Annotated in this window: 423 protein-coding genes, 11 pseudogenes and 5 riboswitches (2 of these 439 cut by a window edge); of the genes and pseudogenes, 338 read left to right on the plus strand and 96 right to left on the minus strand. The window is 32.9% G+C overall.

The features are described from left to right. The 3 genes in view from AB1282_RS09435 to AB1282_RS09445 are tightly spaced (at most 44 nt apart) and all read left to right on the plus strand, a layout consistent with a single transcriptional unit that may run on beyond the window. On the plus strand, nt 1–254 hold the 3' end of the coding sequence (locus tag AB1282_RS09435; RefSeq protein WP_056467738.1) for a sensor histidine kinase. 1105 nt of this gene lie to the left of the window's left edge; only the last 254 of its 1359 coding nucleotides appear in the window; its start codon lies off the left edge, out of view; the stop codon is at nt 252–254. A gap of 44 nt (nt 255–298) precedes the next feature. Next, a complete protein-coding gene (locus tag AB1282_RS09440) occupies nt 299–1612 on the plus strand; it encodes a VTT domain-containing protein (RefSeq protein WP_429898964.1) in 1314 nt (437 codons plus the stop codon). Nucleotides 1613–1653: 41 nt separating this feature from the next. Beyond that, a complete protein-coding gene (locus AB1282_RS09445) occupies nt 1654–2820 on the plus strand; it encodes an MFS transporter (protein ID WP_429898965.1) in 1167 nt (388 codons plus the stop codon). Between the two features lie 150 nt (nt 2821–2970). Here AB1282_RS09445 and bioA read toward each other — a convergent pair whose 3' ends face one another. Continuing rightward, nucleotides 2971–4329, minus strand: coding sequence for an adenosylmethionine--8-amino-7-oxononanoate transaminase (bioA, locus tag AB1282_RS09450; RefSeq protein WP_429898966.1), 1359 nt, complete (start codon nt 4327–4329; stop codon nt 2971–2973). Nucleotides 4330–4468: 139 nt separating this feature from the next. Between bioA and AB1282_RS09455 the strand changes: the two genes are divergently transcribed. The 3 genes from AB1282_RS09455 to bioB are packed head-to-tail and all read left to right on the plus strand — an operon-like array spanning nt 4469 to nt 6742. Then, nucleotides 4469–5041: a biotin transporter BioY gene (locus AB1282_RS09455; RefSeq protein ID WP_429898967.1), complete on the plus strand. Its 573-nt coding sequence runs from the start codon at nt 4469–4471 to the stop codon at nt 5039–5041. Between the two features lies 1 nt (nt 5042). Next, nucleotides 5043–5723: a dethiobiotin synthase gene (bioD, locus tag AB1282_RS09460; RefSeq protein WP_429898968.1), complete on the plus strand. Its 681-nt coding sequence runs from the start codon at nt 5043–5045 to the stop codon at nt 5721–5723. A 23-nt stretch (nt 5724–5746) separates the two neighbouring features. Continuing rightward, nucleotides 5747–6742, plus strand: coding sequence for a biotin synthase BioB (gene bioB / locus AB1282_RS09465; protein ID WP_056467719.1), 996 nt, complete (start codon nt 5747–5749; stop codon nt 6740–6742). 62 nt (nt 6743–6804) lie between these two features. On the opposite strand, the gene pgmB is transcribed toward bioB, so the two are convergent. Together pgmB and AB1282_RS09475 are read right to left on the minus strand one after the other, a co-directional pair. Next, entirely contained in the window at nt 6805–7491 is a 687-nt protein-coding gene (gene pgmB / locus AB1282_RS09470; RefSeq protein WP_429898969.1) for a beta-phosphoglucomutase, read from the minus strand. Nucleotides 7492–7513: 22 nt separating this feature from the next. Continuing rightward, nucleotides 7514–8533, minus strand: a complete 1020-nt coding sequence (locus AB1282_RS09475; RefSeq protein WP_056467712.1) for a LacI family DNA-binding transcriptional regulator — start codon at nt 8531–8533, stop codon at nt 7514–7516. Between the two features lie 490 nt (nt 8534–9023). On the opposite strand from AB1282_RS09475, the gene AB1282_RS09480 reads away from it, so the two are divergent. The 9 genes from AB1282_RS09480 (at nt 9024) to AB1282_RS09520 (ending at nt 20234) form a co-directional block, all read left to right on the plus strand. Beyond that, a complete protein-coding gene (locus AB1282_RS09480; protein ID WP_056467710.1) occupies nt 9024–10706 on the plus strand; it encodes a sugar phosphorylase in 1683 nt (560 codons plus the stop codon). A gap of 11 nt (nt 10707–10717) precedes the next feature. Then, nucleotides 10718–12004 (plus strand): ABC transporter substrate-binding protein, encoded by a 1287-nt coding sequence (locus tag AB1282_RS09485; RefSeq protein WP_056467707.1) that lies wholly within the window; start codon nt 10718–10720, stop codon nt 12002–12004. A 147-nt stretch (nt 12005–12151) separates the two neighbouring features. Next, nucleotides 12152–13036, plus strand: coding sequence for a carbohydrate ABC transporter permease (locus tag AB1282_RS09490; protein WP_056467704.1), 885 nt, complete (start codon nt 12152–12154; stop codon nt 13034–13036). Continuing rightward, nucleotides 13020–13874: a carbohydrate ABC transporter permease gene (locus AB1282_RS09495; RefSeq protein ID WP_056467701.1), complete on the plus strand. Its 855-nt coding sequence runs from the start codon at nt 13020–13022 to the stop codon at nt 13872–13874. Before AB1282_RS09490 ends, AB1282_RS09495 begins: the two co-directional genes overlap by 17 nt. 35 nt (nt 13875–13909) lie before the next feature. Further along, on the plus strand, nt 13910–14968 hold the full coding sequence (locus AB1282_RS09500) for a zinc-dependent alcohol dehydrogenase (protein ID WP_429898970.1): 1059 nt from the start codon (nt 13910–13912) through the stop codon (nt 14966–14968). Nucleotides 14969–15034: 66 nt separating this feature from the next. Continuing rightward, the gene (locus AB1282_RS09505; RefSeq protein WP_429898971.1) at nt 15035–15847 is read left to right on the plus strand and encodes a sugar phosphate isomerase/epimerase family protein; all 813 of its coding nucleotides are present in this window, start codon (nt 15035–15037) and stop codon (nt 15845–15847) included. Further along, the gene (locus AB1282_RS09510; RefSeq protein WP_429901110.1) at nt 15847–16881 is read left to right on the plus strand and encodes a Gfo/Idh/MocA family protein; all 1035 of its coding nucleotides are present in this window, start codon (nt 15847–15849) and stop codon (nt 16879–16881) included. Before AB1282_RS09505 ends, AB1282_RS09510 begins: the two co-directional genes overlap by 1 nt. Then, complete coding sequence (locus AB1282_RS09515) at nt 16878–19100, plus strand: glycoside hydrolase family 65 protein (RefSeq protein WP_429898972.1); 2223 nt, start codon at nt 16878–16880, stop codon at nt 19098–19100. The genes AB1282_RS09510 and AB1282_RS09515 overlap by 4 nt, the downstream gene beginning before the upstream one ends. Before the next feature lie 12 nt (nt 19101–19112). Next, a complete protein-coding gene (locus tag AB1282_RS09520; protein ID WP_429898973.1) occupies nt 19113–20234 on the plus strand; it encodes a glycerate kinase in 1122 nt (373 codons plus the stop codon). A gap of 689 nt (nt 20235–20923) precedes the next feature. Here the strand turns inward: AB1282_RS09520 and AB1282_RS09525 are convergent. Continuing rightward, on the minus strand, nt 20924–22579 hold the full coding sequence (locus AB1282_RS09525; RefSeq protein ID WP_429898974.1) for a PucR family transcriptional regulator: 1656 nt from the start codon (nt 22577–22579) through the stop codon (nt 20924–20926). A gap of 289 nt (nt 22580–22868) precedes the next feature. Here AB1282_RS09525 and AB1282_RS09530 point away from each other — a divergent pair, with 289 nt between their 5' ends. The 21 genes from AB1282_RS09530 (at nt 22869) to AB1282_RS09630 (ending at nt 43504) form a co-directional block, all read left to right on the plus strand. After that, nucleotides 22869–23987: an alanine dehydrogenase gene (locus tag AB1282_RS09530; RefSeq protein ID WP_429898975.1), complete on the plus strand. Its 1119-nt coding sequence runs from the start codon at nt 22869–22871 to the stop codon at nt 23985–23987. Nucleotides 23988–24324: 337 nt separating this feature from the next. Then, the gene (locus tag AB1282_RS09535; protein WP_429898976.1) at nt 24325–25665 is read left to right on the plus strand and encodes an APC family permease; all 1341 of its coding nucleotides are present in this window, start codon (nt 24325–24327) and stop codon (nt 25663–25665) included. A gap of 547 nt (nt 25666–26212) precedes the next feature. Then, entirely contained in the window at nt 26213–27550 is a 1338-nt protein-coding gene (locus tag AB1282_RS09540; RefSeq protein WP_429898977.1) for a D-serine ammonia-lyase, read from the plus strand. Nucleotides 27551–27863: 313 nt separating this feature from the next. Further along, nucleotides 27864–29339 carry an aminotransferase class V-fold PLP-dependent enzyme gene (locus tag AB1282_RS09545; protein ID WP_056467681.1) on the plus strand — a complete coding sequence of 492 codons (1476 nt, stop codon included), beginning with the start codon at nt 27864–27866 and terminating at the stop codon, nt 29337–29339. A gap of 211 nt (nt 29340–29550) precedes the next feature. Further along, the gene (locus tag AB1282_RS09550) at nt 29551–29811 is read left to right on the plus strand and encodes a metal-sensitive transcriptional regulator (RefSeq protein WP_056467679.1); all 261 of its coding nucleotides are present in this window, start codon (nt 29551–29553) and stop codon (nt 29809–29811) included. Nucleotides 29812–29937: 126 nt separating this feature from the next. Continuing rightward, nucleotides 29938–30414 carry a DsrE/DsrF/DrsH-like family protein gene (locus AB1282_RS09555; protein WP_056467677.1) on the plus strand — a complete coding sequence of 159 codons (477 nt, stop codon included), beginning with the start codon at nt 29938–29940 and terminating at the stop codon, nt 30412–30414. Nucleotides 30415–30435: 21 nt separating this feature from the next. Then, entirely contained in the window at nt 30436–30732 is a 297-nt protein-coding gene (locus tag AB1282_RS09560; protein WP_335409165.1) for a rhodanese-like domain-containing protein, read from the plus strand. 56 nt (nt 30733–30788) lie between these two features. Further along, entirely contained in the window at nt 30789–31361 is a 573-nt protein-coding gene (locus AB1282_RS09565; protein ID WP_429898978.1) for a sulfurtransferase TusA family protein, read from the plus strand. A gap of 43 nt (nt 31362–31404) precedes the next feature. Further along, nucleotides 31405–32532 (plus strand): MBL fold metallo-hydrolase, encoded by a 1128-nt coding sequence (locus AB1282_RS09570; RefSeq protein WP_429898979.1) that lies wholly within the window; start codon nt 31405–31407, stop codon nt 32530–32532. Nucleotides 32533–32553: 21 nt separating this feature from the next. After that, complete coding sequence (locus AB1282_RS09575) at nt 32554–32781, plus strand: sulfurtransferase TusA family protein (RefSeq protein ID WP_429898980.1); 228 nt, start codon at nt 32554–32556, stop codon at nt 32779–32781. A 62-nt stretch (nt 32782–32843) separates the two neighbouring features. After that, a complete protein-coding gene (locus tag AB1282_RS09580; RefSeq protein WP_056467663.1) occupies nt 32844–33635 on the plus strand; it encodes a sulfite exporter TauE/SafE family protein in 792 nt (263 codons plus the stop codon). Nucleotides 33636–33995: 360 nt separating this feature from the next. Next, nucleotides 33996–35231, plus strand: coding sequence for a helix-turn-helix domain-containing protein (locus AB1282_RS09585; protein WP_429898981.1), 1236 nt, complete (start codon nt 33996–33998; stop codon nt 35229–35231). A gap of 226 nt (nt 35232–35457) precedes the next feature. Then, a complete protein-coding gene (locus AB1282_RS09590) occupies nt 35458–35808 on the plus strand; it encodes an ASCH domain-containing protein (protein WP_390311605.1) in 351 nt (116 codons plus the stop codon). A gap of 5 nt (nt 35809–35813) precedes the next feature. Continuing rightward, on the plus strand, nt 35814–36248 hold the full coding sequence (locus AB1282_RS09595) for a hypothetical protein (protein ID WP_082459371.1): 435 nt from the start codon (nt 35814–35816) through the stop codon (nt 36246–36248). A gap of 303 nt (nt 36249–36551) precedes the next feature. After that, a riboswitch (SAM riboswitch) is annotated at nt 36552–36669 on the plus strand. Between the two features lie 175 nt (nt 36670–36844). Further along, the gene (locus AB1282_RS09600; protein WP_335410301.1) at nt 36845–37861 is read left to right on the plus strand and encodes a methionine ABC transporter ATP-binding protein; all 1017 of its coding nucleotides are present in this window, start codon (nt 36845–36847) and stop codon (nt 37859–37861) included. Continuing rightward, on the plus strand, nt 37851–38519 hold the full coding sequence (locus AB1282_RS09605) for a methionine ABC transporter permease (RefSeq protein WP_429898982.1): 669 nt from the start codon (nt 37851–37853) through the stop codon (nt 38517–38519). The genes AB1282_RS09600 and AB1282_RS09605 overlap by 11 nt, the downstream gene beginning before the upstream one ends. Next, a complete protein-coding gene (locus tag AB1282_RS09610; protein ID WP_429898983.1) occupies nt 38516–39364 on the plus strand; it encodes a MetQ/NlpA family ABC transporter substrate-binding protein in 849 nt (282 codons plus the stop codon). The genes AB1282_RS09605 and AB1282_RS09610 overlap by 4 nt, the downstream gene beginning before the upstream one ends. Nucleotides 39365–39410: 46 nt before the next feature. Next, a complete protein-coding gene (locus AB1282_RS09615) occupies nt 39411–40601 on the plus strand; it encodes a M20 family metallopeptidase (protein WP_056467645.1) in 1191 nt (396 codons plus the stop codon). A gap of 274 nt (nt 40602–40875) precedes the next feature. Then, nucleotides 40876–41265, plus strand: coding sequence for a YidH family protein (locus tag AB1282_RS09620; protein WP_056467643.1), 390 nt, complete (start codon nt 40876–40878; stop codon nt 41263–41265). A gap of 83 nt (nt 41266–41348) precedes the next feature. After that, the gene (locus AB1282_RS09625; protein WP_429898984.1) at nt 41349–42218 is read left to right on the plus strand and encodes an alpha/beta fold hydrolase; all 870 of its coding nucleotides are present in this window, start codon (nt 41349–41351) and stop codon (nt 42216–42218) included. A gap of 461 nt (nt 42219–42679) precedes the next feature. Next, nucleotides 42680–43504, plus strand: a complete 825-nt coding sequence (locus tag AB1282_RS09630; protein WP_429898985.1) for a MerR family transcriptional regulator — start codon at nt 42680–42682, stop codon at nt 43502–43504. A 153-nt stretch (nt 43505–43657) separates the two neighbouring features. Here AB1282_RS09630 and AB1282_RS09635 read toward each other — a convergent pair whose 3' ends face one another. Next, nucleotides 43658–45010, minus strand: coding sequence for an Nramp family divalent metal transporter (locus AB1282_RS09635; protein ID WP_056467637.1), 1353 nt, complete (start codon nt 45008–45010; stop codon nt 43658–43660). Nucleotides 45011–45354: 344 nt separating this feature from the next. On the opposite strand from AB1282_RS09635, the gene AB1282_RS09640 reads away from it, so the two are divergent. The 7 genes from AB1282_RS09640 to AB1282_RS09670 all read left to right on the plus strand — a co-directional run bounded on the left by AB1282_RS09640 (nt 45355) and on the right by AB1282_RS09670 (nt 53442). Next, nucleotides 45355–45915, plus strand: coding sequence for an AAA family ATPase (locus AB1282_RS09640; RefSeq protein WP_056467635.1), 561 nt, complete (start codon nt 45355–45357; stop codon nt 45913–45915). Nucleotides 45916–46156: 241 nt separating this feature from the next. Continuing rightward, a complete protein-coding gene (locus AB1282_RS09645; RefSeq protein ID WP_429898986.1) occupies nt 46157–48220 on the plus strand; it encodes a BglG family transcription antiterminator in 2064 nt (687 codons plus the stop codon). A 45-nt stretch (nt 48221–48265) separates the two neighbouring features. Next, nucleotides 48266–48547 carry a PTS sugar transporter subunit IIB gene (locus tag AB1282_RS09650; protein WP_056467630.1) on the plus strand — a complete coding sequence of 94 codons (282 nt, stop codon included), beginning with the start codon at nt 48266–48268 and terminating at the stop codon, nt 48545–48547. Between the two features lie 48 nt (nt 48548–48595). Then, nucleotides 48596–49972, plus strand: a complete 1377-nt coding sequence (locus AB1282_RS09655; protein ID WP_156339617.1) for a PTS ascorbate transporter subunit IIC — start codon at nt 48596–48598, stop codon at nt 49970–49972. Nucleotides 49973–50067: 95 nt separating this feature from the next. After that, the gene (locus AB1282_RS09660) at nt 50068–50919 is read left to right on the plus strand and encodes a transketolase (protein ID WP_429898987.1); all 852 of its coding nucleotides are present in this window, start codon (nt 50068–50070) and stop codon (nt 50917–50919) included. Continuing rightward, nucleotides 50916–51875, plus strand: a complete 960-nt coding sequence (locus tag AB1282_RS09665) for a transketolase family protein (protein ID WP_056467623.1) — start codon at nt 50916–50918, stop codon at nt 51873–51875. Before AB1282_RS09660 ends, AB1282_RS09665 begins: the two co-directional genes overlap by 4 nt. 215 nt (nt 51876–52090) lie before the next feature. Next, a protein-coding gene (locus AB1282_RS09670) for an IS3 family transposase (protein WP_429898279.1) occupies nt 52091–53442 on the plus strand; the annotation gives its coding sequence in 2 pieces (ribosomal slippage) (nt 52091–52538 and nt 52538–53442; 1353 coding nt in all). A gap of 63 nt (nt 53443–53505) precedes the next feature. Here the strand turns inward: AB1282_RS09670 and AB1282_RS09675 are convergent. The 3 genes from AB1282_RS09675 to AB1282_RS09685 form a co-directional block, all read right to left on the minus strand. Further along, the gene (locus AB1282_RS09675) at nt 53506–54120 is read right to left on the minus strand and encodes a TasA family protein (RefSeq protein ID WP_056467620.1); all 615 of its coding nucleotides are present in this window, start codon (nt 54118–54120) and stop codon (nt 53506–53508) included. A 72-nt stretch (nt 54121–54192) separates the two neighbouring features. Beyond that, a complete protein-coding gene (gene sipW / locus AB1282_RS09680; protein WP_056467618.1) occupies nt 54193–54741 on the minus strand; it encodes a signal peptidase I SipW in 549 nt (182 codons plus the stop codon). A gap of 48 nt (nt 54742–54789) precedes the next feature. Next, complete coding sequence (locus AB1282_RS09685) at nt 54790–55641, minus strand: DUF4047 domain-containing protein (RefSeq protein ID WP_056467615.1); 852 nt, start codon at nt 55639–55641, stop codon at nt 54790–54792. A gap of 263 nt (nt 55642–55904) precedes the next feature. On the opposite strand from AB1282_RS09685, the gene AB1282_RS09690 reads away from it, so the two are divergent. From AB1282_RS09690 to AB1282_RS09715, 6 genes are all read left to right on the plus strand, one after another. Then, nucleotides 55905–57599: a M4 family metallopeptidase gene (locus AB1282_RS09690; protein WP_082459378.1), complete on the plus strand. Its 1695-nt coding sequence runs from the start codon at nt 55905–55907 to the stop codon at nt 57597–57599. Between the two features lie 203 nt (nt 57600–57802). Continuing rightward, nucleotides 57803–59062, plus strand: coding sequence for a helix-turn-helix domain-containing protein (locus tag AB1282_RS09695; RefSeq protein WP_429898988.1), 1260 nt, complete (start codon nt 57803–57805; stop codon nt 59060–59062). A 554-nt stretch (nt 59063–59616) separates the two neighbouring features. Then, on the plus strand, nt 59617–60294 hold the full coding sequence (locus AB1282_RS09700) for a response regulator transcription factor (RefSeq protein ID WP_056467608.1): 678 nt from the start codon (nt 59617–59619) through the stop codon (nt 60292–60294). Then, nucleotides 60291–61679: a sensor histidine kinase gene (locus AB1282_RS09705; RefSeq protein WP_429898989.1), complete on the plus strand. Its 1389-nt coding sequence runs from the start codon at nt 60291–60293 to the stop codon at nt 61677–61679. The genes AB1282_RS09700 and AB1282_RS09705 overlap by 4 nt, the downstream gene beginning before the upstream one ends. A gap of 123 nt (nt 61680–61802) precedes the next feature. Further along, on the plus strand, nt 61803–62888 hold the full coding sequence (locus AB1282_RS09710) for an ABC transporter permease (RefSeq protein WP_390311590.1): 1086 nt from the start codon (nt 61803–61805) through the stop codon (nt 62886–62888). After that, nucleotides 62888–63571 (plus strand): ABC transporter ATP-binding protein, encoded by a 684-nt coding sequence (locus AB1282_RS09715; protein WP_390311589.1) that lies wholly within the window; start codon nt 62888–62890, stop codon nt 63569–63571. The genes AB1282_RS09710 and AB1282_RS09715 overlap by 1 nt, the downstream gene beginning before the upstream one ends. Nucleotides 63572–63738: 167 nt before the next feature. Here AB1282_RS09715 and poxB read toward each other — a convergent pair whose 3' ends face one another. Next, a complete protein-coding gene (poxB, locus tag AB1282_RS09720; RefSeq protein ID WP_429898990.1) occupies nt 63739–65475 on the minus strand; it encodes a ubiquinone-dependent pyruvate dehydrogenase in 1737 nt (578 codons plus the stop codon). Nucleotides 65476–65722: 247 nt separating this feature from the next. On the opposite strand from poxB, the gene AB1282_RS09725 reads away from it, so the two are divergent. The 4 genes from AB1282_RS09725 (at nt 65723) to AB1282_RS09740 (ending at nt 69117) form a co-directional block, all read left to right on the plus strand. Next, on the plus strand, nt 65723–66100 hold the full coding sequence (locus AB1282_RS09725) for a MerR family transcriptional regulator (RefSeq protein WP_056467594.1): 378 nt from the start codon (nt 65723–65725) through the stop codon (nt 66098–66100). 22 nt (nt 66101–66122) lie between these two features. Further along, nucleotides 66123–67787 carry an acyl-CoA dehydrogenase family protein gene (locus tag AB1282_RS09730; RefSeq protein WP_429898991.1) on the plus strand — a complete coding sequence of 555 codons (1665 nt, stop codon included), beginning with the start codon at nt 66123–66125 and terminating at the stop codon, nt 67785–67787. A gap of 192 nt (nt 67788–67979) precedes the next feature. Then, on the plus strand, nt 67980–68450 hold the full coding sequence (locus AB1282_RS09735) for a hypothetical protein (protein ID WP_056467589.1): 471 nt from the start codon (nt 67980–67982) through the stop codon (nt 68448–68450). Nucleotides 68451–68676: 226 nt separating this feature from the next. Continuing rightward, complete coding sequence (locus tag AB1282_RS09740) at nt 68677–69117, plus strand: YybH family protein (RefSeq protein WP_429898992.1); 441 nt, start codon at nt 68677–68679, stop codon at nt 69115–69117. 299 nt (nt 69118–69416) lie between these two features. On the opposite strand, the gene AB1282_RS09745 is transcribed toward AB1282_RS09740, so the two are convergent. Next, nucleotides 69417–69968, minus strand: coding sequence for a hypothetical protein (locus AB1282_RS09745; protein ID WP_429898993.1), 552 nt, complete (start codon nt 69966–69968; stop codon nt 69417–69419). Between the two features lie 116 nt (nt 69969–70084). Here AB1282_RS09745 and AB1282_RS09750 point away from each other — a divergent pair, with 116 nt between their 5' ends. The 4 genes from AB1282_RS09750 to AB1282_RS09765 all read left to right on the plus strand — a co-directional run bounded on the left by AB1282_RS09750 (nt 70085) and on the right by AB1282_RS09765 (nt 73883). Continuing rightward, on the plus strand, nt 70085–70384 hold the full coding sequence (locus tag AB1282_RS09750) for a metal-sensing transcriptional repressor (RefSeq protein WP_056467579.1): 300 nt from the start codon (nt 70085–70087) through the stop codon (nt 70382–70384). Nucleotides 70385–70399: 15 nt separating this feature from the next. After that, a complete protein-coding gene (locus AB1282_RS09755) occupies nt 70400–72793 on the plus strand; it encodes a heavy metal translocating P-type ATPase (protein WP_429898994.1) in 2394 nt (797 codons plus the stop codon). 12 nt (nt 72794–72805) lie between these two features. Further along, nucleotides 72806–73006, plus strand: coding sequence for a cation transporter (locus AB1282_RS09760; RefSeq protein WP_056467574.1), 201 nt, complete (start codon nt 72806–72808; stop codon nt 73004–73006). A 67-nt stretch (nt 73007–73073) separates the two neighbouring features. Further along, nucleotides 73074–73883 carry a hypothetical protein gene (locus AB1282_RS09765; protein ID WP_429898995.1) on the plus strand — a complete coding sequence of 270 codons (810 nt, stop codon included), beginning with the start codon at nt 73074–73076 and terminating at the stop codon, nt 73881–73883. A gap of 188 nt (nt 73884–74071) precedes the next feature. On the opposite strand, the gene AB1282_RS09770 is transcribed toward AB1282_RS09765, so the two are convergent. From AB1282_RS09770 to AB1282_RS09790, 5 genes are read right to left on the minus strand one after another with little or no spacing between them, the layout of a single operon-like run. Next, a complete protein-coding gene (locus tag AB1282_RS09770) occupies nt 74072–75079 on the minus strand; it encodes a ThiF family adenylyltransferase (RefSeq protein WP_429898996.1) in 1008 nt (335 codons plus the stop codon). Beyond that, the gene (locus AB1282_RS09775; RefSeq protein WP_056467565.1) at nt 75076–75843 is read right to left on the minus strand and encodes a thiazole synthase; all 768 of its coding nucleotides are present in this window, start codon (nt 75841–75843) and stop codon (nt 75076–75078) included. Before AB1282_RS09775 ends, AB1282_RS09770 begins: the two co-directional genes overlap by 4 nt. 2 nt (nt 75844–75845) lie before the next feature. Further along, nucleotides 75846–76049, minus strand: coding sequence for a sulfur carrier protein ThiS (thiS, locus tag AB1282_RS09780; protein WP_056467563.1), 204 nt, complete (start codon nt 76047–76049; stop codon nt 75846–75848). A 26-nt stretch (nt 76050–76075) separates the two neighbouring features. Continuing rightward, on the minus strand, nt 76076–77167 hold the full coding sequence (gene thiO, locus AB1282_RS09785; RefSeq protein ID WP_429898997.1) for a glycine oxidase ThiO: 1092 nt from the start codon (nt 77165–77167) through the stop codon (nt 76076–76078). Beyond that, entirely contained in the window at nt 77151–77765 is a 615-nt protein-coding gene (locus AB1282_RS09790) for a thiamine phosphate synthase (RefSeq protein ID WP_429898998.1), read from the minus strand. The genes thiO and AB1282_RS09790 overlap by 17 nt, the downstream gene beginning before the upstream one ends. A gap of 89 nt (nt 77766–77854) precedes the next feature. Further along, a riboswitch (TPP riboswitch) is annotated at nt 77855–77964 on the minus strand. 236 nt (nt 77965–78200) lie between these two features. Continuing rightward, a riboswitch (TPP riboswitch) is annotated at nt 78201–78315 on the plus strand. Between the two features lie 136 nt (nt 78316–78451). On the opposite strand from AB1282_RS09790, the gene thiC reads away from it, so the two are divergent. After that, nucleotides 78452–80230, plus strand: a complete 1779-nt coding sequence (gene thiC, locus AB1282_RS09795; RefSeq protein WP_056467554.1) for a phosphomethylpyrimidine synthase ThiC — start codon at nt 78452–78454, stop codon at nt 80228–80230. Between the two features lie 242 nt (nt 80231–80472). Here the strand turns inward: thiC and AB1282_RS09800 are convergent, their stop codons facing one another. From AB1282_RS09800 to AB1282_RS09820, 5 genes are all read right to left on the minus strand, one after another. Further along, nucleotides 80473–80652, minus strand: a complete 180-nt coding sequence (locus AB1282_RS09800; RefSeq protein WP_429898999.1) for a small acid-soluble spore protein H — start codon at nt 80650–80652, stop codon at nt 80473–80475. Nucleotides 80653–80795: 143 nt separating this feature from the next. Continuing rightward, entirely contained in the window at nt 80796–80933 is a 138-nt protein-coding gene (locus AB1282_RS09805; protein ID WP_156339615.1) for a YjcZ family sporulation protein, read from the minus strand. A 174-nt stretch (nt 80934–81107) separates the two neighbouring features. Continuing rightward, nucleotides 81108–81368, minus strand: a complete 261-nt coding sequence (locus tag AB1282_RS09810; RefSeq protein ID WP_056467548.1) for a hypothetical protein — start codon at nt 81366–81368, stop codon at nt 81108–81110. 777 nt (nt 81369–82145) lie between these two features. After that, complete coding sequence (locus AB1282_RS09815; protein WP_429899000.1) at nt 82146–83552, minus strand: amino acid permease; 1407 nt, start codon at nt 83550–83552, stop codon at nt 82146–82148. Nucleotides 83553–83976: 424 nt separating this feature from the next. Then, the gene (locus AB1282_RS09820; RefSeq protein ID WP_056471502.1) at nt 83977–84156 is read right to left on the minus strand and encodes an H-type small acid-soluble spore protein; all 180 of its coding nucleotides are present in this window, start codon (nt 84154–84156) and stop codon (nt 83977–83979) included. Nucleotides 84157–84514: 358 nt separating this feature from the next. Between AB1282_RS09820 and AB1282_RS09825 the strand changes: the two genes are divergently transcribed. Continuing rightward, the gene (locus AB1282_RS09825) at nt 84515–85474 is read left to right on the plus strand and encodes a LacI family DNA-binding transcriptional regulator (RefSeq protein WP_056471500.1); all 960 of its coding nucleotides are present in this window, start codon (nt 84515–84517) and stop codon (nt 85472–85474) included. A gap of 339 nt (nt 85475–85813) precedes the next feature. Here the strand turns inward: AB1282_RS09825 and AB1282_RS09830 are convergent, their stop codons facing one another. Beyond that, entirely contained in the window at nt 85814–86713 is a 900-nt protein-coding gene (locus AB1282_RS09830; RefSeq protein WP_056471497.1) for a LysR family transcriptional regulator, read from the minus strand. Nucleotides 86714–86844: 131 nt separating this feature from the next. On the opposite strand from AB1282_RS09830, the gene AB1282_RS09835 reads away from it, so the two are divergent. The 8 genes from AB1282_RS09835 to AB1282_RS09870 all read left to right on the plus strand — a co-directional run bounded on the left by AB1282_RS09835 (nt 86845) and on the right by AB1282_RS09870 (nt 99010). Next, complete coding sequence (locus AB1282_RS09835) at nt 86845–88110, plus strand: APC family permease (RefSeq protein WP_429899001.1); 1266 nt, start codon at nt 86845–86847, stop codon at nt 88108–88110. Between the two features lie 675 nt (nt 88111–88785). Next, a riboswitch (FMN riboswitch) is annotated at nt 88786–88933 on the plus strand. Nucleotides 88934–89259: 326 nt separating this feature from the next. Continuing rightward, a complete protein-coding gene (ribE, locus tag AB1282_RS09840) occupies nt 89260–89907 on the plus strand; it encodes a riboflavin synthase (protein WP_429899002.1) in 648 nt (215 codons plus the stop codon). Between the two features lie 12 nt (nt 89908–89919). Then, nucleotides 89920–91113, plus strand: a complete 1194-nt coding sequence (locus AB1282_RS09845) for a bifunctional 3,4-dihydroxy-2-butanone-4-phosphate synthase/GTP cyclohydrolase II (protein ID WP_056471489.1) — start codon at nt 89920–89922, stop codon at nt 91111–91113. A gap of 17 nt (nt 91114–91130) precedes the next feature. Beyond that, nucleotides 91131–91592 (plus strand): 6,7-dimethyl-8-ribityllumazine synthase, encoded by a 462-nt coding sequence (ribH, locus tag AB1282_RS09850; protein WP_056471487.1) that lies wholly within the window; start codon nt 91131–91133, stop codon nt 91590–91592. A gap of 332 nt (nt 91593–91924) precedes the next feature. Further along, a complete protein-coding gene (locus AB1282_RS09855; RefSeq protein ID WP_429901112.1) occupies nt 91925–92857 on the plus strand; it encodes an MBL fold metallo-hydrolase in 933 nt (310 codons plus the stop codon). A gap of 75 nt (nt 92858–92932) precedes the next feature. Next, nucleotides 92933–93415, plus strand: coding sequence for a YbaK/EbsC family protein (locus AB1282_RS09860; protein WP_429899003.1), 483 nt, complete (start codon nt 92933–92935; stop codon nt 93413–93415). A gap of 160 nt (nt 93416–93575) precedes the next feature. Next, complete coding sequence (locus AB1282_RS09865) at nt 93576–94397, plus strand: hypothetical protein (RefSeq protein WP_429901114.1); 822 nt, start codon at nt 93576–93578, stop codon at nt 94395–94397. Between the two features lie 446 nt (nt 94398–94843). Continuing rightward, a complete protein-coding gene (locus AB1282_RS09870) occupies nt 94844–99010 on the plus strand; it encodes a S8 family serine peptidase (protein ID WP_429899004.1) in 4167 nt (1388 codons plus the stop codon). A 41-nt stretch (nt 99011–99051) separates the two neighbouring features. Here AB1282_RS09870 and AB1282_RS09875 read toward each other — a convergent pair whose 3' ends face one another. Next, the gene (locus tag AB1282_RS09875) at nt 99052–100242 is read right to left on the minus strand and encodes a YhgE/Pip domain-containing protein (protein ID WP_429899005.1); all 1191 of its coding nucleotides are present in this window, start codon (nt 100240–100242) and stop codon (nt 99052–99054) included. A 182-nt stretch (nt 100243–100424) separates the two neighbouring features. On the opposite strand from AB1282_RS09875, the gene AB1282_RS09880 reads away from it, so the two are divergent. Beyond that, nucleotides 100425–101033: a TetR/AcrR family transcriptional regulator gene (locus AB1282_RS09880; RefSeq protein ID WP_429899006.1), complete on the plus strand. Its 609-nt coding sequence runs from the start codon at nt 100425–100427 to the stop codon at nt 101031–101033. An 83-nt stretch (nt 101034–101116) separates the two neighbouring features. Here AB1282_RS09880 and AB1282_RS09885 read toward each other — a convergent pair whose 3' ends face one another. Beyond that, nucleotides 101117–101965, minus strand: coding sequence for a MurR/RpiR family transcriptional regulator (locus tag AB1282_RS09885; RefSeq protein ID WP_056471469.1), 849 nt, complete (start codon nt 101963–101965; stop codon nt 101117–101119). 532 nt (nt 101966–102497) lie between these two features. On the opposite strand from AB1282_RS09885, the gene AB1282_RS09890 reads away from it, so the two are divergent. From AB1282_RS09890 to AB1282_RS09950, 13 genes are all read left to right on the plus strand, one after another. Continuing rightward, entirely contained in the window at nt 102498–103757 is a 1260-nt protein-coding gene (locus AB1282_RS09890; RefSeq protein ID WP_056471467.1) for a helix-turn-helix domain-containing protein, read from the plus strand. Nucleotides 103758–104111: 354 nt separating this feature from the next. Continuing rightward, nucleotides 104112–108260: a S8 family serine peptidase gene (locus tag AB1282_RS09895; RefSeq protein WP_429899007.1), complete on the plus strand. Its 4149-nt coding sequence runs from the start codon at nt 104112–104114 to the stop codon at nt 108258–108260. A gap of 901 nt (nt 108261–109161) precedes the next feature. Beyond that, nucleotides 109162–113334: a S8 family serine peptidase gene (locus tag AB1282_RS09900; RefSeq protein WP_429899008.1), complete on the plus strand. Its 4173-nt coding sequence runs from the start codon at nt 109162–109164 to the stop codon at nt 113332–113334. 177 nt (nt 113335–113511) lie between these two features. Next, complete coding sequence (locus AB1282_RS09905; RefSeq protein ID WP_429899009.1) at nt 113512–114582, plus strand: GerAB/ArcD/ProY family transporter; 1071 nt, start codon at nt 113512–113514, stop codon at nt 114580–114582. Further along, nucleotides 114579–116057 carry a spore germination protein gene (locus AB1282_RS09910; protein WP_429899010.1) on the plus strand — a complete coding sequence of 493 codons (1479 nt, stop codon included), beginning with the start codon at nt 114579–114581 and terminating at the stop codon, nt 116055–116057. Before AB1282_RS09905 ends, AB1282_RS09910 begins: the two co-directional genes overlap by 4 nt. Continuing rightward, nucleotides 116054–117169 (plus strand): Ger(x)C family spore germination protein, encoded by a 1116-nt coding sequence (locus tag AB1282_RS09915; RefSeq protein WP_056471452.1) that lies wholly within the window; start codon nt 116054–116056, stop codon nt 117167–117169. Before AB1282_RS09910 ends, AB1282_RS09915 begins: the two co-directional genes overlap by 4 nt. A 125-nt stretch (nt 117170–117294) precedes the next feature. Beyond that, the gene (locus tag AB1282_RS09920) at nt 117295–118014 is read left to right on the plus strand and encodes a hypothetical protein (protein WP_429899011.1); all 720 of its coding nucleotides are present in this window, start codon (nt 117295–117297) and stop codon (nt 118012–118014) included. A 44-nt stretch (nt 118015–118058) separates the two neighbouring features. Next, nucleotides 118059–118625 carry a bifunctional adenosylcobinamide kinase/adenosylcobinamide-phosphate guanylyltransferase gene (gene cobU, locus AB1282_RS09925; RefSeq protein ID WP_216600076.1) on the plus strand — a complete coding sequence of 189 codons (567 nt, stop codon included), beginning with the start codon at nt 118059–118061 and terminating at the stop codon, nt 118623–118625. Nucleotides 118626–118635: 10 nt separating this feature from the next. After that, nucleotides 118636–119376: an adenosylcobinamide-GDP ribazoletransferase gene (gene cobS / locus AB1282_RS09930; protein WP_056471443.1), complete on the plus strand. Its 741-nt coding sequence runs from the start codon at nt 118636–118638 to the stop codon at nt 119374–119376. Next, a complete protein-coding gene (locus AB1282_RS09935; RefSeq protein WP_056471441.1) occupies nt 119373–119990 on the plus strand; it encodes a histidine phosphatase family protein in 618 nt (205 codons plus the stop codon). Before cobS ends, AB1282_RS09935 begins: the two co-directional genes overlap by 4 nt. Then, nucleotides 119987–120484, plus strand: coding sequence for an ECF transporter S component (locus AB1282_RS09940; RefSeq protein ID WP_056471438.1), 498 nt, complete (start codon nt 119987–119989; stop codon nt 120482–120484). The genes AB1282_RS09935 and AB1282_RS09940 overlap by 4 nt, the downstream gene beginning before the upstream one ends. Further along, nucleotides 120465–121235, plus strand: a complete 771-nt coding sequence (locus AB1282_RS09945; protein ID WP_429899012.1) for a hypothetical protein — start codon at nt 120465–120467, stop codon at nt 121233–121235. The genes AB1282_RS09940 and AB1282_RS09945 overlap by 20 nt, the downstream gene beginning before the upstream one ends. 31 nt (nt 121236–121266) lie before the next feature. Further along, nucleotides 121267–122355: a DNA alkylation repair protein gene (locus AB1282_RS09950; RefSeq protein ID WP_056471432.1), complete on the plus strand. Its 1089-nt coding sequence runs from the start codon at nt 121267–121269 to the stop codon at nt 122353–122355. Nucleotides 122356–122426: 71 nt separating this feature from the next. Here the strand turns inward: AB1282_RS09950 and AB1282_RS09955 are convergent, their stop codons facing one another. Beyond that, nucleotides 122427–123299 carry a hypothetical protein gene (locus AB1282_RS09955; protein WP_429899013.1) on the minus strand — a complete coding sequence of 291 codons (873 nt, stop codon included), beginning with the start codon at nt 123297–123299 and terminating at the stop codon, nt 122427–122429. 352 nt (nt 123300–123651) lie between these two features. Here AB1282_RS09955 and AB1282_RS09960 point away from each other — a divergent pair, with 352 nt between their 5' ends. Further along, nucleotides 123652–124785 carry a zinc-dependent alcohol dehydrogenase gene (locus AB1282_RS09960; protein ID WP_429899014.1) on the plus strand — a complete coding sequence of 378 codons (1134 nt, stop codon included), beginning with the start codon at nt 123652–123654 and terminating at the stop codon, nt 124783–124785. Between the two features lie 40 nt (nt 124786–124825). Here AB1282_RS09960 and AB1282_RS09965 read toward each other — a convergent pair whose 3' ends face one another. Continuing rightward, nucleotides 124826–126076: an MFS transporter gene (locus tag AB1282_RS09965; RefSeq protein WP_429899015.1), complete on the minus strand. Its 1251-nt coding sequence runs from the start codon at nt 126074–126076 to the stop codon at nt 124826–124828. Between the two features lie 531 nt (nt 126077–126607). Here AB1282_RS09965 and AB1282_RS09970 point away from each other — a divergent pair. The 18 genes from AB1282_RS09970 (at nt 126608) to AB1282_RS10055 (ending at nt 143991) form a co-directional block, all read left to right on the plus strand. Beyond that, entirely contained in the window at nt 126608–126982 is a 375-nt protein-coding gene (locus AB1282_RS09970) for a hypothetical protein (RefSeq protein ID WP_056471423.1), read from the plus strand. A 343-nt stretch (nt 126983–127325) separates the two neighbouring features. Further along, nucleotides 127326–128264 carry a LysR family transcriptional regulator gene (locus tag AB1282_RS09975; protein ID WP_286131705.1) on the plus strand — a complete coding sequence of 313 codons (939 nt, stop codon included), beginning with the start codon at nt 127326–127328 and terminating at the stop codon, nt 128262–128264. A gap of 250 nt (nt 128265–128514) precedes the next feature. Continuing rightward, the gene (gene ssuE / locus AB1282_RS09980) at nt 128515–129060 is read left to right on the plus strand and encodes an NADPH-dependent FMN reductase (RefSeq protein ID WP_429899016.1); all 546 of its coding nucleotides are present in this window, start codon (nt 128515–128517) and stop codon (nt 129058–129060) included. Nucleotides 129061–129089: 29 nt separating this feature from the next. Then, the gene (locus AB1282_RS09985; protein ID WP_056471417.1) at nt 129090–129905 is read left to right on the plus strand and encodes a transporter substrate-binding domain-containing protein; all 816 of its coding nucleotides are present in this window, start codon (nt 129090–129092) and stop codon (nt 129903–129905) included. Nucleotides 129906–129930: 25 nt separating this feature from the next. Next, nucleotides 129931–130713, plus strand: a complete 783-nt coding sequence (locus tag AB1282_RS09990; RefSeq protein ID WP_056471415.1) for an amino acid ABC transporter permease — start codon at nt 129931–129933, stop codon at nt 130711–130713. Next, nucleotides 130710–131420: an amino acid ABC transporter permease gene (locus tag AB1282_RS09995; protein WP_390312083.1), complete on the plus strand. Its 711-nt coding sequence runs from the start codon at nt 130710–130712 to the stop codon at nt 131418–131420. The genes AB1282_RS09990 and AB1282_RS09995 overlap by 4 nt, the downstream gene beginning before the upstream one ends. Further along, a complete protein-coding gene (locus AB1282_RS10000; RefSeq protein ID WP_056471409.1) occupies nt 131417–132169 on the plus strand; it encodes an amino acid ABC transporter ATP-binding protein in 753 nt (250 codons plus the stop codon). The genes AB1282_RS09995 and AB1282_RS10000 overlap by 4 nt, the downstream gene beginning before the upstream one ends. Before the next feature lie 18 nt (nt 132170–132187). Then, complete coding sequence (locus tag AB1282_RS10005; RefSeq protein WP_429899017.1) at nt 132188–133198, plus strand: LLM class flavin-dependent oxidoreductase; 1011 nt, start codon at nt 132188–132190, stop codon at nt 133196–133198. A gap of 25 nt (nt 133199–133223) precedes the next feature. Next, nucleotides 133224–134390 carry an amidohydrolase gene (locus AB1282_RS10010; protein ID WP_429899018.1) on the plus strand — a complete coding sequence of 389 codons (1167 nt, stop codon included), beginning with the start codon at nt 133224–133226 and terminating at the stop codon, nt 134388–134390. A gap of 10 nt (nt 134391–134400) precedes the next feature. Next, a complete protein-coding gene (locus AB1282_RS10015; RefSeq protein ID WP_429899019.1) occupies nt 134401–134874 on the plus strand; it encodes a DinB family protein in 474 nt (157 codons plus the stop codon). A gap of 15 nt (nt 134875–134889) precedes the next feature. After that, the gene (locus tag AB1282_RS10020) at nt 134890–135423 is read left to right on the plus strand and encodes a GNAT family N-acetyltransferase (protein WP_390312086.1); all 534 of its coding nucleotides are present in this window, start codon (nt 134890–134892) and stop codon (nt 135421–135423) included. Between the two features lie 14 nt (nt 135424–135437). Continuing rightward, nucleotides 135438–136766, plus strand: a complete 1329-nt coding sequence (locus AB1282_RS10025) for an LLM class flavin-dependent oxidoreductase (protein ID WP_056471394.1) — start codon at nt 135438–135440, stop codon at nt 136764–136766. A gap of 167 nt (nt 136767–136933) precedes the next feature. After that, nucleotides 136934–137215, plus strand: coding sequence for a hypothetical protein (locus AB1282_RS10030; RefSeq protein WP_056471391.1), 282 nt, complete (start codon nt 136934–136936; stop codon nt 137213–137215). Between the two features lie 141 nt (nt 137216–137356). Continuing rightward, nucleotides 137357–138028, plus strand: coding sequence for an ABC transporter ATP-binding protein (locus tag AB1282_RS10035; RefSeq protein WP_429901116.1), 672 nt, complete (start codon nt 137357–137359; stop codon nt 138026–138028). Between the two features lie 297 nt (nt 138029–138325). Beyond that, nucleotides 138326–138997 carry a response regulator transcription factor gene (locus AB1282_RS10040; RefSeq protein ID WP_390312088.1) on the plus strand — a complete coding sequence of 224 codons (672 nt, stop codon included), beginning with the start codon at nt 138326–138328 and terminating at the stop codon, nt 138995–138997. An 8-nt stretch (nt 138998–139005) separates the two neighbouring features. Further along, the gene (locus AB1282_RS10045) at nt 139006–140241 is read left to right on the plus strand and encodes a sensor histidine kinase (protein ID WP_390312089.1); all 1236 of its coding nucleotides are present in this window, start codon (nt 139006–139008) and stop codon (nt 140239–140241) included. A gap of 473 nt (nt 140242–140714) precedes the next feature. After that, nucleotides 140715–142205 (plus strand): glycerol kinase GlpK, encoded by a 1491-nt coding sequence (gene glpK / locus AB1282_RS10050; RefSeq protein ID WP_429899020.1) that lies wholly within the window; start codon nt 140715–140717, stop codon nt 142203–142205. 139 nt (nt 142206–142344) lie between these two features. Next, nucleotides 142345–143991, plus strand: coding sequence for a glycerol-3-phosphate dehydrogenase/oxidase (locus tag AB1282_RS10055; RefSeq protein ID WP_429899021.1), 1647 nt, complete (start codon nt 142345–142347; stop codon nt 143989–143991). A gap of 90 nt (nt 143992–144081) precedes the next feature. Here AB1282_RS10055 and AB1282_RS10060 read toward each other — a convergent pair whose 3' ends face one another. Beyond that, the gene (locus AB1282_RS10060; RefSeq protein ID WP_056471378.1) at nt 144082–144666 is read right to left on the minus strand and encodes a DNA-3-methyladenine glycosylase; all 585 of its coding nucleotides are present in this window, start codon (nt 144664–144666) and stop codon (nt 144082–144084) included. Nucleotides 144667–144886: 220 nt separating this feature from the next. Here AB1282_RS10060 and AB1282_RS10065 point away from each other — a divergent pair, with 220 nt between their 5' ends. The 8 genes from AB1282_RS10065 (at nt 144887) to AB1282_RS10100 (ending at nt 155881) form a co-directional block, all read left to right on the plus strand. After that, the gene (locus AB1282_RS10065; protein WP_429899022.1) at nt 144887–147274 is read left to right on the plus strand and encodes an immune inhibitor A domain-containing protein; all 2388 of its coding nucleotides are present in this window, start codon (nt 144887–144889) and stop codon (nt 147272–147274) included. Between the two features lie 123 nt (nt 147275–147397). Then, a protein-coding gene (locus AB1282_RS10070; protein WP_429898917.1) for an IS3 family transposase occupies nt 147398–148560 on the plus strand; the annotation gives its coding sequence in 2 pieces (ribosomal slippage) (nt 147398–147656 and nt 147656–148560; 1164 coding nt in all). 1086 nt (nt 148561–149646) lie between these two features. Then, a complete protein-coding gene (locus tag AB1282_RS10075; RefSeq protein ID WP_390312094.1) occupies nt 149647–150666 on the plus strand; it encodes a Bug family tripartite tricarboxylate transporter substrate binding protein in 1020 nt (339 codons plus the stop codon). A gap of 64 nt (nt 150667–150730) precedes the next feature. Then, nucleotides 150731–151183, plus strand: coding sequence for a tripartite tricarboxylate transporter TctB family protein (locus AB1282_RS10080; protein ID WP_056471373.1), 453 nt, complete (start codon nt 150731–150733; stop codon nt 151181–151183). A 46-nt stretch (nt 151184–151229) separates the two neighbouring features. Beyond that, on the plus strand, nt 151230–152735 hold the full coding sequence (locus AB1282_RS10085; protein WP_390312129.1) for a tripartite tricarboxylate transporter permease: 1506 nt from the start codon (nt 151230–151232) through the stop codon (nt 152733–152735). A gap of 69 nt (nt 152736–152804) precedes the next feature. Next, nucleotides 152805–154439: an ATP-binding protein gene (locus tag AB1282_RS10090; RefSeq protein ID WP_429899023.1), complete on the plus strand. Its 1635-nt coding sequence runs from the start codon at nt 152805–152807 to the stop codon at nt 154437–154439. Further along, entirely contained in the window at nt 154405–155106 is a 702-nt protein-coding gene (locus AB1282_RS10095) for a response regulator (RefSeq protein ID WP_429899024.1), read from the plus strand. The genes AB1282_RS10090 and AB1282_RS10095 overlap by 35 nt, the downstream gene beginning before the upstream one ends. Before the next feature lie 235 nt (nt 155107–155341). Then, nucleotides 155342–155881, plus strand: coding sequence for a GNAT family N-acetyltransferase (locus AB1282_RS10100; protein ID WP_056471363.1), 540 nt, complete (start codon nt 155342–155344; stop codon nt 155879–155881). A 106-nt stretch (nt 155882–155987) separates the two neighbouring features. Here AB1282_RS10100 and AB1282_RS10105 read toward each other — a convergent pair whose 3' ends face one another. After that, a complete protein-coding gene (locus AB1282_RS10105) occupies nt 155988–156947 on the minus strand; it encodes an ABC transporter substrate-binding protein (RefSeq protein ID WP_056471361.1) in 960 nt (319 codons plus the stop codon). A 165-nt stretch (nt 156948–157112) separates the two neighbouring features. Here AB1282_RS10105 and AB1282_RS10110 point away from each other — a divergent pair, with 165 nt between their 5' ends. The 5 genes from AB1282_RS10110 (at nt 157113) to AB1282_RS10130 (ending at nt 161726) form a co-directional block, all read left to right on the plus strand. After that, nucleotides 157113–158114, plus strand: coding sequence for a FecCD family ABC transporter permease (locus tag AB1282_RS10110; RefSeq protein ID WP_056471359.1), 1002 nt, complete (start codon nt 157113–157115; stop codon nt 158112–158114). Continuing rightward, entirely contained in the window at nt 158111–159163 is a 1053-nt protein-coding gene (locus tag AB1282_RS10115; RefSeq protein ID WP_429899025.1) for a FecCD family ABC transporter permease, read from the plus strand. The genes AB1282_RS10110 and AB1282_RS10115 overlap by 4 nt, the downstream gene beginning before the upstream one ends. A gap of 4 nt (nt 159164–159167) precedes the next feature. After that, on the plus strand, nt 159168–159968 hold the full coding sequence (locus AB1282_RS10120) for an ABC transporter ATP-binding protein (protein ID WP_056471353.1): 801 nt from the start codon (nt 159168–159170) through the stop codon (nt 159966–159968). Between the two features lie 243 nt (nt 159969–160211). Beyond that, nucleotides 160212–160934 (plus strand): phosphate ABC transporter ATP-binding protein, encoded by a 723-nt coding sequence (locus AB1282_RS10125; protein ID WP_429899026.1) that lies wholly within the window; start codon nt 160212–160214, stop codon nt 160932–160934. A gap of 12 nt (nt 160935–160946) precedes the next feature. Further along, nucleotides 160947–161726 (plus strand): ABC transporter permease, encoded by a 780-nt coding sequence (locus AB1282_RS10130; protein ID WP_429899027.1) that lies wholly within the window; start codon nt 160947–160949, stop codon nt 161724–161726. 56 nt (nt 161727–161782) lie between these two features. On the opposite strand, the gene AB1282_RS10135 is transcribed toward AB1282_RS10130, so the two are convergent. From AB1282_RS10135 to mprF, 3 genes are all read right to left on the minus strand, one after another. Continuing rightward, nucleotides 161783–162202 (minus strand): organic hydroperoxide resistance protein, encoded by a 420-nt coding sequence (locus AB1282_RS10135; protein WP_056471346.1) that lies wholly within the window; start codon nt 162200–162202, stop codon nt 161783–161785. A 26-nt stretch (nt 162203–162228) separates the two neighbouring features. Then, entirely contained in the window at nt 162229–162681 is a 453-nt protein-coding gene (locus AB1282_RS10140; protein ID WP_056471341.1) for a MarR family winged helix-turn-helix transcriptional regulator, read from the minus strand. Between the two features lie 205 nt (nt 162682–162886). After that, a complete protein-coding gene (gene mprF / locus AB1282_RS10145) occupies nt 162887–165409 on the minus strand; it encodes a bifunctional lysylphosphatidylglycerol flippase/synthetase MprF (protein ID WP_429899028.1) in 2523 nt (840 codons plus the stop codon). A 449-nt stretch (nt 165410–165858) separates the two neighbouring features. Here mprF and AB1282_RS10150 point away from each other — a divergent pair, with 449 nt between their 5' ends. From AB1282_RS10150 to AB1282_RS10205, 12 genes are all read left to right on the plus strand, one after another. Then, on the plus strand, nt 165859–166866 hold the full coding sequence (locus tag AB1282_RS10150) for a serine hydrolase domain-containing protein (protein WP_056471337.1): 1008 nt from the start codon (nt 165859–165861) through the stop codon (nt 166864–166866). A 135-nt stretch (nt 166867–167001) separates the two neighbouring features. Beyond that, nucleotides 167002–167211 carry a hypothetical protein gene (locus AB1282_RS10155; RefSeq protein WP_056471334.1) on the plus strand — a complete coding sequence of 70 codons (210 nt, stop codon included), beginning with the start codon at nt 167002–167004 and terminating at the stop codon, nt 167209–167211. Between the two features lie 238 nt (nt 167212–167449). Continuing rightward, nucleotides 167450–167851, plus strand: coding sequence for a hypothetical protein (locus AB1282_RS10160; RefSeq protein WP_056471331.1), 402 nt, complete (start codon nt 167450–167452; stop codon nt 167849–167851). Between the two features lie 134 nt (nt 167852–167985). Then, the gene (locus AB1282_RS10165; RefSeq protein WP_056471328.1) at nt 167986–168255 is read left to right on the plus strand and encodes a hypothetical protein; all 270 of its coding nucleotides are present in this window, start codon (nt 167986–167988) and stop codon (nt 168253–168255) included. Nucleotides 168256–168989: 734 nt separating this feature from the next. Beyond that, on the plus strand, nt 168990–169514 hold the full coding sequence (locus AB1282_RS10170) for a DinB family protein (RefSeq protein ID WP_429899029.1): 525 nt from the start codon (nt 168990–168992) through the stop codon (nt 169512–169514). Nucleotides 169515–169669: 155 nt separating this feature from the next. Then, complete coding sequence (locus AB1282_RS10175) at nt 169670–170248, plus strand: TMEM175 family protein (protein WP_056471325.1); 579 nt, start codon at nt 169670–169672, stop codon at nt 170246–170248. 40 nt (nt 170249–170288) lie between these two features. Continuing rightward, nucleotides 170289–170636 (plus strand): VOC family protein, encoded by a 348-nt coding sequence (locus tag AB1282_RS10180; RefSeq protein WP_056471508.1) that lies wholly within the window; start codon nt 170289–170291, stop codon nt 170634–170636. Between the two features lie 628 nt (nt 170637–171264). Beyond that, nucleotides 171265–171404, plus strand: a riboswitch (cyclic di-AMP (ydaO/yuaA leader). 41 nt (nt 171405–171445) lie between these two features. Continuing rightward, nucleotides 171446–171679, plus strand: a complete 234-nt coding sequence (locus AB1282_RS10185) for a hypothetical protein (RefSeq protein WP_056471320.1) — start codon at nt 171446–171448, stop codon at nt 171677–171679. Nucleotides 171680–171861: 182 nt separating this feature from the next. Continuing rightward, on the plus strand, nt 171862–172545 hold the full coding sequence (locus tag AB1282_RS10190) for a response regulator transcription factor (protein ID WP_056471318.1): 684 nt from the start codon (nt 171862–171864) through the stop codon (nt 172543–172545). Then, entirely contained in the window at nt 172542–173867 is a 1326-nt protein-coding gene (locus AB1282_RS10195; RefSeq protein ID WP_429899030.1) for an ATP-binding protein, read from the plus strand. Before AB1282_RS10190 ends, AB1282_RS10195 begins: the two co-directional genes overlap by 4 nt. Before the next feature lie 111 nt (nt 173868–173978). Next, complete coding sequence (locus AB1282_RS10200) at nt 173979–177080, plus strand: efflux RND transporter permease subunit (RefSeq protein WP_429899031.1); 3102 nt, start codon at nt 173979–173981, stop codon at nt 177078–177080. 249 nt (nt 177081–177329) lie between these two features. Next, nucleotides 177330–179489, plus strand: a complete 2160-nt coding sequence (locus AB1282_RS10205) for a PAS domain S-box protein (protein WP_429899032.1) — start codon at nt 177330–177332, stop codon at nt 179487–179489. A gap of 94 nt (nt 179490–179583) precedes the next feature. On the opposite strand, the gene AB1282_RS10210 is transcribed toward AB1282_RS10205, so the two are convergent. Continuing rightward, the gene (locus AB1282_RS10210; RefSeq protein ID WP_056471305.1) at nt 179584–179874 is read right to left on the minus strand and encodes a HesB/YadR/YfhF family protein; all 291 of its coding nucleotides are present in this window, start codon (nt 179872–179874) and stop codon (nt 179584–179586) included. Between the two features lie 187 nt (nt 179875–180061). Continuing rightward, nucleotides 180062–180760, minus strand: a complete 699-nt coding sequence (locus tag AB1282_RS10215; protein ID WP_429899033.1) for an FTR1 family protein — start codon at nt 180758–180760, stop codon at nt 180062–180064. 155 nt (nt 180761–180915) lie between these two features. Here AB1282_RS10215 and AB1282_RS10220 point away from each other — a divergent pair, with 155 nt between their 5' ends. The 6 genes from AB1282_RS10220 to AB1282_RS10245 all read left to right on the plus strand — a co-directional run bounded on the left by AB1282_RS10220 (nt 180916) and on the right by AB1282_RS10245 (nt 186869). Continuing rightward, nucleotides 180916–181251, plus strand: a complete 336-nt coding sequence (locus AB1282_RS10220) for an MGMT family protein (RefSeq protein ID WP_429899034.1) — start codon at nt 180916–180918, stop codon at nt 181249–181251. Nucleotides 181252–181504: 253 nt separating this feature from the next. Then, entirely contained in the window at nt 181505–182122 is a 618-nt protein-coding gene (locus tag AB1282_RS10225) for a DUF4004 family protein (RefSeq protein ID WP_056471298.1), read from the plus strand. 20 nt (nt 182123–182142) lie between these two features. After that, nucleotides 182143–182955, plus strand: a complete 813-nt coding sequence (locus tag AB1282_RS10230; RefSeq protein ID WP_056471295.1) for a polymer-forming cytoskeletal protein — start codon at nt 182143–182145, stop codon at nt 182953–182955. Between the two features lie 222 nt (nt 182956–183177). Beyond that, nucleotides 183178–184890, plus strand: a complete 1713-nt coding sequence (locus AB1282_RS10235; protein ID WP_429901118.1) for a glycoside hydrolase family 13 protein — start codon at nt 183178–183180, stop codon at nt 184888–184890. A 540-nt stretch (nt 184891–185430) separates the two neighbouring features. After that, entirely contained in the window at nt 185431–185889 is a 459-nt protein-coding gene (locus AB1282_RS10240) for a C40 family peptidase (RefSeq protein ID WP_056471290.1), read from the plus strand. A gap of 203 nt (nt 185890–186092) precedes the next feature. After that, nucleotides 186093–186869 carry a prepilin peptidase gene (locus AB1282_RS10245; RefSeq protein WP_429899035.1) on the plus strand — a complete coding sequence of 259 codons (777 nt, stop codon included), beginning with the start codon at nt 186093–186095 and terminating at the stop codon, nt 186867–186869. 62 nt (nt 186870–186931) lie between these two features. Here the strand turns inward: AB1282_RS10245 and AB1282_RS10250 are convergent, their stop codons facing one another. After that, on the minus strand, nt 186932–187486 hold the full coding sequence (locus tag AB1282_RS10250) for a thioredoxin family protein (RefSeq protein ID WP_056471286.1): 555 nt from the start codon (nt 187484–187486) through the stop codon (nt 186932–186934). Between the two features lie 128 nt (nt 187487–187614). Between AB1282_RS10250 and AB1282_RS10255 the strand changes: the two genes are divergently transcribed. Together AB1282_RS10255 and AB1282_RS10260 are read left to right on the plus strand one after the other, a co-directional pair. Further along, on the plus strand, nt 187615–190011 hold the full coding sequence (locus AB1282_RS10255) for a penicillin acylase family protein (RefSeq protein WP_056471284.1): 2397 nt from the start codon (nt 187615–187617) through the stop codon (nt 190009–190011). 356 nt (nt 190012–190367) lie between these two features. Then, nucleotides 190368–191240, plus strand: coding sequence for a patatin-like phospholipase family protein (locus tag AB1282_RS10260; RefSeq protein WP_056471281.1), 873 nt, complete (start codon nt 190368–190370; stop codon nt 191238–191240). Nucleotides 191241–191889: 649 nt separating this feature from the next. On the opposite strand, the gene AB1282_RS10265 is transcribed toward AB1282_RS10260, so the two are convergent. After that, complete coding sequence (locus AB1282_RS10265) at nt 191890–193191, minus strand: NCS2 family permease (RefSeq protein ID WP_390312121.1); 1302 nt, start codon at nt 193189–193191, stop codon at nt 191890–191892. A 188-nt stretch (nt 193192–193379) separates the two neighbouring features. Between AB1282_RS10265 and AB1282_RS10270 the strand changes: the two genes are divergently transcribed. Next, nucleotides 193380–194246: an SDR family oxidoreductase gene (locus tag AB1282_RS10270; protein WP_056471276.1), complete on the plus strand. Its 867-nt coding sequence runs from the start codon at nt 193380–193382 to the stop codon at nt 194244–194246. Nucleotides 194247–194294: 48 nt separating this feature from the next. Here the strand turns inward: AB1282_RS10270 and AB1282_RS10275 are convergent, their stop codons facing one another. Further along, complete coding sequence (locus AB1282_RS10275; RefSeq protein WP_056471273.1) at nt 194295–194507, minus strand: DUF1540 domain-containing protein; 213 nt, start codon at nt 194505–194507, stop codon at nt 194295–194297. A 173-nt stretch (nt 194508–194680) separates the two neighbouring features. On the opposite strand from AB1282_RS10275, the gene AB1282_RS10280 reads away from it, so the two are divergent. Beyond that, nucleotides 194681–196405 (plus strand): phospho-sugar mutase, encoded by a 1725-nt coding sequence (locus AB1282_RS10280; protein WP_429899036.1) that lies wholly within the window; start codon nt 194681–194683, stop codon nt 196403–196405. A 41-nt stretch (nt 196406–196446) separates the two neighbouring features. Here the strand turns inward: AB1282_RS10280 and AB1282_RS10285 are convergent, their stop codons facing one another. Further along, nucleotides 196447–196704 carry a YhdB family protein gene (locus AB1282_RS10285; RefSeq protein WP_335473349.1) on the minus strand — a complete coding sequence of 86 codons (258 nt, stop codon included), beginning with the start codon at nt 196702–196704 and terminating at the stop codon, nt 196447–196449. 592 nt (nt 196705–197296) lie between these two features. Here AB1282_RS10285 and AB1282_RS10290 point away from each other — a divergent pair. The 8 genes and pseudogenes from AB1282_RS10290 to AB1282_RS10325 all read left to right on the plus strand — a co-directional run bounded on the left by AB1282_RS10290 (nt 197297) and on the right by AB1282_RS10325 (nt 206932). Beyond that, nucleotides 197297–198718, plus strand: a complete 1422-nt coding sequence (locus AB1282_RS10290; RefSeq protein WP_056471264.1) for a SpoVR family protein — start codon at nt 197297–197299, stop codon at nt 198716–198718. 683 nt (nt 198719–199401) lie between these two features. Further along, nucleotides 199402–201339, plus strand: a complete 1938-nt coding sequence (locus AB1282_RS10295; RefSeq protein ID WP_082459479.1) for a BglG family transcription antiterminator — start codon at nt 199402–199404, stop codon at nt 201337–201339. A 317-nt stretch (nt 201340–201656) separates the two neighbouring features. After that, a complete protein-coding gene (locus AB1282_RS10300) occupies nt 201657–201965 on the plus strand; it encodes a PTS sugar transporter subunit IIB (RefSeq protein WP_056471261.1) in 309 nt (102 codons plus the stop codon). Between the two features lie 21 nt (nt 201966–201986). Beyond that, a complete protein-coding gene (gene celB, locus AB1282_RS10305; RefSeq protein ID WP_056471258.1) occupies nt 201987–203327 on the plus strand; it encodes a PTS cellobiose transporter subunit IIC in 1341 nt (446 codons plus the stop codon). A 197-nt stretch (nt 203328–203524) separates the two neighbouring features. Continuing rightward, nucleotides 203525–203845: a PTS lactose/cellobiose transporter subunit IIA gene (locus AB1282_RS10310; protein ID WP_056471255.1), complete on the plus strand. Its 321-nt coding sequence runs from the start codon at nt 203525–203527 to the stop codon at nt 203843–203845. Nucleotides 203846–204041: 196 nt separating this feature from the next. Then, nucleotides 204042–205535, plus strand: coding sequence for a family 1 glycosylhydrolase (locus AB1282_RS10315; RefSeq protein WP_056471253.1), 1494 nt, complete (start codon nt 204042–204044; stop codon nt 205533–205535). Nucleotides 205536–205777: 242 nt separating this feature from the next. Further along, a pseudogene (locus AB1282_RS10320) lies at nt 205778–206411 on the plus strand (SpoVR family protein); the annotation flags it as partial. 236 nt (nt 206412–206647) lie between these two features. Continuing rightward, entirely contained in the window at nt 206648–206932 is a 285-nt protein-coding gene (locus tag AB1282_RS10325; RefSeq protein ID WP_429899037.1) for a hypothetical protein, read from the plus strand. A 113-nt stretch (nt 206933–207045) separates the two neighbouring features. Here the strand turns inward: AB1282_RS10325 and AB1282_RS10330 are convergent, their stop codons facing one another. Together AB1282_RS10330 and AB1282_RS10335 are read right to left on the minus strand one after the other, a co-directional pair. After that, nucleotides 207046–207675, minus strand: coding sequence for a CatA-like O-acetyltransferase (locus AB1282_RS10330; protein WP_429899038.1), 630 nt, complete (start codon nt 207673–207675; stop codon nt 207046–207048). A 230-nt stretch (nt 207676–207905) separates the two neighbouring features. Beyond that, the gene (locus tag AB1282_RS10335) at nt 207906–208280 is read right to left on the minus strand and encodes a hypothetical protein (RefSeq protein ID WP_429899039.1); all 375 of its coding nucleotides are present in this window, start codon (nt 208278–208280) and stop codon (nt 207906–207908) included. 315 nt (nt 208281–208595) lie between these two features. Here AB1282_RS10335 and AB1282_RS10340 point away from each other — a divergent pair, with 315 nt between their 5' ends. Both AB1282_RS10340 and AB1282_RS10345 read left to right on the plus strand, forming a co-directional pair. Beyond that, nucleotides 208596–208763 carry a hypothetical protein gene (locus tag AB1282_RS10340; protein WP_156339727.1) on the plus strand — a complete coding sequence of 56 codons (168 nt, stop codon included), beginning with the start codon at nt 208596–208598 and terminating at the stop codon, nt 208761–208763. A 113-nt stretch (nt 208764–208876) separates the two neighbouring features. Continuing rightward, on the plus strand, nt 208877–209353 hold the full coding sequence (locus AB1282_RS10345; protein ID WP_056474781.1) for a hypothetical protein: 477 nt from the start codon (nt 208877–208879) through the stop codon (nt 209351–209353). Between the two features lie 139 nt (nt 209354–209492). On the opposite strand, the gene AB1282_RS10350 is transcribed toward AB1282_RS10345, so the two are convergent. Then, on the minus strand, nt 209493–209924 hold the full coding sequence (locus AB1282_RS10350; protein WP_429899040.1) for a hypothetical protein: 432 nt from the start codon (nt 209922–209924) through the stop codon (nt 209493–209495). 600 nt (nt 209925–210524) lie between these two features. Here AB1282_RS10350 and AB1282_RS10355 point away from each other — a divergent pair. From AB1282_RS10355 to AB1282_RS10370, 4 genes are all read left to right on the plus strand, one after another. Next, complete coding sequence (locus tag AB1282_RS10355) at nt 210525–211052, plus strand: hypothetical protein (protein WP_429899041.1); 528 nt, start codon at nt 210525–210527, stop codon at nt 211050–211052. A gap of 177 nt (nt 211053–211229) precedes the next feature. After that, nucleotides 211230–211700, plus strand: a complete 471-nt coding sequence (locus tag AB1282_RS10360; protein ID WP_429899042.1) for a COG4315 family predicted lipoprotein — start codon at nt 211230–211232, stop codon at nt 211698–211700. Nucleotides 211701–211817: 117 nt separating this feature from the next. Then, entirely contained in the window at nt 211818–212378 is a 561-nt protein-coding gene (locus AB1282_RS10365) for an RNA polymerase sigma factor (RefSeq protein WP_056474792.1), read from the plus strand. Between the two features lie 3 nt (nt 212379–212381). After that, nucleotides 212382–213107, plus strand: coding sequence for an anti-sigma factor (locus tag AB1282_RS10370; RefSeq protein WP_056474795.1), 726 nt, complete (start codon nt 212382–212384; stop codon nt 213105–213107). Here AB1282_RS10370 and AB1282_RS10375 read toward each other — a convergent pair. Further along, nucleotides 213104–213451 (minus strand): IS110 family transposase, encoded by a 348-nt coding sequence (locus AB1282_RS10375; RefSeq protein WP_429899043.1) that lies wholly within the window; start codon nt 213449–213451, stop codon nt 213104–213106. The two genes, AB1282_RS10370 and AB1282_RS10375, sit on opposite strands and share 4 nt — an antisense overlap. Nucleotides 213452–213649: 198 nt before the next feature. Here AB1282_RS10375 and AB1282_RS10380 point away from each other — a divergent pair. After that, nucleotides 213650–214270, plus strand: a pseudogene (locus AB1282_RS10380) (SpoVR family protein); the annotation flags it as partial. A 216-nt stretch (nt 214271–214486) separates the two neighbouring features. Here the strand turns inward: AB1282_RS10380 and AB1282_RS10385 are convergent. Next, nucleotides 214487–215278, minus strand: coding sequence for a TrmB family transcriptional regulator (locus AB1282_RS10385; RefSeq protein ID WP_056474797.1), 792 nt, complete (start codon nt 215276–215278; stop codon nt 214487–214489). Between the two features lie 381 nt (nt 215279–215659). Between AB1282_RS10385 and AB1282_RS10390 the strand changes: the two genes are divergently transcribed. From AB1282_RS10390 to AB1282_RS10405, 4 genes and pseudogenes are all read left to right on the plus strand, one after another. Beyond that, nucleotides 215660–216496, plus strand: a complete 837-nt coding sequence (locus AB1282_RS10390; RefSeq protein ID WP_056474800.1) for an alpha/beta hydrolase family protein — start codon at nt 215660–215662, stop codon at nt 216494–216496. Nucleotides 216497–216536: 40 nt separating this feature from the next. Next, nucleotides 216537–217862, plus strand: coding sequence for an MFS transporter (locus AB1282_RS10395; protein ID WP_429899044.1), 1326 nt, complete (start codon nt 216537–216539; stop codon nt 217860–217862). Between the two features lie 66 nt (nt 217863–217928). After that, on the plus strand, nt 217929–218894 hold the full coding sequence (locus tag AB1282_RS10400; protein ID WP_429899045.1) for an MBL fold metallo-hydrolase: 966 nt from the start codon (nt 217929–217931) through the stop codon (nt 218892–218894). Nucleotides 218895–218958: 64 nt separating this feature from the next. Next, a pseudogene (locus AB1282_RS10405) lies at nt 218959–219591 on the plus strand (SpoVR family protein); the annotation flags it as partial. 347 nt (nt 219592–219938) lie between these two features. Here AB1282_RS10405 and AB1282_RS10410 read toward each other — a convergent pair. Then, nucleotides 219939–220139, minus strand: a complete 201-nt coding sequence (locus tag AB1282_RS10410; protein ID WP_056474809.1) for a cold-shock protein — start codon at nt 220137–220139, stop codon at nt 219939–219941. 309 nt (nt 220140–220448) lie between these two features. Further along, nucleotides 220449–220661 carry a hypothetical protein gene (locus AB1282_RS10415; protein WP_056474812.1) on the minus strand — a complete coding sequence of 71 codons (213 nt, stop codon included), beginning with the start codon at nt 220659–220661 and terminating at the stop codon, nt 220449–220451. Between the two features lie 163 nt (nt 220662–220824). Here AB1282_RS10415 and AB1282_RS10420 point away from each other — a divergent pair, with 163 nt between their 5' ends. The 14 genes and pseudogenes from AB1282_RS10420 (at nt 220825) to ltrA (ending at nt 235368) form a co-directional block, all read left to right on the plus strand. Further along, a complete protein-coding gene (locus tag AB1282_RS10420) occupies nt 220825–222234 on the plus strand; it encodes a SpoVR family protein (protein WP_429899046.1) in 1410 nt (469 codons plus the stop codon). Between the two features lie 252 nt (nt 222235–222486). Continuing rightward, nucleotides 222487–223482 carry an ABC transporter ATP-binding protein gene (locus AB1282_RS10425; RefSeq protein ID WP_429899047.1) on the plus strand — a complete coding sequence of 332 codons (996 nt, stop codon included), beginning with the start codon at nt 222487–222489 and terminating at the stop codon, nt 223480–223482. Then, on the plus strand, nt 223469–224464 hold the full coding sequence (locus AB1282_RS10430) for an ABC transporter ATP-binding protein (RefSeq protein WP_429899048.1): 996 nt from the start codon (nt 223469–223471) through the stop codon (nt 224462–224464). The genes AB1282_RS10425 and AB1282_RS10430 overlap by 14 nt, the downstream gene beginning before the upstream one ends. A 35-nt stretch (nt 224465–224499) precedes the next feature. Next, on the plus strand, nt 224500–226083 hold the full coding sequence (locus tag AB1282_RS10435; RefSeq protein ID WP_429899049.1) for an ABC transporter substrate-binding protein: 1584 nt from the start codon (nt 224500–224502) through the stop codon (nt 226081–226083). Nucleotides 226084–226199: 116 nt separating this feature from the next. After that, nucleotides 226200–226496, plus strand: a pseudogene (locus AB1282_RS10440) (ABC transporter permease); the annotation flags it as partial. Nucleotides 226497–226520: 24 nt separating this feature from the next. Next, entirely contained in the window at nt 226521–227213 is a 693-nt protein-coding gene (locus AB1282_RS10445; RefSeq protein ID WP_429901120.1) for an ABC transporter permease, read from the plus strand. Beyond that, the gene (locus tag AB1282_RS10450; RefSeq protein WP_217993281.1) at nt 227213–228046 is read left to right on the plus strand and encodes an ABC transporter permease; all 834 of its coding nucleotides are present in this window, start codon (nt 227213–227215) and stop codon (nt 228044–228046) included. Before AB1282_RS10445 ends, AB1282_RS10450 begins: the two co-directional genes overlap by 1 nt. Nucleotides 228047–228056: 10 nt before the next feature. After that, entirely contained in the window at nt 228057–228398 is a 342-nt protein-coding gene (locus AB1282_RS10455; RefSeq protein WP_056473554.1) for a cupin domain-containing protein, read from the plus strand. A 100-nt stretch (nt 228399–228498) separates the two neighbouring features. Further along, nucleotides 228499–229131: pseudogene (locus tag AB1282_RS10460) on the plus strand (SpoVR family protein); the annotation flags it as partial. 350 nt (nt 229132–229481) lie between these two features. After that, nucleotides 229482–230057, plus strand: coding sequence for a hypothetical protein (locus AB1282_RS10465; protein ID WP_429899050.1), 576 nt, complete (start codon nt 229482–229484; stop codon nt 230055–230057). Nucleotides 230058–230313: 256 nt separating this feature from the next. Beyond that, the gene (locus tag AB1282_RS10470; RefSeq protein ID WP_429899051.1) at nt 230314–230853 is read left to right on the plus strand and encodes a hypothetical protein; all 540 of its coding nucleotides are present in this window, start codon (nt 230314–230316) and stop codon (nt 230851–230853) included. Nucleotides 230854–231145: 292 nt separating this feature from the next. After that, the gene (locus tag AB1282_RS10475; protein ID WP_429901122.1) at nt 231146–232576 is read left to right on the plus strand and encodes a flavin monoamine oxidase family protein; all 1431 of its coding nucleotides are present in this window, start codon (nt 231146–231148) and stop codon (nt 232574–232576) included. Nucleotides 232577–232808: 232 nt separating this feature from the next. Next, nucleotides 232809–233384: a hypothetical protein gene (locus AB1282_RS10480; protein WP_056473553.1), complete on the plus strand. Its 576-nt coding sequence runs from the start codon at nt 232809–232811 to the stop codon at nt 233382–233384. A 655-nt stretch (nt 233385–234039) separates the two neighbouring features. Then, the gene (gene ltrA, locus AB1282_RS10485) at nt 234040–235368 is read left to right on the plus strand and encodes a group II intron reverse transcriptase/maturase (RefSeq protein ID WP_429899052.1); all 1329 of its coding nucleotides are present in this window, start codon (nt 234040–234042) and stop codon (nt 235366–235368) included. Between the two features lie 361 nt (nt 235369–235729). Here the strand turns inward: ltrA and AB1282_RS10490 are convergent, their stop codons facing one another. Beyond that, nucleotides 235730–237139, minus strand: a complete 1410-nt coding sequence (locus tag AB1282_RS10490) for an amino acid permease (RefSeq protein WP_056473551.1) — start codon at nt 237137–237139, stop codon at nt 235730–235732. Beyond that, nucleotides 237140–238228: an aromatic ring-hydroxylating oxygenase subunit alpha gene (locus AB1282_RS10495; RefSeq protein WP_056473549.1), complete on the minus strand. Its 1089-nt coding sequence runs from the start codon at nt 238226–238228 to the stop codon at nt 237140–237142. It lies immediately after the preceding gene. Between the two features lie 471 nt (nt 238229–238699). Between AB1282_RS10495 and AB1282_RS10500 the strand changes: the two genes are divergently transcribed. The 7 genes and pseudogenes from AB1282_RS10500 (at nt 238700) to AB1282_RS10530 (ending at nt 245119) form a co-directional block, all read left to right on the plus strand. Beyond that, a complete protein-coding gene (locus AB1282_RS10500) occupies nt 238700–239383 on the plus strand; it encodes a GntR family transcriptional regulator (protein ID WP_056473548.1) in 684 nt (227 codons plus the stop codon). 822 nt (nt 239384–240205) lie between these two features. Further along, nucleotides 240206–240838: pseudogene (locus AB1282_RS10505) on the plus strand (SpoVR family protein); the annotation flags it as partial. A gap of 324 nt (nt 240839–241162) precedes the next feature. After that, on the plus strand, nt 241163–241738 hold the full coding sequence (locus tag AB1282_RS10510; protein ID WP_429899053.1) for a suppressor of fused domain protein: 576 nt from the start codon (nt 241163–241165) through the stop codon (nt 241736–241738). 167 nt (nt 241739–241905) lie between these two features. Then, nucleotides 241906–242061 (plus strand): hypothetical protein, encoded by a 156-nt coding sequence (locus tag AB1282_RS10515; protein WP_156339672.1) that lies wholly within the window; start codon nt 241906–241908, stop codon nt 242059–242061. Nucleotides 242062–242448: 387 nt separating this feature from the next. Then, complete coding sequence (locus AB1282_RS10520) at nt 242449–243555, plus strand: GerAB/ArcD/ProY family transporter (protein ID WP_429899054.1); 1107 nt, start codon at nt 242449–242451, stop codon at nt 243553–243555. Nucleotides 243556–244043: 488 nt separating this feature from the next. Further along, nucleotides 244044–244328: a hypothetical protein gene (locus tag AB1282_RS10525; protein ID WP_429899055.1), complete on the plus strand. Its 285-nt coding sequence runs from the start codon at nt 244044–244046 to the stop codon at nt 244326–244328. Nucleotides 244329–244528: 200 nt separating this feature from the next. Next, nucleotides 244529–245119 (plus strand): hypothetical protein, encoded by a 591-nt coding sequence (locus AB1282_RS10530; protein WP_429899056.1) that lies wholly within the window; start codon nt 244529–244531, stop codon nt 245117–245119. Nucleotides 245120–245302: 183 nt separating this feature from the next. On the opposite strand, the gene AB1282_RS10535 is transcribed toward AB1282_RS10530, so the two are convergent. Then, the gene (locus AB1282_RS10535; RefSeq protein ID WP_056471533.1) at nt 245303–245731 is read right to left on the minus strand and encodes a hypothetical protein; all 429 of its coding nucleotides are present in this window, start codon (nt 245729–245731) and stop codon (nt 245303–245305) included. A gap of 725 nt (nt 245732–246456) precedes the next feature. Between AB1282_RS10535 and AB1282_RS10540 the strand changes: the two genes are divergently transcribed. The 9 genes and pseudogenes from AB1282_RS10540 (at nt 246457) to AB1282_RS10580 (ending at nt 255010) form a co-directional block, all read left to right on the plus strand. Further along, nucleotides 246457–246630, plus strand: coding sequence for a hypothetical protein (locus tag AB1282_RS10540; protein ID WP_156339675.1), 174 nt, complete (start codon nt 246457–246459; stop codon nt 246628–246630). 286 nt (nt 246631–246916) lie between these two features. Then, entirely contained in the window at nt 246917–247819 is a 903-nt protein-coding gene (locus tag AB1282_RS10545) for a DMT family transporter (protein WP_056471539.1), read from the plus strand. 404 nt (nt 247820–248223) lie between these two features. Next, entirely contained in the window at nt 248224–248721 is a 498-nt protein-coding gene (locus tag AB1282_RS10550; protein WP_056471542.1) for a DinB family protein, read from the plus strand. Between the two features lie 168 nt (nt 248722–248889). Beyond that, nucleotides 248890–249024, plus strand: coding sequence for a hypothetical protein (locus AB1282_RS10555; protein WP_216600078.1), 135 nt, complete (start codon nt 248890–248892; stop codon nt 249022–249024). Nucleotides 249025–249092: 68 nt separating this feature from the next. Further along, a pseudogene (locus AB1282_RS10560) lies at nt 249093–249725 on the plus strand (SpoVR family protein); the annotation flags it as partial. A gap of 288 nt (nt 249726–250013) precedes the next feature. Further along, nucleotides 250014–250622: a GntR family transcriptional regulator gene (locus AB1282_RS10565; RefSeq protein ID WP_056471545.1), complete on the plus strand. Its 609-nt coding sequence runs from the start codon at nt 250014–250016 to the stop codon at nt 250620–250622. Between the two features lie 52 nt (nt 250623–250674). Next, a complete protein-coding gene (brnQ, locus tag AB1282_RS10570; protein WP_056471548.1) occupies nt 250675–251985 on the plus strand; it encodes a branched-chain amino acid transport system II carrier protein in 1311 nt (436 codons plus the stop codon). Between the two features lie 28 nt (nt 251986–252013). After that, entirely contained in the window at nt 252014–252769 is a 756-nt protein-coding gene (locus AB1282_RS10575) for a gamma-glutamyl-gamma-aminobutyrate hydrolase family protein (RefSeq protein ID WP_429899057.1), read from the plus strand. Nucleotides 252770–253414: 645 nt separating this feature from the next. After that, the gene (locus tag AB1282_RS10580) at nt 253415–255010 is read left to right on the plus strand and encodes an FMN-binding glutamate synthase family protein (RefSeq protein WP_056471554.1); all 1596 of its coding nucleotides are present in this window, start codon (nt 253415–253417) and stop codon (nt 255008–255010) included. Between the two features lie 209 nt (nt 255011–255219). Here AB1282_RS10580 and AB1282_RS10585 read toward each other — a convergent pair whose 3' ends face one another. The 3 genes from AB1282_RS10585 to AB1282_RS10595 all read right to left on the minus strand — a co-directional run bounded on the left by AB1282_RS10585 (nt 255220) and on the right by AB1282_RS10595 (nt 257175). Continuing rightward, nucleotides 255220–255690 (minus strand): GNAT family N-acetyltransferase, encoded by a 471-nt coding sequence (locus tag AB1282_RS10585; protein ID WP_056471557.1) that lies wholly within the window; start codon nt 255688–255690, stop codon nt 255220–255222. An 83-nt stretch (nt 255691–255773) separates the two neighbouring features. Beyond that, nucleotides 255774–256250 carry a hypothetical protein gene (locus AB1282_RS10590; RefSeq protein WP_056471560.1) on the minus strand — a complete coding sequence of 159 codons (477 nt, stop codon included), beginning with the start codon at nt 256248–256250 and terminating at the stop codon, nt 255774–255776. A 265-nt stretch (nt 256251–256515) separates the two neighbouring features. Further along, nucleotides 256516–257175: a VanZ family protein gene (locus AB1282_RS10595; RefSeq protein ID WP_056471563.1), complete on the minus strand. Its 660-nt coding sequence runs from the start codon at nt 257173–257175 to the stop codon at nt 256516–256518. Nucleotides 257176–257684: 509 nt separating this feature from the next. On the opposite strand from AB1282_RS10595, the gene AB1282_RS10600 reads away from it, so the two are divergent. The 10 genes from AB1282_RS10600 to AB1282_RS10645 all read left to right on the plus strand — a co-directional run bounded on the left by AB1282_RS10600 (nt 257685) and on the right by AB1282_RS10645 (nt 268877). Beyond that, entirely contained in the window at nt 257685–258938 is a 1254-nt protein-coding gene (locus AB1282_RS10600; RefSeq protein ID WP_056471565.1) for an efflux RND transporter periplasmic adaptor subunit, read from the plus strand. Next, nucleotides 258938–259657 carry an ABC transporter ATP-binding protein gene (locus tag AB1282_RS10605; RefSeq protein ID WP_056471568.1) on the plus strand — a complete coding sequence of 240 codons (720 nt, stop codon included), beginning with the start codon at nt 258938–258940 and terminating at the stop codon, nt 259655–259657. Before AB1282_RS10600 ends, AB1282_RS10605 begins: the two co-directional genes overlap by 1 nt. Continuing rightward, the gene (locus AB1282_RS10610) at nt 259623–260786 is read left to right on the plus strand and encodes an ABC transporter permease (protein WP_353611586.1); all 1164 of its coding nucleotides are present in this window, start codon (nt 259623–259625) and stop codon (nt 260784–260786) included. Before AB1282_RS10605 ends, AB1282_RS10610 begins: the two co-directional genes overlap by 35 nt. A 279-nt stretch (nt 260787–261065) precedes the next feature. Then, nucleotides 261066–262367: an amidohydrolase gene (locus AB1282_RS10615; RefSeq protein WP_056471577.1), complete on the plus strand. Its 1302-nt coding sequence runs from the start codon at nt 261066–261068 to the stop codon at nt 262365–262367. 28 nt (nt 262368–262395) lie between these two features. Continuing rightward, a complete protein-coding gene (locus AB1282_RS10620) occupies nt 262396–263229 on the plus strand; it encodes a DMT family transporter (protein WP_056471585.1) in 834 nt (277 codons plus the stop codon). 11 nt (nt 263230–263240) lie between these two features. Beyond that, nucleotides 263241–264542, plus strand: coding sequence for a hypothetical protein (locus tag AB1282_RS10625; RefSeq protein ID WP_056471589.1), 1302 nt, complete (start codon nt 263241–263243; stop codon nt 264540–264542). Nucleotides 264543–264677: 135 nt separating this feature from the next. Further along, nucleotides 264678–265907: a Zn-dependent hydrolase gene (locus AB1282_RS10630; protein WP_056471592.1), complete on the plus strand. Its 1230-nt coding sequence runs from the start codon at nt 264678–264680 to the stop codon at nt 265905–265907. Between the two features lie 14 nt (nt 265908–265921). Further along, nucleotides 265922–267097 (plus strand): M20 family metallopeptidase, encoded by a 1176-nt coding sequence (locus tag AB1282_RS10635; RefSeq protein WP_429899058.1) that lies wholly within the window; start codon nt 265922–265924, stop codon nt 267095–267097. A gap of 111 nt (nt 267098–267208) precedes the next feature. Next, nucleotides 267209–267403, plus strand: a complete 195-nt coding sequence (locus AB1282_RS10640; RefSeq protein WP_056471596.1) for a DUF3311 domain-containing protein — start codon at nt 267209–267211, stop codon at nt 267401–267403. A 1-nt stretch (nt 267404) separates the two neighbouring features. After that, nucleotides 267405–268877: a sodium:solute symporter family protein gene (locus AB1282_RS10645; RefSeq protein WP_056471597.1), complete on the plus strand. Its 1473-nt coding sequence runs from the start codon at nt 267405–267407 to the stop codon at nt 268875–268877. Between the two features lie 82 nt (nt 268878–268959). Here the strand turns inward: AB1282_RS10645 and AB1282_RS10650 are convergent, their stop codons facing one another. Next, complete coding sequence (locus AB1282_RS10650; RefSeq protein ID WP_056471601.1) at nt 268960–269535, minus strand: VanZ family protein; 576 nt, start codon at nt 269533–269535, stop codon at nt 268960–268962. Nucleotides 269536–270343: 808 nt separating this feature from the next. On the opposite strand from AB1282_RS10650, the gene AB1282_RS10655 reads away from it, so the two are divergent. Continuing rightward, complete coding sequence (locus AB1282_RS10655) at nt 270344–270649, plus strand: LysR family transcriptional regulator (protein WP_056471602.1); 306 nt, start codon at nt 270344–270346, stop codon at nt 270647–270649. Nucleotides 270650–270770: 121 nt separating this feature from the next. Here the strand turns inward: AB1282_RS10655 and AB1282_RS10660 are convergent, their stop codons facing one another. Then, the gene (locus AB1282_RS10660; protein WP_390312454.1) at nt 270771–271706 is read right to left on the minus strand and encodes a substrate-binding domain-containing protein; all 936 of its coding nucleotides are present in this window, start codon (nt 271704–271706) and stop codon (nt 270771–270773) included. Between the two features lie 157 nt (nt 271707–271863). On the opposite strand from AB1282_RS10660, the gene modA reads away from it, so the two are divergent. Next, on the plus strand, nt 271864–272673 hold the full coding sequence (modA, locus tag AB1282_RS10665; protein ID WP_429899059.1) for a molybdate ABC transporter substrate-binding protein: 810 nt from the start codon (nt 271864–271866) through the stop codon (nt 272671–272673). Between the two features lie 285 nt (nt 272674–272958). On the opposite strand, the gene AB1282_RS10670 is transcribed toward modA, so the two are convergent. After that, nucleotides 272959–273423 (minus strand): hypothetical protein, encoded by a 465-nt coding sequence (locus tag AB1282_RS10670; RefSeq protein ID WP_056471610.1) that lies wholly within the window; start codon nt 273421–273423, stop codon nt 272959–272961. 686 nt (nt 273424–274109) lie between these two features. Here AB1282_RS10670 and AB1282_RS10675 point away from each other — a divergent pair. Next, nucleotides 274110–276089: an acetoacetate--CoA ligase gene (locus AB1282_RS10675; RefSeq protein ID WP_429899060.1), complete on the plus strand. Its 1980-nt coding sequence runs from the start codon at nt 274110–274112 to the stop codon at nt 276087–276089. Between the two features lie 208 nt (nt 276090–276297). On the opposite strand, the gene AB1282_RS10680 is transcribed toward AB1282_RS10675, so the two are convergent. Beyond that, the gene (locus AB1282_RS10680) at nt 276298–276510 is read right to left on the minus strand and encodes a hypothetical protein (protein ID WP_056471612.1); all 213 of its coding nucleotides are present in this window, start codon (nt 276508–276510) and stop codon (nt 276298–276300) included. Between the two features lie 216 nt (nt 276511–276726). Between AB1282_RS10680 and AB1282_RS10685 the strand changes: the two genes are divergently transcribed. Next, nucleotides 276727–277008 (plus strand): DUF3892 domain-containing protein, encoded by a 282-nt coding sequence (locus tag AB1282_RS10685; RefSeq protein WP_056471613.1) that lies wholly within the window; start codon nt 276727–276729, stop codon nt 277006–277008. 118 nt (nt 277009–277126) lie between these two features. Beyond that, a complete protein-coding gene (locus AB1282_RS10690) occupies nt 277127–278140 on the plus strand; it encodes an alpha/beta hydrolase (RefSeq protein ID WP_056471616.1) in 1014 nt (337 codons plus the stop codon). A gap of 40 nt (nt 278141–278180) precedes the next feature. Here the strand turns inward: AB1282_RS10690 and AB1282_RS10695 are convergent, their stop codons facing one another. After that, a complete protein-coding gene (locus tag AB1282_RS10695) occupies nt 278181–279638 on the minus strand; it encodes a BglG family transcription antiterminator (RefSeq protein ID WP_056471619.1) in 1458 nt (485 codons plus the stop codon). A gap of 259 nt (nt 279639–279897) precedes the next feature. On the opposite strand from AB1282_RS10695, the gene AB1282_RS10700 reads away from it, so the two are divergent. Both AB1282_RS10700 and AB1282_RS10705 read left to right on the plus strand, forming a co-directional pair. Then, on the plus strand, nt 279898–280611 hold the full coding sequence (locus AB1282_RS10700) for a WxL domain-containing protein (protein ID WP_056471622.1): 714 nt from the start codon (nt 279898–279900) through the stop codon (nt 280609–280611). Nucleotides 280612–280739: 128 nt separating this feature from the next. Then, on the plus strand, nt 280740–281780 hold the full coding sequence (locus AB1282_RS10705) for a DUF916 and DUF3324 domain-containing protein (RefSeq protein WP_429899061.1): 1041 nt from the start codon (nt 280740–280742) through the stop codon (nt 281778–281780). A 115-nt stretch (nt 281781–281895) separates the two neighbouring features. On the opposite strand, the gene AB1282_RS10710 is transcribed toward AB1282_RS10705, so the two are convergent. Continuing rightward, nucleotides 281896–282798 carry a LysR family transcriptional regulator gene (locus AB1282_RS10710; protein ID WP_429899062.1) on the minus strand — a complete coding sequence of 301 codons (903 nt, stop codon included), beginning with the start codon at nt 282796–282798 and terminating at the stop codon, nt 281896–281898. Between the two features lie 324 nt (nt 282799–283122). On the opposite strand from AB1282_RS10710, the gene AB1282_RS10715 reads away from it, so the two are divergent. From AB1282_RS10715 to AB1282_RS10740, 6 genes are all read left to right on the plus strand, one after another. Further along, entirely contained in the window at nt 283123–284379 is a 1257-nt protein-coding gene (locus AB1282_RS10715; RefSeq protein ID WP_056471625.1) for a helix-turn-helix domain-containing protein, read from the plus strand. 331 nt (nt 284380–284710) lie between these two features. Continuing rightward, nucleotides 284711–288877: a S8 family serine peptidase gene (locus AB1282_RS10720; protein ID WP_429899063.1), complete on the plus strand. Its 4167-nt coding sequence runs from the start codon at nt 284711–284713 to the stop codon at nt 288875–288877. 384 nt (nt 288878–289261) lie between these two features. Further along, nucleotides 289262–293401, plus strand: a complete 4140-nt coding sequence (locus AB1282_RS10725) for a S8 family serine peptidase (protein ID WP_429899064.1) — start codon at nt 289262–289264, stop codon at nt 293399–293401. Between the two features lie 157 nt (nt 293402–293558). Then, complete coding sequence (locus AB1282_RS10730; RefSeq protein ID WP_429901124.1) at nt 293559–293795, plus strand: dockerin type I domain-containing protein; 237 nt, start codon at nt 293559–293561, stop codon at nt 293793–293795. A gap of 275 nt (nt 293796–294070) precedes the next feature. Next, complete coding sequence (locus AB1282_RS10735) at nt 294071–294640, plus strand: helix-turn-helix domain-containing protein (protein WP_429899065.1); 570 nt, start codon at nt 294071–294073, stop codon at nt 294638–294640. A gap of 166 nt (nt 294641–294806) precedes the next feature. Further along, complete coding sequence (locus tag AB1282_RS10740) at nt 294807–296057, plus strand: CynX/NimT family MFS transporter (RefSeq protein WP_429899066.1); 1251 nt, start codon at nt 294807–294809, stop codon at nt 296055–296057. Between the two features lie 175 nt (nt 296058–296232). Here the strand turns inward: AB1282_RS10740 and AB1282_RS10745 are convergent, their stop codons facing one another. Then, nucleotides 296233–296547 carry a winged helix-turn-helix transcriptional regulator gene (locus tag AB1282_RS10745; RefSeq protein ID WP_056471635.1) on the minus strand — a complete coding sequence of 105 codons (315 nt, stop codon included), beginning with the start codon at nt 296545–296547 and terminating at the stop codon, nt 296233–296235. Nucleotides 296548–296724: 177 nt separating this feature from the next. On the opposite strand from AB1282_RS10745, the gene AB1282_RS10750 reads away from it, so the two are divergent. The 4 genes from AB1282_RS10750 to AB1282_RS10765 all read left to right on the plus strand — a co-directional run bounded on the left by AB1282_RS10750 (nt 296725) and on the right by AB1282_RS10765 (nt 300344). Then, nucleotides 296725–297819 (plus strand): FAD-dependent monooxygenase, encoded by a 1095-nt coding sequence (locus tag AB1282_RS10750; RefSeq protein WP_056471640.1) that lies wholly within the window; start codon nt 296725–296727, stop codon nt 297817–297819. Between the two features lie 88 nt (nt 297820–297907). Beyond that, nucleotides 297908–298669, plus strand: coding sequence for a GTP cyclohydrolase II (locus AB1282_RS10755; RefSeq protein ID WP_429899067.1), 762 nt, complete (start codon nt 297908–297910; stop codon nt 298667–298669). Further along, nucleotides 298662–299759, plus strand: a complete 1098-nt coding sequence (gene ribD / locus AB1282_RS10760) for a bifunctional diaminohydroxyphosphoribosylaminopyrimidine deaminase/5-amino-6-(5-phosphoribosylamino)uracil reductase RibD (protein WP_429899068.1) — start codon at nt 298662–298664, stop codon at nt 299757–299759. The genes AB1282_RS10755 and ribD overlap by 8 nt, the downstream gene beginning before the upstream one ends. 15 nt (nt 299760–299774) lie before the next feature. After that, nucleotides 299775–300344, plus strand: coding sequence for a 5' nucleotidase, NT5C type (locus AB1282_RS10765; RefSeq protein ID WP_056471648.1), 570 nt, complete (start codon nt 299775–299777; stop codon nt 300342–300344). Nucleotides 300345–300635: 291 nt separating this feature from the next. On the opposite strand, the gene AB1282_RS10770 is transcribed toward AB1282_RS10765, so the two are convergent. Continuing rightward, nucleotides 300636–301928 (minus strand): SH3 domain-containing protein, encoded by a 1293-nt coding sequence (locus tag AB1282_RS10770; RefSeq protein ID WP_429899069.1) that lies wholly within the window; start codon nt 301926–301928, stop codon nt 300636–300638. A 436-nt stretch (nt 301929–302364) separates the two neighbouring features. Between AB1282_RS10770 and AB1282_RS10775 the strand changes: the two genes are divergently transcribed. The 7 genes from AB1282_RS10775 (at nt 302365) to AB1282_RS10805 (ending at nt 308400) form a co-directional block, all read left to right on the plus strand. Beyond that, a complete protein-coding gene (locus AB1282_RS10775; RefSeq protein WP_429899070.1) occupies nt 302365–302658 on the plus strand; it encodes a hypothetical protein in 294 nt (97 codons plus the stop codon). 182 nt (nt 302659–302840) lie between these two features. Then, on the plus strand, nt 302841–303143 hold the full coding sequence (locus AB1282_RS10780) for a hypothetical protein (RefSeq protein ID WP_056471657.1): 303 nt from the start codon (nt 302841–302843) through the stop codon (nt 303141–303143). Between the two features lie 202 nt (nt 303144–303345). Beyond that, nucleotides 303346–303846 (plus strand): GNAT family N-acetyltransferase, encoded by a 501-nt coding sequence (locus AB1282_RS10785; RefSeq protein WP_429899071.1) that lies wholly within the window; start codon nt 303346–303348, stop codon nt 303844–303846. Nucleotides 303847–303868: 22 nt separating this feature from the next. Further along, on the plus strand, nt 303869–304414 hold the full coding sequence (locus AB1282_RS10790) for a 2'-5' RNA ligase family protein (RefSeq protein ID WP_429899072.1): 546 nt from the start codon (nt 303869–303871) through the stop codon (nt 304412–304414). A gap of 339 nt (nt 304415–304753) precedes the next feature. Continuing rightward, nucleotides 304754–305839: an aromatic ring-hydroxylating oxygenase subunit alpha gene (locus tag AB1282_RS10795; protein ID WP_429899073.1), complete on the plus strand. Its 1086-nt coding sequence runs from the start codon at nt 304754–304756 to the stop codon at nt 305837–305839. Then, nucleotides 305839–307281, plus strand: a complete 1443-nt coding sequence (locus AB1282_RS10800; RefSeq protein ID WP_056471671.1) for an aldehyde dehydrogenase family protein — start codon at nt 305839–305841, stop codon at nt 307279–307281. The genes AB1282_RS10795 and AB1282_RS10800 overlap by 1 nt, the downstream gene beginning before the upstream one ends. Nucleotides 307282–307305: 24 nt before the next feature. Further along, nucleotides 307306–308400 carry a tartrate dehydrogenase gene (locus AB1282_RS10805; protein ID WP_056471674.1) on the plus strand — a complete coding sequence of 365 codons (1095 nt, stop codon included), beginning with the start codon at nt 307306–307308 and terminating at the stop codon, nt 308398–308400. A gap of 79 nt (nt 308401–308479) precedes the next feature. Here the strand turns inward: AB1282_RS10805 and AB1282_RS10810 are convergent, their stop codons facing one another. Next, a complete protein-coding gene (locus tag AB1282_RS10810) occupies nt 308480–309838 on the minus strand; it encodes a sigma-54 interaction domain-containing protein (protein ID WP_390312470.1) in 1359 nt (452 codons plus the stop codon). 138 nt (nt 309839–309976) lie between these two features. Between AB1282_RS10810 and AB1282_RS10815 the strand changes: the two genes are divergently transcribed. The 3 genes from AB1282_RS10815 to AB1282_RS10825 are packed head-to-tail and all read left to right on the plus strand — an operon-like array spanning nt 309977 to nt 312239. Then, complete coding sequence (locus AB1282_RS10815; RefSeq protein WP_056471680.1) at nt 309977–310165, plus strand: DUF3311 domain-containing protein; 189 nt, start codon at nt 309977–309979, stop codon at nt 310163–310165. Beyond that, nucleotides 310162–311637, plus strand: a complete 1476-nt coding sequence (locus AB1282_RS10820) for a sodium:solute symporter family protein (protein WP_056471683.1) — start codon at nt 310162–310164, stop codon at nt 311635–311637. The genes AB1282_RS10815 and AB1282_RS10820 overlap by 4 nt, the downstream gene beginning before the upstream one ends. 5 nt (nt 311638–311642) lie before the next feature. Next, the gene (locus tag AB1282_RS10825) at nt 311643–312239 is read left to right on the plus strand and encodes a GDSL-type esterase/lipase family protein (RefSeq protein WP_056471685.1); all 597 of its coding nucleotides are present in this window, start codon (nt 311643–311645) and stop codon (nt 312237–312239) included. 188 nt (nt 312240–312427) lie between these two features. On the opposite strand, the gene AB1282_RS10830 is transcribed toward AB1282_RS10825, so the two are convergent. Further along, the gene (locus AB1282_RS10830) at nt 312428–312670 is read right to left on the minus strand and encodes a DUF2584 family protein (RefSeq protein ID WP_056471688.1); all 243 of its coding nucleotides are present in this window, start codon (nt 312668–312670) and stop codon (nt 312428–312430) included. 138 nt (nt 312671–312808) lie between these two features. Here AB1282_RS10830 and AB1282_RS10835 point away from each other — a divergent pair, with 138 nt between their 5' ends. From AB1282_RS10835 to AB1282_RS10855, 5 genes are all read left to right on the plus strand, one after another. Further along, nucleotides 312809–313714, plus strand: coding sequence for a phosphotransferase enzyme family protein (locus AB1282_RS10835; protein WP_056471690.1), 906 nt, complete (start codon nt 312809–312811; stop codon nt 313712–313714). Between the two features lie 165 nt (nt 313715–313879). Further along, a complete protein-coding gene (locus tag AB1282_RS10840; protein ID WP_056471692.1) occupies nt 313880–314074 on the plus strand; it encodes a hypothetical protein in 195 nt (64 codons plus the stop codon). Between the two features lie 442 nt (nt 314075–314516). Next, nucleotides 314517–314912: a hypothetical protein gene (locus AB1282_RS10845; protein ID WP_056471695.1), complete on the plus strand. Its 396-nt coding sequence runs from the start codon at nt 314517–314519 to the stop codon at nt 314910–314912. A 42-nt stretch (nt 314913–314954) separates the two neighbouring features. After that, a complete protein-coding gene (locus AB1282_RS10850; RefSeq protein ID WP_429899074.1) occupies nt 314955–315422 on the plus strand; it encodes a flavodoxin in 468 nt (155 codons plus the stop codon). Then, nucleotides 315419–316312 (plus strand): WD40/YVTN/BNR-like repeat-containing protein, encoded by an 894-nt coding sequence (locus tag AB1282_RS10855; RefSeq protein ID WP_056471702.1) that lies wholly within the window; start codon nt 315419–315421, stop codon nt 316310–316312. The genes AB1282_RS10850 and AB1282_RS10855 overlap by 4 nt, the downstream gene beginning before the upstream one ends. A 221-nt stretch (nt 316313–316533) precedes the next feature. On the opposite strand, the gene AB1282_RS10860 is transcribed toward AB1282_RS10855, so the two are convergent. After that, nucleotides 316534–317295 (minus strand): DeoR/GlpR family DNA-binding transcription regulator, encoded by a 762-nt coding sequence (locus AB1282_RS10860; RefSeq protein ID WP_056471706.1) that lies wholly within the window; start codon nt 317293–317295, stop codon nt 316534–316536. Nucleotides 317296–317514: 219 nt separating this feature from the next. Here AB1282_RS10860 and AB1282_RS10865 point away from each other — a divergent pair, with 219 nt between their 5' ends. From AB1282_RS10865 to pbfA, 6 genes are read left to right on the plus strand one after another with little or no spacing between them, the layout of a single operon-like run. Continuing rightward, the gene (locus AB1282_RS10865; protein ID WP_056471709.1) at nt 317515–318267 is read left to right on the plus strand and encodes an ABC transporter ATP-binding protein; all 753 of its coding nucleotides are present in this window, start codon (nt 317515–317517) and stop codon (nt 318265–318267) included. Next, nucleotides 318260–319885 carry an ABC transporter permease subunit gene (locus AB1282_RS10870; RefSeq protein ID WP_429899075.1) on the plus strand — a complete coding sequence of 542 codons (1626 nt, stop codon included), beginning with the start codon at nt 318260–318262 and terminating at the stop codon, nt 319883–319885. The genes AB1282_RS10865 and AB1282_RS10870 overlap by 8 nt, the downstream gene beginning before the upstream one ends. Before the next feature lie 40 nt (nt 319886–319925). Then, on the plus strand, nt 319926–320918 hold the full coding sequence (locus AB1282_RS10875; RefSeq protein WP_429899076.1) for an ABC transporter substrate-binding protein: 993 nt from the start codon (nt 319926–319928) through the stop codon (nt 320916–320918). A gap of 21 nt (nt 320919–320939) precedes the next feature. After that, nucleotides 320940–322034: a 2-aminoethylphosphonate--pyruvate transaminase gene (locus AB1282_RS10880; protein WP_056471718.1), complete on the plus strand. Its 1095-nt coding sequence runs from the start codon at nt 320940–320942 to the stop codon at nt 322032–322034. Beyond that, nucleotides 322031–322843, plus strand: a complete 813-nt coding sequence (phnX, locus tag AB1282_RS10885) for a phosphonoacetaldehyde hydrolase (protein ID WP_429899077.1) — start codon at nt 322031–322033, stop codon at nt 322841–322843. Before AB1282_RS10880 ends, phnX begins: the two co-directional genes overlap by 4 nt. Continuing rightward, the gene (gene pbfA / locus AB1282_RS10890) at nt 322837–324189 is read left to right on the plus strand and encodes a (R)-1-hydroxy-2-aminoethylphosphonate ammonia-lyase (protein ID WP_429899078.1); all 1353 of its coding nucleotides are present in this window, start codon (nt 322837–322839) and stop codon (nt 324187–324189) included. The genes phnX and pbfA overlap by 7 nt, the downstream gene beginning before the upstream one ends. Nucleotides 324190–324564: 375 nt before the next feature. Here pbfA and AB1282_RS10895 read toward each other — a convergent pair whose 3' ends face one another. Beyond that, nucleotides 324565–324999, minus strand: coding sequence for an SRPBCC domain-containing protein (locus tag AB1282_RS10895; RefSeq protein WP_429899079.1), 435 nt, complete (start codon nt 324997–324999; stop codon nt 324565–324567). Between the two features lie 207 nt (nt 325000–325206). Beyond that, nucleotides 325207–326778, minus strand: coding sequence for a catalase (locus AB1282_RS10900; protein WP_429899080.1), 1572 nt, complete (start codon nt 326776–326778; stop codon nt 325207–325209). A gap of 187 nt (nt 326779–326965) precedes the next feature. Here AB1282_RS10900 and AB1282_RS10905 point away from each other — a divergent pair, with 187 nt between their 5' ends. After that, nucleotides 326966–327493 (plus strand): SH3 domain-containing protein, encoded by a 528-nt coding sequence (locus AB1282_RS10905; RefSeq protein WP_056471730.1) that lies wholly within the window; start codon nt 326966–326968, stop codon nt 327491–327493. A 148-nt stretch (nt 327494–327641) separates the two neighbouring features. On the opposite strand, the gene AB1282_RS10910 is transcribed toward AB1282_RS10905, so the two are convergent. Further along, nucleotides 327642–328163 carry a cupin domain-containing protein gene (locus tag AB1282_RS10910; protein ID WP_056472096.1) on the minus strand — a complete coding sequence of 174 codons (522 nt, stop codon included), beginning with the start codon at nt 328161–328163 and terminating at the stop codon, nt 327642–327644. A 216-nt stretch (nt 328164–328379) separates the two neighbouring features. On the opposite strand from AB1282_RS10910, the gene AB1282_RS10915 reads away from it, so the two are divergent. The 6 genes from AB1282_RS10915 (at nt 328380) to AB1282_RS10940 (ending at nt 334645) form a co-directional block, all read left to right on the plus strand. Continuing rightward, nucleotides 328380–328832: a hypothetical protein gene (locus tag AB1282_RS10915; RefSeq protein ID WP_056471733.1), complete on the plus strand. Its 453-nt coding sequence runs from the start codon at nt 328380–328382 to the stop codon at nt 328830–328832. A 179-nt stretch (nt 328833–329011) separates the two neighbouring features. Next, on the plus strand, nt 329012–329731 hold the full coding sequence (locus AB1282_RS10920) for a YebC/PmpR family DNA-binding transcriptional regulator (RefSeq protein ID WP_056471735.1): 720 nt from the start codon (nt 329012–329014) through the stop codon (nt 329729–329731). A 344-nt stretch (nt 329732–330075) separates the two neighbouring features. Next, a complete protein-coding gene (locus AB1282_RS10925; RefSeq protein WP_429899081.1) occupies nt 330076–330621 on the plus strand; it encodes a hypothetical protein in 546 nt (181 codons plus the stop codon). A 525-nt stretch (nt 330622–331146) separates the two neighbouring features. Further along, nucleotides 331147–332535 carry a peptide MFS transporter gene (locus AB1282_RS10930; RefSeq protein WP_429899082.1) on the plus strand — a complete coding sequence of 463 codons (1389 nt, stop codon included), beginning with the start codon at nt 331147–331149 and terminating at the stop codon, nt 332533–332535. A gap of 1296 nt (nt 332536–333831) precedes the next feature. Beyond that, nucleotides 333832–334119, plus strand: coding sequence for a hypothetical protein (locus AB1282_RS10935; RefSeq protein ID WP_390312918.1), 288 nt, complete (start codon nt 333832–333834; stop codon nt 334117–334119). Nucleotides 334120–334183: 64 nt separating this feature from the next. Continuing rightward, nucleotides 334184–334645 carry a hypothetical protein gene (locus AB1282_RS10940; RefSeq protein ID WP_056471748.1) on the plus strand — a complete coding sequence of 154 codons (462 nt, stop codon included), beginning with the start codon at nt 334184–334186 and terminating at the stop codon, nt 334643–334645. Nucleotides 334646–334879: 234 nt separating this feature from the next. On the opposite strand, the gene AB1282_RS10945 is transcribed toward AB1282_RS10940, so the two are convergent. Continuing rightward, entirely contained in the window at nt 334880–335377 is a 498-nt protein-coding gene (locus tag AB1282_RS10945; protein ID WP_429899083.1) for a hypothetical protein, read from the minus strand. A 427-nt stretch (nt 335378–335804) separates the two neighbouring features. Between AB1282_RS10945 and AB1282_RS10950 the strand changes: the two genes are divergently transcribed. The 4 genes from AB1282_RS10950 (at nt 335805) to AB1282_RS10965 (ending at nt 338478) form a co-directional block, all read left to right on the plus strand. Beyond that, on the plus strand, nt 335805–337055 hold the full coding sequence (locus tag AB1282_RS10950) for a helix-turn-helix domain-containing protein (RefSeq protein WP_429899084.1): 1251 nt from the start codon (nt 335805–335807) through the stop codon (nt 337053–337055). A 4-nt stretch (nt 337056–337059) separates the two neighbouring features. Further along, nucleotides 337060–337320 (plus strand): hypothetical protein, encoded by a 261-nt coding sequence (locus tag AB1282_RS10955; protein WP_429899085.1) that lies wholly within the window; start codon nt 337060–337062, stop codon nt 337318–337320. A 61-nt stretch (nt 337321–337381) separates the two neighbouring features. Beyond that, nucleotides 337382–337951: a nucleotidyltransferase domain-containing protein gene (locus tag AB1282_RS10960; protein WP_429899086.1), complete on the plus strand. Its 570-nt coding sequence runs from the start codon at nt 337382–337384 to the stop codon at nt 337949–337951. A 23-nt stretch (nt 337952–337974) separates the two neighbouring features. Then, nucleotides 337975–338478 (plus strand): GNAT family N-acetyltransferase, encoded by a 504-nt coding sequence (locus AB1282_RS10965; protein WP_429899087.1) that lies wholly within the window; start codon nt 337975–337977, stop codon nt 338476–338478. 169 nt (nt 338479–338647) lie between these two features. On the opposite strand, the gene AB1282_RS10970 is transcribed toward AB1282_RS10965, so the two are convergent. Then, on the minus strand, nt 338648–340090 hold the full coding sequence (locus tag AB1282_RS10970) for a flavin monoamine oxidase family protein (protein WP_429899088.1): 1443 nt from the start codon (nt 340088–340090) through the stop codon (nt 338648–338650). 290 nt (nt 340091–340380) lie between these two features. Here AB1282_RS10970 and AB1282_RS10975 point away from each other — a divergent pair, with 290 nt between their 5' ends. Both AB1282_RS10975 and AB1282_RS10980 read left to right on the plus strand, forming a co-directional pair. Further along, the gene (locus tag AB1282_RS10975) at nt 340381–341100 is read left to right on the plus strand and encodes a toast rack family protein (protein WP_056471767.1); all 720 of its coding nucleotides are present in this window, start codon (nt 340381–340383) and stop codon (nt 341098–341100) included. 67 nt (nt 341101–341167) lie between these two features. Next, nucleotides 341168–342013: a class I SAM-dependent methyltransferase gene (locus AB1282_RS10980; RefSeq protein ID WP_429899089.1), complete on the plus strand. Its 846-nt coding sequence runs from the start codon at nt 341168–341170 to the stop codon at nt 342011–342013. A 45-nt stretch (nt 342014–342058) separates the two neighbouring features. Here the strand turns inward: AB1282_RS10980 and AB1282_RS10985 are convergent, their stop codons facing one another. Beyond that, the gene (locus AB1282_RS10985) at nt 342059–342391 is read right to left on the minus strand and encodes a hypothetical protein (RefSeq protein WP_429899090.1); all 333 of its coding nucleotides are present in this window, start codon (nt 342389–342391) and stop codon (nt 342059–342061) included. A gap of 252 nt (nt 342392–342643) precedes the next feature. Between AB1282_RS10985 and AB1282_RS10990 the strand changes: the two genes are divergently transcribed. The 6 genes from AB1282_RS10990 to AB1282_RS11015 all read left to right on the plus strand — a co-directional run bounded on the left by AB1282_RS10990 (nt 342644) and on the right by AB1282_RS11015 (nt 349046). Further along, complete coding sequence (locus AB1282_RS10990; RefSeq protein WP_429899091.1) at nt 342644–343333, plus strand: response regulator transcription factor; 690 nt, start codon at nt 342644–342646, stop codon at nt 343331–343333. Further along, the gene (locus AB1282_RS10995; RefSeq protein WP_429899092.1) at nt 343330–344787 is read left to right on the plus strand and encodes an ATP-binding protein; all 1458 of its coding nucleotides are present in this window, start codon (nt 343330–343332) and stop codon (nt 344785–344787) included. Before AB1282_RS10990 ends, AB1282_RS10995 begins: the two co-directional genes overlap by 4 nt. A gap of 87 nt (nt 344788–344874) precedes the next feature. Further along, on the plus strand, nt 344875–345912 hold the full coding sequence (locus tag AB1282_RS11000) for a TolB family protein (protein WP_390312909.1): 1038 nt from the start codon (nt 344875–344877) through the stop codon (nt 345910–345912). A gap of 319 nt (nt 345913–346231) precedes the next feature. After that, nucleotides 346232–347437, plus strand: coding sequence for a CapA family protein (locus AB1282_RS11005; RefSeq protein WP_390312908.1), 1206 nt, complete (start codon nt 346232–346234; stop codon nt 347435–347437). A 716-nt stretch (nt 347438–348153) separates the two neighbouring features. Beyond that, complete coding sequence (locus AB1282_RS11010; RefSeq protein ID WP_056471787.1) at nt 348154–348444, plus strand: hypothetical protein; 291 nt, start codon at nt 348154–348156, stop codon at nt 348442–348444. A 128-nt stretch (nt 348445–348572) separates the two neighbouring features. Continuing rightward, nucleotides 348573–349046 (plus strand): GNAT family N-acetyltransferase, encoded by a 474-nt coding sequence (locus AB1282_RS11015; RefSeq protein ID WP_056471790.1) that lies wholly within the window; start codon nt 348573–348575, stop codon nt 349044–349046. A gap of 37 nt (nt 349047–349083) precedes the next feature. Here AB1282_RS11015 and AB1282_RS11020 read toward each other — a convergent pair whose 3' ends face one another. Next, nucleotides 349084–351183, minus strand: a complete 2100-nt coding sequence (locus AB1282_RS11020) for a TerD family protein (protein WP_429899093.1) — start codon at nt 351181–351183, stop codon at nt 349084–349086. 413 nt (nt 351184–351596) lie between these two features. Here AB1282_RS11020 and AB1282_RS11025 point away from each other — a divergent pair, with 413 nt between their 5' ends. The 5 genes from AB1282_RS11025 (at nt 351597) to AB1282_RS11045 (ending at nt 354374) form a co-directional block, all read left to right on the plus strand. Next, complete coding sequence (locus AB1282_RS11025; protein WP_056471795.1) at nt 351597–352022, plus strand: SRPBCC family protein; 426 nt, start codon at nt 351597–351599, stop codon at nt 352020–352022. Continuing rightward, nucleotides 352022–352393, plus strand: coding sequence for an ArsR/SmtB family transcription factor (locus AB1282_RS11030; RefSeq protein WP_056471797.1), 372 nt, complete (start codon nt 352022–352024; stop codon nt 352391–352393). Before AB1282_RS11025 ends, AB1282_RS11030 begins: the two co-directional genes overlap by 1 nt. Nucleotides 352394–352518: 125 nt before the next feature. Further along, the gene (locus AB1282_RS11035; protein WP_056471798.1) at nt 352519–353682 is read left to right on the plus strand and encodes an MFS transporter; all 1164 of its coding nucleotides are present in this window, start codon (nt 352519–352521) and stop codon (nt 353680–353682) included. Between the two features lie 117 nt (nt 353683–353799). Further along, nucleotides 353800–353937 (plus strand): hypothetical protein, encoded by a 138-nt coding sequence (locus AB1282_RS11040; RefSeq protein ID WP_429899094.1) that lies wholly within the window; start codon nt 353800–353802, stop codon nt 353935–353937. A gap of 110 nt (nt 353938–354047) precedes the next feature. Then, nucleotides 354048–354374, plus strand: coding sequence for an antibiotic biosynthesis monooxygenase family protein (locus AB1282_RS11045; RefSeq protein ID WP_429899095.1), 327 nt, complete (start codon nt 354048–354050; stop codon nt 354372–354374). Between the two features lie 128 nt (nt 354375–354502). On the opposite strand, the gene AB1282_RS11050 is transcribed toward AB1282_RS11045, so the two are convergent. Then, a complete protein-coding gene (locus AB1282_RS11050; RefSeq protein ID WP_069033300.1) occupies nt 354503–354658 on the minus strand; it encodes a DUF1540 domain-containing protein in 156 nt (51 codons plus the stop codon). A gap of 442 nt (nt 354659–355100) precedes the next feature. Here AB1282_RS11050 and AB1282_RS11055 point away from each other — a divergent pair, with 442 nt between their 5' ends. Then, nucleotides 355101–356477: a hypothetical protein gene (locus AB1282_RS11055; RefSeq protein ID WP_429899096.1), complete on the plus strand. Its 1377-nt coding sequence runs from the start codon at nt 355101–355103 to the stop codon at nt 356475–356477. 89 nt (nt 356478–356566) lie between these two features. Here the strand turns inward: AB1282_RS11055 and AB1282_RS11060 are convergent, their stop codons facing one another. Next, complete coding sequence (locus tag AB1282_RS11060) at nt 356567–356902, minus strand: hypothetical protein (RefSeq protein WP_056471805.1); 336 nt, start codon at nt 356900–356902, stop codon at nt 356567–356569. 281 nt (nt 356903–357183) lie between these two features. Between AB1282_RS11060 and AB1282_RS11065 the strand changes: the two genes are divergently transcribed. The 7 genes from AB1282_RS11065 to AB1282_RS11095 all read left to right on the plus strand — a co-directional run bounded on the left by AB1282_RS11065 (nt 357184) and on the right by AB1282_RS11095 (nt 363846). Beyond that, entirely contained in the window at nt 357184–357516 is a 333-nt protein-coding gene (locus AB1282_RS11065) for a 2Fe-2S iron-sulfur cluster-binding protein (RefSeq protein WP_056471809.1), read from the plus strand. Nucleotides 357517–357628: 112 nt separating this feature from the next. Continuing rightward, nucleotides 357629–358399: a creatininase family protein gene (locus AB1282_RS11070; RefSeq protein WP_056471813.1), complete on the plus strand. Its 771-nt coding sequence runs from the start codon at nt 357629–357631 to the stop codon at nt 358397–358399. Nucleotides 358400–358426: 27 nt separating this feature from the next. Continuing rightward, nucleotides 358427–359881: a hypothetical protein gene (locus AB1282_RS11075; protein WP_056471816.1), complete on the plus strand. Its 1455-nt coding sequence runs from the start codon at nt 358427–358429 to the stop codon at nt 359879–359881. Between the two features lie 218 nt (nt 359882–360099). Next, entirely contained in the window at nt 360100–360828 is a 729-nt protein-coding gene (locus tag AB1282_RS11080; protein ID WP_056471818.1) for a TenA family transcriptional regulator, read from the plus strand. A gap of 58 nt (nt 360829–360886) precedes the next feature. Continuing rightward, nucleotides 360887–362359: an aldehyde dehydrogenase family protein gene (locus AB1282_RS11085; RefSeq protein ID WP_429899097.1), complete on the plus strand. Its 1473-nt coding sequence runs from the start codon at nt 360887–360889 to the stop codon at nt 362357–362359. 13 nt (nt 362360–362372) lie between these two features. Next, nucleotides 362373–362852 (plus strand): GlcG/HbpS family heme-binding protein, encoded by a 480-nt coding sequence (locus AB1282_RS11090; RefSeq protein WP_056471825.1) that lies wholly within the window; start codon nt 362373–362375, stop codon nt 362850–362852. Between the two features lie 325 nt (nt 362853–363177). Then, entirely contained in the window at nt 363178–363846 is a 669-nt protein-coding gene (locus tag AB1282_RS11095; protein ID WP_056471828.1) for a GntR family transcriptional regulator, read from the plus strand. A 145-nt stretch (nt 363847–363991) separates the two neighbouring features. On the opposite strand, the gene AB1282_RS11100 is transcribed toward AB1282_RS11095, so the two are convergent. Then, a complete protein-coding gene (locus AB1282_RS11100; protein ID WP_429899098.1) occupies nt 363992–364792 on the minus strand; it encodes an aspartate dehydrogenase in 801 nt (266 codons plus the stop codon). Between the two features lie 190 nt (nt 364793–364982). On the opposite strand from AB1282_RS11100, the gene AB1282_RS11105 reads away from it, so the two are divergent. The 3 genes from AB1282_RS11105 to AB1282_RS11115 all read left to right on the plus strand — a co-directional run bounded on the left by AB1282_RS11105 (nt 364983) and on the right by AB1282_RS11115 (nt 366684). Then, nucleotides 364983–365327: a 2Fe-2S iron-sulfur cluster-binding protein gene (locus tag AB1282_RS11105; RefSeq protein ID WP_056471833.1), complete on the plus strand. Its 345-nt coding sequence runs from the start codon at nt 364983–364985 to the stop codon at nt 365325–365327. A 263-nt stretch (nt 365328–365590) separates the two neighbouring features. Further along, complete coding sequence (locus AB1282_RS11110) at nt 365591–366160, plus strand: chromate transporter (RefSeq protein ID WP_056471840.1); 570 nt, start codon at nt 365591–365593, stop codon at nt 366158–366160. Then, a complete protein-coding gene (locus tag AB1282_RS11115) occupies nt 366160–366684 on the plus strand; it encodes a chromate transporter (RefSeq protein ID WP_056471842.1) in 525 nt (174 codons plus the stop codon). The genes AB1282_RS11110 and AB1282_RS11115 overlap by 1 nt, the downstream gene beginning before the upstream one ends. A 196-nt stretch (nt 366685–366880) precedes the next feature. Here AB1282_RS11115 and AB1282_RS11120 read toward each other — a convergent pair whose 3' ends face one another. Next, complete coding sequence (locus tag AB1282_RS11120) at nt 366881–367123, minus strand: YkuS family protein (RefSeq protein ID WP_056471845.1); 243 nt, start codon at nt 367121–367123, stop codon at nt 366881–366883. A gap of 103 nt (nt 367124–367226) precedes the next feature. Here AB1282_RS11120 and AB1282_RS11125 point away from each other — a divergent pair, with 103 nt between their 5' ends. The 8 genes and pseudogenes from AB1282_RS11125 to AB1282_RS11160 all read left to right on the plus strand — a co-directional run bounded on the left by AB1282_RS11125 (nt 367227) and on the right by AB1282_RS11160 (nt 373615). After that, entirely contained in the window at nt 367227–367361 is a 135-nt protein-coding gene (locus tag AB1282_RS11125; RefSeq protein ID WP_082459488.1) for a YuzL family protein, read from the plus strand. 258 nt (nt 367362–367619) lie between these two features. Then, the gene (locus tag AB1282_RS11130) at nt 367620–368555 is read left to right on the plus strand and encodes a DUF1835 domain-containing protein (protein WP_429899099.1); all 936 of its coding nucleotides are present in this window, start codon (nt 367620–367622) and stop codon (nt 368553–368555) included. A gap of 15 nt (nt 368556–368570) precedes the next feature. Then, entirely contained in the window at nt 368571–369038 is a 468-nt protein-coding gene (locus tag AB1282_RS11135) for an NUDIX hydrolase (RefSeq protein WP_056471853.1), read from the plus strand. 21 nt (nt 369039–369059) lie between these two features. After that, nucleotides 369060–370034, plus strand: a complete 975-nt coding sequence (locus tag AB1282_RS11140) for a DMT family transporter (RefSeq protein WP_056471856.1) — start codon at nt 369060–369062, stop codon at nt 370032–370034. Nucleotides 370035–370120: 86 nt separating this feature from the next. After that, the gene (locus AB1282_RS11145) at nt 370121–371053 is read left to right on the plus strand and encodes a DNA-3-methyladenine glycosylase family protein (protein WP_056471859.1); all 933 of its coding nucleotides are present in this window, start codon (nt 370121–370123) and stop codon (nt 371051–371053) included. 380 nt (nt 371054–371433) lie between these two features. Further along, on the plus strand, nt 371434–372567 hold the full coding sequence (gene tnpB, locus AB1282_RS11150) for an IS200/IS605 family element RNA-guided endonuclease TnpB (protein WP_429899100.1): 1134 nt from the start codon (nt 371434–371436) through the stop codon (nt 372565–372567). A gap of 286 nt (nt 372568–372853) precedes the next feature. Further along, a pseudogene (locus AB1282_RS11155) lies at nt 372854–372973 on the plus strand (excalibur calcium-binding domain-containing protein); the annotation flags it as partial. A 228-nt stretch (nt 372974–373201) separates the two neighbouring features. Continuing rightward, complete coding sequence (locus AB1282_RS11160; RefSeq protein ID WP_056471864.1) at nt 373202–373615, plus strand: hypothetical protein; 414 nt, start codon at nt 373202–373204, stop codon at nt 373613–373615. Nucleotides 373616–373771: 156 nt separating this feature from the next. Here the strand turns inward: AB1282_RS11160 and AB1282_RS11165 are convergent, their stop codons facing one another. The 6 genes from AB1282_RS11165 to AB1282_RS11190 form a co-directional block, all read right to left on the minus strand. Next, nucleotides 373772–375280: a flavin monoamine oxidase family protein gene (locus tag AB1282_RS11165; protein ID WP_056471865.1), complete on the minus strand. Its 1509-nt coding sequence runs from the start codon at nt 375278–375280 to the stop codon at nt 373772–373774. Nucleotides 375281–375437: 157 nt separating this feature from the next. Next, the gene (locus AB1282_RS11170) at nt 375438–375578 is read right to left on the minus strand and encodes a lmo0937 family membrane protein (protein ID WP_216600079.1); all 141 of its coding nucleotides are present in this window, start codon (nt 375576–375578) and stop codon (nt 375438–375440) included. Between the two features lie 129 nt (nt 375579–375707). Further along, nucleotides 375708–376529, minus strand: a complete 822-nt coding sequence (gene nadE / locus AB1282_RS11175; RefSeq protein WP_056471870.1) for an ammonia-dependent NAD(+) synthetase — start codon at nt 376527–376529, stop codon at nt 375708–375710. Continuing rightward, nucleotides 376526–377155: a nicotinate (nicotinamide) nucleotide adenylyltransferase gene (gene nadD, locus AB1282_RS11180; RefSeq protein ID WP_056471873.1), complete on the minus strand. Its 630-nt coding sequence runs from the start codon at nt 377153–377155 to the stop codon at nt 376526–376528. The genes nadE and nadD overlap by 4 nt, the downstream gene beginning before the upstream one ends. Beyond that, a complete protein-coding gene (locus AB1282_RS11185) occupies nt 377148–378617 on the minus strand; it encodes a nicotinate phosphoribosyltransferase (protein ID WP_056471875.1) in 1470 nt (489 codons plus the stop codon). Before AB1282_RS11185 ends, nadD begins: the two co-directional genes overlap by 8 nt. Beyond that, a complete protein-coding gene (locus AB1282_RS11190) occupies nt 378614–379165 on the minus strand; it encodes a cysteine hydrolase family protein (RefSeq protein ID WP_429899101.1) in 552 nt (183 codons plus the stop codon). Before AB1282_RS11190 ends, AB1282_RS11185 begins: the two co-directional genes overlap by 4 nt. 268 nt (nt 379166–379433) lie before the next feature. On the opposite strand from AB1282_RS11190, the gene AB1282_RS11195 reads away from it, so the two are divergent. The 3 genes and pseudogenes from AB1282_RS11195 to AB1282_RS11205 form a co-directional block, all read left to right on the plus strand. Beyond that, a complete protein-coding gene (locus tag AB1282_RS11195) occupies nt 379434–379883 on the plus strand; it encodes a GNAT family N-acetyltransferase (protein ID WP_429899102.1) in 450 nt (149 codons plus the stop codon). A gap of 89 nt (nt 379884–379972) precedes the next feature. Then, nucleotides 379973–380188, plus strand: a pseudogene (locus AB1282_RS11200) (RtcB family protein); the annotation flags it as partial. Nucleotides 380189–380457: 269 nt separating this feature from the next. Continuing rightward, nucleotides 380458–381432: pseudogene (locus tag AB1282_RS11205) on the plus strand (RtcB family protein); the annotation flags it as partial. A gap of 586 nt (nt 381433–382018) precedes the next feature. Here the strand turns inward: AB1282_RS11205 and AB1282_RS11210 are convergent. Further along, the gene (locus tag AB1282_RS11210) at nt 382019–382507 is read right to left on the minus strand and encodes a GNAT family N-acetyltransferase (protein ID WP_056471888.1); all 489 of its coding nucleotides are present in this window, start codon (nt 382505–382507) and stop codon (nt 382019–382021) included. Between the two features lie 146 nt (nt 382508–382653). On the opposite strand from AB1282_RS11210, the gene AB1282_RS11215 reads away from it, so the two are divergent. Then, nucleotides 382654–382959: a VOC family protein gene (locus AB1282_RS11215; protein ID WP_429899103.1), complete on the plus strand. Its 306-nt coding sequence runs from the start codon at nt 382654–382656 to the stop codon at nt 382957–382959. 395 nt (nt 382960–383354) lie between these two features. Further along, entirely contained in the window at nt 383355–384119 is a 765-nt protein-coding gene (locus AB1282_RS11220) for a 2-phosphosulfolactate phosphatase (protein WP_429899104.1), read from the plus strand. Between the two features lie 14 nt (nt 384120–384133). On the opposite strand, the gene AB1282_RS11225 is transcribed toward AB1282_RS11220, so the two are convergent. Next, nucleotides 384134–385396 carry a TolB domain-containing protein gene (locus AB1282_RS11225; protein WP_429899105.1) on the minus strand — a complete coding sequence of 421 codons (1263 nt, stop codon included), beginning with the start codon at nt 385394–385396 and terminating at the stop codon, nt 384134–384136. Nucleotides 385397–385553: 157 nt separating this feature from the next. Between AB1282_RS11225 and AB1282_RS11230 the strand changes: the two genes are divergently transcribed. Next, nucleotides 385554–385970, plus strand: a complete 417-nt coding sequence (locus AB1282_RS11230; protein ID WP_056471900.1) for an NUDIX hydrolase — start codon at nt 385554–385556, stop codon at nt 385968–385970. Between the two features lie 47 nt (nt 385971–386017). Here AB1282_RS11230 and hpt read toward each other — a convergent pair whose 3' ends face one another. After that, complete coding sequence (gene hpt, locus AB1282_RS11235; RefSeq protein ID WP_056471903.1) at nt 386018–386545, minus strand: hypoxanthine phosphoribosyltransferase; 528 nt, start codon at nt 386543–386545, stop codon at nt 386018–386020. 173 nt (nt 386546–386718) lie between these two features. On the opposite strand from hpt, the gene AB1282_RS11240 reads away from it, so the two are divergent. Then, nucleotides 386719–388263, plus strand: coding sequence for an FAD-dependent oxidoreductase (locus AB1282_RS11240; RefSeq protein ID WP_429899106.1), 1545 nt, complete (start codon nt 386719–386721; stop codon nt 388261–388263). A gap of 133 nt (nt 388264–388396) precedes the next feature. Here AB1282_RS11240 and AB1282_RS11245 read toward each other — a convergent pair whose 3' ends face one another. Then, the gene (locus AB1282_RS11245; RefSeq protein ID WP_429899107.1) at nt 388397–389275 is read right to left on the minus strand and encodes a LysR family transcriptional regulator; all 879 of its coding nucleotides are present in this window, start codon (nt 389273–389275) and stop codon (nt 388397–388399) included. A gap of 142 nt (nt 389276–389417) precedes the next feature. On the opposite strand from AB1282_RS11245, the gene AB1282_RS11250 reads away from it, so the two are divergent. Beyond that, nucleotides 389418–390167: an SDR family NAD(P)-dependent oxidoreductase gene (locus tag AB1282_RS11250; protein WP_056471909.1), complete on the plus strand. Its 750-nt coding sequence runs from the start codon at nt 389418–389420 to the stop codon at nt 390165–390167. A 48-nt stretch (nt 390168–390215) separates the two neighbouring features. On the opposite strand, the gene AB1282_RS11255 is transcribed toward AB1282_RS11250, so the two are convergent. After that, a complete protein-coding gene (locus tag AB1282_RS11255; protein WP_429899108.1) occupies nt 390216–390749 on the minus strand; it encodes a GNAT family N-acetyltransferase in 534 nt (177 codons plus the stop codon). 147 nt (nt 390750–390896) lie between these two features. On the opposite strand from AB1282_RS11255, the gene AB1282_RS11260 reads away from it, so the two are divergent. The 9 genes from AB1282_RS11260 (at nt 390897) to AB1282_RS11300 (ending at nt 398490) form a co-directional block, all read left to right on the plus strand. After that, on the plus strand, nt 390897–391571 hold the full coding sequence (locus AB1282_RS11260) for a VOC family protein (RefSeq protein ID WP_429899109.1): 675 nt from the start codon (nt 390897–390899) through the stop codon (nt 391569–391571). A 38-nt stretch (nt 391572–391609) separates the two neighbouring features. Then, nucleotides 391610–392059: a VOC family protein gene (locus AB1282_RS11265; RefSeq protein WP_056471919.1), complete on the plus strand. Its 450-nt coding sequence runs from the start codon at nt 391610–391612 to the stop codon at nt 392057–392059. Between the two features lie 262 nt (nt 392060–392321). Then, on the plus strand, nt 392322–392666 hold the full coding sequence (locus AB1282_RS11270) for an SHOCT domain-containing protein (RefSeq protein ID WP_429899110.1): 345 nt from the start codon (nt 392322–392324) through the stop codon (nt 392664–392666). Nucleotides 392667–392708: 42 nt separating this feature from the next. Further along, the gene (locus AB1282_RS11275; RefSeq protein WP_390312886.1) at nt 392709–393620 is read left to right on the plus strand and encodes an AEC family transporter; all 912 of its coding nucleotides are present in this window, start codon (nt 392709–392711) and stop codon (nt 393618–393620) included. A 137-nt stretch (nt 393621–393757) separates the two neighbouring features. Then, nucleotides 393758–394321, plus strand: coding sequence for a Gmad2 immunoglobulin-like domain-containing protein (locus tag AB1282_RS11280; protein WP_429899111.1), 564 nt, complete (start codon nt 393758–393760; stop codon nt 394319–394321). Nucleotides 394322–394729: 408 nt separating this feature from the next. Further along, on the plus strand, nt 394730–395398 hold the full coding sequence (locus tag AB1282_RS11285; RefSeq protein ID WP_056471929.1) for a response regulator transcription factor: 669 nt from the start codon (nt 394730–394732) through the stop codon (nt 395396–395398). A gap of 14 nt (nt 395399–395412) precedes the next feature. Continuing rightward, nucleotides 395413–396801: an ATP-binding protein gene (locus AB1282_RS11290; RefSeq protein WP_429899112.1), complete on the plus strand. Its 1389-nt coding sequence runs from the start codon at nt 395413–395415 to the stop codon at nt 396799–396801. Nucleotides 396802–397003: 202 nt separating this feature from the next. Then, on the plus strand, nt 397004–397465 hold the full coding sequence (locus AB1282_RS11295; RefSeq protein WP_429899113.1) for a hypothetical protein: 462 nt from the start codon (nt 397004–397006) through the stop codon (nt 397463–397465). Between the two features lie 383 nt (nt 397466–397848). Then, entirely contained in the window at nt 397849–398490 is a 642-nt protein-coding gene (locus AB1282_RS11300) for a hypothetical protein (RefSeq protein ID WP_429899114.1), read from the plus strand. A gap of 150 nt (nt 398491–398640) precedes the next feature. On the opposite strand, the gene AB1282_RS11305 is transcribed toward AB1282_RS11300, so the two are convergent. Continuing rightward, nucleotides 398641–399465 (minus strand): aldo/keto reductase, encoded by an 825-nt coding sequence (locus AB1282_RS11305; protein WP_429899115.1) that lies wholly within the window; start codon nt 399463–399465, stop codon nt 398641–398643. A gap of 283 nt (nt 399466–399748) precedes the next feature. Between AB1282_RS11305 and AB1282_RS11310 the strand changes: the two genes are divergently transcribed. Beyond that, entirely contained in the window at nt 399749–400312 is a 564-nt protein-coding gene (locus tag AB1282_RS11310) for a beta-class carbonic anhydrase (protein WP_335412759.1), read from the plus strand. Nucleotides 400313–400597: 285 nt separating this feature from the next. After that, nucleotides 400598–402058: an IS1182 family transposase gene (locus AB1282_RS11315; RefSeq protein WP_429899116.1), complete on the plus strand. Its 1461-nt coding sequence runs from the start codon at nt 400598–400600 to the stop codon at nt 402056–402058. Between the two features lie 909 nt (nt 402059–402967). Here AB1282_RS11315 and AB1282_RS11320 read toward each other — a convergent pair. Next, nucleotides 402968–403753: a carbonic anhydrase gene (locus AB1282_RS11320; RefSeq protein ID WP_429899117.1), complete on the minus strand. Its 786-nt coding sequence runs from the start codon at nt 403751–403753 to the stop codon at nt 402968–402970. 88 nt (nt 403754–403841) lie between these two features. Here AB1282_RS11320 and AB1282_RS11325 point away from each other — a divergent pair, with 88 nt between their 5' ends. From AB1282_RS11325 to AB1282_RS11340, 4 genes are all read left to right on the plus strand, one after another. Continuing rightward, nucleotides 403842–404549, plus strand: coding sequence for a DNA alkylation repair protein (locus AB1282_RS11325; protein WP_429901126.1), 708 nt, complete (start codon nt 403842–403844; stop codon nt 404547–404549). Between the two features lie 58 nt (nt 404550–404607). Then, on the plus strand, nt 404608–405120 hold the full coding sequence (locus AB1282_RS11330; RefSeq protein WP_429899118.1) for a GNAT family N-acetyltransferase: 513 nt from the start codon (nt 404608–404610) through the stop codon (nt 405118–405120). Nucleotides 405121–405152: 32 nt separating this feature from the next. Next, on the plus strand, nt 405153–405533 hold the full coding sequence (locus AB1282_RS11335; protein ID WP_056471953.1) for a hypothetical protein: 381 nt from the start codon (nt 405153–405155) through the stop codon (nt 405531–405533). A 76-nt stretch (nt 405534–405609) separates the two neighbouring features. Continuing rightward, entirely contained in the window at nt 405610–406125 is a 516-nt protein-coding gene (locus tag AB1282_RS11340; RefSeq protein WP_056471955.1) for a PCYCGC motif-containing (lipo)protein, read from the plus strand. Between the two features lie 84 nt (nt 406126–406209). Here AB1282_RS11340 and AB1282_RS11345 read toward each other — a convergent pair whose 3' ends face one another. Further along, complete coding sequence (locus AB1282_RS11345) at nt 406210–406374, minus strand: hypothetical protein (protein WP_156339677.1); 165 nt, start codon at nt 406372–406374, stop codon at nt 406210–406212. 162 nt (nt 406375–406536) lie between these two features. On the opposite strand from AB1282_RS11345, the gene AB1282_RS11350 reads away from it, so the two are divergent. Together AB1282_RS11350 and AB1282_RS11355 are read left to right on the plus strand one after the other, a co-directional pair. Continuing rightward, entirely contained in the window at nt 406537–406920 is a 384-nt protein-coding gene (locus AB1282_RS11350; protein WP_056471958.1) for an ArsR/SmtB family transcription factor, read from the plus strand. Nucleotides 406921–406951: 31 nt separating this feature from the next. Beyond that, on the plus strand, nt 406952–409078 hold the full coding sequence (locus tag AB1282_RS11355; RefSeq protein ID WP_429899119.1) for a heavy metal translocating P-type ATPase: 2127 nt from the start codon (nt 406952–406954) through the stop codon (nt 409076–409078). 26 nt (nt 409079–409104) lie between these two features. On the opposite strand, the gene AB1282_RS11360 is transcribed toward AB1282_RS11355, so the two are convergent. Next, nucleotides 409105–409716 (minus strand): DedA family protein, encoded by a 612-nt coding sequence (locus AB1282_RS11360; RefSeq protein WP_390313357.1) that lies wholly within the window; start codon nt 409714–409716, stop codon nt 409105–409107. A gap of 353 nt (nt 409717–410069) precedes the next feature. On the opposite strand from AB1282_RS11360, the gene AB1282_RS11365 reads away from it, so the two are divergent. From AB1282_RS11365 to AB1282_RS11405, 9 genes are all read left to right on the plus strand, one after another. Then, nucleotides 410070–410615: a GNAT family N-acetyltransferase gene (locus tag AB1282_RS11365; protein WP_429899120.1), complete on the plus strand. Its 546-nt coding sequence runs from the start codon at nt 410070–410072 to the stop codon at nt 410613–410615. Nucleotides 410616–410686: 71 nt separating this feature from the next. Then, on the plus strand, nt 410687–411355 hold the full coding sequence (locus AB1282_RS11370; protein WP_429899121.1) for an HAD family hydrolase: 669 nt from the start codon (nt 410687–410689) through the stop codon (nt 411353–411355). 19 nt (nt 411356–411374) lie between these two features. After that, complete coding sequence (locus tag AB1282_RS11375; protein WP_429899122.1) at nt 411375–412637, plus strand: MFS transporter; 1263 nt, start codon at nt 411375–411377, stop codon at nt 412635–412637. Between the two features lie 45 nt (nt 412638–412682). Next, nucleotides 412683–413636: an aminoglycoside phosphotransferase family protein gene (locus AB1282_RS11380; RefSeq protein ID WP_429899123.1), complete on the plus strand. Its 954-nt coding sequence runs from the start codon at nt 412683–412685 to the stop codon at nt 413634–413636. A 96-nt stretch (nt 413637–413732) separates the two neighbouring features. Continuing rightward, nucleotides 413733–414173 (plus strand): hypothetical protein, encoded by a 441-nt coding sequence (locus tag AB1282_RS11385; RefSeq protein WP_429899124.1) that lies wholly within the window; start codon nt 413733–413735, stop codon nt 414171–414173. A gap of 158 nt (nt 414174–414331) precedes the next feature. Further along, complete coding sequence (locus AB1282_RS11390) at nt 414332–414547, plus strand: hypothetical protein (protein WP_429899125.1); 216 nt, start codon at nt 414332–414334, stop codon at nt 414545–414547. A gap of 103 nt (nt 414548–414650) precedes the next feature. Then, a complete protein-coding gene (locus tag AB1282_RS11395; protein ID WP_429899126.1) occupies nt 414651–414905 on the plus strand; it encodes a hypothetical protein in 255 nt (84 codons plus the stop codon). A 144-nt stretch (nt 414906–415049) separates the two neighbouring features. Next, a complete protein-coding gene (locus tag AB1282_RS11400) occupies nt 415050–415529 on the plus strand; it encodes an ankyrin repeat domain-containing protein (protein ID WP_429899127.1) in 480 nt (159 codons plus the stop codon). 564 nt (nt 415530–416093) lie between these two features. Then, on the plus strand, nt 416094–416702 hold the full coding sequence (locus AB1282_RS11405; RefSeq protein ID WP_056471986.1) for a hypothetical protein: 609 nt from the start codon (nt 416094–416096) through the stop codon (nt 416700–416702). 238 nt (nt 416703–416940) lie between these two features. Here AB1282_RS11405 and AB1282_RS11410 read toward each other — a convergent pair whose 3' ends face one another. Beyond that, nucleotides 416941–417225, minus strand: coding sequence for a YciI family protein (locus AB1282_RS11410; RefSeq protein ID WP_056471987.1), 285 nt, complete (start codon nt 417223–417225; stop codon nt 416941–416943). Between the two features lie 71 nt (nt 417226–417296). Here AB1282_RS11410 and AB1282_RS11415 point away from each other — a divergent pair, with 71 nt between their 5' ends. The 6 genes from AB1282_RS11415 (at nt 417297) to AB1282_RS11440 (ending at nt 423674) form a co-directional block, all read left to right on the plus strand. Continuing rightward, nucleotides 417297–418070, plus strand: coding sequence for a nucleotidyltransferase domain-containing protein (locus AB1282_RS11415; RefSeq protein ID WP_429899128.1), 774 nt, complete (start codon nt 417297–417299; stop codon nt 418068–418070). 62 nt (nt 418071–418132) lie between these two features. Then, nucleotides 418133–418576 carry a Dps family protein gene (locus AB1282_RS11420; RefSeq protein WP_056471992.1) on the plus strand — a complete coding sequence of 148 codons (444 nt, stop codon included), beginning with the start codon at nt 418133–418135 and terminating at the stop codon, nt 418574–418576. 253 nt (nt 418577–418829) lie between these two features. Next, nucleotides 418830–419867, plus strand: a complete 1038-nt coding sequence (gene argF / locus AB1282_RS11425) for an ornithine carbamoyltransferase (RefSeq protein WP_082459491.1) — start codon at nt 418830–418832, stop codon at nt 419865–419867. A gap of 48 nt (nt 419868–419915) precedes the next feature. Beyond that, nucleotides 419916–421130 carry an argininosuccinate synthase gene (locus tag AB1282_RS11430; RefSeq protein WP_056471996.1) on the plus strand — a complete coding sequence of 405 codons (1215 nt, stop codon included), beginning with the start codon at nt 419916–419918 and terminating at the stop codon, nt 421128–421130. A gap of 27 nt (nt 421131–421157) precedes the next feature. Further along, the gene (argH, locus tag AB1282_RS11435; RefSeq protein WP_056471997.1) at nt 421158–422549 is read left to right on the plus strand and encodes an argininosuccinate lyase; all 1392 of its coding nucleotides are present in this window, start codon (nt 421158–421160) and stop codon (nt 422547–422549) included. A gap of 117 nt (nt 422550–422666) precedes the next feature. Next, a complete protein-coding gene (locus AB1282_RS11440; protein ID WP_429899129.1) occupies nt 422667–423674 on the plus strand; it encodes a PTS sugar transporter subunit IIC in 1008 nt (335 codons plus the stop codon). A gap of 348 nt (nt 423675–424022) precedes the next feature. On the opposite strand, the pseudogene AB1282_RS11445 reads toward AB1282_RS11440, so the two are convergent. Continuing rightward, nucleotides 424023–424567 (minus strand): annotated as a pseudogene (locus AB1282_RS11445) (LysE family translocator). Nucleotides 424568–424757: 190 nt separating this feature from the next. Between AB1282_RS11445 and maa the strand changes: the two are divergent. From maa to AB1282_RS11495, 10 genes are all read left to right on the plus strand, one after another. After that, the gene (maa, locus tag AB1282_RS11450; protein WP_429899130.1) at nt 424758–425312 is read left to right on the plus strand and encodes a maltose O-acetyltransferase; all 555 of its coding nucleotides are present in this window, start codon (nt 424758–424760) and stop codon (nt 425310–425312) included. Between the two features lie 78 nt (nt 425313–425390). Beyond that, complete coding sequence (locus AB1282_RS11455; RefSeq protein WP_056472002.1) at nt 425391–426152, plus strand: metallophosphoesterase; 762 nt, start codon at nt 425391–425393, stop codon at nt 426150–426152. A gap of 615 nt (nt 426153–426767) precedes the next feature. After that, on the plus strand, nt 426768–431951 hold the full coding sequence (locus AB1282_RS11460) for a S8 family serine peptidase (RefSeq protein ID WP_429899131.1): 5184 nt from the start codon (nt 426768–426770) through the stop codon (nt 431949–431951). A gap of 172 nt (nt 431952–432123) precedes the next feature. Next, nucleotides 432124–432999, plus strand: coding sequence for an NAD-dependent epimerase/dehydratase family protein (locus AB1282_RS11465; protein ID WP_056472007.1), 876 nt, complete (start codon nt 432124–432126; stop codon nt 432997–432999). A gap of 370 nt (nt 433000–433369) precedes the next feature. Further along, nucleotides 433370–434800, plus strand: a complete 1431-nt coding sequence (locus tag AB1282_RS11470; protein ID WP_056472009.1) for a GntP family permease — start codon at nt 433370–433372, stop codon at nt 434798–434800. A gap of 42 nt (nt 434801–434842) precedes the next feature. After that, a complete protein-coding gene (locus tag AB1282_RS11475; RefSeq protein ID WP_056472012.1) occupies nt 434843–435544 on the plus strand; it encodes a CoA transferase subunit A in 702 nt (233 codons plus the stop codon). Between the two features lie 12 nt (nt 435545–435556). After that, nucleotides 435557–436213 carry a 3-oxoacid CoA-transferase subunit B gene (locus AB1282_RS11480; RefSeq protein WP_056472015.1) on the plus strand — a complete coding sequence of 219 codons (657 nt, stop codon included), beginning with the start codon at nt 435557–435559 and terminating at the stop codon, nt 436211–436213. Nucleotides 436214–436243: 30 nt separating this feature from the next. Further along, complete coding sequence (locus tag AB1282_RS11485) at nt 436244–437020, plus strand: 3-hydroxybutyrate dehydrogenase (RefSeq protein WP_056472106.1); 777 nt, start codon at nt 436244–436246, stop codon at nt 437018–437020. 84 nt (nt 437021–437104) lie between these two features. Next, on the plus strand, nt 437105–438523 hold the full coding sequence (locus tag AB1282_RS11490) for a sigma-54 interaction domain-containing protein (RefSeq protein ID WP_056472018.1): 1419 nt from the start codon (nt 437105–437107) through the stop codon (nt 438521–438523). 52 nt (nt 438524–438575) lie between these two features. Further along, entirely contained in the window at nt 438576–439766 is a 1191-nt protein-coding gene (locus tag AB1282_RS11495) for an acetyl-CoA C-acetyltransferase (protein ID WP_429899132.1), read from the plus strand. Between the two features lie 123 nt (nt 439767–439889). On the opposite strand, the gene AB1282_RS11500 is transcribed toward AB1282_RS11495, so the two are convergent. Together AB1282_RS11500 and serC are read right to left on the minus strand one after the other, a co-directional pair. Next, nucleotides 439890–441050: a phosphoglycerate dehydrogenase gene (locus AB1282_RS11500; RefSeq protein ID WP_056472023.1), complete on the minus strand. Its 1161-nt coding sequence runs from the start codon at nt 441048–441050 to the stop codon at nt 439890–439892. Further along, nucleotides 441047–442141, minus strand: coding sequence for a 3-phosphoserine/phosphohydroxythreonine transaminase (gene serC / locus AB1282_RS11505; protein ID WP_429899133.1), 1095 nt, complete (start codon nt 442139–442141; stop codon nt 441047–441049). The genes AB1282_RS11500 and serC overlap by 4 nt, the downstream gene beginning before the upstream one ends. A gap of 383 nt (nt 442142–442524) precedes the next feature. Here serC and AB1282_RS11510 point away from each other — a divergent pair, with 383 nt between their 5' ends. From AB1282_RS11510 to AB1282_RS11550, 9 genes are all read left to right on the plus strand, one after another. Beyond that, nucleotides 442525–443115, plus strand: coding sequence for an HD-GYP domain-containing protein (locus AB1282_RS11510; protein WP_429899134.1), 591 nt, complete (start codon nt 442525–442527; stop codon nt 443113–443115). A 616-nt stretch (nt 443116–443731) separates the two neighbouring features. Then, the gene (locus tag AB1282_RS11515; RefSeq protein WP_286162579.1) at nt 443732–444148 is read left to right on the plus strand and encodes a MerR family transcriptional regulator; all 417 of its coding nucleotides are present in this window, start codon (nt 443732–443734) and stop codon (nt 444146–444148) included. 163 nt (nt 444149–444311) lie between these two features. Continuing rightward, nucleotides 444312–445628 carry a hemolysin family protein gene (locus AB1282_RS11520; protein ID WP_429899135.1) on the plus strand — a complete coding sequence of 439 codons (1317 nt, stop codon included), beginning with the start codon at nt 444312–444314 and terminating at the stop codon, nt 445626–445628. Nucleotides 445629–446030: 402 nt separating this feature from the next. Beyond that, on the plus strand, nt 446031–446912 hold the full coding sequence (locus AB1282_RS11525) for a hemolysin family protein (RefSeq protein WP_429899136.1): 882 nt from the start codon (nt 446031–446033) through the stop codon (nt 446910–446912). Nucleotides 446913–447333: 421 nt separating this feature from the next. Then, a complete protein-coding gene (locus AB1282_RS11530) occupies nt 447334–448131 on the plus strand; it encodes an amino acid ABC transporter substrate-binding protein (RefSeq protein ID WP_056472108.1) in 798 nt (265 codons plus the stop codon). Next, nucleotides 448118–448804: an amino acid ABC transporter permease gene (locus AB1282_RS11535; protein WP_056472038.1), complete on the plus strand. Its 687-nt coding sequence runs from the start codon at nt 448118–448120 to the stop codon at nt 448802–448804. Before AB1282_RS11530 ends, AB1282_RS11535 begins: the two co-directional genes overlap by 14 nt. Nucleotides 448805–448818: 14 nt before the next feature. After that, nucleotides 448819–449553: an amino acid ABC transporter ATP-binding protein gene (locus tag AB1282_RS11540; RefSeq protein ID WP_056472041.1), complete on the plus strand. Its 735-nt coding sequence runs from the start codon at nt 448819–448821 to the stop codon at nt 449551–449553. Nucleotides 449554–449744: 191 nt separating this feature from the next. After that, nucleotides 449745–449939, plus strand: a complete 195-nt coding sequence (locus AB1282_RS11545) for an alpha/beta-type small acid-soluble spore protein (protein ID WP_056472044.1) — start codon at nt 449745–449747, stop codon at nt 449937–449939. 77 nt (nt 449940–450016) lie between these two features. Next, nucleotides 450017–450268: a hypothetical protein gene (locus tag AB1282_RS11550; protein WP_056472046.1), complete on the plus strand. Its 252-nt coding sequence runs from the start codon at nt 450017–450019 to the stop codon at nt 450266–450268. 36 nt (nt 450269–450304) lie between these two features. Here AB1282_RS11550 and AB1282_RS11555 read toward each other — a convergent pair whose 3' ends face one another. From AB1282_RS11555 to AB1282_RS11580, 6 genes are all read right to left on the minus strand, one after another. After that, a complete protein-coding gene (locus AB1282_RS11555) occupies nt 450305–451402 on the minus strand; it encodes an ABC transporter ATP-binding protein (protein ID WP_097973780.1) in 1098 nt (365 codons plus the stop codon). A gap of 133 nt (nt 451403–451535) precedes the next feature. Then, on the minus strand, nt 451536–452456 hold the full coding sequence (locus AB1282_RS11560; RefSeq protein ID WP_056472052.1) for a PucR family transcriptional regulator: 921 nt from the start codon (nt 452454–452456) through the stop codon (nt 451536–451538). A gap of 233 nt (nt 452457–452689) precedes the next feature. Further along, nucleotides 452690–453865, minus strand: a complete 1176-nt coding sequence (locus AB1282_RS11565) for a YheC/YheD family protein (protein ID WP_429899137.1) — start codon at nt 453863–453865, stop codon at nt 452690–452692. Continuing rightward, the gene (locus AB1282_RS11570; RefSeq protein ID WP_056472056.1) at nt 453862–455217 is read right to left on the minus strand and encodes a YheC/YheD family protein; all 1356 of its coding nucleotides are present in this window, start codon (nt 455215–455217) and stop codon (nt 453862–453864) included. The genes AB1282_RS11565 and AB1282_RS11570 overlap by 4 nt, the downstream gene beginning before the upstream one ends. Beyond that, nucleotides 455217–456302 carry a YheC/YheD family protein gene (locus tag AB1282_RS11575; protein ID WP_429899138.1) on the minus strand — a complete coding sequence of 362 codons (1086 nt, stop codon included), beginning with the start codon at nt 456300–456302 and terminating at the stop codon, nt 455217–455219. Before AB1282_RS11575 ends, AB1282_RS11570 begins: the two co-directional genes overlap by 1 nt. Nucleotides 456303–456320: 18 nt before the next feature. Next, nucleotides 456321–457415, minus strand: coding sequence for a YheC/YheD family protein (locus tag AB1282_RS11580; RefSeq protein WP_429899139.1), 1095 nt, complete (start codon nt 457413–457415; stop codon nt 456321–456323). Between the two features lie 174 nt (nt 457416–457589). Here AB1282_RS11580 and AB1282_RS11585 point away from each other — a divergent pair, with 174 nt between their 5' ends. The 4 genes from AB1282_RS11585 to AB1282_RS11600 form a co-directional block, all read left to right on the plus strand. Beyond that, a complete protein-coding gene (locus tag AB1282_RS11585) occupies nt 457590–457946 on the plus strand; it encodes a YlbF family regulator (protein WP_056472063.1) in 357 nt (118 codons plus the stop codon). Nucleotides 457947–458339: 393 nt separating this feature from the next. Further along, nucleotides 458340–459209: a Cof-type HAD-IIB family hydrolase gene (locus AB1282_RS11590; protein ID WP_056472064.1), complete on the plus strand. Its 870-nt coding sequence runs from the start codon at nt 458340–458342 to the stop codon at nt 459207–459209. A 123-nt stretch (nt 459210–459332) separates the two neighbouring features. Then, entirely contained in the window at nt 459333–460820 is a 1488-nt protein-coding gene (locus AB1282_RS11595) for a coproporphyrinogen III oxidase (protein WP_056472066.1), read from the plus strand. A 72-nt stretch (nt 460821–460892) separates the two neighbouring features. Next, a protein-coding gene (locus tag AB1282_RS11600; RefSeq protein ID WP_056472068.1) for an enoyl-CoA hydratase crosses the window boundary here: on the plus strand, nt 460893–461373 show its 5' portion. The gene runs 308 nt beyond the window's last position; the window shows 481 of its 789 coding nt (coding positions 1–481); its start codon is at nt 460893–460895; the stop codon falls past the right edge of the window.

Below are 461373 nucleotides of genomic sequence, written 5' to 3' on the forward strand. Positions count from 1 at the left end.
GTAGTAGTGAAGCAGCTATTCTTAAAATAAAAGACTACGGTATTGGTATTCGAGAGGAAGAATTAGAAAATATTTTCGAACGATTTTATCGAGTTGATAAAGCACGTAGCCGTGAAATTAGTGGTGGCACAGGACTCGGTCTTTCAATAGCTAAGAATATAATTAGCTTGCATAATGGAAAAGTTAATATTAACAGTGTTGAAAATGTAGGAACGGAAGTAGAGGTATTATTTCCATTAAATGAGATTAAGTGAAAATAATCAGTACGTTATAGAGTATTGAAGATTGAGGTCTTAATATGAACGAAATCATCCATTTATTAAATGAATATGGCTATATCATCTTATTTCTATCATTAATGTTGGAATTGATTATAGTACCTATTCCGAATGAAGCATTGATGAGTTATGTAGGAGTTTTATGTTTTCATGGAAAAATGAATATTGTATTGTCCATTATTTCTGCCTGGCTTGGAGGAATTGTTGGGATAAGCATTTCCTATTGGCTAGGATATAAACTTGGTACACCGTTTTTTCGCAAATTTGGACACTATATCCATATGGGACCTAAAAAGATCGAAAAGATGTCAAAATGGTATGGAAAATATGGGAAGGTATTATTACTAGTATCTTTCTTTATTCCAGGGATTAGACATTTCGCAAGCATCATATCTGGAATCATTAAATTGCCGTATCGATCCTTTGCTTTTTTTTCCTATATAGGTGTATTTCTTTGGATTGGAACCTTTATATGGTTAGGGCAGATTATGGGACCTAAATGGGATATTTATCAAGTAGAAATTAAAAAGTGGTTAGTATTAGGTAGCATTTTATTAGGTATTATCGTACTTACATTATTTGTTGTTAAAGCAAATAAGGAAATAATTAAAGAGTCATTACTATTAATTTTCGAGTCAAGTTTCAAGAGATTTAAAAGTTTCATGAAATTAAAGTTGATTATCCTAACATGTTTAATTTTTTTCGTTTCGTTCTTTATCTTAATGATCGGATTAATTCAGGACAAAATTAGTAATGAATTTAATAAATTCAATTCCGTATTCAAGACCATTGTTTTTAATTTATTTAATCAAAATTGGCATGGGAGTATGAACTTTATTTATTCATTATCGACATGGAAGGTTATGTTGGCAGTCTCGCTTGCTACGATCCTTGTCATTTTAATAAACAACAAAAATAAATGGCTAGAATTGCTCTTTTTTATCGCTAGTTTAGCTGGGATTCTTATCCTATCCGAAGGGATTCCTTGGATATTCAACTTTATGCTCGGTAGCAATGTAAGTAAAAACTTTCCAAATGAAAAGTCTATGTTGATTTTGACAGTATTAGGTTATTTCATTATTATGTTAATTCGACATAACAAAGCTTATTTACTTAATATCGTAATGTTCTTCTGCTTTATTTTTGTTGTTTTACTATTTTCTATAAGTAGCGTCTATTTGCACCACTTATTGCCTAGTGACATTGCTGCTGGATTTGTATTCAGCTCAGTTTGGTTAAGTGGAATCATATTCTCACTGGAGTTGTTTCGATTTGTCTCGCTCTTGAAAGAGAATATACGTGAGGAAAAAATGTTAAAAAAGCAAGTCGAGTGACTGTAATCTTCCTTTATTAAGATGTAAAGAGGTAATGGATTATGAGAGGTAAGAATGTATGGATATTAAGTCTGGTCAGCTTTTTTACAGACATGGGTACTTACATGGTAACACCGTTAATCCCTATTATTCTTTCAGCCTCAGGTCCTTTCATAATCGGTCTTATTGATGGCTTATCCGAAAGTCTGGCTAGTGTATTAAAGTTATATTCTGGTAAGCGTTCAGATCGACTGAAGAACAGAAAAAACTTGGCGATTGTAGGATATGGGCTATCAGGTATAGGAAGGCTTGTTCTAATTTTTTCAAGTTCATGGATCGGAGTTTTCATTTGGAAGCTAGTTGATCGAACAGGAAAGGGAATTCGTACAGCTCCAAGAGACGCTTTAATATCAGAATCTGGTGGGAAAAATAAACAAGGTAGAGTTTTCGGTATTCATCAAATGATGGATATGTTGGGAGCTGCTTTAGGAATAGGAACAGCCATTGTTATTTTGCAAGTAGTAGGAAATAAAAACATAAAGGATGTGTTTTTATATTCATTGGCTCCGATAACAATTGGATGGATTATTTTATTTAGTGTAAAGGAAAGAATAAATAAACCAATTGAGCAACCAAATAAGTCAGCAAGAAAGTTAGATTTTAAATGGGAGCTTTTAGATTCCAATCTAAAGAAACTATTATTAATTGTGCTATTATTTACAATTGTAAATTCATCCAATTCTTTTTTGTTATTAAGAGTGGCAAATCTCGGATTCTCGAATCAAAGTGTATTATTGATGTATTTACTATTTCATTTAACAGCTTCTTCCTTTTCTTATATTTCTGGAGCTTTTTCAGATAAATATGGACGTAGAGGAATACTAACAGCTGGGTATGCTTTATATGGAATCGTTTATATCGGATTTGCAGAAGTTCAATCAGCCACTGGTTTAATCATTCTATTTATTCTATACGGACTTTATTCAGCATTAACAAAAGGGGTTGAAAAAGCACTTGTCGTAGAATTAGCAAGCCCTCATGCGTTGGGGACGGCACTCGGTTTCTATGCGATGGTTTCCGGAATTGGATTTTTTCCAGCTTCTTTGCTAACAGGATGGTTATGGCAACAATTTGGAGCCACTACTTCATTTTATATTAATGGTGTGATTGCATTAATTACTGCCTTATTGTTAATGAGAGTGTTGAAGAGAATTAAAGAAGTTACTTAAAAAACTAAATGGACTATTAGTATAAAAAACAGAAAAACTAATATGAAAAGTTTTTCTGTTTTTTTATGCAAGATTAATGATGATCGAGCCATTCTAACTCAACCTTTAAAGGATTTAAAAATTTATCAATAGGTTAAATACTTATACAGTCTATCTTTCTGTAATATCAGAAATAGCACGATAAAGTATATCTAACATCTCATCAAGCTCCGATTCCTTTGACGCTAATGGAGGCATAAATACAATAACATTTCCAAGTGGACGGGTGAGTAGTCCAAGCTCTTTTGCTCTTTTGGTTACTTTCACACCAATTCGTTCGTTCCAATGGAAAGCTTCTTTAGTATCTTTTGATTTTACTAGTTCAATTCCAATCATCAAGCCACTTTGACGTATATCTCCAACATGTTTTAACTCATTAAATTGCGTCAGTTTCTCTTGGACATAAGATGAGATTTTTTCGACATGTTGTAATAATTCCGTTTTATTAAATAGATCTAGATTCGCTAATGCAACAGCGCATCCGAGGGGATTACCTGTATAACTATGACCATGAAAGAAAGTTTTTTGTTCTTCGTATGTACCTAAAAATGCTTCATAAATTCTGTTTGTCGTTAAAGTTGCTGCTACTGGTAAATAGCCACCAGTTAACCCTTTTCCGCAAGTTAAAATATCTGGCGTAACTCCCTCTAGCTCACAAGCAAACATTTTACCGGTTCGACCAAATCCTGTTGCAACTTCATCAGCTATTAACAATACATCATACTTTATGCATAGTTCCTGTATTGCTTTTAAATATCCTTTTGGCATGACAATAATACCACTTGCTCCTTGAACAATTGGTTCAATAATTAATGCCGCAATTGAATTAGCCTTTTCGATGAATAAATTTTCAACCTCGATTAAATAGGAATTTATTATTTCCTCTTCAGATCCTACATATTTTGAACGATATAGATGTGGATAGGAAACTTTTAAACTTGGAAACATTAACTCGTTATATGCTTGATGATACAAGTCAATTGCCCCTACGGACACTGCTCCGACTGTATCTCCGTGATAAGCTTCCTTCATCGTAACAAATGTATTTTTACCGGATCTCCCTATGTTTCGCCAATATTGATAGGCCATTTTAATCGCGATTTCTACAGAAGTAGCTCCCGAGTCTGAATAAAAAACTTTCTCTAAGCCGATAGGAGAAATTTCAACTAGTCTCTCTGCTAAAAGTATCGCAGGTATATTGGCCATTCCAAGAAGTGTTGAATGAGCAACCTTCTCTAATTGTTCATGAATGGCTTCATTTAATTCTTGAATATTATGACCATGAACATTTAACCAAATAGAGGATACACCATCGTAATATTCATTGCCTAACACATCATATAGTTTTCGATCCTTACCATGTGAAATAATTAGCGGGTCTTCGTTTATATAGTCCTTCATTTGGGTAAATGGGTGCCAAAGATACTGTTTATTTTTTTTAGATAAATCTTGATAGAGTTCATGATTCATATATGTTCCCCCCTGTTTTATATGTTAACCTAAATTTATAATTCGGTTGACATATATTTCAATTGCATGTTAATTTAATTTTGTTGGTTTGTCAAATTTTGCTAATTTGTCAAACTCATAAACTAATAGGGGGGATACAATGCAAAATAGGACACTATCATTAACAGTAATATCATTATTTGCCTCGCTAACATCGATTGGGGCTTTTATAAAGATTCCTTTACCAGTGATTCCTTTTACGCTTCAAATACTATTCGTATTTTTAGCGGGCTGTCTTTTAGGAAGTAAAAAAGGGATGATGAGTCAACTACTGTATGTTGGAATTGGATTAATCGGAATACCAGTATTTGCTTCAGGTGGCGGACCTGAATATGTTTTAAAACCAACATTTGGATATTTAATAGGTTTCATCGTTGCCGCGTTTGTAATTGGATCAATCGTTGAAAAAACGAAGGAACCAAAAATTAAGAATTTCATTTTTGCTAATGTAATAGGGTTAATTATTGTTTATATTTTAGGCATTACATATGTATACATTTCATTAAACACTTGGTTAGATAGTACCGTTTCATTAAAAGAAGTTCTAATGATGGGACTCGTATATAGTATTGGACAAGATTTGTTACTAGCTGTTTTTGGAGGAGTATTGGCGGTACGCCTACATTCTCATTTTGCAAAAGCTAGAGAAAATGAAAAAAAGGTGGCTGCTTAAAATGGGAAAAGGATATTTTGTTACTGGAATCGATACAAATATTGGAAAAACCTATGTTACTGCCCAAATGGTGGATTGCTTGCAGAACAAAGGAATCGACGCAATTCCTTATAAACCAATTCAAAGTGGAGTAGTCGATATTAACAATAGAGTCATAGGCGAAGATGTAGCCTTTTATAAAGAGAATCTAGAACTAATAGAAGATTATCAATACTACAATACATACACATTTGAAACACCTGTTTCACCACATTTAGCAAGTAAACTAGAAAATGTTTTTATTGATGAGCAAGTTATTTTAGAAAAATATAAGCAATTAGAAAACAAACACGATGTTGTTTTTGTTGAAGGAGCGGGTGGAGTTGCGGTTCCGTTAAAAGAAAATTTTGGAACGATTGATTTAATAAAACTATTAAACTTACCAGTAATCCTTGTTACATCATTAAAGTTAGGAACAATTAATCATACTGTATTAACAACTGAATATTTAAAATCACACAAAATTAATATTTTAGGCTTATTTATTAATAACGTACCATCTCCTATGAATGAAATGGAAAAAGATAATTTAGTGATGCTAGAAAAACTAACTGGCCATGACATTCTAGGTGTTATTCCGAAACAATCGGTCTTTTTTACGGAAGATCATATTGTTGAAATTCAACAATTATTGACGAAATGATAAATGAAAGGGAGAGATTCAAAGTGAATTGGACAAATTTAGCATATGAAGTTATTTCAGGTAAGGAAATTTCAGACGAAGAAGCATTAAGTATATTATCATGTGAAGATGATGACTTACTTTCACTTTTACAAGGTGCATTCATCATTAGGAAACATTATTATGGAAAAAAAGTTAAACTTAATATGATTATTAATGCTAAAAGTGGTTATTGTCCTGAGGATTGCGGCTATTGTTCCCAGTCTTCAATTTCTAGTGCACCTATTGAGAAATATCCTTTTCTTTCCAAAGAAGAAATTCTTGATGGGGCAAAGCGCGCCTTTGAATTAAAAGCAGGTACATATTGCATTGTTGCAAGTGGACGAGGACCAACGAACCGAGATGTAAATGTTGTTACTGATGCAGTTAAAGAAATTAAAGAATTATATGGTTTAAAAGTATGTGCTTGTTTAGGGCTTATTAAGGATCAACAAGCGAACGAACTTAAAGAAGCAGGTGTTGATCGATATAATCATAATTTAAATACTTCAGCTGAGCATCATAATTACATAACGACAACCCATACATATCAGGATCGAATTGATACAGTTGAAAAAGTTAAAAAGTCAGGTATATCTCCGTGCTCCGGAGCTATTATAGGGATGAAAGAAACGAAACAAGATGTAATTTCAATCGCGAGGTCATTACGACAATTGGATGCAGATTCCATTCCAATAAACTTTTTACATGCTATTGATGGAACGAAACTAGAAGGCGTGAACGAATTAAATCCACGTTATTGTTTAAAAGTGTTAGCACTTTTCCGGTTCATTAATCCAACAAAAGAAATTCGTATTTCTGGAGGACGTGAAGTAAATCTTCGTAGTTTACAACCTCTTGGACTTTATGCTGCAAATAGTATTTTTATAGGTGATTATTTGACTACGGAGGGTCAGGAGACGAATAGTGACCATGCAATGCTAGAAGATTTAGGGTTTGAGATTGAGTTGGTTGGGAAACAAGAAGAGATATTTTCATAATAAAAAAAACGAAAATCTTTAAAATGAGATTTTCGTTTTTTTTTGGTTATCTAGGTAAAAAATTATTCTTGTATAATTTGTGATGCTAAATACTTATCAATAATTCTATTAAGCTCTAACTCTTCTGTTGATGATAAAACAAAATTTGCATGACTTAAAATAGTTGAATCTCCAATTGCAACAGAGAACATATTTGCAGCATTAATCGCATCGACTCCTGCAGCTGCATCCTCTACACCGATACAGTTTACAGGGTTAGCCGAAACTGCTTTAGCAGCTTTTAGAAATACTTCTGGATCTGGTTTTGAATTAGCGACCGTTGCAGCGTCAACTATATGATCAAAATACGAGGTAATTCCTAAAGCATTAGCAACCATTAATGCATTCTTTGAAGCTGAAGCCATTGCAATTTTAATGCCTGCTTTTTTGATTTGAATTAAGAAAGATTCGATTCCTGGTAATAGATCTTTTTCAGAAATATTACGGATTAGTTCAACATAATGAGCATTCTTTTTCGTTGCTAACTCATTTTTTTCAGCTCCGGAGAACTCTTTTTGTCTGTTTCCTAATTTCAGAATTCTTTCTAAGGAATCAGTTCGGCTTACTCCTTTTAGCGATTCATTAAACTCTCGGTCAAAAGGAATTCCTAAGTCTTCACCTAGTTTTTTCCATGCTAAATAATGAAATTCAGCAGTATCAGTAATTACACCATCTAAGTCAAAAATTATCGCTTCAATTTGTTTATTCAAAATGGTACCCCCATTACTTCAATCAATTTATTTTGGCAACTGATTTTCGTTCGACTAACTTTGTTGGAACAATAATATGCTCTGATTTTTCAGGTTCATTTTTTATTCGTTTAAACAGTAAGTCTGTAGCTATTTCACCAAGCTTCATAATCGGAATTTCAATCCCTGTTAAAGGTGGTGAGAATAAAGGTGAAAAAATCCCATTATTATATCCAATAATTGATATATCTTTCGGAATAGATATTCCTAACTTGGCAGTGGTATTATAAAGTCCAATAACTTTTAGATCGTCTATTGCAAAAATTGCTGTAGGTAGATCTTTAGATTTCAAAAGTGATTCTGAAACTTCATATGCACTTTCCATTGTATAACCACTATCAATAATTCGATCAGGTCGAAGAGGAATTCCGTTATCGATTAGACATTTTTTATATCCTTCCAATCTGTCAATCGATACATGGTAATCGAGAGAAGAATGAAGACATGCAATGTCTGTGTGTCCTTGATCGATTAAGTGTTGGACTAATTGATAGCTATCATTAAAATTATCAGTATCTACTGAATAAATATGTTGATAATGTCCTTCTACTCTTCCAATAACTACTACTGGAATTTCATATTTATCTAATTCTTTGAAAAAGTCTTCATTTGCAGGTGAACTCAGCATTAGAATTCCCTTAATCATTTTCCCACGAATTTTCTCGATACATTTATTTAACTCATCTTTGCTATTTTTAGATGTCTGAATAATGACATCGAAATTTTCTACTTCTGATCTCGTTGATATAGAGTGAATAATTTCAGAGAAAAACGTGTTTCCGGCAGTTGTTTTCGTAGAACGAGACATTACCAATATTGCATCAAAACCTGATGATGTAAGTGCTCGAGCTAATTTATTTGGTTGATAATTTAATTCTTCAATTGCCTTCATTACTCGATTACGACTTTCTTCTGAAATATTATCTTTATTATTTAGTACTCGAGATACAGTGGACTTTGAAACGTTAGCTACACGAGCAATATCATAAATAGTAGGGCCCATTTGTATACTCCATTCTTGTTTAAAGTGATTTTAGTAAAAACGTTTACATTTTATCGTTATAAATTATTTTTAAAAAGTAAAGAACCTGTAATGTTCGAATAAAATTATATCAAAATATTTTTTTGTAACGAATAGCTAGGAGCGGCTTCCAAAAAAATATCGTTCATAATATACATTGATAGTAACGATTTATTTTAAAATTTGTCAAGACTGTGAACAGCGAATAGTAAAATTAAACTTGTTTTATGTTGTAAACATTACTAGGGCAATTATAGGGAGAATAGAAAAAAGTAGCAATACTAATTTAAATATAAAACGCTTTAAATTATTCTATTAAAGTAAATTGATTGTTAATAAAAAAGTGAATTTTTATAAATATTTTAAATTGACAGTAAGCGCTTTCTATAATATATTGAATTTGGGAGCGGTACCAGTCATGTACCAATTTTTTTTACATCTCTGTGGGAGCGATACCACAAGGAGGAATCATATGAGTAAAATAAAAGAAAGATTAGCTTTTATTTATGAAAATGAAGACATAGATCAGATTAATAGCTTAATAGAGAAACGAATTAAAGAAGCTAAATTGAAAATTACGAAAAAAAGAAAACAAAATTGGGATGAGTCAGATGTTGTTTTAATTACTTATGGTGATCAGTTCCAAGAAGAGGGAAAAGCAACATTAGAAACGTTTAAAAAAATGTTTGATGAACATTTGGCAAATAAATTTGAACTTGTTCATATTTTACCTTTTTATCCTTATACATCCGATGATGGTTTTTCAGTAGTTGACTATAAAAAAGTAAATCCAGATTTAGGAGAATGGTCACATATTGAGAATTTATCAAAATCAGCGAGAATCATGTTTGATTATGTATGTAATCACATTTCTAGTAAGAGTGAATGGTTCCAAGGCTATTTAAATGGTGATTCAAAATATAAAGATTACTTCGTCGAAATGGATCCATCAATTGATTTAAGCTCAGTAACTAGACCTAGAGCACTTCCATTGCTATCAAAGTTTAAATTAGCGAATGGTGAGGAAAAATACATTTGGACAACTTTTAGTGATGATCAAATTGATTTGAACTTTAGTAATCCACAAGTTTTATTAGATATGGTTGATGTTTTACTGTTTTACCTGGAACAAGGAGCAGAATATGTAAGACTTGATGCTGTAGGATATATGTGGAAAGAAGTTGGAACTTCTTGTATCCATCTTGAAAAAACACATGAAATCGTTAAATTATTCCGTGATTTATTAGATGAAGCTGCAAAAGGTACAGTCATGATTACTGAAACAAATGTACCTCATTTAGATAATATTTCTTATTTCGGTAACGGACATGATGAGGCACATATGGTTTACCAATTTCCACTGCCTCCATTAGTTTTATACTCACTTCATAAAGGGAATGGAAGTGCATTAACAAATTGGGCAAAAAATCTTGAAGGATCTGGAGAAGAAACAACCTTCTTCAACTTCTTGGCATCTCATGATGGAATTGGTTTAAATCCGATTCGTGGAATTATCCCTGAAGAAGAAATACTTTCATTAGTAGAAGATTTAAAAGTAGAAGGTGCACTAGTAAATTATAAGAAAAATTCAGATGGTACTGAAAGTCCATATGAAATTAATGTAACGTACTTAGATGCTTTAAATAAACAATCATCAAGTGATGATCTAAGAGTAAAGAAATTCTTATTGGCACATTCAATTTTATTAACATTCCAAGGAGTACCGGCAATTTATATTCAAAGTATGCTTGGTTCAAGAAATGATTATGCAGCTGTAGAAAGAACAGGTATGAATCGTTCGATTAATCGTCAAAAATATTCATTTGTTGAAATTGAAAAAGAATTAAATGAAGTTGGATCATTAAGAAATAAGATTTTTACAGAACTTACAAATATTATTCAAGTACGTAAAGAAGAAAAACTATTTAATCCAAATGCAAAAATGGAAGTACTTGATCTAAATGAAAATGTATTCGCTATTAAACGAGTAGGTGAAAAAGATAGCATTGTCATTCTTCATAATCTATCAAATGAAAAAGCTTTATGCAGTTTCAATGGAAAGTATTTAAATATTTTAACTGAAGAAGTTGAAGAATTTAATGAATCTATTTCTTTAGATCCATATCAATACATTTGGTTAAAACCAGTAAATTAGGAGGAAGAACAATGAAGAAATTTCTAAGTATGTTCTTGGTTTTAATGTTAGCTGTTGGATTAACAGCTTGTGGTGGTAAGAAAGAGAATGGTAAAGTAACGATCGAATTTATGCATTCTTCTGTTGAACAAGAAAGATTAGCAGTTATTACAGACTTAATTTCAAAATTTGAAAAAGCAAATCCAAATATTAAAGTAAAGCAAGTTCCAGTTGAGGAAGATGCTTACAATACAAAGGTTGTAACATTAGCAAGCTCTGGTAAACTTCCAGCAGTAATTGAAGTTGGACAAGACTATGCAAAAGTTATGGACAAGGACGAATTAATTGATAAAGATGCAGTTAAATCTGTCATCTCTAAAGTTGGGGAAGATAAGTATTATGAAGGTGCGTTAAAGCTTTTAAAAACTGAGGACGGCAAAAATTATACAGGTGTTCCTATTAGTGGTTGGGTACAAGGAATTTGGTATAACAAGCAAATGCTTGCGGACAAGGGATTCACAGAACCTAAAAACTGGGATGATGTTTTAAAGATTGCAAAGTCATTTACGAATAGTGGAAGTAAAAAATACGGTATTGCACTTCCAACTGTTGAAGGTGGTTTTTCTGAGCAAGCCTTCTCACAATTCGCTTTATCAAACAATGCAAATATGTTCGATAGCAAAGGTAATTTAACATTAGATACACCGGAAATGAAAGAAGCTATAAATTACTACAAAGAATTATCAAAATACACAATGCCAGGTTCTAATGATGTTACAGAAGTAAAAGATGCTTTCATGAATGGATCTGCTCCAATGGCTGTCTATTCTACTTACATTCTTCCTTCAGTATATGAAGAAGGAAAAACAAACAATATTGGATTTGTAATTCCAACTGAAAAAACAAAAGCAGTTTATGGAACAGTTTCTGCTTACACGATTTCTTCTGGTTTAGATGATGACCAAAAAGCTGCAGCAGAAAAATTAGTAGAGTTTATGGCAAAACCTGAAAATAATACGAAGTTAGTATTAATGTCTCCAGGTGGATCTCAACCAGTAAATAAAGATGTAACAGAAAGCAAAGAATATAAAGAAAATAAAGTTGTAAATTCATTTGGTGAACTTTCAACTGAAATCGCAAGCGCGTTTGATAACATTCAAGTATTTGGTCTTGTTGATAACAAGAACTTCTTAAAAATGGGTGATGTTACAAGCTCAGGAGCAGTTGCTAAATTAATTAATGAAGTGACTGTTGGTGGAAAAAGCGTAGATTCTGCTATTAAAGAAGCGGGAGAAAAATTAAAAGGTGTAATTAAATAAACTTTTAATTCAATTTAAATTTCTTAATTACTGAAAGTTGTTTAAGAAGAACGAACGCTTGAAAAGCAAGCTAAGTTGCTTTTTAAACAACTTTTCTTTATCACCAATCTATTAAATGAGAGAGTAGATTGTATTTTAGGAGGTAGTATGAAACCGATTGTCCGAAAAAAATCTGATATAAAGCTAGCAATGGTACTGCTTTTACCAAGTATTTTCCTACTATTATTACTTGTTGCTTATCCGATGTTATCTAATATTAAAATAAGTTTCTTTGATCAGCCAATTAACCCTAGATTACCAGCTAAGTTTGTTGGTTTGTCTCATTACACGGATGTTATAAAAGATATTGAGTTTTATAAATCTTTAGGAATTACCATTCTATATACAGTTTTAACTGTAGTTGGTAGTACTGTAGTTGGTCTAGGTGTTGCGTTATTCTTTAATCGACCATTTAAGTTTCGTAAAACTGCCAGGTCTTTAATTATCTTATCTTATGTAACGCCATCTATTTCATTAGTTTTTGCTTGGAAATATATGTTTAATAACTCATATGGGATTATTAATTACTTAGGTACGGATGTTTTCCATCTTTTTAAAAGTGCACCATTATGGTTTGACAATCCAGTTAGTAGTTTTATAGTTGTAGTCGTTTTTGCAATTTGGAAGTATTTCCCTTATGCGTTTATTTCGTTTTTAGCAATCTTGCAAACGATTGATAAAACATTATACGAAGCTGCTGATATTGATGGGGCTTCACTTTGGCAAAAGTTTAAAGTTGTAACTTTACCAGCGATTATGCCGGTATTACTAACGGTTGTAACTTTACGATTTATTTGGATGTTCTACATGTTTACAGATGTTTACTTATTAACAAACAAAGTAAATATTTTAGGTATTTATTTATATGAAACAGCGTTTGCTTTCAATAATTTAGGAAAAGCATCGTCAATTTCAGTAATCTTATTCATTATCTTATTCATTGTTATTATCGTATCAAGAAAGAGGGTGAACTTAAATGGCAGCAGTAAGTAGCAAAAGAAATAAAATTATTAAGAAAACTGGTTTCTACGTTGTGCTGATTCTAATACTAGGGATCATGTTATTTCCATTCTTTATTATGCTAATGACGTCATTAAAAAGTTCAAAAGAAGCAATTGCAACAAATCCGACAATATTGCCACATGAATGGACTTTCCAGCATTATATTGACATTTTTAACCCAACAATTTTCCCATATTTAAACTACTTCAAAAATAGTTTAATCGTTTCAATAATAGCAGCTTCATTATCAGTAGTACTTGGAATATTAGGAGCGTACGCATTATCGAAACTGAAATTTAAAGGAAGAGTCACGATTAATGCTAGTTTTTACACTGTATATATGTTTTCAGGGATTTTACTAGTAGTTCCTTTATTCAAAATAATATCTGGCTTTGGCTTATATGATACAAAAATTGCATTGATTATTACGATGATTGTGCAAACTCTTCCAACAGCGATTTTTATGTTAAGGAGTTATTTCGATACAATACCTGAAGATTTAGAAGAAGCGGCTATGATTGATGGTCTTAGTCGCTTAAAAATAATCTTCTATATTATTATTCCTTTGTCAATATCAGGGATCGTATCTGTTTTCGTATATGCATTTATGATTGCATGGAATGATTATTTATTTGCATCAATTTTCTTATCAAGTTCAGAAAACTTTACGTTACCAATCGGTTTAAATACTTTATTTAGTACACCAGATTATGTGTGGGGTCGTATGATGGCAGCATCTTTAGTTACTGCTTTACCGGTAGTTATTATGTATGCATTATCCGAGCACTTTATAAAAGGAAACTTAACTGAAGGTGGAGTTAAAGGTTAATTCGAAACAATTTTTTACTGAAAGGATGAAATAATATGAAAAAATTAGTAGCAGTTGAACCGAGAGTTGCAGCATTAGTCGAGTACGAAGATCGCCCAGTACAACCTAATGAAGTAAAAATTAAAGTAGAGTTCGCATCACCAAAGCATGGTACGGAAGTGGTTGATTTTAGAGGACTTAGCCCATTTATTGATGAGGAGTTCAATGAAGAGTGGAAAATGTTTATGCCACGTGAAGAAGGCTCTGCACGCGGAATCGTATTTGGAGAATTTCAATTAGGAAATATGGTTGTGGGTAGCATTTGTGAAATTGGTGATGAAGTGACTGAGTATAAATTAGGTGATCAAGTTTGTACTTATGGTCCAATTATGGAAACTGTAATTGTTAATGCTGTAGATAACTATAAATTACGAAAAATGCCAGAAGGTTCTACATGGAAGAATGCCGTTTATTATGACCCAGCACAATTTGCGATGAGCGGTGTTAGAGACGCAAATGTTAGAGCAGGTGATTATGTAGTAGTTGTCGGTTTAGGTGCGATTGGACAAATTGCAATTCAATTAGCAAAGAAAGCTGGCGCTGGTATTGTAATTGGTGTAGATCCATTGCAACATAGATGCGATATCGCGTTAAAAAATGGAGCGGATTATTGCTTCGATCCAATTAACTGCGATTTAGGATATGAAATTAAAAAAATTACTAATAAATTAGGTGCAGATTCAATCATTGAAACAAGTGGTGTATCAAGTTCACTGCAAGCAGCACTAAGAGGAATTGCATACGGTGGAACAATTTCTTATATCGCATTTGCTAAACCTTTCCCAGAAGGATTTAACCTTGGTCGTGAAGCACATTTTAACAATGCTAAAATTGTATTTTCAAGAGGTAGTAGTGAACCAAACCCGGATTATCCACGTTGGTCACGTAAACGAATCGAAAATACTTGTTGGGAATTATTAATGAATGGTTACTTAAATTGTGAAGATTTAATTGAACCAGTTGTTTCATTTGAAGAAGTAGCTGAATCATATATGGAGTTTGTTGATCAAAAGCCCGAGCTAAGCATTAAGATGGGTGTTCAATTTAAAAAATAATAAGAATATCAATCATTAAAATCATGGGAGTGTATTACACTCCCTTCTGTTTAGGAGTGGATTTCGTTGAAAATTGGAACACAAAATCAAGCATTTTTTCCAGAAAATATTAAAGAAAAATTTAAATACTTAAAAGAAATTGGTTTTGAAGGTTTTGAAATCGATGGCAAGTATTTAGTTGATAATTTAGAAGAAGTTAAACAAGCAATCGCTGAGACTGGCTTACCGGTAACGACAGCTTGTGGTGGTTATTATGGTTGGATTGGTGATTTTATTGAAGAGCGTCGTTTAAAAGGTTTAGCAGATATTGAAGAAATTCTAAAAGCTTTAAAAGAAGTTGGAGGAAAAGGTATCGTTGTACCTGCAGCTTGGGGAATGTTTACATTCCGATTACCACCTATGTCTTCTCCAAGAAGTCTAGAAGGAGATCGCAAAGCAGTTACTGAATCACTAGTTTTTCTAGATAAAGTGGCTGGTGAAACTGGAACGACTATTTACTTAGAACCTTTAAATCGCTATCAAGATCATATGATTAATACTTTAGCTGATGCACGTAAATATATTGAAGATAATCAGTTTAAAAACGTCAAAATCATTGCAGATTTTTATCATATGAATATTGAAGAAGATGGTATTTCTGAGGCACTTCACGCTAATCGTGATTTAGTTAAACATATTCACATCGCAGATAACCACCGTTTCCAACCAGGAAGTGGATCTCTTGATTTTAAAAAGTATTTTGACCAACTTAAAGAAGATGAGTACGAAGGCTTTTTAACATTTGAATGTCGTGTAAGAGGAAATAACTTAGAAGATGAATATATTAAAGCATTTCATCATATAAAAGAAGCTTTAAACTTAAAAGGTGAAGCACTGTGATTAAAAAGAAAGTAGCTATTATAGGCGGGGGCCAAATGGCTGAAAAAGTTCACGTTGCTTACTATAAAACTAGAGAAGATTTAGAAATAGTTGCCGTAGTCGGTATAAATGAGAAAGCATTAAAGAGCTTTGCAGAGCGTAATGAGATTCCTAACTATTACACGGATGCTGCTGAAATGTATGCGAATGAAAAACCGGAAATTGTAAGTGTTTGCACTCCGAATAAATTTCATTTTGATAATGTAATGCAGGCGTTAGAAAATAATTGTCATGTTTTTTGTGAAAAACCTCCTGCAATTTTGGCAGAGGATGCAAGAAAAATGTATGAAACAGCTTTAGAAAAAGGGCTTATCCTTGCTTATGACTTTCATCATAGATTTGCTGATGACGTAACGATTATAAAAGAAAAAATAGATCAAGGTTTATTAGGTCAAATTTATTTTGTAAAAGTAAAAGCTTTAAGACGAAATGGAATTCCTGGATGGGGTAGCTTTACTAATAAAGAAATTCAAGGTGGGGGACCTCTAATCGATTTAGGAATTCATATGCTTGATGCTGCACTTTTCGTTATGAATTATCCAAAAGTAAAGAAAGTTACAGCAAAAATGTTTCAAAAGATTGGTACTAAGAAAGATGAAGGTGCATTTGGTAAATGGGACCCATCAAAATTTGAAGTAGAAGATGCTTTATTTTCTTATATAGAGTTAGAGAATGGATGTTTAATTCAGCTTGAAACATCTTTTGCATTAAATATAAAAGAAAAATCAGAAATGAATGTAGAACTATGTGGAGAAGAAGCTGGTGCAACAATGTTCCCAGCTGAAATCTATACAGATGAAAAAGGAGAGCTTGTAACTATATTAAAGAGAGAAGAGGCTGACCCTGACCGTCATATGAAAAGTATGGCAGCCTTTGTTAATCGTTGTCTAGGACAGAATGTTATGATAGCAGATGGAAAACAAGGTTATGCTATCCAACAACTTGTTGAAGCGATCTATCAATCAGCTGAAAAAGGTGAGAGTATATCTTTATGAAAGAAGTAAATGTAATTAACGAAAATAAATTTGATTTACAATCTATTAATAAGTACGCAACGATTATGGCTTTAGGAAATGGCTATTTAGGTTTACGAGCAAGTCATGAGGAATATTATTCAGAACAAACTCGAGGAATGTACGTAGCAGGGGTTTATAATAAATTCACAACAAATGATGTTACAGAAATCGTAAATTTACCAGATCTAATTGGTATGAAAATTGAAATAAATGGTGAGATTTTTTCTGTCCTTACAGGTGAAATCCTATCTTATAAGCGTATTTTAAATATGCAAAAAGGTGAACTAACAAGAGAAGTCGTATGGAAAAACAAAGATGGTAACCGTTTTTGTTTAAAATTTCAACGGTTTGTTTCAAAAGATAATTTACATTTACTTGCATCAAAAATTACTGTGATTAGTTTGGATTGCGATGCATCAATTAAAATAACAACTGGTATTGATGCACAAACGTCCAATTTTGGAAAGCAACACCTTTTAGAAGAAAATATTCGTGTAATCGATAAAAAAATAATGCATGCTGTATATAGAACGACTGAAAGTAATCATACAATCGCTTTAGCAACTTCGTGTAATGTACCTAGAACTAGTGATGTTTCTTTTGTGGCAAAGAATCGTCAACTTATGGCAATCATTAAACAAGATTTAACCGTTGATCAGCCGTTCGAATTAGAAAAAATAAGTGCAGTCTATACTTCAATTGATAAGTTAGAACAAGAACCTGCACAAGCTAGTATTCAGGCTGTTCAAGACAATAGTTCAGTTGGATACGATCGTCTACTAGAAAGTTCAGCTATTAAGTGGAATCATTTTTGGGAACAAAAGCGTGTTAGCATTTCTTCAAAGGAAGAGATTGATCAAATCGCAATAGACTTTTCACTTTACCATATTGAAATAATGACACCATCACATGATGAAAGATTTAGTGTTGGAGCAAAAGGTTTAACAGGTGAAGGATACAAAGGACATGTATTTTGGGATACGGAAATTTTTATTGCACCTTTTCACTTATTCACTGAACCAGAAGTAGCAAGAAAATTATTAACATATCGATATCTTCATATAAAAGAAGCAAAAGATAAGGCTACTAAAAATGGTTATGCTGGAGCTCTTTTCCCATGGGAAAGTGCATACTCTGGAATGGAGGAAACTCCTGAATATGCAGCTATTAATATATTAACTGGTACTCGTCAAAAGGTTGCTTCGTCTATAGCTGAGCATCATATTGTAGCTGATATTGCATTTGCAGTATGTCAATACTATGAAAATACACATGATGAAGTATTTATGGCAAATGAAGGTTTAGAATTGTTAAAGGAAACTGCACGTTTTTGGATTAGTCGTACGACTGCTGAAAATGAACTACTTTCAATTAATGATGTAATTGGACCAGATGAATATACAGAACATATTAACAACAATGCTTATACGAACTATATGGCTTATTATAATGTTCAACAAGCATTATGCTATATGGAAAAATATAATAAAATCGAAGAAGACCTAGTAAAGAGCGGAAATGACTTTTTAAATCGACTTTACTTACCACAACCAAACGAAGACAAGATTATTCCACAGGATGATACATTTTTAACAAAACCTGAGATTGATTTATCGATTTATAAACAGACACAAGGTAGTCAGGCAATACTCTTTGATTATTCACGACAAGAAATAAATGAGATGCAGATTTTAAAACAGGCCGATGTAGTTATGTTACTATATCTATTCCCAAATTTATTTGAAGAAGATGTAATCAAAAAGAATTTGCATTATTATGAGGAGCATACAATTCATGATTCATCACTTAGTAAAGCGATTCATGCAATTGTTGCTGCAAGATATGGCGAAAAAGAAAATGCTTATCGACTTTTTCAAGAAGCTTGCTTAATCGATTTAGGACCTAATCCGAAGTCATCCGATGAAGGAATTCATGCAGCATCTCTAGGTGCTAATTGGTTAGCAACAATCTTTGGTTTTGCAAACATTACGGTGGAAGCTAATAAGTTAAAGATTAATCCAAACTTACCTAAAAATTGGGACAAACTTTCTTTCCCGCTCCATTGGCAAGGTATAAATCTTGAGATTTCAATTACGCACGAATCTGTAACGGTGACTAAACAAACTGATACAGAAGTTGCGATTGAAATTAACGGAGAATTATTTAACTTAACAGATCAAATTATCGCTTCACTTTAAGGAGGAGGACAAATGAAAGTAGTTATATTACCGGATTCCTTTAAAGAAAGCTTGGATGCAACGAATGTAGCTAATGCCATTCATAAAGGCTTTCATACCGTATTCCCGAATGCAGAGTATCATTTATTACCATTGGCTGACGGAGGGGAGGGCACTGTTCAAGCTTTAATCGCTTCAAATGGTGGAGAAGTAGAGACCATTAATGTAACAGGCCCACTTAATGAAACTGTTCAAGCTAAAATTGCATTTTCTAAGGATAATAAAACGGCATTTATCGAAATGGCTGAAGCTTGTGGTTTGCATCTTGTACCACTTGAAAAACGTGATCCATTACAAACTACTTCTTTTGGTGTTGGCGAATTAATTCTTTATGCTATTGAGCGTGGAGCTTCTGAGCTTATTGTTGGTGTTGGAGGTAGCTCAACAAATGATGGTGGGATTGGGATGGCTCAAGCGTTAGGCTACCAATTCTTCGATCAAAATGGTGGGGAAATTGAATGTAATGGTGAGGCATTGCTAAAAGTAGCTTCAATGTCTGATGAAAACAAGCCACCACTACTAGATAATGTGAAAATCACGATTGCGGCAGATGTTGTTAATCCATTGATTGGTAGAAATGGAGCAACCTATATATTTGGACCACAGAAAGGACTTTCTGAGGAACAATTAGCTACAATGGATGAAGCAATGGGAAATTTCTATCAGATTGCCGAGGATTATCTAAATAAATCTGTCTCAGAGTTCCCCGGTAGTGGAGCTGGTGGGGGCATGGGTGCAGGCCTAATGCTATTCGCAAATGCTTCAATCAAAAAAGGGATCGAACTGGTTCTTGAACAATTAAATGTTAAAGAAATATGTAAGGATGCTGACATCATAATTGTAGGAGAAGGCAGAATGGATGGACAAACAATTTTTGGTAAGGCACCTGTTGGGGCGGCTGCTTGTGCCCCATCTAATGCGAAAGTAATTGCCATTTGTGGAAGTATAGGTGATGGAATAGAGGAAATGTATAAACACGGAATCGATGCCATTTTTCCTACAATTCCTGCAATCTTACCGATTGAAGATGTTATGAAGAACGCATTTGAAAATATTGAAAGAACTGCGAGAAATATAGCTATTTTGCTAAAATAATTGAAAATAAAAAAGCAGAAAAACTTTGGAAGAGTTTTCTGCTTTTATTTTTTATTTTGGCTCTGTTAAAGTAAATTGTTGATTTTTGATCCATGATGACTCATGAGTAAATAGCGTATAACAAATGTGGTTCATTTAAATAGCAAAGGCATTATTTTCTTATCGAAAACTAGTTATTATTTATGAATTTACTAATGTAATAGCCTATCAATAATGTGAAAATAATTGCAGTATTCAAATAACCCGGTAAAAATTTTAACATCCATAGACTTAATATAAAAGTAGCCACTGTTAAGTGTTCGATGTACTTTGTATGACTTGATTTTTTTATTAGTCACAATAATTATATAAGCAATTGGTGGAACTATAAAACAAATAGTAGTAATAATCTTATCTCGCAAATACCAAGGTATTGATTCATAATATTAAGTCTCTAAAAATTCTTTTTTGTTATACCTTATCAGTATAAACATGCTATTTATACACTATCATCTTAAAAGAAAATTTACTTAATTATTATTAAATTACATTATTTTTACAATTTCTTGTTAACATTGATGCCTTTTGTGCAACAAAAAAAGATCGACTAAAATGTCGATCTTTTTATTGAGCTAAAGCACCCTTTAATGAAATAACTAGAATTAAAAAGGAAACGTTTCACCCCCTAGCATTTGGGCCATTTAATACATTTACTTTGTAAGTACACCTCTTTGTAATAGTTGATAGGCTTTCAATGCTATTTCAGTGTTTAATCTGTTCTCTGGCAGATCAAAATCAAAACCAATAATTTGTTTTATTTTTTCAAGTCGATAATAAATAGTTTGTCTTACTGTATCTAAATATTGAGCTGTAAGCTGCTTAGAACGTTCAAATTCAAAGTATTTTGTTAAAGTTAGAATCAATTCCGTACCGTATTTCTTATCGTAATCAATTAAAGGTGAGAGGTAGTCCTCAATAAAGTTGGCGGTCTCTTGATCCTGCTGAATCAAGAGAAGAAGACGAAATATACCAAGATCCTCATAAAAAACACTTGATGAAAGTGTTCGATAATTTAATGCTGCCTGTGCTTCTCGATAGCCATTATGAGCATCTGTAAGTAACTGATATTGTCGTCCAACGCCTATACTGATTTGAGCAGACTCCCCCACTTTAACATTTAGCAATGTATCGATCACTTTTAGGAATCGAGCCTTAGAGGATTCAGCTTTATCCAGATCAATAGCTAATACGATTATCTGATTTCTTATTGATGTGATATAGGATGTAAAAGACCTTTTTACGAACTCAGATCGAATTTTTAAAGAATAATGATAAATCACATTGTCAGGATCTTCATCCAATAAACTTAATGAAGATGGGTGAACAATATCTTGGATATCAATGATTACGATTCGATAACGTAGAGAATATGAGTGTTTAAATTTTGAAGAAATAAATCCCTTAGCTTGTTCCTCATTATTTAAACGTTTGTAAAGCAGATCATCCAACCATACAGATTCTAATCGTAATCGTTTTTCATCTAAATAATGTTTTCGCAATAAGTCTTGTGAAATTGCGAGAGAGGCACGATCTAGGATTAGAAAATCAAATTCATCAGATTCTCGATCTAGAACCATAACAAGGTACCCCCAAGTTTGGTCCATTGCTCCTATGGGTTGGATAAGAATAGTATGGTTTAACGCCTTCCATTCGACGGGTGCATTATTTGGAATTCGTTCGTGCCAGCATTCTTTATTTTTGTTAATATATTGAATTATGGATTCCTGGAATTCATTTTCTAATCGTGGAATCGAAAAAGGTTTTCCTTCTATAGGAAGATAGATAATGTATGTTTCTGTCTTCTCTTGCAATAGCTTTAAAATTTTAGAAACACCGTTCGTAGTAAGGGAAAACGATTGGAACTTTTTTGAAAGCGAATCCAATGTAATCAACTTCGAATGATGAGCATTAACGATAAACGAATGTAGATCTTGCGTAATTTCAACAAAATTTACAAGTTCTCTAAATATAATGATCGGAAAGTTATACTTATTTGCCATCTCGATCATTTCTTCTGGGATGATTTCGAAGTAGTGTCCAAGTTCTATACATAAACATGATGCGTTGTGTTCAATAAGATTTAACAAAAATGAGGAGTTAGAGGAGTCTTTCCATTCAAACCCAAAGCCAGTGGAAAGGATCAGTTCTCCCCCTTGAAAAATGGTGTCATCAAAATAGGGAATTTCAAGCACATGTGTCCATTTGACTTGACGATTCAACCCATTTGATCCTGCAACTACCTCAGCTTTGGAAAAGAGTGGACGCTTAAGAATATCTTGTATTGTAAGAGTCAAATTAGCTTGCATATGTACCTCCCTCTCATAATTGATTGCTACAAATATAACAATTCTATCATAAACATAATAGAAAGTATAAATCTATCAATACAGTTAAATAATCCTCCATTACCGTTTCTCCCCTTTTTTAATTTTGTATTCACAACCGTTTAGATGTACTTCATAAAAGGTCAAAACAAAACCGTTGTAAAAAAATTAGCATGTAAATTTTAACGCCACGTCTAATGAAAGGGCTGTCATTTTTTTGTAAAATTTAGACAGTTCCAAAAATATTATTAACTAGGAAGGGGAGTTTACCATGATAGTGGGAGTTCCTAAAGAATTAAAAATAGCAGAGACTAGGGTTGGATTAACCCCAAAATGGGTAAAAAAATTAACAGCCTCCGGTCATAAAGTGTTAATACAAAGCATGGCGGGTAAAGGTAGTGGTTTTCCAGATGAGGAATATATTTTCGCTGGTGCCGAAGTAGTAGATACGATTGACGAAGTATATGGGAAGGCAGAATTTGTTGTGAAAGTGAAAGAACTTCAACCGTACGAATACGGTCTTCTTAGAGAAAATCAAATGGTAATGGCTTGGTTTCATTTGGCGGAAGATGTGGATCATGAAATGCTACAGGCATTACTAGATAAAAAAACAATTTCGTTATCAATGGAATTAATTGTTTTACCTGATGGAACTAGACCTACCATTAAACCAATGAGTGAAATTGCAGGTACATTAGCAATGCTTGAAGCAGTAAAGTATGCTCAGTACGGTTATGGAGGAACAGGAATACTTCTACGAAAAATGGCCGGCTTGCCCTCAAGCAAAGTAGTCATACTTGGTGGAGGGAATGCTGGATTCAATGCTGCACAAGTTGCCGTGGGCCTCGGATTAAATGTGACAATCGTAGAAGCATCGATGAATCGAATTGATTATTTAACCAAACAGTTACCACAGGCGGATGTTGTAATGTGGGATAAAGATTTACTGTCTGAATTACTTATTCATACCGATGTTTTAATTAATACAATTTACCCGATGCCAGGAGCTAAATCTCTAGTAACACGAGAAATGGTAGGTAAGATGAAACATAAATCTATGATTATTGATATCACAGGAGTAGGGTTAATTGAAACCTCACATTATACGACTTTAGAAGATCCGATTTATTACGAGCAAGGAGTCTTACATTACTGTGTCCCAAATATGCCTGCTCTCTGTCCGCAAACTTCAACCAATTTAATGTTGATGACGACTGGCCATTATATTTTGAATATTGCCAATCAGGGATTGAAGGATGTTGTAGAAAAAGATGAAATCGTTAGAAACTGTATCAGCACCTGGAATGGTGAAGTCGTTCATCATGAAGTTGGAATCAATAATAATATGCCATATACAGAAATAAAAAAAATGTTACTATGTGCTAAATAAGAAAAACCTCATATTTGCATTTTCATCAATTTTCAGTAGAAATTAGATATTGAGTAAGTTATAACGAAAGAAAGTATCAGAATTCCATAAAGATGCCAAAGTTTAGATTTTTCAGGAGTTATAATAAATGTGAGATGTTCCACGAATGAACTTTTCATTCTATAGGATGGAATTCACCATGGAAAAATGGGGAAACACGTTTTATAGTTTGATACATAATTTAGATTGATAACTGGCATCTTATTGGATTTATTTTTTCTTTAAGTGTAAATATTTATGGAGCATGTGGGAAAAAGTTAAATAGGGTTAAATCAGATAATAGGGGAAGGTATTTTATATGTCAGACATACGAAAAATGGATAGAACATTGACACTCATTCCGGTTGTTTTGTTTGGTTTTTCATTTATGGGGTTAACTACAGCTTTCACTACATATGGTATTGCGGCTGAGGTCTCCCATGGTATAGTTCCAGGAGCCATGATCGTTGCTTTATTGGTAATGATGTTTACTGCTTATAGTTACGGGAAGATGTCAATTGCGTTTCCCTCCTCTGGGTCTGCTTATGTTTATGCGCAAAAATCGATTAGCCCTCATGTTGGATTTATTGTTGGATGGGCAATCTTAATGGATTATTTATTTTTGCCAATGGTAAATTACCTGGCTTTTGGTATCTTTTTCTCAGCTGCATTTCCGGCAATTCCAAATTACGTATGGATACTTGGCATGTTATTGATTGTCACTTTTATTAATATTAAAGGTTTGAATTTTGCAACAAGTGTAAATGCCCTTTTAACGATTTTTGCTTTTCTTTTTATCCTTATTTTTATAGGGTTCTCTATTAAGGAAGTTTTTAGCGGAGAAGGTACAACCTCTCTTATTTCAATTAAGCCATTCTTTAATTCGAAAGAAACTCTTTCTTTTATAATAGCAGGAGCATCACTTTTAAGCTTCTGTTTCCTTGGATTTGAATCCATTACAGCGTTTGCAGAAGAGACAGTGAATCCTAAAAAAACAATTCCTCGAGCTGTTATTCTTGTTACTATTGTTAGTGGATTAATCTTTACATGTGTTGCATATTTCTCATACCTAGTCTGGCCCGATTATAACACATTCCAAAATGCTGATTCGGCTGCTCACGAAATTATTACGCTTGTCGGTGGAAAGACGTTGTACTCTGTATATCTTGCACTTTATGCATTAGCTGTTTTGGGGAGCGCTATGTCATCTCAGGCCAGTTGTGCACGAGTCCTTTATACGATGGGGCGGGATGAGCAGTTACCCAGAAGGTTCTTCGGCACCCTGCACCCAAAATATAAAACACCTGTAAATAATGTTCTAATCATTAGTCTTTTCTCTTTACTTGCCTTATTTTTAAGTTTAGATCTTGTAGCATCATTCATTAATTTCGGGGCATTTCTTGCATATGCTAGTGTTAATATTGCAGTAATTGTCCATTATTTTATTAGAAATAGAGAGCGTTCGTTAAAAGGAATTATTTTATATTTAATTGTTCCTGCTATTGGGGCCGTTCTTGATATAGTACTACTTTTTCATCTTGATATACACTCAAAAATACTTGGATTAGGTTGGGTAATACTAGGTTTCATTTATTTACTTGCATTGACGAAAGGATTTAAACAACAACCACCGGAATTGAAATTAGAAGAAAGCGTTTAAAAAAATTAGAAGGTTGGGCAATTTGCCCAACCTTCTTTGTGTGTACATGGATCCCAAATCATTATTTATCATGCAAATAACATCTAAAGTGACAGCATTTTAAAAATTCGTCTGGGGTATACCCAAAATGAACAAATTTTCTCAAGAAAAATAAATGTTTCCTTGAGGCGACTAGGGAATATAAGTAAAATTCAATTTGAAATTATGCAAATGGCTCGTATATTGAGGTAGCGTCTGGAAACCGGGTTAACAATGGTAAGGAATTGCAATATTAAAAAACTTAATATCTCATTATTACATTTAGAACCCAAGTAATTTATTGTTCGAGTTTACTAATGCGAAAATGTATTACATAGTAATAGTATAGTTTGAATCAAATTCTAAACCAATGTCTTCCCTTAGAAAGTACAACAGATTAACAATCGAAGCTATTCTAGAAGCTTTCATAGAAAAGAAGCTAACTTCCTAATCATTAAACAAAGTTACTGACCTAGTCATAATATCTGTTAAACTTTAAATAAACTGATTAAAGCAAGGAGGAAAATAGATGGAAAGAATTGATATTCAGGAATATATAGAAAATGATCCAATCTTAAAAAAACTGATTGAATTAGAGGAATATCTTTGGTTGAATCCAAATTTTGAGATGTTTCAAAAAGCAATAAAAAAGTCACCACTTACTCAAGAGGATGTAAACGATGCAGATGAACGATTAAAAAGGTTTGCTCCATATATTTCAAAAGTTTTTCCAGAAACAAAAGATACAAATGGCATTATTGAGTCTCCTTTAGTAAAAATTCCTTCTATGAAACAATCGTTAGAGAAAAACTTTCAACAAACTATATTAGGAGAATTATTTTTAAAATGTGATAGCCATTTACCAATATCAGGGTCAATAAAAGCAAGAGGTGGCATTTATGAAATATTAAAGCATGCCGAAAGCCTAGCTTTAGAGCATCAATTATTAACGATTGATGATGATTACTCAAAAATAGATAGTGATATTTTTAGAGAGTTTTTCTCAAACTTCTCAATTGCAGTAGGGTCTACAGGTAATTTAGGTATGAGTATTGGAATAATAAGTGCAAAGTTAGGTTTTAAAGTAACGGTACATATGTCAGCGGATGCAAAGCGATGGAAAAAAGATTTACTTAGAAGTAAAAACGTAAATGTCATTGAGTACGAGGCTGATTATAGTAAAGCAGTAGAAGAAGGTCGAATACAAGCAGAAGCAGATCCTAATTGTTATTTTGTAGACGATGAAAATTCAAATGATTTATTTTTAGGATATGCAGTAGCAGCTTCACGTTTAAAAAAGCAATTTGAAGAATTAGACATTACAATTGATGAAAATCATCCACTATTTGTTTATTTACCTTGCGGAGTTGGAGGAGGTCCTGGTGGTGTTGCATTTGGTTTGAAACTATTATTCAAAGATAATGTTCATTGCTTCTTTGCCGAGCCAACTCATTCTCCATGTATGTTGATTGGATTAATGACTGGACTTCATGATCAAGTTTCTGTACAAGATTTCGGTATTGATAATAAAACAGATGCAGATGGCCTAGCTGTAGGGAGACCATCTGGCTTTGTGGGAAAAATCATTGAGCCTTTTTTAAGTGGTAGCTATACAATTAGTGATGAAAAACTATATACAATGTTAAAAGAGTTAGCTGATACTGAGGATCTTTATTTAGAACCGTCAGCGCTAGCTGGTATGATCGGTCCAATTAAATTATTTAATGAGGGCCATAATTATTTACTAAAAAATAATTTGTTGAAAAAAATGAAGAATAGTACCCATGTTATTTGGGGGACAGGTGGTAGTATGGTCCCGGAAAAAATGATGAAAGAGTACTATCAAAAAGGGTCTCTTTTTAAATAAAATAGATAGTGTAAAATTTTACTAATATTTTAAAAGTGAAAAAATTCTTTTAATGCAGAATAATTTGACATATATTTGTATATGTAAATAAGTTTTCTATTTAGATTTTGACGCAAGATATTTTCTTTTTAATTGGTTCTGTTTAAAAATTAATTAATTACTTTAATAAAGCCATTCCGTCATGAGCGGACTGGCTTCAGTGCATTTTATATAATACCCTATTGGGTATTGGAATACTCGGTTTTATCATAATTACTAAACAGAGCCTTCCGATTAAAAAGCACAAAACATTTTCTTATTAGGAGCGATAAAATTGAATTTAGAAAAGTATTTTTCACAATTTAGAAAAGAGATTATTGGAAATGAAAAAACATTCTTATCGCCATTTGGTGAAAAGAAAATTATTTATTTAGATTGGGCTGCGAGCGGTAGGTTATATGGACCTGTTGAAGAAAAATTAGTTTCAACTTTTGGGCCATATGTTGCAAATACGCATACGGAATCAAATATAACTGGAAGCACGATGACGAATTGTTATCATGAAGCATTACAGATCATAAAGGAACATGTGAATGCAAGCGCTTCCGACACAATCATAACAGATGGATCAGGAATGACTGGCGTTATGAATAAGTTTCAACGTATTTTAGGGCTGAAAATACATGAAAATTTCCATTTCCGCTTAAGTATACCTGAGGAAGAAAGACCAGTTGTTTTTATAACAAGCATGGAGCATCATAGCAATCATACTTCGTGGTTAGAAACGATTTGTGATGTGGAAGTTGTACCTAATTGTGCGAACAACGTAGTTGATTTAGATTCTTTAAGAGAACGACTTGAGTTTTATAAAAATAAACGAAGAGTAATCGGATCATTCAGTGCTTGTTCTAATGTATCTGGATTAATTACACCTTATCATAAACTAGCTAGACTAATGCATGAATATAATGGCGTTTGTTTTGTGGATTTCTCTGCTTCTGCACCATATGTTGACATTGACATGCATCCTAATGATCCAATGGAAAAGCTGGATGCAATTCTGTTTTCTCCACACAAGTTTTTAGGAGGACCTGGTAGCAGTGGTGTTTTAATATTTGACTCTTCACTGTATCAAAATAAAATTCCAGATCATCCAGGCGGAGGAACTGTTGAATGGACAAATCCATGGGGTGAGAAAAAATACATTAACAATATTCGTGAAAGAGAAGATGGAGGTACTCCAGGGTTTCTGCAAACAATTAGAACAGCTCTTGCAATTAAGGTAAAAAATGCAATGGGTACAGCGAATATATTAAGTCGTGAAGAAGAATTGGCACATATCGTTTTAGAGGAGCTTAGAACAAGTGAAAATGTAATGTTACTTGAAGATTCAAGCAATCCAAGTTTAGGTTTTTATTCCTTTTATTTAAAAGATATTCATCATAATTTAGTCGTTAGATTATTAAATGATCGTTACGGAATTCAAGTGCGAGGTGGCTGTTCATGTGCAGGTACTTATGGACATATGCTACTAAATATAACAAAGGAAATGTCTAAAGCAATTACAGATGAAATTGATAATGGAAATATTAGTGTTAAGCCTGGTTGGATTCGTATGAGTGTTCATCCAACGACGACGAATGAGGAAGTAGTCGTATTCACTAATGCTTTAAAAGATATAATTCAAAATATTGGCGAATGGTCTAAAGATTATATTTATTTAAAAGAGAAAAATGACTTTATCCATAAAGACGAAGCAGTTATGGAAGTCGGTACTTATTTTGAGATTGAAATGACTGTAAAATCTTAAAATTTCAAAGTAACCCGAAAAAAAGATCACATTATTGTGATCTTTTTTGTTCATATCTACTTTTCACTCACTAAAAGAAGATTAATTTATATAAAATTAATTGATTGACATTATACCCTAAGGGGTATATATTCTAAGTAAGAATATTGCACATATATTCTAAAATAAATGCTTAGGCTTTATTTAGTTTTCTTTAGTTAGGGGTGATTTAATGAAATATGATGATCCAGTAAAAAATAGAATAAAGCGAATTGAGGGACAGATTCGTGGAATTTTAAAAATGATGGAAGAAGACAAAGACTGTAAAGATGTTATTACACAGTTATCAGCAGTTAAATCAGCTTTGGATCGTACGATTGGAGTAGTAGTAAGTTCAAACTTAGTTGATTGTGTCCGAAATGCGAATGAAAACGGGCAGGATGCCGAAGATTTAGTGAAAGAAGCAGTAAATTTACTTGTAAAAAGTAGATAAAATATAAATTGACACCATTTTTTATTTTTAATATCATATACCCATAGGGGTAATAGTATATATAAATATATTTTTTTGTTTTGTTGCATACCCTAGTGGGTATAAAGAACGATAAGGAGAAAGAATATGACAACTAAGAAAACTAATATTATTTTATTTAGTGGAGATTATGACAAAGCAATGGCTGCCTACATTATTGCAAACGGTGCAGCAGCTTTTGATCATGAAGTAACTATTTTTCATACATTTTGGGGATTAAATGCTTTGCGTAAAGGTGAGCATGTAGCAACAAAAAAAGGTTTTATTGAAAAGATGTTTGGAAAGATGATGCCTAGAGGCGCTGATAAAATGGGTCTTTCTAAAATGAATTTTGCTGGTTTTGGACCAAAAATGATTAAGGATATTATTAAAAAGCATAATGCACTACCTTTACCGCAATTAATTGAAATGGCTCAAGAGCAAGATATAAATTTAGTAGCATGTACAATGACAATGGATCTGTTAGGTCTACAAACCGAAGAGCTATTAGAAAATATTCAGTATGCTGGGGTTGCAGCTTATATTGGTGAAGCAGAAGAAGGTCAGGTTAATTTATTCATTTAAATTTGAAAGGATTTGAATAACATGAAAGAAATTACTGCGATTGAGCTTGAAAATGAATTGAAAACTGGAACAGATGTAACTATTATCGATGTTCGTGAGGTAGATGAAGTTGCAGCAGGGAAAATCCAAGAAGCTATTCATATTCCACTTGGATTAATTGAATTTCGATTACACGAATTAGATAAATCAAAAGAATATATTATGGTTTGTCGTTCAGGTGCAAGAAGTGGTCGTGCAACGGAATTTCTACAATCTCATGGGTTTAACGCTAAAAACATGATAGGCGGAATGCTTTCTTGGGAAGGAAACGTAGAATAACTTTTTTTTGATTAAATAGATACCCCAAGCGGTATTTTAAGTATGGAGGATGTCAGATGGAACTGATTAAATCAAATGTGAAATTGGATGCAAAAGGATTAGCTTGTCCAATGCCGATTGTGAAAACTAGAAAAGCAATGAAGGAATTAGAAAATGGGCAAGTAATTGAGGTTCAAGCGACGGATAAAGGATCTAAAGCAGACATTAAAGCTTGGGCGGAAAGCACGGGAAATCAATACCTAGGAACAATCGAAAATGGAGAAGTATTGCTTCATTATTTAAGAAAATCTTCAGATGAAAATACAATTGAAAAAAAGTTTGAAAATGTAGTTACGAACGATGATTTAAACGAGAAGCTACAAAATGAAAATATAATCGTTTTAGATGTAAGAGAAGAAGCGGAATATGTGTTTAATCATATACCAAAGGCGGTATCAATCCCTTTAGGTGAATTAGAGAACCGATTGTCAGAGCTAGATAAAGATAACGAAATTTATATCATTTGCAGAACAGGTAACCGTAGTGATTTTGCTGCTCAATTATTAGTTTCGAGTGGTTTTACAAACGTGTTTAATGTAGTACCTGGAATGACTGAGTGGTCTGGGGAAACAGTGAGCATAAAAGGTTAATCTAATTTTTTTGAAAAAAATTATACTATAGGGGGTATTGAGGATGGCAGTCAAATCAATGTCTGCAAAAGAGATTACAAAAAAAATATTTGATAAAGAAGAACTATTCATTTTAGATGTCCGAAATACTGACGATTATAATGATTGGAAAATAGAAGGTTCAAATTTTGAACATTTAAATATACCTTATTTTGATTTACTTGATGGAGTTGAAGATATATTAGATAAGATTCCTACAAGTACAGATGTTTTAGTTGTGTGTGCTAAAGAAGGCTCTTCCATCATGATTGCAGAGATGCTTTCAGACGAGGGACTAGACGTAGCTTACCTTCAAGGCGGTATGAAAGAGTGGAGTGAACATCTAGAACCAGTAAAAATTGCAGATTTGATAAACGGTGGAGAACTGTATCAATTTGTCAGAATTGGTAAGGGATGTTTATCCTATATGGTTATCTCAAGTAATGAGGCTGCTATAATTGATTCCACTCGAATGACGGATATCTACATTGATTTTGCAAATACGAAGAGCGCAAAAATCACAAATGTATTTGATACTCATCTTCATGCAGACCATATTTCTGGTGGAAGAAAAATTGCTGAGATTACAGGAGCAACTTACTGGTTGCCTCCAAAGGATGCTACAGAGGTTACTTTTGAATATAGTCCATTAGAAGATGGGAATAAGGTAGTGATTGGTGAAACAGCAATCAGTATTGAGGCTTTTTATTCACCAGGTCATACAATCGGATCGACTTCATTTGTTATTGATGAAAAGTTCTTACTTTCAGGTGATATTTTATTTATCGATTCAATTGGGAGACCAGATCTTGCTGGTATGGCAGAGGATTGGGTAAGGGACTTACGTGAAACCCTATATAAAAAATACAGAAATTTATCGCTTGAATTAACCGTGCTTCCATCACACTTTATGGTGATTAGTGAACTGAACGAAGATGGTAGTGTTTATAAAAAACTCGGATATTTGTTTGATCAGAATCATGGGTTGAACATTGAGAGTGAAAGTGAATTTAGAAAGTTAGTAACTGAGAACTTACCACCACAACCAAACTCATATCAAGAAATCCGTGAAGTAAATATGGGTAAAATTAGCTTAAATGAAGAAAAACAGAGAGAAATGGAAATCGGTCCAAATCGCTGTGCAGTACGATAATGAAACTTGGAGGAAAATAATATGGAATCTACAAAATTATTAGATGCAAAGGGCTTAGCATGTCCAATTCCAATTGTAAAAACAAGAAAAGCAATTGCAGAGATTGAAGCAGGCGAAGTACTAGAAATTCATGTTACTGATAAAGGTGCTAAAAATGACCTTGCAGCTTGGGCTAAATCAGGTGGACACGAATTATTAAATTATAAAGAAGAAGACAATGTTTTAAAATTTTGGATTAAAAAGGGATAAGTTAATAGATTAAGTTGAAAAGGAGAGTAACCTCTCCTTTTATGTTATAGGGGGACTTAAAAATGGAGTGGACCTTAATTTTAGTACTTTTCTTAGTTGGTTTTTTTGGGTCCTTTATTTCAGGAATGGTAGGAATTGGTGGAGCAATTATAAATTATCCAATGCTCTTATTTATTCCTCCATTATTAGGATTTGCTGCTTTTACTCCTCATCAAGTTTCAGGTATAAGTGCTGTCCAAGTAGTATTTGCAACTTTAGGTGGAGTATTAAGCTATCGTAAAAGCGGTTTTTTAAACAAAAAAGTAATATTAAGTATGGGAATAAGTGTCCTAATAGGAAGTTTTCTTGGTGGATTCGGTTCAAATTTACTTTCAGAACATGGGATTAATCTTGTTTACGGAATTTTAGCAATGATTGCGGTCGTATTAATGTTTATTCCTCGAAAAAACGTCGAGATGTCAGCAGATGGTCAAATTTCAATTAATGTATGGCTTGCGGCTGGCCTAGCATTTGTTGTGGGCACTAGTGCAGGGATTGTTGGTGCAGGAGGAGCATTTCTGTTAGTACCAATCATGTTAACAATCTTAAAAATACCAACTCGTGTGACAATCGCTTCTTCACTTGCAATCACATTTATTTCTTCAATTGGCGTAACGATCGGGAAAATCTCTACTGGTCAAGTTGAAGTGTTGCCTACTATTATTGTTGTAATTGCAAGCTTAATCGCCTCACCATTAGGTGCAAAAATAGGCAAAAAAACAAAAACGCAGGTTTTACGAGGGATTCTGGCAGTTTTAATTGGTTTTACTGCTTTGAAAATTTGGTTTACGATTATTAAATCATGGATTAGTTGAATAAAGGTTAACTGTAAAAAACAGAAAAACTATTTTTGAGAGTTTTTCTGTTTTTTTATTGGCATGTATCACATTCCTTGCTTCTAACTTTTCGAATTACAGATTAGGAGAAATTAATAGGTTAGTGAGGAAGATCATAATCACCAATGCTTTTTTCATTGTTGTAACTGGAAAGATGATGGAAAAAGGACAAGTAAAAAATTAAATAATTTTCTTTAAGAATTAAAAGTAAGATTATGGTAAAATAATTTGAAGATTTGATAAATTCTATAAGGAATAAAGCTCTTTTAGTATAGCTACTATATTTTTCTAGGAATTACATAATTATATTTTCATTAAGTTTTAAAGAGGGAGAAATTCATGCAAGAAGGGGAAATCATAAAATTTTATCGCAAAAGGGCAGGCCTAACTCAGGAGGAGCTTGGAAAAGACATTTGTACATCCACTCATGTTAGTAGAATTGAAAGAGGTGAAACTCAATATTCTAAAGAAATAATTGAGTTATTTTCCGAGCGCTTAAAAATTGACATACAAAATGAACTTAACTACTTTAATAACATAGAAAAGAAGTTAAATAGTTGGCATACATCAATCATTAAGCAAAACATGATCGAGGTGGAGAAAACAAAAAAAGATATTGAAAAAAATTATATCATTAATTTTTCTAAATATGCTCCGCTCTTCCAATTACTTCAAGCAAGATATTATCTCCTGCAGAATGAATTTGAAAAGACAAAAACCATTTTAAAGGATATTCAAAAAAAACATCCTGATCTTCCCCCTTTTGAAAAGAACTTGAAATGGCTTGTATGGGGCATTTTATATGGAAAAACGGATAACTACGAAAAGTCTATTCAAGTATTAAAAAATATCAATAAGAGTGAGTTTGGGAATCTAGAATACTATATCTACCTGTCACTAGGCTACTACCAGGTTAATCCTAAATCAATCATGACATATGTTTACGCAGAAAAAGCATTGAAGTACTTCAAGAAAACGTATAACTACTTAAGAGCAATTGATGCGGAGGCAATCTTACTTCTAATAAAAGGAAACGAAAAGAGCTTTGATTTTCAGGAAGTATTGGAATCATATCATAACCTTATTGAAGCCTCTGAAAGAGTGAATGCACTTGATCGAAAAATCTTACTGCAAAATAACTTAGCAGATTTATACTTAAAGAGAAAAGATTTTGAAAACGCGCAAATATTATTTAAGGTGACACTTGATATGGTAGATCGGTCTTCTTATAAATACGTTAAATACTTGTATAACTATTTGGAAAGTAGTTTTTTTGGGAATTTACTACTGAAAAATGATTTGCTTAGAAAAGCTAATGAAGGAAAAGCTATTGCAGAAAAATTGGACTCCAGTTTATTCAAAATATTATTCCGACTTTTAATCTATCTTATAGAGGATAAACTCGATCAGTATTATAGTTTTATGGAGAAGACAGCCTTAATCTATTTCCAGTCAGTGAGTAATATGGTTGTTTTTAAAACATATGTCGAAAAATTATATAACAACTACATAGAAACTAAGAATTATGCGAAAGCAATCAATCTATCTAAGTTTATTTTAGAAGAGAATATTTAGGGAAGATAAAAGCACATATTTGATTAGACTGAACCCAATAAAGTAGATCGAGGCAACGTTGGTTTTAAAGGGTGTTATTTTATGCTATGCTTGTGTAACTTATTGCTGTTTCAAATATCTTTCATAAAAATTTGCTAATTTTGTACTAATTTAATTAAAATGGAACTAGTCGTTTTTTTTTTTTAGTCTTTGCGATAAATTTAAATTGAAATGGAGAATGAATTAGATGACAAATCAGAATGAAACGAACGCTTTACCGCCAAAAACATGTACAATTGAACGCCTTGTTACGCTTCAAGAGGATGTTGAAAAAGTATTGGCAGGACAAAAAACTGCTACTCGCCGAAACGGAAGATATGCAGATGTTGGGGAAGTGATGACCCTTCAAAATAATCAGTATGTTGTTGAAAAAGTTTATTCTCAAGCCCTTGGTGAATTGACAGATGAGGATGCTAAGCAAGAAGGCTATGCGACAGTAGAAGAGTATAAACAATCGATCCTTTCAATCCACCCTGGGATGCCTTGGTTGCCAAAAATGAGGGTATGGGTTCATGAGTTCCGTCTCATCCAAGAATAATTTTAATGCTGTATAGATTTCTTCTTTATATACATATTGCTAGTGTAATCCTATCGATTGGCCCTTTTTTTGTTTTGATTCCGATACTCAAAAAGCTGCATACCTCAAAGTCTGCGATACAACAGATTTATTTGGATGTATTCCGGTTTGCTGTCAGATTGGCAAAGCATGCTGGGCATGTATTGGTTGGATCAGGGGTTTTGTTGGTACTAGTGGGTCATTGGTCGTGGAAGACATCTTGGATTGTGATGACGATTCTTCTTTTGGTGAGTTCATTATTTTTCCTAGCTAGAGCCTTTTCACCGACCATTCGGAAATTCAGTGAACCAACCCATGACCAGAGAATGCTAATTCAGAAGCTTCGTCGATCAATCTGGATTTACATCGTTCTTTTGATGGTTATGCTATGGTTTATGGTAGTAAAGCCTGCATTATGGTAGGAATGATTCAAAAAAGCAGACAGGTTCTCTTATCAAAGAAGACTTGTCTGTTTTTTTGCCTTCTTTTAAATGAAATACTAATAAAAACTCAAAAAAATAAGTATATAGACCTATTTCAAACGGAATATGAAATAGTTTTTTGATTTGAATATAAAGGACCTAAGACCTGATTCAAACAATACTCGTAAAAAAAATGCTATTTTCAAACACAATTTTTTCTAAAAAATTTAAAAATAATTCTTGACGTATTATAAAAAGAGAGATAACATGAACTCAATAATTTAAAAACTTAATAAATTCTATTACTTATCCAGAGAGGTGGAGGGACTGGCCCTACGATACCTCGGCAACGGGTTTGTTGTTTCGAAACAAATACCGTGCTAATTCCTGCAAATCGTTTAAGCGATTTGAAAGATAAGAAGTAAAGTGGCTTATATATTATAACCCCTCTTCTTATCTGTCTTATTGGATAAGAAGGGGGGTTTTTTGATGAGTTGCCATAGGAGAAAAAGGAGAAAATATAATTATAAAACCTAGTTTTCAAATGTGTTTACTTAGTTATAATGTTTGGAATAACTTGCATTGGAGGAAGAAATTTGATTGAGATTAAAAATGTCTCCAAGGTTTATCCTGGAAGGCCACCAATTAAAGCTTTAAATAATATTAATATGAAAATTGAGAAAGGTGAGATCTATGGAATCATTGGCTTTTCCGGAGCGGGAAAAAGTACATTGATTCGTTGTTTAAATAGACTTGAAGAGCCAACAGAAGGATCAGTTCTGATAGATGGATTGAACTTAATGACATTAAATGATGAAGAGTTACGTAAAACACGTAGAAAAATTGGTGTCGTATTCCAACACTTCAATCTACTTTCAGCCAAAACGGTATTTGATAATATCGCAATGCCGCTATACCTTGAAGGAAAGAAGAAACGGGATGTTCAGGAAAAGGTAATGGAATTAATTGAATTTGTTGGACTGACAGGGAAGCAAGATGTATTTCCGGGGCACTTATCGGGGGGACAAAAGCAAAGAGTTGGAATTGCAAGGGCACTTGTAACAGACCCAGATCTGTTGCTATGTGATGAAGCTACATCTGCATTAGACCCTGAAACAACAAAGAATGTATTAGAGCTTTTAAGGAAGGTAAATAAATCCTATAATCTTACAATTTTTCTTATTACCCATGAAATGAGTGTAATTCGTGATTTATGTGATAAAGTGGCCGTCATTGATGATGGTGAAATTGTCGAGGAAGGTAATGTTTACGACGTTTTTACGAATCCACAAAAAAGTATTACAAAGAATTTTGTTAACACTGTATTACAAAATGAGGTGCCGTCTAAGTTATCGAAAACATTATCAAAAGGGAAATATTATCAATTAGTCTTCCTAGGTGATAAGGCTGCCAATCCATTATTATCAGAGGTTCTTAAAAAATTCGATATTCATTTAAACATTCTTTATGGATCGATTACAGAGCTACAAGAAAGACCTTATGGGAATTTGCTTGTGGCACTAGAAGGAACAAAAGAGGAAAGCGCAAAAGCTATTAAATTTATTTCGGAAAAGGGGATAGATGTAAGGGAGGTTGAGTTAAATGGAGCTTAATTGGGAATTCTTTTGGCCACAGTTTTTACAGGCAACTCAAGATACATTTCTAACTGTACTAGGGTCATTTATTTTTGGCACAATCATAGGATTGCCTTTAGGTATTATCCTAGTTGTAACAAGGCCAGGTCATATAATGGAAAACAAACCTTTATTTACGTTGTTAAATACCATTATAAATATTGTTCGATCTGTACCATTTATTATTTTACTAGTTGCCATTATACCGTTTACTAGATTATTGACGGGAACGTCCATTGGCGTAGTTGCAGCAATTGTTCCGCTTTCAATCTTTGTAGGGCCATATTTGGCAAGATTGATTGAGAATTCCATGCTAGAAGTGGATAAGGGAGTGCTGGAAACTGCCTATTCAATGGGAGCAACAAAGTTTCAAATCATCGTGAAGTTTATTTTGCCTGAAGCAATTCCATCGTTGATTCTATCATTTACAACAGCAACGATTGGATTGATTGGATCGACTGCGGCAGCTGGTGCTGTTGGTGCTGGGGGATTAGGTGACTTAGCTATTACATATGGTTATCAGCGTTTTGAAACATTGGTTATTGTCATTACAGTTGTTTTACTAGTACTTATTGTTCAACTCATACAAAGTTTAGGAAATACGTGGTCAAGATACGTAAGGAGGAAAAGAGGATGAAAAAGTTTTTTACTATTTTTGCAGCATTATTATTAACGGTTTCGGTATTATCAGCATGTGGTTCTAATGCATCATCAGGTAATGGAAAAGAGAGAACAGTTAAGATTGGTATTAACGGTGATGATTATGAACTTTGGAATATTGTACAAAAACAAGTGAAAAATGAAGGGATTAAATTGAAAATTATATCATTTTCAGATTATGTTCAGCCTAACACAGCACTTAATGACGGTAGCCTTGATTTAAATTCTTTTCAAACGATTACTTATATGAACCAATTTAAAGGCGATCATAATTTAGATATTTCAGCGATTGGCTCGACAGTGATTGCGCCAATGGGGATTTACTCACATAAATTTAAAGAGCTAAGTGATATTCCAGATGGAGCAACGATTACTATACCAAATGATGTTACGAACGCTGGCCGTGCACTTAAACTATTACAATCTTCAAAGTTAATTAGTTTAGTAGATAATTTTGACCCTAAAGGAAGTATTGAACAAATTAAAGAAAATCCTAAGCATTTAAAAATCAAACCGATTGCTGCAGGGCAAACAGCTAGATCATTGGATGATGTGGCAGCAGCGATCATCAATAATGGATTCGCGGTTCAAGCGGGCTTAGACCCTGCAAAGGACCCACTTTATAAAGAAGATCCTAATGATAAAGCAGCTATGCCGTATATCAATGTTATTGCATCTCGTACGAAGAATAAAAATGACAAGGACTTTGCAAAGATTGTAAAGGCTTATCAATCAAAAGAAGTTCATGATTACATTATTAAACGTGACAAAGGTGCTACGGTTCCAGTAGTCATTACGATTGATAAAATTAAAAATCTATAAAGCTAGTTCATGCTTATTTAAAAGAATGGAAGGGAGAAAAGTTTAAATGACAGTCAAAATTGAAACACAAAGAGAGCAAATTGTGAAAAGTATTGAGGAATCGAAGGAAGTTTATCTTGAAATTAGCCACAAGATTCATGAGAAGCCTGAAATTGGCAATCAAGAATTTTTTGCATCAGAAACACATTCTAAAATTTTAGTAGAAGCTGGTTTCGATGTCACACGTAATATTGCAGGGCATGAAACAGGCTTTGTAGCAAGAAAAACGTCATCTAAGCAAGGCCCAACTATCGCTTTTTTAGCAGAATATGATGCACTACCTGGTCTTGGTCATGCATGCGGACATAATATTATTGGAACAACGAGTGTAGCAGCAGGAATCGCTCTTGCTGAAGTCATTTCTGAGATCGGAGGAGAGGTTGTCATATTTGGAACACCAGCAGAAGAGGGTGGACCAAACGGAAGTGCAAAAGGGAGTTTTGTAAAAAATGGATTACTAGAAGGCGTTGATGCAGCTCTTATGCTCCACCCAAGTGGTAAAACTGGTTTGTCGACTCCATCTTTGGCAGTAGATCCTTTAGACTTCCATTTTTATGGAAGAGCAGCACATGCTGCTGGGTCTCCAGAACATGGAATTAATGCTTTAGATGCAGTAATCCAGTTATTCAATGGAATTAACGCCCTTCGTCAGCAGCTTACTAGTGATGTTCGCATACACGGAATTATCACTCATGGAGGCGATGCACCAAATATTATTCCAGAGTATGCTTCAGCAAGATTTTTCATCCGTGCTAGTACTTGGAAAAGAACGGAGGAAGTATCCACTAAGATTCGTAATATTGCCGAAGGAGCAGCAATTGCAACTGGCAGTACTGTGAAAATTGAAAGATTTCAAAATGAAGTCCATGATTTTATTATCAATCAATCTCTTGATGAGATTGTAGGTGAAGAACTAAGCCTATTGGGTGAAGTAGTGAATAGCAAAAGCGGCGGGCTTGGATCTACTGATGCCGGAAACGTAAGTCACGTTGTTCCGACTTCTCACGCATATATTAAAATTGGACCTGATGATTTAATTGCTCATACGAATGAATTCCGTGAAGCTGCGAGGTCGCCACTTGGTGATCATGCTCTAGTTACGGGAGCAAAAGCATTGGCTCTAACGGGCTATCGTTTAATTACCGATAAAAACCTTTTGGAAAAGGTTCAAAATGAATTTCAGCAAACAGAAAAATAGTTAGCTTGAACGGTCAGAAAGATGGACGGAAATTACCATCTTTTTGACCGTTTTATTTTTGATAGCCCAGTCTTATGACGTTATTTCTTCTATTTATATAGAAGTCTTCTGTTAACTCCTTAGTAAATAATATAGATTTACATTACCCCATTTCAATTTTATCTAAACGTAACCTCAATTTTACTAAATCTTAAATTTTAAAGATTAAACTAAAACTTAGATATGTTTTCTACAAGTTTATCACTCTATAAATCTTTGATAGGGGTAATTTAATATGGTTTCTTTAAATAAAGTAAAGGATTTCTCAGATGAAAGTGTTAAATATGCACAACAGCATCTAGCAAACGAAAGGACATATTTAGCATGGCTGCGTACTGCGATCTCAATTACTGGTGTAGGATTTTTAACAACTTCACTACACTTTACAATTAAAATTAGTGATAACCAATTCATTAATACATTAGCAATTTTTCTTGGCATATATGCATGTATTGTTGGTTTTATTACGGGTGTATTAGCTACTATTCTGTACAGTAAAAAGCGGAAAGAAATTCAAAATGGAAAATTTTTACCTACTCATAATTCAATTATTCTTGTATCAATTCTATTTTCTTTTTTAATATTCATGATTGTGTTGTATTTGTCATTATTATTATATAAATAGACCCGAATCGTTTCATTTTTTATCGGTAGTTTTTATAGGGATATTTTTATAAAAATCGAATATTACATAAAGTGGACACTAAAATGAATGGAGTGATTGATATTTTTTATCCTGAATCTCGGTTTGAATCGATTAATGGAATGGAACTTCATTTTACAGAATGGGGAGAAAGAAAAAATCCAACAGTTGTTTGTTGGCATGGTTTAACTAGAAATGGCAGGGATTTTGATATTTTAGCTCGTCATTTAGCTAAGGACTATCATGTAATTTGCCCAGATACGATTGGACGAGGATTAAGTCAGTGGAGTACTTCTCCTGAGCAAGATTACTGTTTTGAAAACTATGTAAATATAGCCATTGGTTTATTAGATCGTTTAGAAATTGAACAAGTTCGTTGGGTAGGAACTTCGATGGGTGGAGCAATTGGAATGCGACTTTCTGGTACGCCGGAACATCTAAATCGTATTTCCCATTTAGTATTAAATGATATTGGGGCAGGTGCTTCAGAAAACCAACCACAAGATATTGAAGGAATTAAGAGAATTATTAGCTATGTTGGTTCACCACCGCAATTTAAAACATTTGCTGAATTGAAAAATTACTATAAATTAATTTATCATTCTTTTGGTGTTTCAAGTGAAGAAGAATGGAATGACTTTACGCAAAATTCTTGCCGTAGAAGAGATGAGGGTGGAATAGGCCCAGATTATGATCCTAAAATTGCATTACAATTTCAGCATACTGAGGATTTAACTTTATGGAATTACTGGGAGGCTATTCAGTCCAAGATTTTACTCATTCGGGGAGAAGTTTCGGACGTCTTGCCACTTGATGTAGCATCAAAAATGAAGGAAACGCAAAAGTTCCAAATGGAAACAATACCTAAAGTTGGTCATGCACCTGCTTTAAATACTAATGATCAAATCTCAATTATTGATAAATTTTTAAAATAAGTTTAGGTTTTATGCGATAGCTCTGAAATTGTAGGTTGTTCCATATGCCGGGTTAACAGACTAAGGAGCGGCCTTTTTAATTGTATGAACTATGTGGGGGGATCATGGCTACACTTTTTATTTGTAGTTGATATGATCGCCCCTTTTTTATAAATAATAAGTAGATTTTATCCAATATACTAAGAATTAGGGTATACTTGCAGGTTTTCCACTTTGGAATAGCCAATATTGTACGATTTTCATGTCATAATACCTTAACTGGTATGGGTAATTTTTAGTCTTAATTGCGGTTATTAGGAATTTAATTGCAGATTTGCTAATTTTAATTGCGGTTTTCGAAATTTAATTGCAGTTCATCCTTTTTTGCAGCCTGGAGAATTCCACACGCCCTTCTTTAATTAATACGATTGACTATGACGCTACGTAACCGTATAAACTGTGAAAAGAAAGGAGGAGAGATCGTGGATAGTAAGTATTATTATATAACCGAATTTGCCAGAAAAACTTCTATTTCTGTTAGAACACTACGATACTACGACAAAATTGGTTTATTAATACCAACAAATACCGACGAATCGGGTTTTAAGTTATACACAGATTATGATTTAGTTCATCTTCAATCAATACTTACCTTCAAATTTTTAGGTTTTACTTTAAAAGATATTCAATCGATTTTAACGGAAAGTAGTTTAGATTTATCAAAGAAGTTAAAAGAACAAAAAGCAATGTTGAAAGCTAAAAAAGATCAAATTGATCAGATTGTTAATGTGATTGAGCAGGTAGAAACATCGATAAAATCTGATTCAATTGATTATGAAAGTGTTACAGAGTTGATTCAAATAGCACATTTTAATTTGAAGCCTGATTGGGTAAATAAATATTTATCAACTGAAGACCGAAAAGTGATGAGGAACATCGCCAAGCAGTCATATACTAAAGCTACTTTACAAAAATTAGCGAAGCGAGGATGGACTGAAGGAAACCATGTTCGTCATTTAAATGATTATCAATATTTTAGAAACAAATTAACAGAGCTAGTTCATGAAGGATATACAATTGAAAGTGTTGAAGCGCAAGAACTTGTTAAGTTTTTGATGGAAATGAATAGTCGTTATAGTCAAAATGATCCAGAAATTAAAGAGGGCATGAAAAAATCTTGGGAAAGATTTAAATCGTTACCCGAAGATCAAAAGCCAAAAACATATACAATTCCAGAATTTGAATTAGATTTTATTAGACAAGCTAGTATATATTATCATCAAAATCTAGATGGTCATAAATCATAAAAAACAGAAAAATCATTTGGGTTTTTTCTGTTTTTTACGTTTAAAGATTAAAGTGCATCAAATACCCAGATAGATTCTCTATAAGCAAAGCTTCTTTAAAAGTGAAAGTAAAAAAAGATTGAACAATTGTTCAATCTTTTTTGTTTCAATTTATTATTTAAAGAATGTTGCCCAAAGTAAATACACATTTAATACTGCAATAACTGAAGCAATCGACCAAGCCACTGATTTAAGCCAAGTTTTATTAGCAAATTTACCCATTTTCTTAGCGTCACTAGTGAACATGACTAGTGGTATAACCGCGAAAGATAACTGTAAAGATAAGATTACCTGACTTAGTATTAATAAATCCGCAGTTCCTTTTGCCCCGTAAAAATAAGTGACGATAAGAGCTGGTGTAACGGCAATTAAACGAGTTATTAATCTTCTTATCCAAGGTTTTAGTTTAATATTTAAAAAGCCTTCCATTACAATTTGCCCAGCTAGAGTACCTGTTAAAGTAGAATTTTGACCTGAAGCCAATAATGCCAATCCGAAAAATGTACTTGCTAAAGTCGTTCCTAGTAATGGAGTAAGAAGCTGGAATGCATCTTCAATTGATGCAACATTTGTATGACCCGATTTGTAGAAAGTTGAAGCAGCTAATATTAAGATCGCTGCGTTTACAAACAATGCAATCATTAATGCAACTGTCGAATCGATTGTAGCAAATTTAATTGCTTCTTTTTTACCAGCATCAGATACATCAAACTTTCTAGTTTGAACGATTGAAGAGTGAAGATATAAATTATGAGGCATAACAGTTGCCCCTAAAATTCCTAAAGAAATATAAAGCATTTTTGGATCTGTAATAACTTGAGAACTTGGAATAAATCCACCAAATACAGCTTTTACATCAGGTTGAGACATAATCAATTCAAAAACAAAACTACCAGTAATTAATATGATTAATGAAATAACAAAAGCCTCGATATACCTAAATCCTTTATTTTGTAAAAGTAAAACAATGAATATATCTAAAGTTGTCAAACAAATTCCATAAAACAACGGAATACCAAATAATAGATTTAAAGCGATGGCGGACCCTATTAATTCAGCTAAGTCACATGCAGCAATTGCGGCTTCACAAAGCACCCAAAGCATAAATGATACAGGTTTACTGAAGTGGTCTCGACATGCCTGAGCTAAATCTCTACCGGTAACGATACCTAATTTAGCAGCTAATGATTGTAGAATGATGGCCATAAGATTAGAAATTAAAATAACAGATAATAAATTGTAATTAAATGCAGATCCACCTGCTATTGAAGTTGCCCAGTTTCCAGGGTCCATATATCCAACTGCAACTAAATATCCTGGGCCAGCAAATGCTAGAAACTTACGAAAATTACTAGCTTTCTTTGGAACAGATAATGAACGATGAACCTCTTGCAAACTAGGTTGTGTATGTTCCTGTCTCCATCCGGCTTCTTTATATATGACTTTTTCTTGTGATTCTTGTGACATGTTTCCCACCACCTGTTTTATTGTACACATCAAATAGTTTTTCCCTAGGGAAAGTTTTTTAAATTATATGCTGATTTTAACACATTAGTTCCCAAATGTAATAAAAAATTTTTGATAACTTCGTAAATTTTTAGTAAACAGATAATATACGTAGAATATTTTCCTTTTCTTTGTTTCTGCTTTTTTACTATTTCTTATGCAATTCATTCAGATTGTTCTGTTTTTTTAAGTATGCTGAAGTTTATTATCAAGTTAATTATTTTCAAGTGTGATATACTAATCAAAAAATTCAGTTATATTCGTTGGCGATTATAAAAAAATTAATATATTTGGGAGAGAAATCCATGAAGTTTGTATTAGTATTCGGTCCTCAGGCTGTGGGGAAAATGACTGTAGGACATGAATTAGAAAAAATAACAGATTTGAAATTGTTTCATAATCACATGACAATCGACTTAGTTAGTAAGTTCTTTGATTATGGAACAAAGGAAGGGAGTAGATTAGTTAATTTATTTCGAAATGAAATATTCGAAGAGGTATCAAAAAGTAACTTATATGGAATTATTTTTACATATGTGTGGGCTCTGGATCAAAAGTCTGATTGGGATTATGTCGAGAAAGTTTGTACTATATTTGAGTCAAAAGGGGCAACAACCTATTTTGTTGAACTAGAAGCAGAACTAGATGAGAGACTTGTACGAAATAAAACTCCTCACAGATTAGAGCATAAACCAACAAAAAGAGATATTGAATGGTCTGAAGACAATTTAATAAAGACAATGGATAAATACAGATTAAATTCAATAGAAGGGGAAATTCAGAAAGAAAATTATCTAAAGATAACTAACACAAATATGAGTGCAGAAGAAGTAGCTAAATTAATTAAAGAAAGATTTAGTTTGTAAGTAGAAAGTAAATAGATTTACTGCTAACTTTTATTTTAATAATCTTTTCCCATTATTGAAGGCAAAGTAATCAAATTACTTTTGTTTCGATAATGGGTTTTTTCTATCGTATAACAAATAGATTTATGGGTATAAATTTACTTCAGCACAACTTTGTAACCTTTATCTTACATCTATTGTTCCCAATCTCTAAACAGAATGTAAGCGGTTTATAATATGATAAAAACAGGAGGTAAAGCCAATGAACATTGAGAAACGCCCCGCAATACTATTGGACCACTTACTTAATTTAAATCATACGACAATGAATCAGGTAATGAATTCTACGCAGTTAACAAGAAGGCAGGTTTCATATGATTTGGACAAAATTAATTACTGGTTAAAAGTAAAAGGATTGCCTCCCATTGAGTACAAAGGTATTCATTACATTAAAATGCCAGAAGATGTTACTCAGTTTTTTAAAGAACAAAAAAACAAAGAATTAAAGAAAGATTTTATTTTTACAGAAGATGAGCGTCAAATAGTAATCTACTTGTATTTAATTATCCGTAAGGAATCACTTTCAACAGCTCATTTAACTCAACTATTGGGAGTTAGTAAAAATACAACAATCTCCGATGTGAAAAAGTTAAATGAAATAATCGGTACTCAGTTAGTAAAAATTGAATACTCAAGACAAAATGGTTATCACTTAGAAGGCACAGAATTTGATAAGAGAGTTTTACTTATGCAATTCCTATCTCGGCTTTTACAAATACCATATGGTGAAAAAATTATAAATTATATTTTAAAGGATCGAGATAGACTTTATGAATTCGTTGATATGCATAATGTGCTAATACAAATTGAAAAAGATTTCAATCTTCAATTTGTAGAGGAACGTTTAAAGCAATTTGTTTACTTTCTTATTTATTATTTTTATCGTCAGACAGAAAAAAAGTTTGTTTTATTTCATCCTGATGAAATCCAAATTCTAAAGCAAGATTCAATGTGGTTAGTAGCAGAGAAGATTAGTCAACTTCTTCAAATTGATGGAAATGATCCAGAAATTTGTTATCTTACAATTCAATTATTAGGTTTATCTTTAGGGAGAAACCAAGTTCAAGATGATGATCGTGGCTTACTTTTTAAGCTAAGTGAACAATTAGTGTTCGACTTTGAATCAAAGGCTTGTATTGCTTTTGAGAAAAAGAATGAAGTAGTTAGTACATTGTATCAACATTTAAAACCAGCTTATTTTCGCATGAAATATAGAATTCCTATTTTTAATCCTCTACTTTCTCAAATTATGAATGAGCATAAAGAACTTTTTACAATTGTAAAAGAATTGCTTTCTCCAATCGGTACTCTTTTAAGTATCACGATACCCGAGGAGGAAATTGGCTATATTACGATTCACTTTGGTGCACTTTTAGAGAAACCCAAAAAGGTTCTTCCGCAAAAGAAACGTGCAATCGTTGTTTGTCCAAGTGGAATTAGTTCCTCATTAATGGTCAAGCACCAACTTGAGGCACTTTTTTCTGAAATTATCGTAGAGAAAATATTATCATTACAGGAATTTAAAGAAGGAAATTTCAATGAATATGATCTAATGTTTTCCACAGTTGATTTAGATACAAAGATACCATGTTTTAGAGTTAAACCAATTATGACACCTAGTGAAAAAAATAGCATTGTCAATGAAGTTTACCAGTATTTATTTGGGATTCAATATTATGATCTTTCAATGAATGAACTAATTCAAACGATTGAAAAGTATGCGAATGTTTACGACGAAGTGGGGTTGAAAGCTGCTTTAAGTCAAATTACTTTTCATAAAAAAGTAGATATATCTAGGAGGAGACAACCTGTGTTACAAGATCTATTAAAAGAGGAAACAATTCAAATGATTAATCATCTTTCAAATTGGGAAGATGCCATAAAAGTTGTGGCCGATCCATTGTTAAAGAATGGAGCAATTAATAGGTCATATGTAGATGCGATGCTAGAAAATATAAAAACGATGGGGCCGTATGTAGTAATAGGTCCTGAGGTTGCCATTCCACATGCTCGACCAGAAATGGGAGTAAACAAAGTAGGAATGAGTTTTTTAAAACTGAACAAGCCAGTATTCTTTTTAAATGATGAAAAGTATCCTGTTCGACTATTGTTTTGTATTGCAGCAATAGACAATAAAACACATCTGAAAGCTCTTTCGCAGCTGACAAAGTTACTTAGTGAAAAAGAGAATATTGAACTTCTGAAGGAAGCAGAATCTTCAAATGTATTAGTGGAATTATTTGAACACTATTCAGCAGTTAATTGATCTTCAAGTTTAATAGATTAGTTGAAAAAAATGGAGGGGTTCGTTATGAAAATTTTAGCAGTATGTGGCTCAGGATTAGGAAGTAGCTTTATGTTAGAGATGAATATTGTTCAAATATTAAATGAGTTAGGAGTAAGTGGGATTGAAGTAGAACATTCAGATCTTAGTTCTGCTACGCCTGACTCAGCAGATGTTTTTATCGCGGCAAAGGACATAGCAGAAGGTATGGGGCATTTAGGTGAGGTTGTTGTGATTGATAGCATTATCGATATGGATGGTCTTCGTACGAAGTTAACACAAGTTCTTCAATCAAAAGGCTTATTTTAAATTTAAGGATTAATTTACATCAAATATTATTTATAGGAGGTTTTGTTCGTGGAAGCAAGGTTTCTGAAATTAATTATGGATGTATTAAGTCAACCGGCAGTTTTAGTAGCACTAATTTCACTTGTTGGACTTATTATTCAGAAAAAGCCTACAAGCGAGATTATTAAAGGGACAACTAAAACTTTTTTAGGATTTATCGTAATTTCTGCCGGGGCTGGAATTGTCGTGGGCTCACTAGACCCTTTTGGTAAGATGTTTCAAGAAGCGTTTCATGTTTCAGGTGTAGTTCCAAATAATGAAGCAATCGTAGCAATGGCACTATCAAAATATGGTTCATTCACTGCCTATATTATGTTCTTTGGTATGGTTGCAAACATTATTATTGCTCGATTTACTAGACTAAAATATATATTTTTAACAGGTCACCATACATTATATATGGCTTGTATGCTAGCTGTTATTTTAGTAGTTTCAGGATTAAAAGGTGTCCCACTTGTAATCGTTGGTTCACTAGCACTTGGTTTAATTATGGCTGTTTTCCCAGCTTTAAGCCAACCGTTTATGAGAAAAATTACAGGTAACGATAATGTAGGATTTGGACATTTTTCAAGTTTAGGTTATGTTCTTTCCGGTTTAGTTGGAAAGGTAGTCGGCAAAGGATCACGATCGACAGAAGAGATAAAATTTCCAAAAGGATTAGGATTTTTACGTGATAGTTCCGTTACGATTGCGTTAACAATGACAATTATATACCTTGTTATAGCACTTTTTGCTGGTCCTACTTATATAGAGAAGGAACTAAGTGGGGGAACTCATTATCTTGTTTATTCATTAATTCAATCAGTTACTTTTGCTGCGGGTGTCTTTATTATTTTATCTGGTGTGCGACTTGTTTTGGCTGAAATTGTACCAGCATTTAAAGGGATATCAAATAAATTAGTTCCTAATTCAAAACCTGCACTTGATTGTCCTATTGTTTTCCCATATGCACCAAATGCAGTTTTAATTGGTTTCTTTTGTAGCTTTCTCGGAGGAATTGTAGGAATGGTTTTCCTTGGTCTAACAGGATCTATTATCATTTTACCAGGGGTTGTTCCCCACTTCTTTACTGGAGCTACAGCTGGAGTATTCGGTAATTCTACTGGGGGGATACGAGGAGCAACGATTGGATCATTCGCAAATGGTTTGTTAATTACGTTCTTGCCTGTCTTTTTATTACCAGTTCTAGGTGACTTAGGATTTGCAAGTACGACATTCTCTGATGCAGACTTTGCTACATCAGGTATCATTTTAGGGCATATTGCTAAGTCATTTGGAGCAACCGGTGTAACGGTAACAGTAGTAGGTTTAGTTGCAATAGCTGTGTTGTTTGGATTATTCAAAAAAGATCGTAACAACAGTAAATCTGCAAACATCGAGGCTTAATTAATATGTCACAATACGAATCTACTAAGATCTAAAATGAGCTAAATTATGAAAATGATGTATGTTGTATTTTATTGATTAAAGGAGGATTTCGATTGAAATTCAATCTTCAAAAAATAGAAGCATTTCGTGACGAAATTCGCTATCTAACTTTAAAAGAACTATATAATCTTGGTTTTGGACATTATGGTGGAAGCTTATCAATTATTGAGACTTTAGCAGTTTTATATGGTGAAGTGATGAAGGTCGATCCCAAAAACCCTTCATGGCAGGAAAGAGATTACTTTATACTATCAAAGGGTCATGGTGGACCTGGACTATACGCAACATTGGCTTTAAAGGGATACTTTCCTGAAGAGGTTTTATACACTTTAAATCAAAATGGGACTACACTCCCTTCCCATCCCGATCGAAATTTAACGCCTGGTATTGATATGACAACAGGATCTTTAGGACAGGGTATATCAGCAGCAGTTGGAGTGGCTTTGTCTCATAAACTTTCTGAAATGGATAATTATACTTATTGCATAGTAGGTGATGGAGAGCTTAATGAAGGGCAGTGTTGGGAGGCACTTCAATTTGCTGCGCACCATAAATTAAACAACTTATTTGTTTTTGTTGATGACAATAAAAAACAGCTTGATGGGTTAACTAAGGATATTATTGATCCATTTGATTTTGTAGAAAAATTTAAGGCTTTTGGTTTTTACACATTAAAAGCCGATGGAAAATCAATTGAACAAATTTATGCCTCGATTATGAAGGGGAAATTACAGAGCGACAAACCAATTGCAATTATTTTAGATACGGTTAAAGGTCAAGGTGTTAAATATTTAGAAGAGAAAGCTGATAACCATCATATACGGCCCAACCAAGCGGATGAAGAAGCTATTTTAGGAGCAATTACTGAACTAGGAAATAAACTAGGAAGGGTCGTGAATTCATGATTCAAACACCATTTAAGAGTTATGAATTAGATCGTATAGAAATGAGACAAATGTATGCCAATACACTACTTGAAATGGCGCAGAAAAATCCAAATGTAATTGCCCTAGAAGCTGATTTAATGAGTGCAATTACTACAAGTAAAATTATTGGTGAAATACCAAAACAATTAATAAATTGTGGGATTATGGAAGCGAATATGATGGGAGTAGCTTCTGGTCTATCACTCACTGGAAAAATTCCTTATGTTCATACATTTGCGCAATTTGCTACTCGTCGAGCGTTTGATCAATTGTTCGTTTCAGGTGCATATGCAAGATTGAATATAAAAATATTAGGTTCTGATTCGGGGGTTACTGCAGAGCATAATGGTGGGACACATATGGCATTTGAAGACTTAGGACTTGCTCGTTTAATTCCAAATGCAAATGTATATGAAGCAAGTGACGCCAATCAACTTGGGTACTTACTCCGCAAAGTTGAGAAGGAATACGGGATTCATTATATCCGAACAATTCGTAAAAAAGCTGTCAAACTTTATGATGAAAATGAAACATTTGAATCCGGTAAAGGTAAGGTCCTTCGAAATGGTGATGATGTAACAATCATTGCAAGTGGCATTATGGTCGCTGAATCGTTGAAGGCTGCTGACATACTTCAGGGAAAAGGAATTGAAACAAGTGTAATCGATATGTTTTCAATAAAGCCAATAGATAAAGACTTAATCGTAAAATATGCTAACAAAACAAGGGCAATTGTCACGGCTGAAAATCATAATGTTATAGGCGGTTTAGGTAGTGCGGTAGCAGAAGTATTAAGTGAGCATTGTCCAACTAAAATGAGACGAATCGGGATTAAAGAACAATTTGGGCAAGTTGGCAAGGAAGACTATTTAAAGGAATTTTATAAGTTAACGGCAAATGACATTGTTAAGAGTGTAGAGGAATTAAAAAACTAGAAAAAGTTATCAATTTTAGGAAGTTGTTTTTACAGCTTCTTTTTTTTACATATTAAGAATTTATAAATTGAGAGCGGAGAAGAAAGATTAATTGTTAAAGAAAATTTAAATGTTATGAATGACTTACTTGGTTTAATAGAAAGATAGAAAAACCACCTAATTTTGAAGTGCACCCCAAATGTTAGACACGACTAACATTTGGAGGTGCATTTTTTATGACTAAATTTACTACTGAACATAAATTAGCGGTAGTTATGCGTTATTTAGAAGGTAAGGAAAGTTTTCGTTCTATTGGTAAGTTATTTGGAACGTCCCATGCTGAAGTGAGAAACTGGGTAGCTCAATATAAGGAAAATGGGATTAATGGCTTGCTTAAAAAGTCATATACAAGTTATTCGGTACAGTTTAAACTAAACGTATTAAAGTATATGAATGACCACGGGACGTCACCGAATGAAGCAGCTGCAATTTTCAATATTCCTTCCCCTAGAACGATTCGAAAATGGAGGACTCAATTTGAAACACAAGGACAAGACGCCCTAGAATCAAAGAAAAAGGGGCGATCTTCCATGAAAAAAGAAACAAAGAAAACAACTCCACTTAAAGGATCAGTAGAAGAGCTTCAAGCTGAAATAGAACGTTTGCGCATGGAAAATGCGTATCTAAAAAAGTTGAATGCCTTAGTTCAAAACAAGGAAAAATCACGAAACAAGACAAAGTAAAAGTTGTCTGTGAATTAAGGCATGAGTTTTCGTTAAAAGAACTTCTACTGCTCGCCAGTATTCCGCGTAGTACGTACTATTATTGGATGAAAAATCTAGAACGTCCTGATCCAGACACTGAGATAAAAGTAATGATAAAAGAAATTTATGAGGAACATGAAGGTCGTTATGGCTATCGTAAAATTCGAGACGAGCTTACGAATCGTGGTTATAAAATAAATCATAAAAAAGTTCAACGACTCATGAAAGTACTAGGGATAAAATCACTTGTAAAGGTAAAGAAATATCGCTCTTACAAAGGTGAAGTGGGTAAGGTTGCGCCTAATATTTTAGATAGAAATTTCCAAGCAGATAAACCAAATGAGAAATGGGTTACAGATATTACTGAATTTAAATTATTTGGAGAAAAGCTATATTTTTCACCTATGTTGGACTTATATAACGGTGAAATAATTGCTTATACAATTGGTTCACGTCCAACTTATTCACTTGTATCAACTATGTTAGAACAGTCTCTTGAACGTTTAACAGATTCCGATATACTACTAATTCATTCAGACCAAGGCTGGCACTATCAAATGGAAAAATATCGTACTACCTTAATTAAACGTGGTATCACGCAGAGTATGTCACGAAAAGGAAACTGTTACGATAACGCAGTAATAGAAAGTTTCTTTAGTATCATGAAATCTGAACTACTTTATCTAAAAGAATTTAACAGTGTTGAACACTTTAAACAAGAACTAGCTAAATATATAGATTACTACAATAACAAACGAATTAAGGCAAAATTAAAAGGCATGAGCCCAGTAAAATACCGAGTTCATGCCCAACAAGCTGCCTAATTGAAGTAACCAGTCTAACTTTATGGGGTCACTACATTTAAATAGGTGGCTTTTTGTTTTTTATTAGTTGCTGTTAGGATCAGTGTCGTCGTAGTATTTACCATCACCAGTTTGAGCATTAAATGTCCAATCAACTTTTAGCTTGTCCCCTTGGAATTGGTTTTGGTCTTTTCCATTATCAACAAACTCGAATAATACAAAAATCTTTTCTTTTTGTCCTGCTGCAATGCCGTCTGGATCTTTTGTACTACCTACAAATTGGTTAATTGCCGTTAAATCAGGAGTTTGATTTTGTAAGTCATATAATGTAGTTTCAACGATTTCATTTGTAGCACTGCTTGTGTTGTACATAATCGTTACTTTAATATGCTTAGCAAGGTCTTCTGTGTTATTATTTTTTGCGTCCTCAACTTGATATTTAGTGTTTAATAAAACTTTGTTAATATCTAGAGTTCCATTGTTTTCTAACGTAAATTCACGATATACTTCATCACCAGGTTTTAAATTGCTTATGTTAACAACAGCATTAGGGTTCATCCCTAAGTCTAATGTACCTGCTGCAAATGTATTATCAGTTTTAACTGTATCGCTGAAATATGCAAAAGTACCTCCACTAATTAATGACAAACCGACTGCTCCACTCATTACAACTTGACCAATTCTCTTAGTAAAACTCATTTCATTTCCCCCTTAAGGTTTATTTATTAAACTCTTAAGCTTTTATTTTGTACTTAAGAGATCTAACCAACTTCATCCTGCAGTTTTTTGTTCAAACTCTTTTCTTAATTGGAATAAATTGCGTAGCGCTGAAAGAGTTAAAAGGATACCTGGAACAATTAACAATAGTGCTGATCCAGCTTTTGAGCTTACAAAATTTAATGCATAGCCAACATATGGAACCGTGAAATTAGAATATTTTCCTACAATATTCTGAGGATACACAGTCCATAAGTCTTGGGCGTTATTGTTATCACCCTTTGTTTTATATGAAGTTTCACCATTTTTATGATGGACGGCAGCTATTCTGTGGGTGATCAGCTTATTGTCCATTTGAAAGGTAACAATGTCGCCTTTTTGATATGATGATGGATTTGCACCTAGCTTAACAGCAATTATTGAACCAGTATGAAATGTAGGTTCCATTGATCCAGATAAAACAGCTTTTAATTGATAGCCTAAAATGGTAGAATCTCCACCTGTAAACCTTGATGAAATCACAATAAAAGCTAAGAAACACAAGATGATAATAGAAATACTTTTAAAAATAGTACCTACAATTGATAAAATTTTCTTCAACATGAGAGATCACCTATTCGTTTGAAATTTATTTACTGAATTATTAGAAATTTAATCTGACTTTGTATCCGTATTGGTATGATCAGAATCCTGGTTCGGAATTGAATCGGTATCGGAATGATTAGAATCCCGGCTCAGAGATGAATCTGTATCGGAATGATTAGAATCCCGGCTCAGAGATGAATCTGTATCGGAATGATTAGAATCCCGGCTCGGAGATGAATCTGTATTGGAATGATTAGAATCCTGGCTCTGGATCGATTCGGAATTAGAATCTTTAGAATCCTGACTCAGTATTGAATCTGTATCTGAACTATCAGAACTTTGGCTCTGACTTGCACCTGTACTATTTTTAGGTTCATTAATATCGTTATTAATCTTTTCATTACTTTCATTGAGCTGGGTTTGAATTGTAGATTTAATTGACGCTATCTTTTGTAGATTAATTGACTCATTTAATTGGTGGATTAGTTGGTTAACAACCTGATAGCCTTTTCTCTCGTATTCATATTTACTTTGTTCAGTTTCTGGAAGTTCATGAATTTGATTGTGATAAGAGTTCAACTGCTCTTGAATACTTTGTAAACTCTTAATCTCATTATTTATTTCATGTTCCTCATTGAGAACAGTAGTAAGTAAATTTGATAATTCAGTGTCTGTACCAGTAATAGATATCTTCATGATCGAATCATATAATTGATTAGCTCTTGTTGAATGATTTTTTGCGGCTAGTTCTAGTTGTTGGATTGTTTTAGGAAACACAATGGCTGCTGAAACGACTTGTTCTGAAGATGCTTGACTAGAAAAGGTTGCCTCCGTTTGACCAACTGTTTGCATTGCCAAGTAAAATTGAATAGAACATAAACTTACGATGATGGAGACTTTTTTCCTTGCTTGTTTCAAATTTTCACTCCTTTGCAAAAGCCCTGTTGAAATTCATTATTGCTCAGTTGTCAGAAAATTGAAACCGGGTTATTTTTGAGTCGATTTGTGGTAGTTTTTTGTCAGAATTAGTCATTTTTAGGATGAAAAGCTGTAAAACCACTATAAAAAGAACCCGGGTTTGACGTATTGATTTAATTTCGAATATTCTCAATAATGAAAATTGCAGTCACAACAAAATTAAATAAGGGGTGAAAGTTTTGAAAATGAAAAAAGAGAAAAGAATGAGAAAAAAAGCAATACCAGCAGTAATGGCATTAACTGTGGCTTTTAGTGGGGGATTAACAACTTTACCTTCATTTGTAAATGTAAAAGCTAGTGCAGCTACAGTAAATCAAGCTTTAAGTAAGGAAGAGGTAGTAAAAGCGTACCTGAATTCAAAGGTAAAAAGTCTTGCAAGATCAGCTTCTCCATGGGAACAATTTAAGATTGTTAGTGAAGAAGCTAACAGTGTGACTGATACTTACCATGTAAGAACAATTGAACAATATAAAGGAATTCCAATTTATGGTTCAGGACAAACTGTAGCATTAGACACAAATAACAATGTATATGCATCATTTGGTGATGTAAATCAAACATTATCTCGCGCAATTATTCCGACTGAAGCTACAATTTCTGAGGACGATGCTGTAGCAACTGCGAAAGAAAGTATTGATTCACAAATCGGAGTTGTTAAAAATTATGATGGAATTGATACACAATTAACGATCTATCCATATGAAGGGAAGTATCACTTAGCGTATTTAGTTAAGGCTTCAACTTCTGTTCCAGCACCAGGATATTTCCATTATTTTGTAGACGCTACAAGTGGTGAAATCATTAATAGCTTTAATGCAATTGATAATATTGATGTGTCAAAGCTTACAGTTACTACTGGAAAGGGCTTGGACGTATTTGGTAAAATGCAAACTTTCCCAGTTGGAAAAGACGCATCAACTGGTTCTAGCTATTTATATGGTGGATCAGTTACTGGTTCTACAACAAAACCTACTATCGTACCACTAGCAACATTTGATGCTCATCGCATGCCTGAAAATTCATTTATCATTTTATCAGCACTTTTAGGATTTACTGGCTTTGAAGTAACAACAAATAGCCCAACTAACTTCTTCTATGATCCTGCTGCGGTATCAGCTCATGTTAATGCTGATAAAGTAAACAAATATTATCAAAATGTATTCAAACGTAACAGTTTAGATGATAAAGGTATGGCTTTAATTAGTACAGTTCACGTGGGAGCAAAATGGAATAATGCAGCATGGAATGGAAAACAAATGTTATACGGAGATGGCGATGGTGTTGTTTTAGGCGCACTTTCTGGTGGATTAGATGTAATCGGACATGAAATGACACATGGTGTGATTGAAAAGTCTGGACTTGATTTAACATATCAAGGAGAGTCTGGAGCACTTAATGAGTCATTAGCAGACATCTTTGGAACATTCGTTCAAATCTATACAACAAAAGTAAACGAGTGGGAAATGGGTGAAGATGTTTACACTCCAACTAAACCAGGTGACGGTGGTCTACGTTCATTAAGCGACCCAGGTTCAGTACGTGTAAGCACGAAATATATGCCTTCAGGTTACTATCCAGATACTTATCAAGATCGATATTTAGGTACTGAAGATAATGGTGGAGTGCATATTAATAGTGGTATCAACAACAAAGCTGCATATTTAATTACTCAAGGTGGTACAAATAATGGCTATACGATCACTGGAGTTGGTGTAAATAATGGACAAAAAATTTACTATCAAGCTTTAAAATATCTAACAGCTGATTCTAACTTTAAAGAAATGAGAGCAGCAGTAATTCAGGCATCACGTGATTTCTTCCCTGATAAAAATGGAGTACCTTCTGCTCAAACGAAGGCTGTTATGGATGCATATACTTCTGTAGGTGTTTACGAATAATAAAATTAAACCATGAACTAGTTTGCCTGTTCATGGTTTTCTTATTTCCTGTTAAATTTTTCCTATGTTTTTTAAAATGAATACTAAGTAATAATTATTAATTTTACATTAAATTATCCTCATAAATTGTGTGAATAGCATGATGGAAACTAAGTTGAACTATTGTATATTTAGTATAAGTTTTAGGATAGGAGGAGCAATCAATGATCGAAGGGGAAGTTATAAAATTTTATCGTACTAAAGCTGGACTAACTCAAGAAGAACTAGGAAAAGGAATCTGTTCTTCCAAGCACGTAGGAAAAATAGAAAGAGGGAATACATCCTACTCATCTGAGATTATTACCTTGTTTTCTGAACGATTACAAATTGATATTCGAAAAGAAATTGCTAACTTTGAAAATCTTGAAAATAAACTACTAAACTGGCAGACAGCAATTATTAAATTAAGAATGAAGGAAATTGATTCATATAAAAAAGATTTAGAAGAAAGCCCTTTTATTAATTCTCCAAAATATGATGCTTGGTATCAATTGCTACTAGCAAGATATTATCTCTTAATGAATGACTATAAAAACACTTATACAATTGTTCTAAATATACAAAGAAACTATAAAGATCTACCTCCTTTTGAAAGAAATCTCCTTTTGCATGTAATTGGAATTTATTATTTAAATAATTACAATAATTCAAGTACAGAGAATCATCATAAAGCTATACAAACTTTAAAGAAGATTGATATAAACGAGTACGGAAATCCAGAATACTACTATCATTTAGCAGTAGCATATGGCTGGGTTGATTCCAGGGTAATGGCTTATGTATATGCAGAAAAATCGCTTAAATATTTTAAAGATACAAGTAATTATTTACGTGCCATAAATGCTGAATCAATTATGCTTTTACAATCAAGCAACGATGGGCACTTAGACTTTAAAAAATTGAAACAATCATACAAAAATCTGATTCATGATAGTGAAACGCTCAATGCACCAGATAAAACAGGGATGTTGTTAAATAACTTTGCTTTGGAATATTTTAAAAGAAAAGATTATGAAAAAGCGCAAAAGTATTATAAAGCAGCATTACAATTGGAAAAAAAGCCAACGGTAATTTATCTTCAACGACTGAATAATTATCTTAAAAGCTCATTTGAAGGTAAATTAATGCGCAAATCTGCCTTATTAAATAGTGCCCAAAAAGGCCTAACAATCGCAAAAAATTTAAAGAATCAACATTATCAAATCCTTTTTACATTACTAATCTATTCGATAGAAAATAAAACGAAAGAATATATACAGTACATAGAAAAAACTGCTTTTCCATATTTTAAGTCACGCAATCATACTATATTCATGAAACGATATGGTAAGGAGTTGTATGATTATTATGTGGAAGAAAAAGAGTTTGAGAAGGCAGTCGAAATGTCTAACTTCTTAATAGGTGTTATTAAAATACATAACTAAAGGACTGTTGTTGGACAGTTCTTTTATTATTTATGTTTTCAAATTAAAGAAGTAGTGTAAAAGTAAAAAAGTTCCATAAAGGAACTTTTTTTTGGGTTTTTATTATGTTGAAATAATAATATTAAAAATAGGGACAAATCTTACTATTTCTAACACAATTCTATTATGTTTGACTCTTTTCGAAATGGTTGTTGTTTATAAACCGATCATTTTTAAAGCACAGAGTAAATAAAGAAGCTGATCAGAAACAAGGTGTGGGGTTTCTGTAGGAGTATCAGAAAAAGTGAAAATTTGAGATGCCTCCTAAAGTAAATTCAACTAGACATCTCTAAAACGGCAACAAGATTTACGAAAACAGCCATTATAACTATATATTAATTTTATGTTTAAAATTAAAGAAATGTATGGGGGACAAACTATATTACAAAACTTTTTTTATTCACGTTATAAAAAATCCGCATTTTGCCAATGAAAAATAGAAAAAGGATATTAAAATTAAAATATGATATGATTTTTTAAATAATTGTACTAATTATAAAGAATGGGGATAAATTATGATTCGAATTTTAATTGTGGATGATGATTCTCATATAAGAGAGTTACTGAAAATGTATTTACAAACTGAAGGCTATACGACATTTGAAGCGGCTAATGGAGATGAAGCTTCTAGATTGCTTGAAAATCAACAAATTAATTTAGCGATTGTAGATATAATGATGCCAGGTAAAGATGGTTACCAACTTTGTGAGGAAATAAGAGAGTATTATGATTTTCCGGTAATATTGTTAACTGCAAAAAGCGAGCTTTCTGATAAAGAAAAAGGGTTTGCAGTAGGCACAGATGATTATTTGACCAAGCCCTTTGAACCAAAAGAAATACTATTCCGGATTAAGGCATTGCTAAGAAGATACAATATGATTAGTGCTCAAAAAATAAAACTGAACGAAACGGTTATCGATCGAAAAAGCTATGAAGTTTACTGTAATGGAAAATTACTTATGCTTCCAATGAAGGAATTTGAATTATTATCTCAATTGGCAAGTTATCCGGATCGAATATTTACTCGTGATGAGTTGATCCAATTAATTTGGGGTGCTGATTTTGAGGGTGATGATCGAACAATAAATGTTCATATTAAACGTTTACGTGAAAGGTTTTCTAATTTAACGGATGACTTTAGTATAAAAACTGTTCGAGGTGTTGGTTATAAATTGGAGGTCACCAGAAAGTGAAAACTTTATACATAAGAATTGTTCTTACAATCCTCGGTGTTATGATTTTTAGCAGTTTATTGGCTTTCTTTTTTTCAAATGTGTATTACCACTATAATCTAAAGCCCTATAATGATAAAAAATTAACTAAAATGGCTTTAGATGTTGGTACTTTTTATGAAAAAAATAATGATATCGAATTAAGTAATTACTTAAAAAGTATTAGTAAATTGGGTTATCAAATTTTATTAGTAGATCCTCAAGGAAAACAATCCTTTTATGGAGGGTCTTTTAGAGAAAAGAAATTAGATCGTAAAGTGATTGATTCTGTTTTAAATGGGAATGTATATCATGGTATTGCCGAATTTCCAACATCATTATTTGTGACTGGTTTTTTTGATAATACATTGAGTAATACAGTTGGTGTTCCTATAAAATCGAGTACTAATCATTTGGCTCTTTTTATGCGACCAAATGTACAGCTTCAATTTGGTGAATTGCGTATACTCTTTTCCATACTCCTTTTACTGACAATCGTATTAAGTATTATATTCGTTTTAGTTAGTACAAGATATATTGTTAAACCGATTATTAAATTAACTGAAGCAACTAAAAAGATTGCAGAAGGAAAATATAATGTTCAATTGCAAATTAAACGCCAAGACGAAATAGGAAAACTTGCTAATCACTTTTCGCATATGTCACAAAAATTAGGACAAATTGAGGCGATGCGTCAGGAGTTTGTTTCAAATGTATCTCATGAAATCCAATCACCACTTGCATCGATACAAGGTTTTTCGCAGTCACTTCAAACTGAAAAATTAACCGAAGAGCAAAAGAATCATTATTTATCGATCATAGAGGAAGAAAGTAAAAGAATGTCCTTGTTAAGTAAACAATTATTAACTTTAGCCTCATTAGATAAGGAAGAAAGTATATTGCAAAAAACAACATTTGATGTTGCCGAACAAATTAAACAAGTGGTTTTTACAACTGAATGGAGTTGGAGAAACAAAGACTTGGCCATTGATTTGGAATTACCTCAAACTCTTGTGTATGCTGATAAGAATCTACTGCATCAAGTTTGGACAAATCTAATGACGAATAGCATAAAATTTAATCATGAAGGTGGATCCATCTCAATAAAACTGAGTAGTAATGAAGAGTATGTTCAAATTGAATTTCAAGATACTGGAATTGGAATTTCCGAAAATGATTTACAACAAATATTTAATCGATTTTTTATTGCTGATAAAGCAAGGAATCGAAAGGAATCCAGTAGTGGCTTAGGTTTAGCGATTGTTAAACAAATTATTGAATTACATAATGGCCACATAGAAGTAAGTAGTAAAGTAGGCGAAGGAACCAAATTTCATCTAACTATACCTAATATTAAAGAGTTCTGATTTATATTTGTAATCGACTGTTCACCTGTTGTTCATCTAACATTCCTATACTTTAAATTACAAAGAGTGATTCTACTTTTTACACTCTTTAAAATTTAGTATGTTAAAGGAGATGAATGACAGGTGTTTCTTGCATTAAGGGAGTTTAAACACGCAAAGTTACGTTTTTTATTAATTAGTCTAATCATGATCCTTATATCATTCCTAGTATTATTCGTTTCAGGATTAGCGAAAGGATTATCTTTTGATAATGCTTCTTCTATTGATAGTATGGCCTCAAACTATTTTGTTTTACAAAAAGAATCAGGTAAACAAATTAATCATTCAATGTTAACAGAAAGTCAAATAAATGAAGTTCAGAAGTTTGTTGATGAGAAAAATTCTACTACTTTAGGAGTTCAAATGACTACGTTTCTAAAGGATGGAACATCTAAAAAAATTGATGCTACCTTATTTGGAATTGATGTGAATGGTTTAGCGGCACCAAAAGTAATAGAAGGTGACATGATTAATAATTCAACAAAGAATGAAGTTGTAGGAGATATTTCTTTAAAAGAAAAAGGAATCAAGCTTGGTGACAAGATTTCTGATCAAATCTCGGGAAAAGATTTTAAAATTGTTGGATTTACTGAGAACCAATCATATAGTCACGCACCGGTGATTCATATGAATTACAAAGAGTGGTCTATGGTGAATAACAAGAATTCATTTAATGCAATTGCGTTAAAAACGAACGCAAGTACTGCAAAAAAGGTAAATGAAAAAGTCTCAGGAGTAGAAGTAATTAATAAAAGCCAAGCATTAAAAGGCATACCTGGTTATAAAGAAGAACAGGGCTCTTTACTAATGATGATTGTATTTCTATTCTTTATCGGAGCATTTGTGTTAGCAGTCTTTTTCTATATCATTACGATTCAAAAAATAAATCAATTTGGCGTGCTAAAAGCAATTGGTTCAAAAACTAGTTATTTGGCTAAGAATATTATTTTTCAAGTTTTAACACTTACACTTTTAAGTCTAATTATAAGTATTTCAATCACATTTGGATTATCTAAAGTATTACCAGCAAGCTTACCTTTTGTATTTGATGCTCAGTTAATCATTGGAAGTTCATTATTATTCTTAATTGTAGCAATTGTTGGCTCATTAATTTCTTTATTAAAAGTAGTAAAAATTGATGCGATTGAAGCGATTGGGAGGGCCTTTTAATGAGTAATAAATTAGTGCTAGATAATATTAGCAAAATATATAATGACGGAGATTCTTTAGCAACAACTGTATTAGATCAAGTTTCCATTCAAGTAAAGGCTGGTGAACTAGTAGCAGTTGTAGGTCCATCAGGCTCTGGTAAAAGTACCTTCCTTTCAATAGCGGGAGCATTACTATCTCCGACTAGTGGGAAAATTTTAATTGATGATACTGATATTAGTAATCTCCCAGCAAATAAACTAAATGAATTTAGATTATCTAAAATCGGATTTATTTTTCAAATGTCTAATTTAATCCCTTATTTAACAGTTAAAGATCAGCTTCTATTAATTGCCGAATTAGCTGGAATAAAAAACAAAATTGCAGAGAAGAAAGCGAATGAACTCCTCGAACAATTAGGATTATCAAAGAGGATGAGAAACTATCCAGAAAAATTATCAGGTGGAGAGAGACAACGAGTAGCCATTGCAAGAGCACTAATGAATGATCCAGAAGTAATCTTTGCGGATGAACCTACAGCTAGTCTTGATTCTGAAAGAGGAAGATCAGTTGTTGAAATGCTATCTAAAGAAGTGAAACAAAGACAAAAAGCTGCGATAATGGTCACTCATGATAAAAGGATGCTAGATTTATGTGACCGTGTTGTTTATATTGAAAATGGAAAACTTACTGAACAAATTTAAGGAAGAGCCCGTTTTAATAAACGGGCTTTTTGATATTGCTTATGAGTAAGTTATTTTGAATCATCAAGATATTTAAGTAACTCATGAACCTGTTGTGGGTATGGAATATTGACTACTAATTTTCTAAATAAACAAAAGAACCCGTTCAATTTGAACGGGTTCTTTTGTTATAGATGAAATCGATCTAAAAGATTAGTTTTAGCAAGATCAATTACATCATTAGCATGACCATTTAATACTGCTTTCAATGTCCATAGTGTAAATCCGTGTGCTTGTTCAATACTCACTTTAGGAGGCATTGCTAATTCTTGTCGGTTAACTAAAACATCTATTAATGCCGGTCCATTGTGCTCAAACGCACGTTGCACTGCAGATTCTAAATCAGCGGGATCTTCTACACGAATTCCTTCGATCCCCATCGATTGAGCTAATGAAGCAAAGTTAGGGTTTTCTAAAGTTGTTCCAGTTTCTAGGTAACCAGCAGCTTTCATTTCTAATTCCACAAAACTTAGTGCGCTATTGTTAAATACAACCATTTTTATAGGTAATTGATGCTGATGGATCGTTAATAAATCACCCAATAACATTGATAATCCACCATCTCCGCATAATGCGACTACTTGACGTCCAGGTTGAGAAACTTGAGCACCAATTGCTTGAGGCATGGCATTAGCCATCGTTCCGTGATTAAATGATCCAAGTAATCTTCTTTTTCCATTCATTTGTAAATATCTTGCAGACCATAATGTTGGCGTTCCGACATCGCATGTAAAGATCGTATCTTCATTTGCAAGATCACTTACAACTTTAGTTAAATACTGAGGGTGGATTGGTGTGCGTCCAGGTTTTCCGACAGCAAATTTATCTAGATCTTCACGTACATCTTTGTATGCTGAAACATATTTTTCAAGATGGCTTGAATCTTTCACATCTGTTAAGAGCGGTAATAACTGACTTATTGTCTCTTTTACATCTCCACATAGTCCATAAGTAAGTGCAGCGCGTCGTCCTAAATGCTCAGCTCGAACATCTACTTGTAAAATAACTGAATCATCTGGATAAAATTGTCGGTATGGAAAATCTGTGCCGAGCATCAATAGTACATCACAGTCCATTATGGCATGATACCCGGATGAATAGCCGATTAAACCAGTTAAACCTGCATTATATGGATTATCGTATTCTAAGAATTCTTTACCTCTAAGCGCAATAACCATTGGAGATTTTAACTTTTCACAAAGAAGCATTAAATGAGAATGTGCACCTTCACAGCCTGCTCCGCAAAGTAAAGTAACCTTCTTACCATCATTTAGGAACCCAGCGAGTTTTTCCAATTCAGGTTTAGATGGACTAATCAGTGGATTCGTAACATGAATAACTTGTTCTGGTACAGTTTGTCGATCTTCTAGCGCAGCTATGTCTCCAGGTAATACAAGTACAGATACACCCTTTCTAGCAATTGCGTGCTGCATAGCAATCGTTGCTAGACGAGGCATTTGCTCTGCTCTATATACTGTTTCACAGAAGTGACTGCAATCTTTAAATAATTGCTCAGGTCGAGTTTGTTGAAAATATTCACTTCCAATTTCGATGCTTGGAATTTGAGCCGCAATTGCAAGTACAGGAATACGACTTCGATGACAATCGTATAATCCATTGATAAGATGAAGGTTTCCTGGTCCACTGCTTCCCGCACAAACTGCGATACTTCCACTCATAAGTGAATCGGAACCTGCCGCAAAAGCTGCAACTTCCTCATGGCGAACGCCGATCCATTCAATTCTTTTAGAGCTCTTAATTGAATCTAAAACAGCATTTAAAGAATCGCCAACAATACCATAAATTCTAGTAACCCCTGCTTGAATCAATGAATCGATCAGTAAATCTGCAATTGTTTTCCTCATTGTAATCTCCTTCTAGTTCACCATTATGGAACTAATTCTATTTGTTAAGCCTTAAGCTACAGATAAAGTTATGTTTTGCAGAACTTTAAAACGTTATACCAAAAAAAGGCAGGAAAAGTAGGAGGCATTAAGAATAAATACTTTAAAAAGTCACTGATCCTTGAATTTTTTGTCGAAGGAATCCATCTTGAAACTTACGGTTACGTAAGATTTATAATAAATCTATAGCTAGAAGGAGGAGGGCATTTTGAAGTTTTATTCGATTCGAGAGATGACGAATGAATTTAATACGACTCATAGAACCCTTAGATATTATGAGGAAATCGGATTATTAATGCCTACCTATACTGAAAGTGGTAGAAGAAGGTACTCTCAAAAGGATTGTACACGTCTTTATTTAATTCAAAGGGGCAAAAATTTAGGCTTTAATTTACAAGAAATAAAAGAAATGATTGATTTATTTACGATTGATCGAACAGGTGAAAAACAATTACAAAAAACAATTGAATATGGAAATCAGAAGATAATAGAGCTAGATAAAAAAATAAACGATCTAATCCAATTAAAAAAAGAAATTATTCAAATGAAGGGTAGACTTGAGCGGAATTTATTAGAGATTCAGTAAAAATATTTGGAGGGAGAAGTACATGAATTTTTATAAAGAAGATCTTAATTTACAAATAATTTTAAGAAAATATTTTAAAGAAGATTTTTTTGCATGGGCTAATGGAGAATTAGAAGAATTTGGTGAGCTTTGCGCGAAAGAGTTTGATCAGCGTGCAATACACACAGACCGAGAAGGTCAACCACGTTTAATCAAATATGATGCATATGGAAATGATATTTCACATGTTTGGGTAAATGAAGGTTATAAACAAACTGTAGAAGATACTTATAATAGAGGGATTGTTAGCTATATTCATAAGCCAATACCAGAGCTTAGTATTAAGGGGAATTACATTTATTCCTATGCCCAAGGTTATTTATTATCACAGACTGAAGCTGGTTTTTATTGTCCGGTAACATTATCAATGGCTGTTACGTTTTTAGTTGAAAGATATGCAGATGAAGCAATAAAAGAAAAATATCTCCCTCATTTACTATCGACTGGAGAAATAGAATTATATGAAGGAGCAACTTTTTTAACTGAAAGACAAGGTGGTTCAGATGTTGGAGCTAATGTAGTTAAAGCAGTTAAAGAAGGAGATTATTATCGCATTTATGGAGAAAAATATTTTGCTAGTAATGCAGGTCAATGTGGGATTACAACGATTTTAGCAAGAATTGAGGGAGCTCCTTCTGGGAGTAAGGGGTTAAGTTTATTTTTAGTGCCTAGGAAGAATGATGATGGTACAAATAATGGATTCACGATTCGTCGCTTAAAAGATAAGCTAGGTGTAAGAGCGGTTCCGTCAGGAGAAGTTGAATTTAATGGAGCGAAAGCATTTCTAATCGGAGATCCTTCCAGAGGAATTAACTACATGATGGAAGCATTGAATTTATCTAGAATATGTAATGCTGTAGCTTCTGTTGGAATTATGAGAAGAGCCTATGTGGAAGCGAAAAAATATGCTGAAAATAGACCGGCATTTGGACAAATATTAACGAATTTTCCAATGATACAAGAGACATTAGCAAAACTTGCGACCATTCAGGAAGTACAAACAAGTGCAGTATTTAATTTAGTGGCCTTATATGATCGAGTGGTTGGTAATGAAAATGGAACAACCGAAGAACAAATATTAGTAAGGATTTTGATTGCTATATTAAAAATGCGTACTGCAGAAGAAGCAATTCATTTCTCCCACGAAGCGATTGAAATGCATGGTGGAAATGGTTATATAGAAGATTTTGTTACACCTCGACTTTTAAGAGATGCTCAAGTACTTACAGTTTGGGAAGGAACAGCTAATATTTTAGGTTTAGAGATTTTGAGACTGTTTAAAAAAATGAATGGTTATCAAGTCTTTAAATCATATATTGAAGAAAAATTAGTGGAAACACCTCAAACATTAGTAGATGAAAGTGAAATCGTAAAGAAAAAGCTGGAGGAATTAAATGAAATTGTTCATTATACATTTACTTTAGATGCTAATACTCAATCATATAATGCAAAGAAAATCGCAAATAAAATGGCAGATTTAGTTGAAGCAGTTACTGCTCTTGAAGATGCGAAAGATCATATTCGAAAAGAGTATATCGCAAAAGTATTGATCCATGAACGATATTTTAAAGATGAAATTAATAAAGAACAAATTCATTTAAAGTATTTTGCTGAAATTGTTGGCTATAAAGTTTCGATAAATAAATGATTATAAAGATACCTCGTTAGATTAAAAGCACACATATATCAGTAGTAAAGATAGTAAGGAGGTTTTTTCCTACTATCTTTTTTTCTATTAATATTCCAAAAAATAAAGGATATTTTTATCGTAAATTTAACAAAATTTACCAATTTTATGATACTATTAATAGTTGATGTAAAAAACGGGAGTGTTTAATTCATGCAGTTTTTAATATTTACTTGCAGTTTAGTGTTTATTTATTTTAATTACTTAGTTATAAAAGATGATTTATTCAAAGTAAATTCAAAAAAGGTTACATTAAATAATCGTTTTATTAGACTTATTAATATAGTCAAATTTGCTCCAGTTATTGCCTTTATTATTTTATTAGTTTTAGTTTTATTTTTTTTCCATACTAAATCAGGGATCAGGCTATCACACGCTTGGTTTATTTCACAGTTTTGGGCATATGCTACCCTTTTTTATTTTTTCTATAAAATGATTAAGAACAAACTTAGTCTTATTTTTGCCGCACTATCAATAATTATTGCCATTTATAATACCCCATTATTTCATTATGAACATTTATTTGTAGGTCGCAGTGTTATTCTTTCTGACTTTTTTGCAATATTGATGTTTATTTCTATGTGGTTTACGATATCTAAAATTACTATGAGGCTACAGCACTAAGTAGGTACTGGTGCGATTATTGTGTCATTTTTTAATTAATTAAAATAGAACAGTACTAATCAAACTAACGCAACCTCTTAGTTTAATAACACTGGTGGCCGATGACGATGAGTGGTTTCTACTTTACTATTTGTCATTTTACTGGAAGAAGGGAAAACTGTTTGAATAGAGAATGTATCTATAGTTCATACTTACATTTCTGAAATTGGTAAAGGGGATGCACTTAATGTCAGATGGTTTTTTCGAAGTTCAAGACGTTCTTGAAAATTACAAAACAGCAGTTTACGAAAAGGATGTTGAAAGATTTCTATCCTTGTATGGTCCTGAAGTTCATATATTTGATTGCTGGGGGAACTGGGAGAGCAAAGGTATTTCTTCATGGAAGGAAAATGCTGTAGAGTGGTTTAACGGATTGAGTGAGGATGGTGTTTTACTTAAAGTTGAATTTAATGATCTAGTAGTTGAAGAGAATTCAAATCTGGCATTTGTACAGTGTGCGGTTACTTTTGCTGCTCACCAAGAAGAATCTGGTGAGAAACTTCGTCAAATGACTAATCGGTTCACATTCGGTTTAAAAAAAGTAAATGAAACTTGGATCATAGTTCATGAACATTCATCATTACCTATAAATATGGAAACTGGTAAGGGAATTTTCAACTTGAAGTAAACAATAAACTATTTGATTGGTGATAAAGTTAAGCTAATTTTAAGGTTTAAATGATATCTTTTAACTGATAATTTTTCTTTCTTTTTTAGGGGACTTCTTTTTTGGAAGTCCCTTTTTTTTATTAGTATTGCTCTTTCATTTATGTTCTGCTGTATACCCTCCATAGGTAAAATAAATCTGATTCTCTTCTTCAAGTACCAATTTTTCCTTTGCTATGTTAAAGCAACTTAAAAAAAGCCTGTATTGACAATTACGTAGTAATTATGATACGGGCTTTTAATTTAGATGTTTAATCGTTGTTATTTTTTTAACACATTAATTTTATAGCTCTGGGAAACCGTAGTAGTTCCAAAATGAGTAAAAGAATAAAACACAGTTAAGATGAGCAATAGGCTAGAAATAATAATTACTGGAAAGAATGATGATAGTAGTTTTGGGAATCGCTGACTTAAAAACATAGTAGAACAAAATAGGGCTGAACAAGTTAATAATAATAAACAAATTAATAATAAAGCATGTGCTTCTGTTATTGAAATCATAACGACGATCATGCTCCCCATCATACCGGCCATCATTCCAGTAAAGATCCCCTCAATTAGCGCAAGGAAATGTAATCGAAAACCGATAAGTAATCCAATGAGTGCAGATACGCCCATCGAAATGAGTAAGGAATGGAAAAATTGTTGGTGATATGAAAGTGTAATGAGCACACCTATTGTTAAACCAGTAGTCATACTGATCATCATCATATACATCATTTGATGCATCTGGTCATTTTTTGTTGGTTTAAGGTGGATTGAAATAATTGTTATAAAGAGCATTATGCAAATACATACCCAACTGGTGAACATATATGATACCCCCTAACTATTCGCTTTTTATCATCATATGGACAACTTAAAATAAATAGAATAAAAAATTGACACCTATACCCCCTATGAGTATATAATAATGGTGAGGTGATAAAATGGAAAATTGCCATGATGATCAAATGGTTCCAAGAAGTGAAGACGAAATTAACGATTTAATGAAACGTCTTCGTAGAATAGAGGGGCAAGTAAGAGGTATTCAAAAAATGGTCGAAGAGGACCGATATTGTATAGATATTTTGACGCAAATTATGGCAGTTGAAGCTGCTATGAAAAAGGTAAGTTTCTCATTAATTGAAAGACATGCGAATCATTGTATGGTTAAGGCAGTTAAAGAAAACAATGGCGCAGAATCGGTAAACGAATTAATGGAGGTTATTAAGCGTTACGTAAAGTAAAGGGGGTTGATTAGAATGAATGATGCAAAGCAGTTAACCCTTGGTATAGAGGGTATGACCTGCGCCGCATGTGCAACCCGAATCGAAAAAACCTTAAATCGAATGGATGGCTTACAAGCGAATGTGAATCTTGCATTAGAAAAAGCTACTATTATATATAATAAAGGGCAATATCAAACTTCTGATTTAATAGAAAAAATCCATACGATTGGTTATGAGGTTGCAGTTGAAAAAGTTACCTTAAATATTGAGGGAATGACATGTGCTGCTTGTTCAGCTCGAATCGAAAAAGTAATAGGGAAAATGGATGGAATCGTTCAAATCAATGTCAATCTGGCTATGAATATAGCAACGATTTCTTATTTACCTGAAGTACGATCACTTCAATCGATAATAGATAAAATTAGTCATATTGGTTATGCAGCAGCTATAAAAGAAGAAAATGCAGTTAAAGAAAAAGACACAACAAGAAACAAACGGATTCAATTAATCGTTTCAATCTTACTTTCAATTCCACTATTGTATACGATGGTATCTCATCTGCCATTTAGTACAAATATATGGATGCCACATTTATTAATGAATCCATGGTTTCAACTTTTGTTTGCAACTCCGGTTCAGTTTATTATAGGTTGGCATTTTTACGTTGGAGCATTTAAAGCAATTCGAAATTATAGTGCGAATATGGATGTTCTTGTTGTCCTTGGAACATCGGCTGCTTACTTTTATAGCTTAGTCGAGTCAATTAAGACAATAAATAATAGTATGTATATGCCGCATCTTTATTTTGAGACAAGTGCAGTATTAATAACATTAGTTTTACTTGGAAAATATTTTGAACATATTGCTAAAGGAAAAACAACTGAAGCAATTTCTAAACTAATGGAATTACAAGCTAAGGAAGCAATCATTTTAGAAAATGGAAATGAAATTTATGTACCATTGGAAGCTGTAAAAGTTGGAGATCTACTACTTGTTAAACCAGGTGAGAAAATTCCAGTGGATGGTGTTATTGTTTCGGGAGTATCTACAGTTGATGAATCAATGATTACTGGTGAGTCTTTACCAGTTGATAAAAAGGCTGATGATAAAGTTGTTGGAGCAACTGTTAATGGCAATGGTATTTTAACGATTCTAGCTGAGAAGGTTGGTAAGGATACTGCATTAGCAAATATTGTGAAAATAGTTGAAGAGGCACAAGGTTCAAAAGCTCCAATTCAAAGATTAGCAGATCGAATTTCGAATATATTTGTTCCAATTGTAATTGGCATAGCCATTTTAACATTTATCATTTGGTTTTTTGTAATCGATCCTCAAAATTTGCCTAAGTCAATTGAAGTAGCAATAGCTGTTTTAGTCATCGCATGTCCTTGTGCTTTAGGGCTTGCTACACCAACTTCGATTATGGTTGGAAGTGGAAAAGGTGCCGAAAACGGAATTTTATACAAAGGCGGAGAATTTTTAGAAACTACCCAAAAAATTAATACAATCATTCTTGATAAAACAGGAACTGTTACAAAAGGAAAGCCTGAAGTAACAGATATCATTAATTTAAATCATCGAGAGGATTTATTGAAGCTCGTTGCAAGTGTAGAGAAAATGTCAGAGCATCCTCTAGCACAAGCAATTGTTCAATACGCTCTTAAGCAGGAACTGAAACTAACTGATATTACAGAGTTTATTGCCATACCTGGACATGGGGTAGAAGCCATGATTGAAAATAAAAAGGTATATATCGGTACTCGAAAGTTAATGAATGAAAAGAATATCGATTTTTCTTCAGTTGATGAACAATTAATTGTATTTGAATCTGCAGGAAAGACAGGGATGTTAGTAGCAATTGACGATAAGCTTGAAGGGATTATTGCTGTAGCCGATACAATTAAAGAATCTTCAAGAAATGCGATAAAAGCATTAAAGGATTTAAAAATAGAAGTTTTTATGGTTACTGGTGATAATAAACACACTGCACAGGCGATTGCAGATCAAGTTGGGATTGAAAATGTATTTGCTGAAGTTCTTCCAGAGAAAAAAGCAGATATAGTGGCAGAATTACAAAAACAAGGGAAAATTGTTGCGATGGTTGGAGATGGGATTAATGATGCTCCAGCTCTTGCAAAAGCTGATATTGGAATGGCAATCGGTACTGGTGCTGATGTAGCGATAGAAACAGCGGATGTTACGCTAGTAGGTGGCGACTTATCACATATTCCGAAAGCGATTAGCTTAAGTAAGAAAACAATGAATAATATTCGCCAAAATTTATTTTGGGCGTTATTTTATAACAGTTTAGGTATACCGATTGCAGCTTTAGGGTTATTGCAGCCTTGGATTGCAGGTGCAGCAATGGCATTTAGCTCCGTATCGGTAGTCATAAATGCATTACGATTAAAACGTATAAAAATTTAGGAGGATTTAGTAATGGAAACAATTTTAAAAGTAGAAGGTATGACATGTGGGCACTGCAAAGCTGCAGTTATGAAAGCGGTAGAAGGAGTGTCTGGTACAAATAATATTATCGTAAGTTTAGAAAATAAAGAAGTAACATTCAATACTTCAAACGCAGAAACAATTGATAAAGTGAAAGAGGCTATTGAAGATCAAGGGTATGACATTATCTAAATAAAAAAGCGAACTTATTGGTTCGCTTTTTATTTGACGAAAAATAACTATACAGGGGAGAAATTGGATGAAATACTTTTTATTATTACTAAGTTTCATTACTGTGATCGGTTTAAGTGGCTGTGGAAATATGACTCATACAGCTTCTACTCATGAAAGTATGAATCATGAAAAAACAAAAGAAGAAAAAGATTCAACCAAAGTACAATTTACGTTTAACGGTAATCCTGAAAGTGGTAAAAAAGTAAACTTAAACATTCAAGTCAATGATTTGATGGGGAAAACAGTAAATAAATTTGAGCTCGAGCACGAAAAATTAATGCATTTAATTGTTGTAAGTAAGGATTTATCATTTTTTGATCATGTGCATCCAGTATATAAAGGGAAAGGATTATTTACAGTCACACCGGATTTTCCAAATGGTGGTGAATATAAATTATTTGCAGATTTTATACCTGAGGGCTCTGATAAAAACGTAAAAACAAAATTAGTACAAGTGGCAGGTGAGCAAGCCAAACCGGTTTCGCTAATACCAGATAAAATATTAACAAAAGTAATTGATGGAAAAGAGGTTACTTTAAAATTTGATAAATTGATGACAAATAATGAAGTTAAAATGACATTTACGATTAAAGATGCTAAAACCAAAAAAGGTATTACTGATTTACAGCCTTATTTGGGTGCTATTGGTCACGTTGTTGCGATTAGTGGGGATACAAATACTTACTTACATGTCCATCCAATGAATGAAAAATCAAGTGGACCTGACGCAGAGTTTATGACTAGTTTTCCTAAAAAAGGATTATATAAAATATGGGGACAGTTTAAACAAAATGGAGATGTGTTTATTGTGCCATTTATAGTTGAGGTGCCATAATTTCCTTCCATGATAGTTGCTGTATTAATGTTGGAAGAACAGTTATTGAATTTCCAATCGATGAAGAATCTAGCTTAACATTTGCGGGTTCAGTGGGGAATGAGTCTAATTGATTTATAGAGATTGTTTATAATTGACCCTTTCAAAGACTATTAAATTATTAGTCTTTGAAAGGGTATTTTTCTATTTCAACCTAAAACTTTACGATAGAGTTCTTTAGCAATAGATGCTTCCTTTGTACCGTGAATAATTGCTCGACCGTCTTTAAATAAAACAATGCGATGATCTTCATAAGTACATGACAATAAATAAGGATTTACAATCAAATCACTAACTAACCCTTGTAATCTTTCAGAAAGGTTAGTTAGTGTTGGAATCTTAGGAGATGATACTCTTAATTGGACTGCATCTCTTCCACATAAAACATATGACTTCATATGGTCATCATCTTTTAAAAATGGATAACTTCTTATAGAGCCACATGTTGGACAATTTTTATTTTTTAATTTTTCGATGTTTATATCAGACTTTTCATACTTCCAAACATCAATCGATTGTAAGATTGGTGAAAGTTCATAGTTAGTAAGATATTGCAGAGCATAGGTTACTTGGTATGCAGCAATCATTTGCACAATTGGACTGATTACTCCTACCGTATCGCAAGTCATATTTAAAGTTGGTATATGATTTAATAAACAGTTAAGGCAAGGAGTTTTTCCTGGAATAATTGGAAACGAGAGACCATAGCTTCCAACACATGCACCAAAAATAAAAGGAATCCCATGCTTAATTGCTGCATCATTCACAACCATTCTAGTTTCAAAGTTATCTGTTGCATCTAGTATAATTGTATGACCTTTAATCAACTCTTCAATATTAAGACTAGTAATATCTTTTATTAAACTAGTAATCGATACTTCACTATTAATTTGTTGAAGTCGATATTTAGCTGCAATTACTTTAGGTAGTTTATTTCTAGCATCCTCTTCTGTGTAAAGAGACTGCCTTTGTAAATTACTCCATTCAACGTAATCACGGTCAACAATTGTTATATTTCCAATGCCTGCTCTTACAAGCATTTCTGCTATTGATGAGCCTAATGCACCAACACCAATAATAATGGCACTGGCTTTTTGTAAGTTTGATTGACGATCTTTTCCTAAAAATAATTCTTGCTTTGCATAGCGGTTTGTCAAGAATTCACCAACCCTGTGATTGGGCTACTAGCTTCACCATAATTTTTTTCTTCAATTCTTCCTGCCTCATAACCAAGTCTTCCAGCTTCAATAGCAAGCTTCATCGCAACTGCCATTTTTACAGGATCTTTTGCATTAGAAACCGCAGTATTTAAAAGGACTCCATCAGCACCTAGCTCCATTGCAAAAGCTGCATCTTTTGGCGACCCGATACCGGCATCTACTATAACAGGTACATTCGATTGCTCAATGATAAATTTAAGATTAAGTGGATTAATAATTCCTTTTCCGGAACCGATAGGAGATGCACCTGGCATAATCGCATGTACACCAAGTTCTTCTAGTCTTCTTGCTAGCACAACATCATCGGAAGTATAAGGTAATACAACAAATCCTTCGTTTAATAGCATTTCTGATGCTTTCAATGTTTCGATTGGATCAGGTAATAATGATTTATCACACCCAATTACTTCTACCTTGATCATATCGCATAAGCCAGATGCTTTTGCCAATCTTGCAATTCTAACAGCCTCTTCGGCAGTTTTTGCACCAGCAGTATTAGGCAATAATTTATACTTTGTTAAATCTAGTTGTTCTAGAAAATTTGGTTGAGATTCCTCAAAAATATTCATTCTTCTAACAGCAAAAGTTAGGATCTCGGCTTTCGATACTTCAACAGCTTCTTTCTGGACTTCAAATGAAGGGTATTTTCCTGTTCCTAATAATAATCTTGAATGAAATGTATGATTTCCTACTTTTAACATGATTAGCCACCACCTACAAAATGTATTAATTCTACAGAATCTCCGTTAGAGAGATGAGTTAATGAATACTGTTCTTTATAAATAATTTCTTTATTAACCTCGACAATAACAATTCGGTTTTCTAATTGATATTCATTAAGCAAATCCTGAATTGTACAGGTTTTGCTGGAAATGTTGATGTTCTTTCCGTTTAATCTTATTTCCAAGTGTTTACACCTCCAAAACATAAAAATTAACGATTGATTTTAAATGCTTCGATCCAGTTACGATCGACTTTTCGTTTAAGGATTAAATCTCGAATTAATTTTCCAGTTGCTGGTGCAAGCAAAATACCATTTCGAAAATGGCCGGTCGCAAATAAGATTTGATCTTCATCGGGATGAATTCCAATAAAGGGATTATAGTCGAGAGTTCGCGGTCGTAATCCTGCCCAAAATGAATCAATTTTCATGTCTTCAATTTCGGGAAGCATTTTTTTAGCGCTTTGTATTAATGACTCAATCCCCCTTAAGCTAGGGTTCTCATTCCATTCGTTATCGATCATCGTAGCTCCGATGACAAGGCGACCGTCATTCCTTGGAACAATATAATTTTGTTCATGGAAAAGAGTATGTTTTAATGCAACCTTTTCACTTCTGACCGCGATGCATTCACCTTTAACGGGAATAATTTCATGATGTAATCCAAGCTGCCCAAACAATGAATTACTCCAAACACCACTTGCAACTACAAGAGTTTTTGCTTCAAAATTGCCATTTGTAGTTTTAATTAAATAATGTGAATCATTTTTTTGAATCTGAAATACATGAGTATATTCAAATATAGATGCACCTAAAATTTGAGCACTCTTGCAAAACGCGTTACAGACAGAAACAGGTAATACATTCACGTCGTCTTCAATATAAGCTGCTCCAATGATGTTTGGATGGATGCCAGGTATCTGTTTTTTTAACTCCTCCTGGTTATACCAAAGTGCCGAAGTTTGAGTGAGTAGCGGAGTTAATTGTTTTTTTTCTAAATCTGTATAAGCTAGTTTGAAAATGCCACCTTTTTTAAGTTCAATATCAATTCCACATAATTCTTTTAATTCTTCTTGAAGGTGAAAATAAGTTAATTGACTATTTCTAGCAAAAGTAAAAAACGACTCGGAGTGATCCCACTCGGAATGGGCACCAAGCATTCCAGCAGCTGCCTTAGTTGTTTTCTGTCCAACTTGCTGTCCTTCTAGAACTGCGACATGAATGTTTTCTTTCGCTAGATAATAAGCAATGGAACAACCTATTATTCCACCACCAATTACTACAACTTCAAATTTCTTGTTCATAAGCGAATTTACACCTTTCAAAATATTGCAGCGCAGCTTCTAGAGGATTTCGGGCAGAAAATATGCCAGACATGACAGCTATACCATCAATTTCGTTCTCTTTTAGAACCTGGATATGTTCAGGTAATATTCCGCCGACTGCATAGATTGGTATAGTTAACGTTTTTTTCATTTCTGGAATTAGTTCAATCCCATTAGGTGTTAATCCATTTTTACACTCTGTTTCAAAACAATGACCGTACAGAATATAGTCAGCTTTATCATTTTCTGCCTGTATTGCTTCAGTAAGTGTGTGAACTGATTTTCCTACTCGTAAATTAGGAAAATATTCTTTTACATCAACAAGTGGAAGACCATGTCCCGGTAAGTGAATATTTGATAGGTTAGAGAAAATAGTTATATCTAAACGATCATTTAAAACAATTTTTTTCATATCTACTTTGTTTATTTTTAGTAGATTTAAGAGTGATAGTAGCTCGATTGCCGTTTTCGACTTTTCACGAATATGCACATAGTCGACTGCATCGATTATTTGAATTATTTTTGTAGCAAGTACTTCGACTGAGTGCTGATCATCTGTAATTGCAATAAGTTCCATGGCCCAGCCTCTTTCATTTGCAAAATTTTTTCAAACAAAAAAACCACTTTCCTAAAAAAAAGAAAGTGGTTACATTGCACGCGAAAAAAGTATAAAATGCGCCACTTTCCTACGCAGGTACTAGCCTGTTCAGGTTTTGAGGGTTTAAAAGTAACTACCTTATTCTCAGCCCTTATCAAGGGATCCCCTAGTGATGAATATGTATGAAAATTAATCTTAGCATAGCATATAAAAAATAATATTCAATACTAAATTTATTTTTACTAGTCCCATTTTATTACCAGAAATTGGGCTTGAAGTATAGTGGAATCAAGTGTTTTTAGTAGTATAAAAAAACCAAAATTTTTTTTTGTTTGGAGTTTCTGTAAAAATTTAGGGAAATAAAAACATTTACATTTTAAATTTATGGGTTTATATTTAGTTTGAACAATTTAATAGATTGACTAGGGGTGTCCAATTAATTGGGCTGAGAGAGAAACGTGATTAAGTTTCTTAACCCTCAGGACCTGATCTGGTTCATACCAGCGTGGGGAAGTTAGAAATTTTCATTAATGATTACATAATTATTAATGTAGTTTTGCTAACACTTAGCCGGGTCTTAAACATAAGATTCCGGCTTTTTTTCATGCTTTAAATGGATTGGATTTCGTCCTTTTTAAACTAATTAAAAAGGGGAATGAAATCAAATGAACAATTCTGTAAATGAAATGAATTTTTCCATCATGTCTAGTTTTTCAGGGAGTAAGAAGGTATATGTTGAAGGATCTAGACCTGACATTAAGGTGCCAATGCGTGAGATTCAATTAAGCCCAACAACTGGCACTTTTGGAGAAGAAGAAAATGCTCCAGTTAGAGTATACGACACTAGCGGACCTTACACAGATTCAGCTAGCTCAGTTGATATTCGAAATGGACTTAAGGCGATTAGACAAAACTGGGTAATTGAACGAAATGATGTTGAAGAGTATGAAGGGCGCGAAATAAAGCCTGAAGATAATGGATATAGAAAAGAGTCAGATCAACATAATGTTGAAGTATTTAAAGGGTTAAAAAGAAAACCGTTACGAGCAAAGGAGAATGGAAATATTACTCAAATGCATTATGCTCGAAAAGGAATTATTACACCTGAAATGGAATTTATTGCGATTCGAGAAAATGTTTCGGCTGAATTTGTTCGTGATGAAGTTGCTAAGGGAAGAGCTGTCATTCCATCGAATATTAATCACCCTGAAAGTGAGCCAATGATCATCGGTCGTAATTTTCATGTGAAAATTAATGCCAATATAGGTAATTCAGCGGTTACGTCTTCAATCGAAGAAGAAGTAGAAAAAATGACATGGGCTACTCGCTGGGGTGCGGATACGATGATGGATCTTTCTACTGGTAAGAATATTCATACAACACGTGAATGGATTATCCGAAACTCTCCAGTACCAGTAGGGACAGTTCCGATTTATCAAGCGCTTGAAAAAGTTAATGGAATCGCTGAAGATTTAAGCTGGGAAGTGTTTAGAGATACACTAATCGAGCAAGCGGAACAAGGTGTAGACTATTTTACAATTCACGCGGGTGTATTATTACGCTATATTCCATTAACGGCAAAACGAGTGACAGGAATTGTATCTCGTGGAGGGTCTATTTTGGCTCAATGGTGTTTAGCTCATCATAAAGAGAATTTTTTGTATACTCATTTTGAAGAAATTTGTGAAATTATGAAGCGTTATGACGTAACATTCTCTTTAGGAGATGGACTGAGACCAGGCTCAATTGCCGATGCAAATGACGAAGCACAATTTTCTGAGTTAGAAACACTTGGTGAGTTAACGAAAATTGCATGGAAGCACGATGTTCAAGTTATGATTGAAGGACCGGGACATGTACCAATGCACTTAATTAAAGAGAATATGGATAAACAATTAGAAATTTGTCAGGAAGCGCCATTTTATACTTTAGGACCGCTAACGACTGATATTGCACCTGGATACGATCATATTACATCAGCAATCGGTGCAGCAATGATTGGTTGGTTTGGTACTGCAATGCTTTGTTATGTAACTCCGAAAGAGCATTTAGGTCTTCCAAATAAAGAAGACGTAAGAGTAGGAGTTATTACATACAAAATAGCGGCGCATGCAGCTGACTTAGCAAAAGGACACCCTGGTGCACAAAAAAGAGATGATGCACTTTCAAAAGCTAGATTTGAATTTAGATGGCGTGATCAATTTAATCTTTCTCTTGATCCTGAAAGAGCAATTGAATATCATGATGAAACATTACCTGCCGAAGGAGCTAAAACAGCGCATTTTTGTTCAATGTGTGGTCCAAAATTCTGTAGTATGAGAATTTCACAAGATATTCGAGATATAGTAAAACAAGAAGAACTTCAGAATGGTTCAATCATTGAAGAAGGAATGAAAGAAAAAGCACTTGAATTTAGAAAACAAGGCGGGGAAATCTATCAATAAGGGTGTGAGCCTTATATGAATAGGGTAGAAGAAATCATAAACGAGATAAAACAATTGGAAGAATATATGCAACACTTAAAAATAGAACTGAAAACGATTCAAAAAAATTGTGACCACGATTTTTTGAAGAAAGATACGATACAAGAATGTCTTAAATGCAGTTTAATTGAGAGCTTATGTTGGTAATACGTAATAACAAAAACAAACCTCAGGCTAAGAGGTTTGTTTTTGTTATTCTAGAATTAATGTTCTGACAAACTATTGATTGAAACTTCTTCCTCTCGATCTGGTTGACCTAGCGGATAGATTCTAGCAGTTTCATTTGTTTCATCAACATGTTGAATGTAAATTGGCACCCCATTATATGTCACATTAGCCATTTCAGCTGAAGAAGCAATTTCTTGAGCTCGTTGTTTATTCATAAATATCCTCCTCTACATTAATAATTGAAACCTAACATATTATTAACAGAGGTATACTTGAGTATTCATAATCAAGTACAAGCTTTTTTTAAAATAAAAAAACTCCTGTTAAAACTTAACAGGAGTTTTATAGTTTTTAATGATTACCAGTGATGTCCATGTCCATATCCATATCCGTCATATCCAGACCAGCAAGCTGCTCCAACAATGATTAATAGGATAAATAGAACAACGATTAAAGCAAAACCGTTAAGATGGTGTCCGTGATGTCCAGTACTCATACATGTGACCTCCTTCATACGATATTTAAGGGAAAACTCCCTTAGGGTCATGCGGCTAATTGAAAAATTTCAATTAGGAGAGGTGGATAATGTATCGTATGTTTTTTTGCCAACTATGAAACTAGTCTATAATGTAATTAGGCTTTTACCTAGAAGTAAGTTTTAATAAATGAATTATTTTTCCTTAGGAAGTGAAATTGCTGTTTCAACTACATAACCATTTTGAAACTTCACAGCAATTGTACCTAAATAAGTGTCAGTAGGCTGAAGTGTTTCGGTACAAGTAAAATAACGAATATGTACAACTTCCTTCGTATCTTTACTAATCTTTTGACAAGCAAGTAAATTACTTAGTCGTTTTAATGCAATCTCTCTTTTCACTCCAATTAGATCTTTTTTTATAAATGATTCATAATAATTTTTTAATGGGAACATTTTAACAGCTCCTGTTCATTCGAAAATAAAATTTCTTAAGTCGTATCATATCATAAAGTAAATCTGTTTTTGTAAAGTTTGTAGCTGTGGATATTTATCATTATTCTAGTTTGTTGAGGGAAATATGTAACTAACAAAAAAATCCCACTATAGATTATTATAGTGGGATTTTTTTCACACTGTTGAAAAACAACCTTGTCAAATAATAACTAAATTTTCGTAAAAGGAGTAGAGTGATGTTGATTTCCACTACAGGATGCTCGCTTTCCATGGGGCGAGACCTGAGCCTCCTCGGCAAGCCTGCGGGGTCTCAGCCTTCCCGCTTATCCCATAGGAGTCGAGCAACCTTCCGTTCCAATCAACTTATTCATCAAAAAAAGTCTGCAATAAATCCTAATCAAATAGCCTTTACTAAGAGTATCCTAACTGTTGTTTATTAATCAGTTTGTAAGTCAATTAATATCGAACATTAATTAATAAACTAATGAATTGAATTTGTTTTTCGAAAAAATTAGCTCATAATATTTTTAACTTCTGAAAAAAAACTTACTAGTGTTATTGGAAACATAAAATTGTTAATAAATATAAAAAAATGAATTTTAAGCTAACTGTGAAAAATCTAGTTAAAAGACTAGGACAAGATTGTAAGAACAAGAGGGCTAAAGAAAAAATCTCTCCTTTAAAGCTTACAATTTTATAAAAATCCCTCAAAAAATAAAAAAACTGTCTCAAAATGTCGATATTTAACGACCTTTTGAGACAGCCTCATTTAATTACTTATGCAGTTTGATTTGAATCTTTATCAATCTTATTTTTACCGTTTAGTTTAGAATTTTTATATCCGTATGTTATATAAATTACTAAACCGATTACTAACCAAACTACGAAACCTTTCCAAGTAAATGTTGAAAGTTGTAGCATTAAATATACACAGAATACAACAGCTAATACTGGTACTACTGGTACCCAAGGAGTTTTGAATCCACGCTTTAAGTCTGGGCGAGTTTTTCTTAATACTAGTACACCAAGAGAAACAGCAGAGAAAGCGAATAGAGTACCGATATTTGTTAATTCAGCTAATTTGTTTAATGGAATTAAGCCAGCGAATAAAGCAACTAGCCCGCCAGTTACCCAAGTACTTGTTACAGGAACTGCAGTTTTCTTGTTAACTTTTGATAATTTACCTGGTAATAAACCGTCTTTACTGATTGCATAGAATAGACGAGTTTGTCCAAACATCATTACGATTAATACAGTTGTAATACCGATGATTGCGCCTAGAGAAATGAAACCAGCAGCCCAATCTTGGTGAATAAATGCTAGTGCAAAAGCAACTGGGTCTTTAACACCTAATTGATCAAACGGAACGATACCAGTAAGAATTAATGAAACGACAATATATAAGATTGTACAAATTGTTAAAGCAGTGATAATACCGATTGGTAAGTTACGTTGAGGATTTTTAACTTCCTCAGCTGCAGTTGATACTGCATCAAATCCAAAGTAAGCAAATACTACTACTGCAGCACCAGCTGTTACCCCATGGAATCCCATTGGCATAAATGGAGTCCAGTTATGTGGTTGAACGTACCAAATACCAACTACGATGAAAAGTGCTACTACTGCTAATTTTACAATTACCATGATTGTGTTAAGTTTTGCTGATTCTTTAACACCTCTAGTAAGAATGAACGTTACAATTAAAACAATGATTACTGCCGGTAAATCAATAAAAGTATGTTTAGATGGATCAAATGCACTAGTTAAAGCTGTTGGAAGGTTTAGTCCAAAACCATGTAATAAACTTTGGAAATATCCAGACCATCCACTTGCTACTGCTGAAGATGCAAGTCCATACTCTAGTACCATGTCCCAACCTAATATCCAAGCTATGACTTCACCAAAAGCAACATAACTATAAGTGTAAGCACTACCAGCCTCTGGAATCATAGATGCAAATTCAGAGTAACAAAGTGCGGCGAATGTACAAGCTAAACCTGCGATAATAAATGAAAGAATAAGTGCTGGACCGGCGTAATCAGCTGCCGCTACACCAGTTAATACGAATATACCTGTACCGATGATGGCACCGATACCTAACATTGTAAGATCAAACGCTCCTAGAACTTGTTTAAGTGAACTAGGCGAACTGCTTGTAACTGATTTTTTTCGAAATAAATTCATATGAGCCTCCTCTAATCCTATATTTAGTAGTTTTTTAATTTCCTATTTAGAAAGTTAATTATTTTCTAATTTTACCTTAAAAAATAGAAAATTCTGACAATTAGCTCCGAAGTAATTTAAAGATTGTCTCGCTTAAGTGATTTTTATGATAACACACTTATAGAAATATTCAAACAATTTTTCGACTTTTTTTTCATTTTTTTTAAAATTATGTAGTAAATTCGACATATTACCAAATACCTAGTCGTTCAGTTAAATTGAACTAGATAGAAGATATGTCATAAGTAACGATAAATCTCTAACATCTTCATATTTCTTATGGTTGCAATTGTAATCAGACTAAATAATTATATTTTTATGTTTTTTTAATAAAAATGAAATAAACCTCTTTAATAGAGGTTTATTTTTGGGTCTTTTTTATCATTTAATGTTCTTTTAAGTGACTTAGTGATACTTCTTTATCATTTTGTGGTTGATCAAGAGGATAAATTCTTGCTGTCCCCTCATTTTTATTAACATGCTGAATATAAACCGGTACTCCATCGCAAGTTACATTAATCATACCAGGTGCAGCTACGATTTCTAATGCTCTTTCAGTATCCATCATAATACCTCCTTTAATAACTAACCTACTTTATTATTTACATAGCCTAGTTATAGTATTCATAAAAAGTGAGACATCTTTTAGGATTATGTAAATCTAAGGGGGGAATTGATGAAGAAAAAAAACTACTAAATTGATTAAACTAGCTTATTGTTCAATTTTGTCCTCATTTCTTAACTCGTTTCTTATCTTGTTGTATGATAGCAATTGAAGCTAAAAATAAAATTGAACTACACATAAATAGTAAACATAGTAAGCCAAAAAGTATTTGCATATTTGTACCTCCTTTTTATTATGAGTACAGAGTAAAGTATGGAACTAGTTTCAGAGCAAGAAAAAGTTTAGAAAAGGTGAGAAAATGTCTAATATTAAAGATATTGCAAGGATTGCCGGCGTTTCGGTTACAACAGTCTCACGAGTTTTAAATGATGAGCCGTATGTTAGTGAGGAAAAAAGAAATGCAGTTTTAAATGCAATTGAGTTAACGAATTATCAACGAAATCAAAATGCAGTAAATTTAAGCAAAGGAAAAACGAATCTAATTGGAGTGGTTATTCCGTTCTCACAACATCCATACTTTGGATTGCTAATTGATGGAATTGCTAACGAAGCGATAAAAAATAATTATAAGCTAGTACTATTTCAATCAAATTATGAGAAGAAGAGGGAAATTGAGGCTTTAAAAATGCTGCAGCATAAACAAATCGATTCACTCATTATTTGTTCTAGAATTTGTTCGATTGAAATGATCGAGAATTATAAGCAATATGGGCAAATAGTATTATTTGAAGATACGAGAAATACAGGGGTTTCCTCAACATTTATCGATCAATACAATTGTTTCATGATTGCATTAGAATATTTATATCAAAAAGGACATCGGAAAATTGGTTATAGTATTGGTCGTAGAACAGGTAAGAATAGTAAACAAAGAGAGGCTGCCTATAGTGATTTTCACAGTAAATATAATGAATCACTAAATAACGATTTTGTATTCGATAATTGTTACTATTTTGAAGACGGTGAAAGAATTGTCCAATCTTTGTTAAATTTAAAAGAGAGGCCAACAGCTTTGTTAGTAACAAGTGATCAAGTGGCAGCGGGGGTGCAGACTTGCTGTAATGATCGTGGAATAGCTATTCCTCATGATCTAGCGATAATTGGGTTCGATAATCAACCAATTGCAAAAGTAATGAAGTTAACAACAGTCGAAATTCCATTACGAGAAATAGGGAAGAAACTTTTTATACAAGCGATTAATTCTGCAATTAATCAAGAGGAGATAGCGATCAAATTAATTGAGCGGCAGACGGTATAATAAAACAGCTAGTCAGGGGCTAGCTGTTTTTCATTTCGTTGAATTGGGAAGTACAAATAAAAAAGGTCGAACTGCAAAAAAAAAAGCAAATCTACAAATAAATATGTCAGAACTGCAATTATAATCTGGATAACTGCAAATAAAGTCATGAAACATGAATGAATCAAAAAAATAGAAAAATAACAATAAAATTGGCCGAGAAACGACCAAAACTAAACAAAACTCAGTAAATCCTTCCAAAAAGAAGTTCCAAATGAATGATCAAGAAATGTTACCAACAAAGTTCACAACTTTATCAATAAAGTTCAATTAAACAAAAAAATAAAAGCTAGTAAGAAACTAGCTTTTAATAGACTGATTCCATAAAGGAGACTGTTCTCTAACAACTTCCATAAATTTTCTAGCAGCACGTGATTGCCATCTATTTTTATGCCAAGACATGATCGTAGAGACACTTCCTAAATTTGTATCCCAATTTATGACTTTAAGTTTTTGTTGCTGCATTTCATTTTGAACTGCTACGAGTGGGAGTATGGATATTCCGAGTCCACACATAACACATTGTTTAATTGCCTCTACACTCCAAAATTCCATTCCAGACTCAGTTGCGATACCTTTACTTCTTAGGAATGCTTCAAAATAGTCACGATAACTGCCTTGTTCTGTAAGAATGATATTTTCATTCGCATTTAGTGTAAAGGATGAAAGTGTTCTAGTATCAGAAGTTGGAGGTAGCAAAATGACAAGTGGTTCTTCAATTAGTGTTTCCGTATACAAATCTGAATCAGTTAATGGAGCTTGTAGAAAGAAGCCAATATCCAGATCTCCTCGACGTAATTCATCTTGTAATTCCCAACATGAACCAGATTTCATCATAATATTTACTTTCGGATTTTGTGATCGAAAAGCTTGGATAATTTGTGGAAGACGGTAGATCGTTAAAGATTCAGGAGCTCCAATCTTTAACGTGGATACTTCCTCATTTTCCATTTGAAATACATCTTTAGCTTTTGAATAAAGTTGAATCATTTCGATTGCGTGAACTAAAAAGTTCTCACCGACCTCCGTCAGATGAACCTTTTTACCTAAACGGTCAAATAAAGGTACTCCTAACTCTTGCTCAAGTGCTTGTATATGTGCAGTTACCGTAGATTGTGCATATCCGAGATGGACCGCAGCTTTAGAGAACCCGCCCAGATCGACAATTGATTTTAACGTAATTAAATGACGGATTTCCATAATAGCCTCCTTAGTATCGGATTTTCCGATGGTTTATATCGTAACTATTCATTTTACCGATGAGAGATCTGTTCATATAATTAAAGTATACGAGATTACAATTTGTTTCAATAACTATTGGAGGGATATTAATGAGGAATCGAAAAATTGGTTTTCTTTTGCTCAGTGGGTTAATGATTGGACCTATATTAGGATCAGGAATTATCATTTTACCACCTGCAGTGTATGAAACTGCTGGTAATTATGCTATTTTTGCTTGGGTTATAATGCTCGGTTTAAGTTTAATATTTGCACTTATGTTTGGTAAGCTAAGTCTGTTGATTCCAGGAGATTCCGGAGTACCATTGGCAGTTGAGCGTGCATTTGGTACACAAATAAAAAATCTTTCAGCTATTTTCTTTTTACTTGCAGTTTGTTTTGGTCCAATTGCAGTTACAGGTACGGCAGGGCATTACTTACAACTACTGACGAATCAAAGTTTTTTCAATGAAAAGTGGCTAGCTTTAGGAATACTATGTTTTGTTTATATCATTTTAACTAGAAGCATTGCCGATGTTGGAAAATTTGCCTTTTTTATGTCTAGCTTCATTGTAGTGACGCTTATAGTTGGGAGTATTCATACGTTAATTACAGTTGATGGGAGCTTTACTTTATCGAATCCAATTACTGTTTCAGATTTTGGAGAAAGTTTACTATTATTATTTTGGGCTTTAATCGGATGGGAAGTCATCGGTAGCTATTCTTTAGAAGTAAAAAATCCAGAACGAACAATTCCTAGAGCAGTAGTCTTAAGTTTTTCGATTATAGCAATAGTAAGTCTAACAGTTGCATTTGCTTTCCAGTGGATTCATTCTAAAAATGGAAATATGATGGATCAATCATTAGCACCACTACTTCAGAGTTTATTTGGAAGTTGGTCAACACCAATTATTTCGTCAATTACAATTGCTCTTTGTATTAGTACGGTTCTCTTAGTAATAGGAGCAGTATCAAGACTTATCGCCGATCAAGCCAAAACAGGTTTATTACCTTCATGGCTTTCTTTTAAAAATAAAAATAATGTGGCAACTCGTTCATTATTTAGCTTGTTTGGCATTCACATAATTGTATTTATTCTTTATTTTAGCGACTTCCTAAGTATTCAAACACTGGTAGCAATTGCAAATGCATTCTTCTTATGCAACGCTTTACTAGGAGTATTGGCATGTTTGCGATTATTTGATTCCGTGTTTTTCAAAATCGGTTCCTTTATTCTAGCAATTTGCTTTTTAGGAATACTTTTATTTTCTTCACCGGTCATTCTACTATTGATCATATTAGTTTCAGTGTACTTTATTTGGCTACAAAAAAGAGATTCAAAGCAACATGAAAAAGTTCTACAAGTTGGAAATGAATAATGAGTTAGAAAGGAAACTTCTATTAAAAGAAGTTTCTATTTTTATGAAAGTGGAATTTTATAATAATTCTTCTTATTGTATATTTATTATTGTTTTTAAAGGGTGTTTATTGAAATTACAAGCCATTTTTTTTCAGTTTGGTATCTATATTTCTGTTTAACTAATGCCTTTTTAAATACGAATGAAAGCCTTTTGTTATTTTAGAATTATATATTGTTTTAACGTTACCAGGGCTTTAAAAATTGAAATTATTAAGTATTATAGGGACATTGTTAAAAGGGGGATACTCTTTGTGTTAATAAACAATATAATGATAAAATGAAAAAACGAATTCAGTTGTGTGTTTAATTAAGCTAAATTCATGTGATTTTGGAATTCGTAAGTCTTACTTTCTATACTAATAATAGTATTCAATTTTTTTCTGTAATGATTTTAATGTTAATATTTATACATTTTTGTATTAGTTGCAAGAAAATATTTAAAACATGATGATTAATTTTATAAGAATAAAAAATAATATTTTTTTTAACTAAATAGAGTGAGAAATTTTCCATATTTTATAAGGTTTTTTTACTTTAATTTTGTTTTTTTATAGATCGTTTTAAAAGAAAATAGAATCATAAATTCTTTACAACGAAATAATTGCTAGTTATAATGAAACCAAATTTGATAATTAGTGTCCTTCGGGGTCGGGTGAAATTCCCAACCGGCGGTGTTGTATATTTTTATACTAAGCCCGTGAGCTCCATATAGATTTTTTATATGTTGCTGATCTAGTTAGAATCTAGAGCCGACAGTATAGTCTGGATGGGAGAAGGATGGAGTGCATATACGGTATAGTTGTTTTCAAAAATACTATCCGTATAGGCTTAGTTCGTTGTGCATATTTTGTATGTACAACAATAGACGCGCTATAGTACTGTCTTTTAATAGACTCAAATTGTACTTGCGTTTATTTAAGTACACTTCCTTTCTTAAACATCTATTGCCCCTTAGGAGTTTTCTAAGGGGCTTTTCACTTTTTCAAATTAATTTGAATTAGAGGGTGTGATAAGTTGGATCAACTATTTATGAAATTAGAGATGGGTCTTACAAAGTCATTTATCGGGCTTGAGTGTAATGTGCTTTTTCGAAATGAGGTGAATAAACTTGTTTACTGGAATCGTTGAAGAAATAGGAACAGTAAAAAATATCGTAAAAAAAGGTAAAACTTTAGTGCTATCAATTGGTGCATCAGAAATTTTAGAGGATGTTCATTTAGGAGATAGCATTTCTGTAAATGGGGTTTGTTTAACCGTTACGAATTTTACTAAAAATGAATTTTCTGTTGATGTCATGCCTGAAACATTTCAAGCTTCAAATCTAAGTACTTTGGTTTCTAGCCAAAAAGTAAATTTGGAGCGGGCAATGGCAGCGAATGGCCGGTTTGGTGGCCATATTGTATCGGGTCATATTGATGGTACAGGTAAAATTGTATCCGTCAAATCAATAGAAAATGCAGTAATCTATATAATTAATATTCCAAGTCAGTTTGCTAAATATTGCCTTCAAAAAGGCAGTATAACGATTGATGGTACAAGTTTAACAATATTTGAAGTTGAAACTGATATTGTAACAATCTCTTTAATTCCTCATACCCGTTCACATACGATCTTAGGCAGTAAAAAAGTTGGAGATGTCGTTAATATTGAGTTTGATTTATTAGGTAAGTATGTTGAAAAAATGCTTGGTATGAATGAGACGAAAAAGAGTACTGCAATAACAACTTCATTTTTATCTCAAAATGGCTATATATAAAGGAGTAAGCTCATGTTCTCTAAAATAGAAGAAGCAATTGAAGACTTAAAAAATGGAAAAATTATTATTGTTTGTGATGATGAAGATCGAGAGAATGAAGGAGATTTTGTTGTTATCGGAGAATTTGCAACTCCTGAAAATATCAATTTTATGGCCACTCATGGTCGCGGATTAATTTGTGCACCTGTTTCTGAAGAGATAGCCAAGAAACTAGATTTATATGAAATGGTAACAAAAAATACAGATTCTCATGGTACTGCCTTTACTGTAAGTATTGATCATATTGACTCTACTACTGGTATCTCGGCATTTGAACGTTCACATACTGTTTTACAAATGTTAAATGATGAATCAACTGGAGCAGATTTTAGAAGACCTGGGCATATGTTTCCTTTAGTCGCTAAAAACGGAGGAGTTATTGAGAGACCAGGTCATACAGAAGCGGCAGTGGATTTAGCTCGAATGGCTGGATCGAAAGAAGTTGGTGTCATTTGTGAGATTATGAATGACGATGGAACGATGGCAAGAGTACCGGATCTAATTCAAATCGCAAATAAATTTAATTTAAAAATGATTACAATTAAAGATTTAATTCATTATAGACAAGAAACTGAACAACTTGTAAAAAGAGAAGTTGAAATTAAATTACCAACAGATTTTGGTGATTTTAAGATGATTGGTTATACAAACAAGATCGATGGCAAAGAGCATATTGCGATTGTAAAAGGTAAAGTTGACGATGGTGAACCAGTACTTGTACGTATTCATTCGGAATGTTTAACAGGTGATGTATTTGGCTCATGTCGTTGTGATTGTGGACCTCAGTTGCAATCAACATTATCGATGATTGAAGAAGTAGGCAAAGGCGTAATTGTTTATATGCGACAAGAAGGCAGAGGGATTGGCTTACTTAATAAGTTAAGAGCATATAAGTTACAGGAAGAAGGCTTTGATACTGTTGAAGCAAACCTAAATTTAGGATTTGATTCAGATTTAAGAGATTATGCGATAAGTGCTCAAATTATTAAAGATTTAGGGATTGTGAGTATAGATTTAGTAACGAATAATCCAGTTAAAATAGAAGCGCTAAAATCTCACGGAATCCAGATAAATAATCGAGTGCCAATTCAAACCGAAATGAAAACAGAAAACGAAAAATATTTAATTACTAAAATCGAAAAAATGGGACATTTATTACACTATTAAAAATGGGAGAGATTAAGATGAAATTTGAAGGAAATTTAGTAGGATCTGGACTTAAAGTTGCTGTAATCGTAGGACGTTTTAATGAATTTATTACATCAAAACTACTAGGTGGTGCAGAAGATGCACTATATCGTCATGGTGTAGAAGAATCAGACGTTGATGTTATTTGGGTACCAGGTGCATTTGAAATTCCATTAGTCGCAAAAAAACTTGCAGATTCAAAAAAATACGATGCAATCATTACGCTAGGAACAGTTATTCGTGGGGCAACTACTCATTACGATTACGTATGTAATGAAGTAGCAAAAGGTGTTGCTGCTATTACGCTACAAACTGGTATCCCTGTCATTTTTGGTGTATTAACGACAGAAAATATTGAACAAGCGATTGAAAGAGCGGGCACTAAAGCTGGTAATAAAGGCTGGGATTCTGGTATTTCAGCAATTGAAATGGCTAATTTATTAAGAACTATAAACTAAGTATATATATAATAGAAGAAACTGATTAAAGAGAGGTGAATTTCACCTCTCTTTTTTTTATCAAGAGAAAGTAATTTTTTATATAAAAAAGCAATCTGAATATTTGTTTAATCATCTAAATTTGTGGTAGTGTAAAATTTAGTAAAGGTTTATTTGGAGGCAGAAATTAAATGTTATTTTTACTAATTTTAGTCATATTAGTTATCGTTATTTTAACGTTTTTAAATACATATCCTCATTTTGGGAAGAAATATTCAAAGGATCAAGTGGAGTCATTTTATGCTTTAGAGCATTATAAAAATGGTAAGTTTATAAACCAAGTCCCTACTAGTATGAGTATGGATTTTAAAACAAACATTTCTATGATTAGAGACTTTGTTAAGAAAAATCCGAATCGTGTTCCTAGAGATGGGATTCCAATGGAGAAAATTGATGTTTCCAGGTTTCATTCAGAAAGTAAAGATTCGAAAATTACTTGGTTTGGACATTCAGCTTTATTAATTGAAATAGAAGGCAAAAACATTTTAGTTGATCCAATGTTTGGGAACGCACCAACCCCGTTTCCGCAATTTGGTGGTAAAAGATATAGCGGAGGTTTGCCAATTGAGATCAGTGAATTACCAAAAATAGATGCTGTCATACTATCGCATGATCATTATGACCATTTAGATTACGGTACAATAAAAAAAATCAAACAGAAAGTAGATCGATTTATTGTTCCGCTTGGTGTAGGAAGTCACTTAGTGAGTTGGGGGGTACCGAAAGAGAGTATTTCTGAGCATAACTGGTGGGATGAATTTAAATTTGATCAATTAACATTAGCTTGTACGCCAGCAAGACATTTTTCGGGAAGAAGTTTAACTGATCGTAACAGTACTTTGTGGTGCTCGTGGGTCATCATTGGTGGGAAAACGAAAATTTATTTTAGTGGAGATAGCGGATATGCACCTCATTTTAAGGAAATAGGGGAAAAATATGGACCGTTTAATCTAGCGTTAATGGAATGTGGTCAATATGATAAACGATGGTCTGCAATTCATATGCTGCCAGAAGAAACTGTTAAAGCTTTTATTGATGTAAAAGGTGAAGTTCTTGTACCAATTCACTTTGGTGCCTTTACATTAGCATTTCATGACTGGAATGACCCAATTGAACGTGCCGTGAAGGCTGCTAAAGAAAATGAAGTAAAGTATTCTACACCTAAAATTGGTGAAACAATTAATATAAGTACAGGTGAATATCCTAATTCAATTTGGTGGAAGTAGTTTATTTATTTGAAAAAAAGCAGGATTGTACCTTTTAGTATGGAATAATTTAAAAATCAATTTTTTAGGGAAGTGATGTTTGTGGAAGCATTAAAAGAAAGTGCACAAATCGTACAAGATTTAATTTTTGAGTTAGGTTATTCAAATAAAGTGATTGAATTACCAAATAGTGCAAGAACTGCTAAGGAAGCAGCGGAAGCATTAAATTGTGAAGTGGCTCAAATTGCAAAGTCGATTATATTTAAATTAGAAAGCTCAAATAGCGCTGTACTAGTAGTAGCAAGTGGAATAAACCGTGTAAATGAGAAACAAATCGAGAAAATACTAAATGATAAACTAGGAAAAGCAGATGCTGACTTTGTACGTGAACAAACTGGGTACGTAATTGGAGGAGTTTCACCAATTGGGCATAAAAACCAAGTAATTACATTTATTGATGAGGATCTATTACAGTATAGTGAAGTATGGGCAGCTGCTGGCCATCCAAAAGCTATTTTTCAATTAACACCAAATGAATTAGTTGAAATGACAAAAGGTAAAGTCGTAAAAATTAAATAATAGAATGCTCTAACTTTAATTATTAAGGCACATTCAAGTGTAATAAATCAGTTTTTGATTTACTATACTTAAATGTGTCTATTTTTATTGGAAGTTTTTACCTTTTAATAAAGTTCCATTTGTCAGATTAATTTCAAAGGAAAGTGAGATGTATGAGCAAATGTTCAACTTTATTTGTACGACATGTGGCGTTCAATATAACAAGTCGATCGATCCTCCTGAGTACTGCACAATTTGTTGTGAAGAAAGACAATATGTTAGTCCAATTGGGCAAAGTTGGACAACATTACAATCAATGAAAGACCAAAACTATCAAAACATTATTCGTTTTGAAGAAGAAAATTTGTATAGTATCGTTACTAGTCCGAAGTTTGGAATTGGTCAAACTGCTTATCTTATTAAGAATGAAGGGTTTAATTTGTTATGGGATTGTATTTCTTATGTAGATGAGAAGACGATTGAAGAAATTAAGCGGTTAGGTGGAGTCAATGCGATTGCTCTATCACATCCACACTATTACTCTAGTCAAATTGAATGGGCTGAAAAATTTGATGTACCTGTATACATACATGAAGATGATCAAGAGTGGATTACGAGAAAAAGTGATAAGATTATTTTTTGGTCCGGCGAAATGTTAGAGCTTAACAAAGGAATTGAAATTCATCGATTAGGTGGGCACTTTAAAGGTGGGGCAGTATTAGAATGGAAAGCTGGAAATGAGCAAAAGGGAATACTGTTAACGGGGGATATTATTCAAGTAGTTGCAGATCCAAATTGGGTAAGTTTTATGTATAGTTATCCTAATTTAATACCACTACCTGCAAAAAAAGTAAAAGAAATATCGTCAGCTGTAGAGAAGTTAATATTTGATAGAATTTATAATGCATTTCATGGGATTGTAAAAGAGAATGCAAAACAAGTAGTTTATAAATCTGCTAAAAGATATATTGAAGCACTGGATGGAAAGTTGTTTGATACTTAATTGACAATTGATATATGAAAAAAGAATCAACGTAGCTTGGTTCTTTTTTTGTTTTAGAGACCTTACTTGGGAATATTCTATCTTTTTAACTTTGTATCTAACACATATAGAAATCTAAATAACGATTAATATTTTAATTAAAAAGTTTTAATAGGTTAATTAAATGATAAAATGAATCCCTAAAATTGTTAAAAATCATGTTAATTTTATTGAGAAAAATGTAGAGTTTTGTCGCATTTTTTAATTAATGGAATAAATACTGATAAATCAAGGCCTGCAATAACCCATTTGATTAAAAACAGAATATTCACGATAATTTAATTAAGATAAATGAACGAAAATTGTTCATTTTAAATGATTAATTACAATGGATTTTGTCAGAATAAGATATTTTTTGTAATTATTTGGATTAGCTAAATTGTTGAAAACGAACTGGAGGAAGAAAGATGGGGGAAAAGAGAGAGAAGGGGAAAGTTCTTAAAGGTTTTACAGTAGTAGCTTTAACATCTAGTTTTATTTTAGGTTCTCTTGGACAAGCATCAAATGTATCAAATGCAGAAAGTCCAAGTAAAGCAGAAGACATTCTTGCTAACCTAACTGCACAGCAAAGAGCGGCTCTTAAAGAGCTTTCAACGAATGAAGAATCAGGGCTTCAAATTTCTTCTGATATTAATTTGGACTCTTCGGAGCAAACAAGTGTCATTGTTGAATTTGTAAATCAACCTGTTAAAGTAGCACAAATTGAAGCGAGTGTAGAAGGTAAAAGCTTAACAAAATCAGATGCTGAAGCGCTAATCAATCAAGACCATGATACTTTTACTCAGGATGTTGGCCAAGTTTTAACAAGTGGTAAAAGTAAAAAGGTAGATTATAAAATTAATCGTTCTTATAAACATGCATTTAATGGTGTTTCCATGACACTACCAGCAAATCAAATTATGAATCTATTAAAATCAAAAGCTGTTAGTAAGATTTGGAGTGACCAAACGTTTTCAATTGATCCACCAAAAGAAAATGATCAACTAAAAGCAGACGAAGCAAATGTTGGAAACTATACACCTTATGATGCTTTAGATCGTTTACATAATGAAGGATTTACAGGTAAAGGAATTAAAGTCGGAATCTTAGATACGGGGATGGATTATAACCATCCAGATTTAAAGGATGCTTATAAAGGTGGATATGATTTCGTTGATAACGATAATGATCCAATGGAAACGACTTACGCTGATTGGAAAAAATCTGGTAAGCCTGAAGTTAGTAATTCAGAAGCTTATTACACTGAACATGGTACACATGTTGCAGGTATCATTGGTGGTCGTGGCAAAGCAAATAGTGATTATAAAACGGTAGGAGCAGCACCAGAATCAGATTTATACGCTTACCGTGTGCTTGGTCCATATGGAAGTGGCACAACTGATGCCATATTGGCAGGAATCGACCGTGCTGTTCAAGATGGTATGGACGTTATTAATATGTCACTTGGAGCGACTTTAAATGATCCAATATATGCAACTTCAATTGCAGTTAACAATGCAGTTTTAAGTGGTGTGACAACAGTAGTTGCAGCAGGGAATACTGGTGATCAAATGTATACCCTTGGTTCACCTGGAGCTGCAGCATTAGCATTAACTGTGGGCGCTTCTTCAATTGCTTTAGACGTATACGAGTACGCTGGAGTAAATAATGGTAAAAACTATTCAGTAAGACAATTAGCACAGAACTATTCTGATGATATGACATCATTAAAAGGAAAAACATATCAGTTAGTTGATGTTGGTTTAGGAAATCCTGCAGATTTTACTGGTAAAGATGTAAAAGGAAAAATCGCATTTATTAAACGTGGAACGATTGCATTAATAGATAAAATTAAAAATGCAAAAGCAAAAGGTGCTATTGGTGTATTAATGTATAACGATGAAGCAAATAAAGCTGAAGGTGCAATCCAATCATATCTTGGTGAGTCAATGGATGCAGTTCCAGCATTCTCTGTTTCAAATGAAGATGGTTTAGTTATTTCAGCGACAATTAAAGCTGGTAAAACAGATTTCACATTTGGAGATTTTAGTAAAGTACAAACTGCATCAGATGAATTAGCGACATTTAGTTCAAGAGGCCCATCTCGTAGGAATTATGATATTAAACCAGAAGTGACTGCTCCAGGTGTTTCGATTCTTTCAACTGTACCATTTTATGAAAATAATAAAACAGCTGATGGATCAAAACCTGAAGATTATAAATATGCTTACTCACGTCTTTCTGGAACTTCAATGGCAACACCTTATGTAGCGGGGGTATCAGCATTATTACTTCAATCAAATAAAGATTTACAAGCAGAGGATATTAAATCAATCTTAATGAACACTGCTGATCCTTTATCAAAAGCGTATAGCGTTTTTGAAGTAGGTAGTGGGCGAGTAGATGCATATGAAGCAATTCACTCTAATATAGAATTAGAAGTTGTGGATCAAACATCTAAGATTATTGATGGAAGAGAAAAATCAATTAAAGAATTAACAGGAGGCATTAGCTTCGGTTCTTACGGTTCAGATGATCAAGATATTGCAGATTCTCGAAATATTACTTTAAAGAATCGTAGTGAAAAAGCGAAAACATTTAATGTGGATGTAAAATTCCAAGCTGGATTAAGAGGGTCTAAAGATGCGGCCGTGAACAATGTAACGTTAACTGGCCCTACGTCTGTAAAATTAAATGGAATTAGTCAAAGAAATATAAAATTTAACTTAAACATTCCAAAAACTGCAGAAAAAGGAACATACGAAGGGTATATTACATTTACAAATACATCAGATTCAACAGAAACATATCAAATACCATTTGGTGGACGTTTTGTTGATGAAGGAATTGATAACTTTATAATCAATAATCCAATGTTTGGCAATAATATAGACTGGCCTGAAAATGCATATCCTTATATAAGTTTTAGTTATTCATTAAAATCATATATGAAAACATTAGATGTTGTGTTACAGGATGCAGAAACTGGTGAGGATTTAGGTTTAGTAGGTTCATATTTACCAATCACATTGAACGAAAATCAAAATTATACGAATTCAAGAGGATTTAATTCGCTCTACTTTCCATTTACTGGAGATGCGAAAAATCCGATAAGTAGCGAAGCGATTAATGCAAAATCAGGAAAATATCGATTAAAAATAATTGGAACAAATGAAAAAGGTAAAGTATTTACGAAAACAGCTGATTTCTTTTTTGACTCTGGCACACCAAATATGACAACTACCTTTGACAATTTAGATCAAAAAGTAATTGAATATAAAGATAGTCAATTTGATTCGAATGGCCAATTTTTATATGACTTTAACATTAATTTAAACGATCCTGAAACGGATGAAGCAAATCGCTTAGGTATACCGGTTGATCAAACAAGCAATGCGGTTGTATCGTTTTACGATAGTCCATTCCCAGCAAAGCCAAAGTATACAGATAAAGATGGAAACTATACAGATCAGATTAAAGTTAAAAAACGTTCTACACCATTGCAGGTTGCATTTTATGGATTTGATGCAGCACGAAACTTTACTGGAAATGCATCAAATGATTTAAGAATCATATTTGTCGATGAACATTTTCCATACTATTACTTAAAATCAAGTAAACAAACTGTCACAACAGGTGATACTGTTAATTACAGTGTTCGTTCAAATAATGTGAAAAACTTAAAAACAACAAAAATCAATTTAAAAGTTGATCCAAATCTTGCAACAATTCAAAATGTCGTTGTAAGTGATGAAGTAAAACAATATGGAGATGCGCAAGTTTCAGTGTCATCAGTACCTACTACAACTGGTACACTTCTTTATATATTTACCTTTACTTACAATGGAACGAAAGCTTTACCAGAAGATTTAAAATTATTTAATTTCGACATAAAAACAGCTGAGAAATGGACTAAAGGTATGCCATTTGATTGGTATACAATGACGTCATCAACGATTGATCAATCAAATGTAGAAACAAGTAACGTCTATACTTATATGGAAACTTATAAAATTAAGGAAGCTCAATCAAGGGTAGATGGAGCCATATTATCTGAAGGATCAATTGATCCGTCTACAGGTCAAACGAATTATGCAATTGATCAAAGTAAAATTGCTGCAAAAGTAACAGTTACTTCTTATGATGGAAATACGACTGTAGAAGCACCAATTTCTAACAAAAATGGTCAATACATTGCTGAAGGCATAAAAGCTGATAATAAACCTTATACTGTCAAAGTCGATATCCCTGGTCATTTTACAATGTATCGAAAAATGAATTTATCAGATAACGTACGTGGTGAATTAGTAGGAAAGAGAATTAATTGGAATTTAACAAGGGCAGCAGCTGGTGATGTGAATAAAGATAACGTTATTGACATTTTAGATGCAATAGCTGTCGAAACATATTGGGGTACAGATAATAATACAGCGGACTTTAATTTTGATAAAGTAGTAGATGGGAAGGATATGGCCTTTATCATGAAAAATTTTGGATTACAAAATTCGACAGTTGATAATGCGCCAAAACCAAAAACTACTAATAAAGGAAAGACTTTAGAAGACATCTTAAAAGATTTAGGATTAGATCAATAATAAGAAAGGGGAAACCGATTAGTCCGGTTTCCTTTTTTATGTTATTTCATAGTTACTGCTTGGTTTACTACTTCTTTTTTCGGCTTAAAGGCAGATAAAGATAAGGCAAGTAGAGAAATTATACCAATCCATAAAATAATACTCATTGGATGACTCATTGATAATCCTTTATCAAAATAGAAGATTTCTCTTAATCCATCGGCACCAAATCGCATTGGAACCCAAGAGTAAATCCAGTCTTTTGAAAAAGCTGGTAAAAGCTCTTTTGGCATTCCAATTAAAGAACCTGAGAAGAAAAAGATTAGGGCAAAGATCCCAACTCCACCAAAACCAACCCATGACATAACAGCAGAAATAAGGATATGGAAACAGAAATAAGCAATTGTTAAATATAACGCAACATCTAAGAAGTTAGGAAGAGTGAATCCAATCCATTTTGCCATTAATGTTATGCCAAAACCGATTATGAATGATAGGATAACTCCTAGAATTAATTGTTCAAAAATAACTTTTAATTTACTTATTGAATTTGATGTTTGTGTTTTCTTTTTCGCTAAAAAGACGATAACTGCTCCTATTAAGCTAGACATCCAAAGTGGTGTAATTAGGGTGACAGGAGCATTTCCATTTGCTGTATGTGTCCCAATTGCATTTACATTTTCAATATTTGCCACAATCGGATTTGATAAAACTTCAGCTTGTTTTACTGAAATTGAGCTCACGTTTTTCTTTAATTCGTTAAAAATTTGAGTATGAGTAGTTAGGTTAAGATTTTCTACAATATGAGTTAGCATTTGACTAGCCATCGTTGAGCCAGTTGTATTTTTACCTTGGTTTACTAAAATTTTAATCGCTATTGGTGAAGGATTTGCTGTTTTTAGTGAAGCTTGATTTTTACTTAAATCACTTGGAAGAATAAGAGCACCGTAATATTTTTGATCATCTAGACCTTTACGTACTTTTTCCTCACTTGATACTTGTATCCACTTAATCGCTGGTTTTTCACCATTATTCGTTTTAGATAGTTTGTTTATTTTTGATACCATCATATCACCTATATTAACATTCCCTTTTGAAGGAACTTGGATTCCTTGATCTCCGTTTACAATCGCAATTGGAAGATTTTTAGGTGTAGGGTTAACGGATGATGCCAATGTTAGACTGAAAATAATCGCAACAACTAAAACTAGTAGAGGAGCTAAAATAGCTTGTTTTTGTTTAAATAAGTTCATTTCAATAACCTCCTAATTCCTTTATATAAAATTACTGAACAACGTGTTGACTATTGTTATGTGAAGATATTACAATGAGTTTTAATAAATCACAATAAGCAAATCATACAAATGTGTTCATTGCTAAACACATTTATGAAATTTGTTTAGTAAGAACTTATATTTCAAAAGGATGATCTAAAATGAGTCAATCATTGAGAGAAATAAAAGTTGCAAAAACGAAGAAATTAATAAAAGAGACGTTGTTAGATTTAATAGAGGAAAAAGGATTCGAAGCTATTTCAGTTAGAGATATTACATTAAAAGCAGGTTTAAATCGCGGTACATTTTATCTACATTACAGAGATAAATATGATTTAATGGAAAAAAGTCAAAATGAAATCTTAGAAGGATTACAGGATCGACTAATATTTATAAGACCAAAAGAAATGAATGAGTTTTATTCAAATGATATGGTCTATCCACCTATTCTAAATGTATATCATTATTTAAAAGAAAATCAACGATTTATAAAAATTTTGATCAGTACAAAAGGGGACCCAGCTTTTCCGAAGAAAATGAAGGAACATATTAAAGAAACGATTTATGAAAAACTAGTGGATTTATTAGAAGAAGTGTACATGATTGATATTCCACATGAATACACAACTGCATTCATTTCATCGGCCTTCTTTGGACTGTTGGAGCAATGGCTAGAAAAAGAAGAACCAATTACCCCTGAAGAAATGGCAATCATGCATATGAAGCTTTTGAAATTTATGAAGACATTTGTTAGTCAAATCGCTAAATAATGTAGGTTAGAATAGGTCCTTCTCGATGCCAGAAAAAAGATGTCTCAAGATTTTTATTTGAGACATCTTTTTTCCTAATAGTATTAAGATCTTGTTTCTGATATTGCAGTTCTTACCTTTTCGAATGATGTTTTAGCTTTATGAGAGTTTAAGATCATTAAGTTTACGTATAATGCATCAATAATACTTAATTGTGCAATTCTAGATGCCAGTGCTTCTGGTCGATATTCTGTTTCCTCGGAAGAGGTGTAAAGCGAGACATCAACATTTTGACTTAAAGTAGATTTTGGGAAACCTGTAATTCCAATCGTTTTGGTACCGTTTTCATTTAATACTTGCAAAATACGAAGGATGTCTTTATTTGAGCCCGAATGCGAGATGACGATTGCTACATCTTCCTTGGTTAGTTGAGAAGCTGACATCAATTGAAAGTGTGAGTCAGTGTATGAATTTGCTTTTATTCCTGTGCGAATAAATTTGTGAAAGGCATCCATCGCAATAACAGATGAGCCACCTACACCATATAATTCAACTTTATTAGCTTTTAATATAAGATTTACTGCTTTTTTAAACGATGCACTATCTAAGATTTGGGCAGTATTTTCAAGTGTTCGAATATTAGATTGAAATATTTTATTCGCAATCGTTATCTCATCGTCTTTTTCATTAATTTCTTCATGGATTTGCTGGATTGGTGTCATAATTTCAGATGCTAATGCAATTTTGAGCGCTTGGTAACCTTTAAATCCAATCCGTTTACAAAATCTAAAAACAGTTGCATCAGCAACGTTTAAGTCTTCAGCTACTTCTGTAATTGTACTGTGAATTATATGCTTTGGGTTTTGTAATATATAATCAGCAATCTTTTTTTCTTTATCACTTAATCGCGCATAGTAAGAACGAATTTTACCTAAGCTGTTCGTTTGTTCCATATTGTTTACACCTTTCGAGTAAATTGAGTTTTAGTTATATATAAATTTTTAATATAGTATTAAATTGAAAAAATGTATTTTAAAGATTTAGAAAAGAAATATAATTTGCTTAATTATTATTATATAGGAAAAAAGTGTTTTTTTTAATAATAATATGAAAACCCTTTCATGTGAAAATTATTTCGTATATATTCATTTTTGTCAAAAAAATTTTTTTCACACATGTTTAGTATAGCAAATTTTCAAAATAAGTGGGTTAAGAGGAATTTTTTTCTTTGGTTTAATGACGAAAGTTGAAAATTAACATAGTTTCTGGGTAGGTCTTTAGAAATAAATAAAAAAAATAAATTAGTCTTTAAGATAGGATTTCATTTTCGAATCCTATCTTTTATTTAGTAATAATGTATTGGGTTTGGATTGAAATTTACTAGTACTAGGTATAAATCATTAATTGTTTTTTCCTTAAAAGGATATTAAAATTTAGTAAAGAATAATTAGTTAAATATGGTTATAGAGATAGAGGAGGGTGCATATGATTGAGGGGGAAATCATAAAGTTTTATCGTGAAAAAATGGGATTAACTCAAGCGATGCTTGGAGAAGGTATATGTACAACTACTCATGTTAGTAAAATAGAAAGAGGAAAGACGGCGTACTCACCTGATATTATCGCTTTATTTTCAGATCGTTTAGGAATCAATATTAATCATGAAGTCCAATCGTTTTATAATTTAGAGAAAAAATTACATCTTTGGCACGACGCATTAGTCATGAAAAAAGAAACTCAAATTGTAGAAATTAAAGCAGAACTTGAACAAATGCCCTTTATTGATTATTCACAATATGCAGCCCATTATAATTTACTAAGAGCAAGATATTATTTTCATTATCAAAATTTAGATATGGTTAAGCAAATACTTACATATGTGAAAAAAGAATTTGATGATTTATCACCTTTCGAGAAAAATTTATTCTATCATCTTCAAGGTATGTACTATATATCGAACTATACTAGCCTAAGTAATGAAGACCATCAAAAGGCAATAAAAGTATTAAAGATGATTAATATTGATGAGTATCGAAATGAAGAATACTATCACCATTTAGCAATTGCCTATCATTTCGGAAGCTCAAAAATCTTAGCGTATAAATATGCCGAAATGGCACTTAAGTTTTTTCAAAGAACGAATAATTATTTATTCGCAATTAGTTCTGAATCACTTATGTTATTGCAGTACGGTAGTGAATTAGAAATGAATTTTAGTGAAGTTGTAGAACGCTATAAAGATTTAATTCATAACTGTGAAGTATTAGGCGATCGAGAACGCAAGGCTATTTTATTGAATAATCTTGGAGTGAAATACTTTAAGCGAGAAGAATATGAAAATGCATTGTATTATTTTGAGGAAAGTATTAATGAAACCGAAAATAAAAAATCAATAAATTACTTAAGAAGATTATGCAATTATTTAGAGACATGTACTGAAGGGACACTATTAGAAAAAGAGATACTTCTTAGTGTGATGAAAAGAGCACTAGCATTAGCAAAAATGTTAAAAAGCCCAGTACATATTACATTGATTAAACTATTTAAGCTTAAGGCTGAGGGAGCCCGTGAAAAATTTTATCAATATCTATCGGATGAGGCACTCCCATTCTTTTATTCTACTAATAATAAATTTTATATCGAACAGTTTGGTAAGAAATTATATAAATACTATATAGAGATTAAAGAGTTTCAAAAAGCCGCAGAGTTGTATGAGTCAATTGAACATACATTTGTGAGCATGTAAAAAAGAAATATATAGACAACGTTAAGTAACGTGTCTATGTATTTTTTTTTTTTGCTAGAAAAAGTGCATTTATTATTTAGTGAATTTAAAATATCTAAAATTGGTTTATTCCGAAGGGGAATTATGTTGTTATTTGTCGATTTTATTAAGGTGAATTGGATAAACATTGATAAAACAGGGTTTCTTATAACCCAATTGCGTAAAAATGGAAAATTCCCAATAATATAATTAATAGAAAAAAACGACAAACGTCATTCTATTTTGTTAATTACTAGAAGAAGTTGTCAAAAAAATTAATTCTAGTAATTAACGTTAAAGGCAAACTAAGAAGAAAAATGAACTGGAGGAAGAAAAATGGGGGAAAAGAGAGAAAGAAGTAAAGTTCTAAAAAGTTTTACTGTTTTAGCTTTAACATCTAGTTTTATTTTAGGTTCTCTTGGACAAGTAACAAATGTATCAAATGCAGCAAGTCCGAGTAAAGCAGAAGATATTTTGGCAAGTTTAAGTTCAGAGCAAAGAGCAGCTCTAAAGCAGCTTTCAACTAGTGAAGAAACTGGGCTTCAAATTTCTTCTGATATTAACTTGGAATCATCGGAAGAAACAAAAGTTATTGTAGAGTTTGCCAATAAACCAGTTAAGGTCGCTCAAATAGAAGCGAGCGTTGAAGGTAAAACATTAACAAAAACTGATGCACAAAAATTAATTGATCAAGACCATGCTACTTTTACAAATGATATAGGACAAGTTTTAACAAATACAAAAAGTAAAAAGGTAGATTATAAAATTAATCGTTCATTTAAACATGCATTCAATGGTGTTTCAATCACACTACCAGCAAACCAAATTAAGAATCTACTAAAATCAAAAGCAGTAAAGACAGTTTGGAGTAATGAGAAATTCTCAATTGATCCGCCTGCAAAAAATCAAGAAAACAAACAATTAAAAGCAGACGAGTTTAATGTAGCAAACTATTCTCCATATGATCAGCTAGATCGTCTACATGCAGAAGGCTATACAGGTAAAGGAATTAAAATTGGTATTTTAGATACAGGTATGGATTATAACCATCCAGATTTAAAAGACGCATATAAAGGCGGATATGATTTTGTCGATAATGATAATGATCCGATGGAAACAACATATGAGGATTGGAAGAAATCAGGACAACCAGAAGTAAACGGTTCTACTTATTATACTGAACATGGTACACATGTTGCAGGAATTATCGGTGGGCGTGGAGTAGCTGATAGTGAGTATTCATCTGTTGGTGCTGCACCAGAAGCAGATCTTTATGCTTATCGTGTATTAGGTCCATATGGTGGCGGAACAAGTGAAGGAATTATTGCAGGAATTGATAAAGCAGTAAAAGATGGCATGGATGTTATTAACATGTCACTTGGAGCATCGTTGAATGATCCACTTTACGCTACTTCTATCGCTGTAAACAACGCAGTTTTAAGTGGGGTAACGACAGTTGTGGCAGCTGGTAATGATGGAGACAAAATGTATACATTAGGTTCGCCAGGATCAGCTGCATTAGCTTTAACAGTTGGTGCTTCATCTGTTGCAATTGATATTTATCAATATGCCGGTGTACTCAATGGTAAGAATTACAATCTAAGACAATTAACGAAAAACTACAAAGATGATTTATCAGCATTAAAAGAGAAATCGATTCAGCTAGTCGATGTAGGACTTGGAGATCAAGCTGGTTATAAAAATAAAGATGTAAAAGGGAAATTTGTATTCATGAACCGAGGAGTTTATACATTAGACTCTAAAGTTGCATATGCCAAAGCTCAAGGTGCTGTGGGGGTTATCATGGCTAACGATGAAGCAAACAAGGCAGAAGGAGCAATTCAGACATTCCTTGGTGAATCAATGAATGCGATCCCTTCATTCTCAGTTTCATTTGAAGAGGGTTCAGTAATTTCTGCAGCATTAAAAGATGGAAAATCAGATTTCACATTTGGTGATTTCAAAAAAATCCAAACAGCATCTGATGAATTAGCAGGGTTTAGTTCAAGAGGTCCTTCGCGAATCAATTATGATATCAAACCGGAAGTCACAGCACCTGGAGTATCAATACTAGCAACTGTTCCATTTTATGTAAATGATAAAAACGTTGACGGCTCAAAACCTGAAGATTATAAATATGCGTATGCACGACTATCAGGTACTTCAATGGCCACTCCTTATGTAGCTGGTGTATCAGCATTATTACTTCAATCAAATAAGGATCTTGAGCCAGCTGATGTAAAATCTATTTTAATGAATACAGCTGATCCATTAGCAAAGGATTATAGTGTATTTGAGATAGGAAGCGGTCGAGTTGATGCATATGAAGCAATCCATTCTAATGTAGAAATTCAAGTAGTAGACCAAACACCGACAATCATTAATGGAAAACAAAAAACAATCAAAGAATTAACCGGTGGATTTAGTTTTGGTTCAATTGGATTTGATAACAAAGATATTACAGAATCTCGCAATGTTACATTGAAAAATAGAAGTGAAAAAGCGAAAACATTTAGTGTAAAAGCTAAATTCCAAACGGGCACAAGAGGATCTTTAGATGCGGCTAAAAATAATGTAACATTAACTGGACCTACTTCAGTAAAGTTAAATGGAATTAGTTCTAAATCAATCAATTTTAGCTTAAACATTCCAAAAACAGCTGAAAAAGGCACATATGAGGGGTATATTGTATTTACAAATAATGTAGATCCTACTGAAGAATACCAAATTCCATTTGGTGGACGTGTTGTTAATGAAGGAATCGATTTCTTTAAAGCTGACCCATTGTTTTCAACTGATACTAGCTGGCCAGCAAACTCATTTCCATTTCTTGGGTTTGAATTCTCATTAAAATCTCACATGAAGACATTGGATATTCTTTTATCCGATCCAAAGACAGGTGAAGATCTTGGTTTAGTTGGTTCATTTACACCAATTACTTTAAATGATAATCAGTCTTATTTTATTGGAAGAGGATTTAATTCGATTTACTATCCATTTACAGGAGATTCCAAAAATCCAATTAGCAATGAACCGAGCTTTGCGCAACCAGGTCATTATCAATTAAAGATGGTTGGAACAAATGAAAATGGAAAAACGTTCACAAAAGTTTCTGATTTCATTTACGATTTAGCCCCTCCAACTATGACGTCAAGTTTTGACTCTTTAGACCAAAAGGTAATTGAATATAACGATGAACAGTTTGATTCAAATGGAGAATTTTTATACGACTTTAATATTAATCTAAATGACCCTGAAACAGATCAAGCAAATAAATTAGGTTTAGATGTAGATCAATCAAGTAACTCAGTTGTTTCGTTTTATAATAGTCCATTTCCTGCAAATCCAATTAAAACAGATAAAAATGGAAACTATAGTGACCAAATTGTAGTGAGGAAACAATCTGCGCCATTGGAAGTTTCGTTTTATGGTATTGATGCAGCGAAAAACTTTACTGCTAACGCAACTAATAAGTTAAGCGTCGCATTTGTGGATCAAAATTTACCGTACTACTATTTAAAAGCAGATAAAAACCTTCTTAAGACTGGTGAAGCTGTAAATTACACTGTTCGTTCGAACAATGTGAAAAATTTAAAGACAACTAAAATTACAATGAGAAATTATAATTATGCTTCAATTGAGAATGTAGTTGTAAATGATGCAGTTAAAAAGTATGGTCAAGCAGAGGTTAGTGTAAATACCACACCAACGAGTCATACATTTACATTTACATATTTTGGAGATAAAGCATTACCAGAAGATTTACCATTATTTAATTTTGATCTTAAAACAGATAACAAATATCTTAATGAAAGTCCTTACTGGTTTGATATGAATGCATCAACAATTGATCAAGCAAATGTTGAGACAAAAGATATCTACACTTATATGGAAAGATATAAATTAAAGCCAACTGTTTCTAGAATAAGAGGTGTATTACAAGTTGAAGGTGGCTTAGATCCAGTCACAGGTGAACCGAATTATGCAATTGATCTAAGTAAAGCCAATGCAAAAGTAACAGTTACTTCGTACGATGGAAAAACAGTTACTCAAGCACCAATTACAGACAAATATGGTTCATATGATGTTGATGGAATAAAAGCTGATAAAAATGCCTATACATTAACTGTGGATGTACCTGGGCACTTTACGATGAACCAACAAGTTGTTTTATCTTATGAAGTTCGTGGTGAAACTGTAGGTAAATTCTATAAATATAGTTTAGCAACTGCTGCAGCTGGAGACGTTAACAAAGATAATGTAATCGATGTACTAGATGCATTAGCTGTACAAACTTACTGGGGGACAAATAAAGCTTCAGCAGACTTTAATTTTGATAAAGTAGTAGATAAAAAGGATATGGACTTTGTTGTTCAAAACTTTGGATTACAAAATCCTACTGTTGATCAAGCTCCAAAACCAAAAACTACCTATAAGGGTGCAACTTTAGATAGTATTTTAAAAGATTTAGGTTTAGACAAATAATAAAAGATTTAAATTAGGGAAGCCAGTTAATTTGGCTTCCCTTTTAAGTTTGTAGAAGGATGTGGTGAAGTGCAAATATAATTGGCAAAACCGCAATTAAAAAAGTTAAATCTGCAATTAATTAGGGGGACGTGCAAATAAATATACGAAAACTGCAAATAAAGTTGGAAAATCCTCAATTGAAAAAGTCAAATCTGCAAATAAAATCGGTGGAACTGCAAATAAAGCTATTCATTTCAAATAAATTGAGTGAAAAAGCATAGTTCAGTAAAATGATAAATTGAAAATGACCATAAACAGAAGCAAAGTTCAAAGAAACAATCGAAAAACACAAACTCAGAAGTCAAAATACCCTCTCGTAGACTGCCCAAAAAAGTGCACTTTCTTCGTTGCTCATTACCTTTTAAAGGTAACTACCCCTTCACTCTGTAGTTGCTTTTCATAAAAAAGGTGTTAATTATTGACCATTTCAAATGAAAAATAGACCTAATAAATGATGAATTAAAATATTCTAAAATAGTTTTATCTTGTTCAATTAGTAAGAAAAAGCTATCAATTCGGGGTTTATTTAGAAATATTAAAGTTTAATTAAAAATAGTAAGCGTTTTCAAATAGCAGACTCTTTCTTTTTAAATGATAGAAAAATTGGGTTATTTCGATTGTTTTTCACGGGAGAATTTAGAAGAATCCTGTCGAAAGTAGAGAGGGGAAATTTAAAACTTTGATAAATTAGGCGAGGGATAACCCAATTGACCGAAAATTGGAATAAATTGATAATAAATGTAGAAAGTAAATTTGATGTAAAGAGTTAAATATGAAGATAAAAAGTAGCTTACTATTTTATAAATCATAGATCTTTATTGAATTTTACTTTAGATAAATAAAGCCAGGAGGAAGAAGAATGGGGAAAAGAGTAAAGAAAAGTAAGTTTGTATCAGGCTTTACCGTATTAGCTCTATCATCTAGTGTTGTTGTTGCACCGATTGCACATGTAACAAATGTTTCAAAGGCAGCAGGGAATACGAAGACAGAAACAATACTTGCAAATTTAACTTCCCAGCAACGAGCTGCTTTAAAACAAATTACAACGAATGAAGCGACAGGGCTTCAAATTTCATCAGACATTGACCAAACGACTCCAAAACAAACTTCAGTCATTGTTGAGTTTGCAAATAAACCGGCGAAAGTGGCTCAAATTGAGGCGCAAGTAGATGGCAAATCATTAACCGAGGCACAAGCGGGGAAATTAGTTGATCAAGATCATTCTACTTTTAGTGCAGAAGTGGGACAAGTTCTTAAAGATGAAAATAATAAAAAGGTAGATTTTAAAATTAAGCATTCATATAAATCTGCATTTAACGGTGTTTCAATGAGTCTACCAGCAAACCAAATTAAGAATCTATTAAAATCAAAAGCAGTTAAAACTGTATGGAGTAATGAGAAGTTCTCAATTGACCCTCCAAAAGAATCGGATAAGAATAGCGAGTTAAAAGCAGACGAGTCTAAAGTAGCAAACTATACGCCATATGATGGCTTGGATAAGCTACATGCTGAAGGCTATACAGGAAAGGGTATTAAAGTTGGTATCCTTGATACAGGTATCGATTACAACCATCCAGATTTAAAAGGCGCTTTCAAAGGTGGATATGATTTTGTAGATAATGATAATGATCCAATGGAGACTACATATGCTGACTGGGTTAAAGCTGGTAAACCAGGATCTGCAAATGGAGCTGACTATTATACTGAGCATGGTACACACGTAGCTGGTATTATTGGTGGACGTGGTGCATCAGATAGTGAATACAAGCAGGTTGGTGCAGCACCAGAATCCGATATTTATTCTTACCGTGTACTTGGACCTGGTGGAGTTGGAACAAGTGAAGCAATCATCGCCGGTCTTGATAAAGCAGTAAAAGATGGTATGGATGTTATTAATATGTCATTAGGTGCATCGATAAATGATCCACTTTATGCAACTTCGATCGCGGTTAACAATGCTGTATTAAGTGGCGTAACGACTGTCGTAGCTGCAGGGAATGACGGAGACCAAATGGACACATTAGGTTCACCGGGAGCGGCTGCATTAGCATTAACTGTTGGAGCTTCATCAGTTGCAATTGATCTTTATCAATTTAACGGAACACAGGATGGAAACAAGTACAACTTTAGACAATTAGCTCAAAATTATTCAGATGATGTAACGACATTAAAAGGCAAAACTTATCAACTTGTTGACGTAGGTTTAGCAAATCCATCTAATTTCACGGGAAAAGATTTAAAAGGAAAGATTGCTTACATTCAACGTGGAACAATTGCATTGATTGATAAAATCAAAAATGCAAAAGCAGCAGGTGCTGTAGGTGTATTAATGGCAAATAACATTGATAACCAAAGTGAAGGTGCAATCCAAGCATACTTAGGTGAGTCGATAGACGCGATTCCTTCATTCTCAGTTTCATATGAAGAGGGATTAAAAATTACCGAAGCAGTTAAAGCTGGAAAAAATGAAGTTACTTTCGGTGACTATTCTAAGCTACAAACAGCTTCAGATGAATTAGCGACGTTTAGTTCCAGAGGACCATCACGTGTAAACTATGATATTAAGCCAGAAGTGACTGCTCCAGGTGTTTCGATTCTTTCATCTGTACCATTTTATGTAAATAACAAAACAGGTGATGGTTCAAAACCTGAGGATTATAAGTATGCATATGAGCGTATGTCTGGAACATCTATGGCAACACCATATGTAGCTGGTGTATCCGCGTTATTACTACAATCAAATAAAGATTTACAACCAGAAGATATTAAATCCATCCTAATGAATACAGCTGATCCATTATCAAAAGCGTATAGCGTATTTGAAGTAGGTAGTGGACGTGTAGATGCATATGAAGCAATTCATTCAAATGTAGAATTAGAAGTGGTTGATAAAACACCAACGATTGTAAACGGCAAAGAAAAATTAATTAATGAGTTAACCGGTGGGATGAGCTTTGGTTCATTTGGATTTGATGGTAATGATATTGCTGATTCTCGTAACGTTACATTAAAGAATCGAAGTGAAAAAGCAAAAACATTTAGTGTTGACGTGAAATATCAAACTGGATTAAGAGGATCGAAGGATGCAGCTTCAAATAAGGTTACACTTTCAGGCCCTACATCAGTTAAGTTAAATGGTATTAGTTCGAAATCAATTAAGTTTAATTTAAACATTCCAAAAACTGCTGAAAAAGGAACATATGAAGGTTATGTTACATTCACGAATACTCAGGATCCAACTGAACAATATCAAATTCCGTTTGGTGTTCGTGTAGTTGAAGAGGGTATCCAATCATTTAATTTAGTCAACCCACTTTATTCAAATAAAATTACGAATCCAACTTATGCGTACCCATTTATTGATGGAAGTGTTTCTATAAAAACACATATGAAATCATTAGATGTGATCGTTCAGGACCCTACAACTGGTCAAGACTTAGGTATTATTGGTTCATTTAATACATCAGTATTGAAAGAAGATGTCGTTTACAATATCGGTCGCCTTGTCGGTGGATATTACTTCCCATTCACTGGAGATGCGAAAAACCCGATTAGTAGTAAATATGAATTAATTAAACCAGGTCACTACAAATTAAGACTTGTTGGTGTGAGTGAAAGTGGAAAAACATTTGCTGAAGCTAGAGACTTTATGCTGGAATATGCTGTTCCTAATATGACTTCAAGCTTTGACAAGTTAGATCAAAAGGTTATCGAGTATAGTGATAGTCAACTAGATAAAAATGGACAAATGTTATATGACTTCAATATCAATGTAAATGACCCAGAAATCGATGAAGCGAAAAAATACGGTATTAAAGCGGATCAATCAGATAACACAATTGTTTACACGTATAATTCCTTCTTCCCATCATTGCCTATAAACGTAGATAAAAATGGTGATTATACTGATCAAATTTTAGTTGATAGTAAATATTCAGTATTGCCTTTAACATTCTATGGTATGGATGCAGCGTTAAATCCAACTGCTCAAATTAGAATTGCTTTTGTAAAAAATACAACTCCGTATTATTACTTAAAAGCGAATAAGCAAAATATTGTACCTGGTGATACAGTAAATTACGCTGTTAAAGCAAATAATATTAGTAACTTAAAAACTACTAAATTAACGCTTCAATTGAATAATAATCAAGGAAGCATTGACAATATTCTAGTAAATGATGAAGTTAAAAAATATGGTGACGCACAAGTGACAGTAAAAACATCACCTACTACTTGGGACTATATTACACAATATGACTTTACTTTTACTTACTCAGGTTCAGCTAAGTTACCAGAGGACACTCAATTATTTAATTTCGATATTAAAACATTAGATAAATCATTTACAACAGGTTCAGCGATTAACTTCTCAGGTAATGGTGCGTCTACAATTGATACATCAAATGTTGAAACGAAAAATGTTTACACTTATATCGATGGTTATAATGTAAAACCAACAGTTTCAAAACTTACAGGTACACTTCAAGTAGAAGGAGCAAAAAACCCTGCAACAGGTGAAACAAACTATGCGATCGATCAAAGTAAAGTAGGTGCGAAAATTACATTAACATCTTATGATGGTAAAACTGTTTTACAAACACCAATCACATCAAAACAAGGTGATTATGCATTCGATGGTGTGAAATTAGACAGTAAACCTTACACATTATCTGTTGATGTACCAGGACACTTTACAATGAATCAAAAAATGAATAATTTATTTGATAATATCCGAGGTGATTTAATTGGTAGGCAATTACGCTACTTATTAGATGTTGCACCTGCTGGTGATGCAAATAAAGACAATGTAATCGATGTATTAGATGCATTAGCTGTACAAACTTACTGGGGCACAAACAAAGCATCTGCTGACTTCAACTTTGATAAAGTAGTTGATGCGAAAGATATGGATTATGTAGTTAATAATTTTGGATTACAAAATTCAACTGTTTCAAATCCTCCTAAAGCAAAAAGTTCATATAAAGGTGCTACATTAGATAGTATCTTAGCAGATTTAGGCTTAAACAAATAATAAAAGCAGCCTTCTCCCGATTGTTTTTTGGGAGAAGGCTTTTTATTTTTAAATTACTTTTTTCAATCGTTTTCTTCCCCCTAAACCCTGCATTTTAAACACAATGGTAAATTTATACATAAAGAAATTCATTTCAGGTTAACTTAAAGGAATAAAGGATTTGTAGGGAGACTCTTTATGAATAAAAAGTTTATTTATTCAACGCATATTTATATCTTGATGATTATGTCAACCGGATTTATGTTACATGTGTTTATCGTACCTAGTGTTTTGACATCAACTCATCGAGATTCTTGGATTACGGTTATTGCTAGCATTCTCCCTTTCATGATCTGGGCTGCTTTAGTTTTTTATTTGTATAAAAAGCTTAATAATGAAGATATTTTATCTCTAATATTTAAAGTTCTATACAAGCCAATAGCTTACATATTATTAGCTATTTTTGTAGTTTACTTTTTATTATCAGCCTTTGTTACTTTTCGATTTACACTAGTTTGGGCAAATACAAATTATACACAAGATATACCTAATATTGCCGTAGTACTATTAATTTCGCTAGTTTGCTTTTATGCTGTATTTAAAGGTATACGTTCAATTAGTACGATTGCATTTTTAGTTTTACCTCCAGTTGCTTTTTTTGGTTTTTTAGTTGGAATAGGGAATGGAAAGAACAAAAATTATGGATTATTATTTCCTATTTTTGAAAATGGATATCATGACATTTTTCATGGCTTTATTTATACATGCTCAGGTTTTTTTGAAATGATATTCATTTTATTTTTAAACTCCTTTTTAAAAGACAAAATAAAAGTAAAATGGTTAATGATCGTTAGTTTTATATTGTTAATATTAATTTTAGGGCCACTGACGGGAGCGATTACGGAATTTGGACCTATTGAAGCAGAAAAAATGAGAAATCCTGTTTATGAACAATGGAAACTTCTAACGATAGGAGTGAATATAACGAGGTTGGATTTTTTATCTATTTTTCAGTGGTTGTCAGGTGCATTTATTCGGATTAGTTTAAACTTATATATTGCAAATTACATCATCAATTATAGCGGAAGAAAAAAATGGATTTTACCAGTATTGTCACTTATTTTATTAGTAGCGGTAATGATTCCATGGAATGCAACATCATTTATTAACTTTTTGCAATACTATTATTTTCCAATAAATTTAATCTTCTTATTATGCATGATGCTTATATTTTTAGTTATTTCAAAATTAAAAGGTGATTCAGCATGACAAAAGATTCGACTACTTTAGAAAACCTCAATTTACTAGAATTTATGGAGTCTTTTAATCACTCGTCGGATATTGATTTCAGAACTAAATTATATAAAGAAGGGGCAAAATCTTATTATGTAATTATAATGTTTTGTCCAAATTTGATTGACATTCAATTTAGTAATCAAATTATTAATGACATTTTTAATGTTGTCCAAAAAGAAGAAAAATTCAATTTTGAGTTAATAAGTAATATAGTTGAGACTAAAAGGTTGAAAGAAGTATCTAATATTAAAAAAGAAGTCGAAGAAAATTTGTTTTCTGGGGATTTAGTAATATTTAGTTCTTATTTAAATGATGTTTTCTTTATTCAAGTAGCGAATCCTCCAAAACGGAACCCGGAGGAATCAAATTTAGAAACTTCAATTCGTGGGCCAAGAGATGGGTTTGTTGAAAATATTTCGGATAATATGGCTTTAATCCGACAAAGACTTAAGACTTCAACACTTAAAAGTGTTGAATATACAATTGGTGAACGAAGTCGTACAAAAGTTTTACTAGTCTATATGGAAGATATCATTAATCCTTCAATTCTTTCAGAGGTTAAACAACGTCTAAGTTCTATTAAAAAAGATGTAATCGTTAGTAGCTATGAAGTTGAAGAGGAATTATATGACCTACCATACTCGATTTTTCCACTTTTAGATAACATAGGTCGACCAGATTTCGTTGCACAATCATTAAATCAAGGTAGGTTTGCAGTTATTGTTGATGGCAATCCAAGTTGTTTAATAGGTCCAACCACCTTAAGTCAACTTGTTTATTCACCAGAAGATATACATGCAAGTTTATATTATATTAACATAGTAAGGTATCTTAGAATTTCTGCGATTATAACGACCATTTTCCTACCGGGATTATATATTGCAATGGTTACTTATCATATAGATCAATTACCATACCCATTTCTTGCAACGATTGCTATGTCTAGAAACGGTTTGCCATTTTCAGCTCCATTAGAAGCCTGCTTAATGTTAGTTTTTTTTGAATTATTTAAAGAAGCGGGAATTCGTTTACCGAAAGCAGTAGGACAAACTGTAGCTGTTTTAGGGGGGTTATTTATTGGTGATGCTGCGATCCGTGCAGGACTAACTTCGCCTTCTATGCTTGTTATAGTAGCTTTAACTGTTATTTCAGGTTATACATTAGTTAATCAAAATATTGCAGGAAATATTGTAATCCTACGATTTTTTATTTTATTTTTATCGTCTATTTTAGGTTTAATTGGCTTTTTTACTGGAATGTTTCTTTTAGCGACATTGATAGTTTCTTTAGAAAGCTTTGGACAGCCTTATATTACAATACTGTCTGTCCCAAGTATATCTGACTTTTTAAACGTAGTTATAAAAGTGCCTCAAAAGTTTAAACAGAAAAGAAATGAATCACTCCATCCAGTTGATAAAGACCGTCGCAGGAAGTGGAAAAAAAGATGAAAAAATTACTGATTTTTATGTTAATAGTTTTTCATTTATTCATTTTAACAGGATGTTGGGGAGATCGAACGATTATCGATCAAACATTAGTTACAAGTATGGGTATTGACTTTAAGGACGATCAGTACATTGTTACGATTCAAGCACTCAATTTTTCAAATATTGCTAAGCAAGAAAGTGCGGCATTACAAATACCTGCACCTCCATTAATCGGCCAAGCTACAGGTAAATCTATACAGGAAGCACTTACTAAAATCGATGTAAAATCACCAATTCCTTTATATTATGGTCATGTTAACAGTGTCGTCTTAAGTAAATCGGTTATTGAAAAAAAAATGAAAGAAGTTAATTCTTTCATCAGTGGAAGACCACTATTAAGATACACATTGTGGATTTATGGGACTGAACGAGATATAAAAGATATATTAATGAGTCAAAGCTTTTTTAATTTACCTTTTTTATATACTGTAGTGACTAGTCCAGCTGAAAGGAGTAGAGGAAGTTTTATTGTTTTAAGCATGCAATTTAATCAGTTTATTTCGAGATACACTCAACCTGTTGGAACATTATTGATACCTATATTAGATATGGAAGAAAAATATTTTACAGAAAAAGAAGCAGATAAGGTAGCTTATATAAAAGGTGCCTACATTTTATCGAAACAAAAATTTAAAGGACAAGTAACATTAAAAGATATAAAATCACTGAATTATATGCACCAGAAAAATTATAGTTTACCACTTATGCTTGAAAAAGATGATGTAAATTTGGAAGTTAGAAGTTCTAATAGTTCAGTTAAAGTTATAAAAGGTGGTAAGAAGCCAAAGTATATTATTAATGTAAAAACTAATGTAGCCATTGTACAGAATGAGAATGGTTTAAGTAGGAAGAAAATAGCTTCTGATATAGGAAAAAAAATGAAAAGTGATATTTTAAAAACGATAAAAAAAGGAGAAGAGCTTCATGTAGATCTCCTCAATATTTCAGAAAAGCCTTATCGATTTAATCGAAAAGAATGGGATATAAAAACGCTGAATGCACTTGATGTTAATTCGATAAAAGACATAAAAGTGAAAGTGCATATTATAGGTAGTAAAACGTATAAAAGATGAAAAGTGATAGTAAAAGAGAAAGAGCATAAAAAGAAGTTTATTTTTTATTAAAGAGACTTTTTTTATGCTCATTTTTACTAAAAATGAATTATGATAGAAATGGACTGAATAAAAGGAGAAAAGTTATGACTGAAGGAGTAAAAGATAATTGGTTTCCAGGGCGATGGTTAGGTGGGATCTCCTTAATTTTAGGTCCAATTTTTATGCTTACAGGTGTCATTTTAAGAAGTAGATTTCATTTCCTCTTCCCAGATCAGCTTGAAGCATATAAGACTTACCCAACTTTACTATTTTTATCTTATAGTTTTTTTATTGCGGGGAATGTCTTATTGTGGCCAGCAGTTATATCACTTTGTAAATTAATCAGTATAAAGAAGCCAAATTGGGCATTATGGGGTGGAAGTTTTGCGATATTTGGTCTTTTTGCTCGTACTTTTCATGCAGGAGTCGATCATCTAGCTTTTCAGTTGGTTCGAATTCTAGGTGTGGAGACCGCAACAAAAGTTATGGCGCAATCTTATGGAGCGTTTCATATATTCCATAGCCTATCCCCATTAATTATGTTTGGTTGGATTATTTTAGCCATCGGCTCATATCGAGCTAGAGTACTAGGGTTAATTCGCTCTATAATGTTAGGACTTATGAGTTCGCTGCCACTTGGTGTCTTAAAAGGTACAACCTCATTTTCAATTGTGGCTACATCGGCTCTTTGTATAGCACTTTTACCGATGGGTATAAGCGTATTAAAGGACGGACCAAGACCTAATTTAAAGAAAATACTTGGGTCAGTTTTATTAACGATTGTATTGTTAGTAGGTTTATTTGTAATCGGCGAGTTAGGTTAAAAGAATTAAAATAATCCCTATTTTTTTGGGAAGAGGTGAAGAAGTTGATTCTTGTAATTGGTGGAGCGCGTAGTGGAAAGAGTTCTTACGCAGAAAAAAGAATAAAAGAATTACAAACAAATTCAAATGATGTAGTCTATATTGCTACTGCCATACCATTTGACGGAGATATGAATGAAAGAATTAAAAGACATCAAGATGATCGTCGGATTGATTGGCATACTGTTGAGCGATATAAACAATTTAATCAATTAAAAATGGAAGAAGAATTTATACAATCCAAGTTTGTCATTTTAGATTGCATAACAGTTATGATTACAAATTTAATGTTTGATTCTTATACTGATGTTGATTTTGAGACGATGAATAATGAACAAATAAATAAACTAGAAGTAGATATAGAACATGAAGTGAACGAGTTGATAGACGTATGTGATCAGCATGGTAAAACATTGATAATTGTATCGAATGAGGTAGGTTATGGACTTGTTCCATCTTATCGACTAGGAAGGATTTTTAGAGATATTGCTGGGCGTATAAATCAAAAAATTGCTTTAAGAGCAGAAGAAGTTATACTCGTTACAGCTGGTTTACCATTAAGAATAAAGTAGGAGTACCGATATGAATCGATTTAAAATGATCCTCAGTTTTTTTTCAACCATCCCGGTTAAAAACTACGAGTTTATTGAAGCCGAACTAGGAAAAGGAATTAGAGTGGTTCCATTAGTAGGTGTGTTATTTGGTTTAATACTTGTTAGTTTGAATAGTGGAATTTCATTTGTTTTGGACAAAGAAACTAATGCATTTCTTATTCTACTAGTCTATTTATTCTTAACGGGTGGATTACATTTTGATGGAGTAGCTGACACATCAGATGGAATTTTTAGTCATCGTTCAAAAGAAAGAATACTAGAAATTATGAAAGATAGTCGGATTGGTGCATTTGGGGTAATTTCCTTAATTGTTTTATTTTTAGGAGATTGGTTATTTTTATCAAAGAGTACAACATTTGCTATTTTTTTATTTCCGATTATTGGAAGATGCATTGCCCTATTTACATGCAGAATAAGTACATATGCTAGAAATGAAGGATTTGGAAGTCAATTTATAATTGAAGCTAAAAAATCTAATTCATTATTTGTTCTAATTGTATATGTGTTACTCATTTGTGTAAGCAGTATTTTAATGAATGAAATAGCAATTATTCTTGCGGTATGTGTTACGTTTATTTTTATTACGGTCATTACGAAAAGAATCAATCAAAAACTAGATGGTATTACAGGAGATGTAATTGGATTTACGATTGAAGTTTCCCAATTATGCTTTTTAATTTTTGCTGTGATAGGTGAGAGATTGGTATGAGAATATTTTTAATTAGACATACAGAAAGCATTGGAAATAGACAAAAGGTTTATGCAGGAATGACTGATTTTGATTTAACAGAAAAAGGCTTAAGTCAAATACGTGGTGTGATTACCAAGTTTACAAAAATGATTGAGCCTACTTCACACTATTTTTTGTATTCTAGTCCACTTCGTAGATGTACTTTATTAAGTGATGCGATTGGAGAATTAATAGGAGAATCAAAAATAGTTGATCGTAGGTTACAGGAGACAAATTTTGGGCTGTTTGAAGGGAAAACATATACTGATCTTTTAAATGAAGTGCCTGAAGTTATAGAAAAGTGGAATGAAGATTTGATTCATTTTCAAATTCCAAATGGGGAAAGCTTAAAGCAGTGTGCAGAAAGAGTTAATACATTTTGTCATGACATTAGATTGAAAAACGAAGATGTAATAGTAGTATCACATGGGGGAATTATGAAGCTACTACTCCTAAATTTACTTAATTTAGATTTAAGTCATTTCTGGAAATTTTATACGAGCAACGGATGTATTATTGAAATTGAGTATAACGATGGTTTTGGATTTTTGAAAAATATCAATCAACTAAATAAAGAGGATGGGGAAACTTGAACACGAAAAAAATTGTTTTACTTTCATTATTTATTGCATTAAGTGCAGTACTGTCTAATATAAAAATATTCTATTCTATTGCATTTGATTCATTGCCGGCTTTTCTGGCAGCTATGTTGATTTCTCCAATTGCAGGAGGAATTGTAGGGGCACTAGGTCATCTTCTTACAGCAATTACTTCAGGTTTTCCATTTACAGTACCAGTGCATCTATTTATTGCTGTTCAAATGCTTGTGATTGTTTGGATTTTTGGCGTATTATTTAAAAAAATGAATCAATACATAGCCATGATAGTGGCAATTATTTTAAATGGTCCAGTGGCAACTTTATTAAGTGGTCTATTAATTGCTTATTTGAATCACTCCTTTACAGTTAAGACTGTTAGTAGTTTTTTTATCTTAATGGTTGTACCATTGACATTGGCTTCAGCGGCAAATATTGTTTTAGCATTTATACTTCAAAAGGTGATGAGACGTGCAAATTTCAAATTATAGGGACTTAACTTTAATGCATATAGATAAGGATCGTTATTTTACAATTGCTTGTGATAGCTGCGGTGGAATTGGGATGAGTGAGCTTGATTTAATAAAGGTTGATGAAGAAATTGTAGGATATTTAACGGCGAAATTATGTTTAGTTGAAACATTGGCATTTCGCGCTAAGCCAACTGTATTAATTAATACTTTATGTGTAGAAATGAACGGTAGAGGGAAGAGAATAATAAACGGGATTGAAAAAGCGATTAAAGAATATAATGAAGCTAATTTTTATGAAGACAACTTAGAAATAAATATTACTGGAAGTACAGAAGAAAATATCCCAACAAAACAAACAGGTTTAGGAATTACTTTAATGGGAGAAATTTATAATCCGTATAATAGGAAAGAAATCATTTCAGGGGATCTTGTAATATTAATTGGTTATCCAAAAGTAGGAAATGAAGTATTAGAGGATTTAAATGAAAATAAAAACGAGATCATTAATTTTAACTCATTAAAGCAATTAACAAAAAGCGAAGATGTCTCAGATCTATTACCAATCGGTTCAAAAGGAGTTCAATATGAATTGAATCAGTTGATGGAGACGAATCATATCGATATAAAATTATTGAATCAATCTAGTATTCCATTACATAAATCGGCAGGACCAGCGACATGTGCTTTAGCAATTATTAAAAAGGATGCGATTGACGGATTAAATAGGCAAATCTCGCAGCCAATCACTTTACTAGGTGAGATTTTTTAATAGTTTGAAATAAAATGATTGGAGATTTACAATGGCAGATGCTTTGAAAAATGTATATAACCACGATTTAATTTCAAAAATAGCAAACGAAATCCATATCGTTTATACAGATTTTAATAATGAAAATTTTATAGATAAAGTATTCAATGAAAGCTGGGAAGAAAAAACATTAAAGGAAAGAATGAGACATATTACGATTTGTTTAGGAGAGACACTTCCAAACAAATATGAAAAATCAATAGAGATTTTAAGTAGTATATTAGATAAATTTCCAAAGGGCCAATTAAGTAGTATTATTTTTCCTGATTTTGTTGAAGTGTATGGTCTAGTTCATTGGGAAAAATCAATAGAATCCCTAGAACTATTCACACAGCACTCAACATCAGAATTTGCTGTTAGACCGTTCATTGTACAAGACCAAGAACGAATGATGGCGCAAATGCTAAAATGGTCTACTCATCCAAATGAACATGTAAGAAGACTAGCAAGTGAAGGGTGCCGCCCAAAGTTACCTTGGGGAATGGTTCTAAAAAGTCTAAAAAAAGATCCAACTCCAATTCTTCCTATTCTAGAAAACTTAAAGGAAGACGAGTCATTGTATGTACGCAAAAGTGTAGCAAATAATTTAAACGATATTTCAAAAGATCACCCAACTTTAGTATTAAAGATTGCGAAAGAATGGTACGGTAAAAATCCCCATACCAATTGGATTATAAAGCACGCATGTAGAACGCTATTAAAAAAAGGTAATATAGAAGCTTTAACGATTTTTGGATTCGAAACGACAAAAGCAATTCATATAGACCAATTCCAATTACAATCAGACAAAATTGAAATTGGAGGAGACTTAAACTTTTCATTTGCGATTCATAGTAACGAACCGACTACCACCAAACTTAGAATCGAATTCGCAATTGATTACGTAAAGTCAAAAGGGAACCGTACAAGAAAAATCTTTAAAATATCCGAAAACACAATTGAAAATGACAAAACATTATCTTACAACAAAACACACTCATTCAAAAACTTATCAACAAGAAAACACTATCCAGGTCAGCATAGCATCACACTACTAATAAATGGAGTCGAAAGTGGAACTTATGACTTTACGGTAAAATAAAAAAGAGATTCCAATTTTTTTGGAATCTCTTTATATTTTCTAAAATCCAGCTTTCCAATCTTTTCTTCCACTTATCCCTGTCTCTTGTGCATCATCACATCTTCTGTTAAAGGAGTAAAGCCAAGTTTTTCTTGTAAAACACTTTTAGGAATTTGTGACTTAGTGATTGTAACTGCTGTAACTTTTCGATTGATGTTTTCATTATGGATGATCGACATTATATCATAAAAATAAGGTATAGCTGCTTCAGTATAAGCAACAGCTAAAATTTCTGAATACCCAGTATCTGGTCGTATTGTCATACCAAAATAGGCAATGACTTGATTTTCTAGTTTACATTCAACTGCATAGTCGAATTCAATTGATCCGTAGTATTCATTCATCATGACAATTTGCTCGTTTGTGAGAATTTGTTGCTTCATTTTTAAATCTTTCCAAACATTAAATTGAAATTGATCTTTTATTTCATACGAAAATCCAGGAATACTTTGGAGTGTTTTCATAAGTAGTGGATAATGCGCACCAACTAATTGAGAACGACTAGTAATGTTGAAGCCTTTCGATAAGAAATAGTCTATTTGTTTTGCCCACTGTCCTCTAAATCGCTGTGCAAGTAATTTCCCACCATATTCCTTACTAACAGCAAATTGATAAACTCTTTCAAACAATTCATCTCGTACAGTATCCTCATATTCAGGCAATACCCATGGATAACCTAATGAAACAAATTCTCCTTTACCAGAGAAACTCATATAACCAACAAGCTGATCTCCGTCAAAAGCAAAGCATCTAGATTTTTCATTAAATTCAGATTGGTGTTCAAATAATTTTGGAGATAAAGTTGGTTTCCAAGCATATGGTAGAGATTCTGTCATCTTATTCCAAAAATCATACTGCAAATCAAGATCTGTTGGACTCTCATAAAAACGATAATCGATAGTCATATCAGTATCCTTTCCTAAATCGTACTAATTTTAATAGTATCAAATTAATTTGGATTTGAATGTTCAAGAATAGTTAATTTTACTAAAAAACAACAGTAACATTTAATAGGGTCAATTAAATAAATATCACATTAATTAAAGTATGATTTTATAGTCAGTCTGTTGCCTATAAAAAGAGCATTGAGTAAAATCAATGCTTCAGACTGTCTGGTAAATTGACTAAATCAATAAAAAACGAGCCTTTTAAAGATTCTAATTAAAGTTCATTATTCATACGTAATTTATTAATAATTACATATTTATAGTCCTTAAGGTAACGATATGAAAATGACCTACATTAGGAGGAGTAATAATGAGAGCTGTTACATATCAAGGGCATTATAATGTAAAAACGATTAAAGTAGATGCTCCAAAAATTCAGCATAGAGATGATGTTATAATTAAAATTACTTCAACAGCAATTTGTGGTTCTGACCTACATCTATATCAAGGAAATTTTCCAATAAAAGAAGGCTATATTATTGGACATGAGCCAATGGGAATAGTCGAAGAAATTGGCCCAGGTGTTACTAATCTAAAAAAAGGGGATCGAGTCGTTATTCCTTTTACAGTTGCATGCGGAACATGTCCATATTGTAATCATGGAATGCAAAGCCAGTGTGATAATTCGAATCCACATTATGATTCAGGTGGTTATTTAGGCTATACAGCAAAGTTCGGAGATTATCCAGGTGGACAAGCAGAGTATTTAAGGGTACCATTTGGCAACTATACACCGTTTAAAATACCAGAAAGCTGTGAGTTGGGTGATGATCATCTACTTTTTATGTCAGATGTTTTACCAACTGCATATTGGAGTGTTGAAAATGCAGGGTTCAAAGAAGGAGATACAGTCATTGTATTAGGATGTGGTCCAATTGGATTAATGGCTCAGCAGTTTGCTTGGAAAAAAGGCGCGAAAAGAGTTATTGCAGTAGATTATATCGATTATCGATTAGAGCATTCAAAAAAGATGAATAAAACTGAAATCTATAATTTTTCGAAAGATCCAGATATGGGTGAAACCTTAAAGGAAATAACAAAAGGTGGAGCGGATGTTGTAATTGATTGTGTTGGTATGGATGGGAAGAAATCACCGCTAGAATTCATTGAACAGAAATTAAAATTACAGGGTGGAACACTAGGACCAATTCAAATTGCTACAAAAGCAGTTAAAAAATGTGGAACTGTTCAAATCACAGGTGTTTATGGTGGGAATTATAATGCCTTTCCTGTAGGCGCATTTTTTAGTAGAAATATTAATATAAAAATGGGTCAAGCTCCGGCAAGACAATATATGCCATTCCTTTATGACCAAATAGTAAGTGAAAAGATTGACCCAACAAAAATTATTACACATAAATTGTCATTAGATGAAGCAGATCATGCTTATCATATTTTTAATAATAAAGAAGATAATTGTATTAAAGTGGTTTTGAAACCATAAAAAAAATGAGTTCAATAATTTGAACTCATTTTAGATTTATCTAGAGAGATATATTATTTTGCTTATAATCTAATTGTTTTGAATGAGACATTTTATAGGCCATCACGCCAAATAATACGCCCGCCAATCCTCTGAATATCGTTGAGAAAATCATCGCAATATTCATACTGAATGATTCAAGTAAAAAAACACCAAATTGTGGAGCGATGAAGGCAACAATTGAAAGTAAGAAATTATAATTAGCAATATAGGATGTGCGATGTTCTTCTTCAGTAGCCTCTAGTAAGCTATTAAATAATATTAAAACAGTACCAGATACAAAAAATCCTGATGTAAAGTTTACGATAAATAAGTATACATAATTTATTGATAAAATATTTAAAATAGGTGCAGAGGCCATTCCGATCGAAATCCAAATTAGTAATTGAGTATTACTATAACGATTTGCCATTTTTGCCCACCAACGAAAGCTAACGATTTGTGAAAGTTGGTTGCTTACAGTAAATAAACTAATCCAAAAAGCAGTTGCATGAGCAAATCTTATTTGATAAATCGAAAATAAAGACCATGCCATTTGCCACGCGAAATTAAAAAACAGTGCACAAACTAAAAATGTGATATAGGGTTTATACTGAAAAAGATGTTTTGAAAAAGGAGAATAGTGATTAGAAATCTCAATTTTTTGTTTTTCCTCTTTATGTTTCAATATATAAAAAAACTCAATCATTCCAAATATAAATGCAAATAAAAAAAGTATTTGATAGGGAAGCGCACTTTTTGAGCTAATGGATTTCATACATATTCCTGCTACAAGCGTTACAATCATTCCCGTAAAGGTTAGTATTCTATTTCGGTTTCCAAAAAATGTATTTCGACGGTCTGCTGGGATTAAATCACCAATGAATGCTTGCCAGCTTAAATTTAGAAATGTACCTGGAAAATTCATTAATGCAATTAAAATAACAAAAAACCATGCGATATGCTCTGATTTAATAAATGGAAGAAAAACCATTATTAATAGAAAGAAACGCGTAAAGAAAATGGAGTAAGCAGTGAATTTTCTTTTTTCTTCTAACTTATTAACCATAAAAGCAGCTGGGAGCATTGCGGCCATTCCGACAATTGAAGGTAAGGAAGAAATTAAACCAACTTGATAATTGGTAGCACCTAAAATTGCAATAGCAAACAATATAAAATAGTTATTTGATAAACTGATTGCGATTGTAGATGCAGCTCCATTTTTAATGCTCTGGGATTCATTGTGTAGCACATCTTGTTTACTGTAAATCAACTGACGTTCCTTCTTCCTTTTTTAATCTCATAATTTTGATTAAATATTCGATTTTAAATTTTTAAATAATTCATTAGAACAATAGCATATTTATTCATTAAATTCTATGTTTTAGAACTAAGTTTTAATGTAAAATAATGGCTTTATTAAGAGTGGGAATTTCCAAAAATTAGTTATTTATTTCAGAGTTTAAAAATTGCATTTTACATTAATTTTTAATAAACTAAAATAATCTGTCTGATGTAATAAGAATCATATTTTAAACATATTAAATATTGGAAAGAACATTTTTTAATAGTTAAGCCATACTAATATTAGAATTGACGTAAAAATAATTTATTTATTTCATCGTCAATTTTTTATTGCACTTTAAGAAAGTATAAGTTGGCAGCGATGATGAGTAGTCGACGTAGTAGCCAATTCTAGGAATAAAGTATAAGTGCACCGTTTCTGACTTCCCTTTAAAGGCTGGCCAGTCGACAAGTTTTCTTTATTTACATATGAACAATATACGGCAAGGAGAAGAGACATATGTTTTCACCAGTTTACAAAGTAAATGATGATGGAGAAATTTACTTAAGTACGAAAGGCTTTTCAGTAACCTACGATCAATTTAAAGAGGATGAACAAGGAAACGCATATGTAATCGTAAAAAGCGATGAAGAACCTCTAATTAGAGTAAAACTACTTCTACATAATATCGGTAATGCAAAAACACCAGAATTAGAAGTAAAAAACAAATCTGGATTAGGTCAGGTGGAAATAAGATTACTTCGAGTAAAAATTAAAAAATTTAAAAATGGATGGGGAGCAAAAATTGCTCTATCAAATGGAGAAGTGACGATTAAAGGTGATATACCTAAACACGTCAAGATACAAGTAGTTCGAAAAGTTAAATTATCGTAACCTTTTTATTTAATAATAATTAATAGAGTTCCACTATTTTTGTACTTATTATGTTTATACGTTTATTTTTTTAAAAAACTAATTTATCGACTAATAGCCTGAGTTCTATATAAGAACTTGGGTTTTCTTTTAATCATCTTGAATAGTTATATATAATTTTGTACAATAACCTTTTATTTTAGAAAAATGAATAATCAACTTAAAATATTCAGAATGTAGTATATAAAAAAGGTTTTTATGAAGCTTCAAAGTATATGTAAAGATTAAAATAAAAAAAATATTTTCTAATAGACTTTCTTAATGATAATATTTTAAAAAATGAGTAGTAAGATAGAATCCCAAATTGAATAAAAATGAATATTTATTGTATATAACTAAACTGTTATTTAAGGATGTGAAAGAAATTAATATTGAAAATATAGAAGCGTTTATCCATGTAATTCATTTTGGTAGCTTTAACAAAGCTGCAGAATCACTTTTTCTGTCACAACCAACTGTTACAGCTAGAATTCAATCGTTAGAAAGAGAATTAAATTGTCAGCTTTTTCACCGTTCCGGTAAACAAGTTAATATCACAGAAGAGGGTAAGCGCTTCTTACCATATGCTCAACAATTAGTTCATATATACGAAAAAGGGAAGATGCACATTAATCAAAAAAAATCCCACAATAATGAATTGAAAATTGGGTGCACTGTATCGGTTTCAAACTATGTTATTTCAGAAATTTTGCCAAAACTTTCGGTAAGTAATGAAGATTTACATTATAAAGTTATTACAGGTAAGAGTGATGAATTAATTAATAAAGTATTAAATAATGAAATTGATATAGGTTTTGTTCGGAAAACTAGTCACCCTAGCCTACAATCAATTAAATTATTCGAAGATCCAATTACGCTTTATGTTTATAAAGATCATCCGTTTATTTCAAAAAAATCGATCACAATTCAAGATATCGCTCAGGAAAATCTTATTTTCTTTGAATGCGGTTCATTAGACTGGCTTAGAATTCATCGTTTATTTGAAAATCTAGAAGCCCCTCCAAATATAAGGATTCATACTGATAGTTCGGAGATGGCAAAAAAACTTATTATAGAACAATTTGGAATTGCTTTCTTGCCTAGTATTAGTGTGAAAAAAGAAGTTAAAGAAGGAATATTATTTCCAATACATATTGAAGAAACAAAGGGAATTTTTCTTCAAACAAATATTTTCTGTAATCGTGGAGAATATACAGAATTAATGAATGAAATAGTTGAATTAAGCAAAGAGTTGGTGAAATAGCCAACTCTTTTTTCTTTTATATCAAGCAAAAAAATATAAAGAAATATAAGAATTGTGGGTATCCTCAATTGACAATCAACTAGATCGTGCTTAAGGGAACAATAAAGCTAATTCAAATATTTAATAAAACGATAGAAAAGTTCTATTGGAAATTACGTTGACTAAATATTCTGTCAGTGATAAAGTTTATAACAATTAATTCCTAGTTAACCTATAAGGAATATTGGTTTTTAAAAAGGAGGGGAACACGTTGAAGGATATTGTCATTATCTCTGCTAGCTCATCACCAAACTCAAGATTGAATGGCATACTCCAATTTGTAAAAGATAAGTGGACTAATGAAGGTATTAAAGTATGCCAAGTAAATATTGGGGATTTGCCAACGGAAGCTTTAATTAAGAGCGATTTTAATAATGAAGAAATTAAAGAAGCCCTTAATAAAATTGAGAATTCGATCGGTGTTGTTATTGCAGGACCAGTCTATAAGGCCTCCTATTCAGGTTTATTAAAAATATTTTTAGACTTAATTCCTCAGAATGGCTTGAAAAATAAAGTTGTCCTTCCTATCTTCATCGGTGGAACAATTGCCCATTTACTCAGTTTAGAATATGCATTAAAACCAGTTCTCTCTGTTCTTGGGGGAAATCATTTTGTTACTGGTGTTTATGCAATTGATGATTGGGTAATAAGAGATTATCAAAATCATTTTTCATTATCTAATGAATTAACAGAGAGATTAAATAAAGCAACTGAAGAATTATCAGAAGAGTTAATTTGGCTAGCAGTAAGACCCTAAAAAAATTATTCAGAAATGAGGAATTGAGAATGAAAAAGTTTGTGATTACACTTGTATCCTTGGCAGTCGTAGTTTTAATTATTACATTTGCTTTAAAAAATAAAGATAAAGAGGCAGCAACAGCTACTAGTTCAAAAGTTCAAAGAATTGTTGTAGGTACTGGTACACAATTTCCAAATGTGTGCTTTATCGATAAGGATGGAAATCTAACTGGCTTTGATGTTGAACTTGTAAAAGAAATTGATAAAAGATTGCCAGAATACAAGTTTGATTTAAAAACATATGAATTTTCGAGCTTATTGTTAAGTCTAGAAACTAAGAAAATAGATTTTGTTGCTCATGAAATTGAAAAAAATCCAGAGAGGGAAGAGAAGTATTTATTTAACAAAGAAGCTTATGCGCATTGGAAAAATAAAATCGTTGTTGCAAAAGGTAATAATTCAATTCAATCAATTGACGACTTAAAAGGCAAAAAGGTATTAACATCCGCTACAAGTGCAGAAGCACAAATTCTTGAAAATTATAATAAAGAGCATAATAACGCAATTAAAATTGTTTATCAGAATGGTGGAGCAAATGATACTGTACAACAAATTACTTCAGGTCGTGTAGATGCTACAGTTGCTGCAGATTTTACCTTATCTTTGATTGACCCAAAAGGTGAGTTGAAAACAGTAGGGCCAGCATTGACTGAGGCTGATGTATTATTTGCCTTTAGAAAAAATGATGCAAAAGATCAAAAATTAGCAGGCGCAATTGACGAAGCACTATTAAAAATAAAAGCTGACGGAACACTTGCTAACTTAAGCAAAAAGTGGTTAGGTGCTGATTTTACAGAAAATTAAAGCTAAAACCAAAGGGTGAGAAGGAATGGGTGCTGATTTTAAAGCTGGATTAATCTTCGAATATTTTATTAAATTACTACCTTTTATAAAGATTTCGTTAATCATTGTAGGGAGTTCTATTTTAGTAGGGTTAGGTGTTGGCTTACTTATAGCCTTACCTAGAATGTATAAGGTACCAATTTTTCAAAGAATCTCGCAAATATATGTTTCGTTTTTTAGAGGAACTCCAATTTTAATTCAATTATTTTTAATTTATTATGGCGTACCTGAGTTATTAAAGCTAGTAGAAGTAGATGTTAGTAGAATTGATGTTTTATATTTTGTCATTTTAACATACGGATTACACAGTGCAGCCTTTATTTCAGAAGGTATTCGTGCATCAGTTAGTGCTGTAGATAGAGGGCAAATTGAAGCGGCTTATTCTGTTGGAATGGATGGATATCAGGCCTTTAAGAGAATCATAGCACCACAAGCATTCGCTATATGGATCCCGATTTTAGGAAACTTATTAATAGGAACACTAAAAGATACATCATTAGCATTTACTCTAGGGGTAATGGAGTTAACAGGGCAATCACAAACATTAGGTTTACTAAATCGTCATTTTATTGAATCCTATCTTGCACTTGCTCTCGTTTATTTTATTTTAAGTGTCTTTCTTGAAAAAGGATTTATCTTATTAGAAAACCGGTTTGGAAAATATGAAAGAACAAGTGTTGAAAAGAAAGAAAAAACTTTTAAAATCCGTAACTTATTTGGAAAAATGAATCGCGATGTCGTTGTTGTGAAAGAAGGTACGAGATTATGAAACTAGATTTCTCATTTATTTGGGAGGCATTTATACAAATACTACCTGCAATTCCAACTACACTTTTTATAACTATTTTGTCAGTACTTATTGGGTTTGTGATAGGAACTTTTACGGCTATTGTTCGTATTTATAAGGTTCCAATATTGAGTCAGGCAGCATCTAGTTACGTTACGATTATTCGAGGAACGCCGATGATTACACACTTGTTAATTATTTATTATTCAATCTCAATGCTATTAGATTCACTTGCTAAACATTATCATTTTGCTTTTAATTCATCATCAATTCCTATGACAGCTTTTGCAATTATTTCCTTTTCTATTACAGCAGGTGCGTATTTATCTGAAGTGGTTAGAGCTGGAATTACCAATATCGATCGAGGACAAATTGAAGCTGCTTATTCAGTTGGTATGACAACAACACAAGCACTAAAAAGAATTGTATTTCCACAAGCCTTCGCTGTAAGTTTACCAAATTTATCAAATACATTTATTGGAATGCTGCATGGATCAACTTTGGCCTTTATTGTTTCTGTTGTAGATATAAACGCAAAGGCACAAATTGTAGCTTCTACAAATTGGAAGTTTTTTGAGGCATATATTGCAGCTGCACTAATTTTCTGGGGAATTACATTAGTCATTGAAAGAATGACAAGTTTATTAGAGAAGAGATTTAGCGTCTTTAGTCGAGGGGGAGTGAAATGATTACTTTAACGAATGTAACAAAGTCCTTTGGAAAAAATCATGTGTTAAAAGGTATAGATTTAACAGTTAATAAAGGAGAAGTCGTCGCAATTCTAGGTCCTAGTGGATCAGGAAAAACAACTTTACTTCGTTGTATAAATTATTTAGAGAAACCAAATAAAGGAAAAATTACAATAGACGATTTTAAAGTAGATTTTAGTCAAGCTTCAAAGACCGAAATTCTTTCATTGCGCCAGAAAACAGCTATGGTATTTCAACAATTTAATTTATTTAAAAATAAAACAGTTGTTGAAAATGTAATGGAAGGATTAATAGTAGCTAAAAAATGGTCTAAGGAAGCAGCATACAAAAAAAGCGCTGAATTACTTGAGAAAGTAGGCTTAGGAAACAAGTTAGATTCTTACCCTCTACAGTTATCCGGCGGACAGCAGCAAAGAGTAGGAATTGCTCGGGCGCTTGCTTTAAATCCAGAGGTCATTTTATTCGACGAACCAACCTCTGCTTTAGACCCTGAATTAGTAGGTGAAGTACTAGCAATTATACGAAAAATAGCAAAAGAAGGAATTACAATGATTATCGTCACACATGAAATGGCATTTGCTAGGGATGTTGCTAATCATGTTGTGTTTATGGACGGCGGCATAATTGTTGAAGAAGGGAATCCCAAGGCTATCTTTCAATCACCTAAAGAAGAAAGAACAATTCAGTTTTTAAAACGATTTTCAGAGGAAGACATGTACTATATTTAAAAAAATGGAGGAAAGAATATGGGACTTAAATATGGATTCTTAGATCAAAGTATTATTTTTCCTGGTCAAACTGCAAATGAAGTACTTATAAACACTATAAATCTAGCAAAAGAAGCTGAAAGATTAGGATTTAATCGATTTTGGGTATCAGAGCACCACAATTCACAAGGAATTGCTGGGTCATCTCCAGAAGTGCTTGTTTCACATATTCTTGCTAAAACTGAACGGATTTCTGTTGGTTCAGGTGGGGTAATGTTACAGCATTATAGTCCGTATAAAGTAGCAGAAAACTTCAATGTATTAGCTAATTTGTCACCAAATAGAGTAGAGCTTGGCATAGGAAGAGCACCGGGCGGATTTCCAAAATCTAGCCAAGAGCTCCAAAAAAACTTGAAAGAACCTCAATCTCTTGAAGAGAAAATTGATGAACTAGAAAATTTTTTATATCAGGATGCATCAGAAGTAAGTTCGTTTGATTCTTTACAAGCTTCACCATTACCACAGATTAGAGTTCCGCTATTTTTATTAGGAACGAGTGTATCAAGTGCAAAATTTGCAGCTAAAAAGGGCTATCCATATGCATTTGCATTATTCATAAATAATGACCCAGTGGCAGCAAAAGAAGCGATCGTTGCTTATAATAATTCCTTTAATCATCAAAGTGGTCGAAAACCAAAGTTTATTTTAGCCTTGTCTACGATTGTGACTGAAACCGAAGAGGAAGCACTAAAATTATCCGATCAATTACAAACTGTGCGAGTTACATTAGGGAATGGGCAAATTGTAAATGTTGGCACGCTTGAGCAAGCAGAAATTTACGCAAAACAAGCTGGCCAAACCTATACTACAGAAGTTAAAGAGGCAGACGTTCTTAAGGGAACAAAAGAAACTTTTCAAAAAAGAGTTTTTGAATATCAAAAAGAATACGGTATTGATGAATTTATTTTCACATCATTAATTCCAGATTTTGAACGGAGAGTTCGTTCGCTGCAATTAATTAAAGAGGCTTTTACAGAAATAACGGTTTGACTTAACAATTTAGGAGTTGAAAACCATGCAATTTGAACTATCTAAAGCGCTACTTGAAAAGCTAATTCAAATAAGAAGGAGTTTACATTCAATTCCAGAGTTAGCGTTTGAAGAATATGAAACAACAGCCACACTTGTTCAACTTTTAACAGAGTATAACATACGGATGCTATCTTTACCTTTAAAAACAGGACTTGTTGCAGAAATCGGTGATGATCGAAAAGGTCCTACCATCGCAATTAGGGCAGACATTGATGCACTTCCAATTCAGGAGGAAACAGGATTACCTTTTTCATCAAAAAATCCAAATAAGATGCACGCTTGTGGACATGATTTTCATACAGTTGCGATTTTAGGTACAGCTATTTTATTAAAGCAAATAGAAAATGAGTTACCCGGGAAAATACAAATCATTTTTCAACCCGCAGAAGAAATTGGTAAAGGTGCATTAGAAATTATTAAAACAAATGTACTAAAAGATACAAAAGTGATTGTTGGTATGCATAATAAACCTGATTTAACAGTTGGAACCATTGGGATAAAATCAGGTCCTTTAATGGCAGCTGCTGACGGATTTACTGTTGAAATAAATGGGAAATTGAGCCATGCAGCGGTACCGGAAGCAGGGCTTGATTCAATCCTTACTGCATCACATATTGTTACGTCACTTCAATCGATTGTGAGCCGTAATATTAGTCCACTTGAAAATGGAGTTGTAAGTGTAACAAAATTCAATAGTGGGAAAGCATCGAATGTGATCGCTGACAAAGCGGTTTTTAGTGGAACGGTTCGTACTTTTAAGAAGGAAGTCAGAGAGACCATTCAAAATCGATTAAATGAAATAAGTAAGTCTGTTGGTGATGCTTTTAGAACGGATGTTCATACAATTTGGAATCCTGGTCCACCTCCTATTGTTAATGATGAAAAATTAGCCGGAATTGCAAGAGATGTAGCAACTAAACAATACTTACGTGTAATTGAACCGTCTGTATCTGCAGCAAGTGAAGATTTTTCCTTTTATTTAGAAGAGATTCCAGGTTTATTCGTATTTTTTGGAACTTCAGGAAAATATGAGTGGCATCATCCTAAATTTGATCTAGATGAGAAAGCAATCCCGCTAAGTATTAGATTTTTTACAGATTTTTCTATCACGATACTGAATGAACTTTCAAAAAGTGTAGTCAAAATATAGGAGGAAATAGATGAGTACTTTATCAATTGAATTAAGTGAATTTAATCAACTTTATGATTTACTGTCGCAAAAAACTTTCAATCTTCCAAAAGAGAAACTGCATTGGAAGAAAAATGAAACATCGTGGAGTATTGTAGAAGTGTTAACTCATTTATTAGATCATGCATTTGTAGTGAACTTTCGACTAAGGGAAGTTTTAGCTGGATCAAGTGTTCAATTACCTGCTTTTAATCAAGATAAATGGATTGCAGGGCAATATGCAAACGATGGAAATATTGCAGACGTACTAGAAACATATCGCATTATTTTATATTACAATAGTCAATTGCTTAAAAGACTAACAAGTGATGATTGGAAGAAAAGCGGAATAAACCCTCAAAATGCAATCGTTACAGTTGAAGACATAATTAAATCTTTTATTTCACATGTTCATCTTCATTTAAAACAAATACAACGTATTTTGTATGAATACAGCTTAGTTTAATTTAGGAGGTAGACTATGTCTTCAAACCGCTTAATTATTAGAGAGTCTAAACCAGATGAGATCGATAAAATAAAAAAAGTGTTAATCGATGCGTATGAACAATATGCTGCTATTCTTTCAAAAGAACAATGGGAAAACTATAAAAATAGTATTATTGATGCAACTGAGAACAGCAACACTAAGACAAAGCTTGTTGCGATTGTCGATAATGTTCTATTAGGCGCATGTTTTATCTATGACTCTGCCGAAAAAGCATATGGATTAACTGAGTTAGAGATTAATTATCCTATTATTCGATTAATAGGTGTTTCCCCTAAAGCAAGAGGATTAGGGATTGCGACAGAATTAATAAAAGCAAGCTGCAATCTTTCAATAGAGTGGGGATCGGACCGAGTTGTTCTTCACACTTCAGATATGATGAAATCTGCTATTAGTTTATATGAAAAAATAGGGTTTCAACGGGCTAAACAATATGAGTTTATGAATGGAAATATACTTGTTAAAAGCTATGAACTAAATATTAAAGATACTGCGATTTTATTAAATTAATGGAGGGGAAAAAAATGACAGAAAGAAAAAAACTAAAGCTTGGGGCACTAGTGCATGGAGTAGGAGGCAGTATGTCTGGCTGGCGTCATCCAGAGGTTCAAACAGACGCAAGTGTTAATTTTTCCTATTACCAAGAGCAAGTGAAAATTGCTGAGAATGGAAAATTTGATTTAGTTTTTATTGCAGATGGATTATATATAACAGAAAAGTCAATTCCACATTTTTTAAATCGCTTTGAACCAATTACCATCTTATCGGCATTAGCAGGAGTAACAAAGAATATAGGCCTAGTTGGTACTCTTTCAACTACCTATAGTGAACCATTTACTGTAGCAAGACAATTCATGTCAATAGATCATATAAGTAATGGGCGCGCAGGATGGAATTTAGTTACTTCTCCACTTGAAGGTTCTGCTAAAAACTATAGTAGAAATGGTCACCCATCACATGATGATCGATATAAAATTGCAGAAGAGCATTTAGAAATAACTAGAGGTCTATGGGATTCTTGGGAAGATGATGCATTTATTCGAGATAAAGCTTCAGGTGTGTTTTTTGATCCGAAAAAGTTACACAGATTAAATTATGAAGGGAAGTATTTCCAAGTAGAAGGTCCTCTTAATATCGGGCGATCTAAACAAGGTCAACCAGTTGTTTTTCAAGCTGGATCTTCAGAAAGCGGTAAGGAATTAGCTGCAAAAGCAGCTGACGCAGTGTTTACTGGTCATGATAATATAGAAGAAGCTAAGCAATTTTATAAAGATGTAAAGGATCGTGCAGTAGCATACGGCAGATCAAAAGATGATATTGTTATATTCCCTGGCATTGCTCCAATAGTTGGTCAAACCGAAGAGGAAGCAGAGCAAAAATATTTAGATCTTGTTAATTTAACAAGTATTGAAAATGCATTGGATTATTTAGGTCGTTTCTTTGAGCATCATGACTTTTCTCAATATCCTTTAGATGAACCTTTCCCTGATCTTGGTGATTTAGGGAAAAATAGTTTTAGAAGTAATACAGATAAAATAAAGAAAGAAGCGAAAGAAAAAGGTTTAACACTTAGGCAGGTAGCATTACAAGCTGCTACTCCTAGAAGTGCATTTATTGGCACGCCAGAAAAAATTGCTAATCTTATTCAAGAGTGGTATGAACAGGAAGCAGCTGACGGTTTAATGATTTATTCTGCAATTCCAAGTGCATTAAAAGATTTTACGGAGCAAGTCATTCCATTATTACAAGAAAGAGAAATCTATCGTACAGAATATGAATCGTCTACTTTGAGAGGAAACTTAGGATTACCAATTCCTGAAAATCGTTATATTACTAATCTAGTTAAAAACTAATCTTTAAATTTATTGAAAACCATCCTAGACAGGTGGTTTTTTTTTGATATTCATTTCATATTGCTAACAGATTTTTACTCTAAAAAAGTCAAAATTAATTAGTTGTTAAGTAAAAATTAAGGATTCTATTACATAATGCAATTAATCAGTATGAAGGGGTGGGATTAATGATGGAAGATTTAGAATCAAATTTAATAGAAAAAACCCAAAAAACGAATTTGAAGAATTGTTCAACTACGGGTGCGTTTTCGCCTAAAGTAATTTCTATTTTATTAGTTATCAATTTAGTAATTGGCATTTTTACATTAATTGGAGTTGGCTATTTGAGTTATAAAAATAATAATCGAACGGAAATGATGAGAAACTTCCAAAATGGAGGAGGCTTCCCACAAAATGGTGGCGGCGGTTATTTCAATCAACAACCAGGTTCATCAGGTAGCAGCAATTAAGGAAAACGGTTGAACTGTTACTGATTTGGAGGCGACGTAATTCTCCAGGCGGTGGTGAAAGAGGATTCTTAATGAAAATTGTAACAGCAATGGTGGTGGCGATCAGTGACGACGACAGAAGATTTGATCCAAATATCAAATATGAACCATTTTTATGAATTTGGTGGGGAAACATTGCATGTGCTAAATAATGTTTCAATCAATATTAAAAAAGGTGATTTTGTAGCAATTGTTGGCCCATCTGGTTCAGGTAAATCAACATTTATGAATATGATTGGGTGCTTGGATCAACCAGACTCTGGAAGCTATTTATTTGATGGCCAGGCGATTGAAGATATGGATAATCGAGAACTAGCGTTAATTAGAAATCGGAAAATAGGGTTTATTTTTCAAAACTTTAATCTATTGTCAAAATTAAGTGCATTGGAGAATGTCGAGTTACCTCTTAGTTATCGAGGCCTCCCGCAAAATGAAAGAAGAAACATGGCAATGGAAGTATTAAAAGAAGTAGGTTTAGACGAACGTATTCATCATCTTCCAAGTCAACTATCGGGAGGTCAGCAACAAAGGGTTGCGATTGCGAGAGCTTTAGCCAGAAGACCAGATCTACTATTAGCCGATGAACCGACTGGTGCATTAGATCAAAAAACAGGACGAGAAATTTTAGATTTATTGAAAAGACTTCATAAAGAAGGTCATACTATTATTTTGATTACTCACGACAATAACATCGCGAAAGAAGCATCAAGGGTCATTAGAATAGGTGACGGTTGCCTGAGTGAGGAAAGTTTTTGTAAGCTTAGAATGGCTTAATTAATTAAAATGTTAATAAAGAGTATAGTTAGAAGCAAATGTAGTTATTATTTGAAATAGATATAAAATGCAATTTTTTAATCAGTCGTACTTAGTTCATTTGGTGGTATGATAGGTGTGGGATTAGGTGAGCGTGTAGCAAAACTGTATTTAATGAATTTAAGTACAACTATTGCATTCTTTTTACCTGGATCAGCTTCAAATATGAGACCAATTCAAGCATGACGATTTGAATAAATAAAGGGGAGCGTTGCTATAAAAGGAGCGCTTCTTTTTTAGTCTATGGAGGCATAAAAAGTGAGATTATTAGTTGTAGAAGATCATATAGAAGTTTTAAATTCAATTGTTGAATTATTATCAAATGATTTTACAGTAGATAAAGCGTTAGAAGGAGAAGAAGGTTTTTTCTTAGCGATGCAAAACATATATGATGTGATTGTACTAGATGTGATGCTGCCTGAGAAAAATGGTTTTGAAATTATTAAAGACTTGAGAAAAGAAGGAGTACATACTCCAGTTCTATTTCTAACTGCCAAAGATTCACTAGAAGATCGTGTTGAAGGATTAAACTTAGGGGCAGATGATTATTTAGTAAAACCATTTCAAGGACCGGAGTTACTAGCAAGAATTTATGCATTACTTAGAAGAAGTGGTAAATTAACAATTGATAGTTCATTGAAGTATCAAGGAATCATTTTAAAAGGAAAAGAGCATCCTGTTGAAATAAATAATGAATCGATTCATTTAACAATCAAACAATATGAACTACTAGAATACTTCATACAAAATCAAGGCAAGATTTTAATGAAAGAACAAATTTTTGATAGAATATGGGGATTTGATTCTGATACTACTGTTGCAATCGTAGAAGTATACGTACATCAACTCCGAAAAAAGCTAGAACCATTTAATTATGGTAGTATGATAAAGACCGTCAGAGGAATCGGATATATTATGAAAGATGACTAGGTGAAGAGATGTTTAAGAAAACCAAAATTCGATTAACGATCATAAATTCAGTAGTATTTATCTTAATAATTGGAATCTTTTCTTTAATTATCTATTCATATACAAATAATCGTTTATATAAAGAAGTTGATCAATCACTTTTATGGAATATTAATCGTATACAAAATAGTGATAATCCAAATCGTTTACCAATTTCCAATCGAGATCCACGTGTTTTAATGATCATGTGGGATGAAAATAAAAAATTAGTAAATCCCATGCCAGGTATGAATGCAATCATTTTACAAGATGAACTTAAATATCCTACAAAAATAAACGAAATATATAATGATAAAATCGGTGATATGAATTATCGAACGATCTCAATTCAAGGTGAGACAAATCGAGGGAAAATTACGCTACAAATATTACGTAATATCGACTCAGAAAAGGATGTAGTTGATACATTATTAATCATACTAATTGTTGGTTGGGTTTTGGGAAGTGCATTATCAGTTGTAGCAGGTTATATTTTGGCTGGACGTGCACTCGTACCAATTACAAACGCTTGGCAAAAACAACAAGAGTTCGTATCAGATGCTTCTCATGAAATTCGAACGCCTTTAACTGTCATTCAATCACGTTTAGAATTATTGCTTAGAGAGCCAGGCGCAACAATCGAAGAAAAGGCGCAGGACTTTTCAATTATGTTAAAAGAGAATAGGCGCCTTTCCAAACTAGTAGCAAGCTTATTAACCTTAGCTAGATCGGATTCAGGACAAATACAATTAAATAAAAAAATATTCTCTTTAAATGAATTGTTAGAAGAAGTTGTTTCACACTTCACTGAAATCATTTCATTTCAAAGTAAAGAAATATTTTTGTCTATTAAAGATACGTATTTTTATTTTGGTGATCAAGAAAGAATTCATCAATTACTTGTGATTTTAATCGATAATGCAATGAAATTTACAAACGAAAATGATACGATTCAAATTAGTTGTGAACAAGTAAAAAATAATTTTCTTATCAAGGTGATTGATAGTGGAGTGGGTATAAAAGAAGAGAACCTTCCTCGAATATTTGACCGTTTCTTCCAGGAAGATGTTTCGCGTACATCCAAAAATGGAATTGGACTGGGATTATCAATTGCAAAATGGATTGTTGAAGAACACGGCGGGAAAATTAAAGTACAAAGTATAAAAGGAGAAGGTACAAGTTTTGAAGTATCTTTACCAATTATGTCCTCTTTAAAACACAGCTAAATTCCAAGACATCGTAGCTAGTAATTTGGTGATTTCCCTAAGAAAATAAAGTATATTTCCGACATTATTTCCTAAGAAATAACGATAAACTACAATAAATTAGAAATTAATGAAGAATTTTAATTAAGTGAGAAAATCTACTGAACTAAGTAGATTTTTTTTATGGAAGAATAAATGAAGGTTTTCCAGTTAAGTACTTTTGGTATGAAAGGAATCATTGATTATTGAATAGAATATGTATTTAAAAGATTAAATGTAGTATTCTAGAGTTTTTTATATAATTAGTTGTGTCTTATATGGGTAAACCATGTTTTAACAAATTGTGTTTGCAAAAAGCACATATATTAATTCTTTGATTTAGTTCCTGTTTTTCTGACATTAGTGAGTGGAAATCAACATTCATCTTTAAATAGATACTAAGTCGCATTTTTAAATTACACCTACATAAAATGATAGTAAGGAGGTCATTTGGGATGGAAAAATATATTTTATCACTTGACCAAGGGACGACTAGTTCAAGAGCAATTTTGTTTGATATAAAAGGTAAGATTGTACATACAGCTCAAAAAGAGTTTACTCAATATTTTCCAAAGCCAGGTTGGGTCGAGCATAATGCAAATGAGATTTGGGGTTCGGTGCTTGCGGTGATTGCAACATGCCTTGCGGAATCAAATATTCGTCATGATCAAATTAGTGGAATTGGTATTACTAACCAACGTGAAACGACTGTCGTTTGGGATAAACATACAGGGGCTCCAATCTATAATGCAATTGTTTGGCAATCAAGACAAACAGCTGAAATTTGTGAGGAACTGAAAAACAAAGGTTATGATTCAATAGTTCGCGAAAAAACAGGTCTATTAATTGATGCTTACTTTTCTGGTACGAAAGTAAAATGGATTCTTGATCATATTGATGGTGCTAGAGAAAAGGCTGAGGCAGGAGATTTATTATTTGGAACGATTGATACGTGGTTAGTGTGGAAGCTTTCTGGTGGCAGAGCACATGTTACGGATTATTCAAATGCATCTAGAACGATGATGTATAATATTCATGATTTAAAATGGGATAAAGATTTATTGAAAATGTTAGATGTTCCAGAGTGTATGCTTCCAAGTGTCCGCCCTTCTTCAGAAGTATATGCTAATACTGTAAGTTATCATTTTTTTGGAAGTGAGATTCCGATTGCTGGCATAGCTGGTGACCAGCAAGCAGCTTTATTTGGTCAGGCTTGTTTTGAAAAGGGAATGGCGAAAAATACATATGGAACTGGTTGTTTTATGCTTATGAATACAGGAAATCATGCTGTTAAGTCAAATCATGGATTATTAACTACAATTGCATGGGGAATAGACGGAAAAGTTGAATATGCACTTGAAGGGAGTATATTTGTAGCGGGTTCTGCTATTCAATGGTTACGTGATGGTTTAAGAATGATTAAAAATGCAGCAGATAGTGAGATATATGCCACTAGGGTAACCTCATCTGAGGGAGTTTATGTTGTACCTGCTTTTGTAGGATTAGGCACACCTTACTGGGATAGTGAAGTCCGTGGCGCAGTATTTGGTTTAACGAGAGGTACATCTAAAGAACATTTTATCCGTGCTACATTAGAAGCTCTTGCATATCAAACAAAAGATGTGCTTACAGCAATGGAGGCGGATTCAACTATTTCTTTAAAAACGTTACGAGTAGACGGGGGAGCAGTTAGGAATAATTTCTTAATGCAATTTCAAAGTGATATTTTGAATGTACCTGTCGAGCGACCTGTTATAAATGAAACAACAGCTTTAGGTGCGGCTTATTTGGCTGGCTTAGCAGTTGGATTTTGGAAAAACCAAGAAGAAATAGCTGGGCAATGGCATATGGATCGATGCTTTGAGCAGCAAATGACACCTGAATTAAGTAATGAACTATATTCAGGTTGGAAAAAAGCAGTTAATGCAGCTTTAGCATTTAAATAAGTTACACACTTAATTTCAAAATTCTAGGACCTTTCTACGTACATCTGTAATTGTAGCGGTCCTTTTTTAATTTTAGATTGATTTCTTTTATGGCAGCTTTTTAAAACAACTAGAAAATTTGTTGAAGTGAGGTTTTACAATGGAAGAACAATTTTCGAGTTTAAATAGAAAAAAGATTAAGAAAGCATTAGCTGAAAAAGAGTTCGATTTATTGGTAATTGGTGGAGGAATAACAGGTTGTGGTATTGCACTTGATGCAACGACTAGAGGGATGAGTACCGCCCTAGTTGAGATGCAGGATTTTGCTTCAGGTACGTCTAGTCGTTCAACTAAGCTAGTTCATGGTGGTTTGCGATATTTAAAACAGTATGAATTTAAAATGGTAGCAGAGGTTGGTAAAGAGCGAGCAATTGTTTATGAAAATGGACCACATGTAACTACACCTGAATGGATGTTACTGCCTATTTATAAAGGTGGAACTTTTGGTAAATTTACTACTTCTCTCGGCCTTAGATTATATGATTACTTAGCTGGTGTGAAAAAAGATGAACGAAGGAAGATTTTAAATCGAAAAGAAACGATCGAAAAGGAGCCGCTAGTTAAAAAGGAGGGACTTAAAGCTGGAGGATATTACGTTGAATATCGAACGGATGATGCGCGTCTTACAATCGAAGTCATAAAAAAAGCAGTTGAATATGGAGCACAGGCAATTAATTATGTAGAAGTGACTGATTTCATCTATGAAAATAATAGAATAGTAGGCGCTAAAGCAATCGATTTAATAACGAAAGTACCTTTTACAATTCGCGCAAAGAGGATTGTTAATGCAACCGGACCATGGGTTGATCAGCTTAGGGAAATGGAACGATTAAAAAGTGATAAAAATCTTAGACTAACGAAAGGGGTTCATTTAGTTATAGATCATAAAAAGTTTCCATTAAATCAGTCTGTTTATTTTGATACGATAGACGGTCGAATGGTCTTTGCAATTCCAAGAGATGGAAAGACATATGTTGGTACAACGGATACATTTTTTGATCGGGATACCTCTAATCCTAAAGTAAGTAATGAAGATAGGGAATATATTTTAAATTGCGTTAAGTATATGTTTCCAACAATAAAACTAGAAGATACTGACGTTGAATCAAGCTGGGCTGGCATTCGTCCTTTAATTTTTGAAGAAGGTAAAGATCCTTCTGAAATATCTAGAAAAGATGAGATTTGGGAATCATCCTCTGGGTTAATTTCAATAGCCGGGGGAAAGTTAACAGGATATCGTAAAATGGCGGAGACAATTGTAGACCTAATTTTAAAAGATAATGACAATAGATTTAGAGAATGTCTGACTAAAAATTTGCCAATTTCAGGTGGAGATGTTGGGGGATCAAAAGGATTTAATTATTTTAAAAAACGATTTTCTTCTGTTGGTATCGCAATTGGATTAAGTGAATCGGAATATAAAAGATTAAGTAGAGTATATGGATCGAATATAGAGCATTTAATGAATATATCATTTAGTGATTTGAAAAATCATACTAATCTACCACTATCATTATTTTTACAACTAGAATATGGAATTCAAAACGAAATGATTGTTAAACCAGTCGATTTTTTTATTAGGAGAACTGGATTTTTATATTTTCATATTGATCTTGTTAATGAGTATAAAGACGAAGTGATTCGTTATATGGCGAATAGATTAAGTTGGAGCAAATACCAAATCGTAGAATACAGTTTGGAATTGGAAGAGCAAATAAAAAATGCAATTACTGCTTCTAATGAATGATTTTAAAAGCGATTAATAAAAGTAGAAACTGCATAAATAAGAAAACCCAGACTGACCAAGAGCGAACGTTGATCAACAGTCTGGGTATTCTTATTTTTTAGATATGAATTTATTATCCGTAATCCAAAACCTCCAAGGATAGTCCCGTGCCTCTCCGGTGTTTTCTATTCCAATCCTAGGACCACTACTAATCTGTTCTGGTTTAATTCCTTCCTTGATGTAAACAGGTGGCAGCCAAATTGGTTTTCCATAAGACTCCATCGTAATATTCAATGCTTTTGTAAGTTTACCTGGTCCATTCGTTAAATTAGAGATAGGCTGATTTTTTCGAAATTCGATCATTTTTTCAATCCCGTTCACAGGTTCTAATGCTCTAATTAATACTACCTGTGGTAGGCCGATTTCCTCACAAACTATATTAATTAAAGTATGGGTATGCATTTGATAAGTGTAGATATAACCTGCTTCATGAAACATGATTTCTGTTCGTTTCGTACGTCGATTTTGATAACTATGTGCAGCACGATCTTCTGGACCCATATATGCTTCGGTCTCTACAATTATTCCGGAAAGTTCCATTTCATCAGTATTATGAACTAATATATGACCTAAAAGGTCCTTTGCTACTTGTATAGATGGTTTAAAAAAGAAATCTTGTTTTAATGTCGAATTCATAAGTAACTCCTCGAAAATTGTTTTATAAATAGAGAAAATGTATTAATTTGTCATGTTAATAAGACTATTTACCTATTTCTATTATTAGAAATACATTAAAATTAGATTAAATATATTAAACTAATTATTAGAAAATATTCATAATTACTCATTGTACAACCCCCTTCAAACTTGTACTATTTACTTATTGTTAGAATATTCTGAAAAGGGGTGTAGATTTATGGCAAGACCATCTTACTGGAAGGTATTATCGAGTGTCTCACTAGCTACAGCATTAAGTATGTCCATTTTTTCAACTGGAGTTACTTCAAAAGCAGCAATTCCTACTGAAAGTGAAAGTAAGCAATTAGTAGAAAGTCCTTATTTAGATTTAAACGTAGTGGATGAAGAAAGATTAGAAAAAGCTTTAAGAGACAGAGGCGAGATCAAAGAATCTGATAGTGCTGAAGTAGCTAAAGAAAAAGTACAAGCATACATAAAAGAAAAACAAGGTGAATATAAAGAGAAAGTTCAAGCACAATCACAGTCGGAAATTGCTGATAAACAAAGAGCAACACTAGAAAAACGTAAAGCTCAACTTTTATCACAATTAAATAAAGGCCACGAAAACTATAAAAAAGGCAAACCAAATGGTGTAGTAAAAGTTGATTCTGCAAAACAAGCTGGCTATAACGGCGGAGTACGTGAAGATAAAGTATTAGTAATCTTAACTGAATTTGCTGATTTCAAACATAACAATATTGATAAACAAGAAGGGTATATGTACACTGACGATTTTAGCAAAAAGCATTATGAAGATATGCTTTTCGGAGATAAAGAATTTACTTTAAACGATGGTTCAAAAGTAAAAACTTTTAAACAATTTTATGAAGAACAATCTGGTGGAAGCTATACTGTAAAAGGTACAGTTACAGACTGGTTAACGGTTAGTGGAAAAGCAGCTGAATATGGTGATGATAGTCCTTCTGGTGGACATGATAATTTAAACCCAAAAGGTCCTCGTGATTTAGTTAAAGAATCATTACGTGCTGCAATTGATTCAGGCATAAACTTAGCTGATTTTGATAATTTAGATATTTATGATCTTGATGGTGATGGCAACATTAATGAGCCTGATGGATTAGTAGACCATTTAATGGTACTTCACGCTGGAACTGGACAAGAAGCTGGCGGAGGTAAGTTAGGTGATAATGCAATCTGGTCACATCGTTGGACACTGAATGGAGTAACTTCTTTCCCAGGAACACAATCAAAGGTTCCATATTGGGGCGGATTGATGGCTGCATATGATTACACAATTGAGCCAGAAGATGGAGCAGTTGGTGTATTCGCTCACGAATTTGGTCATGATCTAGGATTACCAGATGAGTACGATACTCAGTATTCAGGTAATGGTGAGCCAATTGCTTCTTGGTCAGTTATGAGTGGCGGTAGTTGGAACGGAGCAATCGCAGGAACGACGCCTACAAGTTTTTCACCGCAAAATAAAGAGTATTTCCAAAAAACAATTGGTGGAAACTGGGCTAATGTGACAGAAGTAGATTATAAGGATATTGACGAAAAAGGTATTGCTACTTTTATTGACCAAAGTGTTACTAAATCTAATAACCCAGGTGTAGTAAAAGTTAACTTACCAAAGAAAGAAGTAAAAAGTAAAATTCAACCACAATTTGGTGCTAAGTATTACTATAGTGCAAAAGGAGATAACCTCCATACTACGATGACTTCACCAGTATTTAATTTAACAGCAGCTACAAATGCAAGCTTCGCTGTAAAAGCAAACTATGAAGTTGAATACAATTATGACTATCTGTATGTAAATGTATTAGATGCAGCAACAGGTACTAAACTTGCGACAATCGATACAATTGGTACTAAAAATATTGCAGGTGGACTTGATACATCGAAAGGACTTTGGGTAGATAAAGTTTATGACTTGTCTGCTTACAAAGGCAAAAATGTAAAAGTTCAATTTGAATATGTTACTGATGGTGGACTATCTCCGGCAGGATTTGCTTTCGACGAAGCAAAATTAACTGTTGATGGCACAGTTAAATTTACTGATGGTGCGGAAACGACGCCAGCATTTACATTAGACAAAGCAACTGTATCTAATGGAACTGATTTTAAAAATCACTACTACTACCTAGAGTGGAGAAACTATGCTGGCTCTGATAAAGCATTAGAATATGCTCGCGGAGTTAAGTATAATACTGGTTTAGTAGTTTGGTATGGTGATGATAGCTACACAGATAACTGGACAGGTGTTCACCCAGGTGAAGGTTTCTTAGGTGTTGTAGATGCTCACCCAGAAGCTATGGTTGGTACATTAAATGGTAAACCATCAGTATCACAAAGTACTCGTTACCAAGTAGCTGACGCAGCTTTCAGTTACGACAAATCTCCTGAATTCTACTTTAACTCACCATCTCGTGGGATCTTTGATTATGCTGGATTACCTGGTGTAACAGAGTTTGATGATTCGCATAGTTACCAAAATACTTTAATTCCAGATGCAGGAAGAAAAGTACCTAACTACGGATTAAAATTCCAAGTTATTGGGGAAGCAAAAGATAATTCAGCTGGTGCTGTTTGGATTCATAAATAAGTAAGTATAAAGAATAAGAGTCTGATATATTATCAGGCTTGATATTATCCCCTTCAGGTAGACAGTAAAAAAAGAGAACATGATATGATGTTCTTAACTGTTTAACTGAGAGGGGATTTTTTTATGGCTAAAAAAGGACAAACATTTTCAACTTATTCTGAAGAAGTAAAGCGAGAAGTCGTTCGTTTGAAAGTGGATGAAGGATGGTCATATCGTATGCTTCGTGAAAAGTTTGGAATTAAAAGTGATTCCCAAATAGCTCAGTGGGTACGTAAGGTTAAAAATGGGGAAACCTTTGATGATCAGCGTGGAATATGGAGTAAAAAAAACTTTACTAGTATTGAAGAAGAAGTTAATTACCTGAAAGCGCAGGTAGAATACTTAAAAAAGCGCAATCCAAATCTTCACGGAAAGGAATGGTCTTAAAGGCGGCACGTTTTGAGATAATTAATCAACTTCGAAATTTTCATCCTTTAAAGTGGTTACTAAAAATAGGTGAAGTATCAAAAGCTGGCTTCTATAAGTGGCGAAAAAGTCTTTCTAAACGCTCGGTTAAAGTGGATGAAGAATTATTATTAAAAGAGCATATCTTAGCTATTTATAAAATACACCCTTATTTTGGGTATAAACGAATGACAAAAGCCTTAAAACGAGAAGGCATTCTAGTCAATCATAAACGAGTACGACGCATGATGAGAAATTTAGGAATTCGTTCAGTTATTCGAAAAAAGCGTCCTTTCTATGGTAAACGTGGTTCGGTCGTTTTTCCAAATATCCTTAACCGCAAATTTTCTGCAGAAAAGCCATACCAAAAGCTAGTAACAGATATTACTTATGTGCGAACTGGGGATACATTTGTCTATTTATCAACAGTTTTAGACCTTTATAATAATGAAATTGTAGCCTGGAAACTTTCAGAAAGAAATGACCTAGAATTAGTGTTGAACACTCTCGATCAATTGGAAAACAAGCCCTTCACAAAAGATGCATTAATCCATTCAGATCAAGGTTTTCAGTACACATCACCAGCTTATAAGAAGCAAGTTACAGAGAAAATAAAGATTCAAGGAAGTCATTCTAGGAAAGGTAACTGTTACGATAATGCCTGTATCGAAAGCTTCTTTTCTCATTTAAAAACGGAAAAGTTGTATTTAGTGAACCCGAAAAGCAAGCCAGAAGCAGCAAAGGCAATTCACGAATATATTTATTTTTACAACAATGATCGATTCCAAGAAAAATTAAACGACCTTTCCCCGATAGAATATCGTGAAAAGGTCGCAGCTTAATATACTCTTTTTTTCATTGTCTACTTGACAGGGTTATGTGCAGCTCTTATTCTTTTTTTTTGTGTTTAGACTGGCCGGAAAATGAGTTTGTCAATGAAGATCTTGGTTAATTTCAATTATAGCTTGTTATGAGGAAGTAATTTTCAAAATCGAGCGTATCAAGTTCCTCATGAACCCGTTATGAGGAAGTAATTTTCAAAATCGAGCGTATCAAGTCCCTCATGAAAGTGTTATGAGGAAGCAATTTTCAAAATCCAACGTATCAAGTTCCTCATGAAAGTGTTATGAGGAAGCAATTTTTAAAATCCAGCGTATCAAGTTCCTCATGAAAGTGTTATGAGGAAGCAATTTTCAAAATCCAGCGTATCAAGTTCCTCATGAACCCGTTATGAGGAAATAATTTTTAAAATCCAGTGTTTAAAGTTCTTCATGAACCTGTTATGAGGAAGTAATTTTCAAAATCTATGATTCTAGTTCCTCATGAACCTGTTATGAGGAAGTAATTTTCAAAATCTAGTGATTCTAGTTCCTCATGAACCTGTTATGAGGAAGCAATTTTCAAAATCTAACGTATCAAGTTCCTCATGAACCCGTTATGAGGAAGTAATTTTTAAAATCCAGCGTTTAAAGTTCCTCATGAACCCGTTATGAGGAAGTAATTTTCAAAATCCAGCGTATCAAGTTCCTCATGAACCTGTTATGAGTAAGTACTTTTCAATATTTAGTGATTATAGTTCCTCATGAACCTGTTATGAGTAAGTACTTTTCAATATTTAGTGATTATAGTTCCTCATGAACCTGTTATGAGTAAGTTATTTCCGTCTTCTAGTGTTTATAGCTACTCATGATCCAGTTATGAGTAGGGGACTCAATGTAGTTTCAAATTTTAGGAATTAAGTTTAATTCCAACTGCGCCCTTGTCTTCGCCTAAATGCTCCCAAATCAGCGAGTTTTTTTATCGTGGTTTTTATGAACAAAATGGTTTTAATGGACTTTACGTCTTTAACGTTCATAAAAACTTTTTTCAGAATTATTAAATTATAATACTTGTATTAGAAAGCGTTTCCAAAAGAGGAGGAACTATAGGTGAAATTTAAAAAGACTAGTTTGTTCGTAATGACTTCTTTAATCGCGGTAAGTCTTGCGGCTTGTAAAAGTAGTAGTGTTTCGACGGGAGGTAATAGCTCAAATTATCCTAATAAGGCAATTTCGGTTGTAGCACCATCTGGAGCAGGTGGCGGATGGGATTTAACGGCAAGATCGTTCACTAAAGTATTAAGTGAAACAAAACTTGTTAAAGAACCTATGACGGTAGAAAATAAACCAGGCGGTGGCGGTACGGTATTCATGGCTGAATATGCTACACAAGATAAAGCCAATAATGAAAAATTATTCGTAAACTCACCACCTATTATTATTAACAATTTGAAAAAAGAGGGAAATAGTCCATATGGCTATAAAAATAGCACACCTTTAGCTCAGCTAACAAAGGATTATGGTGCAATCGTTGTAAAAGCTGATTCTAAGTATAAAGATTTAAAATCACTTTTAAATGATATGAAAAAGAATCCAAAAAATATTACTTTAGCTGGTGGATCTGCACCTGGTTCTATGGATCATTTAATCGGAATTTTACCGGCTTATAAATATGGTATTGATCCTACGAAAATTAAGTATGTTTCCTATGATGGTGGTTCAGAGGCAATAACAGCATTATTAGGGAATAACGCGGATGTCATTTCTACCGATGTCTCTAGTACGCTTGAGTTTGTTAAATCAGGTAAAGTTAAAGTTTTAGCAGTAACATCACCTGAACGTTTACAAGGAGATGTATTGTCTAAGTTTCCAACAGCTAAAGAACAAGGAATAGATGCCGAGTTTATCATTTGGCGTGGGGTTTTTGGACCAGAGAAAATGTCTAAGGACGCATACTCATATTGGGAAAAAACAATTTCAAAATTAGTTGAGACAGCTGAATGGAAAGAAGAAGTAGAAAAGCAAGGCTGGCAGCCGGAATATAAAAATGGTAAAGAATTTAATTCATTCTTATCAGATCAAGAAACACAAGTTCAAGATTTATTAAAAGCATTAGGAATGAATAAATAGTTGAAATAAAGAAGGGGAAAAACACTCCTTCTTTTCCATTACTGAACATAAAGAGGTGAGATACATGAATAAAAAATTTGATCGATTAGCAGCTATCATCTTTCTTATTACAGGTATAACTTTTATTATCGAAAGTCGAAATATAGCAGCTACTGCATATGGAAGTGTAGTTGGCCCAAATGTTTTTCCATTTATACTTGGCTGTGCATTGTCCCTATTAAGCTTTAGGTTATTTTACGAAACATTTTCTTATAAGGAAAAAGAAAAGGAAGCAGTTCAATATAATTATAAGCAATTTTTTATCATCCTAGTTTCAGCTATTCTTTATGCACTTTTACTTGAGAAAATCGGTTTTATTATTAGTTCGTTTTTATTCCTGATTGTTGCAATTCAAACAATGGAGCGTGGAAACTGGATAAAATCACTTTCGATTTCATTAGGTTACTCTCTCATTATTTATTTTATTTTTGTCGATGTTTTAAAAGGTACGTTACCTGTTTGGTCAATTTGGTTTTAAGAAAAAAGAAGGGAGAGTTATTAACTTGAGTACTTTTCAATATTTAATGCAGGGATTTGAAACTGCATTTACATGGTACAACTTATTGTTTGCTTTTGCCGGAGTATTAATTGGTACAGCAGTAGGGGTATTACCTGGTATTGGGCCAATGAGTGGGGTCGCTTTATTAATACCTGTTACTGCTTCAGTTACTGGTTTTTTAGGACCTGAGCAAGCAGCGGGGAGTGCAATTATTTTATTAGCTGGTGTATATTATGGTGCTATGTATGGTGGTTCTACTACATCAATTTTATTAAATACTCCAGGTGAATCGTCTTCTGTAGTGACGACTTTGGATGGCTATCAAATGGCTAAAAAAGGTAGAGCAGGAAGTGCTTTGTCAATCGCAGCAATTGGTTCATTTGTAGCCGGGATTTTTACTCTTATTGCATTGATCGTATTAGCAAAACCATTATCGGCATTAGCAATTAAGTTCGGTCCAGCCGAATACTTTTCATTAATGCTTCTTGGTTTATGTGCAGTAAGTGGACTAGCAGGAAAGTCGGTAACAAAAGCATTAATTATGACGATCTTAGGATTACTACTAGCTACAATCGGAATTGATTCCGTATCAGGAGTTTCTCGTTTTACATATGACATTCCATGGCTTTATCAAGGGTTAGAATTTTTAACAATAGCGGTAGGATTATTTGCACTAGGGGAAGTATTTAAAACAATTATTGAAAATGAAATTGAAGATGGCGAGATGGCAAAGATTAATAATTTATTACCATCTAAAGAAGAATTAAAAGAAAGTGTAGCACCGATTGCTAGGGGCTCTGTTTTAGGATTTTTCGTCGGTTTATTACCGGGAGCGGGTGCTATTTTAGCTTCATTTTTTGCTTATATTTTAGAAAAGAAGGTTAGTAAAACGCCAGAAAAGTTTGGAACTGGTACTATTGCAGGAGTTGCATCTCCAGAGTCAGCAAACAATGCCGCGTCTGGAGGAGCGATGATTCCTTTATTAACTTTAGGGATTCCAAGTTCAGGAACAACTGCAATCTTAATGGGTGCTTTAATGATGTATAACATACAACCAGGGCCACTATTATTTGATGAACATCCTGACGTAGCATGGGGATTAATTGCAAGTATGTTTATCGGTAACGTAATGCTTATTATCTTAAACATGCCTTTAGTAAAAATATTTGCAAAGATTATTCAAACGCCGAAGAAATATTTATTGCCACTAATTGTAGCCATTTCAATATTTGGTGTTTATGCCGTTCAAGTATCTGTAAATGATTTACTTCTATTAATAGCATGTGGTATTTTCGGATATTTCCTTTCGAAAAATGATTTTCCAATCGCACCATTAGTATTAGGAATCGTTTTAGGACCAATGATTGAAAATAATTTAAGAAGAGCTTTAACTGTATCAAATGGTGATTATAGTATTTTCTTTACTCATCCTATCTCATTAGTATTTTTAATCATTGGTGTACTTTGGATTCTCATTCCAATAATTATTAAATTGAAAGGTAAAGAAGTAGTGATTAATGTAGAAGCTTAAAATATTCTAACAAAACTCCTTTAATAAAAGGAGTTTTTTGATTATTATAAAAATATAAGGGGAAATTTTATGCGTTTACATTATAAGTTGATCATTTTTATTTCTGTACTCATTCTAGTGATTAGTAGTGTTTTTGAAATAGTATCTCAAGAAATGTTTCTAAAAAACCTTAAACATGAAAAGGGTCTAAAGGCCTTAGCTATTTCTCAAACAGTGGCAAATATGCCAGTAGTTCGTGAAGCATTTTTAAGTGAAAATCCATCGGGGATCGTTCAACCAATCGTTGAAAAGATCCGAGAGAAAGTTGGAGCGGAATTTATTGTTGTAGGAAATAGAAATGAAGTACGTTATTCACATCCAAATCCATTGCTAATTGGTAAGAAAATGGTTGGCGGGGATAATGATAAAGTATTTAAGGGACAGGAAATCGTATCAGAATCGACTGGTACACTTGGTCCTTCTTTAAGGGGGAAAACTCCTATTTTTGATGATAATGGTAAAGTAATTGGAGTTGTTTCTGTAGGCTACTTAATAAAAGATATCGATCATGAGGCAAAAGCGTTTAGTAAAAAACTAATAAAAAATAGTATTGTCATATTATTACTTGGCATAGGAGTAGCTTTTTTAATATCATTTAATATTAAAAAATCGATATTCGGATTGGAGCCGAAAGAAATTGGAAGGATGTACAAAGAAAAACATGCAATTTTAGAATCCATTCATGAAGGGATCATTGCGATTGATGAATACGGAGAGATTACGGTAGTAAATGAAAATGCTCATAAAGTACTTTCTATTCCTAATAATATAAAGCTTAGAGGATTAAAAATAGAAGACATATTGCATAATTCGCATCTGAAGAAAGTAGTTGAAACTGGTAAGCCAATTTATGATTTAGAGTTTCTAATAAATGAAAAAGTAATGATTATTAATTGTATACCGATTATTGGAGTGGATTCTAAAATTGTTGGCGCAGTAACAACCTTTAGGGAAAAATCAGAATTGAATAAATTGCTAAATGAACTATCACAAATAAAAGCGTATTCAGAAGGCCTTAGAGCACAAGCACATGAATATTCGAATAAGTTACATACAATTTTAGGCTTAATACAGCTTGAATCTTATCAAGAAGCGATTGAATTAATTTCAAAGGAATCAAATATAACTCAAAATATTATCCATTTTATTATGGAAGAAATTTCAGACCCGGTTGTAGCAGGACTTCTATTAGGAAAAATAAGTTTAGCTAATGAGTTAAAAGTAGACTTTAACATTGACTATAATAGTAGCTTTGCTGATGTCCCAAAAGAAATAAATCGGGAAGACTTAATAACCATAATCGGAAATCTATTAAATAACGCATTCGATGCAGTATTAGAAACGAATAAATCAGAAAAGCTTGTATCACTATTTCTTACTGATTTAGGTGAAGATTTAGTGATTGAAATTGAGGACAATGCAAATGGAATCCCTGAAGAATTAATCGATGAGATTTTTGAATATGGTATTACTTCTAAGGAGAAATCTAAAAACTCAGGGATTGGACTTCACCTAGTTCAAAGATTACTCCATAAATTAAACGGACAAATTACTTTTCATTCAAATGAACATGGGGGAACTACATTTATTGTTGCCATTCCGAAACGCCAAAAGGAGAGTAACAGATACGATGAAAAAGAATTTTATAGAAGTGTTAATAGTTGAAGATGATAGTAGAATTGCAGAAATTCATCAACGATTTATTGAAAGAATTGAAGGGTTTAGTGTAATTGGTATTGCGACAAATTACCAAGAAGCAGTTGATTTAATTGAGATTCTAAAACCTCAGCTAGTATTACTAGATGTTTATTTTCCAGATATGAATGGCTTAGATTTTTTACAATGGATGAAGAAACATTCAATTTTAGCAGATGTGATTATGATTACCGCATCCAAAGAAATCGATTCAGTTAATAAGGCCTTACAATATGGTGTATTTGATTTTATTATAAAGCCAGTCATTTTTGATCGTTTTAAAAAGTCTCTAATTCGTTATGTAAATTATTCAAATAAAGTGCAAAGCCTACAATCAAAAAGTGCTTATCTAACTCAGGAAGAAATAGATGGTTTAATCGGAAAAAATAATTCGATAATTGAAGAGCAAAGTATATACCCTAAAGGAATTGATCGACTTACTTTAGATAAAGTGTTATTTGCGATAAAAGAAGTTCATAATGGAATGACTGCTGAGAATATAGGGCTAGAAATTGGCGTTAGTCGAACAACTGCCCGACGATATTTAGAATATCTAGTATCTGAAGGAAAAGTATTAGCCGATTTAGCGTACGGAACAATCGGAAGGCCAGAAAGAGTTTATTTAATAAAAAACTAGATTGTGTGATTTAGTAAAGTTTACTTAATGACTATGACAAACCTAACATTTCTGTAACAGGAATTGTGAAAAATCATGATAAGAGGATCGTCTAAACGCTTGGTGTACAAGCGTTTTTTTATGTTTTTTACAAGTTTATGACAATGGGAGTTTACTAGAGTCTGGATTTTGAAAGCGTTGAAAACCTTGCATTTGTTATATAAAATATACTTTGCAAGACTACGGAGGGATAAGTATGAAGATACGTTTATTAACTAAAGAAGATGCAGAAATCTATCTTAATATTCGTTTAGAAGGTTTAAAAGAGAATCCTGAAGTTTTTAGTACCACTATGGATGAAATACTTGATCAAGATGACCCTATTGAATACAAAGCAGAAATCTTAGATAAGGATAAAAATTATACAATCGGTGCATTTACTGACAAAGGTGAATTAATTGGAGTAACCACTTTAAAAACATTTGAAAAGGTTAAAGCAGAGCACAAAGGAAAGATAGAGTCTGTCTATGTATCTACCAGAGCTCGTAAAATGGGGGCAGGCTATCTTCTAATCGAAGAAGCAATCCATTTAGCAAAAAGCTTAGGACTTGAACAACTTACATTAAATATCATAGAAGGAAACGAAACAGCAAAAAAACTATACGAAAAACTAGGATTCAAAACATTCGCTAAAACACCTAATAGTTTAAAATTTAACAATGAATATTGGGACCAAGAGCATATGATGCTTACGCTAATTGCAGGAAATGCTAAGGATGCAGGGAAAGCGGGATAAGCAAGTATTGCAGGAATGGTAATAGGCCAGACACCAACTTAAACAAAAAAAGTTTACCTAAATTGTCATTCAATCTGACAATAAAGGTAAACCTTTTTAAATTCTATTATTTAATAAAAGTCTTTTCAATGTCATCTAACATTAAGTAAGCAGCCTTGATTCCACCTGCAGTGTTCCAAGTTACATCATTTACTTTAATGACATGTCCATTTTTAGAAGCATTTAACTTTTTAAATAAAGGATCTTCTGTAAATTCTTTTTCAAGCTTAGATCCAGACTCTTTACCGTCATCAAACGTAAAGTAGAATATGTAATCTCCATCCATTGCTGGAATACGTTCTTTTGTTACGCCTCTTTCAGCAAAATCAGGAGCATTTTGTTCCTCTGGACGTTGGAATCCTAATTGTTTAAGTATTACACCAGAGAATGTATCTTGGTGATAGATTCGTACATCAGCACCCATGAAACGGACCATTGAAATTTTTTGATTTACTTTATCACCTAATTCAGCTTTTAGATCATTAACACGTTTTGTATAATCAGCTAATACTTTATTGCCTTGTTCTTCTTTGTTTAATACTTTTGCATAAAATTTGAAATTTTCTTGCCAATCTCCACGTAATGTTTCAGCGAAAACTGTTGGTGCAATTGCACTTAATTGCTCATATACTTTTTCTTGACGCATTTTATTACCAATGATTAAATCTGGTTTTAAGCCAGCGATTTTTTCAAGATTAACTTCACTTTCCACACCTACAACTTCTACGCCATCCATATCTTTAGAAATATGATCGTACCAAGGATTTCCTGTCCATGATTTAACAGCACCAACCGGTTTCACACCTAATGCTAGTAAAGCCTCAGTTCCTTCGTTTGTTAAAATAACAACTCTTTTAGGATTAACAGGAACTTTTGTCGTACCCATTGCATGCTCAATCGTAATTGTATTTGCTTTTTTACTTTCACTACCAGAAGCTTCATCTGATTTTTTTGTACCACAAGCACCTAATACCATAATTGCTGCTATGAATAGAGCAATTAGTGAAGAAAATTTTAGTTTGTTCATAGAATGTTCTCCCTTTTTAGTTGATAATGATTATCACTTCTCTCGGTAGTATTATAGATTAAGATTTGATTAGAAGTCAATAAGAAAATGAAAATCATTCTCATTGACTTGATAATTCGTATCATTTAGACTAATAGAAGAGAATAGAATAGTAGGAGATATAAAATGCTAATTCACCTAAGATCAAGAGTTATCGTATTAGTAGCTTGTATTTTATTTTTAGTAATTTGTTTTTTTTCTAGTATTTTACTAGGATATACGGATACTAGTTTTACAAGTTTAATCCATTCATTTACACAATTTGATGGATCAAATGAACAGTTAATTATTCAAAATGTTCGGGTACCAAGAGCGATTATTGCTTCAATAGTAGGAGCAAGCTTAGCAATCGCCGGTTTATTTATGCAAGTTTTAACGAAAAATCCTTTAGCATCACCTAGCGTTCTAGGAATTAACGCAGGTAGCTCAATGATGATTGTACTTAGTATTACATTTTTCCATTTACAATCACCTAATGCGACTATATGGCTTTCATTTATAGGAGCTACATTATCAGCGATATTAGTATTTGGGTTAAGTTCAATAGGGAGAGACGGAGCGACACCATTAAAAATAACACTAGCCGGTGTTTCAATTGCAGCTATGTTTAGCTCAATTACCCAAGGCTTACTAGTAACTAATGAAGTAGCACTAGAGCAAGTTCTATTTTGGCTAGCAGGTTCAGTTCAAGGTCGTTCACTTGATTCTTTACATATGGTACTACCATATATCGTAATAGCTTGGGTGATGTCACTTGCACTTGGTGGAAAGATTAACACATTCATGCTGGGAGAAGATGTATCTAGAGCATTAGGGCAAAATACAGCTTTATTAAAGACGACATTAGTCGTATTAGTGATCATTCTAGCAGGTGGTGCTGTAAGTATAGCAGGACCAATAGGATTAGTTGGTATCATTGTTCCTCAAATAGTTAGAATGTTCGTTAAAAATGATTATCGCTGGATGATTCCATTTTGCGGTATTTTCGGAGCAATTTTACTTCTATTAGCTGATGTAGGATCGCGTTACATATTAATGCCAGAAGAAACGCCAGTTGGTATTATGACCGCAGTTATTGGTGCACCATTTTTTATTTACTTAGCAAGAAAAGGCGGTACAGTAAAATGAACATGCTCAAATTAAGAAACAAGTATTTTTCACTACTATTTAACAAGCAATCATTTTCCGTTTTAATCATTGCACTTCTTTTACTGATCAGTTCATTTATAGTGAGCTTAACGCTAGGTGACCGTTACATTTCTATTCCAAAAGTATTATCTGTTATTTTTGGTGATGGTGAAAAAATAGATGAATTATTTATTCAAGCATTTCGAATGCCTCGAATCATCATTGCAATTTTTGCTGGGCTTTCTTTAGCGATTGCTGGAGCGATTCTTCAAGGGTTAGTTAGAAATCCACTAGCATCTCCGGATATTCTTGGGATAACAGGTGGAGCAGGTGCTGCCGTTGTATTATTTTTAGCCATTTTTAGTAATGATCGTACAAATCAATTAACAGTAAGTATAAAATGGCTACCATTAGCGGCATTTATCGGTGCCATCATCAGTTTAGTATTTGTCTATGCTTTTGCTTATAAGGATGGGGAATTAAGGCCATTAAGATTAGTTTTAGTAGGAGTTGGATTTTCGGCATTAGCTCAAGCGACAACTTCATTCTTTATGATTATTGGACCTATTTTTAGAGCAACTGAAGCGAATATGTGGTTAACCGGGAGCGTATATGGAGCGAACTGGGAACAGGTTAAAATCATTACAGTCTGGACTCTAATTTTTATCGTGTTAGCTTTATCGTTTATTAGACAAATCAATACGCAACAACTTGGAGATGAAGTTTCAACAAGCTTAGGTGTTCAAGTAGAAAAAAATCGACTAATCTTGTTATTTATAAGTACAGCATTAGTAGCTGGTGCAGTTGCATTTGCAGGAGCAATCGCATTTGTTGGATTAATTGCACCCCATATTGCTCGGAAAATAGTTGGTGCTTCTTACGGTGCATTGATTCCCTTATCTGGAATAATCGGTGCCATCATGGTATTAGTGGCTGATACAATCGGAAGAACGGTATTTAGTCCAATTCAAATACCAGCTGGTGTATTTACTGCCGTAATTGGTGCACCATATTTTATCTATTTATTATTTAAGACTGGAAAAAGGTGATAAGATGTCAACGAGCGCAATCGAAACAGAAAAATTAACGTTATCGTATGATGATCGAACAATTATAAACGAATTAAATTTTCAAATCCCAAAAGGAAAAATCACAGTTCTAATTGGAGCTAATGGGTGCGGAAAATCAACATTACTTCGTTCACTTGCAAGATTACTTCAACCAAAAAGTGGAACCATCTTACTTGATGGAAAAGAAATAAGTAAGCGACCTACAAAGGAAATTGCACGTAATCTTTCAATCCTACCTCAAAGTCCTGTTGCACCTGAAGGTTTAACAGTTTTTCAATTAGTAAAACAAGGGAGATATCCATATCAAACTTGGTTAAAACAATGGTCAAAAGAAGATGAAGAAAAAGTAAATCATGCCTTGAAAATTACAAATATGTATGAATTAAAGGATCAATTAGTCGATTCATTATCTGGTGGACAACGTCAACGTGCTTGGATTGCGATGACATTGGCTCAGGACACAGATACAATCCTATTAGATGAACCAACAACCTATTTGGATTTAACACATCAAATCGAGATTTTAGACTTACTTTACGAATTAAATGAAAAAGAACAGCGTACAATTGTTATGGTACTACATGATATTAACCTAGCATGTCGATATGCACACAATGTTGTTGCGATTTCAAATGGTGAAGTTTACGCAGAAGGAGACCCAGAAAAAATCATTAATCAGAACTTAATCTGTGACGTTTTCTGTATGAACTGCGATATTGTGAAGGATCCATTATTCGGAACGCCACTTTGTATACCTCATGGGCGAGGAAGAAAAATAATTTAATCAACTCTAAAAAGGTGTCCAAATATAGGACACCTTAGTTTGTAGACAAAGTACTAAAAGCTTGATTCTCAGACTGATTGCAAGCGCTTGTCTTTCGAGGCGTGAAGCCTGGTGAGGAGCGGAGTTACCTTAGACGGTAATGAGCACCACAGACAGGCGAAGCAACGAAGAAAGCGAGCGTTTGTCAACAGTCTGAGGTGTCCAAGTATGGGACACCTTTCATTTAGAAAGAGGTGAGATAGAATGACATTATCAATTAACAATATAAGTGTAGATATTCTTGGTAGTTCAATTCTTAAAAACATTACTTTTCAAACGAATAAGGGGGAAATTTTTTGTTTAATTGGAACTTCAGGGGCAGGGAAATCGACATTGCTCCGGACTTTAAATCGATTACAGTCGATTAGCAAAGGTGATATTCATTTAAATGGACAATCAATTTACAAAATGACTCCTCAAAATTTAAGAAAAAATGCAGTAATGATCCTGCAAACTCCTTCATTATTTGAAGGGAGCATAGAGGATAATATTTTGTTTGGACTCAAATTAACTGGAAACTATGATAAGACAGATTCCAAAACACTAGCGAAATCTTTATTAGAAAAAGTAGGATTAGAGACGAAATTACTTGATCGAAATGCTTTAACGCTTTCGATTGGTCAACAGCAAAGAGTATCGATCGCAAGAGCAATAGCTATGAAACCAACTATTTTATTATGTGATGAAATTACTTCAGCATTAGACCCTCAATCGACTCTACATATTCAGGAGCTTCTAGTAACTTTAAAAAGAGAAGAAAATCTAACAGTTATTCTTGTTACACATAATATGGATCTAGTTCAACAAATAGCTGATCGAGTAGGGTTACTTATTGACGGGAAATTAGTAGAAGTGAGTCCTGTTAATGAATTTTTTAATAATCCACGCACTGAATTAGGGAAAAATTTTCTTTCTACAATTGCTTAAAGAGGTGGGGAAATGGAAGGGAATTTGCAAATAACAGGTGTATCGCTGACATTTCTATTGATCATAATTGCTATTGGATTGTCTTATTATCAAAAGCTTGGTGTTGAAAAAGACATTGGCATTTCTTCAGTTAGGACAGTCATTCAATTAATGATTATGGGCTATGTACTTGAATACATACTGCAAGTTAAACATTTATTAGTTGTAATCATTATTTTATTTTGTATGATTTTATTCGGCGCTTATACTTCTAGTAAAAGGTCTCACCAGATTGAAGGCGCATTTTTTATTTCATTTATTAGTATTTTACTAGGCGTCATGATTTCTTTAGGAGTCGTATTGGTAGCAAACAAAATTGCTTTAAAAGCTCAATATGTTATTCCAATATCAAGTATGATTATTAGCACATCAATGAATGCAAATAGTTTAGCATTAACAAGACTTAGAGCTGAAATTCAGGCAAATAAAAACCAAATTGAAGCTGCATTATGCTTAGGTGCAACAACTAAACAAGCATCAAATAATGTCATAAAAAATTCAATTAAAGCTGCCTTAATTCCATCAATTGATCGAGCTAAAACTGTAGGAATTGTTACTTTACCAGGTTCGATGACAGGAATGATCTTTGCTGGAATAAGTCCTTTATATGCGATTAAATATCAATTGCTAATAGAATGCATTTTAATTGGTGCAATTGCAATTAGTGTATTCGCCTCAACACTTCTATCCTATAGAAAATTCTTCACAAAAGACGATTCACTGAAGTATGAAACGATCATAGAACAAGGATAAGAATAGAGGGAGAAGGAGGTAAGTGAAAATTTTTCCTTCTCCCTTTATATTAAATATTATCCGATTACTCTTAATTGTACGTCCATGTTTCCTCTAGTTGCTTTTGAATATGGGCAAACGCCATGTGCCGCTTTTACTAGTTCTACGGCTACTTCTGTTGGAACACCTTGTACTTTTACATCAAGCTGAGCAGCTAATTTAAATCCTCCATCAGCAGGGTCTTTACCGATTGTTATGTTTGCAGTTACTGATGTAGATTCTAGTTTAATTTTTTGCCTACGAGCTACTAAATTTAATGCACTGTCAAAGCAAGCTGAATAACCAGCTGCAAACAGTTGTTCAGGATTCGTTGCTCCACCAGGTCCGCCTAATTCCACTGGTGGTTTAAGTGATAAATTAATAAAATCATCTGATGAAATAACTCTTCCGTCACGTCCACCTGTTGCAGTTGCTGTAGCAGTATATAATTTTTCCATTACAATCTCTCCTTAATATAAATGATCTATTTTTTATTTTCATTTGCAGATTGAACTTTCTTTAATAAAGCCTTTGTTTGATTTAATATTGTTAAAAACTCCTCTTGAGAAGCATTACTTTCCTTGAAAAACTTCTCAGGGATGCAAAAAGCTTTTTCTTTTAATTTAGTACCCTCTTCAGTTAATGTAATAAATACTTTTCTCTCATCACTCGAATCACGTTTGCGAATAATTAGTCCGGCAGATTCCATCCGTTTTAGCATTGGTGTAAGAGTTCCTGAGTCTAAAAAAAGAGTTTCCCCAAGTTCTTTAACAGTTTGTTGGTCTTTTTCCCAAAGCGAAAGCAATGCAAGATATTGCGGATACGTTATACCGATCTCATCTAAGATTGGGCGATATAATTTCGTAATTTCTCGAGAACAAGCATAAATTGAAAAGCATAATTGATTCTCGAGCAAAAGCTGATTTTCTTTATTCATTCAATCAACATCCTTCTATATTTATTGTGCACAATTTAATATGACACAATCATAATTGATGGCAAATAGTTTTGCAAGCGATAATAACTATTATTTTTTACCAATTTTTTTATTTTGATTATTAATTGAGCAGGTTTGAAGTGAAAATCAACTTATTCACAATAAAAAAGCCAGTCAATGTTCAATACATTAACTGGCTGTAAATTTAATTTTTTCTAGACCTAGAAATTAACGATGTTATTTGTAGCATTGTGATCGGTAAGGATGTTTTTTTATGATAGGCCAAAAACTTAGGCGTCCAAGAATTAACATATTTTTCTTTAAAACTTCTTAAACCTTGAAAGTGATATAAAAATTGTCCATATTGATAAATTTGCGCTGCAATTTTCTCACTTGTAAATGAATACTTAGATAGTCCTACGTTTGCTAAAGGTGTCATACCGACATTAAAATAATGAAAATTTCTAGACTTAAACCATTCAATTAAGTTAACAAACATAAAGTCCATAATTCCTTTTGGAGCGTCAACTTTATGGCGCATTAAATCAATTGAAATCGTATGATCATTATAATTTGGCATAATGGATGCAAAAGCGATCATTTTATTTTCACTATTTTTAATAATAGCTACAGGCGCAAGTTTGATATAATCCTCATCAAAATAGCCAAGTGAAAACCCTTTTTCTTTTCGCCCTTTTAGCCACTCTTGTGATAATTCCTTTAATTCCGTAAAGAATTCATTTGAATAAGGTGGTTCTATAATTTCAAAGCTATATTCTTCACGTTCAAATTTATTGTAAAGTGCACGTATTCCTTTATTACGTTTTCCTGATAAGGTGAATGTTGAGATATCAGTAAAGCCTTCTTCACCAAGTTTAAAGAAATCAAACCCGTTTTCATGTAAATAGGATAGTGAATTTGAGTTTACTTGGTAGAAGACGAGTGTATATCCAAATTGATCGGCATAGTTTAACAATTCCTCAATAGCAGGATATAAACGAGACTTATCACCGACCGGGTCACCTAAAATAACTAATTTGTCTGCATATGGCTGAAAAATAAATAACACTGTCTCATCTTGAGCCCAGAATAAATATTTATCATGTAAAAATACCAAATGTGAAAGTTCGGTACCACCATACTGATTAAAATGTTCTCTTATTTTTTCTTCTTCAGCTTTCGTACTTATAAATTCAAATTGTTTTCTTTTAACTTTAAAAAATGCGATATAAAAAAATAGTAAAGCAGCTGCAAAACCAAGAACTGCACTAATAACGATGTCCCTCGAATTAACAAGTATATAAGGCAAGTATTTAGCAGGTATTTTGACATTTGTTTGAGGTAGATTGATATAAGCAATAAGTAAATAACTACCTAAAAAGAAGAATAAAATAAAATTATCAACAATCAGCTTACCCCAAGTTAAAACGAAGCTTTCTCTATAAAATTGTTTCTTTGAAATAAATAAGATAAAAGCAACTGCTAATACAAAAAGAGCTTCTTCATAATCTAATCCTTTTGAATACGTTGTAACTGCCCCAACAATTAGCATGAATAGTGTAATATACCATGCTCTTTTATCTTTATAATCAATTCCACGAGAGAGTCCTAACAATGTAAAGCCTGCTGTGACAGAAATTAAATGTGAAATATTAATAATTGTCGAAGGTAAAATTAAATTTAAAAGACTAATTCTTAAAAGCATGCTAGGAACAGCAGCAGAAATTAATAGAATAACGCCAGATAAAAATATTAAAATCGTTAAAAGTTTATGCCCTAAATAAGTAGAAATTTGATTTGGAATATTATTAAATGACTGATTTATTTTATTCCATAATAATTTAAGAGCTAAAATAATACCGCAAGCAAACGGGAAAAAGAAATAACTGAAACGATAAATCAATAAAACAAGAAGTGTCGTTTCCTTGTCGATTCCAAAGTATGTAAAACCTAGTAGGAAAATAAAATCAAAAGATCCAAGTCCACCTGGAATCATACTTAAGAGTGCTGCAACAGAGGCTACTAAAAAAACAGGTAATACCTCTATGATTGAAATGTCGATATGTAAAAATAAACAAATGAAGTAAATGAATAAAAAAATAAATGACCATTCACATAAAGAAATGACAACCAGTGAAAGCATATATTTTGCGGAGAAATTCTCCGAGAAAAAATTACGTTTTAAATAAACGACTAAAAACATAACCGGGAAATAACAAATTGCAATGATAATAGCAATATATAAATACTTATATTCATTTAAAAATGATAAATTAAATATTCCAGTAAATAAAACTAAGCTCAATATTGATAATCCAGAAAGTAAGAATATCGTTACACTACTCACTGCTTTAACAATTTCTGGTCCGGTGCGATCTTTTCGATAAAATAGTGTTCGAATGGTAGTACCTGCTACCCCACCAAGACCAATTAGGTTTGAGGAAGTATTTGCAAGCCAAGCTACCATTAATATTTTTCGAAAACTGAAATCTAATTTTAATAGTCTTACAAGTACAAAGTCATATAAAAACATTGGAGATACGGCTATAATACCTAATGCAAAAATCAAAATATACTGTATTAATGTAAGAGACTCCATATAGTTAAAGAACATTTTAAAGTCGAAATTTAAAAGTACGTTTTTTCCAACAAATATAAATGTAACGAGCAATATTGAAATGAAAAATAGTTTAAATAAACCTACTTTACTAATCCGAAACTTATTCATAAGACACTCCTGAAGTTATTATTCAACAAATAAAATAATAGTTATTAGCTTTAGTATTCCATATTATTCCACTATTTAACAAGAAGAATATTATTACGTCTTAGAAAATTTAATAACTTATTATTTTGCGGATATAAAGTTAATTAGATTTTAATTATCAGACCTATTTTAGATTTAATATCGTTGAAAATAGAACTTAGATTTGCATTACAAGTGCTTGCTGAGCATGATACCTAAGACTCCACGTCACGTAAATGGGCTCAGGATCCACATATTCCGTAGGAGTGTGGCATCTATTGTTCCTAACAACTATAATAGTCAGATTTTTAAAGTAATTTTTTTATATTTGTCTTTTTATTGTTCAACATAATGGCAGAATTGTTGAACAAGGAAAACCTAATTAAATGTTGAATTAATAGATTTAATCGAAGTATAGGTGGATAAAGTATATGAGTGATCAATTCAAAGAAATAGTAAACTGGGTAGATAATATAAATGATCGAAATCGAAGTTCTGCTTCAGCTCTAATCATCATGAAAGATAATAATATCGTGCTAGAAAAGTATAATGGTTTTCATAGTAATTCTGATATTTCTATACCCGTAACACGAACATCTAAGTTCAATGTTGCTTCTGCAAGAAAAAGTTATTTAGGATTAGCAGTTGCGTTTGCACTTATTGAAGGTAAAATTAAAAGCCTTGATGATTATGCAATCGAATATTTTGATGAACTAGATGAAAAAATACTTGGAAAAACAACAATAAGACATTTAGTTACACATTCACATGGGTTGAATGAGACAGATCATGGATCTATTTTTAGAGAATTTGAACCGGGTCAAGGGTGGGCATATAGAGGGATTAACATATCAATGATGACAAATCTCATAAAAAAACTGTATAACAAAAGCTTTCCAGAACTACTAAAAGAACGGGTCTTTACACCATTAGGATTAAAAGAAACTAGTTGGGATACAAAAGAAAATGAGAGATTAGTTAAAGTAATTGATAATCCTGACAAAGAAGCAGCATTTAAATTAGGATATTCAAGTGATGGCTCCGAGTCTAACCTTCATGTCTCAACAAGAGAATTTGCATACTGGGGTAATCTTCATTTAAATAAAGGAAATATAAATGGAAAACAGGTAGTCCCGAAGGAAGTTATTGAAATAGCAACTCAAGTTCAAAATTCTAATTATAAAAATAAGGACTTACCACAAAATGGCTTGTTTTGGTATGTTCAAGATATTCCGAGAAAGAACAGTGAGATTGGTGATAGAGTACCACTAGGATCATATCAAATATTAGGAATAACAGGACCAACTATTCTAGTAATACCTAAATATAATGTAGTTGTAGCTAAAATGTATAACAAAAGATATAACTATGGTGGAGATAATTATCTCTATTATTTAAGAGAATTCAGTAATATAGTGGCAGATGCATTTAGGGAATAGTAACATTCTAAGTCAACTACTATGGAAGTGCGACATAACTTCTATTGACTGTGGTTAATCTAAACATTCATGGTTGGCTAATGCATGCTGTAATTTAACAGCAAGTCCACATTTTACAGATAAGAGGATATAAGAATGAGTAAACTGTCTATAAAATTAGTAATTGAAAACAAAGAATACATTCTTGAAGAAGATAAAGAGTACATCTTCGAATTTAAACCAGGTTATGAATTAGGAAATTTAAATAATCCATTTTCAAAGGTTAGTATGATGAATATAGCATTTGAAGATGACAGTGGAGAAACATATTTTTTTATTTTTCATGAAGAATCAAATGAGGATTAATTAATTCACAAAGATGAACTATTATCAATCACAACTATTTAAACCATTATTCAACTAATGAATGCTTTAGTTGAACAACATGATCGTCTGAGAAGTGGATCTTTCTTACTTGAACTACATTGCAGATTAAGTGCATACGAATCGTCTGAATTTATATGAAAAATTTGAAATTCCCCCAAATTATACAAGTCTTTAAGTTGATATAATTAACTTAAAAATATTTGAAGGTGGAGTAAATATGAAAAAAATTATATGCATACTTCTTTGTATTAGTTTATTTTCATTACTTTCTGGATGTAATACGGATAGCAAGAGTTTTTCAGAAGTTTTTCACGGGAATTTAAATGAAATTAATAAAATTGAAGTTACTAACGGGCAGAATGGGAAGAACACTGTAATAACAGAACAGAAAGCAATTAATAACTTTATTAGTGATATTAAACATATTAAAGTTGTCCAAAATAAAACGACTGATGTAAAGGGATGGTTATACAGTGTTACATTTTATAATCACAACAAAAAGTTAATGAGTTTCACAACTAGTGAAATAGAAGGTAAGACAAAAAAAGATGATACAAAATTAGTTACTGCAATTGAAACATTTTTGAATTATAGCAGTTTAAACCACACTTTGCATTAATTTGTAATTTTCACCTAAAAAATTTTTAAGCCATGCTTATAGCCTATTCCGCAAACTCCCAAATCTACATATATTATAAAGATTCGAAAGCCCAGAATTGCATAATACGTTATTCAAAAGGGAGGAAAGTTAATATGAACTTCTACAATTATGTACCTTATAATCATAATGATTATTTTAGAAATCCACAGCAAGCTGTAAATCCACAACAAATTTTAACATTAATAAACCCAGCTGTTAGCCATGGATTAAAAGAAGCACAACACCTTGGCTATCAACATGCATTAACAGAAGCAGTTGCTATAGGATATTTAATGGGAAAAGGTTACGATTATAATACTGCTTGGAAAACTGTTGAAACTTGGTGGAGACCACCGGGAACGGCTATACCTACTCCATATTAAAATTTAGTTTTTTGAATAGTATCATAGCTAAAGAGAATTTTTGAGGAATCATTAATTTAGTAGATTCCTTTTTTGTGTTTGTGGATCTATATAAATAAACTTCATTTAGAATTAGGGCTCTATTAAAGTACGTATGTAAAGTATAATTTACTATTACAAAAAAAATCGACTAATGAAATATAAAACGGTCTATAGGGAAACAAAATTTAGTGGAACAGTATTGGTGTTAAAATTCATTTTTTTTATATTTATCGATTTTAAATGTTAAAGTGTTTCAACAATAATAATATACCAGCAAACTAATGATTATTTTAAAAGTCGATGATGAATCTCTAATATCTTAAAAATTGATTATTAAACTGTTACACTAAGTAAAGGAGATTTAATTAGTATTTTATCGTAAACTTTTTTTGATATATTAGTTGATTGGAACGAAAGGGGTGCTCGACTCCTATGGGATAAGCGGGAAGGCTGAGACCCCGCAGACTCGCCGAGGAGGCTCAGGTCTCGCCCCATGGAAAGCGAGCCTGTAGTGGAAATCAACATCACTCTACTCCTTTTACGAAAATTTGGTAATTTAATTGACAAGGCTGTTTTTCAACTGCGTAAAAAAAAATCGACTGTAAAGTCGATTTTTTAATTGAGATAAATGGTAGGTAATTTGAAGAAGGTATTTGTAAACGAATATTGAATGATTAGTTACATATGCAAAAAATGTAAAATTTTAGATTTGAGTGATTATAAAGGAGGAATCTAACCTGCGCGGAATTGAACTGATTAATACATACAAAAACGAGCTTCAAAATTACTCTTTGGAGCAGTTAAGGTATAAATCTGAAGAGGAGGTTTGGTCTATTGGTCAAATGTATGACCATTTAATTATTTGTGCACATGAATACCTAGATAGCCTGGAAACATGTGCTACATTAAATGATGAACAACCCCTTGGGAAAACGGAATTTGGTGAGCATTTATATAAAATCGGGGGATTTCCACCAATTAAAATTAAATTACCGGGTGAACTAAATGATCCACCTAATAATTCAGATAGCAAGGACGAGCTCATCAGCAGAATTGATCAAGTAATACTAAGGTTGAGCCAATGGGAATCAAAAGTGGATGATATAAATCCAAATTATAAAGTCCAGCATGGAGGGTTCGGTTGGTTAAATGCAAGGGAATGGTATGATTTGGTTTATATGCATTTTCGTCATCACTTGCGCCAAAAAAGTGAGTTAGAAGAAAGGCTTGTTAAGTGACAGGTCTTAGAGTTGTATTTAGAATACATTCTTTAAACTAACCAATCTGATAATTTTTAAAAATTATGTTGTTATTATTTTAAGAAGAAATAAGGAATTTAAATAGATAGAAAAATAAATAAAACAAAAAGACAAATAATAATAGGGAGTGAACAATGAATAAAAATCGGTTAGAAGCTTTTAGTGATGGTGTACTTGCTATCATTATTACAATTATGGTCCTTGAAATTAGGATTCCTCATAGTCCGAATATAAAAGACTTATTACAACTTTTCCCAACCTTTCTTAGTTATTTACTTAGTTTCATTTATGTAGGTATTTACTGGAACAACCACCATCATATGATACACACTTTACAAAAGGTGACAGGATCAATCATGTGGGCTAATCTTCATTTGCTTTTCTGGTTATCATTAATTCCTTTTGCTTCTGGTTGGATGGGAGAAAACCATTATAAGCCTTATCCTACAATGCTTTATGGTGTAATACTCTTAATGGCGGCAATAGCTTACTTCATATTACAAGGTATAATTATCAAAAAAGAGGGAAAGAATTCAAAGTTAAAACAGGCTGTAGGTAACGATTGGAAAGGAAAAGTATCTGTGGTTTGTTATTTATCTGCAGTTTGCACGTCTTTGATCTGGCCTTGGTTCGCTCAAATAATATATGTATTCGTTGCAATTTTGTGGTTATTACCGGATCGTCGAATAGAGAAAGTTATGCAAACAAAGTAATATTTTAATAAATTTATAAAAAGTTAGGGAGCTGATTATGATGATAAAAGGTTTCGGGGGAATATTTTGGAGGACTAAAAATCTGGATGCATTAAAAAAATGGTACAGTAAAGTGCTGAATGTTGAAATAGAAAATTGGAATGGGACTATTATTAAACCCGATTCTGAAAATGAAACAATCTTTTCTTTCTTTACTGAAGAAGACAGATATTTCCCAACAGAACAGCAAGTAATGTTAAATTTTCAAGTTTATAATCTAGACGAGACGATTAAGCATCTTGAACAAGTGGGTGTACCTCTTGCAAAGGAAAAAGAGGTTAGTGAATATGGTAAGTTTGCTTGGATTAAAGATCCTGAAGGTAGATTGGTTGAACTTTGGGAGAAATAACGGATTCTTATTTAAGAAAGGATTGCTACGGCAATCCTTTTTTCTTTTTGTACGAACGGGTGATTTAGATAAACAAGGAATAAAAAGATTCTCTCTAGAATATTAGTTTTTAGTAAATCAATGTATAGAGATTACAAAAAGGAGAACAATCTATGTCGGACTTATTTATTTTTTTACCTCTATTAACTCTCATTATCGTAATAGCTATTATTGTTTTCTTAATAAACAAATTGGCAAAGAAAAAGAATAAAAGCGCAGGAAGAATTCTTGGAACCATCTTTTTGTTATATGTCACTTGTATATTAATAATGGGGGTTATTACTTATTTTAAAGGACCTTAATCAAAGATTACATGAGTTAGCCGGCTGTGAATTAGGATTTCAAAACAGAGAATCGACTCATGAATGAGTAAGTAATTTTGCTCATTTTTCATTTGAAAAACCAATTAGGAAAAGATTTTTATACTTATCATAATGGTCATTTATTGACACAACATATTTAATCAAAAGACATATTAGTTTCTTTAACTAGTAAAATAGTTTACAATTTAGTAGTTGAATTGTAATTTAAGTAATATACATAAAATTAAATGACCATAGATCGCTGAGTTTAGTTGAGTGTTTCTTCTATTAATAAAGGGACATTTCAATTTTAAAGCGGGGGAACCAATTTTTGTGCAATTGTACTTTGGGGTGAATCCTTTTTAGGTAGGGCTACTTTTTAGGTCCGAATCCGACAGCTAACCTCGTAGGCGTGTAGGGAGAAGGTTTCCAAAATGATGTCTTATTAAGGCACTGGAGATTTTCCTAGTGTCTTTTTTGCATTCAATTTTGGTAAATGAAGAAGTAAGTGGGGGTTATGAAGTGCTAGAAATGTATATATTTGGTGGAATTCTTATTTTAACTATGTTAATGGCAGTATTTATGACTCGTAAGGATTCTGTAGTAGATGATGAAAATGGAAAATATAAAAGTAAAAAGTCAGGGAATAGGAAGAGAATCGTTAGAGAGAGAAAATCAGGTAAAGTCGTTAGAATAGATTGATTTGCCGATACTATCGAAATTAAAATAGGTCGAAAAAACATTTAATAGTTCCTTAAGAGAGTGGCCAACTAAGCCATTCTCTTTTTTATTTATTTAGTTTTGGTTTCTTAATTCATATTTAGTTCATAATGAATTTATATAATATGTACATAATTATTTGGAAATGTAAGTAGGTGGATTTATTGAATCATGTAAAAGTATTAGTTGTCGATGATGATGCAAATATTCGCGAGTTAATCTCTATTTTTTTAAGTGGTGAAGGCTATACGGTTCTTGAGGCTGAAAACGGTCAAGAAGCATTAACGATACTAGAAGACAATAATATTCAAATAGTAGTAGTTGATGTGATGATGCCTGAAGTAGATGGATATGAGCTGACAAAAGAGGTTAAAAAGTATTATGATATTCCGATTTTAATGGTCACAGCAAAAGGGGAATCTCAGGATAAATTAAAGGGCTTTGATCTAGGGGTAGATGATTATGTTGTAAAGCCTTTTGATCCTTTGGAAATTGTAGCACGTGTAAAAGCTCTATTAAGAAGATTTCAATTACTAACTGATAAAAATATTTTTGTAGGTAATTTAACGATTAACCAAGTTAAATATGAAATTTCAGCAAATGATCAATCGATTACGTTACCATTAAAGGAATTTGAATTATTGATGAAGCTTGCTAGTCAAGCTGGAAGAATTTTTACGAGGAATGATTTGATTGAGCAAATATGGGGACTTGATTATGAAGGAGATGAACGCACGGTTGATGTGCATATAAAGAGAATACGAGAGCGTCTAAGAGAGTTAAAGGCTACGGTCGAAATCGTTACAATAAGAGGTTTAGGCTATAAATTAGAGGAAAATCACACATGAAAAGCATGTATACAAGATTGGTTTTAATCTTTATTTCAGTTATTTTGTTGAGTTTAGTCATTACTTTTTTTATCACTTCAAAATACTTTATAAAACATGTTGAAACAGAAGTACAAAGTGATTTAATAGATGTTGGAGAAAATTTTATTTCCATATACTCTAAACAAGATAATCAAAATGGAGTAGATGCGACGTTACAAATTCTTAGTAAAAATTTTTATCTATCACTGTATGATGAGTCGGGTAAAATCGTTTTGAAAAATACAGCACTAAAAAAGAAGAATATAAAAAAAGAACAAGTATTAACCGTTCTAAACAAAAGTGATGTTCAAACAAAAGGATATCTCATCGGCCTACCTTTTCAAAAAGATGGGCATAAATACGCTTTATTTATTCAGCCCAATATTGATCGTGGGTTCTTTAAAATGCGGAGAGTTTTATTTTTTAGTTTACTGACAACCTTAATCATTGGATCAGTAACATTTTTATTTGTAGCTAAGTTATTAGTAAAGCCAGTAAAAGAGCTAATTCGTGCTACAAAAGAACTGGCTAAAGGTAACTATGATGTTCAAGTAACGATTAAACGTAAGGATGAAATTGGATTACTTGCTTCCAACTTTAATGTAATGACGAATAAATTAAACAAGTTAGAAGAGATGAGAAGTGAATTTGTTTCAAATGTTTCTCATGAAATTCAATCACCGTTAACATCTATTAAGGGATTTGCAAAAGTTTTAAGAAATAAGCAATTAACTGAAGAAAAAAAGGAACATTATTTATCCATTATTGAAACAGAGAGTGAACGTCTTTCAATGATGAGTGAAAGATTATTAAAGTTAGCTTCATTGGACTCTGAGCAACACCCATTCCAGCCTACGACCTACAAATTAGATGAACAAATTCGAAAAATTATTTTGACATTAGAGCCACACTGGGAAAGTAAAAAGCTTCAATTAGTTTTAAATTTACCACAAACAGAAATAGTGGCAGATCGTTTACTACTTGAACAAGTATGGATTAATTTACTTCAAAATGCGATTAAGTTCTCAAATATAGCTGGGTATATTAAAGTGGATATTTTGGAATTAGATCATAATATTCACGTGCTCATTAGCGATAATGGGCTAGGGATTAGTAAGGAAGATATTGAGCGGATATTTGAGCGATTTTATCAAGCAGACCGTTCTAGAAATAAAAAAGGAACTGGTCTTGGTCTTTCGATTGTACAAAAAATAATGGAAATACATCAAGGGAAAATAGAGGTTGAAAGTGTTGTTGGAAATGGAACTAGCTTTACGATTATCCTACCGAAAATCTTGTAAAATAAAAAAGTTCAAATTATGTTCTTAATTGTTCATATTCTGTTCATATAGATTTGATAAACTAATCACGTATTAGAATTGTAACGAATCGAAAGGGGAAATAGATACATTATGTTTGCAGGCTTAACGAAATTAAGTTTGAAGAACACAATATCAGTTATTATATTAAGTGTTCTTGTTTTAATAGGGGGAATATACTCTGCCCAAAAAATACAAATTGAAACATTTCCTGATGTTTCATTTCCAGCTGTTGCAGTACAGGTAGTATACCCTGGTGCATCATCTGAGGACATAGAAACTGAAGTCACTAAACCAATCGAATCAGGTTTAATGAAGCTTGAAAACTATGATCAGTTAACAAGTACTTCAAGTGAAAATATGGCTTCAATCTTTTTGATTTATCCATTTGGAACGGATATGGATAAAATTGAAAAAGACGTTGATAATGTAATCAATAAAACAAAATTACCTGATAAAGCAGAAGCGACAGTTCAGCGAATTGCGATGGATTCTGCTCCTATTTATCAAGTTGCAATTGCAAATAACGGACAAGTAAAAGATTTACAACAATCAATTGAAAAAGATTTACTTCCTCAAATTAAAAAAATCACTGGTGTTAGTGATGTAAGTCTTCAAGGAACTAAAGATGAAGAAATTCAAATCGTTGTAGATAATAAAAAAGCTGAAGAAAAAGGGATTTCTTTAGATACTATTAAAACGGCAATTCAAGGTCTAGATTACGCAGTGCCATTAGGATCTGTTGAGAATAATGGAAAAACAGTTTCTGTTCGAATGAAAGGTACGTTAAACTCAGTCGATCAAATCAAAAAAACAGTTTTATCTAGTGCAGCTGCCCAAAGTACACAAATGGGTACGATGACTCAAGGAGCACAACTAGGTAGAGGTGCAGGACAAGCACAAACAGTTACGCCAAAAAATGTTACTGTTGCTGACATTGCAGATGTAAAAGTAGTTTCGGTTCAAGATCAAATTTCTAGATATAACGGAAAAGAAAGTTATATTTTATCTGTTTCTCAAACACAAGATTCAAATACAGCGGATGTAGCAACAGATGTTAAAAAAGAAATTAAATCATTTAAAAAGGATAACAATGTAGAAACTCATGTCATTATGGATAACGGGAAAGAAATAGAAAAATCCGTTAGTTCTTTAATTAAGGAAGGTCTACTAGGTGCTTTATTTACAGTAGTAGTAATTCTGTTATTCTTAAGAAATATTCGAGCTACATTAATTTCTATTTTATCTTTACCAATTTCAATTTTTACAACAATATCAGTATTAAATTCATTGGGTTATACATTGAACATTATGACTTTAGGTGGTCTAGTTGTTGCAATAGGACGTATTGTTGATGATAGTATCGTTGTAATTGAAAATATTTTCAGATGGAAACAACAAAAAGGTAACCAATATAAGAAAAAAGAAATGGCATTATATGCAACAAAAGAAGTAATCGGTGCCATTGCATCCTCTACATTTGCTACAGTAGTAGTATTTTTACCTTTAGCATTTGTAAGTGGTATTATTGGAGAATTCTTTAGACCATTTGCAATTTCAGTAGTCGTTTCAATTTTAACTTCTTTAATCGTTGCGATTATCTTAATTCCAACATTAGGAGCAAAATTCTTATCAAAACCATTAAAAGAGCATAGTAATGATACTCGTTTTATGAGAAACTACGAAAAATTATTGCGCTCTGCATTAAAACGTAAATGGATTGTTATCTTATTATCAATCGTTTTATTAGCTGGTTCATTATCGATGATTCCTTTATTAGGATTCTCATTCTTACCTGGTAGTGTAAATAAAACACTTCAAGTGACAGCAACGCTTCCATCAAATAGTACTGTGGACCAATCAAATGTAGTTGCAAAAGAATTAGAAAAATACTTTGCAGATTCAGACCTAATTGACAGTGTACAAGCTACTGTTGGTGGTAAACGTGATTTTATGATGAATATGGATGGTGGCAAAAATAAAGCGATCTTCCAAATCAATCTAAAAGATGGAAAGAACATGAATAAAGAGCTTTCAAAAATCAACAAAGAAGTTCCTTCAATTGTTGATGCGAAAGTAAAAGGTACAACGATCGTAGCAAAAGAACTTTCTCAAAATGGTCCTCCAACAGGGAACAATATTGATGTGAATTTATATTCTGCAAACTTTAATGATTTAAAAGATGCAGCATCAAAAATTGAAAAAGAATTAAATAGTGATGATCGTTTGAAAAATGTTTCTAATAATTTAAAAGACGTTCAACCTAAATTAGAAATTACATTAAACGATAAAGCACGCGATGAAAATATCTCAATGTTCCAAGTTATGGGAGCTATTAATGAAAAAATTAACGACGTTGAAATCGGTGATTACGATTTAAACGGCGAAACAAATAAGCTTACTGTAGGCTATAAAACGAAAGCAACCTCAAAAGAAGATATTGAAAAAATTAAATTTATGACTGCAACAGGTCCGAAAGAAATTAAAGACTATGTAACAATTTCTGAAAAGGATGCACCAGTTTCAATCAACCATGATGATGGAAAAATGTATGCATCAGTAAGTGCAGAAGTAAAAGGTAAAGACACAGCAACAATTACAAAAGATGTAACAAGTCACTTAAATAAAATTGATTTACCAAAAAGCGTCGATATGAAAATTGGCGGCGGTTTAGATATGATTACAGATGGATTCAGCAGTTTAGGAATAGCAATGGTAGTTGCTGTTGGATTAGTATTCTTAATCATGAGTATGACATTTGGTGGCTTAAGAACACCGTTTGTTATTTTAACATCATTAATCTTTGTACCAGTGGGAGCTTTCTTAGCGTTATTTATTGGCAAGCAAACACTATCAATGAGTGCAATGATCGGACTATTAATGTTGATCGGTATTGTTGTAACGAATGCGGTTGTATTATTAGACCGTGTTGAACATAACCGTAGAAATGGATTAGATGTAACTGACGCATTAATCGAGGCTTCAAAGACAAGATTACGTCCAATCCTAATGACAGCATTAGCGACAATTCTTGCATTAGTACCAATGGCCCTTTCAAATTCAACATCTGGCTTAATTTCGAAAGGATTAGCAGTAACTGTAATTGGTGGATTAACAACTTCAACATTCTTAACACTAATCATTATTCCAGTTATTTATAAGTTAGTAAGCAAAAAGAAAAAGATTGAAGAATAATTGATGAAGAGTGCCTCACATAAAAAGTGGGGCACTCTTTTGTATATAAAACAAAACTCTGTTAAATGAAAATGTTGATTTTTGAACTAAAAAGATTCCTTTTTTTCAAAAAGTTAAATGAATATGTTATTAGCAGGATTTTCGTACATTCGACAAGAATAGTTTCTTTTGAGAGAATAGGAATAAATAATTACAAATGAGTAGACTATCACTGACAATAATAAATATAAATGTACAGCGAGGGAGCAGATGAGTAACACAAAAGAAAACGCATATGAGATTTTAGAGAGAGTTACCGACGGATTCTTTGCGCTAGATGTAAATTGGAATTTTACTTATGTAAACTCAGCGGCTGCCCGTCTACTTTTTCGTAAACGGGATAACTTGGTTGGTAAAAATATATGGAGTGAATTTCCAGAAGCAATAGAGTTAGTGTTTTATAATCATTATCATAGAGCGATTCGTGAACAAAAACCAGTTTTATTTGAAGCATATTTTCCCCCACTTAATATGTGGTTTGAAGTGAAGGCCTATCCTTCATTAAACGGATTAAGTGTATATTTCCAAGACATATCTGATAGGAAGCTATCACAAACACAAAAGGACGAACATTACAAATCCCTTTTTGAACAAAATCCAGATGCAGTATATTCTTTTGATTTAAATGGAAATTATCTTAGTGTAAATCCAGTTATGGAAAGAATGTTCGGATATACTGAATCGGAGTTATTACAGATGTCATTTGTACCTCTAGTAAGTAAAGGAGACTTGGATCGAGTAATGGAACATTATAAAAGAGCTACGGAAGGTATTACTCAGAGATACCAAGTAAAAACATTACATAAAAATGGAACTGTTGTCTATTTAAATGTTACAAATATGCCGATTATTATCAATGGTAAGATAGTTGGAGTATATGGAATTGCAAAAGATATCACAGATCGTCAATTGGAGCAGGATGAATTAAGCAAAACGAAAGAAAGACTAGAATCTTTTGTTCACAACAATGCAGATGCAATTTGGGTCATTGATTTGGAAGATCGAGTGTTAGAGATTAATTCCTCATTTGAAACAATGTTTGGTTATTCAGCAGAAAGCATTATAGGGAAGACTTTACCGATTGTTCCCGATTTTCTAAATGATTTTATTCAAGAAATTCATAATAAAGTAAGGACAGGTGTATCTGTTGTTGCTCTAGAAACTATTAGAGAATGTATGGATGGTAGTCTAATTCACGTTAGTGCAACTCTTTCTCCAATTGTTGATTTGAAAGGAAATGTGACAGGAATCACAGGGATTTGCCGTAATATCACCTCAAGAAAAAAAGCGGAGGAAACGGTCAAAATTAAATCGAAACAACTCGAATCATATATAGAAAACAATGTAGATGGTATATTAATTTTTAATCGGAATGGTGATGTAGTACATTCTAATAAAGCATATGAGACAATGTTTGGTTGGACAGGAGAAGAGATACAGGGTGTCCATTTGTATGATTTGGGGTTTATTCCAGACGAAATTTTGACAGAAGTAAAACGATTTGAAGGTAAAGTGAAGCAAGGAATGGTTATTTTCGGAGAAGAAACAATCCGTGTTCGAAAAGATGGGGTTAAGGTTAATGTTATATTATCAGCAGCGCCCATTCACGATGCACAAGGTAATTTGGATGGTTGGTCATCAACTTTAAGGGATATTACGGAGTGGAAGATGTCTCAAATAATGTTACAAAACACCGAAAAACTATCTGTTGCTGGTCAATTAGCGGCAGGAATTGCCCATGAAATCCGAAACCCTATCACCTCTATTAAAGGATTCATTTATTTGATGAAGAATGGATTTGGAGATAAAGAAGAGTATTTTAAAATTATGTCGTCAGAATGTGAACGAATCGAAGGAATTCTTAGTGAACTACTTATTCTAGCAAAGCCACAAATCAATAAATTGGAACAGACAGATATTCATATGTTATTAACTCAAATTATCGTTCTTTTAAAAACGGAAGCAATTATGAATAATGTTGAAATTATCACTGAGTTTCTAAAGGAAGATCTTCAGATTAATTGTGATGAAAATCAAATGAAACAGGTGTTTATTAACTTTATTAAAAATGCGATTGAAGCTATGAAAAAAGGTGGGAATTTAACGATTCAAACCAAAAAAAGAGATGAAAAAAAATTGATGATCCAAATTATTGATGAAGGAGGCGGGATGTCCGAAGAAACGATTAGTAAGTTGGGCCAACCATTCTATACTACGAAACAAAAAGGAACGGGCTTAGGTTTTATGATAAGTAAAAAAATCATAGATAATCATTTTGGCGAAGTCCATATTGAGAGTGAAGTAAACAAAGGTACAACTATAGAAGTTATCATACCGCTCGTAAATGAAAAGGCTAATTTATTGAACTAATCTGCCAGTTACTTGAAGAAGAAACTCAACTTTCTACTTCAACAACCAATAACAAATAAGAGCTTAGGCACAAACGCTACCTAAGCTCTTTTTATTATTTAGGTTCATAATCAAAATGTAATTCATTATTTTCATTTACAATTACGTTTAAATTATAATCTTTAAAATACCATAAATCCGTTTCGTTAATAAAATAAACAACGTTATCAACCGTAATAGATTCACCGATGTTCACAGGTTGTTCTTTAGTAACTCCTAAAGAATAGCCTTTATGTATTGTGCTATTTCCACCGTATCGCGCGAAAAAACGTATGGTATCTCCTTCTTTTACATCCATCTCATCTTTAAACCATTTTATTGCATCTTCGGAAATTGTAATTTTCATTGTAACCGACCTTTCTTTATCTTATAAAAATATTATAGTATGAATGTGAAAAACTATACAGAAAAGTGATGTTAAGTGTAAAAAGTGATGGTAGAAATTTTAGAATAAAAAAGAAAACCCACATTAGCTTGCAGGTTTTCGTTTCTGATTGAAGTATTTTGGGAGAGGCGCATTAGACTAATCTATCTTATTTTTTGAAAAATGATAGTATGTTGTTTTTAAATAAAATAAATAGAGAAATGACGACAAACCCATAATAGACGATTTGTTCAACTAGTGGGGTAGCATCGATAAAGGAGAAAAGACCTTCGGTGAATACTTTACCGCCAAAGAAAATTAATAGAATACCCAGTAAAGTAAAGATCACTTTAATATTTAAATTAATTGTAGTTTTGATAAATAAATATGCGATTAAGACAGCTGCGATTATTCCTAGTAAAATAGAAATCATACCAACAAAGGCGATTGAATGTGCATTTGATAAAACAAACAGAACTAGCTCTAAGCCTTCCCGGATTACAAATACGCTTGCCATTAAAAATAATGAAATACCACTATCCATAATTTTAACTTCTGATTTTAGTTTATCTGAAATATTAATGCTACTTTGTCCACTTAACCAGTAGATAAAATAGAAGATTAGCAATGCTGCAATTAATTGGATTACACCTTCGATCGTATGTTCAACATTTCCATTTAGTTCACCGAATGTTGTAAATAAGAAAAATCCAACAAAAATACTAACAATTACTCCAAGTATTGTACCGTAAATTACTGACTTAATTAAATGCTCTTTTTTACTCTGGATTAAAGTAATGAGTAGGTACCCGATTACTAGAGAAACCTCAAGGCCTTCTCGTAAAGCTATTAAAAAATTAGCATTCAACTCACTATCATCCTCCCGATTAGATTTAAATCTACTAACTAGACTATTCTTTAATAGTAGGAATGGACACTATTTTATTAATAAATAGGCATAATAAGTTATGTGGTAAAATTAATATAAAATGGTCCAAAATGTGAATTATAGAAGGGGAAAAAATGGAATCTTTTACAAGTAGAGCGATAGAAGTTATTAAAAATATTCCACCAGGAAAAGTAATGACATATGGTCAAGTTGCAAAATTGGCAGGAAGTCCAAGAGGAGCTAGACAGGTTGTAAGAATCTTACACTCGATGGGCCAAAAATACCAATTGCCATGGCATAGAGTTATAAATGCTAAAGGTGAAATAGGAATCCAAGATGAAGAAGGATTTTTAATGCAAAAGCGTTTCCTCCAAAACGAAGGGGTCAAATTTGTGAGCGAGCGAACCGTTAACTTGAAGGAATATCAAGTAAGTGTAGTTCTTGAGAAAGAAGATGTGGATTTAATATAAGAGCGCATCCAAGCTATTAAAATAAGAATGAGATTGTTACTCAAAATTCATTTATTAATGGATTTGAGTATTTTTTTTGCTCTAATAATTTTTAAATTGGTAACGATGGTGAATACTGAAAATGACTATGTTTAAAACATTGTTACGAACAATAAAGTTGTGAAATTGTAAAAATGTTAGTTCGAAAGTGTTACGATTGAAACCTTTACAATGAAACATTGTTTTGTTATACTCGTGTCAGGAGGAATGTCATATGAGTGAAGAATTAATTTCAAAAAAAGATTTACTACAACTTACAGGCATATCGTACGGACAGCTTTATAGATGGAAAAGGAAAAATATCATTCCTGAAGAGTGGTTTATGAAGAAATCCAGCTTCACTGGACAGGAAACGTTTTTTCCAAAACAGAAAATTTTGGATCGAATTGAAAAAATAAAAGAGCTGAAGGATGATCAATCATTAGATGATATTGCTAGAGTGTTTTCAATCAATGAAGAAATCGTTTCTGATCGTGGGAATGCTACTTTATCTTTGGAGCAAATCCCTAAACAAGTCGTACAAATATATCAATCACTTTTTCCAAATACTAAATTAGAGCATTTAGGTACGGTTCAATTATGTTCACTACTTTTTGTAAACGAGTGGCTTTCAAAAGGAAGTGTAACAATAGAGGAAATAAAGCAATTTCTAAATTTGGTTGAAACACATAAAAACCAAATTAACTTGGATGAAGCGACTGTCATTTATATTCGAAAATTTGGTATGGGTACATGGATTATTGGAAATCAACATGAAACGTTTGTAGATCAAAAGGATTCGATCTTAATCAATGTTACTCTCTCGAACTATTTAAATAAATCGATTAAATAAATTATGGAGGAGAGATTATAGTGAGCGTGCAATCAAAGCAGAATGCGATTATTAACGGTTCAGGTACAATTGGTACTGGCAAATATGATGACGTTAGAATTAGTGGAAGCGGACGTATACTTGGTGATATTTTTTGTCATGAAGTGAAAGTAAGTGGCTCAGCAAAATTCAATGGAAAAGTCGAAACTGAATATTTTAATTGCAGTGGGAGCGCTAAATGTTTAAGTGATGTTGATGCAAAAAAAATGAGTGTCAGTGGATCTGCTTCGATTGATGGAAAAGTTTCTGGTGGAGATGTGAATGTTAGCGGAAGCTTTAAAACAAAGGGCGACTTAAATGTTCAAAGTATTAATGTTTCAGGCTCAATGAAAACGACAGGAATAGTGAAGGCTGAAGTGATTACTGTAAAAGGATCGCTTTCTACAGAAAAAGGATCTGAATGTGAAGTATTTACAGCTAAAGGTCACTTGTCAATGAATGGTTTATTAAATGCAGAAAACGTAAAAATTACCCATGGTGGATTTGGCTATTTACCTCATCATGGATTTAGCTATATACCTGAAATTGGTGGAGAAACGATTGAAATTAGTCGATTCGATGACAATAATATATTTTCACGTGTTTTTACTAAACTATTTAACAATCGAATGAACTTCAAATCAGATGTAATTGAGGGAAGTGCTGTAAAGATTGATTATACGACAGCAAGTGTAGTACGGGGCGATGCTGTAACAATTGGACCAAAATGTGTAATCGACCTTGTGGAATATACAGAAGATGTTCAGATACATCCTTCAGCAAAGGTAAAGGATGTAAAGAAATTAGAACAATAAGCGACTTAAGGGATAACCTGAGTCGCTTTTTTTTGCTTTGTGAAAACGGTATTTAAATAAGATAGCATATGGAAGTTTGAATTGAAAGTTTTAATAAAATGCAAGCTGACTCATGATTTCGGTTATTGAACTATAGTTAGTTGAATGTTAAGATAATAATGTGCAAACGGTTGCAATGAAATGGTACTACTTTTTTATTTAAGGCTAAAAATATACTCAATAATGAAAACGCTTTTATGTATTTGGAGGAGAGAGATTATGACAAATCAGAGTTGGTGGAAGGAAGCGGTTGCTTACCAAATTTATCCACGTAGCTTTATGGATTCAAATGGTGATGGAATTGGTGACTTAAGAGGTGTAATTTCAAAATTAGATTATTTAAAGGAACTTGGTATAGATGTTATTTGGATTTGTCCGTTTTACAAATCACCAAATGATGATAATGGTTACGATATCTCAGACTATCAGGACATTATGGATGAGTTTGGTACAATGGCAGATTTTGATGAGCTATTAGAAAATGTACACGAAAGAGGAATGAAGTTAATTTTAGATTTAGTAGTCAATCATACAAGTGATGAGCATCCTTGGTTTTTAGAATCTAAAAAATCTAAAGATAATCCTTATAGAGACTACTATATTTGGAGAGAAGGAAAAAAATCAGGCCATGAGCCAAATAACTGGGAAAGTATTTTCGGCGGATCTGCATGGGAATTTGATGAAGCAACAGATGAATATTTCTTACACTTATTCTCAAAAAAGCAGCCTGATTTAAATTGGGAGAACAAAGAAGTAAGACAAAAAGTATATGACATGATTAATTGGTGGTTAGATAAAGGAATTGATGGTTTCCGAGTAGACGCAATCAGTCATATAAGAAAGCGTCCAGGTTTTCCAGATATGCCAAACCCAAAGAAAGAGAAATATGTGGCAAGCTTTGATATGCACATGAATCAAGAGGGAATTCACAAATATCTGGATGAGTTAAAAAGTGAAACATTTGATAAATATGACATCATGACAGTCGGAGAAGCAAATGGTGTAACAACGAAAGATGCACACTTGTGGGTTGGAGAAAAAGAAGGTAAGTTCAATATGATTTTCCAATTTGAAAGTTTAGATCTTTGGAAGAAAACCGATGAATCTGAAACTTCAATCGCTGATTTAAAAGAAGTACTTACTAAATGGCAAACTGGTTTAGAAGGATATGGATGGAATGCATTATTTATAGAGAATCATGATATACCTAGAGCAGTCAGTACATTAGGAAACGATGATGAAGCATTTTGGAAAATTTCAGCAAAAGCTATTGGAGTAATGTATTTCTTTATGCAAGGAACGCCATTCATCTACCAAGGTCAAGAAATTGGAATGACAAATGTTCATTACACCTCAATCAACGATTATAATGATGTAAGTGCAAAAAATATGTATAATACAATGATTGAAAATGGTTCGACTGAACAAGATGTACTAGATATTTTATGGAAAACAGGCCGTGATAATTCTCGCACACCTATGCAATGGAACAGTACAAAGGATGCTGGATTTACAACAGGTAAACCTTGGCTTAAAACGAATGATAACTTTAATGAAATAAATGTTGAAATCCAAGAAAAAGATGAAGACTCCATTTTATCATTTTATAAAAAGATGATTACATTACGTAAAGAAAATAAAGCACTGGTTTATGCACCGTATGAATATCTAGACGTTAAAAATGAGCCTGTTTATGCATACACTCGAACTGGTGAAAAAGAAACATTTTTAGTGATTACTAATTTATCTAGAGAGAAACAAAAATTTATTTTACCGAAAGAGCTAACGAAAAAGAATGCACAATTAAGTTTAACTAACATTGAATTAACAGATGACAAATTAGTTGAAAACATGGAATTTAAACCTTTTGAGGCTAGAGTTTATCGCTTAATTTAATTTTGTTGTATGGTACTTACTAAACAGACTGTCGAATGACAGTCTGTTTTCTTTTGTACAGGATGCTCGCTTTCCATGGGGGGAATCTGTGGAAGTGCAATTAAAAAGCTGAAACTGCAAATAAGAATACGAAACATAGGGTAATAGAAAAATATAATTAAATAACTAGAGAAATAACATTAAATTAGACTTTGAAACAAACAAAACTAAACATAATTTAGTAAAAACAAAAAAATCTTCCCATTTAATTGTTAAAGAATGATCCGAACTTTTACACTAGATTTCACCGTTAAATCAAGTAAGAACACTTCTATCTAACGGGGCTCATACTCCTATCAATTAAGGGGAATTAGTGTTTGAATTTTTCAATACTCTAAAAAAATGGCTGTCGAATGATAGTCATTTTTTCTGCATATTTTTGGCAAAAACCTACAAGGTTTTATAGTATTACAAACACTTCGACAATTTGTAACACTCCTGTAATGGCTTTCAAAATTATATTTTGTTAGACTTACATTATCAATGAAGGGGGAGAAAGAGATGAAAAAGCAAGTCCTTATAGCTTTCGTATGCTTACTGAGCATGGTATTTTTTACGACTAAATCACAAGCAGCATCTACATATAACCCATACTCAAAGAAAAATCAGGTAACAAAAATCGCTAAACAATATACTGGAGTGCCATATCGTTTTGGTGGTACATCTACTAAAGGTTTTGACTGTTCAGGTTACGTAGGGTATGTTTACAAAAAAGTAGGTACTACATTACCTCGAACTGCTTCGTCGATGTATACTGTCAGCTCAGTTGTTAAAAAGCCTGTTCCTGGTGATTTAGTTTTCTTCAAAAATACATACAAAAAAGGTATTAGCCATGTAGGAATTTTCATGGGAAATAATACATTTATTTCAGCGACTTCAAGTAAGGGAGTAGCTGTAGTAAGTCTTTCTAATACATATTGGAAACCAAAATTCGCTGGCTCAGGTAGCGTAATTAATTAAACATAATAATAAATGCAATTTACTTTTCTTAAGAATGGTAGATTGCTTTTTTTTGCACTTTTTTAGGAATAAAATATAAGTGCAACTACGTCTTTGTCTCCACCAATCGCCGAGTGTTCTTTATCTTTTCATAAAGTTTTCTTATTTAATAAATAAGTAGATTATGTTCCAATGATATAATGACCCTTAACTAAACTAGTTACATGAATTTAAGGGAGTTGGTAATTATAGCAATAGTCTACTTTACTTTTTTTGTTTTAGGTCTAGTATTTGGTTCTTTTTTTAATGTTGTCGGGTTAAGAGTTCCGATTGGGAAATCGATTATTTCACCAGGTTCCTCATGTTCAAATTGTGGACATAAATTGAGTTCTCTAGAATTGATACCAGTATTTTCTTTCTTACTCCAAAGAGGGAAATGTCGAAGCTGCGGCACTCTAATTTCCAAACTATATTTATTAATTGAAATACTAACAGGCATGTTATTTGTTTTATCCATCTATGAAACTGGTTTTCATAAAGATTTAATGATCGCTCTTTCGATAATATCTTTATTAATCATTATTGTTGTTTCGGATGTGAAATATATGATTATCCCTAATCGTATTCTACTAATCTTTTTATTTATTTTTAGTTTTGAACGACTCTTAATTCCATTGGATCCTTGGTGGAGTAGTATAGTAGGAGCGTTAGGAGCATTCGTGGTTTTGCTTCTAATTAATCTGATTAGTAAAGGTGGTATGGGAGGAGGAGACATAAAGTTATTTTGTGTGCTAGGTATAATTTTAGGGTGGAAAATAACTCTCATTGCATTTATACTTGCATGTTTTTCAGGCAGTATTTATGGATTAATCGTAATATTGTCCGGAAAATTAAAGCAACGAAATTCGATTCCTTTTGGTCCATTCATCGCAATAGGTGGGTTAGTAAGTTATTTTTATAGTGAAAATCTATTAGAATTTTACGATATAATTTTTTGTTAAGCCGATAATTAAAAAGGCTATTTAATTGAAAAATTCTTTCAACTAAATAACCAGTACTTTTTTTATGAGAATAGTTTTTCTTCTACACTATTAATAACTGAATTCCAGTATTTTTTGTCTTCAACGAAGTTTGTTCGAATTGCTTTAAAAACAGCAGTTTGTTTTTCTTGGAAATTTGGGTCATCTTTATCTGGAAGCCCTTTTTTCATCTCAATTACAATTTCTTCAATTTCCGTAGAACGTGGACCCCATACATTTACTTCATTCCCTTTTTCATCCATAAAAACAAAAATTGGAATAGAACGAGATTTACCGTTTGTTAAATATTGATCCATTAATTCTAGGTTTTCATCTCGAATTAGGAATCTAGTATCTATATTAGCTATTTCCATCATTTTTTGAATAACTGGTACATTAAGTAATGCATCTCCACACCAATCTGCAGTTAAAGTAACAACCTTCCAATGACGATTCTTTAATTGTTCAAGTTTTGCTTGTGTACTTTCAGGAATCGTAACTTCATTATAGATTTTTAGAAGTTCTTCTTTATTTACATTCATTGCATCTACATATTCTTGAAAATTCATGCCCTTTTCGAACCAAGAATTTAATGACATTTCCATCCACTCCTTTAATGTTAATAAATAGTATTATACCCCATTCGTCATAAGAAGGAATGCAATAAGACTTGCAGAAATAATATACAGTATATGTTGTATATGCAGTTTAAGCAGGAGGGAGAAAAATGAGTACGCCTATTGAGATGTCAAAAAGTCGGAAGCGCTTTCCAAAGTGGGTTAAAGTTACATCAACTATCTTAATCGTTATCGTCTTAATCGTTGCGGGAACCGGCCTGTACTTAACAAAAAAATCATTACCAAGCATTAAAGGAAATTTAACGATTAGTACTTTAAATCATAAAGTAGAGGTAATTAGAGATGATAAAGGAGTACCTCATATTAGTGCTAAGAGTTTGCATGATTTGTATGTTGCGCAAGGCTTTGTAACTGCACAAGATCGATTATTTCAAATGGATTTAAGCAGGAGACAAGCGTCCGGACAATTAAGTGAAATAATTGGTGATGCTACAGTGGAGCGTGACTCATATTTTCGAACGCTTGGTTTAAGAAGAGCTGCTGAAGCTTCTTACAGCAAGTACGATAAAAATGGACAAAATGTTTTAAATTGGTATGCAGAAGGAGTAAATGCATACATAAAATACGCAATAAAGGAAAATAAACTACCAGTTGAATTTAAAATTTTAAAATATAAACCAACTAAATGGACGGCAATTGACTCACTAGTGATTGGTAAATATATGGCATTTGATTTAGGCGGTCATTGGAATGAACAAGCATTTCGTTATTATGCTATGAATAAATTTCCAAAGGACAAGGCATTGGAGCTATTTCCTCCTAATAATGATATAGATCCGTATATTATTCCAAGTAATACTTCAAAAATAGACGTAGAAAAGAGCTTTGCAAGTGCAATTATTCCACCTGTTTGGAATGGAAGTAATGATTGGGTTGTTAGTGGATCTAAAACAAAGTCCGGTAAACCACTATTAGCAGATGATCCTCATTTAGGATTAGCGACACCGGCAATTTGGTATGAAACTCAATTAAAATCTGGTGATATGAATGTAAGTGGTGTAATTTTTGCAGGGGTACCTGGAATCATCGTTGGTCATAATGAACATATTGCCTGGGGAGTAACAAACGTAGGCCCGGATGTACAAGATTTATATATTGAAAAACGAAATCCAAATAAGGCAGACGAATTTTTATATGATGGTCAATGGGAAAAGGCACAGGTTATAAATGAAACGATCAAAATTAAAGGTAAAAAGAATAAAATTTTACCTGTAATGATTACGAGACATGGTCCAGTGATTTCGGAATTTGCAAGCGACGCTGGAAAAGATACTGTATTCTCTTTACAATGGACAGCGCTACAACCAACAACGGAGCTAGAAGCCGTTTTAAAATTTGACGTTGCAAAGGATTGGAATTCATTTAAAGAAGGATTAGCTTTATTTGAAGCTCCTGCCCAAAATTTCGTATTTGCATCGGATGACGGAACAATTGCCTACCGAGCAAATGGAAAAATTCCAATCCGTAAAAAAGGTGATGGGCTAATGCCAGTACCAGGGTGGACTAGTGATTACGGTTGGAAAGGATCTATTCCATACGATAAACTACCAACAATCATTAATCCTAAGGTAGGATTTATTTCATCTGCAAATAATAAAGTAGTTGATGATACATATCCATACCATATTTCAAACTCATGGGCACAGCCTTATCGTCAATTGCGCATTCAGGAAGTATTAAAAAAGAATGACAAATTAACTGTTAAAGATATGCAAAAGCTACAAATGGACGAAATGAATTTACAGGCGAAAGAACATGCACCAAAGTTTATTAAGTCAGTAAAACAAAATAAAGATCAATTATCATCTGTTGAAAAATCAGCTTTAAAGGAACTTGAAAAATGGAATTTTATAGATGATAAAGATGAAGCTTCTCCTCTTATATTCCAAATGTGGATGACTGAAATAAATAAAGCATTGTTCGATCAACAAATCTCAAACGATATGATGGATTTATTTGGAGACCGCAAAGTCGTGGTCGATCAATTGCTACGTGACAGCTTAAATGGGAAAAAAGTGATCTGGGTTGATGAACAAGGCGGAATTGATAAACTTTTATTAAAAACCTTCAAATCAACAATTAAAAATATTAGCAAAACTGACGGTGAAAATGTAGCTAAGTGGAACTGGGGCGATCACCATAAAGTTGCTTTCGAACACCCATTATCCAGTATTAAAATCTTAAGCTATTTCTTTAATGCGAGAGATCCAATCCCAGTAGGAGGTAGCGCAACTACTGTCAAAGCAGCAGGATATGATGACCAAGGAATCGTAGACCATGGTGCATCATGGAGAACTGTTGTAGACTTTGCAGATTTAAGTAAATCAGTAAACGTAGTAGGACCAGGTCAATCCGGAAACCTCGGAAGCAAATGGTATAGTGACCAAATGGAAGATTGGGCAAATGGAACATATCATACTACTTCGTTGAAAAGTGTTGAAGGTGTTACAGAAATGTTCGAACCGGGAAAAGCAAAGAAGAAGTAGGAAGGAAGTATAGAGGACAGACCTTTATGTGGTCTGTCTTTTGTTTTAGAAGTAAAATTGTAGTGATTTATATAGTCATTTTTTAAGGGAACCAATAAGTGATTTGTAAAATTGAATAGGAATAGGAATAGGGAGAAAGGAATTAATTTTATTTTAATTAAGCAAAAATAGTTGGAGGAGCGGTGAATTTGAGTATTATAATTGCGATTCTCGGTTTTTAATTGCGATCCCTGAATTTTAATTGCAATCCCCAGTTATTAATTGCACAACTCTAATTTCTTCCCTTTCATCACCTCATATAATAAAATATTTAAATAGATTGTCCTAAACTAATTAAAAAAAGGGGGGCTGTGAAAATGAATGAAATGGGCTTAGTTCTCGAAGGTGGAGGAATGAGAGGGATTTATACAGCCGGTGTTCTTGATTATTTTCTTGAACAAAAAATAGAAATTCCTTATGTGATAGGTGTTTCTGCGGGTGCTTGTATGGGAACTTCTTATCTATCAAAACAACATGGTCGTAATAAACGAGTAAATACGGAATTTTTACAGCATCCAGACTATATTTCTTTTAAAAATTTAATTCGTAATAAGCAGCTTTTTGGCATGGACTTATTATTTGATATTATTCCTAATGAATTAGATCCATTTGATTTTGATTCTTTTTATAATGCTGAGCAAAAATTTGTAGTTGGAACGACTGATTGTGTTACGGGAGAACCTGTTTATTTTGATAAAGATCGAATTGTAGAATCAACCGATATGTTAAATATAATTCGAGCATCAAGTTCTTTACCGTTAATGGCGCCAATCATTAAGTTTAATAATCATTTCTTGATGGATGGTGGCATTGCAGATCCGATTCCAATCGCTAAATCTGAAGCGGATGGCAATCGTAGAAATATAGTTGTTTTAACTAGAAATGCTGGTTATCGTAAAAAACCTTCAAAAGGTACTTGGTATTTGCAAAAAAAGTATAAAGATTATCCAGGACTTGTTCAGGCTGTATTAAATAGATATGAAGTTTATAATAAGCAATTAGAATATATTGAGGAGCAAGAAAAAGCTGGAAATATATTAGTCATTCGTCCTGTACAAAAGTTAAAGGTTGGCCGAATTGAACGAAATAAAGCACGTTTATTAGACTTATATAAAGAAGGGTATGAAGATGCTAAGCGTCTTCGTGAACAAATTCTAGAATTTACTTCATACGAAAAAACGACCTGTTAATTCCAGGTCGTTTTAATATGTTAAAAATATACTAATAGTAAGATCATCAGACTGATTGAAAACGCTTGTCTTTCAAAGTACGAAGCATGATAAGAAAATGGTTTATTAAACGGTAAATAAAGACAAGTAAAACAACATAGAAAGCCAGCGTTTGTCAACAGTTTGATCAACCTAATAATTTTAAATCATTTTTTAAAATAGGGGGAGGGAGATAAACGATTAATCCTTGTCATTGTTATTATTTTTGTTGTTATTGTTATTCATCATGTTTTTCATCATCATTTCAAACATTACCATATCGACACCTAAACACGGATTCATACAGCCACAGTTACTTCTTCTTCTAGAGCAACAGCATCTGCAATTGCAGTGACAATCATGGCGACGGCAATCGCAACGATCTCTATCACAATCATCAAAATCACAGCGTCTTCTTCTGCAATCGTCACAGTCACAGTCATTACGTCTACATCTACTTGAGTTCATATTGACTTGATCTTGGTTGTTCCACATCGTAGAACACCTCCTTGAATAATCTACATAAACAACTTATGCATGGATGTCCCATCAAGGAAAGGCTAGTACCTAAATAAAAAATAAAAAAGCACATTAATCTTTTTAAAGACAATGTGCTTTATATTATTCAATATTAATGTGGGAAGAAAACCATTTGGATTAAGAATAAAATTCCAAAGATATAAATAACTGGTTTAACATCTTTTGCTTTCCCTTTAACGACTTTTAATAATGGATAGGTAATAAATCCAAGCGCAATTCCTGTAGCAATACTTGACGTAAGTGGCATTGTGATAATAACTAGAAATGCAGGGAATGCTTCTTCAAAGTTATCCCACTCAATATGACGTACGCTACCCATCATTAAGCAACCTACTACGATTAATGATGGTGATGTAATTGCTGCTACACCAGAAATTGAATTAACAAGTGGGCTAAAGAATGCTGCGAAAACGAATAGTAATGCAACGACAAGTGCCGTTAAACCTGTTCTACCTCCAGCAGCAACACCTGCTGTAGATTCGATATAAGCTGTTGTTGGTGAAGTACCAAACATAGCTCCAATTGTTGTACCGAATGAATCAGAAAGCATCGCACGACCAGTACGTTTTTCATCTTTCTTATTTAATAAACCAGCTTGTGAAGCTACTCCTAAGAATGTACCTGTCGTATCAAAAATTGTAACTAATAAGAATGAAAAGACAACTGAATATAGTCCATAATGAATGACATCTGAAGCTGCTGTTATTGGATTAGTAACAATGATACCCTCAGGTAATTTAGGGAAAGAGAATATACTTCCTTTAATGTGTAATTTTCCAGCTAATCCTGCGATGATTGCTGTTGCAGCCATTCCGAAGAATAAAGCTCCATTTACATTTAAGGTAAATAAGATAATTGTAATTGCAATTCCGACTATAGTAAGGACTACACCAGGAGAATGGAGATTTCCTAACCCTACAAGATTATCTTTGTTAGCAACGATTATACCTGAAAGACGTAAACCTATAAATGCGATAAATAATCCAATTCCAACACTAATTGCATGTTTTAATGTATTTGGAATTGCTTCTATTAAATGCGTTCTAAATTTAGTTAAAGATAAAATAACGAATAAAATACCTGTAATAAATACTGCTGAAAAAGCTAATTGATAGGAAATACCATGTGCTTTTGAAACAACCGAATAAGCAAAATATGCATTCATTCCCATTCCGGGAGCAATCGCAATTGGGTAGTTTCCGAACATTGCCATAAATAATGTTCCGACTAAAGTTGCAATGATTGTTGCAGTAAATGCTTGGTTAAATGGAACACCAGCATCGGATAATATAATAGGATTTACAATAATTATATAAGCCATAGTTAAAAAAGTTGTAAAGCCGGCTATAATTTCTGTTTTAACGGTGGTGTTAGCCTCTTTTAATTTAAACATAATAGTTCTCCTTGTTAAAAAAATACGAATGATATACTCAACAGTTATTAATAATATTCGTTTTCTCGTTAAAGTGCAATACTTTTTGGGATTTTTACATCTTTTAACAAATTCAATTATGTTTAGTATTCCTAAATATACGATTTGGGTATGCTAAATCTGAATTATATAAAAGGAGGATGTAGTAAATGACTCAAAAACAGTTTCCGACTAAATTTATTCCACAACATCAAAATAAGCAACCAGGTATTGAAAAGGAAATGACACCAATACCGATATCGGATGATCCCAATTACACACCAAGTGGTAAATTAAAGGGAAAAGTAGCCATTATTACTGGAGGAGATAGTGGGATTGGAAGAGCAGTTGCTATACTTTTTGCAAAAGAAGGGGCATCAGTCTTTATTCCTTATTTAGATGAAGATGTTGATGCACAGGACACAAAGAAATACATAAATGATTTAGGTGGAAATTGTGAAATAATGAGATGTGACATTCGAACAGAGGAAGTTTGTAAACAAATCGTTCAAAATGCAATTCAAACCTTCGGAAAAATTAACATTTTAGTGAACAATGCTGCTGTTCAATATCCACAAAAGAATTTGGAAGACATTACTGAGGAGCAATTAAAAAGAACATTTGAAACAAATATTTATCCAATGTTCTTTTTATCAAAAGCTTGCCTTCCACATATGAAGCAAGGTGATTCGATTATTAATACTGCGTCAATTACCGCTTATAAAGGACATGATCAATTATTGGATTACTCAGCGACGAAAGGAGCGATTGTCACATTTACTCGCTCACTTTCTACAAATCTTGCTCAGAAGGGAATTCGGGTTAATGGTGTAGCTCCTGGGCCAATTTGGACCCCATTGATTCCAGCAAGTTTTGACGAACAAGAAGTAGCAAAGTTTGGTAGCACAACTCCAATGAAACGAGCTGGACAGCCTGTAGAGCTCGCACCGGCATATCTTTATTTAGCCAGCAATGAAGCTTCCTTCATTACAGGGCAAATGATCCATGTTAATGGTGGAGTAATCGTAAACGGATAAACTAATAAATGGTGCCATATACGATAAAATGTAAATGGCACCATTTCATTAATATTTAGGTCGAAACGTGTGACAGCAAGTTTCACCACTATGTACCGCAGAAGTAGTTATTTCACCGTCTAAGACTGCATTTTGAATCGTTAAATCAAAGTCATTTGAGTATTCATATGCTTCAGTTTGAACAAGAATTGAGTCTGCTTGGCAAAAGTTTCCCTGCCCCCAAAAATTACAATTTGCAACACTACATCTAATTTCTGGCATGAACTCGCCCTCCTTTTGTCTTATTTTCTACATACTTTGCAATCTCATTCAGATTTAAAGAAGTACCATTGTAGAATTTTTAGAGAGAATATTGTAAACTTTTATCAAGATAGAAGGAGTTAGGAAGACTTTTATCGAATCAAACTCTGATTAAGTATAGGAGGAGAACAAATATGAATTGGGAAACAACTTATGAAAAATGGATTAAATCACCGACATTAGATCAAGAACTAAAAGAACAATTAATTAAACTTGAGAATAATCAGCTTATACTTAAGGAAAGTTTCTATCAAAATTTAGAATTCGGAACTGGTGGAATGCGCGGAGAAATCGGACCTGGAACGAATCGTATGAACATTTATACTATTCGTAAAGCATCTGCTGGTTTTGCAAAATATATTGAAAGCTTTGGAGAAGAAGCAAAAAACCGTGGAGTTGCAATTGCTTTCGATTCTCGTCATAAAAGTCCTGAGTTTGCAATGGAAGCAGCAAAAACACTTGCAACACATGGCATTAAAGCCTATGTTTTCAATGAATTACGTCCTACACCAGAATTATCATTTGCAGTACGTGAGTTAAACTGCTTCGGTGGAATTGTCATTACGGCTAGCCATAACCCACCTGAATATAATGGATTTAAAGTTTATGGTGATGATGGTGCTCAATTACCTCCAGCTGCTGCTGATCAAGTAATTGAATATGTTAATTCATTTGAAAATGAGTTGGAAATTGAAGTATCTTCTGAACAAGAATTAGTTGAAAAGGGCTTAATACATAGATTAGATGAAGAAATGGACAAATTATATGTAGAGCAACTAAAAACTGTTGTTGTTAACAGCGATTTAGTTCATGAACATGGTAAGAATTTAAAAATTGTTTTTACACCACTACACGGCACAGCAATAGTGCCTGCAACGATGTCATTAAAAGCTGTTGGCTTCGAAAATGTAACAATTGTTAAAGAACAAGCAATAGCAGATCCGAATTTCACAACTGTAAAATCACCGAACCCTGAAGAACACGCAGCATTTGAATATGCAATTCGTTACGGTAAAGAGATTGATGCAGATGTATTAATTGCAACTGACCCTGATGCTGACCGTTTAGGAATCGCGACAAAAAATGAAAACGGCGAATACGTAGTCTTAACTGGAAACCAAACAGGAGCATTAATGCTTCATTATTTATTAACCCAACAAGATGTACCTTCAAATGCACTATTACTTAAAACAATCGTTACATCTGAATTTGGTCAAGTAATTGCATCAAAATTCGGTGTGAAAACAATCGATACACTTACTGGATTTAAGTTTATCGGTGAAAAAATTAAGGAATATGAGCAAACGAACGAATACTCATTCTTATTCGGTTATGAAGAAAGCTATGGCTATTTAATTAAACCATTTGTTCGTGATAAAGACGCAATTCAAGCAACAGTACTTGCTGCAGAAATTGCTACTTATTATAAAACAAAAGGTATGACTTTATATGAAGGCCTAAATAGATTATATGAGCAATATGGCTATTACTTAGAAGGATTAAAATCATTAACATTAAAAGGGATTGAAGGTACAGAAAAAATTCAATCGATTTTAACAAATTACCGTCAAAATCCTCCTGTTGATATAAATGGTCTAAAAGTTGTTACAGTTGAAGATTATAAACTTCAAGAGAAAACGACTTTAGAATCAGGGGAAAAAGAACAGATACTTCTACCTAAATCAAATGTATTAAAGTATCAACTTGAAGACGGTTCATGGGTATGCCTACGTCCATCTGGAACTGAACCAAAAATCAAGTTCTACTTTGGAATTGTTGGACAATCTCGTGAAGATAGCATCCAAAAATTGGATAGTTTACAACAAGCATTTATGGAAAAAATTGAAGTATTAGTCTAAAAAAAGAGCGACTATTTAGTCGCTCTTTTCATTTATTTTAGTTAAAGCTCTAATGATGAAATAAAAGATTGTTCCACTGCGCTTTCTTCTCTAGTAGCATGCTCTATATGTTGGAACATACCTTTTAGTTTTTCATCAATAATCGCTAAGTCCCTCTCGTATTTAAAGGCATGTAGAAAATGTTCGATACGCTTTGAAAAAAGTTCGTCTTTCGTATTTACCATTAACACGAGGAGCTTATCCCATTGACAACAATAAGTGTAATACAATGCTAAATCATAATCGGATTGTACTTGCATTGTGAACCTCCTTTTTAGAGGGTACACATAGTTTATGGCGAAAAAAATTAATTAGCCATGAGAGAATTTAACAAAAGGTTACGGTAGAGGTTAGGGAAAAAAAGGATGGTTAAGTCCAGCAATGATAGGGAAAACAGGAAGTAAAGAGTGATTTTTCGTATTTTAGAAATACTTTATTAGTTTTGATCAAATAATTAAAGAATAGGCTTCCGGAAATTATTGCGATTCCCGGAATTTAATTTTGATTCCCAGAATTTATTGCGCTCCCCGGAATTTAACTTATGTATACTTTTACAAGAAACAGGGATAATAAGATTAGAATCAATAAAAAATACTGGAGAAACTCTGTACTCCAAACTGCTTTTGTACTTTCCTTAATCAAAAATAAAAGTACTCAAAAAAGAAGTTATATCAATCGCATTGTACAAATAAAATTAACTACCGTATGAATTTTTTTCATACGTTTTTTTATGTTTATGATTTCAAAAAGTTTCAAATTAAGCATATGAATATAGTAGAGATATGACTATTTTTACATTAATTCAATTTTCAGTTCATAGAATAATATAAGAAGAGACAGGAGGAGAGTGTGATGAAGGCAAGTGATTATAGAGCGTTGGAATATGCTATTGATGAAATTACAGAAATTGCGAGAGGATTTGGGCTAGACTTTTACCCAATGCGCTATGAAATCTGTCCAGCAGATATCATATATACATTTGGCGCTTACGGTATGCCTACAAGATTCTCCCACTGGAGCTTTGGAAAACAGTTTTATAAAATGAAGCTTCATTACGATTTAGGGTTAAGCAAAATTTATGAATTAGTAATCAACTCTGACCCATGTTATGCGTTTTTATTAGATACAAACTCTCTCGTTCAAAATAAATTAATCGTTGCACACGTTTTAGCTCATTGTGACTTCTTTAAAAATAATATTCGTTTTTCAAACACGAAGAGAGATATGGTTGAAAGTATGGCAGCTACTGCTGAACGAATTAAACACTATGAACATATATACGGAAAGCAAGAAGTAGAAAATTTCCTAGATGCAGTACTCTCAATTCAAGAGCATATTGATCCATCATTAATGCGACCAAAACTGGCTTATGATTTAGAAACTGATTTCCCAATGAAAGAGAAAAAAAGAGTTACACCATACGATGATTTATGGAATATGGATCAAAGTAAAGAGAAGAAAAGTGATTCAAACCTTATCCCAATTAAACGCAAACAATTCCCACCACAACCCGAAAAAGATATCTTATTATTTATCGAAGAATACTCAAGAGAACTAGAAGAATGGCAACGTGACATCCTGACTATGTTACGAGAAGAAATGCTGTATTTCTGGCCACAGCTTGAAACGAAAATTATGAATGAAGGCTGGGCAAGTTACTGGCACATCCGAATCATGCGAGAACTAAATCTCGACTCAAATGAAGCAATCGAATATGCAAAACTAAACGCAGGCGTTGTTCAACCATCGAAAACAAGTATTAATCCATATTATTTAGGACTAAGAATGTTTGAAGACATTGAAGAGCGATATAATAACCCAAGCAAAGAAATGAGAGAATTAGGCGTTAAACCTGGTAGCGGTCGAGAAAAAATGTTTGAAGTACGAGAATTAGAGTCTGATAGTTCATTTATACGAAACTATTTAACGAAAGACCTTGTCATGCGTGAAGATATGTATTTATTCCAGCGACAAGGTAAAGAATATAAGGTTACTGATAAGGCATGGGAGAATGTACGAGATCAACTTGTAGTTAGTCGAGTAAATGGAGGATTCCCTTATATTGTAGTCCAAGAAGGAGATTATTTAAAAAATGGTGAACTTTATTTAAAGCATTCCTATGAACATATGGAACTTGATGTGAAGTATGTGGAGAAGGTAATGCCTTATATTCATCAGTTGTGGGGTAGAGGGGTTCATTTAGAGACGAATATTGAGAATAAGTCTGTGTTGTTTAGTTATGATGGGAAGAATATTCATAGGAAGTATATTTAAGGCCACCTTTTAAGGTGGTTTCAGACTGTAGACAAAATCGATGAAATTCGAGTTTGTCTACAGTCTTTTTGTTTTAAAATATATAAAAAAAATTTCTGCGACTTGCCCTTTTTAACCCGTACAGAGAGCAAAAATTCCCGACAATCTGAGTCTTGTAATTTTAAAATATAAGTCTCTTATCTATTTAACTAGAAGATATAAGTTCTAGAAAAGTGTAGATTTAAGACAATGTTAATAAACTAATTATTTAAAATTTGTTATACTACTAACGCATATAGGGTGAGCTAAATACGAATGTTGAAATAGTGATAAAATCAATAGTTGAACACATAGATGGTTTACCAAAAGCGACCGCTTCATTATATTGGAGTATTTGGAATATAATGAATGGGGAATTTCGTTAGACCACCTTTGTTAAGGAGAATATCCAAATTTCAAAACCTATTTTTAACAGATTAAAGTCTTATCTATACAAATGGGTATTTGGAAAAAGATTAAAAATCAAATTATAGAATTAGTAATATAACACTGCTCAACTAACGCAATCGGATAGATATCAAGGACAGTGAACTGTAACATAAGTATATGAGTTTTGCTCGCCCTTGACATAACGACCCATGTGAAGAAAAAATAAAGTAGCATGAATAAATTAAAAAAGAGCATAAATTAAGGAGGATAGAAAAGTGATTTCGAAACGACAAAAAGATATAGTGATGTCTTTAATGAAAGCAAAAGAACCTGTTACAGCTGAATGGATGGCAAAAGAACTTGGTTTTAGTGATAGAACCATTCGCAACGAGATTAAAGAACTTCAATCACAATGCTCGTCGTTAGGAATAATCATTGAGTCGGTTCGAGGCAAAGGATATATATTAGATATAAATGATTATGAAGTGTTTGAAAAGGAGTATAATTCTAATGAGAATGAAGCGATAGATGAAAAAAAATCGGATTTTTCCGAACAGGAAAATCGGGTTTTGTATATATTAAAACGATTTTTATTAGAAAATGGACCAATCAAAATAGAAAACCTTGAGGGAGAGCTATTTGTTTCAAAGCCTAAGGTTCAAAATGACTTGAAAATTGTCCGTGAAATATTGGAAAGATATCAATTGAAGTTAGTTACCAGACCACATTATGGTACGCAGGTTGAAGGTGATGAATATATGAAACGGCTATGTTTATCAAGTTTTATGTTAAGCCGAAATAGCAACTTAATCATTGAAAGTAATTCTTTTGATGTTTTGGACGAAAACCTGTTTGAAAAGATAAAAGAAATCATCGTAAAAAAAGTGAATGAATACAAAATTGAGATATCTGACATTGCACTCGAAAATTTGGCGACGCATATTACAATTGGATGTAAAAGAATTGAAGAAGGTTTTGTCATTGAAAACCTCGAACACGATTTAACAGGAAAATATCCCTTAGAAAAAATTGTTGCCAATGAAATTGTAAAAGAAGTTGAGGAGTTTACGGGCTTTATATTCCCGCAATCTGAAATTAATTATATTATTGTCCATTTGTTGGGGACAAAATTAATTCACAAGAATACGTTGAAAGAATTTAGTCATTTTGATGAGTTAGATAACATAATTAATTGCATGTTGAAAAGATTGAAAAATGAATTGAATTGGGATTTTCATGATGATGAAGAATTCATTCAATCGATGACTCTACATATACGGCCAGCAATGAACCGGTTGCGTTATAACTTGAACATTCGTAATCCATTATTAAACGAAATTAAAAGGAAATATCCTAGCGCCTTTGAAGGTGCTGCTATTGCCAGCAGATGCATTGAGGAATATTTGGAGATTGAGGTAGGAGAAAACGAGATTGCTTATATTGCATTGCACATAGGTGTGGCATTAGAAAAAATGAAGACAAGGCAGAAAAGGCCAAAACGGGTGATTGTAGTGTGTGCTTCTGGTGTTGGAAGTGCAAGACTATTGTATTATCGTTTGCAAAATGTGTTTAAAGATGAAATCGATATTGTAGCTTCAACCAATTATTATCAATTAAAAGAATACGACCTTTCCTCTATTGATTTTATTATTAGTACGATTCCAATAAAAGAAGATATAGTCGTTCCAGTACAAGTGGTCAACACATTTTTAGGAGAAGAAGATATTGAAAAGATCCGAGAAGGCTTATTACCTGTTAAAAAGTATGAGGAACAAAGTTATTTAGATGAATCAAGAGTTTTTATTCACAAAGACTTTGAGGATAAAGAAAGCGCTATCCATTTTTTATGTGAAGAATTATATAAACAAAAGCTCGTCTCTAAAGATTACATAAATTCGGTGTTGGAAAGGGAGTCGCTAGCTCCAACCAGCTTTGGGAATCTTGTGGCCATTCCTCACGCACTTTCACCGGAAACAGAGGACACATTTTGGACTATATGCACGTTAAGGAAGCCCATCGAATGGACTGATAAACAAATGGTTCAATTTATCTGTTTGTTAAATGTAAGAAAAGAACCTAATGAGGATGATCTGGAAGGTATGTATAAGAGGCTCTTGGCTTTAATTGAAAACAGTGCAACAGTCAAAAAAATACTAAAGGGTAAGTCTGCTGAAGAAATTATAAGGATTTTAAATGATACTAAATTGATATGAAACATTAATAGGAAATACGTCCTTTTACAACGGAATAGGGAAAAAATGAGGGTATTCCAAAATAGGGGTACCCTTTTTAGGTTATCGGCATGTTATCTGAGGATAATTTAATTTCTTAAACCTTATTATAAGTATTTAAACATTTTTCCGTTACGTAACGGAAAAATCATTTCTGTAAAATTAAACGCTTTCAAAATAAACTATAAAAGTAAGGTGATTAAATTACTCTTAAAGCATTTGCCAAATTAGACTGTTTAGATTATTTTGCTAGTTGTTTTAAAAAAATATTATTGTGGATAAATAGGAGGAATAAACAGATGAATATTTTATTATGTTGTGCAGCAGGAATGAGTACAAGCTTGCTAGTGACCAAGATGGAAAAAGCAGCAGAAGAAAAAGGTTTAAAAGGAAAAATTTGGGCTGTTCCAGCTAATCAAGTCAATCAACACATTGACAATGCTGATGTCCTACTTTTAGGACCACAAGTAAGATACTTGCTTCCAAAATTGAAAGGGTTAGGTGAAGAAAAAGGCATTCCAGTGGATGCAATTAATCAAGTTCACTACGGAATGTGTAATGGAGAAGAAGTTCTAAAAACTGCTATAAATTTAGTAAATAATAAATAATAAAAAAAGGGGAAAAAGTAGATGAGTAAATTCAACACCATGCTAGAAGAGAAAGTCATGCCTATTGCAGCAAAGATTGGTGCGCAAAGGCACCTAACGGCTCTTCGAGATGGTCTTATTGCGACTATGCCATTCATTGTAATTGGTTCATTTTTCTTGATCCTGGCTAACTTGCCAATTCCAGGTTATGCTGATTGGATGTCTTCAATTTTTGGTACAAACTGGGCGGCTAAATTAAGTTATCCAGTAGATGCAACTTTCAATATCATGTCACTAATCGCAGCATTTGCAGTGGCATACAGACTAGCAGAAAGCTATAAGCTTGACTCGATGAGTGCGGGTACTATTTCAGTTGCTGCTTTCCTATTAACAACACCATTTAATTTCTTATTTACTCCAGCTGGATCTGAAACAGGAGTGATGGTAACTGGTGCGATTTCAAAAGCTTTCTTAAGTAGTAAAGGTTTGTTTGTTGCGTTACTATTTGCAATCTTATCAACAGAAATTTATCGATGGCTCGTCAAAAAAGATATTGTTATTAAAATGCCAGCAGGCGTACCCCCAAGTGTTGGTAAATCATTTGCAGCTTTAATACCAGGCTTTATTGTTATTCTTGTGGTTTGGGTAATACGTTTACTTGTTGAGTTGACCCCTTATGAAAGTATTAACGGTTTAGTTACGACCCTTTTAGGTGACCCGCTAAAATTGGTAGGTCTTACTCTAGGAGGATCCATTGTTGCTGAATTATTCGTAACTTTACTATGGGCTACTGGTTTACACGGTACAAATATCGTTAAAAGTGTAATGGAACCAATTTGGTTTGGTGCTATGGGTGACAATATGACAGCATATCAAGCTGGTCAACCTCTACCACACATTGTTACACAACAATTCTGGGATAACTTCGTCCACATCGGTGGAACGGGTGTAACATTTGGTTTAGTTCTTTCAATGGTATTGTTTGCTAAATCACAACAAATGAAAAGTCTTGGTCGTTTGGCTCTTGCTCCTGGTATCTTTAACATTAACGAGCCGCTAATCTTTGGTTTGCCAATCGTGTTAAACCCAGTCATGATTATTCCGTTCGTCGTTACTTCAATCGTTACCGTGGTTGTAACTTTTCTTGGTATGGATTTGGGATTGGTAGCAAAACCAACCGGTATTGCAGTCCCTTGGACAATGCCGCCAATTATTTCAGGATATCTTGCTTCTGGCGGACATATTTCAGGTGCAGTCATGAATTTAGTTAACATTGTTATTTCATTCGTAATTTATACTCCATTCTTCAGAATATATGATAAAGCGAAGAAGAGAGAAGAAGATGCGATGAATGCAAGTGAAAGAAAAAATATAATCGCGTAGTAAAGTGAGGTGGGCATTAGTTTGACTAGAGCCTATCTCTAACAAGTAATATGACAATGAAGGTCAATCTGCTGATAGAATTGGAAAAATGATCTTTGATGAGATGTTATAAAACTTCTGGATTTTAATATATATTCAAAATTGGACGGAGAAGGGAATGTCCCCTTCCTAGTAAATCATTTGAAAGGCTGTTAATCATGAATAAAGAAGAACTATACAATCTTGCATTTCAATTAATACTACATTCAGGGAATGCAAAAAGTTTGGCGATGGAAGCGATGCAGAAAGCTAAAGAAGGCAAGTTTGATGAAGCAGAAGAAAAACTAAACGAAGCAGATTCTGCCTTTAATGAAGCACATCATGTTCAAACTGACTTAATCCAAAAGGAAGCAGGGGGAGAGAAAGTCGAATTTCCTCTTATTATGGTTCATGCACAAGACCATTTGATGAACTCAATGACCCTTAAAGATATGGCCAGAGAAATCATCGAGTTGCATAAACTGATCAAAAAGGTATAAAACAAAACGTTCCACTAGAATTGCCCAACTACTTTTGGGCTTTTTTTATTCAAAATAATTCTCGGATAATAATTCTTGCAAAGATATTAAGGGGAGAAATATGTATTTAAATCCATAGTTTTTTAATTAAAGAAAAATAAAATGTGTAGTTTATACTATTTAATCCGTTTTGCATTTAGAAAGGAAATGAACTTTAATGAAAAAAACATTCCCAGAAAATTTTTTATGGGGTGGAGCCACGGCTGCAAACCAATATGAAGGTGGATACAATGAAGGCGGGAGAGGGCTTGCTACAAGCGACTTCATAACAAATGGTACTGCAGACCGCCCAAGGAAAATTACAATCAAGTTAAATGATGGAACAAAAACAATGGTAAACCGACGACCTACTGGGGACCCAAAAATTGATACCATACCAGAAGGCGCAACAGGCTATATTGATGAAAATGTTTATTATCCAAGCCATAAAGCAGTTGATTTTTACCACCATTACAAAGAAGATATTGCCCTTTTTGGAGAAATGGGTCTTAAGTGTTTCCGGCTATCTCTTAGTTGGTCCCGCATTTTCCCAAAGGGTGGAATTGAAGGGGAACAACCAAGTGAGGAAGGGTTAAAATTTTACGAAGATGTTTTTAAAGAGTGCAAAAAATATAATATCGAACCATTAGTCACTCTTTATCATTTTGAAACCCCTGCTTATTTGGCTCATCATTTTAATGGTTGGGGCGGTCGTCAGACGATAGATTGTTTTTTACGAATGTGCAAAGAAGTATTTACAAGATATAAAGATTTAGTTAAATATTGGATCACCATAAATGAAATTAATGTATTAAATGGATACGCCTTTATGGGAACCAGGGAGGCTACAGCGCAGGCGCGTTATCAAGCAAAGCATCATATGTTTGTTGCGAGTGCTCTTGCCAATAAGCTTTGTCACGAGATTATTCCAGATGCAAAGATTGGCTGTATGGTTGCATTAAGCTGCATTTACCCGAAAGATTGTAAGCCGGAAAATGTATTTGGAGCTTTGGATTATCGAAGAGGAGCTTTGATTTATTCTGATATTATGATGAGGGGATATTATCCATCTTACGCCGACCACTTTTTTGAAGAGATGGGGGTAACCATAAAAAAAGAACCGGGGGATGACGAAATAATCAAGGCGTACCCTTCGGATTTTTTATCATTTAGTTTTTACCGTAGTAGTGTATACCATGCTGAAATCGTTCAGAATACCGATACCGGCGGACAAATGGGGGATGTAAATCCTTTTCTAGAAAAAACGGAGTGGGGTTGGGCTATTGATCCTGTTGGTCTAAGATACACCTTATCTGAACTTTATGATCGGTATCAAAAACCGCTCTTTATTGTTGAAAACGGAATGGGAACCATTGATAAGCCAAATGAAAATGGATATGTGGAGGATGATTACCGGATCAAATATTTCCGAGATCATATAGCAGAAATGAAAAAGGCGGTTACTTTAGATGGTGTCGATTTAATGGGATATACACCATGGGGTTGCATTGATTTAGTTTCAGCAGGAACTGGAGAGATGAAAAAACGGTATGGTTTTATTTATGTAGATATGGACGACGAAGGAAATGGAACATTAAAAAGAACAAAGAAAAAATCATTTGATTGGTACAAGAAAGTGATAGCAACTAATGGAGAAGACCTTAGTTTTTAGATTGAAAATATGCCAGATTACTGTTTATCAAAAAAAGGAGCAAATGGATATTATCCATTTGGGAGTGATGTGGTAAAAACTGCTTCAAAAATGTTTGCTCTCATTCTGAACTAAACAATCAGATAAATATCAGCTTAAAATGTAATTCCATTTTAGCTGATACTCTCAGGCAACAATATCCTTTTATTACGGTTGAATAATGAATTGGATTTCTTGCTCAAAAATAAGATCTTTAAAAGACACAAGGCTGGGCAAGTTACTGGCACATCCGTATCATGCGCGAACTAAACCTTGATTCAAATGAAGCAATTGAATACGCCAAACTAAACGCAGGAGTTGTTCAACCATCAAAAACGAGCATTAATCCATATTACTTAGGTCTACGTATGTTTGAAGACATTGAAGAACGATACAATCATCCAACAAAAGAAATGCGTGAGTTAGGTGTTAAACCTGGTAGTGGTCGAGAAAAAATGTTTGAGGTACGAGAATTAGAGTCTGATAGCTCATTCATACGAAACTACTTAACTAAAGAACTAGTAATGCGAGAAGATATGTATTTATTCCAGCGCCAAGGTAAGGAGTATAAGGTTACCGATAAAGCATGGGAGAATGTAAAGAGATCAACTTGTTGTTAGTAGGGTAAATGGTGGATTTCCTTATATTGTTGTTCAAGAGGGCGATTATTTAAAAAATGGTGAGCTTTATTTGAAGCATTCCTATGAAAATATGGAACTTGATGTGAAGTATGTTGAGAAGGTTATGCCGTATATTCATCAGTTATGGGGTAGAGGGGTTCATTTAGAGACGAATATTGAGAATAAGTCTGTGTTGTTTAGTTATGATGGGAAGAATATTCATCGGAAGTATATTTGAGCCACCTTTTTTAGGTGGTTTTCTTTTTGGATTAGAAAGTATAGAATTCTTTTTTTCTGTAATTGGACCTTATGCAACTAAATGGCAGTTTAGTTGGATTAGAGTGAAATAAATTGTTCAATTATTTTAAAGAAAAAATGGAGGTAATCTAATAATAAAAATCGAATTTATTGGTATTTAATCCTATTTTATACATTAGGGATTTTCAAATAAGTACATTAAGTAGGGGGTTGAAAATGGAAAAATTCGCTTACTTAAAGGATAGGTACATGATTATTGGTGAAGGTCAGGAATGGATTGTTTTAATACCAGTAATAGCCGCAGTTTTTTTCGTAATTGCTATTTATTTTTTTACTAAAAATAAATGGGGAAGTATTTTAATATCTCCAATTGTTACAGTTTTATTATCTGCTTATGCACTTAGATATGTAATCCATTTATATTTCATCCTATCCTCAGTCATAATTAGCTATATTGTTATCAAAATATTAGATTCTAAAAAAGAGTCTAAGGCAACTTAGTGTCAACTTTTCGTAATCCTTATACAACTACGTATGCGTTAGTTGTATAAGGAATGTTAGAATTTAAAAATTAATGCGACGTTTAGAAGATCATAAATACAATAACAAATTACTTATTCAATATACATTGTTAGCTTTTCAAAAAATTTTGCTACATGGAATCCATCTACTGTAGCATGGTGAGATTTAATAGAAATAGGTATAGATAATCTCCCGTTTTGTTTAGAATACTTTCCAATAGTAATTATTGGCTTCAAATAACAAGAAGAATTAGCGATATTTAAAGAAAAATTATCAAAACTTACCCAAGGGATAGCTGATATATCAAAGGTGTTCAAAGGTTGATTTACTTTAGGAAACATTTTATCGGAACCAGCGTATTTATCAACTTCTGCTTTATAAGCAGATTGAAATTCGGCCATACTTTCAAGTTTATCTAACCAAATACATTGAAATTTTTCTTTTTCTTTATCAAAAATAGTAAATGCAGGAACTAGGTAATCCCAACATACTAATTTCTCTTCAATAAGATCATAACGGTAATTTTTAATAGAGTTAAAAGATTTCGTAATATTAAAAATCATATAGGCATAGAAGCTATAATTATTATTCTGGCAATATTCAACGGCATTAGTTACATCTATTTTCGTTGTCATTTCATGAGTAACATTTATAGAAAAGTAATAATTAAAATATTCTTTTCTCTCCCATTTTTCTAATTCTACAACACGATATTCAGACATTACTTCACTCCTAATTTGTAAAAATATCTTTTTATCTAATGAATTTGTTATAAAAATAACTTCTATTTTTATAACCGTTTCCCTTTTCTTATTCGACAATACTGCCAGTTAGCACAAAAAAATGAGCCGCCGTAGCAACTCACATTATTGAACTATCGCATGCGTTAGTTGTATTACATTTGAAATATTAATGATATTGAAACCAAGGAATCCAGTTATCATTCCGATCTTTAACAATGTAGAGTTCTCCAGTTGCAGCACTGACAGCTGGAAGCATTAGGGAATATTAGTCGAACGAACCATGAGTGATTTGCTACTTCTTTACCACAAAAAGTTACTGCAATACCGAAGTAGTGTTTCTCGAATCCAGTCAAGCTTGCAGCAGGTTGAATTTTCTCGATTCTCCATTCTTTATGGTTAAGATCTGTTCCATATATCTTTGGAATAATGTCATTTAAGGCACTTATCAATTCATCTTTGTCCTTTATATTTGGCTTTTGTAAATTCTCAGTTGGAGGGCATTTTGCATTTACTAGACTTTCACCATAAGTAGTGCTTGGGATCATAAATAATAGCATAAATGAAGTTAATAAAATCTTCTTCATGAAGTAATTCACCTCACTATTACTATCCCCTAAGTATGCTTGTTTATTTTTTTCTTGTTCAACTATCGCAGTGCATTAGTTAAATAACCTTTAAGCTGCTTCGGTAGCTTTTTTCTTATTAAAGTAAATGGCAGGTTAGTAACAAGGAATAGGATAAATGATAAGAGAATAAATATTTATGGAATGCCTAAAACAATCTCTGCGGCATTTTTTTTTCATGTTGTGCTAACCTCGCAAAGTTTCACTTATGTAGCAAAATAATAAGAAAATATAATTAGACTTATGGATATTTCATTCAAAAGAAAGGAGCCAACAATGAAGAAGTATTTTATAAAAGTCTTTTTTGGTTGGTTGGCTATAGGGATTATGTATGGAATAGCCTATATTTTCAACGTAGACTGGCTTAAAGGGTCTTATGGAAATCTATTTATAATAATAATAGGATTTGTTACAGGTGCAGTGGTTGGAACCTTAGTTGAATAGCACTGATGAGCTGATTTATTAATAGCCCCTCAGTTTAATATTAGAAGTTATATTGGTAAGACAGTAAGAATATAGCTATTTAATAATTTATTTAGAAAGGAAGTAATCAATTAATGTTAAGTTATTTTTTTCAAACTATTATATATTTAGGTTTAATTATTGGTATGTCAATTTCTATTTGGAATTTTTATAAAAAGAAGAACAGTAAAATAATATATAAAAAGACTAAGAAGAATAGAAAATTGTATCAAATATCCTTAAAGGAAAAATTCGGATTAGTAGTTGCTTTAATGGTTTGTTTGTTTTCTAGCATTTCTTTTGTAAAACTTGTACAAGATTTACCAGACGCAATGTCTCAACACACAAAATTAATTCAAGGGAAATGTATAATTAATAGATATAATGGAAGGGGAGGTGGAAGTTTAGAGGCTAGATTTGGGAAACAGATAATAACGTTCAATAACAACCCTTATTATAAAGCTCATAATGGAAATTTTTATTGTAAAGCTGAATATCTTCCACATTCATACTCAGGAATTTCATTAATACTATACAAATCAAAAGGTGGAAAAGAAGTAGTGACAAAGTAGTGTTTAAAATTAGTTCATGTTTCAAAATTGAAGATGCAATGGAAAGTCCTAAAATATATCAATAAATATATAATAGATAAACGATTGAAGAGTTATTACTTAATGATATTGAAACCAGGAATCTATTATGCTAATTTAATTATTCCTTATAACCATTAATATATTTATTTAAATCACTTATTAAATCTGAATGTAACCTGTACATTGTATTTGAATCGTTTTCATTCATAATTGAACCTCCATCATCACTCAACCATAAAAAATAATGTGAACTTGTTTTGTTTTCAAATGACATTGTTAAATAGTAGTCAGCTTTTGCAACATCTACTATCCCATCAATTTTATTTGCTGTTTTGATTGCATCAATAAAAATTTGAAGTTCAATTGATGCATCTTGATGATATGAAGCATGTGGTTCTTTTATATCTAACATATTCTCTCCGACTCTTGAAATTGTAACACTTTCAACAGATTTTCCTTCAAATAAGAAGTTTCCTACACATTTCGCTTTAACAACCTTCTTCTCTCCGCATTTTGCTTGTGTAACCTGATTATCACTACACCCAATCAATGAAAATGTTAATAGTAATAAAATAGTTAAATATAATTGCTTCTATTTAGTAAATCTCATTTCATTCCACCTCATCAGTGTTTCCTTATAATGCACTATTCTATTTCAATGCTAATATTCCTTCGTTAATAAATTTAGGCTCTGTTAAAAGACTTTCTAATTTGACAGGCTTTCTACACTTTAATTGAATTAAGGCATGCGTTAGTTCAATATGAATTTTAAAACCATTCCATATTCATTCCTTTTAGAAACTGTTCTGCATTAAAAAAATAGTGAAGAATATACCTTTATAAAACTAAAGCAAGTATAGGAGCCTATGGGATAGTTAAATGGAAAAATGAGAAATTCTTAAATATTTTTTATGGCTGCCTGTTCTGCAATTGAAGTTGCCATTGGTAGTTTTTTTAATTGAATTAATGATCAAATAGATGAAAAAGGAGAAATTGACAAGAATCTAGTTAATATGAAAAATATAAGCATGAGTCTGTTAGTTCGATAATAACTTAATTTTATTTAATTTCAGTTTCTTCAAACCTTATCGTTGCATTCTTCGTTACCTATAACGAGAGACCAATACAAAACTGAAGGAGATGTTAGAAAATGAAATTTCGTTTTACGCTTGCAAGTGTACTGTCAGTTATTTCAATGTTATTATTTGGTGCTGTAGCTTCCGCAGCTACTGATTTTACACAGTTCGGATTTACTAATGTAGTTGCAGAAAAGAAAATTAAGGCAGGGGAAGCGGCAAAAATAAGTCATAGTGGAATTAAAATTGCGATCCCAGAAGGGACGTTTCAACATGACGTTACTTTTCAAGTTCTTGAGGGGGATAATAAAAATTTCCAAGCTAATGCGCCAGAAGGAGAAATAGTAATTATGAATTTTGCGTTCAAAGTTACTGATATGGAAACAGGCCAACTTGTTGATAAATTTACTCCAGCGATTACATTTAGTTTTAAAGATAAGGAAGTAAATAATTTGAGTACATACTACAATGTTAAAACAGACGGCACGTTCGTCAAAAATAATAGTACATCTGTAATCGAAGGCAAAACATTAAGCCATCCAGTCGGTGCAGCTCCAGTTGGTTGGGCTATTACTTCACCAAGAGATTCTATAGAGAAATAACTGAAAAATACATTATAAAATGCCCATGACATCAGGAAAGAGAATTATGGGTTTTCTTTATATTGAAACAAGAATAATGGATTTAGAAAATAAATGAAAAGATATAAAGTTTTTCAAACCTTTTATAAGGTAGGACCGTTTACTAATTTGAAACTAAAATATTAAGGAGGAATACAGATGAAAAAAATGATGTTAATTTTAATGACTATAACATCAATCCTGATGTCAGCAGCTTGTAACATTGGAGAATCAGAAAAAAGTACTAAATCCTCTAATTATGAAAAAATAAGAAATCAAGAAATATCAACACTACAAATATTAGAAAACGTTAAAGTTGGTAAATATTTAGCTGATTCCAAAGGAATGGCGCTTTATTATTTTAAAAATGATGTATATGAAAAAAGTAATTGTAGTGGAGAATGTTTGAAAAACTGGCCCCCATTTACTGCAGATAAATTTAAAGTGCCAGTAGGATTTGATAAAAATGACTTTGGAACTATTACAAGGGAAGATTCAGGAGAGAATCAAGTTACTTATAAAGGTTATCCACTCTATTATTTTGTGAATGATAAAGTAAAAGGTGATGTAAATGGACAAGGAATTAAGGAGATTTGGTATATTGTGAATACTGACACCACATTTAAATAAATTAATTATCAAATACAAAGGAACAATCGTCTATGTTGATTGTTCCTTTTATTCTCCTCCAATTATATAATTTTACTATCAAACTAATAAAATACCTCAAGAGAGGAGCATCAACGATTGAAGGATAAAAGTGATTTTGAATTAATGAATTTAGTCAAAAAAAAGCAAAGTCCTGCATTAGAAGAACTATATAATCGCTATATTAAATTAATTTATAGTTTTGTTTATAAGTTTACACAAAGAAACGAAGAAAAGACGAAAGAAATTATTCAACTGGTTTTTTTGCGACTTTGGACAACAAAAAGCACTTATGATGACACAAAAGGTGAATTTATAAACTGGTTACTTACTATTACTCGAAATATTTGTATAGATTATATTCGGAAAGATTGTAATGAGAATTTTAATAGGCAATGGAATGTCTACCATCATTCTAGCAAACAGCTTGAAATAGAAGATTCTACCAACGAAATAGCAGGTACAATAAATAAATTTGAACTCCAAGAAGCAAAGGATAAGTTATCTCAATCTCAAAAAAGATTAATAGATTTGTTTTATTGGAACGGGTATACACTTCATGAAATTGCCGAAATGGAAGATGAGCCTTTAGGAACCGTGAAGAATAGACTACATCAATCACTAAAGAAATTAAGAAAGTATTTTAACATAGGAGGTTAAGTAATGAAAAAAATATGTAATCATTTACTTCCTTATATTACGAATGAACTCAGTAAAGTAGAACAAAGAGAATTTAAAGAACATTTAGAAACCTGTCTGAAATGTAATAATGAATATAATCAGATAAAAGAAAGTTGGGAAGCCCTCCAATCTGACATTGAAGAAACAGAAGTACCAGAATCATTAAAATCTGAGGTGTTTGAATTTGTATTTGCACAACAAAAAGATGAACAAAACTTATTCACAATCAAACTAAAAAACTGGTTAACTTATTTAAAACAGCAGTTTACACCTTTAACAACTGTCTTAATCTTAACGTTATTAACTATAATCGTATTCAATTTTAAAAATACCAAGTTGAGTAATCAAACGGCAATTAATAAGGAACTGAGTAGCCGTCCAGTCGAAATTTTATCTACACTTACACTATCTTCTGTTAATCAAAGTGAAGCAAATGGACATGCCTTTATTGTGCATCAAGGTCAAGAAAAAAAGCTAATTGTGCAAGTAAACAACTTACAAAAAACGGAAGGTAAAAAAGTTTATCAAGTGTGGTTACTGAACAAAGGAGTGCGAAAAAATGCTGGGATATTTAAACCAAATAACAATGGCTCAGGTATTTTGACATTAGAACTTCAGGAAAATGAAGTTTTCGATAAAATTGGGATTACACTTGAACCAGATGAAAATAGCGTAAAGCCTAGAGGTGAAAAAATAGTAGGAACTTAATAATATCCTTCAAACGCATTATCAAGTTTTAGAAGCTGAGCTAACTGTAATGAATCGCGACGATCCGTTTTTACTCGATCTCCAGTACGTTTAGGAATTAGTGATGGTGCAACTACAATCCATTCGATATCCATCGATAAAAGTTGACGGTAAATACTATATCCACTTGAACCAGCTTCATAACAAACTATTAATTTCTCTGGATCACCTAACTTCTTAAAAAGTTTTCGAATAGCTTCTGGAGTATTTTGGATATTCCCATGAAATCTTGATGGGCTTCTTCCTTCATCATCAATAATATCTTCTGAAACGTTTAAACCAATAAATTTTTGACCAACCTTCATAATACACGGCTCCTTTTGTTTGTAGCTCTACATTTGGTTTGGGTAGGCTTTTTGATTACTACCATTCTTGCCAAGTGCAACCTACGATAAGCAAAATGGAGCTGTTTCGTTCATTATGACTAATCTGCCATTATGTTGAATAAGGAATAGAAGATTCTTAGTCAAAAAGAAGATCGTTGAGAGAAACAAGGCTAGGTAAGTTATTGGCACATAAGAATTATGCGAGAACTAAATCTCGATTCAAATGAAGCAATTGAATACGCAAAGCTTAATGTAGGAGTAGTTCAGCCATCGAAAACAAGTATTAACCCGTATTATTTAGGACTAAGAATGTTTGAAGATATAGAAGAGAGATATAATAATCCAACAAAAGAAATGAGAGAATTAGGTGTAAAACCAGGCAGTGGTCGAGAAAAAATGTTTGAAGTACGAGAATTAGAGTCTGATAGTTCATTTATCCGAAACTACTTAACTAAAGAACTCGTTATGCGGGAAGATATGTATTTATTCCAACGACAAGGTAAGGAATATAAAGTTACTGATAAAGCATGGGAGAATGTAAGAGATCAACTCGTTGTTAGTAGGGTAAATGGGGGCTTTCCATATATTGTTGTACAAGAAGGTGATTATTTAAAAAATGGTGAGCTTTATTTGAAGCATTCCTATGAACATATGGAACTTGATGTGAAGTAAGTGGAGAAGGTAATGCCTTATATTCATCAGTTGTGGGGTAGAGGGGTTCATTTGGAGACGAATATTGAGAATGAGTCTGTGTTGTTTAGTTATGAAGGGAAGAATATTCATCGGAAGTATATATAATACCACCTCTTAGAGGTGGTATTTTTTTTCATCAAATACAAATCCGAAGTCATGCTGGATCTGTATATAGTGCCTCAATAAACCGTTAAGCACTTTTAGAAAGTTGGCGATCCTTTAGCCAGAAAACTGCAGAATCCGATTGGATGGGAAAAAAAGAAAAGGTTGCGCAAGCAACCTTTTCTTTATGATTGATTAATTAAAGGAAAGAACATTAACTTATATATTCCAGCCTTTTTCAAAAGCGTAAAATTCTAATATTTTTTTGTATTTTTCACCATATCTCTCCACAAGTGCAGATTGAAAATCTTTTTCAATATGTTGCATGATTAGATCATGGTAAAAAGCAGTTTTTAACATTCCAACTACTGATGGATGGTCAGTTTCTAAAGCAGTGAGTTTTGTTGAATTTCCAAAACCACCGATTAAAGCTTTTTTTGAATCGCATAAAATAGAAAAATTTCTTAAACTAGAAATGCTCCAATCTTCACTTCGAATATGGACAAAAATGTTCTTAAGCGCTGTTTGACATTCTCCAATTGTAATGAGTATCACATTGACACCTCTATTTTCAGCATCAAGTAAGTCTTCTTCAACCCAATGTAAATCTTCTGACCAAATGTCTATTACAATGAAATCTTTTGCATTGGCAATTATTCGACGAATAGTTGTACTAAGTTGCTTATCTCCTTGCCAATTATAAAAAGAAGGAGCAATTATAGTTGGAGACTTTAATTGGTTTACTAATACTTTTGTTACTTGTTCAAATTCTGTTTGTAAATGTTTCGTTAATTGTTCTATGGGAACAGCATCGTATCTAGCTGGATCTCCTTCTATGCATCGACAAGCACCCTTGTCCGTTAATGATCTCAAAGCAGAATAAACATTAGTACGTGAAACTGACACTCTTTTAGCTACTTCATAACCTGATATTCCAGGCTCTTCATGTAATGCCAAATAGCAACGTGCTTCAAGGTCAGATAATCCTATTTTTTTTAAAAGTTCAACCATATGTACCTCCTTTTGCAATTTTTAAATTTATTTTTTGTTGTTAAATGTAGATGAGTATATATAAATACTACTAGATTGAATAAAATAATCAAGCTATACAACGATTCATAATTTTTAAGTTTCCAATCTTTGTGTGATTGCTACATGACTGAATAGATGTGTTCGGTATATAGTAGTACCGGAAAATACTTCTATTTTTAAAATTAATATTGATAATATTCTGAAAAATAACTATAATACATTTAACGAGAGTAGTATCGTATAATACTACTTATTTTTGAAGTAGTTTTTAATTTGTATTACAAATGGAAAAAGGAGGAGAGATGTGAGTGTAATAATTTAAGTTAATCCTTAGGTACCCAGAAAAATGGAGGCGTTTACATGAGAGTTGATAGTGAAATTGGAAATACAAAAAAGATACGCTTGAATTATGGTGATGATCAGTGGCAATACGGAGAATTACGTATTCCTGAAGGTCCAGGACCACATCCTGTAGTTGTTGTTATTCATGGAGGATTTTGGAAATCGATATTTGCGGCAGATTTAATGGATGCCGTTTCAGAAGACCTTTCAAAACGTGGACTAGCAACATGGAATATTGAATATAGAAGGGTAGGTAATATTGGAGGTGCTTATCCTGGTACTTTGAATGATGTTGCCAATGCTACAGACTTTTTAGAAACAATAGGCGAACAATATGATTTGGATTTAACAAAAGTGGTTGCAATGGGCCATTCAGCTGGAGGTCAGCTTGCTTTCTGGTTAGCGGGCCGTTATCGTCTACAAGAAGATAGTATATTAAAAACATCCAGTGCCCCACTATTACTTAAAGGAGTAGTCAGTTTAGGTGGCATAATTGACTTAGAACTTATGAATAACCTGATCAATTACAAACAAAGAATAGTAAAAAATATGAAAATTGATAACCCAGTAACTGACTATGTAGGGGGTACACCATTTGAAGTACCTGAAAGATATGCTGAGGTTTCACCAGTTCAATTGCTTCCGTTAAAAGTTCCCCAAGTATTGATTCATGGTGATTTAGATGTAAATGTTCCAGTAAAATTAAGTGTCCTATATAAAGAACTTGCCGAAAAAGCAGGTGACCAAGTTAAGATGATTACGTTACCTAATGTCGAACATTTTGAAATTATTGATCCAAATTCTAAGGTATGGGACAGCATTGTTAATGAGGTTAGGAATTTATTGAAAGATTAAAAAATATGAAAAGCCAATAAAGGAAGGGGAGTAAAAATATATGTCAAATGCAGTAAGGAAATTATGGGGATATAAATACGTTATACTGTTTATCGTTTGGCTACTATATATAATCAATTACTTTGATCGTGTGGCTGTGTTAACTTTCTTACCATTCATACAAAAAGATATGAATTTAACGCCAGTCCAAGTTGGGCAAATCGCTTCTGCGTTCTTTTTCGCGTATGCGGTCGGTCAGGTTACTTCGGGATTTTTAGCGGATAAATTCGGACCCAAAAAGGTCATGAATGTTGCCATAATTGTTTTTACTTTAGTAAGTGTAGTTACTGGATTTGTCAAAAATTTTACCCAGTTTATTGCTTTGCGAATAGGTTTAGGGCTTGGAGAAGCACATCATTTTCCACCTTCAGCTAAAGCAATTAGTAATTGGTTCCCATATTCAGAACGTGGTAAAGCCCTTTCAATTTTTAATACTTCAAATTACGTTGGATTAGCACTTGTACCTATCATCTTAACTAATCTCTCTACTTCCTTATTTGACGGTCAGTGGAGACCTGTATTCTTCACATTAGCTATTCCTGGTGTAATTGGTATTTTACTACTTTGGTTGTTCTTTAAAGATACACCAGAAGAAATGTATAAAAAAGGTAGAATAAGTAAAAGTGAATTAGACATTATAAATCTGAATAAAGAGGCAACTCTACAAGTAACTACGAAGGAAAAAGTTAACCACAAAATTTACTTGAAAGATCGTACCTTCTATGTGATTTGCCTGATGATGTTTTGTCAGATCGGTATTCTTTGGGGGTTCACAACTTGGCTTAGCACTTTCTTAGTTCAACAACACAACTTTAATATTAAGGAAATGGGATTTGTCTCAGCATTACCTCCAATAATTAGTATCATCAGTATTTTAATGGGAGGTTGGTTGATGGATAAATTTAACAAAATGAAACCAATTGCTCTGATTGCTTATATTGGATGTATTCCCGTGCTTTGGATGCTCGGATCTGTTAGTAAGGGAAATACACCTATGCTATTAACTTTACTATTGGCTTCAGGATTTTTTGTAGCATTTAACTCTGGTTCTCTTACAGCTGCACTTCAAAAAAGATACCCTAGTGAAGTTGTCGGTAGTGTAACGGGAATAGTTAATGGTTGTGGTCAGTTAGGGGCATTTCTAACCCCGTTAGTAGCCGGTTATCTAATAACAGTTCGTACAGGTGGAAGTTTTGATTTCACTAAAGTATTTATATTTTTCTCAGTCCTAGCAGCGATAGCAGCAGTAAGTGCTCTTTTCTTAAAAGAAAAACCAGTCCAAACCAATGAAATAGTTAAAAACGCTGTAAATAATCAGATTGTATGAAATAAATTTTAGGTTAAAGCCTCATACCCCAAAAAAATGGCTAAAGTAGAGGTGCAAAATTCCATTATGCAATTAATTAATGAAGGAATCGAAAAAATGAAAGGATATGGCATTTATCAAGTAACAATTCCACTACCTTTTTGGAATGATAATGTTCATTGTTACTTAGCACGTAGAGAAGGAAAGTGGACAATAATCGATACGGCAATGAATCGCAATGAAACACGCCTGGCCTGGGAAGCTGCGTTTAATAAATACAGTATTGAACCACTTCGAGATGTTGAGCGTATCTTGATAACCCATCATCACCCTGATCATTTTGAATATGCAAGAGAATTACAACAGCAGACTGGAGCGAATGTTTTTCTAAGTGAGAAAGAACAAGCAGTCGCACAGAATAATCTAGATGCGGAATCATTTTCAAGATTTTATTTAACAGCAGGCATGCCGCAGAAACTAGTAAAGCAATTACAACCTGTGAACACATCAGCTAACAGATTTCCGAAAAATGTGTGTATCATAGAAACAAATAGGCTTTATCCAATTGGTGAGCTTCTTTTTGAAGCTATACAAATGCCTGGTCATTCGGATGGGCATATCTGTTTTTATAATAGTGAAGAACAGATTCTTCTTTCAGGAGATCATTTGACTAGAGAAACTATTCCTTATATCTCATATCATGGCTATGGAAATAAAAATCCATTAAGTATGTATCTTGAGACATTAAAAACGATGCAATTAATGGAAATTTCATTAGTTTTACCAGGACATGGTCCCATTTTTATGGATGCACAAGAGAGAATTAACGAATTACTACATCATTATGAAGAACGAATTGGTTTCGTACTCGAGAAGATTACAGGAGAGATGAGTGCTTATCAAGTATCCAATACTTTAGTTCCAATAGGTTCAAGTGTACTAGAAAAGTGGATTGCACTAGGAGAGACTAATGCCTATTTAAGTTATTTAGTTGCAAAAGGTGAAATACGTGAGTATAAAGATGGGCTTCAAAATAAGTACGTAAGACTGTAAATTATATAGGGTTACACTAGATATCTCTTAAATTAAGAAGAACATTTAAGATCTTTAAGAGAAACAAGGCTGGGCAAGTTACTGGCACATTCGCATCCTGCGTGAATTAAATCTAGATTCAAATGAAGCAATCGAATACGCAAAACTTAATGCTGGAGTAGTTCAGCCATCGAAAACAAGTATTAATCCGTATTATTTAGGATTGAGAATGTTTGAAGATATTGAAGAGCGATATAATAATCCAACAAAAGAAATGCGTGAGCTAGGTGTTAAACCTGGCAGCGGAAGAGAAAAAGTGTTTGAAGTACGAGAATTAGAGTCTGATAGTTCATTTATTCGAAACTACTTAACGAAAGATCTTGTCATGCGAGAAGATATGTATTTATTCCAGCGACAAGGTAAGGAATATAAAGTTACGGATAAAGCTTGGGAGAATGTAAGAGATCAACTTGTCGTTAGTCGAGTAAACGGTGGATTCCCTTATATTGTTGTTCAAGAAGGAGATTATTTAAAAAATGGTGAGCTTTATTTGAAGCATTCCTATGAAAATATGGAACTTGATGTTAAGTATGTTGAGAAGGTTATGCCGTATATTCATCAGTTGTGGGGTAGAGGGGTTCATTTGGAGACAAATATAGAGAATAAGTCTGTGTTGTTTAGTTATGATGGGAAGAATATTCATCGGAAGTATATTTAGAACCACCTTTTTTAGGTGGTTTTCTTAATGGATTAGAAAGTATAAAATATTTTTTCGAGAAGTGTACCTTATGCAACTAAATGCAGGATAGTTGCATAAGGTACATTTTATTACTACATCACAGTTAAGCAAGCTTAATCTATTTTAAATAAACTATCTTCTTTAAAAGATATTTAGTGGATATTTGTATATTCATTTTATTTGGGCTATAATACATTAAACCATTTTCTTTACCAAGATCCACGTTAAATTTTACCCTTATTCTATTTATGAATAAGGGGTTTTTATATTATAAGTTATAAAAGAAGTCAGATTCTACTTGATAGAATCCGACTTCTTTGAGTTAACTATGCTTTTTTAACATTAGTTGCTTGTGGTCCGCGTTGCCCTTGTCCTACTTCAAATGTTACTGCTTGACCTTCATCTAATGATTTGAATCCGTCAGTTTGAATTGCTGAGAAGTGAACGAATACATCATCACCATTTTCACGCTCAATAAATCCAAACCCTTTTTCTGCATTAAACCATTTTACTTTACCATGTTCCATTTTTGTTTCCTCCTAGTGCGATTTACACACATTAATATTCCAATATTAACATTTAAAATAAAGATAATCAAATTCACCTAATTAAATATAAATGACTTAACATATTTTACATGACCAATACTAAACTTTCTATTACTTAAGACGCTTTCTTTTAAATAATTAATTGAATACGTCTTCTTTAGTATTTGCCATGTCCTAAGATCGACATTTTAAAAAGGACTTTACTTTTATAAAAAGAAAGAAGACTTTTTTTGAATCATTTGTATCTATTTAATATTCAATTTGTTCAACGACGAAAAAGCATCCAATTTAATTGGATGCATATTTAAGTATTCCGCTTAAAAAGAGTGAATCTTCTAATTGTGTGCACTCTTTTAGTTTGATTAATCCATCTAGTTCTAGTTCCTTAGCCAGTTTTTCAATCATTTTTGTATCATTTTCCAATGAATTTTTAATGTTGATTAAAAAGAAATTTCCTCTTGTTGCAAGTCGAAGGTTCTTTAATAGATTCTCTTTACTCATTTTCCCATCCCCCTTCTAAATTAGATTAATTCGACACAAAAGAGGTTTTGTCCTGTAAATTCAATTATTACAAATTTTTTGTAGGATTATTAATTTAATCTCCATAGTATATAACGTCAAAAAATCTCATACATTGTCAATACACATAGTAGGGGGAATAATAATGAACTCAAATAATTTTCGTGAATTAGAGTATGCAATAGACGAAATTACTGAAATTGCAAAAGGATTTGGACTTGATTATTTTCCGATGAGGTATGAAATATGCCCTTCCGATATTATTTACACGTTTGGTGCGTACGGAATGCCTACTAGATATTCTCATTGGAGCTTTGGAAAAAAATTTTATAAGATGAAGTTACAATATGATCTAGGATTAAGTAAGATTTATGAATTAGTGATTAATTCTAATCCATGTTACGCATTTTTACTTGATACCAACAGCCTCGTACAAAATAAATTGATCGTTGCCCATGTACTCGCTCATAGTGATTTCTTTAAAAATAATGTGCGATTTAGTAATACAAAACGAGATATGGTAGAAAGCATGACTGCAACTGCTGAAAGAATTAATCAATATGAACAAAAATATGGAAAAAAGCTAGTAGAAGAATTTTTGAATGCGGTTATAGCTATTCAAGAACATATTGACCCTTCAATTGTAAGAAATAAATTATCGTGGCAATTAGAAGATGATATGATCCCCCCCGTTCCTCGAGTAGGCCTATATGATGATTTATGGAATTTAGATAATAAAAAAGAAAACATTGCTCCTGTAAAACCTCGAAAAAAGAAATTCCCACCACAACCTGAAAAGGATCTTTTACTATTTATTCAACACTTTAGTCGCGAATTAGAAGAGTGGCAACGAGACATTTTAACAATGTTACGAGAGGAAATGGTTTATTTTTGGCCACAGCTCGAAACAAAAATTATGAATGAGGGATGGGCTAGTCTTTGGCATCAACGTATTATGAGAGAGTTAGATTTAACATCAGGTGAATCAATTGAATTTGCAAAACTGAATGCAAATGTACTACAGCCCTCGAAGACAAGTTTAAACCCTTACTATTTTGGACTGAAAATGTTTGAGGATATTGAAGAAAGATATAACAATCCATCTGAAGAAATGAAACAATATGGGGTGAAAGCTGGTTCTGGAACTGAAAAAATTTTTGAGGTACGAGAATTAGAGTCCGATAGTTCATTCATCCGTAACTACTTAACTAAGGAACTCATAATGCGAGAAGATATATATTTATTCCAGCAACAAGGTAAGGAGTATAAAGTCACTGATAAGGCATGGGAAAATGTAAGAGATCAGCTTGTTGTTAATAGGGTAAATGGCGGATTCCCATATATCGTTGTTCAAGAGGGCGATTACTTAAAAAATGGGGAGCTTTATTTGAAGCATTCCTATGAAAATTTGGAACTTGATGTGAAGTATGTTGAAAAGGTAATGCCTTATATCCATCAGTTATGGGGTAGAGGGGTCCATTTGGAGACTAATATTGAGAATAAGTCTGTGTTGTTTAGTTATGATGGGAAGAATATTCATCGGAAGTATATTTAGGATCACCTTTTTGAAGGTGGTTTTTCAATTTAAAGGAAAGTAGATTTTTTGGAGGAATAGATTAAGAATAAACCACCTGTTCTCACGGGTGGTTTTGTTTATTAAACCTTTCATTCTTTCGAATCGAATTCTCCAAAGTAGATAGACATATTTTGACACGTAGTTTAGAATAATAAGAAAAATAACAATTTTATGAAAAATTAGAAAAAATTACGTGTTATTGTCAATTAAATAGGAAAAGGGGTGAGGCTTATGACATTGCTTAAAGTGGAAGATTTGTCAATTAAATTCAAGTCTCGCCAAGGAGTTGTCCAAGCAGTTGGGGGGATAAGTTTCGACATTGAACAAGGACACTCGCTCGGAATCGTAGGCGAAAGTGGAAGCGGCAAAAGTGTGACATCTCTTGCCATTATGGGTCTTTTGCAAAACGCTGTTGCTGATATCACTGGAAAAATTCAGTTTGAAGACGTCGATTTGTTAACTTCTTCGCCTGAAGACATGAGAAAAATGAGAGGCAAATCTGTGTCGATGATTTTTCAAGAACCGATGACGTCATTGAACCCCCTTCATACTTGTGGAAAGCAAATCATGGAACCAATCTCACTTCATCAAAAAGTTAGCAAAAACGAAGCGAAACAAACCGCCATCGAATTACTCAGAATGGTCGGCATTCCTTCTCCGGAACAACGATTTCATGAATACCCGCACCAACTATCTGGTGGAATGCGCCAGCGCATCATGATTGCTATCGCACTAGCATGTGAACCAAAACTATTAATTGCGGATGAACCAACCACCGCACTAGACGTAACGATTCAAGCGCAAATCCTTGATTTAATGAATCGACTCATGAAAAAACGAGACATGAGTATGATTTTGATTACGCATGATTTGGGCGTTGTGAAAGAAATGTGTGATCAAGTCGTCGTCATGTATACCGGACAAATTGTGGAGAAAAGCCCCACGGCATCTGTTTTTTCAGAGCCACTTCATCCTTATACAAAAGGATTACTGAATGCCATTCCGAAAATATCTAATAAGGTGAGCAGGCTCGAAGCTATTGAAGGGTCTGTACCAGATGCGCTGAACATGCCAAGTGGATGTAGTTTTCATCCTCGTTGCGTATTTGCAACGGAACGATGCAAAAACGAAGCACCTCCATTATTTTTACATGGTGATGGTCGCGAAGTTCGCTGTTTCCTTTATGATGTGGCAGTAAAAGGCGGTGATCAACATGTCGCAAATTGAAACTAGTCGACTCGATTCGGTTTCAAATCCGTCATCGTCTGACACGATTTTAGACGTTTCACACTTAACAAAAACGTTTCAAATCAAACAACCGAATGGCAAAAAAGGTGTCTTAACAGCCGTTGATGATGTCTCATTTTCAATCAAACGAGGAGAAACCTTTAGTCTTGTTGGGGAAAGTGGCTGCGGCAAAAGTACGTTAGGCAAAACCCTACTTGGTCTTTATCCAGCCGACCCTGGTTCCACCATTTTGTTTAATGGCGAGAATATCACGAAGCTGTCTAAAAAAGAATTCGCGAAAAAAGCGCAGTTGATCTTTCAAGACCCTTCTGCATGCTTGAATCCACGTCGAACACTTAAACAAATTTTATTGGAACCGTTCAAGATTCACAAAATAGCAAACGGTGAAAGTAAAATCACTGAACTTATGGAGATGGTTGGTCTACCAAGTCGATTTTTAGGACGTTATCCTCATGAACTATCTGGTGGTCAAAAACAACGGGTTGGTATTGCGCGGGCCTTAGCGCTCGAACCAGAACTCTTAATCTGTGACGAACCAGTCTCAGCGCTTGATGTGTCGATTCAAGCGCAAGTCATTAACTTACTAGAAGACTTACAGGAACAATTGAATCTGACCTATCTTTTTATCTCGCATGATTTAAGCGTCGTTCACCATTTAAGTGACCGAGTTGCCGTCATGTATTTAGGAAAAATAGTTGAACTCGCTTCACGCGATGAGCTGTATGATAACACAAAGCATCCGTATACAAAGGCACTCCTCTCTTCGATTCCTGATCCAAACGGGGAATCCAAAGAGAAGATCATTCTCACAGGAGATGTGCCTAGCCCCTCAAATCCACCAGCCGGTTGTCGTTTCCATACGAGATGTCCTGCTGTGATGGAACAATGTAAAACAGTCGCACCACCATTCATCCAAACAGGTAGTAACCACTTTACAGCGTGTCATTTGACGACAAAGTGATGCTATAAATTTTAGAAAAAAAGGGGTTTTACGAGATGAAAAAAATCAGTTTACTCGCCTTAGTCATGCTGATGGCGTTCTCACTATTCGCATGTGGGAAGAAAGATCCAAGCAACTCATCATCTTATGCAGATACCATTGTTGTAGGTGTTGCATCTGACTGGAAAACAATGGACCCAGCTCGCGCCTATGAAGTATATGCAAACTTCTATTTCTATGCAACTTATGAGAACTTATACATGTTAGAAGGTTCAGACATGACACCAAAACCAGCTCTTGCAAAATCGTATACAGTCGATGAGTCAGGACTTGTGTATACATTTACTTTGAACGAAGGACGTAAATTTGCAAGTGGGAATCCAATCACAGCAAATGATGTTGTGTTTAGTTTCAACCGCACAAGAAACATCAAAGATAATGCGTCAGCTTTAGCGGCTGGTGTAGCGAAAGTCGAAGCAAAAGATGACCACACAGTTGTTGTGACGTTGACAGAAAAAGATGCGTCTTTCTTGTCAAAAATAACAGGAAACGCTTTTGCGGTTGTGGATAGTAAAGTCGTCAAAGAAAAAGGCGGAACCGATGCTGCAGATGCAAGCACGACTGATAAAGCGACAGCCTACCTAGATGGTGCGTCTGCTGGTAGTGGTCCATATGTATTGAAAAAATGGACAAGAAATACGGAAATGGTGCTTGAAAAAAATCCAAATTACAAAGGCACTGTAAATGCAAGCAAGATTATTATTAAAGAAATGCCAGATCCAAATACACAAATTCAAGCACTTGAAAATGGGGAGATTGACGTAGCACTTAGCGTTGGTCCTGATCAAGTCAAAACCATTAAATCAAGTGGAAATGCAAAAGTTGTTTCTTCTCCAACATCAACGATTTCATTTTTAATGATGAACGACAAAGCAAGTATTGGGAAAGAACTCTCAAATCCAAAAGTTCAACAAGCTGTTCGTTATGCACTTGACTACAAAGGGTTCCAACAATTAGCTGGAAATGGTGCTCTCCTTCCTGAATCATTTGTTCAAAAAGGATTTGTCGGCGCTAAATCAAGACCAGAGAATTATCAAAACATCGATAAAGCGAAGGAATTGATGAAAGAAGTTGGTTATGAAAAAGGATTTACTATTCCCTTAACAGCTGCTAACTTCGAATCAGAAGGTCTTTCATGGACAACAATCGCTGAAAAAGTAAAAGAAGATTTAGCGAAAATCAATATCAATGTTGACATCAAAACAGGTGAAATTGGTGCAGTCATCGAAGATTACCGTAATGGTAAATCACCATTCCTTGTGATGCATTGGTCACCTGACTACTACGATTTAAGCAACCAATTAGCGTTTATTCCTGGTGATATTGTTGGAAAACGCGCGAACTGGGAAGCGTCAACAAATCCAGAATTGGTTAACTTAGCAAATCAAGCGAAGGTGGAAATCAATCAAACAAAACGTGCAGAGATTTCAGGTCAGATGCAAGATATCATCGCTGAAAATAGCCCGTACGCGTTCTTAGTTCAACACCCAAAAACATTTGCGGTTAGCAAAAAATTACAAGGTGTTGCGTATAACGATTTTTGTAAATTGCATTTAAATGAATTAAAGCTGTCTAAATAATCACTGACAGGATAAAAAGCTAGTCGTAGGGTGAACTCCTCTATGACTAGCTTTTCGATTACCATCTTTTACATAGTTGCATCCATCGTATCTGTTTTTGAAAGGAGTTGTGCCAATTGCTTCGATTTATCGGTAGACGTTTATTATTTCTTCTTTTCTTATTAGTTGGCGTGGCGCTGTTTGTCTTCATCCTTTCGCATTTAGTACCAAGCGATCCAGTTGCTGCGAATTTAAGCCAAAGCGCCATGAACAATCCCGAAATCGTCGCTGCTTTTAAAGCAAAGTGGGGACTTGATCAATCATTATTCCGTCAATTAATTCTCTATTTCCAGCACCTATTTGCAGGTGATTTGGGTACGTCCATACGGACCGGTAAACCGGTACTGGAGGATTTAATGCAGTTTTTCCCGGCTACTCTTGAACTATCGGTCGTGGCCATGGTGATTGCCTTAGTTTTCGGCGTACTTTTTGGCGTTATTTCTGCCATCTTTCGGAACAAAGCAATTGACCATATCATCCGAACGGTTTCCATTAGTGGCGTGTCAATCCCAAGTTTTTGGTTTGCGCTTCTTCTGCTCTATGTGTTTACGTCTGTTTTAGGGATCACACCAGGACCAGGACGTATCGATGCACGTACGGCAACACCAGATGGTGGAACGGGTCTATTTCTACTCGATTCACTCTTAAGAGGTGATTTCCAATTATTTGGTGAAGTGGCGATGCACTTGATTCTCCCTGGTGCCGTCCTTGGTCTGTTTACGATGGGATTAATCGCTCGTCAAACAAGGTCAAACTTACTTGAAGTGATGTCAATGGATTATATTCGAACGGCACGCTCAAAAGGGTTAAAAGAATCAGCGATTATTTTTAAACACGCCCTTTCAAATTCCATGATTCCGGTCATTACAGTCGCTGGAATGGGATTTTGTAATCTACTTGGTGGAATGGTGCTTGTTGAAAATATTTTTGCGTGGCCAGGGATTGGTCAATATGCTTATTTGTCTGCTGTTTCACTCGACTTCCCGGCAATTTGTGGTGTTTCGTTATTAATTGCATTGATTTATGTTGTCATTAATCTAGTCATTGATATCTTATACGGTGTCATTGATCCGAGAGTGAGGCACCGATAATGCGAACAATTGTATCATTTCTTCGTCAAAAAGGATTTCTTTTTAAACTTGGTTTAGTCATTTGTCTTGTTTGGTTTCTTGTTGCCTTGTTTGCACCTTTCATCGCAACACATAGTGTCACGACGCAGAATTTAAGCATCCGGTACGAGTCTCCTAGCGCTTCACACTTTTTTGGAACGGATGAGCTTGGTCGAGATGTTTTCTCGCGTGTCATCGTTGGTTCTCGTATTTCGTTAACGGCTGGGGTCATTACAGTGGTTTGTGCGTTCGCTTTCGGTATTTTATACGGGGGAATCGCAGGTTATAAAGGCGGGTATGTGGATGAAGTGATGATGCGCTTCTCCGAACTCATCATGGCGTTCCCTCCCCTTATTTTGGCGATGGTGATCGCAGCAGCACTTGGACCAAGTATCTTAAACTCTGTGCTTGCGATGGCCATCATTTGGTGGCCGAATTATGCAAGGCTCATGCGTTCTATGGTGATTTCATTAAAAGAAAGCGAGTATGTGACGGCTTCTCGCGTCATGGGTGCCTCTCACATTCGTGTCCTCTTTTTGGAAATTTTACCGAATTGTTTCGGACCACTGCTTGTGATGGCAACACTGGACCTTGGTAACGCCATTTTGATGTTCTCAGGGCTCAGTTTTCTTGGTCTTGGGACTCAACCTCCGACACCTGAGTGGGGTTCGATGGTATCTGGAGGAGCGAAAGTGATTCAAAATTGGTGGGTGTCGACTTTCCCAGGCTTAGCCATTTTTTCTGTATCGGTTGGTGCGAACTTCGTAGGCGATGGTCTACGCGATTTTCTAGATCCAAAACTAAAAAAAGAATAGGGGTAATCAAATGGAAAAAATCAATTCGAATCAAGTTGAACCAATCGGCATGCCAATCTATGAAATGAAAAAACTCTTCACGCGACAAGGTGATTTTAAAGAAGTGAGCATGAGTGTGATTGCTCTAACCCCTGGTGAACGTGTACCAGCTGTTGGTATGAGTTGCCACGAAGAAGACGAGTATTCTTATATTTTTAGTGGAGAAATTGATACCTATTCCAACGGTGTTCATAGTGTGGAAAAAGCGGGAGATGCAACCTTTATCCCTGCCGGTGAAGAGCATTGGTGCATTAATCGTACGAACGAACCGTGTCTCCTCGTTTGTTTTATGGTGAAAAAAGCAGAAGCTTAATCAGTTCCTCTTCATTTCTAGACTACTTTTGCACTAAATGATCATTATGTTGAATAAGGAATAAAAGAATCTTAATCAAAAAGAAGATCTTTGAGAGAAACAAGGCTGGGCAAGTTACTGGCACATAAGAATTATGCGCGAATTAAATCTTGATTCTAATGAAGCAATTGAATACGCAAAACTAAACGCAGGAGTAGTTCAACCGTCTAAAACAAGTATTAACCCATATTACTTAGGACTAAGAATGTTTGAAGATATTGAAGAACGATATAATAACCCAAGCAAAGAAATGAGAGAGTTAGGTGTTAAACCTGGCAGCGGTCGAGAAAAAATGTTTGAAGTACGAGAATTAGAGTCTGATAGTTCATTTATACGAAACTACTTAACGAAAGATCTTGTTATGAGTGAAGATATGTATCTCTTCCAACGACAAGGTAAGGAATATAAAGTCACTGATAAGGCATGGGAAAATGTACGAGATCAACTCGTAGTTAGTCGAGTAAATGGAGGATTCCCTTATATCGTTGTTCAAGAGGGCGATTACTTAAAAAATGGAGAGCTTTATTTGAAGCATTCCTATGAACATATGGAACTTGATGTGAAGTATGTGGAGAAGGTAATGCCTTATATTCATCAGTTGTGGGGTAGAGGGGTTCATTTGGAGACGAATATTGAGAATAAGTCAGTGTTGTTTAGTTATGATGGGAAGAATATTCATCGGAAGTATATTTGAGACCACCTTTGAAAGGTGGTTTTTTGTATGAATTGCTTTCTATTATTAGCCAGTATTCATCTTGAATTCTAAAATAAAATGGTCGAATTAATATAGCCATTCCAATTTCACATCCTCTTTGTTCATAAAATTTCAAAGTACTAATTTAAAATGGTTTTCGATAAAGAATTTATAATATTTCCCTTTCCAAATTTTATAATTCTGACTAGAATTTTGTTAATGCTTATTCAACATAATGGCAGTTTAGTTGAATAAGAATTTTCAAAAAACAACGATAAAAATTCCAATATATGGTAAAATTTATTAGTGCAGTAATTAAGTTTTAATTAAAAGGAGAAGGAGAATAAATTATGATTAGGAAATTATCTATTATACTTATGGCTACAATGATGCTTACAGCCTGTTCCGATTCTAGCAATACAACAAAACAACAAAATGAGCAATCAACTGAAGCGTCATCTTCTGTAACATCTAAGAAAGCAATAAATAAAGTTCTTGAGCACCTATTTACTGGTCCAGATAAGAAGCTTATAGATTTAATGTGGAATCCTAAATATAAGACTGTTGTAAATAATAAAGAAGAAAACCCAACGTTCGATAAATATGTAGCAGAGGTATACGGACCATACATTGCAGATTCTTATCTCAATCCCTTCGTTTCAACAATTCTTAGTCAATATTCGAATTTTGCTTACGATGATGGCTATAAGTTAAGTCTTAAGAAGATTTCAATTAAGCAAATTGATAATGATTCAACTCGTTATACCTTCATAGCAGAGGTCGGCTATCAGAAAAATGAAGATGAAGAAAAATCTGCAAATGTAGAAGGCAAAGTCTACTTCTATTCAAAAGATAAAGGAAAAATCTCGGTAATCAAACTCATTAACGACAATGGCTTATTGGATAACTTAAGAACGAAAAATTGAATATTTTATACAATACAAGTTTGCATACTCTGAATCAAGAGGTTTAAAAAGAATATAAGTTACCTCACAAGTTTAACACCTTCACTATCTCAATAAAAAAGAGCTACCATTAGTAACTCATGTTGTTCAACTAACTCATGCGATACTTCAATAGAAGATCGCATTTTCTTATTCAACAAAATGGCAGTTTAGTTGCATAATTATTTGGAATTTTATGGTAAAATTTATGTGTTAAGGGTAAATGTTAGGAGATTCTATGAAGAAAATAATGATTTTCGTTTTTATTTTTTTAATTGCATTTGGCTTGATTGTTAATTCGTACAGATTCTTTGAAGACGGTCCATTCTATACAAAATTTGTAAAATCCACAGACCTTTCAAATGAAATCTTCGATAAAGTAGAGCTACACGATAATATTAATACTTCAGCTTACACAAAACGCTTTGGCAAACCGTTGGAAAAAGATGATAATGATGCCTACGATTACTACTTTTGGAAAAATGGATTAACAACTGCTTCCATCATCAATGGGGAAAACAAAGGAGAAATCGTCAGACTAGCCATCGGTAATATCAATGACAGTGAAAAACAGTCTGACCTTAAAACCAGTAAGGGAATCGAATTAGGCGATTCAAAAGAAAAGATCATTTCGTTATATGGACCAAATTATTTTAAATATGTCGAGCAAGGGTGCGATACCATCGGATATGTTGATAAAAAGAACAAGAAGATACTTGAATTTTGGTTTGCGGATAAAGTCGTTGAAATTCGTTTAGATGATCTGAATATGGATTAAGTTAAAAAACCATTAAAAAGACTGTTTGGTGAATACAGTCTTTTTTAGTACGCAAAATTCAACATTTTAGTTTAACAGAGTCAACTTATTAAAAATATTCTTATGTAACTAACGCATTGCGATAGTTGAAGATTACGAGTCACAAATGTTGCTCTTTTTTTATTAAAATCAATGTCAGACAAGACAAATGATTATTTAGATAACATTCTACTTCATCTTAAATGTGAATATTGTTTAAAGACATAATTTTTGAATTATGAGGTGGTATTCTTTGGTTCAAGAAGTCCTCTCAATGGAACAAATGGTTCATATTATTCAAAATGGCTTAACCAAGAAAAATTCACCAAAACGAGTAACAGTAATTGGTGGTGGGCTATCTGGTTTAGTTAGTGCCTCACTTTTAAAGGAAGCAGGACATGAAGTTACTATTCTAGAGGCAAATAGAAGAATCGGTGGAAGGATCTATACAAAAAGAGAACCATTTCTTAATTACCAATATACCGAACTTGGTGCCATGCGTATTCCTTCAACCCATCTTTTAACATTTGCATTAATAAATAAATTTAATCTAAAAGTAAATGAATTTATTAATAGTACTCCTAATGATTTAATATACGTTAATAATGTATTAACAAATCAAAAAACTTACGATTCAAATCCAGATATTTTAAATTATTCCGTTGCCGATAATGAAAAGGGAAAGACTGCAGAAGAGTTACTCCGATCTGCAATTGGTCCTGTCATTGACTTTATTAATCAAGATCCAGTAAATAATTGGGATATTATTATTAAAAAGTTTGATCAATACTCGATGGAAAATTTTTTAAAATATAATCCTGTTGGGAATTCTTTATCAACGGGGGCAATAGATATGATAAAGACAATGATTGGTATAGAGGGTTTTCCAGAATTAGCATTTACAGCAATATTACGAGAAGTAATTGTACTTCTAACCCCAAATCTTAAACTATATGAAATAACCGGTGGAACGGATTTCCTTGTAAGGGCATTTTTACCCCAATTGGAGGAGAATATTTTTCTGAACGAAAGGGTAACTAAAATAACACAAGAAGATAAGGTAATAATCTATACAGAAAATGAAGTACTTAACAGGCAGAGTCAACATGAGTGTGATTATGTTATTTCAACAATCCCTTATTCTTTATTTAACTTTGTAGATATTCATCCATACGAGTCGTTTTCCATTAATAAATGGAAAGTTATTAGAGAGTTACATTACGCAGATTCAACTAAAATAGCGATCCAGTTTAAAACAAAATTTTGGGAAAAGTTTGGTTTATTTGGTGGTAAATTAACAACTGATTTACCAATTAAGTTTTCATATTTTCCTAGTCACGATTTTGGTGATAATACAGGGGTGATTTTAGCTAGTTATACTTGGGAGGACGATGCTACGATTTGGGAAAGTATGAAAAATAATACGCGTATTGATAAGGCTTTAGCTAATCTTTCAATCATTTTTGGTGATGTAGTTTATAAAGAATTTTTAGTAGGATATTCGCAAAGTTGGATGCAGTTTCCATTTTCAGGTGGAGCATTTGTTATGTATAAACCAAATCAAAAAAGAGATCTTGGCCCTTTTGTTAACAATCCCGAAGGAAGAGTTCATTTTGGAGGTTCTCATGCATCTTCTACTCCTGGATGGATGCAAGGGGCAATTGAATCAGGAGTTCGTACTGCTTATGAAGTTAATAGTTTATAAATATAAAATTCAAAATTTAATAAGCATACTCAGGATCAAAAAGAAAAGGATGATTGCTAATGTAACTAACGCACGCGATTCTTCAATAACGAAGGATCGTTTTTCTTATGCAGCTAAATGGCAGTTTAGTTGAATAAGAATTTTCAAAAAACAACGATAAAAATTCCAATATATGGTAAAATTTATTAGTGCAGTAATTAAGTTTTAATTAAAAGGAGAAGGAGAATAAATTATGATTAGGAAATTATCTATTATACTTATGGCTACAATGATGCTTACAGCCTGTTCCGATTCTAGCAATACAACAAAACAACAAAATGAGCAATCAACTGAAGCGTCATCTTCTGTAACATCTAAGAAAGCAATAAATAAAGTTCTTGAGCACCTATTTACTGGTCCAGATAAGAAGCTTATAGATTTAATGTGGAATCCTAAATATAAGACTGTTGTAAATAATAAAGAAGAAAACCCAACGTTCGATAAATATGTAGCAGAGGTATACGGACCATACATTGCAGATTCTTATCTCGATCCCTTCGTTTCAACAATTCTTAGTCAATATTCGAATTTTGCTTACGATGATGGCTATAAGTTAAGTCTTAAGAAGATTTCAATTAAGCAAATTGATAATGATTCAACTCGTTATACCTTCATAGCAGAGGTCGGCTATCAGAAAAATGAAGATGAAGAAAAATCTGCAAATGTAGAAGGCAAAGTCTACTTCTATTCAAAAGATAAAGGAAAAATCTCGGTAATCAAACTCATTAACGACAATGGCTTATTGGATAACTTAAGAACGAAAAATTGAATATTTTATACAATACAAGTTTGCATACTCTGAATCAAGAGGTTTAAAAAGAATATAAGTTACCTCACAAGTTTAACACCTTCACTATCTCAATAAAAAAGAGCTACCATTAGTAACTCATGTTGTTCAACTAACGCATGCGCGTGCGGCCGAGCATAGGTCGTATCATATAACGGGTGGGATTCCCGTCGAGTAAGAACTAGCCATTCGCTCGTAGCGAGTCTTGGAGGATTAAAGGTAACTTTAATCTTTAAGCGTAGACAGTTAGGTGGCGGGCCGAAAGCCAAATGGTTGAAGGGATTGAGCTCCATAATGTTAGTAAATCGAGAGGGCTGATGCTTTACGCATAGCAGAAAGCTACACTTTACCTTTCGGTAAGGCAAGAATGGTAAAGCCTCTCTGGAGTCAGAGACCTTGGCACGTCATACATTGATATGATACGGCAACTCGGGAGACCCAACCGGTCTTTTCTTTTTTTTTTTAGAAGAGTATGGTGTACAAGCGATAAAAAGTAAGGAAGCCAAATGCCGATGTTGGGAGTCGGATAGTAGCGTAGTACCTATGAAGTTGGGTAATGCCGATGGAGGAAAGGCTACTACCAGTTTATCACCCTTAATAGGGACACATTTACTACACACAGAGGTAGGTATAACAAATGGAAACAAAACTACTAAGGATAGCAGAATTAGCAAAATCTGATCCTAAAATGCAATTTACATCTCTTGCATATTTACTAGATAAGCAGTCACTAGTTCAATGTCACATTGAATTACCAAATAAGAAAGCAACTGGGATAAATGGCACAACTAAAGAACAATACAGTGCAAATCTCGAGGAAAACATAGAAGATTTAGTAATGAGACTTAAAGGCAAAAGCTATCGTCCTGTTCCAGTTAGGAGACTGTATATTCCGAAGCTCAATTCGAAAAAGAAAAGACCATTAGGTATACCGGAACATGAAGATAAGATTGTTCAAAAAGGTGTTACGAAAATATTAAACTCCATCTATGAAATTGACTTTTTGGACTGTTCGTTCGGATTTCGCCCAAATCGTAGTTGCCACGATGCTTTGAAAATACTGAACTTCTATATAGAAAAGAGGTCAGTAAACTATGTTGTAGATGTAGACATAAAAGGATTCTTTGACAATGTTGACCACAAATGGATGATAGAATTTTTAAAACTTCGAATCACTGACCCGAGCTTACTGAGAATAATCGGTAGGTTTCTTAAAGGTGGATATATGGAAGAAGGAAAGAAATACAAAACAGATAATGGTACACCGCAAGGTGGAGTAATATCTCCTGTATTAGCTAATGTCTATCTTCATTATGTACTTGATTTATGGTTCGAGAAAAGTGTCAAGAAACAGTGCGAGGGACAAGCATACCTGGTAAGGTATGCAGATGATTTTGTGTGCTGTTTTCAATTTAAGAATGAGGCTCAGGAATTCTTTCAATCTCTAAAATTAAGACTCAAGAAGTTCAATCTGGAAATAGCCGAAGATAAAACCAAAATTATCCCTTTCGGACGACTTGCGGAGAAACTTGAAAAGCACCAAGGAAATGGAAAACCAGAAACCTTCGATTTTCTAGGTTTTACGCACTATTGTGGAAAAAGTAAACAAGGAAAATTTCGAGTGAAACGCAAATCAAGTAGGAAGAAAGTACAAAGCAAATTAAAAGAGTCTAAAGAATGGTTGAAGAAGAATAGAAATAATAATATTCATATAATTATGGACAGATTCAAACGCTCTCTTATTGGCTACTTCAACTACTATTGCATCACTGATAATATCCCAAATGTTAACATTTTCAAAGTTAAAATCGAGAACCTAATATTTAAGTGGCTCAATAGAAGAAGTCAAAGAAAATCCTTTAAATGGGAGAAATACAGACTCTTCCTTAGCAAATTTCCACTACCCACACCAAGGGCTAAGGTGAATATTTATGATTTAAGAAAAGAAATTAGCTATATTCTGTAAATGATTACTGGAGGAGCCGTGTGCATTAATAGTGCAAGCACGGTTCTGAGAGGGTTTGGAGTGCAATTTACCGTAAGGTAAAGAGACTCCATTCTACTCGACTAGTTCAATAAAAATAAGCCATATAAAAGGCTTGTAAAAGTAATAGTTTAGCCAACTAATATGGAGTAGAATGCATAGAAAACTAATAATATAAGTTAAAAAAAACAAAATGGGTAAGGAGATGAACTCCTTACCCATTTTGTCAACAGCCCCATAGAAGTGACCTTTTTCAAGTGTCTACTTCATAGGGTGCATTTTATTTCTTTCGTATGCCTTTTGATTGGATTTAAGAATACCTAGTCTAGTGTAATCAGACTAATTACAGATGTTCTTCTATCTTAGTTGCTTGTATTGGTATGACATTATTAACCCATTTAAATCGTACTAGATAATATACATAACAGGAAACTACAAATCCAGTTGCCCAATAGAACGATGCGCGTTGGGAAGAATCTAATACAAGTGATAGTATGATCCCTACGCACATAATGAACGAAGCGATTGGAACAAATGGATACCATTTCACTCGAAATGCCAAATCTTCTAATTTACCTCCATTTTTTATGTACGCACGTCTAAAGTTTATGTGTGAAAGAGCAATGACAGCCCAGGCGATAGTCGTTCCGATTCCTGATATTGCTAACAAAACAACAAATAAGGTGTTAGCTGCTATTACGCTAGTTAACAATGATAATAGGGCAAAGGCCAAACTAACTAATAGTGCGTTCATAGGAATTTGTCGTTTGCTTAATTTTCCGAATGCTTTTGGAACCTGACCACTTTCACTCATTGCGAAAAACATACGTGAGCAAAGGTATAAACCCGAATTCCCTACTGACAAAACAGCTGTTAAAATAACAAAATTCATGATGTCTGCTGCATATGGGATGCCTACTTTGTCAAACATCATTACAAATGGGCTTTCTACAAGTCCTGCTTTTCTCCATGGGACCAAAGCACTGACGATGATAATGCTTGTCACATAAAATAGAAGGACACGGAAAATAATATTTTTTGTTGCTTTTGGAATGTCGCGTTCTGGATTTTCGGATTCACCAGCTGTAACCCCTAACAGTTCTGTTCCTTGGAATCCATAAAGTACAGAAATCATAGTTATTAAAATTGGAGTGAATCCTTTTGGGAACCAACCTCCGTCATTGTATAAGTTGGAGAAGAATGGGGCTGATTGACCGCCTTTCAAAGAGATAATGCCTAAAACGGCACATCCTCCAATGATAATAAATAAAATAATCGCCACAATTTTAATTCCAGCAAAATAATATTCTGTTTCAGCAAAACCTTTTGTGGTTAACGCGTTTATTCCGAACAGTAAAACGATGAAAAATAAGCACCAAATCCAAGTCGGCATATCAGGAAACCATCGCTTCATTAACAAACCTGCCGCTGTAAACTCAAGTCCGACTGTAGTCGCCCAACTCATCCAATAAGCAATTCCTACCATGAAACCTGTCGATGGACCAATGTATTTCGTTGCATATGCTTGGAATGAGCCTGTCACTGGCATGGCAACTGCAAGTTCCCCGAGGCAAAGCATTACGAGATACGTCATAATCCCACCAATCAGATATGCTACAATCGCTCCTCCAGCGCCTGCACTATTAATAGTTAAACCTGACCCTAAAAATAACCCAGTTCCAATTACTCCTCCCATCGAGATCATCGATAGATGGCGCGTTTTTAATACTCGTTTTAACTGTTGCTTCTCCATTTACTTCACCCCTAATGTTAATGGAACATAAGCTTGCTCACTTTCAAGTGCATGTTGTACTAACAAATGGAAATGATGAACACAATTTTCCGTTAAAGAAAAACGTCCTTGTGTATAGCCTTTTGATTGAAGTCCTTTTTGAACGGTTTCACATATTACAAAATCTTCTTCCCGAACTTGATCTAAAAATGCATAGAATTTTTTTTGTGCATCTAAGTCGTTTAAATCTAAGAAATATGTCGTATAAATTAATTTAGTAGTTTCGTGATCAATTGGAATTGATTGATTAATAGAAACGTTAGGAAGTCCTGGATTCACGCTAATCCACATATTCGGATATAAGAAGTAATATTTTGCACTTTGACCTAATTTATCTGGTTCATTAGTGCCAGAGCGTAAAGGAACACCTTGATAGGAGTAGTTATCAAATGTACTAATTTCATAATTGTCCATATCCAGAGTGTTCACAAAACCTTTATGAATAGTTGGACAGTGATCACATTCCAAATAATTGTCTACAGTTACTTTCCAATTACACTTCACAATATCTTCTTGTACACGAGCAATTTTTAATTCCTCAAGAGGATAATCTTTTAACCCGTCAAACAAATTACCAAATACTTCAGACATCGAGGAAGCGTTTTCATCTAAGTTAATATATATAAAACTTGCCACGATTTCAAGTTTTGGCTGTTTTAAACAAAAATCCTCTGCATCAAATTGGAGTCCCTTCATGTTTTGTGCTCGATTTAAGTGACCATCTAGTGTAAATGTCCAAGCGTGATAAGGGCATTGGAGCATCTTCTTATTACCGCATTCTCTTTCTTCTAGTTTAGAAGCACGATGAGTGCATACGTTATAAAATGCTCGAATGACTCCATCGTTTCCTTTGGCAATTAAAATTGAATGTCCAGCAATATCTTTCGTAAAAAAGTCACCATTAAGTTTTACCTGGCTTACGTGTCCGGCAAATAACCATGATTTTTCAAAAATTTTCTCTTGTTCGATTTTCAATGCCGCCTCATCTGTGTATAGACGTGATGGTAACGTGTATGATTGTCTTAACTCCGGGTGAACTTTATGTTCCATATCTCATAACCTCACTTTTTGTAAACTAATTAAAATTAAGAAAATAAATAAAAAAGCTAGTTGGAATCCTAATGATCAATCTTTATACCGGCAACTTTTGTCATCATAATGAAAAAACAGGGTTTGTTTATTATGAGAAAAAATAATGACAAATGGCTGTTGGATTATAATACCTATTCCGCTGAATCCCCCCAATCGAAAAATATTCTTAAAAAATGGAGAATGGTAATTTACTTAAAAATATAATAACATGGTATACAAAAATAGTATACAATTTATTTTAAATTATTCTGATTATTCAGATTTGAAATTTCTTTATATATAAATACTCAAATAAGCTTATGGTTTTCAGATGGAAACATAATTTTAATTTAAGGGGTTTTCCTCTACTTGGTTGGAAATGAGAGGGAAAAATAATATAATGTAAAGAAATGATGAATTAATTATTCCTATCCGTTAGGTGGTTACAATATGAGTCAGGACAGTATTCAAAAATCAAATATGGAGGAATTGGTTTACACAAAGATTAAATTATCAATCTATAACCGATTCATCCGCCCAGGAAGTCAGCTTGTGGAAGCGGCAATAGCAAAAAAGCTAAATGTTAGCAGGACGCCTGTAAGAGCGGCTATAAAAAAATTAGAGCATGAAGGATATGTGCAGGTTACCCCAAATAGGGGAGCTTTTGTCATTAAACCAACTGCGGAAGAGATGAAAGATGCCTATTCAGTTAGGTTACTTCTAGAAAAGCAATCCGCTGGACTAGCAGCTGAGCGGATTAGCAAAGAAGATATTGAAAAGCTTTATAATTTAATAGATGAAGAGAAACGAACATTTGATCATCGAGATACGGATAGTTATTATAAAATGAATGACTCTTTCCACTCCATCATAGCTGAGGCTTCACAAAATAAACTATTGCTCGAATATGTTAAAGATATTGTTAGCAGAACTACTATCTACGTTGTATTATTTGATCCTCTGGATACATTAAAAATAAACCCATCCATTGAAGAGCATATTGCTATAGTAAAGGCCCTTGAATCAAGAGATAAAATAGAGGCTGAAAAGGCTATGGAGATACATTTGACAAGTGTGATAACTGGTTTGAAATTAGAAGATAATGGGCTACAAGAGGATGTTCTTTTTCTATAGTGACTTATATTTTTAGCTTTTATTAATACTTTAAGGAGCTTTTTTGGCAGGTTTAAAGAGGTAAATAAAATATTAATATACATACCAAAATCAAGATGTGAGAAGCAAAGTAAACTAAGGAGATAGCTTATCTACTTTGAATAGTGGAAGAATTGATTTGAAAAATATACTAATAACTTAAAATGACAACGTTCCTTAATTAAAATGTACCGTTTGTAAAGGATATTTGAAAAAGGTCTAGGCCACACAAAGAAGATGAATTCTGTATTCTATTATTAATCCATTTAATGCTAAAAGGTTCGGAAGGTAACTACAATATGAATTTTTCTTTTTCCTTTTTATCCATAGAACTTAATTGACCAATATAACTATAATCTGACTTCAAAAATACTCCGTTTAATAGTGACACATTTACTACACCTTATGAAAAAGGATGTAAAATAGCGAAAATAATTATTATGAAACATTATGTAATTAGCGCATTCGTTAGTTCATGAAGGGCTATTAAGTAGCCCTTTTTATTTTGCAAACAGCAGTATAGATTAATTAAAAAACAGTGTTTTAATCTATATACATTATTTTAAAAAGGATAAAGTTATATGCTGAAAATTAAATTTGAAGAGTGTCATTAAGAGACATCTTAAAAATTATAAATAAATTACTCTTAACTAAAGAATTAATATATTAACTTCAATCAAGTTTATTAACTAGAAAAAGAATTTCGATTGCTTTATTAAAGAGGATCCCATCATAAGATCATTTTCCTTTTATATTATTTATCGAAGCTAAATCATATGTGATTATCAAGATCTTTGAGAGAAACAAGGCTGGGCAAGTTATTGGCATATAAGAATTATGCGCGAACTAAATCTTGATTCTAATGAAGCGATTGAGTACGCAAAGCTTAATGCAGGAGTGGTTCAGCCATCAAAAACAAGCATTAACCCGTATTATTTAGGACTAAGAATGTTTGAAGATATTGAAGAGCGATATAATAATCCAGCAAAAGAAATGAGAGAGTTAGGTGTTAAACCTGGTAGCGGAAGAGAAAAAATGTTTGAAGTACGTGAGTTAGAGTCTGATAGTTCATTTATACGAAACTACTTAACTAAAGAACTCGTAATGCGAGAAGATATGTATTTATTCCAGCGACAAGGTAAGGAATATAAAGTCACTGATAAGGCTTGGGAAAATGTACGAGATCAGCTTGTGGTTAGTCGAGTAAATGGAGGATTCCCATATATTGTAGTTCAAGAGGGAGATTACTTAAAAAATGGTGAGCTTTATTTGAAGCATTCCTATGAAAATATGCAATTAGATGTGAAGTATGTTGAGAAGGTAATGCCATATATTCATCAGTTATGGGGTAGAGGGGTTCATTTGGAGACGAATATTGAGAATAAGTCTGTGTTGTTTAGTAATGATGGGAAGAATATTCATCGGAAGTATATTTAAGGCCACCTTTTTTTGGGTGGTTTTTTTGTATGAATTGCTTTCTATTATTAGCCAGTATTCATCTTGAATTCTAAAATAAAATGGTCGAATTAATATAGCCATTCCAATTTCACATCCTCTTTGTTCATAAAATTTCAAAGTACTAATTTAAAATGGTTTTCGATAAAGAATTTATAATAATTCCCTTTCCAAATTTTATAATTCTGACTAGAATTTTGTTAATGCTTATTCAACATAATGGCAGTTTAGTTGAATAAGGAATGATATAATTACGTAATTAGTACCATGATTTTAAATAAAACATCTTTGAGTGGGGAATTAAAAATGAGCGTATCAATAGAAAACAAACAGATTGCTAAATTTGCACTAAAAGTATTTGGAGGTAAGCCTAAAGTTAATAAATATTGGGATGACAATAAAGCAAGTTCAATAGACATTCTTTTTTCTAAAGATACTCAATTTGACGATGATGTATTTGCGTTTGCTACACTTGGTCTTTCCGATTTTTCTATTGGTTTTGAAAATAATGAACTGCCATTAAGAGTTGAATTAGTGGGAGCAAGTGACTTTGAATGTTTCCCAAATCTACTGAGTTCTAGTGCGTTTTACATTATCAATTCTAATTATAAGTGTTTCCCAGGAGCAATATTCGAGAATGTAGTTAGTATGTATTTGCCTTATAGTGACATGAAGCATATTTTATTTGTTAATCCTTATTTATGGGAAAATAAATTAGAAACATTAAATTTCGAGAAAAAGAAAGTTACTTGGTTAATGATTGTTCCTATTTCAGAAGTAGAAAAAAATTTTGCAGAAGAATATGGAGTAGAAGCTTTAGAAACTTTATTCGAAGAGAAACAAATCAATATTTTTAACTTGGAGCGCAATTCTTCAATTTAAATCCTTATTTAACTAACGCGTGCGATACTTCAATAGAAGATCGCATTTTCTTATTCAACAAAATGGCAGTTTAGTTGAGTAACAATCTAAGAAATTTACTTATTAAAGGTTTATAAATTAATTTGCCGAATAATCATTACTAACGTTAATTTATCAGGAGGATTTAAATGAGTAAATTTGATAAAATTTCCCTGTATATTTTTGGTATTGCTCTTATTTCAGGGTTATACTATATCGGTTTTCAAATTCATAACTTACAAGAGGATTTGGACAATATTAGAGGACAATTATGGAATATTTTCCAATTATTAAATTCAAAATAATTTGTTTGATAAATACTAATTTCTTTTCTTATGCAACTAACTGATGCGATACTTCAATAGAAGATCGCATTTTCTTATTCAACAAAATGGCAGATTAGTTGAACAAGAACCACTTCAATTTAGCTTGAGTATTGTATGTAAATCTAGTTTACATAAATACGCTTCTCGGCAATAAAAACGTTGGTGAATATTAACATTCTAATAGGGAAATATAACTATATTAATTATCTACGCAACTTATATTCCCCTTTATAAGTTCTGCCCTTGTAATGTAATTGTTATATGCTGGTAAAAATAACACGAATCTGGCCTTTTTTATTTTTCCTATTGAACTGCATCCATTTAGTGGGAGTTAAAAGTTATTGCATCATGAAAGGATCTTATTGAATGAATAATAATAGTCCAACTGACCGAATTTCCAGTTTTCAAGCAATTATGTTGCTAACAAACTTTATTTTAGGAACTGGAATCTTAGTTCTACCTAGAGTAGTAACAGAAAAAGTAAAAACTCCAGATTCGTGGATATCAGTCATTTTAGGTGGCGTAATATGTATTCTTATCGTACTCTTACATGTTAGACTATGCCAAAGATACCCAAATGAAACGTTTTTCCAATTTAATCAAAAAATTGTTGGAAAATGGGTAGGCTTATTTCTAAGCTTAATTGTAATTGTCTATTACATAGTGCTTTCAGCATATGAAGTTCGAACCATGGTTGAAACGATAGGAATATACTTGCTTCAAGGCACTCCAACGTGGGCTATTATGATACCATTTATTTGGATCGGTCTATACTTAGTACTTGGTGGCATCAATTCGTTGGCTCGAATGTTAGAGATTATATTTCCTATTACGGCTATCTGCTTACTATTAGTTATATTTTTAGGTATCGGTATATTCGAAGTTGATAATTTACGTCCTGTATTAGGGATGGGAGTTAAGCCAATCCGTAAAGGAATAATGACTGCTACTTCCATATTCTCTGGATTTGAAATTATTCTCTTTATATTTATGTTTATGAAAGAAAAAAAGCAAGCACCAAAATCCGTTATTTTTGGACTAGGAGTTCCTATTTTTTTCTATACAATGACTACGATTATAGTAGTTGGAGCATTTTCAGTAGACGGAGTTTTGTTACAAACATGGCCAGTACTCACATATATTCGAGGTTATGAAATTCCAGGTCTTTTTTTTGAAAGATTCGACTCTTTATTCATTGTAATTTGGATTATGCAAATATTTACTACGTATACAATTGCTCTTTTTCTATCCGCTTTAGGAATGGCGCAAATTTTTAAAAAAAGATGTATTCGACCCTTTCTTTTTGGTATAATTCCTATTATTTATATCATTGCAAGTGTTCCTAGGAATATCAATGAGGTGTATAAAATGGGAGGAATGCATGGAAATGTTGCTATTTATTTATTTGGTATATTTCCAATCTTACTATTAATCATCTCCTTTGTAAGAGGAAATATAGATGCGAAAATTTAACATATTTCGTTCGTATAACATTAGTTGGATGCTAGTACTTTTTCTTTCACTTCCTACAGGATATTGGAGCAGTAAGATCATTGAAGATCTTATTATCCCCATAGGTTCATCATTTAAAATCGACTTCATCTTCTTTTGAAGGTATTAAAATGTAGTTAGTATAATCATAAGGTAATATAAATGTATATTTTGATAACAAATCTAATTCTAAAGGTTTATTTCTTGTAACTTGGTTTAATTTATTTGCTTTAATATATACAAGCTTATGCAACTAACGCATGCTTTAGTTGAACAACATGATCGGCTCTTTAGCCGATTTTTTTGTGGAACTAAATGGCAGTTTAGTTGGATTAGAGTGAAATAAATTGTTCAATTATTTTAAAGAAAAAATGGAGGTAATCTAATAATAAAAATCGAATTTATTGGTATTTAATCCCATTTTATACATTAGGGATTTTCAAATAAGTACATTAAGTAGGGGGTTGAAAATGGAAAAATTCGCTTACTTAAAGGATAGGTACATGATTATTGGTGAAGGTCAGGAATGGATTGTTTTAATACCAGTAATAGCCGCAGTTTTTTTCGTAATTGCTATTTATTTTTTTACTAAAAATAAATGGGGAAGTATTTTAATATCTCCAATTGTTACAGTTTTATTATCTGCTTATGCACTTAGATATGTAATCCATTTATATTTCATCCTATCCTCAGTCATAATTAGCTATATTGTTATCAAAATATTAGATTCTAAAAAAGAGTCTAAGACAACTTAGTGTCAACTTTTCGAAATCCTTATACAACTAACGCATGCAATAGTTGAACAACAAGATCGGCTGTTTAGTCGATTTTTTTATGTCACTAAATGGCAGTTTAGTTGAATAAGAAATAGAAGGATTTTTCAGGACATTGCATAATATATCTCTTTATAAAGTTATTGATTATAAGGTGTATTAATGGAATTTGGAGGAGTATGATGGAACTTTATAAAAAAGATTACTATTATGTTCTAAGCCCATTTAATTATGATTTGGAAGAACAAGCTGATTTTTTACAGAGCATCTTAGAAGATGATGAAGTTGTCTTATTTGGATATAAATTGTATGACTTTGATATAAGTAAATTAGATGAATTGTTAGACGAAAATTTAAAAAGAATTTATGAATCAATGATTGATATGATTGATACTACTATTACTTCTGAAGAACTCAAAGAAAAAAATGATAATGCTGATTTTCTAAATAGAAGAGCAGTATTTCTAAATGAAGAGTGGGTTATGGATCATACGCCAAAAATGCGTAATGAGCCTTTGACTACATGGATAAAACCTCAAACAAGAGAAGAATTTATAAGAGCTTTAAAAATAACAACAATAGACCATGAGTTTATGTGCATTTTAATTAAAGAGAATCATGATTTTAACACTTATCGAGTAGGAATTAAGCTTGTAGAAGGTGAGGAAAGTAATGAATTAATTTTAGTTGAAAACAAAAATGGCACTATCTTAAATGAAATTCTTCCAAAGTTTAAAAAAATCTATAAAAATATTGAAATAAAAAGAGAATAAATTCTTCACTATGCAACTAACGCATGCATTAGTTGAATAAGCATTAAATAGACTGTTTGGTAAAAACAGTCATTTTTAAGGAGGAACAACAATGAAAGAAACAATTAATTGGTTTGATTTTTGGTTAAATATTCACTGTTAAGCGCTAACGCATTATTAGTGTGTTTTTCAAGAAGTAAACAACTAATTTATATCGTATTCCCATAAACCTAATTTTCCTTTAGCTGGTATAAAATCGATTAACATTTCTTTATTGGAAACTTCCCAAATATAATTCCCTACTCTAAAATCTCCTAAGAAGTAGTCATTTCCTGAAACAATACGTCCATCTTCCAATACTGCACTTTCTTGATTATCTTCTATTACTTTTAAACAATTAATAAGATTACAGACACCAATAATCATGCCGGTTGGTAGATTGCTCCTATTCAACTCGTGCTTACTAAGCAAATGCTGAATTGCATTGTTATTACAAACATTACTATCTATTTTTTTACTTGTGTGAATCGCCAATGGACCACGATATTTAGTTTTCCATGTTCTTGTTTCGTATTGTGCTTCATTAAAAAGGAAAAGGCTGGCCCAAGGTTGAATCATTGAAAGTACCTTCATATATGTAATTACACTTCCTTAATATATAATATATATCAAATGGAAAAAGCCGTATTCCGAAGAGTACGGCTTTTCTTCTTGTTTTTAATTATGGTTTTAGAATGACCTTGGTACGTGACTGCTTTCATGTGCTACCTCCTGAATTTATGATACTTCCATAAAATATCCAAATGAAATAATCGTTATTCAATGCAATTTTTAAAAATTCTTTTGCTTTTCTTAATGCAAATGTGTAAAGGAAAATACCTTTTTGTAGAATCAAGTCGCCGCAGTCAACTCAAAAAAGTTCTGATGAATCAATTACTAGAAAAAGACATTTAGGCTTACGCATAATACAGTACGAAGAGAGTAAACAAGAGTTCACATTAAACATAACCCAAGTGTTAGTTTTCCAAAAGTACAATAAACTAAAAAAAGCAATAGTTTGTAGATTGAATCTCCTATATAACTAACTGGCGCGTTAGTTGTACAACATTTAGAGGGTAATCATTTGATTATCCTCTATTTTATTAAAAAGGACTAATTGTCTGTTAAGAAGAATAGTAAAAAGAAGGTACTTGAAAAGTTTTAAATTTGATGAGAGGTGGAGATTCGTGAAAGTACACGATTGTCCTAATTGTAATACAAATAGTAGAGAATGTATTATTGTCATCCAAAATGCTCCTAACTTTTCGGAAGAGATATTAAAGTGCAGTATTTGTTCCTGGATCGGCAAGTGGTCAGACATGACAGTGCGGGAGGTCAAATTACCGGAGATTCCAGGTGGGATAGTGATCCCTGGCGTCGAACCTATTACTGATTATTATGTACTTCATTCAGATCAAATTAGATTTACTTATACAGGAGGGTATTGCCCTCATTGTGGTGGAACTGATCCTTTATGTTGGTGCATGACGTAATAAACGATTAGAGCCCCAAACTTGGTAAGTATTATTAACTTTATAACACATAGATAATAAATATCTTATTGAACTAAAACAACCGTTAGTTCAACAACATGAGTTGTTTAGGTGGTTCTTTTTTGTGGAGTAGTAGTTTCAAACGTGACTTATAAAATGAAATATCATTTAAGTGTCATAATTAACATATTATGAGAATTAGAGAGCGTGGAATAAAAGTAGAATTTTCTTTTTAATTCGATTGTCATCTTAATTAGAGTGCTATTAATGATTCGGAGTGATTGCAATGAATAAATCAACCAAAGGATGGATTTATGGATTCCTAGGAGTACTCATCTTCAGTGGATCGCTACCTGCGACGCGCTTGGCTGTGGCTGATTTTGATCCGTTGTTCCTAACAGTCTGCCGCGCGGCAATAGCAGGTGTATTGGCAGGCGCTCTCCTTCTAATTTTTCGGCAGAAACGACCTGTCAAGAGCGACCTTGTTCCACTATTTGTAGTGGCGTTTGGTGTTGTGATAGGTTTCCCTCTACTAACAGCATTTGCCCTTCAGTATGTTACGTCCGCACATGCTATTATCTTCATTGGATTACTTCCACTCTCGACTGCAATTTTTGGCGTACTTAGGGATGGGGAACGCCACCGACCAACCTTTTGGATCTTTTCAGCTATAGGCAGCTTCTTAGTGACAGGATTTGCCCTAATTCATGGTGGAGAATCATCAACAATCGGTGATGCTTTCATGCTGGCTTCAATCATTGTATGTGGTCTCGGTTATGCAGAAGGTGCTCGACTTTCACGTCGGCTAGGGAACTGGCAGGTGATTTCTTGGGCTCTCGTTCTGTCGTTGCCCTTTATGCTCCCACTTACGTTCTATTTTAGTCCAGAATCATGGAAGGACATCGGACTTCCTTCGATCTTCAGCCTTGCTTATGTATCCTTATTCAGCATGCTCATTGGCTTTATTTTCTGGTATCGAGGACTGGCGCAGGGAGGTATAGCGGCAGTTGGACAGTTACAACTTCTCCAACCTTTCTTTGGACTATTGCTTGCCTCCGTGATTCTGCACGAGAAGGTTGGTTGGTTACTTGTGGCAGTTAATATTGTCGTTGTACTATGCGTGGTAGCAGCTCGTAGATTTGCAAAGGAACAAGTTGTCCCATTAAAAAACGAGATTGAACAAAATTAGTACCCTGTTCAATCTCGTTTGTAGTTTACCAAATTCAGAGCTTATTCAACTATCGCAAGCGTTTGTTGAATAAAAGATTTATTAATCTTAGTATTCATTTTCAATTCATATCTTTTTAATTATTTGTTGAATTTTTGTTTGGATTCTAACGTTTTCTACTATTAAAAAGCAATCCTCCAATAATCTATTGACTTAGAGTTTACTCTAAACAATATAATTAAAAAAAGATATGAAAAAGTACTGTAATTAGTAAAAAATTGGGTCTTTATCATAATATGGTTCAGATGGAAAATTCGATTTGATTAATGTTAACAGTGATTTTTTCTATTAAATATTTAGATAATAGAAAGGGATAGAACAACAAATTTAGAAAAATAGAAATAAAAATGGTGGGAGTCGGTAATATGGAGCAGTCAAATAAAGCATTTAGTGACACATTAGTAAAATCATTAAGAGGAGAACGTGGTCATCTTCCTATCAAGAATGCTTTGTTGGATATAGATATGGATCTTGCTGGAAAAAGAATAGAGGAGCTACCTTATACTATTTATCAATTAGTCAAACACATGACATACTGGCAAGAATTCCTCTTATTATTCGCACAAGGAGAGAGGCCTAAATTACCTTCTGATGTGAAAGAAAGCTGGCCTGTTGAAGAAGGACCTAGTAATGAGGAAGAGTGGAAACAGATTATTCAGCATTTTCTTCAAGGGATAGAACAGGCATGTACGATTGCCCAAACTGTTCAATTGGACAAATCATTAGAGAAATGGCCAGGCGAATCCCCAGGTGGTGTACTACGCAATATTGCATCTCACAACTCCTATCATTTAGGTGAAATCGTACTAATACGCAGATTATTTAGTGCTTGGCCACCACCAACCGGAGGATATCCTGCTTAAACTTTGGATCAATAGTGAATTCATGGAAACCAATTGAAATTCACTATAAAGGTTTTAGTTGAGTCAACAATTTGGGGGCATTGCATTAGTTCATTATAACTAACGCATGTGTTCGTATTATAAGGACAACTAGTTAAATTACTAGTTGTCCAATTTTTTTATGGTCTTATGATTAAAGTAGTCGGGGTGGTAGCAGAAGTATCAAAGAAGTATGCAGGTTTCATCGTGAATGTAGATCATGCAACTTCAATGGATTACCTCGACTTGATTCGATCTATGCAAGAAACGGTGAAAAATAAATAAAAATTGATATTGAAACAGAAGTGAAAATTCTTGGTGAGGAATATCAAAAAGAAGATCGTTGAGAGAAACAAGGCTGGGCAAGTTATTGGCATATAAGAATTATGCGTGAACTAAACCTCGACTCAAACGAAGCAATCGAATACGCAAAGCTTAATGCAGGAGTAGTTCAGCCATCGAAAACAAGCATTAACCCGTATTATTTAGGACTAAGAATGTTTGAAGATATTGAAGAGCGATATAATAATCCAACAAAAGAAATGCGTGAGTTAGGAATTAAACCTGGCAGCGGTCGAGAAAAAATGTTTGAAGTACGAGAGTTAGAGTCTGATAGTTCATTTATACGAAACTACTTAACGAAAGACCTTGTCATGCGTGAAGATATGTATCTATTCCAGCGACAAGGTAAGGAATATAAAGTTACTGATAAAGCATGAGAAAATGTACGAGATCAACTAGTCGTTAGCCGAGTAAATGGAGGATTCCCTTATATTGTAGTTCAAGAAGGAGACTATTTAAAAAATGGTGAGCTTTACTTGAAGCATTCCTATGAACATATGGAACTTGATGTGAAGTATGTTGAGAAGGTTATGCCGTATATTCATCAGTTATGGGGTAGAGGGGTTCATTTAGAGACGAATATTGAGAATAAGTCTGTGTTGTTCAGTTATGATGGGAAGAATATTCATCGGAAGTATATCTAGAGCCACCTTTAAAAGGTGGTATTTTTCTTTAAAACTAATTTCTAATTCTTAATTAGTTAAAGATATATATAATATTCTATAGCTTGGAAATGCAGTTAATAACTTTTACGAACATCATATATATACCCTTAGAGTTTTATAATCAACGAAAAGTCTTAGATGTGGCATATAGTTGAAATGCTTTCCTGCGAAAAAAAATATTTACATTTTACAATATTCAGAGTATTATAAAGTTCATCTTACATACAACTTACATGTAAGTTGTATGTAAACTAGGGAGGGATTTTTTTGAAGGGAAAAACACTTCAAGAAACAGCGTATCAAGAAATTAAAAACAAGATTATAAGGGGGGATTTTTTAGAAAGCGGTTTCACTTCCCAGAATCAGTTAGCGTCTGAGCTTGGAATAAGTAGAACACCGATAATGGCTGCTTTACAAAGATTGCAAAATGAAGGGTTTGTAAAAATTATTTCAAACCATGGCATTCAAATTTTAGGACTGAATGTTCGTGAGATAGAAGAAATGTATGAACTGCGATTGGCGTTAGAAACTTTTATCATACCGAAAATAGTTAAATTGATAACTGCGGAACAAATAGAGATACTTGAGGAATTCATTCAAGAACAGAAAAAGTGTGTTGAAAACAATGATCTGATTGAATTTTTGAAATTGGACTCTGCCTTTCATCTACAACTTACTGAAGTTTACGGTAACTCTTTATTTATTCAAACACTTTCTAATATTCGAGAAAGATTATTTAGTAATCCATATTATTTTCGTAGAAAAGATTATCAAATTTCTAGATATATTAAGGAGCATGAACAAATAATTGAGGCAATTAAATCAAAAGACATTAACCAAGTGATTAAAGAGTTAGAATCTCATATTAATGGATAGATTTTGAATAGTTGGTGGTTTTCAATAGAATGCGTTAACCTTGGAGGAAATTATGAAGAATAAAACTTTAACCGACAGTATTATTATTGGATTTGCCACATTTGCAATATTCTTTGGAGCAGGAAATCTTATTTTCCCACCATATATTGGTTTTACTTCAGGAACAGAATGGGTTCCGGCGTTACTTGGTATGACAATTACAGGTGTAATTTTACCGGTATTAGGAATTGTAGCTGTATCTGCTAGCGGAGAAACATTCGCAGACTTAACTAAGCCGATAGCGCCATGGTTTTATAAAGTATTTTGTACATTAATCATGATAGTCATTGGAACGTTCATCAATGTTCCACGAACTGCTGGAACTAGTTTTGAAGTTGCTATTCAACCATTCTTCCCTAAATTTCCTACAGTCTTGTTCAGTATTATTTTCTTTGCAATTGTGTTTTTAGTTTCTGCTAACAAAGGAAAGGTTATTGATACAATTGGAAAATTTTTCACTCCTTTTAAATTAGGATTGTTGCTAGTTATTGTTGGATTTGCCATTTTTTCTCCTATTGGAAAACCAGTTTCAACCAATTTATCGAAACCATTTTTGAATGCATTTGTTCAATCCTATCAAACAGCCGATGTATTGACTGGATTGCTCATTTCAAATATTATCATCGCGACGATCCGTGCCAAAGGATATGCTGGAAAAGAATTAAAGAAAGTCACAATCTATGTTTCTGCCATTGCTGGTCTTGGGCTTTTCGTAATTTACGGAGGATTGCTCTATCTTGGATCAAGCGGTAGCCAAGTAATTTCAAACAATAATATTGAAAGAACTACTTTGTTGGTAGATTTGATGAATAAATTGATGGGGCAAGGCGGAGTGACACTACTTGCACTATGTGTTTTACTAGCTTGCTTGGTGACAGCAATCGGATTAACAAGTGCGACTAGTGACTTCTTGACAGACCTAACAAAGAATAAAATTAATTATCCTACATGGGTGGCTATTAATGCAATAATAAGTGCTATTTTTTCAAATGTTAAAGTGGATGCAATTATTTCAGCAGCTGCACCTATCTTCCTTGCTTTGTACCCAATTTCGATTACACTCGTTATTTTAGGATTGTGTAGTAAGTATATACCAAATAGAGGGTCATATATTGGAACAGCATGTTTTACATTCGTCTTTAGTTTAAATGATGCTTTTAATGCAATGGGGATTAAATCAGATGTTTTTAATTCATTAGTGACAAAGATACCATTCAGTTCTCAAGGTTTCACATGGTTGATACCAGCAATTGTAGGTTTTATTGCGGGAACGATTACTTATAAAATATTCATAAAAAAGCCTAGCAATACTATTGCAGCTTAACTTACACGAATTGAAAGAAGGACGTTTTATGAAAAAACCTATTATCGGAATTTCTTGTAGTTTTAGTCCAAATGGTCAGATTGGAGTTGTGTCTCACCTTGGCGCACCAAGCCAGGAATGGCAACTTCTTGCTGACGACTACATTCAAGCAATTGAGAAAGCCGGAGGGATTCCAGTAATTTTGCCAGTCGTTGAAAACCCAGAAACAATCCTTCCGATTCTTGGGAAGCTAGATGGAATTATTTTTACTGGTGGAAATGATGTGAGCCCACTTTGTTACAACGAGATACCTTCAAGTTCTGTTGGAGAGGTTTCTGTGAAAAGAGACAATGCAGATTTGGTACTAATTAAATCTGTATTGGAGAACCATCAAATTCCGATATTAGGGATTTGCAGAGGCTGTCAATTGCTGAATGTAGTTCTTGGTGGCACATTACATCAAGATCTTGCTAAAGATGGTGTCACAAAGAATGAGCACTTTTTATTGTCATATCCTATCGAAAATATTTCTCAAATAGCAAATATTGAGGCAAACAGTAGACTTGCAAAAATTTTCAGAAGTAAGAGTATAGGTATCAATAGTTTCCATCATCAAGCAGTTAAAGATTTAGGGAAAAATTTAGTAGTAGCTGCAAAAGCCGAAGATGGTGTTATTGAGGCTATTGAAATTCCAGGTGAGAGATTTATAGTTGGTGTACAATGGCACCCCGAGATGATGCAGAGAAACAAAGTAAATCACTCTGTCTTTTTTGAGAGCTTTATTAAAGAGTGCTCCCTTAATTAATTATTATTGTAAACTTGCTACATAGTGGCAATTTAATTAAATGATTATGGTTTTAGAGTTTATCAGAGTTAAAATACCTATCTTCAAGATAGAAAAACGTAAAGGTAGATTTTATTATCACTACTTTATTAATCTATTTTATTCTAAATTAATCGTAAGTTAAAACCTTCAAAGCCTTAGATTTGGTTCAGACAGAAGTGGAATATTTGCAATATTAATAGATTAAAAAAAGATGCCTAATTAGGTATCTTTTTTTTATATACTAATAAAATCCCTAAAGTTGAACTCTCTTTAATACAAATATAATTAACGATCGCATGCAATAGTTGTATTATCTGAACCATGTAACACTAATTTTTTTCTAGTTGGCTTTAAAGCTGAAAAAGAGTGTATTCGATAATGCAAAGTATTGTATAAATTGGAAGGAAATGTAATAAAGTATAAATGTAAACTCAATTAAGGATAGTAAATACATTTTATTTACTTTCAAACACAATTTGGCAAAAAGAGTTACACGCCTTGGGGTATAGATTAGTAGTTGACTCTTTGTATGTTCAACTAGTATAGATATGTTAACAATTAAAGTGAAGTATTTTAATTTAATATAATGTAACGTTACCGAACTTTTGCGAGGGGGAAATATAATTGAATATAACAAATGTATTAATTATCCTTGGATTCATTTTTTTTGCCTTAATATTTACAGTTTTAATAATAGGTACACTATATTTGTTTTTTATAGATCGAAAACAGAAGCAGCATCCAATACTCCGTAATTATCCAGTAATCGGACGAGCTAGGTACTTCTTAGAAACTATTGGACCTGAGTTACGTCAGTATTTATTTAACAATGACCGAGAAGGTAAACCTTTTTCAAGAGATGAATATGAGCATATTGTCAAAAAAGCAAAATATAAACGAGATGTCCTTGGGTTTGGATCTAAAAGAGATTTTGAAGATAAAGGGTATTATATTAGTAATTCGATGTTCCCTAAACTGTCAGAAGAATTAAAAATGGACCAGGAAATAAACGTAACAACAAATCGATATTTATTGATAAAAGAGCCTTTATTTACACAGAAGGAAGAACGATTAGAGGAGAATGATTCACTTGCATATTTGTTGGATGATAGTGATGCAATTGTAATAGGTAAAAACACGAAGTATCCATTTATTGTAAAAGGCCAGATTGGAATGTCTGCAATGAGCTATGGATCTTTAGGTGAAAATGCTATTACTGCACTCTCAGAGGGATTGGCAATTGCAAAGGGGACATGGATGAATACAGGTGAAGGTGGTTTGTCGGAATACCATCTAAAGGGTGGCGTAGATATTATCATGCAAATTGGCCCAGGTTTATTTGGTGTTAGAGATCGTGAGGGGAATTTTAATTGGGATGCCTTGATAGAAAAAAGTAAAATTCCTGAAGTGAAAGCTTTTGAACTTAAATTAGCTCAAGGTGCTAAAGCACGTGGTGGGCATATTGATGGGGAAAAGGTAACTGAGGAAATTGCAAGAATAAGAATGGTAGAACCTTATAAATCTATTGATAGTCCTAATCGTTTTCGAGAGTTTCAGGACTTTCCTTCTTTGTTTGACTTTATGGAACAGATCCGAGAACAAACAGGAAAACCAGTAGGAATGAAAGTGGTTATTGGTAGTAGTCATGAAGCGGATGAATTAGTAAAACATATAAAAAGTACTGGGAAGGGTCCTGACTTTATTACTGTAGACGGTGGTGAAGGGGGGACGGGTGCCACATACCAGGAACTGGCAGATAGTGTAGGGTTGCCAATTAAGTCTGCATTACCATTATTGGATAATGCTTTAAGAAAATATGGTGTACGTGATCAAGTTAAAATAATAGCTTCAGGAAAATTATTTTCGCCAGATCGAGTAGCGATTGCACTAGCAATGGGAGCTGATCTTGTTAATATCGCAAGAGGATTTATGATTACAATCGGTTGTATTCAAGCATTAAAATGCCACTCCAATGCATGTCCAGTCGGTGTGGCCACAACAGATCCTGATTTACAAAAAGCCCTTGTCATTGATGAAAAAAAATATCGAACAGCGAATTATCTAATTTCAATGCGAGAAGGTTTATTCCGATTAGCTGCCGCCGCGGGTCTAGATTCCCCTGTCCACTTTCAAAGGGAACATGTCGTTTATAAAGATGAAAAAGGGAAAGTGTGGTCACTGAAGGAAATTTATCAATCAATTGTAGAAAACGTAGATTAAAAAATGTATTGGAATTTCAAAGTTGACAACTTCAAATTGAATGAACCAATTTAATAGCTGAACAAAGATAGACTACTTAGGTAGTCTATCTTTATTTTAAACAGTATAAAGAAAATGAATAGCAATTTGAATGATATTAACTAAATATGGTGTCATCTTTTTTACTCTAAATATGACTGCTTAGGTGACTATCGCATGTGTTAGTAGCGTTAACAAATTTTTTTATAACTAACAAGTGTAATATTTTCATTTAATCGTATTGTTTCTCCATTAAGTCTATAACCTACTTTTTCGTATAAATAACAATTACGTTTTTCTTCTAAAATTGTTTTTAATTCCCAAGTAGTTGCCTGTGGAAATTGTTCCTCGATTAACTGGATAGCTTTCTGGGCAATTCCCAATCCTTGGTATTCTGGTAAAATAAACATTGGACTGATCCAAAATTTAGTTTCTTCTTTCCAATAGATACAAATTGCTCCTACAAGAGCATCATTATAATAAATTTTATAAAAACCACCAGAAGAATAGTTAATTCTCCTAATAACATTTTCAATCGGTTCATTTGCTGGATTAGTATTGTAATCTTTATATTTCTCTAATAATGGCATAAAGGCTTTCACTTGCATTTCGAAAATTACTTGTGCATCTGCGTCTGTTGCTTTGTCTAATCTTATTTTCATTGTCTCGCACCTCTGAATATTTTAGTTCCAATTATTGAATTCTATATTATTTCTCGTTGTCCTTGTTGAGCTAAAGTATCGCTTTAGTTCAATAAGCTTTTCATTTCCTTTAATTCGATGTTGCTTAATATAGTTGGAATAGCACGATTAATATAATTAACTAACTGTTTCATTTGCTCAAAAAAATGCTCATTGTTAGGTTCGCCAATATTGACTGCTGTTTGTAGACCGTTATAAACCTCGTTAAATAAATAAATATCACGATTATACTGTCGCTTGATAAATTCTCTATGTAATTCACTCATACCAATAATAAGATCGAACTTATCAAAGCAAGATTCATCAAATTGTAATCGATTGAACCCAGTAGTATCAATTCCCATCTCATTCATTATATTAAAATGAATTGTAGAGTATTTACTAATATCACTATTAGCCCTAATACCCGCAGATGCCACTTTAACCGATGTGTTATTCGTTTTTTGCAGATGATCTTTCATACAAAATTCAGCAATTACGCTTCTAGTAAAATTGTCGGTACAAACAAATAGAATGTTCATTGTTACTCCCCTCCATAAAACCTTAATACCCCTTTATTTATCAAAAAAATTATTTTTATTATAGCATTCCTTATGTAACTAAACTGCCATTTACTTCAATAAAAAAAACTGCAATTAAGCAGTGGTGTTATGGAAGGATCTTGTCGATACTCCATGAGTGAGTTGAATACAACAATTGTAGCGAATATTATACCTCTTGTTGGTACCAAAAATGACAAGATTACCAATATTAAAGCTAGTTTTGACTTAGTGATTTTTTCTTTCATTAAATTCTAGCCTCTTTTCTACTCTGTATTAAATATTTTTTTAATACCAATAAAATCCCTAAGATAACGCCCATAGAATTTAATATAATATCGTCTATGTCAAAACTTCCAACTTCATATTTTGTTTGACAGAATTCTAATGAAGTTACTAACAAAAAGCATAAGAAGAATAGATAAATATGCTTTACTAGTTTATGTAAACAATAATAAAGAATTGCTCCAAGTGGAATAAAGATAACAATATTTCCTAATAAATTAGACACTTTATAGATTAAATCCGTTTTACTAGTTAAAAACCAATAGATGGTTTTAAAGGGAATAAAGTTATTTTTATAAAAGTTTCCTAGAGAATTTCGTGAAAATAAAATAGAAATTACAAAAACAATATATGAAATTACAAATATACTAAATCCGAATTTACTAATGTGAATTTTTTTATACTTAATATAATGTAGTATCACATTTAAGATTGTATTAAATGTTAAGAACAAACAAATAAACACACTGTAAAAAAATACTTCACTAGCATTTGGAACTACTCTCGATAATATTTCACCAAGAAATACTCGCATTAATACAAATGCAACCATAATTGAGATGATTAATGTTATAGCTAGTGGTAAAGCAAGACATATTGCACCAATAATTCTCTTTTTCATAAAACTTTCCCCATTTCCATATTACCCAATAAAATTTTATCAGAACTATTCGTAAATTACCATATTTTTCCATTTCCACCCTGCACATTCTATAAAGTTACAAAAAAGTAAAACTATCTTGAGCAGGCATTAAAATCTCCTCCAAATATATAAAAGGGGGAGATTTATTTGTGCAATAAATTAAGAGTTTTAAATGCTTTCAATATAACCAATGTACTCTTCCTATTTAAAAAGCACCGATTTTTATTAAGGGAATTTTAAGGTACACAATCCAAAATGAGCTTATCAAATGAAATTAGGAGGAGTAAAAAAATAAATAAAACAAGCTCTAATACAAACTTCCAATAGTAGAGTATGTTTGCTGTATAAACGCAAGGTAAGCCCTGGTTTTCTTAAAATGGTTACAAGATATTAGAGGTTCTGAGGATATGCGGGATCGAATGAATCTCGTTAAGAATAATCGGGTATATATTCATATCAAACTCAATGATGGAGAGGAGAAAAGAAAATTGAAAAAGTGGGTTATTATTTCAGTTATTGTTGTTGCTGTTGGAGGAGGAAGTGGTTGGTTCATATATAGTAAGAGTCAAGCAAATCAAGCCCAAAATGTGATGGCTACAGCACAAACAATTACGGCACAAAAAGGAAATTTAGAAGTAGCTGTTACTGGGTCGGGTTCGGTAACTGCCAATACTGATGAAGATGTTACTGCGGCAAATACAATTCTAGTTGTGGATAGTGTAAGTGTTTCATCTGGAGAATCAGTAGATAAAGGTGACACACTTGTAACATTTAAAAATGGTGATGTTGTTACGGCTCCAAAAGATGGAGAAATTACAAAGGTTTATGTAAGTGGCGGTAGCGGAGCTTCACAAGGAAAAGTACTAATTCGTATGGAAGATGAAGATGGAGTTACATTAGCAATTACAAGAGAAGATAGTGGCAGTTCCTCAAATAATTCTAGTACTGGAAACACTGGAGGTAGTAGTTTAGTAGCGGATACTGTATATGTAAAAGAAGGATCAGTTGTAAAAGAAGGTGCATCACTTGTGAAATTTACAGATGGTAGTGTTTTACAAGCACCAGTTGCTGGAACAATTACTAGTCTTGCTGTTAATAGTGGAGATTCTGTACAAAGTTCTGCGACAGTTGCGCATATAACAAATTACAGTTCTTTGGAAACAACGATTAGTGTTGATGAATTAGATATTCCAAAAGTAAAGGTTGGACAGTCAGTAAAAATAACTGCAAGTGCTTTTGAAGGTGAATCATTCGATGGGATTGTAACGAAGGTAGCAAATGAAGGCACATCGACAAATGGCGTTTCAACATTTGATGTAACTGTAAAAATTAAAAATCCAAAAAGTTTGAAAATTGGTATGTCAACAGAAGCAAGTATTTTAATCCAAAGTAAAGCAGACGCGCTATATGTTCCAGTAGAAGCAGTGTATAAAAATGGAGATGAAAAATATGTACTTGTTCCTACTTCAACAGACGATTCTGGAGAATCCACTAAGAAAGTTACAGTAAAAACTGGTATTACAAATGATACGAATGTAGAAATTACAAGTGGATTAAGTGAAGGAGAATCTGTTGAAATTCCGAGCGTTCAATCTAGAGGTAATTCTGGTGGATTTATGATGCAAGGTGGCGGATTCCAAGGTGGTGGATTCTCTGGCGGCGGATTCTCCGGTGGTGGATTCGAACGTGGCGGAAACTTCGGAGGTAAAAACCAAACAGGTGGCGGACAAGGAGGTAAATAATGACTAACTTAGGGCCGATTATTCAAATTAAAAATATGACGAAAATGTATGAACTTGGCGGAGAAACAGTAATGGCTCTTCAGAGTGTATCTCTTGATATCCAAAAGGGTGACTTTATATCAGTCATCGGTCCATCAGGTTCAGGGAAGTCAACATTCATGAACATGATTGGATGCTTAGATCGACCTGATTCTGGGAGATATTTGATTGATAATGAAGATGTAGGGCAAATGAAGAGCTCGCAACTAGCGACTATACGGAATGAAAAAATTGGATTTATATTTCAAAATTTCAATCTTATACCAAAGTTAACTGCGGTAGAAAATGTAGAGCTTCCTCTCATTTATAGAGGGATGAAAACGGCAGAACGAAGAGAAGTTGCTCTTTCGGCGTTAAAAAAGGTAGGACTAGTAGATCGAGCGAATCATTTACCTACACAATTATCAGGGGGGCAGCAGCAGCGTGTCGCAATTGCGCGTGCCCTTGCTGGAAGCCCTCCTATTTTACTGGCAGATGAACCGACTGGTGCTCTTGATAGTAAAACAAGTAAAGAAATTTTGGAGATTATGAATTTGTTAAATGAACAAGGGCATACGATTATTTTAATTACACATGATCTAGATGTAGCAAAACAAGCAAGTCGTGTTGTCCGAATTCATGATGGCCAGTTATACGAGAATGGGGGTGAATGGTTTGCAGACACTGAAAATGGCGCTTAAGAGCATTAATGGGAATAAAGTAAGAGCATTCCTAATGATGCTAGGGATAATTATCGGTGTAGCCTCCGTTATTGTTATGGTTGCAATCGGACAAGGATCAACGAAAGAAGTACAAGATCAAATTGGAAGTTTAGGTACAAATGTATTAACAGTAAGTGTTACTGGTTCAGATGTTACCTTTAAAGAAGATGATGCCAATCAACTTAAAGATGTCAACGGTGTAGAAGCAATTGCTCCGACTGTTTCTGGAAGAGTAACTGCCAAGAATGGACAAACGAACGCACAAGTGTCTGTGACAGGAACGACTTCACCTTATTTAAAAGTTCGTGATTTGGAGCTACAATCAGGGCGATTTATCGCAGACTTAGATAATGATAATCACTCGAAAATAGCAGTACTTGGATCAAGCACAGCACAAACATTATTCGGTTTTGGAAATCCAGTTGGCCAATCCGTAAAAGTGAACGGTACTTCATTTAGAGTTGTTGGGGTACTTCAATCAGTTGGTAGTTCGTTAGGTTCAAGTGGAGACAGTACAATCATTGTTCCTCTTAGCACAGCGCAACGCTTGGCATCTACTACTACAATTGGATCTGTCTATGTAAAAGTAGAAAATGAAAATATGGTTAATTTTGTACAACGTAGAATTGAACAAAAGATGTTTACGATTATTGGTGATGAAGATAGCTATAGCGTTTCGAGTCCTGAAGATTTAATGGAAACAGCTTCATCAGTTAATGAAACAATGACATTAATGCTAGGCGGAAGTGCTGCAATCTCACTTATTGTTGGTGGTATCGGTATTATGAATATTATGCTTGTATCAGTTTCAGAACGCACAAAGGAAATCGGTATTCGAAAAGCAATTGGAGCAAAACGTGGAAGTATTCTTCTTCAGTTCCTAATTGAATCAATGGTATTAAGTTCACTTGGAGGGATTATAGGAGTTGGAATAGGCGTAATAAGTGCCAAAATATTTACTATAACGACAGGAACTACAATTGCATATTCCATTCCGGTTATGCTGTTATCATTTGTATTCTCTTTATTAGTTGGAATCGTATTTGGTGTTTTTCCAGCAAATAAAGCGTCTAAGCTTGATCCAATTCAAGCACTTCGATATGAATAGAACGAATAAAGAGGTTGTCCCAAAAGTAAAACTTTTAAGGGGCACCCTTTTTTTGTTTAAAAAGGTTTTTGATAGATTAATCTTCTTTTCGCTTTCAAAAAAAATAGATTCGTTATTAAGTTGATTAACTAATAAAATAGTATTTTAGGTTTCTATTCAAAAATGTCAGAATAGTCTATAATTATGGTCGTAACCTGAATTCAACCGTAAATAGTATAGTGTATTGGTCTCGTTAGGAAAAAAGTATTAATACAACCCAATTAATAAGGAGGCAATGACGTGGAAGAAATAATCTCAGAATTAGTTGATAACATGAAAGAAAGTTTAATCAAAATTAGGCGTGATATCCACTGTTATCCGGAGATCGGATGGACGGAATTCCGAACCTCATCTCTTATAGCAGATTTCTTATCAGAATTGGGATTTGAAGTAAAAGTAGGAAGAGAAATAATTGTACCTGAATCGAGAATGGGAGTCCCGGATGAAAAAACGATACAAGAAGCTAAAGAGCGGGCATCGTCGTTTGGGGCAAATTCATATTGGATTGAGAAAATGGAAGATGGGTTAACTGGTGTTGTAGGAATTTGTGATACTGGGCGGATTGGTCCAACACTTGCCTTCCGATTTGATATCGATGGATTAGAAATTTCAGAGGAAAGAGGATCAAATCATGTTCCATGGAATCAAAATTTCCGTTCGAAAGTAGAAGGCTATATGCATGCTTGTGGACATGATGGCCATATCGCAATTGGGTTAGGAATGGCACAGTTGATTTCAAAAATGAAAGAGAAGCTTTCAGGAAAAATTAAACTCATATTTCAACCTGCAGAAGAAGGTGCGCGTGGTGCGAGAGCGATGGTTGATTCGGGAGTTTTAGAAGATGTTAATTATTTCTTTAGTGGTCATATTGGTGTAACGGCAACAAAACAGAACCAGCTTGTCTGTAGCGTAACAGATTTTTTCGCGTCAACCAAGTTTGACTTAGAACTGGAAGGTGTGCAGGCACATGCAGCATTAGCACCACATGAAGGTCGAAATGCATTACTTGCGGCATCTACTATTACATTACAATTATATGCCATCTCACGCCATGGATTAGGGGATTCAAGAATAAATGTTGGAGTTATTCAAGGTGGAGAAGGTCGAAACATCATTCCAGCACATGCTAAGTTAAAATTTGAAACAAGAGGAACGACCAATGAGGTTGATCAATATATGAAGAATGAATCACTGCGTATCATACAATCAGTTGCTCAGTTGTATGGGATTAAGGAATATACCGAAGTAGTAGGACGTTCGATTATAGCAGACTGTGACTCTGGTCTTGCGAATATTGTATATGATATAGGATCAAAAGTTAAACAAACGAGTGAAATTGCTATTTCTCAACCTTTCCTTGCTTCAGAAGATGTAACGTATATGATGAAAGAGGTTCAAAAGAATGGTGGAATGGCTACTTATCTACTGTTTGGAACTGAATTGGCAGCAGGGCATCATAATTGTGCATTCGACTTTAATGAAAAAACAATTGCGTATGCAGTTGAAGTTTATGGAAACTTACTTGTACATTTAGCCAGATAAATGAACTAGAGAGAGAGGAGAAAAGAATATGTTTTTTCTTGCATTAATTAGCTCTTTTTTGAATGCAGTAAATGCGCTGTATGCAAAAAAAATCACATTGCAAATGAAGGATAATAATAGCTTTATTGTAACATCTTTTCTGGTAGTCACCATATTGTTAGGCTGCGTAATGCCGTGGTATTATTCCTTTTCTGTTACTCCAGCTACAATAGGTTTATTAATCATTGTAATTATTTTAGATGCATTGTCCAATGTATCATTTTTCTTAGCGCTAGGACGAATAGAAGTATCTCAACTAGCAGTGTATACTGCGCTAACTCCATTATTCACGTTTATTCCAAATAGCATATTGCACGGATTTGATGTACATATATTAATTCCTGTCCTACTTATAGTGCTTGGTGTATATTTTCTAAATGTAAAAGGTAGAAACATGTTATCTCCATTAGTAGAAATTAAAAAACCGGGAAATTTATTAGGGGTTGCAGCTGCAGTTTCTGCTGGACTCAGCATGGTTCCTACACAACAACTGCTCGTTCATCAATGGATAAATGCTCCTACACTTTACTTTTTCAGAGCGAGTGGAATTGCCCTAATCATCTATTTAATACATCGTCCGAAAATTTGGTATCCAAAACTGAATATACACCTTTCGATTCGTGGTGTGCTTGCGATTACTCAATGGATCGCATTGTTTGCAGCCTTAAAGATTGCCAACGGGACTCTAGTTGTAGCCTTAGCCTATACCTCACCAATATTTGCGTTGTTTTTAGCAAGAATTTATTATAAAGAAAAAATTACAGCGGCAAAGTTGATTGCCTGCTGCATTACCATTTTAGGAATTTTATTTATTTTAGAGTAGTGGAGGAAAAGATGAAAAAAATCCGTTTAGGTTTACTTGGATCTGATGATTCGATTGATGTTATTCAATCTGTAATAAAGGAATACCCAGAATTTGAATGTACCCCGATCATCTATTGGAGAGAAGAGGAAATTATTGATTTATTAAGTCCTATTGCAAATGATTTTGATATTTGGCTCTTTTCAGGTAAGGTCCCTTATGCAATCGCAAAAAGTTGGGGTGGAATTACAAAACCTATGTTTTTCACACCACACACTGGACCAAGTCTTTATAAAACCTTGTTACAAATATTTTATCATAACCAGATTGCAATGGAGCAAATTAGCTTTGATAACTTCCATTTTGATGAACTCAAAAGTATTTTAGACGAAGCAGAGATTAAAGCTGATAACCTATTTTTGAAATATTATGAAGGAGAAGTTGATGCGGAGGTACTTGCAGGATACCACTATGAGTTATGGAAAAGTGGAAAAACAAAAGCAGCAGTTACATGTCTCAGGTCGGCACATATAGAACTTGAGAAAATGGGTGTTCCTGTTTATCGAGTACTTCCTGCTAAGTCAGCTATTGAGTCTGTACTAAATTTAGCACTTCGAACTTATGAGATGTTACATTTTAAAGAAAGCCAAATTGCAGTTCAAATGATTGAGATCGACTCTTATTTTGGATTGGCGAAGGATACTTTTTCGACTGATGAAATATACAAAATAGAAATTAAAATGGCAGAGAAGCTTCTTGTTTACGCAAATAAAGTGCAAGGATCACTTAAATCTGCTGGTCCTGGTAGATATGTCATTTTTACAACACGAGGGCTTTTACAGGATATAACGAATGAATTTTCAATTATACCGAATTTGGAAGATCTTGAAGAATTAAAGAAAGAAGTAATTACTTGTGGCATTGGAATTGGTAAAACGGCTTATGAAGCGGAAATTCATGCCGGAAGAGCTTTATTTCATGCTAGAGAGTATGGAAAAGGAAGTTGGATGGTTGCACTCGATAATCAAACGATAGCGGGACCATTGGGAAGAGAAGAACAAATTACCTATTCTTATGTCTCAAAAGAGCTACAAAAAATAAGCGAACAAACATCTTTAAGTATTTCGACACTTAGTAAGCTAGAATCTATTCTTAAAAAAATAGGAAAGAGTGAAATTGGAGCACACGAGCTGGCACAGTATATGCAAATCATGCCGAGAAGTGCGCGTAGAATTTTAAAAGAATTAGAAGAACAAGGAATTGCTCAGGTAATTGGAGAGGAAACACCTTATTCGCGTGGAAGACCTAGAAACATATATAAAATAAGCCTTTGACAGGTGATTAAGATTTTTTTCAGTTTTTATACAATATTCTGAATATTATTACTTAACAAACTAAATGATTAATGATATAGTTATGGTCATAACCATAAATAGACCTAAAATACAAACTTTATTGTAGGAGGAAAAATGATTAATCAGGAAAGATTGTGGAATCGCCTAATGGAATTAGGATCCATAGGAAAACAAGAGTCTGGTGGAATTACTCGTTTGTCCTTTACTGAAGATGAGAGAAAAGCTAAGGAATTAGTTACTTCCTATATGGTTGAAGCAGGATTAAAAGTTTACGAAGATTCCGTTGGAAATCTTATTGGACGTAAAGAAGGAACTAATCAAAACGCATCAGTTGTTCTAGTAGGCTCACACGTTGATTCTGTATATAACGGCGGAAACTTTGACGGACCACTTGGTGTTCTCTCAGGAATTGAAATACTCCAGACGATGAATGAGCAGGGAATCACAACAGTCCATCCAATTGAAGTGATTGTATTTACAGATGAAGAAGGAGCAAGATTTAGCTTTGGAATGATTGGGAGTCGAGGAATTGCTGGAACACTCACTTTGGAAGAACTACAAAATAAGGATCAACAAGGAATTACAGTAGCTCAAGCGATGATCGATGCAGGTTATGACCCATTATTAATTGATCAGTCAGTCAGAAGTATTGGATCAGTAAAAGCCTATGTAGAATTACATATTGAACAAGGTAAGGTGCTTGAAAACGATAATTTATCGGTTGGTATTGTTACAGGAATCGCCGGACCGTTGTGGCTTAAGTTCACAATTGAAGGCAGAGCAGGGCATGCGGGGACAACCCCAATGAATGACCGTAATGATGCTTTAGTTGCCGCTTCCCAGATTGTTCAACTAATTGAAACTGAATCAGCTAAGACACGTTCAACGGTTGGAACAGTTGGTCAATTGCAGCTATTTCCTGGAGGAATCAATATAATTCCCGGGAAGGTTGAATTTACCTTGGATCTTCGCGATGTTAATGAGGCAATTCGTGATGAGGTTGAAAATCGAATTTTAGAAGAATCAAAAATTTTATGTGAACAACGTGGTGTAGGATTAGAAATTGAAGTTCTGCAACGAATTGCACCTTCATTATGCTCTAATGAAATTCAAGGTATAGCAAAACTTGCTTGTGAAACGATTGGTGTGGAACCATTTTTTCTCCCAAGTGGAGCTGGGCACGATTGCATGCAGCTTACAAGTCTCTGCCCTATAGGGATGCTTTTTATCCGTTCAAAGGATGGGATAAGTCATAATCCTGCTGAATGGAGTTCAAAGGAAGATTGTACAGACGGTGCTAATGTACTTTATCATACTGTACTTCAGTTATCTAATAATAAATAGAGGGAGATACAATTATGCAAACAATATCATTAGATAGTTTAGTAGAGCAAACAAAAGAAGAAGTAATTATGTGGAGAAGGCATTTTCATCAGTATCCGGAGTTATCTTTTCATGAAGAAAAAACAGCTCAATACGTGTATGATACACTTCAATCTTTCGGGAATTTAGAGATATCTCGTCCAACAAAGACGAGTGTTATGGCTCGTCTGATTGGTTCTCAGCCAGGTAAGGTGCTAGCAATTCGTGCAGATATGGATGCTTTACCGATCGAGGAAGAAAACACTTTTGAATTTACTTCTAAAAATCCGGGTGTAATGCATGCTTGTGGGCACGATGGTCATACAGCAATGCTTCTAGGCACAGCAAAAATTTTAACTAGTTTAAAAGATAAGATCAAAGGTGAAGTTCGCTTTTTGTTTCAACATGCTGAAGAGCTGTTCCCCGGTGGTGCAGAGGAAATGGTACAAGCAGGTGTAATGGATGGAGTAGACATGATAATTGGTGCTCATCTTTGGGCTCCTATGAAACTAGGTACAGTAGGTGTAGCTTACGGACCGATGATGGCTGCCCCAGATACTTTCTATATCACTGTTGAAGGTAAGGGTGGACATGCAGCGCTTCCTCATGACACGATCGATTCGATTGCTATAGCTTCCCAAGTGGTAACGAATCTTCAACATATCGTTTCAAGAAATACTAATCCGCTTGATAATCTAGTACTTTCTGTTACAAAGTTTATTGGCGGTACAACTCATAACGTAATCCCAGGTTCAGTTGAAATCTGTGGTACCGTTCGTAGTTTCAACGCCGAACTTAGGAAATCGGTTCCTGAACTTATGGAAAGAGTTATAAAAGGTATAACTGAGGCACATGGTGCACAATACAAATTTAATTATGAGCTTGGATATCGCCCAGTTATCAACGACGAGCATATTACGAAGGCTATTGAAGAAACCATTCTAGAAGTGTTTGATGAAAAGACACTCGACCTTATGAAACCAAACATGGGTGGTGAAGATTTCTCTGCTTTCCAACAAAAGGCACCAGGTACTTTCTTCTATGTGGGAGCAGGAAACAAAGAGAAAGATATTGCTTATCCTCATCATCATGCTCGTTTTACAATAGACGAGGACGCATTGGAAATTGGTGTGAAATTATTTGTTCATGCTACATTTAAGCTTCTAGATTGATAGACTTATGATTAAGTAGACCCTTTTTTTACAAGGATCTACTTAATCTAAACTTATATTTCTGAATATTTAAACTAATATAAATTTTAAATTGAAAGTGGGGAACAATTTTTGAAAATCTATCATTTGTTAGCACTTATTCCTTTTATTGCTATTCTGGGCTTTTCATCTTGGGCAAACCACGTTGAACCATTTGTATTAGGAATGCCTTTTCTCCTTTTTTGGGTTGTACTATGGACTGTTTTTTCAACACCAGTTATGTGGATTATCTTTAAATTAGATTCGGCTAATAAGGGGGACAGATAAGATGAATAGTGCATTAATTATAATTTTTCTCTTTCTTGCTGTATCGATTTTTCTAGGTGTACAAGCTAGGAAAGGAAAAGACATGAATCTTGAGCAATGGAGTGTTGGAGGAAGAGGATTTGGTACTATTTTTGTCTTTCTCTTAATGGCTGGCGAAATCTATACAACTTTTACTTTCCTAGGTGGAAGTGGCTGGGCTTATGGAAAAGGAGGTCCAACCTACTACATCACTGCTTACGGTGCACTTGCTTATATTATGTCATATTGGTTGCTTCCAAAAATATGGAAATATGCTAAAGAAAATAATTTAATGTCTCAACCTGACTTTTTCGCAAGTAAATACAAAAGTAAAGGCCTTGGCGTTTTAGTTTCACTAGTTGGTGTATCTGCTGTAATTCCCTACTTAGTTCTACAATTAAAAGGGTTGGGAAGCATCGTTTCGGAGGCTTCTTATGGATTGATTTCACCAACTTTTGCGATTTGGATAGGTGCTATTTCAGTGACTATCTATGTTATGATATCTGGTATCCATGGATCTGCATGGACTGCAGCATTAAAGGACATTATGATTCTTGGTGTTGTTCTTTTTCTAGGAATCTATCTTCCATTGCATTATTATGGTGGATTCCAAGCGATGTTTGAAGCAGTTGATCAAGCTAAACCAGGTTTTCTAAGTCTCCCAAAAGAGGGATTAAGTGTATCTTGGTTTAATTCTACGGTTCTTCTAACAGCTTTAGGTTTTTACATGTGGCCGCATACTTTCGGTTCTATTTATTCAGCTAAAAGTGAAAATGTATTTCGTAAAAATGCGATTATTATGCCTTTATACCAACTTGTGTTGCTTTTTGTATTTTTCGTTGGATTTGCAGCAATTCTTCAAGTTCCTGGATTACAAGGTCCGGATGCGGATTTGTCTTTATTAAAATTAAGTAAACAATCTTTTAACCCGTGGTTTGTTGGAATCATTGGTGGAGCAGGAGTATTGACCGCAATCGTGCCAGGCTCGATGATTCTAATGGCATCTGCTACTTTAATATCAAAAAATATTTATAAAGTGTTTGTACCATCTGCTACAGAAAAGCAAGTTGCTGTTTTAGCTAAATACCTTGTTCCTGTGGTAGCCTTATTCGCAGTTTATTTCACATTTAATGGTGGAACTACATTAGTAACTCTACTTTTAATGGGATACAGTCTAGTTACTCAATTATTCCCAACACTTGTCTTTAGTTTAATGAAAAAGAACTTTGTAACGAAGCAAGGAGCATTCGCTGGTATTTTTACTGGAGTTGCAACAGTTACTTATGTGACTATAAGTAATACAACAATTGGATCATTATTTCCAGCACTGCCTCAATACATTAAAGATTTGAATATCGGTGTAATTGGCTTAGTTGTAAATCTAGTATTTTTAGTCGTTGTTAGCTTACTTACTAAAAATGTAGCGGTTCAAAGCAAAAAAGAAATTGTAGCTTAAATAAGAATATTTTGTAACAAAGGGGTTGATTACTTTAACAACCCCTATTTTCTGTGTAGGGATTTTTAAAAATATAGGAAATTTACGAAGTTTGGTTTTTATCTACGAATTCTTCATAACTTTTAAAGTACCTAGAACTTGCTTTATAACTAGCTAATCCTATAATTGTTCCAATTGTATTTAGTATTAAGTCATCAATATTACATGATCTGTAGTTATAGCCAAGGAACAGTCCAGAAGTAGCTTGAATTAATTCTATTGCTAGACTTAATGTAAAACCTATTAAAATCGTTTTTCTGTTTGTTATTTTTATAAATAGAATAGGGAATGCAAATCCTAGTGGTATGAATAATAAGACATTACCAGCAATTTGTTTTAGAACAATTGAAATTGAGCCATAATTGGCGGTATCCACAATCGATTTAAAGGGAATAAAATTATGATTAAATCCTAACTGATCTTCTATCATTACTTGAATTAAATATTTTTGAAAGGGGAAAGGAAATAAAGTGAAATTAATAAGACATGTAAAGTAAATACCAAAGATTAGCCAATAAAGAAGTTTTAGGAGAGTTATTGAACCTTTTAGAAATTGATATCCAAAAAATAGGATAAAAAAAGTAGGGATGATTATGCTAGGATATAAGAAATTTAACAATCAATTGTACCAGCCTTTCATATTACTAGACTTAATAACTTAGAGATCCTGAACCTGCTTGTACCATCATGTGACTCATGAAAAATTGCACAAAAAAACAAAAGTGCAATTATTTTTTTGCTACCTCCGTTTCCAATCTTATTTATTACATCTTGAGAGTATCATGCTTGTATAGCTTTTCTCCATCATTTTTATGTCAAATTTTAGAAACTTACTAAATATACGTACCACCAATTATAGGGATATGGATTGAAGGAATAGATAGAGAAAGATTCATTAAGTAACAAACAGACTCGTCTATTGGAATATAGGAAATAAATTTACCAAAATATTTGTGTGGAGTGCATACTTGCCACTGGAAAAATTATTAGTTTTTAACGAAATTACCCCAAATGCATATTTATAGTTAAAAAGATTTCAAGAATAAAGAATCCCTAATAAAACCACCAATTATAGGTGGTTTTTCTATTTGAGTAAAATAATATTGGCCTATTTAACATAGGTTTTTCCTGAAAATAGCAGTATCAAACTCGAAAATTCAATAAAATCAAGGCGAAAATAACCCAAGTTTAAATCAAAGGGAAATCAATTTAAATTGTAGAATTTTTCTTTATTGGAGTTGGAATCAATTGAGTTTGTTCAATTGGTTTTTAGGAAGGAGATAACATACACATTTATATACGAAAAATCATTATTTAATCAGAAAAACCAATATTGATACTTTTTATCAAAATTAAAATCACATCAACACTTAATATAATAAAACTAGAACAAGAAAGAGAACATCGTGGAGTATGGAGGGAACTAAATGAATATTGAACAATTAAGTCATCTATGTGAAGTTTTAGAGAGTGGTTCCTTTACGATTGCAGCACAGAAATTTTCTATTAATGAAGCTGACATGAAAGAATCAATCATTAGTTTAGAAATTGAATTTGGCATAAAGCTAATTGAGTGTGACGAAGAATCTAAAGTGATTCCTTCATTTGAATGTTTACAAATTATTTCACATATAAAAGAAATCGTAAGGAATTGTCAGGGAATTGAAGAAGAAATTAAATCCTTAAATAAAAAATCTTCTGTTAATACAATGTATGATGTGAGCTTGTTTTAACTCCTTATAGTAAAGAACTTTAAAAAATAGGACCAAATCATGAGTGATTTGATCTTTTTAGAATGACTTTACTTTGCCAATAAGTAGTAAAAAAGAAGGCTGCAATTTGAGTAGCCTTCTTTCAATTTGTCTCATATATAATTTTTCCTGTCATAGAGGTATCATAATCTCCTAAAGAATCAACCTCTAATTGAAACTGATTTGAAGATAATATTTCTTTGACAATACTGATGAGTCGTTCATTTGCAGGAGTTTTTAAAATAACGAGATCATATTGCTCTGTAATCAATGGAATAAAATCAATTCCAACAATTTTAGCAGCTTTTTCAATTCCGACCCCAACATCTGCTACTCCAGTAGAAATAGCGGAAGCCACGCTTAAATGATTGCTCTGTTCATGCTCATATCCGTTAATCTTTTTAGATGAAATTTCGTTGATACGGAGTTGTTCATCAAGAAGGATACGTGCGCCCGAACCTTTCTCTCTATTTACAATCTTTATATCTTGACGTTCTAAATCTTTCCAAGTGGTAATCTTTAAAGGGTTACCTTTTTTTACGTATAAGCCAGCTTTCCGAGATAGAAGGTTGATTAAAATAAATGAATGGCCCACTAAAACTTTTTTAAGATAAGGTAGATTATATTCACCTGTATCCCCGTCAAAAAGGTGTAGGCTAACGATATCACATTCTCCATTATACATAGAAATAAGGCTGTTTAAGCTCCCAGTAAAAGATCTTAATGATTTATAAGTTGAATTTTTCTCGATCTGTTTACCAAGCATATCTAAAACTAAATCTTGTCCACTAATAACAACATGATTAGATTCCTTTGAATCGCTTCTGCGAGGTTCAAAAACAGAGGTAGGCAATATGGTATTTTGATTTGTTTTATTGTTTTTTATGTAATTGTCCAAGTCATTTGCTGCTATTCTCATCTGTCTTCCAACACGGAATACAGGTAATTCACCTTTTTTGACAAGATCATAAATGGTTAATTTGGATACTTTTAAAAACTGTGACACTTCTTCGATTGTATAGGAAAGTTCCATCGTCATTTCCATCCCTCCATTATCTATTTTAACTCAATGGCTTTTAAAAAGCATATTCCTATTAAATTTAATGTAAATTTAAAAAAAGTTATTTCTTATTTAGTTATAACTAAATATAATTAGATATAATTAGTTATATTTTGATATGGAAGGTAGATGAGGAATGAAAAAACTTTTTTCTCTATTTTTTTCAATGATGTTATTAGGACTAGTTGTATCTGGTTGTTCAACAAATGACCAAGCTAAAAAGTCAACAGCACAGAAACAAGAAGTTTCTCAAAAGAATGTGGAATTGACGATTTCAGCTGCAGCTAGTTTACAAGATGCACTAAATGATATTAAAGCAAACTTTGAAAAGGCTAATCCGAATGTGAAAATAAACTTTAACTTTGGAGCATCGGGAGCATTACAACAACAAATTTCTCAAGGAGCACCGGTAGATCTTTTCTTCTCGGCTGCAGAGGACAAATTTAATAATTTAGTACAAGCAGGTCTTATTGATAAGAGTGAAGGCAGAGATGTAGTTGGAAATGAATTAGTTTTAATAGTGCCAAAAGATTCAACTAAACAAATTACATCTTTTGAAGACCTTGCGAAAGCGGATAAAATTTCAATCGGTACTCCAGAAGCTGTACCAGCAGGAAAATATGGTAAAGAAACATTGGAAGATTTGAAAGTTTGGAAAGCGGTTGAAGGAAAAGTAGTATACGGTAAGGATGTTAGACAAGTTCTTTCTTATGTAGAAACAAATAATGTGGATGCAGGGATTGTTTATAAAACAGATGCCCTAACATCTACAAATGTTAAGATTGTAGCAACAGCAGCTGAAAATACACATGACCCAATTATTTATCCGTTAGGCGTTATAAAGAATAGCAAGCAACCTAAAGAAGCTAAACAATTCTATGAATATCTTCAAAATGACGAGTCTATGAAGATATTGGAGAAGTATGGGTTTAAAGGACTAAATTAATTTACTTTAGCTTTTTTTGAATAACAGAAATCAATAAATGAGCCGTTTAGTTGATTGGCTCATTTTTTTTGTGGGAATACATCCTTAAAAATACATGGTTTAGTACGTTCTGTATAAAGAACGATTAGGTGGATTTGTTAAAGTTTGTCTAGAAGGGGAAATTTAAGAGGGGAGGATATTATTTTAAACAGTAAAAATGGGAAAGGAATTGGCTAGGAAAAAATAATATCAAATAAAATCCTTTTATAAGATAAAAGAAAAATATAATGCCGAATAATTATTATGCTAGTGCATGTATTCCTTTATTGATATATTGAAGAGTTTTCGGTCTCTTTTTCCTTTTTGGCCAATTAGCCAGTACCAGCTCTGTCCAATATAAAAAGAGTTTGATACAAGCTGTTCAATATATTTTGAAATAATTCCATTGATTTTTTCTTTTTCAATTTTATTTTTTATAGATAAGGCAATGACAAAATAGGATTTATCACTTTCAAATTCGAGTAATTGAAGATGATATTTACCACCTTTTTTTTCATTAAAGTCATTTAGTACATGATCTATACAGTTTCGGACGTCAATTTCATATTTAGCCGCATCGTTCCAATTTGATATAAGAGAGTCATATAATGAGACTGTTAAGATGTAATAAGATGCATAATCTTTAGGATTAAATTTTCGTTTCTCACCTTTGTATTTATATAAAGGTGGAACAACAAATTTTTCATAATCAGCAAAAAAATCTTCATTCATGTTTTATACCTACTTTCTAGTTTGAACAAGAGTTTACTATATCGAATCTCAATTTAGTTTTTCCTATTCTTTCCAAAAATAGACACAAGTAAATAGCAGAGTTGAAAAATTCAACTCTGCTTTTTTGTTTTTATCCCTTAGATTTAATCGGATAGAAAATGAAATTAATTTATTTAGCTTTACAGTATCTGAAGTGAGAATACAAGAGAGGTGAAATCACCATTCGCAAAAGCATTATTTCAACTGTAGAACATGACATCTTTCTCCTCTTTGATTCGCATACCAGACTGAAAATCATAAAGAAATTAGTGAACAAGTTAGATGAAGTGTAAGAGAAATTTGGACATACCTTTTAGAGGAGACTGCAGAAAGACGAAAAGAAAAGAAAAATGATTTATTAAGTAGGTTATTCTCTGAGACTCCCGGTGAAGATGGTGAACTTAATGATGATCAATTAATTGCTCAAACAATACACTTAATTTTCATTGGGCATAAAATTCCTCAATTTGAGTTATTAAAGTGTGCTTTTAGTTGAACGATGATTCATTTTCGATATTGACAGTAAATTTAGTGTGTAATAGTATAATAGTTAATTTTTAAATATTAAGTATTTTTAGAAAAAAGATTTTAGCTAATACACACTGTCTTATTAAAATAAATAGATTGCTAATTTAGGAGGAGTAATAATGAAAGCGATTACTGAAGGTGCTTTATTATGGGAACCATCTAGGCAGCAAATTGAAAATGCTGGAGTTAGCCATTTTATGAACTGGCTCGAAAATGAAAAAAATCTATGTTTCAATAAACAAAGTGAGTTATGGAAATGGTCAGTCGATGAATTAGAGTCCTTTTGGGAAAGCGTTTGGAAATATTGTAATGTAATTTCCCATGCACCATATGATCATGTTCTTGAAGAGCGAAAAATGCCAGGCGCAAAATGGTTTACCGGATCTAAAATTAATTATGTAGAACATGTATTTCGAAACGATAAAGGAGACCAATCTGCAATAATTTTTCAATCTGAAATTACTCCAAAAACAGAAATAAGATGGAAAGAGCTTAAGGAAAAGACAGGCTTGGTCGCAAATTCTTTAAGAGAATTAGGTGTTAAACCTGGGGATCGAGTTGTAGCATATATGCCTAATATTCCTGAAACGATTATTGCCTTTTTAGCTTGTGCAAGCATTGGAGCAATTTGGTCAAGCTGTTCACCAGATTTCGGAACGAGTAGTGTAATTGACCGATTTAAACAAATCGAACCGACTATTTTAATTGCGGTGGATGGTTATTCTTATAATGGAAAAGTGCAAAATAGGTTATCAAGCGTTGAAGAACTACAGTCTGAATTACCTACATTAAAGAAGACAATTTTAGTACCATATGTGAATGTTGATGAATACAAAATGGAAAACGAAACAATTCTTTGGAATGAATTATTAGTGGGAAGTAGTGAACTTACTTTTGAAAGTGTTCCTTTTGATCATCCACTATGGATCTTATTTTCTTCGGGGACAACAGGTTTGCCTAAACCAATTGTACAAAGTCAAGGTGGAATATTAGTTGAGCAACTTAAGACATTAGTAGTTGAACAAGGGATAAATCAAGATGATGTAATTTTTTGGTTTACTACTACTGGTTGGATGATGTGGAATCAATTAGTTGGAGGCTTGTTATCTGGCAGTACAATTTTATTGTTTGATGGAAGCCCTTCTTATCCTAGCCTACATGTATTATGGGACCTTGCAGAAGAAGTAGGTGTAACATTCTTTGGTACAAGTGCAGGATTCTTAAGCGTGTGTGAGAAGCATGCAATAAAACTAAAAGATAGACATAGTTTTTCCAAATTAAAGTCTATTTGTTCAACGGGATCCCCACTATCTGTGGAAGGATTTTCGTGGGTATATGAAAATATAAGAGATGACATTTGGCTTGTATCAACTAGTGGAGGTACCGATGTTTGTACAGCATTTGTTGGAGGTTCACCGATTCTCCCTGTTTATGCTGGAGAGATACAAGGTCGTTCATTAGGAGCTCATGTACAATCTTTTGATGATGAGGGAAAATCAGTCATTAATGAGGTGGGGGAACTTGTAATTACTTCTCCTATGCCGTCTATGCCGCTTTATTTCTGGGGTGATTTAGATAATGAACGTTATCTTGAAAGTTATTTTGAAGTTTATCCAGGTATTTGGAGACATGGAGATTGGATTAAAATTGATGAAAAAGGTAGTTGTGTAATTTATGGAAGGTCAGATTCAACTATTAATAGACATGGAGTGCGTCTAGGTACAAGTGAAATCTATCGAGTTGTTGAATCACTTGATGAAATAATGGAAGGTTTAGTGATCGATTTAGAACTACTTGGCCGTCAGTCATTTATGCCATTATTTGTTGTACTGAAAAATGGGGTTGCTTTGTCAAATGAATTAAAGGAAAAAATAAAGGTAGAAATTAAGCAGAAGGTTTCACCGCGATTTGTCCCTAATGAAATTTATGAAGTTGAGCAAATTCCAAAAACCTTAAGTGGCAAAAAATTAGAAGTTCCAATCCGTAAAATATTATTAGGTTTTTCTCCTAAAAAAGTAGTTAACCAAGGATCGATGGCTAATCCAGAGTCATTAAAGTTTTTTACTGAGTTGGCACAAGTTTTAAACTGTTGTAACTAGCATTATAATATCTATTATGCCATTTGCATAAACAAATGATTCAACATAGTATGAAACAAAAAACATAGTTGTCGCATCAAAAAAGACCCCTTTAATTGTAAACATAAGTTATGTCAGCTTTTAATTAAAGGGGTAAATAATAGATAAAGGGGTTTTTTAACGATTAAGATTTTTCATGGTTGTATTAATTCATATATTTCAATTAAAGTTAACACTCATTATTAATAATTTTACCTTGATCAGTCAGTTTAACGAGTGCCGCATAACCAATTCCTTTTTTTACGACAGTCGCCATACCTTCACTGACAAGTGTATTTAATGTTTTTAGTTCGTCTTTATTTAATTTGGTATATCGGAAATAACCATCTCCAATTTTATGAATTAATCTGCCTTCTCTTGTCATGCCTAAAACGCTTGTCATATTTTTCCCTTCTTTCGAAAGTTGTTTGGATTAATGATTACATAACTATCGTATATTGTTTGCTCAATATTGTCTGTGTATATTTTGTGAAATGTTTAACAAACTTAATCTGTTAACTAGGTGGGATCTTCCTTCGTCTTGTAAGAATTTGGAAGGATAAACATATTTTCAACCCGCCATACTATTTTTGTGTCAAAAAAATGGAGGTGTGTTGGTATGTCGTTTCAAAATCGTGGTATCGGACATCCTGAACATCAAGATGATCCAAACAAATTACATATCGTCGCAGTACGAAAAAATGGCGATGGTGATATTACAGATGTAAAATTTCAAAATGGTGAAATAGTTGGGATTGAGCAGGCCATTGCGATGGCAGAACTTGAACAAATTGAAGATGTGAACACCGGTCTAACTCGTGGAGAGAATCCACATAAAACACTTCGTTCTTACCCTGACGGTGATCCTACAAATAATTTAAGTAATTTACCTACTTTTTAATGTCTACACGCTAAAGGTGCACAAGTTCTGTGCACCTTTTTTATTTCAGAGTAATTAAGGAGAAAATGGAAAATTTAATATTAGATGACAAAAAATACCAGTAAAGTAGGGGGCTAATTTGAAACAAACTTTTTTATTTCTTTTACTAGTGACTTGTTTGTTAATCGGAAATTATTTAGTTGCTTCAAATAATATTGTAAAAAGTGAAATTAATTCTTCCCTTATCTATCAAAATGAGAAACCCGATAAAGCAACGGAAGCTCTTAGAGCATTAAATATAGAAAAAGTAAAAGAAGGAAGAATGGCATCATTAGAGCAAAAACGAATCGAAATTGAAAAACAAATAGTGCGAACTCCTTCGAATATTAAAATTAAGGGTGATAATATTGAAGGAACAAAAGTGGAATGGTTAATTCCAAATGGATCTCCAGAAGATAAGATTGTTTTTTATGTACACGGCGGAGGTTGGTCTAGAGGTGGGTTAAAATTTTCAAGGAATTTAGGTACAATTTTAGCAAGAGACACAGGTTATAGAGTACTTACGATAGAGTATAGGCTTTCACCAGAAAACCCGTTTCCAGCTTCTTTAACCGATGTGGAGAAAGTTTATAATTACTTAGTAAAAAATTATGGACCAAAGTCAAAAGTTGTTATTGTTGGAGATAGTGCTGGTGGTAATCTAGCATTTGCTTTGTTAAATAAAATAAAGGCTTCAAATGGAAACATTCCAGCAGCTGTTGTAGGAATCTCTCCAGCGACAGACTTAACGAAAGAAAGTCAATTATACACTTCAGATTTTGATAGTATTCATGCGAATTATCATGGAAATGATATCAATATTGTTGATACTTACATAGGTAATAATAATCGGAAAAATCCTTTAATTTCACCACTATATGGTGATTTAAGAGGTTTGCCCCCTATGCTAATCCATGCTGGCGCACGGGAAGAGTTAATCGATGATATTTTAGCTTATGCGGCAAAAGCAAATGCTAAAGGAGTAGAAGTTACATGCAAAGTTTGGAGAGGGATGTTCCATGATTTTCAATTAATGGACAATGCTTCGAATATTAGTAAACAAGCGAATGCTGAGATTGCACAGTTTATTAAACAACACTTGGAAGATAGATAATCAAAATATAAAAAAAGTAAGGCGATCGTGCCTTACTTTTTTATGTCGAGTGTGAATTTAAGAAATTTGAAATTTGATCAATATCTCTTTCAGTAAGTACAGGATCAATTGTAATGACAGGATGAATGATTTCTCCTTCAAGTAAGAAATCAGAAATAACTAATTCAATGTTTAGTTCATTTATAATTGTTGATTCAAACTCACCTATTTTAGGACGAATAAAATCAATTTTATGACCAAAAGCAGTAACCAATTTCGTTTCAATATAACGATGAACTCCTGGACCATTACTTGTTAATAATAAAACCTTTTTCCTTGAAGATGATAAATTAATTTTGGAAGCTTGAATATTTAATGTAGCTTTTGCAATCCGATCTCTTGTAATTTCAGGATAAGAATATTTTTTAGTCCAGATTTGTAAGGCATCTGATACATTTCCATATAACTCTGGATACTGATTTTGAACATATCGGTCGATTGAATAGGATGGTTCCTTTATATCGATCGAGTTAAAAATTAGAAAGTTCCTCTTAAATTGGTCTTGAAATGTGTAAAGAAATTCTTCGTCTTCATTTAGAGATATACCTGTCTTTTCCTCTAATATTTCGATTAAATTGTGAAGTTCCTTATAATATTGTGTTTTTTGATTTCGATATAAGTAAAAAAATTCATTTTTTTCCATATTATCAAAACTGTGAAAAGGAAGCGTTGACATTAATAAAGAGAACGCAATTCGTTCATTCATTGAAATATGATGTTTATATTGATGATCTAATTGATCACAAATTTCATTAGAAATCTTAAAAAATACAGAATCTAAAATTTTATTTATCGATTGATTAGTTAGTTCAATTTGCATTTTTTTATCTATTCTATATAACATTGTTCCAAGCAAATAGACGTACTTTTTAGTTGTTGAAGGATATAAAAATAATTTGAATTTTTCTGTAGTGGCTATAACAATTTCTTTAATATCTTGGAATGTAAATGATTCTATTGGCCATTCTTGATTTGAATGAGCGTATAAAGCATCAAGAATATCACGGCATAATAGGCGAATTTCAAATTCTCTTCCTACTATTTCAAGTGGGCCACGTTTTAATTTTAGATGATAGGCCCCCAATAATTCTTCAACTCGGTCTAGTATAGAATAGACAGCAGGTTGTTGTATAAAAAGAGCGTTTGCTAATTCTGCTATAGTAGTAATTTGTTTAAATTGTATGAGCATAATGACTTGAAAACTCAATGAGTTTTTTACATAAATTGAACGAATTTGATTAATTGATGAAGAAATTGGTTTATTAATATAAATTCCTTTACCTTTGATTGTTTCTATTTGCCATCCTTTAGGCAAGCTCGAATTAATTGCCTGTAAATCATTTCGTATTGTTTTTTCAGTACATAATAACTCACTTGCTAATTCTCCTGTTTTAAACCACTTATCCTGTTTACTTAAAATATTGATTATTTGTAATTTCCGTTTAGTTGATTTATCCATTCAATATCCCCATAAATTTTGTCCATTTTATTACTATTATTGCTACTAATGTTCTGTCTTAATTCAGAAAAAAATTTATTTCACAGAACGAGAAGCACCTATTAATGCGTTTTTTTGTGTTAAATGTGAAATTTTTTTGAAGACAAAGTATTATTTTTACCTAAACCAAAGGTAAAAAACATCATGGGAATCACTTTATTACAACGATATAATGACATCGTTGAAACAAAAAAATAAATTTTTAGAGGAGTAAAGTGAAATGAAAATTACAAAACTCGCACTTGTTAGTGTTATTGGGATGTCATCATTAGTAGGAACTGCACACACAACTTTTGCGGAGGTATCGTCCGTAGGTAATTCAAAGGGATCAATTACATTTGTTGCTGGTACTGGTCCAGTTACACCTGTTGATCCAACAAATCCAATTGAACCATTAGAACCATCAGGTCCTACTGATCCAAAAGATCCTCCAACTGGGAATGCTGGTTCATTAACATTAGATTATGTTTCATCAGTTGACTTCGGGGTAAATGAGATTTCAAATAAAACAGAAACCTATTCGGCTAAATCTAAAAAGCCATTTATTCAAGTGTCAGATCGCCGTGGAACAGGGGAAGGTTGGTCAGTAACTGCTAAAGCAAGTAAATTTACAAATGGAACAGCAGATTCTCTTCCTGGTGCAGTCATTACATTAAAAAATGGTTCCGTAATCTCTTTAAGTACAAGTGGCTCTCCGGTAGCAACTGAAACAATTGCCTTAAATACAGATGGAAGTACAGCATCATCTGTTGTTTCCGCATCACAAGGAAATGGTTATGGTACATGGGTAACTCGTTGGCTTGGACCAAACCCGGAAGTGAATGATGGGGCATTAAATGATAATGTCACTTTGACGATACCGGCAGGCTCAGCAACAATTGGTAATCATGAGGCAACTATTACGTGGACATTAACGGATGCACCGGGTTTATAGTAGTTAATTTGAAAAATAACAATTAATGGAATGGACTTTATATTATATTCAACCTACTAGATGAAGCATCATTAAATCTCTTATAGTGAAAATGATATAAAGTCTCTATTTTCTAAAGGGGAATATAAATGGATTTTATACGTCAAAAATTATTGCTAATTTTTTCTGCTATTCTGTTAACTTTATCGTTCATCCCTCTATCTGTAAAAGCAGAGAATAATATCGACTTTTCTGTAAAAGCAATCATTCCGACAAATCAAATTGATCATCTGAAATCTTATTTTGATTTAAAAATGAGTCCAGGACAAAAACAGGATCTTAAAATTGAAGTCTTTAATAATAGTAAAAAAGAAGAAACAATTCAAGCGAATATTACTTTTGCAACGACTAATGATAATGGACTGATTGATTACTCTAAATCGAATAGTAAAGATGCAGATCAATCTTTAAAGTATCCACTAACTAGCTTAATAAAAGAACCTCAAAAAGAAGTTGTTATTCCATCAGGTAAATCAAAGGTAGTGTCATTTTCGATTACAATGCCGGAAGAAGAATATAATGGAGTTATATTAGGAGCAGCCCACTTTAAGAAAAAGATTGATGAGTCTGAAAAAAGTTCCAAAAGTGAGAGCATTAATATAAAAAATGAATATGCATATGTGGTTGGAATAAAATTATCGGAAAACAGTAAGGAAGTCGAGCCGGATCTACATTTGCTTGATATTAAACCTAAATTAGTAAATTATCGAACAACAATTGCTGCGACAATCCAAAATAGTGAATCTTCTATTGCGAAGGATATGAGTATAGATGCGCAAATCTTTAAGAAAGGTTCCAATAAAGTTTTATATAATTCGAAAAAAACTGAGATGAGCATGGCACCTAACTCAAATTTTGATTACGCAATCGATTTAAATAATAATCCAATTGAACCAGGGAAATACAGATTAAAGATGAAAGCGATCATCGGAACTCAAGTATGGGAATGGGATGAGTTATTTACGATTGGTAAAGAAGCAACAGATTTGAATAATAAAGCAGTTGAAATAAAAAATAATCATTATTGGTATTATATCGGAGGCGGATTATTACTTTTAGCAGGAATCATTGGCTTAATTGTTTTCCTAAAAAGAAAGAAGGAAAAAGAACAATCGAATGATAATGAATGATTTTTGAAAGAGTGAATTGGATTAATCAGATGCATTAAGTAATTAATCTTAAAGTGAAAGATATATTGATAAAATAAAAAGGCTCATTTCTACATTTGAAATGTTGCCTTTTTTATTAAGATGAAATGATTTCAGTTTTCAAGAAATTGATAAATTGTTTTTCAACTTTCGATAATTTTTTCTTTTTTGAAGTGATTACCCCAAGTTCTGAGTTCACAGGTTCGTAATCTACGAGATCAATTTCAACGAGTTCACCATTCGATAAATATGGATGATTTTTTAATGAAAAATTTGGTCCCCATGTTATAGCATTTCCATTTAAAATTGCTCGTAATAACTCTTCAAGATGGTTGGAAGAAAATAAAATATCTAATTTTCCAATATTATGTTGGAAGTTATTTGTAAACCATCTTATATAGTCACCGTTATATAGAACGAATTTTTGCTGAAGAATTTCTTCAGGAGTTATTTTTTTCGAGATGGCAAAAGGGGAATCTTTTTTTGCATATACTTTCATCATTCCAGGTACTAATCCTTCATAATGAAATTCTTCTAATTCTTTCATAATGCTTTCGTAAAGACAGATGATTCCTATATTTACTTGGTTTTTTTTAACAATTTCAATTGTACGTTCAGTAGTGTTTTCTAATATGTCTATGTGCAAATTTGAATGTTGGTTTTTAAAATCAACTAACGGTGTTAATAAGTAATTAATAAAAGCAGGTACCATGGAAACTCTAAGTTCACTGAGTTGGGTATCTTTACTTTTCTGTGCTATTTCTTTTAATTCTGCGTATTTTAGGAGTACTTCTTGTGATTTTTCCACGATTTGTACCCCATCCACTGTTAATCTTGCCCCTAATCTAGATCGATTGAAGATTTTTATTCCTAGCTCTTCTTCTATTTTAGTAATCGCTTGACTTATACCGGATTGACTTACATGAAGATTTTCTGCAGCGATTGAAATCGACCCCGTTTTAGCGACTTCTACTAAAATCTCTAGTTTTTCTAAATGCATTACATTGACCACCTTTATGCTTTCATACATGAACTAAAACTTTTCCAATATAGATTTTTTATTTCAATTTTTATATTACAAATCGTGAAGTTATATTTAAAAACTGTAAATTTACTTAATCATTTTGCAAATATAGAATTGGGTTTAACTAATAGTATTATTCTATTTTTCGCGATTGAGTCTAATGTAATTGAAAAATAATACGTTCTAATGTTGAATCAAAACATTAGATTTATCAAGTGCTTTCTTATATTTAGAAAAATTTACAATAAATGATACTTTTTTGTTCAATTTGAACGTTGCCTAATATAGAGGAGGCTAAATATGTTAGTTGGAGAAATCATCAAATATTATCGAGAGAAAAAAGGAATTAGTCAGTCTAACTTAGGTGAAGGAATTTGTGGTAAAGCGTATATTAGTAGGTTTGAAAGTGGAAAAGTTACTTTGTCAGAAGAAATTATTTACAAATTGGCTCAAAAGTTAGAAATTGATATAAACAAAGAAATTGAATCATTTTATCTTATAGAGAAGCATTTAAATGAGTGGAATCAAGCAATTATTATGCAAAGAACACCACAGATTGAAGGAGTAAAAGTAGTATTAGATCAAAATCCGTTCATTCTGGCTTCAAAACATGCTGCAAACTATCTGCTATTAAAAGGGAGATATTATCTTCATAAAAATATGTTTACAGAAGCAAAAAATATAATTGATTACGTAGAAAAAGAGTTTCAGACATTATCTAATTATGAGAAGAATGTTCTTCTACACATTAAAGGAATATACTGTATCAGTACATTTAGAACTGCCCACGGTGAAGAATGTCAAACTGCTGTGAACCTTTTAAAACAAATTAAAATAGCAGAGTATAATAATGAAGAGTATTACTATCACTTAGCAGTAGCATATCATCATGCAAAAGCGAAAGTATCCGCATTTACATATGCAAAAAAAGCTCTTCAATTTTTTAATAAAACATATAATCATGTGAGTGCTATGAATGCTCAAATCTTAATGCTAATGCAATTGGACAGTGAAAGAGACATTGACTTTTTAGTGTTAGTAGAAAACTATAAGGATTTGATTCATAATTGTGTCATTTTAGGTGCTCATGAAAGTAAAATAAATATTTTATTTAACTTAGGAGAAGAGTTTTATAAAAGAAAGGAATTTGATCAAGCAGTTAGTTTCTTTGAAGAAGCATTTTTACTAACTGATAAATCATCAATAAAATATTTAAGGCGATTATATCATTTTACTGAAGCATGTTTAGATGCAAAGTTATTGAAAAAAAAGAATCTTTTAGAAAAAATAGAAACAGGGACAAAGTTAGCTAAAAAATCATGTCCAATCTATTTTAATCTGTATAAATTATTAGCTTTGAAAAGTAAAAAAAATTCAAGTCAATATTATCAATTTTTAGCTGAAGTAGTGGTGCCACAGCTTATAGACACTAATAATACCTCATTTTTTGAGCAGTATGGAAAGATCTTATATAATCACTATATCGAGCAAAAAGAATATGAAAAGGCAATTGAAGTAGACAAAAACTTTAAATTGATGCATAAAGCTTTAAATTAAAAGTCTATAGATAACGAGTATTCGTTGTCTATAGACTTTTTTTGTTATAAGTAAATGGAATTTATTTCAAAATATCAAAATTTATAACAAATGTTTATAAACTTCAGACAAGAAAATTGTCGGAATTTGTTCGGGTTATTCTATAAACCATGTGATATAGGGACTCGATAACCCGATTGATAAAAGATTGAAAATTCTCAATAATGAAGTTGAATAAACAGAGAAATTGTTTATTTTTTGGGAAATAATCCATATTTTTGTCAAAGTAAGAATATTTTTGTACTTCAATGTAGATTTCTACCTTGTTGTAAATTTTCTAGGAGGAAGAGAAATGGGGAAAAGGACAGAAAAAAAGTTTTTAAAAAGCTTTACCGTTTTAGCTTTAACATCTAGTTTTATTCTTGGTTCACTTGGACAAGTAACTACTAGTACTAAAGCAGCAAGTCCAAGAAATGTAGAAGATATTTTAGCAAACTTAACTTCAGAGCAAAGAGCAGCACTTGAACAGCTTTCGACTAATGAACAATCAGGTCTTCAAATTTCTTCAGATATTAATTTAAACTCAAAGGAACAAACAAGTGTTATTGTTGAGTTTGCAAATAAACCTGCTAAAGTTGCTCAAATCGAAGCAAGTGTAGAAGGTAAATCATTAACTGCATCTGAAGCAATAAACTTAGTCGATCAAGATCATGAAACATTTGCTAAAGATGTAGGTCAAGTATTAGAAAATGGCAAAACTAAAAAGGTAGATTATACGATTAATCGTTCATATAAAAATGCCTTTAATGGTGTTTCAATGAGACTACCAGCAAATCAAATTAAAAACCTATTAAAATCAAAAGCTGTAAAAACAGTTTGGAGTAACCAAACATTTTCAATTGATCCTCCTAAGGAAAACGATCAGTTAAAAGCAGATGAAGCAAATGTTGGAAACTATACACCTTATGACGCTTTAGATCGATTACATGCAGAAGGATTTACTGGAAAAGGAATTAAAATAGGGATTTTAGATACAGGTATTGATTATAACCATCCAGATTTGAAAGATGCATATAAAGGTGGATATGATTTCGTAAACAATGATAATGATCCAATGGAGACAACGTATGCAGATTGGAAAAAATCTGGCCAAGCAGAAATTGTGAGTGGCAGTGCATACTATACTGAGCATGGTACACATGTAGCGGGAATCATTGGCGGTCGTGGGAAAGCGAGTAGTGAATATAAAACTATTGGTGCGGCTCCAGAATCGGATATTTATTCTTATAAGGTACTTGGTCCATATGGTAGCGGGACAACTGATGCAATTCTTGCCGGGATTGACAGAGCTGTAAAAGATGGTATGAATGTTATTAATATGTCATTAGGTGCAACGTTAAATGACCCACTATATGCGACTTCAATTGCGGTAAACAATGCCGTATTAAGTGGAGTAACGACAGTTGTTGCAGCAGGGAATAGTGGGGATCAAATGTACACGGTTGGTTCACCTGGTACAGCAGCATTAGCTTTAACAGTTGGTGCTTCATCTATCGCACTTGATATCTATCAATATGCAGGTGTACAAGATGGTAAAAATTATTCATTAAGACAATTAGCAAGAAATTATAAAGATGATTTAACTACATTAAAAGGTAAAACATATCAACTTGTTGATGTTGGACTAGCAAACCCAGCAGATTTTAATGGAAAAGATCTAAACGGTAAGATTGCGTTCATTAAACGTGGTTCGATTGCATTGATAGACAAAATCAAAAATGCAAAAGCAAAAGGCGCTGCTGGAGTTTTAATGTATAACGATGAAACGAATAAAGCAGAAGGTGCAATACAATCATTCCTTGGTGAATCAGTCGATGCGATTCCTGCGTTTTCAGTTTCAAATGATGAAGGTGATACAATCGCTGCTGCAATTAAAGCCGGAAAAACAGACTTTACATTTGGTGATTTCACAAAACTAAAGACTGCTTCAGATGAATTAGCGTCATTTAGCTCTAGAGGTCCATCTCGAGTAAACTATGATATTAAACCGGAAGTAACTGCACCTGGTGTGTCAATCCTTTCAACTGTACCATTCTATGTAAACGACAAAACAGTAGATGGAACAAAATCAGAAGATTACAAGTATGCGTATGAGCGTTTATCAGGTACATCAATGGCAACACCTTATGTAGCTGGGGTATCGGCTTTATTACTACAATCAAATAAAGATTTAAAACCAGAAGATATTAAATCAATCTTAATGAATACAGCAGATACATTATCAAAAGCTTATAGTGTCTTTGAAGAAGGTAGCGGACGAGTAGATGCTTATGAAGCAATCCACTCAAATGTAGAATTAGAAGTAGTTGATAAAACGCCAACAATTATTGATGGAAAACAAAAATCAATTCAAGAATTAACAGGTGGAATGAGCTTTGGTTCATTTGGATTTGATGATCAAGATATTGCTGATTCACGCATTGTTACATTAAAAAACCGTAGCGAAAAAGCAAAAACATTTAATGTAGACGTAAAATTCCAAACTGGCTTAAGAGGTTCTTTAGATGCAGCTAAAAACAATATAACGCTAACAGGCCCTTCATCGGTAAAATTAAACGGAATTAGCCAAAAATCAATTAAATTTAATTTAAACATTCCAAAAACAGCAGATAAAGGCACATATGAAGGATACATCACTTTCACAAATACGGGGGACCCATCAGAAACATATCAAATTCCATTTGGTGGACGTGTAATAAATGAAGGCATTGATTCAGTTGACGCCTTACCAATGTTTTCAACTGATACAGCTTGGCCTGAAAATGCTTGGCCTTTCGAATCGTTTACATTCTCATTAAAATCACATATGAAAACAATAGATATTATTTTACAAGATTCTATTACAGGTGAAGACCTAGGATTAATAGGTTCCTTGAGTCCAATATTATTGAATGAAAATCAAACTTATTATGTTACAAGAGGATTTACTGGATCATATTATCCATTTACTGGTGATTCAAAGAATCCAATTAGCTATCTATCAGCAATTGCACAACCAGGACGCTATAAAATAAAGTTGGTTGGAACAAATGAACAAGGTAAATCATTCACAAAGTCATCTGATTTTATTTACGATTTAGGTGCACCAACTATGACTTCTAGCTTTGATTCATTAGACCAAAAAGTAATTGAAACTAATGATAGTCAATTTGATTCAAATGGACAATTCTTATATGATTTTAACATTCACTTAAATGATCCTGAAACAGAGGAAGCAAATAAACTAGGTTTCCCAGTTGATCAATCAAACAATTCAGTTGTTACGTTTAATAATAGTCCATGGCCAAAAGCACCAATTTATACAGATAAAAATGGAAATTACACTGATAAACTTGTCGTTAGAAAACAAGCTGCACCTTTACAAGTTCAGTTTTATGGTATGGATTATGCAAGAAACACTATAGGAAATGCTTTTAATATGTTAAGAGTTGTTTTTGTGGATCACAATTTACCTTATTACTATTTAAAGGCAAATAAACAAATCGTATCAAATGGAGACACAGTAAATTATAGTGTTCGTTCAAATAATGTTAAAAACTTAAAAACATCTAAAATTACAATACCAGTTGATCCTAACCTAGCTTCAATTGAGAATGTAGTAGTAAATGATGCAGTTAAGCAGTATGGTGATGCGCAAGTTTCTGTAGTTGCTGTTCAAACAAGTCCGTCTAATACGAACTATACAATTACATTCACTTATTTAGGTGACAAAACATTACCAGAAGACTTACAATTATTTAATTTCGACCTTAAAACGGCTAAAAAGTTTACGGATGGACTTTATGGAGGATCTGCTTTCAATTGGTTTACGATGACAGCCTCCACAACTGATCAATCAAATGTAGAGACTAATAATGTTTACTCTTACATGGAAAGTATCAAATATAAACCAACTTATTCAAGATTAGATGGAACAGTACAAGTTGAAGGGGCAAAAGATGCCTCAGGTCAATCTATTTATTCAATTGATTTAAGTAAGGTTGGGGCAAATGTAAAAGTTACTTCTTATGATGGAAAAACAACTGCTACTCCGTCAAGTTTAAACAAGAGTGGTCAGTATATTATTGAAGGACTAAAAGCGGAAGTAAATCCATATACGTTAACAGTTGATGTACCAGGTCACTTTACGATGAACAAACAAGTTGTATTATCGAATAATGTACGTGGTGAAATAGTTGGAAAAAGATTGGCCTTTAATTTACCAACTGCAGCAGCAGGTGATGTAAACAAAGATAATGTGATCGATATTCTAGATGTATTAGCAGTACAAACATATTGGGGTACTAATAAAGCAACTGCAGATTTTAATTTTGATAAAGTAGTAGATAAAAAAGATATGGATTTCATTGTTAAAAACTTTGGACTAAAAAATCCGACTGTATCAAATGTACCAAAAGCAAAAACTGCTTATAAAGGCGTTACATTAGATGATGTATTAACTCAATTAGGATTACAATAATTTAAAAATTAAGGGAAGTCGAATATCGACTTCCCTTAATTTTTATTAATAAAGAATCTATAGATCAACCAAGAAACTAAATTTTAAATTTTCTCGACGAACTTAATTTATAAAAAAATAAGAAAAACTTATAAAGATATAAGAAAGTTTATAAACTTCTTTTGTGAAAAGTGTCGAATTTTGTAAAAGAAAAGAAGAAACGTTGAAAGAATCTACTCCATATAACCCGATTGTTAATTATTTGAATATTTTTAATAATAAGTAATAGGAAGTGGTTATTAGGTTGATGGATTTTTAGAATATAAAAGCTAGAGTTTTAGATTCAAAGTTCCTCTACTATTAATAACTTCATTTTGCGAATCTTACTATAAATGGGGGAAGAGTATGTTAAAGAGAACGAGTAAAAGTAAAATTGCAAAAAGCCTTACAGTAGCTGCGTTATCAACTAGTTTTATTTTAAGTTCTTTAAGTCATGTTTCAAATGTAACGAAAGCAGATGTTGTCTCAAATGCAGAAACGATTTTAGCTAAATTAACTCCAGAACAAAGAGAAGCTCTACAAAAGATTTCAACGACTGATCAATCAGGTCTTTTTCTTGATTCAAATGTAAATCTTAATAGTCCTGAAACTGTTTCGGTAATTGTTTCATTTAAACAAAAACCACAGAAAATTGCTGTATTAGAAGCTGCTTTAAAAGGACAAGCTTTATCAGATTCAGAAGCAGCAAGCAATGCGAATGAAGATCATACTAAGTTTAAATCAGACATAAGTTCTTTATTTAAAACAAAATCTGATGGTTCATATAAAATAAAACGTGAATATAAACATGCATTTAACGGGGTAGCTTTAGAAGTCCCTGCAAATAAACTAAATGATTTAATGAAATCAACAGCTGTACAAGCTATTTATAGCGATGTAACAGTGAAATCGGAGCTTCCGGTTGAAGGGAAAGATTCATCTACAAGTTCAACAGGAAAAGGAATGGCAGATGAGCGTTCTTACTTACAAATTGATAAATTACATCAAGAAGGCTATACAGGTAAAGGAGTAAAAGTAGCTGTTATTGATACAGGTGTTGATTATAACCATCCAGACATTAAAGCCGCATTTAAAGGTGGATACGATTTCGTAGATAATGACAATGATCCAATGGAAACTACTTATGCTGATTATATAAAAGCGGGTAAACCTTATGGAGCTACTGGTGCAGCAAATTACGTAACAGAACACGGAACTCACGTATCAGGTACGATTGTAGGGCAAGGCAAAAATGAAAGTGAAGATGCAACAACTGGTATTGCTCCAGATGCCGATCTTTATGTATATCGTGTATTAGGACCAGGTGGCAGCGGTACAACTGATAATATCATCGCGGGAATTGATCAAGCAGTTGCAGATGGAGTGGACGTTATGAACCTTTCACTAGGTGCAAATTATAATGACCCACTACTTCCTGAAAGTATTGCAATTAATAATGCTGTACTAAATGGAGTTACTGCAGTAGTTGCTGCTGGAAATGCAGGAAATAAGATGTATACGTTAGGTTCACCAGGAACGGCTGGTTTAGCATTAACAGTAGGTGCAAGCAGTGTTCCAATTACGACACTTGGAGGGAAAGGTGCGATCGATAATGTAAATGCATCTTTACTTTTAATGGCAAAAGGCGCTGGGGATGATATTTCAAAATTAAAAGGTGTAACGAATTCGGTTGTAGATGTAAATCTAGGAGAAGCATATTCAGGTAAAGATGTAAAAGGTAAAATTGTTCTAATGAGTCGTGGAACGTATACATTAGATTCTAAAATTGCGGTTGCTAAATCACAAGGAGCTGCAGCAGTTCTTATGTATAATGACAATCCAACTGAAGGACAAATTCCAACCTTCTTAGGCGATGGTGTAAATTTCATTCCAACGTTCTCGCTATCTAACGCAGATGGTCTAGCTTTGAAGCAAAAGCTACAATCAGGATCTGTTAACTTTACATTTACTGACATAGGTGAAGCGAAAACGCAGGGCGATACTTTAGCTGACTTCAGTTCAAGAGGACCTGCAAGATTAACTTATGATATTAAACCAGAAATTACAGCTCCAGGTGTGAGTGTATTATCAACAGTACCAGGTTTTATAAACAATCCAGACAATCCAACAGATTATAAAAAAGCATATCAGCGTATGTCAGGTACATCAATGGCTACTCCATTTACAACAGGGGTTGCAGCATTATTAAAGCAAGCAAACCATAATTTACAACCAGAAGATATCAAAGCGATTTTAATGAATACTGCAGATTCTTTAAGTAAGCCATACAGTGTATTTGAACAAGGTGCAGGACGAATTGATCCATATAATGCAATCCATTCAACGATTGAAATTAAAGTGCAAGAAAAAATACCAACGATCATTAATGGAAAAGAAAAACAAATTAATGAAGAAACAGGGGCACTTAGCTTCGGCAATGTATCATTCGATGGAAATGACTATTCAAATAACCGCACAGTCACTTTAATGAATAGAGGAGAAAAGTCAAAAACATTTGATGTAAAAGTTAATTTCCAATCAAACTTACGTGGTTCAAAGGATGCAGCAGCAAATGGTGTAACTGTTCAAACTCCATCGACAGTTACATTAAAAGGAATTAGCCAAAAGAAAAGAACTATTACTTTAAATATTCCAAAGACAGCTGAAAAAGGAATTTATGAAGGGTATGTAGTGTATACAAACAAAGATAATCCATCAGAAACATATCGCATTCCATTTGGCGTTCACTACGTCGAGCAAGGATTTGATTACTTTAGATTGTATAAACAATCAGTGCCTGAATCGCTTAGTCAAAGTAGTCAAAAATGGAATCGAACTGATGCTGCTAATATTGCCTTAAAATCACATATGAGATCAATTGACGTTGTTATTTCAGATGCAAAAACTGGTAAAGATCTTGGTGTTGTTAGTTCGTATGATGGGGTAGCATTTAATGAAGGTGTAGATATTTCACTTCCTTTCGTCTATTTTGGATTTTACTATCCGTTTACAAATGACCCAGATAATCCAATTGGAACAAGAGATGATCAATTGGTAGTACCAAAAACAGGGCAATATGTATTAAAAATGATTGGTACAGATGATAATGGAAAACAATATACGATTAGTCAAGATTTATTTGTCGATGGTACAAAACCTAAATGGAATATGCATGTGGAGGGGGAACTACCGGGTAAACAAATTGTTGAGTATAAAGATGGTCAGGATACTTTAGGTGTAACAGCTCAGATTACTGATGATAATGTAGATGTAAAAAAAGCAGCTGGTATGGCTGCAGATCAAACACAAAATCAAATTTACTATTCTTACAACTCTTGGTTACCAAATGGTAACTTGAAGCTAGATAAAGAGGGTAATGCATCCGATGATATTGCGATGTTACCGGACCAAAGTGTTCTAAGTGTTAAATTTGAAGGGATGGACGAAGCAACAAATGGTTATCTTCAAAAACAATACTATTTTGTAAATGAACATACACCATATGTTTCTGTTGAGGCAAATAAACCGACAAAATTTAATGCAGCTTTTGTAAAACCAGGTGAAACTTTAACGATGACATTAAATGCAAATAATGTAAGTAAACTATCGAAAGCAAATTATAAGTTCTCTGATACCCCAGGGACAAAAATTACGAAAATTTCATTGAATTCTGCTGCACAAAAACATGGTGGATCACTAGATGTTAAACAAACTACATCAGGAAGTACAACTTCATCAGATGTTACAGTTAACTTTAACGGAACTTCTGGAGTTGATGGTGATTTACCAATGGTGGATTTAACAATTGAAATTCCTAATCCATTAGATCCGAAAAATGCTTATTCATTTAGCTCAGTTACTTCACAATTTACAGATATAAATAATGTATCAACTAATGTTTTTTCAAATGTTTCGCCAATCTCGATCTTAAATAATCAAACTGAATTCCAAGGATATATTCATGCTCAAGGATTTTTAGATGCAAAAGGCAACTATGATTATGCAAAAGATTACTCAAAAATTTCGCCAACTTTAACCGTAATTGATCGTAATGGAAAAGTAGTCAAAACAAATATAGTCGCGAAAAATGGGTCATTTGATATTACAGGAATTGACCCATCAAAAGATGATTATACATTAATTCAAGATATACCAGGTCATTTTACAACGCGATATTCGAGAATTAACGCTTACTTTGGTTTAGATGACGATGTATACGGTACATCATATAGAGTAGGTACAGAAAGTACTCCTTATGCAACTGCTGGAGATGTAAATAAAGATGATGTAATCGATGTAAATGATGCATTAGCAATCCAAACATATTGGGGAACAAATAAACGTAGTGCAGATATTAACTTCGATGGAACGGTTGACGCGAAAGACCTTGCATTCGTAGAAAAAAATTACTTAATGCAAAATCCTTGGGTTCCAGCACCACCAAAACCAGTTAAAAATTATAAAGGAAGTACATTAGAATCAATTAAGAGTCAATTAGGATTATAATTAAAATGTAAAAGCCTGTTCATATTTTTGGACAGGCTTTTTACTTTAACTGTTTAGCCTTTGAAGTTAATCTCCAGTCGTTCCTTTCTCACGTAATTCAATATAGAAACCTTCTTATTTCTCAAATTGTGTTTTTATCTAATGAAAGGGGGGAGATATCAATAAAGACAATGTAATCGATATTAATGATGCTCTAGCAATTGAAACATATTGGGGAACAAACAAACGCTCAGATGATATCAACTTTGATGGTACAGTTGATGCGAAAGACTTTGCATATGTAGAAAAGAACTTCTTAATGCAAAACCCTGCTGTAGATAATGCACCAAAACCAGTGAAGAAATATAGAGGTAAGTCAATTGACGTGATTAAGAATGAGTTAGGCAATCAATAATTAGGGTGCCGAGGAAAAACCACAAGGAATTTTTACTTCCTTGTGGTTTTTGTGCGTTTTCTCTAAAAAAGAGGTCAAATCAATTTCGTTATTTTTCAATAATAGTAAGAAAAGTGTTGTAACAAAGTATGTTTTATTAGACTTAATCAAAATTTTGGTATATTATAATTTGCAAAATGGTTTATTTATTATTATTTTATCCACTATAATATGTAAAACATTAATAATTATTTTTACTTTATATTTTCCCATGATATTGCGAAGGGTGGCTCAAAATGAGTTTAGAAGCTGATGATCAAAGACAAGTTGTTTTACAAGTAGGAACAGTACTAAAAAAACTACGTAAAGAAAGGCGTTTAAGTCTTGAAAACCTATCAGAAATATCGGGTGTGAGTAAGCTTACGTTAGGAAATATTGAACGCGGAGAAACCAATCCAACAATAGGAATGTTATGGAAAATTTCAAATAGCTTATCCATACCACTCATGGCTTTATTCTCATCTGAAAATAATGTGAATCTATCTAGAGCCGGTGAGGGACTAAAAATTGTTGGGGACGAAAATAACTGGGCAATTGAGCCGATTTTCCAAAACGTAAATAATAATATGGAAATGTATCGTGCTTATATACAGCCGAATAGCACCTACCATCCAGAAAAACATCATCAGAATTCAACTGAAATCGTGACTGTTATGGCTGGAACCCTTACAATTACAGTCAATAATGAAACATTTACACTAAATCAATATGATTCGATTAGTTTTTCTACAAATGGCACTCATTCATATGCCAATCATACCAACGATGTCGCTGTTCTCCATATTATATTAAAATATAGAATTTGAATTTCTATAGCTTAACCTAAGGTATACCTCAATCAACTGAACAGATTAGATATTCCTTTAGCAATTTAATTTCTCTCTTCATGGATAGATCGAAACTCGTCTTTACAGTAAAACATATTGAACAAACTACAATACATGAATTTTTCAAAAGCTAGGAGGGGATAGGATGAATTCAATGAATCAAGTAATTAAAAAGGAGAATAAAGGGGCCATTTCAACTGTTGGCAAATCAACAGTTTGGATATTGATTGTTGGTATTGTATTTATTGCTGCTAACTTAAGGGCCCCTTTAACCTCAGTAGGACCAATTGTTGGTCTTATTAAGAATGATATGGATATTTCAAATACATTGGCAGGGATGATTACCACGTTGCCATTATTAGCTTTTGCGTTTTTTTCACCTATTGTACCTAAATTAGGGCAAAAATTTGGGGTGGAACGAATTATTTTTGGTTCCATTGTCTTTTTGACTGTTGGTATTGCTATACGTTCTCTATCAGGGGTTGCTGCTTTATATATAGGTACGGCTATTCTTGGTTTAGCTATCTCCGTTGGTAATGTATTGTTACCTGGCCTGATTAAACGTGAATTTCCTGAACGAATTGGCTTGATGACGGGCGTGTATTCCATTTCTATGAACTTATTTGGAGCGATAGCTTCTGGTGTGAGTGTTCCCATTGCACTTGGAGTGGGATTTGGATGGAAAGGCGCATTGGTAATTTGGGGGATTTTAAGCTTTATATCTATTTTAATTTGGTTACCACAGTTGAAACATCTTAACGCAAAAAGGGATACTGTTCATAATAAAACGGCTAACAGTCATGAGAATTTGTGGGGTTCGGCACTAGCGTGGAAAGTAACCTTGTTTATGGGACTGCAGTCCATGATCTTTTATGTACTTGTCGCCTGGCTGCCAGAAATTCTTAAACAACAGGGATTGAATTCAAGTCAGTCTGGCTTGATGCTTTCTGTTATGCTATTGGCTTTGCTCCCATTTACCTTCATCGTCCCAGTCATCGCAGGGCGCATGTCCAGTCAACGTTCGTTAGTGACAATTGCAGCAATTTTATTTTTAATTGGGATGTTTGGGTTACTATACGGTAGTTCAAATTTAATCGTCTTGTGGATCATCGCTTTAGGCATAGGAGGTGGCTTCGCATTTAGCCTAGCCATGATGTTTTTTAGCTTACGTACAAGGAATGCGCAACAGGCTGCTGAGTTATCTGGTATGGCCCAATCGATTGGATACTTGCTTGCGGCTGTTGGCCCAACCCTATTTGGGTTTATACATGATGCAACCAATAGCTGGACGATTCCACTTTTAATATTAGTTGGTGCATCGATTCTACTCTTTATATTTGGTCTTGGAGCGTCCAAAGCGCAATATATTGGTTCTGCCCAAAAGGAAAACATATAATTTATACGGCATTTTTATAAGTATATAACAATTATTTGCTCAAAAAAATCAAAACTGAGCCAAAATAAAAAAGGGATGTCCACAAGTTAGAAATTTAACTTATAAGACATCCCTTTTATTTGCAATTGAATTCTAAAAAATAATTAAAAGGCGAAGCAAAAAACAAAAACCATTTTTAATCGATTGTTGTCCAATCTTGCGACCATTTCATTAATTCCTTAATAACTGGTTCTAAAGCCAGTCCTTTTTCTGTCAAAGAATATTCGATTCGAACTGGAGTTTCTGGATATACATCTCGTTTTACAATACCTGCTTGTTCTAAATCCTTTAGTCTTTCTGAAAGAACGCGCCCGCTAATTGGCAAAGTTGATTCGATTGTACAAAATCGTTGTGATCCAGAAAGAAGTTGAAAAACTATAAGAATTGCCCATCGTTTACTAATTAACTCTACGCTTTTTTCAAACCGAGGGCATAATAAAGAAAAATCCATTTAAAGCCACCTCACCTATACCCATATTATAACTAAATTTGAATTAATAACAAGATTACCATACATAAATTTATTACTTGACGTAAGTTTATTACTAAATTAAACTTACTTACATAAAGTAACTAAATAATTTTTTTAGAAAAATAATAAATGTCTATAAATAGGTGGCAAAACAACATGAATATGAATACAGATGTATGTATTGTAGGTGCGGGACCAGGTGGTGCACTATTAGCATATTTGCTTGCAAAAAATAATATTTCGACAGTTCTTGTGGAACGACATAATGGAATTGATAAAGAATTTAGGGGAGAACATCTAAATTCTGAAGGTGAACAAATATTAAAAAAGCATCATCTTTATGAAAAAGTTAAAGAATACGGACTACTGCTAATGGATCGTGTTGAATATTGGAATCATAATAAAATAATAAAAAGTATTTTTCCATCACAAGGTTCAAAACACGTTGGTATTCATGTTCCACAAAATCATTTATTGAATGTTATTTTAAAAGAAGCAAATAAATATGAAAACTTTAAGCTTTTAATGGGCACACGAGTGTCTAAATTAATAGAAGATCAAGATGGTCGTTATATTGGTGTTAAAGCAGTAAGGAATGGTACTGAAATAACAATTAATAGCTCGATTATAATTGGTGCTGACGGTCGATTTTCAACGATCCGAAAATTAGCAAATATACCCACGGATATTATAAAACATGGATACGACCTACTTTGGGCTAAAGTACCAAGACCAGCAAGTTGGGATCCAACAGTTAGATTAACTTTGATTAATAAACAACAATTGGCTTTGTTTACTCAAGCTGGAGGATTCATTCAAATTGGATGGAACATAGAGGAAGGTTCTTTTTCGAACTTAAGAAGTAAATCTTTCAATCCTTTTGTAAATCAGCTAATCGAAGCATTTCCAGAACTGACTGAAACAGTTCAAGAAAATATAAAATCTTGGAATGATTTTGTATTATTAAATGTTCAAAGCAGCCGTAGCAAAACATGGGTAAAAGACGGCTTAATTATAATGGGTGACGCGGCACACACAATGAGCCCTACTGCAGCGCTTGGTGTAAATATTGCAATGAAAGATGCAGATATTTTAGCAGAAATCATTCAAGATGCTATTCAAAACAAAGATACTAGTACAATAGTGTTAAAGAAATTTGAATATGCTAGACGAGGAGAAGTTGAAAGCTTACAAAAGCAACAACTAACACAGGAAAGTACCTTCAAACATCACTTTGATGTGACTATATAAAGAATGCCTTAAATGTTTAAATATGGACAAGTAAAAATTAAAATATATTATCATTAAGAAATAGTGTTAGAAAACAGGAGGAAGCCTCATGATCAACGAAAAAGTAGTTTCTTTATTAAAAGAGAAAATTAATGTCATAAAAAATAACGATAAATCAATTTATTTAGTTGGACCAATTAAACTGCCTGTAAATTTAGATGGAGAAACAGTCATTTTTCAATGGTATTGTTGGCTACGCTGTGAGGATATCGAAGGAGATTTTTGTAGCGATGGATCATATAACACTGAAAAAATTATTAGTAAATTAGCTTCATCCAATTTAGCAGAAATGCAACAATCAAGTGTATTAGTTTATGGTGACTTTGAAAATTCAGAGGACGCACTAATTCGAATGCATAGTATTTGTCATACGGGTGATATTTTTGGAAGTAAACGTTGTGATTGTGGATTCCAATTAAAAGAAGCAATGAAAATGATTTCTTCAAATAAATCAGGTGCATTATTTTATTTAGCAAACCATGAAGGAAGAGGAATCGGTTTATTCAGTAAAGCAATGGCATATGTACTTCAAGAGCAAGGATTTGATACTGTTGAAGCAAATGAAGAGCTAGGTTTCGTAGATGACGCACGAAACTACGAAGATGCTATTAGAGTATTAAAAACACTTCGTTCAAAACCAGTTACTTTAATTACAAACAACCCAAGAAAATTGGATGCTCTTCAAAGCTCTGGAGCAAATGTATCTGGAAGAATTCAATTATGGGGAGACAAATCAAAGTATAACGAGAAGTATTTAGAGACTAAAATTGTTCGTTCTGGTCATTTTAAAGGAGGACGTACAAGTGAGTAATCATGAATTTTATATGAATTTAGCTATTCAAAATGCCATGGCTACGAAAGGTCAAACCGATCCAAACCCCCTAGTAGGGTCAGTAATCGTAAATGATAATCGGATTGTTGGAATTGGTGCTCACTTAAAAGCTGGTGAACCTCATGCTGAAATTAATGCACTTAGAATGGCAGGAGATAAAGCTGAAGGTGGAACAATTTATGTAACTCTTGAGCCATGCTCTCATCATGGACGAACTGGTCCTTGTGCAGAGGCGGTTGTACGTGCAGGCTTGAAAAAAGTTGTTATTGCTACACTTGATCCAAATCCGCTTGTTGCTGGAAGAGGAGTAAAAATTCTTCAAGATGCGGGAATTGAAGTAATCATCGGAGTTTGTGAAGAACAATCGATCAAAATGAATGAAGTATTTAACAAATATATTGTTAAAAACATTCCTTTTGTCGTAATGAAATCAGCGTCTACATTGGACGGGAAAATTGCTACCCATTCTTCTGATAGTAAATGGATCACTTCAGCGGAAGCTCGAAATGATGTTCATCAATTAAGAAATGAGATTGGTGCGATATTAGTTGGTGTAAATACAGTATTAAAAGATAATCCAGAATTAACAACTAGAATTCCAAACGGACGTAATCCAGTTAGAGTAATACTAGATTCAACTTTAAAGATTCCTTTAGAATCAAAAGTTGTAACTGATCAACAAGCAGAAACATGGATATTCACAAGTCAAAAACACTCTGAACAAAAAAGAAGTGAATTAGAAAACTTAGGTGTAAAAGTATTTGTAACGAGCGATCCAAATCGAGTTGATTTAAACGAAATGCTAAAAATTATAGGTGAACATTCAATCTCTTCTTTATTAGTAGAAGGTGGTGGAGAAGTGAATGCTTCCTTTATGAATCAAAATTTAGTTGATAAAGTGATTGTCTATTTAGCTCCTAAATTAATAGGTGGAAAAAGTGCACCTACATTTTTAGAAGGTACTGGGTTTGATAAAATGGGACAAGCGATTGAACTTGAAGAAATCGAATTAACGAAAATTGGTCCTGATTATAAATTCATAGGCTATCCAAAATATACTACTTCATGAGGAAGGACTTTTAGAATGAAATTCGGTTTCGATATTGACGATACTTTAATTGATTTAAGACAGCATGCTTTTCACATTTATAATAAAAAATTAAATAAAAATATACCTATAGAAGCTTACAATGAATTGAAAACTGTTGAAATTCATGAACCTTTTGGCTTAACGGCAGAAGAAGGAAGCAAAATGTGGAAGAGTAATCTAGAAGAGACATACTTTACGACTTGTCCTCCATTTCCATATGCAGTTGAAACATTACAAGAATTAGAAAAGCAGGGACACGAAATTTATTATGTGACTGCTAGAAATAAAGAATATGGTGAACGCACAAAAGAATGGTTATTAAAAAATGGATTTCCAGTTCATCAAGATCGATTTTATTGTGGAATGAAAGATTCTGAAAAAATTCATATTATAAAAGAATTAGGCTTAGATTATTATTTTGATGACAAACCAGAAATATTGAATACACTCTCAGAATTAACTTTAAAAGCATATGTGAAAGACACTTCATATAATAGAGGGATGGACATCCCACGTATTACGTGTTGGTCTGAATTAAAAGAGATTATTTCGTTTAATCAATGAAGAAAAAAACACCTTGATAGGTGTTTTTTTACGTGTTGAAATAATTGAAATATATTGCACTTAATTTATTTATGAATGGTTTACTTTTTTTGATAAAGAAGTTGATTGGAACGGAAGGTTGCTCGACTCCTATGGGATAAGCGGGAAGGCTGAGACCCCGCAGGCTTGCCGAGGAGGCTAAAGAATCTCGCCCCATGGAAAGCGAGCATCCTGTAGTGGAAATCAACCTCAAACATCTTCTTTTAAATAGAAAAATTGACAAGTTCTTTTTTCAAGTAAGATGTTGAAAACTTATTTAAATCTTTTAAATCCTAAAAAATGTTGGTTCCAATATGAATTGTTTATTTTAGAAATAGTTACTCCTGAACTACTGCTTGCATGGATAAACTCATTATTATTAATCACGATACCCATATGGGACGGTCCATAAGTATAAGTGTTTTCGAAAAAGATTAAATCTCCAGGTTGAAAGTCATCTACAGTTTTTAAATTTGAACTATTATACCAATATCCTGCAACATTTGTTCTAGGAAGTGACAATCCAGATTCTTTGAATACATAGGAAATAAATCCACTACAGTCAAAACCTGATGGAGTTTCCCCACCCCAAATATAAGGTACACCTGAATACTTTTTAGATAAGGTGATTAAAGTTTGCACATCAAATGATTGAGAGTTATTAGAATCAACTTTATTTGAATCTGTCTGACTTGAATCTACCTTGTTTGAATCTGTCTTATTTGAATCAGTCTCTTTTCCAACATAAGATGCACCAACATACCCTATAACCCCATTAAATTTTATCTTATACCAACCATTAGAAAGTGAGATGACATCTAGTTTTTGATTTTTATTAACACTACCTAAAATCTGATAAGAAGTTCCAGCCCCAGATCTTACGCGTAAACCATTAATAGTAGAAATATAGTTTCCATAACTGACCACTTGATTATTATTACTATTATTCGATTCGGTAACTTTTCCAACATAGGATGCGCTAATATACCCTATTACCCCATTAAATTTCACCTTATACCAACCATTAGAAACTGAGATTACATCTAATCTTTGATTTTTATTAACACTACCTAAAATCTGATAAGAAGTTCCAGCGCCTGATCTTATGCGGACACCGTTACCAGTAGAAATGTAGTTCCCCGAAGTAACCACTTGATTATTATTAATAATATTCGATTCGGTAACTTTTCCAACATAAGAAGCACTAATATATCCAGTTGACCCATTAAATTTTATTTTATACCAACCATTAGACGATGAAATTACATCAAGTTTTTGATTTTTATTAACACTACCTAAAATCTGATAAGAGGTACCAGCTCCAGATCTTACATGGACACCATTACCGATTGATTTATATGTACTAATATTATTATTTGAATAAAGTGTACTAGATTGCAGAGTTTTGGAATCAATAGAGGCTGCAGCTGCAGTAGTATTATATGGAATTTGAATTGTTAATGTTGATGCAAGGCCAACTAATGCCATTGAGTTTAATGCTCGTTTTTTATTTCTTTCTCCTTTCAAATTTAACTTAATTAAGGTACTTGCTGATTTTGATTTCATTACTTACCTTCCCTCTAACCAATAACAGAAATAACAAAGAAAAATCCCTTACCTCTTTTGATAGTAAGGGCAAATCTTAGATTACATGAATTTGGTAATTAAATTATTTAGAATGTGAGATCACATTTAGTTTAAATTCTAACATAAGTACATAGATGTCTTCACTTATTTAGTGTTAAATTTTTCCGAAAAAGTAAATTTAGTTCAAAATTTACTAAAAAAAAAACAAAGAAATAGCGTGATATTTTTACTATTCAGCAAATTAAAAAAACATAATAGATTTTTTTATGTCAGTAGATGAAGATAAGATTATTGCTTTATGAAAGTTTTGTTAAGTAAACTAATAATATAGATTATACAAGTTGTCAGGAAATACAAGCGTAAACAAGTCTATTAAAATCTTAATCCAACCCTTTAATCGGAGGTGCTAGTCAAAGTGACAAAGCTTGAACTTGATATTCAAAACATACAAATTGCAAAACATACGGATTATAAAGGCTATAAAATTAAATTTTCGATTGATCAACAGCAGTTTGCACTTTTAGTCGGTAAAACAAAGATATTATTTCCTTTGTCTTTAATTCACACTTTTAATGAAAAAGGAACATGTCAGCTTTGCAATAAACTAGTTTTTTCATCAAATATTAGTCAACAAGTTTGTCCAACATTATTTAATAGAAGAAATGAATTATTAGCTTATTTCCAAGAACATTATTCTGAGCAATTTTAATTAGCTATAAAATGGCTTTTGACAATCGTCGACCAAAGTAAAATAATAAATTAATAAAGAAATCGTGATAAAAAACTACTTTTTGGGTAGTTTTTATTTTTTTATGAAAATATTTAACGATAATGAGTCATAAAAATAGCATTTCGTCATATATTTTGTTGAAAACGGAGGTGCTATTTCACATGGTGATTCAAGACTTAGATATTCAAAACGTGGTAATTAGTAAGCTTGGAGGGTACGACGGTTATAAAATAAGCTTTTCCGTTAATCATCAAGGTTACATATTATTAGCTGGAAAACAAAAGACGATTTTCCCTTTGTCTATTAAACATGCATTTATTGAAAAGGAAAAGTGTCAGTTTTGCAATAAACTTGTATTTAAATCTGCGATAAGCCAGCAAATTTGTTTAAATCTCCTTCTTAAGAAAAGCGATTTATTATCATATTTTCAGCAAAGGTATCCAGAACCATTTGAGCAAATATAAGTTTTAAAGAAAACTATCGAGGAAAAACCACTAGAGAGGTGGTTTTTTGTTTATTAAATGAGTACATATTATTATTTAACCCTCCATCAATTAAATATAGTTGATTAAGAATTGTAATAATTTAGTTAAAAAAACACTGTAGAAATACGATTGTAATTGTTGTACTATTCTTATAATTATATTTTTATTGGAGGATATTTTCATGCCTAATTCTTTATTACCGACAAATACTATTTCTTTACAATTTTATAATGACAAATATGATGATCAATTAAAAAACTATTTTCTAACTGATGAGCATCTAAAATTTACTGGTTTACCTATAGAGAATATAGATAAATGTGTATTAGAGGCTGATCGTCATGCCATTTTAATTTTGAGTAACAATGATGTTGCAGGATTTTTTGTTTTGCATGGTTGGGATGGAGTTAGACAATATAGTGATAATAAAAATGCAATTCTATTAAGGGCTTATTCTGTTGATACAAATTTTCAGGGTAAAGGGATTGCGAAACAATCTTTAAATTTATTACCTTCTTTTGTAAAGGCGAATTTCCCCAAGCGAGATGAAATTATTTTGGGTGTGAATCATAAAAATATTGCTGCACAGCATGTTTATTTAAAAAGTGGATTTATTGATAAAGGAAATAGAGTAATGGGGAGAAAAGGTGAGCTCTTTATTATGCATATGGATTTAGTATAAGTTTAGAAAGAAGGAAGAGATGATGTACGGAGTTGTAGCGTTATTTGATGCAGAAACCGAACAAATTATTAAAGATATTTGGACAGAGTTAAGAGAAAAATCGATTTCTTTCTATGCTGATGAAGTAGTAGATCGTAAACCTCATATTACTTTAGCAAGTTATCACAGTTTAGATAAGCTAAGGATTATTGAACAATTAGATGATTTTTATGAAAATAAGCTGGAAATAGATATTAGTTTTAATTCAATTGGATCGTTTTTAAATACTGGCATATTATATTTTTCACCAAATGTTACTAAAAATTTGATTGAGTTTCATGAGGATTTTCATATTCAGTTTAAACATTTTAATGATAATCCAAAGTCTATTTATCTACCTGAAAAGTGGATCCCACATTGTACGTTAGCTAATAGATTGTCACCGGATAAACTAGTTGAAGCATATAATTATTGTTTATATCGAAATGATACGATTGTAGGGAAAATAAGAGAAATTGGTATTATTGAGATGGTTAGTAAAAATAATGCTCCAATTATCTATTCGAAGTCTTTAAACCCAATAAGATAAGCTGAAAAACTCGTAAAAAATAACGAGTTTTTTATTTTTGACTCTATTAATACCTTTATAAAAGGTGGTTTTCTTTTGCCCGAAAATCAACTATTAACGACAACAGATGCTTATTTTTAAATAGTCTTACTCATAATCGTTCGATGAGTGAGTGAAAAAACTCAAATAATCGAATTGGAAACAACTCATTCGAGTTGTTTTCAATTCGATTATTTTATTAGCTCGAGTCGTTTTGAATCATTAAATGTTGATTTATAGGTATTTTTAAATTTTGGCATGGATATTGCAATATAAAAGATACAGGGGTAGAAAATAGGGAAATGAGAGGGGTTAAAACAAATGACTTTTAACAAAGTACAAAATGCAACGACTGAAAATTTCGAGAGAACGCTAACTTATGATTTATACACTGATCCAAAGGTTTTAGAGCAAGAGCAAGAAAAGATCTTTTCAAAGTCTTGGCAGTTAGTTGGACATGTTAGCCAGCTAGAAAATATAGGAGATTTCTTTACAGCAGAAGTAGCAGGTGAACCGATTATTGTAACACGTGACAAGAATGGGGTTATTCAAGCTTTTTATAATGTTTGTCCACATCGAGCAACTAAGCTAGAGAAGAATGAAAGTGGAAATAAAAAAATTCTACAATGTGGTTACCACGGATGGACTTTTCATTTAGATGGTAAATTAAATAAAGCTCCTAATTTTAAAGGAGAAGATTTGGCTTGTGTATCAAATGCTTGTTTACGAGCTGTAAGGATGGAAATTGCAGAGGCGTTTATTTTCGTTAATTTAGATGACGATGCTACATCATTAATTGAGACTTATGGAGATTTTTTTGAAAAGCTAAGCAAGTTTACTTTTTTAAGTGAATTAAAAAGAACGAGCAGTAGATCTAGAATTATTAAAGCAAACTGGAAAGCATTTATTGATAATTATTTAGAATGTGATCACTGTCATGTAGCTCATCCAAGCTTTGTGGCTACTTTAGATATGAAAGACTATCAAATTATTACATGTCAGAATTATTCTGTTCAAGGATCTGTTGTGAAAGCAAATAAGAAAATGGGTTCATTAGATTTTAATGAAGTAGAAATGCAAGGTGGTACATTCTATTGGTTATGGCCGAATTTAATGATGACGATTTATCCAGGCCCAGGAAATATTGCCACAATCCAAATGATTCCAATCGATCATGAGACAACACTTGGAGTTTACACATACTACTTTAGAGATGAAAATTTAACACAGGAAGAAAAAGACTTAGTTGAATTTGCTGAAGTAGTACGTAATGAAGATGTTGAATTGGTTGAACTTGAACAAGTAGGATTCAGCTCACGAGCATTTAATAAAGGCTTCTATTCTTCTTCAGAGCAAGCAATTGTTCAGTTCCATGAGACTGTCCTAAAAGCACTGGAGGAAGAATGATGATCAACAAAGTAGGTCCAATGAAACAATATTTATTCATTAATGGTGAAGAAGTACAAACAACAGAGTATTCTAATTTGTATTCTCCATTTTCAAGAGAAGTAATTTCAGAGATTGCTGTTGCTACAGAAGAACAAACGAAAAAGGCAATCGAAGTAGCCTATCTGTCAAAAGATGAGTTTGCTAGAATACCAGCGTTTGAGAGAGCACAAATTCTTGAAAATGTCGTTCAGTTATTAAAAGAAAATTTTAATGAAGCTGCTGAAATAATTACAAAGGAAACAGCTAAACCAATAATGTTTTCAATGGGAGAAGTAACAAGAACAATAGAAACATATAAATTTGCCGCGGAGGAAGCAAAACGAATTCATGGAGAAACAATTCCATTCGATGCTGCTTCTGGTGGTATAGGAAGAGTAGGATATACAGTAAGAAATCCGATTGGTGTAATTGGAGCGATTACTCCGTTTAATTTTCCTATGAATCTAGTAGCTCATAAAGTTGGTCCAGCTATTGCATCTGGTAATACCGTCGTTTTAAAACCGGCATCTCAAACGCCACTTTCGGCACTATTTATAGCTAAGTTATTCAAACAAGCTGGTTTACCAGACGGTGTATTAAATGTTGTAACGGGACCAGGACGTACAGTTGGTGACACGATTGTTGAAGATGCACGTGTAAACATGGTTACATTTACAGGTAGTACAAGTGTTGGGATTAACATTAGAAATAAAGCGAAGTTAAAAAAAACAACGCTTGAACTTGGATCAAACGCCGCAGTTATTATTGATAAAAATACCAACGTTGATAAAATTATTGATCGATGTGTAATGGGAGCCTTTTCAAATCAAGGACAAGTATGTATTTCTTTACAGAGAATTTTTGTTCATGAAGAGATTTACGAAGAGTTTACGAACAAATTCGTAGAAGCAACTAAAAAACTAAAACTAGGTAATCCATTCGACCATGAAACCTATCTTTCATCATTAATTTCACCTGATGAATTAGATCGGGCGTTAGGTTGGATTAATGATGCAAAACAAAGCAATGCAAATATACTTACAGGTGGTAAAACACAAGGGAATATATTAGAGCCTACAATAATTGCTGATGGTACTTCTAGTTTAAAAGTTTCATGTCAGGAAGTTTTCGCTCCAATTGTAACGGTTAACAAAGTGAAATCAATTCAGGAAGCTATCTCTCATGTAAACGATTCACGCTATGGATTACAGGCTGGGATTTATACGGATAGTGTATCGAATGCATTACTTGCTTCAAATGAACTTCATGTAGGTGCGGTCATCATTAACGATATTCCAACATTTCGGGTTGATAATATGCCATATGGTGGTGTAAAGGAAAGTGGTACTGGAAGAGAAGGGATAAAGTTTGCAGTAGAAGAAATGACGGAATTGAAGCTAATTGTCTGGAATCAAAACTGATGTTAATAAGGTGGGAAATCTGATATGAAAATTCATAAAATAGCAGTTATTCCAGGGGATGGAATAGGTCCAGAAGTGATTAATGAAGGTGTGAAAGTATTAAATAAAATTGCTAGTTTCGATGATTCATTTAAATTCGAATTTACATCTTTTCCTTGGGGATGTGAATACTATGCTCAATTCGGAAAAATGATGGATGATGATGGAATTGAAAGATTAAAAGAGTTTGAAGCAATTTATTTAGGAGCTGTCGGATTTCCTGGTGTACCTGATCATGTCTCATTGTGGGACTTGTTATTAAAAATTCGTAAAAGCTTTGATCAATACGTAAATATACGTCCTGTAACCCTATTAAAAGGAGCACCGTGTCCTCTAAGTAATATGGTAACCGAAGACATTAATATGTTATTTATCCGAGAGAATACAGAAGGCGAATATGCAGGAGCAGGTGATTGGCTATATAAAGGAAAAGAACATGAAGTAGTTTTACAAAATAGTGTTTTCTCACGCAAAGGTACTGAGCGCATTATACGTTATGCATTTGAAGTAGCCCTTAAACAAGGAAAAACATTAACAAGTATTAGTAAAGGTAATGCTTTAAACTATTCTATGGTATTTTGGGATCAAATATTTGAAGAAGTGAGCAAAGAATATCCTTCAGTAAAAACATACTCTTATCTTGTTGATGCAGCTGCTATGCTTATGATTAAAGACCCGAAACGGTTTGAAGTAGTAGTGACTTCTAATTTATTTGGTGATATTTTAACAGATTTAGGTGCAGCCATCGCAGGAGGTTTGGGTCTTGCAGCTGGAGCAAACATAAATCCCGAGAGAGAATATCCTTCAATGTTTGAACCGATTCATGGTTCAGCACCAGATATATCAGGAAAACAGATTTCTAATCCACTCGCAGCAATTTGGTCAGCTAGCCAATTGCTTGATTATTTAGGGTATGAACAGTATGGTAAGGTAATTCTTACTGCAATTGAGGAATTATTAATTGAAAAAAAATTCTTAACGCCTGATTTAGGTGGATCATCGTCAACATCAGAAGTAGGGAGTTATATCGTCGAATTGGTAGCTTCAAAACTGAATGTTTTACAGACTCAAAAAAATTAATTAGTCGTATTGGCTTCCAATAATAAAAAGGGAAATACTACAGAAGTATCTCCCTTTTAATTTAATCTTTCAAAGTCTACTAGACCTTACAATACTTTTGGATTAATTTGTTCGCTTTTGTTTGACTTAAACCAAGATCCTTTGCAACTTTACGAGAGCTTTTATGAATCTTGTAAGATTCGATAATCATTTTTTTCTCAGTTTCTTCTAAAATATTTTCTAATGAATTTTCTTCTTGGATTGTGATTTTACAATCATCAGGAATTAATTGTGATGGCAAGTCAGATAATCGGATGACAGATTCGCTAGTAATAACGAGTCTTTCAATAATATTTTCAAGTTGCCTAATATTACCTGGCCATTGAAAGGCTTCAAAAGTATTTTTTACATTTGATGAAAACGACCGGTTAACTTTGTATTTATGATTGAACTCAGTTAAGAAATGATTAGCTAATAAGGAAATATCTTTTTTTCTGTTTCTAAGTGGCGGAATTTGAATATCAATTACATTTAATCGGTAAAATAAATCTTCTCTAAACTGTTTTGATTTTACCATTTCCAAAAGATTACGGTTCGTTGCCGTTATTATACGAACGTCTGCTTTTTTTAATTCTCTGCCTCCTACTGAAAAAAAGCTACGATCTTGTAATACTTGGAGTAGTTTCGCTTGAAATTTTAAGGAAATTTCACCGATTTCGTCTAAAAAAATTGTTCCTTCATTTGCCGTTTCGAGTAAGCCGATTTTTCCATTCTTTAAGGCTCCAGTAAATGCACCAGTAGCATAACCGAATAGCTCAGATTCCAATAGGTCTTCAGGGATTGCAGCACAATTAATGGCAAGAAAAGGACCGTTTTTCCGATTACTTAAATCATGAATATATTTCGCTAGCACACCTTTTCCAGTTCCAGATTCACCTTGAATTAAAATATTTGTATCAACGGGAGCAACCTTTTTACAAAAATCAATGATATTTGTCATTTCATCATCAATTGTTAAAAATCCATTTGAATTAAATTGTTCTCTCGAATCAACCATTTCATGAATGTTATTATGAATAATAGATATATAGTTTTTTTCACGAGATGTAATGAAAATGAAATCCAATTTTTTATTAATCGGATTGAATATTGGAATGGCAGTTGTGACTAATTCCTTACCAGTATGTGTGGTTTGGTTAATTGTGACGGTATTATTTTTCTCTAAAACAATTGGAATGATGGATGGGGTCCAATACCCTTTTTCCAAAAAAATATCATTATGTTTTCCTATAATTTCGTTTTGACGTAGACCATAATGTTGTTCACACATTTTATTAACATAAATGATTTCAAGATTTCGGTTTAAAATATAAATTTCATCAGAAGAATAATTTAAAATGTTTAACAACACTTCTTTATCGAATTCTAGTATTTCTGAAAGATTAGAATAACTGTTCATAATGTATGCTCCTTTTTAAGCGCTTACAATAAGAGGCTAATATTTTACTATTTTATAAAACGAGTTTAACATAAGTCTACGAATTATTAACAGAATTTTGTAAAAAATCAACCGATTGAGAGGTAAGGGGGAAATAGAATGAAATATTTTGCAATTTTTTTAACTATCTTTGCTTTCATAGGATCATTAACTATTGTGAATCGGGTGGAGCCTTACATATTAGGATTACCGTTTATTGTATTTTGGTCAGCGAGTTGGTTAGTCATTACATCTGTCTGCCTTTTTATTAGTAATGCAATTTTAGAGAAGCAGGAGGAAAATCAATGAGCATTCTATTAATTGGAATTACGTTTCTGTTAGCACTTTTTTTAGGTATACGTGCCCAAAGAGGAAGAGAAATGAAATTGGAATCATGGGTAGTGGGAGATCGAAATTTTGGTAGTATTATTATGTTTGTCCTAATGGCTGGTGAAATGTTTACAACTTTTATATTCCTAGGTGCTAGTAGTGCCTCCTATTCAATGGGGGGACCAGTAATCTATATTTTCTGTGCTGTTACTTATATTATTCCATTTTGGATTTTACCTCATATTTGGCGTTATGCGAAAAAACATAATTTATTAACTCAACCAGATTTCTTTGTTAAAAAATATAATAGTAAATCTTTAGGACTGATCGTTGCAATAGTTGGAGTAGTTTCCATTATTCCATATATGGTACTTCAACTAAATGGTATAAAAATTATTGTATCTGAAGCTTCATACGGAGCTATTTCTCCAAATTTAGCAGTATGGATTGGTGTAATTGTTGTGACAATCTTTGTTTATATCTCAGGAATTCATGGTTCAGCATTCACTGCTATATTAAAAGATATTTTGATGCTCATAACGATTTTGTTTTTAGGGATCTATTTACCTTTCCATTATTATGGTGGTGTAGAACCGATGTTTAGAACGTTAGATGCTGCTAAGCCTGGTTTCCTATTACTACCTAAGGCTGGCTATAGTATTTCTTGGTATGTGTCAGTTTGTTTAATTATTGCGCTCGGTCAATATATGTGGCCACATGTTTTCGGTGCGAGTTTATCATCAAAAGATTCAAAAACATTACGTAAAAATGCAGCACTAATACCTCTTTATCAAATTCTGATGGTTTTTATTCTTTTTATTGGCTTTACTGCACTTTTACAAATGCCACATATTCCAGGAGGACGAACTGATTTAGTTTTATTCGAAATTGCTAAAGCGACACTTCCACCTTGGTTTATTGGTGTAATTGGTTCAGCTGGTCTACTTGCAGCGTTAGTTCCTAGTTCGTTGTTATTATTAACGGCTTCAACATTACTTTCTAAAAATATTTATAAAGTAATAAAACCTGATACAAGTGAAGCGAAATTAGCGGGACTTACAAGAATCTTAGTTCCGATCATAGCTTTAATAGCATTAGTCTTTACGTTCTATGGTGGTAAGACAATGCTTTCTCTTTTATTGATGGCATATAGTTTTGTCTTACAATTGTTCCCTGCATTAATTGTTACGTTTTTAAAACGTAATCCGGTTACAAAAATTGGAGCAGTAGCAGGGATACTATCTGGACTTACTACAGTTGCATACGTAACAATAAAAAATACAACATTTGGGACATTATTCCCACATGCACCTCAATTTTTAAAAGATTTTGATTCAGGATTTATTGCATTTACGATTAATATCATCTTTATGTTTGGAGTTAGTGGAATTGTTTACTTAGTAAAAATAAGACCAAGAGTAGGTCAAAAAGCTATAAAAGAACAATGGTGAGAAAGATGAAAATTGTATGTATAGGTGATAGTCTTACAGAGGGTTTAGGAATATCAAAAGTTGATGCATGGCCAACTATCCTTCAAAACGAATTATCAGTCGAGATTATTAATAAAGGAATTTCAGGTGATACAAGTACTGGAATGTTGTCACGATTTTACCATGATGTCGTATTAAACAATCCATCACATGTTATTATTTGTGCAGGTGGGAATGATTTGTGGTGGGAAGTTGAAATAAAATATATACTTTCAAATATTTATTCGATGGTAAAGCAAGCAATTCACAATGGAATTCAACCTATTGTAGCAATCCATCCACCAATTCACATAGATCTTATCAATCATGAAGAAGTATGGGAACCGATTTCTGGTTTTGAAACATTCGTGTTGAAGGCACAAGAGCTAGCCAATCGAATCGAGCAAATGGTAAAAGTAAATCAATTTAAACTTATTGATTTTCGAATTCCATTTCAACATCACCAGAATCTAAAATCAAAGTTTTTTGAAGGCACTGATGGAGTACATCCAAACGAATTTGGACATAATGCATTAGCAAAACAAGCATATCAAACGATTATACAGTTAAATAATGATTATTAATAAGGTTTCAAATGAACGGATAGCGAATTAAAGCTATCCGTTTATTTGAACCTACAAAATAATGTACATATTTGCGCAAACTACAATCTTTTTCTTAGCTGTTAATTCAAATTTTTTTTATTTTTACTAAAAAAAGGACTGTATTTTTGACAGTCGTTTTAGGTTCTAATATAAGTAGTGGTGTCTTTTTAATTAACTGTATCAATTGCTTTTAGTTCATAAAGCATATATGTATTGTTATTTCTCCATTCGATTTTCTCAATAACAGCTACTCCAAAAGGTTTTTCATCACTCTTTCGGGTGACGTTGATTGGTGTGTCAATGGGATATAAATGGTATCCGTTTTGCTCTAGCGTGAATAGATTGTTTTCGTGTCTAACGGCGTGATCGTTCGTTACAATTAACCAATTAAATTCAAATGGCATACTCATATTTTGAAAACTCCTTAAATTGAATAGTAGAATATTTTATATAGAAAAGATTAAACACTTAAAAATATCTTAATATATTTTTGTTCTGAACACAAAAATGGGATTGTATAAAATTTTATAAGATAGTAGGGACTTTTAATGAAAAGGAAGCAAAGTAATCAAGTTCGGTTAGGCGGAGGGCTTCAAAATGATGTATTTTATGATAAAGACTATAATAGGGTGGTTAGGCAGTCTAAATTAGGAAAAACAAAAGAAATGGTGTTACAGGAAATTGATTTTATAAATTTTTTACATATGCAAGGAGTAAATGTCCCAAGAGCGGATCGTAATTTAAGAGAAGAAGATGGAAGAGTCATAACTTATTTTGAGTATATTGATGGCGAACAAATTGATGTGACAAACCCTAACCATTGGAATAAACACCTGTTTGAACAATGGGGTAAAAAATTGGGGAAGATACATTCTTTAGCCAAGAAGTATAAATTAAGTGAAGTTCATCGTCCTATCTGGTCACCGAATCGTATTGATGTTTTTGGCATTAGAGATCAGTTAGTTCCTAATATGAAAGGGATTTATGATAAACACATGGAAAAGCTCTCAGAATTTAGTGTGACATCCGATACATTTGGAATGATTCATAATGATTTTCATCAAGGGAATATAATTTTAGTCGGTAATACTCTCTTTTCGATTGATTTTGATGATTGTGCATTTAATTGGTTCGCACAGGATATTGCTACAGCTTTTTATCATGCGTATTGGCAACAGAACTCTTTTAATAAAATAAGTGATCAGTTTATTGAGACATTTATGGTGAACTTCTTTAAAGGATATAAACTAGAAAACTTTCTTCATAATGACATAGTAAAACAAATCCCGATTTTTCTTAAATTGAGAGAAATATTTTTGCACCATTTATTTGTCCACATATGGGATATGAATCGATTAGAAGAGTGGCAAAAATATACACTTATTGATTTAGAAAATAAGATTAAAAATGATGTGCCATATGCAGATATTATAGATTTTTCGATTTATCAATAATGGAAGCCATAGGATAGCTCTAGTTATAATAACCTAGCTATCCTTTTAATTTTTTTAAACTTTTACATATACTCATAAACGTATGGTCATTGATTCGTTAATTCGACTATATAATAAAACAAACAGTATTTTTTGTAGTTGCTTTATTGAAAGGGGCTGATGTTTATGCGAAGAAATAAGAATGCGGCTCTTATTGTTATTTTATGGTTATGTATGGTGCTTTTTATAGTTATAAATGCAATACGTCATATTCGAGTATATATGGTTTACAGTTCAGGCTTAATGCCTTTTATTGTTTGTGGAATGATTATTTTTGCGATTATTATCCTTTATGTAAGGGGTTCGAATCAGCGAAGATAAAGTGTTTTATTGAAGCCATTATGTCAATTTAGTAAAGTAATTGAGACAGTATATGGTTGCATTTTAAAAATTCCGTTCTTATTCTCATATGTATAAGAGTGCTGCGACGCGCGTTTTTTAGTATGCTGTTTAATAACTATGAGTCTTGCCAATTAGGCAAGGCTCTTTTTTTGTTGGGGATGAAGATTTTATGTCACTAAAAAAATACCGGAAAGGGAAGCATTTGCCCTTAAAATCATTTTGGATACGCTCGTTTTCTCTTGTAAATACAGATTTATAAATCAGTCATAAAGAAAAAGAATTAAAAATATAATTGACACTGATAATCATTATCATATAAAATTACAATTGAAAATGATTATCAATATCAAACAATGATTGATTCTCTTATTAAAAATAAATAATCAGGATGGGTATGAAAGAGCCATTAAGGAGGCAGTTGATGGATAAACATTTCATTATTTTAGAGTCATTTCATCAGCAAGTAACATGTTGTTGTCCAGGTCAAAAGCATCAACACGTAATTGAATTTAGTGAGGGCGATTTATGGACGATGACTAGTGAGAGAAAATATGTTGATTGCTTAGGATGGCATTATTTAGTTGATAACAACAATGATTTTGAATTTTACTTGCATGTTGAAGACATACAAAGCTTATACGAAAGTGGTGTACTTTGTTCCATCTGGGATATAGATCTTAAAATAAATCATTTGAATTTTAAAATTAACGAAGCACTTGATGTGAATGATCGAGAGTCATTTCTTACAATTGCAAATGAATTACGTAGTTTAAAAGAATTAAAGAACAAATTCTTCACAAATAAAGATGCTGTTTAAATAATGGTCATAAATAAAACGCATGGAAGAGGAGAGAGCAGAATGGCTAAAATTTTAATCGCTTTTGCAAGTATGTCAGGTAACACAGAGGAAATAGCTGAGTTAATTAAATCAAGTATAGATACAATGGGCCATGATATAGAGATGAAAGATATTGAAAATATCAATACCCAGAAATTATTAGAATTTGATGGAATCATACTAGGGGCTTATACGTGGGGAGACGGAGAGCTTCCATATGAAGTTGAAGATTTTTACGATGACATTGAAACCTTAAATTTAACTGGTAAAAAAGCTGCTGTATTTGGATCGGGCGATCATGCTTATCCTAAGTTTTGCGCTGCAGTAGATCTATTAGAAGAGAGATTAAAAGAATGTGGTGCTGAAATAATAGAGGAAGGATTAAAAGTAGAATTAGCACCGGAAACGGAAGAAGACATTGATCGTTGTGTTACATTTGCAATTAACTATATTAGCCAGTTTGAAGATCAATTTGAGGGAACTGTATGAATAACATGTTCAGTTCTACAGCAGTAACAAGAACTGAAAATGGTAGTACGATTATAGCTACTGTAAATAATGGAATGATCATCGATTATGATGGAAACAGGACTTACAACTTTCCATTAATAAAAAATCAAATTCGTGATCTGAAAAGTGTAGGACGAATTGTATATGGTGTTGGAGATAACGGGCTGTTTATTAAGAGTCTAAATGAAGGTAAAGACTGGATCATCAAGCAGTTTCCTACAAAAGCAAGTATATGGAGTGTATGTTGTAATTCGAACGGACTGGTCGTAGCACATGGAGATAAAGTAATTTACATATCAACAAACTTTGGTGAAACTTGGAAAATCATTTCTCCATTTAAAGTAAGTAAACCACCATCCATACGCTCTTTATGCTTACATGGCAGTATGTTATTTATTGGTACAAAAATTCATCCAACTGATGGTGGAATTTGGATGTTAGACTTACGCACATATAAATTCATAAGAGTGAAAGCGGAGTCTGATAAAATGATTTCATCGATGCTAGTAAATAATGGACTATTCGTTACAGTCAGTGGTTCATGTAGGGGAAGAGATGGAGTTGTAGAATACTTACCGATCAAAAGTCTATACAAAGAAAATTGTCGTTGGAATCAATGCTACAGTACAAAAAGCAATGGAAGTTATTTAGATATTAGTGCGCATAATGGAATCGTGTACACAACCTCCAGTCAAAATGATTCAGGCTATAGCACCGTTTCAAGGGTATACTTAGAAAATCAATTAATTGTTCCATGCGATTACGTAAAAGGTCATGGCTGGAGAATCTGCAATGAAAATGAAAATTACATCGTAGCTGGACAATATGAAACTAGATTTTTTGAAAAAGATTCTAAGAGAGTATGTTGAAAAAGGTAGAATATGGGGGTTCCATTAGTCACAGAGGCTGACAGATGGAGGCCCTTTTTTATTTGAACAGTATTAAGATCTGAAGGTTGTTAATATATGTAACTGTGGGTATCTTAGCGGTGTTAGTCATTTGGAATTAGCGGGTTTGGTTTTCAACACTACTTATCGTATAAATGAAAGTAGGAGGGTTCTCTTAAAACTGAGAACCTTCCTGCTTTTATTTATTCTGCAATTACCAGATTTGTATTTGTCTTATTAAATTTAGAAATAAAACTTTTATTTATATGAGAATCCGTAATGATATAATCAATTTTTTCAAGCGGTGCTATATGAACAGTGACGTTCTTCCCAAATTTTGTGCTGTCAGCTGCTACATAATTAAGGTTGGATAACTCAATTATTTTCTTCCTTGTAATAGCCTCTTCTAAATTATAATCGGAAATTCCTTTTTCAATTGTAATTCCACTCGCACATATAAACGTCTTTAGAATATTTAATTCATTAAAATTAAATAAGTAATCGTACGTAACAACCGATTGTTCATTTCGTCTAATTTTACCACCGATTATGATCAATTCAATTGAGCTATTCATTAGCTCATTGATGATTGGGATCGAATTCGTAACGACTGTTAAATTCTTTTTATCTTTAATATATTTTGCAATTTGGAGTGTAGTAGAGCCGCTATCTAAATAGATACAATCTCCATCTTCAATATGTTCAGTGCATTTCTTTGCAATCTTTTCTTTTTCCTCTAAGTGACTTACCATTCTTTCTTCCATTGATGATTCAAAAAACTTCGACTCAGCTATTTTCGCACCACCATATATTTTCTCTATTTTACCTTGTTTTTCAAGTAGATTTAAATCTCTTCGTAAAGTATCAGTAGATATATTTAGAGCTTCAGTTAGCTCAGTTATTTTTAAAACATTATTTGTTTTTAATAAATCGATTATTTTATTTTGTCTTTCAAGTGGAAACATAACCTCACCCATTCAGTATTTATTAAGACTTGCTTTCAGTTTAATGAAACGAATGCAGATTATCAATAGTAGTAATGCAAATGTTTGGTTAATTAAATGTAAAAATGTGCATAAGTTATGCAAAAGTTACTGATAATTTACATATTATTTACTTAAAATGCTAATTGAATTTACATATGAATTTTATACTAAGGTTGTACTTAAGGGGGGGAACACGGCTTGCTGAAACTACAAAACATTAGCAAACAGTTTGATAAAAAAGTCGTATTAACAGATATAAATCTTGAAATTAAAACTGGAGAAATCGTCTCATTATTAGGACCAAGTGGAAGTGGTAAAACTACTTTATTAAATTTAATTCTCGGTCTAACGCAAATGGATCAAGGTCAAATAATATTCAATGATGTAGATATTACAAAAACACCAATGAAAAATAGAGGATTCAATATTGTTTTCCAAGATTATGCACTTTTTCCTAACTTGAATTCATATGAAAACATTGTTTATGGATTAAGAAATAAGAAAGGTCTTGTATCGGATCAAGAATTAAAGGAATATATTGACTTCTTAGAATTAAAACCCCATTTAAATAAGAAAATAGGAGAGCTATCTGGAGGGCAGAAACAAAGAGTTGCACTTGCTAGAACGTTAGTAACGAAGCCAAAAATTTTATTATTAGATGAACCGTTAAGTGCACTAGATGGTGTCATAAAAGAATCAATTAAAGAGCGAATTAAATCGATCGCAAGAGAATTTAAATTAACTACGATTATCGTTACACATGATCCAGAAGAAGCTTTAACTTTATCAGATAAAATTTTAATTATCAATGAAGGTGAAATTTCACAATTTGGAACGCCAAGTGAAATCATAAACCAACCAAGTAATCAATTTGTTGAAGAGTTTATATTAAAGCAGCTTCAAATTAAGAGACATAATATTTACAACTTATTTGGTGAGAAATATGCATAAAGTTAAACCGGAAATGCGAGTTATTTATTTAGCAATATTACTATTATTTGTCTCATTTCTATTACTACCATTAATCATATTATTTTATCGCTCGTTCGAAACGGATCATGGTTTTGGGATAAATAACTATTTAACAATCTTGTCAGACAAAACGTTAATACAAGCAATTGGAAATAGTATAAAGGTTTCTACAATTACAGCTTGTATTAGTACAGTCTTAGCCTTTATTCTGGCATATTCAATTAACTGTACGAAAATGATTCAACCTTTAAAAGGATTTATGAAAATCGTTATTCTCATACCAATGTTGCTTCCAACGATCACTTATGGATTTGCGATCATTTATTCGTTTGGTCAACAAGGTTTAATAACAAAACTACTAGGAAAAAACCTATTTGAAATTTATGGGTTTAATGGATTGCTAATTGGATACGTCATTTATACATTACCAGCGGCATTCCTATTAATTAATAATTCTTTTAAATATATTGATAAGAAATTTATGGTTGTTTCTGAACTGATGGGTGACGGTCCATTTAGAAGCTTCAAAAATACAATTATTCGCCCATTACTTGGAACGCTTGGTGGAGCTTTTGTTCTTTCCTTTATTTTAAGCTTTACAGATTACGGTATTCCAGCTTCAGTAGGTGGTACATATTACGTTGTAGCTACGCAGTTATATCAAGTTATGCTTGGATCAATTCCTAATTTTAATAATGGTGCAGTTATTGCAGTATTAATGCTAGTTCCAGCTGTATTTGGCGTTTTATTACTAAACTATCTTGAAAAATTCAATTTTCATTACGACAAGTTTACAAACGTTGAAATGCTTTCCAACAAAGTACGAGATATTTGTTTCGGGATCATTTCTACAATCATTTTAGTTGGAATCCTGTCAGTATTTGCAGTAATGTTCATCATTCCATTTTTTATTAGTTATCCATTTAAATTAACTTTTACGATACAACATTTCGTAGATGCTTTTCAATCTAGTGATTTATTTGGAGTTTATAAAAACTCGCTATATGTTTCAGTTGTAACAGCAATACTAGGAACTCTTGTTGCATATAGTTCGGCACTATTAAATGTGCGAACAGCTATAAAAAGTAAATCTAAGTTAGTTATTGATTTAATTTCGATGCTAACAAATACTGTTCCAGGAATGGTTTTAGGTTTATCGTATTTACTATTTTTCAATAATAGTAGTTTAAAAGGAACATTTGCAATAATCATTCTTTGCAATATCGTTCACTTCTTTACTACACCGTATTTATTAGCGAAAAACTCATTATCAAAAATGAATCCTGGTTGGGAGACTACTGGAGAATTAATGGGGGATTCATGGTTTAAAACAATTTACAGAGTTGTTTTACCAAACTCTAAATCAACAGTATTTGAAATGATTAGTTACTATTTTATCAATTCAATGGTAACGGTGAGTGGGATTATTTTCTTAATAACAGCAGAAACTTCATTGGTTGCAAGCAAAATTAAAGAGCTTCAGCATTTCCAAAAATACGATGAAATATTTGTATTATCTCTATTAATCTTTTTCACGAATTTAATCGTTAAATTGATCTGTGACTACTTCCAACGAAAAAGTGTTATTCAGGGATAATCAATCATTTATAAAAAATAAAAATAAGTGGGGTTATTTTATGTTTAAGAAATTTAAAGGAATTATGTTGTCGTTGTTAGCCTTATGTTTAGTTTTTTCATTAACTGCATGTAATAGTTCAAAAACAAATGCCTCAGGAAAAGTTGTTATTTATACGAATGGTGATGAAGAAGCCATTACATCAATGGAAATTGCATTAAAGAAAGCAGGTTATGAAGGAAAGTATGTGTTCCAAACATTTGGTACTTCTGAATTAGGTGGAAAACTAATGGCAGAAGGAGACAAAATCGAAGCGAACTTAGTAACCATGAGTTCATATTTCTTAGATAGTGCTCAAGAAAAACACAATATGTTTGATGATTTAACGTTTAAAACAAATTCACTTGAGAAATATCCTTCATTCTATACACCAATTTTAGCTAATACAGGATCAATCTTTGTAAATACAAAAGTAATGAAAGAAAAAGGCTTACCAATGCCAACTTCAATTAAAGATTTAGCAAAACCGGAATTTAAAGGCTTAGTATCAATGCCAAATATTATGGATTCTTCAACTGGATGGTTATTAATTCAAGCAATTATTACTCAGTATGGAGAAGTAGAAGGTAAAACAATTTTACATGATTTAATCACAAACTGTGGTCCACATTTAGAGAGCTCAGGTTCAGGTCCAATTAAGAAAGTAGAAGTTGGTGAGGTTGCAGCGGGTATTGGATTACGTCATCAAGCAGTATTAGATAAAAAATCAGGATTACCAATTGACTATGTAGATCCAACAGAAGGAAACTTCTCACTTACTGAATCAGTTGCAGTTGTTAAAAAAGATAAGAAATCAAATGAATTAGCGATGAAAATGGCGGAAGTAATTATTAAAGATGCTCGTAAAGATTTAATCAAAAATTACCCAGTTGCTTTATACAAAGGTGAAACTGTTAGCGACGAGCATAAACCAGCTCATTCTATGAAATTTAGCCAACCATTAACAGTTAAATTATTAGAAGAGCACCAACAGTTCTTTAATGCAGCAAAATAATTACCAAGGGGATGAAAGACTATGAAAAACTATAAATTACTAACACCAGGTCCATTAACAACTACAAGTACGGTCAAAGAAGAAATGCTCTTTGACCGATGTACTTGGGATCAAGATTATAAAGACATTACTCAAAAAATTAGAACTCAACTTTTAGAGTTAGCAAATGCATCAGAAGAAGAATATACAGTTGTTTTAATGCAAGGTAGTGGTACGTTTGCAGTTGAATCAGTTATTAGTTCAACTATCTCGAAAAATGACAAAGTATTGATTGTAACGAACGGAGCTTATGGTGAACGAATTGTAAAAATGGCTAAGTATATTGGACTTAATTTCGTTCAATATAGCATTGCATATGATGAACTACCTAAAGAAGAAGAGTTAAGGGACATTATTGAAAAAGATCAAACCATTACTCACATCGTAATGGTTCATTGCGAAACAACAACTGGTATTTTAAATCCAATTGAAATGGTGGCCGAACTTTCAAAAGAATATAGTAAGACGCTTATTATTGATGCGATGAGTAGCTTTGGTGGTATTGAAATTGACGTACAACAACTGGAAATTGATTACTTAATTAGTAGTGCGAATAAATGTATTCAAGGTGTACCAGGATTTGGGTTTGTTATAGCAAAACTAGATAAGCTTGTTCAATGTGAGGGAGTCGCTCGAAGTTTATCTTTAGATTTATTCGATCAATGGAAGGAAATGGACAAGGATGGAAAATGGAGATTCACTTCTCCGACACATGTTGTTGCAGCATTTTCAAAAGCGATTGATGAATTAATTGAAGAAGGTGGCATTTCTGCTAGATTTGCTCGTTATCAAAATAATAACAGCTTGTTAAGAAAAAGACTGAAAGAAGTTGGCATTCATGCTTATATTACAGAGGAAAACCAATCACCAATTATTACTACCTTCTTATTTCCAAGTGAACAGTTTAGCTTTGAAAAATTCTATTACTTCATAAAGGAAAAAGGATATGTTATCTATCCTGGTAAACTAACTGATGCTGATACATTCCGTGTAGGAAATATTGGAGAAATTTATGAAGAAGACATCCAAAGTTTATGTAATATTATCGAAGAATATATGGGAGTGGTGACAAAATGAATAAAGTTGAAGGAATCATTTTAGATTGGGCAGGAACAACAGTAGATTTCGGATGTTTTGCACCAGTAAATGTGTTTATCGATATTTTTAAAAATGCAGGAATTGAAGTAACGATGGAAGAAGCACGAGCACCAATGGGGATGTTAAAAATCGATCATATTCGTGAAATGCTTTCAATGCCTAGAATTTCTAATCTTTGGATCGAGAAATATGAGAGACCATTCAATGAACAAGATGTGAATATACTTTATGCAAACTTTGAGCCAGCTCTAATGGCTTCACTATCTGATTATGCAGATCCGATTCCTGGAGTCGTCGAAGTAGTACAGGAATTAAGGAATAAAGGTCTTAAAATAGGTTCAACAACTGGTTACACAAATAAAATGATGGATGTAGTCGTTCCAAATGCTGAGACGAAAGGCTATTATCCAGACTTCTATATTACACCTGACGAAACAAATTCATTTGGTCGACCTTACCCTTATATGATTTACCGAAACATGGAAGCATTAAAGCTAACTGCTCCATGGAAAGTTGTGAAAGTAGGCGATACAATTTCGGATATTAAAGAAGGGATTAATGCAGGTGTTTGGTCTGTCGGCGTCATTATCGGAAGTTCAGAAATGGGACTTAGTTTAGAAGAGTTTAATAGCTTAACAGATAGTGAGAAAGAAGCGATTATTTCAAAAACTGAACAATCATTTAGAGAAAATGGAGCAGACTTCACAATTAAATCGATGAGTGAATTACCTATGTTAATTGAAAAAATTAATAATTTAATTGTAGGTGGTAAGAAAGTAACATGTTAAGCACTCATTTGAAAAGAGAAGGTGACATTAACTTAAGCCCTCTTCGCACGGAATGGATGGACCAATTAAATCAAATTAGTAGAGAAGTCATTCAAGAGGATGAGAGGGTATTTGTAAGACAATCAATGTCTACGCCCTGTCTTAATGGGATAGTCGACGCTATAGGAAGTTATCTAATTGATGTGAATGGGAAGAAATATTTAGACTTTCATGGAAATAGTTCACATCAAGTTGGCTATAAAAATCCATATGTAGTTGAAGCAATCAAAAGGCAAGTTGATGAACTCCCATTTATTCCAAGAAGATTTACATCTGAGATTGTCATTAAGGCAGCTAACTCATTAGTTAATAAAACAACATCAAAAGATTACAAGGTTCTATATACTCCATCTGGAAGTGCAGCTGTCGGATTAGCTCTTAAAATTGCGCGAAAGGTGACTGGGCGTCATAAAGTCATTTCGATGTGGGAATCATTCCATGGTGCTGGATTAGATGCGATTGCAGTTGGAGGGGAATATGTTTTTAAAAAGGATATAGGTCCTCTTATGCCCGGTACATTAAAAGCAATTCCCTTTAATGGATATCGTAATCTATTAAAAAGTGACTCACATGAAGACGTAGCAAATTTTTGCTTAGACCATATTGAATATATGATTGAGCATGAAGGAGAAATTGGAGCAATCTTATTAGAACCAATTCGGGCAACTGATACACATATCCCTCCAAAGTCTTATTTTAAGAGATTAAGAGAAATATGTGATCGACATGGCATCCTATTAATATTTGATGAAGTACCGACAGCCTTAATGAGAAGTGGAGCATTTTATGTTCATCAAAACTTTGAAATCGAGCCTGACATTTTAGTTCTTGGAAAAGGATTAGGTGGAGCAGTTATACCTCAAGCGGCTGTACTAACTCGCACAAAATACGATGTTGCCGAAGAAATATCGCTTGGACATTATACTCATGAGAAACCAGCATTAGGCTGTGCAGCGATTTGTTCAACAATTGAGTATATAGATGACTACAAGTTGGAAGAGAATTGTCGAGTACAATCCGGATTCGTAAAAACTAAGCTAGTTCAACTTTATGAACAGTATGAACAGATTGGAGATATTCGAGTTGCCGGATTGTTAATCTCTATTGAGTTAGTCAAGTCTCGTGATACAAAGGAAAAAAACGATGAATTAGCCGAAAAAATTCTATATTTCTGTTTAAATAATGGGCTTTCATTTAAGCTATCCGGAGGCAATTGCATCACTTGGCATCCACCTTTAATTGTTACAAAAAGTGAACTAGAGTTTGCAGTTGGACTTCTTGAAGAAGGCTTGAAAAAATTTAGTTAAATTGTATAAGTGTAGCTAATATTCTTCTTAAGAGTTTTAGCTACACTTTTTAATTAAAAAACAAAAAAGAGTAGAGACTATTAAAGTCTGAGTATCGTAAATAAATTCTGGCGCTGCAAATAAGTTTAATAGAGCTGCAAATAACGTGTCCAACGGTGCAAATAAATGGTGAAATGATTCAAATAAACAGCGAACTGCAATTAAAATACGAGAATCGCAAATAAAATTGGAGAAACTTCAATTAAAAATGTAAGCTGAAATACCTCCACTACGTATTTCAACTTACATTCTATTTACAATTAAAAAGGGGGCACCCAAGAGTTAGTTAACCTAACTGATGAGATCCCCCCCATAGAATACCGTATTACTTTAAAATTATTTCACTAATCCGCCTCTTAACTTAGTTACACCAAATTCTAAATAACATTTTAAACAGCTAAGCATGAATACCCAGCCTTCTTTATTATCGATTAAATGATGAACATATTCTGGGTTGCTTTCACTAAAGCCTTCTTCCACCACTTCAATAATAGTGTTATCTTGATCCTGTTCATTTAATGTAATCGTTACGATATTTCCTTCTTCTGTAGGTCCCCAAGCAAACACAATCTTCTTATTTTCTACTACCTCGATGATCTTTATTTTGCCTTCTGCATTGTAAAGATCATATTTTAAAGTAATGACTTTTCCTTCTTCCCATCTTTCAGAGCTAGAAGAAAACCAAAAGTTACCTATTTTAGTTGGATCAACAAATGCCTCGAATATGTCTTTTGCTGGTTTGAAAATATTAAACGTAGTTACATTATTCATTTAAGTATCAGCTCACTTTCAAATAGTTTCATATGTATCATCATTGTCCTTACAAACTTATTTTAAACTGTTATCTTTTAATTGTGAATATTAAGTCTTAATATTCAGATAATAACCTTTTAACTATTTCTAATATTTTGTTCGTATTTTTGATAATAAACTAATATGCTAAAAAGGATAGGCGACTGCCTATCCCAATTTATACTTTTAATATCGATCCGATTCATGTCCCATATTTTTGGCTTTGTCAGACGCTGCATCAGCTGCTTCAGTACTAGTGTGTTCAGTTCGATTACGATTCGCTTTTTCTAAACCTTCGCGCACTCTGCGTCCGTATTCTTCATCAGCTTTTGTAAAATAACCGACCATCGCTTCTTGAATATGAGGCTTACATACTTTTAGTGCATTTACTAAATTTGAAATTAGTTCACTTTTTTCAGTTTCGTCGAAAGCACGGTAAGTATTACCAGCTTGGATAAAGTCGTTAGGTCGATCTATTTTTTGTCGTACTAACTTATTATTGTACGCAGGTTCATGATCTTTTCCATCCTTTGGTGCTTCTTTTAATCCACCTAGTGATGAAGGTTCATAGTTTACATGTGGGTTTTGACCTGGCGCTGCGTCAACTTTATATTCCATTTGTCCATCACGTTGATTTGTTGCTACATGATTTTTTGGTGAATTAACTGGTAGTTGTAAGTAATTTGTTCCAACTCGATATCGTTGTGTATCTGAGTACGAAAAAGTACGACCTTGAAGTAATTTATCATCTGAAAAATCAAGTCCATCAACTATTACACCAGTCCCAAATGCAATTTGTTCAACTTCTGCAAAATAGTTTTCTGGATTTTTGTTTAATACCATTTTTCCAACTGGTAAAAAAGGAAACTTTTCTGGATCCCATAGTTTTGTAGGATCAAGTGGATCAAAATCAAGCTCTGGATGCTCATCATCACTCATGATTTGGACACATAATTCCCATTCTGGATAATCGCCTTTCTCAATCGCCTCGTATAGGTCTTGAGTTGCATGATTATAATTTGTAGATTGGATTTCATCTGCTTCATGTTGCGATAGATTTTTTATTCCATGTTTTAGCGGTTCCCAATGGTATTTAATGAGAACTGCCTCGCCATCTTTGTTTACCCACTTATATGTATTAACACCGGACCCTTGCATTTGTCGATAGTTAGCTGGAATTCCCCATGGTGAAAAGAGAAATGTAACCATATGAGTAGATTCTGGCGTTAGATGAAGAAAGTCAAACATTCTTTCAGGATCAGGAAGATTTGTTACTGGATCTGGTTTAAATGAGTGAACCATATCTGGAAATTTTAAAGGATCACGAATAAAAAAGATTTTCAAATTATTACCGACTAAATCCCAATTCCCATCTTCAGTATAAAACTTTGTAGCGAAACCACGTGGGTCACGTAAAGTTTCAGGAGAATGTCCACCACCTACAACTGTGGAAAATCGAACATACACAGGTGTTTTTTTTCCCTTTTCTTGAAATAATTTTGCTCTAGTATACTTAGAAATTGCGTTATCGCCTACTTTTCCATATGCCTCAAAATATCCTTGCGCTCCGGCTCCACGAGCATGCACAACGCGTTCTGGAATTCGTTCACGGTCAAAATGAGATATTTTTTCAAGAAAGTCATAGTTTTCTAAAGTTGTTGGTCCTCGATTACCAACAGTTCTTACATTTTGATTATCAGTTATTGGATGGCCTTGCCGATTCGTCAATATTTCTTCATTGTTCGCTTGATTATCCATAATTGCCTCCATTCATACAAATACAAAATTTAGAATGTCCATAAAATTGGAAGCATATGCAAATTTTTCCTGTTAGATGTAACCGATCATTATAATTGAAAAGTTTACAATTTGGATACATCTCATGACTAATTTTGAAACATTAATTCAATATTATTGAGATGTAAAGCGAGAGGAGGAATTTATAATGAAGAAAAAATTATTAAAAGCTTTTGTATCAACGATGGCCTTATCCGGTGCATTATTATTTTCAAATGGTGTAGTAGCACAGCCGACAAATGTTAGTGCAGCGGTTTTAAATGCTCCGATTAGTGTATATGAGGTAACTGCAAGTGTATTAAACGTACGAAGTGCTCCAAATACAAGTTCAAAAGTAGTAGACACTTTAAGAAAGAAAGATCAAATTGAGATTGTAAAATACTATAATGCTAGCTGGGCACAAATTAAAACAACAACTACTAAAAATGGTATAGCTTATGTAAGTACTAAATACTTACAAAAAGTACCAACTACTGTTACAACAAAATCTAATTTAAATTTACGTAGCGGTCCTAGTACAAAAAATAAAATTCTTACGGTAATTCCTAAAGGTGCAAAAGTCAGCTTCCTTGGCTATCAAACTGAAGGGAAAACTCAAATTGATTATAATTGGGCAATTGTTTCTTACAATGGTAAAAAAGGATTCGTGAGTACTAGTTATTTAAATATGAAATAACCAGAAATAGCTAGAACCAACAATTAAAATCAAAATGACGATATCGTAACAATACGATTAAAAAAGATTACCTTAACTCTGAGTTAGTTGTTTCCCTATTCCCCCAAAAAAAGAAAGTGAGCTTTTAGCTCACTTTCTTTATTTAGACCTAATAAGGAAGAACCTTATAAGCTAATTTATTAATAATCTCTTTATGTTCAGGGTATTTATTATGTAATTGCTCTTGAGTAAATAATTCAAAGTCTTTAAAATCAAATCCAGGTGAAACCATGCAGCCAACTAAGGAAAAAGTATTTTCTTCCATAACTGATGAACCGAAAATTGAATTTTTAGGTACTAAATATTGAGGCACTTCTCCACTTTCTAAATTAAGTCCTAATTTTATTTCTTCGTATTGACCATTCTCATGAATAACATGAATCGTTAATGAACTGCCTGCATGGAAATACCATAATTCGTCAGACTTTAATCTGTGAAAATGAGAAATATCATGTGATTGTAGCAAAAAATATATACTAGTATAAAGTAATCTATGATCATCATAATTTACGGTTAATTCACGATCAGATATTTGCTCCTTTGATTGATAGGTAGATTTGTAATATCCCCCTTCTGGATGTGCTTCTAGTTCAAGTTTAGAGATCCAATATTCTGGATTATTGTTAAACATTATATCAATCCTTTCTTTTACTTCTCCCACCATATTACCTTAATTTTTGTTATTTCTATGATAAATATGTTGAAAATTATCTTATTTTAATAAAGTGAATAGTATAAATTAATTGATGGAACATTCACGAAAAGTACAGAATTTTCCCAATATACAATTTAATAGAAATAGATTACATTAAACTTAATAAATGAAAAAATATGGAGCGGAAGTTCGATGTTTAAAAAAGGGATCATATATTTAGTGGCAATCTTTACGATTTCGATCATTATTAACCAAACTATTTTGTCTAAAGATGAAAAACCGGAAGTTAAATTTGAGTTAGCAGATAAAACAATCCCTTATAAAATAGCAAATTATTCGTGGGGAAAATTATTAGATAAAGATAAAGTAACAAATGGTACATATAAAAATCTTAAAGAAGAAGTAGCTATTCCAGCATTCGAAGGAGAGCTTCTAAAGATTTATTTTTCGGAACAACCCGAAAATGTGGAAATATTAGAGCGTAGTGGGACTAAAAAAACATATATTTATGACCATAATTTAGATAATTACGGAAGTTACTCTTTCCAACTTGGATCTAAAAAAGGGGAAAGAATATATGAAGTAAAAGGTATTTGGAAGGGGAATAATTATTTTACTTATTTGATAAAAGTAAAGGTTATATAAAAATTAGGGCATTACTTCAAAATAAGAAGTAATGTTTTTTTATTTCCACTAATTTTTAGTTACGATTAATTTCGAAAAAAAGTGTAAATGAGGTATAATATTAAATGGTAAATGTTTGGCGAAAGTCAAATACATAGTAAATTAATCGTAGATTTAAAGTTGAAAGAGAGTGGAACAAGATGGGTCGTAAATGGAACAATATTAAAGAGAAGAAAGCTTCAAAAGATGCAAATACTAGTCGTATTTATGCAAAGTTTGGACGTGAAATATATGTAGCAGCGAAGCAAGGTGAGCCGGATCCAGAATCAAACCAAGCTTTAAAAGTTGTACTAGAGCGTGCGAAAACTTATAGTGTACCAAAGCATATTGTTGATCGTGCGATTGAAAAAGCAAAAGGTGGTTCTGAAGAAAGTTTTGATGAACTTCGTTACGAAGGTTTCGGACCAAATGGATCAATGGTAATTGTTGATGCGCTTACTAATAATGTAAACCGTACAGCTGCAGAGGTTCGTGCTGCATTTAGCAAAAACGGTGGTAACCTTGGGGTAACAGGTTCAGTATCATATATGTTCGATGCAACGGCTGTAATTGGACTTGAAGGTAAAACTTCTGATGAAGTGCTTGAAATCTTAATGGAAGCGGATGTTGATGTTCGCGATATTTTAGAAGAAGATGATGCTGTTATTGTTTATGCTGATCAAGATCAATTCTATGCAATTCAAGAAGCGTTTAAAAACGTAGGTATTACTGAGTTTACAGTAGCTGAATTAACAATGTTAGCGCAAAGTGATGTAACTCTTCCAGAAGATGGTCTTGCAAAGTTCGAAAAAATGTTAGACGTTCTTGAAGATATAGAAGATGTTCAACGAGTTTACCACAATGTGGACTTAGGTGAATAGAAGCTTAAAATGTTGATATAACAACATTTCTGCTGAGTTAACTCACCTAAAGTTGAGCATATTTTTGTTTAATTAATCATAATCAATTGAGATAAACTATAGCAAAGCTTTTTTCTAATGAAAAGGAGCATCGTTCAATTACGAGTAGCTAAGTAAAAATCAACCCGATTTTTACAGCCATGATTAAAGGTTTGAAAAAGAAAGATATATTATAACAACTTAAATAAACGGAACTTTCATTAATTTGGGAGTTCCGTATTTTTTTTGTTTAGCTATCCTGACAGGAAATTTGCTTCCATTAAAATAATATTAATAATAATAATAATTTTAAAGGAGCTATTGAAATGAATAAATACTTGAAAATTGGCCTGTTGATTGCAGGTTTGATTGCTGTTTCATTTGCATCTTGGAAAGTAGTTAAAATTATTGCTTTCAAAAAGGAATATCATGTTGTAAATGTAAAATTTGATGCAGAAAAAATTCCTTCAATTACAAAATCAGGAGCAGATATTGCAAGGACACACGATATATTGAATAATTTAACTGGCTGGTTAAATTACCAACAATTTCAAAATCCAAAATCTTCAGCTTGGGAAGATAAAAAAGATGATTTAAATGCTGTATCTACATATTTTGAAAAATTGCTCAGTAAAACAGATAAAAATAGCGACTTATACGATGATTTAAATTTAGCAAACGAACTAATGAAATTAGCAAATGATAAAAAAGACGTAAAAGCTTTATTGTATACTCATCGAATAATGCACGATTTAGACAATAAGCTTAATTACAACCAAGGAAAGATTGTTGTATTCAATAGTGCAAAGGCTGGAAATGGCAATGCAGAAAGAGTTGATAATTACATAGCATATTTGAATAAACATCAATGAGATAGCTTAACGGCTGTCTTTTTTTATGTAGGCTCTGTTAAAGTAGATTGTTGATTATCTTATTCAACAAAATGGCAGATTAGTTTAAGTGAAAAGGTTCACAAATAGGTGCATATTCTAATATACAAAATATTTCTACTTTTATAAATAGGCTTGTACTTTTAGAAAAATTGATTAATAATATTTTTAGGTATTTATCGTTAGGTAAGTAATTTAACACCCTTTGAATATAGTGTGAATTACCTAAAATTTAATCAGTTTACTATTTCGAATTTTCAGACTTGGTGTTTTTTTTACAAATACTGATTATTTTGTGCTATTCTATTACAGAACTCAAATCTACATAATGTTATAGGATATGAATAATTTAGTTTTCTAGTTTCAAGCCTCTATTATAGGGCTACTTTTTTTATTTATCATTTGTCGAATTTTGTCGAGTTTTTGATTTATAAGAAATTGACAGAATAGTATAGGAATTAACTACGATTATCTGCACAAAGATTAACAACATGGGGAGGAATAGGAATGAGCGTAGCAACTGAGACAAAAACAGCAAATCAACCAAATGAGAAAAAGAAACATCCACCAGGATTGTATTTGTTATTCGCTACAGAAGCATGGGAGCGCTTTAGTTATTATGGTATGCGTGCCCTTTTAGTACTATATTTAACAAGTACTGCCATCCAAGGTGGTCTAGGATTTAAAGAAAGTTTCGCACTTAGTCTGTATGGATTATTTACAGGTTTAGTATATTTCACACCAATCATAGGTGGTTGGTTAACAGATAACTTTATTGCAAAACGTACCGCTATTACAATTGGTGGTATCATAATGGCAACTGGAAATATCGTTCTTTTCGGAATTAATAGTGCTACCGGTTTATATATTGGATTAACACTATTAATTATTGGTAATGGATTCTTTAAACCAAATATTTCTACTCTTGTTGGTGAATTATACGATAAAGACGATAATCGTCGTGATGCAGCATTCACAATTTTCTACATGGGAGTTAACGTTGGTTCTTTCTTTGCTCCACTAGTGGTTGGTTATTTATCTTCAAACTTATTTGCTACACATTCTGGTGGAGTAACAACATTTGGATATAAATATGGCTTCTTAGCTGCAGCAATTGGTATGATTTTTGGACAAGTATTATTTAATGTACTTGGTAATAAATTTTTAGGGGATAAAGGTACAAAACCTAATGTTAAGGTTCTAAAAGAAAATGCAACAGCAATTGATAAAAAAATTCCTTTAACGAAAAAAGAAAAACAAAGGACGCTTGTTATTGTTATCTTAACTTGCTTTGTTGTTTTCTTTTGGGCAGGATTTGAACAAGCAGGTTCATCTTTAACACTTTATACTGATAAATTTATTAACAGACAAATTGGAAGCTTTACTGTTCCAACAGAATGGTTCGCATCAATTAACCCATTTTTTATCATTATACTTGCACCAATCCTTTCTTCTTTCTGGATTAAATTAGCACGTTCTGGTAAAAACATTAGCATTCCTGCTAAAATGGCAATGGGTATTATTCTATTAGGCTGTGGGTTCATTTTCGTAATTCTTGCTGTTATGAAAACTGGTTCAGATCCAAATCACATTACTGTAAAAGCTAACATCATTTTCATGGTTATGACTTATTTCTTCCATACTTTAGGTGAACTAGTATTATCACCAGTTGGATTATCTGCAGTAAGTAAATACGCTCCATTAAAATATGCTTCACTTTTAATGGGTGTATGGACCTTATCAAGCTTCGTAGCAAACACATTAGCTGGTCAATTAGCAGCTTTAACAACAAGTTTAGGTATGCTTGAAGTATTCATGTATATCGGTGCTGTAGCTGTTGGAATAGGTTTAATCTTACTTGCTATCTCACCAAAATTAGCAAAAATGTTAGAGTAAAGATATGGTTACCAACTAGAATGGATTTTGAGGTTCATTCAAAAGTAACAAAAAAACCATAAATATAGGCTTTTTTGTTACTAACATTAATGTTCGCGAACAGTTGTTGAATTACAAAAAAAACTATTTTGTTTACAAAAAAGTTAATTTGAAAAAAATAAGACTGCGAGTTGGAAATAATGACCCGTTTTGAAAAATGAAAATATACCAACAAAAGAAGATTTTCATGTAAGTGAAATAGATGAGCATATAGTAATATGAAAACCAATTAATTAAAGTATATAAAAAACAGCTTGCTGGATAACAAAATCTTAGCAAGCTGTTTTTTTATATGACAATTATAAATTTATAATGGCAAAATGCGAAAGTATTAAGGATTTTTTGCTTGAAAAGAAATTTTATAATTAAGATACAATTAAGGTGAAATTGTGAAGGTTTACACTTAAAGTAAATGGCAGTTGAGTTGCAAAAGAAATGTTATAATTTTTGATGAAGTATACATGTTGGGAGTACTATTTTGATTTAAAATATTATTGATACAGGTGCATATATACCGTTTATATTTGGAGGTTTTTTTGTAATATTAGGCATTCTGTTTAATAAGTCTAAACATGATGTAATTAAAAAAGGAAACAAAAAGGGTAGAGAAGGGAGTAGCATTTTAGTTGAATTGGTTTATATAATTATTGGATTCTTACCTTGGCATATTGTAAAGGTGATAACTATATTATTTGGATTATTTTTTATTTGGTTAGCTATTATGACAATATAAGTACTTATAAATAGTAAATAACAAATTTCCAATTTAAATTAATTAATACAACTAACGCAATGCGTTAGTTGAGCAACATGATCGACATACATTTATTTGGTGGCAGATACATACAAAGTATCTATTTAATTATGATAATCATAATTTTAATATAGATTTATGTAGGCACTCAGCTTATGATAAATGTAGCGATTCAGACAGGAAAACAATGATTGAAAATACTGGTGTTTCAACGTTTTTCATAAAATAACAGAAGATGTTCAACGTGTTTACCACAATTTAGATTTAGGTGAATAGAAAACAATAAACACAATGAAGTAAGATCAACGCGTTCATATAGATGAATTAATTTTCATCTGTATGAACGCGTTTTTTGTTTTTTGAAATAAGCATTTGTTCATAGAATTTTTATGATCCATAAGTGGCAGACAGGAAAATATGAATAGTACAGAGAATAGTATTGTTAGTCAAGATTTGCTAAAGAATTATCGAATATCATATTCAATTTGAGGAGATCTATACATATGGATAAATTATTAAAAAACGGGTACAAAGCATTTAAGTACACGGCTCTAAGAATTGGTGTATTTTTGTTAGTTTTAGCAACTCCAGTAGGTATTTTAATGAGCTTTAATGCTAATGCCGATGAGCGACAAGAACAAGAAATAAATTATTATGAACAATCCGTTGGCGAAAAAGGATTGAAGCTAGAAGAGCAACGAAGAAATGAGGTTATTCAAATTAAAAATAGCTCAACAGGCTTTGAATCCGCAGCTACCTGTGATGCTGACTCAAACTCGGTATGTGATTAAAATTATTTTGCATTCCTAGATTTTGGGGTAATAATTCTTGATTTTATTTATGGAGGAGTAAATTATGGAAGAGACGATTAAACAAAATAGCTTCACTCATAGGGAGCTTGCTGCTTCATGTTTTAATAAAGTCTGGGATCTACTTGAATTAGAAAATAGATCTGAAAGTGAATCAGAAGAAATGGTTCATTTATGTCATAGCTCTTTTTGGCATTGGACAAAGGTTGAGAGCCATACACCAAGAAACATTTCGATTGGATATTGGCAATTATCACGAGTGTATGCTGTTATAGGGCAAGGAGAAATGGCTTTAGATTACGCAAAAAAATGTGTCAAAGTTAGTTTAGAAAATGAAGTTGAGCCGTTCTACATAGCATATGCATATGAAGCTTTATCAAGAGCTTATGCAAAACTAAATCAGTCTCCAGAAAGCTTAGCTGCTAAAGCTAAAGCATATGAATATGTAAATGATGTAAAGTTTGAAGAAAGTAAAGAGTTGTTACTGAAAGATTTGGATACAATTTAATCCGTTTTGTTTTAGTAATTAGGCTAATTGATTTGGGAAGAATCTACAGATGACTTAAAAAGGAGGTCTCAAAGTCAGAGTACTTTTGAGACCCCCTTTTTTGTATTAATTTTTTTAAATGATTTACGAAAAGCGAACAAAAATTATGATTATACATAAAAAAACCACAAGGAAAATTAATCACCTAGTGGATTTCTTCATTGATCACGGTCTTTATTGAGAACATATTTTTATTTAGATAACATTTAAATCATAAATACTTGAAATGACCCATTTATTTTTTAATTTAACAAGATCCAATGTTACATTACATATATTTCTACCGTTTTTATAATTTCCTTCAGGTTTTATCCCGTCAACAAATGTTATTTCGTATTTTATATGTACGGTAGCTTTATGATCTTTCTTTTTTAAATGGATGACAGATAAATTATCACCGATGAATTTTGCATCAATTACGTTAGACATGATCTTAGTAAAGTAGTAAGAATGATTGCTGATTTTTAATGAATCTACTACAACAGAGTTATAAATCTCAACATCTTTCCACTTTAAAGCTGTAATATAGTTTCTTACAGAGTTTTGAACATTTTGTTCAATTATTAATTCTGTAGACGCTTCATCGTCCAATCTCTTCTGTTTTTCTTTTTCAATCGTTAGTTTTAATGTTAATATAATAATGACAATTATTCCAAAAATTACCAAATATAAGGTGAGTGGTTTTTTAGTCATATGGGACCTCTACAAGTATTAATTAATTTGGAAGATTACTAGCTTGAATTTTATAAAACTATATTTAAATTATTTATTGAGATAAAAATGGCTTTAATCAAAAAAATCGCAAGATGTAATGATTACATCTTGCTTTAAAACTGGTTATTAAATGGGGGTGCATTTAAATAATACTAATGAAGTTATTAGTCGTTAGTATCGTTTAACTGCTTGTACTAAAATCATACCATTCAGTTTGATTTTTTTGTATTGGGAAAATTTTTTGAATATAATTTGTCTGAAAAAAATCGAAAAAGTATATTAATGTGTCGGAAAATCTAATAGAATTTAATTATTAAGAGAAGATTAAAAATATTAATATAGGAAATTATTAGTTACTAGTCATATATATATGTATTTTAAATAAAGGTGAACAGGAGATATTATTATGGATTATGGCATGATGATCTTTCATCATCGAAAAAAATTGGGATGGACCCAGGAGAAATTATGTGAAGGAATATGTTCTGTTTCGCATTTAAGTAAAATTGAAAACGGTACAAAAGAGGCTGGTATAGAAACGATTGAATTGCTTTTAAAGAGAATGCAAGTTGAAATAGATGAAAATAATAATATAGATGAGGTGACTGGTCAACTTAAACGATTATGGAACTCGATTGAACGAGCTGACTATGATTCTAGTAAAATGGTGTTTGAAGAATTGATTGGTAAAGAGGAAAGTATAAATTATACTAATATATCAAATGACTTTTGTATTACAATTTGGAGATATTATATTTTTATTGAAGATCTTAAAATGGCAAAGAAAAAATGGAAACAACTTGAGGCAAAAAAGAAGAAATTTTCCCAATATGAAACGATAAAATATTTGTTTACACTATCAATATATTACATAAAAGAAAAAAGATATAATGACTCTCTTCTAATAATGGATGAGGTACAAGAAATTACACCAAACCTTGAGATCGATTTCCAGGAATATTGCTTCTATAGAGCTTTAGTATATAGCTTTATAAATCAGACTTCCTTATCTATGTATTTTTGTAATAAAGCAATTCCTATTTTTTTACAAAATAATAATATTAAGCGGATTCTTGATGCAAAAATGTTACTTTCACTTCAATTAATAAAGAGCAAGTTTTTAGATCGAGCCGAGCAATTTCTAATTGAAATACTAGATTCTTCTGTCATATTAAGTGATAAAACAATACATATGAGTGCTTTACATAATTTAGGCTATTTATATTACCATTCAAATCAACATAAAAAGGCAATAAAGTATTATCAAGACTATTTATCTAATATACAGGAGGATACTGAAGAGTATTTTTTAGTCATATCAAATATAGCGAATAATATGATGATCATTAATGATTACGAGACTGCTACTAAGTTGTTATGTAAGAATCTCTCCAAAATAAAGGATAAAAATAGTGCATCCTATATTCGAATGAAGGTTTTATTACTAGAGGCAAAAAAGGACGAGGCAAATTTAGTGACATATTTACGTGAAGTTGGCCTGCCATTATGGGTTCAAACCAATGATCATGAAAAATTAATCAAATACTATGATGTTGTTACAGATTACTATGAAAAAAACGAATCATTAGAAAAACAAAACATGTTATATAAAGAATACAATAGCACTCTATTAAAAATTATCGAAAGCAGGAAATAACATGATGAAAAGATTATCCAACATTATAACCATATTGTGTTTGTTCACTGTCCTATCTATTAATTATGGTCCTAATTTAGTTTCTGATGGTTCGCAGACCTCAATTGTTTCAGATAATCCAGGAACACAATTTTATTCTAATGATATTGATCAAAGTGAGTCTACAGATAAAGGGTTTCAACCATATGATCGAACAAATCGTTCTTATGTAGATGAGCCAATTCATCCTAAAGTTGAAAGACAATTATTTATAAGAACTAAATAAAACCATTAATAAGTATCATACATTTAGTGTGGTACTTTTTTAATTAGGAAGGATGGAAGCTATGTCTCTTGAACAATGCTATAAAATTTATAAACAAATGAAGGATTTTAATAAAGGTTGGTATATAGCTGGTGGGTGGGCGATTGACCTTTACTTAGAAAAACAAACGAGAAATCATCATGATATTGAAATCGCCATTGCGCGTAATGATCAACTATATCTTAAAGAGTATTTACATAATTGGACGTTTAATAAAGTCATTAAAGGGAAATTATCATTTTGGGAGAATGAATATTTAGAACTGCCTATTCATGAAATACATGGTAAAAATGATAAAACAAACGATGAATTAGAAGTTCTATTAAATGAAATCGAGTTCAATGATTGGAAGTTTAGAAGAGATGAATCGATTACTTGTAAGCTTGACTCATTTTATCGTGTTACAAATAAAGGTATTCCTTACTTGAGTCCAGAAATAGTGCTTTTATATAAAGTTAGAAATACAAGAGAAAAGGATCATCAGGACTTTAAAAACGTGAAAGATTATTTGTCCTTTCACAAAAAAGCATGGTTACGTGAAGCAATCATGATCCATCATCCTAATCATGAATGGCTTGAAGATTTAATATAAAAAAGTTGTAGGAGTGAGCATAGATGGAAGTATTGATTAGACCAGTAGAAATAAATGATGCCAAGGCACTTCATCGTATATGCACCCAAGAAAATGTTTTTCCTTATATGATATTTTTGCCTAGTATGCGAGTAGACATGATGGAAAATCGAATTAGCAACTTACAAGCAAACGAATTTGAATTTGTCGCAGAATGTAATGGAGATGTAGTAGGGTTAGTTGGTTTAGCGCAAAGAACTGGTCGCAGGTCTCATGTAGGAGATTTATTTATCGCGACTGATGGTAATCATCATAATAAAGGAATTGGAAAAGCTTTGCTTACGAAAGTATTAGATTTGGCAGATCATTGGCTAATGCTAGAAAGAGTAGAACTAGGAGTATTAGAAACAAACCCTAGGGCACAAGCGTTATATGAAAAGTTTGGGTTTAGAGTTGAAGGTGTCAAAAGAGGGAATATAAAAGCGAATGGCCGATTTGTTGATGAAATTATGATGTGTCGATTTAGGCCAGATGGTCTGATTCAATAATAATAGTTAGTAATCATGTTGTGTTTGGGCAAGTTGAACGGAGCTTAAACAAAACCTATGGTGTGAACTAATTCATAGATAAATAATAAAAACTAAGTATAACAGAAAAATATTTGTTAGTTTAAGATCGGACCGGGCAGTGATTGCCCGGTCTTTACTTTTAAGTAGTTTAGTATAGATTATTAATCTCATATGCAGCCCGTATTCCAGATTCAATGGCACCTTGTATCCAGGCGTGGGAACGAGAAGTATGCTCCCCTGCAAAGTGTAACCTTCCTTCAGGACTACTTATATAAGAATTTAGTTCTTCCTCTTGCCCAGGCTCAAAAAATGTAAAGGCACCAATAGAAAATGGATTTTGGCTCCAGTTAAAGGACGTTCCAGTTACATATTCAGAATAAACTTGATTGCCCCAAATCTTAGACAAGTCCCGTAAAGCATAATGAATACGCTCTTCTTCAGTTAAGGCACTCAATGTTAGCGCTTCATCTGCCCACGTATAGCTTGCCTTGACAACAGCTGGTCCTGTGGTACCAATTCCAGTACTAGGATAGAGTGAAAGTCTGGTAGGTAAATCGCTTGTGGACATACCACCGAATTGACCATATTTCTCCCAAAATCTACTTTTAAATTCAATTCCAATTTTCGTTGCAGACATGTAGTTTATTTCGCGAATTGCTTTTCGTTTGTAATAAGAAATCGAATGGAATGGTTCAATTTCCACAAATCTTAAAAGTGAAAATGGGATAGCTATGATGGCAAGATCTGCGTTTATAGTGTATTGGTTTGAGGTTTTATTGTCAGTTGTTTGGATTGTTAGTGAATTACCATTTTGAATAATTTTCGTCAGTTTTTGATTTAATAGAATATTATCCTTTAATTGAGGAAGAAACGCTTTTGGTAATAGATCCATTCCTCCTGTTATTTCATAAAATTTCGTTGCTGTTTTAAAAGTGACCTGTTCCCTTAAAACTTCTAAAAAGGACATTCCCATAAATGCTTCAAAATCAAGGAGCACACCGATCATATCAACTGCACCAACTGAAAAGTACGAATTTAAAAAAGAACCAAATGAAATATTACCATAATTTTTTTCGACTATTTCCCAATTAGTTAATGGATTTTGATTAATAAAATTGATAAATGGCTGTAATGCTTGATCTAATAACACATCTGAAGTTTTTCCTTTTTCGTTTGGTGCTACTGGATAATTTAATATGTCGGGATTGCTTTTATAGTTAGCTTGATTCGTTTTTATTCCATTTGCATAAATGATATCGTTTGGCGTTTCATTAATAAACTCATTTACTGGCAAATGGAATTTTCTAATATACTCTAAAGTTAAATGATGGACATTTGGGATTCGTAATGGACCAGCATTTAAATAAAGCCCATCACTAAACGGCTCACGCAAAGTATAAGCACGACCTCCAATTCGATCATTTGCCTCGATCATTGTGACATGATGTCCTGCATCCTTTAATAATGAAGCCGCGGTCAAACCGGCCATTCCAGCGCCTGCAATAACTACTTTTTTTGAGAATTGAGTTTTTCTAAGGCCGTTTCGAATGATTGAAATCATTTGTTCAGTTGTTAGTGGAGAACTTGTCATAGATTCTCCTCCTTTACATTTCCTTCATTTCATTTTATTCACATAGAAGAAATCGTATGTAATTGATTTGAATTTGAAGTAATAGCTAGTTTCAGTTGGTATTATTAATCTTTTTTTTAAAAATTAAAGGAGAATTCTGTCAAAAAATCTAATAGTTATTATTGGATATCTCGTCCTTAATTTACTTTCATACTTTGGTCGTAGACGGATTGATACTGCAGGATGTTATCTAGATTTTTTAATTTCCATAAAATGTGATTATTAGAAGTTTTTAATTGGAGGTTAAAAAAATGAAAAAATTATTTATTTCTGCTTTATTAATGATTTCCTCGGTATTCGTTCTTACTAGTTGTTCAATTTTTAACAATGAAAAGGTAAAAGAAGAAACTGTTTCTATTCATAAAGATCGAGCTAAAAAATTGGATGTCAGTTTAGATTTAGGTGCAGGAGTAATGAACGTTTCAAAAGGTACAAAAAATTGGGTAGATGGAACGATCGAATATAACAATAAATATTTGACTCCAGATGTATCATATAAGCTTAAAGACTCCACAGGAGAAGTAAGTATTGATCAATCTAAAAAGCATTTTCCAAAAGTGAAAATTGGTAAATTAAAGAATGAATGGAATTTGAAGCTTTCGAATAAACTTCCGATTGATTTAGATGTTAATACAGGCGCAGCAAAAACTAATCTTGATTTACGTGGCCTGAATTTAGATGAATTGGATATTGAGTCTGGTGTCGGAGAGCTTAATGTAAATTTAGGTGGAAACTGGAATAAAAGTTTCGAAGCAAATATTGAAACTGGGGTTGGGAAAACGACCATCGTGCTACCTTCCGATGTGGGTGTAAAAATCAATTTAAGTAAGGGAATTGGCAAGGCAAATGTAATCGATTTAATTTCGAAGGGTAACGGTGTTTATGTTAATGAAGCGTACGAAAACGCTAATGTTAAAATAACAATAAATATGGATTTAGGTGTAGGAGAGGTAAACTTTAAATTAGATTAATATAAAATCAATTTAAAAGTTATAGAAAAAAAGTTTCATGAAATTTTTATCTCTAAGGAGGGATTCAATGCTAAAAGATGCAGTTGAATCAGTTATTGATTGTATGGCATCAAGTAAGGGGATGTCTGATATACAAAGAATTCAAACAGAACATCGTTTTAAATTAGTTGAGTTTTGGAATATAGAAGAAGGAAGTAAAGTATTAGAAATAGGTTGTGGTCAAGGAGATACGACTGCCGTTTTAGCATATACAGTCGGGGAAAATGGATTTGTTCATGGAATCGATATTGGCCCACCAACATACGGCAGTCCAATTTCATTAGGAGATTCCGCAGACTTCCTATTACAATCGAATTTAGGTAAACAATTAAAGATGGAGTTTGAAATTGACATATTATCACCAACTGTTAATTTTCATGAAAATGAGTTTGATTATATTGTTATGTCTCACTGTTCATGGTACTTAAAATCACATGAAGAATTTATTGCAGTCTTAAAAAAGATTAAAAAATGGGGTAAAAAATTATGCTTTGCAGAATGGGATACAAGAATTAGCTCAATTGAGCAGTACCCGCATTTACTATCTGTTTTAATTCAAGCTCAGTACGAGGCATTAAAACAAAATAGTGAATCAAACATTCGCACCCTTTTTAATCCAAATGATATTAAAAATATTTGTGAAGCTTCAGGCTGGAACATAATGAATGAAACATCTATATTCTCTCCAAAATTACAGGATGCTAGATGGGAGATTAATAAGACTTTGGCAGATATCGATATTGAACTCAATAATATTGAGAATATGCCTAGTAAATTAAATGGACTGATTCGATCAGAAGTAAAAATGCTAGAAGAGTCTATTTCTTCCAATGAAATCAAACCTTTATCGATATTTGCATTTGTAGCGGAATAAAACTTTTTAAAAAAAAGCATCTATTTTTACTAGATGCTTTTTTTACTATTGAGGATGATAATTTCTTTGATAAATATAAGGATAACTTGGGTAGTAATACGGATACAAGTAGATTGCTGAAACTGAAGTAAGTGGTACAGTGATCTTTTTATAGATGCGGTATCTAGGGCTAAAAGTTTCTCCACCGCTTTGTCTTACTTCAAAATAACGCGATTCAGGTGCGGCGAGGTCTTCTGGAACAAGCAAGCTCGCACTATTCGTGTCGCTATCTAATAAAATACCCTCTAATAAAGCTCTTTCGTTGGTTTGAAAGACTACATGGCAGTACTTATATTTTTTACACTTATTTTGCATATTTCGAACATGTGGATGTTCCATGAAATCCCTCCCATTTGTCCTCAGTACTTAATGTATGATTTCAGATAAAGTACTAGAATATTGTCCAAACTAATTAAATGATAAGAAAACGAAAAAAAGAGAACAAGATGTTTCAAAGATGTAAATTTTTTGTATTTACATAAAAAACGTTTAGTAATTCAGTAATGAGCCATCTATAATTTTTCCTAAGGAAAATATTAATAAAGTTTAGTTAAAGAGAAAAAACATAAATTATGAATTTAGGTGAGGTAATTGCAAGGGAAAGTATTAATTGTAGATGATGAAAAAAGTATTGTAGATCCATTAACTTACGCATTTCGTAGAGAAGGTTTTATCGTAGAAAACGCATTTAACGGAAAAGAAGCATTAGATAAGATTCCAGATTTTAATCCAGATATTTTAATATCGGATATTATGATGCCTGTAATGAACGGTTTGGACCTATGTAAACAAATAGGAAATAAAGAAGGGCTTGGAATTATTTTACTTACAGCTAAGGATGATATTATTGATCGAGTTTTAGGATTAGAGTTTGGAGCGGATGATTATATAACAAAACCATTTGATATTAGAGAATTACTTGCTAGAACTAGATCTTTACTCAGGAGATTAAAAAAACAATCAACACCTGATGAAAAAAAGAGCATTTCAATTAATAAGCTACAAGTAACACCTGCTCAAAGAAAAGTTACAGTTGATGGAACAAATATAGAATTAACTCCTAAAGAATTCGACCTTCTTGTTTTATTAATTTCAAATATGGATCGAATTTTTAGCAGAGACGAATTATTAGATTTAGTATGGGGAATGGAGTATATCGGTGGAACAAGAACGGTCGATATTCATATACAACGTTTACGTAAAAAGCTAGGTAATTCTTATCAACATTTAATTCAAACTGTTTTTGGAGTCGGATATAAGATATCTAGTGAAAATAAATGAAACTGAGTATTAAAGTTAAGTCGAGCTTATTTTTAGCCATGCTTTTAATCGGAACGGTCATTGTATTAAGTATATTAGTCTTACAAGGTATCAAACAAAACCAGCAAAATCAAACTGAAGAAACACTTGCTAGACAAAGTAAATTAGCAAATGTATATGTAAAGCAAGTTTATTTAAGTCAAACATCAGAAGATCCTCAAGATTTTTTTAAACGATATGGTCGGGAAATTGCTAGACAGATTGGGATCATTAGTAGTCTTCATGTCACAATTTTTAATATGTCTGGGAAAGTTGTTGGAGATTCGCTTCCTTTAGAATCTACAAGAGATGTAGGAGATACTTTAAGTTATGCGTTAAAAGGTAAAATTGCATACCAAGAGAGCGGTGAAATATTATCTTATTTTGCACCGATTTATAATGCTAATAATCAAATTGGAGTTGTTCAGTTCGATTATTCATTAATTAATAATCAGAAGTTTTATGATAATACAACTAAACTATTTATTAAAATTGGTTTAATCACTACAATTCTTAGTTTTATTATTGGATATTTCTTTTTTAATTCTCTTGTTATGAGTATTTTAAAACTCAGAAAAGTAACGGAGGAAATTAAATTAGGAAACTATCCAGACCGTTCTACTTTAAGTCGAAAAGATGAGTTGGGCTATTTAAGCCAAGCAATCTTCTACATGAGTAATGAAATTCAAAATAATATAAAAGGCATTCAACAAGAAAAAGAAAATCTCCAATTAGCTGTTGAAAAGCTTAAAGTTTTAGAAAAACAACAAAAGCAATTTATTGGATCGATTACTCATGAGTTTAAAACCCCACTGACTGTAATTAGGGCTTATATTGATTTATTAGACATGTATTCGGATGACCCAAAATTATTAGAAGAAGCAATTAGTAATATAGGGAAAGAATCACTTCGTCTTTACGATATGGTAGAAAAAATATTAAAGCTAGCAGAACTTGAGAAGTATGACTTTGAAATTGTAAAAGAAAAAGTCGATGTATATTCCCTTTTAGAAGATATCTGTTTAAGAATGAAAGGGAAAATGACTAAGTTTGGCTTATCGATCCGTACAAATTTTGAACATGCGATGATCCTTATTGATAAAGAAAGCTTTACATTAATTATTATGAATTTATTAGATAATGCCATTAAATATAATAAAACAAATGGTGAGATCAACGTTTCAAATAAAATTGAAAATAATTATTTAGTTATTAAAATATCTGATACGGGTATTGGGATATCTTCGGAATTAGTGGATAAAATATTTGAACCATTTTTTACTGTAAATAAGGATCGTTCTCGTCAATCTGGAGGATCGGGTTTAGGGCTTGCCTTAACAAAGGATTTAATTGAAAAGCAAAATGGTACGATTCTTGTTGAATCTATAGAAGGTAGCGGGTCAAGTTTTATCATTACATTTCCGTTAGCAAAGTAAAAGTTTACAAATTGGAAACATGATATGTTAAAAATTGAAACATCCTATACGTATCATAAATTTGTACGAATGTAGGGGAGTGATGTGATGTTTAACAAGTGTATGATTAAAGTGTTTTTTCTAGTTAGTACATTTCTATTAATTTCAGGTTGCCAAAGCCAAAATGAAGATATAGTAATTGAAAAAAAACATAAAAAAATTACTGTATTAACAGGAAATGAAGAGGTTGTAACAAACGAGTTAGCCCTTGAGAAAATAGATCGCTATGAAGGTATTCGTGGGACGGATTGGTTGGATGGTCATACGATTTTAACTGAACAAAAAAATATGAAATTACCAAAATCAGTTATGACAGATAATGGTGATTATACTTATCACATTAATTTATTCTCGTATGATCTAAACACGAACAAATCGCAAGTATTAGCAAGTGAGGAGCATGATCAAGTAGGGGCCGTTATTTCACCCGATAAAAAGCATATTTTCTATAAGCAAACAGAGGATGGAAATTCTGGTACAGGTTATATTATCAATTCTGAAGGAACTGAAAAGGTTAAAGTGTCGGAGCCGGATGCCATTTATGCATTCGCGACAGAAGGACGATGGATCGATAATCAAACAATCATTTATTCAACGATATTTAACCAAATGTATTCAGCTAATCTAAATGGGCAAGTAAAAAGGATTGATCCTAATTCTGATAAAGTTAATTTAATAAGGAAAAAATACAACGAGCAAAAAGTTGAATGGGTTATTCCATCTCAAGATCAAAAGCAATTCGCTATTGTTAGAAAAATTGCAGCAACGAAAAGAGAGTTGTTTATAACCGATGAAAATGGAAGAAAAACCGTATCTTTAGCTACTGGAACTCAAATTTTCGGTGCAGGTTGGTCGCCAAACTCCAAAACATTAGCTTTTTCCGTAATTTCGGAAGATAAGGGAGAAAGAGGATTATACGTGATCGATGTCAAATCTAGAAAGATAACACAATTATCGACTGATTTAGACGAGATTGCTGGGCCAATAACTTGGAGTCCATCTGGTAAAAAAATATTGGTTTCTAAAGTGATGTTAAAAGATAATCTAAATGAGTTTGTGACATATGTATTAACGTTGAAAAATTAAGAAACGAATTAGTTTCTTCTATAAGAAAGTGAGAGAAAAACTCACTTTCTCTTTTTTCACTTTAGGAAGTATAAATTGGCAGCAAAGAGTCGTACTCAAAGTGGTAACCAATTTTAGGAATAAAGTATAAGTGCAACTACGCCTCTGCCTTCGTTTTGCTCGTCAGTCGTCGCGTTTTCTTTATCAATATTTTGTGTAAAATCTTTGTCTAAATGTAGTAGGGGAGGCTCAGGTATCCGTACTAAAAAGAAATAGATTTTTTTACTAATAATCGAAAATATATTTCTAGCAAAGATATTAAAAGGAGATATAAAAACATATGAGGAGTCGGAAGGATAAAAATACTGAAAAAAGAAATAGTAAAAAAATATTTATATGGATTTTGATCTTAGTTCTATTTGGCTGTATATCAGGATTTAGTTATTTTGTTTATAAGAAAGTTTATGAAGAAAGCAATTTAGTAAAAAGTGACACTAAAAATAAAGCTAAAAATAAAGTAGTAGATGAAACAAAATCGATTAAAAAGCCAGTTCAAAAGCCACCAATTCAAAAGCCAGAAAATAACAATACGGCAAAACCAGAAAATGTAGAAACGACTATTAAAATTAGTGCCGCTGGCGATTTTACACTTGGATCAGATGAGGATTTTCAATATATTAATTCTTTTCCAGCAGAAGCAAATAAAAATGGATTAGCTTATTTTACAAAAGGGCTAAATAATATCTTTAAACAAGATGATTTATCAACTGTTAATTTAGAAACGACTTTAACGAATGCAAAAATAAGAGCAACTAAAACATTCCGCTTTAAAGGTAATCCTTCTTATGCCAAAATATTAACTTTAAGTGGTATTGAAGCGGTAAATTTAGCTAACAACCATAGTCATGACTATTTGCAAAAAGGTTTTGAAGATACGATTAACAATTTGAAAAAAGAAAAAATAGGTTATTTTGGCTATAACGACCAATATGTAACAACGATTAAAGGTGTTAAAGTTGCTGCACTAGGCTATGAAGGCTGGAATGATTCACCTGAATTAAGGATTAAAATTAATAATGATATACAAAATCTAAGAAAAAATGGTGTGAAAATTATTCTAATCCATTTCCATTGGGGAATCGAGCGAGATTACGTACCGAATAGTACTCAAAAAAATTTAGCCCATTATGCAATCGACCATGGAGCGGATTTAATACTCGGCCACCACCCACATGTTGTTCAAGGAATTGAAGAGTATAAAGGGAAATTTATCGTATATAGTTTAGGAAATTTTATGTTCGGCGGAAATAAAAATCCAAAAGATAAAGATACATTTGTTTTCCAACAAACTTTTCATCTAAATAATGGAAAACTCACAAATCAAAAAGAAATAAAAGTTGTACCATTCTCAATTTCATCAGTATCTAGCCGAAATAATTACCAACCATTATTTCTAAAAGGCTCTGAAGAACAAAGAGTTAAGAAAAAAATCATTGACGCTTCAAATAAGATTCACGGATCTAGTTGGACTCAATACGAAAAATAATAAGATAAGAGAGAGCAATCCTTTAAAGGATTGCTTTTTGCGTGTTGAATTATAAAATGGTCAAACGTACTTTAAGTGAATCTTAATGCTAATATAATTTTTTCTGATCTAATGTTAAATTTTTGAGTGGTTTTATAATAACAACAAACTCTAGTAATTGTTTATTTTAGAGAAGTTAAAAATATTTAATTGCTAAATTTTAGATTAACAAGTTCAAATGATTATTATTATACGTTGATGTTCTTACTTAATTGACCTGTAAACTGTTTAACAAGTTGTTATGCTACTCTAAGTAAAGGATATTAAAGTAGGTTTTTAGTGTAACCATTTTTTTTGAATAAGTTGATTGGAACGGAGGGTTGCTCGACTCCTATGGGAAATGCGGGAAGGCTGAGACCCCACAGGAACGAACGTGACGAGGAGGCTCAGGTCTCGCCCCATGGAAAGCGAGCATCCCGTAGTGGAAATCAACCTCACTCTACTCCTTTTACGAAAATCTGGTTATTTAATTACAACTTTGTTTTTCAACAACCTGAGCAATCCATTAAAGGGTTGCTTTTTTAAATACGATGGATTTTTAACCAAAAGTTATAGGTAAAAGTCCTTATTTAAAATGATAATGCTATATTTTGGAAGGAATTTCTTCTTTTTTAACGAATCAAAAGAATAACCTAATAGTAAGTTGATTGCCAAATAAAATTTAGGAGGAATAAGAAATGAATCTACAGTTTATTGAATTCCTTAGTATTATTTTCGTATCCTTGATTTTATCTGTGTGGGTAGAGGTTAAAATGCAAAATAAAACACACAATGTATTAGCTACAATGTCGATTGCATTTAATATTAACCTATTCATCTTAGGCATTGCGAGTATTTGGTGGATCCTTAATTCTAGTGATAATGCAAGCCTGATTTTGGGTATTCAGTTATTATTAGCAGCATTTTTTGGAATTTTATTAATTAATATCGGAGTATTCTTCTTTGTTAGAAATAGGGTAGTTTCGTAAATTTATTATGCTCGATCAGGTAGTTTAAGTTTAGATAGACTTTAATTTAAATCTAGCATTACTCTATTTAAAATGAGTAATGCTTTTTATATTTGCAGTTTTAACAAATACAAAAATGAGGAGAAATCATGGAATTATACATTAGTAAAATGACAGAATCTTACGCTACTGAAATACTTAATTGGAGTTATGCTCCCCCTTACGATTTTTATAATAATGAATTAAGTCAAGAGGGACTAGAGGAACTATTAAATAATCAGTATTTAGCAGTTATTGACCAAGATGAGAACTTAATCGGCTTTTATTGTATTGGTCAGTCAGCTCAAGTACCAAAAGGGAACGAGTTTGGTGTTTATGAAAGAAGGATGATTGACATCGGATTAGGAGTTAGACCAGATTTAACAGGGAAAGGTTTTGGGAGTGGAATTTTCAGGTTTATTCTTGAAAAAATACATGAGACGACTAATCTTTCTACATATAGATTAACAGTTGCTAAGTTTAATAAAAGAGCGATTCGGCTGTATGAAAATTTTGGTTTTAAAGTGGAGAATGAGTTTTATACTGAGCGTGCTGAATTTATAACAATGATCAGTGGAAACTAAATAGCCCCAGACTCTATTAAATTGTCTGGGGTAATTTTTAGCTCATAAACTCACTTATTATTAAATCATAACGGTATGGTGTAACTTCTTCATTAAATGAAAACACGGTATCTGCTTCATCTTTATTTGTTACAAGCTCACCACGAGCAACTGCATGTAACTCTAATAGTTCATAAAGTGAAATACTATTCTTTTCAGACATAGCTTCAGTTAGTATTGCTAAACTATTCGAATTACTTTTTGCGTTGTTATAGTAATCAATATTGTCTTGTAAACCTAAATCACACCAAATAACTTTCTGTTCAAAAGTGTCAAAAATTAGTGGAATACTTATTTTTTGATCATTCGCTAGATCGAAGCGATCCATAACAGTATTAGGTTCAAAGACTTTACCAGACTTGAAATCGTCTCGTAGCATCCATCCAGCAAAACAGCTAGGTAAATTACAAAATGAATGATCTGAATAACTATTTACACTTAATACAACATAACGAATCCCATTATTTTTAAGAGTAGGAATATGGCAGTCTATGAACTCACTAGCCCCTTTAGGAGCACTTGTGAAATCACCACTGTGATAGCATTTAAGCTGTTTATTTTTTAGTTCATAGTAAGAGATATCACTTATATAATTAAAATTATCATCGTAAAATACTGCACTTAAATCAATATCGACAGTTCCAGTATGTACGCCATTTACATCTCCTTCTTTCCAATAAAGAAAGAATCTAATTATATCTCCTTCACCAATCGGAATAGTGGAGCCTCGAGGAATTGTTCTAAGTGATTTACTTGCTGAGCGCAATCCATTAGGCAAGGTAAAGTTGTGATATGATTCATCGATCCATACTTTGCCAAGAGATTCTTTAACAGAAAAACGTGCGTATAAAGTTTTTTTAACAACATTTAAAACATCATCGATTATAACTTCACTAAGTTTTGTTATTTTATTTTCAATAGCATAGAGTTTCGCAATATTTCCTTTAGGAAAAAAAGTGCGAATTCTTCTCTCATCATTTCGTTTATTAAAATGATTCCATAGACTTAATAGAACCGGAGTTGAAACATCCTTACAAACGATTGAAAACTGTGAAACAATATATTGCTGATCATTTTCTTCAGTAAATGAACGTAAAACAAAATCTAGTTTTCTAGCAAACTCACCAGGACGTTTGATTAATTCACTTGTTAATTTAGTGAGATTTTTTTTACTTAAGTATTCAGTGATTTTACTTTGGTATGTACTTACTTTTTTTTCGTTTCTAAGGATATTGAATAAATTTTCAGTATGTGGAAAACGCTTCGAATATTCACCAGGATGTAGTTTTTCTCCAATTCTTATCCATACGTTTCGTCTTTTAACCATATCCTCAATTGCGTGAGGGATTTCATTTAATAATGAAAGGATTAATTTACGCTCTTTTCTACTAAATGATATAAATTTAGTATTCATGCTTAAAGAAGGATCGCCTTCACTTAATGCAGCACAAAAGCGTAAAATATCTGTTGCCGTTTTTAAATAATTTGCGATTTCATTTTCGCTTATTTTTTTAGATTGATACAATAGTTTGAGGACTATAGCCATTTTTTCTTTTGATAAGAATAGTTCTGGTAATAAGTTTAGTGGTTTATTTTGAGTTAGCAGTACATATTGAATATCCTCAATGTCTTGGGACTTAAAAGAACCAGTACTATCAATTAATCTTTTAATAATTTGAATTAAATCATCTTGTTTTGCTAGATTAATTATTTTTAGATTTTTTTTATTTCTAAGAGGTGGTCGTTTTTTAATTAGAGTAAGTGGTTGAACTCCGAATATATAATACAATAAGCTATTCATATATAACTCTGCTTCATCAATTTTCATTACGTCATTAGGAAAGTTTTTGTAAAAAGGAATGTGGTCAACATTATAGCCTAATTCATTACTGATCGTTTCCTTGAAATCTATAAACCAAGCTATAAATTCTTGATCGTTCCATGTTTGTAAAATTTCAATAAGCTCAAGTGAAAAAGTATAACCGAACGCTTCTAGTTGCTTCAAGGCTGTTGCAAGTAATGGCTTTGGGAGGTTGTTTTCTTGTTTTTCGATATAGAGGGAATTTTTTCTTCGGAAAAGGATGTTTGTTTGATTCATGTATGGCCTCCAAATTTTATAATAAAAAAACGAGGAAATTATTGAATCTAGAAAAAGTACTTAGAGTACAAACCTAATAGAAGGAAGATTCAATATAGCCTCGTAACCTTATCAATTCTGATAAGGAATACAGGAAAGAGACTCGCTAGATAAATTCTAACAGGAATGTAGAAGGAAGCTGAGTCATAGCCTGTTTTATTAGTTTAGTATTTATGAAAGCGTTTTGCAACAGAAAACATATTATCGGTGATGAAGGAAAATACCGTAATGTAAAATAGTTTACCTATTCATCATAATTTAGTAACTTAAGGAAAAAATAAGTACGCAAAATTAGATTGACATAAAACCAAATGGTTGTATATAATTTCAAATATAACCAAAAGGTTTTATATTAACTTGAAAGAAGGATTGAAATGGGCGTACAAAATCAAGTTGAAGATATTAAACAAACTCTAATATATAATGCACCTATTCAAAAAGTCTGGGAGGTCGTATCAACATCAGAAGGTATATCTGCATGGTTCATGCCAAATGACTTTAAACCAGTAGTAGGTCACGAGTTTCATTTGCAAGGTCCATTTGGTCCATCACCTTGTAAAGTTTTAGAAATTGATGAACCAAATCGAGTATCGTTTACTTGGGATGTTGATGGATGGGTAGTATCATTTATTTTAAAAGATTTAGGGGATCAAACTGAATTTACGCTAATCCATAGTGGATGGAAAACTGCTGATGAAATTCTTCCAAAACCAAACCAAAAAAGTGGTGTTGTCCGCGACAATATGAATGGTGGTTGGGTTGGTATTGTTCAGAAGCTTAAAAAGGTTGTTGAAAACTAGTGTCCAGTTCTGCACAAAAATATGACGTATTTCAAGCGATAGCCGATCCTACTAGAAGAGAAGTACTTAAATTATTAGCTAATAAAGAATTGCCGATTTCAGAGATATCAAGTAATTTTCCGATGAGTCGAACAGCAATTGCAAAACATCTCCATATACTTTCAGAAGCTGAATTAATAAGTGGAAGAAAAGTTGGCAGAGAAAGAAGGTACAGATTAGAGCCAGAAGCATTTTTAGAGATTAAACAATGGTTAGCATATTACGAGCAATTTTGGGCAAATAAATTATCGATCTTACAACATCTAGTTGAAAATAAAGAAGATCAAAGTATAAAACTAGTTAAATCAAATAAAGATAATAATGAAGAGTAATGTCAAAACGAATCTAAAGTAGGTTCGTTTTTTTTGCATAGACATTTTTAGTTATACCTATATAATAAACTAATGTGGCAAAAAATTATTATGAAAAAATAGTTTCATACTTGAGGAGTTAAGCAATGCATAAAGGTATATATATTTTAGCTATTGCAACCTTTGTCGCAGGAACCGTTGAGTTTATTATAACTGGTTTACTGTCAATGATTGCAGGGGATTTACATGTTTCAGTTGGTGCGGTTGGTCAGCTAGTTTCAATTTTTTCAGTAGTATTTGCATTTGGAGCTCCTATTTTTATAGCGATCACTTCAAAAATAGAACGTAAAAAATTACTATTAATCGCATTAACAGTATTTTTCTTTGGAAATATTCTTTCCATCATTAGTCCGAATTTCGCTGTATTATTAATCGCACGTATTATACTTGCAGCAAGTTGCTCGGTTGTAATTGTCGTTTCAATAACGACTGCAACAAACATCGTTTCGCCTGAAATTAGAGGTAGAGCAATTGGAGTTATTTTTATGGGGATCAGTTCATCTCTAGTTTTTGGTGTCCCTTTGGGTACAGTTATCGGTGAAAACTTCGGTTGGAGAATGACATTTGTTTTAGTCGGTATATTAAGCTTATTGGCTATGTTAGGGATTTATAAATTCTTACCGAAAGTTAAAGGTCAGCCAACAATCCCATTGATCAAGCAAGTAGCAACACTTAAAAATAAACGTATTTTATCGATTCAACTAATTTCTTTTTTACAATTAACAGGACATTTTACAATTTATACTTACTTTACACCATATTTAATGAAAACGATGGGATTATCTACTAATATGATTAGTATTGTTTTACTAGTATTTGGAATGGCAGGAATTTTAGGTGGATGGTTAGGTGGTTGGTCTACTGATAAATTTGGTGGAAGTAAGACATTAGTGTTTAATTTAGGGTTATTAGCTATTTCTATTTTAACTTTAACATTCGCTCCTAGTTCAATTATTAGTTTATTTATTATAGTTGTTCTTTGGGGAACTGTATCTTGGTCAATTAGTCCAGCAGTTCAAGATAGTCTAGCGAGAGTGGCAAAAGATTCGGCTGATATTCAAGTTGGATTAAACAATTCTTTTTCTCATACGGGAATTGCATTAGGTTCGAGTTTAGGTGGAATCCTAATTACTCAGTATGCAGTAACAATGAACGCATTAGTAGGAGGAATTATTGTTATTTTTGCTTTATTTTCTGCGATTTATTCTTTTGCTCTAACAAATAAAGTGAATGAGAGTAAATTAATATAAAAAATGAAACGATGCGATTTTTATTGCATCGTTTTTTCTAATTTATTTTTCAGAATTGGACATACTAAAAATATAGTTTTGCGGCATAAAACTAATCTTAATTAGAAGGTGATTTGTATGGAAAATAAACCAGCACATTTTGATGGCAGCGAAATTAATGAAGAAGCATTAGATCAAAATTACCAACAAGAGGATTATCAAGTAACAGAAGAAATGAGAAATAACATAAGCGGAAATCCTTATTTTTTTGAGTAAGATTTGAAAGCGATACAATTGGTATCGCTTTTTTTATTTGCATTTTTTGAATTGACTATGTTATTTAACTCTTTCATCAAATATGATTATTAGAAGAAGGAGGGATAAAAATGAGTTCATTTGCAAAAACGCCAAAACCTCCATATTATGCAGTTATTTTTTGTTCTAAAAGAACGGATGGAGATAATGGGTATAGTAAGATGTCTGAAAAAATGGTTGAATTAGCATCGAGTCAACAAGGATTCCTAGGAGTTGAAAGCGCACGTGATCATGAAATGGGGATAACGGTTTCTTATTGGGACTCCTTGGATGCTATTAAGACATGGAAAGAGCACGCAGCTCACAAGGTTGCTCAAGAACGTGGAAAAAAAGACTGGTATGAATCCTTCGCATTAAGAGTGAGTAAAGTTGAAAGGGATAATTTTTTTGAAATGTAGTCATTAATTGGTGGTGTAGATGTAAAAAATATTAAATAATTGGAATAAATTTGAATGAAAATGATAGTTATTATCAATACTATAAATAAGAAAGGGCAACCTTCTAAATAGGTTACCCTTAAGGACAATTACATTCCAGCTTCAAATGTTTTACAATCTGTTTCAGCATTGTTTTTAGCTTGTTTCCCTTTATGGCTCACAACATAAATGGAATCTGCACTACATTTGTTTCCAGAAGCCCAAAATTTACAGTTATCAACTTCGCAAAGTACATCTTTTGCCATTATAAGACACCTCCCTTAATTTTTATCATTCACATTAATAAAGGGATTGATACATCCATAATTTCTTTTTTTAATGTTTATTAATTCAAGTGAGAAACTTTAAAAGGCAAAGCTAAAACCTTATCGAAATACGGTAAGGTTTTTTTATATATTGTGAGCTCCTTAAACTTGGTTAAACAAATTGGAATTTGAATATAATAATTTTTAAAACCATAAAAAGATTGGTACTCATCTTTTTAAACAATTATTTATTTAAATTTTGTAATTTCCAAAGTCAAAGTTCAACATGTATTCCTCTTTAACTTATACCTAACTTTCCAAATGGAAAATGGAAAAAGATAAAATTGTATACCAAAACTAGGTATTTATGGTATAATTTCTTGTAAAATATACTAATTAAACTCTTTTGGTATACCAAGTTTAAAGGGAGGATGGTGATACGATGTTGAAGTATGTGTTTGGATTAGTAATCTTTTTATATTTATTTTCCTCTTTATTTCATTTGGATTTACAATTAATTATTTCTTCTTTATGTGTCTTAATAGTTCTTTATACGATGTTTACTGTTAAATTGCTCGTTAGAACAATAGGAAGTATTTTCTTACTAATAGGATGCATTCTTCTTTGGAGAACTAATGCCAGTTTAAAAGAATTTATTCTTTCATTCGGTCCAATGTTGGATTTACTTACCTTGTTTGCATTAATCCCAATATTAGGTTTTCCAGTTAAACTTGGAGGGTATGCAAAGGGGATTCAAGCGATCATACAGAAAAAAGTAAAAACATCCGGTCAATTATACATCATGACATCGGGAATATCTTATTTTTTAAGTATGTTTATGAATTTGGCCACTCTACCAATGACTTACTATTCTATTCAACCATCCTTAAGTCTTTTTTCGATAAAAAAAGAAGATCGATTTATGAGTAGAGCCATTACCCATGGCTTTGCGATGCCTCTACTATGGGCTCCAATTACACCAATCGTAGGGATCGTAATTGGCGTAACTGGGGTAAGATGGATATCTATTTTGCCATATGTATTACCGTTAAGTATATTGGGGGTTGTGTTAGATTGGGTATTGGCTTCAAGGAATTCACGGAAAAATGTTACGAAAGGACATAGAAATGATTTAGTAAAAGATGAAACTGCTGCTTCACTAGAAGGTGTGGTTACTCAAGGAAGAGTGTTTCATATTTTCATAGCTATTATTATATTCAATCTCATCATCTCACTTTTAGAAAATCTTTTTTCGTATTCTTTTGTTATTATCGTATCATTTTTAGTCATTCCGTTTGCTCTTGGTTGGTCTCTTCTCATTAAGCAACAAAAAGCATTTTTACATAGTTTTAAGGAATATTTTCATTCCTATTCCTTTAAAATGAAAGACCAATTTTTTATCTTTTTGTCAGCTGGCTTTTTTATTTCCGTTGTAAAAGATAATAATATAAATGAAACAGTAAATATAGCAGTCACTCATTTTAAAGATATTGTTGGACCAGAAGTGTTTTTAATTCTATTACCATTAATTCCGTTAGCATTTGCGTTTACAGGGTTACATCCTGCAGTAACTTTGACGTTAATGGCAGAAGCGCTTGATCCACATAGCCTAGGTATTTCACCGTATATTTTAACAGTGTCATTACTTGCCGGAGCTATTTCTGCGTTTTTAGTAGGGCCATATAATGCGACGATCGGATTAATGTCGAGCATCGTTAAAGAAAGCTCCTTTAAAGTTTCGAATTGGAATATTCCATATACAATTAGTTATTTACTCATTGTTATGTTTTATTTGTTTGGTTTAGAGTGGCTTATTTAGAGGAATCGAAAGGACAACATTATGATAGTTGTCTTTTTTTATTTGTAAAATTAAGAAATAGCACTGGATCAGTGCTATTTCTATGTAATCTATACAGTTAGTACGTCCGACTTCACTAATTTGGAATGCTGTGAGTCCTCGCTGTTTCCTTGAGCTTTTACTATTTCGTATAACTCTTCATGCGCCGCTTCAATCGTTTCAAATGTCTCAAAGAACTTTACGCGAATATCATTCACGTATTCTTTTCCTTCATACTTTTCGTAAAGTTTAATTTTAATATTGTCATCTAACACTTCGGCAATTGTGTATTTAGCTTTTAGTTCGTTAAAAAAGTAGAAGTGGTATGTTTCGATTGCCTTTAATCCCTCGTTATCTACAATAGTTTGAAACGTGTCTTTATTCGTCAAAACAATATACTTACCCATCTTTGCACACTCCTCATCTAATTATGTAGTATTGAGTACAAGGTATTTTGTATACCAAATTTCTATTCATAGTGTAATACAGAAAAAAATATTAATCAATATAATTTTCTGAATTTTTAATAAAAAAATGAGCGGTTACAATTAAAAGGTTTTTTTGAATAGACATAACAATTAATGTTAAAGATTTCCAAATTAATAATAGTATTTACTTTCTAAAAAATTCGAATTATAATCAGATTAAATTTTTTAAATTTTAAGAAAATTGTATTGGAGGGATACATATGCCAAAAGTACGCTTGCATGTAGAAGGAGAAATAATTGAGCAAGAAGTGCGTGATCACGCGAATTTAGTAGTGTTGGCAGGCATCCGTCAATTCCCAAAACTGAAATATGGGTGCGGGATGGGAAAATGTACAAAATGTGCATGTAGAGTGCTAGAAGGAGCAGAAAAGCTTGATCCGCCAAACTGGAAAGAGCAGAAAATGCTAGGTGAAAAGGTTGAAGAAGGTATTCGATTATGCTGTCAGTTAACGATCAAAGATGATATTGTCATTTCACAAGAAAATATAAACGCCCCAATCCCTAAAGTTGCAAAGCCAGTAAATGCACAGTAATTTTTTTGCCTCATCTAGGTATACAAAATACCTCTTTAATTTAAATGTTGATTTCATAGACGAAAGTAGAAAGTTTTTGTAAGCGGATACAACTATGAAAGGGGGTGAAAATATGAAATCATATTTGTTAACTGAGATGACTTGGGAAGAAGTAAAGGATGCATTACATACTGTAAAACTAGCAATCATTCCAATTGGTGCACACGAACAGCATGGCCCTCACATGGTTGAAAGTTGTGATGCTGTACTAGCTGAGAAAATGGCTGAGAAATTAGCTGAAAAAATGTATCCTCATGTAATGGTAACGCCTACTGTCAATATGGGAGTCTCGCACCATCATTTGAACTTTCCAGGAACCATTTCATTGCAACCGACTACGCTTATAGCCATTTTAAAAGATATGATTGTTTCTCTTAAACATCATGGTATTCAAAAATTTTTATTATTAAACTCTCACGGCGGCAATCAGTCAACTTTAAATGTTGCTTGCACCATTTTGTCAGAAGAGCTAGGTTCAGAAATCTATTATGCTAAAACGACAGCATCTGCCAAACTTTCAATCTCAGAATCTATTCACTCGCCATTGTTCGGTCACAGCTGTGAACGAGAAGTGTCAGAAGCACTTTACTTGGCTCCTCACTTAATTAGACCAAATAAAATTACTAAAGGAAGTATCCAAAACGAAGGTAGATGGAAGCAGCTACGACCTGGTAAAGCTATTCAAGGGTTTTATCGATACGAAGAGATGACGACTAATGGTTGCATTGGGGATGCAACGAAAGCAAGTTATGAAATAGGGGAAAAGATTGTAGGTGAAGCACTCGAAAACCTTTCAAACGAACTCCAAAAGCTATTACATCTAGAAGAAGAATGTAAGTTGTAAGTACCTATAAATGAGAGGGTGGGGTTTATGGATTTAACTGTTGCTCACTGGCTTTATGGTATCATGACACTTGTTGTAATTGTGACTATGCTATTTCGAAAAGGGGTTGTATTGCCTACCATCATTGGAACCTTTCTTGTTTCTGTTGCTTATAAAGGATCAGTGGTTGGTGGATTTCAAGCGTTGTTCAATGCAAATCTTGTAGCAGCAAAGGAGTTATTTACGATTTTTTTAATCATCACTTTTATGGTGGCTTTATTACATTCCTTAAAAGATACTGGTGCAGATGAAAGAATGATAGCTCCGATGCAAAAGGTAATGAAAAACGGACATATTGCTTTTGCTGTTCTATTAGTCGTCACATACGTCATTTCTTTATTCTTCTGGCCGACTCCTGCCGTTCCGCTTATTTGTACGTTATTAGTACCTGCGGCTATTCGTGCTGGTTTGTCGCCAATTGCTTGTGCCATGGTTGTTTCGATTGCAGGACAAGGTATGGCATTATCTTCGGACTATATTATGCAGATTGCTCCTATGCTTACTGCAAAATCTGCAGGTATTCCAACATCAGCTGTATCAGGTAAGGTCATGATTCTCTCTTTAATTACAGGGGGAGTGGCAATCGCGATTACGTACTTTACTGAACGCAAATCGATCGGTAAATCAGAAAGTGAAGCTTCATTGCGACATTTACAATCACTTGCAAACAAAAACTCTTCCGCAAATGAAATAGCTGCTACAACAGAAGCTACTGTGGATGAAAGAGAACGTGAAAAATGGGGGAAAATCTTTGCTGTATTAGTCCCACTATCACTACTAGCAGTTATCATATTTATGTTTTCAACGAAAATCGGTAATGGTAAAATGAGTGGTTTTGAAGGAGGAGACGGTGCAGCATTTATCGGTGGTGTTGCGACTATGTTGTTAGTCGTAACATGTGTAGCGTTTCGTCGTTTACAAGCTCTTGATAAAATTAGTGAGCATATTACAGAAGGATTCGTATTTGCATTTCGTGCAATGGGACCAGTTATTCCGATTGCAGCATTCTTCTTCTTAGGCAGTTCGGATTTTAGTGGTACCATTTTTTCCTTAGGAGAAAATGTAGCAAAGCCAGCGTTCTTAGTTGATTTAGTTCAGGCTGGTCAATCAATCATTCCACATAATTCGGTTTTAACGGCATTTGGTCTATTAATTACTGGAGCGATTACTGGGTTAGAAGGTTCAGGCTTTTCTGGATTACCGCTAGTTGGAGCTTTATCAGGAGCATTAGCCCCTGGAGTTGGTATGGAACCTGGAACGCTAGGAGCAATCGGTCAAATGGGATCTGTGTGGACAGGTGGTGGAACGTTAATTGCGTGGTCATCATTGGTAGCGGTTGCTAGTTTTTGTGGTGTGAATGTTTTAGAGTTAGCTAGGAAAAACTTACTTCCTGTTGCTACAGGCTTAATAGTCTCTACCATTGTCGCTCTCGTTATATGGTAGAGCAATTTCTCGAATTTAGAAAAATTAGAAAATTTAATTAAAATGTATTTACAAACAAAAAACAATGGGTTACTATAAAGTTAGTTGGTATACCAAATACAAAATACAAATAATCACTCGATTTAAGTAGTTTTTATCAGTGTTTTCAGTGATTTGGTATACTTCGATTGTTTAACAAAACTATTAAACTACATAAACATATTGGAGGAGGAGTTTGGATGACTAGATTATTATCTAAAGATGAGTTTCGTAAGGAATTAGAAGAAGCGATTAAAGGGAACCACAGCCAAAAAGCACCTTTTACTGTAGCATGGGCTGAAGGAAAATTAGAGCGTAGTCACTTCGCTCGCTGGGCTGAAAATCACTACCATTATGTTGGACCTTTTGCAGATTACTTAGCTTATATCTACCATAACACTCCAAACTTACCAAAATATGAAGATGCAAAAGATTTCACATTACAAAACATGTATGAAGAAGAAATCGCTGGCGATCGTCATACAGACTTATTAATTCGATTTGCAGAAGCTTGCGGAACAACTCGTGAGCGTGTATTGGATCCTAATAACATGGCTCCAACAACGTTAGGTTTACAAAGCTGGTGTTTTGCGGTAGCAGCACGTGAAAACTTCGTAGTAGCAACTGCAGCGTTAGTTGTAGGGCTTGAATCTCAAGTTCCAGACATTTATCGTAAGCAAACTCCAGCATTACGTGAGAAGTACAACTTTACAGATGAGGAGATTGAATTCTTCGACTTACACATCGTATCAGATGAAATTCACGGAGAGCGTGGATACAAAATTGTACTTGACCATGCTGATACTCCTGAGCTACAACAACGTTGCTTAGAAGTAGTTCGTACTGGTGCAAAAATGCGTCGCATGTATATGGATGGATTATGGAGAGAATATCTTGAAAAAGATTTAGGTGCTTTAGTACAAGCATAATAATTAGAAAATAAAATGGCAGTTTCCGTCTAGGGAACTGCCATCTTGTTCAGAAAGGATGATAAAGTTGCTAACTACTAAACTAGAAACTTATAAAAATTACATATCTGGAAGTTGGGTCGAGTCTGTAAATAATAAAACGTTCCAAAGCGTTAACCCTTCTAATAAAGAAGATATTGTTGGTACATTTCAAGCATCGACAGAACAAGACGTGAAACAAGCAATTGATGCAGCTCACCAGGCATTTCCTGCGTGGGCACAAACTCCACCTTCTAAACGTGCTGCCATTTTAAATAAGGCGGCAGCAATACTTGAACAGAGAGTGGAACAACTAGCAGAGGAATTAACACGAGAAGAAGGAAAAGTGAAAAGTGCGGCCAAACAGGAGGTGCTTCGATCAGCGGAAACGCTTCGTTATTATGCAATAGAGGGACAAAGTTTTACGGGGGAAACGTTCCCAAATGATGATCCAAATATGAGAGTCACAACAGAAAGGGAGCCACTTGGTGTTATTTCTGTCATTACACCGTGGAATTTCCCATTATCCATTCCATCGAGAAAGATTGCTCCGGCATTAATAACTGGAAATACAGTTGTTTTCAAGCCTTCATCTGATACACCTTTAATTGCATTTCGACTCGTTGAGGCGCTACATGAAGCTGGTATACCAAAAGGAGTAATCAATTTTGTAACAGGAAGTTCATCCGATATCGGGGATATATTAGTTAAACATCCTGCTATACGAGGCGTTACTTTCACTGGTTCTACTAGTGCTGGGGAACATATTCATAAAAACACATCCTTTACTACAAGAACACAAATGGAGCTTGGTGGAAAAAATCCTCTAATTGTAATGGATGACGCAGATGTAGACTTAGCAGTTAACTTAACTGTGAATGGGGGATTTCACCTTACTGGTCAAGCATGTACAGGCACTAGTCGTGTAATTGTTATGAAGGAAGTAAAGGAACAATTTGTTCAGAAATTAGTAGATAAAACAAGTGCTTTAAAAATTGGCGACGGCTTTGACGAAAGTGTCATTATTGGACCACTAGCAAACGAAAAGCAGTTAAATAACGTTTTGAAGTATATAGGAATTGGTAAAGAAGAAGGGGCTACACTTGATTATGGAGGTCAACAGCTTACGTACGGAAAATACGAAAACGGCTACTATATTGAACCTGCGATCTTTACGAATGTAAAGCCTGATATGCGCATTGCTAAAGAAGAAATTTTCGGCCCAGTAGTTGCTGTAATTGAAGTAGAAAGCTATGAAGAAGCCATATTAATTGCTAATGATGTTGAATATGGATTATCTGCATCGATTGTTACGAATAATTTGAAACTCGCTCATCAATTTACAAAAGATGTTCAAGCAGGGACAGTTAAAGTAAATCGTACAACGACAGGTAATTTGATGAATGCACCATTTGGTGGAGTAAAACGCTCTAGTACTTCTACATTCCGTGAGTCTGGCAGAGTTGGACTTGAATTCTTTACACAAATAAAAACAGTCTATATCGGTTACTAAAGGAGGGGTATAAATGAAAAAAATTTTAAAATTAGAACTAGATGAAGCAAAGGTAATGATTGAAGCTGCTAAGAAGAAATCTGAGGATATCAACGTTCCAGAGACGATTGCTATTGTAGATGACGGAGGATATGTCATTGCACTTGAACGAATGAATGGTGCTCGTATTACGGGTCCTGAAATTGCTATTGCTAAAGCATATACGGCAGCAGGGCATAAACGCTCGACTCATTTATTTAATACAGAACCAAACGGCCCAGCTCTACCGGGCAATGAAGCATTTGGAATCCAACATATGCTTAATGGAAAATTTGCAATCTTTGTCGGCGGTTTTCCAATTGTAGTGAATGGAGAAGTCATTGGTGGCGTGGGGATCAGCGGTGGAAATGGAGAGCAAGATACAGCGGTAGGAACAGCTGCTTTACTAGCATTGCAAGAGTTCCTTTCAAATGACGGTTATGAAGTTGTTACTGATGCGGACATTAAAAAATAATACTTTGGAGGCGGTTAGGTGTTGTTCCTACATCGCCTTTTTTGGTTTACAGACATTCGCATAGTAAAATAACTGGGATTAAAGTTCATATTTGTAGGCAATAAAACTAGTTAGCTATGAGAAGATCTACTTATCAAAATATAGGTATAAGAGATAAAAGGACTATAAAGCAAAGACCCGTATAAATGGTTAAGTGGAATTTTTTACCACCTATCTACTCGATTACTTATTTAAAAGATACTATAATAGAAATATCGATTTACTTTTAACAAAATGATGATACACTATTTTAAAATAGGCAAGAAATGGGAGGCAGGTGAATGGAATGGAGATGGAAACTAATTTTCTTTCAATCCGGGAACATGCGTATAGATATTTAAAAGAATTGATTTTAGAAGGGCATTATAAGCCAGGTGATCGCTTAATTGAACGGGAACTTGCTGTTAAGCTAAACATTAGTCGTACACCTATTAGAGAAGCTTTATTCCGCTTAGAATCACAAGGGTTTGTAAAAACGGTTCCACGTAAAGGTGTCATCGTTTCGAATATTTCTGATGAAGACATTATGGAAGTATTTACAATTTTATCTTCGCTAGAAGTGTTAGCAGCAAAATTAGCTGCTAAAAAAATGACGGACGAAATTCAACAAGAGTTTGATCAAAAAATCGAAGAGCTTCTTTATATTGAGGAACACTCTGACGAGACATTTGAGAACGAGCATATCGAAATGAATCTCCTACTATATAAGGCAGCAAGAAGTCCGAAGCTATTTGAAATTTTATCAGGCTTAACAGATTATATCCATATGTCTGCTAATATGGGGTACGAAACACCTGGGAGACGTAAGGAATCATTGAGGGAACATATTGAAATAATGAAAGCAGTACGAAATAAAGAAATAGAAATGTCGGAGTATTTAACGAAAATTCATATCGAAAATTCTAGACGTGCGTATATGAACTACATAGAAAAAAGAAAAGAAAAAACGACATAAAATAGTTTGTGGATGTTTTCATCTCTTTTCTTGTCTGGAAAAAATCATTTTTCTAAAAAATAATAAAACCCCTTTAGTTAGACTGACTAAACTAAGGGGGCTTTTTATTTTAGTTTCGTATTTCACAAATAGTAAAAGGAAAATACTAGGTCCCAATAACGATAGAAGACGTTCTATTTTTTAAAGTATTACAAATACTCATTGCTACAATATATCCCGTCTTCGGATTAGTAGATGAAGGAATATTTTGCACCTTCACTTCCATTTCACCAAAATATCCCTTTACGAAAATTTGGTGTGTATTGCTGGTTATGCTTGGGTCTACATAAACTTGAACTTTTGTTTTATCAAATCCGATTCCAGCAAGACTTAAGGTTGCTGAAACATTTGTGCTTTCCGGAAAAAGCTTAGAAGATTCTCTAGCAACGCCACTATAAATGCAAAAGGGCTCTTTAACTGTGTTTAAATCTACCTTTTCTTCTGCAATTGTTCCTCGCCAAGCACTCGGTGGTTTTCTCGTTACAAGTTTTACTTCATCAACGCTCTGTAACATTGAAGCAGCAACACGATCCAATCCGGCAATTGCCGCAGAAGGGATGATAATCTTGCTATTAGTAAGTTTTGCAGCAGTTTCTAGTTCTGCTAATAATGCATCATCTGCTAGGGCACCTACAGAAGCGATGATAAAATCACTACTAGAAGATAGCGCCCTTTTCCCATACTTATAGACAGCTTCATGACCTGCAGCTTCAATAATAATATCCAATCCCAATCCGAAAAAATCCTCTTCATTGTCGTAAAATAAATCGCTTATATGCGATTTGTATTGATCCTTACTTCGTACGAGAACCGCTTTTAATAATACATCTCCAGCCTTGCCTTCGTTTATATATTTGACGATATCTTGTCCGATTGCTCCATATCCAATTAAACCAATAGTAAGCACATTGATCACCCCGTTTTTTGAAAATTAAGACGTATTTGGTATACAAAATATTATATCAGACCGGTATATAAAAACAAATAGAGTAATATAAATTAAGAAAAATAGCTTATTATATGAAATTTTTATATTGTCAGAAAATTATAAATATGGTATATTGTATACCAAAGAGGTAAAGAGGAGGATTTGAATTATGCCGAAACTGAATTTTGCTACTAGTGGAAAAGTATTAGAAGTACCGGAAAACTCCAATATTTTACGTATGTCTCTTCGATTTGATGGGGAACTGCCAAATCGATGTGGTGGAGGCGTTTGTGGATCCTGCGTTTGTAAAATTGAAGAGGGGACTGTTGATCATATAAAAGTGCAGGAGCGTCGAAAGCTTGGTGAAGAATGGTTAAGCAAAGGGTTTCGTTTAGGATGCCAAGCTTTCATCACTGACGAAGATGTAACGATTTCATGGAACGAAGAAGTAACAGATGAAGTAAAAAAACGAAAATTAGATCATCCGAAAAAGAAAGTGACATCTACACCATAAAATCCAATTTTAAGAGCGGGAGTGAATGATATGTTGTTAGTATGCGACAAACATATGGAAGAAGCCTTAAAGTTAGTAGAAATGCCTCGAATTCAAAGAACTCAAACTGGTGAGACATGCTCGTTTTGTAATGTGGAGTCCTCGCTTTTAATGAACATGGTCAATCAACCTAATCCAGTTAAGAAAAAAACATGTGGCAATTGTGTGAAGTGCTCTTGTCTTATTGCAAACTAAAAGAAAGATAAACTAAAGGGATGGATTTTATGAAACAGTTAAATATCTTTATCGCCTTTTTTAGGAGCAGCATGCTTGGATACGGAGGTGGACCATCGACCATTCCTTTAGTACATAAAGAAGTGGTTGAACGTTTTAAATGGATGACTGATGAAGAATTCGGAGATGTGCTCGCTATTGGAAACACACTGCCAGGGCCTATTAATACAAAAATGGCTGGATACATTGGGTTTAAAGTAGGCGGTAAAATTGGAATGATCAATGCAATAATTGCAACGATTCTGCCGACCATTATTTTAATGGTTGTTTTATTGACCACTCTAGTAACTTTTAAAGATCTAAAATGGGTGCAAGGAATGACTAAAGCAATTGTCCCAGTAGTTGGAGTCATGCTTGCTGTGCTAACTTGGCAATTTGTAGAAGCTTCCGGTAAGGGGCTAAAATGGCCTATTACAATCGGACATATTTTAGTAGGACTTGTTTTAATGCAATATTTTCATATACATCCAGGATTTATTATTGGTGGGCTTCTGTTATTTGCGGTCGTTAAGCCAGCCAAATCAGTTGAAGGTAAAAAATCAAAAGGACTGTCTGCATAATGATATATTGGAACATTTTCTGGGCGTTTTTTGTTGCTAATATTTTAGGGTATGGAGGAGGCCCCGCAACAATTCCTCTTATTCAAAAAGAAGTCGTCACAAGAGGATGGCTTACGCATCAAGAATTTAATGAGGCTCTTGCTATGGGGAATTCTCTACCTGGACCGATTGCTACGAAAATGGCAGGGTATATCGGATTCCATGAAGGTGGTATACTAGGTTCATTTTTGGCTGTATTCGCTACAGTTGCACCGTCATTAATCCTCATGCTGACTTTAATGGGAATTTTGTATAAATATCGTCATTCGATCCAAGTAAAGCGAATGACTCTTTACGTTAAGCCAACAATCGCAGTTTTACTTGGCGTTATGGCTTATAATTCATTTCATGATTCATATTTTCAAATTGGTATTGGACAGTTTTTGTTTTTAGCAGTGATCAGTTACATATTAATGGAGAAAGTAAAGCTTCATCCGGCTTTTATTGTAATGGGAGCTTTGTTGTACGGTGGATTAAATTTATAATTTGAAAAAAGGGTGAGCAAGGCTTACCCTTTTTTGCACATTAGAAAGCTAAAATTTAAAGCGACGAAGGGGACTCGAAGTAGTTGCATATTTTGGAATTATGTAAAAGTGCAACTGCGCTTTTTGTCATCACTTTAAAGTTCGCCAATTGGCGAGTTTTTTAGAATGTTTAAGATATAACTTTTGTTGTAATTTGTTATTGTAATCTACTTTCAACTTGTTGACAAACTTCATCAGCTGTTAAGCCACTTGCCTCGATTACTGATCCTTGTGTAGCTACATTTTGCATTCCCATTACATTTGAATCAAGTCCTGTTACTACGCAGCAATCGCAACCATTTGCATCTGATTCCTGTTTTAATTCAACAACATCATGTCCCGCTGAACGTAATGCTTCTTGGACATTCGTTAAAGATTGTTCTACTCCGATTCTAGCCATAAAAAACACCTCCTCAGATATATAAGATTGGCAATTTACAGGAAAAATATTCTTTGAATAAAGAAGTTTAAGTTTAGAAAAAGTAAAGATGGAGGTGATTAATATGGGAAAAACTAAAAAAGATCCATCTAGAGTAGGCTTAGGATCACCAAATGTACAAGGTCAAGGGACTACAACATCTGAAACTGGTGTTGAGATGTCTTCTAGTAGAAAAAAACAAAAAAGAGAGATTAAATAAAGACTATTGGTCAGAATTCAAATGTTGCAATGACATTCAAAGTAATCTGACTAAAAAAACTATTTAATAAGAAGATGTCTCGCCACCTATTTATAGGTGGTTTTTTATTTTGATAAAAAATAAAATAGATAAGAGGAATCTACGATTGGTAAGAAGAATTAAGAACTTAATTAAATGATCTTGTTATCATACATTACATCAATTATAAAGTAATGTATTTTCTTTTTAATTAAATTATTGGGGAGAGTAGATGAATAGATGAATCATATTGTAAATGGTGATGTTGTTGGAGGAAAACTAAAATCTTTAAATGGTAATATGGTCGTATGGAGAGAAATGTATGATTTTGGACCACTTCATCAAGATTGGACTTTAGAAGAAACATATAAAAGAAGAGCAGAATTCTTTGAACAAAAACTACAAATTCCTTTGAGTTTTTTTATTGAAAATTGCAAAAGCCAATATCAATTATTAAATGAACTATCTCGTTCTGAGGAAGTTGTTCTATGGTTCGAACATGATCGATACGATCAGGTGACGATCCTCTATTTATTATCGGAATTATCGGCACTAGGATTTCAAAAAATTTCGATGGTTAGTATAAATGAATATGAAGGCATTGTACCATTTCACGGATTAGGTCAATTATCAACAGAACAATTAATTGAATTACTTCCAACTAGACAGGAAATTACAAACGTACAAATAGAAGAAGCATGTGCTGGATGGAAAGCTTATTGTTCAGATAATTTAGATGAACTGAATGAATTTATTCAAAAATGTCATGCGCTTCCGTTTTTAAAGCACGCATTATTAAATCATATGACATATTTTCCTTCTCAACAAAATGGATTAAATGAAATAGAATTTTTAGTATTATCAATGATCAATGAAGGTATCAACTCTTTTGCAGAACTATTTAATAAGCTCGTAAGACAAAGAACAAATGATGGATTAAGCGATTTATATTTTGCAGCTATTCTAAATGAATTAATGAAAGGTGATTACCCATTAATAAGTAGTGACAGTGAATTACCAAGTTATAAACAACATAACCCTAAAGCAAAAATTGGTTTAACTAGATGGGGATTAGACGTACTAACGGGAAGAACAAATCGAATGAATTTAGTTGGAATAGACTGGTGGGTTGGAGGAGTACATTTAGTTGAAAAATCCTCTAAACAAAATATGTAAGGTCAGGTATTAATCATGGATGTTGTATTTAAATCAGAGAACAGAGTATTTAATTTAAGGGTTGCGGGTATTTGGATTGAAAATGGTCATGTCTTAATTCATAGACTAGCAACTGACACAATTTGGTCTTTACCTGGTGGGCGAATACAATTCAATGAGGAATCACATTTAAGCTTAAAAAGGGAGTTTATTGAAGAATTAGGAATTGAAGTTGAAATTGATCGGATGATGTGGACAGTAGAAAATTTCTTTTCTTATAAAGGAAATGATATTCACGAAGTTGGTCTTTACTATAAAATAAAATCAGAGAATAAGCTTACTAGTACAATGAATGGATCATTTTACGGTAAGGAAGGTAATCGATTAATTTTTAAATGGGTAAGGATAGAGAATCTGGAAGAAATTGAATTATACCCTGAATTTTTGCGAAATAAACTAAAGGAAGTTTCAACCGAAAATCATTTTATCGTAAAAGATAATTGAAAACGTTATAGAGGTGGTAATATGCGCCCGATTTTATTAGGAGTATTAGCGGCATTTTTCTTTTCAATCACATTTATTTTAAACCGCTCGATGGAATTATCCGGTGGAAGTTGGATTTGGAGCGCATCTTTAAGATACTTTTTTATGGTTCCTTTTTTATTAATCATTGTAATAGCTAGAAGAAATTTTTATGATTTATTGAAAGAAATGAGAGGGAAATTAAAAAGTTGGATTATATGGTCAACAATTGGATTCGGTTTATTTTATGCACCAATATGTCTTGCAGCAGTTTATTCTCCAGGATGGCTAATAGCTAGTTCATGGCAGATAACGATTTTATCTGGGTCTCTATTAGCACCATTTTTCTTCATATCAGTTCAAACATCAAATGGAACCCGAAAGGTACGTGGGAAAATTCCTTTTAAAGGATTGGGAATGTCTTTACTAATCATATTTGGTATTTTATTAATGCAAGTTGAGTTAGCTACAAAAATAGCTATTTCAACAGTTTTAACAGGTATTTTACCAGTTATTATTGCCTCATTTGCATACCCACTTGGCAATCGGAAAATGATGGAAATATGTGATGGTAAGCTGGATGTATATCAACGCGTTTTAGGAATGACTTTAGCAAGTTTACCGTTTTGGATCATCCTATCAATCTATGGTTTATATACTGTAGGACTACCAAGTCAAAACCAAGTATCACAATCATTAATGGTAGCGATCTCATCGGGAGTAATTGCTACTGTATTATTTTTTCAAGCTACTGATTTAGTAAGGGGAAATATGCAAAAATTAGGTGCAGTAGAAGCAACCCAATCCATGGAAGTATTATTCACGGTAATTGGTGAAATGATCTTCTTATCATCAGCATCTCCATCAATTATTTCTTGGTTTGGAATGGTTATTATAATGATTGGCATGATTTTACATAGTTATCTATCACAGAGGGGTAAGTCCGTACAGCAAGATAGGGAAACTGTTAATTTATGAAACGTTATTCAATGAAATTCAACTAACGAAAAAACTTCAAGTATATACTTTTTGAATGACTAACCTAGTGGAAAGAGGTGATTAATATGTATAAAGAATTCAATGAATCACTTGTATTAGATAAAAATAAGAATTCAGTATCCATCTTAACACCAAAAGATTTTAGTTTTAAAGAATGCTTAGTATTTTTGGCAAGATCAAAAAATGAGGTAGTCCATCAAGTTAATGGGGAATATTTTTTTAAACTTATTAAAATAGAAAATAGATTAATTTTACTAAAAGTAAGTAGTGCACATAACCAATTATTAATTGAATTTCCAGACCAAAATCCAAATGAAGAAATAAAAGTAGCTTCAGCAGCCTTTATATGGGAATTATTTGATTTAAACAGAGACCTAACCGAATTCTATCAATTAAGTAAAGAGAATCAAATGCTACAGTTGCTAATTGAACAGCATTTTGGCCTTCGCATAATTGGAATTCCGGATTTATTTGAAGCATTTACATGGGCAATTATGGGGCAACAAATCAATCTGTCATTTGCGTTTTCTCTGAAAAGAAGCTTTGTTGAAAAATATGGAGAAAGCTTTAGATGGAATGATGAAATTTTTTGGCTATTTCCAACTCCAGATGTAATATCCAAACTTGAAGTTTCTGATTTAACTAGTCTGAAATTTACAACACGAAAAGCGGAATATGTGATTGGGATTGCAAAATTAATGACAGAAGGATTCATTTCAAAAGAATCTCTCAATCGTTTAATTTCATACGAGAAAAAGTTAAATAAGTTATTAGAAATTAGAGGAGTTGGGAACTGGACTGCTGATTACGTTTTGATGAAATGTTTACAAGAGAAATCTGCGTTTCCAATTGCCGATGTAGGAATACATAATGCATTAAAAAATCAACTATCATTAGAGAAAAAACCTTCAATTGAAGAAATTAAGAAGATGGCTACAAAATGGAAGGGCTGGGAGGCTTACGTAACGTTTTATTTATGGAGATCATTATATTCCTAAATACATAATACAAAGTAAAGTTCACTAAAATTGAAAAATCCCCCTAAATTTCGATACATGATTGGTATTTATTGTTAAAATAATGTTGTAACAAGAATAATTGGGGGAAAAGCATGAAAAGACTTATTTTATCATTTTCCGAAAGAAGACTCCTTCCTCAATTACGTGAAGGTGTGATAACATCACCAGTAATAGGTGGTAGTTGAATGTCGGTTAGGCGTATGCTTAAAGGCTTTTTTTGTTGCCCGTTTCATATCTCAATGATCTATTCAGTCTTAAGTAAGATAAGGGCTGAGGTTACAATTATTTTAGATAGCGATAATCTGTATTCTTAATATATTACCATCTTGTGTTAGTTGTAATGAAGTGAGGTGAAAACAATGCTAGTCAATAAAGCATATAAATTCCATATCTATCCAACTAAAGAACAGGAAACCCTAATTGTTAAAACAATCGGATGTAGTCGTTTTATATTCAATCGCTTTTTAGGTCAATGGAAAGATGCATACAAAGAAACTGGCAAAGGATTAACATACAATTCTTGTTCTGCTGAATTAACACAGTTGAAAAAAGAGTTAATATGGCTAAAAGAAGTTGACAGCATTGCTCTTCAATCCTCACTGAAAAGCCTTAGCGATTCTTATTCACGATTCTTCAACAAGCAGAATAACGCACCACGCTTTAAGTCTAAAAAGAATCAAGTTCAATCCTATACAACAAAAGAAACGAATGGAAATATTGCCGTTGTCGAAAATAAAATAAAACTCCCTAAACTTTGTCTTGTTCGCTTTGCTAAAAGTCGTGAAGTACATGGTCGTGTTTTAAATGCGACCGTTAGACGTACTCCGAGTGGTAAATACTTTGTATCCATTCTTGCAGAAGTAGACGTACTACCACTGGTGAAAGCTGAATCATCGATTGGTATCGACTTAGGCATTACTGATTTTGCCATTTTGTCTGACGGAAGAAAAATTGACAACAATAAATTTACTGCCAAAATGGAAAAGAAACTAAAACGTGAACAGCGAAAACTTTCAAGACGTGCGTTACATGCTAAAAAGAATGGGGTTAATCTTTTTGATGCAAAAAACTATCAGAAACAAAAACGAAAAGTCGCTAGATTACACGAAAGAGTATTGAATCAACGTGACGATTTCCTTAACAAGTTGAGTACAGAAATCATCAAAAACCACGATATAATCTGTATTGAAACCTTGAAAATTAAGGGAATGATACGTAATCACAAATTAGCCAAATCTATCTCTGATGTATCATGGTCTGCATTTGTATCTAAATTAGAATACAAAGCTACATGGTATGGTAAAACAATCATGAAAGTAAGTAAATGGTTTCCATCCAGCCAAATATGTTCTGATTGTGGGTACCAAGATTGCAAGAAATCTCTTGCAATCAGGGAATGGACCTGTCCTATTTGCCATCAACATCACGATCGAGATATAAATGCCAGTAAAAATATCCTAGCTGAAGGCTTACGAGCATTGGCTTTGGCATAAATAACCATAGAACCGTAGGAATCTACGGGGATAGCTTGGCAAATATGAGAAACCTCTGCTGGCAAAGAAATAACACTTGCAAGTATGCTCAGTTCCCAAGAATCTCCCACTTCAAACAACCAGTAAAGGTGTTAAGTGGTGAGTAGTTCAAGATTATGGTAATTATTCCTATGAAGCAGAGCTAAGAAGCTTACAAGCAACTGCTAAGTAGCTGGGTGTTGGTTTATGGAGCAAAAATAAAACCAATCAAACAAAAACGAATAATTCGTCTAAAAATAATAAACAGTATTTTAAAAATTGCACGGACTTAAGAAAAATCTATCCAAATGGAGTACCAAAAGGGAATAAAGCGTACCAAGCACAACTGGATCGTGATCATGATAATTATGCGTGTGAAACAGAGTAAAAACACCTATTACTAGGTGTTTTTTATCTGATTAGGTCTGTTATTTTCGAATTAAATCCCTGAGTCTTGGAATTATTAAGTTTTGTCTTAAAAATTTTAAAAGAGCAGCAATTCTACAAAGGATTTTCGGTTTAATAATAGAATAGTATTAGTGCCTAAAAAATTATTTTTACAATCTTGTTTAATCATGACAAAATATAAATAAGAAAAATTGAAGAGGACGGGACTATGATTAAATTTTTTAAACGACTATTTAGTAAAGAAAAAACAAATCAAGTTACATTGCCATTAAAAGAAACTCGTTCCCTATCAAAAGTGGAAATCGAATATATTATTAGTGAGTTTACTGATAAACAGAATAAATTAGTAGGGGATATGAAAATAAATTCTGTTAATAATGCCGATATTGAGTTTAATGAACTAATCACAAATAGAATCACGAATAATTTAAAGTACAGAATACCTTTTTTAGAAATTGAGTTAATTTATTTAAATAATGTCTTAAGAGGAAAGAAAGTAAAATCAATAAAATATAAATTGTTTCATCAAGTCAGAGATACTGAAACGACAGAAATAACAGATATGGTTATAAATCAAGGATATTCTTTCGTTCCTTCAGTAGGTTATTTGAAAATTGGATAAAATTATAATGAAATCCCACAAGGTTATGTTCCTTGTGGGTTTTATGTTTTTCTTGAATTGCGTTTGGTATAAAAGGTTCAATTAATTGGCCATAGTATTTTGTACATAAAGCCATAATGCTCACTTTCTAAGGTTAGAAATCCAAAACTCTGATGGTTACCCTTGATTATGTGCCTCAAAATTCTCATTTGCCGTTGATTTAGGTAAATCGTTAACCTCATAAGCCACCCTTATTCCAGATTCGATTGCGCCTTGAATCCAACCTGGCGCTGTAGAAGTGTGATCACCAGCGAAATGGATTAGTCCTTCTGGAGTTGAAATATATGGAGCAATCTCTGTTTGCTGGTCAGGTTTGAAAATAGCAAAAGCTCCACCTGAAAAAGGATTTTCTGACCAACTAAATGTATTACCAGTAATAAACTCATTATATATTTCTTTACCGTAAATTCTGGATAAATCTTCTAGCGCATTCTCTATTTGTTCTTTTTCAGTTAAGCTATCCCAAATTGATGCATTATCTTCCCATGTATAGCTAGCTAATATGACGCCTGGGCCCTCTGAGCCAACGGATTGGCTTGGGAAATAGGAATAACGAACAGGTAAATCAGAAATCATTTTTCCACCAATATTACCTGTTTTCTCCCAAAATCTAGTTTTAAATTGTAATCCAATTTTAGTCGAAGGAACATAATGTAATTGTCGAATTGCTTTATATTTGTTATAAGAAAATAAATCGCGTGGAATGATTTCAACGAAGTTTAGTAAAGAAAAAGGTATGGTAATGATGGCTAAGTCTCCAGTTACAGTATATGCCTGCGAGGTTTGTGTATCCTCTGTATGAATCGTTACAGAAGAATCGTGTTGTTCAATTTTTTTCATTTTTTGATTTAAAAAAATATTTTCTTTTAATTCAGGTAGGAATGAATACGGTAAGTGATCATTTCCACCTTTTATTTCATAAAATTTTAGTCCAGGAGTAAATAGAATCATTACTTCTCGAAGTAAGGCAGTGAATGAAAGCTCAGGAAAGCCTTCCATCCCAAGCATAACCTTAATCATATCAATGGCTCCAACTGATAATGTTCTACCATATGGATTGTATTTTAAATAATATTCCATTGAATAACGATCAAGTAATTTAATAACGATTTCCCAATTCTTTTTTGGATTCTTTTTAATAAAGTCAGTTACAGGTTGCATGGCGTATTGAGCCAAATATTCAGCTGTTTTACCTTTTTCAGATGGTGAAGTAGGGAAGTTAAGAATGTCGGGATTTTCTTCATAAAGCTTTTGAATGGTTCTTACATTGTTTACGTATATAATATCGTTTGGAGTACTATTAATGAATTCTTCTAAAGGGAGGTTAAATTTCTTAATATATTCTAAAACAAGCAAGTGAATAGATGGTAATCGCATTGCACCATTTTCCATATACTGTCCTGCATAAAAATTACGATTAGTAAAAATACGACCACCAATTCGATCATTTCCTTCGAGAACTGTTACTTCATGTCCTGCTCCTTTTAAAAGTGAAGCAGCTACTAAACCTGATATCCCAGCACCTACAATAATAATATTTTTAGGCTCAAGTGTTTTTGGTAGTCCTGTACGAATTGTTTGAAGCATTATTTCCATTGATATAGGAGGCTCCATACTAACTGGCATAATTTCGCTCCTCTATATTTATGACATTCATAGAAGTTTATTCAAAAATAGAAGAATATAGAAGAGGTTAAAAGCAGGATTAGGAATAGAAATGGCAAAGAAAAAGAGCTTGAAAAATCAAAGCTCTTGGTTTGTAGAAAATTCCCCTAAAAATTTGCTACTTTTTACGTCTAAATAGGTTAACGATAAATACAATAATTGCGATAATTAATAGAATATGAATTAGACCGCCTGCGATATGGAAAGTAAAAAAACCTAATACCCATAAGATTAAAAGAATAAAAAATAAAATCCACATAATATGAACATTCCTTTCTTGATGACTGTATTATTACGTTGTCCAATTTTAACTTTCATATCCATTTATTGAGCACAAAAGTGAAAAAGCTACCAAAATAGGTAGCTTTTTCGGGCTGTCTGAAATGTATTAAAATTTATCAAAAACAGTGTAAGGCATTTGTCTCTTATGTCTTGATTTATTAAACCATGATTCGATTTTTGCTTGAGAGTCACTATTAATTTCTTTGCCTTCTAAGTAATCATCGATATCATCGTATGTAACACCAAGTGCGACTTCATCTGCTAATTGTGGACGATCCTCTTCAAGGTCAGCAGTCGGAACTTTTTCATATAGCTTTGGTGGGCAATTTAATTCTTTTAGCAGCATCTTTCCTTGTCGTTTATTTAGACGGAAGATCGGACAAAGGTCTGAACCACCATCGCCATATTTAGTGTAAAAACCAGTAACAGCCTCAGCGGAATGGTCAGTGCCTAAGACAACACACCCATTCATAGCAGCAATGCTATATTGAGCTTTCATTCTTTCACGAGCCTTTTCATTACCTTTTGCAAAATCAGTAAGGTCTACGCCAATATCTTTTAATGTGTTAACACTAGCATCTACAGCAGCTTTAATATTCACTGTGTAGGTCTTAGTTGGTTGGATAAACTTTAACGCTTCCTGGCAGTCCTCTTCGTCCATTTGAACGCCATATGGTAATCGAATTGCGATAAATAGATAGTTTTTTTCTGATTGCTCACTATTTAATTCATCTATTGCGATTTGTGCAAGCTTACCAGTTAAAGTTGAATCTTGACCACCTGAAATACCTAATACAAATCCATTTAAAAAAGGATGTTTTTTAAGATAGCTTTTTAGGAAATCAACACTTATTCTTACTTCCTCTTTAGGATCGATAACTGGCTTTACTTTCATTTCTTCGACAATTTCTTTTTGTAAACTGTTCAATCTTCATTCTCCTTTTGATACAGATTGTATTTTTTTATATAAGCGTAGCAATCCTCAGGTAATAAATATCTTGGCTCGCCACCTTTTGCAAACTCTTCTCGGATATATGTTGAACTAATTTCCATCGCTAATCCTTTATCAATTAGATGAAATCTTGAACCGTTATCATTGTTTCTTAATAAGGGAGAACGAGAGATGGTTTTTAACATATCAATTCCATCACGAGCCATTACAATGAATTTATTTTCGGAAACTAATTGGTCCCCGTATTTCCATTTTCCTTCTGCAATATCTTCTAGGAGATCAGCTCCCATTATGAAATAAACTTCATCTTCACTGTATTTCGCTTTAAAATGGTTCATTGTATAGTAAGTGAAAACTTCCCAAGCCTCTTTACTCATTTCATAATCGTCTGCAATAAACTTTGAGTTGTTTTGAATTGCCAGTTTTAACATATTCCAACGATGTTCATCAGTATTATGTAATTGTTTATCTCTTCTTTTTGAAGAGCATGGTAAAAAGATAACTTTGTCTAATTGACAACGATGAGCAATCGTACTTGCAGTCCATAAATGAACGTTTGTAATCGGATCAAACGAACTGCCATAAATCCCAATTTTAGCCATTTTTCATTTCCTCTGTTTTCTTTCTAGCTTCTGCTATTTTTTCCATTTTGTTATCCCAACATTTTTGACTTAAGTCTACTGGATATTCTTCAGGGTTTAATGCACGTTTGTATTCTTCCCAAAGTACACTTAAGTTGTTTTCAGCAAAATCCTGAATGTCTTTAATTGCAGGAACTTTGTAGACTAATTCACCTTTAGTAAAGATTTGGTGATGAAGTTCTCTAGCTTCAAAATTAGTTACAAACTTACTGATATATGGATGGATTGGGTGGAATAACTTTATTTTTTCCTCAGACCCTGGATCTTCATCTTCAAGGGCAATATAATCAGCCTCAGCGTGATGGTTCACTGTATTAATAATTCGATACAATTTCTTTAGTCCAGGAGTTGTTACTTTTTCAGGGTTTTGAGAAATTTTTATTGTATCGATCATTTTCCCATTTTCATCTTCAATACTTACTAATTTATAAACAGCTCCAAGGGCCGGTTGATCATATGCTGTAATAAGTTTAGTTCCTATTCCCCAAGAATCAATTTTTGCTCCTTGCGATTTTAAATTTAAAATTGTATATTCATCTAAATCATTCGAAGCAACAATTTTTGTATTTACGAAACCAGCTTCATCGAGCATTTTTCTAGCTTCTTTCGATAAATAGGCTAAGTCACCACTATCTAGTCTGATGGCTGCAAAGTTAATTTTATCACCTAGTTCTTTTGCGACTTTAATCGCATTAGGCACTCCACTTTTTAGTGTATCGTATGTATCAACTAGGAATGTACAGTTATAATGACGATCCGCATATTTTTTGAAAGCTATGTATTCATCTCGATATGCTTGCACGAGCGCATGTGCATGTGTACCTGAAACAGGAATGTTAAATAGTTTACCAGCACGAACATTACTAGTCGCATGGAATCCACCAATATAAGCGGCTCTTGCCCCCCAAATGGCAGCATCAAATTCTTGAGCACGTCTTGTTCCAAATTCCATTAACGTATCAGTACCAACGATATGTTTAATTCGTGAAGCTTTCGTAGCAATTAATGTTTGATAATTAACGATGTTTAATAACGCAGTTTCAATTAATTGCGCCTCTAGAAGTGGGGCCTCAACTCTTAAAATTGGTTCATTCCCAAATACTAATTCGCCTTCTTGAATTGATCTAATTGAACCTGTGAATTTTACACCAGACAAAAATTGAATATATTCATCCTTATATCCTAGTTCTTCTTTTAAATAGTCAAGATCTGAACTACTAAATTTAAAATTCTGCAGATAACTGATTATTTTTTCTAAACCTGCAAAGATTGCATATCCATTTCCAAATGGGAGTTTACGAAAATAAAGTTCAAAAATGGCATTTTTATTGTGAATATTGTCTCCCCAATAAGTTTCGGCCATATTAATTTGATAAAGGTCTGTATGAAGTGCAAGGCTATCATCTTGAAAGTTGTAATTCATCTTATTTCCGCCCCTAAAGTATTTTTGAAATGACTTAAAGCCCATTCATGCCCAGCTGCATTAAAGCTTGCAACAGCCTGCTGGTGAACGACTATTTTATACCCCTTATTATAAGCATCGACCGCGGTATGTAATACACAAATATCAGTGCAAACTCCTATTAAATGAAGTTCGCTTATGCCTCTTTCATTTAGTTTTATCTCAAGGTCTGTTCCGGCAAAAGCGGAGTAACGAGTTTTATCGAGCCATTGAACAGTTGAATTGCCCTTTGATGAATTGTATAAGCCCATTAATCCACCATATAAATCTCTTCCTTTAGTATGTCTAATATTATGAGGTGGGAATAATTTTGTTTCGGGATGAAACGGATCATTCTCATCATGGACGTCTACTGCAAATACAACATAATCTTGATTTTCTATGAAATTTTTAGTTAATTGAAGAATGCTTTGCTCAATAACTTGCGCAGGTTTACCACAAGTTAATGAACCAGCATCAGCTACAAAGTCATTAGTATAATCAATAATAATGAGCGCTTTTTTATCCATTTATTAATCACCCCAAATAATAAGAATGTTAATTTTTTCACATAATAGAAAAAATTAAATTAGTTTTTCATCTACAATATTATTATAAGTTAATTCAGATGAAAACCTAAATTTTGGAAATTTAATAGATCATTTTTATATTATTAACTTTACAATTAAAAATTACTATTTTTCGTAGGTTTTATAACCTTTGTATTGATTAGAGGAAATTAATGAAATGTACCGAACTAACTAGATAGATTAATTAACAGTTAGAAGAGGTGACATGATGGAAGTAGTTCGTGCAAAATTAGAGCATATTTCAGAAGTAGCGAATTTATTTGATCAGTACAGAATGTTTTATAAACAAGAAAGTAATTTAATTGGAGCGATTGATTTTATAACCGAGAGAATTAAAACACAAGATTCTGTTATTTTTCTTGTGAAAGAAGAAAATCAATCTATAGGATTTACTCAGTTATATCCTTCATTTTCTTCAGTATCAATGAAAAAGTTATGGATTTTAAATGATTTATATGTAACCGAAACAGCAAGGCAAAAAGGAGTAGCTCAATTGCTGTTAAATGCAGCAAAGAAATTTGCAATCGAATCGAACGCAAAAGCATTGGATTTACAAACTGCGATTGATAATAAATCGGCACAAGCATTATATGAAAAAAATGGCTATCAAGTTGATAAAGAATTTCTTTCGTATTCATTAAATTTAGAAAATCAATAAAATAGAATCTTTAAGAACTATTATCAAATGCTTTAAAATAGTTTAATAAAGTCAGGCCTTAAAATAAAACTAACTTGAAGGAGAAAACAATGCTTACAGTTAAAGGCTCATTTAATGAAGCTAAAATATTTACAGATAATGTGGAACAAGGAGCAATTGGGCAAATTATTGAACTATGTAATCAAGAGTTCGTGAAAAGTTCTAAAATTAGAATTATGCCAGATACTCATGCAGGTAAGGGATGTACGATTGGAACGACAATGACGATTCAAGATAAAATCGTTCCAAATCTCGTTGGGGTTAACTAAAACGGCTCCAACGTTAAAAAACTCGCTCAATTGCTGGAAACCCTAACGTAAAATATAGTCGAGGGCAATCAGCAGCCAGAGGTTATGGTGACATAATCAAATGGTTCAGAGACTTGCACGTTGTTAGCAGACGATTGTGCAGAATTATTCTACTTGCTAATCTCGGATGGAATAGTTAACACGGCGAGCCTACATAAGGAGCTGCATACTCCGATGACTGTAGAGAAGGTATAGTCCACTCTCTAAGAAATTAGAGGTTAACGTACGATATAGGTTGCGGAATGGAAACAATAAGAGTTTCACAAAAAGATATCGATTTTCAAAAACTAGATGCTGTCATTCGTAAACATGTTCCATCAGGGTTTTCAATTCGAAATAATAAGCATGATTTTGTGAAGAAAATTGATTTTTCACAGCTGTACTGCTTTAAAGAATTAAATGAAACAAGAACAAAGCTTAGCTTGGGCTCACTTGGTGGTGGAAATCATTTTATTGAGTGCAATTCTGATGAGGACGGAAATATTTATTTTGTTATACATTCCGGAAGCCGAAATTTAGGTAAAGTTGTAGCGGAATTTTATCAGAAAAAGGCGTATGAATTATCAAAGAGCCAGTCCGAAAATCGTTCAAAAGTCATTCAGCAATTAAGAGATGAGGGTCGTGAAAAAGAAATTGAAGCTGCATTAAAAAACCTTCCTTCGCTATATATTCCAAAGGATCTAGCATATTTAGAAGGAGTTTGGTTTGATCGATATATGCACGATATGGCGATTGCCCAAGAATATGCCTTATGGAACCGTAAGGCAATGATGGATGAAATCGTAAAGAATATGGATTTAACAGTGGTTGAACAATTTACAACTGTTCATAATTATATTGATATCGAAAATATGATTCTGCGTAAAGGGGCAATTTCTGCTCAAAAAGGTGAGAAAGTATTGATTCCGATCAACATGCGAGATGGTAGTTTGATTGCAATCGGAAAAGGAAATCCAGATTGGAATTACTCGGCTCCTCATGGTGCAGGTCGAATTCTCAGTCGCACAAAGGCAAAGGCAACTCTTTCACTTGATGAGTTTAAAGAAACAATGAAGGATGTTTGGAGTACTTCAGTTTTAGAGAGTACACTAGATGAAAGTCCAATGGCATATAAGGAAATGAAAGAAATCATTGAAAATACTAAGGATGCGATTGATGTTATTAAAGTCATTAAACCACTTTATAATTTCAAAGCAAATTAATTCTAACTATATTACAAAATAAAGCCACCTATATGGTGGCTTTAAATTGGTAATGTACTATTTATGAGTAAGTGATTTTCATTATTTAGCCAATATACTACCCCATGAACCCGTTATGAGGAAGTAAAAATCAACATTAAGCCAATATACTACCTCATGAACCCGTTATGAGGAAGTAAAAATCAACATTAAGCCAATATACTACCTCATGAACCCGTTATGAGGAAGTAAAAATCAGCATTTAGCTAATATGCTACCTCATCAACCCGTTATGAGGAAGTAAAAATCAACATTAAGCCAATATACTACCTCATGAACCCGTTATGAGGAAGTAAAAATCAACATTTATCCTATGTACTACCTCATAAATCCGTTATGAGGTAGTACATATCAATATTAAGCCAATATACTACCCCATGAACCCGTTATGAGGATGTAAAAATCAGCATTCAGCTAATATGCTACCTCATGAACCCGTTATGAGGAAGTAAAAATCAACATTAAGCCAATATACTACCTCATGAACCCGTTATGAGGAAGTAAAAATCAACATATATCCTATGTACTACCTCATAAACCACTTAAATTAATTTTCTATAATTTCATACGTATCAAACTCTTGAATTGTCTTTTTATTCTCATCTACTCTTTCAGTAAAGTTTCCTTTTGTATAATAATGAATTACATTTCTCCAAAAAGCTTTAGCAGGTTCATTTTTTTCAATTTGTGAGATACTCCATTTTCCAGGAAACAGATTGAAAAGTTCTATTGCTACTTTTTTGCCAAAACCATGCCCTTTATATTTTTCAATTATAAAAAACTCTTCTATACAATTTGAAGTGGATTCTGATGTAGTTTCAATTAAAGCGAAGCCGATTAATTCTTCTTTATACAACACAAAAAAAGCGTGATAATCTTGTTCCTGCCAGTATTTTTCCAAGTTAAACTTATGAAAAAATCCATTTTCTCCAAGTTTAATTTCAGGAAGATATTTAGTGAATTCATAAATATAAAATTGCATTAAATTGTGTAATTTTGATTCCTCTTCTTTTTTTACCTTAACGATTTTAATCAAAATTTCTCCTCCAATGTTTAGTTTCAATATTTATAAATAATTGACTATTTATAATGAAATCCCTTTATTTTAAGCATGAAATTATAAAAGGAAATAGTTTACAAATGTTGAATAAATAGTAGGTAGTAAAAAAGGAGGACCTAGCTATGTCAGAGCATTTTAAAAGAATTGATACAGTTTTTCTGCAAGTAACTGATTTTGAGAAAGCAGTAGATTGGTATTGCTCGGTATTGGGTTTTACGATTAGATGGAACGATCCGATAAATGGATATGCTGCATTAAATATTGGGGAAACACCATTAACGATTGTGAGAAAAACAAATCAAGTAGAAAATCCAAATACGCATATGAGTTTTAATTTTTATACTCCAAATATTGAACAAGCTTATAATTATTTAAAAGAACACGATGTAGAATTAGAGCAATTGAATGTAGATGGAACGTTTAAATAGTTTGAATTTAAAGATATAGAGGGAAATCGTTTAGGTGTGTGCTCTTTTCCTGAATAAAAAAGTAAGAAAGTAAATAACTTAGCGTTCTATTATCCAAATGAGCCGATTAATACTACTAAAAATAGTTTAGTCTTTACAGAAGTTACATATCGTTAAACGTTTCAGACTGCCCGACAAACGCTCGCTTTCTTCGTTACTTTGCCAGTTGAGCAGTGCTCATTACCGTCTAGGGTAACTCCGCTTCTCACCAGACTTTGTGCCTCGAATGACAAGCGCTTGCAATCAGTCGGGAAATCAATTTGTTTAACTTTGTCTTCTCACGGATGCAATACTAATAAAGAGTATTGCTTTTTCTATGGATGACGATTTTAAAAGTTAATAAAGGGGGTGGATAAATGTTCAATCAATCTAATTATGAATGCCGTGTCGAGTGGGGAAAAAGGGGGGCTAGGGAAGCAGCGGAAAGAGGGGATATCACAATTATTGTTGATGTTCTTAGTTTTTCATCGACTGTTGTTTCAGCAGTAGTTCAAAACGCAATCGTCTACCCATATCCACCAAATTTAGATGGGAAAGCTTATGCTAAAAAGATCGGAGCGGAGTATATTTTAGGAAGAAATGAAGCGGCTAGTTTAGGGAAAGCAACTCTCTCTCCGGTCTCATTTACTAAAAGTCATGCCAATAATAAATTCGTTTTATGTTCATTAAATGGGGCATTTTGTTCATGGATCGCTTCAAAGGTGCCCGCGTTATTAATTGGTTCTTTACTTAATGCATCTTCGGTTGCAAGTTTGGCTAATCGCCTAAAAAACGAAAACAAAGTTAATATAACAGTCATCCCGTGCGGTGAGGTTTGGAATGATTTACACGAAAATGAGGACGCACTTCGACCTTCAATTGAAGATTATTTAGGAGCAGGAGCAATTTTAGCAGAGTTAGAAGGAACGAAATCACCTGAAGCGGAAGTCTGTATTGGTGCGTTTCTTCATTCGAAACATAAAATTAAAGAATTGATTTGGGAATGTGGAAGTGGAAGAGAGTTAAGAATGAGGGGCTTTGAAGATGATGTAACGCATTGTAGTCAGTTAAACCGTTTTAAAGTAGTTCCAGTTTTACAAAATGATTGCTTCATTAATGGTCTTGAAATAGAAAAAGGATGAAACTAATTCATCCTTTATTTACGCTCAAAAATAGAATATGAACTAACATTTTTTAATAAAATTTTAGGTTTACTGCCATCCAAATTGGCGATCCATACATTACCGACAACATCTAATTCGCCTTTTCTAGTCCATGTTATTTTATTGGATGACTTAGAGTAGACTGGGTTATAATCTCCTTTTCCAATTGGTGGACTAGTTATTTTTAATTGTTTATGAGTAGTAAGATTAATCACATTTAATGATGGTTTAGGTCGTTTCTTTTCATCATTTGACCACTCACTTTCTTTTACTCTTGAAACAACGATCGATGTATCATCACACCATGTAAATCCTAATTCAGCATAATGTGGTGGTGTTATATTTGTGGATGTAAATGCTGGCATTTCAGTAATATTCATCTTTTTATTTTTGTATCCGAAAACTAATCTGCCCCCACCTGCAATGTATCCTAATATATTTTTAGTTTGAGCCCATTTTGGATTATCTAAATGTAAAATAATTTCAGCTTGAACTTCAAAAACCTTTCCATCTGAAGAAATGATACAAAGCATGTCACTATCCATAGACCAAGAAGCTGTTGGATTAACAATAAAAGAGATCCATTTTTGATCAGGTGAAAATTGAAATGTTGACGCATTTATAGACGGAATGGAAGTATTGCCTTTTGTTAGAGTTTTTGGAACAACAAAAAATTGTTTAACATTGTTTGTTACGCTAGTAATATTTTTTAAATCCTTTGGTAAGGTGATTTTATATAAAACTGGATTTGTCCAACCGCCCGGATTTAGTGCTGCGGGTGATGAAGCTATAAAGCCCTTACCATTTGGAATCCAATTATAATCATCCACACCTAGTGCAATATTGTAAAAATTTTTAAAATCAGAGACATTCAACACACCACTATCTAGAAAAGCAAAAATATTTTTAGTAGGGGACCATTTAGGATTCTCACCATCGGAAATAATCCTTTGTTCTTTTTTTGTTTTCATATTATAAATCCATATTTCTGAGCGAGTAGGATAAGATGCTGTAGGACCAGTTGGTATTTCTTTTTGGTACATTAAGTAATTTCCATTAAATGACCACTCGGGTTGATTCGAATAAACCCCTTTTGCTTTTGTTATTTTTTCCTCTTTATTATTTAATTTTATCCAAACATATCCATCGCGAATAAACGCAATTTTTAATGAGTTAGTAGTCGTTTCGGCGTAACTAAAGTTCGGAAAAATTAAACAAACAACGATCAAGAAAGAGAGTAGAAATTTGCGATTCATAAATTCACCCCGTTTAATTATTTTGATTTATTTTTCCCAAGAAATTATATAAATATCAAAAGGGCGAAATTGTTAAGTCAATCATTTTCAGGCCGGATAATACATTAAATGATTGAATAGCTAAGTTATATAAAGTAACTAAAAGAGGTGGCTTTTCATGGAGAAATGGATTGGGGCAGCGGGTATTTGTATTAATCGTAAAGGGCAGATTTTAATGGTTCTTCAAGGAAAACCTGATGAAAAAAAGCTTTGGGCTGTTCCATCAGGCGGTTTAGAAAAAAATGAGTCGCTTGATGAGTGTTGTAAAAGAGAGGTTCTCGAAGAAACAGGATATGAAGTTGAAGTAATGGAGCAATTGTTTATTAAAGAAGATATCTCGTATGGTTTTCAAGTAGAAGTACATTATTTTGAGGTTAGAATTATTGGAGGTTATGCTAAGATCCAAGACCCTGATCAATTAATATATGAAATTGCTTGGAAATCAACAGAGGAAATTCTTGAATTAGAGCTTAGTTTTCCGGAGGATCGAAACTTAATAATAAACTTAATTAATAAAAAAGTTAACAAGGAATAAATTAAAAAGCCGTTTGATTAAAAATCAATCGGCATGTTTTTTTAAAATTAATATTCTTCTACAGTTGCGATATACGGTAGATTTCGATACTGCTGCGCATAATCAATTCCATAACCAACGATAAACTCATCTGGAATGACAAAACCTACATAATCAACCGGTAAATCGATTTTTCTTCTTTCAGGTTTATCTAATAAAGTACAAATCTTAATCGATTTTGGCTTATGCATTTGAAGATGATCGCGTAAAAAGTGTAAAGTTAGACCACTATCAATGATATCTTCAATTACCACCACGTTTTTATCTGTGATATTCTCATCTAAATCCTTTAGTAGTCGGACTTTTCCAGTTGATTCAGTTTGGTTACTATAGCTGGAGACAGAAATAAAGTCTACATTAATATTACTCTTCATTTCACGAACTAAATCAGCTGCAAATACAAAAGATCCTTTTAATACAACTACAAGGATAAGGGGTTCGTTATTAAAGTCATGTTCAATTTGTTTAGCAAGTGATTTTACTCTATTTCTTAAATCTGTTTCGGAAATTAAAGTGTCTTTAATTCTATAAGCCATGTACATTACCCTCTTTACTAATTATTAACTATTTTTTTACTTTGTTAGATGAGCATTCATCATTATCTCCATTTTAACAATATTTACTAATTTGTAGTATTAAAAAGTTAGATTAATGAACATTCATCAATTTGGTAATAATAACCACATAACCAAAATGGAGGTATTCAAAGATGAATGAAAAGATTGATTATAATGGCTTGCCGAAACACTCAAAGCCAATATGGAGAAGTGGACTAAATATCCCTACTTTTGAACCATATAACGATGGCGAAGAGTTTGATGCAGTAATCGTTGGTGCCGGAATAACGGGAATTTCAACCGCATATTTTTTAACGCAAGCGGGAATGAAGGTTGCTTTACTTGAAGCGAATAAAATTATAAATGGAACAACTGGTCATACGACAGCAAAAGTAACGGCTCAGCATGATTTAATTTATGATGAGCTAATTCAACATTTTGGATTAGAAAAGACAAAAATTTTTTATCATTCTACTAAAAATGCAATGGATTTTATTCGGAAATATACGAATGATAACCAAATTGAATGTAATTATGAGACCCAAGATGCAACAATTTATACGGCTTCAGATGATTATGTAAGAAATCTAGAAAATGAGTTGAAAGCTTACGAAAAGTTAGGAATTGACTCATTTGGAGCAGTAAAAACATTATTACCTTTTGATACAAAATATTCGATTACAATGAGGGATCAGGCACAGTTTCATCCATTAAAATACTTGATTCATTTATTAAAAGCCTCAATTGAAAATGGATTAAAGATTTATGAAGAAACTGTAGTCATTGATGTTGAAACCGGCAACTGTCCAGTTGTAGTCACTCAAAGTGGAAGAAAAATTAAATGTAAGCATGTTGTTAGTGCATCCCATTTTCCTTTTTACGATGGGAATCAAATGTTTTTTACGAAATTACATGCAGATCGTTCCTATGCCCTAGCTGCAAAAGTAAAAACAGCTTATCCAGGAGGCATGTACATAAGTGCGGAAAATCCAAAAAGATCACTAAGATCATTTAAATATAATAATGAAGAATTAGTACTAATTGGTGGGGAAAGTCATAAAACTGGTGTTGAAACTCGTACAATGAGTTTTTATGAAAATTTAAAGCTCTTTGGTGAAGAAACCTTTGGAATTGAAGATGTTAAATTCAGATGGTCTGCCCAAGATTTAATCACTTTAGATAAAATGCCATACATTGGGAGACTATCATCATCATCAAAACATCAAAACATTTACGTTGCCACAGGTTTCCGTAAATGGGGTATGACAACTGGAACAGTCTCTGCCCAGTTAATTAGTAATTTAATTTTAGGAAAAGAAGCTGTTGATGCTGATGTATTCACTCCTTCGAGATTTCAAGCAGATCCAAGTATCAAACATTTCTTAATGCAAAACATAGATGTAGCTAAACACTTAATTGAAGGAAAATTAGAACCTGTTTCTAGAAAAATAGAAGAGTTATACAATGATGAGGGCTCAGTAGTAACACTAGATGGGAAAAGAGTTGGAGCATATAAAGATGTAAATGGTAAAGTTCATTGTGTAGACACAACTTGTACTCATTTGGGTTGTGAAGTCGAGTGGAATAATGGTGAAAAATCATGGGATTGTCCTTGCCATGGCTCAAGATTTTCAATTTATGGTGAAGTATTAGAAGGGCCAGCCGATCAACCTTTAAAACAAGTTTTTGTTCAATAACTTTAAAATATTTGATTATGAGGGATTTCTCAAAAAGTGAGAGATCCCTTATTATTTGCCAGTGGTCAATTAGAAGATTGATTAGATTCACATTGCTGCTCATACTGTTTTAAACCCATAAAACAACCGAACCTTAAATTTCTAAAGATAATCTGTTCAAAAATGTTTTAGCGGCTTGCGATGAAAATTTTCCATCGTGTCTAACCCAACCATAATGAACAGGTAAAGGATTAGGTAATTTAATTTCAATTGGAACAAGGCCATTATTTTTCAAAAATGAAAAGTCTAAACCGATTGTTAAGCCTAAACCGCTCATTACCGCGTTTTCAATAGCGACAGTATTATTCGTCGTAAATAAAATATTTGTCTTCCCAAATTTAGAAATGTATTCTTCTACGAAATTTTTGATAATTGGATCGTCATAAAGAATTAGCGTTTCTTGTTGCAGTTTTTCGGGGGAGAGCGATTTTAGAGAAGATAAAGGTGAAGTTGAGCTAACCCCTACGACCATTTTACCTTCGAGTAATCTTTCATATATTAATCCACTGTTTTTAGGGATTAAATCCTCGGATACTATTAACCCAATGTCAATTTTGTGGGACTGAATACTTTCGATAATTTCATTTGGTCCCCTTTCAAAAATTTCTATTTTTACATTTGGAAAATCTTGTTTAAAACGAGAAACAGTATTAATAAGTAGGTGAGTTGGACCAGGAATCGTTGCAATTCTAAGTTCACCTGATAAAGTATTTTTAAAATCATTTGCTTCTTCTTTTAACTCATTTACTTTCATTAAAATTTCGGTTGCTTTCTCAATAATTACTTTTCCTTCACGAGTAGGTATAGCACTTTGACCTCTAGAACGTGTGAAAAGGGATACACCTAGTTCGTTCTCCAACAATGAGATGGATTGGCTAATTGCAGATAAAGTGATATGTGATTTTTGGGCTGCCAAAGTTAGTGATCCCGATTTTGAAACCTCAATAATATATTGTAATTGTTCAAGATTCATGTTTTTCTCCTATATTAAGTTTAAGTGAATTATTAGTAAGTATAACTAAATTTTATTTAATATAAAACGTTGATACAATTAAGTTGTAATAAAGTTCTACACATATATAAATCATTTATTAGATCTTAAGGGGGAAAACATAATGACAACAAAAAGAGTAGCAGTAATCACAGGTGGAGCTAGTGGTATCGGGAAAGAAACAGCTTTAAAATTTGCACGAAAAGGCGACCAAGTTGTTGTTGCAGACTTCAATGAAGAACTAGGAAATGAAGTAGTTGATCTAATTAAAGCTGAAGGTGGAGAAGCTATATTCGTAAAAACGGATGTTTCTAAATTTGAGGATGTTGAGGGCTTAATTAAAAAAACAGTTGAAACATTTGGCCGTATCGATGTGATGTTTAATAATGCAGGGATTGGTGCGAATTCACCATTAGTTGATATGAATTTAGACGTTTATAACAAAACAATTGCCGTTAATCAACACGGTGTTGCATATGGTATTATGGCTGCTTCACGTAAAATGAAAGAGTTAGGGATTAAAGGTGTGATTATAAACACAGCATCTGTATTTGGATTTTTAGCTTCACATGGTACTTTTGCTTATCATGCAACGAAGGGTGCTGTAATTATGATGACGAAATCAGCAGCTCTTGAATTAGCTGAATATGGTATACGAGTTGTTGCAGTTGCACCTGGCGCAGTTGATACACCAATCATTCAAGGATATAAAGACAAAGGAATTATTGATATGATGAAAGCAAAAGTAATGGGCAATAAATTAACAGGGCCAGAGCAAATTGCTGACACAGTTTACTTACTTTCTTTAGAAGAAGCAAGTGCAATTAACGGTAGTGTAGTAATGGCAGACGAAGGGTATGCATCTTTTAAATAAATAAAAATAGGGCTGTCTAATTTTAATTAGGCAGCCTTTTATTCTAATTTAATTGTACTCCATCACATAACAATCTCTATATTCGCCTTCATGTAACTCATGTTTCGGAAGTAATCGGATTTTTTTAAATCCACATTTTTCGTAGCATTTAATCGCGCGTTCATTCCATGTTTGTGGATCTACTACTACTTTCTTTGCGTTTTGATTATTAACTAAGAAATCCACCATCGATGAGACAAGTAAACTCCCAATCCCACGATTCCAAAAATCAGTTTCTCCAATAAATTGATCCATTCCGTAAATAACTTCACTTGTATTTTCATATCCATAATCAATTTTTGATTCTTCGTCTAACTTATAAAATTGTATATAGCCTATATCAATATTTTCATAAACTATAATACACATTTGAATAACGGGATCTTTCGTAAAAAAAATACTTTTAACTTTTTCAGCGTTGAACGGATTATCACGACCTTCATAATATTGAAGAACTTTAGGATTCGAAAGCCATTTTGCAAGTAGTTGAACATCACTTTCATTTAATTGACGAATAGTAAGATTATTTTTTTGGAAAATCACGTACAAACCTCCTTCTATTTGGAGTTAAAGTTAATTAAATCATATCATCATGGAGATATTCTTGAGAGATAAAAATTCAGAATTTTTTAAAATCAAAGAACTTAGTGCTAAAATATAAATACTTAAATGAATAAGTAGGTGATTGATATGTTAATCAATAAAGTAGTTTTACAAACTGGCCAACTAAATAAAACGAAAGAATTTTATATTAACCACTTAAAATTCAACTGCCTAAGCATGAAGAGTAATAGCTTCACAATTGAAGTAGGAGAAAGTTTATTAGAGTTTGTAGAAACAAATGAAGACACTAATCCCTTCTATCACTTCGCTTTCAATATTTCATCAAATCACTTTCAAGAAGCAAAGAGATGGGCCCAATCTTTTGTAAAATTAACAATAGAAGATGGACTTGATGAAATTTACTTTGAATTTTTAGATGCGCATTCGTTTTATTTTGAAGATCCTTCTGGAAATATTGTGGAGTTTATTTCGAGGCACTCTATTTCACCGAAGAGTGCTAAACCATTCTCTATTCAATCAATCATAAATATTAGTGAGATAAACCTAACTACACTTGATGTATTTCCAGTAGGTAAGCAATTAATCTCTAATGGTATCTTAGTAAGAAATAATAAAGAAATGGTAAATAGTTTGAATTTTATGGGGGCAAAGGGTTGTTACATTCTTTTAGGACCGCCAAATAGAAAATGGTTATTTTCAAATAAGCAGGCTGAAATTTTTCCGGTCGTCATTACAGTCGATAATGAGAAGATAATTAATGTAAGTGATCGTGGAGAAATAAAGATTAATAGGATAAAGTAATCCAAAATTAATTCATTTGATGAGAGGGGGAAAAAGTGATGATTAAAAGTATATATGAAACTCATTTAGAAGTGAGAAATTTAGAAGAATCCATTATGTTTTACGAAAAACTAGGTATTAGGCTTGCTCATAAAATTGAAGAAAGAAGAGTAGCTTTCTTTTTAATTGGTGAGGACAAACAAATGCTCGGTCTATGGGAAGTAGAAAAAGGTAAGGAATTTCACAAAGGTCACTTTGCTTTTGGAGTAAGTCTACATGAACTAGAGAATAGTATTGAATGGCTAAAAGAGAGAGGGATTCAACCAACTGAAAACTTTTTCGGACTAAATCCAATTGAACCAGTTGTACATACTTGGATGCCAGCAGCAAGTGTTTATTTTCGAGATCTTGATGGAAATAGTTTAGAATTTATTTCACTTCTTGATGGAGAATCTGTAAAAACAAATGAAGTTCTCTATTTAAGCGAATGGAAAGAAAAATATTCATAATAACTCTTTTGATTTTTGTATGAAAAGTAGTGTGAAATCATTTTATACAAACCTGACAGGTTGAATATAAAATTGTGTAAATAAGTTAATAAAAAAAATTAAAAAATCACCTAATTAGGTGGTTTTTTATTTTGGCAATAGGTATTTAAACATAATTTGTCGAATATAGTATTTCGAAAGCAAAATAATATTTTATCAGATTTAAAGGTCAAAGCTTCTATTTCATTCTGAAAGTAATTTTAAAATGAAAAGAGGTGGAAATTTGAGAAAAATTCGAGTTAAGCCAAGTAAAGGGCAGTCATTTTTTGGTTTAATGGTTGGCATTATTTTTATCATCCTCGGTTTTACAATTGTAATACCACAAGCTGGTTTGTTCGGATTGTTATGGATTGGAATTGCTCTAATGATTACGATTATTAATGGATATAACGTTTTTAGTGATCGTGGTATATCAAATTATGAAGTAAATGTTGAAGAGTATATTACAAGAGAAAATGAGGACTTTGAAGTGAAACTTCGTAAATTAAATAAATTAAAAAATGACGGGGTGATCACTGAAAATGAATTTCAGAAACAAAAGGAAAAAGTTTTTAACCGAGATATGTAGAAAAAATAAAAAGCGGTTTATCATCTGAAAGAAGGAAAAGAAATGGTCATAAAATTACTACTAGAAGTTATGCTACCTCTATTTTTTTATGTTATATTAGGCTATTTATTTAATCGTCTTTTTAAACTTCACTTACGTACTTTAACAACCCTCTTAGTTTATTTATTTCTTCCAGTAGCAGTATTTATTAAAATATACGATAGTCCGTTATCTGGTAAAGTTGCAGGTGGTGTTTTATTTTACTTGGTTATCCAATTTGTCTTCATGTCCCTAATCTCAACATTAATATGCAGATGGAGAGGAATTGAAAAATCTATGCAAGGTACATTTGCTAATAGCATCGCTTTAAATAATTCAGGAAATCTTGGATTACCAGTAAATGCGTTAGTATTTAAAAATGATCCTTTTGCATTGAGTATTGGAGTTTTAATCGTTTTGTTTCAAAATATAATGACATTTACTGTTGGTGTATATAATGCAGAGGCTTCGGTCCAAATGAAAGAAGCAGTTATGAAAATGCTTAAGCTACCAATCATATATAGTGTAGCACTTGGTTTTATCCTTCAAATATCTCATGTGAAACTAAATCATGAATTAGTTACCATTTTAAATCCTATTACTGAATCATTCGCCCCATTTGCGTTAATTACACTTGGAGCTCAATTAGCTGAATCGGGGAAAGAAATTAGCTGGAACAATTTAGCGATTAGTAACTTCTTAAGATTAATTGGTGGTCCGATTATTGCGTTTGCTCTTATAAAAATTTTCGGTTTTGAAGGCGTAATTGCCAAAGCCCTCTTTATAGGTAGTGCCTTTCCAAGTTCAAGAAACAGCGCATTACTATCCTTCAAAGGTCCGCATGCAAGTTTTGCAGCACAAACTGTTATTACCTCAACTATATTAAGTAGTCTAACTTTACCAATCGTAATACAGCTTGCTAGTACGTTCTTTTAATGTGTTTAAAAATTCATTCCTATTCCTAGAAGTTCACCTCGGTAAAAATGCATTTCATCTTTTATTAAAAATAAATAGTTTGATTCAGAACAATATTTAATCTATGGCAATAAATTAATTTAGGGGTGATTAATAGAATGAAAAGATTTTTATTTATTGGACTTATAATTTTAAGCATATTCTGTTTAACAAGCTGTCAATCAAGTGACTACGGTTATGGCAAAAAAGATGATCAGTCATCACATGTTGATAAGGGCACTACACCAGATAAGGATAAAAATACTGATAAGGGTACTACACCAGATAAAGACAATAATACTGATAAAGGAAATAATAATCCGCCAAAAAAGGATGAAACTAAGCCACCAGTAAAAGTATTTACACCAGTTGAAAACGATGCATTTAAAGTTACTTCAGTCGTAAATGACTCAACAGGTAAAAATGTGTTAATTGTTGAAGGGAAGGCTAGTGTTTTTGAAGCAACCTTTCTTTATCGAATAGAAGATGGTCATAATGTATTAGCGGAAGGTCACACAATGGCTGATATGGGTGCTCCAGAATGGGGGAACTTTAAATTAGTGATAAATTATGACCAGCCTACTAGTCCAAATGGGGTACTTACTCTATATGTTGCAAGTGCAAAAGACGGCCAACCTGAACATATACTAAATATTCCGATTCAGTTTCCTAATTACAAATAAGGTAAGTGGAAATTAATTTGATTAGACTTACTTCATTGACAAATATTTTTTTTAGTATGAAAATGACTTTAGCAAATGCTAAAGCCATTTTTTTTTGAAATCTCAAGAAATTAAGTTTAAAAATTACATAAAATAAGCGGAATTAATAAAACTTTTACCTTATCTTTTGGAAAGCATTAAATATATTCTTAAATAAATTTTAATCGTTTTTAAGTGAAATTATTAGAAAATGTACACAATAGGTAGTAATATCGAGATTATTAAGTTAAACTATTAAAAATTTCTAATAAAACTCTAATTGAATTTTAAAATATTCGTAAAGCCATTTTCATCTTAAACAGATATCCTTATACAATACAAATAATAATTTTATAGATGTTATTATAAAAAAAATGAGGGATAAAATAAATGAAAAAAATATTAATTATAGAAGATGAGAAAGAATTAGCAAATTTTATACGTTTAGAATTAGAGTATGAAGGAAATGAAGTTCATATTTCAAATGATGGAAGAGACGGTTTAAACCTAGCAATCGACCAAGAATTTGACTTAATCTTACTTGATTTAATGCTTCCTAATTTAAGTGGAATTGAAGTTTGCAGAAGAATTAGAGCGCATAAAGACACGCCAATTATTATGATCACAGCACGAGACAGTGTTTTTGATCGGATTTCTGGATTAGATAGTGGTGCAGATGATTATATTTCAAAACCATTTGTTATTGAAGAACTTTTAGCTCATATGCGAGCAATCTTTAGACGAATCGATCGCTCAACAAATTTACACTGCTTAAAGTTTAAAGATTTATCATTAGATTCTGCAGCTCGAGTTGTTAAAAAAGATGAAGCGATCATTGATTTAACTAAAAAAGAGTTCGATTTATTGTATTTATTAATGAGCAATGTAAATCGTGTATTAACTAGAGAAATTTTATTAGAAACTGTATGGGGCTATGGCTCTACAATTGAAACAAACGTAGTGGATGTTTATATTAGCTACTTAAGAACAAAACTTGATGATAAAAATAATACCTATATTCACACTGTAAGGGGTACTGGGTATGTAATGAGGATGTAGAGGTGGATCTTACCTTGTTAAATAAGCTTTCGATTAGATGGAAAATAACAATTACAATCGCTGTGCTTATGTTTTTCATATTTACTTTATGTAATCTTATTCAATCTGCTTTGATTCAAATGTCTATAATGAATCAGCAGCAACATCGAATTGAAAAAAGATTAAATGATACGGCAGCTTATTTAGATGAAGAATATAAAACAAAACGACCTAATGCGGCTTCTTTTGCAGAAAACAAACAATATTTTGAAAAAATTATTCAAAATAACGAGATGATTCGATTAATAGATATAGATGGAAAAGAAAAATTTACAGTTTCAAGAACAATGCCTAAAATTCATATTAATAAAAAAGACTTCGGTGAAATTCAAAAATATAGAAAAAACAATCAAGAAATTTTAATTAATAGTAAGGTGTTACATTATAAGAATTTTGACGGTGTATTAGAAGTTGCAATGAATGTAGAAATCTTTTCAACTTTAATTAAAGAATCTTTCATGATTCTTATTTTGGGAACAACCATTTCGTTAATTTTGAGTATTTTAAGCGGTTATTTCTTATCTAAAAAAATATTAAATCCTATTAAAAATTTAAACCAAACAATGATTAAAATTAAAAATAATCAATTAAAAGAGCGTGTTTACGTAGGAGAAACAAAAGATGAGCTATCTGAACTCGGTCTACTCTTTAACAAAATGATGGATGAGTTAGAGGCTTCAATTACAAGACAAAAGCGATTTGTTGAAGATGCTTCTCATGAATTAAGAACACCTTTAGCAATCATTCATGGTCACTTATCACTAGTTAATCGCTGGGGGAAAAAAGACGAAACCGTTTTAGAAAACTCATTAAACACATGTATTAATGAAGCAAACAGAATGATTATTTTAACGAACGAGCTTCTACAGTTGACGAAGCTAGAGAAAAATAGCGAAAAGATTGAACAGTATGCTCCAACAAATATTAATGAAGTATTAAATGAGATCATAAACAATTATCAACTGTTGCATGAAGATTTGGAAATTCACTTCCATACTCCTAATCAAATTGTCGATAAAGCAAACATCGCAAGAGAGCATTTAATGCAAATATTAATTATTTTGTTTGATAATGCAGTTAAATATAGTAAAGAACACACCATTATCGATATAACGACAGCTCAAGTTGGAAACAAGATCGAAATCAAAGTGAAAGACAACGGAATCGGAATTAAAGAAGAAGATATCAATCATATATTTGACCGATTTTATCGAGCGGATAAAGCGAGAAGTCGAGCAAACGGTGGTAATGGATTAGGATTATCAATCGCAAAAGACCTAATTGAAAACTATGGTGGCAATCTACAAATTACAAGTAAAAATGGAGAAGGCACAACTGCTTTCATCACATTAAACACAATTTAGATAATATGGAGTATCTAAATTCTCCAAAAGCAAGTAAAATCACAAGAACTGTTACAGGATCTTGTGATTTTTTTCGTATTCACAAAGCATTTCATATCCTCATAATCTCGGTGTAATTCTCATCAATTTAATAGTTTAGTACAGGATTTTATGATAAAGTTGAATAAAAAGAAAATTCTTGTAATTCGGAGGGAGAACAGAGATGAGCTTTGTTAGTATTGCTATAAATAATGCAATTATGATTGAAAGTCTACGTCATGCTGGTGTAGAAAACATTCAGTTAATAAACGCTGTAAAAGAAGAGAATTTCGAGTTTTTAAATCAATATGGTAATGGTTTTCCTAACTGGGAAACATTAATAAATCTGTACAAAAGTAATGAAGAGAATTTTAATAAAATCGTTAATGATGGCTACCAAATCAAATTTCTGACAAAAGGCTCATTAATGACTTTATTAAGATATAAATTTGGAATTGTAGTTGAAAAAGATTATGAAGATATTGGAACTGCAATTCAAGGAATTCATTTATCTGAAGATGCAATTAATCTAATTAAACATACACTTGCAGCAAACTGGAAATTAAGTACATATGTTGATGAAAAAGACGGGCTTAAAAAAGTGCGTATTGAATTACTCAAAAGTAGTGAAGTAGTAGCTAAGTAAAAGTGGCAACTAGAAGAGGGACAATTTATAGAAATTGTTCCTTTTTTTCTCAATTATTGCATTTTAAACTTACGCTAATATTGCACCTATTCTAATCCCGTATTTATTTAATTCATCATATGGATCGCCTTCTAAGCCTAAAATTTTACAAAACGCTTATATTTAATCGTGCTAATGTTACATATGCATGTTGTTGTTTAAGGCTACCATTTTTTAAATAATCAATTGAAAGATACATTTAGACTCCTTTCATTTTAAATAAATTGAGTTAGAGCTAATTTAGTATAATACGTAGTTTATAAAAATAAAAAGGGGAATCATCTTATGAAAGGAAAACAATAGTAAATAGAATTCAAAATCAAAAACTAAAAAGGAGTAAAACGATGGCGGTAAAAAAACTTTTTTGGGAAGATCCTTATCTTACAAAAACCTCTTCAATAGTGACGGAAGTAGACGGTCAAAATGTCACTTTAAACCAAACCATTATTTATGCTTTTTCGGGTGGGCAACAATCGGACTCAGGGAGAATTGGAAATTATGAGGTGATTGAAGCTAAGAAGGACGGATTAGAAATCCGCTACACTTTACCAGAAAATCATGATCTTCAAAAAGGACAGGAAGTAGTGGTTGCGATTGATTGGGAGAAGCGATATCGAATTATGAAGCTACATTTCGCTGCGGAAATCATCTTAGAACTAATGAATCAAAACTATGATAAACCTGAAAAAATTGGCGCAAATATTACTAGTGATAAAGCTAGAATTGATTTTTATTGGGATGGAAAAATCTCAGAAACTTTCCCACTTTTAGAAACAAAAGCAAAAGAACTGATTGATGCAGATTTGGAAATAAATAGTGAGTTTGATGACCCAGAAAATCAAAGAAGATATTGGGAAATCAAAGGCTTTGGTAAAGTTTCGTGCGGTGGGACACATATTAAGCGCACAGGAGAAATTAAAGGAATAAAGCTAAAACGAAACAATATAGGGGGAGGGAAAGAACGGATCGAAATTTATTTAATTTGATCTAAAAAGAGGTTCTTAAAGGTTAGTAAAAATGAACTTTAAGTTATTGCTATAGGAATCTAAGGGATAAAAAAATGGCTACCTTTCAAAAGATTGGTAGCCATTTCGATCTTCATTATTATAAATTTCCTCTATGCCCAAATCTGCCTCTTAGAAATCAAAATTATCAGGGTCTGGACCTACACGTTTATTTGCATCAAGTGTAGCAATTTGTTGCATATCATTTGATGAAAGCTCGAAGTTGAATACTTCAAAGTTTTCTTGAATTCGTGAAGGTGTTATTGATTTAGGAATAACGATTACTTTGCGTTGTAAGTGCCAACGGATGATGACTTGGGCAGTTGTTTTACCATACTGATTCGCAATCTCTTTTATAACAGGATTTGTTAAAGCTTCGCCACCTTGCATTAACGGGCTCCATGCTTCTAATGCAATGCCGTTTTTATGACAATATTCATGTAATTCGTTTTGTTGAAACATTGGGTGCAATTCGACTTGATCGACCATTGGTTTAATATTGCGATGAGCCGCAATATCTTCTAAGTGATGGACATGAAAATTTGACACACCAATTGCTGGCACAAGCTTTTCATCGTAAAGTCTTTCTAATGCTTTATATGTATCTAAATATTTTTCTTTTACTGGCCAGTGAATTAAATAAAGATCAACATAGTCCAAGCCTAATTTTTTGAGACTTTCTTCATGAGCTTTTAAAGTTGAATCATAACCTTGATCAGCATTCCAAACTTTTGTTGTAATAAAAAGTTCATCACGGGAAACACCAGATTGGCGAATTGCTTCACCTACTTGCTCTTCGTTTTGATAGACAGCTGCAGTATCAATATGACGATAACCTACTTCGATAGCTGTTCGGACAGCATCTACACCATCTTCTGGTGACACACGCCACACACCTAAACCTAATTGAGGCATTTTAACTCCATTATGTAATGCAATAGAATGTTCAAACTTCATTTTAATTCCCTCCTTATTGACGACTAAGTCTAGTGTACAATATAAACTTTCAAAATAAAAAAATTGATAGCAATTAATGGTAATTTAATAAAAAAGCAATTCGATTGGTTAATTGTCTAAAGCGTCTATTTACCCTACTAAAAAATAAAAATAAAACGGAATAAATGAAAACATAATTTTAGAATAATAATATGAATGAGTGCAAAATGGTTGTATATTTTGGGCTTTTCCTTCAATATAGGTATAGGAAAAATGCTCTTTATTTTTGTTTGGAGGGGAATATATGTTAGATCAAATTTTAGATTTTAATAAGAAGTTTGTTGAGAATAAGGATTATGAGCAATACATAGCTTCAAAGTTTCCGAATAAAGAGGTTGTAGTTGTTACTTGTATGGATACACGTCTAGTTGAGCTTTTACCGAAGGCTCTTGATATTAGAAACGGTGACGTGAAAATGATTAAAACGGCTGGTGCAGTTATTGCGCATCCATTTGGATCAGTTATGAGAAGTATTCTAGTTTCAATCTATGAACTTGGAGCTAAAGAAGTATTAGTAATCGGTCACCATGAGTGTGGAATGGGTAATACAAATCCTACACGAATGAAAGAAAAAATGGTTGAACGAGGAATTAAAGAAGAAAACATAGAAATTTTAGGCTTCTCAGGTCTAGATTTAGACAAATGGTTAACTGGTTTTACGAATGTATACGACAGTGTTAATCACAGTGTTTCAATTATTAAAAACCATCCACTTGTTCCAAAAGAGGTTGAAATTCATGGTTTAGTAATTGACCCACATACAGGGAAATTAGAAGTAGTTCATCGAGATGAAAAAACTGCTGAATAACGATTTAAATAAAGAAGTTATCCTTTAAGTAGGATAACTTTTTTTGTGGTGTTGAAAAACAACCATGTCAATTAAATTACCAAATATCCGTAAAGGAGTAAAGTGATGTTGATTTCCACTACAGGATGCTCGCTTTCCATGGGGCGAGACCTGAGCCTCCTCGGCAAGCCGAGGCCACTGAAAAAGTCCTTGTGGTTTAAAAAAGTGAAGGCTTTCTCGATTCATCGAGGAAGCCTTCACTTTTTTCTTGTATAATTATTGTATCAAGTAATGGTGGTGTCTCGAATGATCTCAAATCAAGAATCTTTTACTCTTAGCCCTTTCATGGCTTTATACGATCTAATTGTTCCGAAAGATAATATGCTTCGCCAAATAAATGAATTAGTTGATTTTACGTTTATTTTAGAAGAATTAAAGAATAAATATTGCCTTGATAACGGCCGCAATGCAGTGCCGCCTATTCGTATGTTCAAATATCTGTTACTTAAATCGATCTTTGATTTATCAGATGTTGATGTTGTTGAACGTTCAAAATATGATATGTCTTTTAAATATTTTCTAGATATGGCTCCAGAAGAATCAGTGATCAATTCAAGTTCTTTAACGAAATTTCGTAAACTTCGTTTAAAAGATGTTGGATTATTAGACATGTTGATTCAAAAAACAGTTGATATCGCACTAGAAAAAGAACTAATTAAAAGTACTTCCATTATAGTTGACGCAACTCACACAAGAGCGCGATTTAATCAAAAATCACCAAAAGAATTTTTAATGGAGAAATCTAAACTCCTTAGAAAATCTGTCTATCAAATCAATGAGGGAATGAAAGAAAAGTTTCCTCAGAAGTCAACAACAGATGACGTAGTCGAAGAACTTGCCTATTGTGAAAAAATCATTCAAGCTGTGGAAAAAGAAGAAGCGATTCGTGAATATCCAAAAGTAAAAGAAAAACTGAACTATTTAAAAGAAATCGTTGAAGATTACCATGACAATCTAAAATTTTCAAATGATCCTGACGCACGAACTGGACATAAAACTGCTGATACCTCTTTTTTTGGATATAAATCACATTTAGCGATGAATGAAGAACGAATCATTACAGCTGCAGTCATTTCAACAGGTGAAAATACTGATGGAAAATATCTAAAAACATTGATTGAAAAAAGTCTTGAAACGGGAATGAAAATTGAAACAGTCATTGGTGATACAGCTTATTCAGAGATTAATAATCTTCAATATGCAAATGAAAATGAATTACAATTAGTTTCGAAATTAAACCCCACGATTACTCATGGAACACGTAAAAAAGAAGATGAATTTCAATACAATAAGGATGCGGGTATGTACGTTTGTAAGGCAGGTCATATGGCAATTAGCAAAAGAAGACAAGAAAGAAAAAATCAGAAAAAAAATCCGCGTGAAATGTATTACTTTGATATTGAAAAATGTAAAAAGTGTCCCATTAAAGAAGGATGTTATAAAGAAGGTGCCAAAAGTAAATCGTATAGTGTAACAATTAAATCAACTGAACACAAAGAACATGCACAATTTCAAGAAAGCGAATATTTCAAAGAGAAATCGAAAGAACGCTATAAAATTGAAGCAAAAAATAGTGAATTAAAACACAGACACGGGTACAATGTAGCAAATTCCTCGGGTCTATTAGGTATGGAAATGCAAGGGGCAATGGCCATATTCGCAGTTAATTTAAAACGAATACTGACCTTAATGAAGGAAGAAAAATAAAAATGTATAAAGGAAAAGGCGATTTTCCGTTCAATTTGAACGAAAAATCGCCTTTTTTATTTCACATATTGATTACAGTAAATAAAATTGACTGTTTTTCAGTGGCCTCGGCAAGCCTGCGGGGTCTCAGCCTTCCCGCTAATCCCATAGGAGTCGAGCACCCCTCCGTTCCAATCAACTTATTCATCAAAAAACAATCTGCAACAAAACCAAATCAAATAGCCTTTCCTTAGAGTATCTTAACAGTTATTTATTAATCAGTCTGTAGGTCAATTAATATTAAACATTAATTAATAAACTAATCAATTGAATTTTTTTTTCAAAAATTAGCTCATAATATTTTTAATTTCTGAAAAAAAAAACTTACTAGTGTTACTGGAAACATAAAATTGCTCAAACGTATTAACATTTAAAACCAATAATAGATAGATCATCCAAAAAACGATAATTTCACCATTAATAAATGTTCATTTAATGTCCGTTTCCTCTATTGACCATTTTATATTTCAACACTCTGAAAAACAACCATGTCAATTAATTATCAAATTTTCGTAAAAGGAGTATAGTGAAATTGATTTCCACTAAAGGATGTTATGAGTAATTAATTTTCAACTTCGAACATTTATAGTTCCTCATGAACGTGTTATGAGGAAGTATATTACGAAATCGAGCATATATAGTTCCTCATGAACGTGTTATGAGGAAGTAAATTACGAAATCGAGCATATATAGTTCCTCATGAACCCGTTATGAGTAATTAATTTTCAACAAGCTGCAATTATAATGACTCATGAACCCGCTATGAGGAAGTAAATTTGATTAAGCTGCATTTATAGTGACTCATGAACCTGTTATGAGTAAGTAATTTTCATCATCTTGCAATTATAGTACCTCATGAACCTGTTATGTTTACCAAGATTCAAATAAATCTCTACCATTTAATGGCTGAACGGGACGGCTATTAGGTTTGAAATAATTTTGATAAGAATGGACTTGTTCTTCGGAAAATTGTATAGGTTTGTTAAAGACGATCCATTTAATTCCTTCAGTACATGGAGGAGTTGTAAATGAGCCAGTGTATGAAAATTTTTTACTAGTATAGGGAATGAAGGGCTGCAAATTTAGTTTTACAACTTTTCGACCAAGTTCCTCATCCGTAGGATTTACATCAAGGATTTTTTGGAATTCTTTATTCAATCTACCAATATCAACAAGTACTCCGATGGTAATTATGGAATTTTTTTTATTTTCATTTATAAAATGAATCTCTAAATCACTTTGTTTCCCATTTATAGTATGCTCACTTGGAGTATGGAAATGAAATTGTTTTAGTGTATAGTTTGTTCCATTTAAATTAATTGAGTTGGAGTGATTTACTGGAATGAAATTTACCGTGTACTGCGATCTTTCTATTTTAAAAAGATCATTATGATAGTTTATACCTAAAGGTAGTGATTTTTTTATGGTTTGATCAATATTAACTGGAGATTGTTGTTTCCCATTGGAACATAGTGAATAATCTTTATTGATTGAACTCCAATAATTAGGTCCAGTATTACCTGTGTAAGACCAGTCTTCATTTCTTGCAGCTGAAACTGTTGATTTATTTAGATGAACCTCATGCACATTATGATTATTTGAACAGGCTGAGAATGTAAGACTGAATAGTATGATGAATAGAAAAAAATAGTTCATTATATACTTTCCTTTCATGATATGTATGATAGGATACATTTTAGACAACGATGTTACGGAACAAACCTATAATAAGGGGGAGAAGATGATGACGTTAGAAGAAGTAATGAAATCATTAGAGGAAATGGGTACTGAGCAAACGAAAAAAACTTTTTTGCGCCATGGTGCAAAGGAACCTTTATTTGGCGTTAAAATTGGTGATCTGAAAAAGCTTGTTAAATATGTTAAAAAGGATCAAGAATTAGCATTATCACTTTTCCATACAGGAAATTCAGATGCAATGTATTTGGCCGGTTTATCAATTAATCCAAAGTTAATGACAAAGGAACAGCTTCAAAATTGGGCGAAAGAAGCCCACTGGTCTATGATTGCTGAAAGTATTGTAGGTGCTGTTGCAGCAGAAAGCAAGTATGCAATCGAGTTAGCTAGAGAATGGTTGAAGTCAGATGATGAATTAATTGAAAATTGTGGATGGAGCACTTATAGTCATTATTTATCAATTGCACCAGATGAAGAGATTGATAAAGAAGAAGTTCATAAATTACTTAATTATATTGAAAATAATATACATACTTCAAAAAATAGAGTTCGTTATACGATGAATGGATTTGTAATTGTGGTAGGAAGTTATGTACCAAGTCTTACAGTTGAAGCAATGATGGTTGGTCAAAAGATTGGAAAAGTCCACGTGAACGTTGGAGATACGGCTTGTAAGGTACCTCTAGCAACTGATTATATTGAAAAGGTCGAGGCGAGGGGAAAGCTTGGAGTAAAGAAAAAAACATGCATTTGTTAATTTGATCAGTCACCTATTAATATGGTGACTTTTTATTAGAAAGAAACGGGAGAGAACCATGATTATAAAATCAAATAGACTATATTTAAGAAAGCTTAAAATGGATGACCTAGATCATTTACACAAACTTCAATCTAATGTGAATGTAATGAGATACATAACAAATCGTCCTAAAACATTAGAAGAAACTAAAAATGAATTAAATAAGATTCTTCAAATGTATAAGGAGAAAAATGCTGATTTTGAAGTGATGGCAGTTAGTAAAAGTGGGACTAATCAATTGATTGGAACATGTGCAGTCATAAAAAATGATTCAGATGAGTTTGAAATAGGCTATCGATTAGCTGAAGAAGAATGGGGAAATGGTTACGGCTCTGAAATTGCTAGTTTAATAGAAGATTATTGTTTTGGAATCAGAAAGTTAAATTTTATTGTAGCTACCGTTGAAGCAAAAAACATCTATTCAGTAAAAATCCTTGAGAAAAAAGGATTTAATTTAATTTTAGAATCAATTGATGATGAAAATGAGGAATTAACTAAATATTATCGTAAAGATCGTCATAATTATTAGAAATAATCAAATTAACTAAAAGGAGAAATCTAATGGACTTTAATATCCATTTTGATGAATTTCACTTTGTTTCTACCATCATTATTACGCTAGTAAATTATATAACTCTTGGATTTTTATTTATTTGGATCTATAGAACAAATGATTTGAAGCCAGAAATATGGAAGGCTATTATTGCAATCCTTATCGGTTTATTTGTCTTTAGTATTAATTTAAATTTTGATGAATATCGAATTGAAATACCAATTTTACCTCTTGGATTTTGGATTTTAATGTGGGTCTGTAAACGTAATGATAATCAGGAACGATGGGAAAAATATAGGCGTTTTGCATGGGCTGGTTTTTTGATTAGATTTTTCTTTTTACTTACAAGTTTATTGCAAATGTTAATTGATTCAATAATCTATTCATAGTTAATGTTCAAGTATTTGTTTTCCACTCCAATAATTATTAGAATAAGATTAAAAGTGTAATTATTGGAGGGAAAGGATGAAACGAAAAACAATTCATAATGTATTTTCAGCATTAATGATTTCCATTTTATTTACAGGATGCAGTAATCAACAAGCTGAAACGAATACAACGAAAAACCACGAAAATCATGCTAAACATATTCAAACAAGTGATATTAGAGAACAAACAATTAATAAAGAAACTCTACCGAAGTTTTTAAGTGATAAAGAACAACAGATTCAACAAATTTATATGGTGGCAGCACAACATGCTACTTTACTTAAAAATATCCCATGTTATTGTGGTTGCGGTGAAAGTGTAGGTCATAAAAGTAATTTAGATTGCTTTATCCATGAAGTAAAAGAAGATAATTCAATTGTGTGGGATAGCCATGCAACTTCGTGCGTCAACTGTATGGAGATTGCAGTTGAATCAGCGAAATTACAGCAAGAAGGAAAAACGCCTTTAGAAATTCGAAAATATATTGATAATAAATATAAAGATGGATATGCCAAACCAACAAATACACCAATGCCAAAAGAACAGGGTTAAGGATATAGGAAAAAAAGGGATCGTAAATAAAAAGTCAGACAGTTACTGAGAAATTCTAGTAACTGTCTGACTTTTTTATTTCTATTATTTATCTTGCATGATAGATCGATCAATTTTCGTAATTTCTTCATATAATACTTGATGCTCTGTTTTATAAGGAGGCGTTGTTCCTAATTTTTTTGCGATTAAAAACATAAATAATACGGCTACTAAGCAAATTCCCCAAAAAAGATATCCGATTAGAGTCATTAATTTTCTCCTTTTGTATGCATTACTAATCATTTCTTTATCATATGTAATATTCCTTTAAATTTTACAAATAATATTTTGACACATATGAACAATCACTCATATAATATAAATATAGAAAACATATGAATGATTGTTCATGTATTCATAGGAGGACAGTTTATGATTGAAGAAAAGAAGAAAGTTGACGAAGTATGTGATGAAGCATGTCAACAAACTGTTATGCATGAGGATATAATTCTTTCAGTAAAAGAAAGTATGTTGAATATTGAAACACTAACAGGAGTAGCAGAACTTTTTAAAGTTCTTGGAGATAAGACGAGAACGAGAATATTACATGCACTTAGTCAATCTGAGATGTGTGTATGTGACCTAGCTTATTTATTAGAAATGACCCAATCATCTATATCACATCAGTTACGTGTATTAAAACAAGCGCATTTAGTGAAAAATCGTAAAGAAGGTAAAGTAGTTTATTATTCGTTAGCAGATGATCATGTTACACAAATTTTCAATCAAGCACTAGAACATATTTTAGAGGATTAATATAGATGTTTCTTGAGAGGAGTTGAGTTTGTTGAGTAGGGGGCAAAGGCAAGTAAATAGTGAATTAAAATTAGAAGGACTTGATTGCGCCAATTGTGCAATGAAGATTGAAAAAGGAGTTTCCACACTTGAAGGCGTTGATGCATGTTCAGTAAATTTTGCAACATTAACGATGACAATTACGACGAGTGAGGAACAAAAAGAATCAGTTATCGAAAGCGCTAAAGATAAGATTCGTGTTTTAGAACCGCATATTAATCCTGTTTCAAAAATGGATTCAAAACTTGGGCAAGAGAAGCAACAGGGAATGAATGCTGAAACAAAAAAACTTATTGCTAAATTAGGGATTGGTACTGCTTTATTAATTTTAGCCCAATTACTTAATGTACCAATGCTCTATCAATTGATTATTTTTATAGCAGCCTATTTAATAGCGGGTGCTGACGTTGTTTTAAAAGCTATTCGAAATATTTTCAGAGGGCAAGTATTTGATGAAAATTTTTTAATGGGAGTAGCTACAATTGGTGCATTTATGATTGGAGAGTACCCTGAAGCTGTTGCGGTAATGCTATTTTATCAGCTAGGTGAATTGTTCCAAAGTATTGCAGTAAATCGATCACGGAATTCGATTTCCAAGTTAATGGATATACGTCCTGATTATGCGAATTTAAAAAATGGTGACAAAACTGAACAAGTATCTCCTGAAAAAATTCAAATTGGTGATCTAATCATCGTCAAACCTGGGGAAAGGGTTCCGTTAGATGGAATTGTAAAAAGTGGATATTCAAGTGTTGATACTTCTGCATTAACTGGAGAGTCATTACCAAGAGAAATATTTGAAGGTGATGAAGTATTAAGTGGATTTATAAATGTTCAAGGTTTACTTGAAATTGAAGTCACGAAGGAATTTAATGAATCGACAGTATCAAAAATATTGGAACTTGTTCAAAATGCAACAAATAAAAAGGCACCTACTGAAAACTTTATCACAAAATTTGCAAAGGTTTATACACCTATAGTTGTCATCACAGCAGCTATTATTGCAATCATCCCACCAATTATTATTCCTGGTGAAACACTTTACGATTGGGTATATCGAGCATTAATTTTCCTAGTTATTTCATGTCCATGTGCTCTAGTTGTTTCAATTCCTTTAGGATTTTTTGGAGGAATCGGAGCAGCTTCAAAATCCGGGGTATTAGTAAAAGGAAGTAATTATTTAGAAGCATTAAATGATTTGAAGTATATTGTGTTTGATAAAACTGGAACGTTAACGAAAGGGCAATTCCAAGTAAGCTCGATTATACCTACACGTGGTCATTCGAAAGAGGAGCTACTGGAATTAGCTGCTTATGGAGAGTTTTATTCTACTCACCCAATCGCATTATCAATTCGTCAAAAGTATGGTAAAGATATTGTTGAAGCAAAGCTATCTAACTATACTGAAATTGCGGGACATGGAATTAGCGTTACGATAAATGGAGACGCACTGTTAGTAGGTAATTCAAGACTAATGGAAAGTCATTCAATTTTATACGAACCAACTAGAGAAGTAGGTACAACAGTCTATTTAGCAAAAAATAAGCATTATATCGGATCAATTGTCATTGCAGACCAACTAAAAGATGATGCGAAAGAAGCTATACTTGAGCTTAAAAAAGTTGGAATTAAAAAGACTATCATGTTAACCGGGGATTCTAACTCAGTTGCGAAAAGCATTGGTAAAGAATTAGCAATAGATGATATTTATTCAGAGCTTCTTCCACATCAGAAGGTAGAAAAACTTGAATTGATCGAAAAAATAAAATCATCGAAAGAAAAAATTGCATTTGTTGGAGACGGTATTAATGACGCACCAGTTTTAGCTCAAGCAGATATAGGTATTGCGATGGGCGGTATTGGTTCCGATGCAGCCATTGAAGCTGCGGATGTTGTATTAATGTCCGATGAACCTTCAAAAATTGTAGATGCAATTAAAATCGCTAAACGTACAAGACAAATTGTATGGCAAAACATCTTTTTTGCTTTAGCGGTGAAAGGATTTTTCTTATTACTAGGTGTAATCGGAATAGCGACAATGTGGGAAGCAGTCATTTCAGATGTTGGTGTTACTGTATTGGCAGTATTGAACTCGATGAGAGTATTAAGACTTAAATAAAGCTAAAAAACTCAGACTAAACGAAATTAGTCTGAGTTTTTTCTTTTTTTGATAAAAAGGAAGATAAATACGGCCAATCCAATCGCTAAAATTCCATAAATAATACTCGAGTACACATCCATATACTCTACAATCTTTTCCCAGGATGCACCGACTGATGCACCAACTAAAACTAAAATTGTATTCCATATTAATGAGCCTAAAGTTGTAAATAACAAAAAGATCCAAAAATTCATTCGAGCCATTCCAGCTGGAATAGAAATTAAACTACGAATTAGTGGAATGAGTCTACAGAAAAAGACTGTCCAAACACCGTATTTTGAAAACCATTCGTCCGCTTTATGGACATCCTTTTTAGTTAAACGTAAAATATGCCCCCAGCGGTCTACGATTTTTTCTAACGTTTTTACATCTAGTAAAGTACCAATCCAAAAAAGTATGATTGCTCCAATTACTGATCCTAAAGTTGAAAAGCAAATAACCCCTATTTTAGATAGTGAAGATTCTGTAGTCATGAACCCGCCAAACGTTAAAATGACTTCGGAAGGAATTGGAGGAAATATATTTTCTAATGCAATTAATAAAAAAATGCCTAAATAGCCAAATGAATCCATCGTTTCAATAATCCAGTTTTGCATGAAATTACCTCAGGTTTGATTTTATTTTTAAGGAATAATTAGAAGTTTTTAATATTCCTTGTGAAAGAATATACTATGTAACTAGTGATTTAGGCAAGTAATTGTGAAACTTGTTCCATAAATAGAATAAACAAATATCTAATAAAATGTAGATTTTATGTCTGGTCAACACTGTATTAGCATTGTAAGGGAGAATTTTTTTGAAAGTCAGAGGATTTAGAACAGTTGATAGAGAATTAAAGTAGATTAATATAAAATCAGAAATTAGATTTTGTTACGATACTTCTCCTAAATCTGAAGAAATGTAATTAGCTATTTAGGAATAATGTCTTTGTAAAAAAAGGAGGATGGACATGTTTAAGGTTCAATTAAGTGAGGATTTATCAATCAATTTATTAATACCAAAGTATGCAGCAACATTAGTAGAGGCGCTGAAGGAAAATCAAAACTCCTTAAAAGAATGGTTGGTTTGGGCTGAAAATATTCCATTGATCGAGGATTATCAAAATTCGATTATACCTATGTGGTTACAAAAGTTTGCAGATAATAATGGTTTTGAAGCGGGAATTTTTTATAAGAATGAACTAGTAGGTATGTTGGGATTACATTATATAGACTGGTCGAATCAAACAACTGAAATAGGTTATTGGTTAAGTGAACAAACACAGGGTAAAGGAATAATGACTCGTGCTGTAGAAGGTTTAGTTTCATATTGTTATGATGAGCTTAATCTTAATCGAGTAGTGATTAGGGCAGCTGTTGAAAATGCGAAGAGTAGGGCAATTCCTGAACGTTTAAATTTTAAACAAGAAGGTATCCAAAGAGAAGCACAGCAAATTAGAGAAAAGTATTATGATATAGCTGTTTATAGTATGTTGAAAAAGGAATGGAAAAAGTAAATGAATCAATTTGCGTTAGCTAAAAATGCTAACGCTTTTTTGTGGGGGAATAATGATGGAGGAAGAAAATAATGACTTATAATACAATCTTGTTCGATTTAGATGGTACATTGACGGATCCAAAGGTAGGGATTTTAAACTCGGTAAAGTATGCATTACAGAAAATGAATAAAGCTATTCCATTCGAATCAGAGCTTTTAAAATTTATTGGACCACCTATTCAGCAATCATTTTCGGAAGTTTGTCAATTTAATGAAAAAGAAGTATTAAATGCAGTTCGTTTTTATCGCGAATACTTTTCGCAGAATGGTATGATTGAAAATAATGTTTATGATGGGATACGTGAGCTTCTAAGCGATTTGCAAAAAGAGAATAAAAGATTATATGTAGCAACTTCAAAACCAACTATTTTCGCAACGAAAATATTGAGCCATTTTCAACTCGATGAGTTTTTTATTCAAATTGTTGGAAGTGAACTAGACGGCACAAGAATTGATAAAGGCGAGATAATTGAGTATATATTCGAAAAGAATAATGACCTTTCTAAGGAAGATTCGGTAATGGTTGGGGACCGACTTCACGATATAAAAGGTGCAAAAATAGCTAATATTGATGCGATTGGAATAACTTACGGATATGGAAGTGAATTGGAATTAATTGATGCAGGTGCGAATGCAATTATTAATAGTGTAGATCAATTGAAAAAAATGTTATTAAATGAGTTAAAGATAATGGCCTAATAATGAAGGAGGAGTTTGATTGAAGAGTGGAAAAATACATTATGCTTGGATTATATTAATTGTTACGTTCTTATCCGTCATTATTGCTGCTGTAACAAATACGATGTCTGGAGTGATGATGATTCCTTTTGAAAAGGAATTCGGTTGGAGTAGAGCATCAATTTCAGGTGCATTTGCGATTTGTATAACTCTCGTTGGATTCTCTGGACCATTTATAGCCGGCTTATATCAAAAGTTTAGTGTAAGAAAAGTATTGTTAGTAGGTATGGGAACATTATTATGTGCTATTTTACTAACAACAATTATGTCCCAAATTTGGCATTTATTTATCATTTGGGGAATCATTATTGGATTAAGTGCGGGGGCATTTTTGACCGTGTTAAATGCGTATGTTGCAACTACTTGGTTTGAGAAAAAACGTGGTTTAGCGCTAGGGCTTTTAACGTCTAGTTCAGCAGCAGGTCAGCTTGTTTTTTTACCATTGATGGCATATATCGTTGAAAATTATTCATGGAGAAATGCCGTTTTAACTATATTTTCTTTTGGTGTTTTCATTTATGTTTTACTTTGGATTTTTATGAAGAATGATCCAGCAGATGTTGGAGTTTTCCCTTTAGGTGCTGAAAAAAGTAATAAGAAGCAAGCCAAAAATGTTAATCCAGTGAAGGCAGCTTTTGATGGGTTCAAGTTAGGTGCTAAATCGAAAGTTTTTTGGTTATTAGCGGGAAGTTTTTTTGTCTGTGGCTTTTCAACTAGTGGTTTGATCGGTACGCATTTTATCTCACTTTGTATCGATTATGGATATAAAGAGGTCACGGCTGCTAGTATTTTAGCGTTCATGGGAATATTTAATATTATAGGAACGACTTTATCAGGATATATTTCCGATCGCTTTGATAATCGTTGGTTATTATTTTGGTATTATGGTTTAAGAGGATTATCATTACTAATTCTTCCTTTTGCTTTATCAACGAATTCAATCATTTATTTAAGTGCTTTTGCCATTTTCTATGGAATGGATTGGATTGCTACAGTTCCTCCAACTATTAAACTAGCGACGGATCATTTTGGTAAAGAGAAGGTAGGGGTAATCTATGGATGGATTTATACCGCTCATCAATTAGGTGCTGGAGCTGCAGCATATGGTGGAGGTTTAGTTTATTCTTGGTTAAATGCCTACCAATCAATCTTTATTGCAGCAGGAATATTTTGTTTAGTTGCAACTTTATTTGTACTTAATATTAAAAAAAGAGCGGTATTAAATCAGAATCTTTCAGCGTAGAATGAAAATTAATAAAAAAATAATTAAATAATTGAGGTAGAATGAATGACCTATCTTTATAAAATAACAAAAGATAAATATAAAATAATGCGTGAGAAAAACTGTTTTTGGGAAGGTAAGATTCGTAAAATTTGTGAGTTAGAAAAGGTCGATTATGAGAAGCTTACGCGATTTTCGTACGGTGGAAATATTGTTTTTAGTATAGATGGAGAAGTTGTAATTAAATTATATCCTTCTTATGTGAATGATGAGTTCATAAAGGAGAAGCAAGTTCTCGAGTTTTTAAACGGCAGAACACTTTCCGTAGATATTCCTAAATTAATTTCAACTGGTCAATTTGAAGGCTGGAGCTATTTAATAATGAGTGAACTAAAAGGGACTCTATTAATTGATATTTTTGATGAACTGTCTTTTGAAGAGAAAAAGCAAATTGCGTTTGATTTAGGAAAAATAATAAGAGAAATCCATGACGCAACCATCTCAACAAAACAAGATGATTATGATCATTGGAAGCAATTTATTACGAATCAATTGGAGCAAGTAGAGAATCATCATAAAAACAACGAAATGAATGATGAATTATTTAACCAATTAACAAGCTATGTTGAAGAAAAAACATTGCAAGGAAAAGAACAAATCGTGTTATTAACCGGAGAATACACACCATATAATTTAATCATGAATAAAGTTGATGATATGTGGAGGTTTACTGGTTTAATTGATTTTGCTGATTGCTTTGTTGGAAACTCAAAATATGATTTACTTGGACCAATAGCGTTTATGTTTTATCCTTTTGAAGGACTAAATAAAACTTTTCTAGAGAGCTACGGCTATTTGAATAACGAATTAAACGAGGGCTTACAAAAAGAATTAATGACTTATTTATTACTACATCGTTTTAGTAATATTAGTTTCTATCAAGAAAAGTCAGAAGTAGCAATGAAAGCTACTACGTTAAAAGAATTGGAAAATATATTTTTTAATTTTAAGATCTGTTAAAAACTTATTTAACTAATTGACAGATTAGTTGAAGAAGACACATTGGAATTTTATGGTGTAAAATACATATAAACATACTCGAATTGGAGAAGAGAAATGGACACTGCGATTGAACGAATTTATAGTAAGTCATTTTCTGAAAAGGGAATGAGTAACGTTATTAAGTGGGAAGTACAACCAATAAAAGAACAACAATTAATAAAGATTAAATTTATTAATAAAAGTTCATTACATAGGCAAGGAATATGGTTGAAAACAGATGTGGGTATTGAAATACCAGCTCTTAGTGAAGAAATCTACCCGAGTATTAATTTATGGGAAGACACTTCTCCTAAGGAGATTATTTGCAAATGTCATTCGAAAAACGGATATCTAAGTTTATATAATATCTGGGATAAGGGCGATGGAAGGAAGTCGCAGTCTTACTCATCGGGTATGATTGTTGAAGAGAAAGAAGGTAATTTTATATATAACTGTAATGACTTTGGTTTTGAAACGAATTTTGATGATTTGGTTTTTTCAATCGAAAAACTTTAGACATCTTATTCAACTAACGCAATGCTTATGTTTAACAAGACGACTGCTTCGGCGGTCGTTTTTATTGCACTAAATGGCAGTTTAGTTGAATAAGGAATGTTATAATAAATTGTTTAATTTATTGTAGTTGTTAGATTTATTTCTAAGGAGTGAACTCAATGAAATTCAAGTTTTATAATGATACAGGTAGAGAAGTAAGCATTCATCCAGCTACTGAAATTAATGGCATTAATTGTGATATGAGTGTAATAAAACCACTAGAAGAGCGTACTTTCTTTTTACCAGAAAAAACTTATCCTTGGGTAAAAATGTGGGATTATGGAGAAAAAAAAGGACTAAGCATTTTGGTTTCACCACAATCTGATAATGAATAGAACGAGTAAATTTCACCTGAAAATTAGATATCCTTATTCAATTAGAGCAATGCGATAGTTCCATAAGTACAATCTATTGTATTTGACTTTTCCAGGAGGAAAAATGAGAAAATATGCTATTTTAAATAATCCAATTAATAAAATTGAAAAAGTAATGGTCTACACTTTTAATGATGATGAAGTATACGTATTTTTATATAATACAAAGTATGATAACCCCAGCATTGGAGATTATTTATTTGAAGAGATAGATGATGCAGAACAATTTTGTAACAATGAATTTGGAATCAATGAGGGTGATTGGCTATACATTGATGATCCAGTTGAAGGGGAACAACATGATATAATCAATAATTAAAAAGTTAATTCTTATGCAACTAACGCACTGCGATTCTTCAATAACGAAGGATCGTTTTTTATGCAACTAAATGGCAGATTAGTTGAATAAGAAGATGGTATAATTTAGATAAGAATCTAAGTAAATCGAGGTGAATCAAGTCGAATGCCCATTAAAAATCGAGATATTGTTACTTTGGCAAGATTTGGAGATTTTGAAACATTTAAGAAAGAATTTAAGTCGCGAGAAATTGATAAAAAGGTAGATTTCAACACTGAATTATTGGCACAATCAATAGCAGGTGAAAATTTTGAAATATCATTATTCCTAATACAAAATGGAATAAATGTAAATGGATTAAACGAAGACGGTAGTTCCGTGTTACACCTAATCTGCGACTACCCAAATATAGATGTAGCAAAAGAAATACTTAACCATGGTGGAAATATAAACATTAGAAACAAATATGGTAACAATGCGATGTGGACTGCTGTTTTTAATTGTAAAGGTAAATATTACGATATGGTGGAACTCTTTATGCAATACAATCCAGATACTACTACTAAAAATAACGCAGGCAGGTCACCATTAGACTTTGCAAAACAGGTAGGAAATGAAAAATTGATTGAAATCTTAACGAAATAATGTACAACTAACGCATGTTTTAGTTGTACAAAATGATCGGCTGTTTAGTCGATTTTTTTATATAAAAGATAAAAATCCCACAACTTACTAAAGCTGTTAGGTTAGTTATAATTTAACTAATACGATTTGTTCTATTAACGGAGGTGTTATTATGCTTTGGTCGATATTGATAGATGTTATCTTGTTGTTATTTACAATTACTTATTTTGTTAAAACTTTTTTAAATGGATTCAAGAATAAAATGACTTTTAAAGAAATTATTAAATCAAATTACTTTTTGATGTTATTTTATTTACTTATTCTTTATCCTATAATCATCAAGGATTTCATCCGATATTTATTAAAATAAAACAGAAATGATGTAAAAGATATTAATTGGAAACTATTATAATTTCAAAATCTTATTCAACTAACTGATGCATTAGTTGAACAACAAGATCGGCTGTTTAGTCGATTTTTTTTATTCAACAAAATGGCGATGGCAGGAAAGTTGGATAAGGATTTTTAACAAATTTACCAATATTTGGGTTATAATTATTGCTACTATGGTTATAGGAGGAAATAATGAAAAAGATTATATCCACAACAATATTAATTTTGCTAGTATTTTCTATGAGTGCTTGTACTAATAATCCAAAATCAAACAATGCTATTTCTGAAGCTAAGTTGACAAAAAGAGAAAAGGCAATACTTTCAACAACATCGGATAAATCTTTTGTTTATGACTTCAATGTTAACAGTAATTACAAGGAATTATCTGTTTGGATTGAAAAATATGAATTTGGTAAATTAGTTGGAGATAAGATAGATCATATTACTTCTGGGATTAAAGAGGATGGCTCAATTATCTTTACAACTTCTAAAACACCTAATAATCAAAATCAATCTCTGTTTAATATCAGTATTAATAGTGATGGTTCAACAGATGTAGTTAATCAGTTGGAAACGACTTTTAAAGATGGTTTAGAAGGCGTTACGAGTATTTCGGGAAGCAACCAAACAGAAAACAACCCTATTAAAAATAATATAGTCTTAGCTAGCATTTGTTATAAAAAAGAGGGACATCGTATGGATTCGCTTACTGATGATTTTTATAGAGATGTGAATAAACATATTGATGAAATAAGAGACTATGATGTTGTCTATTTACTTAGAGCTGAGTTTATTAAATAGGTGGAAGTATTACAATAAATAAATACGGTCTAAAATTAGAGGTTCTTGTTACTACGTTATTTAACTAAAGCACTGCATTTGTTGAATAAGCATTAAAATAAAAGATTGTTGGGTGAAAACAGTTTTTTTAGTACTCATAAATCAACATTTTAAATTAACAGAGCCTAATTTTAAGTAATTTAACCATAAGTGCATCGAGAACGACTTAAATTAGTCAATTTCGATGCACTTTTTGTATTTAATTTAATGCGATTAAAAATGGATATAATTCAGCAGTCATTACGTTCTTTTTAACAGCCGGATCATTTTGCATGATTTCTTTAGCATGCAGTAAGCTTTCTGTTTTTAAGATGACAATACCAAACTCAGCTTGTTCGGTTCTTCCAGCTAATGATACAGTCTTTTCTTTATTTAAGTTCTGTAGATAATGAAAATGTTCCGATACAATATTGCGTTCTTCTTCCGTTGAATCATGTAAAAAAGTTGATCGAACTGGTTTTAAAACATAAATAAAGTTTTCCACTAAAAGTCACATCCTATCGTTTATAATAGTTATACTATAGCACGTAATCATTAATTGTAAGGGTGATACATATGCAGAAAATTATTATAGAAAAACTAAAACAAATAGAAGCCGAACATGACGTAAAAATACTATTTGCCGTTGAGTCTGGTAGTAGAGCGTGGGGTTTTCCATCTAAAGACAGCGATTATGATGTGCGTTTTGTCTATGTACATAAGAAAGAATGGTATTTAAGCATTGACCAAAGACGTGACGTAATTGAATATCCAATCAATGATTTACTCGATTTTAGTGGCTGGGACTTAAAAAAGGCTCTTAATCTTTTTGCAAAATCAAACCCGGCATTATTAGAATGGTTAAGATCTCCAATTGTATATCATGATGATTTAACGATTTCAGAAGTATTAAGAAAAATGGGGAATGAAATTCTTTCTAAAAAGGTGTGTATTTACCATTATCTCCATATGGCTAAAGGGAATTATCGTGATTATTTGCAAGGGGAAGAAGTTAAGATTAAAAAGTATTTTTATGTATTAAGACCAATTTTAGCTTGTATGTGGATCAAAAAATACAATGAAATTCCACCAATTATGTTTGATGAACTTCTAGAAATGGAAGGGCTAGACCAGGAATTTTTAGAAGAAGTAGGCAAGTTATTAATCCGAAAAAAACAAGGTGATGAATTAGATTTAGAGCCTAGAAAAAAAGTATTAAACGATTTTATTGAAAATAACATTCAGTTTTTTGAAGAGTATGTTAAGGGGATTACTGAATCGAACAAGGTGAATATCGGGAACTTAAATGAATTATTTCGAACGACAATTGAACATTCATGGGAAAAATAGAATAGACTACACACTTTTTGGGAAAAATTTCTTTGTATGTTAACAAAGAAATTGGAGTGTGAATGAAGTTGGCAAATTTAGAAAGTTTATTAAATCAACAACTAGCGAATTGGAATGTGTTATATGTAAAATTACATAACTATCATTGGTATGTAAAAGGACCGAATTTCTTTACGCTACATGAAAAATTTGAATTGTATTATGACGATGCAAAAGTAATGGTAGACGATTTAGGAGAACGGATTTTAACAATTGGTGCAAAACCAATTGCAACACTTCGTGAATACTTAGAAACGGCTACGATTAAAGAAGGAAATCATACATTTTCTGCAGAAGAAATGGTATCTGATCTAATTAAAGACTATGAAAAAGTTGTACAAGAATCACGTGAAGTCATTTCAATTGCAGAAGAAAGTGATGATCAAGAAACAGCTGACTTATTTCTAGGTAAGATTGCTGAAATTGAAAAGATGCTTTGGATGTTAAAGTCATTTCTTGGTAAATGAATAAATATTTAAATGGGTGAATTAACCAATCATTAATTATGATTGGTTAGTTCACCTTTTTTTATTTTATCCGTTTTTTTCATCTTGTTTTCCAGTGTGAAACAAGTGGTTATACGGGTTTTGATGGCGTGTTAAAAATATTAATAAAAAAATTACCAAAAAAAACTAAAAAACCAATTGTATAATTATTTATATTTGTGTATAATCATTCATTATATAAGAATCTGAGCTTCTAAAAAAAGGGGATGGATTTATGAGTAAAGTATTGAAAGAAAACCATGTAAAGAAAAATGGTTATATTCAAAAGACAAAAGGGAATGTTACAAAAGGTAATTTTAGTTCTGTAAAATGGTCGGATTTTAAAGGTAAAAATTTTCTTACAATAAGTGAGTTTTCATCAAGTGAATTATTATTCTTACTTGAAAAATCATTAGAAATGAAAAATATGCAAAAGGCGGGAGAGGCGCATCCTTATTTAAAAGACAAAGTGCTAGGGATGATTTTTGAAAAGAATTCTACTAGAACGAGATTATCATTTGAAATCGCGATGATGCAATTAGGTGGTCATGCCATCTTTATGAGCAGTAAAGATTTACAGCTTGGTAGAGGAGAAACTGTCCATGATACATCGAAAGTATTTTCTCGTTATGTAGACGGAGTCATGATTCGAGCAAATACTCATGAGATGGTGAAGGAGTTTGCTGAGCACTCGTCCATTCCGGTTGTTAATGGATTAACTGATCTGCACCATCCTGCTCAAATTATGGCTGATTTCTTAACGATTCTAGAGCACAAAGGTAGATTAAAAGGTTTGAAGATTGCTTATGTAGGAGATGGAAATAATAACATTTGTCATTCTTTAATTGAAGGTGCCGCTAAGCTTGGTGTTTATTTAACGATTGCATGTCCCGTTGGGTATGAACCTAATAAAGTAGTACTTCAATCGATGAAGCATGTTGCAAAAACTACTGGAAGTGTTATTGAAGTAGTTAATAATCCTGTAGATGGTGTAAGTAGAGCTGATGTTGTGATAACAGATGTTTGGACCAGTATGGGGCAAGAGAAAGAGACTGAAATTCGCTTAAAAGATTTTAGTCCGTATCAAGTAAATGATCACTTATTAGAGAACGCAAAAGAAGATTATTTATTCATGCACTGCTTACCTGCACATAGAGGGGAAGAAGTAACAGCTTCGGTAATTGACGGTAATCATTCGGTAGTATTTGATGAAGCTGAAAATCGACTTCATGCTCAAAAAGCAATCTTAGTTGCTTTAATGGGTAATTTATAATTCTAAAAATCTATTATACTTTTTAAAAATCTAATCGGGGGTAATAACATGGGAAATGAAAAAATTGTTTTAGCATATTCAGGTGGTTTAGATACATCAGTTTGTATTAAATGGTTACAGGAGAAATATAACTACGATGTAATTGCACTTTGTCTTGATCTAGGTGAAGGAAAAGATGTTGAAGCTGTTCGTCTAAAAGCGTTAAATTTAGGAGCAATTAAGTCCTATATGATCAATGTAAAAGACTTATTTGCAAATGAATATATTGTCCCCGCTCTAAAAGCGAATGCATTATATGAAGGTAAGTATCCACTATCATCTGCTCTATCAAGACCTTTAATCGCAAAACTATTAGTTGATGTAGCACAGCAAGAGGGTGCAGTTGCGGTAGCACATGGTTGTACAGGAAAAGGAAATGATCAAGTTCGTTTCGAAGTTTCAGTAATGGCCTTGAACCCGAATCTTAAAGTAGTAGCGCCTGTTCGTGAATGGGGCATGACTCGTGATGAGGAAATACAATACGCTCATGAAAATGGTGTTCCGATTCCGGTCGATCTAGATAATCCTTTTTCAATAGATGCAAATATATGGGGAAGAGCTTGTGAAGCAGGTGTATTAGAGAATCCATGGAATGAAGCACCTGAAGAAGCTTTTGATTGGACGAATGCAATTGAAAATACTCCGGATGTTCCTGAATATATTGAAATTGAATTTTCAAAAGGTGTACCTGTTAGCTTAAACGGTCAGCCTATTGAGCTAGTTCAATTAATTGAACAATTAAATGGTATAGGTGGAAAGCACGGTGTTGGAAGAATCGACCATATTGAAAATAGATTAGTAGGCATAAAGTCGCGTGAAGTATATGAAAATCCAGCAGCGCTAATCTTAATCAATGCTCATAAAGAATTAGAGTTCCTTACATTACCTCGTGAGGTGACAAATTTTAAAGTAAGTATTGAACAACAATTTTCAAAAATGCTTTACGATGGATTATGGTATTCACCTTTAATGGGTGCTTTAGATGCGTTTGTAAATACAACACAAGAAACAGTAAGTGGTATTGTTCGTGTGAAATTATTTAAAGGTACTCATACAGTAGTAGGTAGAAAGTCAGAAACTAGTCTATATAATGAAGAGCTTGCAACTTATTCAAAGGGTGATTTATTTGATCATAATGCAGCGGTAGGTTTTATTAAACTATGGGGATTACCAACAAAGGTATATAGCGAAGTTACACAGAAAAATACAGTTTTAAGTAAATAAAATATAGAGTGGATTAAGGAGGCAGTTATGTCAAAACTTTGGGGCGGACGTTTTACGAAGGAGACAAACCAATTAGTAGAAGAATTTACGGCATCAATTGAATTTGATCAAATTATGGCTAAGGAAGATATAGCTGGAAGTATCGCACATGCAACGATGCTTGGAGAATGTGGCATAATTGAAATCAATGAAGCTGAACTTATAATAGAAGGTTTAAATACGATCTTAAAAAAAGTTGAGAAAAATGAAGTTCAATTTAGTATTGAAAATGAAGATATTCATATGAATATCGAAAGTTTGTTAATTGAAGAAATCGGTCCTGTAGGAGGGAAACTACATACAGGTCGTAGTCGAAATGATCAAGTAGCAACGGATATGCACCTATTTTTAAAAAATAATACGTCCTCCATTATTCATTTAATTGAAGAGGTTCAAAATAAAATCGTTGCACAAGCCAAAAAGCATGTAAATACAATTATGCCTGGGTATACGCACTTACAAAGAGCACAGCCTGTTTCATTTGCACATCATTTACTTGCGTATTTTTGGATGCTTGAGCGTGACAAAAGCCGATTCATAGATAGTTTAAAACGAGTGGATATTTCACCATTAGGGGCAGGTGCATTAGCTGGAACGACATTTCCAATTAACCGTCAACGTACCGCTGAATTACTTGGTTTTAGTGATATCTATCATAATAGTTTAGATGCAGTAAGTGATCGTGATTTTATCGTAGAGTTTCTTTCTGATTCGTCATTACTAATGACACATATTTCTAGACTATCAGAGGAATTTGTCATTTGGTCTAGTCAAGAATTTCAGTTTATTGAATTAGACGATGCTTTTTGTACCGGCTCTAGTATTATGCCGCAGAAAAAAAATCCAGATGTTCCAGAATTACTTCGAGGTAAAACAGGGAGAGTTTATGGCAGCTTAATCGGGTTATTAACTGTTTTAAAAGGACTACCTTTAGCATATAACAAGGACATGCAAGAAGATAAAGAAGGTATGTTCGATACTGTTTATACTGTTGTAGGGGCACTGCAATTACTATCAGGAATTATTGATACAATGAAAGTAAACGAAACTCGAATGTACGAAGCTGTTAAAAATGATTATTCAAACGCTACTGACCTTGCTGATTACTTAGTTCGAAAAAATATTCCATTCCGACAAGCACATGAAATCGTTGGAAAAACGGTTCTATATGCTATTGAGAATCATAAATTTCTTGGGGAATTAAATCTTGAGGAATTTAAGATGATTAATGAAGTATTTGAAGAAGATATTTATCATACATTAAATCCAAAAACGGTTATGGAAGCAAGAATAAGTGAAGGTGGAACTTCTACAAATGAAGTTTGGAAACAAATAATGAAAGCGGAAGAGTGTTTAAGCATCACAACAAATATGGTATAATTTTCTATTCAAGAGCGTCCAATCTTTTTGGACGTTTTTTTGTGCTTCTAATTATTAATAATTTTCTATTCATTATGCAAATACTAGAAGTAGTTACTAAAAAAAGGTAGGTATTATATGAGTAAGCAAGAAAAAAGTAGTGTATTTAGAGCATCAGAAGGGATAGCGCATGCTGTTTTCGTAATGATCGGTATCGGGTCTTTACTTGAGAGTATTGGGAAAATTTTTCATTTTGAATCTTTAGTGACGATCGGATTTTCAACTAAGTTATTAATGGCACCAGCTATTGGAGCGGGTATAGCTGTTTTATTAGGTTCAAGTACATTAATTATTTTTTCCGCAATGTCTGCTGCAATAATCGGTTCCGGTGCATTATTAATGGTAGATACGGCTATGACCATTAAAATGGGTGAACCAGTAGGAGCTTTATTATCAGCTTTAGTTGCAATTCTGATTGGAAAAGCTGTTCAAGGTAAAACGAAACTAGATTTAATGGTTGTACCTCTATTTGCAATTTTAATTTCAGGACTAGTTGGATTATATTTATCAAAATGGATTTCTCCAATCTTAATAGCGGTTGGGAATTTTATTAAAGGTTCAACAGAAGGTTCGCCAATTATTGCTTCGATTGTATTAGCAGTCGTTTGGGGGATATTAATTGTTTCGCCAGCGTCTTCTGCTGCGTTAGCTATTGCATTGAATTTAGATGGACTCGCTGGTGGGGCTGCATTAGCAGGATGTGCAGCACAATTTGTTGGTTTAGCTGTTATCTCTGCACGAGAGAATGATCCAGGAAGTATCCTTGGATTATTAATCATCACGCCGAAATTACAACTCCCAAATGTAACAAGGAATATCAAAATACTTATACCGACAGCAATTGCAAGTGCTGTGGCAGGACCGGTTTCTGCATTCTTATTTCATATTGAAGCGCCAAAAGAAATCGCAGGTTTAGGGTTATGCGCATTAGTTGCACCAATGAATTTATTAGCTACATACGGAAGTGCAGTTATTATTCCAATGATTGTTACTTATATCTTAGTTCCAGGAATCGTTTCGTATATTGTGTACATATTCTTAAAACAAGCAAATATGATTAAACCTGGAGAGTTGAAAATATTATAAATATATTGAGTGCTATATGTTTGATGAGCTGCAAATAAAGATATTGAAAGTGCAAATAAATCAATCAGGGTGCAATTAATATATAGCATATCTGCAATTAAAATTAGCATATCTGTAATTAAAAAATTCAAAACTGCAAATAATATTTTGGAATCTGCAAATAAGGACTCACTAATGACAAATAAATAGAGTGTCACCTACTAAATTCAAAGAAACAACAATAAAATAGAATGTAAATCGACTAAAACATAACGAAATCAAGTAAAATGGATCATGATTGATACAGTTCCTTCCCTACAAAACAAAAAATGAGTACTATCCACAGTACTCATTTTTCTGTTTTAGTGATTACGTTCGATCCATAAAAAACAGCTTCAATCCAATTCCTGTAAAAATAATGCCTTGTGCTAGATTGATAATTTTAGATGATTTCTCATTTTGTAACAATTTTTCACCCAAGCTACCTGCAAAAATCGCTATAATTGAAAATACAATGAGAGTTAATACCATAAAAGTTAAACCTAAAACGATCATTTGTAGGGAAACTGCCATACCGCTTTTGTCTATAAATTGAGGCAAAAGCGCTAGGAAGAATAAAGATACCTTTGGATTTAGTACGTTCATTAAAAATCCTCGACGATATAAAGAAGGTAAAGTTTGTTTTTGGGGTTTCGTGAAAGAGCTTACTTCATTGCTTGAACGAAAGGCCTGGTAAGCTAAGTACAGTAAATAAAAAGCACCTAAGTATTTTAAAATGGAAAAGCGATTTCTGACTTATACCAAATGGTTGATAATCCAATTGAAGCAGCAAGTGTATGGATTGTAACGCCTGAACAAAGGCCACATGCCGTTGCAATTCCTTCTTTTTTTCCGTATGAAATGCTTTGTGCCATAACAAAAATATTATCTGGTCCAGGTGCTATTATTAATAATAAGGACACAGCAATAAACGACAGGTAAATCGTTAATTCCAATGAAATACCTCCTAGCAATTTTTTGTTTATTTTTATAATACTTTAACATGAAAAAGACAGGAAAAGCCGGAATAGATAGGTGGAAAATGATTTTAAAGGAGAGGTTTATGTGAGCGAGAAGGAAAAAATGATTAATGGTGAGATGTATTTAGCTGGGGATCCTCAATTGGTTGAGGAAAGAGTTAAGGCAAGACGTTTGACGCGCGAGTTTAATTTGACGCTTGAAACGGAAAGTAGTAAAAGGGAAAGTCTATTAAAACAGTTATTCGGTTCGACGGGTGAAAGCATATATATTGAACCTACGTTTCGTTGTGATTATGGATACAATATTCATGTAGGTGAAAATTTTTATGCCAACTTTGATTGTGTGATTTTGGATGTTTGCCCGGTACATATTGGTGTAAATTGCTTTATGGCACCTGGGGTTCATATTTATACGGCTACACATCCACTTGATCCGGTTGAAAGGGCTAGTGGAGTTGAATTTGGTAAACCAGTTACGATTGGTGATAATGTTTGGATTGGTGGAAGAGCCATCATTAACCCTGGAGTAAAAATCGGACATAATGTAGTAATCGCATCTGGGGCTGTTGTTACAAAAGATGTTCCTGACAATGTAGTAGTTGGAGGAAATCCAGCTAGAATTATTAAGGAAATTAAGTAACAGATTTTACGAGAAGGCATTTAAGAAATGCATACAGCGTGAATCTAATTTTTCCAATTCTGAAAATGGGGGGGCTATATGATTTATTTAATATTAATTTGTATATTACTAGGTTTTATGTTGCTAGTGTATATGTTTATTGAGGCTCATATGAATATAATTCGAAAACATGAGTTCTCTTTTTCAACTACTCCCCTTGAAAAGCCGATTAGAATCCTTTTTATTTCCGATATTCATAGAAGAAAAATAGATTCTTCTATTATTAAGAAGTTGTCTAATCAAGTTGATCTTGTCATTATAGGCGGTGATCTATTAGAAAAGGGAGTGCCTCTTGAAAGGATTGAAAATAATATTCAAAAGCTATGTAGTCTTGGTGAGGTCTACTTTGTTTGGGGTAATAATGATATAGAAATTGAAAAAAGGGATTTACTGACTATTTTTAATAAATGGAATGTAACTGTTTTGAAGAACGCTTCTGTTACCTTAAACCATTTGCAAAGAGAATGGGCATTAATTGGGGTAGATGATTTGAAAACGGGGAAGGTGGATCTTGATCTTGCCTTTCAAGGTGTTAAACAAGATGCATTTAAGCTTTTAGTTAGTCATAATCCAAGAATCTTGAAGTTTTTAAAGGAAGAACATGGAGTATCGCTTGTATTAAGTGGTCATACGCATGGAGGACAAATAAGAATTTTCGGATATGGTCCATATGAAAAAGGTAAAACGCATGTGTATAATGGGATAACTCAAATAATAAGTAATGGATATGGAACAACGACTATACCACTTAGGTTAAATGCACGCCCTGAAACTCATTACATTGTGATTAAAAGTATATAAAGTCATAAGAAAATGACTTAAACATGAGATATAAATATATTTCATGTTTTTTTTATACTCTGTAACCTGAAATTCGACTTTTATAAACAAAATAGAGAGTAGATTTATAGCTTTCGAAATGGACAGTTTCTTAGTTTGGAGGGGGATTGAAATCTACTAAATGACAAAAAAGGGCTGTCTTAGACCTGAATAATAGACACTTAAAAAAAGAGTCTATTATTCGGGTATTTTTATGTCCTGGTCATCAGTCTCTTTTTTTATGTGTCCACTTTAAAGGAAACAATTCAGCATTTGTATCTTCTTTTTTTATTACAAAAACTCTTTTAATATTTTTTTTGATAAAATATTATAAAAATATAAAATTAGAAAATTATAATAATTATTTTGTGTTCTTATTTTTTTGGCAAAAAAAATGATAATTCCCCCAAATGAAAAGTGTTTGAAAATTAAGTTTTATAGGGCTTTAAAAAAAAAAATTTACAAATTGTACCTATTATCTGATTTTTTTATAGTTTATTTGGTCAAATTCCCCCAATTTACGATAACGATTGCTAGCGTTAAAATAAAAAAAAGATAGAAAATTGTCAAAAAATTTCAAAAATGGGGGAGTAAAGTGTGAGTAAAAGAAACTTCAAAGTAAGTTTAGCTAAAACAACGATCAGTGCTCTGGTCGTGGGCTCGATGATTCCATTTAATGTACTAGCAGCTACACCAAATGCTAGCACAGAAAATACTGTCGTCGGTTCACATACACAAAAAACAAGCACACCAGACTTAACAGCTGATCAAATCGACGCTTTAAAGAAAATATCAACAGAAAGTGATGTAAAGATTTCGCCAAAGATTGATACGAAAAGCTCAAAAATGGTCAAGGTTATTGTCGAATTTACGCAAGAACCAGCAAAAATAAGTGTCCTACAAAAAGAAGTAGCTGGTGAAAAAACGACATTAAGCGCAGAAAATAGCGCAGTTAAATCGTCACACGCCACATTCAAGTCATTTGTAAATGAGCTAAATAATAGTGCAAGTAAAACTAATTCAGTAAATGCAGTATCAGCATTAAGTATCGCACCAAATGAAGTATCTAATGAAACAACAGACACAGCTGGGGAGGCTACCGTTCAAATTACGCGTGAATACACACATGCATTAAACGGGGTGGCAATGACACTACCAGGTAACTTAGTTGAGAAATTATTTGATTCTGGTGTAGTAAGTCGTGTATTAAACGATGACATAGTAAAGCTTGACCCAAGCGAACTGAAAGCTTCCGCGCAAAGTGAACAAGGTGAGAATAATTTACCAGAAAATTACATTCCATTACCAGGTATTGAAGATTTGCATAAAGAAGGTACTACTGGAAAAGGAATCAATGTAGGGGTTATTGATACAGGGATTGACTACAATCACCCAGATTTAACAGACGTATATAAAGGCTACCGTGCAAAAAGTGGAGAAGATGCAAGCAAAATCGATCCAACAACAGTTAAAGGTTGGGATTTTGTTGACAACGATGCTGATCCAATGGAAACAACAGTTGATGATTGGGTAAAAGCTGGCAAACCTGAAGGTGATGGTGGGGAACCGTATTATACATTCCACGGTACACACGTTTCAGGTACGATTGCAGCTCAATCGAAAAATAATGTAGATTTACCAGCTCAAGGGGTTGCACCTGGTGTAAACTTGTATAATTATCGTGTACTTGGGCCGTACGGTACAGGGTCTCAAGATGCGATTATTGGTGGGATTGACAAAGCTTTACAAGATGGTATGAAAGTTATCAACTTATCTCTTGGGGCACCAAGTAATGATCCGTTATCAGCTGAAGCTGTGGCAATTAATAATGCAACTCTTGCAGGTGTAACATGTGTTATTTCAGCAGGGAACTCAGGTCCGGGTGCAGGCACACTAGGTACGCCGGGTGCATCAGCGCTTGCAATTACGGTTGGAGCAAGTGATTTCCCAGTAAGTGTCCCTACAGCATCAGCAAAAGTAGGGAATGAAACATTTACTAACTTCAAGTTACTTGGAAAAGGTTATAACGATCGGGTATCAGATCTTGAGAATAAAACTTATCAATTCGTTGATGTTGGTTTAGCACAAGCAGCTGATTTTAAAGATGCAAACGGTAATCCAATCGATTTAACTGGAAAAGTTGCACTGATTACACGTGGTACAAGCTCGTTAGCTGAAAAAATAACAAACGCAGCGAAAGCAGGCGCGGTTGCAGCGATTATGACTAACAATATTGACGGTGACATTGATAATTACTTAGCAAGTGACGAAGGGTTTATACCAACATTCCGTATGACTAAAGCTGATGGTGAACGTTTACGTAGTGTAGCAGGCACAAATACAATTACTTTTACGAATGTAAGTTCAACGAATACACAAGGAAATCACTTGGCAAGCTTTAGTTCTAGAGGACCAGTTGCTTCGACATATGACATTAAGCCAGATGTTGTTGCACCAGGAGTATCGGTGTACTCAACTTATCCATATTTCGTCCATAGCCCAGATAAAGTAGACTATAGCAACGCTTACGCTCGTATATCAGGTACATCGATGGCGTCGCCACATGTCGCAGGAATTGCTGCGCTAATCTTACAAGCACATCCAGACTACACACCAGCTGACGTGAAAGCAGCATTGACGAACACTTCTGGAAATCTAGACGGAGATTACTCTGTATACGAACAAGGTGCTGGTTTAGTCAATGTAGTGAAAGCAGTAAAACGTGACGTGAGCTTTAAAGCACAAGACACAACGGCAAACATTGATAGTAGTGGTAATACTGTGAACATGAATTACGAAAAAGGTTCATTAACGTTTGGCGCAGTGTATAGAAAAGAAGGTGCGGTCAATACGAGTAATCGAACAGTGAAAGTAAAAAATAGAGGAAACTCTGACAAAACGTTTGATATATCTGCAACTTTTATTAAACCAAATGCAGCGGTAAGTGATGCAACTAAAAACGGCATTACAGTGACTACAAGTTCACCATCACTAACAGTAAAAGCAGGTGAAACAACAAGCTTTACAGCAACCGTGAACGTACCAAGTAGTGCAGATTATGGTCGATACGAAGGATATTTGAACATTGTAAATCATGATAATCCAAGTGAAACGTACCGCATGCCATTGGCTGTTCGTACGGTTGAAAAAGGATTCAGCAACTTGATGATGGACGACAATGCGGCCACTACTAGAAAGCCGGTCATCCCTTCATTTTTTAATTATGGCAGTGCACGAAATATCGGCTTTACATTAAACAGCCCGATGACATATGTCTGGGGGGTAATTTATGACAAAAACGGCAACGCACTTGGAGCTACCACAGTATCGCCACTTAGTGCAAGTACAGCGCCAACGGATCAGTTTATATCGTTCTCTTTTGACGCAGCTAGTTACTATCCATTTATCGGAGATCCGTCGAAAGAGTTGACAAGCCAGTTCACAAAAGCATCATTGCCAGAAGGTCAGTACACGATTAAAGTACGCACAACGGATACGACAAATATGTATGCGAAAACGTATGAGAAGTCGATGCCATTTATAGTGGACAACCAATTGCCGAAATTGACTTATAAAGACCATGCTCCAGGCGTGTACGAGCTAAGTGATTCAGACTTTACGGATGAAAAACAGGATGGCAATACCTATCATGCGTTTTGGGTTCATGCTAACTTATTCGATGAAGGAACCGCTCAGTTGGCTCCTCTAGGCATCACTCAATCGGATAACACGTTGTTCTATTACTATAATCGCATTGACGATCCGGATGCACAATTCCTAACCGATGCAAATGGGGATACGAAATTCGGGATTGAAAAAGCGGACATTGAAAACAGTCCTGCAGTCGTCACACTTTTCCCTAGAGATGTTGCAGGAAACGCGGAACTTGTCAATGATTTTCATCAGTATGCATTTGTTAAAAAAGGCACGCCGTATATGGTGCCGACGTATGACAAACAAAAAGTGACCCTGAATGATACAGTCACGATGACACTGAACCTTCACAATGTTCAACAAATGATGTCAGGGACATATAATGCAACGTACTGGAAAGATGTGTACGATTTGCAAGGGGTGACGGTAGCGCCTGAATTCCAAAAATGGGCAGATGATCATGGCGTGAAGGTAAATGTGGATACGTCTGTTGCAACGGCTGACCCTCTTTATTCAAGCAAAACAATGATCAATGTGGGCGCTCATTTAAGCGGCGGAGAAGACTTCAAAGGATTCAGCGGCGATAATATGCCATTTTTGAAAGTAACTCTAAAAGTGAAGAACGATGACCCGCAAGGGCCGGCTTCGATTTTATATGGGAATATGGTTGAGGATGATGTAATGACCAACTTCAGCATGATGCAGTATGGTCAAACGCAGCCGACCAACATTACAGCGTTTAGTCGAGTGAACAGCTTCCAAGTTCTTCCGACGCATAATTCAGTTCAATCCTTTGTTAGACTTCAAGCGTTTGCGAACAACGTAACGATGGACTATACAAAACTAAATGCGAAAGCATATGCACTACTTTCGGATGGTTCTAAGTACCCAGGAACGATTGATGCGAAAGGGTATGTCAATATCTTAAACATTCCGATTTCAAAAGACCCATTCAAAGTAATCATCGAAGCACCAGGGCATTTAAAGAGCGTTCAGACCATCACAATGAATACGCAGACTCCATGGGGCGACAATGTTGGTACGTTTAGCGGCTATATTGGAGCTACATCAAGACAACCGAATGGTCTAGCTGGTGATGTGAACGGCGACGGCGTGATTGACGTCTTAGACGTGAAACAAGTTGCGAAAATGTTTGGAGTTCAAAATACAACAAAATTCAATATCGAAGATCTAAACCAAGATGGGATTGTAGATAAGAAAGATATGAATTTCTTAGTAAGTAACTTATATAAATCAAACTTTGATGCTTTAATCACACCAAAAGAGATGGTAGATGGAAAATACGCAACTGACTACTTTAACGCACTTGGCATCGCATCACTCGTAAACACATTCAAAAATGTGGATAGCAGTGCTCACAAAGCAACATTCACATGGAACCCAGCGGTGGATGCAACAGCGATCAAAATCCAGCAATCTTCAAATAATGGATCAAGCTGGCAAACGGCAACAACAGACGGCACATTGTCTGTGACTGATGGCAAAGCAACTATAACTGGTTTAACTGAAAATACGAATTATCAATTCAGAGTATCGATTACAGGTGGTTTAAACGCTGGTGTATCAAACACTGTGAGTTTAACAACAAAAGTAGTGCCAATTCCAAACGCACCAGTTGTCAAAGGATTAGGTGACAGTGATACAACAATTTCTGGAAAAGCAGACCCTAATGTTACTATTACTGTAAAAGCGGGTGATACTGTTGTAGCAAGCGGCAAAGCAAATGAAGCAGGTGACTTTACGCTTCCAATCGCAAAACAAAAAGCAGGTACTGTTTTAGTGATTACAGCTACAAATGATGATGGTAAAGTAAGTAGTGGAACAACTATCACTGTAGTGGATATTACAGCACCAGATGCACCAATTGTTAATACAGTAACGAAAAAGGATCAATTTATCACAGGTAAAACCGAAGCAAATGCGACGGTTATGATCAAAATCAACAATGTAGTAAGTGAAGTAAAAGCTGATAAAAATGGGTACTTCAGTTTAGAAATACCTCATAACGCGAATGGCACATTCACTGGAACTGTCATCTATGTTACGGCAAAAGATGCTGCAGGAAACGTGAGTACTACAACTCAAACAGTTGTATTAAACAAATAGTAATAAAAAATGGAGAGCCCCTGATCGTTTAAATGGGGCTCTTTTTGATTGGTTATCTTCCAAAAATGCAAAAAAGTTACTAATATAGTAAAAGAAGTTTTCTATATAAAAAGGTATTTTGTTGCTTAATGGCGAATAGTTAATACGTGTATTTTTCTTTGGAGGCTAGAAAATGAAAAAAGTTTTAGTATTAGGTGGTACGAGGTTTTTCGGAAAACGACTTGTTCATAAACTAATCAAAAAAGGTTATGATGTTTCAATCGCAACTAGAGGTCTTACAGAAGATGACTTTGGAGAACATGTTAGTCGATTTATCATTGACCGACGAAATCCTGATACGTTAGCTCAATTAAGTAATTATAATTGGGATTTAGTCTATGATAATATTTGCTATACTCCAAATGAAGCGAAAGAAATTATTAATCTATTAACTGATCACGTTAAAAAATATATTTTCACATCATCTTTAGCCGTTTATGATACTGGATTAAACCATGTTGAAAATGACTTTGATCCATTTAATTATCAAATTGAATATAACAATGATAATAAGTATTCATATGCGGAAGGGAAGCGCCTTTGTGAAGCTGTTTTATTTCAAGAAGCAGTCTTTCCAGTGTTTGTGGCTAGATTTCCAGTCGTATTAGGGCCAGATGATTATACGAAGAGATTACTCTTCCATGTTGATAAAATTGGAAGAAATGAAGAAATTATTATATCTGATTTAAACAAAGAGATGACATTTATCGATTCTGATGAAACTGCTGAGTTTTTACTTTGGTTAGGTGAGAACGAATCGATTAAAAGTGGTCCTTTTAATGCGTGCTCCAATGGTGTAGTAACATTTAAAGAAATAATAAATATTTGTGAAATGGAAACTGGTAAAAAGGCTATTATTAAATCTCAGGGTGCAAATGAAAAACAATCTCCATTCGACGCTTATAGCGATCAATCGTTGAGTAATGAGAAAGCTAAAAAAGCAGGGTTTCAATTTTTAGAAGTACATAAATGGATGAAGGAATTAATTCATCATTATTGTTCCCTATAAAAAATTCACAAAATGTTCGAAAAACAAAATTCCGAATTTCTGGAATTTCCAGGTTTTCGGAATTTTATTGGAGATAAATTCCGAAATTTCGGAAAAAATTACTTTAAAAATATTGAAAATTATAAATTAACTTAATATTATTAGAATTATAAAATAAAATATTCATAGTGAAGATGAAGTCCAGAGAGTATTCCAACAGTCTGAACAAAATCCATAAATAACTTGGCACACTAATTGCTTGTATTAAAGCAGAAGAACATTCTGTTGAAAGGAGCAAAATACAGTAAATAGTGGAATTTAAACTAATACTTAGTTTGAATGAAAGCGTTGTCAAAAAGTGCCAATACGTAAAGATAACAAGGAGGTTATTATGGAAATCTTAATTATTTTATTAGCATTAGGACTTTTAATGTTTGTTGCTTATCGTGGGTTTTCTGTTATTTTATTTGCACCCATTTGTGCTTTATTTGCAGTACTTTTAACTGAACCAAGTTATATTCTTCCATTCTTTAGTAATATTTTTATGGAAAAAATGGTTGGTTTCATAAAGCTATATTTTCCTGTATTTTTACTTGGTGCAATTTTTGGTAAAGTCGTTGAAATGTCTGGAATTGCTGAATCGATCGCCAAAACAATTATTCAATTAGTTGGAGCAAAAAGAGCTATTTTAGCGATTGTATTAATGGGCGCAATTTTAACATATAGTGGAGTAAGCTTGTTTGTTGTTGTATTTGCTATTTATCCATTTGCTGCAAACTTATTCCGTGAAGGTAATATTCCAAAACGATTAATTCCTGGAACAATCGCACTTGGCGCGTTTACGTTTACGATGGATGCATTACCGGGTACACCGCAAATTCAAAATGTAATTCCAACTACATTTTTCAAAACAGATATTTATGCGGCACCATTTCTAGGTATTTTAGCGGCTGTTTTTGTACTTGCAGTTGGTCTTTGGTACTTAGAATCAAGACGTAAAAAAGCAGAAAAAGCGGGTGAAGGTTATTTAGGATTTAATGGAGAACTAGCTGCTGCAAATGAAACGCAAACAGAAGTTCCTTCAATAACGACAAATACTCCTACACCAGTATTAAAACAGATTTTAGCATTTGTTCCACTATTATTAGTTGGATTTTCAAATAAATTTTTTGTTGTTTCATTCCCAAAATGGTATCCGAATGGTTTTGACTTTAAAGCAATCGGACTAGAAGCTTTTGGGGTTGTTCAAATTCCTGCAGTTGTTGGTATTTGGTCAGTTGAATGTGCTTTAGTTATTGGGATTCTTTCAGCGATGATTTATGGCTATAAGAATTTGCGTACAAATCTAAAGACAGGTATGAATGCAAGCATTGGTGGAGCACTACTTGCTTCTATGAATACTGGTGCTGAGTATGGTTTTGGTGGAGTAATTTCTGCATTACCTGGATTTGGAATGGTAAGTAAAGGAATTTCTCATACATTTACGGATCCATTAGTAAATGGAGCTGTAACGACTACAACTTTAGCAGGTATTACAGGTTCTGCATCAGGTGGTATGGGTATTGCACTTAGTGCAATGTCTGAAAAATATATAGAGGCAATTAATAAATACAATATTCCTCCAGAAGTTATGCATCGTGTTATTTCGATGGCTTCAGGTGGTATGGATACTTTGCCTCATAATGGTGCAGTCATTACATTATTAGCTGTAACTGGTTTAACACATCGCCAGTCATATAAAGATATTTTTGCATTAACAATCATTAAAACAGTTGCAGTATTCTTAATCATTGCAGTATTTAAACTTACAGGACTTGTTTAAGAATGTTAAACTACTAATCTTACTTTTGAAGGGAGCAAAATAATGGGCAAGAATAAGGTAATTACTTCAGTTGAAGAGGTTGTTTCACAAATTCATGATGGAGCTACGATTATTGTAGGTGGCTTTGGTCTTTGCGGTATTCCTGAAAAAATGATTTTAGCATTACGAGATAAAGGGACAAAGGATTTAACAATCGTAAGTAATAACTGTGGAGTAGACGATTGGGGTCTTGGTCTTTTATTAGCAAATAAACAAATTAAAAAGATGGTTTCTTCATATGTTGGAGAAAATAAAATTTTTGAAAAGCAGTTCTTAAGTGGAGAACTTGAAGTTGAGCTTGTTCCTCAGGGCACCCTAGCTGAACGTATTCGTGCAGGTGGCGCTGGTATCCCAGGATTCTATACAGCAACAGGTGTAGGTACACCAATCGCAGATGGAAAAGAACATAAAGTATTTAATGGAAGAACTTATTTATTAGAAGAAGGAATCGTAGGAGACTTTGCATTTGTTAAAGCGTGGAAGGCTGATAAGCAAGGAAATCTAATTTTTAGAAAAACTGCTCGTAACTTTAACCCACTTGCAGCGATGGCTGGAAAAATCACAATTGCAGAAGTCGAAGAAGTAGTAGAAGTTGGAGAACTTGATGCTGATGCAATTCATACGCCAAGCATTTATGTACAACACGTATTCCACGGTGAAACATACGAAAAACGAATTGAACGTAGAATGACTACAGGAGTATAGGAGGCTAATAACATGAAAGATATTCGTCAATTAATTATTCAAACTGCGGTTAAAGAAATTCATGATGGTATGTATGTAAACCTTGGAATTGGATTACCTACTTTATTAGCAAACTATCTTCCAAAAGGTATTGAAGTTATGCTTCAATCTGAAAATGGTTTACTAGGTATTGGACCATACCCAACAGAAGCTGAACTAGATGCTGACTTAATCAATGCAGGTAAAGAAACAGTAACTGCGGCTAAAGGAGCTTCTTATTTTGATAGCGCTGAATCTTTTGCGATGATTAGAGGAGGCCATATTGATTTAGCTATTTTAGGTGGTATGGAAGTCTCTGAAACTGGTGATCTTGCTAACTGGATGATCCCAGGGAAAATGGTAAAAGGTATGGGCGGTGCGATGGACTTAGTAAATGGTGCTAAAAAAATCGTCGTTGTAATGGAACATGCAAATAAATACGGTGAAAGTAAAGTTAAAAAAGCATGTACTTTACCTTTAACTGGAAAAGGCGTAGTCCATAGACTAATTACTGAATTAGCCGTTTTTGATTTTACAGAAAATGGAATGGTTTTAGTAGAATGCGTTGGTGGAGCAACGATTCAAGAAATTACTGAAAAAACAGAGGCTACATTTACAATTAGTCCAAAGTTATTAAATAACGTGAACTAATCTTTAAAAGGAGGCAAACAAATGCAGCAAATGCTTTCTGAGAAGGTTGCACTGATAACTGGTGCCGGTAGTGGAATTGGTTTTGAAATTGCTAAAACCTTTGCAGAGCAAGGAGCAACAGTTGTCTTAACCGACTTAAATGAGGAAAATGTTCAAAAGTCAGCTACTTCATTACAAGAGCTAGGGTTTAATGCGATCGGTTATGCATGTGATGTTACAAATGAAGAACAAGTAGTTGACACGTTTCATAAAGTAATCGATCAATTTGGTGAATTACATATTTTAATAAACAATGCTGGATTACAATACGTTTCATCAATTGAGGATTTCCCTACTGAAAAATTCGAATTACTTATTAAGGTCATGTTAACTGCACCTTTTATTAGTATCAAACATGTATTTCCTATTATGAAAAAGCAAAAGTATGGTCGCATTATTAATATGGCTTCGATCAATGGATTAATAGGATTCGCTGGTAAAGCTGCTTATAATTCTGCGAAGCATGGTGTAATTGGTTTAACAAAGGTTGCTGCATTAGAAGGTGCAAATGATGGTATTACAGTCAATGCAATCTGCCCGGGCTATGTGGATACACCTTTAGTTCAAAACCAGTTGGCTGACTTAGCAAAATCAAGAAATGTACCAATTGAAAGTGTAATTGAAGAAGTAATTTATCCTTTAGTACCTCAAAAAAGATTACTTACAGTAAAAGAAATTGCAAATTATACAGTTTTTCTTGCTAGTGAATATACTGGCGGGGTTACAGGTCAAGCGAATGTAATAGACGCAGGATATACAGTTCAGTAGGAAAAGGATGAAAGGTTTTTTGAGCAGGGGGAGATTCCTGCTCTTATCCTTTCTAGTTACCTACTACTTTAAGTGAGGTATGGTATGAAAAGTATGTTAGAGAGTCTTCCTTTTGAGTGGATTTCCGAGATTATTAATCTTGCAACTGAGTGGATTGTTGTCGTTAATCGTGATGGAAAAGTTTTATATATGAATGAATCGTATTGTGAGTTTGTTGGGCGTTCTGCTGATGAAGTGATTGGTATGGATGTGAGTGATGTTATTGAAAATTCTAGAATGCATATAGTCGCTAAAACTGGTCAAGCAGAGGTGGCGGAGATCCATCCAATAAAAAATACTGAAATGGTAGCAAACCGTTATCCACTGTATGTAGGTGATGAATTAGTAGGTGCTGTTGGAACCGTAATGTTCCGTAATGCGCAAGAATGGCTAGAGTATTCTAAAAAAGTAGAACCTTTAGTAGAAGAATTAAACTATTATAAAAGAAAATTTGAGAAAGAGTTAAGTAGTAAATATAACTTCAATCAAATAATTGGTGATACGCCAATCTTTAATTCTGCAAAAAACTTGGCAGAGCAAGTATCTGCAAGTTCTTCTGCAATCTTACTTTTTGGGGAATCAGGTACAGGTAAAGAATTGTTTGCACATGCAATTCACGATGCTAGTCCAAGAAGAAACTTTCCGTTTGTACGAGTAAATTGCGCTTCGATTCCAGAGCATTTACTAGAATCAGAGCTTTTTGGTTATGAGGAAGGTGCTTTTACAGGTGCAAAAAGAGGCGGGAAGAAAGGGAAATTTGAAATTGCGAACCGAGGCACAATTTTCCTAGACGAGATTGGTGATATGTCTTTGCATATGCAAAGTAAATTACTGCGAGTACTTCAAGAAAGAGAGATTGAAAGAATTGGTGGAAGTTCACCTATTTCCATTGATGTAAGAGTCATTGCCGCTACGCATCGAAATCTTGAAAAGATGGTCGTATTAAAAGAATTCCGCCAGGATCTGTATTACCGCTTAAATGTAATTAAAATAGACATTCCTCCACTTAGATCAAGGATAAATGATTTACCTCTCATAGCAGATTCATTAATAAAAAAACTCGAAAGGAAATTTCATCGAAACGGAATTCAAATATCAAATGAAGTTTTTCAAATTCTTAAGTCACATCATTGGCCAGGAAATATTCGAGAACTTGAAAACGTACTTGAGAGATGCATAAATGTCCTAAATGGTAAAGTGATTACACCAAAACAATTACCTCTTTATTTATATGAAAATCCAACTAGCCCCAAAAATACATTTGAATTCGAAATAAATGCATCTCAATTACACAATCATAATTCTTTAAAATCATTAAAAGAAATGATTGAGGAGACTGAAAAGGAAGCAATTAAAAGAGCTCTAATAGAATCTCAAGGTAATAAGATTGAAGCTGCAAAATTATTAGAAATAAGCAAGTCAACTTTTTATGAAAAATGTAAAGCTTATAACATAAAAAATTAAAAGATTTCGTGTCGTTTGGTTCATTAGGATGAAATAAAAAGGGGGAAATAAAATGAGTGAGAACGTTGTAATTGTTAGTGCTGTTAGAACTGCGATCGGAAGTTTCAGTGGTACATTGAAAGATGTAAGTGCAGTAGAATTAGGCGCTAAAGTTATTAAAGAAGCGATTAATAGAGCGGGTATTCAAGAAAGCCATGTTGATGAAGTCATAATGGGGAATGTACTTCAAGCTGGCTTAGGTCAAAATCCAGCAAGACAATCAGCATTAAAGGCAGGACTTCCAAATACTGTCTCTGCAATGACAATAAATAAGGTTTGTGGCTCTGGATTAAAATCAGTCCATTTGGCGACTCAAGCAATTATAGCAGGAGATGCTGAAATTATAGTTGCTGGTGGGATGGAAAATATGAGTCAAGCCCCATATTTACTTAAAGGTGCTAGAGATGGATATAGAATGGGCAATCAACAAGTTGTTGATAGTATGATTGCGGACGGACTATGGTGTGCGTTTAATGATTATCACATGGGAAACACCGCTGAAAACTTAGCAGTACGCTATGAAGTCTCTAGGGAAAAACAAGATGAGTTTGCGGTAAATAGCCAACAAAAAGCTGAGAGTGCAATTAAGGCAGGTAAATTTGAAGGCGAAATTGTTACCATTGAAATTCCACAACGAAAGAAGGATCCAATCATCTTTAAAGAGGATGAGTATCCAAAATTTGGTGCTACAGTAGAGAAGATTTCATCACTAAGACCAGCCTTCGAAAAAAATGGAACAGTTACAGCAGCAAATGCCTCAGGTATTAATGATGGTGCAGCAGCAGTTGTATTAATGAGTGAAAGTAAAGCAAGAGAACTAGGCATTAAACCTTTAGTAAAAATTAATGCAAATAGTAGTGCAGGCGTTGATCCAAGCATAATGGGAATTGGAGCAGCATTTGCAGCTAAAAAAGCACTTGAAAAATCATCGATTGAATTAAGTGATATTGGCTTGATTGAAGCAAACGAAGCATTTGCAGTGCAATCGCTTTCTGTATTAAAGGAATGCGGCTTTGATGAAAATATTGTCAATGTAAATGGAGGTTCGATTGCACTTGGACATCCAATCGGTGCGAGTGGAACTAGAATACTAGTTACATTGATTCATGAAATGAAGAGAAGAGAGACACAATACGGTCTTGCAACACTATGTATTGGTGGCGGAGAAGGCGTTGCGACAATTATTGAAAATTGTTTTGAATAAATAATAAGTAAAAAGCGGTAGGACTCTTATAATGAGACCTACCGCTTTATTGTGAAGACAAAACCAAAAAAACAAAAAATCTGGGTTCAGACTGATTGCAGTCGCTTGTCACAAGTCTGAAGGTTAGATGATTCTTACTGAAATAACACCCTCAATATCTCTTAGCATCTGTTCAACTGGTCCATTGATCGTTTCATCAAGATCAATCATTGTATAAGCAAACGCACCTTTACTTCGGTTAAGCATATCAGCAATATTTACTTGATAGTTTGCTAGTAATCCTGTTATTTGACCGACCATATTTGGAATGTTTTTATGTGCAATCGTAATACGTTTTTTCCCTGTATAAGGTAATTCTACATTTGGAAAATTAACGGAGTTTTTAATATTACCTGTTTCTAAATAATTTTTTAATTGTTTTGCAGCCATACGGGCACAGTTTTCTTCTGATTCAGTTGTTGATGCTCCTAAATGAGGGATTGGAATGACGTTCTTCATACCAATCACTTTTTCATTTGGGAAATCTGTCACATAAACTCCTACAGTGCCGTTATTCAGCGCATATTCTAGCGCAACATCATCTACTAATTCAGAGCGAGAAAAATTAAGTAATCTTGATCCCTTTTTCATTCCTGATAAAAGTTTTTCATTCACAAATCCTTTTGTTTCAGGAGTTAAAGGCACATGGATTGTTATATAATCACATGTTGAAAAAATTTGATCTAAATTATCGATTCGTTGTACATTCCTAGATAATCGCCATGCAGTTTCGACTGAAATATAAGGATCATAACCATATACTTCCATATCTAACGCAAGAGCGTCATTTGCTACAAGTGCACCAATTGCTCCTAAACCAATAATACCTAATTTCTTTCCTGCAATCTCTGCTCCTGCAAATTCTTTTTTACCAGCTTCTACAATTTTAGAAACATTTTCTTCACCAAATAAAGAACGAGTCCACTCAATACCTTCTATAATTCGTCGTGAAGAAAGGAATAAACTTGTCAGAACTAGTTCTTTAACTGCATTTGCATTTGCACCAGGCGTATTAAATACAACAATTCCTCTTGAAGTACATTCTTCGATTGGAATATTATTTACACCAGCCCCAGCCCTTGCGATTGCTTTAACACTGTTTGGTATGCTCATTTCATGCATACTATGGCTTCTTAAAAGAATGCCATCCGGTTCATTTAATTCATTGTTAATCTTAAAGTTTTCCAAAGGAAATTCTTTTATTCCGTGCTCAGAAATATTATTTAATGTTTGAATTTTAATCATCTTACAATCTCCTCTAATATTTTCTTTTCAAATTGACTCATAAACTGAACTAATTTCTCAACGCCTTCTAATGGCATCGCATTATAAATACTAGCTCGCATTCCCCCAACTGAACGATGGCCCTCAAGATTCACCAAGCCAGCTGAATTTGCCTGAGCAAGAAATTGCTTATTTAATTCATCAGAAGTTGATGTAAATGGAATATTCATAAGTGATCTGTTCTCTTTCTTAACTGGTGAAGAGAACATGTCAGATTGATCGATAAAATCATATAATAATTGAGCTTTTAAAAGATTAGTTTGATAAATACTATTTAAGCCACCAGATTCTTTAATCCATTCTAAAACTAGCATCGCTACATAAATGCCGAATGTAGGTGGTGTATTATAAAGTGAAGAAGCTTCGACATGTGTTTTGTAGTCGAGCATTGTTGGGCAATTTTTATCAGCACTTCCAATAAGATCATCTCTAATAATGACAATTGTTAACCCTGCTGGACCGATGTTTTTTTGAGCTCCAGCATAAATTAAACCGAATTGTGAGACATCAATTGGTTCAGAAAGAATATTTGAAGAAAAGTCTGCAACTAATGGAGAACTTGTTTTAGGGTAAGTAGAGTATTTTGTCCCCTCAATCGTGTTATTCGTCGTAATATGTAAATAATCGTATGGTTCAAAAAGGGCTAAATCTTCTAAATTAGGAATATATGAAAAATTTTCATCCTCAGACGAAGCGATAACATGAACATCTCCATATTTTTTTGCCTCAGAGATTGCTTTCTTTGACCAAGTTCCTGTATTAATATAAGCAGCATTTTTGTACTTACTTAATAAGTTTAATGGAATCATTGAAAATTGAGTTGATGCTCCACCTTGTAAAAATAACACTTTATAATTTGATGGAATTTCTAAAAGTTCACGTAATAAGCTTTCACATTTCTTAATAATTCCTTCAAACTCAGCCGAACGATGACTCATTTCCATAACTGACATACCAGAAGTACCGTAAGTAACAAGCTCTTTTTGTACCTTTTCCAATACTGGAACAGGCAAGACAGAAGGGCCAGCAGAGAAATTAAAGACGCGTTCCATAAAAATCATCCTCACTAGTTATTTTTTTAATATTCTAACTTTAAACTACTCATATACGTTGGTCAATAAAAGATGAAATAAAATCATAAAAAATTCACAAATATATTAATTTTCTAATTAATGAAAAGGGAATATTAATTATTTTAGTATTTAAATTTGTAAATTTATATGAGTAAAAACCAAAAATTAAGTCGGATAATACTTTGATTGATAAATAAAAATACATAGTTTTAAAAGATAATGGAAAATTTAATGATTATATTGTTTTTAAGGGAGTTTCTACAATAATAGTCGTTTCTAGATACTATTTGGTTCCACAGGCAGGGCATATTATTAGCTACCTAATTACATATTACTTAATCACGTACATATCAGTCGGTTTAATGAAACAATATCAGAGAGTTAAAACGGGATCGATCGAGTTAATATTAGCTCTTTCAAAGGCGTTAGATTCTAGAGACAACTACACTGCACATCACTCAGAATGTGTTGCCAATATTGCTTATAAAATCGCAAAGAAAATGAAATTATCTAAAAGTCTTTGTGCACTCATCCACCAAGGGGGACTATTACATGATATTGGTAAAATTGGAATTCCGGAGCATATTTTACTGAAGGATGAGGAATTGACTGAGGATGAATACAATATAATTAAAAAACATCCTGTGATTGGATATGACATTATTAAACATATTGCTATTTTTAATGAAAATGGCATTTTTGATATCGTTTTATACCATCATGAACGATACGATGGAAAAGGATATCCAGAAGGTCTAAAGGGTGATCAAATTCCTTTAACTGCTAGAATTGTAGCAATAGCCGATAGCTATGATGCGATGATTTCAAATCGATTATATCGCAAGGGGATGTCTTTAGAAGACTGCTTAAAGGAAATAGAAAATAATAAAGGAAGCCAGTTTGATCCAGAGATTACTGATGTTTTCCTTAGCTTATTTGATTTTAGAGAATGAAATAATTCATAAAAAATAGAGGGTGTCCCAAAAGTATGATGGGGGCCCTCTTTTTCGTAAATTGATTAGATTTGAAATAAATTAAAGAAGGAATCGGACGAATTAAAGTCCTGTGTTGCAAATAAGTATTATAGAATAGCAAATAAGGAGTTCAAATGTGCAAATAAACGATGAAAAACTACAAAAGAACAGGGGACTGCAATTAAAATCTGAGGCAATTAAATTTAGGAAAACTGCACATAAAAAAAGAACTTCACTCAAAAGGAAATTTTTTTTAAAAAAATTTTAATAAATGTTGTTTTTCATTGGTTTTGTTCAACCAACTAAAAATAATGAAAAAGATTGGAGCGTAAGGTGCTCGACTCATATGGGAAATGCGGGAAGCCTGAGACCCCGTAGGCCTGCTTAGGAGGCTCGGGTCTCGCCCCATGGAAAGCGAGCATCCTGGAGCGGAAATCAACGTACCAACTTCTTAAAAAACATCAAAGATTACTCAAAAATTTATAATAATATTTATTTTTATACCTCACATATAACGAAATTTATGTAGAACTGTAACGTTTGACTGTATACTTTCTAAATTATATAATAGAAATATTACTTAAAATGGGGAGGGTTGTCACTTGGGATCGAGTATCGCATTGGTGAGTTAGCTGAAATAGCTCAAGTTTCAAAAAGAACAATTGATTATTATACAAAATTAGGGTTACTAGAAGCAAAACGATCAGAATCAAACTATCGATATTATTCCACAGAGGCAATTGAGACTCTCAGATTTATTGAACATTGTAAAAAAATGAGAATATCCTTAGAAGAGATAAAAGATTTATTGCAAACTAATTATAATCAAAAAAATTGTGTTTTTGAACAAATTCAACAAATATCAAATCAAATTATTGAGCTTGAAGCTAAATTAGCTCAATTAGTACCAGTAATATCAGATATGAATGATTGTGAAAAAAACGCTTTAGTAGATTCATTGTCACATCATACATTTCCGTTATTTGAAACATTGAAACATTTTGTAAAATAATGACTAAATTAATTTTAAAACTTAACAATTTATTAAAGCTATAAAATATGTACGTTTTACTAAATTATGGTAATCTATTAAGTAAGTAAAATAATAATTTTATATTTTTGTAGATTGAAATTCTCAGGAGGTGAATACTCGAGTAATATACTCGAGTTCGTCATTGGACATAGTTAACTTGTTTATGATTGCAGTTTTAATCGCACTTACAGCTTTTTTCGTAGCAGCAGAATTTGCGATAGTGAAAGTTAGATCAAGTAGAATTGATCAACTAGTAGCCGAAAAAAAGCGAGGTGCAGTAGCTGCTAAAAAGGTTACGACGAGTTTAGATGAATATTTATCAGCTTGTCAATTAGGTATTACGGTTACAGCTTTAGGATTAGGTTTTTTAGGTGAGCCAACATTTGAGCATCTTATACACCCAGTGGTAGAATTTCTTGGATTAAACGGAACAATCGCTAAAACTATTTCGTTTATTTTAGCTTTCTCAGTTATGACATTTATTCACGTTGTAATTGGTGAGCTAGCACCTAAAACGGTTGCAATTCAAAAAGCTGAATCAATCACACTAATACTTTCTACTCCACTTATTGTTTTCTATAAAATAGCTTATCCATTTATTTGGGTATTAAATAGTTCTGCAAGATTTTTTACAGGATTATTTGGAGTTAAGCCAGCATCTGAATCAGAAGAAGTTCATACTGAGGAAGAATTGAGAATTATTTTATCAGAAAGCTTTGAAAGCGGAGAAATTAATCAGGCTGAGTATAAATATTTAAATAATATTTTTGAATTCGATAACCGACTTGCAAAAGAAATTATGGTCCCTCGTACTGAAATTATCGGTTTATATGAAGAAGACCCAATTGAAGAACAAATTGAAATAATTAAAAATGAAAAATATACACGTTACCCAGTTTTTGGGGAAGATAAAGATGATATTTTAGGTATGGTAAATGTGAAAGACTTTTTTATTCGATATCTGGATGGAAAAGTTGAAAAAACATACGATTTCGCAAACTTTACACGCCCAGTTATTCAGGTAATTGAAACAATCGCAATTCATGATTTATTATTGTTAATGCAAAAGAAACGTATTCCACTTGCAATATTGTATGATGAATATGGTGGAACAGCGGGATTATTAACAATGGAAGATATTCTTGAGGAGATTGTTGGGGAAATACGTGACGAATATGATGATGATGAAAAACCAGCCGTTCAACATATTTCAGAATCACATAAGATTGTAGACGGAAAAGTATTAATTACCGAAATTAATGACTTATTCGGTCTGTATGTTGAGGAAGATGATGTTGATACAATTGGTGGGTGGATTTTAACTCAAAATCACGACATTCAACAAGGAGAATCTGTCATATTTGAGGACTTTGAATTCAAAGTTGTTGAATTAGATTCACACCAAGTTAAATTAGTTGAAATAAAAAAAAATGAGTTTATTCAAGCAGTAAAATCATAAAGATAAGATGAAAAAGAAGGATAAGGGCATAAGTCTTTATACCTTCTTTTTTTGATTCTTAGACAAAAAATACTATAACCTTATAGTATTATACTTTGTACAATGATTCACAAAAAGTTAACAACTTACATCTCCAATTCAATTCCTTTTATTATAAAATAAGGGTGTAAGGTTGATTTGTGCAGAAGTCCTTATTCTTCTACTAGTTATTTTATTAACTATTTCAATCAGCTTATTTTTTAATCGTTTCGTACAATACCTCATTTTTCCCCCTCTACTTTTGTAAAGTTAGAGGCTTTTTTTTGCATAATTTTACCTTTATTGAATACATATAAATTAAATATTTGTAAAGGATTGTCGATAGTTAATAATTTAAAAATTTGTTATAGGGATGTGAAGTGCTTGTCAGATGCTCCCTCGGGTAATGGTATAAAAAATTTTTTAACCTTTATTAATCGACTTTTTTTTAGGAATTCAAAGGATCGAAAAAATGAAGAAACAATAGAAAAACATCTCTTAATTCATAATGAACTATTTGATGTTGTTGATGAAGACCAATTTAAAATGTACGAAGATGAATTATTTTTGAGAACAATCACTTTTAAAGAAAAAAAAGTAAATGACATTTTGACACCCCGAACAAATGTTGTAGCGATCGATATTAATGAATCTGTGGACTTTATATATAATTTATTTTTAGAAGAACGGTACTCTAGAATCCCAGTTTATGAACAGGATATAGATCATATAATCGGTGTGATTTCTGAAAGGGAATTTTTAACTCAACTAATACAAAAACAAACAGTTAATATTCATGATCTGATTAGAGAGCCGATTTTTGTTATAGAAACGATGAAAATTTCTACAGTGTTAAAAATTCTTCAGAAACAAAATGCACATCTTGCTATTGTTATGGATGAATTTGGAGGAACTTCCGGAATCGTTACGCTTGAAGACATAATAGAAGAACTCGTTGGCGAAATTAGGGATGAATTTGACGAGTTAGAGGATGATTTTTTCCAAATAAATGAGAATGAATACCAATTCCAAGCCTCAATTGACTTATCGAGTTTTTTTAATCGGTTTAACATAAAAAAGCCTGGTAGTAGATATTTAACATTAGGTGGATGGTTACTTGAAAGTTTTAAACATATACCCAAAAATGGGGAATTACTTCAATTTAAAAATTTAACCTTCATCATTAAAGAAGTTCAAAATAGAAGAATACAAAGTGTAATTGTAAAAATAAACCACCAAAATTTGCAAAGTAAACTCGGTTCTTAGGAGCCGAGTTTTTTTATGTGTTGAAATACCTAGTCATTATAATAAATAGAACAATAAATGAAATTTGATCAAGTTGTGAACATTCCTATGGGATATGAGGGAAGGTTAAGAACCCAAAGGCTCGCAGAGGAGGCTCAGGTCTCGCCCCATGATAAAGCGCGAGCATCCTGTAATAGAAACCAACCATATTTACTTTTTTGCAACGTAAATGATTAGTTTATTCCAACCTAAAACAAAGTAAAATACTCGGTTTTAAGAAAATGAGCTTTTCAATCATAAAAATTGAATTAAAAAGACAAAAAGAAAAATAATAAAAATATAAGATTTTTTTGTTGTAATTTTTTAATACATGCAATATATTTAAGACACACATTTAAAAACAAACAATTCCGATAAGGTTAAGGGAGATTAAAGAATGAATATTAAGAAAATTGGTTTAACAATAGGTTCGCTATTTTTAGCAGCAGGTGTTATGGCAGGCTGCAATACAAATAAAAAAGAAGAAACTGCAAAAGGAAAAGATTTATTAACTCAAGTGAAGGATAGCGGAGAGTTAAGAATTGGTACTGAAGGTACATATGCACCTTTCACGTTCCATGATAAATCTGGTAAATTAACAGGTTTTGATGTTGATTTATCAAATGAAGTTGCAAAACGTTTAGGAGTAAAACCAAAATATTTTGAAACTCAATGGGATGCAATGTTTGCAGGTTTAGATGCAAAGCGTTTTGATATCATTGCAAATGAAGTTGGTATTAGAGCAGATCGTGAGAAAAAATATTATTTCTCTGATCCATATATCACATCATCAGGTGCATTAGTTGTAAAATCAGATTCAAAAGTTAAATCATTTGATGATATTAAAGGTTTAAATGCTGCTCAATCTTTAACAAGTAATTATGGCGATTTAGCTAAAAAATATGGAGCTAAATTAGTTGGAGTAGAAGGATTTAGCCAAGCAATCCAATTAATTGAATCTGGCCGTGCTGATGCTACAATTAACGATAAATTATCAATTCAAAACTATTTAAAAGAAACTGGTGACAATAAAGTTAAAATTGCAGCTTTAGAAAATGATGCTTCTAACAGTGGATTTATGTTCCGTAAAGATGATGATTCATTAGTAAAAGCAGTGAACAAAGCACTTGCAGATATGAAAAAAGACGGAAAGTATGATGAAATAGTACAAAAATGGTTCGGTAAAGATGGACTTAAATAGTATATTCAGCCAAGAAAATTTAACCATTGCGAAGGATTCTTTCCTTCCAATGGTTAAAACTGCTTTAATCGGTACTATTCCATTAACAATTATTACTTTTATAGTTGGTATAGTTTTAGCATTTATTACCGCTCTTTTCCGTCTATCAGGTAATAAATTCTTAAATGGTGTAGCCAAATTTTATGTTTCAATTATTAGAGGAACACCTCTTTTAGTGCAATTATTTATTATTTTTTATGGATTACCTTCAATAAATGTAACAATATCACCTTATATTTCTGCTATTATTGGTTTTTCATTAAGTGTTGGTGCATATGCATCTGAGATTATTAGAGGATCAATCCAGTCGATTGATAAGGGGCAGTGGGAAGCTGCTTCATCAATAGGCATGACATATAATCAAACATTAAAACGAATTATTATTCCTCAAGCGGCGAGAGTTTCATTACCGCCATTATCAAATACCTTTATAAGTTTAGTAAAAGATACTTCTTTGGCATCCTTAATATTAGTAACTGAGATGTTTAGAACAGCTCAGGAAATAGCTGCAACTAACTATAAATTTTTAGTTGTTTATACAGAAGCTGGGGTCATTTATTGGATAATCTGCTTCTTCCTTTCAATCATTCAAGGTCGATTAGAAGCACGGGTTGCACGCTATGTTGCTAAGTAAGGGAGGAAGAACTTATGATAAAACTAGAAAACATTAAAAAAAGTTTTGGTGAATTAGAAGTATTAAAAGATGTAAGCTTAAATGTAGAAAAAGGTACTGTTACAGCTATTATTGGTCCTTCTGGTTCTGGGAAAACTACATTTTTAAGATGTATTAATATTTTAGAGCAACCTACAGATGGAAAAATAACAATTGATGAACAGACAATTGATTTTTCAAATAAGGTGTCAAAAAAAGAAATTATTTCATTAAGAAGTAAAACAGGTATGGTTTTTCAACAACATCATTTATTTCCTCACTTAACAGCGCTAGAAAATGTTATGGAAGGTTTAGTAACAGTACAAAAAGTAAAAAGAGATGTTGCAAAAAAGAAAGCAATTGACTTACTTACAAAAGTAGGATTAGAAGAGAAAATAAATTTATTGCCACATCAACTTTCAGGTGGTCAGCAACAGCGTGTAGGGATTGCTAGAGCGTTAGCATTAGAGCCAACAGTAATCTTATTTGATGAACCAACTTCAGCGTTAGATCCAGAGCTTGTACAAGAAGTTCTAAAGGTAATGAAAGAGTTAGCTGAAGAGGGGATGACAATGATTGTCGTTACACATGAAATGAAATTTGCTCGGGATGTAGCGGATGAAGTCATTTTTATGGACGGTGGTTATATTGTTGAACAAGGTCATCCTAAAGATGTTTTAGAGCATCCTAAACATGCAAGAACAAAACAATTTTTACAATTAATACAGTAATTTTAAGATGAAATATTTTACAATATAGTGTAGAAAACTAGTACTAGATGTTGATCTAGTGCTTTTTTTTATGTAAAAAATGCGGAAAAGCAAATTAAATTCTTATTTCCAAAATTTACATTTGCTAAACATACATATGTTAATCGATTAGAGTCATACTATCATTACACTACTTAAGGAGGTGAGACAACATGGCAAACAACAACAGCTTAGTAGTAAATGGTGCACAACAAGCATTAGATTCTATGAAGTATGAAATCGCTTCTGAGTTTGGAGTAACTTTAGGTCCTGATTCTACAGCTCGTGCTAACGGTTCTGTAGGTGGAGAAATCACTAAACGTTTAGTTCAAATGGCAGAACAAAGCTTAGGTGGTTATTCAAAATAATATCTATGGCTAATAAGGGATGGAGATTAATCTCCATCCTTTCTTAATGAAGTAAATGAAATTGGAGTGAGCTTTTTATGGATGGTATTTGTCCACTGTGCAATGGAATTGAGCATTATAAACTAAAATGTCCTATTTGTGAAAATCATTGTGAAGATAAAGGCAGAGCTGTTGATTATGAAGATAAATATAGTCCATATTTAGATTATGACATTTCAGCAAAAGCTGATGGATTAACCGAGCATAATTCAAATCAGTATTGTACTCATATGTTTAATTGTCCAGATTGTAATGAAGGTTTTCTTAAAATAATTGAAAAAATAAAATAACGCAGTACCAATTAAAATGGTACCGCGTTTATTTAATTAACGAATACGAGATTCAGTTTCTTTATCAAAGAAATGAACTTTGTTCATGTCTACTGCTAATTTAATGACTTGACCATGTGTAAACGTTGAACGTGCATCTAATCTTGCTACTAATGTATTTCCTTCAAAATTAGTGTATAGCATTGATTCCGCTCCTAAAAGTTCAGCTACCTCAATTTTTAAATCAAGAACTGTACCTTGAGATGCTTCGATAAATACTGGTTCGTCATGTAAATCTTCAGGACGTACACCTAAAATCACTTCTTTTCCAACATATCCATTATCGCGTAATGTTTTCATTTTTCCTTCAGGTATAGCAACTTTTTTGCTTCCAAAGTTAAAGTGACCATCTTCGACCTTACCTGAAACAAAGTTCATTGCAGGTGATCCAATAAATCCACCAACGAATACGTTTTCTGGGCGATCATAAACTTCCTTTGGTGTACCTACTTGTTGAATAATCCCATCTTTCATTACGACTAAACGTGTAGCCATTGTCATTGCTTCAGTTTGATCGTGTGTTACATAAATAGTTGTCGTTTGAAGACGTTGATGTAATTTTGAAATCTCAGAACGCATCGCAACACGTAATTTAGCATCTAAGTTTGATAATGGCTCATCCATTAAGAATACTTTTGCATCACGTACAATTGCACGACCAAGAGCTACACGTTGACGTTGTCCACCAGATAAAGCCTTTGGTTTACGATTTAAATATTCCTCAAGACCTAAAATACGAGCAGCATCTTTTACACGACGATCAATTTCTGCTTTGTCAAACTTACGTAATTTTAATCCGAAAGCCATGTTATCATATACAGTCATATGTGGGTAAAGAGCGTAGTTTTGGAATACCATTGCGATGTCACGATCTTTTGGTTGTACATCATTTACACGCTTGCCATCAATAAAGAAGTCACCTTTTGAAATGTCTTCCAAACCAGCAATCATACGAAGTGTTGTTGATTTACCGCATCCAGATGGACCAACGAATACGATAAATTCTTTGTCATCAATATGAAGATTAAAATCTTTTACAGCTGTTACGTTATTATCATAAATTTTATAAATGTGATCTAATTTTAATTCTGCCATTATTATTACCTCCAACTATTTGTAATCGGTTTCATTGATTAAATTGTAAGCATTTAAACGTTTATAAACAATGGCAAAGGTTCACAAAAAAAATAGCCTACTTTGTACAAGGTGCACAAAAAAGGCTTTTATACTATTCATTCACGATCTCAAGTAAATGAATTGCTAAAAATATAACGAGTCCATCCTCAAAATGTTTTAAATCTATACCAGTTTGTTCCGAAAATTTATCAAGACGATATTGAACAGTATTTCGATGTAAAAAAGCTTTTTTTGAAGTAGCAGTAACATTTAAATTTTGTTGAAGAAAGATTTTTACTGTTGAAAGAATTGGATCATCAATTTTCATATCATTCAAAAATAAATTAGGTAATTCCTTTTGTAAATCATCTGGTAAAAAGGAAAGGATGTAATAAAGCATTTCCTTTGAAAACCAAAGAATATTTTTTTGCTTTTTTACGGATAATGCTTTTTTAAAACATTGATGTTCAATATCAAAATAAAGGCTTAGATTTGCTAATGGTGAATAACGTTTTCCTACAAAAAAGGTAACATCATGGTACAAGTCAGCAGCAATGATTTCTTGCATATGCTCTAAAAACTCTTTGTTAAATGGTTGATCGATTATTTTTTCAATAATGACGCCTTCCCTAGCAGAATTCCAAACCACTATTACTTCTTTATGAAAGAATGCATTGATTGCTTCTTCAAACTCATTTTTACTCGAGAATAACTGATTGCTATAAAAATGAATAAAACGAATTGAAGTAGGGAGAGAAACTTCGCTTTCGAAAGTGAAGGGATTATGTCCTTTACTGTGAAATAAATAGTGAAACCATTCGCTTTGTGCAGATGGCATCAAAATCGCCTCTGATTCTAATTTTGTAAAAAGACATTCCAGTAGGTTATTTTGTTCCTCTGATATTGAAACTTTTTTAATCCCAAAGATTTCTTGATTCTCAGTAGAAAACCAAGAATAATCCATATATGTACTCTGATCAGGTGTGACTGAAACAGACTCACTCCCAAATAATGTCTTAATTTTATCAATCATAATTATTATTACCTTCCGAAGCATTATTTCATTTTAGTTTATCATTGTTGGAAAAAATAAAAAAGCTCAGACTGTTGACAAACGTTCGCTTTCTTCGTTGCTTCGCCTGTTGAGCGGTGCTCATTACCGTTTAGGGTAACTCCGCTCCTCACCAGCCTTCGCGCCTCGAAAGACAAACGCTTGCAATCAGTCTGAGACTTAAGTTTTTGAATACTGTTAAAGTACATTATAAACTACTGTTTAAAATTTGAAAGTTCATAAAATAGTCGTATTAAGTTTTCAAGTCCTTGTTCTTTGATCGCAATCTCGTCAAAGACCATTGGTTTAGAGTTAATTTCAAAAATATAGTAACGATTGTTTTGAATTCCGATATCCATTGAGAATTCAAAAAAATGTGCATCGTCCATATTTAAGGCATTTCCTGTTTGTCTGACTAATTCTTGTAATAAAGAATAATTTAAATCAATCGGTAGTTCTTCAATAGCAATAATGCTACCACCTCTAGGTACATGAGTTGTAATTCCATTAAATGTACCTACTCTTACACCAACACCGGAAAGAATATAATTATCTTCATTTTTATGTGCAAGAATTCGTAGATCAAACTTTCTTCCATCGGGTAATTCGCTGACTATACCTTGTTGACAAATAAATTCCTCGCTTAATGAACTAAGGAATTTCCAACAATCACTAATTGATTTCACCAATTCTACATGAAAAGCATTACGGATTATGACTTCTTTGTCACTTTTCAAGGAGAGCTTAAACACGCCAAATCCCCTTGAAGAATTATGCTTCTTTATATATAGAAATTTCCATTTGTTTAAATAGAAATATAAATCTTTTTCACTAGTTAATTCGATTGTCTTTGGAATATAACTTTTTAAAAAGTCGTTTGAAGATAATATTGACGTTGTTTGTATTTTTGAGAGATATGATTCGTTAAAAAAAGGAATAGTTAGTTCCGAGATTTTTTCTCGAAAATTTTTATAATCATCATTCGATTCGTATTGTACAGATGGGATGCGATTATAAATTACGTCTGGTAAAGGGGAAAATAGTTTAAGCCATTTTTTTGTTTTAAAACAAAACGTATAACATTTAACCGAATTACCTGAGAGGGCGGTGGGGGTTAATATGATAGGTATACCGCCATCAGCTAATATTTTCTTACAAATTCTTTTAAAGGTCTTAATATTCCCACTAAAAGGTAGCCGATCTTCGTTTGTTAATATACCGATAATAGGGCCTAAATGTGTTCCAATTTTTTTTACCTGAAATTGAATGGAATTTGAACGATCGTCATGAAATGGTAATATAGGTAGCCGATTATGACCTATGGAATATCTTGATTCACTATGGTCATGTGACCAAGTATTTTGATCAAGATGATAGAAAACAGAGATCATTTCATTGAAACCTCGAGTTCATTACCCTTTCTGGAAAGATGAGTAGCATATTCCAAAAAAAGTTTTTTGATCTGTTTGTCATTTTCTTGGAAACTAGGATTTGAAAAGATTGATCTTCCAGGTTTAGAATTCGCTTCGAAAAGCCAAATTTTTTCATCTTTATCAACACCTATATCAAATCCAATTTCTCCGATATGACCATCTACTTGACGATCTAAAGATTCACTAATTTTTAATGCTGCTGTAGATAATTTATCATGTATTCTTTTCGCTTTTTCCTGATCAAATAATTCTTCAAGAGTTTTCACTCGACCACCGTTATTTAAGTGAGTAGTTGTGCTACCTTTTCCTGCTACTTTTGCGGCAATAACCGTTACATGCCACTTTCCTAAAGCATCCTTGTTTGTATGAACTCGAAAATCAACAGGCTGATGCTCGTAACGAATTAGTGAAATACCTTGTTGTACAATGAAGTCGTGTAACTTCGTGCTACGAAAAACATGATTAATTAAAGATTGGAGTGTTGAGAATTTTTGAAGTTTATTTGTTTCGAAATCACGATATCTACAATAATAAATTCCTTCTTCTCGATTGTAACGGATTAAAATGACTTTTGAACCGAGGCTTCCATTTTCAGGTTTAACATATACAAATTGGTATTGCGATAATAATTCTTCAATCGTATCAAAATTATTGAACTTTACTGTTTTCGGGAGATAATGAGCAACTGATTCCTCATTTTTTAATTTTAAATATAAATCCCATTTATTGAAAAATCCAGGATTAAACCAAGGGATTTTGTATTCTTTTTCTAGTTTTTGACGTACGCGTTTAATTGATTTATGAACCTCAACTTTTCGATTTGGTAACCTATTATAAATAACCGTTGGAAAAGGGACGACCTCTTTGGTCCATCTTTTATTTGTAAAGAAATACCCTTGAATTGTTTCAGATTCCCAATCGATTCCATGAGCACCAAATACAAATATAAAGCTATTCTTTTGATTATTTTCAGCTATTAAGTTTGCAAACATAAAGCTACGATCCCCGATTGGGCGAAGTAGTGACTCAGTAAAGCCGGCGGTGAAAATTCCGACCAATGGTCCAAGCTGTAAAGTATTTCCGATAATAATGGGCTCAATAGAACCCTCAAAAGGTATACAGAGCATTTCGACTAAATGCTCTGATATCGAAATAATATTGTGAAGTGTATTCATCGTAACTAGTTGACATGGGTATTTTTTTTGACCAAAAGCAATATATTCAATATTTCTAGAAGTAGTAAGCTCTTCAGGTATACATACAAGGTTCTTACTCTGTCGATGAGTAACGATTTTATAAACTTCATTCATTATTTAATTTCACTTCTTTCACTTTTAGATTTCGATTGTAGATGTAAACAATACTGGATTGGTGCTGAGTAAAGCTTTTGTTGGATAGAAGGGTCGGTTTGAAGAAGAACTTTTCTACCAGGCTTTGAATTAACATCTAAAATCCAGATGGCTTGATTTGAATCGATACCTAAATCTAAACCAATTTCAAATAAAGGAAGAAAATTCTTTTCAAGGGTAATTGGTAATTGTTTACAAATTGTCTCAATATCTTGCTGCAATATTAAAGCAGTTCTTTGATTGAATTGAGTAATCCATTCTTCAAATGGAACTGCATTACTTCCTGCACTTAAATTTGCAACAATTGAATTAGGCTGGCCAATTCGAACACCTTTTCCAACTGCTTGCCACTCACCTTTTTCATTTTTTTGTAAAAGGATCCTTAAATCAAATGCTTCACGTGATTTTGTTTGGAGGTCTAAATAATTTTGGTAAACATATCCTTTTGATTCAACAATCGGTTGTAGCCACTCAAAAAATTCATCTCTTGTTTCGTAAACAGTTTCAATTACTTCCTTTTGTTTTTGTGTTGAAACACTAATTGAATATGCACTTAACGTAACAAAATAAATATTGATTCCTCTTGAACCATGGATGGGTTTAATGACGAGCTTGCGCGTTTTTCTAAGTTCTTCAAAAAATACAGCTAGGTGTAATAGTTTCTTTGTTTTAGGGATATATGGATTCAAACTTTCATCAGTTGAAAGAGCCTGATAAGTTTCCCATTTTCCTGGCAGTCCATATCCTAAAAAAGTGATGTCTTTACGTTTTTTTAGCCAGTCAACAATAGGCTTTGCCTGCTTACTTTTAATGCTTGGGGAATAGAAGCATCGATCATAAATATAATTCGGGATTTCAAATGTTGTTTTCTCCCATTGCTCTGTTTCCGCTATATACTTCCAGCCCATAATTTCTTCAGAAGCTGGTTGAATATTAAAAGGGGTAAATTGAACGAATTCGTAACCAAGTTTACTTGCTTCTTTCGCCATATGTTGAACGTATTCACCTTCTTGTCTTTCTTTAAGAGATAAATAACCTATTCTCATTCTTTTCACTCCTTGTACTTATAAATATGATTGAACAAGAGAAAAAATAGCTTTTGTTGAAGGTCTAATTTTTTGAATTGGATCTGAAACTTGTAAATCCTTAGATGGTTTTGAATTTATTTCGATAACCCAAGGGTTAAATTGATTGTCTATAGCGAGATCTACACCAAATTCAGCGAATAATCCATCAAAGGAGGAGTCTATACATATACAGCATTCGATGGCTAACTCGATTAATAACTTTTTAAAGTGAATTCGCTCTTTCTTTGGTAAATATTGACCTAAAAATTCATCAATTTTTTGAAGGTCTCCCCCGCGAGCCAAATTGCTAACAAACTGTGTGGGATGACCAATCCTAGCTACAGTTGAAGTTACTTCCCATTTATTAAATTTATTTTTATGACATAAAAATCTAAAATCAACAAGTCGATCATCCTTACTGATTAAAGGTAAGCCTTCTTGGATAATAAAAGTCCGTTTATTTAATTGCTGTTTAATTGGATGAAATAGTTGAGAAATTGATTTATATTCAACTTCTACTTCAGAATTTTGGCTGTTTTTTAAACGATACAAATCTTTAGCTTTTGTAACTTTAAAAATGTTTCTTCCTTGACTACCGTGAATTGGTTTAATAAAAACCGTTTCATATTTTTGGATAAAATTATCTAATTGTTCGACTGAGAAGCATTCCTCAGTGTGTGGAACGTATGGCTTTATATAGGCTGAATCAATTAGAGCTTTAAAAACTTCAAGCTTATTTAAGAAGCGAGCATTAAAAAAAGGTATTTGTTGACTTGTTAGCGAAGAATTAAGTAATTTAAACTCTTTCGTTCGTTCAAGTCTTCTCGAATGAATTCGATTATGGATGATTGAAGGGGCAGATACATTCATTAAAGTCCAGCCATTTTCTGAACGCTTATATCCTTTTAATTCATTCGTTAGTAGTTTTTTAAATGTAGTTACATAGAAATCAATTTCAGAGTCTTCGCATAACTCTGATAGTTCCTCACAAAGTGTCGATATTGAACCGAGTGGATTTAATGACTCCTCATTGATTGAATCAGTTACTACAACAAAAGATTGGGGTTCTTGATTTTTAGGAAAAGATTGCAATGATTCTCCTCCTTTCCAAAATAATTGTCGTTGTATACTATGTGATATTCGCCTAGTTGGTGAATGTCTTTTAGGAAATTTTTAGGGGAAAAAGTTTGATTTGTTTTAGAAAAACTGACATATAATAGAATGTTTGCTATAGTGGAGATACAAAAGTTTATAGGAGGTAGTAACATGTCAGTAAATATTTATGATATTGCATACTCACTACAAAATGCTTTTAAGGAGCAACCAGAATTTAAAAACTTACAATCACTATACTCACAAGTATTAGCTGATCCAAATGCGAAACCATTATTTATGGAATTCCAAAATTTCCAAAAAGCGATGCAACAAAAAATGTATCAAGGTGAAGCAGTTACACCTGAAGAAAATGCAAAAGGGCAAGAAATTGTTGCAAGAGTGTCTCAAAATCCTTTAATTGCAAACTTAATGCAAGTGGAACAAAGACTAAATTTAGTTATTCAAGATGTAAATAAAATTGTCATGAGTCCATTAGAAGAATTTTATAAATCTTTACTTGAACTTTAATAGTTAAAAGGCAGGATAAGAAGAGGAGCTTTTAATTCTTTTTCTTTTTCCTGCTTTACTTAAAATCCTTGTTATACATAAGAGAGTCTTCAATGATTTGGAGTATAAATAAAATATAAAAAATTTATATTCAGACTGATTGCAAGCGCTTGCCTTTCGAGGCGCGAAGTCTGATGAGGAGCGGAGTTACCTTAGACGGTAATGAGCACCGCAGGCAGACGAAGCAACGAAGAAAGCGAGCGTTTGTCAACAGTCTGAGACTTCATTGAATTGGAGTCTTTTTTAGTATACGAATGGATATAATAAGAAACCAAGAAACCTACATTGTTCTAATTAAATGAAGCATGTCATATATTCTAGTAAGGTATTTCTTCGCGAAATGGGGGAGATTAAGTGATTTATAAGTTACTTGCAATTAATATAGATGGTACTTTATTGCAATCCAATGGAAAACTCTCAAAAGAATCGAAAGAAGCTGTTGAATATGTTCAAGACAAAGGGATTTATGTAACCTTATTTACAAGTAGAAATTTCCAAGCTACAAAAAAAATCGCAAAAGCTCTTAAGGTTAATAACCTTTTGGTCTCTCACTCAGGTGCCTTTATCTCTTCAAAGCTTGATGAACCATTATTTGAAAAGAGAATTGAAGAGGAAGAAGCTTATGACATTGTTAAAAAACTAGAAAAATATGATTGTAATATTCGTTTGTCACATGAACATTTTTCAATTGGAAATCGAAAAAAATTACAATCTAACTTAGTGGCAAAAGCAGTTTTATCAAATGCTGATCCTGTCTTTTATCCAATCCAATTTGTTGAATCACTTTCAGATAGTATTCTGGAAAATTCAATATCTCCGTTAAAAATCGAATGTTATTTCTCCGATGAAGTAGAGAAAAATAATGTGAAAAAAGAATTGAATGCAAAGTATCCGCATCTTGATTACTTATGTGATGAAGATCGCAAAATTGAAATCGTCCGAAAAGGAATTTCAAAATATTCAGGCTTAAAACGATTAGGTGAACATCTCGGAATTTCTTATCACGAGATGGTTGTAATTGGAGATAATTATAGTGATTTACCATTAATCGAGCATGCAGGTTTAGGAGTTGCTATGTCAAACGCTCCTGTAGAAATTAAAAAAGTCGCAGACTGGATTACAAGATCAAATGACCAAAATGGTGTCCCATATATGATCAAGGAGCATTTCAGGAAACAATTCCCACTGCCATTCTTAAAAACACATTTAAAAATCGAAAAATAAATAAAAGCCTGGCTTTCAAGAGAATCCTCTTCGAAAACCAGGCTTTTTTACCTTATTTTAAATAATTGACCTAGTTACTCTTTAATTTTATACTTAAGTGATAACTTAAAAAGGTGATAAAAAATGAAAATATATATTAATGGCTTAGAGGATATTCGTTTTCAAAGACCGTTAGAGCTTTTAGCTCAACTGTTTTTTGAAGACTGTGATGTATCGTTAGAAAAAATAGATGCAGATATAGAAGTAAGTTTTGAGTTAGATGAAATAAATAAACAAGTATCTGGTAAATTAGGTACGCAATTCCAAGCAAATACAAGCTATGTAGATGGTAAAGATGCTAGAGAATCATTTAAATTTAAAAAGAAAGCAGTTAACTTTGTCTTTTTATCATTACTACAAGAGCATACTGGAATTCAGCAAAAGTGGGGAATCTTAACTGGTATTCGACCAACGAAGCTTCTTCATTCAAAACTTAAAGCTGGTGTATCAAAGGAAATGGCGCATGAAGAGCTAAGAAATGACTATTTAATCCATGACGAAAAAATTGAATTAATGCAATCAATCGTTGATCGTCAATTAAAAGTAATTCCAGATTTATATAACTTGCAGAATGAAGTTAGTCTTTATATAGGCATCCCTTATTGCCCTACTAAGTGTGCTTATTGCACATTCCCAGCTTATGCTATTCAAGGGAAACAGGGTGCAGTCGATTCATTCTTATATGGATTACATTATGAAATGGAAAAAGTCGGCGAATTTCTAAAGGAACGTGGAATTAACATTACTACGATTTATTATGGCGGAGGGACACCGACTAGTATTACAGCAGAAGAAATGGACTTACTGTATGCTAAGATGTACGAATCATTTCCAAATATGAAGCAGGTTCGTGAAATTACGGTGGAGGCCGGTAGACCCGATACAATTACACCCGAAAAATTAGATGTTTTAAATAAATGGAATATTGATCGAATAAGTATCAATCCACAGTCCTATATTCAAGAAACTTTAAAAGCGATTGGAAGACATCATACTGTAGATGAAACAATAACTAAGTACCATTTAGCCCGTGCCATGGGGATGAATAATATAAATATGGATTTGATTATTGGTTTACCTGGAGAAGGTTTAAAAGAATTCCAATATACATTAGATGAAACTGAAAAGTTAATGCCTGAATCATTGACTGTTCACACACTTTCATTTAAAAGAGCTTCAGAAATGACGCAAAACAAACAAAAATATAAAGTTGCAGATCGAGATGAAGTGCAGCAAATGATGAATGAAGCAACAGTTTGGACAAAAAATCATAACTATCATCCATACTATTTATATCGTCAAAAAAATATATTAGGTAATCTTGAGAACATAGGATACTCTATTGATGGCCAAGAAAGCTTGTATAATATATTAATTATGGAAGAAGAACAAACGATTATTGGTTTAGGCTGTGGTGCATCTAGTAAATTTGTAAATCCAGAAACTCGTCAAATTACACGATTTGCTAATGCGAAAGATCCTAAATCATATAATGAGGGTTATGAGCATTATACAAATGCAAAAATCAAGATTTTAGATGAGTTATTTTCGAAAAGTAATCAATCAAATTAATGAAAAATAAAGGAATATCCCCTTGTGATGTTTAATGTTTAAATTAACCATGAAATTAAGGGGGATTTTTTTATGTCAATTTCGAACACGGCAGAACATGTTTTATTAAGAAAAGAGGGACGAGTTGCAACTGTTGTATTTAATCGTCCTGAAGTATTGAATGCAATGAATGAAGATACATTCAGACAATTTCGAGATGTACTGGATGAAATCGCAAGCTCAGACGTTGATGTAGTCGTTCTATGTGGAAATGGCAAAGGTTTCTCTTCAGGTGGGGATTTAAAATCGATGCTAAGTAATACAGATGAGTCTGCTTTTGGTCCAGTAATGGATTTAATTACAGATGTAGTAGTTAAATTATATACTTTACCTAAAATCGTTATTAGTGCGATTCATGGACCAGCTGCTGGTATAGGACTAAGTTTTGCTCTTGCTAGTGACTTTGTTCTTGCTCACGAATCAGGTGTATTAGCAATGAACTTTATCGGAATTGGCTTAATACCAGATGGTGGTGCACACTACTTCTTAGAAAAGAGATTAGGTGAAACAAGAG

The sequence above is a fragment of the Gottfriedia sp. S16(2024) genome (genome assembly GCF_050473765.1).
Classification (GTDB): Bacteria; Bacillota; Bacilli; order Bacillales; family Bacillaceae_G; genus Gottfriedia.

Excerpts from the sequence above, each read along its gene's own strand:
- AB1282_RS10030 (WP_056471391.1), top strand. The coding sequence starts at position 136,934 with ATGATGGAAGATTTAGAATCAAATTTAATAGAAAAAACCCAAAAAACG.
- AB1282_RS10655 (WP_056471602.1), top strand. The coding sequence starts at position 270,344 with ATGAATATTGAACAATTAAGTCATCTATGTGAAGTTTTAGAGAGTGGT.
- AB1282_RS09530 (WP_429898975.1), top strand. The coding sequence starts at position 22,869 with ATGATAGTGGGAGTTCCTAAAGAATTAAAAATAGCAGAGACTAGGGTT.
- AB1282_RS11140 (WP_056471856.1), top strand. The coding sequence starts at position 369,060 with ATGCGCCCGATTTTATTAGGAGTATTAGCGGCATTTTTCTTTTCAATC.
- celB (WP_056471258.1), top strand. The coding sequence starts at position 201,987 with ATGAGTAAATTCAACACCATGCTAGAAGAGAAAGTCATGCCTATTGCA.
- AB1282_RS11385 (WP_429899124.1), top strand. The coding sequence starts at position 413,733 with ATGGACACTGCGATTGAACGAATTTATAGTAAGTCATTTTCTGAAAAG.
- AB1282_RS09810 (WP_056467548.1), bottom strand. The coding sequence starts at position 81,368 with ATGTTCCCATTAAAAAATTATTATGAATCATTTATAAAAAAAGATCTA.
- AB1282_RS09560 (WP_335409165.1), top strand. The coding sequence starts at position 30,436 with ATGAAAGAAATTACTGCGATTGAGCTTGAAAATGAATTGAAAACTGGA.
- poxB (WP_429898990.1), bottom strand. The coding sequence starts at position 65,475 with ATGAGGAAAACAATTGCAGATTTACTGATCGATTCATTGATTCAAGCA.
- AB1282_RS10520 (WP_429899054.1), top strand. The coding sequence starts at position 242,449 with ATGAATAATAATAGTCCAACTGACCGAATTTCCAGTTTTCAAGCAATT.
- AB1282_RS09485 (WP_056467707.1), top strand. The coding sequence starts at position 10,718 with ATGAAGAAATTTCTAAGTATGTTCTTGGTTTTAATGTTAGCTGTTGGA.
- AB1282_RS10020 (WP_390312086.1), top strand. The coding sequence starts at position 134,890 with ATGTCTTCAAACCGCTTAATTATTAGAGAGTCTAAACCAGATGAGATC.
- AB1282_RS10450 (WP_217993281.1), top strand. The coding sequence starts at position 227,213 with ATGCGAACAATTGTATCATTTCTTCGTCAAAAAGGATTTCTTTTTAAA.
- AB1282_RS10940 (WP_056471748.1), top strand. The coding sequence starts at position 334,184 with ATGGAAGAGACGATTAAACAAAATAGCTTCACTCATAGGGAGCTTGCT.
- AB1282_RS11185 (WP_056471875.1), bottom strand. The coding sequence starts at position 378,617 with ATGAATTACAACTTTCAAGATGATAGCCTTGCACTTCATACAGACCTT.
- AB1282_RS09620 (WP_056467643.1), top strand. The coding sequence starts at position 40,876 with ATGGTTTCTTTAAATAAAGTAAAGGATTTCTCAGATGAAAGTGTTAAA.
- AB1282_RS09575 (WP_429898980.1), top strand. The coding sequence starts at position 32,554 with ATGGAATCTACAAAATTATTAGATGCAAAGGGCTTAGCATGTCCAATT.
- AB1282_RS10175 (WP_056471325.1), top strand. The coding sequence starts at position 169,670 with ATGAATAAAAATCGGTTAGAAGCTTTTAGTGATGGTGTACTTGCTATC.
- AB1282_RS10445 (WP_429901120.1), top strand. The coding sequence starts at position 226,521 with ATGGTGATTGCCTTAGTTTTCGGCGTACTTTTTGGCGTTATTTCTGCC.
- AB1282_RS10015 (WP_429899019.1), top strand. The coding sequence starts at position 134,401 with ATGAGTACTTTATCAATTGAATTAAGTGAATTTAATCAACTTTATGAT.
- argH (WP_056471997.1), top strand. The coding sequence starts at position 421,158 with ATGTCAAAACTTTGGGGCGGACGTTTTACGAAGGAGACAAACCAATTA.
- AB1282_RS09610 (WP_429898983.1), top strand. The coding sequence starts at position 38,516 with ATGAAAAAGTTTTTTACTATTTTTGCAGCATTATTATTAACGGTTTCG.
- AB1282_RS10545 (WP_056471539.1), top strand. The coding sequence starts at position 246,917 with ATGAATAAATCAACCAAAGGATGGATTTATGGATTCCTAGGAGTACTC.
- AB1282_RS11335 (WP_056471953.1), top strand. The coding sequence starts at position 405,153 with ATGGACTTTAATATCCATTTTGATGAATTTCACTTTGTTTCTACCATC.
- AB1282_RS10470 (WP_429899051.1), top strand. The coding sequence starts at position 230,314 with ATGAAGAAAATAATGATTTTCGTTTTTATTTTTTTAATTGCATTTGGC.
- AB1282_RS09490 (WP_056467704.1), top strand. The coding sequence starts at position 12,152 with ATGAAACCGATTGTCCGAAAAAAATCTGATATAAAGCTAGCAATGGTA.
- AB1282_RS10280 (WP_429899036.1), top strand. The coding sequence starts at position 194,681 with ATGAATTGGGAAACAACTTATGAAAAATGGATTAAATCACCGACATTA.
- AB1282_RS09690 (WP_082459378.1), top strand. The coding sequence starts at position 55,905 with ATGAGAAAAAAAGCAATACCAGCAGTAATGGCATTAACTGTGGCTTTT.
- AB1282_RS10745 (WP_056471635.1), bottom strand. The coding sequence starts at position 296,547 with ATGGATTTTTCTTTATTATGCCCTCGGTTTGAAAAAAGCGTAGAGTTA.
- AB1282_RS10945 (WP_429899083.1), bottom strand. The coding sequence starts at position 335,377 with ATGACTAAAAAACCACTCACCTTATATTTGGTAATTTTTGGAATAATT.
- AB1282_RS11045 (WP_429899095.1), top strand. The coding sequence starts at position 354,048 with ATGAGTTCATTTGCAAAAACGCCAAAACCTCCATATTATGCAGTTATT.
- AB1282_RS11465 (WP_056472007.1), top strand. The coding sequence starts at position 432,124 with ATGAAAAAAGTTTTAGTATTAGGTGGTACGAGGTTTTTCGGAAAACGA.
- AB1282_RS09605 (WP_429898982.1), top strand. The coding sequence starts at position 37,851 with ATGGAGCTTAATTGGGAATTCTTTTGGCCACAGTTTTTACAGGCAACT.
- AB1282_RS10920 (WP_056471735.1), top strand. The coding sequence starts at position 329,012 with ATGGGTCGTAAATGGAACAATATTAAAGAGAAGAAAGCTTCAAAAGAT.
- AB1282_RS10260 (WP_056471281.1), top strand. The coding sequence starts at position 190,368 with ATGAATGAAATGGGCTTAGTTCTCGAAGGTGGAGGAATGAGAGGGATT.
- AB1282_RS10065 (WP_429899022.1), top strand. The coding sequence starts at position 144,887 with ATGGCAAGACCATCTTACTGGAAGGTATTATCGAGTGTCTCACTAGCT.
- AB1282_RS10410 (WP_056474809.1), bottom strand. The coding sequence starts at position 220,139 with ATGGAACATGGTAAAGTAAAATGGTTTAATGCAGAAAAAGGGTTTGGA.
- AB1282_RS11510 (WP_429899134.1), top strand. The coding sequence starts at position 442,525 with ATGAAACAATATCAGAGAGTTAAAACGGGATCGATCGAGTTAATATTA.
- AB1282_RS11280 (WP_429899111.1), top strand. The coding sequence starts at position 393,758 with ATGAAAAGATTTTTATTTATTGGACTTATAATTTTAAGCATATTCTGT.
- AB1282_RS10285 (WP_335473349.1), bottom strand. The coding sequence starts at position 196,704 with ATGCAAGTACAATCCGATTATGATTTAGCATTGTATTACACTTATTGT.
- AB1282_RS10635 (WP_429899058.1), top strand. The coding sequence starts at position 265,922 with ATGCAAACAATATCATTAGATAGTTTAGTAGAGCAAACAAAAGAAGAA.
- AB1282_RS09615 (WP_056467645.1), top strand. The coding sequence starts at position 39,411 with ATGACAGTCAAAATTGAAACACAAAGAGAGCAAATTGTGAAAAGTATT.
- AB1282_RS10850 (WP_429899074.1), top strand. The coding sequence starts at position 314,955 with ATGGCTAAAATTTTAATCGCTTTTGCAAGTATGTCAGGTAACACAGAG.
- AB1282_RS10475 (WP_429901122.1), top strand. The coding sequence starts at position 231,146 with ATGGAACAAATGGTTCATATTATTCAAAATGGCTTAACCAAGAAAAAT.
- AB1282_RS10590 (WP_056471560.1), bottom strand. The coding sequence starts at position 256,250 with ATGAACATTCTATTTGTTTGTACCGACAATTTTACTAGAAGCGTAATT.
- AB1282_RS09790 (WP_429898998.1), bottom strand. The coding sequence starts at position 77,765 with ATGGAACTTATTGCAATTACAGATGATCAGCACTCAGTCGAAGTACTT.
- AB1282_RS10905 (WP_056471730.1), top strand. The coding sequence starts at position 326,966 with ATGAAGAAAAAATTATTAAAAGCTTTTGTATCAACGATGGCCTTATCC.
- AB1282_RS11545 (WP_056472044.1), top strand. The coding sequence starts at position 449,745 with ATGGCAAACAACAACAGCTTAGTAGTAAATGGTGCACAACAAGCATTA.
- AB1282_RS10390 (WP_056474800.1), top strand. The coding sequence starts at position 215,660 with ATGAGAGTTGATAGTGAAATTGGAAATACAAAAAAGATACGCTTGAAT.
- AB1282_RS11565 (WP_429899137.1), bottom strand. The coding sequence starts at position 453,865 with ATGATCTCTGTTTTCTATCATCTTGATCAAAATACTTGGTCACATGAC.
- modA (WP_429899059.1), top strand. The coding sequence starts at position 271,864 with ATGAAAAAACTTTTTTCTCTATTTTTTTCAATGATGTTATTAGGACTA.
- AB1282_RS10705 (WP_429899061.1), top strand. The coding sequence starts at position 280,740 with ATGGATTTTATACGTCAAAAATTATTGCTAATTTTTTCTGCTATTCTG.
- AB1282_RS09570 (WP_429898979.1), top strand. The coding sequence starts at position 31,405 with ATGGCAGTCAAATCAATGTCTGCAAAAGAGATTACAAAAAAAATATTT.
- AB1282_RS11430 (WP_056471996.1), top strand. The coding sequence starts at position 419,916 with ATGGGAAATGAAAAAATTGTTTTAGCATATTCAGGTGGTTTAGATACA.
- AB1282_RS10435 (WP_429899049.1), top strand. The coding sequence starts at position 224,500 with ATGAAAAAAATCAGTTTACTCGCCTTAGTCATGCTGATGGCGTTCTCA.
- AB1282_RS10045 (WP_390312089.1), top strand. The coding sequence starts at position 139,006 with ATGTTTAAGAAAACCAAAATTCGATTAACGATCATAAATTCAGTAGTA.
- ltrA (WP_429899052.1), top strand. The coding sequence starts at position 234,040 with ATGGAAACAAAACTACTAAGGATAGCAGAATTAGCAAAATCTGATCCT.
- AB1282_RS11115 (WP_056471842.1), top strand. The coding sequence starts at position 366,160 with ATGATATATTGGAACATTTTCTGGGCGTTTTTTGTTGCTAATATTTTA.
- AB1282_RS10800 (WP_056471671.1), top strand. The coding sequence starts at position 305,839 with ATGATCAACAAAGTAGGTCCAATGAAACAATATTTATTCATTAATGGT.
- AB1282_RS10620 (WP_056471585.1), top strand. The coding sequence starts at position 262,396 with ATGTTTTTTCTTGCATTAATTAGCTCTTTTTTGAATGCAGTAAATGCG.
- AB1282_RS10820 (WP_056471683.1), top strand. The coding sequence starts at position 310,162 with ATGAGCATTCTATTAATTGGAATTACGTTTCTGTTAGCACTTTTTTTA.
- AB1282_RS10195 (WP_429899030.1), top strand. The coding sequence starts at position 172,542 with ATGAAAAGCATGTATACAAGATTGGTTTTAATCTTTATTTCAGTTATT.
- AB1282_RS10810 (WP_390312470.1), bottom strand. The coding sequence starts at position 309,838 with ATGAACAGTTATTCTAATCTTTCAGAAATACTAGAATTCGATAAAGAA.
- AB1282_RS11360 (WP_390313357.1), bottom strand. The coding sequence starts at position 409,716 with ATGCAAAACTGGATTATTGAAACGATGGATTCATTTGGCTATTTAGGC.
- AB1282_RS09855 (WP_429901112.1), top strand. The coding sequence starts at position 91,925 with ATGAGTATGGATTTTAAAACAAACATTTCTATGATTAGAGACTTTGTT.
- AB1282_RS10980 (WP_429899089.1), top strand. The coding sequence starts at position 341,168 with ATGCTAAAAGATGCAGTTGAATCAGTTATTGATTGTATGGCATCAAGT.
- AB1282_RS10875 (WP_429899076.1), top strand. The coding sequence starts at position 319,926 with ATGTTTAAGAAATTTAAAGGAATTATGTTGTCGTTGTTAGCCTTATGT.
- AB1282_RS11145 (WP_056471859.1), top strand. The coding sequence starts at position 370,121 with ATGTATAAAGAATTCAATGAATCACTTGTATTAGATAAAAATAAGAAT.
- AB1282_RS11570 (WP_056472056.1), bottom strand. The coding sequence starts at position 455,217 with ATGAATGAAGTTTATAAAATCGTTACTCATCGACAGAGTAAGAACCTT.
- AB1282_RS10900 (WP_429899080.1), bottom strand. The coding sequence starts at position 326,778 with ATGGATAATCAAGCGAACAATGAAGAAATATTGACGAATCGGCAAGGC.
- AB1282_RS11285 (WP_056471929.1), top strand. The coding sequence starts at position 394,730 with ATGAAAAAAATATTAATTATAGAAGATGAGAAAGAATTAGCAAATTTT.
- AB1282_RS11040 (WP_429899094.1), top strand. The coding sequence starts at position 353,800 with ATGGAAAATAAACCAGCACATTTTGATGGCAGCGAAATTAATGAAGAA.
- AB1282_RS09440 (WP_429898964.1), top strand. The coding sequence starts at position 299 with ATGAACGAAATCATCCATTTATTAAATGAATATGGCTATATCATCTTA.
- AB1282_RS10025 (WP_056471394.1), top strand. The coding sequence starts at position 135,438 with ATGACAGAAAGAAAAAAACTAAAGCTTGGGGCACTAGTGCATGGAGTA.
- AB1282_RS10210 (WP_056471305.1), bottom strand. The coding sequence starts at position 179,874 with ATGAAAATTACAATTTCCGAAGATGCAATAAAATGGTTTAAAGATGAG.
- AB1282_RS11330 (WP_429899118.1), top strand. The coding sequence starts at position 404,608 with ATGATTATAAAATCAAATAGACTATATTTAAGAAAGCTTAAAATGGAT.
- AB1282_RS09480 (WP_056467710.1), top strand. The coding sequence starts at position 9,024 with ATGAGTAAAATAAAAGAAAGATTAGCTTTTATTTATGAAAATGAAGAC.
- AB1282_RS09825 (WP_056471500.1), top strand. The coding sequence starts at position 84,515 with ATGTCTAATATTAAAGATATTGCAAGGATTGCCGGCGTTTCGGTTACA.
- AB1282_RS10115 (WP_429899025.1), top strand. The coding sequence starts at position 158,111 with ATGAACATGCTCAAATTAAGAAACAAGTATTTTTCACTACTATTTAAC.
- AB1282_RS10645 (WP_056471597.1), top strand. The coding sequence starts at position 267,405 with ATGAATAGTGCATTAATTATAATTTTTCTCTTTCTTGCTGTATCGATT.
- AB1282_RS09565 (WP_429898978.1), top strand. The coding sequence starts at position 30,789 with ATGGAACTGATTAAATCAAATGTGAAATTGGATGCAAAAGGATTAGCT.
- AB1282_RS10425 (WP_429899047.1), top strand. The coding sequence starts at position 222,487 with ATGACATTGCTTAAAGTGGAAGATTTGTCAATTAAATTCAAGTCTCGC.
- AB1282_RS11320 (WP_429899117.1), bottom strand. The coding sequence starts at position 403,753 with ATGAACTATTTTTTTCTATTCATCATACTATTCAGTCTTACATTCTCA.
- AB1282_RS09675 (WP_056467620.1), bottom strand. The coding sequence starts at position 54,120 with ATGAGTTTTACTAAGAGAATTGGTCAAGTTGTAATGAGTGGAGCAGTC.
- AB1282_RS10735 (WP_429899065.1), top strand. The coding sequence starts at position 294,071 with ATGAGTTTAGAAGCTGATGATCAAAGACAAGTTGTTTTACAAGTAGGA.
- AB1282_RS10950 (WP_429899084.1), top strand. The coding sequence starts at position 335,805 with ATGGATTATGGCATGATGATCTTTCATCATCGAAAAAAATTGGGATGG.
- pbfA (WP_429899078.1), top strand. The coding sequence starts at position 322,837 with ATGTTAAGCACTCATTTGAAAAGAGAAGGTGACATTAACTTAAGCCCT.
- AB1282_RS10135 (WP_056471346.1), bottom strand. The coding sequence starts at position 162,202 with ATGGAAAAATTATATACTGCTACAGCAACTGCAACAGGTGGACGTGAC.
- AB1282_RS09760 (WP_056467574.1), top strand. The coding sequence starts at position 72,806 with ATGGAAACAATTTTAAAAGTAGAAGGTATGACATGTGGGCACTGCAAA.
- AB1282_RS09895 (WP_429899007.1), top strand. The coding sequence starts at position 104,112 with ATGGGGGAAAAGAGAGAAAGAAGTAAAGTTCTAAAAAGTTTTACTGTT.
- AB1282_RS10000 (WP_056471409.1), top strand. The coding sequence starts at position 131,417 with ATGATTACTTTAACGAATGTAACAAAGTCCTTTGGAAAAAATCATGTG.
- argF (WP_082459491.1), top strand. The coding sequence starts at position 418,830 with ATGAGTAAAGTATTGAAAGAAAACCATGTAAAGAAAAATGGTTATATT.
- AB1282_RS11195 (WP_429899102.1), top strand. The coding sequence starts at position 379,434 with ATGGAAGTAGTTCGTGCAAAATTAGAGCATATTTCAGAAGTAGCGAAT.
- AB1282_RS10795 (WP_429899073.1), top strand. The coding sequence starts at position 304,754 with ATGACTTTTAACAAAGTACAAAATGCAACGACTGAAAATTTCGAGAGA.
- AB1282_RS10325 (WP_429899037.1), top strand. The coding sequence starts at position 206,648 with ATGGAAAAATTCGCTTACTTAAAGGATAGGTACATGATTATTGGTGAA.
- AB1282_RS09815 (WP_429899000.1), bottom strand. The coding sequence starts at position 83,552 with ATGAATTTATTTCGAAAAAAATCAGTTACAAGCAGTTCGCCTAGTTCA.
- AB1282_RS11120 (WP_056471845.1), bottom strand. The coding sequence starts at position 367,123 with ATGGCTAGAATCGGAGTAGAACAATCTTTAACGAATGTCCAAGAAGCA.
- AB1282_RS09535 (WP_429898976.1), top strand. The coding sequence starts at position 24,325 with ATGTCAGACATACGAAAAATGGATAGAACATTGACACTCATTCCGGTT.
- AB1282_RS11325 (WP_429901126.1), top strand. The coding sequence starts at position 403,842 with ATGACGTTAGAAGAAGTAATGAAATCATTAGAGGAAATGGGTACTGAG.
- AB1282_RS10860 (WP_056471706.1), bottom strand. The coding sequence starts at position 317,295 with ATGTTTCCACTTGAAAGACAAAATAAAATAATCGATTTATTAAAAACA.
- AB1282_RS10680 (WP_056471612.1), bottom strand. The coding sequence starts at position 276,510 with ATGACAAGCGTTTTAGGCATGACAAGAGAAGGCAGATTAATTCATAAA.
- AB1282_RS11215 (WP_429899103.1), top strand. The coding sequence starts at position 382,654 with ATGTCAGAGCATTTTAAAAGAATTGATACAGTTTTTCTGCAAGTAACT.
- AB1282_RS11130 (WP_429899099.1), top strand. The coding sequence starts at position 367,620 with ATGAATCATATTGTAAATGGTGATGTTGTTGGAGGAAAACTAAAATCT.
- AB1282_RS10120 (WP_056471353.1), top strand. The coding sequence starts at position 159,168 with ATGTCAACGAGCGCAATCGAAACAGAAAAATTAACGTTATCGTATGAT.
- AB1282_RS10710 (WP_429899062.1), bottom strand. The coding sequence starts at position 282,798 with ATGCATTTAGAAAAACTAGAGATTTTAGTAGAAGTCGCTAAAACGGGG.
- AB1282_RS10240 (WP_056471290.1), top strand. The coding sequence starts at position 185,431 with ATGAAAAAGCAAGTCCTTATAGCTTTCGTATGCTTACTGAGCATGGTA.
- AB1282_RS10985 (WP_429899090.1), bottom strand. The coding sequence starts at position 342,391 with ATGGAACATCCACATGTTCGAAATATGCAAAATAAGTGTAAAAAATAT.
- AB1282_RS10855 (WP_056471702.1), top strand. The coding sequence starts at position 315,419 with ATGAATAACATGTTCAGTTCTACAGCAGTAACAAGAACTGAAAATGGT.
- AB1282_RS10595 (WP_056471563.1), bottom strand. The coding sequence starts at position 257,175 with ATGAAAAAGAGAATTATTGGTGCAATATGTCTTGCTTTACCACTAGCT.
- AB1282_RS11310 (WP_335412759.1), top strand. The coding sequence starts at position 399,749 with ATGTTAGATCAAATTTTAGATTTTAATAAGAAGTTTGTTGAGAATAAG.
- tnpB (WP_429899100.1), top strand. The coding sequence starts at position 371,434 with ATGCTAGTCAATAAAGCATATAAATTCCATATCTATCCAACTAAAGAA.
- AB1282_RS11135 (WP_056471853.1), top strand. The coding sequence starts at position 368,571 with ATGGATGTTGTATTTAAATCAGAGAACAGAGTATTTAATTTAAGGGTT.
- AB1282_RS11300 (WP_429899114.1), top strand. The coding sequence starts at position 397,849 with ATGGCGGTAAAAAAACTTTTTTGGGAAGATCCTTATCTTACAAAAACC.
- AB1282_RS09645 (WP_429898986.1), top strand. The coding sequence starts at position 46,157 with ATGAACATTGAGAAACGCCCCGCAATACTATTGGACCACTTACTTAAT.
- AB1282_RS09455 (WP_429898967.1), top strand. The coding sequence starts at position 4,469 with ATGCAAAATAGGACACTATCATTAACAGTAATATCATTATTTGCCTCG.
- AB1282_RS11240 (WP_429899106.1), top strand. The coding sequence starts at position 386,719 with ATGAATGAAAAGATTGATTATAATGGCTTGCCGAAACACTCAAAGCCA.
- AB1282_RS10995 (WP_429899092.1), top strand. The coding sequence starts at position 343,330 with ATGAAACTGAGTATTAAAGTTAAGTCGAGCTTATTTTTAGCCATGCTT.
- AB1282_RS09650 (WP_056467630.1), top strand. The coding sequence starts at position 48,266 with ATGAAAATTTTAGCAGTATGTGGCTCAGGATTAGGAAGTAGCTTTATG.
- AB1282_RS11390 (WP_429899125.1), top strand. The coding sequence starts at position 414,332 with ATGAAATTCAAGTTTTATAATGATACAGGTAGAGAAGTAAGCATTCAT.
- AB1282_RS11165 (WP_056471865.1), bottom strand. The coding sequence starts at position 375,280 with ATGCCAGTTAGTATGGAGCCTCCTATATCAATGGAAATAATGCTTCAA.
- AB1282_RS09580 (WP_056467663.1), top strand. The coding sequence starts at position 32,844 with ATGGAGTGGACCTTAATTTTAGTACTTTTCTTAGTTGGTTTTTTTGGG.
- AB1282_RS10675 (WP_429899060.1), top strand. The coding sequence starts at position 274,110 with ATGAAAGCGATTACTGAAGGTGCTTTATTATGGGAACCATCTAGGCAG.
- AB1282_RS11480 (WP_056472015.1), top strand. The coding sequence starts at position 435,557 with ATGAAAGATATTCGTCAATTAATTATTCAAACTGCGGTTAAAGAAATT.
- AB1282_RS09890 (WP_056471467.1), top strand. The coding sequence starts at position 102,498 with ATGATTGAGGGGGAAATCATAAAGTTTTATCGTGAAAAAATGGGATTA.
- AB1282_RS09870 (WP_429899004.1), top strand. The coding sequence starts at position 94,844 with ATGGGGGAAAAGAGAGAGAAGGGGAAAGTTCTTAAAGGTTTTACAGTA.
- AB1282_RS10480 (WP_056473553.1), top strand. The coding sequence starts at position 232,809 with ATGATTAGGAAATTATCTATTATACTTATGGCTACAATGATGCTTACA.
- AB1282_RS09500 (WP_429898970.1), top strand. The coding sequence starts at position 13,910 with ATGAAAAAATTAGTAGCAGTTGAACCGAGAGTTGCAGCATTAGTCGAG.
- AB1282_RS11455 (WP_056472002.1), top strand. The coding sequence starts at position 425,391 with ATGATTTATTTAATATTAATTTGTATATTACTAGGTTTTATGTTGCTA.
- AB1282_RS10750 (WP_056471640.1), top strand. The coding sequence starts at position 296,725 with ATGAATATGAATACAGATGTATGTATTGTAGGTGCGGGACCAGGTGGT.
- AB1282_RS10180 (WP_056471508.1), top strand. The coding sequence starts at position 170,289 with ATGATAAAAGGTTTCGGGGGAATATTTTGGAGGACTAAAAATCTGGAT.
- AB1282_RS11595 (WP_056472066.1), top strand. The coding sequence starts at position 459,333 with ATGAAAATATATATTAATGGCTTAGAGGATATTCGTTTTCAAAGACCG.
- AB1282_RS10110 (WP_056471359.1), top strand. The coding sequence starts at position 157,113 with ATGCTAATTCACCTAAGATCAAGAGTTATCGTATTAGTAGCTTGTATT.
- AB1282_RS11260 (WP_429899109.1), top strand. The coding sequence starts at position 390,897 with ATGTTAATCAATAAAGTAGTTTTACAAACTGGCCAACTAAATAAAACG.
- AB1282_RS10415 (WP_056474812.1), bottom strand. The coding sequence starts at position 220,661 with ATGAGTAAAGAGAATCTATTAAAGAACCTTCGACTTGCAACAAGAGGA.
- AB1282_RS10430 (WP_429899048.1), top strand. The coding sequence starts at position 223,469 with ATGTCGCAAATTGAAACTAGTCGACTCGATTCGGTTTCAAATCCGTCA.
- AB1282_RS10465 (WP_429899050.1), top strand. The coding sequence starts at position 229,482 with ATGATTAGGAAATTATCTATTATACTTATGGCTACAATGATGCTTACA.
- AB1282_RS10525 (WP_429899055.1), top strand. The coding sequence starts at position 244,044 with ATGGAAAAATTCGCTTACTTAAAGGATAGGTACATGATTATTGGTGAA.
- AB1282_RS09950 (WP_056471432.1), top strand. The coding sequence starts at position 121,267 with ATGGCAGATGCTTTGAAAAATGTATATAACCACGATTTAATTTCAAAA.
- AB1282_RS11005 (WP_390312908.1), top strand. The coding sequence starts at position 346,232 with ATGAGGAGTCGGAAGGATAAAAATACTGAAAAAAGAAATAGTAAAAAA.
- AB1282_RS11305 (WP_429899115.1), bottom strand. The coding sequence starts at position 399,465 with ATGAAGTTTGAACATTCTATTGCATTACATAATGGAGTTAAAATGCCT.
- AB1282_RS11035 (WP_056471798.1), top strand. The coding sequence starts at position 352,519 with ATGCATAAAGGTATATATATTTTAGCTATTGCAACCTTTGTCGCAGGA.
- AB1282_RS10930 (WP_429899082.1), top strand. The coding sequence starts at position 331,147 with ATGAGCGTAGCAACTGAGACAAAAACAGCAAATCAACCAAATGAGAAA.
- AB1282_RS10140 (WP_056471341.1), bottom strand. The coding sequence starts at position 162,681 with ATGAATAAAGAAAATCAGCTTTTGCTCGAGAATCAATTATGCTTTTCA.
- AB1282_RS11350 (WP_056471958.1), top strand. The coding sequence starts at position 406,537 with ATGATTGAAGAAAAGAAGAAAGTTGACGAAGTATGTGATGAAGCATGT.
- AB1282_RS10080 (WP_056471373.1), top strand. The coding sequence starts at position 150,731 with ATGAATAAAAAATTTGATCGATTAGCAGCTATCATCTTTCTTATTACA.
- AB1282_RS09625 (WP_429898984.1), top strand. The coding sequence starts at position 41,349 with ATGAATGGAGTGATTGATATTTTTTATCCTGAATCTCGGTTTGAATCG.
- AB1282_RS09515 (WP_429898972.1), top strand. The coding sequence starts at position 16,878 with ATGAAAGAAGTAAATGTAATTAACGAAAATAAATTTGATTTACAATCT.
- AB1282_RS10740 (WP_429899066.1), top strand. The coding sequence starts at position 294,807 with ATGAATTCAATGAATCAAGTAATTAAAAAGGAGAATAAAGGGGCCATT.
- AB1282_RS11080 (WP_056471818.1), top strand. The coding sequence starts at position 360,100 with ATGACTAGATTATTATCTAAAGATGAGTTTCGTAAGGAATTAGAAGAA.
- AB1282_RS10250 (WP_056471286.1), bottom strand. The coding sequence starts at position 187,486 with ATGTCATTAAATTCTTGGTTCGAAAAGGGCATGAATTTTCAAGAATAT.
- AB1282_RS09520 (WP_429898973.1), top strand. The coding sequence starts at position 19,113 with ATGAAAGTAGTTATATTACCGGATTCCTTTAAAGAAAGCTTGGATGCA.
- AB1282_RS10130 (WP_429899027.1), top strand. The coding sequence starts at position 160,947 with ATGGAAGGGAATTTGCAAATAACAGGTGTATCGCTGACATTTCTATTG.
- hpt (WP_056471903.1), bottom strand. The coding sequence starts at position 386,545 with ATGGCTTATAGAATTAAAGACACTTTAATTTCCGAAACAGATTTAAGA.
- AB1282_RS11415 (WP_429899128.1), top strand. The coding sequence starts at position 417,297 with ATGCAGAAAATTATTATAGAAAAACTAAAACAAATAGAAGCCGAACAT.
- AB1282_RS11245 (WP_429899107.1), bottom strand. The coding sequence starts at position 389,275 with ATGAATCTTGAACAATTACAATATATTATTGAGGTTTCAAAATCGGGA.
- AB1282_RS09735 (WP_056467589.1), top strand. The coding sequence starts at position 67,980 with ATGCAGTTTTTAATATTTACTTGCAGTTTAGTGTTTATTTATTTTAAT.
- AB1282_RS11380 (WP_429899123.1), top strand. The coding sequence starts at position 412,683 with ATGACCTATCTTTATAAAATAACAAAAGATAAATATAAAATAATGCGT.
- AB1282_RS10935 (WP_390312918.1), top strand. The coding sequence starts at position 333,832 with ATGGATAAATTATTAAAAAACGGGTACAAAGCATTTAAGTACACGGCT.
- AB1282_RS10290 (WP_056471264.1), top strand. The coding sequence starts at position 197,297 with ATGAAGGCAAGTGATTATAGAGCGTTGGAATATGCTATTGATGAAATT.
- AB1282_RS10540 (WP_156339675.1), top strand. The coding sequence starts at position 246,457 with ATGACAGTGCGGGAGGTCAAATTACCGGAGATTCCAGGTGGGATAGTG.
- AB1282_RS10315 (WP_056471253.1), top strand. The coding sequence starts at position 204,042 with ATGAAAAAAACATTCCCAGAAAATTTTTTATGGGGTGGAGCCACGGCT.
- AB1282_RS10955 (WP_429899085.1), top strand. The coding sequence starts at position 337,060 with ATGAAAAGATTATCCAACATTATAACCATATTGTGTTTGTTCACTGTC.
- AB1282_RS10840 (WP_056471692.1), top strand. The coding sequence starts at position 313,880 with ATGCGAAGAAATAAGAATGCGGCTCTTATTGTTATTTTATGGTTATGT.
- AB1282_RS10005 (WP_429899017.1), top strand. The coding sequence starts at position 132,188 with ATGGGACTTAAATATGGATTCTTAGATCAAAGTATTATTTTTCCTGGT.
- AB1282_RS10975 (WP_056471767.1), top strand. The coding sequence starts at position 340,381 with ATGAAAAAATTATTTATTTCTGCTTTATTAATGATTTCCTCGGTATTC.
- sipW (WP_056467618.1), bottom strand. The coding sequence starts at position 54,741 with ATGTTGAAGAAAATTTTATCAATTGTAGGTACTATTTTTAAAAGTATT.
- AB1282_RS10715 (WP_056471625.1), top strand. The coding sequence starts at position 283,123 with ATGTTAGTTGGAGAAATCATCAAATATTATCGAGAGAAAAAAGGAATT.
- AB1282_RS10060 (WP_056471378.1), bottom strand. The coding sequence starts at position 144,666 with ATGAATTCGACATTAAAACAAGATTTCTTTTTTAAACCATCTATACAA.
- AB1282_RS11295 (WP_429899113.1), top strand. The coding sequence starts at position 397,004 with ATGAGCTTTGTTAGTATTGCTATAAATAATGCAATTATGATTGAAAGT.
- AB1282_RS11540 (WP_056472041.1), top strand. The coding sequence starts at position 448,819 with ATGATAAAACTAGAAAACATTAAAAAAAGTTTTGGTGAATTAGAAGTA.
- AB1282_RS09750 (WP_056467579.1), top strand. The coding sequence starts at position 70,085 with ATGGAAAATTGCCATGATGATCAAATGGTTCCAAGAAGTGAAGACGAA.
- AB1282_RS09700 (WP_056467608.1), top strand. The coding sequence starts at position 59,617 with ATGATTCGAATTTTAATTGTGGATGATGATTCTCATATAAGAGAGTTA.
- AB1282_RS11475 (WP_056472012.1), top strand. The coding sequence starts at position 434,843 with ATGGGCAAGAATAAGGTAATTACTTCAGTTGAAGAGGTTGTTTCACAA.
- AB1282_RS09745 (WP_429898993.1), bottom strand. The coding sequence starts at position 69,968 with ATGTTCACCAGTTGGGTATGTATTTGCATAATGCTCTTTATAACAATT.
- AB1282_RS09970 (WP_056471423.1), top strand. The coding sequence starts at position 126,608 with ATGTTTTCACCAGTTTACAAAGTAAATGATGATGGAGAAATTTACTTA.
- AB1282_RS10095 (WP_429899024.1), top strand. The coding sequence starts at position 154,405 with ATGAAAAAGAATTTTATAGAAGTGTTAATAGTTGAAGATGATAGTAGA.
- AB1282_RS10235 (WP_429901118.1), top strand. The coding sequence starts at position 183,178 with ATGAAAACGCTTTTATGTATTTGGAGGAGAGAGATTATGACAAATCAG.
- AB1282_RS09805 (WP_156339615.1), bottom strand. The coding sequence starts at position 80,933 with ATGAGTACTGGACATCACGGACACCATCTTAACGGTTTTGCTTTAATC.
- AB1282_RS10910 (WP_056472096.1), bottom strand. The coding sequence starts at position 328,163 with ATGTTTAACAATAATCCAGAATATTGGATCTCTAAACTTGAACTAGAA.
- nadD (WP_056471873.1), bottom strand. The coding sequence starts at position 377,155 with ATGGCTAAAATTGGGATTTATGGCAGTTCGTTTGATCCGATTACAAAC.
- AB1282_RS10220 (WP_429899034.1), top strand. The coding sequence starts at position 180,916 with ATGGAATCTTTTACAAGTAGAGCGATAGAAGTTATTAAAAATATTCCA.
- AB1282_RS09495 (WP_056467701.1), top strand. The coding sequence starts at position 13,020 with ATGGCAGCAGTAAGTAGCAAAAGAAATAAAATTATTAAGAAAACTGGT.
- phnX (WP_429899077.1), top strand. The coding sequence starts at position 322,031 with ATGAATAAAGTTGAAGGAATCATTTTAGATTGGGCAGGAACAACAGTA.
- AB1282_RS10155 (WP_056471334.1), top strand. The coding sequence starts at position 167,002 with ATGAGTAAACTGTCTATAAAATTAGTAATTGAAAACAAAGAATACATT.
- AB1282_RS11060 (WP_056471805.1), bottom strand. The coding sequence starts at position 356,902 with ATGGGTAAGTATATTGTTTTGACGAATAAAGACACGTTTCAAACTATT.
- AB1282_RS11470 (WP_056472009.1), top strand. The coding sequence starts at position 433,370 with ATGGAAATCTTAATTATTTTATTAGCATTAGGACTTTTAATGTTTGTT.
- AB1282_RS11000 (WP_390312909.1), top strand. The coding sequence starts at position 344,875 with ATGTTTAACAAGTGTATGATTAAAGTGTTTTTTCTAGTTAGTACATTT.
- AB1282_RS10270 (WP_056471276.1), top strand. The coding sequence starts at position 193,380 with ATGACTCAAAAACAGTTTCCGACTAAATTTATTCCACAACATCAAAAT.
- AB1282_RS11535 (WP_056472038.1), top strand. The coding sequence starts at position 448,118 with ATGGACTTAAATAGTATATTCAGCCAAGAAAATTTAACCATTGCGAAG.
- AB1282_RS10720 (WP_429899063.1), top strand. The coding sequence starts at position 284,711 with ATGGGGAAAAGGACAGAAAAAAAGTTTTTAAAAAGCTTTACCGTTTTA.
- AB1282_RS10660 (WP_390312454.1), bottom strand. The coding sequence starts at position 271,706 with ATGACGATGGAACTTTCCTATACAATCGAAGAAGTGTCACAGTTTTTA.
- AB1282_RS10880 (WP_056471718.1), top strand. The coding sequence starts at position 320,940 with ATGAAAAACTATAAATTACTAACACCAGGTCCATTAACAACTACAAGT.
- AB1282_RS09875 (WP_429899005.1), bottom strand. The coding sequence starts at position 100,242 with ATGAACTTATTTAAACAAAAACAAGCTATTTTAGCTCCTCTACTAGTT.
- AB1282_RS11405 (WP_056471986.1), top strand. The coding sequence starts at position 416,094 with ATGAAAAAGATTATATCCACAACAATATTAATTTTGCTAGTATTTTCT.
- AB1282_RS10685 (WP_056471613.1), top strand. The coding sequence starts at position 276,727 with ATGTCGTTTCAAAATCGTGGTATCGGACATCCTGAACATCAAGATGAT.
- AB1282_RS11485 (WP_056472106.1), top strand. The coding sequence starts at position 436,244 with ATGCTTTCTGAGAAGGTTGCACTGATAACTGGTGCCGGTAGTGGAATT.
- AB1282_RS10150 (WP_056471337.1), top strand. The coding sequence starts at position 165,859 with ATGAGTGATCAATTCAAAGAAATAGTAAACTGGGTAGATAATATAAAT.
- AB1282_RS10815 (WP_056471680.1), top strand. The coding sequence starts at position 309,977 with ATGAAATATTTTGCAATTTTTTTAACTATCTTTGCTTTCATAGGATCA.
- AB1282_RS10495 (WP_056473549.1), bottom strand. The coding sequence starts at position 238,228 with ATGGAACATAAAGTTCACCCGGAGTTAAGACAATCATACACGTTACCA.
- AB1282_RS09880 (WP_429899006.1), top strand. The coding sequence starts at position 100,425 with ATGAGTCAATCATTGAGAGAAATAAAAGTTGCAAAAACGAAGAAATTA.
- AB1282_RS10165 (WP_056471328.1), top strand. The coding sequence starts at position 167,986 with ATGAACTTCTACAATTATGTACCTTATAATCATAATGATTATTTTAGA.
- AB1282_RS10105 (WP_056471361.1), bottom strand. The coding sequence starts at position 156,947 with ATGAACAAACTAAAATTTTCTTCACTAATTGCTCTATTCATAGCAGCA.
- AB1282_RS11225 (WP_429899105.1), bottom strand. The coding sequence starts at position 385,396 with ATGAATCGCAAATTTCTACTCTCTTTCTTGATCGTTGTTTGTTTAATT.
- AB1282_RS09715 (WP_390311589.1), top strand. The coding sequence starts at position 62,888 with ATGAGTAATAAATTAGTGCTAGATAATATTAGCAAAATATATAATGAC.
- AB1282_RS10755 (WP_429899067.1), top strand. The coding sequence starts at position 297,908 with ATGATCAACGAAAAAGTAGTTTCTTTATTAAAAGAGAAAATTAATGTC.
- AB1282_RS09665 (WP_056467623.1), top strand. The coding sequence starts at position 50,916 with ATGATTCAAACACCATTTAAGAGTTATGAATTAGATCGTATAGAAATG.
- AB1282_RS10310 (WP_056471255.1), top strand. The coding sequence starts at position 203,525 with ATGAATAAAGAAGAACTATACAATCTTGCATTTCAATTAATACTACAT.
- AB1282_RS11170 (WP_216600079.1), bottom strand. The coding sequence starts at position 375,578 with ATGTGGATTTTATTTTTTATTCTTTTAATCTTATGGGTATTAGGTTTT.
- AB1282_RS10275 (WP_056471273.1), bottom strand. The coding sequence starts at position 194,507 with ATGCCAGAAATTAGATGTAGTGTTGCAAATTGTAATTTTTGGGGGCAG.
- AB1282_RS10830 (WP_056471688.1), bottom strand. The coding sequence starts at position 312,670 with ATGAGTATGCCATTTGAATTTAATTGGTTAATTGTAACGAACGATCAC.
- AB1282_RS09800 (WP_429898999.1), bottom strand. The coding sequence starts at position 80,652 with ATGAATAAACAACGAGCTCAAGAAATTGCTTCTTCAGCTGAAATGGCT.
- AB1282_RS10010 (WP_429899018.1), top strand. The coding sequence starts at position 133,224 with ATGCAATTTGAACTATCTAAAGCGCTACTTGAAAAGCTAATTCAAATA.
- AB1282_RS11010 (WP_056471787.1), top strand. The coding sequence starts at position 348,154 with ATGAATCTACAGTTTATTGAATTCCTTAGTATTATTTTCGTATCCTTG.
- AB1282_RS10335 (WP_429899039.1), bottom strand. The coding sequence starts at position 208,280 with ATGAAGAAGATTTTATTAACTTCATTTATGCTATTATTTATGATCCCA.
- AB1282_RS09695 (WP_429898988.1), top strand. The coding sequence starts at position 57,803 with ATGATCGAAGGGGAAGTTATAAAATTTTATCGTACTAAAGCTGGACTA.
- AB1282_RS09985 (WP_056471417.1), top strand. The coding sequence starts at position 129,090 with ATGAAAAAGTTTGTGATTACACTTGTATCCTTGGCAGTCGTAGTTTTA.
- ribH (WP_056471487.1), top strand. The coding sequence starts at position 91,131 with ATGAAATTTGAAGGAAATTTAGTAGGATCTGGACTTAAAGTTGCTGTA.
- AB1282_RS10630 (WP_056471592.1), top strand. The coding sequence starts at position 264,678 with ATGATTAATCAGGAAAGATTGTGGAATCGCCTAATGGAATTAGGATCC.
- AB1282_RS10785 (WP_429899071.1), top strand. The coding sequence starts at position 303,346 with ATGCCTAATTCTTTATTACCGACAAATACTATTTCTTTACAATTTTAT.
- AB1282_RS09640 (WP_056467635.1), top strand. The coding sequence starts at position 45,355 with ATGAAGTTTGTATTAGTATTCGGTCCTCAGGCTGTGGGGAAAATGACT.
- AB1282_RS09765 (WP_429898995.1), top strand. The coding sequence starts at position 73,074 with ATGAAATACTTTTTATTATTACTAAGTTTCATTACTGTGATCGGTTTA.
- AB1282_RS09915 (WP_056471452.1), top strand. The coding sequence starts at position 116,054 with ATGAAAAAATTACTGATTTTTATGTTAATAGTTTTTCATTTATTCATT.
- AB1282_RS11440 (WP_429899129.1), top strand. The coding sequence starts at position 422,667 with ATGAGTAAGCAAGAAAAAAGTAGTGTATTTAGAGCATCAGAAGGGATA.
- AB1282_RS09550 (WP_056467679.1), top strand. The coding sequence starts at position 29,551 with ATGAAATATGATGATCCAGTAAAAAATAGAATAAAGCGAATTGAGGGA.
- AB1282_RS11345 (WP_156339677.1), bottom strand. The coding sequence starts at position 406,374 with ATGACTCTAATCGGATATCTTTTTTGGGGAATTTGCTTAGTAGCCGTA.
- AB1282_RS10845 (WP_056471695.1), top strand. The coding sequence starts at position 314,517 with ATGGATAAACATTTCATTATTTTAGAGTCATTTCATCAGCAAGTAACA.
- AB1282_RS11420 (WP_056471992.1), top strand. The coding sequence starts at position 418,133 with ATGAAGTTGGCAAATTTAGAAAGTTTATTAAATCAACAACTAGCGAAT.
- glpK (WP_429899020.1), top strand. The coding sequence starts at position 140,715 with ATGGAAAAATATATTTTATCACTTGACCAAGGGACGACTAGTTCAAGA.
- AB1282_RS09755 (WP_429898994.1), top strand. The coding sequence starts at position 70,400 with ATGAATGATGCAAAGCAGTTAACCCTTGGTATAGAGGGTATGACCTGC.
- AB1282_RS10790 (WP_429899072.1), top strand. The coding sequence starts at position 303,869 with ATGTACGGAGTTGTAGCGTTATTTGATGCAGAAACCGAACAAATTATT.
- AB1282_RS10090 (WP_429899023.1), top strand. The coding sequence starts at position 152,805 with ATGCGTTTACATTATAAGTTGATCATTTTTATTTCTGTACTCATTCTA.
- AB1282_RS11090 (WP_056471825.1), top strand. The coding sequence starts at position 362,373 with ATGAAAAAAATTTTAAAATTAGAACTAGATGAAGCAAAGGTAATGATT.
- AB1282_RS09845 (WP_056471489.1), top strand. The coding sequence starts at position 89,920 with ATGTTCTCTAAAATAGAAGAAGCAATTGAAGACTTAAAAAATGGAAAA.
- AB1282_RS11065 (WP_056471809.1), top strand. The coding sequence starts at position 357,184 with ATGCCAAAAGTACGCTTGCATGTAGAAGGAGAAATAATTGAGCAAGAA.
- AB1282_RS10420 (WP_429899046.1), top strand. The coding sequence starts at position 220,825 with ATGAACTCAAATAATTTTCGTGAATTAGAGTATGCAATAGACGAAATT.
- AB1282_RS09920 (WP_429899011.1), top strand. The coding sequence starts at position 117,295 with ATGACTGAAGGAGTAAAAGATAATTGGTTTCCAGGGCGATGGTTAGGT.
- AB1282_RS10245 (WP_429899035.1), top strand. The coding sequence starts at position 186,093 with ATGAATTTAAGGGAGTTGGTAATTATAGCAATAGTCTACTTTACTTTT.
- AB1282_RS11015 (WP_056471790.1), top strand. The coding sequence starts at position 348,573 with ATGGAATTATACATTAGTAAAATGACAGAATCTTACGCTACTGAAATA.
- AB1282_RS09635 (WP_056467637.1), bottom strand. The coding sequence starts at position 45,010 with ATGTCACAAGAATCACAAGAAAAAGTCATATATAAAGAAGCCGGATGG.
- AB1282_RS09475 (WP_056467712.1), bottom strand. The coding sequence starts at position 8,533 with ATGGGCCCTACTATTTATGATATTGCTCGTGTAGCTAACGTTTCAAAG.
- AB1282_RS10500 (WP_056473548.1), top strand. The coding sequence starts at position 238,700 with ATGAGTCAGGACAGTATTCAAAAATCAAATATGGAGGAATTGGTTTAC.
- AB1282_RS11395 (WP_429899126.1), top strand. The coding sequence starts at position 414,651 with ATGAGAAAATATGCTATTTTAAATAATCCAATTAATAAAATTGAAAAA.
- AB1282_RS09905 (WP_429899009.1), top strand. The coding sequence starts at position 113,512 with ATGAATAAAAAGTTTATTTATTCAACGCATATTTATATCTTGATGATT.
- AB1282_RS09830 (WP_056471497.1), bottom strand. The coding sequence starts at position 86,713 with ATGGAAATCCGTCATTTAATTACGTTAAAATCAATTGTCGATCTGGGC.
- AB1282_RS10970 (WP_429899088.1), bottom strand. The coding sequence starts at position 340,090 with ATGACAAGTTCTCCACTAACAACTGAACAAATGATTTCAATCATTCGA.
- AB1282_RS11110 (WP_056471840.1), top strand. The coding sequence starts at position 365,591 with ATGAAACAGTTAAATATCTTTATCGCCTTTTTTAGGAGCAGCATGCTT.
- AB1282_RS11160 (WP_056471864.1), top strand. The coding sequence starts at position 373,202 with ATGATTAAATTTTTTAAACGACTATTTAGTAAAGAAAAAACAAATCAA.
- AB1282_RS10265 (WP_390312121.1), bottom strand. The coding sequence starts at position 193,191 with ATGTTTAAATTAAAAGAGGCTAACACCACCGTTAAAACAGAAATTATA.
- AB1282_RS10255 (WP_056471284.1), top strand. The coding sequence starts at position 187,615 with ATGAGTACGCCTATTGAGATGTCAAAAAGTCGGAAGCGCTTTCCAAAG.
- AB1282_RS11190 (WP_429899101.1), bottom strand. The coding sequence starts at position 379,165 with ATGGATAAAAAAGCGCTCATTATTATTGATTATACTAATGACTTTGTA.
- serC (WP_429899133.1), bottom strand. The coding sequence starts at position 442,141 with ATGGAACGCGTCTTTAATTTCTCTGCTGGCCCTTCTGTCTTGCCTGTT.
- AB1282_RS09865 (WP_429901114.1), top strand. The coding sequence starts at position 93,576 with ATGTTCAACTTTATTTGTACGACATGTGGCGTTCAATATAACAAGTCG.
- AB1282_RS09935 (WP_056471441.1), top strand. The coding sequence starts at position 119,373 with ATGAGAATATTTTTAATTAGACATACAGAAAGCATTGGAAATAGACAA.
- brnQ (WP_056471548.1), top strand. The coding sequence starts at position 250,675 with ATGAAGAATAAAACTTTAACCGACAGTATTATTATTGGATTTGCCACA.
- AB1282_RS10530 (WP_429899056.1), top strand. The coding sequence starts at position 244,529 with ATGGAACTTTATAAAAAAGATTACTATTATGTTCTAAGCCCATTTAAT.
- AB1282_RS09445 (WP_429898965.1), top strand. The coding sequence starts at position 1,654 with ATGAGAGGTAAGAATGTATGGATATTAAGTCTGGTCAGCTTTTTTACA.
- AB1282_RS10085 (WP_390312129.1), top strand. The coding sequence starts at position 151,230 with ATGCAGGGATTTGAAACTGCATTTACATGGTACAACTTATTGTTTGCT.
- AB1282_RS10555 (WP_216600078.1), top strand. The coding sequence starts at position 248,890 with ATGATTAAAGTAGTCGGGGTGGTAGCAGAAGTATCAAAGAAGTATGCA.
- AB1282_RS11020 (WP_429899093.1), bottom strand. The coding sequence starts at position 351,183 with ATGAATCAAACAAACATCCTTTTCCGAAGAAAAAATTCCCTCTATATC.
- AB1282_RS10770 (WP_429899069.1), bottom strand. The coding sequence starts at position 301,928 with ATGAAATCAAAATCAGCAAGTACCTTAATTAAGTTAAATTTGAAAGGA.
- AB1282_RS10925 (WP_429899081.1), top strand. The coding sequence starts at position 330,076 with ATGAATAAATACTTGAAAATTGGCCTGTTGATTGCAGGTTTGATTGCT.
- AB1282_RS10780 (WP_056471657.1), top strand. The coding sequence starts at position 302,841 with ATGGTGATTCAAGACTTAGATATTCAAAACGTGGTAATTAGTAAGCTT.
- AB1282_RS10355 (WP_429899041.1), top strand. The coding sequence starts at position 210,525 with ATGAAATTTCGTTTTACGCTTGCAAGTGTACTGTCAGTTATTTCAATG.
- AB1282_RS11220 (WP_429899104.1), top strand. The coding sequence starts at position 383,355 with ATGTTCAATCAATCTAATTATGAATGCCGTGTCGAGTGGGGAAAAAGG.
- AB1282_RS10200 (WP_429899031.1), top strand. The coding sequence starts at position 173,979 with ATGTTTGCAGGCTTAACGAAATTAAGTTTGAAGAACACAATATCAGTT.
- AB1282_RS10700 (WP_056471622.1), top strand. The coding sequence starts at position 279,898 with ATGAAAATTACAAAACTCGCACTTGTTAGTGTTATTGGGATGTCATCA.
- AB1282_RS09885 (WP_056471469.1), bottom strand. The coding sequence starts at position 101,965 with ATGGAACAAACGAACAGCTTAGGTAAAATTCGTTCTTACTATGCGCGA.
- AB1282_RS10965 (WP_429899087.1), top strand. The coding sequence starts at position 337,975 with ATGGAAGTATTGATTAGACCAGTAGAAATAAATGATGCCAAGGCACTT.
- AB1282_RS11575 (WP_429899138.1), bottom strand. The coding sequence starts at position 456,302 with ATGAGAATAGGTTATTTATCTCTTAAAGAAAGACAAGAAGGTGAATAC.
- AB1282_RS10375 (WP_429899043.1), bottom strand. The coding sequence starts at position 213,451 with ATGAAGGTTGGTCAAAAATTTATTGGTTTAAACGTTTCAGAAGATATT.
- AB1282_RS11230 (WP_056471900.1), top strand. The coding sequence starts at position 385,554 with ATGGAGAAATGGATTGGGGCAGCGGGTATTTGTATTAATCGTAAAGGG.
- AB1282_RS09525 (WP_429898974.1), bottom strand. The coding sequence starts at position 22,579 with ATGCAAGCTAATTTGACTCTTACAATACAAGATATTCTTAAGCGTCCA.
- AB1282_RS10575 (WP_429899057.1), top strand. The coding sequence starts at position 252,014 with ATGAAAAAACCTATTATCGGAATTTCTTGTAGTTTTAGTCCAAATGGT.
- AB1282_RS09740 (WP_429898992.1), top strand. The coding sequence starts at position 68,677 with ATGTCAGATGGTTTTTTCGAAGTTCAAGACGTTCTTGAAAATTACAAA.
- AB1282_RS10725 (WP_429899064.1), top strand. The coding sequence starts at position 289,262 with ATGTTAAAGAGAACGAGTAAAAGTAAAATTGCAAAAAGCCTTACAGTA.
- AB1282_RS10895 (WP_429899079.1), bottom strand. The coding sequence starts at position 324,999 with ATGAATAATGTAACTACGTTTAATATTTTCAAACCAGCAAAAGACATA.
- AB1282_RS09590 (WP_390311605.1), top strand. The coding sequence starts at position 35,458 with ATGACAAATCAGAATGAAACGAACGCTTTACCGCCAAAAACATGTACA.
- AB1282_RS10395 (WP_429899044.1), top strand. The coding sequence starts at position 216,537 with ATGTCAAATGCAGTAAGGAAATTATGGGGATATAAATACGTTATACTG.
- AB1282_RS11025 (WP_056471795.1), top strand. The coding sequence starts at position 351,597 with ATGGGCGTACAAAATCAAGTTGAAGATATTAAACAAACTCTAATATAT.
- AB1282_RS10915 (WP_056471733.1), top strand. The coding sequence starts at position 328,380 with ATGTTTAAAAAAGGGATCATATATTTAGTGGCAATCTTTACGATTTCG.
- AB1282_RS11085 (WP_429899097.1), top strand. The coding sequence starts at position 360,887 with ATGATAAAGTTGCTAACTACTAAACTAGAAACTTATAAAAATTACATA.
- AB1282_RS11055 (WP_429899096.1), top strand. The coding sequence starts at position 355,101 with ATGTTGAAGTATGTGTTTGGATTAGTAATCTTTTTATATTTATTTTCC.
- AB1282_RS10360 (WP_429899042.1), top strand. The coding sequence starts at position 211,230 with ATGAAAAAAATGATGTTAATTTTAATGACTATAACATCAATCCTGATG.
- AB1282_RS10055 (WP_429899021.1), top strand. The coding sequence starts at position 142,345 with ATGGAAGAACAATTTTCGAGTTTAAATAGAAAAAAGATTAAGAAAGCA.
- AB1282_RS11370 (WP_429899121.1), top strand. The coding sequence starts at position 410,687 with ATGACTTATAATACAATCTTGTTCGATTTAGATGGTACATTGACGGAT.
- AB1282_RS09995 (WP_390312083.1), top strand. The coding sequence starts at position 130,710 with ATGAAACTAGATTTCTCATTTATTTGGGAGGCATTTATACAAATACTA.
- AB1282_RS10330 (WP_429899038.1), bottom strand. The coding sequence starts at position 207,675 with ATGTCTGAATATCGTGTTGTAGAATTAGAAAAATGGGAGAGAAAAGAA.
- AB1282_RS10835 (WP_056471690.1), top strand. The coding sequence starts at position 312,809 with ATGAAAAGGAAGCAAAGTAATCAAGTTCGGTTAGGCGGAGGGCTTCAA.
- bioD (WP_429898968.1), top strand. The coding sequence starts at position 5,043 with ATGGGAAAAGGATATTTTGTTACTGGAATCGATACAAATATTGGAAAA.
- AB1282_RS10805 (WP_056471674.1), top strand. The coding sequence starts at position 307,306 with ATGAAAATTCATAAAATAGCAGTTATTCCAGGGGATGGAATAGGTCCA.
- AB1282_RS10515 (WP_156339672.1), top strand. The coding sequence starts at position 241,906 with ATGAGTAAATTTGATAAAATTTCCCTGTATATTTTTGGTATTGCTCTT.
- AB1282_RS11400 (WP_429899127.1), top strand. The coding sequence starts at position 415,050 with ATGCCCATTAAAAATCGAGATATTGTTACTTTGGCAAGATTTGGAGAT.
- AB1282_RS11315 (WP_429899116.1), top strand. The coding sequence starts at position 400,598 with ATGATCTCAAATCAAGAATCTTTTACTCTTAGCCCTTTCATGGCTTTA.
- AB1282_RS10605 (WP_056471568.1), top strand. The coding sequence starts at position 258,938 with ATGACTAACTTAGGGCCGATTATTCAAATTAAAAATATGACGAAAATG.
- AB1282_RS11555 (WP_097973780.1), bottom strand. The coding sequence starts at position 451,402 with ATGGCAGAATTAAAATTAGATCACATTTATAAAATTTATGATAATAAC.
- AB1282_RS10205 (WP_429899032.1), top strand. The coding sequence starts at position 177,330 with ATGAGTAACACAAAAGAAAACGCATATGAGATTTTAGAGAGAGTTACC.
- AB1282_RS10625 (WP_056471589.1), top strand. The coding sequence starts at position 263,241 with ATGAAAAAAATCCGTTTAGGTTTACTTGGATCTGATGATTCGATTGAT.
- AB1282_RS10670 (WP_056471610.1), bottom strand. The coding sequence starts at position 273,423 with ATGAATGAAGATTTTTTTGCTGATTATGAAAAATTTGTTGTTCCACCT.
- AB1282_RS09860 (WP_429899003.1), top strand. The coding sequence starts at position 92,933 with ATGTTTGTGGAAGCATTAAAAGAAAGTGCACAAATCGTACAAGATTTA.
- AB1282_RS11275 (WP_390312886.1), top strand. The coding sequence starts at position 392,709 with ATGGTCATAAAATTACTACTAGAAGTTATGCTACCTCTATTTTTTTAT.
- AB1282_RS09540 (WP_429898977.1), top strand. The coding sequence starts at position 26,213 with ATGGAAAGAATTGATATTCAGGAATATATAGAAAATGATCCAATCTTA.
- AB1282_RS09900 (WP_429899008.1), top strand. The coding sequence starts at position 109,162 with ATGGGGAAAAGAGTAAAGAAAAGTAAGTTTGTATCAGGCTTTACCGTA.
- AB1282_RS09555 (WP_056467677.1), top strand. The coding sequence starts at position 29,938 with ATGACAACTAAGAAAACTAATATTATTTTATTTAGTGGAGATTATGAC.
- AB1282_RS11095 (WP_056471828.1), top strand. The coding sequence starts at position 363,178 with ATGGAGATGGAAACTAATTTTCTTTCAATCCGGGAACATGCGTATAGA.
- cobS (WP_056471443.1), top strand. The coding sequence starts at position 118,636 with ATGAATCGATTTAAAATGATCCTCAGTTTTTTTTCAACCATCCCGGTT.
- AB1282_RS09595 (WP_082459371.1), top strand. The coding sequence starts at position 35,814 with ATGCTGTATAGATTTCTTCTTTATATACATATTGCTAGTGTAATCCTA.
- AB1282_RS10035 (WP_429901116.1), top strand. The coding sequence starts at position 137,357 with ATGAACCATTTTTATGAATTTGGTGGGGAAACATTGCATGTGCTAAAT.
- AB1282_RS10370 (WP_056474795.1), top strand. The coding sequence starts at position 212,382 with ATGAAAAAAATATGTAATCATTTACTTCCTTATATTACGAATGAACTC.
- AB1282_RS09730 (WP_429898991.1), top strand. The coding sequence starts at position 66,123 with ATGAATTTTTATAAAGAAGATCTTAATTTACAAATAATTTTAAGAAAA.
- AB1282_RS11105 (WP_056471833.1), top strand. The coding sequence starts at position 364,983 with ATGCCGAAACTGAATTTTGCTACTAGTGGAAAAGTATTAGAAGTACCG.
- AB1282_RS11050 (WP_069033300.1), bottom strand. The coding sequence starts at position 354,658 with ATGGCAAAAGATGTACTTTGCGAAGTTGATAACTGTAAATTTTGGGCT.
- thiO (WP_429898997.1), bottom strand. The coding sequence starts at position 77,167 with ATGAACAAGAAATTTGAAGTTGTAGTAATTGGTGGTGGAATAATAGGT.
- AB1282_RS10765 (WP_056471648.1), top strand. The coding sequence starts at position 299,775 with ATGAAATTCGGTTTCGATATTGACGATACTTTAATTGATTTAAGACAG.
- AB1282_RS10585 (WP_056471557.1), bottom strand. The coding sequence starts at position 255,690 with ATGAAAATAAGATTAGACAAAGCAACAGACGCAGATGCACAAGTAATT.
- AB1282_RS11365 (WP_429899120.1), top strand. The coding sequence starts at position 410,070 with ATGTTTAAGGTTCAATTAAGTGAGGATTTATCAATCAATTTATTAATA.
- AB1282_RS10960 (WP_429899086.1), top strand. The coding sequence starts at position 337,382 with ATGTCTCTTGAACAATGCTATAAAATTTATAAACAAATGAAGGATTTT.
- bioA (WP_429898966.1), bottom strand. The coding sequence starts at position 4,329 with ATGAATCATGAACTCTATCAAGATTTATCTAAAAAAAATAAACAGTAT.
- AB1282_RS11075 (WP_056471816.1), top strand. The coding sequence starts at position 358,427 with ATGGATTTAACTGTTGCTCACTGGCTTTATGGTATCATGACACTTGTT.
- AB1282_RS11490 (WP_056472018.1), top strand. The coding sequence starts at position 437,105 with ATGAAAAGTATGTTAGAGAGTCTTCCTTTTGAGTGGATTTCCGAGATT.
- AB1282_RS10695 (WP_056471619.1), bottom strand. The coding sequence starts at position 279,638 with ATGGATAAATCAACTAAACGGAAATTACAAATAATCAATATTTTAAGT.
- AB1282_RS11070 (WP_056471813.1), top strand. The coding sequence starts at position 357,629 with ATGAAATCATATTTGTTAACTGAGATGACTTGGGAAGAAGTAAAGGAT.
- AB1282_RS11560 (WP_056472052.1), bottom strand. The coding sequence starts at position 452,456 with ATGATTGATAAAATTAAGACATTATTTGGGAGTGAGTCTGTTTCAGTC.
- AB1282_RS09835 (WP_429899001.1), top strand. The coding sequence starts at position 86,845 with ATGAGGAATCGAAAAATTGGTTTTCTTTTGCTCAGTGGGTTAATGATT.
- AB1282_RS10535 (WP_056471533.1), bottom strand. The coding sequence starts at position 245,731 with ATGAAGGTACTTTCAATGATTCAACCTTGGGCCAGCCTTTTCCTTTTT.
- AB1282_RS10340 (WP_156339727.1), top strand. The coding sequence starts at position 208,596 with ATGAAGAAGTATTTTATAAAAGTCTTTTTTGGTTGGTTGGCTATAGGG.
- AB1282_RS09585 (WP_429898981.1), top strand. The coding sequence starts at position 33,996 with ATGCAAGAAGGGGAAATCATAAAATTTTATCGCAAAAGGGCAGGCCTA.
- AB1282_RS09955 (WP_429899013.1), bottom strand. The coding sequence starts at position 123,299 with ATGACTATCGATTATCGTTTTTATGAGAGTCCAACAGATCTTGATTTG.
- AB1282_RS10825 (WP_056471685.1), top strand. The coding sequence starts at position 311,643 with ATGAAAATTGTATGTATAGGTGATAGTCTTACAGAGGGTTTAGGAATA.
- AB1282_RS10385 (WP_056474797.1), bottom strand. The coding sequence starts at position 215,278 with ATGGTTGAACTTTTAAAAAAAATAGGATTATCTGACCTTGAAGCACGT.
- AB1282_RS10100 (WP_056471363.1), top strand. The coding sequence starts at position 155,342 with ATGAAGATACGTTTATTAACTAAAGAAGATGCAGAAATCTATCTTAAT.
- AB1282_RS11550 (WP_056472046.1), top strand. The coding sequence starts at position 450,017 with ATGGATGGTATTTGTCCACTGTGCAATGGAATTGAGCATTATAAACTA.
- AB1282_RS11585 (WP_056472063.1), top strand. The coding sequence starts at position 457,590 with ATGTCAGTAAATATTTATGATATTGCATACTCACTACAAAATGCTTTT.
- AB1282_RS10125 (WP_429899026.1), top strand. The coding sequence starts at position 160,212 with ATGACATTATCAATTAACAATATAAGTGTAGATATTCTTGGTAGTTCA.
- AB1282_RS10550 (WP_056471542.1), top strand. The coding sequence starts at position 248,224 with ATGGAGCAGTCAAATAAAGCATTTAGTGACACATTAGTAAAATCATTA.
- AB1282_RS11250 (WP_056471909.1), top strand. The coding sequence starts at position 389,418 with ATGACAACAAAAAGAGTAGCAGTAATCACAGGTGGAGCTAGTGGTATC.
- AB1282_RS11125 (WP_082459488.1), top strand. The coding sequence starts at position 367,227 with ATGGGAAAAACTAAAAAAGATCCATCTAGAGTAGGCTTAGGATCACCA.
- AB1282_RS10455 (WP_056473554.1), top strand. The coding sequence starts at position 228,057 with ATGGAAAAAATCAATTCGAATCAAGTTGAACCAATCGGCATGCCAATC.
- AB1282_RS11500 (WP_056472023.1), bottom strand. The coding sequence starts at position 441,050 with ATGATTAAAATTCAAACATTAAATAATATTTCTGAGCACGGAATAAAA.
- AB1282_RS11265 (WP_056471919.1), top strand. The coding sequence starts at position 391,610 with ATGATTAAAAGTATATATGAAACTCATTTAGAAGTGAGAAATTTAGAA.
- AB1282_RS10870 (WP_429899075.1), top strand. The coding sequence starts at position 318,260 with ATGCATAAAGTTAAACCGGAAATGCGAGTTATTTATTTAGCAATATTA.
- AB1282_RS09910 (WP_429899010.1), top strand. The coding sequence starts at position 114,579 with ATGACAAAAGATTCGACTACTTTAGAAAACCTCAATTTACTAGAATTT.
- AB1282_RS10400 (WP_429899045.1), top strand. The coding sequence starts at position 217,929 with ATGCAATTAATTAATGAAGGAATCGAAAAAATGAAAGGATATGGCATT.
- mprF (WP_429899028.1), bottom strand. The coding sequence starts at position 165,409 with ATGAATAAGTTTCGGATTAGTAAAGTAGGTTTATTTAAACTATTTTTC.
- AB1282_RS10345 (WP_056474781.1), top strand. The coding sequence starts at position 208,877 with ATGTTAAGTTATTTTTTTCAAACTATTATATATTTAGGTTTAATTATT.
- AB1282_RS09990 (WP_056471415.1), top strand. The coding sequence starts at position 129,931 with ATGGGTGCTGATTTTAAAGCTGGATTAATCTTCGAATATTTTATTAAA.
- thiC (WP_056467554.1), top strand. The coding sequence starts at position 78,452 with ATGAACAATTCTGTAAATGAAATGAATTTTTCCATCATGTCTAGTTTT.
- AB1282_RS09960 (WP_429899014.1), top strand. The coding sequence starts at position 123,652 with ATGAGAGCTGTTACATATCAAGGGCATTATAATGTAAAAACGATTAAA.
- AB1282_RS10225 (WP_056471298.1), top strand. The coding sequence starts at position 181,505 with ATGAGTGAAGAATTAATTTCAAAAAAAGATTTACTACAACTTACAGGC.
- AB1282_RS10160 (WP_056471331.1), top strand. The coding sequence starts at position 167,450 with ATGAAAAAAATTATATGCATACTTCTTTGTATTAGTTTATTTTCATTA.
- AB1282_RS09820 (WP_056471502.1), bottom strand. The coding sequence starts at position 84,156 with ATGGATACTGAAAGAGCATTAGAAATCGTAGCTGCACCTGGTATGATT.
- AB1282_RS10490 (WP_056473551.1), bottom strand. The coding sequence starts at position 237,139 with ATGGAGAAGCAACAGTTAAAACGAGTATTAAAAACGCGCCATCTATCG.
- AB1282_RS11340 (WP_056471955.1), top strand. The coding sequence starts at position 405,610 with ATGAAACGAAAAACAATTCATAATGTATTTTCAGCATTAATGATTTCC.
- AB1282_RS11495 (WP_429899132.1), top strand. The coding sequence starts at position 438,576 with ATGAGTGAGAACGTTGTAATTGTTAGTGCTGTTAGAACTGCGATCGGA.
- AB1282_RS10510 (WP_429899053.1), top strand. The coding sequence starts at position 241,163 with ATGAGCGTATCAATAGAAAACAAACAGATTGCTAAATTTGCACTAAAA.
- AB1282_RS09775 (WP_056467565.1), bottom strand. The coding sequence starts at position 75,843 with ATGTTAAAAGTAGGAAATCATACATTTCATTCAAGATTATTATTAGGA.
- AB1282_RS10300 (WP_056471261.1), top strand. The coding sequence starts at position 201,657 with ATGAATATTTTATTATGTTGTGCAGCAGGAATGAGTACAAGCTTGCTA.